452 protein-coding genes and 5 pseudogenes (2 of these 457 cut by a window edge) are annotated in these 437,517 nt (G+C 73.1%); 228 read left to right on the forward strand and 229 right to left on the reverse strand.

Going from position 1 to position 437,517, the window contains the following annotated elements; translation table 11 throughout:
- The 3 genes in view from L2C96_RS00285 to L2C96_RS00295 are tightly spaced (at most 37 nt apart) and all read left to right on the forward strand, a layout consistent with a single transcriptional unit that may run on beyond the window.
- Window positions 1-412, forward strand: partial view of a hypothetical protein gene (locus L2C96_RS00285; RefSeq protein ID WP_020420111.1) — the 3' portion only. 74 nt of this gene lie to the left of the window's left edge; 412 of the gene's 486 nt are visible here — the last part of the coding sequence; the start codon falls outside the window, past its left edge; it ends in the stop codon at window positions 410-412.
- On the forward strand, window positions 396-941 hold the full coding sequence (locus tag L2C96_RS00290) for an RDD family protein (protein WP_084506146.1): 546 nt from the start codon (window positions 396-398) through the stop codon (window positions 939-941). The genes L2C96_RS00285 and L2C96_RS00290 overlap by 17 nt, the downstream gene beginning before the upstream one ends.
- 37 nt (window positions 942-978) lie before the next feature.
- Window positions 979-1,446: a hypothetical protein gene (locus L2C96_RS00295; RefSeq protein WP_237334621.1), complete on the forward strand. Its 468-nt coding sequence runs from the start codon at window positions 979-981 to the stop codon at window positions 1,444-1,446.
- Here L2C96_RS00295 and L2C96_RS00300 read toward each other — a convergent pair.
- Window positions 1,412-2,746: a hypothetical protein gene (locus tag L2C96_RS00300; protein WP_237334622.1), complete on the reverse strand. Its 1,335-nt coding sequence runs from the start codon at window positions 2,744-2,746 to the stop codon at window positions 1,412-1,414. The two genes, L2C96_RS00295 and L2C96_RS00300, sit on opposite strands and share 35 nt — an antisense overlap.
- On the reverse strand, window positions 2,739-2,972 hold the full coding sequence (locus tag L2C96_RS00305; RefSeq protein ID WP_039791719.1) for a DUF8691 family protein: 234 nt from the start codon (window positions 2,970-2,972) through the stop codon (window positions 2,739-2,741). Before L2C96_RS00305 ends, L2C96_RS00300 begins: the two co-directional genes overlap by 8 nt.
- 215 nt (window positions 2,973-3,187) lie before the next feature.
- Between L2C96_RS00305 and L2C96_RS00310 the strand changes: the two genes are divergently transcribed.
- The gene (locus L2C96_RS00310; RefSeq protein ID WP_237334623.1) at window positions 3,188-5,803 is read left to right on the forward strand and encodes a winged helix-turn-helix domain-containing protein; all 2,616 of its coding nucleotides are present in this window, start codon (window positions 3,188-3,190) and stop codon (window positions 5,801-5,803) included.
- A gap of 67 nt (window positions 5,804-5,870) precedes the next feature.
- Window positions 5,871-8,474, forward strand: coding sequence for a winged helix-turn-helix domain-containing protein (locus L2C96_RS00315; RefSeq protein ID WP_237334624.1), 2,604 nt, complete (start codon window positions 5,871-5,873; stop codon window positions 8,472-8,474).
- Here L2C96_RS00315 and L2C96_RS00320 read toward each other — a convergent pair.
- The gene (locus tag L2C96_RS00320; protein ID WP_237334625.1) at window positions 8,460-9,071 is read right to left on the reverse strand and encodes an HdeD family acid-resistance protein; all 612 of its coding nucleotides are present in this window, start codon (window positions 9,069-9,071) and stop codon (window positions 8,460-8,462) included. The two genes, L2C96_RS00315 and L2C96_RS00320, sit on opposite strands and share 15 nt — an antisense overlap.
- Window positions 9,072-9,321: 250 nt before the next feature.
- Here L2C96_RS00320 and L2C96_RS00325 point away from each other — a divergent pair, with 250 nt between their 5' ends.
- The 3 genes from L2C96_RS00325 to L2C96_RS00335 are packed head-to-tail and all read left to right on the forward strand — an operon-like array spanning window position 9,322 to window position 12,122.
- A complete protein-coding gene (locus L2C96_RS00325; protein WP_020420103.1) occupies window positions 9,322-9,732 on the forward strand; it encodes an SHOCT domain-containing protein in 411 nt (136 codons plus the stop codon).
- Between the two features lie 13 nt (window positions 9,733-9,745).
- Window positions 9,746-10,348, forward strand: a complete 603-nt coding sequence (locus tag L2C96_RS00330; protein ID WP_237334626.1) for a potassium channel family protein — start codon at window positions 9,746-9,748, stop codon at window positions 10,346-10,348.
- Window positions 10,308-12,122, forward strand: a complete 1,815-nt coding sequence (locus L2C96_RS00335; RefSeq protein ID WP_237334627.1) for a glycoside hydrolase family 15 protein — start codon at window positions 10,308-10,310, stop codon at window positions 12,120-12,122. Before L2C96_RS00330 ends, L2C96_RS00335 begins: the two co-directional genes overlap by 41 nt.
- On the opposite strand, the gene L2C96_RS00340 is transcribed toward L2C96_RS00335, so the two are convergent.
- Genes L2C96_RS00340 through L2C96_RS00350 form a run of 3 tightly spaced genes read right to left on the reverse strand, consistent with a single transcriptional unit; the run spans window position 12,097 to window position 13,623 of the window.
- Complete coding sequence (locus tag L2C96_RS00340) at window positions 12,097-12,360, reverse strand: LapA family protein (protein WP_020420100.1); 264 nt, start codon at window positions 12,358-12,360, stop codon at window positions 12,097-12,099. The two genes, L2C96_RS00335 and L2C96_RS00340, sit on opposite strands and share 26 nt — an antisense overlap.
- On the reverse strand, window positions 12,344-13,183 hold the full coding sequence (locus L2C96_RS00345; RefSeq protein ID WP_020420099.1) for a YhjD/YihY/BrkB family envelope integrity protein: 840 nt from the start codon (window positions 13,181-13,183) through the stop codon (window positions 12,344-12,346). Before L2C96_RS00345 ends, L2C96_RS00340 begins: the two co-directional genes overlap by 17 nt.
- Complete coding sequence (locus tag L2C96_RS00350; RefSeq protein ID WP_020420098.1) at window positions 13,180-13,623, reverse strand: DUF7144 family membrane protein; 444 nt, start codon at window positions 13,621-13,623, stop codon at window positions 13,180-13,182. The genes L2C96_RS00345 and L2C96_RS00350 overlap by 4 nt, the downstream gene beginning before the upstream one ends.
- Before the next feature lie 110 nt (window positions 13,624-13,733).
- On the opposite strand from L2C96_RS00350, the gene L2C96_RS00355 reads away from it, so the two are divergent.
- Genes L2C96_RS00355 through L2C96_RS00370 form a run of 4 tightly spaced genes read left to right on the forward strand, consistent with a single transcriptional unit; the run spans window position 13,734 to window position 17,787 of the window.
- Complete coding sequence (locus L2C96_RS00355; RefSeq protein ID WP_051123588.1) at window positions 13,734-15,479, forward strand: MFS transporter; 1,746 nt, start codon at window positions 13,734-13,736, stop codon at window positions 15,477-15,479.
- A gap of 10 nt (window positions 15,480-15,489) precedes the next feature.
- On the forward strand, window positions 15,490-16,644 hold the full coding sequence (locus tag L2C96_RS00360; protein ID WP_027936179.1) for an AI-2E family transporter: 1,155 nt from the start codon (window positions 15,490-15,492) through the stop codon (window positions 16,642-16,644).
- Between the two features lie 2 nt (window positions 16,645-16,646).
- Entirely contained in the window at window positions 16,647-17,294 is a 648-nt protein-coding gene (locus tag L2C96_RS00365) for an HD domain-containing protein (protein WP_237334628.1), read from the forward strand.
- Window positions 17,275-17,787, forward strand: coding sequence for a hypothetical protein (locus tag L2C96_RS00370; protein WP_020420094.1), 513 nt, complete (start codon window positions 17,275-17,277; stop codon window positions 17,785-17,787). The genes L2C96_RS00365 and L2C96_RS00370 overlap by 20 nt, the downstream gene beginning before the upstream one ends.
- Here the strand turns inward: L2C96_RS00370 and L2C96_RS00375 are convergent.
- The 3 genes from L2C96_RS00375 to L2C96_RS00385 all read right to left on the reverse strand — a co-directional run bounded on the left by L2C96_RS00375 (window position 17,744) and on the right by L2C96_RS00385 (window position 21,580).
- The gene (locus L2C96_RS00375; protein WP_237334629.1) at window positions 17,744-19,480 is read right to left on the reverse strand and encodes a SulP family inorganic anion transporter; all 1,737 of its coding nucleotides are present in this window, start codon (window positions 19,478-19,480) and stop codon (window positions 17,744-17,746) included. The two genes, L2C96_RS00370 and L2C96_RS00375, sit on opposite strands and share 44 nt — an antisense overlap.
- Window positions 19,481-19,715: 235 nt before the next feature.
- On the reverse strand, window positions 19,716-19,913 hold the full coding sequence (locus L2C96_RS00380; RefSeq protein WP_237335132.1) for a helix-turn-helix domain-containing protein: 198 nt from the start codon (window positions 19,911-19,913) through the stop codon (window positions 19,716-19,718).
- 11 nt (window positions 19,914-19,924) lie between these two features.
- Window positions 19,925-21,580, reverse strand: a complete 1,656-nt coding sequence (locus tag L2C96_RS00385) for a sigma-54-dependent Fis family transcriptional regulator (RefSeq protein ID WP_237334630.1) — start codon at window positions 21,578-21,580, stop codon at window positions 19,925-19,927.
- Window positions 21,581-21,700: 120 nt separating this feature from the next.
- On the opposite strand from L2C96_RS00385, the gene L2C96_RS00390 reads away from it, so the two are divergent.
- Genes L2C96_RS00390 through L2C96_RS00400 form a run of 3 tightly spaced genes read left to right on the forward strand, consistent with a single transcriptional unit; the run spans window position 21,701 to window position 24,680 of the window.
- Window positions 21,701-23,353 carry an FAD-dependent oxidoreductase gene (locus L2C96_RS00390; protein WP_237334631.1) on the forward strand — a complete coding sequence of 551 codons (1,653 nt, stop codon included), beginning with the start codon at window positions 21,701-21,703 and terminating at the stop codon, window positions 23,351-23,353.
- A 14-nt stretch (window positions 23,354-23,367) separates the two neighbouring features.
- Window positions 23,368-23,835 (forward strand): nuclear transport factor 2 family protein, encoded by a 468-nt coding sequence (locus tag L2C96_RS00395; RefSeq protein WP_237334632.1) that lies wholly within the window; start codon window positions 23,368-23,370, stop codon window positions 23,833-23,835.
- A complete protein-coding gene (locus tag L2C96_RS00400; RefSeq protein WP_237334633.1) occupies window positions 23,835-24,680 on the forward strand; it encodes a mycofactocin-coupled SDR family oxidoreductase in 846 nt (281 codons plus the stop codon). Before L2C96_RS00395 ends, L2C96_RS00400 begins: the two co-directional genes overlap by 1 nt.
- Before the next feature lie 2 nt (window positions 24,681-24,682).
- Here the strand turns inward: L2C96_RS00400 and L2C96_RS00405 are convergent, their stop codons facing one another.
- The 4 genes from L2C96_RS00405 to L2C96_RS00420 form a co-directional block, all read right to left on the reverse strand.
- Window positions 24,683-25,798, reverse strand: a complete 1,116-nt coding sequence (locus tag L2C96_RS00405) for an LLM class flavin-dependent oxidoreductase (protein WP_020420088.1) — start codon at window positions 25,796-25,798, stop codon at window positions 24,683-24,685.
- Window positions 25,799-26,405: 607 nt separating this feature from the next.
- Window positions 26,406-27,359: a threonine ammonia-lyase gene (locus L2C96_RS00410; RefSeq protein WP_237334634.1), complete on the reverse strand. Its 954-nt coding sequence runs from the start codon at window positions 27,357-27,359 to the stop codon at window positions 26,406-26,408.
- Window positions 27,353-28,123 (reverse strand): inositol monophosphatase family protein, encoded by a 771-nt coding sequence (locus tag L2C96_RS00415; RefSeq protein ID WP_020420086.1) that lies wholly within the window; start codon window positions 28,121-28,123, stop codon window positions 27,353-27,355. The genes L2C96_RS00410 and L2C96_RS00415 overlap by 7 nt, the downstream gene beginning before the upstream one ends.
- Window position 28,124: 1 nt before the next feature.
- Window positions 28,125-28,724: a GTP cyclohydrolase II gene (locus L2C96_RS00420; RefSeq protein ID WP_027929606.1), complete on the reverse strand. Its 600-nt coding sequence runs from the start codon at window positions 28,722-28,724 to the stop codon at window positions 28,125-28,127.
- 53 nt (window positions 28,725-28,777) lie between these two features.
- Here L2C96_RS00420 and L2C96_RS00425 point away from each other — a divergent pair, with 53 nt between their 5' ends.
- Window positions 28,778-29,470 carry a creatininase family protein gene (locus tag L2C96_RS00425; RefSeq protein WP_237334635.1) on the forward strand — a complete coding sequence of 231 codons (693 nt, stop codon included), beginning with the start codon at window positions 28,778-28,780 and terminating at the stop codon, window positions 29,468-29,470.
- A gap of 76 nt (window positions 29,471-29,546) precedes the next feature.
- On the opposite strand, the pseudogene L2C96_RS00430 reads toward L2C96_RS00425, so the two are convergent.
- The 6 genes and pseudogenes from L2C96_RS00430 to L2C96_RS00455 form a co-directional block, all read right to left on the reverse strand.
- Window positions 29,547-30,359: pseudogene (locus L2C96_RS00430) on the reverse strand (lysylphosphatidylglycerol synthase transmembrane domain-containing protein); the annotation flags it as partial.
- Complete coding sequence (locus L2C96_RS00435) at window positions 30,356-30,520, reverse strand: hypothetical protein (RefSeq protein WP_237334636.1); 165 nt, start codon at window positions 30,518-30,520, stop codon at window positions 30,356-30,358. The gene L2C96_RS00435 and the pseudogene L2C96_RS00430, both read right to left, overlap by 4 nt.
- Before the next feature lie 399 nt (window positions 30,521-30,919).
- Window positions 30,920-31,738 (reverse strand): SAM-dependent methyltransferase, encoded by an 819-nt coding sequence (locus L2C96_RS00440; RefSeq protein WP_237334637.1) that lies wholly within the window; start codon window positions 31,736-31,738, stop codon window positions 30,920-30,922.
- 7 nt (window positions 31,739-31,745) lie between these two features.
- Window positions 31,746-32,789 carry a glycosyltransferase family 4 protein gene (locus tag L2C96_RS00445; RefSeq protein ID WP_237334638.1) on the reverse strand — a complete coding sequence of 348 codons (1,044 nt, stop codon included), beginning with the start codon at window positions 32,787-32,789 and terminating at the stop codon, window positions 31,746-31,748.
- Window positions 32,767-33,177, reverse strand: a complete 411-nt coding sequence (locus tag L2C96_RS00450; protein ID WP_237334639.1) for a 6-pyruvoyl trahydropterin synthase family protein — start codon at window positions 33,175-33,177, stop codon at window positions 32,767-32,769. The genes L2C96_RS00445 and L2C96_RS00450 overlap by 23 nt, the downstream gene beginning before the upstream one ends.
- Window positions 33,178-33,185: 8 nt before the next feature.
- Window positions 33,186-34,160 carry a zinc-dependent alcohol dehydrogenase gene (locus L2C96_RS00455; RefSeq protein WP_237334640.1) on the reverse strand — a complete coding sequence of 325 codons (975 nt, stop codon included), beginning with the start codon at window positions 34,158-34,160 and terminating at the stop codon, window positions 33,186-33,188.
- A gap of 32 nt (window positions 34,161-34,192) precedes the next feature.
- Between L2C96_RS00455 and L2C96_RS00460 the strand changes: the two genes are divergently transcribed.
- Both L2C96_RS00460 and L2C96_RS00465 read left to right on the forward strand, forming a co-directional pair.
- Complete coding sequence (locus L2C96_RS00460) at window positions 34,193-34,891, forward strand: CDP-alcohol phosphatidyltransferase family protein (protein ID WP_237334641.1); 699 nt, start codon at window positions 34,193-34,195, stop codon at window positions 34,889-34,891.
- Window positions 34,876-36,438, forward strand: a complete 1,563-nt coding sequence (locus tag L2C96_RS00465) for an alkaline phosphatase family protein (protein WP_237334642.1) — start codon at window positions 34,876-34,878, stop codon at window positions 36,436-36,438. The genes L2C96_RS00460 and L2C96_RS00465 overlap by 16 nt, the downstream gene beginning before the upstream one ends.
- Window positions 36,439-36,454: 16 nt before the next feature.
- Here the strand turns inward: L2C96_RS00465 and L2C96_RS00470 are convergent, their stop codons facing one another.
- Together L2C96_RS00470 and L2C96_RS00475 are read right to left on the reverse strand one after the other, a co-directional pair.
- On the reverse strand, window positions 36,455-36,901 hold the full coding sequence (locus L2C96_RS00470) for a nitroreductase family deazaflavin-dependent oxidoreductase (protein WP_237334643.1): 447 nt from the start codon (window positions 36,899-36,901) through the stop codon (window positions 36,455-36,457).
- 45 nt (window positions 36,902-36,946) lie between these two features.
- A complete protein-coding gene (locus L2C96_RS00475; RefSeq protein WP_235716194.1) occupies window positions 36,947-37,873 on the reverse strand; it encodes a LysR family transcriptional regulator in 927 nt (308 codons plus the stop codon).
- Between the two features lie 99 nt (window positions 37,874-37,972).
- Between L2C96_RS00475 and mdlC the strand changes: the two genes are divergently transcribed.
- Window positions 37,973-39,541, forward strand: a complete 1,569-nt coding sequence (gene mdlC, locus L2C96_RS00480; RefSeq protein ID WP_237334644.1) for a benzoylformate decarboxylase — start codon at window positions 37,973-37,975, stop codon at window positions 39,539-39,541.
- A 27-nt stretch (window positions 39,542-39,568) separates the two neighbouring features.
- Window positions 39,569-40,804, forward strand: coding sequence for an MFS transporter (locus tag L2C96_RS00485; RefSeq protein ID WP_020419890.1), 1,236 nt, complete (start codon window positions 39,569-39,571; stop codon window positions 40,802-40,804).
- On the opposite strand, the gene L2C96_RS00490 is transcribed toward L2C96_RS00485, so the two are convergent.
- A complete protein-coding gene (locus tag L2C96_RS00490; RefSeq protein WP_237334645.1) occupies window positions 40,775-41,602 on the reverse strand; it encodes an alpha/beta fold hydrolase in 828 nt (275 codons plus the stop codon). The genes L2C96_RS00485 and L2C96_RS00490 overlap by 30 nt on opposite strands.
- A 99-nt stretch (window positions 41,603-41,701) precedes the next feature.
- Between L2C96_RS00490 and L2C96_RS00495 the strand changes: the two genes are divergently transcribed.
- On the forward strand, window positions 41,702-42,070 hold the full coding sequence (locus tag L2C96_RS00495; protein ID WP_020419888.1) for a winged helix-turn-helix transcriptional regulator: 369 nt from the start codon (window positions 41,702-41,704) through the stop codon (window positions 42,068-42,070).
- 558 nt (window positions 42,071-42,628) lie between these two features.
- On the forward strand, window positions 42,629-44,338 hold the full coding sequence (locus tag L2C96_RS00500) for a BCCT family transporter (RefSeq protein WP_027936145.1): 1,710 nt from the start codon (window positions 42,629-42,631) through the stop codon (window positions 44,336-44,338).
- Window positions 44,339-44,384: 46 nt separating this feature from the next.
- Here the strand turns inward: L2C96_RS00500 and L2C96_RS00505 are convergent, their stop codons facing one another.
- Complete coding sequence (locus L2C96_RS00505; RefSeq protein ID WP_237334646.1) at window positions 44,385-45,236, reverse strand: SGNH/GDSL hydrolase family protein; 852 nt, start codon at window positions 45,234-45,236, stop codon at window positions 44,385-44,387.
- A gap of 244 nt (window positions 45,237-45,480) precedes the next feature.
- Here L2C96_RS00505 and L2C96_RS44235 point away from each other — a divergent pair, with 244 nt between their 5' ends.
- Both L2C96_RS44235 and L2C96_RS00510 read left to right on the forward strand, forming a co-directional pair.
- Complete coding sequence (locus L2C96_RS44235; protein ID WP_272881799.1) at window positions 45,481-45,612, forward strand: hypothetical protein; 132 nt, start codon at window positions 45,481-45,483, stop codon at window positions 45,610-45,612.
- Window positions 45,613-45,687: 75 nt separating this feature from the next.
- Window positions 45,688-47,244, forward strand: a complete 1,557-nt coding sequence (locus tag L2C96_RS00510) for a phosphodiester glycosidase family protein (RefSeq protein WP_237334647.1) — start codon at window positions 45,688-45,690, stop codon at window positions 47,242-47,244.
- A 10-nt stretch (window positions 47,245-47,254) separates the two neighbouring features.
- Here the strand turns inward: L2C96_RS00510 and L2C96_RS00515 are convergent, their stop codons facing one another.
- Together L2C96_RS00515 and L2C96_RS00520 are read right to left on the reverse strand one after the other, a co-directional pair.
- Window positions 47,255-48,136, reverse strand: coding sequence for an alpha/beta fold hydrolase (locus L2C96_RS00515; RefSeq protein WP_237334648.1), 882 nt, complete (start codon window positions 48,134-48,136; stop codon window positions 47,255-47,257).
- A gap of 15 nt (window positions 48,137-48,151) precedes the next feature.
- Window positions 48,152-48,631, reverse strand: a complete 480-nt coding sequence (locus L2C96_RS00520) for a nuclear transport factor 2 family protein (RefSeq protein ID WP_237334649.1) — start codon at window positions 48,629-48,631, stop codon at window positions 48,152-48,154.
- A gap of 165 nt (window positions 48,632-48,796) precedes the next feature.
- Between L2C96_RS00520 and L2C96_RS00525 the strand changes: the two genes are divergently transcribed.
- Window positions 48,797-49,429, forward strand: a complete 633-nt coding sequence (locus tag L2C96_RS00525; protein WP_237334650.1) for a TetR/AcrR family transcriptional regulator — start codon at window positions 48,797-48,799, stop codon at window positions 49,427-49,429.
- Between the two features lie 10 nt (window positions 49,430-49,439).
- Here the strand turns inward: L2C96_RS00525 and L2C96_RS00530 are convergent, their stop codons facing one another.
- Window positions 49,440-50,279 (reverse strand): GNAT family N-acetyltransferase, encoded by an 840-nt coding sequence (locus tag L2C96_RS00530; protein ID WP_237334651.1) that lies wholly within the window; start codon window positions 50,277-50,279, stop codon window positions 49,440-49,442.
- A 57-nt stretch (window positions 50,280-50,336) separates the two neighbouring features.
- Between L2C96_RS00530 and L2C96_RS00535 the strand changes: the two genes are divergently transcribed.
- Genes L2C96_RS00535 through L2C96_RS00545 form a run of 3 tightly spaced genes read left to right on the forward strand, consistent with a single transcriptional unit; the run spans window position 50,337 to window position 51,430 of the window.
- Complete coding sequence (locus tag L2C96_RS00535) at window positions 50,337-50,672, forward strand: VOC family protein (protein ID WP_020419878.1); 336 nt, start codon at window positions 50,337-50,339, stop codon at window positions 50,670-50,672.
- Between the two features lie 24 nt (window positions 50,673-50,696).
- On the forward strand, window positions 50,697-51,035 hold the full coding sequence (locus tag L2C96_RS00540; RefSeq protein ID WP_237334652.1) for a hypothetical protein: 339 nt from the start codon (window positions 50,697-50,699) through the stop codon (window positions 51,033-51,035).
- Window positions 51,032-51,430, forward strand: coding sequence for a type II toxin-antitoxin system VapC family toxin (locus tag L2C96_RS00545; protein ID WP_237334653.1), 399 nt, complete (start codon window positions 51,032-51,034; stop codon window positions 51,428-51,430). Before L2C96_RS00540 ends, L2C96_RS00545 begins: the two co-directional genes overlap by 4 nt.
- A 37-nt stretch (window positions 51,431-51,467) precedes the next feature.
- Here L2C96_RS00545 and L2C96_RS00550 read toward each other — a convergent pair whose 3' ends face one another.
- The 11 genes from L2C96_RS00550 to L2C96_RS00600 form a co-directional block, all read right to left on the reverse strand.
- The gene (locus L2C96_RS00550; RefSeq protein WP_237334654.1) at window positions 51,468-52,055 is read right to left on the reverse strand and encodes a GrpB family protein; all 588 of its coding nucleotides are present in this window, start codon (window positions 52,053-52,055) and stop codon (window positions 51,468-51,470) included.
- Between the two features lie 10 nt (window positions 52,056-52,065).
- The gene (locus tag L2C96_RS00555; protein WP_237334655.1) at window positions 52,066-52,815 is read right to left on the reverse strand and encodes a hypothetical protein; all 750 of its coding nucleotides are present in this window, start codon (window positions 52,813-52,815) and stop codon (window positions 52,066-52,068) included.
- A complete protein-coding gene (locus L2C96_RS00560; RefSeq protein WP_237334656.1) occupies window positions 52,755-53,249 on the reverse strand; it encodes an ABA4-like family protein in 495 nt (164 codons plus the stop codon). The genes L2C96_RS00555 and L2C96_RS00560 overlap by 61 nt, the downstream gene beginning before the upstream one ends.
- Window positions 53,246-54,205, reverse strand: a complete 960-nt coding sequence (locus L2C96_RS00565) for a hypothetical protein (protein ID WP_237334657.1) — start codon at window positions 54,203-54,205, stop codon at window positions 53,246-53,248. The genes L2C96_RS00560 and L2C96_RS00565 overlap by 4 nt, the downstream gene beginning before the upstream one ends.
- An 83-nt stretch (window positions 54,206-54,288) precedes the next feature.
- Complete coding sequence (locus tag L2C96_RS00570; protein WP_237334658.1) at window positions 54,289-55,137, reverse strand: TIGR03620 family F420-dependent LLM class oxidoreductase; 849 nt, start codon at window positions 55,135-55,137, stop codon at window positions 54,289-54,291.
- Window positions 55,138-55,204: 67 nt separating this feature from the next.
- The gene (locus L2C96_RS00575; protein ID WP_020419872.1) at window positions 55,205-55,537 is read right to left on the reverse strand and encodes an ArsR/SmtB family transcription factor; all 333 of its coding nucleotides are present in this window, start codon (window positions 55,535-55,537) and stop codon (window positions 55,205-55,207) included.
- 38 nt (window positions 55,538-55,575) lie between these two features.
- Complete coding sequence (locus tag L2C96_RS00580) at window positions 55,576-56,013, reverse strand: ATP-binding protein (RefSeq protein ID WP_237334659.1); 438 nt, start codon at window positions 56,011-56,013, stop codon at window positions 55,576-55,578.
- A 93-nt stretch (window positions 56,014-56,106) separates the two neighbouring features.
- A complete protein-coding gene (locus L2C96_RS00585) occupies window positions 56,107-57,084 on the reverse strand; it encodes a pirin family protein (RefSeq protein ID WP_237334660.1) in 978 nt (325 codons plus the stop codon).
- A 40-nt stretch (window positions 57,085-57,124) separates the two neighbouring features.
- Complete coding sequence (locus L2C96_RS00590) at window positions 57,125-57,583, reverse strand: DUF4383 domain-containing protein (RefSeq protein ID WP_020419869.1); 459 nt, start codon at window positions 57,581-57,583, stop codon at window positions 57,125-57,127.
- Between the two features lie 61 nt (window positions 57,584-57,644).
- Entirely contained in the window at window positions 57,645-58,376 is a 732-nt protein-coding gene (locus L2C96_RS00595) for a DUF1990 family protein (RefSeq protein ID WP_237334661.1), read from the reverse strand.
- On the reverse strand, window positions 58,373-58,585 hold the full coding sequence (locus L2C96_RS00600) for a hypothetical protein (RefSeq protein WP_020419867.1): 213 nt from the start codon (window positions 58,583-58,585) through the stop codon (window positions 58,373-58,375). The genes L2C96_RS00595 and L2C96_RS00600 overlap by 4 nt, the downstream gene beginning before the upstream one ends.
- A gap of 84 nt (window positions 58,586-58,669) precedes the next feature.
- Here L2C96_RS00600 and L2C96_RS00605 point away from each other — a divergent pair, with 84 nt between their 5' ends.
- Entirely contained in the window at window positions 58,670-59,329 is a 660-nt protein-coding gene (locus L2C96_RS00605) for a DUF1990 family protein (RefSeq protein WP_237334662.1), read from the forward strand.
- Between the two features lie 9 nt (window positions 59,330-59,338).
- On the opposite strand, the gene L2C96_RS00610 is transcribed toward L2C96_RS00605, so the two are convergent.
- The 5 genes from L2C96_RS00610 to L2C96_RS00630 form a co-directional block, all read right to left on the reverse strand.
- Window positions 59,339-59,743, reverse strand: a complete 405-nt coding sequence (locus L2C96_RS00610) for a nuclear transport factor 2 family protein (RefSeq protein WP_237334663.1) — start codon at window positions 59,741-59,743, stop codon at window positions 59,339-59,341.
- Window positions 59,744-59,859: 116 nt separating this feature from the next.
- The gene (locus L2C96_RS00615; RefSeq protein ID WP_308191125.1) at window positions 59,860-61,086 is read right to left on the reverse strand and encodes an RNA polymerase sigma factor; all 1,227 of its coding nucleotides are present in this window, start codon (window positions 61,084-61,086) and stop codon (window positions 59,860-59,862) included.
- Window positions 61,076-61,450 (reverse strand): YciI family protein, encoded by a 375-nt coding sequence (locus L2C96_RS00620; protein WP_237334664.1) that lies wholly within the window; start codon window positions 61,448-61,450, stop codon window positions 61,076-61,078. Before L2C96_RS00620 ends, L2C96_RS00615 begins: the two co-directional genes overlap by 11 nt.
- A gap of 145 nt (window positions 61,451-61,595) precedes the next feature.
- The gene (locus L2C96_RS00625) at window positions 61,596-61,898 is read right to left on the reverse strand and encodes a DUF1540 domain-containing protein (RefSeq protein ID WP_020419862.1); all 303 of its coding nucleotides are present in this window, start codon (window positions 61,896-61,898) and stop codon (window positions 61,596-61,598) included.
- A gap of 198 nt (window positions 61,899-62,096) precedes the next feature.
- Window positions 62,097-63,125: a nucleoside hydrolase gene (locus L2C96_RS00630; protein ID WP_237334665.1), complete on the reverse strand. Its 1,029-nt coding sequence runs from the start codon at window positions 63,123-63,125 to the stop codon at window positions 62,097-62,099.
- Between the two features lie 258 nt (window positions 63,126-63,383).
- On the opposite strand from L2C96_RS00630, the gene L2C96_RS00635 reads away from it, so the two are divergent.
- The gene (locus tag L2C96_RS00635; protein ID WP_237334666.1) at window positions 63,384-65,423 is read left to right on the forward strand and encodes an N-acetylmuramoyl-L-alanine amidase; all 2,040 of its coding nucleotides are present in this window, start codon (window positions 63,384-63,386) and stop codon (window positions 65,421-65,423) included.
- A 196-nt stretch (window positions 65,424-65,619) separates the two neighbouring features.
- Here the strand turns inward: L2C96_RS00635 and L2C96_RS00640 are convergent, their stop codons facing one another.
- Window positions 65,620-66,471 carry an SDR family NAD(P)-dependent oxidoreductase gene (locus tag L2C96_RS00640; RefSeq protein ID WP_237334667.1) on the reverse strand — a complete coding sequence of 284 codons (852 nt, stop codon included), beginning with the start codon at window positions 66,469-66,471 and terminating at the stop codon, window positions 65,620-65,622.
- 71 nt (window positions 66,472-66,542) lie between these two features.
- On the opposite strand from L2C96_RS00640, the gene L2C96_RS00645 reads away from it, so the two are divergent.
- On the forward strand, window positions 66,543-67,454 hold the full coding sequence (locus L2C96_RS00645) for a LysR family transcriptional regulator (protein ID WP_237334668.1): 912 nt from the start codon (window positions 66,543-66,545) through the stop codon (window positions 67,452-67,454).
- 186 nt (window positions 67,455-67,640) lie between these two features.
- Complete coding sequence (locus tag L2C96_RS00650) at window positions 67,641-68,246, forward strand: class I SAM-dependent methyltransferase (protein ID WP_237334669.1); 606 nt, start codon at window positions 67,641-67,643, stop codon at window positions 68,244-68,246.
- A gap of 77 nt (window positions 68,247-68,323) precedes the next feature.
- Here the strand turns inward: L2C96_RS00650 and L2C96_RS00655 are convergent, their stop codons facing one another.
- A complete protein-coding gene (locus L2C96_RS00655) occupies window positions 68,324-69,253 on the reverse strand; it encodes an AraC family transcriptional regulator (RefSeq protein ID WP_237334670.1) in 930 nt (309 codons plus the stop codon).
- A 138-nt stretch (window positions 69,254-69,391) separates the two neighbouring features.
- Here L2C96_RS00655 and L2C96_RS00660 point away from each other — a divergent pair, with 138 nt between their 5' ends.
- The gene (locus tag L2C96_RS00660; RefSeq protein WP_020419855.1) at window positions 69,392-70,615 is read left to right on the forward strand and encodes a cytochrome P450; all 1,224 of its coding nucleotides are present in this window, start codon (window positions 69,392-69,394) and stop codon (window positions 70,613-70,615) included.
- A gap of 1 nt (window position 70,616) precedes the next feature.
- A complete protein-coding gene (locus L2C96_RS44930; protein WP_237334671.1) occupies window positions 70,617-71,621 on the forward strand; it encodes a 2Fe-2S iron-sulfur cluster-binding protein in 1,005 nt (334 codons plus the stop codon).
- On the opposite strand, the gene L2C96_RS00670 is transcribed toward L2C96_RS44930, so the two are convergent.
- Entirely contained in the window at window positions 71,605-71,913 is a 309-nt protein-coding gene (locus tag L2C96_RS00670) for a DUF1905 domain-containing protein (protein ID WP_020419853.1), read from the reverse strand. The two genes, L2C96_RS44930 and L2C96_RS00670, sit on opposite strands and share 17 nt — an antisense overlap.
- A gap of 63 nt (window positions 71,914-71,976) precedes the next feature.
- On the opposite strand from L2C96_RS00670, the gene L2C96_RS00675 reads away from it, so the two are divergent.
- Entirely contained in the window at window positions 71,977-72,723 is a 747-nt protein-coding gene (locus tag L2C96_RS00675) for an alpha/beta fold hydrolase (protein ID WP_237334672.1), read from the forward strand.
- Between the two features lies 1 nt (window position 72,724).
- Here the strand turns inward: L2C96_RS00675 and L2C96_RS00680 are convergent, their stop codons facing one another.
- Together L2C96_RS00680 and L2C96_RS00685 are read right to left on the reverse strand one after the other, a co-directional pair.
- Window positions 72,725-73,057: a TfoX/Sxy family protein gene (locus L2C96_RS00680; RefSeq protein WP_237334673.1), complete on the reverse strand. Its 333-nt coding sequence runs from the start codon at window positions 73,055-73,057 to the stop codon at window positions 72,725-72,727.
- A gap of 9 nt (window positions 73,058-73,066) precedes the next feature.
- Complete coding sequence (locus L2C96_RS00685) at window positions 73,067-73,774, reverse strand: LysR substrate-binding domain-containing protein (protein ID WP_237334674.1); 708 nt, start codon at window positions 73,772-73,774, stop codon at window positions 73,067-73,069.
- Between the two features lie 131 nt (window positions 73,775-73,905).
- On the opposite strand from L2C96_RS00685, the gene L2C96_RS00690 reads away from it, so the two are divergent.
- The 3 genes from L2C96_RS00690 to L2C96_RS00700 are packed head-to-tail and all read left to right on the forward strand — an operon-like array spanning window position 73,906 to window position 75,370.
- Window positions 73,906-74,337, forward strand: coding sequence for an SRPBCC domain-containing protein (locus tag L2C96_RS00690; RefSeq protein WP_237334675.1), 432 nt, complete (start codon window positions 73,906-73,908; stop codon window positions 74,335-74,337).
- Entirely contained in the window at window positions 74,327-74,662 is a 336-nt protein-coding gene (locus tag L2C96_RS00695) for an ArsR/SmtB family transcription factor (RefSeq protein WP_237334676.1), read from the forward strand. Before L2C96_RS00690 ends, L2C96_RS00695 begins: the two co-directional genes overlap by 11 nt.
- Before the next feature lie 27 nt (window positions 74,663-74,689).
- Window positions 74,690-75,370 carry a DUF899 domain-containing protein gene (locus L2C96_RS00700; protein WP_237334677.1) on the forward strand — a complete coding sequence of 227 codons (681 nt, stop codon included), beginning with the start codon at window positions 74,690-74,692 and terminating at the stop codon, window positions 75,368-75,370.
- A gap of 34 nt (window positions 75,371-75,404) precedes the next feature.
- Here L2C96_RS00700 and L2C96_RS00705 read toward each other — a convergent pair whose 3' ends face one another.
- From L2C96_RS00705 to L2C96_RS00730, 6 genes are read right to left on the reverse strand one after another with little or no spacing between them, the layout of a single operon-like run.
- A complete protein-coding gene (locus L2C96_RS00705) occupies window positions 75,405-76,001 on the reverse strand; it encodes a TMEM175 family protein (protein WP_237334678.1) in 597 nt (198 codons plus the stop codon).
- Window positions 75,998-76,963, reverse strand: a complete 966-nt coding sequence (locus tag L2C96_RS00710; RefSeq protein WP_237334679.1) for a LysR family transcriptional regulator — start codon at window positions 76,961-76,963, stop codon at window positions 75,998-76,000. The genes L2C96_RS00705 and L2C96_RS00710 overlap by 4 nt, the downstream gene beginning before the upstream one ends.
- A 31-nt stretch (window positions 76,964-76,994) precedes the next feature.
- Window positions 76,995-77,864, reverse strand: a complete 870-nt coding sequence (locus L2C96_RS00715) for an alpha/beta fold hydrolase (protein ID WP_237334680.1) — start codon at window positions 77,862-77,864, stop codon at window positions 76,995-76,997.
- Window positions 77,865-77,866: 2 nt separating this feature from the next.
- The gene (locus L2C96_RS00720) at window positions 77,867-78,925 is read right to left on the reverse strand and encodes an amidohydrolase family protein (RefSeq protein ID WP_237334681.1); all 1,059 of its coding nucleotides are present in this window, start codon (window positions 78,923-78,925) and stop codon (window positions 77,867-77,869) included.
- Window positions 78,922-80,022: an amidohydrolase family protein gene (locus L2C96_RS00725; protein ID WP_237334682.1), complete on the reverse strand. Its 1,101-nt coding sequence runs from the start codon at window positions 80,020-80,022 to the stop codon at window positions 78,922-78,924. The genes L2C96_RS00720 and L2C96_RS00725 overlap by 4 nt, the downstream gene beginning before the upstream one ends.
- A complete protein-coding gene (locus L2C96_RS00730) occupies window positions 80,019-80,471 on the reverse strand; it encodes a Rieske (2Fe-2S) protein (RefSeq protein WP_027936135.1) in 453 nt (150 codons plus the stop codon). The genes L2C96_RS00725 and L2C96_RS00730 overlap by 4 nt, the downstream gene beginning before the upstream one ends.
- Window positions 80,472-80,823: 352 nt before the next feature.
- Here L2C96_RS00730 and L2C96_RS00735 point away from each other — a divergent pair, with 352 nt between their 5' ends.
- The 4 genes from L2C96_RS00735 to L2C96_RS00750 are packed head-to-tail and all read left to right on the forward strand — an operon-like array spanning window position 80,824 to window position 84,388.
- Complete coding sequence (locus L2C96_RS00735) at window positions 80,824-81,819, forward strand: ABC transporter substrate-binding protein (RefSeq protein WP_237334683.1); 996 nt, start codon at window positions 80,824-80,826, stop codon at window positions 81,817-81,819.
- A 14-nt stretch (window positions 81,820-81,833) separates the two neighbouring features.
- A complete protein-coding gene (locus tag L2C96_RS00740; protein WP_237334684.1) occupies window positions 81,834-82,664 on the forward strand; it encodes an ABC transporter ATP-binding protein in 831 nt (276 codons plus the stop codon).
- A gap of 4 nt (window positions 82,665-82,668) precedes the next feature.
- Window positions 82,669-83,466, forward strand: coding sequence for an ABC transporter permease (locus L2C96_RS00745; RefSeq protein WP_020419838.1), 798 nt, complete (start codon window positions 82,669-82,671; stop codon window positions 83,464-83,466).
- Entirely contained in the window at window positions 83,459-84,388 is a 930-nt protein-coding gene (locus L2C96_RS00750; RefSeq protein ID WP_237334685.1) for a PDR/VanB family oxidoreductase, read from the forward strand. The genes L2C96_RS00745 and L2C96_RS00750 overlap by 8 nt, the downstream gene beginning before the upstream one ends.
- On the opposite strand, the gene L2C96_RS00755 is transcribed toward L2C96_RS00750, so the two are convergent.
- Together L2C96_RS00755 and L2C96_RS00760 are read right to left on the reverse strand one after the other, a co-directional pair.
- Window positions 84,350-84,595 (reverse strand): helix-turn-helix domain-containing protein, encoded by a 246-nt coding sequence (locus L2C96_RS00755; RefSeq protein ID WP_237334686.1) that lies wholly within the window; start codon window positions 84,593-84,595, stop codon window positions 84,350-84,352. The two genes, L2C96_RS00750 and L2C96_RS00755, sit on opposite strands and share 39 nt — an antisense overlap.
- Window positions 84,596-85,075 carry a DUF2975 domain-containing protein gene (locus L2C96_RS00760; RefSeq protein ID WP_020419835.1) on the reverse strand — a complete coding sequence of 160 codons (480 nt, stop codon included), beginning with the start codon at window positions 85,073-85,075 and terminating at the stop codon, window positions 84,596-84,598.
- A gap of 154 nt (window positions 85,076-85,229) precedes the next feature.
- Here L2C96_RS00760 and L2C96_RS00765 point away from each other — a divergent pair, with 154 nt between their 5' ends.
- Genes L2C96_RS00765 through L2C96_RS00785 form a run of 5 tightly spaced genes read left to right on the forward strand, consistent with a single transcriptional unit; the run spans window position 85,230 to window position 90,644 of the window.
- A complete protein-coding gene (locus tag L2C96_RS00765; RefSeq protein ID WP_237334687.1) occupies window positions 85,230-86,591 on the forward strand; it encodes a GntP family permease in 1,362 nt (453 codons plus the stop codon).
- A gap of 16 nt (window positions 86,592-86,607) precedes the next feature.
- A complete protein-coding gene (locus tag L2C96_RS00770; protein ID WP_237334688.1) occupies window positions 86,608-87,813 on the forward strand; it encodes a CaiB/BaiF CoA transferase family protein in 1,206 nt (401 codons plus the stop codon).
- Window positions 87,806-88,726: a hydroxymethylglutaryl-CoA lyase-like TIM-barrel protein gene (locus tag L2C96_RS00775; protein ID WP_237334689.1), complete on the forward strand. Its 921-nt coding sequence runs from the start codon at window positions 87,806-87,808 to the stop codon at window positions 88,724-88,726. The genes L2C96_RS00770 and L2C96_RS00775 overlap by 8 nt, the downstream gene beginning before the upstream one ends.
- Entirely contained in the window at window positions 88,723-89,661 is a 939-nt protein-coding gene (locus tag L2C96_RS00780) for a 2-hydroxyacid dehydrogenase (RefSeq protein ID WP_237334690.1), read from the forward strand. The genes L2C96_RS00775 and L2C96_RS00780 overlap by 4 nt, the downstream gene beginning before the upstream one ends.
- Entirely contained in the window at window positions 89,658-90,644 is a 987-nt protein-coding gene (locus L2C96_RS00785; protein WP_237334691.1) for a glycerate kinase family protein, read from the forward strand. Before L2C96_RS00780 ends, L2C96_RS00785 begins: the two co-directional genes overlap by 4 nt.
- Here the strand turns inward: L2C96_RS00785 and L2C96_RS00790 are convergent.
- Window positions 90,610-91,404 carry an IclR family transcriptional regulator gene (locus L2C96_RS00790; RefSeq protein ID WP_020419829.1) on the reverse strand — a complete coding sequence of 265 codons (795 nt, stop codon included), beginning with the start codon at window positions 91,402-91,404 and terminating at the stop codon, window positions 90,610-90,612. The genes L2C96_RS00785 and L2C96_RS00790 overlap by 35 nt on opposite strands.
- 23 nt (window positions 91,405-91,427) lie before the next feature.
- Window positions 91,428-92,549, reverse strand: a complete 1,122-nt coding sequence (locus L2C96_RS00795; protein WP_039791697.1) for an extracellular catalytic domain type 1 short-chain-length polyhydroxyalkanoate depolymerase — start codon at window positions 92,547-92,549, stop codon at window positions 91,428-91,430.
- 174 nt (window positions 92,550-92,723) lie between these two features.
- On the opposite strand from L2C96_RS00795, the gene L2C96_RS00800 reads away from it, so the two are divergent.
- The 3 genes from L2C96_RS00800 to L2C96_RS00810 all read left to right on the forward strand — a co-directional run bounded on the left by L2C96_RS00800 (window position 92,724) and on the right by L2C96_RS00810 (window position 99,770).
- Complete coding sequence (locus L2C96_RS00800) at window positions 92,724-94,949, forward strand: protein kinase domain-containing protein (RefSeq protein WP_237334692.1); 2,226 nt, start codon at window positions 92,724-92,726, stop codon at window positions 94,947-94,949.
- A 79-nt stretch (window positions 94,950-95,028) separates the two neighbouring features.
- A complete protein-coding gene (locus tag L2C96_RS00805; protein ID WP_235716192.1) occupies window positions 95,029-95,400 on the forward strand; it encodes an effector-associated constant component EACC1 in 372 nt (123 codons plus the stop codon).
- Window positions 95,397-99,770, forward strand: coding sequence for a caspase, EACC1-associated type (locus L2C96_RS00810; protein WP_237334693.1), 4,374 nt, complete (start codon window positions 95,397-95,399; stop codon window positions 99,768-99,770). Before L2C96_RS00805 ends, L2C96_RS00810 begins: the two co-directional genes overlap by 4 nt.
- Here L2C96_RS00810 and L2C96_RS00815 read toward each other — a convergent pair.
- On the reverse strand, window positions 99,709-100,719 hold the full coding sequence (locus L2C96_RS00815) for a helix-turn-helix transcriptional regulator (protein WP_237334694.1): 1,011 nt from the start codon (window positions 100,717-100,719) through the stop codon (window positions 99,709-99,711). The two genes, L2C96_RS00810 and L2C96_RS00815, sit on opposite strands and share 62 nt — an antisense overlap.
- Window positions 100,720-100,781: 62 nt before the next feature.
- Between L2C96_RS00815 and L2C96_RS00820 the strand changes: the two genes are divergently transcribed.
- The gene (locus tag L2C96_RS00820) at window positions 100,782-101,888 is read left to right on the forward strand and encodes an epoxide hydrolase family protein (RefSeq protein WP_237334695.1); all 1,107 of its coding nucleotides are present in this window, start codon (window positions 100,782-100,784) and stop codon (window positions 101,886-101,888) included.
- Window positions 101,889-101,969: 81 nt separating this feature from the next.
- Here L2C96_RS00820 and L2C96_RS00825 read toward each other — a convergent pair whose 3' ends face one another.
- From L2C96_RS00825 to L2C96_RS00840, 4 genes are read right to left on the reverse strand one after another with little or no spacing between them, the layout of a single operon-like run.
- The gene (locus L2C96_RS00825; protein ID WP_237334696.1) at window positions 101,970-102,752 is read right to left on the reverse strand and encodes an HpcH/HpaI aldolase/citrate lyase family protein; all 783 of its coding nucleotides are present in this window, start codon (window positions 102,750-102,752) and stop codon (window positions 101,970-101,972) included.
- On the reverse strand, window positions 102,749-103,561 hold the full coding sequence (locus tag L2C96_RS00830) for an HTD2 family dehydratase (RefSeq protein WP_237334697.1): 813 nt from the start codon (window positions 103,559-103,561) through the stop codon (window positions 102,749-102,751). The genes L2C96_RS00825 and L2C96_RS00830 overlap by 4 nt, the downstream gene beginning before the upstream one ends.
- Before the next feature lie 4 nt (window positions 103,562-103,565).
- The gene (locus tag L2C96_RS00835) at window positions 103,566-104,717 is read right to left on the reverse strand and encodes an acyl-CoA dehydrogenase family protein (protein WP_237334698.1); all 1,152 of its coding nucleotides are present in this window, start codon (window positions 104,715-104,717) and stop codon (window positions 103,566-103,568) included.
- 49 nt (window positions 104,718-104,766) lie between these two features.
- Window positions 104,767-105,951 (reverse strand): CoA transferase, encoded by a 1,185-nt coding sequence (locus L2C96_RS00840; protein WP_237334699.1) that lies wholly within the window; start codon window positions 105,949-105,951, stop codon window positions 104,767-104,769.
- A gap of 259 nt (window positions 105,952-106,210) precedes the next feature.
- Between L2C96_RS00840 and L2C96_RS00845 the strand changes: the two genes are divergently transcribed.
- Window positions 106,211-106,909, forward strand: coding sequence for a GntR family transcriptional regulator (locus tag L2C96_RS00845; protein ID WP_237334700.1), 699 nt, complete (start codon window positions 106,211-106,213; stop codon window positions 106,907-106,909).
- Here the strand turns inward: L2C96_RS00845 and L2C96_RS00850 are convergent.
- The 5 genes from L2C96_RS00850 to L2C96_RS00870 all read right to left on the reverse strand — a co-directional run bounded on the left by L2C96_RS00850 (window position 106,902) and on the right by L2C96_RS00870 (window position 111,949).
- Window positions 106,902-107,717, reverse strand: a complete 816-nt coding sequence (locus L2C96_RS00850; protein WP_237334701.1) for a class I SAM-dependent methyltransferase — start codon at window positions 107,715-107,717, stop codon at window positions 106,902-106,904. The two genes, L2C96_RS00845 and L2C96_RS00850, sit on opposite strands and share 8 nt — an antisense overlap.
- Window positions 107,714-108,226, reverse strand: coding sequence for a GNAT family N-acetyltransferase (locus L2C96_RS00855; protein WP_237334702.1), 513 nt, complete (start codon window positions 108,224-108,226; stop codon window positions 107,714-107,716). Before L2C96_RS00855 ends, L2C96_RS00850 begins: the two co-directional genes overlap by 4 nt.
- Window positions 108,223-109,599: an FAD-binding oxidoreductase gene (locus L2C96_RS00860; RefSeq protein WP_237334703.1), complete on the reverse strand. Its 1,377-nt coding sequence runs from the start codon at window positions 109,597-109,599 to the stop codon at window positions 108,223-108,225. The genes L2C96_RS00855 and L2C96_RS00860 overlap by 4 nt, the downstream gene beginning before the upstream one ends.
- An 81-nt stretch (window positions 109,600-109,680) precedes the next feature.
- A complete protein-coding gene (locus tag L2C96_RS00865) occupies window positions 109,681-111,276 on the reverse strand; it encodes a helix-turn-helix domain-containing protein (protein WP_237334704.1) in 1,596 nt (531 codons plus the stop codon).
- Window positions 111,277-111,316: 40 nt separating this feature from the next.
- A complete protein-coding gene (locus L2C96_RS00870) occupies window positions 111,317-111,949 on the reverse strand; it encodes a GH12 family glycosyl hydrolase domain-containing protein (RefSeq protein WP_237334705.1) in 633 nt (210 codons plus the stop codon).
- On the opposite strand from L2C96_RS00870, the gene L2C96_RS44935 reads away from it, so the two are divergent.
- Window positions 111,942-112,304 (forward strand): hypothetical protein, encoded by a 363-nt coding sequence (locus tag L2C96_RS44935; protein ID WP_237334706.1) that lies wholly within the window; start codon window positions 111,942-111,944, stop codon window positions 112,302-112,304. The two genes, L2C96_RS00870 and L2C96_RS44935, sit on opposite strands and share 8 nt — an antisense overlap.
- 340 nt (window positions 112,305-112,644) lie before the next feature.
- Here the strand turns inward: L2C96_RS44935 and L2C96_RS00880 are convergent, their stop codons facing one another.
- The gene (locus L2C96_RS00880; protein ID WP_237334707.1) at window positions 112,645-114,240 is read right to left on the reverse strand and encodes an MDR family MFS transporter; all 1,596 of its coding nucleotides are present in this window, start codon (window positions 114,238-114,240) and stop codon (window positions 112,645-112,647) included.
- Window positions 114,237-114,812: a TetR/AcrR family transcriptional regulator gene (locus L2C96_RS00885; protein WP_237334708.1), complete on the reverse strand. Its 576-nt coding sequence runs from the start codon at window positions 114,810-114,812 to the stop codon at window positions 114,237-114,239. The genes L2C96_RS00880 and L2C96_RS00885 overlap by 4 nt, the downstream gene beginning before the upstream one ends.
- A 123-nt stretch (window positions 114,813-114,935) precedes the next feature.
- Here L2C96_RS00885 and L2C96_RS00890 point away from each other — a divergent pair, with 123 nt between their 5' ends.
- Entirely contained in the window at window positions 114,936-115,637 is a 702-nt protein-coding gene (locus L2C96_RS00890; RefSeq protein WP_237334709.1) for an alpha/beta fold hydrolase, read from the forward strand.
- Between the two features lie 57 nt (window positions 115,638-115,694).
- On the opposite strand, the gene argG is transcribed toward L2C96_RS00890, so the two are convergent.
- The 8 genes from argG to L2C96_RS00930 form a co-directional block, all read right to left on the reverse strand.
- The gene (gene argG, locus L2C96_RS00895; RefSeq protein WP_020419814.1) at window positions 115,695-117,152 is read right to left on the reverse strand and encodes an argininosuccinate synthase; all 1,458 of its coding nucleotides are present in this window, start codon (window positions 117,150-117,152) and stop codon (window positions 115,695-115,697) included.
- Window positions 117,153-117,310: 158 nt separating this feature from the next.
- Window positions 117,311-118,462: a VWA domain-containing protein gene (locus L2C96_RS00900; RefSeq protein WP_237334710.1), complete on the reverse strand. Its 1,152-nt coding sequence runs from the start codon at window positions 118,460-118,462 to the stop codon at window positions 117,311-117,313.
- Window positions 118,459-120,645 (reverse strand): DUF5682 family protein, encoded by a 2,187-nt coding sequence (locus tag L2C96_RS00905; RefSeq protein WP_237334711.1) that lies wholly within the window; start codon window positions 120,643-120,645, stop codon window positions 118,459-118,461. Before L2C96_RS00905 ends, L2C96_RS00900 begins: the two co-directional genes overlap by 4 nt.
- Entirely contained in the window at window positions 120,642-121,721 is a 1,080-nt protein-coding gene (locus L2C96_RS00910) for an ATP-binding protein (protein WP_027930041.1), read from the reverse strand. The genes L2C96_RS00905 and L2C96_RS00910 overlap by 4 nt, the downstream gene beginning before the upstream one ends.
- Window positions 121,718-123,127, reverse strand: coding sequence for a DUF5691 domain-containing protein (locus L2C96_RS00915; RefSeq protein ID WP_237334712.1), 1,410 nt, complete (start codon window positions 123,125-123,127; stop codon window positions 121,718-121,720). Before L2C96_RS00915 ends, L2C96_RS00910 begins: the two co-directional genes overlap by 4 nt.
- Window positions 123,124-124,395, reverse strand: a complete 1,272-nt coding sequence (locus tag L2C96_RS00920) for an SWIM zinc finger family protein (RefSeq protein ID WP_237334713.1) — start codon at window positions 124,393-124,395, stop codon at window positions 123,124-123,126. The genes L2C96_RS00915 and L2C96_RS00920 overlap by 4 nt, the downstream gene beginning before the upstream one ends.
- 379 nt (window positions 124,396-124,774) lie before the next feature.
- Window positions 124,775-125,392 (reverse strand): antibiotic biosynthesis monooxygenase, encoded by a 618-nt coding sequence (locus tag L2C96_RS00925; protein ID WP_237334714.1) that lies wholly within the window; start codon window positions 125,390-125,392, stop codon window positions 124,775-124,777.
- Window positions 125,393-125,496: 104 nt separating this feature from the next.
- Window positions 125,497-127,179, reverse strand: coding sequence for a hypothetical protein (locus tag L2C96_RS00930; protein ID WP_237334715.1), 1,683 nt, complete (start codon window positions 127,177-127,179; stop codon window positions 125,497-125,499).
- Between the two features lie 32 nt (window positions 127,180-127,211).
- Here L2C96_RS00930 and L2C96_RS00935 point away from each other — a divergent pair, with 32 nt between their 5' ends.
- On the forward strand, window positions 127,212-127,532 hold the full coding sequence (locus tag L2C96_RS00935) for a hypothetical protein (RefSeq protein ID WP_237334716.1): 321 nt from the start codon (window positions 127,212-127,214) through the stop codon (window positions 127,530-127,532).
- Here L2C96_RS00935 and L2C96_RS00940 read toward each other — a convergent pair.
- Window positions 127,523-127,969 carry an SRPBCC family protein gene (locus L2C96_RS00940; RefSeq protein WP_237334717.1) on the reverse strand — a complete coding sequence of 149 codons (447 nt, stop codon included), beginning with the start codon at window positions 127,967-127,969 and terminating at the stop codon, window positions 127,523-127,525. The two genes, L2C96_RS00935 and L2C96_RS00940, sit on opposite strands and share 10 nt — an antisense overlap.
- A 103-nt stretch (window positions 127,970-128,072) precedes the next feature.
- On the opposite strand from L2C96_RS00940, the gene L2C96_RS00945 reads away from it, so the two are divergent.
- Window positions 128,073-128,798, forward strand: a complete 726-nt coding sequence (locus L2C96_RS00945; RefSeq protein ID WP_237334718.1) for a ferritin-like domain-containing protein — start codon at window positions 128,073-128,075, stop codon at window positions 128,796-128,798.
- 230 nt (window positions 128,799-129,028) lie between these two features.
- Here L2C96_RS00945 and L2C96_RS00950 read toward each other — a convergent pair whose 3' ends face one another.
- On the reverse strand, window positions 129,029-130,276 hold the full coding sequence (locus L2C96_RS00950; protein ID WP_237334719.1) for a response regulator transcription factor: 1,248 nt from the start codon (window positions 130,274-130,276) through the stop codon (window positions 129,029-129,031).
- Between the two features lie 127 nt (window positions 130,277-130,403).
- Between L2C96_RS00950 and L2C96_RS00955 the strand changes: the two genes are divergently transcribed.
- Together L2C96_RS00955 and L2C96_RS00960 are read left to right on the forward strand one after the other, a co-directional pair.
- Window positions 130,404-131,489 carry an S-(hydroxymethyl)mycothiol dehydrogenase gene (locus L2C96_RS00955; protein ID WP_237334720.1) on the forward strand — a complete coding sequence of 362 codons (1,086 nt, stop codon included), beginning with the start codon at window positions 130,404-130,406 and terminating at the stop codon, window positions 131,487-131,489.
- Window positions 131,486-132,112, forward strand: a complete 627-nt coding sequence (locus L2C96_RS00960) for an MBL fold metallo-hydrolase (protein WP_237334721.1) — start codon at window positions 131,486-131,488, stop codon at window positions 132,110-132,112. The genes L2C96_RS00955 and L2C96_RS00960 overlap by 4 nt, the downstream gene beginning before the upstream one ends.
- A 235-nt stretch (window positions 132,113-132,347) precedes the next feature.
- Here L2C96_RS00960 and L2C96_RS00965 read toward each other — a convergent pair whose 3' ends face one another.
- The 3 genes from L2C96_RS00965 to L2C96_RS00975 all read right to left on the reverse strand — a co-directional run bounded on the left by L2C96_RS00965 (window position 132,348) and on the right by L2C96_RS00975 (window position 135,295).
- The gene (locus tag L2C96_RS00965; RefSeq protein ID WP_237334722.1) at window positions 132,348-133,790 is read right to left on the reverse strand and encodes a DHA2 family efflux MFS transporter permease subunit; all 1,443 of its coding nucleotides are present in this window, start codon (window positions 133,788-133,790) and stop codon (window positions 132,348-132,350) included.
- Window positions 133,791-133,941: 151 nt separating this feature from the next.
- Window positions 133,942-134,400, reverse strand: coding sequence for a MaoC family dehydratase (locus L2C96_RS00970; protein WP_237334723.1), 459 nt, complete (start codon window positions 134,398-134,400; stop codon window positions 133,942-133,944).
- A 1-nt stretch (window position 134,401) separates the two neighbouring features.
- On the reverse strand, window positions 134,402-135,295 hold the full coding sequence (locus L2C96_RS00975; RefSeq protein WP_237334724.1) for an SDR family NAD(P)-dependent oxidoreductase: 894 nt from the start codon (window positions 135,293-135,295) through the stop codon (window positions 134,402-134,404).
- A gap of 177 nt (window positions 135,296-135,472) precedes the next feature.
- Between L2C96_RS00975 and L2C96_RS00980 the strand changes: the two genes are divergently transcribed.
- From L2C96_RS00980 to L2C96_RS00990, 3 genes are read left to right on the forward strand one after another with little or no spacing between them, the layout of a single operon-like run.
- Window positions 135,473-137,095: an AMP-binding protein gene (locus L2C96_RS00980; protein WP_237334725.1), complete on the forward strand. Its 1,623-nt coding sequence runs from the start codon at window positions 135,473-135,475 to the stop codon at window positions 137,093-137,095.
- A gap of 12 nt (window positions 137,096-137,107) precedes the next feature.
- Window positions 137,108-137,686 carry a TetR/AcrR family transcriptional regulator gene (locus L2C96_RS00985; protein ID WP_237334726.1) on the forward strand — a complete coding sequence of 193 codons (579 nt, stop codon included), beginning with the start codon at window positions 137,108-137,110 and terminating at the stop codon, window positions 137,684-137,686.
- On the forward strand, window positions 137,683-138,816 hold the full coding sequence (locus L2C96_RS00990) for a GDSL-type esterase/lipase family protein (RefSeq protein ID WP_237334727.1): 1,134 nt from the start codon (window positions 137,683-137,685) through the stop codon (window positions 138,814-138,816). Before L2C96_RS00985 ends, L2C96_RS00990 begins: the two co-directional genes overlap by 4 nt.
- Here the strand turns inward: L2C96_RS00990 and L2C96_RS00995 are convergent.
- Both L2C96_RS00995 and L2C96_RS01000 read right to left on the reverse strand, forming a co-directional pair.
- On the reverse strand, window positions 138,813-139,901 hold the full coding sequence (locus tag L2C96_RS00995; RefSeq protein WP_237334728.1) for a serine hydrolase domain-containing protein: 1,089 nt from the start codon (window positions 139,899-139,901) through the stop codon (window positions 138,813-138,815). The two genes, L2C96_RS00990 and L2C96_RS00995, sit on opposite strands and share 4 nt — an antisense overlap.
- Window positions 139,898-141,220, reverse strand: a complete 1,323-nt coding sequence (locus L2C96_RS01000; RefSeq protein ID WP_237334729.1) for a flavin-containing monooxygenase — start codon at window positions 141,218-141,220, stop codon at window positions 139,898-139,900. Before L2C96_RS01000 ends, L2C96_RS00995 begins: the two co-directional genes overlap by 4 nt.
- Before the next feature lie 83 nt (window positions 141,221-141,303).
- On the opposite strand from L2C96_RS01000, the gene L2C96_RS01005 reads away from it, so the two are divergent.
- The gene (locus L2C96_RS01005) at window positions 141,304-141,897 is read left to right on the forward strand and encodes a TetR/AcrR family transcriptional regulator (protein ID WP_237334730.1); all 594 of its coding nucleotides are present in this window, start codon (window positions 141,304-141,306) and stop codon (window positions 141,895-141,897) included.
- Between the two features lie 101 nt (window positions 141,898-141,998).
- Window positions 141,999-143,210: an acetyl-CoA C-acetyltransferase gene (locus L2C96_RS01010; protein ID WP_237334731.1), complete on the forward strand. Its 1,212-nt coding sequence runs from the start codon at window positions 141,999-142,001 to the stop codon at window positions 143,208-143,210.
- Between the two features lie 188 nt (window positions 143,211-143,398).
- Here the strand turns inward: L2C96_RS01010 and L2C96_RS01015 are convergent, their stop codons facing one another.
- From L2C96_RS01015 to L2C96_RS01040, 6 genes are read right to left on the reverse strand one after another with little or no spacing between them, the layout of a single operon-like run.
- Complete coding sequence (locus tag L2C96_RS01015; protein WP_237334732.1) at window positions 143,399-144,499, reverse strand: NADH:flavin oxidoreductase/NADH oxidase; 1,101 nt, start codon at window positions 144,497-144,499, stop codon at window positions 143,399-143,401.
- On the reverse strand, window positions 144,496-145,467 hold the full coding sequence (locus tag L2C96_RS01020; protein WP_237334733.1) for an amidohydrolase family protein: 972 nt from the start codon (window positions 145,465-145,467) through the stop codon (window positions 144,496-144,498). The genes L2C96_RS01015 and L2C96_RS01020 overlap by 4 nt, the downstream gene beginning before the upstream one ends.
- Window positions 145,464-145,907, reverse strand: coding sequence for a cupin domain-containing protein (locus L2C96_RS01025; RefSeq protein ID WP_237334734.1), 444 nt, complete (start codon window positions 145,905-145,907; stop codon window positions 145,464-145,466). Before L2C96_RS01025 ends, L2C96_RS01020 begins: the two co-directional genes overlap by 4 nt.
- A gap of 15 nt (window positions 145,908-145,922) precedes the next feature.
- Window positions 145,923-147,107 (reverse strand): FAD binding domain-containing protein, encoded by a 1,185-nt coding sequence (locus L2C96_RS01030; protein WP_237334735.1) that lies wholly within the window; start codon window positions 147,105-147,107, stop codon window positions 145,923-145,925.
- The gene (locus L2C96_RS01035) at window positions 147,107-148,465 is read right to left on the reverse strand and encodes an MFS transporter (protein ID WP_237334736.1); all 1,359 of its coding nucleotides are present in this window, start codon (window positions 148,463-148,465) and stop codon (window positions 147,107-147,109) included. Before L2C96_RS01035 ends, L2C96_RS01030 begins: the two co-directional genes overlap by 1 nt.
- A gap of 23 nt (window positions 148,466-148,488) precedes the next feature.
- Window positions 148,489-149,970, reverse strand: a complete 1,482-nt coding sequence (locus tag L2C96_RS01040; RefSeq protein WP_237334737.1) for an aldehyde dehydrogenase family protein — start codon at window positions 149,968-149,970, stop codon at window positions 148,489-148,491.
- Window positions 149,971-150,089: 119 nt separating this feature from the next.
- Between L2C96_RS01040 and L2C96_RS01045 the strand changes: the two genes are divergently transcribed.
- The 3 genes from L2C96_RS01045 to L2C96_RS01055 all read left to right on the forward strand — a co-directional run bounded on the left by L2C96_RS01045 (window position 150,090) and on the right by L2C96_RS01055 (window position 152,976).
- Complete coding sequence (locus L2C96_RS01045; RefSeq protein ID WP_237334738.1) at window positions 150,090-151,793, forward strand: helix-turn-helix domain-containing protein; 1,704 nt, start codon at window positions 150,090-150,092, stop codon at window positions 151,791-151,793.
- 88 nt (window positions 151,794-151,881) lie between these two features.
- Window positions 151,882-152,442 (forward strand): class F sortase, encoded by a 561-nt coding sequence (locus L2C96_RS01050; protein WP_237334739.1) that lies wholly within the window; start codon window positions 151,882-151,884, stop codon window positions 152,440-152,442.
- 18 nt (window positions 152,443-152,460) lie between these two features.
- A complete protein-coding gene (locus tag L2C96_RS01055) occupies window positions 152,461-152,976 on the forward strand; it encodes a hypothetical protein (protein ID WP_237334740.1) in 516 nt (171 codons plus the stop codon).
- Window positions 152,977-153,010: 34 nt separating this feature from the next.
- Here the strand turns inward: L2C96_RS01055 and L2C96_RS01060 are convergent, their stop codons facing one another.
- Both L2C96_RS01060 and L2C96_RS01065 read right to left on the reverse strand, forming a co-directional pair.
- Entirely contained in the window at window positions 153,011-154,225 is a 1,215-nt protein-coding gene (locus L2C96_RS01060; protein ID WP_237334741.1) for a metal-dependent hydrolase family protein, read from the reverse strand.
- A complete protein-coding gene (locus L2C96_RS01065; protein ID WP_308191126.1) occupies window positions 154,222-155,715 on the reverse strand; it encodes a peptide MFS transporter in 1,494 nt (497 codons plus the stop codon). The genes L2C96_RS01060 and L2C96_RS01065 overlap by 4 nt, the downstream gene beginning before the upstream one ends.
- A 176-nt stretch (window positions 155,716-155,891) precedes the next feature.
- On the opposite strand from L2C96_RS01065, the gene L2C96_RS01070 reads away from it, so the two are divergent.
- From L2C96_RS01070 to L2C96_RS44940, 5 genes are all read left to right on the forward strand, one after another.
- A complete protein-coding gene (locus tag L2C96_RS01070) occupies window positions 155,892-156,818 on the forward strand; it encodes an Lrp/AsnC family transcriptional regulator (RefSeq protein ID WP_237334742.1) in 927 nt (308 codons plus the stop codon).
- A gap of 55 nt (window positions 156,819-156,873) precedes the next feature.
- Complete coding sequence (locus tag L2C96_RS01075) at window positions 156,874-157,191, forward strand: hypothetical protein (RefSeq protein ID WP_237334743.1); 318 nt, start codon at window positions 156,874-156,876, stop codon at window positions 157,189-157,191.
- Between the two features lie 6 nt (window positions 157,192-157,197).
- On the forward strand, window positions 157,198-157,464 hold the full coding sequence (locus tag L2C96_RS01080; protein WP_237334744.1) for a hypothetical protein: 267 nt from the start codon (window positions 157,198-157,200) through the stop codon (window positions 157,462-157,464).
- A gap of 10 nt (window positions 157,465-157,474) precedes the next feature.
- Window positions 157,475-157,711 carry a hypothetical protein gene (locus L2C96_RS01085; RefSeq protein WP_237334745.1) on the forward strand — a complete coding sequence of 79 codons (237 nt, stop codon included), beginning with the start codon at window positions 157,475-157,477 and terminating at the stop codon, window positions 157,709-157,711.
- 149 nt (window positions 157,712-157,860) lie between these two features.
- A complete protein-coding gene (locus L2C96_RS44940) occupies window positions 157,861-160,185 on the forward strand; it encodes a galactose oxidase early set domain-containing protein (protein WP_237334746.1) in 2,325 nt (774 codons plus the stop codon).
- Between the two features lie 34 nt (window positions 160,186-160,219).
- Here L2C96_RS44940 and glpD read toward each other — a convergent pair whose 3' ends face one another.
- The 3 genes from glpD to L2C96_RS01105 all read right to left on the reverse strand — a co-directional run bounded on the left by glpD (window position 160,220) and on the right by L2C96_RS01105 (window position 164,349).
- The gene (gene glpD / locus L2C96_RS01095) at window positions 160,220-161,905 is read right to left on the reverse strand and encodes a glycerol-3-phosphate dehydrogenase (protein ID WP_020422812.1); all 1,686 of its coding nucleotides are present in this window, start codon (window positions 161,903-161,905) and stop codon (window positions 160,220-160,222) included.
- Window positions 161,906-162,003: 98 nt separating this feature from the next.
- Entirely contained in the window at window positions 162,004-163,515 is a 1,512-nt protein-coding gene (glpK, locus tag L2C96_RS01100; protein ID WP_237334747.1) for a glycerol kinase GlpK, read from the reverse strand.
- 18 nt (window positions 163,516-163,533) lie between these two features.
- Entirely contained in the window at window positions 163,534-164,349 is an 816-nt protein-coding gene (locus L2C96_RS01105; RefSeq protein ID WP_020422810.1) for an MIP/aquaporin family protein, read from the reverse strand.
- 155 nt (window positions 164,350-164,504) lie between these two features.
- Here L2C96_RS01105 and L2C96_RS01110 point away from each other — a divergent pair, with 155 nt between their 5' ends.
- Complete coding sequence (locus L2C96_RS01110; RefSeq protein ID WP_237334748.1) at window positions 164,505-165,266, forward strand: IclR family transcriptional regulator; 762 nt, start codon at window positions 164,505-164,507, stop codon at window positions 165,264-165,266.
- A gap of 30 nt (window positions 165,267-165,296) precedes the next feature.
- Window positions 165,297-167,168, forward strand: a complete 1,872-nt coding sequence (gene glpK, locus L2C96_RS01115; protein WP_237335118.1) for a glycerol kinase GlpK — start codon at window positions 165,297-165,299, stop codon at window positions 167,166-167,168.
- Window positions 167,169-167,513: 345 nt separating this feature from the next.
- Here the strand turns inward: glpK (L2C96_RS01115) and L2C96_RS01120 are convergent, their stop codons facing one another.
- Both L2C96_RS01120 and L2C96_RS01125 read right to left on the reverse strand, forming a co-directional pair.
- Window positions 167,514-168,116, reverse strand: coding sequence for an isochorismatase family protein (locus L2C96_RS01120; protein ID WP_237334749.1), 603 nt, complete (start codon window positions 168,114-168,116; stop codon window positions 167,514-167,516).
- Between the two features lie 66 nt (window positions 168,117-168,182).
- Entirely contained in the window at window positions 168,183-169,166 is a 984-nt protein-coding gene (locus L2C96_RS01125; protein ID WP_237334750.1) for a GlxA family transcriptional regulator, read from the reverse strand.
- A 122-nt stretch (window positions 169,167-169,288) separates the two neighbouring features.
- On the opposite strand from L2C96_RS01125, the gene sigJ reads away from it, so the two are divergent.
- Entirely contained in the window at window positions 169,289-170,170 is an 882-nt protein-coding gene (gene sigJ / locus L2C96_RS01130) for an RNA polymerase sigma factor SigJ (RefSeq protein ID WP_237334751.1), read from the forward strand.
- 48 nt (window positions 170,171-170,218) lie between these two features.
- Window positions 170,219-170,563 carry an MmcQ/YjbR family DNA-binding protein gene (locus tag L2C96_RS01135; protein WP_020422805.1) on the forward strand — a complete coding sequence of 115 codons (345 nt, stop codon included), beginning with the start codon at window positions 170,219-170,221 and terminating at the stop codon, window positions 170,561-170,563.
- A 3-nt stretch (window positions 170,564-170,566) separates the two neighbouring features.
- Here the strand turns inward: L2C96_RS01135 and L2C96_RS01140 are convergent, their stop codons facing one another.
- Complete coding sequence (locus L2C96_RS01140) at window positions 170,567-171,574, reverse strand: Lrp/AsnC family transcriptional regulator (protein ID WP_237334752.1); 1,008 nt, start codon at window positions 171,572-171,574, stop codon at window positions 170,567-170,569.
- Window positions 171,575-171,687: 113 nt separating this feature from the next.
- On the opposite strand from L2C96_RS01140, the gene L2C96_RS01145 reads away from it, so the two are divergent.
- The 7 genes from L2C96_RS01145 (at window position 171,688) to shbA (ending at window position 177,256) form a co-directional block, all read left to right on the forward strand.
- Entirely contained in the window at window positions 171,688-172,887 is a 1,200-nt protein-coding gene (locus L2C96_RS01145) for a M20 metallopeptidase family protein (protein WP_237334753.1), read from the forward strand.
- A complete protein-coding gene (locus L2C96_RS01150) occupies window positions 172,884-174,167 on the forward strand; it encodes an MFS transporter (RefSeq protein ID WP_237334754.1) in 1,284 nt (427 codons plus the stop codon). Before L2C96_RS01145 ends, L2C96_RS01150 begins: the two co-directional genes overlap by 4 nt.
- Window positions 174,168-174,170: 3 nt before the next feature.
- Window positions 174,171-174,959, forward strand: coding sequence for a cyclase family protein (locus L2C96_RS01155; RefSeq protein ID WP_237334755.1), 789 nt, complete (start codon window positions 174,171-174,173; stop codon window positions 174,957-174,959).
- Between the two features lie 3 nt (window positions 174,960-174,962).
- The gene (locus L2C96_RS01160; RefSeq protein ID WP_308191127.1) at window positions 174,963-175,499 is read left to right on the forward strand and encodes a sugar O-acetyltransferase; all 537 of its coding nucleotides are present in this window, start codon (window positions 174,963-174,965) and stop codon (window positions 175,497-175,499) included.
- Between the two features lie 76 nt (window positions 175,500-175,575).
- Complete coding sequence (locus tag L2C96_RS01165) at window positions 175,576-175,932, forward strand: hypothetical protein (RefSeq protein WP_237334756.1); 357 nt, start codon at window positions 175,576-175,578, stop codon at window positions 175,930-175,932.
- A gap of 159 nt (window positions 175,933-176,091) precedes the next feature.
- Window positions 176,092-176,589: an RNA polymerase sigma factor gene (locus L2C96_RS01170; RefSeq protein ID WP_237334757.1), complete on the forward strand. Its 498-nt coding sequence runs from the start codon at window positions 176,092-176,094 to the stop codon at window positions 176,587-176,589.
- Window positions 176,582-177,256, forward strand: coding sequence for an RNA polymerase sigma factor ShbA (gene shbA / locus L2C96_RS01175; RefSeq protein WP_237334758.1), 675 nt, complete (start codon window positions 176,582-176,584; stop codon window positions 177,254-177,256). Before L2C96_RS01170 ends, shbA begins: the two co-directional genes overlap by 8 nt.
- Here the strand turns inward: shbA and L2C96_RS44945 are convergent.
- Window positions 177,253-178,182 carry a LysR family transcriptional regulator gene (locus L2C96_RS44945; protein WP_237334759.1) on the reverse strand — a complete coding sequence of 310 codons (930 nt, stop codon included), beginning with the start codon at window positions 178,180-178,182 and terminating at the stop codon, window positions 177,253-177,255. The genes shbA and L2C96_RS44945 overlap by 4 nt on opposite strands.
- A gap of 83 nt (window positions 178,183-178,265) precedes the next feature.
- Between L2C96_RS44945 and L2C96_RS01185 the strand changes: the two genes are divergently transcribed.
- The 3 genes from L2C96_RS01185 to L2C96_RS01195 all read left to right on the forward strand — a co-directional run bounded on the left by L2C96_RS01185 (window position 178,266) and on the right by L2C96_RS01195 (window position 180,515).
- On the forward strand, window positions 178,266-179,057 hold the full coding sequence (locus tag L2C96_RS01185) for an ArsR/SmtB family transcription factor (protein ID WP_237334760.1): 792 nt from the start codon (window positions 178,266-178,268) through the stop codon (window positions 179,055-179,057).
- A gap of 103 nt (window positions 179,058-179,160) precedes the next feature.
- Window positions 179,161-179,367, forward strand: a complete 207-nt coding sequence (locus L2C96_RS01190) for a hypothetical protein (RefSeq protein ID WP_235716301.1) — start codon at window positions 179,161-179,163, stop codon at window positions 179,365-179,367.
- A gap of 92 nt (window positions 179,368-179,459) precedes the next feature.
- Entirely contained in the window at window positions 179,460-180,515 is a 1,056-nt protein-coding gene (locus L2C96_RS01195; protein ID WP_237334761.1) for a sulfite oxidase, read from the forward strand.
- 376 nt (window positions 180,516-180,891) lie between these two features.
- On the opposite strand, the gene L2C96_RS01200 is transcribed toward L2C96_RS01195, so the two are convergent.
- Window positions 180,892-181,350 carry an XRE family transcriptional regulator gene (locus L2C96_RS01200; protein ID WP_237335120.1) on the reverse strand — a complete coding sequence of 153 codons (459 nt, stop codon included), beginning with the start codon at window positions 181,348-181,350 and terminating at the stop codon, window positions 180,892-180,894.
- A gap of 365 nt (window positions 181,351-181,715) precedes the next feature.
- Here L2C96_RS01200 and L2C96_RS01205 point away from each other — a divergent pair, with 365 nt between their 5' ends.
- From L2C96_RS01205 to L2C96_RS01260, 12 genes are all read left to right on the forward strand, one after another.
- Window positions 181,716-182,303, forward strand: coding sequence for a hypothetical protein (locus tag L2C96_RS01205; protein ID WP_237334762.1), 588 nt, complete (start codon window positions 181,716-181,718; stop codon window positions 182,301-182,303).
- A gap of 5 nt (window positions 182,304-182,308) precedes the next feature.
- A complete protein-coding gene (locus L2C96_RS01210) occupies window positions 182,309-183,331 on the forward strand; it encodes an SRPBCC family protein (RefSeq protein ID WP_157358529.1) in 1,023 nt (340 codons plus the stop codon).
- Window positions 183,328-183,723, forward strand: a complete 396-nt coding sequence (gene gvpJ / locus L2C96_RS01215; protein ID WP_020418066.1) for a gas vesicle protein GvpJ — start codon at window positions 183,328-183,330, stop codon at window positions 183,721-183,723. The genes L2C96_RS01210 and gvpJ overlap by 4 nt, the downstream gene beginning before the upstream one ends.
- A complete protein-coding gene (locus L2C96_RS01220; RefSeq protein WP_237334763.1) occupies window positions 183,720-184,484 on the forward strand; it encodes a GvpL/GvpF family gas vesicle protein in 765 nt (254 codons plus the stop codon). The genes gvpJ and L2C96_RS01220 overlap by 4 nt, the downstream gene beginning before the upstream one ends.
- Before the next feature lie 3 nt (window positions 184,485-184,487).
- Window positions 184,488-184,733, forward strand: a complete 246-nt coding sequence (locus L2C96_RS01225; RefSeq protein WP_237334764.1) for a gas vesicle protein GvpG — start codon at window positions 184,488-184,490, stop codon at window positions 184,731-184,733.
- A gap of 7 nt (window positions 184,734-184,740) precedes the next feature.
- Window positions 184,741-185,043 carry a gas vesicle protein GvpO gene (locus L2C96_RS01230; protein ID WP_039791447.1) on the forward strand — a complete coding sequence of 101 codons (303 nt, stop codon included), beginning with the start codon at window positions 184,741-184,743 and terminating at the stop codon, window positions 185,041-185,043.
- 1 nt (window position 185,044) lies between these two features.
- On the forward strand, window positions 185,045-185,410 hold the full coding sequence (locus L2C96_RS01235) for a gas vesicle protein (RefSeq protein WP_237334765.1): 366 nt from the start codon (window positions 185,045-185,047) through the stop codon (window positions 185,408-185,410).
- Window positions 185,394-186,170 (forward strand): GvpL/GvpF family gas vesicle protein, encoded by a 777-nt coding sequence (locus L2C96_RS01240; protein ID WP_020418061.1) that lies wholly within the window; start codon window positions 185,394-185,396, stop codon window positions 186,168-186,170. Before L2C96_RS01235 ends, L2C96_RS01240 begins: the two co-directional genes overlap by 17 nt.
- On the forward strand, window positions 186,167-186,358 hold the full coding sequence (locus L2C96_RS01245; RefSeq protein ID WP_020418060.1) for a gas vesicle protein: 192 nt from the start codon (window positions 186,167-186,169) through the stop codon (window positions 186,356-186,358). Before L2C96_RS01240 ends, L2C96_RS01245 begins: the two co-directional genes overlap by 4 nt.
- Window positions 186,351-186,641, forward strand: a complete 291-nt coding sequence (locus L2C96_RS01250; RefSeq protein ID WP_020418059.1) for a gas vesicle protein K — start codon at window positions 186,351-186,353, stop codon at window positions 186,639-186,641. The genes L2C96_RS01245 and L2C96_RS01250 overlap by 8 nt, the downstream gene beginning before the upstream one ends.
- 65 nt (window positions 186,642-186,706) lie before the next feature.
- Window positions 186,707-186,988 carry a GlsB/YeaQ/YmgE family stress response membrane protein gene (locus tag L2C96_RS01255; protein ID WP_027935867.1) on the forward strand — a complete coding sequence of 94 codons (282 nt, stop codon included), beginning with the start codon at window positions 186,707-186,709 and terminating at the stop codon, window positions 186,986-186,988.
- A gap of 82 nt (window positions 186,989-187,070) precedes the next feature.
- Window positions 187,071-187,904: a mechanosensitive ion channel family protein gene (locus L2C96_RS01260; protein WP_020418058.1), complete on the forward strand. Its 834-nt coding sequence runs from the start codon at window positions 187,071-187,073 to the stop codon at window positions 187,902-187,904.
- Window positions 187,905-187,959: 55 nt separating this feature from the next.
- Here L2C96_RS01260 and L2C96_RS01265 read toward each other — a convergent pair whose 3' ends face one another.
- The 3 genes and pseudogenes from L2C96_RS01265 to L2C96_RS01275 all read right to left on the reverse strand — a co-directional run bounded on the left by L2C96_RS01265 (window position 187,960) and on the right by L2C96_RS01275 (window position 190,822).
- On the reverse strand, window positions 187,960-188,760 hold the full coding sequence (locus L2C96_RS01265) for a tannase/feruloyl esterase family alpha/beta hydrolase (RefSeq protein ID WP_237334766.1): 801 nt from the start codon (window positions 188,758-188,760) through the stop codon (window positions 187,960-187,962).
- Window positions 188,761-188,812: 52 nt separating this feature from the next.
- Window positions 188,813-189,685, reverse strand: a pseudogene (locus tag L2C96_RS45295) (tannase/feruloyl esterase family alpha/beta hydrolase); the annotation flags it as partial.
- 462 nt (window positions 189,686-190,147) lie between these two features.
- Window positions 190,148-190,822 carry a response regulator gene (locus L2C96_RS01275; RefSeq protein WP_237334768.1) on the reverse strand — a complete coding sequence of 225 codons (675 nt, stop codon included), beginning with the start codon at window positions 190,820-190,822 and terminating at the stop codon, window positions 190,148-190,150.
- Window positions 190,823-191,008: 186 nt separating this feature from the next.
- Here L2C96_RS01275 and L2C96_RS01280 point away from each other — a divergent pair, with 186 nt between their 5' ends.
- Window positions 191,009-191,833 carry a class I SAM-dependent methyltransferase gene (locus L2C96_RS01280; RefSeq protein ID WP_020418054.1) on the forward strand — a complete coding sequence of 275 codons (825 nt, stop codon included), beginning with the start codon at window positions 191,009-191,011 and terminating at the stop codon, window positions 191,831-191,833.
- A gap of 3 nt (window positions 191,834-191,836) precedes the next feature.
- Here the strand turns inward: L2C96_RS01280 and L2C96_RS01285 are convergent, their stop codons facing one another.
- Entirely contained in the window at window positions 191,837-192,367 is a 531-nt protein-coding gene (locus tag L2C96_RS01285) for a TetR family transcriptional regulator (protein WP_020418053.1), read from the reverse strand.
- An 89-nt stretch (window positions 192,368-192,456) separates the two neighbouring features.
- On the opposite strand from L2C96_RS01285, the gene L2C96_RS01290 reads away from it, so the two are divergent.
- Complete coding sequence (locus L2C96_RS01290) at window positions 192,457-193,977, forward strand: MFS transporter (protein ID WP_039791460.1); 1,521 nt, start codon at window positions 192,457-192,459, stop codon at window positions 193,975-193,977.
- Here the strand turns inward: L2C96_RS01290 and L2C96_RS01295 are convergent.
- A complete protein-coding gene (locus tag L2C96_RS01295) occupies window positions 193,916-195,226 on the reverse strand; it encodes a hypothetical protein (protein WP_237334769.1) in 1,311 nt (436 codons plus the stop codon). The genes L2C96_RS01290 and L2C96_RS01295 overlap by 62 nt on opposite strands.
- A 39-nt stretch (window positions 195,227-195,265) precedes the next feature.
- The gene (locus L2C96_RS01300) at window positions 195,266-195,985 is read right to left on the reverse strand and encodes an SDR family NAD(P)-dependent oxidoreductase (RefSeq protein WP_237334770.1); all 720 of its coding nucleotides are present in this window, start codon (window positions 195,983-195,985) and stop codon (window positions 195,266-195,268) included.
- 55 nt (window positions 195,986-196,040) lie between these two features.
- On the opposite strand from L2C96_RS01300, the gene L2C96_RS01305 reads away from it, so the two are divergent.
- Window positions 196,041-196,583, forward strand: a complete 543-nt coding sequence (locus L2C96_RS01305; protein WP_237334771.1) for a MarR family winged helix-turn-helix transcriptional regulator — start codon at window positions 196,041-196,043, stop codon at window positions 196,581-196,583.
- Here the strand turns inward: L2C96_RS01305 and L2C96_RS01310 are convergent.
- Complete coding sequence (locus L2C96_RS01310; RefSeq protein WP_237334772.1) at window positions 196,531-197,940, reverse strand: MFS transporter; 1,410 nt, start codon at window positions 197,938-197,940, stop codon at window positions 196,531-196,533. The two genes, L2C96_RS01305 and L2C96_RS01310, sit on opposite strands and share 53 nt — an antisense overlap.
- Before the next feature lie 93 nt (window positions 197,941-198,033).
- Between L2C96_RS01310 and L2C96_RS01315 the strand changes: the two genes are divergently transcribed.
- Window positions 198,034-198,693 carry a TetR/AcrR family transcriptional regulator gene (locus L2C96_RS01315; RefSeq protein ID WP_027935866.1) on the forward strand — a complete coding sequence of 220 codons (660 nt, stop codon included), beginning with the start codon at window positions 198,034-198,036 and terminating at the stop codon, window positions 198,691-198,693.
- A 13-nt stretch (window positions 198,694-198,706) separates the two neighbouring features.
- On the opposite strand, the gene L2C96_RS01320 is transcribed toward L2C96_RS01315, so the two are convergent.
- The gene (locus L2C96_RS01320) at window positions 198,707-199,036 is read right to left on the reverse strand and encodes a hypothetical protein (protein WP_237334773.1); all 330 of its coding nucleotides are present in this window, start codon (window positions 199,034-199,036) and stop codon (window positions 198,707-198,709) included.
- Window positions 199,037-199,405: 369 nt separating this feature from the next.
- Here L2C96_RS01320 and L2C96_RS01325 point away from each other — a divergent pair, with 369 nt between their 5' ends.
- Window positions 199,406-201,034, forward strand: a complete 1,629-nt coding sequence (locus L2C96_RS01325) for a DEAD/DEAH box helicase (RefSeq protein WP_237334774.1) — start codon at window positions 199,406-199,408, stop codon at window positions 201,032-201,034.
- A 206-nt stretch (window positions 201,035-201,240) separates the two neighbouring features.
- Here the strand turns inward: L2C96_RS01325 and L2C96_RS01330 are convergent, their stop codons facing one another.
- The 5 genes from L2C96_RS01330 to L2C96_RS01350 all read right to left on the reverse strand — a co-directional run bounded on the left by L2C96_RS01330 (window position 201,241) and on the right by L2C96_RS01350 (window position 205,965).
- The gene (locus tag L2C96_RS01330; protein WP_237334775.1) at window positions 201,241-201,759 is read right to left on the reverse strand and encodes a gamma carbonic anhydrase family protein; all 519 of its coding nucleotides are present in this window, start codon (window positions 201,757-201,759) and stop codon (window positions 201,241-201,243) included.
- A 29-nt stretch (window positions 201,760-201,788) separates the two neighbouring features.
- On the reverse strand, window positions 201,789-203,072 hold the full coding sequence (locus L2C96_RS01335; protein WP_237334776.1) for an SLC13 family permease: 1,284 nt from the start codon (window positions 203,070-203,072) through the stop codon (window positions 201,789-201,791).
- Between the two features lie 80 nt (window positions 203,073-203,152).
- On the reverse strand, window positions 203,153-204,010 hold the full coding sequence (locus L2C96_RS01340) for a hydroxymethylglutaryl-CoA lyase (protein WP_237334777.1): 858 nt from the start codon (window positions 204,008-204,010) through the stop codon (window positions 203,153-203,155).
- 1 nt (window position 204,011) lies between these two features.
- Entirely contained in the window at window positions 204,012-205,223 is a 1,212-nt protein-coding gene (locus L2C96_RS01345; RefSeq protein ID WP_237334778.1) for a CaiB/BaiF CoA transferase family protein, read from the reverse strand.
- Window positions 205,224-205,317: 94 nt separating this feature from the next.
- The gene (locus tag L2C96_RS01350; RefSeq protein ID WP_237334779.1) at window positions 205,318-205,965 is read right to left on the reverse strand and encodes an IclR family transcriptional regulator; all 648 of its coding nucleotides are present in this window, start codon (window positions 205,963-205,965) and stop codon (window positions 205,318-205,320) included.
- A 155-nt stretch (window positions 205,966-206,120) separates the two neighbouring features.
- On the opposite strand from L2C96_RS01350, the gene L2C96_RS01355 reads away from it, so the two are divergent.
- From L2C96_RS01355 to L2C96_RS01370, 4 genes are read left to right on the forward strand one after another with little or no spacing between them, the layout of a single operon-like run.
- Window positions 206,121-207,092: a thiamine pyrophosphate-dependent enzyme gene (locus L2C96_RS01355; protein ID WP_237334780.1), complete on the forward strand. Its 972-nt coding sequence runs from the start codon at window positions 206,121-206,123 to the stop codon at window positions 207,090-207,092.
- Complete coding sequence (locus tag L2C96_RS01360; RefSeq protein WP_237334781.1) at window positions 207,085-208,074, forward strand: alpha-ketoacid dehydrogenase subunit beta; 990 nt, start codon at window positions 207,085-207,087, stop codon at window positions 208,072-208,074. Before L2C96_RS01355 ends, L2C96_RS01360 begins: the two co-directional genes overlap by 8 nt.
- Entirely contained in the window at window positions 208,067-208,384 is a 318-nt protein-coding gene (locus L2C96_RS01365) for a biotin/lipoyl-containing protein (RefSeq protein WP_020418037.1), read from the forward strand. The genes L2C96_RS01360 and L2C96_RS01365 overlap by 8 nt, the downstream gene beginning before the upstream one ends.
- A gap of 3 nt (window positions 208,385-208,387) precedes the next feature.
- Window positions 208,388-209,038 (forward strand): alpha/beta fold hydrolase, encoded by a 651-nt coding sequence (locus tag L2C96_RS01370; protein WP_237334782.1) that lies wholly within the window; start codon window positions 208,388-208,390, stop codon window positions 209,036-209,038.
- Here the strand turns inward: L2C96_RS01370 and L2C96_RS01375 are convergent.
- Window positions 208,998-210,404, reverse strand: coding sequence for an MFS transporter (locus L2C96_RS01375; protein ID WP_237335121.1), 1,407 nt, complete (start codon window positions 210,402-210,404; stop codon window positions 208,998-209,000). The two genes, L2C96_RS01370 and L2C96_RS01375, sit on opposite strands and share 41 nt — an antisense overlap.
- A 123-nt stretch (window positions 210,405-210,527) precedes the next feature.
- On the opposite strand from L2C96_RS01375, the gene L2C96_RS01380 reads away from it, so the two are divergent.
- Window positions 210,528-211,442 (forward strand): LysR family transcriptional regulator, encoded by a 915-nt coding sequence (locus tag L2C96_RS01380; protein ID WP_237334783.1) that lies wholly within the window; start codon window positions 210,528-210,530, stop codon window positions 211,440-211,442.
- Between the two features lie 382 nt (window positions 211,443-211,824).
- Here the strand turns inward: L2C96_RS01380 and L2C96_RS01385 are convergent, their stop codons facing one another.
- Together L2C96_RS01385 and L2C96_RS01390 are read right to left on the reverse strand one after the other, a co-directional pair.
- Window positions 211,825-212,511 (reverse strand): response regulator, encoded by a 687-nt coding sequence (locus L2C96_RS01385; protein WP_237334784.1) that lies wholly within the window; start codon window positions 212,509-212,511, stop codon window positions 211,825-211,827.
- Window positions 212,508-213,569, reverse strand: coding sequence for a sensor histidine kinase (locus L2C96_RS01390; protein ID WP_237334785.1), 1,062 nt, complete (start codon window positions 213,567-213,569; stop codon window positions 212,508-212,510). Before L2C96_RS01390 ends, L2C96_RS01385 begins: the two co-directional genes overlap by 4 nt.
- A 518-nt stretch (window positions 213,570-214,087) precedes the next feature.
- On the opposite strand from L2C96_RS01390, the gene L2C96_RS01395 reads away from it, so the two are divergent.
- The 3 genes from L2C96_RS01395 to L2C96_RS01405 all read left to right on the forward strand — a co-directional run bounded on the left by L2C96_RS01395 (window position 214,088) and on the right by L2C96_RS01405 (window position 216,087).
- A complete protein-coding gene (locus L2C96_RS01395; RefSeq protein WP_237334786.1) occupies window positions 214,088-214,414 on the forward strand; it encodes a DUF6223 family protein in 327 nt (108 codons plus the stop codon).
- Between the two features lie 93 nt (window positions 214,415-214,507).
- Window positions 214,508-215,164 carry a maleylpyruvate isomerase N-terminal domain-containing protein gene (locus tag L2C96_RS01400; RefSeq protein WP_237334787.1) on the forward strand — a complete coding sequence of 219 codons (657 nt, stop codon included), beginning with the start codon at window positions 214,508-214,510 and terminating at the stop codon, window positions 215,162-215,164.
- Window positions 215,161-216,087: an LLM class flavin-dependent oxidoreductase gene (locus tag L2C96_RS01405; RefSeq protein ID WP_237334788.1), complete on the forward strand. Its 927-nt coding sequence runs from the start codon at window positions 215,161-215,163 to the stop codon at window positions 216,085-216,087. The genes L2C96_RS01400 and L2C96_RS01405 overlap by 4 nt, the downstream gene beginning before the upstream one ends.
- 234 nt (window positions 216,088-216,321) lie before the next feature.
- Here the strand turns inward: L2C96_RS01405 and L2C96_RS01410 are convergent, their stop codons facing one another.
- The gene (locus L2C96_RS01410; protein WP_345069538.1) at window positions 216,322-217,116 is read right to left on the reverse strand and encodes an alpha/beta hydrolase; all 795 of its coding nucleotides are present in this window, start codon (window positions 217,114-217,116) and stop codon (window positions 216,322-216,324) included.
- Window positions 217,117-217,292: 176 nt separating this feature from the next.
- On the opposite strand from L2C96_RS01410, the gene L2C96_RS01415 reads away from it, so the two are divergent.
- The 3 genes from L2C96_RS01415 to L2C96_RS01425 all read left to right on the forward strand — a co-directional run bounded on the left by L2C96_RS01415 (window position 217,293) and on the right by L2C96_RS01425 (window position 221,576).
- Window positions 217,293-218,822, forward strand: coding sequence for a Re/Si-specific NAD(P)(+) transhydrogenase subunit alpha (locus tag L2C96_RS01415; protein WP_237334790.1), 1,530 nt, complete (start codon window positions 217,293-217,295; stop codon window positions 218,820-218,822).
- 23 nt (window positions 218,823-218,845) lie between these two features.
- Window positions 218,846-220,306 (forward strand): Re/Si-specific NAD(P)(+) transhydrogenase subunit beta, encoded by a 1,461-nt coding sequence (gene pntB, locus L2C96_RS01420; RefSeq protein WP_020418026.1) that lies wholly within the window; start codon window positions 218,846-218,848, stop codon window positions 220,304-220,306.
- A 148-nt stretch (window positions 220,307-220,454) separates the two neighbouring features.
- Entirely contained in the window at window positions 220,455-221,576 is a 1,122-nt protein-coding gene (locus L2C96_RS01425) for a hypothetical protein (protein WP_017982607.1), read from the forward strand.
- A 75-nt stretch (window positions 221,577-221,651) separates the two neighbouring features.
- Here L2C96_RS01425 and L2C96_RS01430 read toward each other — a convergent pair whose 3' ends face one another.
- Window positions 221,652-222,827, reverse strand: coding sequence for a zinc-dependent alcohol dehydrogenase (locus L2C96_RS01430; RefSeq protein ID WP_237334791.1), 1,176 nt, complete (start codon window positions 222,825-222,827; stop codon window positions 221,652-221,654).
- Complete coding sequence (locus L2C96_RS01435; RefSeq protein ID WP_020418024.1) at window positions 222,824-223,285, reverse strand: hypothetical protein; 462 nt, start codon at window positions 223,283-223,285, stop codon at window positions 222,824-222,826. Before L2C96_RS01435 ends, L2C96_RS01430 begins: the two co-directional genes overlap by 4 nt.
- A 137-nt stretch (window positions 223,286-223,422) precedes the next feature.
- On the opposite strand from L2C96_RS01435, the gene ctaD reads away from it, so the two are divergent.
- The gene (gene ctaD / locus L2C96_RS01440) at window positions 223,423-225,198 is read left to right on the forward strand and encodes an aa3-type cytochrome oxidase subunit I (RefSeq protein WP_237334792.1); all 1,776 of its coding nucleotides are present in this window, start codon (window positions 223,423-223,425) and stop codon (window positions 225,196-225,198) included.
- Between the two features lie 86 nt (window positions 225,199-225,284).
- Entirely contained in the window at window positions 225,285-225,788 is a 504-nt protein-coding gene (locus L2C96_RS01445) for a hypothetical protein (protein ID WP_237334793.1), read from the forward strand.
- Between the two features lies 1 nt (window position 225,789).
- On the opposite strand, the gene L2C96_RS01450 is transcribed toward L2C96_RS01445, so the two are convergent.
- Window positions 225,790-226,356: a TetR/AcrR family transcriptional regulator gene (locus tag L2C96_RS01450; RefSeq protein ID WP_237334794.1), complete on the reverse strand. Its 567-nt coding sequence runs from the start codon at window positions 226,354-226,356 to the stop codon at window positions 225,790-225,792.
- Between the two features lie 89 nt (window positions 226,357-226,445).
- Here L2C96_RS01450 and L2C96_RS01455 point away from each other — a divergent pair, with 89 nt between their 5' ends.
- The 12 genes from L2C96_RS01455 to L2C96_RS01510 all read left to right on the forward strand — a co-directional run bounded on the left by L2C96_RS01455 (window position 226,446) and on the right by L2C96_RS01510 (window position 238,169).
- Window positions 226,446-227,462, forward strand: a complete 1,017-nt coding sequence (locus L2C96_RS01455; RefSeq protein ID WP_237334795.1) for an aldo/keto reductase — start codon at window positions 226,446-226,448, stop codon at window positions 227,460-227,462.
- A 9-nt stretch (window positions 227,463-227,471) separates the two neighbouring features.
- On the forward strand, window positions 227,472-228,329 hold the full coding sequence (locus tag L2C96_RS01460) for an LLM class flavin-dependent oxidoreductase (protein ID WP_237334796.1): 858 nt from the start codon (window positions 227,472-227,474) through the stop codon (window positions 228,327-228,329).
- Between the two features lie 107 nt (window positions 228,330-228,436).
- Window positions 228,437-229,546 carry an NDMA-dependent alcohol dehydrogenase gene (locus L2C96_RS01465; RefSeq protein WP_237334797.1) on the forward strand — a complete coding sequence of 370 codons (1,110 nt, stop codon included), beginning with the start codon at window positions 228,437-228,439 and terminating at the stop codon, window positions 229,544-229,546.
- 13 nt (window positions 229,547-229,559) lie between these two features.
- Window positions 229,560-230,678, forward strand: a complete 1,119-nt coding sequence (locus L2C96_RS01470; protein WP_237334798.1) for an NDMA-dependent alcohol dehydrogenase — start codon at window positions 229,560-229,562, stop codon at window positions 230,676-230,678.
- A gap of 72 nt (window positions 230,679-230,750) precedes the next feature.
- Window positions 230,751-232,352, forward strand: a complete 1,602-nt coding sequence (locus L2C96_RS01475) for an ABC transporter substrate-binding protein (RefSeq protein ID WP_020418016.1) — start codon at window positions 230,751-230,753, stop codon at window positions 232,350-232,352.
- A complete protein-coding gene (locus tag L2C96_RS01480; protein WP_237334799.1) occupies window positions 232,325-233,353 on the forward strand; it encodes an ABC transporter permease in 1,029 nt (342 codons plus the stop codon). The genes L2C96_RS01475 and L2C96_RS01480 overlap by 28 nt, the downstream gene beginning before the upstream one ends.
- Window positions 233,340-234,206, forward strand: coding sequence for an ABC transporter permease (locus L2C96_RS01485; RefSeq protein ID WP_237334800.1), 867 nt, complete (start codon window positions 233,340-233,342; stop codon window positions 234,204-234,206). The genes L2C96_RS01480 and L2C96_RS01485 overlap by 14 nt, the downstream gene beginning before the upstream one ends.
- Complete coding sequence (locus L2C96_RS01490) at window positions 234,203-235,216, forward strand: ABC transporter ATP-binding protein (protein WP_237334801.1); 1,014 nt, start codon at window positions 234,203-234,205, stop codon at window positions 235,214-235,216. The genes L2C96_RS01485 and L2C96_RS01490 overlap by 4 nt, the downstream gene beginning before the upstream one ends.
- Before the next feature lie 67 nt (window positions 235,217-235,283).
- Window positions 235,284-236,276, forward strand: a complete 993-nt coding sequence (locus L2C96_RS01495) for an ABC transporter ATP-binding protein (protein ID WP_237334802.1) — start codon at window positions 235,284-235,286, stop codon at window positions 236,274-236,276.
- Window positions 236,276-237,205 (forward strand): SDR family NAD(P)-dependent oxidoreductase, encoded by a 930-nt coding sequence (locus L2C96_RS01500; protein ID WP_237334803.1) that lies wholly within the window; start codon window positions 236,276-236,278, stop codon window positions 237,203-237,205. The genes L2C96_RS01495 and L2C96_RS01500 overlap by 1 nt, the downstream gene beginning before the upstream one ends.
- A gap of 22 nt (window positions 237,206-237,227) precedes the next feature.
- Window positions 237,228-237,722 (forward strand): NUDIX domain-containing protein, encoded by a 495-nt coding sequence (locus L2C96_RS01505; protein ID WP_237334804.1) that lies wholly within the window; start codon window positions 237,228-237,230, stop codon window positions 237,720-237,722.
- A gap of 39 nt (window positions 237,723-237,761) precedes the next feature.
- Window positions 237,762-238,169 (forward strand): VOC family protein, encoded by a 408-nt coding sequence (locus L2C96_RS01510; protein WP_039791441.1) that lies wholly within the window; start codon window positions 237,762-237,764, stop codon window positions 238,167-238,169.
- A gap of 30 nt (window positions 238,170-238,199) precedes the next feature.
- On the opposite strand, the gene L2C96_RS01515 is transcribed toward L2C96_RS01510, so the two are convergent.
- Together L2C96_RS01515 and L2C96_RS01520 are read right to left on the reverse strand one after the other, a co-directional pair.
- Window positions 238,200-238,919: a haloacid dehalogenase type II gene (locus L2C96_RS01515; protein WP_237334805.1), complete on the reverse strand. Its 720-nt coding sequence runs from the start codon at window positions 238,917-238,919 to the stop codon at window positions 238,200-238,202.
- Entirely contained in the window at window positions 238,916-239,497 is a 582-nt protein-coding gene (locus L2C96_RS01520; protein WP_020418007.1) for a helix-turn-helix domain-containing protein, read from the reverse strand. The genes L2C96_RS01515 and L2C96_RS01520 overlap by 4 nt, the downstream gene beginning before the upstream one ends.
- 125 nt (window positions 239,498-239,622) lie before the next feature.
- On the opposite strand from L2C96_RS01520, the gene glmS reads away from it, so the two are divergent.
- The 6 genes from glmS (at window position 239,623) to L2C96_RS01550 (ending at window position 245,655) form a co-directional block, all read left to right on the forward strand.
- Complete coding sequence (glmS, locus tag L2C96_RS01525) at window positions 239,623-241,434, forward strand: glutamine--fructose-6-phosphate transaminase (isomerizing) (protein ID WP_237334806.1); 1,812 nt, start codon at window positions 239,623-239,625, stop codon at window positions 241,432-241,434.
- 24 nt (window positions 241,435-241,458) lie between these two features.
- Window positions 241,459-241,998, forward strand: coding sequence for a PadR family transcriptional regulator (locus L2C96_RS01530; RefSeq protein WP_237334807.1), 540 nt, complete (start codon window positions 241,459-241,461; stop codon window positions 241,996-241,998).
- A 2-nt stretch (window positions 241,999-242,000) separates the two neighbouring features.
- Window positions 242,001-242,618 (forward strand): GyrI-like domain-containing protein, encoded by a 618-nt coding sequence (locus L2C96_RS01535; RefSeq protein ID WP_237334808.1) that lies wholly within the window; start codon window positions 242,001-242,003, stop codon window positions 242,616-242,618.
- 179 nt (window positions 242,619-242,797) lie between these two features.
- Window positions 242,798-243,685, forward strand: a complete 888-nt coding sequence (locus L2C96_RS01540) for a universal stress protein (RefSeq protein ID WP_237334809.1) — start codon at window positions 242,798-242,800, stop codon at window positions 243,683-243,685.
- Window positions 243,686-243,764: 79 nt separating this feature from the next.
- Window positions 243,765-245,291 (forward strand): aldehyde dehydrogenase family protein, encoded by a 1,527-nt coding sequence (locus L2C96_RS01545; RefSeq protein ID WP_237334810.1) that lies wholly within the window; start codon window positions 243,765-243,767, stop codon window positions 245,289-245,291.
- Between the two features lie 70 nt (window positions 245,292-245,361).
- Entirely contained in the window at window positions 245,362-245,655 is a 294-nt protein-coding gene (locus L2C96_RS01550; protein WP_237334811.1) for a putative quinol monooxygenase, read from the forward strand.
- A gap of 10 nt (window positions 245,656-245,665) precedes the next feature.
- Here the strand turns inward: L2C96_RS01550 and L2C96_RS01555 are convergent.
- Window positions 245,666-246,778 (reverse strand): annotated as a pseudogene (locus tag L2C96_RS01555) (DUF885 domain-containing protein).
- Between the two features lie 91 nt (window positions 246,779-246,869).
- Window positions 246,870-247,235: pseudogene (locus L2C96_RS44265) on the reverse strand (DUF885 family protein); the annotation flags it as partial.
- A 143-nt stretch (window positions 247,236-247,378) separates the two neighbouring features.
- Between L2C96_RS44265 and L2C96_RS01560 the strand changes: the two are divergent.
- Complete coding sequence (locus L2C96_RS01560) at window positions 247,379-249,442, forward strand: NAD(+) synthase (RefSeq protein WP_237334812.1); 2,064 nt, start codon at window positions 247,379-247,381, stop codon at window positions 249,440-249,442.
- Between the two features lie 66 nt (window positions 249,443-249,508).
- Here the strand turns inward: L2C96_RS01560 and L2C96_RS01565 are convergent, their stop codons facing one another.
- Window positions 249,509-249,778: a dsRBD fold-containing protein gene (locus L2C96_RS01565; RefSeq protein WP_020417998.1), complete on the reverse strand. Its 270-nt coding sequence runs from the start codon at window positions 249,776-249,778 to the stop codon at window positions 249,509-249,511.
- Between the two features lie 68 nt (window positions 249,779-249,846).
- On the reverse strand, window positions 249,847-250,569 hold the full coding sequence (locus tag L2C96_RS01570) for a CPBP family intramembrane glutamic endopeptidase (protein WP_237334813.1): 723 nt from the start codon (window positions 250,567-250,569) through the stop codon (window positions 249,847-249,849).
- Between the two features lie 152 nt (window positions 250,570-250,721).
- Between L2C96_RS01570 and L2C96_RS01575 the strand changes: the two genes are divergently transcribed.
- Window positions 250,722-251,312 (forward strand): Rv1733c family protein, encoded by a 591-nt coding sequence (locus tag L2C96_RS01575; RefSeq protein ID WP_020417996.1) that lies wholly within the window; start codon window positions 250,722-250,724, stop codon window positions 251,310-251,312.
- Window positions 251,309-251,485, forward strand: coding sequence for a hypothetical protein (locus tag L2C96_RS01580; RefSeq protein WP_020417995.1), 177 nt, complete (start codon window positions 251,309-251,311; stop codon window positions 251,483-251,485). The genes L2C96_RS01575 and L2C96_RS01580 overlap by 4 nt, the downstream gene beginning before the upstream one ends.
- A 30-nt stretch (window positions 251,486-251,515) precedes the next feature.
- Here L2C96_RS01580 and L2C96_RS01585 read toward each other — a convergent pair whose 3' ends face one another.
- The 3 genes from L2C96_RS01585 to L2C96_RS01595 all read right to left on the reverse strand — a co-directional run bounded on the left by L2C96_RS01585 (window position 251,516) and on the right by L2C96_RS01595 (window position 253,919).
- On the reverse strand, window positions 251,516-252,169 hold the full coding sequence (locus L2C96_RS01585) for a response regulator (RefSeq protein WP_237334814.1): 654 nt from the start codon (window positions 252,167-252,169) through the stop codon (window positions 251,516-251,518).
- Window positions 252,170-252,276: 107 nt separating this feature from the next.
- Window positions 252,277-253,275, reverse strand: a complete 999-nt coding sequence (locus L2C96_RS01590) for a zinc-binding alcohol dehydrogenase family protein (protein ID WP_237334815.1) — start codon at window positions 253,273-253,275, stop codon at window positions 252,277-252,279.
- Between the two features lie 71 nt (window positions 253,276-253,346).
- A complete protein-coding gene (locus tag L2C96_RS01595; RefSeq protein ID WP_237334816.1) occupies window positions 253,347-253,919 on the reverse strand; it encodes a TetR/AcrR family transcriptional regulator in 573 nt (190 codons plus the stop codon).
- Between the two features lie 88 nt (window positions 253,920-254,007).
- Here L2C96_RS01595 and L2C96_RS01600 point away from each other — a divergent pair, with 88 nt between their 5' ends.
- Window positions 254,008-254,880, forward strand: coding sequence for an NAD-dependent epimerase/dehydratase family protein (locus L2C96_RS01600; protein ID WP_237334817.1), 873 nt, complete (start codon window positions 254,008-254,010; stop codon window positions 254,878-254,880).
- On the opposite strand, the gene L2C96_RS01605 is transcribed toward L2C96_RS01600, so the two are convergent.
- A complete protein-coding gene (locus L2C96_RS01605; RefSeq protein WP_193354349.1) occupies window positions 254,877-256,601 on the reverse strand; it encodes a GAF domain-containing sensor histidine kinase in 1,725 nt (574 codons plus the stop codon). The two genes, L2C96_RS01600 and L2C96_RS01605, sit on opposite strands and share 4 nt — an antisense overlap.
- A gap of 180 nt (window positions 256,602-256,781) precedes the next feature.
- Between L2C96_RS01605 and L2C96_RS01610 the strand changes: the two genes are divergently transcribed.
- The 5 genes from L2C96_RS01610 to nrfD are packed head-to-tail and all read left to right on the forward strand — an operon-like array spanning window position 256,782 to window position 263,325.
- On the forward strand, window positions 256,782-257,696 hold the full coding sequence (locus L2C96_RS01610) for a nitroreductase family protein (RefSeq protein ID WP_237334818.1): 915 nt from the start codon (window positions 256,782-256,784) through the stop codon (window positions 257,694-257,696).
- Between the two features lie 29 nt (window positions 257,697-257,725).
- Complete coding sequence (locus tag L2C96_RS01615; RefSeq protein ID WP_020417988.1) at window positions 257,726-258,154, forward strand: DUF6098 family protein; 429 nt, start codon at window positions 257,726-257,728, stop codon at window positions 258,152-258,154.
- Between the two features lie 58 nt (window positions 258,155-258,212).
- A complete protein-coding gene (gene fdh / locus L2C96_RS01620; protein WP_237334819.1) occupies window positions 258,213-261,485 on the forward strand; it encodes a formate dehydrogenase in 3,273 nt (1,090 codons plus the stop codon).
- Window positions 261,482-262,387 (forward strand): 4Fe-4S dicluster domain-containing protein, encoded by a 906-nt coding sequence (locus L2C96_RS01625; protein ID WP_237334820.1) that lies wholly within the window; start codon window positions 261,482-261,484, stop codon window positions 262,385-262,387. Before fdh ends, L2C96_RS01625 begins: the two co-directional genes overlap by 4 nt.
- Window positions 262,384-263,325 carry an NrfD/PsrC family molybdoenzyme membrane anchor subunit gene (gene nrfD / locus L2C96_RS01630; protein WP_237334821.1) on the forward strand — a complete coding sequence of 314 codons (942 nt, stop codon included), beginning with the start codon at window positions 262,384-262,386 and terminating at the stop codon, window positions 263,323-263,325. The genes L2C96_RS01625 and nrfD overlap by 4 nt, the downstream gene beginning before the upstream one ends.
- Here nrfD and L2C96_RS01635 read toward each other — a convergent pair.
- Window positions 263,303-264,124 (reverse strand): MBL fold metallo-hydrolase, encoded by an 822-nt coding sequence (locus tag L2C96_RS01635; protein WP_020417983.1) that lies wholly within the window; start codon window positions 264,122-264,124, stop codon window positions 263,303-263,305. The two genes, nrfD and L2C96_RS01635, sit on opposite strands and share 23 nt — an antisense overlap.
- 81 nt (window positions 264,125-264,205) lie before the next feature.
- Here L2C96_RS01635 and L2C96_RS01640 point away from each other — a divergent pair, with 81 nt between their 5' ends.
- Entirely contained in the window at window positions 264,206-264,817 is a 612-nt protein-coding gene (locus L2C96_RS01640; protein ID WP_237334822.1) for a hypothetical protein, read from the forward strand.
- 463 nt (window positions 264,818-265,280) lie between these two features.
- On the opposite strand, the gene L2C96_RS01645 is transcribed toward L2C96_RS01640, so the two are convergent.
- Window positions 265,281-266,222, reverse strand: coding sequence for a globin domain-containing protein (locus L2C96_RS01645; RefSeq protein ID WP_237334823.1), 942 nt, complete (start codon window positions 266,220-266,222; stop codon window positions 265,281-265,283).
- Window positions 266,223-266,388: 166 nt separating this feature from the next.
- Window positions 266,389-268,242, reverse strand: a complete 1,854-nt coding sequence (locus L2C96_RS01650; RefSeq protein ID WP_237334824.1) for a glycoside hydrolase family 3 protein — start codon at window positions 268,240-268,242, stop codon at window positions 266,389-266,391.
- Between the two features lie 132 nt (window positions 268,243-268,374).
- Between L2C96_RS01650 and L2C96_RS01655 the strand changes: the two genes are divergently transcribed.
- Window positions 268,375-268,899 (forward strand): hypothetical protein, encoded by a 525-nt coding sequence (locus L2C96_RS01655; RefSeq protein ID WP_237334825.1) that lies wholly within the window; start codon window positions 268,375-268,377, stop codon window positions 268,897-268,899.
- Here the strand turns inward: L2C96_RS01655 and L2C96_RS01660 are convergent.
- On the reverse strand, window positions 268,890-269,990 hold the full coding sequence (locus L2C96_RS01660) for a CaiB/BaiF CoA transferase family protein (protein WP_237335122.1): 1,101 nt from the start codon (window positions 269,988-269,990) through the stop codon (window positions 268,890-268,892). The genes L2C96_RS01655 and L2C96_RS01660 overlap by 10 nt on opposite strands.
- A gap of 169 nt (window positions 269,991-270,159) precedes the next feature.
- Here L2C96_RS01660 and L2C96_RS01665 point away from each other — a divergent pair, with 169 nt between their 5' ends.
- Window positions 270,160-270,837, forward strand: a complete 678-nt coding sequence (locus tag L2C96_RS01665) for a hypothetical protein (RefSeq protein WP_157358525.1) — start codon at window positions 270,160-270,162, stop codon at window positions 270,835-270,837.
- Window positions 270,838-271,262: 425 nt separating this feature from the next.
- On the opposite strand, the gene L2C96_RS01670 is transcribed toward L2C96_RS01665, so the two are convergent.
- Genes L2C96_RS01670 through L2C96_RS01680 form a run of 3 tightly spaced genes read right to left on the reverse strand, consistent with a single transcriptional unit; the run spans window position 271,263 to window position 272,847 of the window.
- Entirely contained in the window at window positions 271,263-271,661 is a 399-nt protein-coding gene (locus L2C96_RS01670) for a ChaB family protein (RefSeq protein ID WP_020417978.1), read from the reverse strand.
- A 58-nt stretch (window positions 271,662-271,719) separates the two neighbouring features.
- Window positions 271,720-271,992, reverse strand: coding sequence for a hypothetical protein (locus L2C96_RS01675; protein WP_020417977.1), 273 nt, complete (start codon window positions 271,990-271,992; stop codon window positions 271,720-271,722).
- A 9-nt stretch (window positions 271,993-272,001) separates the two neighbouring features.
- On the reverse strand, window positions 272,002-272,847 hold the full coding sequence (locus L2C96_RS01680; RefSeq protein WP_237334826.1) for an SDR family oxidoreductase: 846 nt from the start codon (window positions 272,845-272,847) through the stop codon (window positions 272,002-272,004).
- A 97-nt stretch (window positions 272,848-272,944) separates the two neighbouring features.
- Here L2C96_RS01680 and L2C96_RS01685 point away from each other — a divergent pair, with 97 nt between their 5' ends.
- Entirely contained in the window at window positions 272,945-274,015 is a 1,071-nt protein-coding gene (locus L2C96_RS01685; RefSeq protein WP_237334827.1) for an NAD-dependent epimerase/dehydratase family protein, read from the forward strand.
- A 1-nt stretch (window position 274,016) separates the two neighbouring features.
- On the opposite strand, the gene L2C96_RS01690 is transcribed toward L2C96_RS01685, so the two are convergent.
- Window positions 274,017-274,775: an aminoglycoside adenylyltransferase family protein gene (locus L2C96_RS01690; RefSeq protein ID WP_237334828.1), complete on the reverse strand. Its 759-nt coding sequence runs from the start codon at window positions 274,773-274,775 to the stop codon at window positions 274,017-274,019.
- 24 nt (window positions 274,776-274,799) lie between these two features.
- Here L2C96_RS01690 and L2C96_RS01695 point away from each other — a divergent pair, with 24 nt between their 5' ends.
- Window positions 274,800-276,110 (forward strand): M20/M25/M40 family metallo-hydrolase, encoded by a 1,311-nt coding sequence (locus L2C96_RS01695; RefSeq protein ID WP_020417973.1) that lies wholly within the window; start codon window positions 274,800-274,802, stop codon window positions 276,108-276,110.
- A complete protein-coding gene (locus L2C96_RS01700; RefSeq protein ID WP_237334829.1) occupies window positions 276,107-276,607 on the forward strand; it encodes a helix-hairpin-helix domain-containing protein in 501 nt (166 codons plus the stop codon). The genes L2C96_RS01695 and L2C96_RS01700 overlap by 4 nt, the downstream gene beginning before the upstream one ends.
- Here the strand turns inward: L2C96_RS01700 and L2C96_RS01705 are convergent.
- The 4 genes from L2C96_RS01705 to L2C96_RS01720 all read right to left on the reverse strand — a co-directional run bounded on the left by L2C96_RS01705 (window position 276,604) and on the right by L2C96_RS01720 (window position 279,311).
- Window positions 276,604-276,915 (reverse strand): superinfection immunity protein, encoded by a 312-nt coding sequence (locus L2C96_RS01705; RefSeq protein ID WP_237334830.1) that lies wholly within the window; start codon window positions 276,913-276,915, stop codon window positions 276,604-276,606. The two genes, L2C96_RS01700 and L2C96_RS01705, sit on opposite strands and share 4 nt — an antisense overlap.
- A gap of 127 nt (window positions 276,916-277,042) precedes the next feature.
- A complete protein-coding gene (locus tag L2C96_RS01710; protein WP_017982338.1) occupies window positions 277,043-277,264 on the reverse strand; it encodes a DUF5703 family protein in 222 nt (73 codons plus the stop codon).
- Window positions 277,261-278,268 (reverse strand): YncE family protein, encoded by a 1,008-nt coding sequence (locus L2C96_RS01715; protein WP_237334831.1) that lies wholly within the window; start codon window positions 278,266-278,268, stop codon window positions 277,261-277,263. The genes L2C96_RS01710 and L2C96_RS01715 overlap by 4 nt, the downstream gene beginning before the upstream one ends.
- Window positions 278,269-278,348: 80 nt before the next feature.
- The gene (locus tag L2C96_RS01720) at window positions 278,349-279,311 is read right to left on the reverse strand and encodes an aldo/keto reductase (protein WP_027935852.1); all 963 of its coding nucleotides are present in this window, start codon (window positions 279,309-279,311) and stop codon (window positions 278,349-278,351) included.
- Between the two features lie 176 nt (window positions 279,312-279,487).
- Between L2C96_RS01720 and L2C96_RS01725 the strand changes: the two genes are divergently transcribed.
- From L2C96_RS01725 to L2C96_RS01745, 5 genes are read left to right on the forward strand one after another with little or no spacing between them, the layout of a single operon-like run.
- Window positions 279,488-280,324, forward strand: a complete 837-nt coding sequence (locus L2C96_RS01725) for an undecaprenyl-diphosphate phosphatase (RefSeq protein WP_020417968.1) — start codon at window positions 279,488-279,490, stop codon at window positions 280,322-280,324.
- Between the two features lie 9 nt (window positions 280,325-280,333).
- On the forward strand, window positions 280,334-281,050 hold the full coding sequence (locus tag L2C96_RS01730) for a histidine phosphatase family protein (RefSeq protein ID WP_237334832.1): 717 nt from the start codon (window positions 280,334-280,336) through the stop codon (window positions 281,048-281,050).
- Complete coding sequence (locus tag L2C96_RS01735; protein ID WP_237334833.1) at window positions 281,047-283,092, forward strand: M3 family metallopeptidase; 2,046 nt, start codon at window positions 281,047-281,049, stop codon at window positions 283,090-283,092. The genes L2C96_RS01730 and L2C96_RS01735 overlap by 4 nt, the downstream gene beginning before the upstream one ends.
- Window positions 283,092-283,817, forward strand: a complete 726-nt coding sequence (locus L2C96_RS01740) for a class I SAM-dependent methyltransferase (RefSeq protein ID WP_237334834.1) — start codon at window positions 283,092-283,094, stop codon at window positions 283,815-283,817. Before L2C96_RS01735 ends, L2C96_RS01740 begins: the two co-directional genes overlap by 1 nt.
- Window positions 283,814-284,665 carry a class I SAM-dependent methyltransferase gene (locus L2C96_RS01745; RefSeq protein ID WP_237334835.1) on the forward strand — a complete coding sequence of 284 codons (852 nt, stop codon included), beginning with the start codon at window positions 283,814-283,816 and terminating at the stop codon, window positions 284,663-284,665. Before L2C96_RS01740 ends, L2C96_RS01745 begins: the two co-directional genes overlap by 4 nt.
- A 64-nt stretch (window positions 284,666-284,729) precedes the next feature.
- On the opposite strand, the gene L2C96_RS01750 is transcribed toward L2C96_RS01745, so the two are convergent.
- Window positions 284,730-286,178 carry an amidase gene (locus tag L2C96_RS01750; RefSeq protein WP_237334836.1) on the reverse strand — a complete coding sequence of 483 codons (1,449 nt, stop codon included), beginning with the start codon at window positions 286,176-286,178 and terminating at the stop codon, window positions 284,730-284,732.
- A 116-nt stretch (window positions 286,179-286,294) separates the two neighbouring features.
- On the opposite strand from L2C96_RS01750, the gene L2C96_RS01755 reads away from it, so the two are divergent.
- From L2C96_RS01755 to L2C96_RS01765, 3 genes are read left to right on the forward strand one after another with little or no spacing between them, the layout of a single operon-like run.
- Window positions 286,295-286,753 (forward strand): MarR family winged helix-turn-helix transcriptional regulator, encoded by a 459-nt coding sequence (locus tag L2C96_RS01755; RefSeq protein WP_237334837.1) that lies wholly within the window; start codon window positions 286,295-286,297, stop codon window positions 286,751-286,753.
- A 19-nt stretch (window positions 286,754-286,772) separates the two neighbouring features.
- Entirely contained in the window at window positions 286,773-288,161 is a 1,389-nt protein-coding gene (locus L2C96_RS01760) for an MFS transporter (protein WP_237334838.1), read from the forward strand.
- A gap of 32 nt (window positions 288,162-288,193) precedes the next feature.
- Window positions 288,194-288,487, forward strand: coding sequence for a DUF1330 domain-containing protein (locus tag L2C96_RS01765; protein WP_020417960.1), 294 nt, complete (start codon window positions 288,194-288,196; stop codon window positions 288,485-288,487).
- Between the two features lie 7 nt (window positions 288,488-288,494).
- Here L2C96_RS01765 and L2C96_RS01770 read toward each other — a convergent pair whose 3' ends face one another.
- The 6 genes from L2C96_RS01770 to L2C96_RS01795 all read right to left on the reverse strand — a co-directional run bounded on the left by L2C96_RS01770 (window position 288,495) and on the right by L2C96_RS01795 (window position 299,677).
- Complete coding sequence (locus L2C96_RS01770; RefSeq protein ID WP_237334839.1) at window positions 288,495-288,821, reverse strand: YciI family protein; 327 nt, start codon at window positions 288,819-288,821, stop codon at window positions 288,495-288,497.
- 23 nt (window positions 288,822-288,844) lie between these two features.
- Window positions 288,845-289,291, reverse strand: coding sequence for a pyridoxamine 5'-phosphate oxidase family protein (locus L2C96_RS01775; RefSeq protein ID WP_237334840.1), 447 nt, complete (start codon window positions 289,289-289,291; stop codon window positions 288,845-288,847).
- Window positions 289,292-289,361: 70 nt separating this feature from the next.
- On the reverse strand, window positions 289,362-290,351 hold the full coding sequence (locus L2C96_RS01780) for a malate dehydrogenase (RefSeq protein ID WP_237334841.1): 990 nt from the start codon (window positions 290,349-290,351) through the stop codon (window positions 289,362-289,364).
- The gene (locus L2C96_RS01785) at window positions 290,348-292,510 is read right to left on the reverse strand and encodes an FUSC family protein (RefSeq protein WP_237334842.1); all 2,163 of its coding nucleotides are present in this window, start codon (window positions 292,508-292,510) and stop codon (window positions 290,348-290,350) included. Before L2C96_RS01785 ends, L2C96_RS01780 begins: the two co-directional genes overlap by 4 nt.
- The gene (locus tag L2C96_RS01790; protein ID WP_237334843.1) at window positions 292,507-295,602 is read right to left on the reverse strand and encodes a GH92 family glycosyl hydrolase; all 3,096 of its coding nucleotides are present in this window, start codon (window positions 295,600-295,602) and stop codon (window positions 292,507-292,509) included. Before L2C96_RS01790 ends, L2C96_RS01785 begins: the two co-directional genes overlap by 4 nt.
- A 259-nt stretch (window positions 295,603-295,861) precedes the next feature.
- Complete coding sequence (locus L2C96_RS01795) at window positions 295,862-299,677, reverse strand: GH92 family glycosyl hydrolase (protein ID WP_237334844.1); 3,816 nt, start codon at window positions 299,675-299,677, stop codon at window positions 295,862-295,864.
- Window positions 299,678-299,866: 189 nt separating this feature from the next.
- On the opposite strand from L2C96_RS01795, the gene L2C96_RS01800 reads away from it, so the two are divergent.
- From L2C96_RS01800 to L2C96_RS01810, 3 genes are read left to right on the forward strand one after another with little or no spacing between them, the layout of a single operon-like run.
- The gene (locus L2C96_RS01800; RefSeq protein ID WP_237334845.1) at window positions 299,867-300,427 is read left to right on the forward strand and encodes a TetR/AcrR family transcriptional regulator; all 561 of its coding nucleotides are present in this window, start codon (window positions 299,867-299,869) and stop codon (window positions 300,425-300,427) included.
- Window positions 300,428-300,465: 38 nt separating this feature from the next.
- Window positions 300,466-301,137 (forward strand): HEAT repeat domain-containing protein, encoded by a 672-nt coding sequence (locus L2C96_RS01805; RefSeq protein ID WP_237334846.1) that lies wholly within the window; start codon window positions 300,466-300,468, stop codon window positions 301,135-301,137.
- Window positions 301,131-302,111: a HEAT repeat domain-containing protein gene (locus L2C96_RS01810; RefSeq protein ID WP_237334847.1), complete on the forward strand. Its 981-nt coding sequence runs from the start codon at window positions 301,131-301,133 to the stop codon at window positions 302,109-302,111. The genes L2C96_RS01805 and L2C96_RS01810 overlap by 7 nt, the downstream gene beginning before the upstream one ends.
- A gap of 113 nt (window positions 302,112-302,224) precedes the next feature.
- Here the strand turns inward: L2C96_RS01810 and L2C96_RS01815 are convergent, their stop codons facing one another.
- Window positions 302,225-303,514, reverse strand: coding sequence for a M20/M25/M40 family metallo-hydrolase (locus L2C96_RS01815; RefSeq protein ID WP_237334848.1), 1,290 nt, complete (start codon window positions 303,512-303,514; stop codon window positions 302,225-302,227).
- Window positions 303,507-304,334 carry a M55 family metallopeptidase gene (locus L2C96_RS01820; RefSeq protein WP_237334849.1) on the reverse strand — a complete coding sequence of 276 codons (828 nt, stop codon included), beginning with the start codon at window positions 304,332-304,334 and terminating at the stop codon, window positions 303,507-303,509. Before L2C96_RS01820 ends, L2C96_RS01815 begins: the two co-directional genes overlap by 8 nt.
- 115 nt (window positions 304,335-304,449) lie before the next feature.
- Here L2C96_RS01820 and L2C96_RS01825 point away from each other — a divergent pair, with 115 nt between their 5' ends.
- The 6 genes and pseudogenes from L2C96_RS01825 to L2C96_RS01850 form a co-directional block, all read left to right on the forward strand.
- The gene (locus tag L2C96_RS01825) at window positions 304,450-306,255 is read left to right on the forward strand and encodes an ABC transporter substrate-binding protein (RefSeq protein WP_237334850.1); all 1,806 of its coding nucleotides are present in this window, start codon (window positions 304,450-304,452) and stop codon (window positions 306,253-306,255) included.
- 2 nt (window positions 306,256-306,257) lie between these two features.
- Window positions 306,258-307,274: an ABC transporter permease gene (locus tag L2C96_RS01830; RefSeq protein WP_020417947.1), complete on the forward strand. Its 1,017-nt coding sequence runs from the start codon at window positions 306,258-306,260 to the stop codon at window positions 307,272-307,274.
- Window positions 307,271-308,167: an ABC transporter permease gene (locus tag L2C96_RS01835; RefSeq protein WP_237334851.1), complete on the forward strand. Its 897-nt coding sequence runs from the start codon at window positions 307,271-307,273 to the stop codon at window positions 308,165-308,167. Before L2C96_RS01830 ends, L2C96_RS01835 begins: the two co-directional genes overlap by 4 nt.
- Window positions 308,164-309,780 (forward strand): dipeptide ABC transporter ATP-binding protein, encoded by a 1,617-nt coding sequence (locus L2C96_RS01840; protein ID WP_237334852.1) that lies wholly within the window; start codon window positions 308,164-308,166, stop codon window positions 309,778-309,780. Before L2C96_RS01835 ends, L2C96_RS01840 begins: the two co-directional genes overlap by 4 nt.
- Window positions 309,781-309,854: 74 nt before the next feature.
- The gene (mptB, locus tag L2C96_RS01845) at window positions 309,855-311,408 is read left to right on the forward strand and encodes a polyprenol phosphomannose-dependent alpha 1,6 mannosyltransferase MptB (RefSeq protein WP_237334853.1); all 1,554 of its coding nucleotides are present in this window, start codon (window positions 309,855-309,857) and stop codon (window positions 311,406-311,408) included.
- A gap of 93 nt (window positions 311,409-311,501) precedes the next feature.
- Window positions 311,502-312,259: pseudogene (locus L2C96_RS01850) on the forward strand (integrase core domain-containing protein); the annotation flags it as partial.
- Between the two features lie 2 nt (window positions 312,260-312,261).
- On the opposite strand, the gene L2C96_RS01855 reads toward L2C96_RS01850, so the two are convergent.
- The 4 genes from L2C96_RS01855 to L2C96_RS01870 are packed head-to-tail and all read right to left on the reverse strand — an operon-like array spanning window position 312,262 to window position 315,835.
- The gene (locus tag L2C96_RS01855; RefSeq protein WP_237334854.1) at window positions 312,262-312,624 is read right to left on the reverse strand and encodes a hypothetical protein; all 363 of its coding nucleotides are present in this window, start codon (window positions 312,622-312,624) and stop codon (window positions 312,262-312,264) included.
- A gap of 28 nt (window positions 312,625-312,652) precedes the next feature.
- The gene (locus L2C96_RS01860; protein ID WP_237334855.1) at window positions 312,653-313,069 is read right to left on the reverse strand and encodes a TIGR03668 family PPOX class F420-dependent oxidoreductase; all 417 of its coding nucleotides are present in this window, start codon (window positions 313,067-313,069) and stop codon (window positions 312,653-312,655) included.
- Window positions 313,059-313,916, reverse strand: coding sequence for a S66 peptidase family protein (locus L2C96_RS01865; RefSeq protein ID WP_237334856.1), 858 nt, complete (start codon window positions 313,914-313,916; stop codon window positions 313,059-313,061). The genes L2C96_RS01860 and L2C96_RS01865 overlap by 11 nt, the downstream gene beginning before the upstream one ends.
- A complete protein-coding gene (locus L2C96_RS01870) occupies window positions 313,913-315,835 on the reverse strand; it encodes a S9 family peptidase (protein ID WP_237334857.1) in 1,923 nt (640 codons plus the stop codon). The genes L2C96_RS01865 and L2C96_RS01870 overlap by 4 nt, the downstream gene beginning before the upstream one ends.
- A 76-nt stretch (window positions 315,836-315,911) precedes the next feature.
- Between L2C96_RS01870 and L2C96_RS01875 the strand changes: the two genes are divergently transcribed.
- From L2C96_RS01875 to L2C96_RS01930, 12 genes are all read left to right on the forward strand, one after another.
- Window positions 315,912-316,490, forward strand: a complete 579-nt coding sequence (locus L2C96_RS01875; protein ID WP_020417938.1) for a DUF3090 domain-containing protein — start codon at window positions 315,912-315,914, stop codon at window positions 316,488-316,490.
- Between the two features lie 2 nt (window positions 316,491-316,492).
- Window positions 316,493-317,296: an SCO1664 family protein gene (locus L2C96_RS01880; RefSeq protein ID WP_345069588.1), complete on the forward strand. Its 804-nt coding sequence runs from the start codon at window positions 316,493-316,495 to the stop codon at window positions 317,294-317,296.
- Window positions 317,297-317,300: 4 nt separating this feature from the next.
- The gene (locus L2C96_RS01885; RefSeq protein WP_237334858.1) at window positions 317,301-317,588 is read left to right on the forward strand and encodes a CPCC family cysteine-rich protein; all 288 of its coding nucleotides are present in this window, start codon (window positions 317,301-317,303) and stop codon (window positions 317,586-317,588) included.
- Window positions 317,589-317,715: 127 nt separating this feature from the next.
- Complete coding sequence (locus L2C96_RS01890; RefSeq protein ID WP_020417935.1) at window positions 317,716-318,279, forward strand: RNA polymerase sigma factor; 564 nt, start codon at window positions 317,716-317,718, stop codon at window positions 318,277-318,279.
- Entirely contained in the window at window positions 318,270-318,821 is a 552-nt protein-coding gene (locus L2C96_RS01895) for an Asp23/Gls24 family envelope stress response protein (protein WP_237334859.1), read from the forward strand. The genes L2C96_RS01890 and L2C96_RS01895 overlap by 10 nt, the downstream gene beginning before the upstream one ends.
- Before the next feature lie 15 nt (window positions 318,822-318,836).
- Window positions 318,837-319,190: an Asp23/Gls24 family envelope stress response protein gene (locus L2C96_RS01900; protein WP_237334860.1), complete on the forward strand. Its 354-nt coding sequence runs from the start codon at window positions 318,837-318,839 to the stop codon at window positions 319,188-319,190.
- Window positions 319,187-319,483, forward strand: a complete 297-nt coding sequence (locus tag L2C96_RS01905; protein ID WP_020417932.1) for a hypothetical protein — start codon at window positions 319,187-319,189, stop codon at window positions 319,481-319,483. Before L2C96_RS01900 ends, L2C96_RS01905 begins: the two co-directional genes overlap by 4 nt.
- A gap of 58 nt (window positions 319,484-319,541) precedes the next feature.
- On the forward strand, window positions 319,542-319,994 hold the full coding sequence (locus L2C96_RS01910; RefSeq protein WP_020417931.1) for an Asp23/Gls24 family envelope stress response protein: 453 nt from the start codon (window positions 319,542-319,544) through the stop codon (window positions 319,992-319,994).
- 1 nt (window position 319,995) lies between these two features.
- Window positions 319,996-320,172 (forward strand): hypothetical protein, encoded by a 177-nt coding sequence (locus tag L2C96_RS01915; RefSeq protein WP_020417930.1) that lies wholly within the window; start codon window positions 319,996-319,998, stop codon window positions 320,170-320,172.
- Window positions 320,173-320,176: 4 nt separating this feature from the next.
- Window positions 320,177-320,548 carry an Asp23/Gls24 family envelope stress response protein gene (locus L2C96_RS01920; protein WP_020417929.1) on the forward strand — a complete coding sequence of 124 codons (372 nt, stop codon included), beginning with the start codon at window positions 320,177-320,179 and terminating at the stop codon, window positions 320,546-320,548.
- On the forward strand, window positions 320,545-321,075 hold the full coding sequence (locus L2C96_RS01925; protein ID WP_237334861.1) for a DUF6286 domain-containing protein: 531 nt from the start codon (window positions 320,545-320,547) through the stop codon (window positions 321,073-321,075). Before L2C96_RS01920 ends, L2C96_RS01925 begins: the two co-directional genes overlap by 4 nt.
- Window positions 321,072-321,644: an Asp23/Gls24 family envelope stress response protein gene (locus L2C96_RS01930; RefSeq protein ID WP_237334862.1), complete on the forward strand. Its 573-nt coding sequence runs from the start codon at window positions 321,072-321,074 to the stop codon at window positions 321,642-321,644. The genes L2C96_RS01925 and L2C96_RS01930 overlap by 4 nt, the downstream gene beginning before the upstream one ends.
- Window positions 321,645-321,664: 20 nt before the next feature.
- Here the strand turns inward: L2C96_RS01930 and L2C96_RS01935 are convergent, their stop codons facing one another.
- From L2C96_RS01935 to L2C96_RS01945, 3 genes are all read right to left on the reverse strand, one after another.
- Window positions 321,665-322,384 carry an SGNH/GDSL hydrolase family protein gene (locus tag L2C96_RS01935; protein ID WP_020417926.1) on the reverse strand — a complete coding sequence of 240 codons (720 nt, stop codon included), beginning with the start codon at window positions 322,382-322,384 and terminating at the stop codon, window positions 321,665-321,667.
- 149 nt (window positions 322,385-322,533) lie between these two features.
- The gene (locus L2C96_RS01940) at window positions 322,534-323,370 is read right to left on the reverse strand and encodes an AraC family transcriptional regulator (protein ID WP_237334863.1); all 837 of its coding nucleotides are present in this window, start codon (window positions 323,368-323,370) and stop codon (window positions 322,534-322,536) included.
- Between the two features lie 79 nt (window positions 323,371-323,449).
- On the reverse strand, window positions 323,450-323,830 hold the full coding sequence (locus tag L2C96_RS01945) for a winged helix-turn-helix transcriptional regulator (protein WP_020417924.1): 381 nt from the start codon (window positions 323,828-323,830) through the stop codon (window positions 323,450-323,452).
- A gap of 200 nt (window positions 323,831-324,030) precedes the next feature.
- On the opposite strand from L2C96_RS01945, the gene L2C96_RS01950 reads away from it, so the two are divergent.
- From L2C96_RS01950 to L2C96_RS01970, 5 genes are all read left to right on the forward strand, one after another.
- Window positions 324,031-325,494, forward strand: a complete 1,464-nt coding sequence (locus L2C96_RS01950; protein WP_237334864.1) for a DHA2 family efflux MFS transporter permease subunit — start codon at window positions 324,031-324,033, stop codon at window positions 325,492-325,494.
- A complete protein-coding gene (locus L2C96_RS01955; protein WP_237334865.1) occupies window positions 325,475-326,284 on the forward strand; it encodes a DUF3097 domain-containing protein in 810 nt (269 codons plus the stop codon). The genes L2C96_RS01950 and L2C96_RS01955 overlap by 20 nt, the downstream gene beginning before the upstream one ends.
- Window positions 326,285-326,359: 75 nt before the next feature.
- The gene (locus tag L2C96_RS01960) at window positions 326,360-326,791 is read left to right on the forward strand and encodes an NfeD family protein (RefSeq protein WP_237334866.1); all 432 of its coding nucleotides are present in this window, start codon (window positions 326,360-326,362) and stop codon (window positions 326,789-326,791) included.
- Between the two features lie 28 nt (window positions 326,792-326,819).
- The gene (locus tag L2C96_RS01965) at window positions 326,820-328,193 is read left to right on the forward strand and encodes an SPFH domain-containing protein (protein WP_237334867.1); all 1,374 of its coding nucleotides are present in this window, start codon (window positions 326,820-326,822) and stop codon (window positions 328,191-328,193) included.
- A gap of 122 nt (window positions 328,194-328,315) precedes the next feature.
- Window positions 328,316-328,528, forward strand: a complete 213-nt coding sequence (locus L2C96_RS01970; RefSeq protein ID WP_020417920.1) for a hypothetical protein — start codon at window positions 328,316-328,318, stop codon at window positions 328,526-328,528.
- Here L2C96_RS01970 and L2C96_RS01975 read toward each other — a convergent pair.
- Window positions 328,500-329,843: an MFS transporter gene (locus L2C96_RS01975; protein WP_020417919.1), complete on the reverse strand. Its 1,344-nt coding sequence runs from the start codon at window positions 329,841-329,843 to the stop codon at window positions 328,500-328,502. The genes L2C96_RS01970 and L2C96_RS01975 overlap by 29 nt on opposite strands.
- Window positions 329,844-329,980: 137 nt before the next feature.
- Here L2C96_RS01975 and L2C96_RS01980 point away from each other — a divergent pair, with 137 nt between their 5' ends.
- Window positions 329,981-330,547 (forward strand): TetR/AcrR family transcriptional regulator, encoded by a 567-nt coding sequence (locus L2C96_RS01980; RefSeq protein WP_027935845.1) that lies wholly within the window; start codon window positions 329,981-329,983, stop codon window positions 330,545-330,547.
- Here L2C96_RS01980 and L2C96_RS01985 read toward each other — a convergent pair whose 3' ends face one another.
- From L2C96_RS01985 to L2C96_RS02000, 4 genes are all read right to left on the reverse strand, one after another.
- Window positions 330,548-331,306, reverse strand: coding sequence for an SGNH/GDSL hydrolase family protein (locus L2C96_RS01985; RefSeq protein ID WP_237334868.1), 759 nt, complete (start codon window positions 331,304-331,306; stop codon window positions 330,548-330,550). It abuts the gene before it with no gap.
- A 10-nt stretch (window positions 331,307-331,316) separates the two neighbouring features.
- The gene (locus L2C96_RS01990; RefSeq protein WP_237334869.1) at window positions 331,317-332,225 is read right to left on the reverse strand and encodes an RNA polymerase sigma-70 factor; all 909 of its coding nucleotides are present in this window, start codon (window positions 332,223-332,225) and stop codon (window positions 331,317-331,319) included.
- Window positions 332,222-333,394 (reverse strand): NAD(P)/FAD-dependent oxidoreductase, encoded by a 1,173-nt coding sequence (locus L2C96_RS01995; protein ID WP_237334870.1) that lies wholly within the window; start codon window positions 333,392-333,394, stop codon window positions 332,222-332,224. Before L2C96_RS01995 ends, L2C96_RS01990 begins: the two co-directional genes overlap by 4 nt.
- An 87-nt stretch (window positions 333,395-333,481) precedes the next feature.
- Complete coding sequence (locus L2C96_RS02000; RefSeq protein ID WP_237334871.1) at window positions 333,482-333,994, reverse strand: CGNR zinc finger domain-containing protein; 513 nt, start codon at window positions 333,992-333,994, stop codon at window positions 333,482-333,484.
- A gap of 25 nt (window positions 333,995-334,019) precedes the next feature.
- Here L2C96_RS02000 and L2C96_RS02005 point away from each other — a divergent pair, with 25 nt between their 5' ends.
- Together L2C96_RS02005 and L2C96_RS02010 are read left to right on the forward strand one after the other, a co-directional pair.
- Window positions 334,020-334,199, forward strand: a complete 180-nt coding sequence (locus tag L2C96_RS02005; protein ID WP_084506088.1) for a hypothetical protein — start codon at window positions 334,020-334,022, stop codon at window positions 334,197-334,199.
- Window positions 334,196-335,032 (forward strand): patatin-like phospholipase family protein, encoded by an 837-nt coding sequence (locus tag L2C96_RS02010; RefSeq protein WP_237334872.1) that lies wholly within the window; start codon window positions 334,196-334,198, stop codon window positions 335,030-335,032. The genes L2C96_RS02005 and L2C96_RS02010 overlap by 4 nt, the downstream gene beginning before the upstream one ends.
- Before the next feature lie 137 nt (window positions 335,033-335,169).
- Here the strand turns inward: L2C96_RS02010 and L2C96_RS02015 are convergent, their stop codons facing one another.
- Window positions 335,170-336,054 carry an SMP-30/gluconolactonase/LRE family protein gene (locus L2C96_RS02015; protein ID WP_237334873.1) on the reverse strand — a complete coding sequence of 295 codons (885 nt, stop codon included), beginning with the start codon at window positions 336,052-336,054 and terminating at the stop codon, window positions 335,170-335,172.
- A 37-nt stretch (window positions 336,055-336,091) separates the two neighbouring features.
- Window positions 336,092-337,210: a tyrosine-type recombinase/integrase gene (locus L2C96_RS02020; protein WP_237334874.1), complete on the reverse strand. Its 1,119-nt coding sequence runs from the start codon at window positions 337,208-337,210 to the stop codon at window positions 336,092-336,094.
- Between the two features lie 258 nt (window positions 337,211-337,468).
- On the opposite strand from L2C96_RS02020, the gene L2C96_RS02025 reads away from it, so the two are divergent.
- Window positions 337,469-338,611, forward strand: coding sequence for a coiled-coil domain-containing protein (locus L2C96_RS02025; RefSeq protein WP_237334875.1), 1,143 nt, complete (start codon window positions 337,469-337,471; stop codon window positions 338,609-338,611).
- A 514-nt stretch (window positions 338,612-339,125) separates the two neighbouring features.
- On the opposite strand, the gene L2C96_RS02030 is transcribed toward L2C96_RS02025, so the two are convergent.
- Entirely contained in the window at window positions 339,126-339,623 is a 498-nt protein-coding gene (locus L2C96_RS02030) for a winged helix-turn-helix transcriptional regulator (RefSeq protein WP_237334876.1), read from the reverse strand.
- 92 nt (window positions 339,624-339,715) lie between these two features.
- Between L2C96_RS02030 and L2C96_RS02035 the strand changes: the two genes are divergently transcribed.
- The 3 genes from L2C96_RS02035 to L2C96_RS02045 are packed head-to-tail and all read left to right on the forward strand — an operon-like array spanning window position 339,716 to window position 342,844.
- On the forward strand, window positions 339,716-341,116 hold the full coding sequence (locus L2C96_RS02035) for a DHA2 family efflux MFS transporter permease subunit (RefSeq protein ID WP_237334877.1): 1,401 nt from the start codon (window positions 339,716-339,718) through the stop codon (window positions 341,114-341,116).
- 25 nt (window positions 341,117-341,141) lie between these two features.
- On the forward strand, window positions 341,142-341,849 hold the full coding sequence (locus L2C96_RS02040) for an NUDIX hydrolase (RefSeq protein ID WP_237334878.1): 708 nt from the start codon (window positions 341,142-341,144) through the stop codon (window positions 341,847-341,849).
- The gene (locus tag L2C96_RS02045) at window positions 341,846-342,844 is read left to right on the forward strand and encodes an ADP-ribosylglycohydrolase family protein (RefSeq protein ID WP_237334879.1); all 999 of its coding nucleotides are present in this window, start codon (window positions 341,846-341,848) and stop codon (window positions 342,842-342,844) included. The genes L2C96_RS02040 and L2C96_RS02045 overlap by 4 nt, the downstream gene beginning before the upstream one ends.
- A gap of 4 nt (window positions 342,845-342,848) precedes the next feature.
- On the opposite strand, the gene L2C96_RS02050 is transcribed toward L2C96_RS02045, so the two are convergent.
- Complete coding sequence (locus L2C96_RS02050) at window positions 342,849-343,739, reverse strand: zinc-binding dehydrogenase (RefSeq protein ID WP_237334880.1); 891 nt, start codon at window positions 343,737-343,739, stop codon at window positions 342,849-342,851.
- A gap of 98 nt (window positions 343,740-343,837) precedes the next feature.
- Between L2C96_RS02050 and L2C96_RS02055 the strand changes: the two genes are divergently transcribed.
- The 3 genes from L2C96_RS02055 to L2C96_RS02065 are packed head-to-tail and all read left to right on the forward strand — an operon-like array spanning window position 343,838 to window position 345,187.
- Window positions 343,838-344,215, forward strand: a complete 378-nt coding sequence (locus L2C96_RS02055; RefSeq protein ID WP_237334881.1) for a winged helix-turn-helix transcriptional regulator — start codon at window positions 343,838-343,840, stop codon at window positions 344,213-344,215.
- A complete protein-coding gene (locus L2C96_RS02060) occupies window positions 344,212-344,442 on the forward strand; it encodes a hypothetical protein (protein ID WP_237334882.1) in 231 nt (76 codons plus the stop codon). The genes L2C96_RS02055 and L2C96_RS02060 overlap by 4 nt, the downstream gene beginning before the upstream one ends.
- 31 nt (window positions 344,443-344,473) lie before the next feature.
- The gene (locus L2C96_RS02065; RefSeq protein WP_020417904.1) at window positions 344,474-345,187 is read left to right on the forward strand and encodes a trimeric intracellular cation channel family protein; all 714 of its coding nucleotides are present in this window, start codon (window positions 344,474-344,476) and stop codon (window positions 345,185-345,187) included.
- On the opposite strand, the gene L2C96_RS02070 is transcribed toward L2C96_RS02065, so the two are convergent.
- Window positions 345,172-345,756 (reverse strand): helix-turn-helix domain-containing protein, encoded by a 585-nt coding sequence (locus tag L2C96_RS02070; protein ID WP_237334883.1) that lies wholly within the window; start codon window positions 345,754-345,756, stop codon window positions 345,172-345,174. The two genes, L2C96_RS02065 and L2C96_RS02070, sit on opposite strands and share 16 nt — an antisense overlap.
- Before the next feature lie 79 nt (window positions 345,757-345,835).
- Here L2C96_RS02070 and L2C96_RS02075 point away from each other — a divergent pair, with 79 nt between their 5' ends.
- Window positions 345,836-346,405, forward strand: coding sequence for a class I SAM-dependent methyltransferase (locus L2C96_RS02075; RefSeq protein ID WP_237334884.1), 570 nt, complete (start codon window positions 345,836-345,838; stop codon window positions 346,403-346,405).
- On the opposite strand, the gene L2C96_RS02080 is transcribed toward L2C96_RS02075, so the two are convergent.
- The 3 genes from L2C96_RS02080 to L2C96_RS02090 form a co-directional block, all read right to left on the reverse strand.
- A complete protein-coding gene (locus L2C96_RS02080) occupies window positions 346,395-347,246 on the reverse strand; it encodes a dihydrodipicolinate synthase family protein (RefSeq protein WP_237334885.1) in 852 nt (283 codons plus the stop codon). The genes L2C96_RS02075 and L2C96_RS02080 overlap by 11 nt on opposite strands.
- Before the next feature lie 11 nt (window positions 347,247-347,257).
- Window positions 347,258-348,139, reverse strand: a complete 882-nt coding sequence (locus tag L2C96_RS02085) for a class I SAM-dependent methyltransferase (protein WP_237334886.1) — start codon at window positions 348,137-348,139, stop codon at window positions 347,258-347,260.
- Window positions 348,140-348,340: 201 nt separating this feature from the next.
- The gene (locus L2C96_RS02090; protein WP_020417898.1) at window positions 348,341-349,216 is read right to left on the reverse strand and encodes a LysR family transcriptional regulator; all 876 of its coding nucleotides are present in this window, start codon (window positions 349,214-349,216) and stop codon (window positions 348,341-348,343) included.
- A gap of 88 nt (window positions 349,217-349,304) precedes the next feature.
- Here L2C96_RS02090 and L2C96_RS02095 point away from each other — a divergent pair, with 88 nt between their 5' ends.
- On the forward strand, window positions 349,305-349,661 hold the full coding sequence (locus L2C96_RS02095) for a YybH family protein (protein WP_237334887.1): 357 nt from the start codon (window positions 349,305-349,307) through the stop codon (window positions 349,659-349,661).
- Here the strand turns inward: L2C96_RS02095 and L2C96_RS02100 are convergent.
- Complete coding sequence (locus tag L2C96_RS02100) at window positions 349,627-350,079, reverse strand: MarR family winged helix-turn-helix transcriptional regulator (RefSeq protein WP_237334888.1); 453 nt, start codon at window positions 350,077-350,079, stop codon at window positions 349,627-349,629. The two genes, L2C96_RS02095 and L2C96_RS02100, sit on opposite strands and share 35 nt — an antisense overlap.
- Window positions 350,080-350,128: 49 nt before the next feature.
- Between L2C96_RS02100 and L2C96_RS02105 the strand changes: the two genes are divergently transcribed.
- Window positions 350,129-350,455 (forward strand): antibiotic biosynthesis monooxygenase family protein, encoded by a 327-nt coding sequence (locus L2C96_RS02105; protein WP_020417895.1) that lies wholly within the window; start codon window positions 350,129-350,131, stop codon window positions 350,453-350,455.
- Window positions 350,456-350,582: 127 nt separating this feature from the next.
- Entirely contained in the window at window positions 350,583-351,350 is a 768-nt protein-coding gene (locus L2C96_RS02110) for a putative protein N(5)-glutamine methyltransferase (protein ID WP_237334889.1), read from the forward strand.
- Here the strand turns inward: L2C96_RS02110 and L2C96_RS02115 are convergent.
- Together L2C96_RS02115 and L2C96_RS02120 are read right to left on the reverse strand one after the other, a co-directional pair.
- Window positions 351,347-352,027, reverse strand: coding sequence for a FadR/GntR family transcriptional regulator (locus L2C96_RS02115; protein ID WP_237334890.1), 681 nt, complete (start codon window positions 352,025-352,027; stop codon window positions 351,347-351,349). The two genes, L2C96_RS02110 and L2C96_RS02115, sit on opposite strands and share 4 nt — an antisense overlap.
- A 33-nt stretch (window positions 352,028-352,060) precedes the next feature.
- Window positions 352,061-352,570, reverse strand: a complete 510-nt coding sequence (locus L2C96_RS02120) for a DUF1990 domain-containing protein (RefSeq protein ID WP_237334891.1) — start codon at window positions 352,568-352,570, stop codon at window positions 352,061-352,063.
- A 57-nt stretch (window positions 352,571-352,627) separates the two neighbouring features.
- Here L2C96_RS02120 and L2C96_RS44270 point away from each other — a divergent pair, with 57 nt between their 5' ends.
- The 3 genes from L2C96_RS44270 (at window position 352,628) to L2C96_RS02135 (ending at window position 359,176) form a co-directional block, all read left to right on the forward strand.
- Window positions 352,628-356,047 carry an ATP-binding protein gene (locus L2C96_RS44270; RefSeq protein WP_272881810.1) on the forward strand — a complete coding sequence of 1,140 codons (3,420 nt, stop codon included), beginning with the start codon at window positions 352,628-352,630 and terminating at the stop codon, window positions 356,045-356,047.
- A 79-nt stretch (window positions 356,048-356,126) separates the two neighbouring features.
- Complete coding sequence (locus L2C96_RS02130; protein ID WP_237334892.1) at window positions 356,127-357,296, forward strand: MFS transporter; 1,170 nt, start codon at window positions 356,127-356,129, stop codon at window positions 357,294-357,296.
- Window positions 357,296-359,176 (forward strand): FAD-dependent monooxygenase, encoded by a 1,881-nt coding sequence (locus tag L2C96_RS02135; RefSeq protein WP_237334893.1) that lies wholly within the window; start codon window positions 357,296-357,298, stop codon window positions 359,174-359,176. Before L2C96_RS02130 ends, L2C96_RS02135 begins: the two co-directional genes overlap by 1 nt.
- Here the strand turns inward: L2C96_RS02135 and L2C96_RS02140 are convergent.
- Complete coding sequence (locus L2C96_RS02140) at window positions 359,173-359,508, reverse strand: hypothetical protein (protein WP_020417888.1); 336 nt, start codon at window positions 359,506-359,508, stop codon at window positions 359,173-359,175. The two genes, L2C96_RS02135 and L2C96_RS02140, sit on opposite strands and share 4 nt — an antisense overlap.
- 191 nt (window positions 359,509-359,699) lie before the next feature.
- Here L2C96_RS02140 and L2C96_RS02145 point away from each other — a divergent pair, with 191 nt between their 5' ends.
- The 6 genes from L2C96_RS02145 to L2C96_RS02170 all read left to right on the forward strand — a co-directional run bounded on the left by L2C96_RS02145 (window position 359,700) and on the right by L2C96_RS02170 (window position 364,631).
- A complete protein-coding gene (locus tag L2C96_RS02145; protein ID WP_237334894.1) occupies window positions 359,700-360,089 on the forward strand; it encodes a VOC family protein in 390 nt (129 codons plus the stop codon).
- A gap of 200 nt (window positions 360,090-360,289) precedes the next feature.
- The gene (locus tag L2C96_RS02150; protein WP_345069811.1) at window positions 360,290-361,240 is read left to right on the forward strand and encodes a D-isomer specific 2-hydroxyacid dehydrogenase family protein; all 951 of its coding nucleotides are present in this window, start codon (window positions 360,290-360,292) and stop codon (window positions 361,238-361,240) included.
- On the forward strand, window positions 361,237-362,274 hold the full coding sequence (vanA, locus tag L2C96_RS02155) for a D-alanine--(R)-lactate ligase (RefSeq protein WP_237334895.1): 1,038 nt from the start codon (window positions 361,237-361,239) through the stop codon (window positions 362,272-362,274). The genes L2C96_RS02150 and vanA overlap by 4 nt, the downstream gene beginning before the upstream one ends.
- Window positions 362,271-362,879 (forward strand): D-Ala-D-Ala dipeptidase VanX, encoded by a 609-nt coding sequence (gene vanX, locus L2C96_RS02160; protein WP_237334896.1) that lies wholly within the window; start codon window positions 362,271-362,273, stop codon window positions 362,877-362,879. Before vanA ends, vanX begins: the two co-directional genes overlap by 4 nt.
- A gap of 55 nt (window positions 362,880-362,934) precedes the next feature.
- Window positions 362,935-363,513, forward strand: a complete 579-nt coding sequence (locus L2C96_RS02165) for a hypothetical protein (protein ID WP_237334897.1) — start codon at window positions 362,935-362,937, stop codon at window positions 363,511-363,513.
- A complete protein-coding gene (locus L2C96_RS02170; protein WP_308191128.1) occupies window positions 363,510-364,631 on the forward strand; it encodes a UDP-N-acetylglucosamine--N-acetylmuramyl-(pentapeptide) pyrophosphoryl-undecaprenol N-acetylglucosamine transferase in 1,122 nt (373 codons plus the stop codon). The genes L2C96_RS02165 and L2C96_RS02170 overlap by 4 nt, the downstream gene beginning before the upstream one ends.
- Here L2C96_RS02170 and L2C96_RS02175 read toward each other — a convergent pair.
- The 3 genes from L2C96_RS02175 to L2C96_RS02185 all read right to left on the reverse strand — a co-directional run bounded on the left by L2C96_RS02175 (window position 364,585) and on the right by L2C96_RS02185 (window position 367,311).
- Window positions 364,585-365,718: a sensor histidine kinase gene (locus tag L2C96_RS02175; RefSeq protein WP_237334898.1), complete on the reverse strand. Its 1,134-nt coding sequence runs from the start codon at window positions 365,716-365,718 to the stop codon at window positions 364,585-364,587. The two genes, L2C96_RS02170 and L2C96_RS02175, sit on opposite strands and share 47 nt — an antisense overlap.
- A gap of 88 nt (window positions 365,719-365,806) precedes the next feature.
- The gene (locus tag L2C96_RS02180; protein ID WP_237334899.1) at window positions 365,807-366,727 is read right to left on the reverse strand and encodes a phosphotransferase; all 921 of its coding nucleotides are present in this window, start codon (window positions 366,725-366,727) and stop codon (window positions 365,807-365,809) included.
- Window positions 366,728-366,729: 2 nt separating this feature from the next.
- Window positions 366,730-367,311, reverse strand: a complete 582-nt coding sequence (locus L2C96_RS02185; protein ID WP_237334900.1) for a CGNR zinc finger domain-containing protein — start codon at window positions 367,309-367,311, stop codon at window positions 366,730-366,732.
- 81 nt (window positions 367,312-367,392) lie between these two features.
- Here L2C96_RS02185 and L2C96_RS02190 point away from each other — a divergent pair, with 81 nt between their 5' ends.
- The gene (locus tag L2C96_RS02190) at window positions 367,393-368,538 is read left to right on the forward strand and encodes an epoxide hydrolase family protein (protein WP_237334901.1); all 1,146 of its coding nucleotides are present in this window, start codon (window positions 367,393-367,395) and stop codon (window positions 368,536-368,538) included.
- A gap of 235 nt (window positions 368,539-368,773) precedes the next feature.
- On the opposite strand, the gene L2C96_RS02195 is transcribed toward L2C96_RS02190, so the two are convergent.
- Window positions 368,774-369,679 (reverse strand): aldo/keto reductase, encoded by a 906-nt coding sequence (locus tag L2C96_RS02195; RefSeq protein ID WP_237334902.1) that lies wholly within the window; start codon window positions 369,677-369,679, stop codon window positions 368,774-368,776.
- Between the two features lie 84 nt (window positions 369,680-369,763).
- On the opposite strand from L2C96_RS02195, the gene L2C96_RS02200 reads away from it, so the two are divergent.
- A complete protein-coding gene (locus L2C96_RS02200) occupies window positions 369,764-370,327 on the forward strand; it encodes a TetR/AcrR family transcriptional regulator (RefSeq protein ID WP_027935502.1) in 564 nt (187 codons plus the stop codon).
- A gap of 420 nt (window positions 370,328-370,747) precedes the next feature.
- Complete coding sequence (locus tag L2C96_RS02205; protein ID WP_237334903.1) at window positions 370,748-371,014, forward strand: hypothetical protein; 267 nt, start codon at window positions 370,748-370,750, stop codon at window positions 371,012-371,014.
- Here the strand turns inward: L2C96_RS02205 and L2C96_RS02210 are convergent.
- Together L2C96_RS02210 and L2C96_RS02215 are read right to left on the reverse strand one after the other, a co-directional pair.
- A complete protein-coding gene (locus L2C96_RS02210; protein ID WP_308191129.1) occupies window positions 370,992-372,437 on the reverse strand; it encodes an FAD-dependent monooxygenase in 1,446 nt (481 codons plus the stop codon). The genes L2C96_RS02205 and L2C96_RS02210 overlap by 23 nt on opposite strands.
- Window positions 372,438-372,607: 170 nt before the next feature.
- Window positions 372,608-373,102: a MarR family winged helix-turn-helix transcriptional regulator gene (locus L2C96_RS02215; RefSeq protein ID WP_237334904.1), complete on the reverse strand. Its 495-nt coding sequence runs from the start codon at window positions 373,100-373,102 to the stop codon at window positions 372,608-372,610.
- A 107-nt stretch (window positions 373,103-373,209) separates the two neighbouring features.
- Here L2C96_RS02215 and L2C96_RS02220 point away from each other — a divergent pair, with 107 nt between their 5' ends.
- Entirely contained in the window at window positions 373,210-373,959 is a 750-nt protein-coding gene (locus tag L2C96_RS02220; RefSeq protein ID WP_237334905.1) for an SDR family oxidoreductase, read from the forward strand.
- A 170-nt stretch (window positions 373,960-374,129) separates the two neighbouring features.
- On the opposite strand, the gene L2C96_RS02225 is transcribed toward L2C96_RS02220, so the two are convergent.
- From L2C96_RS02225 to L2C96_RS02240, 4 genes are all read right to left on the reverse strand, one after another.
- A complete protein-coding gene (locus tag L2C96_RS02225) occupies window positions 374,130-376,517 on the reverse strand; it encodes an ATP-binding cassette domain-containing protein (RefSeq protein ID WP_020417872.1) in 2,388 nt (795 codons plus the stop codon).
- Between the two features lie 61 nt (window positions 376,518-376,578).
- The gene (locus L2C96_RS02230; RefSeq protein ID WP_237334906.1) at window positions 376,579-376,986 is read right to left on the reverse strand and encodes a VOC family protein; all 408 of its coding nucleotides are present in this window, start codon (window positions 376,984-376,986) and stop codon (window positions 376,579-376,581) included.
- Between the two features lie 10 nt (window positions 376,987-376,996).
- Window positions 376,997-377,395: a helix-turn-helix transcriptional regulator gene (locus L2C96_RS02235; protein WP_157358531.1), complete on the reverse strand. Its 399-nt coding sequence runs from the start codon at window positions 377,393-377,395 to the stop codon at window positions 376,997-376,999.
- 124 nt (window positions 377,396-377,519) lie between these two features.
- On the reverse strand, window positions 377,520-377,900 hold the full coding sequence (locus L2C96_RS02240) for a hypothetical protein (protein ID WP_039791434.1): 381 nt from the start codon (window positions 377,898-377,900) through the stop codon (window positions 377,520-377,522).
- A 66-nt stretch (window positions 377,901-377,966) separates the two neighbouring features.
- On the opposite strand from L2C96_RS02240, the gene L2C96_RS02245 reads away from it, so the two are divergent.
- Entirely contained in the window at window positions 377,967-378,752 is a 786-nt protein-coding gene (locus L2C96_RS02245; RefSeq protein WP_237334908.1) for a glycerophosphodiester phosphodiesterase family protein, read from the forward strand.
- Here the strand turns inward: L2C96_RS02245 and L2C96_RS02250 are convergent.
- Window positions 378,749-379,420, reverse strand: a complete 672-nt coding sequence (locus L2C96_RS02250) for a transglycosylase family protein (RefSeq protein ID WP_020417867.1) — start codon at window positions 379,418-379,420, stop codon at window positions 378,749-378,751. The two genes, L2C96_RS02245 and L2C96_RS02250, sit on opposite strands and share 4 nt — an antisense overlap.
- A 239-nt stretch (window positions 379,421-379,659) precedes the next feature.
- On the opposite strand from L2C96_RS02250, the gene L2C96_RS02255 reads away from it, so the two are divergent.
- Together L2C96_RS02255 and L2C96_RS02260 are read left to right on the forward strand one after the other, a co-directional pair.
- Window positions 379,660-380,415, forward strand: coding sequence for a thymidine kinase (locus tag L2C96_RS02255; RefSeq protein ID WP_020417866.1), 756 nt, complete (start codon window positions 379,660-379,662; stop codon window positions 380,413-380,415).
- A gap of 228 nt (window positions 380,416-380,643) precedes the next feature.
- Complete coding sequence (locus tag L2C96_RS02260) at window positions 380,644-380,991, forward strand: RNA polymerase-binding protein RbpA (protein WP_017982421.1); 348 nt, start codon at window positions 380,644-380,646, stop codon at window positions 380,989-380,991.
- Between the two features lie 79 nt (window positions 380,992-381,070).
- On the opposite strand, the gene L2C96_RS02265 is transcribed toward L2C96_RS02260, so the two are convergent.
- From L2C96_RS02265 to L2C96_RS02280, 4 genes are all read right to left on the reverse strand, one after another.
- Entirely contained in the window at window positions 381,071-381,835 is a 765-nt protein-coding gene (locus L2C96_RS02265; RefSeq protein WP_237334909.1) for a DUF2382 domain-containing protein, read from the reverse strand.
- Between the two features lie 314 nt (window positions 381,836-382,149).
- Entirely contained in the window at window positions 382,150-382,917 is a 768-nt protein-coding gene (locus L2C96_RS02270; RefSeq protein ID WP_237334910.1) for a polyprenol monophosphomannose synthase, read from the reverse strand.
- A gap of 28 nt (window positions 382,918-382,945) precedes the next feature.
- Window positions 382,946-384,532 carry an apolipoprotein N-acyltransferase gene (gene lnt, locus L2C96_RS02275; protein ID WP_372491170.1) on the reverse strand — a complete coding sequence of 529 codons (1,587 nt, stop codon included), beginning with the start codon at window positions 384,530-384,532 and terminating at the stop codon, window positions 382,946-382,948.
- Window positions 384,533-384,542: 10 nt separating this feature from the next.
- The gene (locus L2C96_RS02280; protein ID WP_237334911.1) at window positions 384,543-386,153 is read right to left on the reverse strand and encodes an amidohydrolase; all 1,611 of its coding nucleotides are present in this window, start codon (window positions 386,151-386,153) and stop codon (window positions 384,543-384,545) included.
- A 98-nt stretch (window positions 386,154-386,251) separates the two neighbouring features.
- On the opposite strand from L2C96_RS02280, the gene L2C96_RS02285 reads away from it, so the two are divergent.
- Complete coding sequence (locus L2C96_RS02285; protein ID WP_237334912.1) at window positions 386,252-387,619, forward strand: KamA family radical SAM protein; 1,368 nt, start codon at window positions 386,252-386,254, stop codon at window positions 387,617-387,619.
- 4 nt (window positions 387,620-387,623) lie between these two features.
- On the opposite strand, the gene L2C96_RS02290 is transcribed toward L2C96_RS02285, so the two are convergent.
- Entirely contained in the window at window positions 387,624-388,388 is a 765-nt protein-coding gene (locus L2C96_RS02290) for a sulfite exporter TauE/SafE family protein (protein WP_237334913.1), read from the reverse strand.
- A gap of 64 nt (window positions 388,389-388,452) precedes the next feature.
- On the opposite strand from L2C96_RS02290, the gene L2C96_RS02295 reads away from it, so the two are divergent.
- Window positions 388,453-389,232, forward strand: a complete 780-nt coding sequence (locus L2C96_RS02295) for an AraC family transcriptional regulator (protein ID WP_237334914.1) — start codon at window positions 388,453-388,455, stop codon at window positions 389,230-389,232.
- Here L2C96_RS02295 and L2C96_RS02300 read toward each other — a convergent pair.
- Window positions 389,207-389,536, reverse strand: a complete 330-nt coding sequence (locus tag L2C96_RS02300; RefSeq protein ID WP_051123517.1) for a hypothetical protein — start codon at window positions 389,534-389,536, stop codon at window positions 389,207-389,209. The two genes, L2C96_RS02295 and L2C96_RS02300, sit on opposite strands and share 26 nt — an antisense overlap.
- A gap of 38 nt (window positions 389,537-389,574) precedes the next feature.
- Window positions 389,575-389,808, reverse strand: a complete 234-nt coding sequence (locus tag L2C96_RS02305) for a DUF2118 domain-containing protein (protein ID WP_237334915.1) — start codon at window positions 389,806-389,808, stop codon at window positions 389,575-389,577.
- 140 nt (window positions 389,809-389,948) lie between these two features.
- Here L2C96_RS02305 and L2C96_RS02310 point away from each other — a divergent pair, with 140 nt between their 5' ends.
- Window positions 389,949-390,407 (forward strand): hypothetical protein, encoded by a 459-nt coding sequence (locus L2C96_RS02310; protein WP_237334916.1) that lies wholly within the window; start codon window positions 389,949-389,951, stop codon window positions 390,405-390,407.
- On the opposite strand, the gene L2C96_RS02315 is transcribed toward L2C96_RS02310, so the two are convergent.
- Together L2C96_RS02315 and L2C96_RS02320 are read right to left on the reverse strand one after the other, a co-directional pair.
- On the reverse strand, window positions 390,384-391,478 hold the full coding sequence (locus L2C96_RS02315) for an MGDG synthase family glycosyltransferase (protein WP_237334917.1): 1,095 nt from the start codon (window positions 391,476-391,478) through the stop codon (window positions 390,384-390,386). The two genes, L2C96_RS02310 and L2C96_RS02315, sit on opposite strands and share 24 nt — an antisense overlap.
- Entirely contained in the window at window positions 391,475-392,362 is an 888-nt protein-coding gene (locus L2C96_RS02320; RefSeq protein ID WP_157358522.1) for a DMT family transporter, read from the reverse strand. Before L2C96_RS02320 ends, L2C96_RS02315 begins: the two co-directional genes overlap by 4 nt.
- A gap of 99 nt (window positions 392,363-392,461) precedes the next feature.
- Between L2C96_RS02320 and L2C96_RS02325 the strand changes: the two genes are divergently transcribed.
- Window positions 392,462-393,538, forward strand: coding sequence for a GDSL-type esterase/lipase family protein (locus L2C96_RS02325; RefSeq protein WP_237334918.1), 1,077 nt, complete (start codon window positions 392,462-392,464; stop codon window positions 393,536-393,538).
- 280 nt (window positions 393,539-393,818) lie between these two features.
- Here the strand turns inward: L2C96_RS02325 and L2C96_RS02330 are convergent, their stop codons facing one another.
- Genes L2C96_RS02330 through L2C96_RS02345 form a run of 4 tightly spaced genes read right to left on the reverse strand, consistent with a single transcriptional unit; the run spans window position 393,819 to window position 395,958 of the window.
- Window positions 393,819-394,118, reverse strand: coding sequence for a hypothetical protein (locus L2C96_RS02330; RefSeq protein ID WP_020417852.1), 300 nt, complete (start codon window positions 394,116-394,118; stop codon window positions 393,819-393,821).
- A complete protein-coding gene (locus tag L2C96_RS02335) occupies window positions 394,111-394,335 on the reverse strand; it encodes a hypothetical protein (RefSeq protein ID WP_237334919.1) in 225 nt (74 codons plus the stop codon). Before L2C96_RS02335 ends, L2C96_RS02330 begins: the two co-directional genes overlap by 8 nt.
- 31 nt (window positions 394,336-394,366) lie before the next feature.
- Window positions 394,367-394,819, reverse strand: coding sequence for an Lrp/AsnC family transcriptional regulator (locus L2C96_RS02340; RefSeq protein ID WP_017982434.1), 453 nt, complete (start codon window positions 394,817-394,819; stop codon window positions 394,367-394,369).
- Complete coding sequence (locus L2C96_RS02345) at window positions 394,816-395,958, reverse strand: M24 family metallopeptidase (RefSeq protein WP_237334920.1); 1,143 nt, start codon at window positions 395,956-395,958, stop codon at window positions 394,816-394,818. The genes L2C96_RS02340 and L2C96_RS02345 overlap by 4 nt, the downstream gene beginning before the upstream one ends.
- A 53-nt stretch (window positions 395,959-396,011) precedes the next feature.
- Here L2C96_RS02345 and L2C96_RS02350 point away from each other — a divergent pair, with 53 nt between their 5' ends.
- Window positions 396,012-396,947 carry a 5'-3' exonuclease gene (locus L2C96_RS02350; protein WP_020417849.1) on the forward strand — a complete coding sequence of 312 codons (936 nt, stop codon included), beginning with the start codon at window positions 396,012-396,014 and terminating at the stop codon, window positions 396,945-396,947.
- 219 nt (window positions 396,948-397,166) lie between these two features.
- On the opposite strand, the gene L2C96_RS02355 is transcribed toward L2C96_RS02350, so the two are convergent.
- Genes L2C96_RS02355 through L2C96_RS02365 form a run of 3 tightly spaced genes read right to left on the reverse strand, consistent with a single transcriptional unit; the run spans window position 397,167 to window position 398,901 of the window.
- Window positions 397,167-397,805 carry a GOLPH3/VPS74 family protein gene (locus L2C96_RS02355; RefSeq protein ID WP_237334921.1) on the reverse strand — a complete coding sequence of 213 codons (639 nt, stop codon included), beginning with the start codon at window positions 397,803-397,805 and terminating at the stop codon, window positions 397,167-397,169.
- Window positions 397,792-398,007 carry a type II toxin-antitoxin system antitoxin gene (locus tag L2C96_RS02360; RefSeq protein ID WP_020417847.1) on the reverse strand — a complete coding sequence of 72 codons (216 nt, stop codon included), beginning with the start codon at window positions 398,005-398,007 and terminating at the stop codon, window positions 397,792-397,794. The genes L2C96_RS02355 and L2C96_RS02360 overlap by 14 nt, the downstream gene beginning before the upstream one ends.
- On the reverse strand, window positions 398,008-398,901 hold the full coding sequence (locus L2C96_RS02365) for an SPFH domain-containing protein (protein WP_020417846.1): 894 nt from the start codon (window positions 398,899-398,901) through the stop codon (window positions 398,008-398,010).
- Between the two features lie 76 nt (window positions 398,902-398,977).
- Here L2C96_RS02365 and L2C96_RS02370 point away from each other — a divergent pair, with 76 nt between their 5' ends.
- Window positions 398,978-399,904 (forward strand): ABC transporter ATP-binding protein, encoded by a 927-nt coding sequence (locus L2C96_RS02370; RefSeq protein WP_237334922.1) that lies wholly within the window; start codon window positions 398,978-398,980, stop codon window positions 399,902-399,904.
- The gene (locus tag L2C96_RS02375; RefSeq protein WP_237334923.1) at window positions 399,901-401,097 is read left to right on the forward strand and encodes an ABC transporter permease; all 1,197 of its coding nucleotides are present in this window, start codon (window positions 399,901-399,903) and stop codon (window positions 401,095-401,097) included. The genes L2C96_RS02370 and L2C96_RS02375 overlap by 4 nt, the downstream gene beginning before the upstream one ends.
- 92 nt (window positions 401,098-401,189) lie before the next feature.
- On the opposite strand, the gene L2C96_RS02380 is transcribed toward L2C96_RS02375, so the two are convergent.
- The gene (locus L2C96_RS02380) at window positions 401,190-401,969 is read right to left on the reverse strand and encodes an SDR family NAD(P)-dependent oxidoreductase (RefSeq protein ID WP_237334924.1); all 780 of its coding nucleotides are present in this window, start codon (window positions 401,967-401,969) and stop codon (window positions 401,190-401,192) included.
- 86 nt (window positions 401,970-402,055) lie between these two features.
- Between L2C96_RS02380 and L2C96_RS02385 the strand changes: the two genes are divergently transcribed.
- Complete coding sequence (locus tag L2C96_RS02385) at window positions 402,056-402,904, forward strand: helix-turn-helix transcriptional regulator (RefSeq protein ID WP_237334925.1); 849 nt, start codon at window positions 402,056-402,058, stop codon at window positions 402,902-402,904.
- On the opposite strand, the gene L2C96_RS02390 is transcribed toward L2C96_RS02385, so the two are convergent.
- Window positions 402,901-403,686 carry an ABC transporter permease gene (locus L2C96_RS02390; RefSeq protein WP_237334926.1) on the reverse strand — a complete coding sequence of 262 codons (786 nt, stop codon included), beginning with the start codon at window positions 403,684-403,686 and terminating at the stop codon, window positions 402,901-402,903. The two genes, L2C96_RS02385 and L2C96_RS02390, sit on opposite strands and share 4 nt — an antisense overlap.
- Window positions 403,683-404,630 (reverse strand): ATP-binding cassette domain-containing protein, encoded by a 948-nt coding sequence (locus L2C96_RS02395; protein ID WP_272881813.1) that lies wholly within the window; start codon window positions 404,628-404,630, stop codon window positions 403,683-403,685. Before L2C96_RS02395 ends, L2C96_RS02390 begins: the two co-directional genes overlap by 4 nt.
- Before the next feature lie 85 nt (window positions 404,631-404,715).
- Between L2C96_RS02395 and L2C96_RS02400 the strand changes: the two genes are divergently transcribed.
- On the forward strand, window positions 404,716-405,471 hold the full coding sequence (locus tag L2C96_RS02400; protein ID WP_237334928.1) for a TetR/AcrR family transcriptional regulator: 756 nt from the start codon (window positions 404,716-404,718) through the stop codon (window positions 405,469-405,471).
- Between the two features lie 460 nt (window positions 405,472-405,931).
- On the opposite strand, the gene L2C96_RS02405 is transcribed toward L2C96_RS02400, so the two are convergent.
- From L2C96_RS02405 to L2C96_RS02460, 12 genes are all read right to left on the reverse strand, one after another.
- Window positions 405,932-407,131, reverse strand: a complete 1,200-nt coding sequence (locus L2C96_RS02405; protein WP_237334929.1) for a GNAT family N-acetyltransferase — start codon at window positions 407,129-407,131, stop codon at window positions 405,932-405,934.
- The gene (locus tag L2C96_RS02410) at window positions 407,128-407,508 is read right to left on the reverse strand and encodes a DUF4333 domain-containing protein (protein ID WP_237334930.1); all 381 of its coding nucleotides are present in this window, start codon (window positions 407,506-407,508) and stop codon (window positions 407,128-407,130) included. Before L2C96_RS02410 ends, L2C96_RS02405 begins: the two co-directional genes overlap by 4 nt.
- Window positions 407,509-407,528: 20 nt before the next feature.
- A complete protein-coding gene (locus L2C96_RS02415; RefSeq protein ID WP_237334931.1) occupies window positions 407,529-408,728 on the reverse strand; it encodes a GNAT family N-acetyltransferase in 1,200 nt (399 codons plus the stop codon).
- Between the two features lie 40 nt (window positions 408,729-408,768).
- Window positions 408,769-409,401, reverse strand: coding sequence for a DUF4333 domain-containing protein (locus L2C96_RS02420; RefSeq protein ID WP_237334932.1), 633 nt, complete (start codon window positions 409,399-409,401; stop codon window positions 408,769-408,771).
- A gap of 64 nt (window positions 409,402-409,465) precedes the next feature.
- Entirely contained in the window at window positions 409,466-412,216 is a 2,751-nt protein-coding gene (locus L2C96_RS02425; protein WP_237334933.1) for a DEAD/DEAH box helicase, read from the reverse strand.
- A gap of 46 nt (window positions 412,217-412,262) precedes the next feature.
- On the reverse strand, window positions 412,263-413,120 hold the full coding sequence (locus L2C96_RS02430; protein ID WP_237334934.1) for a diacylglycerol/lipid kinase family protein: 858 nt from the start codon (window positions 413,118-413,120) through the stop codon (window positions 412,263-412,265).
- Window positions 413,121-413,136: 16 nt separating this feature from the next.
- On the reverse strand, window positions 413,137-414,081 hold the full coding sequence (gene tatC, locus L2C96_RS02435) for a twin-arginine translocase subunit TatC (protein ID WP_237334935.1): 945 nt from the start codon (window positions 414,079-414,081) through the stop codon (window positions 413,137-413,139).
- Window positions 414,082-414,100: 19 nt separating this feature from the next.
- Window positions 414,101-414,418 (reverse strand): Sec-independent protein translocase subunit TatA, encoded by a 318-nt coding sequence (gene tatA, locus L2C96_RS02440; protein WP_020417831.1) that lies wholly within the window; start codon window positions 414,416-414,418, stop codon window positions 414,101-414,103.
- On the reverse strand, window positions 414,418-414,663 hold the full coding sequence (locus L2C96_RS02445) for a bacteriophage holin (RefSeq protein ID WP_237334936.1): 246 nt from the start codon (window positions 414,661-414,663) through the stop codon (window positions 414,418-414,420). The genes tatA and L2C96_RS02445 overlap by 1 nt, the downstream gene beginning before the upstream one ends.
- Window positions 414,664-414,672: 9 nt before the next feature.
- On the reverse strand, window positions 414,673-415,653 hold the full coding sequence (locus L2C96_RS02450) for a helix-turn-helix transcriptional regulator (RefSeq protein ID WP_020417829.1): 981 nt from the start codon (window positions 415,651-415,653) through the stop codon (window positions 414,673-414,675).
- On the reverse strand, window positions 415,650-416,630 hold the full coding sequence (locus tag L2C96_RS02455) for a helix-turn-helix transcriptional regulator (protein ID WP_237334937.1): 981 nt from the start codon (window positions 416,628-416,630) through the stop codon (window positions 415,650-415,652). Before L2C96_RS02455 ends, L2C96_RS02450 begins: the two co-directional genes overlap by 4 nt.
- 340 nt (window positions 416,631-416,970) lie before the next feature.
- Window positions 416,971-417,654, reverse strand: coding sequence for a TetR/AcrR family transcriptional regulator (locus tag L2C96_RS02460; protein ID WP_237334938.1), 684 nt, complete (start codon window positions 417,652-417,654; stop codon window positions 416,971-416,973).
- A gap of 81 nt (window positions 417,655-417,735) precedes the next feature.
- Between L2C96_RS02460 and L2C96_RS02465 the strand changes: the two genes are divergently transcribed.
- Window positions 417,736-419,910, forward strand: a complete 2,175-nt coding sequence (locus L2C96_RS02465; protein ID WP_237334939.1) for an MMPL family transporter — start codon at window positions 417,736-417,738, stop codon at window positions 419,908-419,910.
- Between the two features lie 323 nt (window positions 419,911-420,233).
- Here the strand turns inward: L2C96_RS02465 and L2C96_RS02470 are convergent, their stop codons facing one another.
- Together L2C96_RS02470 and pafA are read right to left on the reverse strand one after the other, a co-directional pair.
- Entirely contained in the window at window positions 420,234-421,010 is a 777-nt protein-coding gene (locus L2C96_RS02470; protein ID WP_237334940.1) for a DUF1684 domain-containing protein, read from the reverse strand.
- Window positions 421,007-422,365 carry a Pup--protein ligase gene (gene pafA, locus L2C96_RS02475; RefSeq protein WP_020417824.1) on the reverse strand — a complete coding sequence of 453 codons (1,359 nt, stop codon included), beginning with the start codon at window positions 422,363-422,365 and terminating at the stop codon, window positions 421,007-421,009. The genes L2C96_RS02470 and pafA overlap by 4 nt, the downstream gene beginning before the upstream one ends.
- 181 nt (window positions 422,366-422,546) lie before the next feature.
- Between pafA and L2C96_RS02480 the strand changes: the two genes are divergently transcribed.
- Window positions 422,547-423,344 (forward strand): pentapeptide repeat-containing protein, encoded by a 798-nt coding sequence (locus L2C96_RS02480; RefSeq protein WP_237334941.1) that lies wholly within the window; start codon window positions 422,547-422,549, stop codon window positions 423,342-423,344.
- A gap of 848 nt (window positions 423,345-424,192) precedes the next feature.
- Here L2C96_RS02480 and prcA read toward each other — a convergent pair.
- The 4 genes from prcA to dop all read right to left on the reverse strand — a co-directional run bounded on the left by prcA (window position 424,193) and on the right by dop (window position 427,752).
- Entirely contained in the window at window positions 424,193-424,945 is a 753-nt protein-coding gene (gene prcA / locus L2C96_RS02485) for a proteasome subunit alpha (RefSeq protein ID WP_027936582.1), read from the reverse strand.
- Between the two features lie 57 nt (window positions 424,946-425,002).
- Complete coding sequence (prcB, locus tag L2C96_RS02490) at window positions 425,003-425,863, reverse strand: proteasome subunit beta (RefSeq protein ID WP_237334942.1); 861 nt, start codon at window positions 425,861-425,863, stop codon at window positions 425,003-425,005.
- 121 nt (window positions 425,864-425,984) lie between these two features.
- Window positions 425,985-426,179 carry a ubiquitin-like protein Pup gene (locus L2C96_RS02495; protein ID WP_017982463.1) on the reverse strand — a complete coding sequence of 65 codons (195 nt, stop codon included), beginning with the start codon at window positions 426,177-426,179 and terminating at the stop codon, window positions 425,985-425,987.
- Between the two features lie 70 nt (window positions 426,180-426,249).
- Window positions 426,250-427,752, reverse strand: a complete 1,503-nt coding sequence (dop, locus tag L2C96_RS02500; RefSeq protein WP_020422790.1) for a depupylase/deamidase Dop — start codon at window positions 427,750-427,752, stop codon at window positions 426,250-426,252.
- A 93-nt stretch (window positions 427,753-427,845) separates the two neighbouring features.
- Here dop and L2C96_RS02505 point away from each other — a divergent pair, with 93 nt between their 5' ends.
- Window positions 427,846-428,355, forward strand: coding sequence for an NUDIX hydrolase (locus L2C96_RS02505; RefSeq protein ID WP_237335128.1), 510 nt, complete (start codon window positions 427,846-427,848; stop codon window positions 428,353-428,355).
- A 19-nt stretch (window positions 428,356-428,374) separates the two neighbouring features.
- Here L2C96_RS02505 and L2C96_RS02510 read toward each other — a convergent pair whose 3' ends face one another.
- The 3 genes from L2C96_RS02510 to L2C96_RS02520 all read right to left on the reverse strand — a co-directional run bounded on the left by L2C96_RS02510 (window position 428,375) and on the right by L2C96_RS02520 (window position 430,401).
- Window positions 428,375-428,977 (reverse strand): hypothetical protein, encoded by a 603-nt coding sequence (locus tag L2C96_RS02510; protein ID WP_237334943.1) that lies wholly within the window; start codon window positions 428,975-428,977, stop codon window positions 428,375-428,377.
- A 66-nt stretch (window positions 428,978-429,043) separates the two neighbouring features.
- Window positions 429,044-429,874 carry an aldo/keto reductase gene (locus L2C96_RS02515; RefSeq protein WP_237334944.1) on the reverse strand — a complete coding sequence of 277 codons (831 nt, stop codon included), beginning with the start codon at window positions 429,872-429,874 and terminating at the stop codon, window positions 429,044-429,046.
- A gap of 185 nt (window positions 429,875-430,059) precedes the next feature.
- Window positions 430,060-430,401: a hypothetical protein gene (locus L2C96_RS02520; protein WP_237334945.1), complete on the reverse strand. Its 342-nt coding sequence runs from the start codon at window positions 430,399-430,401 to the stop codon at window positions 430,060-430,062.
- Window positions 430,402-430,482: 81 nt separating this feature from the next.
- Between L2C96_RS02520 and L2C96_RS02525 the strand changes: the two genes are divergently transcribed.
- Window positions 430,483-430,758, forward strand: coding sequence for a hypothetical protein (locus tag L2C96_RS02525; protein ID WP_237334946.1), 276 nt, complete (start codon window positions 430,483-430,485; stop codon window positions 430,756-430,758).
- A 56-nt stretch (window positions 430,759-430,814) separates the two neighbouring features.
- On the opposite strand, the gene arc is transcribed toward L2C96_RS02525, so the two are convergent.
- Window positions 430,815-432,623, reverse strand: coding sequence for a proteasome ATPase (gene arc, locus L2C96_RS02530; protein ID WP_026153131.1), 1,809 nt, complete (start codon window positions 432,621-432,623; stop codon window positions 430,815-430,817).
- Window positions 432,624-433,101: 478 nt separating this feature from the next.
- Here arc and L2C96_RS02535 point away from each other — a divergent pair, with 478 nt between their 5' ends.
- Together L2C96_RS02535 and L2C96_RS02540 are read left to right on the forward strand one after the other, a co-directional pair.
- Entirely contained in the window at window positions 433,102-433,905 is an 804-nt protein-coding gene (locus tag L2C96_RS02535; protein ID WP_237334947.1) for a hypothetical protein, read from the forward strand.
- A 31-nt stretch (window positions 433,906-433,936) separates the two neighbouring features.
- Window positions 433,937-434,725 carry a flagellar basal body-associated FliL family protein gene (locus L2C96_RS02540; protein ID WP_237334948.1) on the forward strand — a complete coding sequence of 263 codons (789 nt, stop codon included), beginning with the start codon at window positions 433,937-433,939 and terminating at the stop codon, window positions 434,723-434,725.
- Window positions 434,726-434,734: 9 nt separating this feature from the next.
- Here the strand turns inward: L2C96_RS02540 and L2C96_RS02545 are convergent, their stop codons facing one another.
- Window positions 434,735-435,559, reverse strand: a complete 825-nt coding sequence (locus tag L2C96_RS02545) for a tRNA (adenine-N1)-methyltransferase (protein WP_237334949.1) — start codon at window positions 435,557-435,559, stop codon at window positions 434,735-434,737.
- A gap of 58 nt (window positions 435,560-435,617) precedes the next feature.
- Window positions 435,618-436,775, reverse strand: a complete 1,158-nt coding sequence (locus tag L2C96_RS02550) for a M50 family metallopeptidase (RefSeq protein ID WP_237334950.1) — start codon at window positions 436,773-436,775, stop codon at window positions 435,618-435,620.
- A gap of 96 nt (window positions 436,776-436,871) precedes the next feature.
- On the opposite strand from L2C96_RS02550, the gene L2C96_RS02555 reads away from it, so the two are divergent.
- Window positions 436,872-437,517: the 5' portion of a RecB family exonuclease gene (locus L2C96_RS02555; protein ID WP_017982475.1), read on the forward strand. The gene runs 221 nt beyond the window's last position; the window shows 646 of its 867 coding nt (coding positions 1-646); its start codon is at window positions 436,872-436,874; its stop codon lies off the right edge, out of view.

Consider the following 437,517-nt stretch of genomic DNA (forward strand, 5'->3'; position numbering starts at 1 on the left):
CACCGCGCTGCGAAGCCTGGCGCGCACTGCCCTCGCGCCCGTGCGGCCGGTGCTCGCGCCGGTCGTGCGGACCGGGAACTGGCCGGCCCCGCTGCGCGAGCTGGCCGAAGACGGGCAGCGGCGGCGGCAGGAGGCGGTGGCGCACGGTGTGCGCCTGTTCCGCCGGGTCGCGCCCGCCGTGGTGGTGACCGTGCTCGACGAACTGGACCTGGCCGGGATCGTGCGCGGCGTGATCGAGGAGATCGACCTGCCGGAGATCATCCGGACCTCGACCGGGTCGGTCGCGAACGAGTCGGTGCGTGACGCGCGGATCCAGGCGATGGCCGCGGACGACGCGGTGGCCCGATGGGCGGGGCGGATCTTCGCCGCACGGCGGCGGCCGCTCCCGGCCGGGCATGACGCCGCGACCTGACGGTGGGCCGGGTGCGGCCTGGTTCGCCGCGCTGCCCGCACCCGCGCGCGCCCACCAGGGCAGGCCCGCCGGACTGGTCAGCCGCACCCTCGCCGCGGTCGTGGACTGCGTGGTGCTGGGCGTGGTGCTCGCCGGCCTCTACCTCGGGTGGGCGGTGGTCGAGTACTCGCTCGACCCGGTGCGGTTCACCTTCCCCGCGCCGGCCAGGCTCGTGACGTTCGCCGTGGCCGCCGGGATCGCGGTGCTCTACCTCGCCGTGTGCTGGACCGCGACCGGCCGCAGCGTCGGCGACCAGCTGCTCGCGCTGCGCGTGGTGGACCACCGCGGCCGTCCGCCCCGCCCGGTGCGGGCGCTGGCGCGGGCGCTCGGGTGCGTGTTCGTCCCGGTCGGCCTGCTGTGGGTGGTGGCCGGTGGCCGCCGCCGGTCGCTGCAGGACCTGCTGCTGCGCACGTCGGTCGTCTACGACTGGAACCCCCGGCTCCGGCCGGTCTCACCCGGAACGAGTGACGCCGGGGACAGCGCGGCGTAGTCATCGTGGCGGGGTTTCCGGACGAGGGGAGGCGATCGTGGTGGATGCTCGCGTGCGGTCCGCGGGCGTGGCGCTGGGCGCCGCGGCCGTCCTGTGCGCGGTCGCCTGCGGTGGGGAGGGCGGCTCGGCGACGTCCACCACCACCGCCACCACCGGCGGCAGCCCCGCGACGAGCGCCACGAGCCGTCCCGAGTGCGCAGCCCTCGTGTCCACCGGGCAGGCGCTCGTCGAGACGGTCACCCAGTTCGTCAACGGGCAGGCCACCGGCGAGCAGGTGCGCGTGGCGGCCGAGCAGCTGGCCGCGTCGGTCGAGATCGTGCGCGCCGTCGTCGGCGCGGACACCGCCGCCCGGCTGGACGAGGCGAAGGCCGCGCTGGAGCGCGTGCGGTCCGCGCTGACGGCGCTGCCGCCGGACCTGCCGCAGGTGCGGGCCGCGGCGAACGACGCGCTCGCGGCCCTGCGCGAGGCCGTCACCCTGTGCCAGGCGAGCCCGCCGTCCGGTTGATCACCTCGTCGCCGCGGGGCTGGTCCAGGAACTGCAGCACGCCGAGGGCGAACACCAGCACCAGTGCGATCACCAGCACCGTGAGCCCGCTGGGGCTGCTCAGCGAGACGAAGACCAGCACGGCGACGCCGAGCAGGCCGAACCGGAGCGCGGTGAGGTGCGCGTGCACCCACGGGCCGACCGGGCCGGTGCGCAATCCGGCCTTGGCCCCGCCGCGGCGCAGCCAGCCGATCGCCTTCCCCGCGCCCCGGCGGACGCCCACCGCTGTGGCCGACGGCCCGGCCAGGAACGCGCCCAGCGCGACCACCAGGCCGATGGCGAACACCAGCCGCAGGCCGTCGCGCAGGAACCGGACGATCAGGTCGTAGGAGACCCCGGCGGCCACGGTCGCGCGCGGCGGCACCGCGCCGACCAGCACGCCCCGGGTGATCAGCAGCGCCGCGGCGATCACCAGCATCCCCAGCGACACACCGAGGCCGGCGCCGATCAGCGCGCGCCGGTGGCGCCGGGCGGCGTAGACGCCCAGGGCGATCAGCGCGAGCGCGACCCACGGCAGCCAGGTGGCCGCCTTGTCCAGCAGCGAGTAGCCGTTCTTCGCCCGTTCCAGGGTGGTGGCGTCGGTGATCGCGATCGTCGGGTGGACGTCGGGGATCCGGCTCGCCACGCCGAACCCGGACTGCACCAGCTGGTTCTTGGCCTCGGCGATGAACGGCGCGAGGTCCAGCCGCACCTCGCCGTCGGACACCACCACCGCCTCGCTCCGGCCGGACAGCACCGCGTTCATCTGCTCGCTGGCCGTGCGCAGCGAGCGGTCCCACAGTTCGGCGACGCGGGGGCCGGACACGATCGCCGCGACCCGGTCGCGCACGAACCCGCGCAGGCTCGACTCCAGCGGCCCGGCGAGCCCTTGCAACCGGTCGGTGACCGCGGGCGGGACGCCCTGGGCGCTGAGCACACCCAGCGCGTCGGAGGTCAGCTCGGGCACGTCGACGTACTCGAACACGGTGGCGGTGACCCGGTCGGTGATGGCGGTCTGCACTGACGGTTCGCGGATGACGGGGCTGGTCGTTTCGACGAAGCGGTCGGTGTCGGCCACCTGGTTGTGCACCCAGACGGTCAGCAGGGCGACCGGCATCAGCAGGCACCCCAGCGTCAGGATCACGCCCGTGGCCAGCGAACGCCACCGGATCCGCCGTCTCGGCGTGCGCTCGCGCAGCGTGGCGATTTCCGCGCGCAACCGGTCGAGTTCCGCGCGCTCGCCGTCGGTCAGCGGCGTGGCACGGCTCGAGGTGTCAGTCATCACCGGTCTCCGTTCTGGGCAGCTCGGGGATCCGGTGCACCGACACGATCTGCAGGCCGAAGTCCTCCAGCAGCAACAGCAGCCCGTGCAGGTGCGCCTGGTCGGAGACCGCGCCGTAGATGATGGTCTCCGGCGGAGCGGGGACGACGCGCACCTCGCTGAACTCGCCCACCGCCTGCCGCAGCTGCGGTGAGCACCGCCCGTGGACACGGAACTCGTAGTTCATCTCCGGCACGACTCCGCCTCCTCGAGCAGGTGGGGGCGACGGCATCCGGCCGCTGCCCGGCAGCGCCACACTCCGTGCCGGGCGGGCCGCTTTCCTCGCCTGCCCTGGGTGAGATGCCACTGGCCGCTGGAAACGGCCGCGCCGGGTGTCCACACTGGGAGCCGGCGAGAGGGAGTGTGATGCGGGACCCGGGGAGCGGGGAGGATCGCGGGCGCGTGCCGAGGAGCAAGATCACGGCGCCCGATCTGCCCGCGCACTTCGTCTCCCGTCCCCGGTTGCTGACGCTGCTCGACCGAGCCGCCGCTCCGGTCACCGTCGTCCGCGCGCCCGCCGGGGCCGGCAAGACCCTGCTGCTCGCCGAATGGGCGCGCAGCCGCGGGGCCGGCCCGGCGGCGATGGTGTCGCTGGATCCGGACGACCGCGACGACCACCGGTTCTGGTCGGCGGTCCTCGACGCGTTCGCCGCGGGACCGGGGATCCCGCCCGGCAGCCCGTTGCGCACGCTGAGCGTGCCCCGCGACCCCGCCGCCGACCCGGGTTTCCTCGCCGAGGTCCTCGACGCGCTGGACGTCCTGCCCCGGCGGGCGCTGCTGATCCTGGACGACGTGGAGGCGCTCGCCGGCGCGGGGCAGCGGACCGCGCTGGACGCGCTGGTGCGGCACCAGCCGGCCGGCCTGCGGCTGGTGCTGTCCGGGCGGCGCGAACCCCCGCTCCCGCTGGCCCGCCTGCGGCTGTCGGACCAGCTGTTCGAGATCGGCCCCGATGACCTGCGGTTCACCCCGGCCGAGACGCGGGCGTTGTTCGCCGTGAGCGGCGGTGACGTCCCGGCGCGGGTTCTGGGCAGGCTGGACGAGGAGGCCGAGGGCTGGGCGGTCGCGCTGCGGCTGGCCGCCGCCGCGGCCGTGCGCGAGGGCGGTCTCGACGAGTTCTTCGCCGGGCACGACCGGGCGCTGGAGGAGTACCTGGACCAGGAGGTGCTGGCCGGGTTCGACGAGGCCGTGCGGGAGTTCCTGCGGCTGATCAGCGTGTGCGCGGACACCTCGCCCGCGCTGGCCGCCGCCCTGGCCGGCCGGTCCGACGCCGCGGCCGTGCTGCACGACCTCGCCGGGGCCGGTGTCGTCGTGCGGGAAACGGGCGCGGCGGACGGCTACCGGATCCTGCCGCTGCTGCGCACCTACCTGCTCGCCGATCTCGCGCGGCGCGACCCGGACCGGCTGGCGGGCCAGCACCGGCTCGCCGCGGCGTGGTTCGAGGGCCGGGGTGACGCCGCGCAGGCGCTGCTGCACTCCGCCCGCGCCCCCGACGCCGCTCGCACGGCCGCCCTGCTGCGGACGGACGCGGTGCCGCTCTTCCTCGCCGGCGAGCACACCGTGCTGCGGGAGGCGCTCGGGGTGCTCGGCGAAACGCCGGTGGCGCGGGAGCCGCGGCTGGCGTTGCTCGCGGCGGCGCTCAGCCTCGAGACCGGTGAGACCGGCACGGCCGAGCTGCACCTGCGCCACGCGGAGGACGCGTGGCCGGCGGAGCCGCAGCCGGAACTCGTGGTGCTCCGGCAGCTCGCCCGCTCCCGCCAGGCCCAGCTGGACGGCGACCTGGCCGAAATGGCGAGCGCCGCGCGCGAGGTGGACCCGGAGCTCGCCCGCGACACGGATCTGGAGGCGCTGGCCGGGCTGCAACGCGAAACGGAGGTGCTGCTGACCGGCGAGCGCCGCGGCGCGCGGGACCACGTCGACGCGGTGGCGAACCGGGCCGGGGCGACCGGCCAGCGCCACGTCGAGGCCCGCGCGCTGACGATGCTCGGTGAACTCGCCGTCCTGGACGGGGATTTCCCGGCGGTGGACCGAATCGGCGAACGTCTCGACTCGGTGGCGGCCAGCGCCCGGGGCACGATCGAAGGCGCGACCACCGGCGTGGTCCGCGCATACCGCGCCCTGCTGCGGGCCGAGCCCGAGGAGTGCGTGCGGCTCGTCGTGCAGACCACCCGCGCCGTCGACGGCATGGCCGCGCGGATCGGGGGGAACCTGGAGGTGGCCGCGGAGATGCTCGGCGGCGCCGCGCAGTTCGACACCGGCGACTGGCAGGGCGGCCTGCGGCGGATGCGCCGGGTGCGCCTCGGCCTCGGCGACCGCGCGCTGCAACCGGAGTACGCCGCGGTCTCGGGTGTCCTCGAGCACCGGGCGGCGCTGCTGGCCGGCGCGGCCGACCACGCCCGCGAAGTCGTGGCGTGGTGCCTGAACGAGTTCGGGCGGACCGCCGAGCTCCTGCTGATGCGAGCGCGCGCGCAGATCGCGCTGGGCAGGCACGGGCCCGCCGCCAAGGCACTGCAACCCGTCGTCGACGGCAGCGTCACCGCCGTGCTGCCGTGGTCGGCCATCGAGGCGCGCCTGTTGCGCACCCGGATCGTCCTGCACCACGGCGACCTCGACACCGCGCGGCGGCTGGTGGCCGAGGCCCTGGCCGACGCGGAACGCCTCGACGTCTGGCGGCCCTACGTGTTCGCGCCGGAGGAGGTGATCTCCGTGCTGATCGGACTGCTCGGCAGGCTCGGCGGGCGGGAGGGCTTCGCCGCGAAACTCCTGGAACGCAGGCGGCACCTGGGCGGCAGCGCGATGCCCGAGCCGCTCACCGAACGCGAGCGCAGCGTGCTGCGGCTGCTGCCCACGCTGCGGTCCGTCGAGGAGATCGCCAACGACCTGACCGTGTCGCCGAACACGGTGAAGACCCACGTGCGCGGGATCTACGCGAAACTGGGCGTGCACCGGCGGCGGGACGCCGTCGCGGTGGCGATCGCGCGCGGACTGCTCGACGTGCACGGCGCGGAACCGGGGGAATGACGACCCTGTCCGGTGAGGACCCTTGGCCCTACCCCGGACACACCGTCCGCCCATAGTTTCTCCAGTCATGCAGGAAAAGGCGGCGAATCCCGCCGGCGGGCGGCGGTGGGGTGTCCCGCACACGAAGGTCGTGCCACCGCGGTTGCCGGGAAATTTCGTGCGCCGGCCGGGGTTGTGCGAAAAGCTCACCCTCGCGGTGGCCACCAGCCCGGTCACGCTCGTCTGCGCGCCCGCTGGGTGCGGGAAGACGCTGCTGCTGGCCGAATGGATGTCCACACTGGCGCGGGACGCGGTGTGGGTTTCGCTCGACCACGACGACGACACCGCGCAGCACTTTCTGACTTCGCTGCGGTTCGCCATCACCGAGCACACGCTCGCCACGGTGGAACCCGCGCTGCGGCACCGGTCCGCGCCGCCCGGCGACGCCGCGGTGACGGTCGCCGAACTCCTGCAGGCGATCGAGGCGCTGCCCCACAGGCTCGTCGTGGTGCTGGACAACGTTCAGGAGATCCCCGGCCGGGACGTGCTGCGCGTGCTCGCCGCGGTGATCCGCCACCAGCCCCGCAACCTCCGCCTGGTGCTGGCCGCGCGGTCGGATCCCCTGCTGCCGCTGGCGAAGCTGCGCGTGCAGGGCCGTCTGACGGAATTCCGGGCGGACGCGTTGCGGTTCGGCCCCGCCGAGGCGCGTGAGCTGCTCGACGGGTGTGGTGTCCGGCTCAGCGAAGACCAGTTGCTGCGCCTGGTGAGCCAGACCGACGGCTGGGCCGCCGGGCTGCGCCTGGCCGCCCGCTCGCTGCGCACCACCCAGGACCCGGACCGGTTCGTGCCGTACTTCGCCGGCCACGACCACGCCATGGCCGACTTCCTCACCGGCGAGGTGCTCGCGCACCTGCCTGGCGACTCCCGTGAGATCCTGGCCATGCTGAGCGTGAGCGACCGGGTGACGCCGCGGCTGGCCGCGGCGCTGACCGGGCGCGACGACGTCGGCGGCCTGCTGGCCGGGCTCGAGCGGGAGGGCGTGCTGGTCACCGCGGTCGAGGGCGAGCCGCCGTGGTACCAGCTCCACCCCCTGCTGCGGGCCTACCTGCGGACCGAGCTCACCCGGCACCAGCCGGACCTGGTGACCGTGCTGCACCAGCGGGCCGCGCGGTGGTTCGCCGGCCAGGACCGCCCCCGGGAGGCGCTGTTGCACGCCGAGCAGACCGGCGACGAGCGCGCGGCCGCGGAACTGTTGCACGCCAAGGGAATGGACGTGCTGCTCGACGGCGGGCCCGGGCTCGTGCTGCGTGCGCTGGACGCCGCGGGGAGCCTCGTCGCGCGGGACGCCCGGCTCCTGCTCTTCGCCGCGCTGGCCCACCTCGAGCTCGGCGAGCTGTCCGCGGCCGAGTCGGACATCGCGCGCAGCTCCCGGGTGTGGCCCGAGCGGCCGGACGAGGGGCTCGCCGGGTTCCGGCGGCTCGTGGTGTCCGCGCACGGGCTGGCCTGCGGCCGTGCCCCGGCGCCCGGTGGCGCCGGGGTGTGCCGGTCGGCCGCGGCGGAGGCGTGGGCCCGCCTCGACCACGGTGTCGCGTTGCTCGCGGCGGGCGACCACGGCGGCGCCGCCGGGGAGCTGGCGGCCGCCGACCGGCTCAGCGACGAGCAGGACCTGCACTACCTGGAAGTGCACACGAAGGCCGCGCACGCCCTGCTGGCGGTGGCCGCGGGCGACGACGCCGGGGCCGCGGAGGCGAGCGAGCTCGCCCTCACCCTCGCCGGGCACGGCACTTGGAAGCGCTCGCCCTGGCTGGCGGTGTGCCGAGCGATACTCGGCTTCGCCCGCTTGCTGCGGACCGATCTGCGCGGCGCCCTGGAACTCGCCGCCGGCCTGGACGGCGTCGAGCCGAGCGCGCTGCGCTTCGCGGGCGGGGTCATCGAAGGCGCCGCCCGGTACGACGGCGGCGACCGCGCGGCCGGCCTGAAACTGTTGCAGGACAGCCGGAGCGCCCTCGCCGGCGCGCCGGTGCCGCGACCGCTCGCCGCGATCGCGATGGCGCTGGAGCACCAGTGCGCGCTCGTCCTGGCGCAGGCCCCGCACGCCCGCGACGCCGCCGAGTGGGGCGCGCGCCGCCTCGGCCCGGTGGCGGAAGTGCACCTCACCGTGGCGCGTGCCCGGTTCGCGCGCGGTGACGTGGACGGATCCGTGCGTGCCCTGCGGGCCGCGCGGGAGCCGGGCGTGCCCCGGCTGGTCGCCGGCACGGAAACCGAGCTGGCGCTGCTCGACGCCGCGACCGCCCTGCGGCTCGGCTGCCGCACCAAGGCCAGGGGATCGCTCGAAGAGGCGCTCGTCTCCGCCGTTCCGGCCGGGATCGTCCGTCCGTTCGCCTACGCCGACCCGGAGGTCAAAGTGCTGCTGCTGGACCAGATGGGCGGGTTCGGCGCGGCCGAGACCTTCGCCGCGCGGGTCCGGCGGGTGCTGACCGAGGACGGCGCGGCGACCGCGGCGGTGCTGACGAACCGGGAACTGGTCGTGCTGACGCGCCTGACCTCACCGCAGCCGCTCGACGAGGTGGCTTCGGAACTGCGGGTGTCGGTGAACACGGTGAAGACCCACGTGCGGGCCATCTACGCCAAGCTCGGCGTGAACAACCGGCGGGCGGCCGTGGTCGCGGCGCGTGAGCTAGGCCTCGGCTGAGCGGTGGCCGTGGCGCGGCAGCGTGCCGTGCTCCTCGCGGCGCACCTCCACGCCCCAGCCGAACAGCAGCGCGCCGCCCAGCACCAGCTGCAGCCCGAGGATCCAGACCAGCACGACCAGGCTCGCCGAGGTGTAGGCGAGCACGAGGATGCCGGTGACCAGCGCGAGCGCACCGCAGGCGACGCGCCAGGCGCTGCCGGTCTCGCGTTCCGCCAGCCCGTGCACGATCTGGATCAGGCCGGCGACCACCCAGAACATCCCGAGCAGCAGCGTCAGCGCCGCCAGCGTCGGGAACGGGTACCGCACGAAGACGATGCCCACCAGGATCGACAGCACACCGGCCAGCACGGGCAGCGTGCGCTCCCCGGCGGACCGGTCCCCGGCGGACAGCGCCGAGACGAGCCGGACCACGCCGTCGACGATCGCGGAGATCCCGAAGACCACGGCGATGACCTTCAGCGTGGCCTCCGGCCAGGCGAGGACCACCGCGCCGGCGGCGATGGTCCCGACGCCGATCGCCATGACGGCCCCGGACGAGCCTGCCGCGCCGGCGAGTGAGTGGACGGTCCCGCGTCGCGGGCTGGTGTTCGCGGTCATCGCGCCTCCTCGGTCGTGTCCTGGCGGCAGCGTCCTCCCGCGCGGGAGCGGGGAACTCACCCCGGCCGGGTGATGCCGCACCGGTCACCCGGAGTGACGCTGCCGGGGTGACCACGCGCGGGACGTGCGCATCGAGGCGCGGGCACCACGTGCGGGCGGCGCGCCCGGGGAAGCCGACGGGACGCCGGCCCCGGGGGATGCGCCGCCCGCGGCGCGTGATCCCCGGCGGGTGTCGAGCAACGGAGGCGTCATGACACTGGCACAATCGGAGTACCCGTTCCTGGACCTGATCTGGACCATGCTGGTGTTCTTCGGCTGGGTGATCTGGTTCTGGCTCCTCGTCGTCATCTTCGGCGACCTCTTCCGGCGCTCGGACGTCTCCGGGTGGGGCAAGGCGGGCTGGACCGTGCTCGTGCTGGTGCTGCCCTTCCTCGGGGTGCTGATCTACCTCGTCGCGCAGGGCAGGCACATGGGCGAGCGCAGGCGGGCCGAAGCGGTCGCCGCGCAGAACCAGTTCGACGACTACGTCCGCGACGTCGCCCACGGCGGCGGCGGGAACGGCGCGGCGAGCCAGATCGCCGAGGCCAAGAAACTGCTGGACAGCGGGGCCATCGACGACAGGGAGTACCAGGACCTCAAGGCGAAGGCACTGGCCCGATGAGACCGGCGTCCGGATGACCGGGGCGGTCCGGATGGCGCCCGGTGTGGGGGAGCGGGTACGGGCGCACCGGGGGCGGTTGTTCGTCCTCGGTGTGCTCCGCCCCTCGCTGACCGTCGCGCTGCTGGTCACCGCGTACTACGTGCTCCCGCTGGGGGACCGGGTGCGCGGCGGCGGCGCGGTGTTCCTGGCGGCCGGACTGCTGGTGGTGACGGCGGTGGTCGTGTGGGAGGTCCGCGCGATCCTGCGGTCGCCGTACCCGCTCCTGCAGGGTGTGCAGGCGCTGGCACTGGTGGTCCCGTTGTTCCTGCTCCTGTTCGCCGGGGCCTACCACAGCATCGAGGAGGTGCGGCCGGGCAGTTTCACCGGCGCCCTCGGCAAGACCGACGCCCTCTACTTCGTGGTGACGGTGTTCGCCACGGTGGGCTTCGGCGACATCACCCCGGTCGCGGAGCCGGCGCGGATCCTGGTCACCGTGCAGATGCTCGGTGACCTGCTCCTGCTTGGCCTCGGCCTGCGGGTGATCCTCACCGCCGTGCGGCACGGCCGCGACCGGACTGAGAAAACCGGAGGAGACGATGACCGAGACCGCGATCTCCGAGCACGGGATGATCGGTGACCTGCACACGGTCGCACTGGTGACGACGGACGGGTCGATCGACTGGTTCTGCTGTCCGCGCTTCGACTCGCCGAGCGTGTTCGGCGCGCTGCTCGACGACGAGCGCGGCGGCCGCTTCCGGGTGCGGCCGGCGGGCGATTTCACCAGCCGCCAGGTGTACTACCCGGACAGCGCGGTGCTGATCACGCGGTTCTTCACCGCGGAAGGGGTCGGCGAAGTCGTCGACTTCATGCCGCCCGCCGGGGAGCACGCGACCGGCAACCACCGGATCGTGCGGCTGATCCGGTGCGTGCGCGGCCGGATGCGGTTCGAGGTCGAGCTGGCGCCGCGGTTCGACTACGGCCGCCGTCCACATCGGACGGAACTGGCCGGTGCGGGCGTGGTGCTCGACGGCGGTTCGACGGTGCTCACCGTCCACCCGGTGCGGGAACCCGGCGACGAGCGGCTCGCCGAAGTCCGGCACGCGGGCCAGGACCTGGAGATGTCGGTCGAGCTGTCCGCCGGGCAGGTCCGCGGCGTCGTGCTCGAAGCGGACGCGGACGGGCCGCCGCGGGAGATCCGGGTGGCGGAGGTCCGGCGGCTGTTCGAGGAGACGACCGCGTTCTGGCAGAACTGGCTCGCCGGTTCGTCCTACCGCGGCCGGTGGCGCGAGGCGGTGGAGCGGTCGGCGATCACGCTGAAGCTGCTCACCTACGCGCCGACCGGCGGGATCGTCGCCGCGCCCACCGCGGGGCTGCCCGAGCAGGTGGGCGGCGAGCGCAACTGGGACTACCGCTACACCTGGGTGCGTGACGCGTCGTTCTCGGTGTCGGCATTGCTGGGGCTGGGGTTCGACGGCGAGGCGGAGCGGTTCGGCCGCTGGCTCGGCGACCGCGTGCGCGAACGGGCGGGCGGGTCGTCCGGGCCGCTGAACATCATGTACCGGGTCGACGGTTCCAGCGATCTCAAGGAGGACGTGCTGGACCACTGGTCGGGGTACCGGGGTTCGCGTCCGGTCCGGATCGGCAACGGCGCCGCCGAACAGCTGCAGCTGGACATCTACGGCGAGGCGATGGACAGCCTGTTCGCCGGCGACCGGGCCGGGCTGCCGATCCCGCACCAGGGCTGGCGGGCCGTGCGCGACGTGCTCGACTGGGTGTGCGCCAACTGGGACCAGCCGGAGGAGGGCATCTGGGAGACCCGTGGCGGGCGGCGCCCGTTCACCTACGGCAGGCTGATGTGCTGGGTCGCGTTGGACCGCGGCATCCGGCTCGCCGCCGAGCACGGCAGGCCTGCCGACCAGCAGCGGTGGGCGGCGGAACGCGACCGCATCTACGAGGAGGTCCACGACCGCGGGTGGCACCCGGGGCGGCGCGCGTTCGTCCAGCATTACGACACCGATGTGCTCGACTCCTCGCTGCTGCGCATGCCGCGGCTGGGGTTCATCGCCGGGCGTGATCCGCAGTGGCTGTCCACACTGGACGCGATGGCGGACGAGCTGGTCACCGACAGCCTGGTCTACCGCTACGACCCGGCCGCCTCGCCGGACGGGCTGCGGGGCTCGGAGGGCACCTTCTCGCTGTGCACCTTCGCCTGGGTGGACGCGCTGGCGCGGGCCGGGCGGGTGCGGGAGGCCCGCGGCGCGTTCGAGAAGATGCTCACCTACGCCAACCACCTCGGCCTGTTCTCCGAGGAGATCGCGCTGACCGGCGAGCAGATCGGGAACTTCCCGCAGGCCTTCACGCACCTCGCGCTGATCGACGCGGCCCTCACCCTGGACGCTGCCCTCGCTTAGCGCGGTGAGCGCCGCGGCCAAGCAGGAGCCCGGCGAGCAGGCCGAGCACGAGGACACCCGCCAGCGCCGCCCACAGCGGCCCGGTGATCGTCGTGGTGAACACGCGGATGTCCACGGTCTGGCGGTTCTGCAGAACGAACGTCAGGCCGAGCGCCACCAGCACCGCCGCGGCGATCAGCTTGACGGGAACCTTCTTGGACGGCGGCGCCTTCGGGGCGCCGTCAGGACGCGCTGTCATCGGAACTCCTCGGCAGTCGGTCCTCCTGCTCGGACAGCAGGAGGTTGAGCACGTGGGCCAGCACGACGAAGCGGGCCATCAGCATGAGCCAGACGAGCACGGCGGCGGCCACCCCGAGCGTCCCGTACAGCTCGGAGGCGCGGGACAACTTGCCCGGCAGGAAGTGGACGGCGACCGCGCGCAGGCCTTCCAGCCCGAGGCCGAACAGGACGGCCCCGGGCAGGAACGCGCGGTGCGGCCGGGATTGCCCGGCGCGCAGCAACGGCAGCCCCAGCAGGGTGAACACGGCAGCCATCACCAGCGACATCACCGCCGCGGGGATCTGCAGGGCGGATTCCAGGAGTGGCCCGCCGAGGCAGGCCACCACGACCCCGAGCAGGGCGGCGGTGTAGCGGCCAGCCCTGGCCAGTGCGGTGAAGTCGCGCGGGCAGGTCCCCGGGCGGACCCGGTTCGCGACGCCGTCCAGCGCCCGCCCGAGCGTGAACGACGCGACCGCGAGCGAGCCGATGCCCACCCCGAGCGCGAACAGCCTGCTCTGTTCGGCCTGCCGCCCCACGTTCTCCAGCAGGCTCGCGGTGAGCGGGCTGAGCCCGGTGGTCCGCACCAGCTCGCGCAGGGTCGTCCCGGACCACCAGAACCCGAGGAGCGCGACGAGGATCAGGACACACGGCAGCAGCCACACGAAGATCCGGAAGGCCAGCGCGGCGGCCAGCAGCGGGCCGGCGATCTCCAGGTCCCGCCGGAGCACCCGCCCGGTCAGCCGGACCGCGGGGAACCGGCCCGCCGCCGAGGCGAACCCCGCGCGCGCGGCGGTGGTCCTCACTCCCGGCCGTGCGCGACGACCGCCCAGATCACGAGCACGTCGATGGCGATGACGATGGTGGACTGCACCGGCGCGACGTTGAGGAACGCCAGGTGCGACAGCGCGTTGAACCCGACCAGCAGCACCGCCACCACGCGGGCCCACATCGCCCCGAACCCGAGCGCGACGCCGGTCGCGACCGCGAGCACGCCGACCACGAGGTGGATCCAGCCCCAGCCGGTGAGGTCGACGACCAGGGTGCCCTCGGGGCCGACGACGTAGTGGTCGTCCGCGGCCAGCGCGACGATGCCCATCACCGTGGTGAACAGCCCGGCCAGGACCACCATCACGGCGCCGAACAACAACCACCCGCTGCCGCGTTCCCCCGTCACCCTGCCGAGCCCGGTGGCCCGCTGGGAATTCATGTAAGCCTGGTCGCGCAGGTACGCCTGATCCGCCATGGCCGCCTCCGATCCGCGGGAACGTCCGGCCACAGTGCGCCCTCGCGCCACGCCGCTCTTCGCCTGCGACGGGTGAGCGCACGTGCCCGTGGCCCGGTTACCGTCGCCGGATGGGGACGACGGCTGTGACGCGGCGCCGTGGCGGCACGGTGCTGCTCACCCTCGCGACCGGGCAGTTCCTGATGACCCTGGACACGTCGGTGATGAACGTGTCGATCGCGACCATCGCGAACGACCTGGGCACGACCGTCACCGGGATCCAGACCGCGATCACCCTGTACACGCTGGTGATGGCGATGCTGATGGTCACCGGGGGCAAGATCGGGGCGCTGATCGGGCGGCGGCGGGCGTTCGCGATCGGGTGCGTGGTCTACGGCTGCGGCTCGCTGACGACCTCGCTCGCCCCCGGGCTGGGCGTGCTCATCGTGGGCTGGTCGGTGCTGGAGGGGCTCGGCGCCGTGCTGATCATGCCGGCGATCGTGGCGCTGGTCGCGTCGAACTTCGAGCAGGCGCAACGGCCGCGGGCCTACGGGCTGGTCGCCTCCGCCGGCGCGATCGCGGTCGCCGTCGGCCCGCTCGTCGGCGGGCTGGTGACCACCTACTTCTCGTGGCGCTGGGTGTTCGCCGGCGAGGTGCTGATCGTGCTCGTCATCCTGGTGCTGGCGCGCCGGATGGCCGACCCCGGGCGCGGCGAACGCCCGGCGCTCGACTTCGCCGGGACGGCGATGTCCGCCCTCGGGCTGGGCCTGGTGGTCTTCGGCGTGCTCCGGTCGGGGACGTGGGGCTGGATCCTGCCGGGTCCGGGCGCCCCGGCGGTGCTCGGGCTGTCCCTGGTCCTGTGGCTGGTGCTGGCGGGCGGGGTCGTGCTGTGGTTGTTCCTGCTGTGGGAGCAGCGGCGGGTCGCCCGCGGCCGGGAGCCGCTGGTGGACCCGGCGATGCTGGGCAACCGGCGGTTGCGGGCCGGCCTCATGGTGTTCTCCGGCCAGTACCTGATCCAGGCCGGGCTGTTCTTCGTCGTCCCGCTGTTCCTGTCCATCTCGCTCGGTCTGTCCACGGTGGAGACCGGGTTGCGGTTGCTGCCGCTGTCGGTGACGTTGCTGGCCGCGGCGGCCGGGATCCCGAAGCTGTGGCCGCGCATCTCGCCGCGCCGGGTCGTGCGGGCCGGGCTGGTGACGTTGTTCGTCGCGCTCGTGGCCTTCTTCGCCGCACTGGACGCGGGCGCCGGTCCGGAGGTCACCACGGTCCCGATGCTGCTGGCCGGGCTGGGCATCGGCGCGCTGGCCTCGCAGCTGGGCAGTGTCACGGTGTCGGCGGTGCCCGACGAGCGCAGCAGCGAGGTCGGCGGGCTGCAGAACACGTTCACCAACCTCGGCGCCTCGCTGGGCACCGCGCTCGCCGGCTCGGTCCTCATCGCGGTCCTCACGTCGTCGTTCCTCGACGGCATCCGCGACAACCAGGCCGTGCCGCCCCAGGTGACGGCGCAGGCGGAGGTGCGGCTGGCCGGTGGCGCGCCGTTCGTCTCGGACGCGGCACTGGAGGCGAACCTGGCCGCGGCGGGGGTTCCGGCCCCGACGGCGGACGGCATCGTGGAGTCCAACCGGGACGCCCGCGTCCAGGGTCTGCGTGCCGCGATCGCGGTGCTCGCGCTCGCCGCCGTCGTCGCGCTCTTCTTCACCCGCCGCATCCCGCAGGAGCAGCCGGGCGGCTCACCCGGGGCGGGTGAGGACAGCCGCCGCGGCGGTCCGGGCGGGCACGGCGGAGACGGTGACGGCGGTGCGGGAGCAGGCGGGCTCGCCGCTCCGCCGGGGGCCGGATCGCCCGGCCGGGATGAGCAGCACCCGGTGCCGCCGCTCTAGCCTCCCGCGGATGGAAGAGCCCCCGAACCCGCGGCTGTCGCCCGACGGTCTGGCGCCGTCCCGCGATCTGCTGCCGCGGGCGCTGGTGGTGCTGCTCGGCGCGGCCGCGGTGGTCGTGGTCGTCGCCGGGGTCCGCGCCGCCGGCTGGCTGGTCGGCCCGGTGTTCACGGCACTGGTGATCGTGATCGCCGTGTCGCCGGTGCAGGACCGGCTCCGCCGCCGGGGGTGGCCGGCGTGGCTGACCACCACCGTGCTCGTCATCCTGGTCTACGGGGTCCTCGCGCTGCTGACGCTGGGCATCGTCGTGTCCCTCGCGCGGCTGGCGGGCCTGGTGCCGCAGTACACCGGGCAGGCCGCCGAGGTCGTCCGCGACGCCTCGGTGGGGCTGTCCCGGCTCGGCATCGGACCGGATCAGCTGCGCGCCGCCGCCGAATCCCTCGACCTGGGCAGGCTCACCGGCCTGCTGACCGCCCTGCTCGCCGACATCGCCGGACTGGTGTCGAACCTGGTGTTCCTGCTCGCGTTGCTGCTGTTCCTGAGCGTCGAAGCGGGTGGCGCGGGGCAGCGGATCGCCGCGATCGCCACCGACCGCCCGTCCGTGAGCGCCGCGCTGCGCGGGTTCACTCGCGGCACCCGGCGCTACCTCGTGGTCACGACGGTGTTCGGGCTCGTCGTGGCGGCCCTGGACGCGCTGGTGCTCGCGGTGATCGGCATCCCGCTGGCGCTGACCTGGGGGCTGCTGTCGTTCGTCACCAACTACATCCCGAACGTCGGGTTCCTGATCGGGCTGGCCCCGCCCGCGATCCTCGGCCTGCTCACCGGCGGCGTCGGCCGGATGGTGCTGGTGATCGTCTGCTACGGCGTCATCAACTTCGTGCTGCAGTCGCTGATCCAGCCGCGGTTCGTCGGCGACGCGGTCGGATTGTCGGTGACGGTGACGTTCGTGGCGCTGGTCTTCTGGGCGTGGCTGCTGGGGCCGCTCGGCGCGATCCTGGCGATCCCGATGACCCTGCTGGCCAAGGCGCTGCTCGTGGACCTCGATCCACGCGCCCGCTGGGCGGACGTGCTGCTGCGGTCCGGGCAGCGCGGGCCGCCGGAATCCCGGCGCCGGGAGGCGCTGTTCGCGCGGTGGCCGCACCGCGCGGCGGCCGGACGGAAGGAGTAGCGATGTCTCGCCTGTCGATGGGGCCTGGATCCGGCGTGGTGGCCGGGTACCGCGACGCCATCCCGCTGGATCGGTGGGCGCGGGTCACGGCGGGCCGTCTGCTCGCCGACGAACAGCCGCGGCGGTGGGCGCACAGCCAGGGAGTCGGGCGCAAGGCCGAAGGCACGGCGCTCGCGCTGGCGCCGGCCGACCGTCCGGTGCTGGTCGCCGCGGCCTGGTTGCACGACATCGGGTACGCCGCCGCGGTCGGGGGCGTGGGCTTCCACCAGCTCGACGGCGCGTGCTACCTCCGCAGTGTCGGCGTGCCGCTGCGCGTGTGCGCGCTCGTCGCGCACCATTCCGGCGCGGACGCGGTGGCCGCGCTGGTCGGTCTCGGGCGGCGGCTCGCGGAGTTCCCGGACGAACGCGGACCGGTCCGGGACGCCCTGTGGTACTGCGATCTGACCACCAGCCCGGACGGGCTGCCGGTGTCGTACCGCACCCGGCTGCTGGAACTGCGGGCGCGCCGCGGCCCGGACGATCCCGTCGTGCGCGCGCTGGCCGTCAACGGCGAGGAGCGGGCCGCGGCGGTCCGGCGCACCGAGGACCTGCTGTTGTCCGTCCGGTTCGGACAGCGGGCGGAGGTGGACGGTGATCGGCGGACCGGCTGACCGGACCGCCGTCCGGACGGCGGGCAGACGGCGCGCGGCCGGCATCTACGGCGCGATCGTCACCGCGGCGATCCTGACCGCGGTGGGCGAGCAGCTGCCCACCGCGGCACTGGCGGTCGCCGTCGTGGTCACGCTCCTGGTCTACTGGTCCGCCGAGGAGTTCGCGGAGATCGTGGGGGAGCAGACCTCCGGCGGCGGGCTGCCGACCCGCGCCCAGGTGCGGGCGGAGTTGCGCGCGACGTGGCCGATGGTGACCGCGTCCTACGGTCCGCTCGCCGCGCTCCTGCTGGCCCGGCTGGCCGGCGCCACACCGCTCACGGCGGCCAACGTCGGGCTCGCGACCGCGGTGGTCCTCCTGGTGGTCCACGCCTGGTCGGCGGCGCGGACCGCGCGGCTGCGCGGGGTCCAGCTGGTGGTGACGACGTGCGTGGCCGGTCTGCTCGGGGTGGTCATGATCGTGTTGAAGAACCTGGTTCTGCTGCACCTGCACTGACCGGGACCCAGCCGTTCCCGGTGCGGCGGCGGAACGCGTCCACGGCGGCGGAGACGGTGGGGTAGAAGTGGTCCGGATCCAGCGTGCGGGTCAGCTCGTAGCGGTCGATCTTGCGCCGCACCGGGTCCTTCAGCTCGGCGAGCACGAGGTGCGTGCCGCGCGCGTTGAGCTCGTCGTCGAGGTCCCGCAGCATGTCCGCGGCCGTGGTGTCCACATCGGTCATCGGTTCGGCGGCGACGACGATCCAGTGCGGCGCCGGGTCGCGCGCCGCGAGCCGGCGCACCGCTTCCCGGAAGGTCTTGGCGTTGGCGAAGATCAGCGGCGCGTCGAACCGGAAGATCACCAGCCCGGCCGGCCGCCGCGCGTCCGGGTAGGACCGGACGTCGTGGTAGCCGGGCACCCCGTCGGCCTTGCCCAGTTCGGTCTGGTACGGCAGCCACGCGTGCCGGAACACGTTGAGGATGGACAGCACCACCGCGACCGCGATCCCGGGCAGCACGCCCAGCAGCGCGACGCCGAGGAGGGCCGCGGCCGACAGGAGGAACTCGGTCCGGCGTTGCCGCCACAGCCGCGCGGTCCCCCGGAGGTCGGCGAGCGACAACGCCGCGGTGATGACGATCGCGGCGAGCACCGGTTGCGGCAGGTTCCGGAACAGGCCGGGCGCGACCAGGATCATGATCGTGATCAGGACGGCGCCGACGACGCCGGTCAGCTGGGTCCGCGCGCCGGCATGCTGGGCGACCGCGGTGCGCGATCCGCTGGTGCTGACCGGGAAACCCTGGAACAGCCCGGCCGCCAGGTTCGCCACGCCGATGCCCGCCATTTCCCGGTTGCCGTGGACCTCCTGCCCGGTGCGGGCGGCGAACGCCGACGCCGTGGAGATCGTGTCGGCGAGCGAGACCAGCGCGATGCCCAGCGCGCCGGCGAACAGCGGAGCGAGGTCGGACAGGCCGATGTCCGGAATGGACAGCGGCGGGAAACCCCGCGGCAGCACACCGACCAGGTCGACGCCGCGTGCGGCGAGGCCGAACAGCGGGACCGCGGCGATCGCCAGCACCACCACGACGAGCACCGCGGGGATCTTGGGCAGCCAGCGCTGCAGCAGCAGGATCGCGGCGACGCCGGAGATCCCGACCGCGGCGGCGGCGCCGTTGACCTCGCCGCCGAAGATCCCCCGCGCCACGGCGCCGATCTCGGCGACGAGGCCGTCGGCGTCGACGCTGAACCCGCACAGCTTCGGCAGCTGCCCCACCACGATGGTCAGTGCGAGGCCGTTGAGGTAACCGATCATCGTCGGCTTGGAGATGAGGTCCGCGATGAAGCCCAGCTTGGCCACCGACGCGACGATCATGATGGCGGCGACGAGGATCGCGAGCATCGAGGCGAGCGCGACGGCGCGCCCGGGGTCGCCGTCTGCCGCGGCGAGCGGCAGGATCGTCGCGGCGATCATCGGCCCCAGGGAGGAATCCGGCCCCAGCACGAGGATCCGCGACGGCCCGAACACGGCGTACCCGAGCAGGCACAGGATCGACGTGTACAGCCCGGTGATCGCGGGCAGGCCGGCCAGCTCCGCGTACGCCATTCCCTGCGGCACCAGCAGCGTCGTGAGGACGACGCCGGCCACGATGTCCTTCGCCAGCCAGCGGCGCTGGTACGACCTGATCTGCCGCAGGCCGGGAACCCAGTGGGACATGACGAAACCCTTCCCCAGGCGATGGTAACCGGGCGGCCGCTTCCCGGCCCGGGGCCTCGGTCCCCACCGGAGGAGACGAAAGACCCTTGACGGAACAGCCTGCCGTTCCGATGCCAGGGCGAGTGCGCGCCGACCGTCCGGTTCGGACAGTGGGTGCGCCGCCGGCTCAGGCGGGGCCGGGTGGGGGAGGAGCGCAGGCGGCCGGGCGCCGGTCGTGCCGCCACGTGCCTCCGGCTCAGCCGAGCCCGTAGCGCTTGAGCTTGCGGTAGAGCGTGGCGCGGCCGATGCCGAGCTGGGCGGCGGCCCGGACGCGGTTGCCGTCCGCGGTGCGCAGCGCTTCGGCGACGGCGGCGCGTTCGGCTTTCTCGAGTTCGCTCAGGCGGGGCCGGGTGGGGGAGGAGCGCAGGCGGCCGGGCGCCGGTCGTGCCGCCACGTGCCTCAGGCTCAGCCGAGCCCGTAGCGCTTGAGCTTGCGGTAGAGCGTGGCGCGGCCGATGCCGAGCTGGGCGGCGGCCCGGACGCGGTTGCCGTCCGCGGTGCGCAGCGCTTCGGCGACGGCGGCGCGTTCGGCTTTCTCGAGTTCGCTCAGGCGGGGCCGGGTGGGGGAGGAGCGCAGGCGGCCGGGCAGGTGGCGGGCGCCGATCGTGCCGCCGCCTGCCTCGGCCGCGGCTCCGCTGATCACGGCCTTCAGCTCGGCCAGGTTGCCCGGCCAGTCGTGCCGCTGCAGCACGGCCCGGGCCTCGTGCGTGAGCCGCGCCCCGAAGCGGTTCGCCAGCTCCGGGATGTCCGCCGTGCGCTCACGCAGGCTCGGCACCCGGATCTCGGCCGGCGCCCAGCGCGTCCGCAGCGGAGCCAGCGCGGGGCCGGGGACCATCGTCGCCACCACGTGGGCCGCGTGCTCGCCGGCGAGGAGGTCCGCCAGCCGCCCGGCGCGGGCGGGATCGAGCCGTTCCAGGTGCCGCACCAGCACGGCGTCTCCCGCGAGCGCCCGCGCCACCGCCTCCACCGGCTCGTCCGCCTCGACGACGACCGGTTCGCCCAGCAGCGCCCGCGCCACGCTCGCCTTGCCCACGCCCGGCTCGCCGAGCAGCAGCACCGGCCGGGACCGGGCCCGCGTGAGCGCCCGTTCCAGCGACCGCCACGGCGGGGAGCTGCCCGCGAGCCCGGCCGCGGCGAACAGGCCGGGCCCGGCCCGTCGCCGGGGCGGGCGGGCCGCGGTGACGGTGACCAGCAGCCCGCCCGGCGCGGCGGGGGCGAGGCGGACCGTGAGCCGGTCGCCGAGCGTGAGTTCGCCGGACGGCGCCCGCCCGTCCCGGGCCGCCTCGACCGCGTACGACTCCAGGGTGTCCAGGTCCTGGGGGCTCAGCAGGTCCGCCGCCGCGTCGCTGACGATGCGCGTCCGCCCGTCGAGCACGGCGACCGCCTCCCGGCCGGGCGCGGCGGCGAGATAGGTCTCCAGCAGCCGCCGCTCGCGCGCCGGGGCGGCGTGCAGCAGCTCCCGCTCGATGGTGCGGCTCGCCGTGCGCGCGAGGGCGTCCAGCACGGCCAGCGGCGCGGACAGGTCGCACACCACGGCGATCGCGCCGCTGATCCGGCGGGTGATCGGGTCGGTCACCGGCGCGCCCGCGCACACCGTGTCCTGGTACAGCTCGAACAGGTGCTCCGGGCCGCCGATCAGGACCGGTTCGCGGGTGCTCAGCACGTGGCTGATGCCGTTGGCTCCGGTGGTGCCCTCGGACAGGTCCGCGCCGGGCCGGGTGTCGATGCGCTCCAGGTGCGCCCGCATCGGCTCGTCGCCGGCCCAGCAGCCCACGATCCGCGCGTGGCTGTCGCTGAGCACCACCGCCGCACGCAGCCCGGACAGGTCTTCGGCGAGGCCGGCCAGCACCGGCGTGGCGGCCCGCACCAGCTGGCTCTCCGGCGCCACCGGCACCGCGGGCACGTGGTCACGCGTCACGTCGGCGCCGGTGAACCACGACCGCCGCCAGGCCGCCGACAGCCACTCGGGCAGGTCGTCCGGCAGTCGCCGCTCGGTGAGGAACTCCTCGCGAGCCCGGCGCAGCCGCGCGAGCCCGTCCCGCGTGTCGATCTGATACGCCATCCGCTGTCACTCCGTTGTGGTCACGGATCTTCCCGCCCCCAGTGTGCCCGGGCGCGCGGCCGCCGGGGGTGTCTCAAAGTGAGACAACCGCGCGACGGGCCGGATTTCCATCCTGGGCGCATGACGAACGATTCGGTAGCCCCACGGGAAAGCGCCCGGCCGGCGGCCCGCTCGGCGGCCGACGCCGAAGCCGACGTGGTCGTGGTCGGCGGCGGTGGCGCGGGCCTGCCCGCCGCCCTGTTCAGCCGGTGGCTCGGCAACGAGGTCGTGCTGCTGGAGAAGGCGGCCGAGCTGGGCGGCACGGCGAAGAAGGCGGCGTTCTGGTACTGGGTGCCCAACAACGAGGCGATGCGCGCCCTGGGCATCGAGGACCGGTTCGAGGACTTCCTCCGCTACGTCGCGCGGCTGTCCCAGCCCACCCGCTACGACCCGGCCCGGGCGGACGCCGGGCTGAGCGAGTGGGAGCTGTCCATGGTCCGCGCCATCTACGACAGCGCCGCCCCGGCCGCGGAGCTGCTGCGCGACCGCGGAGCCCTGACCTACCGGCACTGCCCGGACGTGCCGGACTACTGGTCGCAGCTGCCCGAGGACAAGGCGCCCACCGGGCGGGTGCTGGTGCCGGCGGACGCGCGGGAGTCGATGTCCGACGGCGGGGTGTGCGCGGTGCGGCAGATGTCCGCCGCGGCCGAGCGCGACGGGGTGGACGTGCGCACCGGGCACCGCGTCCAGCGGCTGATCCTTGACGGCGGCCGGGTCGCCGGGGTCGAGGCGACCACCGCGGGCGGGCGGACGGTGCGGGTGCTGGCGCGCAAGGGCGTCGTGTTCGCCACCGGCGGCTTCACGCACGACGACGAACTGCGCCGCGACCACCTGAGCGTGCCCGCCTACCGGGGCTGCGCCGCCTCGACCAACGAGGGCGATTTCGTGCGCATCGCCGCCGGGGTGGGCGCGCAGCTCGGGAACATGAACTACGCCTGGATGTGCCCGGTGCCACTGGAGCGCTCCGGCAGGCCGGACCTGGTCGGGATGTTCTCGGTGGCAGGCGATTCGACGATCTTCGTCGACCGGCACGGCCGTCGCGTCGCGAACGAAAAGATGCCCTACAACGAGGCCGCGCAGACGTTCTTCCAGTGGGACCCGGCCGAGGGCGGCTACCCGAACCTGGTGCTGGTGCAGATCTGGGACCAGCGCAGCCAGGACCACTCCGCCAGCGACGAGTACGGCCGTCTCATCGTCCCGCCCGGCGCGGACGATTCGCACGTGATCCGGGCGGACACGCTGGAGGAGCTGACCGAACGGATCCGCGAACGGCTGGCCGCCAACGCGGGCAGGACCGGCGGCTTCACCCTCGCCGACGACTTCGCCGCGAACCTGCCCGCCACCATCGAGCGGTTCAACGGCTTCGCCCGCGCGGGCAAGGACGCCGACTTCGCACGCGGTGAGACGCCGATCGAGCTGGTGTTCAACGGCCCGGTGAAGGACGAACCCGGCCGCGCCAACCCCACGATGTGGCCGATCAGCGACACCGGCCCCTACTACGCCGCCCTGGTCACCGGCGGGACGCTGGACACCAAGGGCGGGCCGCGCACCGACGCCGACGGCCGTGTCCTGGACGACCTCGGCGAGCCGATCCCCGGCCTGTTCGGGGTCGGCAACTGCGTCGCGTCCGTTTCCGGGCGCGCGTACTGGGCCGGGGGCGCGACGCTCGGCCCCATCCTGGCGTTCGCCCACCGCGCCGCCTCCGCCGTCGACCGGGCCGCCGTGCCCGCCTGAACCGGGAGCAATCCATGGCCGTCACCACCCAGACCATGACCGACGAGCAGCGCAAGTCCGTCGCGCTGGAGTACCTCAAGGCCTTCGACAACGGGGGCGTCACCTCGACCGGCGGCAGCATCCTGGACCTGTTCGCCGACGACGCGCAGGTCTGCTTCCCCAAGTGGGGGCTGGCCGGCGGAAAGGAGGAGATCGGCAGGCTGTTCGGCGACGTCGGCGGGACGCTGAAATCCATCAAGCACCACTACGCCGAGTTCACCTGGGTCTTCTCCGGCGGCGACCTGCTCGTCGTGGAGGGCACCAGCCACGGCGAGCACCGGGACGGCCCGTGGCGGGCCGGGGTGCCCGAGTGGGGGGCGGGGCGCTGGTGCGACGTGTTCGAGATCCGCGACTTCAAGATCCAGCGCTGCTTCATCTACCTGGACCCCGACTACGCGGGCCAGGACACCGACCGCTACCCGTGGCTGAAGGGACAGTCCTGATGGGACGCATGGACGGCAAGGTCGTCGCGATCACCGGCGCGGCGCGCGGGCAGGGCCGCGCGCACGCCCTGCGGCTGGCCGAGGAGGGCGCCGACGTCATCGTCACCGATCTCGCGGCGCCGGTGGACACCGTCGCCTACCCGGCGTCCACACCGGACGATCTCGCGGAAACCGTGGCGGGCGTGGAGAAACTGGGCCGCCGCGCGGTCTCGTTCGTGGCGGACGTGCGCGACTTCGACGCGCTGAACGCGGGCCTGGCCGGTGCGGTGGCCGAGCTGGGGCGGCTCGACGTGGTGGTCGCCAACGCCGGGATCCTCAACGCGGTCAAGCCGTCGTGGGAGCTCTCCGGCGCGGAGTGGCAGACGATGATCGACATCAACCTCGGCGGCGTCTGGCACACCACCAAGGCGGCGATCCCGCACCTGATCGACGGCGGCGGCGGTGGAGCGATCATCCTGATCAGCTCCACCGCCGGCCTGCGCGGCATCCCCAACATCGCGCACTACAACGCCGCCAAGCACGGCGTGCTCGGGTTGCAGCGCACGCTGGCCAACGAGCTGACGCCGCACCGGATCCGGGTCAACTCGGTGCACCCGACCAACGTCCGCACGACGATGATCGAGAACGACTCGAGCGCCCGGATCTACCGGCCGGATCTGGAGAACCCGGCCTTCGCCGACACCACCGACGCGCTCGCGCGCATCAACATGTGGCCGGTGCCCTACCTCGACGTCGAGGACGTGGCCAACGCCGTGTTGTTCCTGGCCAGCGACGAGGCCCGCTACATCACGGGCGTCGCGCTGCCGGTCGACCTCGGGATGAGCCAGAAGTACTCCGGCGCCTGAGGTCAGGCCGTGGTCGCGGCGGTCTCGTCCGCGGCGGCCTTGGCCTGCGCGGCGGCGACCCGCTCGGCGTGGCTGGGCGGGTTCGCCGGCACGTGCTCGGGGCGCTTGGCTTCCATCTCCTTGCGCAGCACCGGCACGACCTCCTCGGCGAGCAGGTCGATCTGCTCCAGCACCGTCTTCAGCGGCAGGCCGGCGTGGTCGATGAGGAACAGCTGGCGCTGGTAGTCGCCGACGTCCTCGCGCATGCTCGCGTACCGGTCGATCACCTGCTGCGGGCTGCCGACCGTCAGCGGGGTCGTCGCGGTGAAGTCCTCCATCGACGGGCCGTGGCCGTAGACCGGGGCGTTGTCGAAGTAGGGGCGGAACTCGTTCCACGCGTCCTGCGAGTTCTTGCGCATGAAGACCTGCCCGCCGAGACCGACGATCGCGGTGTCGGCCGGGCCGTGGCCGTAGTGCTCGAAGCGCTGGCGGTAGAAGCGCACCATCTGCTTCGTGTGCGACATGGGCCAGAAGATGTTGTTGTGGAAGAAGCCGTCGCCGTAGTAGGCGGCCTGCTCGGCGATCTCCGGGCTGCGGATCGAGCCGTGCCAGACGAACGGCGGGACCCCGTCGAGCGGGCGCGGGGTCGCGGTGAAGCCGCGCAGGGGAGTGCGGAAGTTGCCCTCCCAGTCGACCACGTCCTCCTCCCAGAGGCGGCGCAGCAGGGCGTAGTTCTCGATCGCCAGCGGGATGCCCTGGCGGATGTCCTGGCCGAACCACGGGTAGACCGGGCCGGTGTTGCCGCGGCCCATCATCAGGTCCATCCGGCCGCCCGAGATGACCTGCAGCATGGCGTAGTCCTCGGCGATCTTCACCGGGTCGTTGGTGGTGATCAGCGTGGTCGAGGTGGACAGGATGATGTCCTTGGTCACGCCGGCCAGGTAGCCGAGCATGGTGGTGGGGGAGGACGCGACGAACGGCGGGTTGTGGTGCTCGCCCGTGGCGAAGACGTCGAGCCCGGCCTGGTCGGCGTGCTGGGCGATGGTCAGCATCGACCGCACGCGCTGGGTGTCGTCCGGAGTTTCGCCGGTCGTCGGATCCGTGGTCACGTCGCTGACGGAGAAGATCCCGAACTGCATGACAGCCTCCTGCTGATCTGGTGTTCGGCCGGTAAAACGTCTCGCGCGGAAGAATATTCCTGGCGAGACTATCAGGAGGCCGTGCCGAAGTCCGGTGGACCGCAGCGTCGCGCCAGGGAGGCCCGCCGTGCGGCTACCGGCCGGCCCGGCGCCGGTGCGCGTCCGGGTCCAGGTTGCTTCCGCAGATGGTGATCAGTGCCGCCCGGCGAAAGGGGTGCCCGTGGCCGGGCAGGCCGCGGGCAGCTCGTGCGGCGGCCAGGGCCCTCGCGGGTGCGGCGATCCGGCGGCCCCGGCGGGCTTCCGGGGCCAGGTTGCTCCCGCGGAGGGTGGTCACTGCTGCCCGGCGAAGCACGGCCCGTGGTCGGCAGCCAGTGGGCAGCTCGTGCGCCGGCCAGCGCCCCTCACCGTGACGGTGACGGTGGTCGGCGCAGGCCGCGGGCCGGTGCGGCTGTCCGCCGGCCCGAGCCGGTGCGTGTCCGGCGACACGCTGCTCCCGCAGAGAGGATCACTGCCGCCTGGCGAAGCGGTGCCGCGCAGCCGGTGGGCAGCTCGTGCGGCGGCCAGCGCCCCTCGCCGTGGCAATGACCGTGGTCACCGCAGGGTGCGGCTACCGGCTGGTCCAGCGCCGAAACGCGTCCGGGTCCACGTTGCTCCCGCAGATGATCGTCACCAGGTGCCGCCCGGCGAAGCGCTCGCGGTCCTCCAGCACCGCGGCCACCCCGAGCGCCGCCGACGGCTCCACCACCAGTCCGGCGTGGTCGAGCAGCAACCGCATCCCCGTGGTGATCGACTCCTCGCGCACCAGGACCGCGTCGTCGGCCACCTGCAGCAGGTCGTCCAGCACCTCCGGGATCGGGAAGCGCCCGGCGACGCCGTCGGCGATCGTGTCCGCCGACTCCGTCGTCACGACCCGCCGCTGCCGCCAGGACAGGGTCATCGCGGGCGCGCCCAGCGGCTGCACGCAGACAACCTCCACCCCGGGCGCGAGCGACTTCACCACGTGTCCCACCCCGGTCGCCATCGCCCCGCCGCCCAGGGCGATCAGGACGACATCGGCCGACGGCGCCTGCTCCACCAGCTCCAGCCCGATCGTGGCCGCGCCCTCGCACGTTTCGAGGTCCAGGCTGTCCTCCACCAGCCGGATCCCGTGCTGCCGCGCGATGTCCGCCGCCCGCTCCCGCGCCCGCTCGAAGTCGCCGTCCACCAGCTCCAGCCGCGCGCCCAGCGCCCGGATCCGGTCCAGCTTCGCCACGGGCGCGGACCGCGCGGCCACGACGGTGACGTCGAGCCCGCGGCGGCGGCCGGACCAGGCCAGCGCCTGCCCGAGGTTGCCCGCGCTCGCGCACACCACCGCGCCCGAGCCGAGCGCGTGAGCGATCACCTCGGTCGCGCGGCCCTTGAAGCAGCGCACCGGGTTGGCCGTTTCGAGCTTGACGCTCACCGCGCACCCGAGGACGGGTTCCAGCGCGTCGCAGCGGTACAGCGGCGAATCGAGGAACACCGGGTCGATCACCCGGCGGGCGGCCCGGATCCGGCCGGTGTCCAGGCGGGTCGTCAGCACAGCAGGTCCAGTACCACGTCCCGCAGCCCCGGCGCCAGTGCGATGGTCGACGCCGAGGACACCGTGTGGTCGCTGCCGTCGGCGTCCAGGACCAGCCCGCCGGCCTCCCGCACCAGCAGCACGCCCGCCATCGTGTCCCACGGCAGGTTCGACAGGATGATCGTCGCATCGAGGCGGCCGTGCGCGACCCAGGCCAGGTCGGCCGCGGCGGTGCCGATCATCCGCACCCGCTCCGCCCGCGCGCCCAGCTGCTCCAGCAATGCCAGGCGCAGCCGGTTCTTCGGCCCGGCGTCCTCGCCCACCGCGAAGTCGCCCAGCGACACCATCGCTTCGGCCAGCGCGGTCGCCCCGGACACCCCGATCCGCGTGTCCCCGGCGAAGGCGCCGTAGTCCTCGACCGCGGTGTAGACCGTGTCCAGGAACGGCAGGTCGATCGCCGCCACGACGCTGCGCTCGCCGGACACCAGGGCCAGCGAGATCCCGGTGAGCGGGATGCCGCGGGCGAAGTTCGCGGTGCCGTCGACCGGGTCCAGCACCCACCACAGCTCGCCCCGCTCGCCGCCGTGCTCCTCGCCGACGAGCCCGATGTCCGGCGTCTCCCGCGCGAGGAACTCCCGCACCGCATCCTCGACCGCCAGATCGATGTCGGTCACCAGGTCGCGCTCGCTCTTCGCGGTCACCGACCGCGGCGCGCGCGAGGTGACGATGCGCCGCCCGATCGCGACGGCCTCCCTGGCGACGGGCAGCAGGCTCAGGTGGTCCACGTCAGTGCTCCGCGACGTCGAAGGCGTCCACCTGCGGCAGGACGTGCCCGAGGCGGTCGCGCTTGGCGGTCAGGTACCGGATGTTGTCCGGGCTGGCCGGCGCCAGCAGCGGGACCCGCGCCGACACGCGGATCCCGTTCGACTCCAGCGCCGCGATCTTGTCCGGGTTGTTGGACATCAGCCGCACCGACCGCACGCCCAGGTGGCGCAGCACCCGCGCGGCCGGGCTGTAGTCGCGCACGTCCACCGGCAGCCCGAGACTGGTGGCCGAGTCGACGGTGTCCAGCCCTTCGTCCTGCAGCACGTGCGTGCGCACCTTCGCCACCAGCCCGATCCCGCGTCCCTCGTGCCCGCGCAGGTACACCAGCACTCCGCTGCCTTCGCGCACGATCGCATCCAGTGCGGCGTCCAGCTGTTCGCCGCACTCGCAGCGCACCGCGCCGAACACGTCGCCGGTGAGGCACTCCGAATGCACCCGCACCAGCACGTCGTCGCGGCGCAGCCGGCCGTGGGCGAGCGCGAGGTGCTCGGCACCGTCGCGGAACGCCACGCTCCGGAACTTGCCGCGCCGGGTGACCAGCGTCGATTCGGCGATCTCCATGGGTTCCCCTCGTCGTCGACCGGGAACTTGCCCTACCCGGTATACCTGATCTGATGAGTCCGCTGCCGCCGGAGACCACCGACGACGTGCGCGGGGCCGCCGTGGCGGTGCTGCCCGTCGGGAGCCTGGAACAGCACGGCCCGCACCTGCCGCTGACCACCGACACCCTGATCGCCTGCGCGGTCGCGTCGCGGATCGCCCACGACCACGGCTTCTGGCTGCTGCCGCCGGTCACGGTGTCCTGCTCGCACGAGCACGCCGCGTGGCCGGGCACGGTGAGCATCTCGGTCACCACGCTGGTCGCGGTGGTCCAGGACGTCGCCGCCTCCCTGCGGGCCTCCGGCGTTGGCAGGCTCGTGCTGGTCAACGGGCACGGCGGCAACCACGTCCTCGCCAACGTCGTGCAGCAGGCCGGCGGCTCGATGGTCCTGTTCCCCACGTACGGCGAGTGGCAGGAGGCGCGCGTGGCGGCCGGCGTGCGCACCTCCAACGACGAGGACATGCACGCCGGCGAGCTGGAGACCTCGATCCTGCTCTGCACCGCCCCGGAGGTGGTCAGACCGGGCTACGAGACGGCGGACTCGGCACCCGGCGATCTGCGCCACCTCCTCTCGCTCGGACTGGCCCCCTACACGGAATCGGGCGTGGCCGGTCATCCGTCACTGGCTTCGCCGGAGAAAGGCCGGGCGGTGCTGGACGCGCTGGCCCGCGCGTTCCGGGTGCACCTGCCCCTTCTCGGGTCCTGAGCGCCAGGACCCCGGGCAGCGCCGCGACGAGCGAGAGCACCCCGTAGACGACGGCGGTGGTGATGCCCGTGCCCGCGCCGAGGCCGGTGGCTGAAAACGCGACCGCGGTGAACCCCTCGCGCGGTCCCCAGCCGCCGACGTTCAGCGGCAGCGCCATGACGACCAGCGCGAGGACGATCAGCGGGACGAGGGTGGTGACCGGCGCGGTCACCCCAGTCAGCCGCGCGGCGAGGAGGAACAGGGCGACGTGCCCGGCGATGGTGAGCGCCGACAGCGCCACGATGCCCGCCGCGGTGCGCCCGCCGAGCAGGGCCCGGGCGTCGGTGAGGGTCCGGGTGGCCGCGCCGCGCCAGGTCGGTTTCGCGGCGAGCAGCCCGGCGACCACGAGCGCGGCGCCGAGCAGGACGAGCAGCCCGGGGGCGGTGGACAGGCCGGGCAGCAGGTCCGGGTGCAGGGCGAGCGCGGTGACGCCGGCGACGAGCAGCACGGCCTGCCCGGCGAACCGTTCGAGCACGACGGCGCGAACGCCGCGGCCCACGTCGCCGGAGTCGCGGCCGTGGCTGACGGCGCGGTCGACGTCGCCGAGGACCCCGGCGGGCAGCACCGAGTTGAGCAGGGTGGAGCGGTAGTAGGCGCTGACTGCGGCCGGCAGCCGCAGCGGCAGGCCGAGGCCGCGGGTGACGAGGACCCACCTTCCGGCGGCGGTGAGGGTGGTCAGCAGCCCGATCGCCAGCGCGAGCACGACTGATCGGGTGTCGATGAGCCGCAGCCCGGTGAGGAACGCGCCGGTGCCGACCTTCCAGACCAGGGTGGTGAGGATGCCGGCCGCGGCGAGCAGGCGGAGCCACGGCCAGAGGCGGGCCGCGGTCCCGGCGGTGCGGGTGGTCATTGGGCTCCGATCGTCGGGGTGGGTTTGACCGATCGGGCGTCGGTGAGTCTGGGTGTGCCGGTGCCGACCTTCCAGACCAGGGTGGTGAGGATGCCGGCCGCGGCGAGCAGGCGGAGCCACGGCCAGAGGCGGGCTGCGGTCCCGGTGGTGGGGGTGGTCATTGGGCTCCGATCGCCGGGGTGGGTTTGGCCGATCGGGTATCGGTGAGTCTGGGCAATCCGGCGGTGCCGACCTTCCCAGCGAGGGTGAGGATCCCGGCCGCGGCGAGCAGGCGGAGCCAAGGCCAGAGGCGGGCTGCCGTACCGCGGGTGGTGGTGGGGCTGGTCATCGGGCTCCGATCACTGGCGTGGGCACAGCCGATCGGGCGTCGGTGAGTCCGGGTGCGCTGGTGCCGACCTTCCAGACGAGGGTGACGAGGATCCCGGCCGCGGCGGCCAAGCGGAGCCATGGCCAGAGGCGGGCTGCCGTGCCGCGGGTGGTGGGGCTGGTCATCGGGCTCCGGTCGTCGGCGCGAGCAGGCGCAGCCACCGCCACAGCCGCCCTCCCGGTGGCGCGGGTCGTCATCGGGCTCCGATCGCCAGCAGGTCGGTGTGGTGCACGACCACCTCCAGCTCGCCCGCCGCGCAGGCGGCCAGCCGCCGCCGGGTGTAGGCCTCGGTGTCCAGCCACGGTTCCTGCAGCCGGGCGGCGGCGACCCAGCCGCGGAACCACTGTTCGGTCAGCTCACGCTGCTCCGGCCCGAGCCGCCACGGGCTGGGGGCGCGGTGCACCACCGCGCCGCGCCGCTCGAAGGCCCACGTCGCCACCGCGATCGCGTCCGGGCCGAGCAGCGCGCCGCGCCGCTGGTGGGCGTTGAAGGCCGCGGTGAGGTCCGCGTCGAGCGGGTCCGCGGGCGTCAGCTCGACCCGCCCGGCGACCGACAACGTCAGCAGCGCCGCGCACCCCGCCGCGGCGCACGCGTCGGCGATCGTGTCCACATCGGACGGTGTCAGCAGGTCCAGCAGCGCCGAGGCGGTGAGCAGCGACGTGCCGGTCAGGTCCAAGCCGTCGAGCTCGCCGCAGCGGGTCTCGAACGTCGCCTCGCGGACCGAGGCGCGCGCGAGCAGGCCGGGGTCGCGGTCGTGCAGGACCCAGTGCTGCGGGACGCCCAGCCGCGGCGCGAGCCACCGGCCCATCGACCCGGTGCCCGCACCGAGGTCGCGGACGACCAGCGGGGCGGGACGGTCGCCCAGCCACCGCCGCAGCGGGGTGAGCAGTTCCGCCGCCCGCGCGGCCGCGTCGGCGGGTTCGCGCAGCGCCAGCCAGTCCGGGGCGCAGCGGGTCGTGTCCGCGCTGCCGGGTGCGCCGGGCCCGGCGCCGTCCCATCGGTCGTGTGCCACACCCCTGTCACGGACGCGCCCCCGGTTCCGGTTCAACCAGGATCCGGTCCATCACCCGCGCGGTGGTCGCCCACGGCAACAACCCGTCACGCCGGGAACGGGCCGCCCGGCGCAGCGCCGACCGCGTTTCCGTCGAGGTCAGCCAGGTGCGCAGGGCCCCGGCCAGCGCGTCCACGTCGCCGGGCGGCACCACGATCCCGGGCGGCGACCCGTCCGCCGCCCGGCCGAGCGCCTCGGTCTCCACCGACGTCAGCACCGGGATCCCGCGCGCCAGCGCCTCCGTCACCACCATCCCGTAGGTCTCCGACCGCGACGGCAGCACCAGCAGCCCGGCCCGCGCGTACGCCTGCTCCAGCGCCGACCCGGTCAGCGGCCCGGTGATCGTCACCCGCGCCGCCAGCCCGAGCCGTGCCACCAGGTCCCGCACCCGCGCGGCGAAGGCAGGGGAGCGGTGCACTGGCCCGACCAGCCGGCACACCCAGTCCAGGTCCGCCACCGCGGCCAGGGCCTCGACCAGCACGTCCTGCCCCTTGTGCGGGGTCAGCGACGCCACACACAGCAATTCCTCACCCGACGACAGCGGCGCGGGATCCGTGCCGGGCGTGACCACGTGCACCCGGTCCCGGGGCAACCCGTGGTGGCGCACCAGCCGCGCGGCCGTCCGCGCGCTGGGCGTGACCACCGCCGACGCCGCCCGCAACGTCGACCGCTCCAAGGCGTCCAGCTCCGCGTGCGCTCCGGTCTCGTCGGCCAGCGGCATGTGCACCAGCACCACCAGCCGCAGCCGCGCGGCGTGCGGCACCACCACGTCCGGTACGCCGCACGCCACCAGTCCGTCGATCGCCACCAGCGACCCCGGCTCGGCGGCCGCCAGCGCGCGGCCCAGCGCGGCGCGCGCCGCCTCAGACGGGTGTGGCCACGACCCGGGGATCGCGACCTCCCGCACCGGCCTGCCCAGCGCGGTCAGCTCCCGGCTGATCCGCCGGTCGTAGACGTTGCCGCCGCTGGGCAGTTCCGGATCGTCGACGTCACCCGGAAGGATGAAGATCACGGTCGTAGCTCGCCCACGCCACGTGCGATTCACGCAGTGTCACCGAGATCCCCGCCAGCCCGTGCGCGCCCGCGCCGAGCGCACCCGAGTGCACGCGGTCGGCGAGCCGGTCGGCGATCACCTTCGCCAGGAACTCCGTGGACGTGTTGACCCCGGCGAACTCCGGCACCTCGTCCAGGTTGCGGTAGTTGAGGTCGGCCAGCACGGCGCCCAGCTGCTGGGCCGCCAGCCCGATGTCGACGACGATGTTGTCCGCGTCCAGTTCGGCGCGGCGGAACGTCGCGTCCACCACGAACGTCGCGCCGTGCAGGCGCTGGGCGGGGCCGAACACCTCGCCGCGGAAGCTGTGGGCGACCATCACGTGGTCGCGGACGGTGACGCTGAACAAGGGCCCTCCTACGGGTAGACGACGCGGTGGCACAGCGCGGGGATCGCGCCCGAGGCCAGCCCGGGCATGACCGACGGCAGGTCCTCGAACGCGCACTCCCCGGTGATCAGGGTGTCGAACACGGGATCGGCGAGCAGCTCCAGCGCCAGCGCGAGCCGGTCGCCGAAGCCGCGCCGCGACCGCCGGGCCGGGGACACCATGCCGACCTGGCTGCCGCGGATCGTCAGCCGCCGCGAGTGGAAGAACTCGCCGAGCGGCACGCTGACCCGCCGGTCGCCGTACCAGCTCAGCTCGACGACCTCGCCCTCCGGCGCCACCAGCTCCAGCGCCCTGGCCAGGCCGGCATCGGTCCCGCTCGTGTGCACCACCAGGTCGCAGCCCTCGGCGGCGTCGCCGGGCAGGGCGAACTCCACGCCCAGCGCCGCCGCCACCGCGGCCCGCTCCGGGTCCACGTCGACCAGCTGCGCCCGCACCGCCGGGAAGCGCGCCAGCAGCGCCGCGACCGCGCAGCCGACCATGCCGCCGCCGACCACGGCGACCCGGTCCCCGAGCAGCGGCGCGGCGTCCCACAGCGCGTTCACCGCCGTCTCCACGGTGCCGGCCAGGATCGCCCGCCCCGCGGGCACCGCGTCCGGCACCGGCGTGACCGCGCCGGCCGGGACGACGAACCGGGTCTGGTGCGGGTAGAGCGTGAACACCGTGCGCCCGGTCAGCTCCGGAGGCCCGTCCTCGACCACGCCGACGTTGAGGTAGCCGTACTTCACCGGCCCCGGGAACCCGCCCTCCTGGAACGGCGCGCGCATCAGCTCGTGCTGACTGGTCGGGACCGCGCCGCGGAAGACGAGCGTCTCGGTGCCCCGGCTCACACCCGAGAACAGCGCCCGGACCTCGACTTCGTCCGGCCCGCGCACGGGCAGCGGGACCGTCCGGACCTCACCCGGCCCCGGCGGGTTGAACCAGAACGCCCGTGCGGCACGTGTCATGGGCACACCTCCGGCGAAGGGACACGATCACCATGATCGTCCAGACCCAGCGTGGCACGGTTGCCGCCGGCCAGGAACAGGCCCTGGCGGCGTGCGGCCTGATCGTGCTGCTGAACGTGCTCGCGATGACCCTGGGCGTGGGGCTGCTGGGCTGGCTCGCCGGCGCCGCCTACGGCGCGGCGTTGCTGGGCCTGCTCGGCGCCGCGCTGCGCCGGTCCGGCCGGGCCGCGCTGGGGCCCGCGGACCGGGTCACGCTGACCCGCGCGACACTCGTCGGCGGTGTCGTCGCGCTGGTCGCCGCCGGGTTGTCCGGGCCGGTGCTGGTCGCGCTGGCGGCGGTCGCGCTCGCGCTGGACGCGGTCGACGGCCGGGTCGCCCGCCGCACCGGGACCGTGTCGCCGCTGGGCGCGCGGTTCGACATGGAGGTGGACGCGTTCCTGATCCTCGTGCTCTGCGTGCCGGTCGCGCTGGCGCTGGGGCCGTGGGTGCTGCTGATCGGCGCGCTGCGCTACGCGTTCGTGGCGGCCGGGTGGCTCGCGCCGTGGCTGCGCGGGCCGCTGACGCCGAACCTGGCGCGCAAGGCGGTCGCGGCTGCGCAGGGCATCGCGCTGGTCGTGGTGGCCGCCGATGTGCTGCCGCGGCCCGCGGCGGTGGGAGTGGCCGGAGGCGCGCTGGCGGCGCTGGTGTGGTCGTTCGGCCGGGACGTGGGGACGCTGTGGCGGAACCGGTGACCGCGCGCCGGGTGGCGGCGGACGTGCTCGCGTGCGTGCTCGTCGTCGCCGCACTGGTCGTGCCGAACAACCTGGCGCTGTTCGGGCCGGCGACGTTGCTGCGGATCCCGGTGGAGGCGCTGGCCGGCGTCGCGCTGGTGCTGGTCCTGCCGCCGCGGGGACGGCGGATCGCGGCGGCGGTCGCCGGCGCGGTCCTCGGGGTGCTGGTGCTGCTCAAGATCGCCGACATCGGGTTCCACCGCGCGTTCGACCGCCCGTTCAGCCTGGTGTTCGACTGGAGCTTCGCCGGGCCGGCGCTGAGCCTGCTCGGCGGGTTCGCGCGGGTGGCCGCCGTGGCCGGCGCGGTCCTGGCCGCCGTCGCGCTGGTGCTGCTGACGACCTGGGCGGCGATGCGGCTGGCCCGGGTCGCCGCGGACCACCGTGCGGTCTCGGCGCGGGTGGTCGCCGTGCTGGCGGTCGTCTGGATCGCGGCCGCGCTGACCGGGTTGCCGCTGGCGTCCCGCGCGACCGCCGCGCTGGCCTACCGCGAGGTGCGCGCGGTCGCTTCGGACCTGGCCGACCAGCGGGAGTTCGCCGCCGAGATGGCCGCCGACGCCTTCCGCGACACCCCGCCCGATGAGTTGCTGACCTCGTTGCGGGGCAAGGACTTCCTGCTCACCTTCGTGGAGAGCTACGGCCGGGTCGCGCTGGACGACCCCGGGGTGACCGCGTTGCTCGACTCCGGCGCCGACCGGTTGCGGGCCGCCGGGTTCAGCGCACGCAGCGCGTTCCTCACCTCCTCGACCAGCGGCGGGGGCAGCTGGCTCGCGCACTCCACAATGGAGTCCGGGCTGTGGGTGGACAACCAGCAGCGCTACCGCACCTTCGTCGGCAGCGACCGGTTGACCCTGTCCGGCGCGTTCGCGCGGGCGGGCTGGCGCACGGTCAACGTGCAGCCGGAGAATGGCGCGGACTGGCCGGAGGGCGCGGTCTACCGGTTCGGCCGGCTCTACGACGGCCGCAACATCGGCTACCGCGGCCCGAACTTCTCCTACGCGGCGATGCCCGACCAGTTCACGCTGTCGGCGTTCCACCGCAACGAGATGACGCCAGGGCACCCGCCGCTGATGGCGGAACTCGACCTGGTGTCCAGCCACTGGCCGTGGGCGCCGCTGCCGCGGATGGTGGATTGGGGCGCCGTCGGCGACGGCTCGACGTTCACGCACACCGGCCCGTCGGTGGACGAGGTGTGGTCCGATCCGGCGCGCGTGCGGGCCGCCTACGGCGACGCCGTCGAGTACTCGCTGTCCGCGCTGATCTCGTACGTGGAGACCTTCGGCGACGACGACCTGGTGCTGGTGTTCCTCGGCGACCACCAGCCGAACACCTCGGTCACCGGCGAGGGCGCGAGCCGTGACGTGCCGGTGACGCTGGTGGCGCGCGACCCGGCCGTGCTGGACCGCATCACCGGCTGGGGCTGGCAGGACGGGCTCCGCCCGGCCCCGGACGCGCCGGTCTGGCCGATGAGCGCGTTCCGGGACCGGTTCCTGACCGCCTTCGGGCCGTGAGCCCGCGGGGTCGCGGTCAGTGCGGCGCGGGCGCGGGTTCCAGCAGCAGCACCGGGATCCGCCGTTCCGTCGACTCCTGGTACTTCGCGTACTGCGGGAACACCTCGACCGCGCGCTGCCACCACACCTCGCGTTCCTCGCCCTCCGCCTCGCGCGCGATCATGTCGAACACCTGCTCGCCGTCGCGCACCTCGACCCGCGGATCGCCCAGGGCGTTGAGGTACCAGACCGGGTTCTTCGGCGCCCCGCCCAGCGACGCGACGGCCGCGTAGACCCCGTCGTGCTCGACGCGCATCAGCGGCGCCTTGCGCAGCTTCCCGGACTTCCGGCCGATCGTCGTCAGCACGATCACCCGCATCCCGTGCATGGCTACGCCCTGCGTGCCGCCCGAGCTCTCGATCTGCTCGACCTGGTTGCGGGACATGGTCATCGTGCCGGGCTCGTACTCGCCTGTCAGCGGCATCCGCGGGGTCCTTCCGGTCAAGATCGGTTTCCGCTGGCAACGCGATCACGGCCGGAGTGATTCCCGGATCGCCGGTTCGGACAGGACCTCGTGCATGAATTCGGTCAGCCAGTGCTGCGCCGGGGTGCGGGCGTGCCCGTGCCGCGCGTACACCGAGACCTGCGCGGGCTCGATGTCGAACGGCAGCTCCAGCAGCCGCACGCGGTGGTCGGCCGCGAAGACGTCCGCCACCAGCCGCGGGACCATCGCGAACAGTTCGCTGTCCTGCACCAGGTACGGCAGCGTGGAAAACCGGGTCACCTCCAGCACCACCCGGTCCAGCAGGCCCCGCGCCTCCAGCGCCCGGCGCGGGCCGTGGTGCCCGGTGGGACCGAACACCGCGATGTGCTGCTCCCGCGTCAGGTCGGCGAGCGTCACCGAAGCGCCGCGCAGCCGCGGGTGGTCGGCGGCGACCATGCCGACGTAGCCCTCCGCGAACAGCGGGATGCGCGCCACCCGCTGCGAGCTGATCAGCGGCGACGCCACGAACGCGTCGATCTCGCCGCGGCCGAGCTGGTCCACCGCGCTGTCCACGTCCAGCGGCCGCACGGTCAGCGTGACCCCGGGCGCCCGCGACGGCAGCGCCGCCATCAGCCGGGGCAGCAGCGACACCTCGCCGAGGTCCGACAGGCACAGCGTGAACCGGGCGCGCGCCGTCGCCGGGTCGAAGGTGTGCGCGCCGCTCAGCGTGGACTCGATCTCGGCCAGCGCGTGGTGCAGCGACGGGTACAGGGCCTGCGCGGTGGTGGTCGGGGCCAGGCCGCCGCCGGTGCGGCGGAACAGCTCGTCGGAGAAGCGGCGGCGCAGCTTCTGCAGGCTGTAGCTCACCGTCGGCTGGGTGACGTGCAGGGACTCCGCGGTCGCCGTCACGCTGCGCGTCTCGTAGAGCAGCACGAACGTCCGCACGAGGTTGAGGTCGAAGTCCCGCATCATCGATCCTGTCTATGAGGGCGGTCGGCAACATTGATTGGAGCACGGCCGGATGATCTGCCACCCTCGGGGCAACCCCCAGTGCCGAGGAGGACACCGCGCATGCCGACAGTCCGGAAGGTCGCCCACGAGTTCCTGGAACGCCGTGGCCTCACCACGATCTTCGGCAACCCCGGCTCCAACGAGCTGCCGTTCCTGGCCGGACTGCCGGACGGTTTCACCTACGTCCTCGGCCTGCACGAGGGCGTGGTGGTCGGGATGGCCGACGGGTACGCCCAGGCCACCGGCCGCCCGGTGCTGGTCAACCTGCACGCCGCCGCCGGCTCGGGCAACGCGATGGGCGCCCTCACCAACGCCGTCTACTCCCGCTCGCCGCTGGTGCTGACCGCGGGCCAGCAGGTCCGCTCGGCGATCGGGCTGGAGGCGATGCTCGCCAACGTCGACGCCACCCAGCTGATGCGGCCGCTGGTCGGCTGGTCCGGTGAGCCCAGCTGCCCCGGCGACGTGCCGCGTTCGCTGGCGCAGGCCGTGTTCGAGGCCGAGCTGCAGCGCCGCCCCACCTACCTGTCGGTGCCCTACGACGACTGGGCCGCCGAGATCGACGACAACCCGGTCCTCGACCGCACGGTCCGCCGCGGCCTGTCGCCGGACGCGGGCCAGCTCGACGACCTCGCCCGGCGGCTCGACGCCGCGCGCAACCCGGTGCTGGTGCTCGGCGGCGACATCGACGCACTCGGGCTCTTCGACCGCGCGGTGGCCTTCGCCGAGCACCGCGCCCTGCCCGTGTGGGTGGCGCCGTCACCGCACCGGCTGCCGTTCCCCAACCGGCACCCGTTGTTCCGCGGCGTCCTGCCCGCCGGGATCGGCTCGGTGTCGGCTGAACTCGACGGCCACGACCTGGTCCTCGTGCTGGGCGCGCCGGTGTTCCGCTACCACCAGCACGTGCCCGGGCCGTTCCTGCCCGAGGGCGCCACCCTGGTCCAGGTCACCGACGACCCGGGCGAGGCCGCTCGCGCGCCGATGGGGGAGTCGCTCGTCGCGAGCGCGGGCGCGGTCCTGGACGGCCTGCTCGCCCGGCTGCCCGCCCGGGAGGCCGGGGAGACGGCGTTCGCGCCGAACCCGGCGGCGGCCACCGGCGCGCAAGCCCTGCACCCGGAGCAGGTGTTCGCCGCGCTGCGCGAGACCCAGCCCGCCGACACCGCCTACGTGGTGGAGTCCACGTCGACCAACTCGGCGTGGTGGCGGCAGATGGACCTGCGCCGGCCCGGCTCCTACTTCTGGCCCGCCGCGGGCGGCCTCGGGTTCGGGATGCCCGCCGCGGTCGGGGTCGCGATGGGCCTGCCCGGCCGCCCGGTGGTCGGCGTCATCGGCGACGGGTCGGCGAACTACGGCATCACCGCGCTGTGGACCGCGGCCCGCTACCGGGTGCCGGTGACGTTCGTGATCCTGCGCAACGGCACCTACGGCGCGCTGCGCTGGTTCGCCGGCCTGCTGGGCACCACGGACGTGCCGGGCACCGAGATCCCCGGCCTGGACTTCGCCGCGATCGCCACCGGCTACGGCGTCCCGGCCACCACGGTGTCCGATGTGGACGACCTGCGCGCCCAGCTGAAGACCACCCCCGCCGGACCCCGCCTGATCCAGGTGGACACCGAACTCACCACGCCCTAGTCCCCACACCCCACAAGGAGAACGGCAATGACGACGTCTCCCGCCCGCTCGGTCTGGACGGCGGTGCTGTGCTGGCTGACCGTCCTGCTCGAGGGCTACGACCTGGTCGCGCTCGGCGCCACGATCCCGACGCTGCTCAAGACCGGGCACCTCGGGTTCACCGCGGCCGGCGCGACCGCCGTGGCCACCGTGTCGCTGATCGGCGTCGCGGTGGGCGCCGCCGCGCTCGGCCCGCTGACCGACCGCTTCGGACGGCGCATCATGCTCATCGGCTCGGTGCTGCTGTTCTCGGTGTTCACGCTGGTGCTGCCGCTGGCGCCGAACGTGGCCACCTTCGGCGTGTTCCGCTTCGTCGCCGGGCTGGGCCTCGGCGCGTGCATGCCGGTCGCGCTGACCGTGATGTCGGAGAACCTGCCCGCGCGGCGCCGGGCCAGCGCCTCCACGTTCACCATGACCGGCTACCACGTCGGCGCGGTGCTCACCTCGGTGCTCGCGCTGGCCGCGGTGGAGAACTGGCACGTGCTGTTCTACGGCGGCGGCATCGCCGGCCTGCTCGTGGTGCCGATCATGTGGTGGAAGCTGCCCGAGTCGGCCGCCTACCTGGAGGCGAAGCAGGACGCGGAGAAGTTCAGCTTCCGCGACCTGATCGGGCCGAAGTTCCGCCGCATCAGCATCGCCGTGTGGACCGGCTCGTTCATGGGCCTGCTGCTGGTGTACGGCCTGAACACCTGGCTGCCGCAGCTGATGCGGACCGCGGGCTACCCGCTGTCCACGTCGATCACGCTGCTGCTGGTGCTCAACGTCGGCGCGGTCATCGGGCTGGTGCTCGCCGGGACGATCGCCGACCGGTTCGGCATCCGCCCGATCGCCCGGATCTGGTTCGGCGCCGGTGCGGTGCTGCTGGCGCTGCTGAGCCTGAAGATCGGCAACAGCTTCGTGCTCAACGGGCTGGTGCTGCTGACCGGCGTGTTCGTGTTCTCCGCGCAGGTGCTGATCTACGGCTACGTCGCGCACGCCTTCCCGGCGCAGGCGCGGGGCACGGCGCTCGGGATGACGTCGGCGATCGGGCGGCTGGGCTCGATCCTCGGCCCGTTCGTGACCGGCGCGCTCGTGACGGCCGGCGTGGCCTACCCGTGGGGCTTCTACTTCTTCGCGGTCGTCGCGGCGCTCGGCCTGTGCGCGATCCTGCTTCTGGGATCGGGCAAGCGCGACGCGGCCGCGGTGGCGCAGGCGTCACCGGCGCAGGAAGGGCTCCAGCACTGACAGCAGCTCGGCGGGCCGGTCGAGCGGGATGATGTGCCCGCAGTCCGGGATGAGCCGGCTGGTCAGGTCGTCGGTGACCGGCCGCAGCTGGTGGGCGAGCGCGTCGCCGACGGGGTGCGCGCCGACCGCCAGGGTGGGGACGGTCAGGCGGTGCTCGCGCACGGCCGCCTCGATCTGCCCGGCGGTGCGCGGCAGCTCCCGGTAGAAGGAGAAGGCCCTGCGCAGGGCGGCGGTGCCGGTGTAGGCGGTGACGAAGGCGTCCCGGACAGCGGCCGGGACGCCCCGCCCGCGCGTGCCCGCGGCGAGGAAGAAGTCCAGGTAGGCGGCCTCGTGGCCGGCGAGGACCTCCTCGGCGAGGCCGGGCACCGCGTGGAACCCGAACCACCACGGCGGCCCGGCTTTGAGGAAGTCCTCGCCGCCGGGCAGCGTGCCGAGCAGCGACTCCATCAGGACCAGGCGGCGGGCGCGGCCCGGGTGCCGCAGGGCCAGGAGGGCGGCGGGCGGGGTGCCCGCGTCGATGCCCACCACGGTCGCGGACGGTTCGCCGAGGGCGTCCAGGACGCCCAGGGCGTCGGCGGCGAGGGTGCCGGCGTCGTAGCCGTCGGTGGCGTCGCTGCCGGCCCAGCGCTGGTCCGGGGCGATGACGCGGTGGGTGCGCGCCAGTGCGGGCAGCACCTCCTGCCACAGCTGCCAGGTGTGGGGGAAGCCGTGCAGCAGCAGGACGGCGGGACCGCTGCCCGCGGTGGCGACGGTCGTCTCGATGCCGTTGGTGCGGACCCTGCTCAGGGCGACGGGCATGGTGCTCCTCGTGCTGGTTACCATTGGTGACCACATCAACGTAGGTAACCGGCGGCGAGCCGGGAAGACGGCACTTTCCGCACAGGTGGTGAGTTCGAGGTGACCAAGGCGCCCAGGGGAGACCTGTTCGACCCGGCCTGCCCGACGCGCAGGCTGCTGGACCGGATCGGCACGAAGTGGACGTCGATGGCCGTGAAGGTCCTCGCGGAGGCCGCCCCGGAGGAGGTGCGCTTCGCCGAACTCCGGCGGCGCATGCCCGGGGTGTCGCAGAAGATGCTGTCCGCGACGCTGCAGAGCCTGGTGCGCGACGGCCTCGCGGAGCGGCGCGTGGAGCCGACGGTGCCGCCCAGCGTGCACTACCGGCTCACCGACCTGGGCCTGTCGCTGGAGTCGGCGCTCGCGGTGGTGCGCGACTGGGCGGAGACGCACATGGCGGAGATCGACGGGGTGGCGGCGGAGGGATCTTGAACGCCGGGAGCAGCGTCATCGGGGCGGCCGCCATTTGAGCAGGCGGTCGACGGCCTGGGCCACCTTCACATGCGCCACCGGCTTCAGAAGGTAGTGCGCGGCTTCGAAGACGAACGCGTCGACCGGCATGGCTTTCGTGCGCCGTGACCAGCACGACGCCCGGCCGGACGGCGAACCGGGAGACCAGGCGCGCCAGGTGGATGCCGTCGAGCCCGGGCATCCGCACATCGAGGAATACGCCGTGCGGAGAGCCCAGGGTGCAACAGCCGACCACGCTGATCGACGTTCCACTCACCCGTCCGGCGCAGCGACGGTCGCACTGCGACCTTGATCACAACCGCACCCGGTCTTGAACAGCGTTCCCGCCCGCTCTGTGTCCGAACTGTGTCGAACCTGCCATTCCGCAGGTAGTGCCGCCAATGAGCACCCGGAAACCGGGCCTTGAGGTTGCCCATTTCCGCCCCATCGGTAACGGTAGGTCGACCAATGATTTAGGTTTGACCCGTTCGGGTTACCGCTTGCGAAAGGAGGCCGCGCCCCTCACGACGGCGCGTGCGTATGTCTGCTGACTCTGAAACCGAGGCCCGCGCAAGAGTTCCCGAGGAGACCGGTACGGCCGGGCACCTCCCGGACGAGCACGTGCCTCCGGTCGGCGACGCGGCGGGCCCGCCGCGCACCGACCGCACGGTGTTCGGGGTCGCCGCGGCACTGGCGCTGGCGATCATCGTCTGGGGGGTCGCCTCGCCGAGCAGCCTGGCGAACATCGCGGACACCGTGCTCAACGACGCGGTCATCCCGTACGGCGGCTGGGCGTTCGTGCTCGCCGCGAGCGGTTTCGTGGTCTTCGTCGTCGCGCTGGCGATCAGCCGCTACGGCCGCATCCGGCTGGGCCGGGACGACGAGAAGCCCGAGTTCCGCACCGCGTCGTGGATCGCGATGATGTTCAGCGCCGGCATGGGCATCGGCCTGATGTTCTTCGGCGTGTACGAACCGGTGTCGCACCTGGCCAGCCCGCCGCCGGGCACCGCGGCCGCCGGCTCGGACGAGGCCGTGCACACCGCGATGGCCACGACCCTGTTCCACTGGACCGTCCACCCGTGGGCGATCTACGCGGTCGTCGGGCTCGCCATCGCCTACAGCACGTTCCGCCGCGGCCGCAGCCAGCTGATCAGCTCGGTGTTCGCGCCGCTGTTCGGCAAGCGTCGCACGGAGGGCCCGCTGGGCAAGGCGATCGACGTGATGGCGATCTTCGCGACCCTGTTCGGCTCGGCCGCCTCGCTCGGCCTCGGCGCGCTGCAGGTCGGCGGCGGCATGGCGTCGGTCGGCTGGATCGACAACCCGGGCACCGGCCTGCTGGTCGGCATCATCGCGATCCTCACCGTCGCGTTCATCGCCTCGGCGGTGTCCGGCATCGCCAAGGGCATCCAGTGGCTGTCCAACATCAACATGGTGCTGGCCGCGCTGCTCGCGGTGTTCGTGCTCGTGGTCGGCCCGACGGTGCTGATCCTGAACCTGGTGCCCAGCGCGATCGGCGACTACTTCCGCGAGCTGGCCGAGATGTCCGGCCGCTCCGGCGTGACCGGCGGCGCGGAGATGCAGACCTGGCTTTCCGGCTGGACGGTCTTCTACTGGGCCTGGTGGATCTCCTGGACCCCGTTCGTCGGCATGTTCATCGCCCGGATCTCCCGCGGCCGCACCATCCGCCAGTTCGTCCTCGGCGTCATCGCGGTGCCGAGCGTGGTCAGCCTCGTGTGGTTCGCGATCTTCGGCGGCGCGGCCATCCAGAAGCAACGGTCCGGTGTGGACATCGCGGGCGCGGGCAGTTCCGAGTCCGCCACCTTCACGCTGCTGGAGCACCTGCCGTGGTTCGTGCCGATGGCGATCCTGGTGATGATCCTGGTGTCGATCTTCTTCGTCTCCGGCGCGGACGCCGCGTCCGTGGTGATGGGCACGTTGTCGCAGAAGGGATCGGTCAACCCGCACCGCAACGCGGTGATCTTCTGGGGTGTGCTGACCGGTGCGGTCGCGGCGGTGATGCTGCTCGTCGGCGGCGAGGACGGGCTGACCGGCCTGCAGAACCTCACCATCCTGGTGGCGGTGCCGTTCGTCGTCGTGATGATCGGGTTGTGCGTGTCGCTGTACCGGGACCTGCGCAGCGATCCGATGGTGATCCGGGAACGCGAGATGCTGCGTTCGCTGGCCGAGATCCACGAGGAGCGCACCGGCGACGAGCGCAGGCGCCGCCGCCTGCGCGCCCGCCGCACCTGACGCTCCACGGCCACCCGGGTTCGCGCCCGGGTGGCCGTCGCGCGCGTCAGTCGAGGCCGAGCACCTCGAGCGTCTCCGCGGCCATCTCGGCCTCGCCGAGGGCGTTCGGGTGCACCACCACCGGGTTGGTGCCCTGCAGGAACGGCTCGATCCACCGCACGCCGGCGGGCTGGCACGCGTCGTGCCCCTCGGAGGCGACGGAGAAGTCCACGTAGGTCACGCCGGTCTCCTCGGCGGCGCGGCCGACCGCGTCGTTGAGCGTGGCCTGCAGGCTGCGCAGGTACGCCACATCGCCCTCCGCGACGGGCATCTTGTCGAAGCAGCCGCCGGTCGCGGGCAGGATCCACGGGTACCCGAGGATCGCGACCTCGGCGTCAGGCGCCTTGTCGCGCACCGCTCGCAGCGCGTTCACGAGCGCCGGGTAGGTCTTGTTCCGGACGGTGTCCTCGAAGCTGGTCCCGAAGGTGTCCTTGCACGGGCTGCCCTTGCCGCCGGAGAGGATGCCGGTCGAGCCGCAGGCGAGCAGCGCGCCGATGAACACACCGCTGTCGTTGCCGCCGATGGTCATCGTGATCAGGTCGGCGCCCGCGTCGACGGCGTCCAGTTGCGGCGGCACGCCCGGGTACTGAGCGGTGCTGAAATGCCTCGTCTCCGCTGCCCCACAGGTGACGTCGGTGAGGCTCGCGCCGATCTCGTCGGCGAGGACGTGCGGGTAGTTGCGGCTGGAGCGCAGGCACAGCGGCGAAGCGTCCGGATCGGACGGTTGCACGCCGGAGGCGGCGCTGTAGGAGTCGCCCAGCGCCACGTAGTCGAGGGAATCGGCGTGGGCGGCGGGTGCGGCGGCGAAGGTCGCGGTCGCGGTGGCCGCGGCGAGGGTCGCGGCGAGTCGGCGGGGCATGGCAGGTCTCCCGGGCGTCGTTGGCGGGTGCCGGAATCTACTGGCGAGTAGGTAAGTGATCGTCCGGCATCCGGGAAACGCTTGTCAAGGAGCCGGACAGGGTGTTCCGGCTTCCTCGTGCGGTCGCGCCAAGACTTCGCGCGCCGGGCCGTCACGGGCATGACAACTCCCGGCGCGCGCCCGGTCGTCCGGCTCGCGGCGTCCGGCGCACGGCGGTGGCCGCCGCACCCGCGACGAGGAAGCCGTGATCGAGGCCGAAGCCGAAGCGCTGGAACGGCGCGTCGAACGCCGCCTGGACGCGACCCAGGCCAGGCTGGACCGGCTGGCGGCCCGCGGCGTGGATCCGCCGGCTGCCGTCCGCGACGGCGAGCGCTGAGCATTCCGCTGACGTTCACCCGCGCTACGGCCTGCCGTCGGCTGTCCGTCGGGTGCCGCGGCTGGACTGCCCGGCGTGCTCGCGTTGAAGATCAAGGCCGCCGCCTGCCTGGCGCTCGCCGCCGCGACCCTGCCCGCCCCCGCGCAGGCCGCGCCCGAACCCGGCTGGGGCGGGGACGGCCTGACCTGGACCACGACCGCGGTCGCGCCGGGTGTGGAGGTGCGCTCGGGCGTGCTGCAGCGGCCGACCGCGCCGTACTGGACGGTCACCGTCGCCGCGCCCGCCACGAACGTGCTCACCGGCGCCGCCACGGTCGCCGACCTGGGCAGCGCCGAGTGGGCGTCGACGACGGCGGATCGCCTTGCGGCAGCGGGCTTTCCGGCGCGCCAGGAGGCCGTGCGCTGGCCGTCCTACACCGACACGCCCCGCGGGGTCGCGGGCGTGCGGGTGCGGACCGGGAAGTACGCCACGCAGGCCGAGGCGCAGGCCGCGGTGACCGCGCTGCGGGCGGCGGGCTTCCCGACCGCGACGGCGGCCTGGACCGGCTACGACGTGGACCAGGCCCCGGACGCCGAGCGGGTGCACGTCGCGGTCATCGACCCGCGCGCGTTCCGCGGTTCGGTCGAGGCCTCCCACGGTGGAACGGTCGCGACGCGGGAGAAGACCTCCACCCTGGCCTCGAAACTGGGCGCGCTGGTGGCCGTCAACGGCGGGTTCTTCGTGACCTCCGACGCCGACGGGTACCAGGGCGTGCCGGCCGGGCTCGCGGCGTACGACGGGCGGCTGGAGTCGCTGTCGGCCGGTTCGCGGGCGGCGCTCGTGCTGGGGCCGGGGCGGCCGCGGATCGCGAACCTGACTTCGACGGTCACCGTCCGGTCCGGCGGGGCGACGCATGCGGTGGAGGGCGTGAACCGCAAGCCGGGTGTGCTGCGCAACTGCGGGCGGCCCGGCGCGGTGCCGACGACCGCGCCGCGCCAGGACTTCACCTGCACCAGCGCGGACGAGCTGGTGCTGTTCACCGACGCGTTCGGCGCGGCCCTGCCTGCCGGGGCGGGCACGCAGGTCGTGCTCGACGCGTCGGGCGTGGTGGTTTCGGTGGGGGCGCGGGGCGGCGTGCTGCTGCCCGGGCAGTCGGCGGTGCAGGGCATCGGGCCGTCGGCGGACTGGCTGACCGCACACGCCGTGGCCGGGCGGCGGCTGCTGGTGGACTCGCGGGTGCGGGAGGCCTCGGGCTTTCCGACGGTGATGCCGCGTTCGGTGGTCAGCGCCGCGCCGCTGCTGCTCCGCGACGGCCGGCTCGCGGTCGACGCCGCGACCGAAGGTGTGCTGGACCCGCGGGACCTGTCGTTCGGCTACGCGTGGTCGCAGCAGCGCCAGCCGCGCACGATGGCCGGCATCGACGCGCGCGGCCGGCTGCTGCTGGTGACCGTCGACGGGCGGCAGCCCGGGGTGAGCGAGGGCGTGACGCTGGTGGAGGGCGCGCGGCTGATGCGGTCGCTCGGCGCGGTGGACGCGCTGAACCTCGACGGCGGCGGCTCCAGCGCGATGGTCGTCGCCGGAGCGGTGGTGAACAAGCCCTCGGACGCCGCGGGGGAGCGCGCGGTCGGCGACGTGGTCGCGGTGTTGCCCTGAGTCCCCGGGGTCACTCGTTTTCGGAGATCCGGGCGGTGGTGCGCTCCCGGGCCAGAAGGTTTCGCAGGGCGGCGAGGACCTCGTCGGGCGCCTTCTCCATGACGAAGTGCCCGCCGCCCGGGATCAGGGTCAGTTCGGCACGGGGGATCCCGGCGGCGAGCTCCTCGGCGATCGTGGTGCGCAGGTAGTCGTCGCCGGTGCCCCACACGATCGCCGTGGGGCATTGGATGCCGCCCAGCCCCGCGGCGAGGTCGGCGCGGGCGGGGACGCGGTACTGGCTGAAGAAGTGCAGTACCCAGCGGGCGCCTTCGGGGTCGCGCATCCAGCCCAGGTAGTCGCCGAGGGTGGCGCGGTCGAAAACGCCGTCCCGCAACGGTTTCCGCAGGGCCGCGGAGTTGATCCCGGCCAGTGGCAGGACTTTTGCGAACGCGCCGGCGAGCCTGCTGCGGCCGAGGAGGCCCACCAGGGTGAACACTGCGTACCAGGCGGGCACGAAGGTGCGGTGGGCGCGGCTGTTGAGGATCGCGAGCCGCCGCACGCGCCCGGGGTGGCGCTGCGTGAAGCCGAGGGCGAGGAAGCCGCCGTAGTCGTGGCCGAACAGGTTGCAGTCGGCGATCCCGAGGGCGTCCAGGGCGCGCCCGAGACGGGCGACCTCGGTGTCGTAGTCGAACCGCAGATCGGTCCGCCGTTCCGAGGCGCCCCAGCCGAGCCAGTCGAGGGCGAGGACGCGGTGGTGCTCGGCGAGCGCCGGGATCTGGCGGCGCCAGGCGCGGTGGTTCGCGGGATAGCCGTGCACCAGGACGACGGGCTCGGCAGCGCGATCACCGAGGTCCACGTACGCGAGCCGGGCGCCGTCGACCCGCACCGAGCGCGGCTCAGCAGGCAGGGACATGGGTTTCCTCCTGGGTCATGCGCCGGGGCGCGTGTCCGTTCCTGGCCGGAGCGCCCGGTGCAGGGCGAGCGTGTCGAGGTAGGTGTCCTTGGTGCGCACCAGCCCGTCCCGGACGGTGATCACGTCGACACCCGCGACTTCGAGCGGCCGGCCGGTCGGCTGGAGGAGCTCGCCCCGCAGTGGGAACGGCTTCACCAGCGTCGCGCCGAAGCGGTACTGGTCGACGTACATCGCGTCGCCGACGCTCAGTGCGGTGGTGGTGAAGCGCATGTCCGGCCAGGCTTCGAGGAAGTAGCCGAACTGGGCCCGGACCGCGTCCGCTCCGGTCGCCGGTGCGAAACCCTCGGCGTGCAGGTGGAAGACCATGTCCTCGCCCTGCAGTGCCATGATCGCGTCGAGATCGCCGGCGTTCCAGGCCGCGCCGTAGCGCTCGGCGATGGTCGCGGTGTCGCGGATCTTCGCCGATTCCCTGTGCGCGTCTGCTCTCCTGCTCACCCTTCACTCCGGAGCTTCCAGGAGATGTCCCGGGTCGTTCCTCCGGCCTGCGCTCGGCTCAGCATCCTCGCCTCCCCATTTCTTGCAATCGTTGCAAGAGTGGGTTCACGGTAGCAGCAGCGGGGAGTTCTTACAACGGATGCAGGAACGCGTAGGGTGTCCGGCATGCCCACCGGTGACGTCAAGGCGCGTGATCCGCGGAAGCAGCGGACGATCGACGCCCTGCTCGCGGCGGCCGAACAGATCTTCGCCCGCCGTCCGGTCGACGAGGTGACCGTCGAAGAGATCGCCGAGCGCGCCGGGGTCGCGGTCGGCTCGATCTACAACAACTTCGGGTCCAAGGCCGGCCTGCACGCCGCGGTCGTGGACCGGGCGCTGGACGTGGACCGCGAGTACATGGACCGCGCCTACACGCCGGACCGATCGCCGGTCGAGCAGCTCGAAGCCGCCGCCGAGCAGTACCTGCGCTTCTACCTCGAGCAGCCGGAGTTCTTCCGGATGCTCGCCTTCCCCGCACCGCTGGGGAACTACTCCGCCGCGGCCGAGACCGCCGCCCGCCTCGCGCACCGGGTGGACGAGCAGAACGCGCGCATGATCGACGCGATCGAACGCGGCATCGCGGTGGGGACGATCCGTCCGATGGACGCGCGCAAGGCCGCGAAGGTGCTCTGGGCGAGCTGGAACGGCGTCATCAGCCTGGCTTGGCGCCCGGACGAACTGCGTGAGGACGAAGCGGGGCTGGCCGAACTGCTGTCGCTGGCGGCGGACCTCGTCGCCTGGGGTCTGCGCCGGGTCTAGTGCGCCCGGGTCAGGCGGCGCGGCGCAGGTCGAGGCGCTCGGGGAGCTGCCGGAAGCCGGCGGAGCGGTAGGTGGCGACGGCGGCGGTGTTGGTGCTCGGGGTGCAGACGAACGCGCACGACGAGCCGAGCTCGCGCAACGCGGCCGCCGCGGCGAGGGTGATCGCCCTGCCGTGACCGCGGCCGCGGTGGTCCCGGTGCACGCCCAGCGGCTCCAGCAGACCGGGCCTGCCGCGGCCGGCGGACCACACGGTCACCGCCGCCACCGGCGTGTCCTGGTCGTGGCCGACGAGGCACCGCGCGTCGGCGTAGGGCGGGGCCGACGCCATGTCGCGCCAGTGCTCGGCGGTGAACGTCGACCCGTTGAAGGCGGCCCGTTGCACCGCGGCACGCACGTGCGCCTGCTCCGGCCCGGTCACCTCGATCCGCAGGCCCGGGTCCGGCACGGGCTCGGCGAGGTCGCGGACCAGCGGTGTCCAGGCGTCGCCGTCGTGCCAGCCGTCGCCGCGCAGGAGGTCCTGGACCAGCGCGCCCGGCGGGGTTTCGAGGAACACCTCGCCCGCGGGCAGGACGCCGCGCTCGGGCCGGGCGAGGTCGTCGGCCAGCCGTCGCGCGAGTTCCTCGTCCCGGCGGGCGTCCGGCGCGACCGTGAGGCGCAGCAGGCCGGGTTCGTCCAGCAGCCCCACGGCGACGATCCGCCCGTCCCGGCTCCACGTCCGGACCGCCGCGGCCGTCGCGTCCGCGCCGGACCGCCAGAACCAGCCGACGTCGCCCGGGTGCAGCTGCACCGGCGCGTCGTCGTGCTGCCAGGCCCGCAGCGCGCGCACGGCGTCGTCCAGGATGGTCGCCATACCGTCGATCACACACCACCGCGCCGCCACCGCGCACCCGGTTTTACGCTGGGCCGCATGGATCTCTTCGCCGGCATCTCGGTCAGCGACTACCCGGCCGCCCGCGAGTGGTACGAGCGGCTGTTCGGGGCCGTCGCCTTCGAGCCGAACGACGTCGAGGCGGTGTGGGAGCTGGCCGAGCACCGGTACGTCTACATCGAGCACCGGCCGGAGCACGCGGGCCACGCCCAGCACACGATCTTCGTGGACGACCTCGACGAGGTGGTCGCCGGAATCGCCGGGCGGGGCCTGGAACCGGCCCAACGGGAGACCTACGACAACGGCGTCCGCAAGATCACCTACCGCGACGCGGACGGCAACGAGATCGGCTTCGGTGGCGCGCCGGTCGGGTGAGCCGGGACCGACGCTACTTGTACAGTGTTCTACCATGAGTGGAAGATTCATGGATGGGTCTCGACGGTCGTGACAGGTCCAGTGGCGTTCACGGCAGGCGCAGGCGAGGATCCCCAAAGTGTGGGCTTCACGCCGGCCAAGGACGGCCCGGTGGTCGTGCCTGCGCAGATGCGAAACGCGGTGGGCTGGGATGGGCCGATGGTCATGTACGTGGAGGACGGCCGCGTTGTGATCGAGCCGCGCGCGCACCTCGCCGCGCGTATCAAGCGCGAGGTCGCGGAGGCATGGCGGGGTACCGGCTCCGCTGTTGACGAACTCATTGCCGAGCGCCGGGCTGAAGCTGCCCGGGAGGCCGGCGGATGACCGGCGACGTCGCCGTGCTGGACACGTCCGCGGTGCTTGCCTGGCTGCGGGACGAACCCGGCTCCGAGGTCGTCGATCCTGTGCTGGCCGGCGGGCAGATCTCCGCCGTCAACTGGTCGGAGCTGGCGGCCGAACTCGCGCACCACGACGCTCCTGTGCGACGCACCCTCGATCGCCTGGTGGCGCTCGGTGTGCGTGTGGTGCCGTTCGAGGCGGCGACCGCTGTCGCCGCCGGGCAGTTGTGGAAGACCGGGAAGTCTGCCGGCTTGTCACTCGGCGATCGGGCGTGCCTGGCGAAAGCCTCCGTTGTCGACGGCACCGCGACGGTGTTCACGGCCGACGCCGCCTGGGCTGATCTCGATGGCATCGACACGCCGATGAAGCTCATCCGCTGACACCCTGCGGCGTCGGCGGGGGTGCGGGAACGTGCGCCTAGAGCATCCCGGCGGCGCGGAACATCCGGTCGTAGATCTCGCGGATCGTCTGCTGCTTGCGGGCGTTGTAGTCCATCACGGTGCCGCCGCCGGGGATCGCGGCCCGCTTCGCCTCCTGGTAGCGCTCGCGGTCGTCCGGGTGCGTGCGCAGCCAGTCGCGGAAGAGGCGGTGCCGGATGGTCTCCGGGCAGTCCGGCCCGTACACGTGCAGGTTCACCCGCGGCCCGGCCAGCGTCAGGCACCGGTGCTCGTGGAAGGACGGCTGCCGGATCGTCAGCACGTACCCCAGCCGCTCCAGCGGCGGCACGTACGTCTCCTCGGCCCGCGGGTCGGCGACGGTCAGGTCGATGTCGACGACGTCCTTCGCGGCGAGGCCCGGCACGGAGGTCGAGCCCACGAGCTCCAGGTCCAGCACCGCTGCGCCCAGCGCCCGCCGGAGCCCGGCCGCCAAGTCCCGGTAGCGGCGCGGCCAGTCCGGGTCGTACGGCACGATCCGCACGGGCGCCGGCGCGGGCGGGCCGTGCACCCACGGGTTCTCGTCCGGGTCGGGGTCGTGGTGTCGGGTGATCTCCGCGAACGTGGCCACTCCCGCGAAGCTAGCAGCCCCAGATGCCGCCTTCCAGTTCGTCCCCGCCACCGCCCGGACCGCCGGCCGCCATGCCGAGCGCCGTCATCGCCGCGTCGAAAGCGTCCTCTGTGGACGCCGCGATCTCCCGGAACGCCGGGGGAAACCCGGCGACGGCGCGGGCGCGGGCCGCCGGGTCGCTCTTGGTGACGCCGCCGGTGAACATCCGCGGGTACACCTCGGCCACGAACGGCGGCCGCGGCGGGTCGAACGGCCAGATCCGGAACCCGGCGCCCGCCAGCCGGTGCAGTGCCCGCATCCCGTGCAGCGACCCGCGGCCCACCTGCCCCGCCCCGACGAGCTGGAACACCGACTTCGCCGGGAACCCCGCGGCCCGTGCGGCTTCCTCGGTGCGCCGGAACTCCTGCCCCGTCAGTGCCTTACGGGTGGTCCAGAACGGCGGCTCCGGCGCGGCGAGCCACCGCGCCAGGCCGCGCTCCCGCATCAGCGGCGTCAGCGACTCCTCCGCGAGCGCCGCCCACAACCCGCGCGCGGTCAGCCCGTGTTCCCGCAGGTACCAGGCGGGCAGCGAGAACGCGAAGTCCAGCCCCACCACGAGATCGGGCGTCGCGGTCCCGATCAGCCAGTCGGCGACCTCCTCGCGGCTGCGCCCGTTCTCCAGCCGCACCAGCTCGCCGCGGATCACCTCGGCGACCCAGATCACCCGGCGCTGCGCGGGGCCGGCTCGCCCGGACCAGTCGACGGCGACGACACGTGCCACGAGCCGATCGTGGCACGCCGTGCGGCGACCCGGCGCACCACCAGGTAGGTCAGCAACCCGAACGGCGACAGCAGGATCGTCAGCACCAGGATCGGCGCCACGAACGCGTGGTGCACCCCGCGCTCCCGCGCGTCGGAGTACATCCACCGGCCGATGAACAGGTCGAAGGCGATCAGGTGCGCCCAGATCGCCGCCGCGCCTTCCGGCGTGCCCAGGAACGCCCGCAACGTCTCCAGGTCCGGCCGGCTCACCACCGGCCACAGCGTGCCGAAGTCGCCGACCGCGAACACGGTGTAGACCACCAGGGGCGGGAGGACGATCCAGGGTGACGCGATGATCCGCCGCGTCACCGACCACCCCGGCGCGAGGATCATCAGCGCCCAGAACGGCGCGGCCAGGTAGAACGTGATCTGGAACAGGGCCGTCGTGCTCATGCCACGCTCACCTCCGGACGACGGGACCCGGCGGCCAGCGACCAGACCGCGCCCGCCGCCACGGCGCCCACCAGCCCGGCGAGCGCGGCCAGTGTCCGGGCGTCGGGGTGGATCAGCGGCTGCCCGCGCAGGGCCTGCCACGTCACGAGCGCGACCAGGCCCGCGTAGCCGAACCCGGCCACTGCCACCAGCCGCGCCCGCACGACCTCGGACCGCAGGCGCGCGACCCGGCGGGCGAGCACGGTGAGCAGGAGCGCGAACAGCGGCAGGACCTGCAGCGCGTGCATGCCGATGAAGTGCGGGATCCGCAGGTCGCCGCCCGTCGTGCTCCAGCCGGTGAGGGGCATCCCCGGCCCGCCGTCGGCGACGCCCACGCTGTGCGCGCCGATCAGGCCCTCGAACGTGCCGTCCCGCATGGATTGCACCTGCTCGCCGGTGGGGCCGATCATCAGCCCGCCGAGCCCGAGCCCGGCCAGCGACACGACCGCGCCGAGCCGGATCGCCCACCGCGCCGCGGGATCGCTGATCTCGGTGCGCAGCAACAGGATCGTCAGCACGAGCGTGCCCGTCCACAGCGCCGCGATCGAGATGCCCATGACCGTGAACAACGCGGCGTCGAACGCAGTGGCGGCGTTGAAGTGGCTCGCCCGCCCGCGGACCACCTGCAGCACGATGATCGCGTACTCGACCAGCACGATCACGACGATCGCGGTCGACACGCGCGCGGCCAGGCGCTGCCCGCGCCGCAGGAGCGTGAGCATCCACGCCCACGTCACGCAGTACAGCGCGATCGAGACGGCGAACTTGAGCGGCTTGAGCCAGATCGGCGCGCCGAGCAGGACCCGGTCGTCGAGCGCGAGGCCGCCCAGCGACACCACGGTCATGCCCGCCATGATCCCGGCGGTCCACGTCATCGGGCGGTGCCAGGCCGAGACCCGGCCGAGCAGGGTTGTCATCGTGTCTCCTCCCAGTCGGATAGCATCACTATCCAATACGGGAAGCTACGCTATCCATCCTGAGGAAGTCCACAGGAAACCCGCTAGCGGAGGAGCGCCTGGCCGAGTTCGCGCCAGAACGGCCGTGCGGTCGCCCCCGGCTCGATGCCGATGACCTGCACGACGACGTGGTCGGCGCCCGCCTCGACGTGACGGCGCAGCTTGCCCGTGATGGCCTCCAGGTCACCCCAGAACACGAGGTCGTCGACGATCCGGTCGCTGCCGCCGCGGGCGAGGTCGTCCTCGGTGTAGCCGAGGCGCCGGAACTTCGCGATGTTGTACGGCGTGGTCAGGTAGGTGTGCAGGTGCTCCCGGGCGACCGCGCGGGCCGTCGTGGGATCGGTCTCGAACAGCACGGTGTGCTCGACGGCCAGGAACGCGTCCGGGCCGAGGGTCTCGCGTGCGCGAGCGGTGTGCTCGACGTTGACGTGGTAGGTCTGCGCGCCCGCGGCGCGGTCGCGGGCGAGTTCGAGCATCTTCGGGCCGTAGGCGGCCAGGATGCGGCGGATCGGCGCCGCGGACTCCCGCGCGTCGAGCTCGTCGAGGTACTCGCGCATGGCCGTGAGCGGCTTGACTCCGGGGTGCGGCTCGCCGCCGAACCCGAGCCCGAGGACGTGCCGGCCGGGGTAGGCGTCGGCCAGCAGGGCGGCCGCGCCGTGCGCCGAGTGGGCCGGGTGGGACCAGATCTGCGTGATGCCGTTGACGACCCGCAGCCGCTCGGTGGCCGCGAGCAGGACGGCGGCCTGCGTGAACGCTTCGCGCCCGCCCACCTCGGGGAACCAGAACGCGCGCCAGCCCTGCTCTTCCAGTTCCCGCACCGACTCGCGCATCAGCGCGGCAGGCTGGTGCTCGAAGTCGAACGTGTAGATGCCGAATGTGCCCAGATCATCCATGGATCGAAGTATCGCAGATTCTCGATATGATCGGGTGTGGGCTCCGGCACGGGGGAGCAGGGGAGCGCTACAGGGTCTCGCCGAGGACGGCGACGAGCTCGGCGATGCGCTGCTCGTCGCGCTTGTAGTGGGTCCACTTGCCGACCCGGGTGGCGCGCACGAGGCCCGCGCGCTGCAGCTCGGCCAGGTACGCCGACACCGTCGACTGCGCCAGCCCGGCCTTGGCCTGGATGTGGCTCACGCACACGCCGACCTCGGCCGGATCGGCGATCGCCCGGTCCACGGGGAAGTGCCGCTCGGGCTCGCGCAGCCAGGACAGCAGCTGCAGGCGCACCGGATTCGACAACGCCCGCAGCGCGCGGACGACGTCGGGGTCCGGGGTGACCGCGGCTTCCGTCATGGCACCCAGGTTATCCGGGCCGGCGCGCGCGGGGCTGCTCACACCTCGGGCGGCGCGGTCGGGCAGGGGTCCCAGCCGTAGGCGGCGCAGTCGATGGTCGCCCACACGGTCTTCCCGCCGTCCGGGGAGAGCCGGCTGCCCCAGTCCTGGGCGACCGCATCCACGATGCGCAGGCCGCGCCCGCGCCGGTCCGCCGGGCTGCTGCCGGTCAGCACCGGCATCAGCGTGGAGTCGTCGTCGACTTCGAGGTGGATCCGGCAGGGGGCCTCCTCCCGGCGCAGCCGCAGCCGCCGGGGGCCGCCGCCGTGGTCGTAGGCGTTGGTGACGAGCTCGGTGGCGGCCAGCAGCACCGCCGTCAGGTGGTCTTCGCCCAGGTCCGCCAGTGCCGACGCCGCCCAGCGCCGCACCGCGACCAGCGGGGGCACGTCGCCGGGCGCGAAGTCGAGCACCAGCGCGGCGCGGTCCGGATCGGTCATCTCCACGTGCCGCCAGTCCCCTCTGCGCCCTGTCTGCTCAAGGCGGCTGGTGCTGTCTACCCTGCGGCGGCACGCCGAAAACCCGCAGCGGCGCTACGCCGTCGGGTTCCGGCGTGGCTTGATGCGCGCGTGGGGCAACTCGGGCGCGGGCAGCCAGGACACCGCGCCCTGGTAGCCCTCGACGCGCCCGAACTGGTCGGACCCGGCCTGCCAGGCCTCGCGGTAGGCGGCGATCTCGTCGTGGGTGCGGCCCACGAAGTTCCACCACATCACGATTTCCTCGGCGAAGGGCGTGCCGCCGAGCAGGAGGACCCGCGCCGGGCCGGTGCCGTCGTTGACCAGCTCCAGGGTGGGCGAACCGGGCGCCAGGTAGGCGAGTTCGCCGCCGGCCAGCGTCGTGCCCGCGACGGTCACGCCGCCGATGTCCTGCAGCACGCCGTGCTCGAACGCGGGGTCGACGTCCAGCTCCAGTCGCGCCCCGGCCGCCAGGCTGAGCTCGGCGCCGAGCAGGGGCGTGAAGGCCGGCACCGGCGACGTGCTGCCGGCCAGGCTGCCCAGGAAGACGCGGATGGTCGCGCCCGGCGCCTCGACCACCGGGGGCGCGTAGTGCCGGAAGTCGCGCGCGGTGTGCCGGTGCTCGTCCGGCAGCGCGATCCACAGCTGCACGCCGTGCAACGTGGTGGTGTCCGGTGTGGACACCTCGGAGTGCGCGATGCCGTGCCCGCCGGTCATCAGGTTCAGCTCGCCAGGGCGGACGAAGGCGTGCGTGCCGAGGCTGTCCCGGTGCTCGACCTCGCCGGTGAACAGCCAGCTCGCGGTCTGCAGCCCGGTGTGCGGGTGCGGGGCGACGTCCATGCCGCCGGTGGCCGCGACGTCCTCGGGCCCGTAGTGGTCGGCGAAGCACCACGCGCCGATGAGGGATCGCTGCCGCTGCGGCAGGGTGCGGCGCACCCGCATCGCGCGCGGTCCGCCCAGCGGGACGTCCCGGGGCGACAGCACGGTCACGGTGCGCGCGGGCGCGGGCGGGTCGCCGCACACCATCTCGGCGGGGTCCGCCTCCACGTTGCTCATGGGTTCATCCTGCCACCCGCCCGCGGCGGCGGGCCGGGGCTCAGCGGGTGTCGGCGCGGGGGCGGCCCGCCGACAGCGGGAACAGCCCGAGCACGATCATCCCGATTCCCAGTCCGAGGTGCAGCCAGTTGTCGGCGTCGTTGACCGGCACGAAGTTGGCGCCTGAGCCGTGGTCGACGAGCAGCCCGTACAGCCACAGGACCAGGTACACGACGCCGCCGCCGATGAGGAAGGCGCGGGCGCCGCGCGCGCTGCGGGCCAGCGCCAGGCCCGCGATGCCGAACGCGAGGTGCACCAGGTTGTGCAGCACCGACACGGCGAACACGCCGAGCAGCATCGCGCCGGAGTGGTGGCCGGCGAAGGTGAGCTGGTCGTAGTGGGTGGTCAGGCCCGGGATGAACCCGGCGATCCCGACGAGCAGGAACACGACGGCGACGACCGCGGCCAGGGTCTGCGTGACGGTGCGGGCGGTGCCCGCGGCGGTGGGTGTGTGCGACATGGTGCTGCCTCCCGGAGTGGCTTTCCCGCGGGCTTCCCGGTTGGGCGGGGTTCAACCGGGCTCAGCCGGGTCCGACGCGGTGGATCGCCAGGCTGTCCAGGCGGGAGACGCTCGTGTCGGAGGGCGCGGTCACCAGCGGCCCGACGCGCGGAGGCGGGCTCGCCGGGACCGTCTCCCCGCGCAGCGCGGCTTCGGTGAACGCCCGCAGTCGTTCGCCGCAGCGGCGGTAGAAGCGCAACTGGGTGCGGCGGCCGAACAGCCGCCAGCCGAGGAACGTGATCCGGCCCAGCGACGGCGCGCCCTGCGAGTAGCTCTCGGCGACGAACTCGACCCGGCCGCTGCCGGGGTGCTTGACGACCTGGTAGGTCACCTTGCCCCGCTCGAGGTGGCCGTCCAGGGTCTCGTACGCCCAGCCCCAGACCCGGCGGCCGTCGTCCCGGGTCTCGTCGACGACCTCGGTGACGCGGACCCCGCAGTAGAAGTGGATCGCGTGCCACCGGGCTTCGAGCAGCATGTCGCGGCCGGCCAGCGGCGCGTCCGGGTCGTAGAGCGCGCGCACGATCTCCGGCGGGGAGAACTCGTAGTCGCGCACCAGCCGGCACGCCTGCTCCCACGAACCGTCCGGTTCCGGGGGCCCCGGCCGTTCGGCGGGCAGGGCGTGGCGGTGCGTGTCGATGTTCCAGGCGGGCCCGCGCACCTCGGACACGTCGTAGTTGATCCCCTTGCCCGCCAGGTCCCGCCACGCCTGTCCGGCGTCGAGCCTGCCGAAGACCCACCGGCCGGCGCGGGTCACTCGTGCTCCGCCAGCGAGTCCCCGATGACCCACAGGGTGGGCGGCCACAGGCCGACGAACAACGCGCGCCGTTCGGCGTTGCCCCGCTCGTCCTGGTCGACCGTCTTGGCGCGGATCCAGAGGCCGAGGCACAGGCCGATGGTCGCCAGCGAGGCGAGGTGCAGGTGGGCGCCGCGCACGTGTGCCCGGTGCAGCAGCCGAACGACCATGGACGTCTCCGTGTCGGGCGTGGATGTGCGGGTAACTGCTGTGCTGTACCCGGAAATCGCGGTTTCACCCACGGGAGTCCACCGATGCCCTCACCACGCCGGGTTTTCGCCGTGGCCGGGCGCCTGTTCGCGGGCACCGTGCTGGTCACGTGGCGCTACGTCTGGTCGACCACGCCGCTGCACCGCCACGAGGGCCCGGGCGGCGAGGAGGACCGGCCACCGCCGCTGCCGCCGGGCGTGCTCGACGACCGGGTGCAGCTGGACGGCCGGGGACCGCTGTTCCACCGCCGCTTCCGCGTGCGGGTGGCCGGAGCGGAGATGGACCCGGCGCGGCTCGTCGGCCTCGTCGTCGGCGACTTCAAGCACTTCGTGCCCGGCGAGGTGGTCGACGTCCACAATGGACGGAATGGGGACGAGCTGGTGGTGGAGATGCCCGGCCCGTGGAACGGCCCGGTGCGGATCGCCTACCGGGACCCGACCACCGTGCGGCTGGTGACGCTGCGCGGGCACCTGGAGGCGGGGCAGGTGCAGTTCCGCGCCCACGCCGACGGGGACCTGCTGGTGTTCGAGATCGAGCTGTGGGCCAGGGCCGCGAGCGCTCTGGTGCACCTGCTCTACGCCCGCCTGCGCTTCGCGAAGGAGGTGCAGCTCAACATGTGGGTGCGGTTCTGCCTCGCCGCGGCCGCGACCACCGGGGGCCGCCTCGTCGACGGCGTGCACATCATCACCCGGCGGCTCGGCTGAGGCGGCGGCTCAGGGCGCGCCGAGCTCGGCGGCGACCTCCGCGTTGATCCGCTCGAACTGCTCGCCCATCCGCGCGGCCAGCGCGGTGGCCGCCGACAACGGCCGCACCATCACCATGAAGTCGTCGATCCGGCCGTGCTCGTCGAGGTGCAGGAAGTCGCAGCCGGTGAGCTCCTTGCCGTCGACCGTCGCCTCGAAGACGAGCGCGTGGTCGCGCCCGCCGGCGTCGGCGATCTCCCGCACGTAGCGGAAGTCCTCGAACACCCGCATCACGGCGCGCAGGATCGCGGCGGTCACGGTCTTGCCGTGGTACGGCTTGAAGGCCACCGGACTGGTGAACACGACGTCGTCGGCGAGCAGGGCGGCCATGCGGGTCTCGTCGCGTGCTTCCACGGCTTCCCGGAACGGATGCATGGTCGCCGAGGGTAGCGGCGCCTCCCCGGCGGGACAATCCCGTTGTCGTCAGTCCTCTGTGGACCCGGCCCGCCTGCCGCCACTGATGATGTATAACGACCTATACGGAGCGGCTTTCAGCAGCCGGACCCGTCGGCCAGCTCAAGGGCCTCGGCCAGCCGCGCGGCCAGGAACGCCCGGTCGGCCGGGTTCGCCGCCAGCTCGCGCGCACGCCGGTACGCCGCGGCGGCCTCCGCGGGGCGGCCGAGCCGCCGCAGCAGGTCGGCCCGCGCGGCGTGGTGCAGGTGGTAGCGGTCGAGCCCGTCGATCCGGTCGAGCAGCGCCAGCCCGGCGGCAGGCCCGTCGGTCATCGCGACGGCCACCGCGTGGTTGAGCGCCACCACGGGCGACGGCGTGATCCGCAGCAGCTCCGCGTACAGCACGGCGATCCGCGGCCAGTCGGTGTCCTCGGCGGACGGCGCCTGCGCGTGCAGCGCCGCGATCGCCGCCTGCAGCTGGTACGGGCCGGGCGCCCCGAGCCGCAGCGCGCGGTCGAGCACGCCGACCCCCTCGGCGATCGCGGCCCGGTCCCAGCGCCCGCGGTCCTGGTCGGCCAGCAGCACCACCTCGCCGGCGGGGGAGTGGCGCGCGGCGGCCCGCGAGTCGTGCAGCAGGAGCAGCGCCACCAGCCCCAGCGCTTCCGGCTCGTCCGGCATCAGGGCCGCGACCAGTTTGGCGAGCCGGATCGCCTCGGCCCGCAACGTGCCGGCCGGTCCCGCCGTGTAGCCCTGCGTGAAGATCAGGTACACCACCGACAGCACCCCGGACAGACGCTCGGGCAGCAGGTGGTCGGCGGGCATCGCGAAGCGGATCCCGGCGTCCCGGATCTTCCGCTTCGCCCGCACCAGCCGCTGCGCCATCGTCGCCTCCGGCACCAGGAACATCCGCGCGATCTCCGCCGCCGTCAGCCCGGCCACGGCCTGCAACGTGAGCGCCACCCTGGCCTCCGGCGCGAGCGCCGGGTGGCAGCACGTGAAGATCAGGCTCAGCCGCTCGTCGCCGACCGCGAGCAGGCGGTCTTCGCCCAGCTCGCTCACGGCGGGCCGCCCATCGGTCGCCCGCTCCTCCTTCTCCCGGCCCGCCCGGTCACGCCGCAGGCGGTCGACGGCGCGGTTGCGGGCGGCGGTGAGCAGCCACGCGACCGGATCGTCGGGAACCTCGTCCCGCCAGGCACGCAACGCGAGCGCGCACGCGTCCTGCAGCGCGTCCTCGGCCAGCTCGAAGTCGCCGAGCACCCGGACGAGCGCCGCGAGCATCCGCGCGCGGTGCTCCCGGTAGACGCGCCCGACGACGTCAGACGGCACCGGCGGGGCTGTGGTCGACGCCGGGCACGTGCGCGAGCGGCCGGACCTCGATGGTGCCGGTCTCGGCCAGCGGGCACAGCGCGGCCAGTTCCAGCGCCTCGTCCAGGTCGCGGCAGTCCAGCACGTAGTACCCGCCCAGGTGCTCGTGGGTCTCCACGAACGGCCCGTCGGTGATCAGCGTCCGCCCGTCCCGCACGGCCACCGTCGTGGCGGTGTGCACGTCCTGCACCGGATCGCCCGCGACCAGCACCTGTCGCCGGCGCAACTCGTCGGCGAAGGCGTTCACCCTGGCCAGAGCCTCTGCGAACCCCGGACCCGACGGTTCCGGCCGTTCGCAGTTGTAGATCATCAGCAGGTAGCGCATCGGTCCTCCCGGTCGTCCTCATTCCCGGATGACGAACGGGATGCCCGCGACTCGACAGCCCGCCGGGAGATTTTCGCCCCGGCGCGCCGGAAATGCACGAGGGCACGGCCGCGTGGTGCGGCCGTGCCCTCGTCGCCCTGGGCGGTCAGCGCGGGGTGTAGGTGAGGCAGTTCGCGGCGTGACCGCCGGAACCGGGCCCCACCCGGACGCCCGAAGCCGTGCACTCGAGCGAGGAGTTGTAGGTGCAGTCCGCGCGCGAGCACGCGCCGACCTGCGCGACGACCCGGTCCAGGCCGCCCTTGGTGTTCAGCGGCACGAAGGTGCCGCAGTCCGCCGAGCCGTTCTCGCCGCTGACGGTGATCGCGTAGGCGTGGCATCCGTCGTGGTTGTACGAGCACCCGGTGACGGTGCACTCGGCCACGGCGGGCATCTCAGTGCTGGTGGTCATTACCGCTCCTCACGACAGGTGGTGGGATATCGTTCGGTGCCTCGAACAATGCCACCGCCCGCAGTGCGCGGCAATTCGGCGGAATTAGGTGAGCCTATCCTCGATGGCCCGCTTTCCGCAGGTGGACGCGGGTGCCGGAATTGCGGGGCCGGGAGCCCGGAAATGATTCCCGCCCCTTCGGGTGATTGTTCATACCACTCACCCGCGGCCGTTGAGCCCGTCCAGGAACACCTGCTCGAACCGGCCGCCGTCCGCGCCCAGCGCGACCGTCACCGGGTCGCCACGCGGGTCCGGCGCCGTGCGCCCGGACGAAGGCCCGTCCTGGATCACCACCAGGCGGACGCGCGTCACCTCGGTGACCACGCCGTCGTCGCCGAAGGCGAACACCGCGGCGAGCGCGTCCCACCAGAAGAACCACCCGAGCGCGATGCCGTCGCGCATGATCGGGTGCGTCATGATCGCGTGCACGACGCGCGCGCTGACCGTGGTGCCCTCGGCGCCGATCCGGTCCACGTAGGCCTGCGTGATCGGCACGGAGTCGGTGGCGTCCAACGGGGTCAGGGTCACCGGCAGCGCGCGGAACACCTCCCGCGCGGCCGGCGGGTCGAGCCAGATGTTGAGCTCCTGGCTGTTGTCGAAGCCCGGCAGCGCCTCGCCGAACAGGTTCCCGCCGACGTGCACCGCGCCGCCCATCACGTGCACGTCCCGCACCTGCCGGATCAGCGGGCTGCCCGCGGGCAGGGCCGTCGCGAGGTTGGACAGCGGACCGGTCGACAGCACGGTCACCTTGGTGGTCGTGGTCGCCAGGGTCTTGCGGATCAGGTGTGCCGCGGTGAGTTTCGCGGGTGGCGGGGTCTGCCCGGCGTCGCCGAGCGCGTCGGTGAGGACGGTTTCCATGTCCCGCACCGTCGCCGCGGGCGCGGGGTGCACGCCGGTGCCGGAGCCGTCGGCCACCGGCACGTCCGGCAGCCCGCACTGCCGCAAAACGCTGTGCGCGTGCTGCCGCGCCCGGCCCGGCGTGCCGAACCCGTTGTTGGTGATCGTGACGGCGCGGAGGTCGATGCGGCGCTCCTGGTGCTGCACGCACAGGTAGGCCAGTGTCGAGGCGTCGTCGACGTCGAGGTCGCTGTCGTAGATCACCGGCACCGGACGCGGGGCCGCGGACGGCGCGGCCGGGGCCGCGAGCCCGGCGATCACGAGGACGACGGTCAGCAGGACCGTGCGCATGAAAGCCTCCCCAGGCAGGCTGCACCCCGGTCAGGATAGGGGAGCCGCGAGCGGGGCGCCGGAGGCCAGTTTGGGTGTCTACTGTGGACTGAAGGCGGCGGGAAATTCCCAACCACCCGCACCGGAATCCGGTGTGAAAGATTCTCCGATCTTGGTGTCCCGGTGATCCGTTTCGTCACGTAGGCTCCTCCCGTTTGTGTTGGGTGCCTTCACCAAGGAGTTCGCGTGCGCCCTCGTCACTGGGGATCTCTGTTGTGCGTGCTGACGGCTGCCGTCGCCGTGCTGTCCGTGCCCGCCGCGGCGCAGCCCGCTGCCAGGCCGGTCGAGCCGAAGGCGACCACGGTCGCGCTCGCGACCGTGCCCGAGGTGGCGCCGGGCGCCCGGGAAGTGCCCGCGCGGGAGGAGTTTTCGCTGGCCGGGCTCACCTGGCGGGGCGCGGCGCCGGACACGGTGTCGGTGCGGTGGCGGTCCGCGGCGGGCGGGTGGAGCGACTGGCGCGCGGTCGACCGCCAGGACTCCGGACGGGACGGCGCGCCCGCGCCGTCCACCACCGAGCCGATCTGGACCGGCCCGGCCGACCGGCTGCAGGTGCGCGCCGAACGCGGCGGCGCCCCGGTGACCGCCGAGCTGTCCGCCGTGCTGGTCGACCCCGGAACGTCCCCGGCCGACGCGATGGTCGCGCAGGCGACGGGCGTGCCGTCGATGCCCGCCGTCGTGACCAGGGCGCAGTGGGGCGCCGACGAATCGCTGATGACCTGGACGCCGGAGTACGCGCCCACCGTCAAGGCGGTGACGCTGCACCACACCGACAACAGCAACGACTACACCTGCGACCAGTCGGCCGAGCTCGTGCGCGGCATCTACTACTACCACGCGGTCACCAACGGCTGGGGCGACATCGGCTACAACGCCCTGGTGGACAAGTGCGGCACCGTGTTCGAGGGCCGCGCGGGCGGGCTGAACCTGCCCACGATCGGCGCGCACGCGGGCGGGTTCAACACCTCCACGTTCGGCATCTCGATGCTCGGCACTTACGGCACGGTCGCGCCGACCGAGGCGACGCTGGACGCGGTGGCGCGCATGACCGCGTGGAAGCTGGGCAACGGCTACACCGACCCGTCCGGGTCCACCACGCTGGTCAGCCGGGGCGGCGGCACGTCCAAGTACCCGGCGGGCACCGAGGTGACGCTGCCGACCGTGTTCGGCCACCGGGACGTCGGCGCGACGGAGTGCCCCGGCGACGCGGGGTACGCCCAGCTGCCCGCGCTGCGCACCCGCGCCACGGAACTGGCCGGGGACTGGCGGTCCAGCCCGGTGCACCAGAAGTGGGTCGCGGTCGGCACGGCCGCGGCGGGCCCGGTGTACGCGGTGGAGGCGGACTGGCCGGGCGGCGGCCGGGCGACGACGTTCGGCGCCGGCGGGTCGACGATCGCGTGGCGCTCGGACCTGGGCGCCTACTGGGTGCGCGGCGCCATCCACGGCACGTTCACCGCGCTGGGCGGGCCGTCGCTGTTCGGCTACCCGACGACCGACGAGCGCGGCACGCCTGACGGCGTGGGCCGGTACAACCACTTCAGCGAGAACGCCTCGATCTACTTCACCCCGGACACCGGCGCCCGCGGCATCCTCGGGCCGATCCGCGACAAGTGGGCCGCGCGCGGCTGGGAGACCGGGCTCGGATATCCGCGCACGGACCAGAAGGTGACGCCGGACGGCGTGGGCCGCTACAACCACTTCACCGGGAACGCGTCCATCTACTGGACTTCGGGCACCGGCGCGCAGGCGATCCAGGGCGCGATCCGCGACACCTGGTCGGCGCTGGGGTGGGAAACCAGCCCGCTGGCCTACCCGACGACCGACGAGCGCGCCACGCCCGACGGGGTCGGCCGGTACAACCACTTCAACGGCAGCGGCGGCGGCTCGATCTACTGGACGCCGGGCACCGGCGCCCGCGCGATCTACGGCGCCATCCGGGCGCGGTGGAGCGCGCTCGGCTGGGAAGCGGGCCCGCTCGGCTACCCGACGACGAACGAACTGGTCACGCCCGACGGCGTGGGGCGGTACAACCACTTCAACGGCAGCGGCGGTGGTTCCGTCTACTGGTCGCCGGCCACCGGCGCGCACGCGATCTACGGTGTGATCCGCTCGCACTGGGCCTCCCTGGGCTGGGAGACGTCCTGGCTGGGCTACCCGACGAGCGACGAGTACGGCGTCGCGGGCGGCCGGCGCAGCGACTTCCAGGGCGGCTACATCGTGTTCTCGTTCGCCACCGGCAAGGCGACGGCGTACCGCTACTGAACGGCGACCGCCGGGGCCGGTTCCGCGTCGGTGGTGCGGCGGGCCGGTCCGGCGTAGGTCGCCGCGCGCGGCGGGGGGCCGGGCATGTGCAGGCCGTCGGCCGGCTTCCGCGAGATGGTTTCGCGCGGTGGCCACCGGTGACGCGGGTGCTGGTGCGGACCGGGCCGTCAGGACGGAACGGCGGGCCCTCGCAACTCTAAGGACGCGCCCCGGCAGTTTCCGGCTTGAACGGCACCACCTGCCCGAACCGCACGAGTTCGCCGTAGTGCTCGGGCTTCACCGGCTCCAGCACGAGGTCCAGCAGGGCCGTCGCGGCCTGGGCGGGTGAGGGGGCGTCGCGGACGTCCCACCACAGCGCGGATGTCAGGGTGTTGATCATCCCCGGGCACACCGCGGCCAGCAGGATCCCGCGGGCGAGATCGGTGTCCCGGCGTTGTGTGGCGAGGGCGCGCACGGCTGCGACCTGCGCGATCTTCGACGGGATGTTCACGAAACCCGGCCACGCGCCGGCGCGGGCGCTGCCGTCCTCGACCGCGTCCCGCCACGCGGCGACCTGCTCGTCCACCTCGTCGAGCGTGGTCAGGCCGTCGAAGCGGCGGTGCAGCACCGGGGCGAGGTGGTGCAGCGTGCCCAGCGAACTGGCGACCACGACGAGGCTGCCGTGGTCGCGCACCAGCGGCGCGAACGCCCGCAGCAACCGGGTGGTGCCGAAGTTGTTCACCTCCGTGTAGGGGCGGATGATCGCGCGTGGGTCGTCGTCGGGGCCCACGCGCATCACGGCGTTGCCGAACACGATGTCGACCCCGTCGTGGCGCTCCCGCACCAGATCCGCGAAACGAGCGGCGGCGTCCGGTTCACCCACGTCGAAGATCTCGCCGCGGACGCGCGCCCCGCCGGCCGGCACGGCGTCCACGGCCTGCCGGACCCGGTCGGCGTCCCGTCCGGTCAGGTACACGGTGTCCGCTGTGGACAGACGATGGGCGAGGCCTTCGGCCAGGGCGAGGCCGAGCCCCTGGGTGGCTCCGGTGACTACCGCGACTCTGCTCATGATCTCGACGTTATGGCCGCCGGGGCCATCCGGGTAGCGAAAGAAACTCACCAGGGGTATTCCTGTTCATCATGGCCTTCACCGATGCGTCGCTCACCGCGCTGCGGGTCTTCCGCGAGGTGGCCGAGCGGGGGACGCTCACCGCCGCGGCGGCCGCGCTCGGCTACACCCAGTCCGCGGTCTCCCGGCAGATCGCGGCACTCGAACGCGTCGCCGGGGCGCCGCTGCTGGAACGGCGGCATGACGGCGTGCGGCTCACCCCGGCCGGGCGGGTGGTGGTGCGCCGCGCGGCGAGCGTCATCGACCAGATCGACGCCACCGCACGCGAGCTGGCCGGGTTGCCGGACGAGCACGCCGTGGTGCGGCTGGGGTGGTTCGCCAGCGCCGGGGCCGGGCTGGTGCCGCGGGCGCTGGCCGCGTTGCGGGAGACGCACCCGGCGATCAGTGTGGTGTCCCGGGAGGGCAGCACACCGGCGCTGGTGCGGGCGCTGCGCGCCGGGACGCTGGACCTGGCGGTGATCGCGGCCGCGCCGCCGTTCCGCCCGCCGGACAGCGAAACCCCGGCGCTGGTGGTGCGGACGCTCGTCGAGCGCGGCCTGTGCGTCGCCGTGCCCGCGGCGCACCCGCTGGCGCGCGGGGAGTTCGTGGACATCGCGGACCTGCACGGGCAGCGGTGGATCGCGGGCACGGGCGACGACCGGGTGATGGGGGTGTGGCCGGGACTGGACGAGCGCCCGGAAATCGCCCACACGGCGCGGGATTGGCTGGCGAAGCTGCAGCTGGTCGCGGCGGGATGCGGCATCACCACGGCGCCCGCCTCACTCGCCCCGGTGGCGCCGGCGGGCGTGCGGGTGCTGCCCGTGCACGGCGGCCCGGCCGAACAGCGCCGCCTGCAGGTGGCCCGCCTGCCGGGACCGCAGCCGGAGGCTGCCCGGCGGGTGGTGGAGGCGCTGCGCGTGGCGGCGGTGGAGGCGGGGTCTTGAATGTGCGGCTGTCCGTTCCGCAGCGGCTGCCGGGCGCTGCCGGGGGCGGCCGGTGGTTGAGTCGCCGCGGGTGATGGTTGCGCTGGCCGAGCAGGCGGAGCGGTCGTTCCTCCGCTTGGGCCGGTGGCCCCGACGGGCAGGGGCGAGATCCGTCCGGTGGCCGATGCCAGCGCCTAAGCTTCCCCCATGAGCGTGCCACCGACCGGTCTCGCCGCGACGCGGGCTTTTTTCGGGCCCCGTGCGGCTACCTGGGAGTTGAAGTTCCCCGACGACGGGCCCCGCTACCGTCGGGCCGTCGCGGATCTGGCTCCGCCGGCCGGTGGGGTGGTCGCCGACATCGCGTGCGGCACCGGGCGCGCCCTGCCGGAGTTGCGGGACGCCGTCGGCCCCGGGGGCACCGTTCTCGGGGTCGATGTGACGCCCGAGATGCTCGCCGAGGCGGCCGCCCGCGGTCGTCACCGCGTGGCGGCGCTGCTCCTCGGCGACGCCCTGCACCTGCCGTTCAGGACCGGCGCTCTGGACGCCGTCTTCGCCGCCGGGCTGGTCTCGCACCTGCCCGACCCGGTCGACGGCCTGCGCGAACTCGCCCGCGTCTGCCGGCCGGGCGGGCGCCTCGCGTTGTTCCACCCCGTCGGGCGGGCCGCGCTGGCACGGCGGCAGGGCCGGGAGCTGACCCCGGACGACCTCCGCGCCGAGCCGAACATCCGCGCCGCTCTCACCGCGGCGGGCTGGCGCCTGGACGACATCGACGACGGCGAGGACCGCTACCTCGTCCTCGCCACCGTCCACTGACGACGGTCAGCGGGTGACCTCCCGGCCTCGCTCCTCGCGCGCACCACGGCCGCGGAAAGCGCATTCAGTCGCGGGTTTCAGCGGTGCGCTCGCGCGGGTGGCACGCCGTACCGGCGGCGGTAGGCGGCCGCGAACCGGCTGGCGCTGGAGAAGCCCCAGCGTGCCGCGACCTCGCTGACCGTGCATCCCGACGAGGCCAGGTCCGCGTCGGCGCGTTGCAGGCGGATTCCGAGCAGGTACTCGGTCGGGCTGCAGCCCACCCACTGCCGGAAGCCCTCCTGCAGGCGGCGGACGCTGGTGCCCGCGACCTCGGCCATGTCGCCCGCCGTCCAAGGACGGCCCGGGTCGTCGTGCAGCTGATCCAGGACCCGGTTGATCGCCCGCGGGCGCGGGGCCGGGCCGGCACCGGCCTCCGGGCACCCGGCCAGCAGGAAACTCGCCGCCAGCGCGCCGGCCAGCTGGTCGCGCACGACGTCGCCCAGGAGGCCGGGCTCGTGCAGGTTCGCCGCCAGGCTGCCGACCAGCTGACGCCACGCGCGCCCCTGCCCGGCGGCCAGATCGAGCTGGTCCGGCAGCTCGCCGCGCAGCGTGACGCGGTCGCCGCCGAGCACCCGCTCGGCCTCGCGGTCCAGCCACGCGCTGTCGAACTTCACGCCCAGCACCGTGCAGGTGGCGTCCCAGTGGCTGATCAGCGAGGGCGTGTCGGCCCGGAACACCGTCGCCTGCCCGGACACCGACACCACCGGCCCGTGCCTGCCGCGGCTCTCCAGGTGCCCGGTCAGCGGCATGTTGATCTCGTAGGCGCCGGGGTAGTCGCACGCGACCCGCACGTCGGCGCCCCACCCGACGTGCCCCACCAGCACCGGCCCGAGGTCGAGCGTGCGCAGCGTCAGGCGCGGATCGCGGCCGCCGCCGAGCGGCTGCAGCTCGTGCGGGAAATACGCCTCCGCCACCTTCCGGGACGCCTGGTGCCAGTCCCGGGGCGGCGCACTACGCCGTGCGGGCATGCGCAGGAGGTTACCAGAGACACCCGCCGCGAACTGGCCGCGCGATCCGTGCCGAGACCGCGCGAAGCGTGTCGCGCCGCAGGTCAGCGCTGCCTAGCCTCCCGTTCATCCCGGACAACGACGTGGGAGGACACCGCGATGACGACGACCGAACGGCCCGATCTCGCCTGGCTCGACGAGGTCACCATGACGCAGCTCGAGCGCAACCCGTACGAGGTGTACGAGCGGCTGCGCGCGGAGGCGCCGCTGGCCTTCGTGCCGGTGCTGGGGTCCTACGTCGCCTCGACCGCCGAGGTCTGCCGCGAAGTCGCGACCAGCCCGGACTTCGAGGCCGTCATCACCCCGGCCGGCGGCCGCACCTTCGGGCACCCGGCGATCATCGGCGTCAACGGCGACATCCACGCCGACCTGCGCTCCATGGTCGAGCCCGCCCTGCAGCCCGCCGAGGTGGACCGCTGGATCGACGACCTGGTGCGGCCCATCGCGCGCCGCTACCTGGAGCGGTTCGAAAACGACGGGCACGCCGAACTGGTGGCGCAGTACTGCGAGCCGGTCAGCGTCCGCTCGCTCGGCGACCTGCTCGGCCTGCAGGAGGTCGACTCGGACAAGCTGCGCGAGTGGTTCGCCAAGCTGAACCGCTCGTTCACCAACGCCGCCGTCGACGAGAACGGCGAGTTCGCCAACCCCGAGGGCTTCGCCGAGGGCGACCAGGCCAAGGCCGAGATCCGCGCCGTCGTCGACCCGCTGATCGACAAGTGGATCGAGCACCCCGACGACAGCGCCATCTCGCACTGGCTGCACGACGGCATGCCGCCCGGCCAGACCCGCGACCGCGAGTACATCTACCCGACGATCTACGTGTACCTGCTCGGCGCGATGCAGGAACCCGGCCACGGCATGGCCTCCACCCTGGTCGGCCTGTTCAGCAGGCCCGAGCAGCTGGAAGAGGTCGTCGACGACCCCACGCTGATCCCGCGGGCGATCGCCGAGGGCCTGCGGTGGACCTCGCCGATCTGGTCGGCCACCGCCCGCATCTCCACCAAGCCGGTGACCATCGCCGGGGTCGACCTGCCCGCCGGCACGCCGGTGATGCTCTCCTACGGCTCGGCCAACCACGACACCGGCAAGTACGAGGCGCCCTCGCAGTACGACCTGCACCGCCCGCCGCTGCCGCACCTCGCCTTCGGCGCGGGCAACCACGCGTGCGCGGGCATCTACTTCGCCAACCACGTCATGCGGATCGCGCTGGAGGAGCTGTTCGAGGCCATCCCGAACCTGGAGCGCGACACCCGCGAGGGCGTCGAGTTCTGGGGCTGGGGCTTCCGCGGCCCCACCTCGCTGCACGTCACCTGGGAGGTGTGAGGTGACGTTCGCGGTCAGCGTCGGGGGCAGGCGGGTCGACTGCGAGCCCGGCCAGACCCTGCTCGAGGCGTTCCTGCGCGGCGGGATGTGGATGCCCAACTCGTGCAACCAGGGCACCTGCGGCACCTGCAAGCTCCAGGTGCTCTCCGGCGAGGTCGACCACGGCGCCGCCCCGGAGGACACCCTCAGCGCCGAGGAACGCGCGTCCGGACTGGCGCTCGCCTGCCAGGCCCGTCCGCTCGCCGACACGGAGGTGCGCAGCACCGCCGACGCCGGGCGCGTCACGCACCCGCTGCGCGACCTGACGGCCACCGTGCTGGAGGTCGCCGACATCGCGCGCGACACCCGGCGGGTGCTGCTGGGCCTGGCCGAGCCGCTGGCGTTCGAGGCCGGGCAGTACGTCGAGCTGGTCGTGCCCGGCTCCGGCGCGCGGCGGCAGTACTCGCTGGCCAACACCGCCGACGAGGACAAGGTGCTGGAGCTGCACGTCCGGCGCGTGCCCGGTGGGGTCGCCACCGACGGCTGGCTCTTCGACGGGCTCGCCGCCGGCGACCGGGTCGAGGCGACCGGGCCGCTCGGCGACTTCCACCTGCCGCCGCCGGACGAAGACGACGGCGGCCCGATGGTGCTCATCGGCGGCGGCACCGGGCTGGCGCCGCTGGTGGGCATCGCCCGCACCGCGCTGGCCCGGCACCCGTCGCGCGAGGTGTTGCTGTACCACGGGGTGCGCGGCGCGGCGGACCTGTACGACCTCGGCCGGTTCGCCGAGATCGCGGAGGAGCACCCGGGTTTCCGGTTCGTGCCGGTGCTGTCGGACGAGCCGGATCCGGCGTACCGCGGCGGTTTCCCGACCGACGCGTTCGTCGAAGACGTCCCCAGTGGACGCGGCTGGTCCGGCTGGCTGTGCGGCCCGCCGGCGATGGTCGAGGCCGGGGTGAAGGCGTTCAAACGGCGGCGCATGTCGCCGCGGCGGATCCACCGGGAGAAGTTCACGCCGGCCTCGTGAGGACTTCGAGGGTGACGGCCGTGGTATCGCCCGGGTGCAGGTCCTCGGCTTCCCGGACGGCGCGTTTGACCGGCAGCACGTAGCAGCCGCGCGCCTTGTCCGGGAAGACCGAGGTCGTCCACGTGGTCGCGCCGACCCGGGCGCGCACCCGCACGGACCCGAAGCCCGGGCGGCTGCCCTCGGTGAGGTCGCTGATCTCGTCCGAGGCGTCCGCGGGCAGGCTCACGAACGTCCAGGTGTCGGCGCGCCGCGCGTCCCACACCCAGAGCTCCGCGTCGAAGACGATGTCCACCCGCGGAGCGTCTCACGCGGCACCGACAGTTTCGGAGCGTGCGGGCCGCGGTACCCGTTCCCGGTGATCACGCACCAGTTCACCGGGGCGGCAGGCACCCGGATGCACGCCGAGGTGACCGGGCCGGCGGGCGCGCCGGAGGTGGTGTGCGTGCACGGGCTGGGCTGCTCGCACCGGTACTTCCGCCCGCTGGCGCGCACGCTGGGGGAGCGGCTGCGGGTGAGCGCGCCGGACCTGCCAGGTTTCGGCCGCACGCCGGGGCCGCGCCGGGCGCTGGACGTGCGCGGGTTGTCGGCGGCGCTGGCGGAGTGGCTGCGGGAGACCGGGCGGGGCGGTTCGGTGCTGGTCGCGAACTCGGCGGGCTGCCAGATCGTGGTGGACCTGGCCGTGCACGCGCCGGAGCTGCTCGGCCCGGTGGTGCTGATCGGCCCGAGCACCGACCGGACGGCGCCGTCGCTGGTGCGCCAGCTCAGCCGGCTCGTGGCCGACGCTCCGCGGGAACGGCCGTCGCTGCTGGTGGTGCTCGCGTGGGACTACCTGGTGTGCGGGCCCCGGCGGCTGCTCGCCACCGCCCGGCACCTGCGGGACGACCCCGTCGAGGTGAAGCTGCCGCACCTGACCACCCCCGCGGTGGTCGTGCGCGGCAGCCGGGACCCGATCGCGTCCCGGGCGTGGGCGCAGCAGATGGCGGCGCGGCTGCCCGCCGGCCGGTACGCGGAGGTTCCGGGCCATGCGCACGCGCTGAACCACTCGGCGCCGGCGGAGGTGGCGGGGCTGGTCGAGTCGTTGGTGGGGAGTGCGCCGCGGTGATTCAGTCCTTGGCGGGAAGCGCACCGGCGTAGGACACGCCCCGCGTCACCCACTCGCGGAGCCGCGCCGCGGTCCGGACGACCGCGGCGTCCACCCGGAGCCATCCGCGCATCTCGCGGCCGCGCATCACCATCGGCTGGACGCCCTCGCCGAGGAGGCGCTCACCCTCGTCCGGCTCGACGCGCACCAGCAGGCCGCCTTCCGAACTGGCCGCGACGGCCATGTTGCCGTGGACGAGGAACGCCAGCCCGCCGAACATCCACTTTTCCCGCACACCGTCCACACCGGACAACTGTTCCCGGACGCGGTCGGCGAGTTCGTGGTCGTAGGCCATGTGCCAGTATCACCGCCGCTTGGGCTTGCCGCGCTTGGTGGGGCGGCGGGGCTGGTTCCGGCGCGGCGCCGGCTTGCGCTCCTCCGCGGGGCGCTTCGCCTTCGACTGCTTCGGCGCCGGCGGCCGTCCGCGGGTGCTGTTGACCGTGCGGCCGCGGACGATGCCGATGAACAGCTCCATCTCCTCGGTCGTCTCGTCCTCCAGCCAGGACAGCGCGACCCGAGACTGGGGGACGCCGGTGACCGGCCGGTACGTGAGGTCCCGCCGGTGGTGCAACCGGGCGAGCGACTGCGGCACCACCAGCACCCCGACACCGGCCGCGACGAGTTCGATCGCGTCGCCGGTGGTGGCGGGGCGTTCGAGCGCCGGCTTGCCGGGCGGGTGCGCCCAGTCCAGGGTGTCGTCGAGCGGGTGCAGCACCAGCTCGTCGGCGAGGTCGTCGGCGGTGATCTCGTCCGCCGCGGCGATCAGGTGGTCCTTCGGCACGACCACGACCGTCGTCTCGGTGTAGAGGGGGATGGCGTGCAGGCCGTCGCGGTCGGTGGGCAGGCGCAGCAGCACCGCGTCGAGCTCGCGGTCGCGGACCCGTCCGGCCGCCTCCGCGGCGGTGACCTGCACCAGCTCCAGCGGGACGGCGGGGCTGCGCTCCGCCCAGATCCGCACCCACTTGCCGGGTGTCACCCCGGGCACGTACCCGAGCGTGAAGGACTCTGCCACCCGGCCAGGCTACCGGGCGTGACCGGCGTCGTTATCCGGGACAGCCGAACCGGGGGATCCGGCGGAACGGTTGACGCAACTATCCGGTTGCCATAGTGTGGCAACCAAGAAGTTGCGACACAGGAGGCGTCATGGCGTTCCCGGACCGCATCGAGCGCGTCGTCGAGCTCGGTCACCCGCCCGCGAAGGTGTGGGCCGCGCTCACCACCGCCGAGGGGCTCGGCACCTGGTTCGGCCAGGAGGCGTCGATCGACCTGCGGCCCGGCGGCGCGGGGGAGCTGAAGTGGGACAACGGTTTCCGTCAGGACCTGCGCGTCGAGCGGGTCGAGGAGCCACGGGTCTTCGGCTTCACCTGGCGGATCTACGGCCTGCCCGACGACGACCCGCGCCGGACCTACGTGGAGTTCACCCTCGAACCGGACGGCGAGGGCACGCGGCTCACCGTCGTGGAGACCGGGTTCGCCCAGCTGCCGGACGACGCGCACCGCGAGGCGTTCGACGGCAACACCGGGGGCTGGGCGCGGGAACTGGACGAACTGGCCGGCTACCTCGATGCAGCGTGATGCCGAGGCCGTCGCCGAGCAGGTCTTCGCCGCGCTGGCCGATCCGACGCGGCGGGCGATCCTGGCCGAGCTGGCCGCGCGGGGCCCGGCCACGGCCACCGACCTCGCCGGCCGCCTGCCGATCACCCGGCAGGGCGTCGCCAAGCACCTCGCCCTGCTCGCCGAGGCCGGGCTCGTCACGGCCGAGCCGGGGGAGCGGCGGCGGGTCCGCTACCGCCTCCGGACGGCCCCGATGCAGGTGGCGCAACAGTTCCTGGCCGCGCTGGCCCGCGACTGGGACAACCCGCTGGCGAAACTGCGCGACCAGCTGGACGGCACAGCGTGATCATCCGAAGTGGAAGGTGGAGAACCGATGAGGACACCCCCGATCGTCTCGCGACAGGAGTGGCAGGCCGCGTGGGAGGAGCTCCTGGTCAAGGAGAAGGAGCTGACGCGGGCGAAGGACGCGATGGCCGCCGCGCGGCGCCGCATGCCGTGGACCGAAGTGGACCGGGACTACCGGTTCGACGGCCCGGACGGGCCGGTGGATCTGCTCGGCCTGTTCGACGGCCGTCGTCAGCTGATCGTCTACCGGGCGTTCCTCGAGCCCGGCGTGCACGGCTGGCCCGGCCACGCCTGCGTCGGCTGCTCGATGGTGGCCGACCAGGTCGCGCACCCCGCCCATCTGAACGCCCGCGACACCACGCTGGTGTTCGCCTCGCGCGCGCCGCAGCCCGACATCGCGCGGGTCAAGGCGCGGATGGGCTGGACGATGCCCTGGTACACCATCCTGGACGACTTCGACGCCGACTTCGGGGTGGCCGAGTACCACGGCACGAACGCCTTCATCCGCGAGGGCGACCGCGTGTTCCGCACCTACTTCGTCAACAACCGCGGCGACGAGGCGATGGGCGGCACCTGGAGCTACCTCGACATCACGGCGCTGGGCAGGCAGGAGACGTGGGAGGACTCGCCGGAGGGCTACCCGCAGACGCCGCCCTACGAGTGGTGGCACTGGCACGACGACTACCCGGCGCGTCAGCCGTCCGCCTGAGGCGGACCATCGCCGCGGCGTGGTAGCACGAGGCTCAGCGGTAGCGGAAGCGGGCCAGCTGAGGTGGGACGAACAACAGCAGCAGCGAGTAGTAACCGGCGGCGGGCACTAGCGCGGACAGCACGAACGCCACCGCCAGGGCGACGGCGGCGCCCACCGAGTTGAACACCCAGCGGCCGTCGATCGCCGAGGCGTCGCGGGCCAGCCCGGGGGTGCGCCGGACCACCAGCGTCATCGCTGTGAGGCACAGTGTGTTGGCCAGGACCGTGCCGATGTAGAACAGCACCACGAACTCGTCCTCGCCGTAGGCGCCGGTGAGCTCGCTCGGGAACGGCAGCACCGCGACGGTCAGCAGCCACGCGATGTTCAGCCACATCACGGCCGCGTTGACAGCGCGGACCTGCTCGAACAGGTGGTGATGGCTCAGCCACTGACGGGCGATCACCACGAAGCTCAGCAGGAAGCTCACGATCTGCCAGCGGTTGCCGCTGATCGCCTCGGCCGCCGGCTGCCCGTCGACCACCAGCTCGGACACCGAGTCGGCCAGGGGGAGCACCAGCAGCGTCATCGCGATCGCCACGACCGCGTCGGAGAAGAAGACCAGCCGCTCGGCCGGCCGCAGCGCGCTCACGGGCGGTCCGACTGGCGCACCGCCTGGCGGGCCACCTGCCGCAGCCAGCGGTGCGCCTCGTCGTGTTCCTTGCGCTCGTCCCACCACATGATCTCCACGATGGGCGGCGGGTCGCCGGGGCACTCCAGGATCCGCAGGTCCGACCGGCCGGCCAGGTAGCGCGTCAGCCGCCGCTGCATGACCGCGATCCGGTCGGTCCCGGCGATGAAGTACGGCGTCGCCTGGTAGCTGTCCACCCGCACCGCCACCCGGGGACGCGCGGACAGCCTCGCCATCAGCGGCCCCAGCGGCGACGTGGCCGGATAACCGCCGTCCGGGTGGTGCGGCACCACCCACGGCAGCCGCTCCAGGTCGGACAGCTCCAGCCGGTCGCCGACCGGGTTGTCGGCCGACACCACGCACACCCAGCGGTCCCGGAACAGCTCCAGCGAGTTGATCCCGGGCGCGTGCAGCTCGGGCTTCGCGGCGCAGATCATCGCGTCGATCAGCCGCAGCGTCTCCGGGATGTCGGCGGGCAGCCGCTCCCGCACCACCCGCACGTGCATCCGGATGTTCGGCCCCGCGGCGTACATCGCCGCCGACAGCTGCTCTCCGTAGGCGGCGAGCACGTAGTCGGGCATCAGCAGGGTGAACTCGCGCTCCGAGGACTCCGGGTCGAAGCCGGGCGTGGTGGCGAACAACCGTTCCAGGCTGGCGCACAACGGCTCCACCTGCCCGGCCAGCTGCGCCGCCAGCGGGGACAGCACATAGGAGCCGCGGGACCGGATCAGCAGCTGGTCGTCGAAGTGGCGGCGCAGCCGGGACAGCGCCGCGCTGGCCGTCGGCTGGCTCACGCCCACCCGCTCGGCCGCCCGGGTCACGTTGCGCTCGCGCAGCAGCTCCCGCAGGAACACCAGGAGATTCAGGTCCAGGCTCGCCAGCGACAAGGAGCGTCGTGTCACCTTGCGGACGGCCGAACCCATGGATCCATTAGGAGCCGGGCGCGATCGGGTGTCAAGGATCTTGCCGTGTGGCGGAAAGGAACTTCCGCAGCGCCCCGGCGGTCTCGGCGGGACGCTCCTCGGCGAGGTAGTGGCCGCAGTCCAGCGCGGTCCCGGTGACCCGCGGGGCCCACGGCCGCCACACGGCGAGCACGTCATCGGTCCTCCCCAGCGGTCCGGCCGCGCCCCACAGCACCAGCGTGGGGCAGGTGATCTCCCGCCGGCCCCGGTCGGCTTCGTCGTCGGCCCGGTCCACGGTGGCGCCCGCGCGGTAGTCCTGGCACATCGCGTGCACGACCGACGGCCGCCGGTAAGCCGCCCGGTAGGCGCGCAGTGCCGCCTCGGCGAAGATCCCGTCCGCGCCGCGCAGGAAGAACGCGTCCGGGTCGGCGGCGATCAGCCGTTCCGGCAGGTCACCCGGCTGGGCGAGGAAGAACCAGTGCCACGCCGACCTGGCGAACTCCGCGTCCACGCGGGCCAGCACGTCGGCCGTGGGCAGGATGTCCAGCACGGCCAGCGCGGTCACCGCGTCCGGGTGGTCGAGCGCGAGCCGGTAGGCGCAGCGCCCGCCCCGGTCGTGCCCGGCGACGGCGAAGCGGCGGAACCCGAGCCGGCCCATCACCGAGACCAGCTCGCGCGCCATCGCCCGCTTGCCGAACGCCGCCACGTCGCCGCCGGGCGCCACGCTGTCCCCGTAACCGGGCAGGTCCGCGGCGATGACCGTGTGGTCGCGGGCCAGCTCGGGCGCGACCAGGTGCCACATGGCCGAGGTCTGCGGGTAGCCGTGCAGCAGCAGCACCGGCGGGCCGCTGCCGCCGGTGCGGACCCGGACCCGTCCGCCCGCCGGTGTCGCCACGTCCTGGCAGGTGAACCCGGCGAACACGGTCAGATCCCGTACCAGGCCGCCGCGTTGCCCGTGAGCACCGCCTCCGCCTCGGCCGGGGTCAGCGCGTCGAGAAGCCGCTGCCCGCTGCCGCCGTGGTCGTGCGGGTGGTCGCTGGCGTGCATCAGCATCGAGCCGGCGCCGACCATGTCCAGCACCTCCCGCACCTGCCCGGGGTCCCGCGGCAGGTGCGCGGGCGCGGTGGTCAGCCGGATGTGCCGCGCCACCACCTCCGACGGTTTCGCGCCCAGCCACGGCACCTCGCGCCACACACCCTTCCAGTCCTTGTCGAACCGCCACAGCAGCGCGGGCAGCCAGGAGAACCCGCACTCCAGCAGGGCGACCCGCAGGTCCGGCAGCTCCGCGAAGACACCCTCGGCGACCAGGCTGCTGAGCTGGGCCTGCACGAGCAGCTGCGAGTTGCCCACATAGTCCTCGAGGTAGGTGTGGGTGAACCCGGTGCTGGTGGGCGCGTTCCCGATCCGGCCCCACGCGTGCAGGCCGACCACCAGTCCGCGTTCGGCGGCGGCCCGCAGGATCGGCCGGTGCCGCTTGTTGCCCCACGGCGCGTCCGTGCGCACCGGCAGCAGCACCTGCACGATGCCGGGGTGGTCGCCGATCCGCTCGATCTCGGCGACGGCGGCCTCGGCGTCCAGGGTCGGCACCACCATGCCGGCGCGCAGCCGGTCGTCGCTGCTCAGCCACTCCGCGATCAGCCAGTCGTTGACCGCGCGGGTGAGCGCCGCCTCGTAGTAGGGGTTGCGGTTGCAGTGGAACGACGTCGTGCACACCAGGATCGCGGCCCGCAGCCCGTCGAGCAGGTTCGACCGCACCGACTCCGCGTCGTGCGCCGGAGTCAGGCCGGCGGCCCGCGCGGCCGGGGTGGCGCTGGTGGGCGCCGCAGGGGGATAGGCGCCGCCCTGGTGCGGGGACAGCATCAGCCCGCCCTCCAGCACGTAGCCGCGCCAGTACGGTTCCAGGTAGGGCAGCAGGTCGTTCAGCGACGACGGTCCACAGTGGATTTCGGCGTCGATGCGGGTGGTGCCGACCGCGGTGGTCATGGGGCCTCCGGCAGACCGTAGAGCCGGCACGCGTTGGCGCCCATGACGCCTTCGCGCAGCGCGGCGGGGAACAGGCGCGGCGCGTGCCGCGGGGAGTCGAAGTCCCAGTGCGGGTAGTCGGAGGCGAACATGATCCGCTCGTCCATCCCGAGGTGGGCCAGCGCCTTGTCGAGGTCGCGCGGGTCGTCAGGCTCCTCGATGGGCTGGGTGGTGAACCAGAACCGCTCGCGGATGTACTCCGACGGCGGCTTGACCAGGTGCGGCACGTCGCCCCGCAGCTGCTCCCACGCGTCGTCCAGCGCCCACATCAGCGGCGCGGCCCAGGCGATGCCGCCCTCCACGCAGATCACCTTCAGCTCCGGCAGCCGGTCCAGGACGCCCTCGCAGAGCATCCCGGTGACGAACGCGGCCATCAGGTTGCCGTTCCACACGTGCTCTTCGAGGTAGAACGACGGCCACCCGGCGCCGCGGTGCATCTCCAGCCCACCGGTGTGCGCGGCGACCGGCAGCCCGGCCTCGGCCGCGGCCTCGTAGATCGGCCAGTACCGGCGGCGGCCGAAGCCGAGCTCGCCGCCGGTGGACAGCAGCACCTGCACGAACCGCGGGTCGCCGGCGTGCCGCCGGATCTCCTCGGCCGCGAGGTCCGGCGCCTCGATCGGGATGGTGATCGACCCGCGCAGCCGGGGTTCGGCGTCGAGCAGCGTGTCGATCTGCCACTCGTTGAGCGCCCGGCACAGCGCGGCGGCGTACTCCGGTTCCTCGGCGCCCCAGCTGTGGCTCTGCAGCGGGATCAGGATGCCGTGAGTCACGCCGAACTCGTCGAGCAGCTGGTCCCGGATCATGCCCAGGTCGCTGCCCGGCGGCCCGTCCGCGGGCCAGGAGTCCAGCCGGAAGCCCGCGTTGCGGACCCGCGGGTAGATCTCCGGCGGGCCGGGCACGCGGCTGCCGAACAGGTCCCACCGCGCGCGGTGCTTCTCCGGCAGCCGCTCCCGGATGGCGGCCGCCGGGGCCGCCGGGTGGATGTCGGTGTCGACGATGGTGTAGCCGGTGCGGCCCGGCGCGCTGCCGGGCTGCCCGGCGACGGCGGTGCTGGTCATCGGTCACCTCCCTTGTCGCCAGGGCGTGCTCCGCCGCTGGTGTCCACGACCACGTAGGCGTCTTCCACGTGCACCGGGTACGTCTCGGCGACGTACGGGCCCGGGATGCGCCCGTTCTTGCCGCGCTCCACGGAGACGTCGTAGGTGCGGGCCGGCGGTTCGTCCGGCCCGAGGAACGACTGCCCGGTCTCGAGGTCGTACTCCCAGCCGTGCCAGGGGCAGGCGACGAGCGCGTCGCCGTCCTCCTGCCGGACCTCACCGGGCGCGGTGGAGGTCAGCCACGGCTGGGTGGCCCCGAGGCAGAGTGGGCCGCCCTGGTGCGGGCAGTGGTTGTTCAGTGCGTAGAAACGGTCGCCGACCCGGAAAACCCCGATCGACCGCCGGCCGGCCTGGACGATCCGGCGCTCTCCCGGCGGGAAGTCGTCGAGCCGGGACACCACGATCCTCATGCTGTGCACGGTAGAGATCGCCGCGGGCCGGGCGGAAAGTGAAAGTTTCGATGGAGACCATCGGCCGTCCCGATAGTGGCGCATGTGGACCCGCCGTCAGGTGACGCGATTTCGCTTGCGCAGCAGGGGAAACCGCGCTCCGGTGGTGATCCTGACCGGCAGGGCCGGCGACGACGGCGGGAAACCGGGGACCTTGACGGGGGCGATCGAATCGGGTCAACCTCTTCCCCAGCCGGTCACAGGGCGGTGGCCGGCAGGAGGAACGAGGAGAACCATCGTGTCCACTCCATCGCCGAGTCCATCGTTGCCCCGTCGGGCATTCCTGAGGCGTTCCGCGCTGACCGCGGCGGCCGTGGCCGCCGGACCGGCCGTGTTGTCCGCGTGCGGCGCCGGCCCGGCGGCAGGCGGGGGCGGCAGCGGAACGGCGACCTTCCTGAGCATCCTGCCGCTGGAAACCCTGTCCATGTCCCCGGAGCTGCTCGCCGTCGCCGGTGGCCACTTCGCGCGGCACGGGCTGGACGTCACGCTGCAGGAGGTCAAGGGGTCGCCCCAGGCCACGCAGACCCTGATCGCCGGTGTCGGCGTGGTCGCGCGGCTCGGGCAGATCGACCTGATGACCGCGGTCGCCGAATCGAACCAGCCGCTGGTGAACATCGGCACGCTGTGCCGCGGTTCCGCGGTGCGCGTCGTCTACAGCAAGCAGGCCCCGCTGGAAAAACCGCAGGACTTCGTCGGCAAGACGATCGGGGTCAGCTCGGAGGGTGGCACGAGCAGCAAGATCGTGTCGCTGGTGCTGGCCAACTCCGGTCTGGACCCCAAGAGCACGCCGCGCCAGGTCACCGGGCTCACCCCGGGCACGTTCAACCTGGTGCAGCAGGGCCGGATCGCCGGGTACGTGGTCAGCATCGACACCGCGAACATCGTGCAGTCCCAGCACGCGGACGCGGGCGTGTTCGACCCGGGCACCGTGGTGAAGTCCGACTCGCAGATCTACGTGACGACCGCCGACGTGATCGCCAAGCACCCGGACACGTTGCGGGCGTTCATGGCCGGGATCCGCGACGCCGTCGCGGAGTACGTGAACGACCAGGACTTCGCCAGGACGATCGGGACGCTGCGCGGCAAGTACTCCTTCGCCACGCTCGACGACGACGCGATCGCGCGCAAGAGCCTCGGCACGATGCGCGACCTGTGGACGGGCAAGGACCCGTCACGGCCCCTGCTGGTCACCGACCCGGCCGCGTGGACCGCCGGCTACGACGAGCTGACCAGGGCGGGCCAGGCCAAGCCCGGCGGCGACGCCGCGAAGTGGTTCGACAACAGCTTCCTGCCGGCCACCACCACCTGATCGCGAGGAGACGCATGTCCGCGCACCACGCCGAGACCCTCACCGCGGCCCCGCGGCAGGCCGCACCGCCGAAGCTGGAACTCGCCGGTGTCGGCAAGGAGTTCCGGTCCAAACGCGCCACCACCCGCGCCCTGCACGACATCACGCTGACCATCAGCGACGGCGAGTTCGTGTCCGTGATCGGCCGGTCCGGCTGCGGCAAGACGACCCTCCTGCGCACGCTCGCCGGGCTGCAGAGCCCGTCCGAGGGGCGGATCCTCGTCGAGGGCCGGTCGCTGTGGAACGGGTCCAGAGTGGACTCCTCCGTGGTGTCCGAGCTGGGCGTGGTCTTCCAGGACGCCAACCTCTTCCCGTGGTACTCGGTCGCGGACAACATCGCGCTGCCGCTGAAGCTGCGTGGCGCGGGCAAGCGCGAGCGCCGGGAACGGGCGTACGAACTGGCGAAGCTGGTGGGGCTGGCCGGGTTCGAGAAGTCCTACCCGCGCGAGCTGTCCGGCGGGATGCGGCAGCGCGTGGCTATCGCGCGGGCGCTGTCCACCCGGCCGAAGCTGCTGCTGATGGACGAACCCTTCGGCGCGCTGGACGCGCTGACCCGCGAGCGGATGAACGCCGAGCTGCAACGGATCGCGCTCGCCACCAAGGCGACCGTCGTGTTCGTCACCCACGACATCACCGAGGCGGTGTTCCTCGGCGACCGGGTGGTGCAGCTGAGCCCGCGGCCGGGCCGCATCAGCGAGATCCGCGCGGTGGACTTCCCCAAGCCGCGGGATTTCGACGTCCAGACCGAGCCGGAGTTCGGCAGGGTCGTGCGCGAGCTGCGGCACGCCCTCGACAGGCAGGAGTGACCCGGTGAACAGGGAACGGTTCGGCAGGTGGCTGCCGTGGGTGAGCACACCGCTCATCCTGGTCGTGTTCTTCCTGCTGTGGGACGTGTTCGTGCGCGTCAACGGCATGTCGGAGCTGGTGCTGCCGCGGCCGGGCACCGTGTTCGCGAGCCTCGGCGAGCTGGTCACCACCGGCGACACCTGGTACCACGCGCGGGTCACCGCGATCGAGACGATCAGCGGGTTCGCGATCGCGCTCGTCGCGGGCGTCGCGGCGGGCGTGGTGCTGGGCAAGGTGCGGTGGATGGAGCGCAGCCTGCGGCCGCTGATCGTGGCCTCGCAAGTGGTGCCGAAGGTGGCGCTGATCCCGCTGTTCGTGATCTGGTTCGGCTTCGGCATCACCTCGAAGGTGATCATGGCCGCGATGCTGGCGTTCTTCCCGATCATGCTCAACGTGCAGCTGGGCGTCCGCTCGGTCGAGGCGGGGCAGCGGGACGTGATGCGCAGCCTCAACGCGAACCGGTGGCAGACGTTCAACCACCTGGAGTTCAAGAGCACGCTGCCGTACGTGTTCGCCGGCATGGAGGTCGGGATCGTGCTGGCGATCATCGGCACGATCGTGGGGGAGTACCTGGGCGGCAGCGAGGGGCTGGGCTACCTGGTGGTGCGCACCCTCAACGCGCTTGACGCGCCCGCGTTGTTCGCGGTGATCATCCTGTTGTCGGTGCTCGGGTTGCTGCTCTACTTCGTGGTCAACGGCCTGAAGCGGTTCTTCATCCCGTGGCACGAGTCGGTCTACAGCATGCAGGAGACCAATGCCTGAGCCGGTGTTCGAGGCGGACGCCGAGGTCCTGGCCCGCCGGGTGGAGTCCGACGGGGTGGTGTCGCTGGAGCTGGGCGGCGTGGATCTGCCCGCGTGGGAACCGGGCGCGCACATCGACGTCGTGCTGCCCGGCGGGCTGGTGCGGCAGTACTCGCTGTGCGGTGAGGACGGCCGCTGGCGCATCGCGGTGCTGCGCGAACCGGACAGCCGCGGCGGGTCGGCGTGGATCCACGGCCACGCACACCCGGGCACGAGCCTGCGGATCCGCGGTCCACGCAACAACTTCCCGCTGCTGCCCGCGCCGCGGTACCTGTTCGTCGCGGGCGGGGTCGGCATCACGCCGATCCTGCCGATGGTGGCCGAGGCGGAGGCGGCGGGCGCCGACTGGACGCTGCACTACGGGGGCCGCAGCCGGACCTCGATGGCGTTCGTCAAGGACCTGGAGTCCTACGGCTCGCGCGTCGTGGTGACGCCCGAGGACGAGGCGGGGATGCTCGACCTGGACGCGATCCTCGCCCCGCCACGGGAGTCCACAGTGGTCTACTGCTGCGGTCCGGCCGGGCTGATCGACGCGGTCGAGACCCGGTGCCAGGCCTGGCCGCCCGGTTCGCTGCACGTCGAACGGTTCACCGCGGTCGAGCACGGCGGCGAGGCCCGCGAGTTCGAGGTCGAGCTGCGCGCGAGCGGGATGACGGTCACCGTGCCCGCGGAGCTGTCGATCCTGGAAGCGGTGGAGAACGCCGGGGTGCGCGTGATCTCCTCGTGCACCGAGGGGATCTGCGGGTCCTGCGAGACGACCGTCCTGGACGGCGAGATCGACCACCGCGACTCGGTCCTCGACGACGACGAGCGCGCGGCCGGTGACGTGATGATGATCTGCGTGTCACGGGCGAAGGGCGCCCGCCTGGTCCTCGACCTCTGACTCGTCGGGCACCCATTCCAGCAGGTCGCCGGGCTGGCAGCCGAGCACCCGGCACATCGCCTCCAGCGTGGAGAAGCGCACCGCCTTCGCCCGGCCGTTCTTCAGCACCGCGACGTTGGCCGGGGTGATCCCGACGCGCTCGGCGAACTCGCCGACGCTCATCTTGCGCTTGGCGAGCTGGACGTCGATGCGCACGACGATCGGCACTCAGATCACCGCTTCCATGTCGGTGCGCAGCGTGGTGGCCTGGCGCAGCAGGGCGCGCATCACGACCATCAGCAGGCCCACCACGGCGACCCCGACCACCAGCAGGAACAGCACGAGCGGGAGGCCGGGGTCGTCGGCGTTGACGCCGACGTAGAGGAACACCGCGACGAGCACGGCCCACCCGGCGGCGATCGCCCCGACGATCACGTTCACCCAGCGCATCGAGGCTTCGCTGAAGATGCGGTCCTTGCGGACCATGGTGAGCAGCTGCCACATCGCGACGATCACGACCTGGACGCACAGCACCCAGAACACGGTGATCGCGGTGGCCGGCCACCTGAGGTAGGCCATTTCGGGGTCTTCCCGTGCCATGTGGGCGAACTGCCCCGGCAGGGACATCACCTGGAACAGCACCAGGATCCCGAACAACGCGACGAGGAAGATCCGGAGGAGGGGGACGACCCAGCGTTCGGCGAGCATGCGCCGAGTATCGCGCGGTATCTATCGAAAATCAATGCATTCCTGTCGTTTCGCGTCTGTCACGCAGGTTCGGCATCCACTGTTGACTCACATTGTGGGTGTGTGCTCATAATGTGGCGACAGTGCAACGAGGCACGAGCGACAGGACAACCGCATGTCAGACACCGCAATACTGATCAACACCGGGGTCACGGTCGCGGCCATCGTGGTGTTGATCGTCCGCTTCCGGCTCAACCCGGTGATCGCGCTGGTGCTCGGCTCCTGCTACCTGGGGCTGTCCACCGGTCTCGGCGTGAGCAAGACGGTCGAGGAGATCACCGCCGGCTTCGGCGACGTGATGGCCGAGATCGGCCTGCTCATCGCGTTCGGCGTGCTCATCGGCGCGATCCTGCGTGATCTGCGGGCCATCGAACGCCTGGTGGACAAGCTGCTCAAGGTGTTCGGCGAACGCCGGATCCCCTACGCGATGGCGCTCACCATCGCCACCGTGCTGCAGTCGATCTTCCTGGACGTGCTGCTGGTGATCTCCGGGCCGCTGGCCAGGGGGATCGGCAAGCGGCTCGGGCCACGCGGCGTCGCGCGGATGGCGACGGCGCTGGCGATCGCGCTGGAGTGCGGCATCGTGTTCACCGTGCCCGGCGTCGGCGCGCTGGCACTGGCCGGGCTGCTGCACGTGCCGCTCGGCAAGTACCTGCTCTTCGGGCTCGTCGTGGTCATCCCGACGGTGACCATCGCGATCGCGATCATGTCGGTGCTGTTCGCCCGCGGCTGGTGGAACCCGGCCAAGGACGAGATGGCCGACGAGATCGTCGCCCCGGAAGCGCGGCCGCAGGGCGGTCCGGGCACCGTGGCCGCGGCCGACCTGCGCAAGCCGCCCGCCCTGCCGGTGGTGTTCAGCCCGCTGCTGGGCGCGCTGGTGCTGATCGCGACGGGCGCGGTGGCCGAGATGCTGGAGTGGTCCAACCCGGTGGTGGCGTTCCTGTCCAGCCCGGTGGTCGCCCTGCTGCTCGGCCTGGTCGGCACCTGCCTGATCGGCCGGCGGTACATGGGGCAGCCCGCGGTGGAATCGGCGCTCGGCTCCGGCCTGCGGGACAGCGGGCAGATCCTGCTGCTCAACGGCGTCGGCGGGTGTCTCGCGGCGGTGCTGGCCGCGGCCGGGCTCGGCGACATCCTCGGCAAGTACTTCTCCGCCAACACCTGGGCGCCGCTGCTGCTGGTGTGGCTGATGGCCGCGGTGCTGCACATCGCGGTCGGGTCGGTGACGATCTCCGCGATCACCTCGGCGGGCCTGCTCGCCCCGATCGCGCCGTCACTGGGCCTGGACCCGGTGCTGATCGCGTTGTCCGCGGGCGCCGGATCGCTGTTCATGGTCCACCTGACCAGCAACACCTTCTGGCTGCTGCAGTCGCTGCTCGGCCAGACCACGCGCGGCGCGCTGAAGACCGTCTCGGTCGGCGTCTCGGTCGCCTCCGTGGTGGCGCTCGGCCCGATCCTCGCGCTCAACCTCGTCCTCTGAGAACGGGAAGGAACAGATGGACACCGAACACGCACACCTGCCGCTGCGCGGCGTCCGCGTGCTGGAGCTCGGCAATTACATCGCCGGGCCCACCGCCGCGCGGCTGCTCGCCGACCTGGGCGCCGAGGTGATCAAGGTCGAGCGCCCCGGCCGCGGAGACGAGCTGCGCAACTGGCGGCTCTACGCGGGCACGGTGTCCATGCTGTTCCACACCGTCAACCGCAACAAGAAGTCCATCGCGGTCGACCTGCGCACCGGCGAGGGGCGGGACATCGTGCTCGACCTCGTCCGGCGCTGCGACGTGGTGATCGAGAACTTCCGGCCCGGCACGCTGGAGAAGTGGGGGCTGGGGCCGGCGGAGCTGGAACGCGCCAACCCGGACGTGGTGCTCGCGCGGATCTCGGCGTTCGGGCAGACCGGACCGCTGGCCGACCGGCCCGGGTTCGCCGCGGTGGCCGAGGCGATGGGCGGGATGCGCAACCTGGTGGGTGAGGCCGACCGGCCGCCGTCCCGGGTCGGCGTGTCCATCGGGGACTCGATCGCCGGGCTGTACGCCGCGTTCGGTGTGATGGTCGAGCTGTACGAGCGGGCCGTGGTGCCCCGGCGGCGGCCGCTGCGGGAACGGGTGGTCGACGTGGCGTTGCACGAGGCCGTGTTCTCGATGATGGAGTCGCTGGTGCCGGACCACCTCGCCTACGGGGTCGAGCGGCGGCGCGTGGGCGGGCGGATGGAGGGCATCGCGCCCAGCAACGCCTACGAGTGCGGCGACGGCGCGAGCGTGGTGATCGCGGGCAACGGCGACTCGATCTTCCGCCGGTACATGCTCGCGATCGGCCGCCCGGACCTGGCCGACGACCCGGGGCTGGCGGACAACGCGGGCCGCTGGGCGCGACGTGACGAACTGGACGAGGCGATCGGCGAGTGGACGCGTGGCCTGGACCGCGACGAGGTGCTGAAGATTCTCGACGAGGCCGGGGTGCCCGCCGGGCCGATCTACACGGCGGCCGACATCTGCGCCGACGAGCAGTACCGGGCGCGGGCGATGATCCAGCCGCTGCCGGTCGACCCGGGCACCGGCGAGGAGGTGCCGATCGGGTTCCCCGGGGTGGTCCCGGTGATCGGCACCGAGTCGCTGCCCCTGCGCACCCCCGGGCCGCGGCTCGGCGAGCACACCGACGAAATCCTGCACCTGCTCGGCCGGAAGGACGCCGGAAATGACTGACCTGCGGGACGTGACGTTGCGGGACGGCCTGCAGCTCACCGGGAAACCATTGCCCACGGCGCGCAAGGTCGCGGTGGTCCGGGAACTCCTGGCCGCCGGGGTGCCGAGCGTCGAGATCGGCTCGATGGCGCGGCCGGACCTGGTGCCGCCGCTGGCCGACACGCTCGACGTGATCCGCGCGCTGGACCCGGACGAGCTGGCGCGCTGCTGGGTGTGGGTCGCCACGCCCCGGCACGTCGAGCGTGCGGCGGAGGCCGGGGCGGTCAACTTCCAGTACTGCCTGTCCGCCTCCGACGCGCACAACCGCGCCAACATCGGCCGCTCCACAGAGGACAGTCTGGCGGCGATGCCGCGGGCGGTGGCTGCGGCGTCGGGTGGCCGTGTCCAGCTGTGCATCGCCACCTCGTTCACCTGCCCCTTCGAGGGAGCGGTGCCGGAGGAGCGGGTGCTGGCGATCGCGCGGGACCCGCGCGCCGAGGGCGCCGGGGACATCGTGCTGTGCGACACCCTCGGGCAGGCCGTGCCGGCGCAGGTGACCAGCCTGGTCGCGCGGGTGGCCGCCGAGACGCCGCCGCGCCGCATCGTCTACCACGGGCACGACACGTGGGGCCTGGGGGTGGCGAACACCCTGGCCGCCATCGCGGCCGGAGCGTCCGAAGTGGATGGTGCGCTCGGCGGACTCGGCGGGTGCCCGTTCGCCCCGGGCGCCAGCGGCAACGCGTCCACCGAGGACCTGCTGTTCGCGCTGCGGCCGTCGTGGCTCACGCCGTCGTCCTTCGCGCGGATCGTGCGGTTGTCCGGTGCGCTGCTGGACGAGCTCGGCGAACCCAACCGGTCGCGCGCGGCGCAGGGCGCCCGCACCAGCGCGACGGCCTTCCCGTGGGCGCTCGGCGAAGAGGTGAGCTGCCGGTGAGGTTCTTCGTCACCACGCCGCTGCCGGAACCCGGGATGACGCTGCTGCGCGAGGCCGGCACGGTGGTGGTGCCGGAACGGTCACCGGACCTGGCCGCGGTGTGCGCGTCGGGGGAGTACGACGTGGTCGTCGCGCAGCTGACCGACGTGTTCGACGCCGACGTGCTGGCGGGGGCCCGGTTGCGCGGCATCTCCAACTACGCGGTCGGCTACGACAACATCGACGTGGTCGCCGCGACCCGGCGCGGCATCCGGGTGTGCAACACGCCCAGCGTGCTCACCGACGCGACCGCCGACGTGGCGATGCTGCTGATCCTGGCGACCGCGCGGCGGTGCGTGGAGGCCGACGCGTTCGTGCGCGCCGGGCGGTTCACCGGGTGGGAGCCGTCGCTGCTGCTGGGCGGGGACGTCAGCGGCGCGTCGCTGGGGCTGGCCGGGTTCGGCCGCATCGCGCGGGCGGTGGCGCGGCGGGCGCTCGCGTTCGGCATGACGGTGCGCTGCACCAGCCGGCGGCCCGTCGACGAGCCGGGTGTCGAGCGGGTGGACTGGGACGAACTGGTCGAGCGGTCGGATTTCCTGTCGCTGCACGTGCCGCTGACCGCGGAGACCCGGCACCTGGTGGACGCTTCCGTGCTGCGGCGGATGAAGCGCTCGGCGATCCTGATCAACACCGCACGCGGCCCGATCGTGGACGAGCGTGCGCTGGTGGAGGCGTTGCGGAGCGGGGAGATCGCGGGCGCCGGGCTGGACGTCTACGAGGACGAGCCCCGGCTGGCGCCCGGGCTGGCCGACCTGCCGAACACGACGCTGCTGCCGCACGTGGGCAGCGCGACGCGGTCGGTGCGGGCGAAGATGGCGGAGTCATGCGCCCGGAACGCGATCGCACTCGCCGCGGGGGACGCGGTGCGGGTCGTGAACCCGGAGGCCGCCGCGTGAGGGTGGTGGTCGCGCCGGACAGTTTCAAGGGCACCTACAGCGCGGGAGAGGTGGCGTCGGCGATCGCGGCCGGCCTCGGGTCGGCCGGTGCCGAGGCGGTGCCCCTGCCGGTGGCCGACGGCGGCGAGGGCACCGTGGACGTCCTCAGTGGACCGCTGGGTCTGTCCGCGCGTGCTGCCGCGTCCCGCAACCCCTGGGGCGCCGAGTGTCCCGGCTCGATTGCGCTGAGCCGCGACGGCGCCGCCTTCGTGGAGCTGGCGTCGGTGTGCGGAATCACGACCCCGCACGACGGGGTGCGGGACCCCGTCAGCGCGTCGACCTACGGCGTCGGGATGCTGATGATCGCCGCGGCCCGTGCCGGTGCGCGGGAGGTCGTCGTCGCGGCGGGCGGGTCGGCCACCAGCGACGGCGGCGCGGGCGCGCTGCGGGCCATTCGAGCGGGCGGCGGGCTTCCGGTGCCGGTCACGGTGCTGACCGACGTGACCACGCCCTACCGCGACGCCGCGCGGGTGTTCGGCCCGCAGAAGGGCGCGGACCCCGCGCAGGTCGAGGTGCTGACGTCCCGGTTGCGCGCGGTGGCGTCGGCCCTGCCGCGGGACCCGTGGGACGTGCCGGGAACGGGCGCCGCCGGTGGTTTCGCGGGCGCGATGTGGGCGTTCGGCGCGTCACTCGTGCCGGGCGCCGGATACGTGCTCGACGCGCTGAACTTCGACGCGCAGGTGGCGTCCGCGCAGGCGGTCGTGGTGGGGGAGGGGCGGCTGGACGGGCAGAGCACGCAGGGCAAGATCGTGTCCGCGGTGCTCGCCCGCAGCCCCGGCGTGAACCGCTTCGCGGTGGTCGGGTCCCTGGGCCCCGGCGCCGAAACGATCCGCGACGAGTTCACCGGCGTGCTGGTGGCGAGCACGCCGGAGGAGATGCGCGCCGCGGGGCGGGTGATCGCCGGGCGGCTCAGGCCGGGTAGCGGCCGCCCAGGGCGCGCGTGATCCGCTCGGCGTGCTCGACCAGCACGTCGACCCACTCGAGGCACTTCTCGTACGGCATGCGCATCGTCGGGCCGCTCACCATCACCGCGCCCACCAGGTCCGCCGCCGAGTCGAACACCGGGGCCGCCAGGCCCGAGGCGCCGTCGACGCGCTCGCCGACCGTGATGGCGTACCCGTCGGCCGCGGTCTGCTTGATCAGGCGACGCAGCTCGTCCCGGTCGGTCACCGTGCTCTCGGTCAGCTGCGGCAGGTCCTCCCGCAGCACCTCGTCGGCCAGGCCGGGCGACCAGGCGAGCAGCACGCGCCCGGACGAGCCGACCGTGATCGGCGCGATCTTGCCGACCGACATCTCCCGCCGCAGCGCGTGCCGCGTCTCGGCGACCGCGATGCACACCCGGTGGCGCCCCTCGGCGCGGAAGAAGCACGCCGTCTCACCGGTGGCGTCCCGCAGGTCCTTCAGCACCGGGTTCACCACCGACAGGACGTCGAGGTCCTTGCCCGCCGCCGCGCCCCAGTACGCCATCCGCACGCCGAGCCGGAACCCGTCCCCGGCGCGGTCGAGGAAACCGTGCGCCACCAGGTTCGTCACCAGCCGCTGGACCGTCGACTGCGGCAGCCCCGTCTTGTGCTGCAGCTCCCGCAGCGTGAGCGACGGCTGGTGCAGCGTGAACGCGTCCAGGATGTCGACGATCTTGCCCAGCACGAGCAGCGGACGCTGACCGCCCTCACCGTCCGCCCTGCGCTCGTCCGCGGTGCTCATACCGAAAAGGTACGGCACGGGCCTCAGATCGGCGCGCAATCCGGCTTGTCGGTCCAGTTCGCGCCGCACAGGTACAGCGTGATGGGTGCGGTGTAGCCGTAGCGCGCGCCGAGCGCGTTGTACTCGGTGACGTCCACCCGCCCGGCCACGTAGTGGTCGGTGGCGGTGCCGACGGCGGTGTCGCTGTACGTCGGCGTGCCCGGGCCGGAGCTGTCGTCGGCGATGCCCCAGAAGCGGCCCATGTAGTAGGCCGCGCAGATGTTCACGTCGAGCAGGTACGCGCCGGCGGCGCCGCACTGCGTGGTCCCGGTGCCCGGGTCGACGGGCTGGCCGTGCCCCATTCCGCTGATCTCGTAGTACTCGACCTTGCCGCCGTAGACCCGGTGCCGCTGGCCGGCGACGGTGTCGGTCACGTCCGGCGTCTGGTCGGTGCCCGCCACGTTGGTCCACTGTTCGACCAGCTCGGTGGCGTTGCGCGGGGCGACGGTCGTGTCCGCGGTGCCGTGCCAGATCGACACCAGCGGGTGGGCGCCGGTGTGGTCGGCGGCGGCGCGCACCTTGTCGCCCCACTGGGCGGGGGTCAGGTCGGTGCCCGGGTTCATGCAGCTGAAGGCGGTGACGGTGGAGGTCGCGCAGCCGTAGGGCAGCCCGGCGACGATCCCGCCGCCTGCGAACACGTCCGGGTAGGCGGCGAGCATGACCGCGCTCATCGCGCCACCCGCGGACAGCCCGGTGACGTACGCCGACGACGAGCCGAGGTCGGCTTTGGTGCGGTCGACCATCTGCTTGACCGACAGCGCCTCACCCGAGCCGCGGCGGGTGTCGGCGGGTTCGAACCAGTTGAAGCAGCTGTTGGCGTTGTTGGCGGAGCTCTGCTGCGGGAACACCACCGCGACGCGCCACTGGTCGGCCAGCTTCATCCAGCCGGTGCCGGAGGCATAGCCGGTGGCGTTCTGGGTGCAGCCGTGCAGCGCCACCACGACCGGGCGGCCCGCGGGCAGGCCGTCCGGGGCGTAGCGGAACATGCGCAGGTTGCCCGGGTTGGAGCCGAAGCCGGTCACCTCCTGCAGGCTCGCGGCCTGCGCCGGTGGGGAGAAGCCCATCAGGGCCAGCACGATCGCGAGCAGGACGGCACGTCGGAACATCGGGACACCTCCACGTCGAGGCCGGAACCGGTGCCGCTGATGGTAAGAACCGGTCATCGCGCTGACCGCGTTGCCGGGCAACACAATCGCGAGGACGATCATGGTGGCGGTCACCATCGCGAATACCGCGGTTTCGGTGGCGCGACCGGGCAGTTCGTGCTCTGATACCGGATCATGGACCAGCGGTGGCGGGTGCCCGGCTACAGCGAGGTGGAGGTGCTCGGCGCCGGCGGCTTCGGCCAGGTCGTCCTGGCCAAGCACGAGGCCTCCGGGCAGCTTGTCGCGATCAAGTACCTGCACTCCGAATTCCTGAGCGACCCGGGGATCCTCGACGGGTTCCGCCGTGAGGCCCACCTGTTGCACGGTGTGCGCAGCCCACACGTGGCGCGGCTGCACGAGTTCGTCGAACGCCCCGAGGGCGCGGCGCTGGTCATGGAGGCCGTCCCCGGGGTGTCGCTGCGGGTGCTGCTCAACGCCGAGAAGCTCCTGGCGCCGGAGTCGGCGCTGGCGATCCTGAAGGGCTCGCTGCTCGGGCTCGCGGCCGCGCACGCCGTCGGCGTCGTGCACCGCGACTACAAGCCGGGCAACGTGCTGGTGTCGCAGGCCGGGGAGTCCAAGCTCGTCGACTTCGGCCTGGCCACGCTGGACGGGCAGGCCGGGCTCGCCGCCGGGTCGCCCTCCTACATGGCGCCGGAGCAGTGGGCGGGCCTGCCGGGGATGCCCGCCACCGACGTCTACGCCGCCACCTGCGTGTTCTTCCAGTGCATCACCGGACACAAGCCGTTCGAGGCCGACACGTCGGAGCGGTTGCGGGCCCTGCACCAGTCCGCGCCGGTGCCGCTCGCCACCGTGCCCGAGCCGCTGCGGGCGCTCATCGCGCGCGGCATGGCCAAGGACCCCGGGCACCGCCCGGTGACCGCGGACGCGTTCGTCGCCGAGCTCGAAGCCACCGCGCGGGCCGCCTACGGCCCGGACTGGGAGGAACGCGGCTGGAAGCGGCTCGCGGCGCCGATCGCGGCCCTGACGGCGTTGACCCCGTTGGCGTTGCTGGTCACCGCCGGGTCGGCCGCGGCACCGGCCGCGGTCGCCAGTGCGCCCGCCGGGGCGGGGATCGCGGCCGCGACGATCGGCAAGGCCGTGGTGGGTGTGCTGGTGACCGCGGTGCTCGCCGTCGGTGGATTCCTGGTCTACCAGCAGTTCGGCGACCCGCCACCGCCGGTGCTGAGCGTCGCCATCGAGACCACGGCCGGCGCCGACACCGCGCTGCCGATCACCTACGACCTGCAGTACCCGCGGGTGACGGGGCACGCCGACCCGGCCGTCGAGGAGCGGATCAACGCGGCGCTGCGGGCGCCGGTCGACGAGCGCCTGCGGTCGGTGCGGGAACAGCTGTCCGATCCGGACATCGCCGCCGACGTCCGGGGCCGGGGCGAGACCGTGGGCGTGCGCACCACCGCGGTCGTCACCCTGCGCACCGACCGGCTGGTGTCCGTGCGCTTCGACCACGCGCTCGACTCGGACTTCCTGTCCCACGCCAGCTGGCGGTTCCCGGAGGGCGTCACCGTCGATCTCACCACCGGGCGGGTCCTCGGGCCGCGGGACGTCTTCCGCGACGACGTGCTGACCGCGCGGGGCATGGCCACGCTGACCGAACGGCTCACCGCGCATTCGGAGCACGGGTTCTGCCGCCGGGTCAGCGTCAGCGGGGCCGGGGCGCCCGCGTCGATCGACACCGCGGACACTCCTGCCGGCGGCGACCACGTGCCCGCCGCCGACGTGGTGTTCACGAATTCCGGTGTGGACTTCCTGGTGCGGTACTACGACCTCGGCTGCGACACCGCCTCCGGGCAGGAGACGATCACGATTCCCTATGCGGAGATCACCGATCTGCTCCGGCCGGAGCTGCCGGCGATGCTCGGCCGGGGCGCCGGTGTCCCGCCGTCGTCCGCGCCGTCCACCCCGCCGGCCGACGACGGCGCCTACAGCAACGCGCGGTTCGGTTTCACGGCGCTGGTGCCCGAGGGCTACCAGCGGCAGCCCTACAGCCCGCCGGGTGGCGACGGCATGGAGTTCACCGACCCGGCCCTCGGCGCGACGATGACGGTGTGGGGGGCCAACAACCCCGGCGGCCGCTCCACCGCGGACGTCTTGGCGGCAACGGCGGGCGACATCCGCGCCGAGGGCGGGCAGGTGACGGTCCAGCGCGTCGAAGGCGAGCTGTACACGATCTCCGGCTACCGCGGCGACGGCCGCATCTTCTACGAGCGCGGTTTCGTCGGACCCGGCTCGACGGCCACCCTGCGGTGGGTCTACCCGCGGGGGAACAAGGACGCGCTCGACGGGCCGGTGAGCCGCACGGTGAAGACCTTCCGGGCAGGCGACCTCAGCCGGCCGCACTGATCACCCTTGATCTTCTGGACAACCCGTCACGAAATCAGCACCATGGGTGCTTGATCGACGACTGGGGGTTGCCGTGGAAGTGACGCTGACCGTGGCGGCGGACCGCGCCGGGGACGAGGCGCGGTCCCTGCGGGAGTGGCTGCTGGGCCAGGAGGAGCTGCGCGGTCGCGTCCGTCTCGTGGACTCCCCGCCGGAGCCAGGGCGGCTCGGTTCCGTCGTGGAGACCCTGGCCGTAGCCCTCGGGCCGGGTGGCGTCGCGACCGCCACGGCGACCGTGCTGATCGCCTGGCTCCGCCGCCGCACGTCGGACGTGACGATCACCGTCAGAAAGCCGGACAGCGATTTCGAGCTCACCGCCACCAACGTGAAGGGCGTCGACGCCGGCGAACTCGCCGAACTCACCCGGCGGGTGTCGGCCGAGCTGGACGGCGGGGACGAGACCGCGGCATGAACCTGGGCTCGGCCGGCACCCGGGTCCTGCTCGTCGGCACCGGCACGCACGCCGAGGGGTCCCGGCTCCCGCCGGTCCCCGCCGTCGGGGCCACGCTCACCGCGCTGGAAAGCGCTTTCCGCGACCGCTGCGGAGTGCGGCCGGAGAGCCTGCCGGACCCGGTCCTGAACCCGGACCCCATCGAGTTCGGCAACGCCCTCACCAGGGCGGCGGCCGAGGCCGAGGACGTGTTCGTCCTCTACTACGTCGGCCACGGCCTGGTCAGCCCGGGCAACAAACTGCACCTGGCCACCCGCGAAACCGACGACCTGAGCACCGGCCTGGCGTTCAAGGCCCTGCCGTACTCCGCGGTCGAGGACGCCCTCACCCTGTGCCGGGCCCGCACGATCGTCGTCGTCCTCGATTGCTGCTTCGCCGGCCGCGCGCACGGCTCGTTCGGCACGTCGGCGAGTGACGCGTTCGAACTGGCTTCGCTGGGCGGCGCCTACGTGCTGGCCTCCGCCGCGTCCGACGAGCAGGCGCTGGCGCCGGAGGGCGAGCGGCACACCGCGTTCAGCGGCGCGCTGCTGACCTTGCTGGAGGAGGGCGATCCCGCCGGGCTGCCGGACCTGACCGTGGAAGCCGCCTACCGGCACCTCCGGCGCGTCTTGCCGTCGCGGAACGTCCCGGCGCCGGTCCGCCACCTGAGCGGCCAGGCCGGGGACCTCGTCCTGGCCCCGAACCCCGCCGCCGCGCCGCCGCGGCTCTCGGTCCCGCGCACCGACCGGCAGCCGCAGGCCGACCAGCCCTGTCCGTACCGCGGACTGGACCCGTTCACCGCCGACGACGCCCGGTTCTTCTTCGGGCGTGAACAGCTCACCCGGGAACTGCTCGACGACCTGGCCGCGTGGTCCGCCGAACCCGGCCCGGTCGCCGTGGTCGGCCTGTCCGGCGCGGGGAAGTCCTCGCTGCTGCGCGCCGGCCTGCTGCCCGCCGTCGAGCGCGGCGAACTGCGCGTGCCCGGCTCGCGCACCTGGCCGCACATGCTGCTCACCCCGGGCGAGGACCCGCTGAGCAACCTCGCCGCCCGGCTGGCCGCACCGGCCGGCCTGACCCCCGGGGCGATCCGCGCCGACCTCGCCGACGATCCGGCCCGGCTGGCCGATGTCCTGCGCCGCGCGCTGCGGCGGCAGGCCGGCGGACGGGACGTGCCCGGCGGGCGGCTGCTGCTCGTGGTCGACCAGTTCGAGGAACTGTTCACGACCTGCGCCGACGAGGACCAGCGGCGGGCGTTCGTCCGCGCGCTCACCGCGGCCGCCGAGGAGACGGCGCTGGTGGTGCTCGGCCTGCGGGCGGACTTCTACGCCCACTGCCTGGCCTACCCGGAGCTGGCGGGGGTGCTCAAGGACCGCCAGCTGCCGGTCCCGGCGATGACCTCCGCCCAGCTGCGTGACGCCATCGAAAAACCCGCCAAGGCGGCGGGCCTCGAGCTCGAACCCGGCCTGACCGACCTGCTGCTGCGCGATGTGCGGGCCGGGGGCGACTTCGGCGCGGGCACCTTGCCGCTGCTGTCGTACGCCCTGCTCCTGACCTGGCGTTCGCGGCACGGCCGGACGCTCACGCTCACCGGCTACCAGGCCACGGGCGGGGTGTGGGACGCCATCACCCGCCAGGCCGAGACCATCTACGACGGACTCGACGCCGACGGTCAGCGCGCCGCCCGGCTGATGCTGCTGCGGATGGTGAGCGTCGGCGAGGGCACCGAGGACACCCGGCGGCGGGTCCAGCTGTCCGAACTGGACTCCGGGACCGGAGCCGTGCGCGACCGGTTCGCGGCGGCACGGCTGGTCACCGTCGACGGCGACACCGCCCAGATCTCGCACGAGGCCCTGCTGCGCGCCTGGCGGCGCCTGCGGGAGTGGATCGACACCGACCGCGCCGGTCTCGTCATCCGCCAGCGGCTCGCCGAATCCGCCCGGCTGTGGGACCGGGACGGCCGGGACGCGAGCGCGCTCCACCGCGGCAACCAGTTGCAGCTGGCGCGGGATTGGGCAGCCGACCACCCGGAACAGCTGGACGAGCTGAGCCGGCGGTTCCTCGACGTGAGCGTGCGTGCCGACCGGCGACGGCGGCAGGTTCGCGCCGTGGTGAGCGGTGCGCTGGTCGTCCTCCTCGTCGCCGCGCTGGTCGCGGCCCTGCTCGCGGTGCAGGGCCGCAACGAAGCCAGGGCCCAGCAGCGGACGGCGACGGCGCGCGCCCTGATCGACCGGGCGGAGAGCGCCCGCGACACCGCGCCGCAGCTCGCGCTCATGCTCGGCATCGCCGCCGACCGGCTCGACAGCACCGCCGACAGCACCGCGAGCCTGGTCACCGGTCTGCTGGACCCCTACGCGGGCACCTTGGAGGCGCACACCGCCCCGGTGTCGGCCGTGGTGTTCAGCGGCGACGGGCGCCGGCTCGCGACCAGCGGCATGGACAACCGCATCTTCCTGTGGGACACCGCCGATCCCGCGCGCCCGCTCGGCGAGATCACCGACACCACACCGTCGAACGGGTTCCTGTTCGGCCCGGACGGTCGCACGTTGTTCGTCGGTGAGATCACCGGCCGCGTCAGCGTGTGGGACGTCGCCGCCGCGCCGGTGCGGGTGGGGGAGGTCCCGGCGGGCGGCGGTTACATCACCGCGGCCGCGCTCGACCCCGGCGGTACGGTGTTCGCCACCGGCAGCGTCGACGGCACGGTGCGGCTGTGGGACGTCGCCGACCGCACCCGGCCGCGCCTGCTGACCACGCTCAGCGGCTACCCGGACCAGATCGGCGCGATGGCGTTCAGTCCGGACGGCGGCGTGCTGGCGGCGGGCGGCTACAACCCGGAGCAGCCAAAGGCCGCGGGCGTGGTCCTGTGGGACGTGCGGAACCCGGCCGCGCCGCGGGAGGCGGGCCGCCTCGCCGACCAGGACGGCGGGACCGGGGCGATGGCGTTCAGCCCGGACGGCCGGGTGCTGGCCGTGGGCGCCGCCGCGACGGTCGGGCTGTGGGACGTCGCCGATCCCGCCCGGCCGGGCCGGCTCGGCGACCTGACCGGCCAGGTCAGCCCGGTGCGGACCATCCGGTTCGAGGGGCCGCGGCGGGTCGCGGCGGCGGGCTACGACCACTCCTGGACCGCCTGGGACATCACCGATCCGGCCAAACCCGGCCCGTCGCGGAGCAGGCTCAGCGGCGGGCAGTCCAACTGGACCAACGCGGTCACCCTCAGCCCCGACGGCGAGATCCTCGCGGCGGCGAGCGCGGAGAACACCGTGCTGCTGTGGCGCCGGGACGCGGACGCCGGGATCGGCGCGCTCGACCACTACCTCAGCGTCCAGCAGGGCGCGGTGCGCGCGGTGCGGTTCAGCCCGGACGGCAGGCTCGCGGCGGTCGGCAGCGGGGACGGGACCGTGGGCCTGTGGGACGTGACCGACCGCGACCGGCCACGCGGGATCCGCCGTCTGTCCGGGCATGCGAACTGGGTCGACTCGGTCGCGTTCGCACCCGACAGCCGCACGGTCGCCAGCGGGGGAGAAGACGGCCTCGTGATCCTCTGGGACGTCAGTGATCCGGCGAACCCGCGGGAACGGGCCCGCGTCACCGAAGCGATGGCGCCGGCGTCCACAGTGGAGTTCGACCCGGGCGGGCGGCTGCTCGCGGTCGGGACCGGGAACGGTTCGGTCAGCCTGTACGACGTCGCCGACCCCGATCGCCCGGTCCGGGTCGCCGTCGTGCCGGCGCACCGGGCGCTGGTGTCGGCTGTGGCCTTCGGCGACCAGGGACGCGTCCTGGCCACCGGCAGCTACGACGGGACCGGCTCGCTCTGGGACGTGTCGGATCCGGCCGTGCCCCGCGAGCTGTCGAAGTTCACCGCGCACACCGGCCGGTGGTACGCGCTGGCGTTCGACCCCGCGGGCCGGACCCTCGCGACCGCGAGCGAGGACACCACCGTCATCCTGTGGGACGTCCGCGATCCGGCCACGCCGCGGGTGCTGGGGTCCCCGCTGGCGCGGCACACCGGCCGGGTCCGGTCGATCGCGTTCAGCCCGGACGGCCGGATGCTCGCCACCGGCAGTGAGGACCAGAGCACCCGGGTCTGGGACGTCACCGACCCGACCCGGGCGGTGTCGATGGTCCGGCTCAGCAGCCAGCAGGCGATGATCATCGCGGTGGCGTTCAGCCCGGACGGGCGGACCCTGGCCACCGGCGACGCCGAGAACCGGGCATACCTGTGGGACACCGGGGAGGTCGTGGACATCCGCGAGCACGCGGTGGAGCAGGCGTGCCGGCGTGCCGGGCGAGGCCTCAACCCGGACGAGTGGCGGCAGCAGGTGCCGGACCTGCCGTACCAGCAGACCTGCCCGTGACCGCGTGCAGGCAGCGTTCGCCTTGCCGCCGCAGGGCTTCCGCGAGTTCGGGCGGGCCGCCGGCGAGCGTGAACGCCGCGTCGACGGAGGTGATCATCCACACCAGCGCGTGCAGGGTGTCCGCGCCGACGTGCAGCAGGCAGCTGGTGTCGTCGACCGGTTCGAGCGTGCCGGTTCCCGGCCAGATCCGGCCGGCCACGGCGGTCGCGGATTCGTGCAGCAGGACCGTCGCCCGGTACGGCCACATCCGCGACGACAACTGCCGCTCCAGGTACACGGCCACGTCCCCGCACGGCGGCTCCCGCGGCGTGAACCGGGCGCCGCCGGGGGACTTCGGCGTCAGGCGGTCCACGCGGAAGGTCCGCCAGTCGCCGCGGGCCGCGTCCCAGGCGATCAGGTACCACCGCCGTCCCCAGCTGACCAGCGAGTGCGGCTCGACCTCGCGGCGGGACGCGGCGCCGGTGTGGTCGGCGTAGTCGAACCGGAGCCGCTCGTGACGCCGGCACGCCTCGGCGATCGCCACCAGCGTCGCGGCGGGCACCTGCGGCCCGGGGGCGAGCCCGGCCCGCACTGTCGCCTGCTGCAAGGTGCGCACCCGGTGCCGCAGCCGCGACGGCAGCACCTGCTCCAGTTTCGCGAGCGCCCGCACCGCGGTTTCCCCGATGCCCGCGACCGAGCCGCCGGCCGCCGTGCCGAGGCTGACCGCCACCGCCACGGCCTCCTCGTCGTCGAGGAGCAGCGGCGGCAGCGCGGCGCCCGCGCCGAGCCGGTACCCGGCGGAGCCCCGCGTCGCGTGGACCGGATAACCGAGGTCGCGCAACCGGTCCACGTCCCGGCGCACGGTGCGCGTGCTCACCCCGAGGCGCGCGGCGAGTTCCGCGCCCGCCCAGTCGCGCCGGGTCTGCAGCAGGGACAGCAACTCGAGCAGCCGCGCCGAAGTCTTCAACACCCGGCCAGTGTGGCGGACGGTTAGGACCGGATCCGGCCTAAGCCGTTCCTACCGTCGCCGCCATGACCGAGATCCACCCCTTCCGCATCGACATCCCGCAGGACCAGCTGGACGACCTGCACGCCAGGCTGGACGCCACCCGGTGGCCGGACGAGCTGCCCGGCGTCGGCTGGAGCCGCGGCGTGCCGGTCGGCTACCTGCGCGAGCTGGCCGGGTACTGGCGCACCTCCTTCGACTGGCGCAAGCAGGAAGCGGAGATCAACAGCCACCCCCAGTTCACCACGACGATCGACGGGCAGAACCTGCACTTCCTGCACGTACGGGCGGCCGATCCGGACGCGCTGCCGCTGGTGCTGCTGCACGGCTGGCCGGGCGGCGTGACCGACTTCCTCGACGTGCTCGAACCGCTGTCGCGGGAGTTCCACCTCGTCGTCCCGTCGCTTCCCGGGTACGGCTTTTCCACGCCGTTGAACGGGCCGGGCATGCGCCCGTCGAAGATGGCCGCCCTGGTCGTGGACCTGATGACCCGCCTCGGGTACGGGCGGTTCGGCGTGCAGGGTTACGACCTCGGGGCGTGGGTGGCGCCGTCGATCGGCAGGCGGGCGCCGGACCGCGTCGCCGGGATCCACCTCAACGCGCTGCTGACGTTCCCGGCGGGCGAGGAGGGCGAGTTCGACGGCCTGACCGATGCCGAGCAGGCCCAGTGGGCGGCGATGCAGGACTTCAACGACGGCTACTTGCAGTGCAACTCGAAGCGCCCGCAGACGGTGACCTACGGCCTGCACGACTCGCCCGTGGGGCAGCTCGCGTGGATCGTGGAGAAGTTCAAGGAGCTGACCGACCCGCCCGAGGGCCTGCCGGAGGACAGCATCGACCGGGACCGCATCCTCACCGACGTGTCGCTGTACTGGCTCACCGGCACGGCCGGCCCGGCCGCGCAGGTCTACTACGAGGAGATCACCGCGGGGGAGTGGGAGCCGGTGGCGCGGGGCACGGTGCCGACGGCGGTGCTGGTGTCCCGGCACGACAAGACGATCCGCCCGTGGGCCGAAAGGGACCACAACGTGGTGCGGTGGACCGAGACCGCGCGGGGCGGGCATTTCCTGTCGATGGAGGAGCCCGAGTTGCTGGTGGACGATGTGCGGGAGTTCTTCGGGGAGCTGGCTTGAGCTAGCCGGTTCGGGCCAGGACCGCGGGTGTGCGCAGGATGGTGGATCGCCTGGGTGCGCGGGCGTTTCCCCCGAGCCGACCTATCCGGCGCCGGCGCGGGCCAGGATCGCCTGTGCGCGCAGAATGACCGGCCGGTCCACCATCTGACCTTTGTGGACACTCACGGATCCGTCACCCGCGGAGGCCAGCACCCCCTCCGCCCACTCGACCTCGGCGGCGGTGGGGGTGCAGGCCTCGTGCACGGGGCCGACCTGCCGGGGGTGGATGCACAGCTTCGCGGTGAATCCCAGCTCGATCGCGTGCGCCAGGTCCGCGCGCAGCACCGCCGGGTCGTCCAGCTCGGTGGTGACGCCGTCGATCGGGGCGGCTCGGGCGGCCGCGGCGGCGGCGATCACCACCGCGGAGCGGGCGTGCTGCAGGGCGGTGTGGGAGTGGTGGTCGACGCCGAGCTGGGCCGCCAGGTCGATGCTGCCGAACGCGGGCCGCACCACGCCCTCCGCGGCGCAGACCTCCACTGCCCGCGCCACGCCGAGCGCGGTTTCGATCAGCGGGATCACCGGTGTGCCGATCGAGGCCAGCACGGCTGGGTCTTCGGCCTTGGGCACCATGACGGCGGTGGCGTCGGTGACGGCGGCCAGGTCGTCGTCGAACCAGGGGGTGCCGGGGCCGTTGATCCGCACCACCACCTCACCACCGTTCGCCAGCCACGCGCGGACGTGTTCCCGTGCCTGAACCTTCTGGTCGGGGCCGACGGCGTCCTCCAGGTCCAGCACCACCACATCACAACCGGAGGCGGCGGCCTTGGCGAACCGGTCGGGGCGGTGGCCGGGCACGAACAGGAAACTCCGCGCACCAGCGATCATGCGACACCTCGCAGCTGGCCGGTGGCGGTCTGCCGCCCGTACAGGTCGCGCACCGCGGTGGTCACCCCGTCCGGTTCCTTGCTGGCGCTGGTGATCAGCCCCTGGTGGTCGAACAACGGGGACACCAGCCGGTAGGTGAAGTCCACCTCACCGCCGATACCAAGAGCGCGGGCGGCTTCGGCCATCGCCAGCGCCTGCAGCGGCCCGTGCGTCAGCAAACCGGGGTAGCCCTCGACATCGCGGGCGTAGTCGCGGTCGTAATGAATCCGGTGCGCGTTGTAGGTCAAGGCGGAGAACCGGAACAACAGTGTTGGTGTCACCTCGATCGCCCACTCTCCGGGCCCGGCCGGCACCACCTCCCCAGCCGAGACCGCGGGCAGACTCCCGGCGGCCGGGCGGTAGACGATGTCCTGGCGCTCCTCCACCACTACCCGCCCGCCTTGCGAGATCAGGTGCTCCACGGTCACGAAGGTCAAGGGCCCGGACCGGCCCTGCTTGTCGGCCACCGACGCCACCCGGGTGCGCCGGGTCGCCGGTTGCCCGCACCGCAACACCCCACGGGTGCGGACCCGGCCGCCGGCCCACATCCGCCGCCGCCCCGGCCCCGGCGGCGCCGGCACACAATTGCGCACCGGATGCCCATCCGGCCCCAGATCCGCTTGCGCCGGGCGTTCCAGCAGGTAGAACCAGTGCCACAACAACGGCAGCCCCTCGCGGGCCAGGTCGGGCACCGGCACGTCCAGCAACGCCCCCAGCGCCCGCGCGGGCTCCGGCGACAACACCTCGGTGCGCTCCACGACCTCGGTCACGGCGTCAGATCCGGTTCCGGTTGATCAACTGGCGGGCGATCACGCCACGCTGGATCTCGTTGGTGCCCTCACCCACGATCATCAACGGCGCGTCCCGGAAATACCGCTCCACATCGAACTCCGTCGAATACCCATACCCGCCGTGGATCCGCACCGCGTTCAACGCCACCTCCATCGCCGTCTCCGACGCGAACAGCTTCGCCATCCCCGCCTCCATGTCACACCGCTGCCCCGAGTCATACCGACGAGCAGCCATCAACACCAGCTGCCGCGCCGCCTCCAGCTTCGTCGCCATGTCCGCCAGATAGTTCCCGATCGACTGATGCTGCCAGATCGGCTTACCGAAGGTCTCCCGCTCCTGGGCATACCGCAGCGAATCCTCCAGTGCGGCCCGCGCCACGCCCAGGGCCCGGGACGCCACCTGGATCCGCCCGACCTCCAGCCCGCGCATCATCTGCGCGAACCCCTGCCCCTCGACACCACCCAGCACCGCACCGGCCGGGACGCGGAGGTCGTCGAAGGACAGCTCGCAGCTCTCCACACCCTTGTAGCCCAGCTTCGGCAGATCGCGGGAGACGTGGAACCCGGCGCCCTTTTCCACCAGCAGCACGCTGATCCCCCGGTGCGGCGGGTCAGCCGCCGGGTCGGTTTTGCACAGCAGCGCGACCAGGTCCGAGCGGCGCGCGTTGGTGATCCAGGTCTTGGACCCGTTCACCACGTACTCCGGCCCGTCGCGGCGCGCGGTCGTGCGCAGGGCCTGCAGGTCGGATCCGCCGCCGGGCTCGGTGAGCGCCATCGTGGCCCGCAGCTCGCCGGTCGCCATCCGCGGCAGGTAGCGGTCCTGCTGCTCCCGCGTGCCGTAGTCGACCAGCAGCTTGGCGACCACCGTGTGCCCGCCCATCGCCCCGGCCAGGCTCATCCAGCCACGGGACAGTTCCTCGGTGACCGCGGCGTAGCACTGCGCCGACACCGACGCCTCACCCCACGGCGCCGGGATCGCCAGCCCGAAGATGCCCATCTGCTTCATCGCCTCGATGAGCTTCTCCGGATAGGCGTTCGCGTGCTCCAGCTCCCGCGCCACCGGCCGCACCTCGCGGTCGACCCACTCGCCGACCGCCGCGACGATCGCCGTCTCGTCCTCGGTCAGGCCGTCCATCCGGTGTCCTTCCTGCCTTGCGTGGTTCTCACTGTCGCTCACCCGCCGATCACGCGTCGAGCGCGCAGCTCCTCGACCCGCGCGGACGGCAGCAGTTCGGCGAGCACCTCGGCGGTGTGGCTGCCGAGCTCCGGCGCGGGCGACGGCCCCGCCTGCCGGCCGTCGAACACCAGCGGCGGGCCGGCGCGAGGTAGCCGCCGATGCCGGGCTGCGCGAGTGGCGCGAACAGCGGGTGCCGCGCCAGCGCCGGATCGCGCGCCAGTTCGGCGAACGTGCGGTAGCGCGACCACAGCACCGACGTCGGCCGCAGCACCCCCGCCACCTCGTCGCACGTGCGCGCCTCGATCCACGCCCCGAACAAGCCGGCGAGCACCTCCCGGTGCCGGTAGCGGTCGGCGGCTTTCGTGAAGTCGGCGGCGAGCGTGTCCTCCAGCGCGGCGACGACGGCCTCGGTGCCGGTCGCGGTGACCAGGTCGCGCCAGTGCCGCGGCGTCAGGACCAGCACCATCAGCCGGGCGCCGTCGGCGGTGCGGAAGTCGCGGCCGAAGTCCCCGTAGATCTGGTTGCCGATGCGGCCGCGGGGATCGTCGCGCAGCTGCGCCTCGGCGAGGTAGCCGAGGTTGCCCGCGGTCGCCAGCGCGACGTCCTCCAAAGCCACGGTCAGACAGGCGCCCTCGCCCGTGCGCCGCCGCAGCCGTTCCGCGGCGAGCAGCCCGACGGCGAGGTACAGGCCGGTGGCCACGTCCCACGCGGGCAGCACGTGGTTGACCGGGCCGGTCCGGTCCTCGGGGCCGGTCAGGCCGGCGAACCCGCACGCCGCGTTGACGGTGTAGTCGACGGCGGTGCCGCCGTCCCGGGTGCCGTGGAGCTGGACGTGGATCAGGTCAGGACGGCGGCGCCGGAGGTCGGCGGGGGACAGGCCGGGCCGGGGCCGCGCGTTGGTCAGCACGATGCCGCCGTCCGGCCCGCTCGCCGCCACCAGGTCGGCGACCAGCGCCGCGCCTTCGGGGGAGCGCAGGTCGATCGCCACCGACCGCTTGCCCTGGTTGAGCCCCGCCCAGTAGAGGCTTGCCCCGTTCGGCGCGAGCGGCCAGCGTTGCCGGTCGGCCCCGCCGCCGAGCGGGTCGACGCGGATGACGTCGGCGCCCAGCTGCGCGAGCGTCATCCCGCCCAGCGGCGAGGCGACGTAACTGGACAGCTCGATCACCCGCAGCCCGGCCAGCGGCGCCGTCACCGGGCGTCCAGGTCGAGGCGGTCGCTGGTCAGTGCGCGCACGTCCGTGAGTGCCGGGTTCTCGACCGGGACCGGGCCGCCCGTCTGCCGGGCATCGGCCACACAGGTCGCGATCACGGCGACTCCCCTCGGGCGGTCCGACAAGCACTCACAAAGACTCTATTCTATAGAATCGGCCTGATGTCAGCCGCCGGTTACCGACCTCACACTTTTTCTATGGGATATAGGATGGCCGCGGATGTCCGGCCTGGAGGCGCGTCATGGGTGCACCGCACGGCCGCGGGAGCAGCCTGCGGCGCACGTCGTTCGAGAACAAGCAGCAGCTCAGCGAAAAGGTCGCCGCCTACATCCGCGAGGGCATCATGGTCGGCCAGTTCCGCGCCGGCGAGTACATCCGCACCGAGCGGCTGGCCGAGGAGCTCGGCGTCAGTCCGACCCCGGTGCGGGAGGCGCTGATGCTGCTGGGCAGCGAGGGGTCGGTGCGGTGGGAGCCGCGGCGCGGCTACCGGGTCGTGCCGCTGACCACGCGGGACGTCGGCGACCTGTTCCGGGTGCAGGCCTTCATCGCGGGCGAGCTCGCCGCGCGCGCCGCCACCGAGCTGCGGGACGAGGAACTGGACCTGCTGGAGGAGACCCAGGCCAAGCTGGAGCAGGCCGAGCGGGACGGCGACTTCGACCTCGTGGAGACGCTGAACTACCGGATCCACCGCACGATCAACAAGGCGTCGGACTCGGCGCGGCTGGCCGTCCTGCTCGGCGTCACGGTGAACTACGTGCCGCTGGGGTACTACGCGTCGATCGAGGGGTGGTCGTCGGCCTCGGCCCACGACCACAGCTCGATCTTCCAGGCCTTGCGGGCCCGTGACCCGGAGGGGGCCCGCAAGGCGATGTCGGCGCACATCGAGCACGTGGGCGGGCAGCTCGTGGAGCACCTGCGCCGGCGCGAAGTGCTCAGCTGACCGTCTTCGTCGCGACCGCGACCAGGTACTCCCAGTCCGCGGCGAACGTGCCGTCGTCGGCGAGGTTGTTCTCCTCGGCGAGGGCGATGAGGTCGGCGCGGAAGGCCTCCCGCCCGTCCGGGGACAGGCGTTGCGCGGCCATGTGCGTCGGGCCGTAGTGGGTGAGGAAGAAGTCGGCGAAGTGCGCCGGGTTCGCGAACTTCTCCCGCACCGTCGCGGTGGTGCACGTCAGGCCGGTGACCCGGTCGCCGAACAGTTCCCGCACGGTCTCCTCGGTGCCCCAGCGGGTGGGCGGCAGGGCGCCCGCCGGTGGCGGCGCGTGCCGTCCGACGGTCGCGAGCAGCTTGCCGATGAACCCGGCCGGTGTCCAGCTGGCCATCGCGATCGTGCCGCCGGGGCGGCAGACGCGGAGCAGTTCGTCGGCGGCGCGCTGGTGGTCGGCGGTGAACATGACGCCGATGGCGGAGAGCACGACGTCCCACTCGCCGTCGGCGCAGGGCAGGTTCTCGGCGTCCGCCTCGCGGAACCGCACGTCCAGCCCTTCCGCCTCGGCCCGCCTGCGGGCGACGTCGAGCAGCGCGGGCACGTAGTCGATGCCGGTGACGCGGCAGAACCGGCGGGCCGCGGCGAGCGCGACGTGCCCGGTCCCGGTGGCGACGTCGAGCACCTTGTCGCCGGGCCGCAGGTCCGCGGCGGCGCACAGGGTCTCCGCGAGCGGGACGGTCAGCCACGCGACGCGCCCGTAGTCGCCGCTGCTCCAGGTCTTGTGCTGCCTGGCCTTGATCTCGTCGAAGGTGGTGGTGGTCATCGTGATCCTTTCTCCGGTTGTGACAGGGGCAGTGCGAGCGTGGTGACGCCCTCGGCGTGGAGCCCGCCGTAGGGCGCGATTTCGGTGAGGCCGTACGAGCGGTACAGGTACTCCGCGCCTGGCATGGCGTCCGGTTTGGTCTGCAGCCACAGCGCGGTGAACCCGAGGTCGGTGGCGGCCGCGACGGCCGCGGCGATCAGGTCCCGGCCCAGGCCGTGCCCGCGCGCCCGCGGGTTCACGTACATCCGCTTCAGTTCGCCGGTGCGGCCGGCGAGCCGGTGAACCGCGACCATCCCGGCCGGCCGGGAACCGAGCCGCGCCGGCACGAGCGCGCCGGCGGGCGGCCGGTAGAAGCCGGGCAGGTCGTCGAACTCGGCGACGGCCGCCGGCTGCGCGGCGGTCAGGTCGAGACCGACGTGCGTGCCGATCCAGTCCAGGTATTCGCGCAGCAGCGACCGGGCGTCGCGCGAGTCGCGGTCCGCTTGCGCGTGGGTGAGGGTCGCGGTCACGGCTCGGCCTCGCCCGCGGGGATGCGCTGGTGCGTGCGGAAGACGTCGTGCGGGTCCCACGCGGCCTTGACCCGGGCCAGCCGGGCGGCGCTCGACCCGAAGGCGCGGCGCATCCGGGCGCCGCCCTCGTCGCCGAGGAAGTTCGGGTATGTCGCGCCAGCCGACCAGGGCCGCAGGTCGTCGCGGAAGGCGTGGGCCAGCGCGCGGCACCGGTCGTCGTCGGCGGGGTCCTCCCACAGCAGCAGCGGGTGCACGATGAACCGCGTGTCCCGCCCGGCCAGCGGCGAGTGGTCCGGCCCGGTGCGCGCCACCGCGCCGCCCCAGGCCACGACGAACAGCTGCGACGGGCCGGCGGGCAGCTCGGCGGCGCGCCGCACGAGCGCGTCGATCGCCGGATCGGGCAGGTCGGTGACGTTTTCGGCGGTCCAGTAGTTGCGGTAGCCGGGCGGGTCGTCCAGCGAGCACTGGAAGTCCGCGTAGGGAGTCGGGCCGAAGAAGTCGGCGGCGGGGCCCAGTGTCCGGATTGGACCGAGCGCCCGCGCGCCCGCCTCGACCGAGCCCGCCCACATTCCGGCGATCGCCACCGCGGGCCGTCCCCGCAGCGACGTGTCGTCCGGTCCGGTGACGAACGCGCACGCCAGCGACAGCTCGTCCGGGGCCGTCCGCATCACCTCGCGGAAGGCCCGCAGCACCTCGCTCCCGCGGCCGGCGTCGAACAGCGCCACCCCGGCGTACACCTCGGGGCCGACCGGGTGCAGCGCGAGTTCCAGCGCCGTGACGACACCGAAACCCCCGCCGCCACCGCGCAGCGCCCACAGCAGGCCCGGGTTCTCGTCCGGGGTGGCGCGGACGATCCGGCCGTCCCAGGTGACCAGTTCGGCGGCCAGGAGGTTGTCGCAGGCCAGGCCGTGCTTGCGTTCGAGCCAGCCGGAGCCGCCGCCGAGCGTCAGCCCGGCGACGCCGGTGGTGGACACGCGCCCGCCGGTGGTCGCCAGGCCGTGCACCTGGGTCTCCCGGTCCAGGTCCGCCCAGATCGCGCCGCCGCCGACGCGGGCGACGCGGCGGTCCGGGTCGACCTCGACGTCGGCGAGGTTGCGCAGGTCGAGCACCAGACCGTCGTCGCACAGCGAGAGCCCGGCGACGGAGTGCCCGCCGGCGCGCACCGCGACCGGGAGGTCGTGCTCGCGGGCGAAGGCCAGCGCGGCGACCACGTCCTCGGCGGCGACGCATTCGGCCACCAGCCGCGGCCGCCGCCGCACCATCGTGTTGAACAGGCGGCAGCTGTCCTCGAAGTAGGGGTCGCCGGGTTCGTGCACGCCACCGTCGAGGCGGAAGCGGAACTCCGCGATGCCGGCGGAACGGGTCGTCGTCATGGCCCCAGCATCGGCGCGGTGGTGCCCGCGCGGCTTCGCCTGGACCGGCCATGCCGGCGAATGGCCGGAACGGGCCAGTGCTCAGAGCAGTCCGGCGCGGGTCGCGGCCGCCACCGCCGCCGCGCGGGAGGGCACGCCGAGTTTGGTGCGGATGTTGGCGATGTGCCGGTGCACGGTGTGGGCGCTGAGGAACAGCCGCCGCGCGATCGCGGCGTCGTTCAGGCCCTGCGCGACCAGGCGCAGGATGTCGGTCTCGCGCGGGCTGAGGTCGCCGCTCGCGCGGCCGGTCCGGGAACCGAGGAGCGCGAGCGCGTCCCGTGCCGCCTTCGCCGCCGCGGCCGCCTGCCCGGCACGGCCGAGCGCGCCGAGGGCCTCGGCGAGGACGAGCCGGGCCTGCGCCGCCTCGAAGGGGGCCGAGCACGCGGTGAACAGGTCGAGGGCGTCCTCGGCGGCGCGCCGCGCGGGATCGTGCTCGCCGCCCGCGACGAGCACCTGCGCGCGGACGAGCCGCCCCCGCCCGTGCATGTACGGCGTGGCGAGCGGCTCGATCTGCTGTTCCAGCCGCCCGGCCGCCGCCGCGGCGCCGTCGTGGTCGCCCGCGGCCGCCAGTGCGCGGGCGAGGAGTTCGAGCGCGGGCAGGCGGTCCAGGACACCGGCCTCGTCGAGCCGCCGCAGCACGCGGTCGGCGGCGTCTGCGGCCGCGGTCGGGTCGCCGGCGGCCAGGTCCAGTTCGCCGAGCGCGACGATGGCCTGCGGCAGCGGCAACGCGGTCTCGAACAGCGCCCGCGCCTCGGTGAGGTCGCCCTGCCGCACCCGCAGGCGGCCCAGCCGGACGGCGGTCGGGCCGGCCAGCGCGGGCCGCGTGGTGCTCAGGTCGGCCATCGCGTCGAGGAGTTCCTGCTCGGCCGACCGCCAGTCGCCGCCGGTCGCGAGGACCTCGCCGTAGGCGGTGCGGCAGGCGCCGAAGAAGTGCCTGCCGTGCCACGCCGACGACCAGGTGTGCAGGGCCCGGCACCACTGCTCCGCGCGGGCGAAGTCGCCGACGTCCGCGCACGCCGACACCGTGTGGCACAGCGCCCAGCCGGGCGCGACGGCCTCGGCGAAGTCCTCGCCGACGGCCAGCGCCGCGGACTCGTCGAGGAAGCCGAGTCCCTCGGCGATCGATCCGGACGCGACGAGCGCGCACCCGAGCACCGCGAGCGCGACGACCTCCACGCCGGTGTCGGCGATGCTCCGGGCCAGGTGCAGCGCCTCCCGCGCGAGCCGCTCGCCGGTGACCGGATCGAAGTGCGCCAGCAGCGCCATGTCCGCTTCGAGCACGACCAGGAAACCCAGCTCGGGACAGGCGCCGGTGACCAGTGCGCGGCCGCGCCGGATCCACGCCGCGGCGAGCGCGTCGTCACCGCGGAAGTCGAGGTGGTCCGAGGCCAGCCACATCGCCATCCGCGCCGCCGCGCGGTCGTCGCCGCGGGCCCGGTAGCCGCGGTAGGCGCGTTCGCGGGCGGCGATCGTGCCCGCCTCGTCGCCCAGCCACCAGGCCGCGCGGCTCAGACCGTCCCAGGCCTCGGGCGTGTCCGCCGCCGACGCCGTGGCGAAGTGCGCGTGCGCCTCGGCCCACGCCGCGCGTTCCAGCGCCAGCCGGCCCGCGGCCAGCGCGTCCGTGGTTGCCGCACTCATCCGGTGCTCCCCGCGTTGGTGGGACCACCGTAGAGCGGAATCAGTTCATCGTCACGGAGAAGTCGGTGACGGTGAAGCGGGCCGGCACGCCGCCGGTGGAGCAGAACTCGATGCCGTAGCCGATCTGGTTGACGGTCGGGTTCGGCGGGATGTAGCCGCGGCCGACCGACCAGTCGATCATCGCCTTGATGTCGATGGCGCCGGAGTACTGGGTGGACTGCGCGACGAAGGCGAGGTAGTCGTCGCCGTCGTACCAGACGTCGTAGGTCACGCCGCCCGCGGTGTAGGTCGCGACCTTCTCCCCGGAGGGCACCTGGTTGTGGTTCTCCGTCCACACCATCAGTTCGGTGACCCCGGGCTGCTGGCCGACGCCGTTGAGCCAGATGTCGTAGGCGACGTTGTAGATCCCGGTGGCGGGACCGCGGCCGGCGAACGTGGAGGTGATGGTGGAGTAGTCCGACAGCGGGGCGCCGTCGAGGTTGTTGATGTCCTTGTGGACGTTCGGGTAGGTCTTCACCGACGTGGTGTCGGGCTGGGTGGAGTCGACGTACCAGTTGTCGTAGGAGCAGGCGTACAGGGTCTCCGGGCCCGCCTCGTCCTGGTTCCACATGTTGTTGTGCACGTAGTAGCCGCCATTCGACCAGCCGCCGTCGGGGTCGCTGGTGGTGAACACCGGGTCGGTGCAGGTCTCCTCCGGCGCCGGGGTGCTCGCGGCGGAGGTGGCGGACGTGCTCCGGGGCGTCGTGCCGCTGGACTCGGTGGACGAACTGGGTGTGCTGGGTGTGCTGGACGGGGCGCGGGTCGTGCTGCTCGCCGCGGCGCTCGTCGGACTGGGCGCGGGGCTCGCGCTGGACGAGGTGGCCTGGCTACTGCGGGAGGCCTGCGCGGCCCAGGAACTCCCGGGCTCGCAGGCGGTGGCGCTGAGCAGGACCAGGGGAGCGGTGAGCAGCACCGCCGGCAACGTGCGTTTCATGTGCGATCTTTCCGTGTTCCGGTTGGTCCCCCAGCCGAACGGTTCGGAAAGCTAGCACAGATAACGGGAAGATCACATCACCATCACGGGAAAGTGTCCGCTGCGCCACGTCCTCCCCTGGCAGCGCGGTGAACACGGAACCACGTGAAGACCTCGCGCACGACGAGATCCTCCTGTCCATGAGCAGGCGGCCCAGTACACCCCGGACAGCCACCCCGCGTAGTCCACCGGCGGGATCGGGTCAGCGGTGTCCCGGCCGCCTTCGACTTCTCCGACAGCGTTTACCGGGTCGCGACCCCGGAAGCCCGGAACAGCCCGCGATCGCCGCCTCGCGCCGGCCCTCGGCGAGTCCAGCGCCGTCTGTGCGCGGCGTTCGACGGCCGCTCGTGAGGGGGTCAGGCGCGGCGCTGCTCGGCCTCCAGGCGTTCGGCCTCCTCGCCGCCGATCGCTTCGCCGCGGGCGACCAGCCCGGCCACGTCAGAGAGCGGGATCTGTTTCAGCACCAGCGACAACGCGAACGCGATCCCGATGAACGGCAGCAGGTACCAGAACACCGGGGCGAGCGCGTCGGCGTAGGCGGTCACCACGCCGTCGCGTACCGGTGCCGGGAGCTGGTTCAGCACGGCCGGGTCGAGGGTCGCGGTGGCGGCCGAGGCGTCCGCCGCCGACGCGCCGGCCGCGGTGAAGACGCCGTTGAGGTTCTCCGTCAGCCGCGTGGTGAAGATCGTGCCGAACACCGCCGTGCCGAGCGCCGCGCCGACCTCGCGGAAGTAGTTGTTCGTGCTCGTCGCGGTGCCGATCATCGCCGCGGGCACCGCGTTCTGCACCACCAGCACGACGACCTGCATGATCAGCCCGAGCCCGGCGCCGAACACGAACAGGTACACGCAGATCAGCCAGATCGGCGTGTCCGCGGCGAGCGTGGTCATCAGGACCATCGCCACGGCGGTGACCACCGTGCCGAGGATCGGGTGGATCCGGTACCGCCCGGTCTTCGTGATCGCCGACCCGGACACGATCGAGGTGCCGATCAGGCCGACCATCATCGGCAGGAGCAACAGGCCGGACGCGGCCGCCGAGGTGCCCGAGGACATCTGCAGGAACGTGGGCACGAACCCGATCGCGGCGAACATGCCGAGGCCCAGCGCGAGCCCGATCGCGGTGGCGTTGACGAAGATCCCGTTGCGGAACAGGCTCAGCGGGATGATCGGGTCCGCGGCGCGCTTCTCGGCCACGACGAAGGCCACCGCCGACACGAGCAGGCCCAGGCCCCACGCCCAGGTCTCCATCGCGGCCCAGCCGTGGTCCTTGTCGCCCCCGAAGTCGGTGAAGAAGATCAGGCAGGTGGTGGCCAGCGACAGGGACACCACGCCGGCCAGGTCGATGGGCTGGGTCGCCTTCTTGCTCGGCAGCGTCAGCGCGACCAGCGCGATGACGAACGCCGCGACGCCGACCGGGATGTTGATGTAGAACGCCCACTGCCAGGTGAGGTGGTCGACGAAGAACCCGCCGAGCAGCGGGCCGCCGACGGCCGACAGCCCGAACACGCCGCCGAGCGGGCCCAGGTACTTGCCGCGCTCGTTGGCGGGCACGATGTCGGCGATGATCGCCTGGGACAGGATCATCAGCCCGCCGCCGCCGAAGCCCTGCAGCGCGCGGAACACCACGAACACCCAGAAGTCGGTGGCGAACGCGCACCCCACGGAGGCGAGGGTGAACAACGCGATCGCGACGAGGAACAGCCGCCGGCGGCCGAGGACGTCGCCGAACTTGCCGTAGATCGGCATGACGATCGTGGTCGCGAGCAGGTAGGCGGTGGTGATCCACACCTGGTGCTCGACACCGCCGAGGTCGCCGACGATGGTCGGCATCGCGGTCGCCACGATCGTCTGGTCGAGGCTGGACAGCAGCATGCCCGCGATGAGGGCGCTGAAGATGATCCAGATCCGCCGCTGGGTCAGCAGCAGCGGGGCGGGCGCGGTGGTCGTCATGGCGTCCGTTCGGTGTCGGGGGACAGGAGGGTGCGCGCGGCGGCGAGCCGGCGCGTGAGGAGGTCGCCGAAGCTGGTCGTGTTGCCCTCGCGGAGGAACTCGCGCACCGAGGCGCCGGCGAGGGCGCCGACGATCTGGACCGCGGCGGCGGCCCGCAGGTCGCCCGCGGGCAGTCCCTCGCGGCGCTCGACCAGCTCCACATCGGACTGTTCGTCGCGCAGCAGGTACTCGAAGAACTTGGCGAGCAGGCGGGGTTCCCGCTCGACGGCGGCCTGGACCTCGCGGCACTTCTCGATCGTCATGTCGGCGCGCACCCACCGTCCCGCGGTGAGCCGCACCAGGTCGCCGAGCAGGTCGCCGCCTCCGGCCAGGAACTCCTCGACCAGGTCGTGATCGTCCCGGTGCGCGGACCGGCCGAGGACGGCGTCGTCCTTGGTGGCGAAGTAGTTGAAGAAGGTGCGGCGTGAGATGCCGGCCCGCTCGCACACCTCCTCGACGGTGAAGCCGGTCAGCCCCCGCTCGGCGGTGAGCTGCCGCGCCACCGTCGTGACCAGGGCTGCGGTGGCGGCCATCCGCCGAGTAATTGCACTATTCATCTCAAAGTGCATTCTTCCACGCCGGGCCTGTCGTTCGCCACCGGGCTCTGCTATGGTTGGTTGTGCACAACTCAATTGGACACAACTGGAGGGACTGACATGACTGAGACGGTGGTCCTGGTGCACGGCGCGTTCGCCGAGTCGGCCAGCTGGAACGGGGTCATCGCCCGGCTGCGGGAGCAGGGGCGCCGGGTCGTGGCGGTGGCGAACCCGCTGCGCAGCCTGGCGGGCGACGCCGAGTACCTGCGGCGGGTGCTGTCCGGGATCGACGGCCCGGTGGTCCTGGCCGGCCACTCGTACGGCGGGATGGTCGCCACGGAGGCTGCGGCGGGGAACCCGCAGGTCAAGGCCCTGGTCTACGTCGCGGCGTTCGCGCCGGAGGCGGGGGAGTCGGCGCTCGGGCTGTCCGGCAAGTACCCCGGCAGCACGCTCGGCGGGACGCTCGACTCGGTCCCGCTCGGCGACGGCAGCAACGACCTGTCGATCAGACCGGACGAGTTCCACGGCCAGTTCGCGGCCGACGTGCCGGCGGACGAGGCCGCGCTGATGGCGGCGACGCAGCGCCCGGTGCGTGACGTGGCCCTGTCGCAGGAGGCGACGAACACGGCGTGGCGCGACATCCCGTCGTGGTTCCTGATCCCGCTGGCGGACAAGAACATCCCGGCGGCGGCGCAGCGGTTCATGGCCGAGCGGGCGGGCGCGCGGAAGGTCGTCGAACTCGACGGCGCCTCGCACGCGGTGGCGGTCTCCGAGCCGGCGGCGGTCGCGGACCTGATCCTCGAAGCGGCGAAATCCGCCTGACGTGAAACGAAAGACGGGGCCCGCGCGGAGTGCGCGGGCCCCGTCGTTCCAGGAGCGTCAGTCGTTGCCGGCTTCCAGCGCGGCGTGGTCGAGCAGCTCGACGTCCTCCGCGGCGCCGCCGCGGGAGGCGATCACCTCGGCGCCGCCCTCGGTCATGGCGCCGATCAGGCCAGTCGAGGCGGCCTGGGCGGCGCCCACCAGCTTCGGCTGCTGGACGTCGCCGGTGCCGACCAGGCCGAGGCCGGCGTACTGCTCCAGGCGTGAGCGCGAGTCGGCGATGTCGAGGTTGCGCATGGTGAGCTGGCCGATGCGGTCGACCGGGCCGAACGCCGCGTCCTCGGTGCGCTCCATCGACAGCTTGTCCGGGTGGTAGCTGAACGACGGGCCGGTGGTGTCGAGGATCGAGTAGTCCTCGCCGCGCCGCAGCCGCAGCGTGACCTCGCCGGTGACCGCCGTGCCGACCCACCGCTGCAGCGACTCGCGCAGCATGAGCGACTGCGGGTCGAGCCAGCGGCCCTCGTACATGAGGCGGCCGAGGCGGCGGCCCTCGTTGTGGTAGCTGGCGATCGTGTCCTCGTTGTGGATCGCGTTGAGCAGCCGCTCGTAGGCGGCGTGCAGCAGCGCCATGCCCGGGGCCTCGTAGATGCCGCGGCTCTTGGCCTCGATGATCCGGTTCTCGATCTGGTCGGACATGCCCAGCCCGTGCCGCCCGCCGATCGCGTTGGCCTCGAGCACCAGGTCGACGGCGGTGGCGAACTCCTTGCCGTTGATGCGCACCGGGCGGCCCTGCTCGAAGGCGATGGTGACGTCCTCGGCGGGGATCTCGACCTCGGGGTCCCAGAACCGGACGCCCATGATCGGCTCGACCAGCTCGATGCCGGCGTCGAGGTGCTCCAGCGCCTTGGCCTCGTGGGTCGCGCCCCAGATGTTCGCGTCGGTCGAGTAGGCCTTCTCGGTGCTGGCACGATAGGGCAGGTTCCGGGCCGTCAGCCACTCCGACATCTCGGTGCGGCCGCCCAGTTCGGTGACGAAGTCGGCGTCCAGCCACGGCTTGTAGATGCGCAGGGCCGGGTTGGCGAGCAGGCCGTACCGGTAGAAGCGCTCGATGTCGTTGCCCTTGAAGGTGGAGCCGTCGCCCCAGATCTGGACGTCGTCCTCCAGCATCGCGCGCACCAGCAGCGTGCCGGTGACCGCGCGGCCGAGCGGGGTGGTGTTGAAGTAGACGCGGCCGCCGGAGCGGATGTGGAAGGCACCGCAGGCCAGGGCGGCCAGCCCTTCCTCGACGAGCGCCTCGCGGCAGTCGACGAGCCGGGCGATCTCCGCGCCGTAGGTCTTGGCGCGGCCCGGCACGGAGGCGATGTCGGGCTCGTCGTACTGCCCGATGTCAGCGGTGTAGGCGCAGGGGACCGCCCCCTTCTCGCGCATCCACGCGACCGCTACCGACGTGTCGAGGCCTCCGGAGAAGGCGATCCCGACACGTTCACCGACAGGCAGAGAGGTGAGCACCTTGGACACGGGAACAGTATATGCATGACGATGCATGATCATGCAATCGGGTGTGGCTGGCGTCTCCGCTCCGGCCCGTGCGGGGTTGGTGAGGCCTCCTAGGTTGCCTCGGCCGCGGCCCCGCCGGCTCGCGGCTGTCGCCGAACCTCGCTGGCCGCGTCCCCTTGTCAGTCCTCCGCCGCCGCGGTGGGGATGTCGTTCGCTGCCGCCCAGGTGGCCACGTCCTGCCGCTGGACGGCCGCCGCCATGAGGTCGGGGAAACGGTCCGGCGTGCAGGCGAACGCGGGAATCCCCAAAGCCGCCAGCGCGGCCGCGTTGTCGTGGTCGTAGGCGGGCGCTCCGTCGTCGCTCAGGGCGAGCAGGCACACCACCTGCACGCCGTCCGCCTTAAGGGCCTGCGCGCGCTGCAGCATCTCCTCCTCGTCACCGCCCTCGAAGAGGTCGCTGATCAGCACCAGCACCGTGTCGCGCGGGGCGTCGATCCGGTTCTGGCAGTACGCCAGCGCCGCGTTGATGTCGGTGCCGCCGCCCAGCTGGACCCCGAACAGCAGCTCCACCGGGTCGGACACCGACTCGGTCAGGTCCGCCACCGCGGTGTCGAACGCGATCACCTGCGTCCGCAGCGACCGGATCGACGCCAGCACCGCCCCGAACACGCTCGCGTACACCACCGACGCCGCCATCGACCCGCTCTGGTCCAGGCACAGCACGATCTGCCTGGACACGCTCGGCAGCCGCCGACCGAAACCCACCAGCCGCTCCGGAACGACGGTCCGCTGCTCGGGCTGGTAGTGCTTCAGGTTCGCCAGGATCGTGCGGTTCCAGTCGATGTCGCCGTGGCGCGGCCGGTTCGTGCGGTTGGCCCGGTGCAGCGCCCCGCCCACCGCCTGCCGCGTCGGCTGCGCCAGGCGCTTCTCCAGGTCCTCGACCACCTTCCGCACCACCGCGCGCGCCGTGTCCCGCGACCGCTCCGGAATGGCCCGGTTGAGCGACAGCAGCGTGCCCACCAGGTGCACGTCCGGCTGCACGGACTCCAGCATCTCCGGCTCCAGCAGCAACTGGCGCAGCCCCAGCCGCTCCATCGCGTCGCGCTGCATCACCTGCACCACCGAGCTGGGGAAGTAGCCGCGGATGTCGCCCAGCCACCGCGCCACCCGCGGGGACGACCCGCCGAGCCCGCCACGGCGATCCTTTTCCTTGTCGTACAACGCTTCCAGCGTGGCGTCCCGCCGGGCGTCCGCACCGGACAGCGACACGCCGGTGCCGTCGGCGTCCTGCCCGCCGAGCATCATCCGCCACCGCCGCAGCCGTTCACTCATCCCAGCAGCTCCAGGATCCGCGGCACCACCAGCGCCGCCCGCTCGTGGTCCAGGTCCTCGTCCGCCGCGCGCGCCCCGGCCGCGCCCTCGCCGCGGTCGATCCGCCGCACCCGCAGCCCGATCTCCCGCCGCTCCGGCGCGCTGAACTCGGCGAACGTCCGGCGCAGCAACGGAAGCAGGTGGTCGAACACCTCCTCGCCGACCCCGGTCGCCCACCGGTCGACGATCTCCAGCAGCTCCGGCTCGTGCACCAGCAGCGCCGCCTCGCCGGACAGGAACCCCTCCAGCCACCCCGCGGCCTGCGTCGCGTCCGCGGCGACGGAGAGCTGCCGGGACAGCCTGCCCGCGGCGTCGGCCACGTCCAGCAGCCCGGCGTCCAGCAGCAGCCGCACCGCGCGCCCGGCGATCAGCCCCGGCACGCCGAGCCGGTCGGCCACCGTCCGCAGCGCGCCGTACCAGACCTCCCGCAGCTCCTGCTGGTCGAGCAGCCCGATGCCCCGCTGCACACCGTCCACCAGCTGCCGCACCTCACGGCCGGCGTCCTCGTCGAGACCCGCGCACGCGGCGGGCAGCCCGACCGCGATGCGCGTGACCACCCCGCTCAGCACCCGCTGCACCAGCTCGGTGTCCGCACGGCGCACGTTGCCGTAGCGGCGGACACGCGCCATCGGCTCCACCGCCGCCATCAACCGCGTGGTGTCGTGTTGGCGCGCGGCCCGCTCGTCGAGCGCCGCGAGCACCCCGGCCAGCGCTTCCGGCAGGTCCGCGGTGAGCGTGTCCTCGACCAGGACGCTCAGCTCGGCGATGTCGGCCTCGGCGGCCCGCTGCGCCACCACCGCCGTCGCCGCGGACTCGATGGTCGTGCCGTAGCCGCTCGCCTCGATCAACGCGACCGCCAGCTCCGGCCGCCACTCCAGCACCCACGACTCCCGGAACGTGCCCCGCGTGCGCGCGGTCTCCGCGGGCTCGCCCCACCGCACGCCGAGCAGCAGCAGCCGGTGCAGCAGCTTGCTGCGCTCCAGGTGCATCGGCGTGCGCAGGTCCAGGTCCAGCTGCAGCTCGGCCGCGCTCTGCTTGAGCCGCAACCGTTTCCGCGTCGCCTCCAGGTCCTTGGCCAGCGGCACCATCGGCGTCTCGGCGGGCACCCGGCCCAGGATGTCGCCGACCAGCAGCTTGCGGGCCACCAGCCGCATCGGGATGTCCGACCCTCCACAGAGGACCGCCTGGCAGGCCTCCAGCACCTCGGGCAACCCGGGGTGCGGGCGGTTGCGCAGCACGGCCAGCGCGTCGGCGAGCCGGACGGCCTCGATGACCGCGGCCGGGGACACGTCGTGCTGCTCGCGGCGCAGCAGATGCGCCACCCGCACCATCCACCGGCCCACCGCCTCGTCGTGCGCGGTGGTGAACAGGTGGTGGTACCAGCCGGGGGAGGAGATTCCCGCGCCGTAGCCGCTGGCCCTGGCCAGCCGCGACGACGTCCATGGCACCCAGGTCGCCGCGACCTTCGTCGTGCGCAGTCCCTTGAGCAGCCGGTTGTCCGCGGCCTGCGACGGGAACTCCGCGGGCACCAGCACCGGCGCGTGCCAGGCGCCGCACACCACCGCGATCGTGCCGGCCCCGCCGCGGATGACCGCCCGCAGCACCTTCCGCATCGCCGCTTCCCGCCGCTGCGTGCGCAGGTCCGGCACGTGCCCTTCGCGCAGCGCGCGCATGGCGTCGAGCAGCGCGTCGAACACCTCGAGCCCGTGGTAGCGCAGTTCGACCGCGTCCTCCCACCAGCGCTCGGGATCGTCGTACCCGGCGGCTTCGGCCAGCGTCGCGATGGGGTCGATCGGTGGCTCGGCGTCCGGGTCCTCGGCGTCCTCCAGCACCAGCGCGACGTTCGCGGGCAGGTCGAGGAACCTCACCTGCCTGCCGTGCTCCAGCGCCCATCGCAGCGCCACCCACTCCGGGGAGAACACCGCCATCGGGTAGAACGCGGCCGTCGCCGGGCGGTCGACGGCGTAGACCAGCCCGGCGACCGGCGGGCGCATGCCCGCGGCCGCGGCGAGCGGGGCGACGGAGTCCAGCTCCGGCGGCCCCTCGATCAGCACGACCTCGGGGTCGAGCCGGTCCAGGGCGTCGGCGACCGCGCGGGCCGAACCGGGCCCGTGGTGCCGGATGCCGAGGACGTGAACGCTCACACCAGTTCCCGGCACGCGCGGTAGAGGTCGGACCACGGCTTGCGCTCGCGCACCACGGTCTCCAGGTACTCCTGCCACACGATCCGGTCCTGCACCGGGTCCTTGACCACCGCGCCGTGCAGGCCGGCCGCCACGTCGTCGGCCCGCACCACGCCGTCGCCGAAGTGCGTCGCGAGCGCGATCCCGTTCGTCATCACCGAGATCGCCTCAGCGGTGGACAGCGTCCCCGACGGCGACTTGATCTTCGTCCGCCCGTCGGTGGTGACCCCGTCGCGCAGCTCGCGGAACACGGTCACCACGCGGCGGATCTCGTCCACGTTCTCCGCGCCGGCCGGCAGCTGCAGCGACCGGCCCAGCTGCTCTACGCGCAGCCGGACGATCTCCACTTCGGACTCGGCGTCGTCGGGCAGCGGCAGCACCACGACGTTGAAGCGGCGTTTCAGCGCGGCGGACAGGTCGTTCACGCCGCGGTCGCGGTCGTTGGCCGTGGCGATCACGTTGAACCCGGCGAGCGCCTGCACCTCGCTGTCCAGCTCCGGGATCGGCAGGGTCTTCTCGCTGAGGATCGTGATCAGCGCGTCCTGGACGTCGGACGGGATGCGGGTCAGCTCCTCGATCCGCGCGATGCCGCCGGTCTCCATCGCGCGCAGCACCGGGCTGGCGACCAGCGCCTTGGGCGAGGGTCCCTCGGCGAGCAGGCGCGCGTAGTTCCAGCCGTAGCGGATCGCCTCCTCGGCGGTGCCGGACGTGCCCTGCACGAGCTGCGTGGAGTCGCCGGAGATGGCCGCGGCGAGGTGCTCGGACAGCCACGTCTTCGCGGTGCCGGGCACGCCCAGCAGGAGCAGCGCGCGATCGGTGGCGAGCGTGGCGATCGCGACCTCGACGAGGCGGCGCGAGCCGAGGTACTTCGGCGTGATCGGGGTGCCGTCCGGGGCCTCGCCGCCCAGCACGTAGGTCGCGACGGCCCACGGCGACAGCTTCCAGTTGGGCGGTTTGGGCCGGTCGTCGGCGGCCGCGAGGGCGGCTAGCTCGTCGGCGTGCTGCTGCTCGGCGTGTGCTCTCAGCACGTCGGTCATGTGAACTCCTGCCGGATGGTCGCTCGGATGGTCAGCGCGTGGGCGATGCCGCGCAGCGTGCGCGCGGTGGGTTTGTGGTCGGTGCCGAGGGCGAGCAGCCAGTTCTCGACGGCGGCGAGCGCGGCGGGGTGCAGGTGCTCGGCCATCGCGCGGGCGGCCAGCCGCAGCACGGCCTCGGCCTTGGCGGTGCGCAGCCGCGCGACGATTTCGGTGGAGAACTCCGCGGGCCACGGGCCGGGCGCGGCGGCGAGCAGCGCACCGAACCGGGCGTCGAGTTTCCGGCTGCCGCCGAGGATTTCCGCGGCGGTCGCCGGGGTGAGCGCGGCGATCAGCTCGGGGGTGGGCTGGTGCCGGGCCAGCGCGGTGAGCCACTGCTGGTCGCGCTGGCGCAGCGCGGCCTTCGTCCAGCCGAGGAGGACGTCGTGGCCGGCTTCGGGGATCCAGGCCCGGTCCCAGGCGGCCAGCGGGGTGGCGGCGAGGATCTGGATCAGCCGGGACGCGCCGCGGCCGAGACCCGGTTCGCGGTGGTCGGTGACGCCGTCGCGGCGGGCCGCGTCGTCGGGTTCGCCGGGCAGGTCGAAGGCGCCGCGGCCCTGGTGCAGCCGCCGGGCGCGCTCGGCCATGCGCTGGGCGCGGGCCGAGCCGGGCAGGTGGTCGAGCAGGGCGGTGGCGTCGGCGCGGACGGTCGCGGCGCGGTCGTCGAGGGCGCGTTCGAGCAGCGGCTCGTCGTCGCCGGACAGACCGGTGCGCAGGGTGTCGAGGAACGCGGCGCGGGTGGCGGCCGGCTCGTCGGCCCAGGTTTCCTCGACCAGTTCGCGCGCGCGGCCGGGCGCGGTGGCGCGCAGGTCGGTCAGCAGCGCCACCCGCTCGGCGCGGGTGCCGGTGGCGAAGCGCTCGGCCACGTCGGCGGGCGGGACGGTGGCGGCCCAGCTCCACGCCGGGTTGTGCGCGGCCAGCCAGGCGCCGCGCGGGCCGAGGACGTCGCGGACGAGCGGGCGGGCGGTGGCGGTGGTCGTGCCGAAGCGGAGCAGGTCGGGCAGCAGCCGGTACGGCGGGCGCCGCCCGGTGTCGCGGGCGGCGGTGAGCCAGTCGCCGGTGAGCAGCTCGGTGCCGACCTCGAGGCGGATGGCCTTGGTGAGCAGCAGTTCCAGCAGCTGGGCGGCGGCCGGGGTGCATTCGGGACGGTCGTCGGGGCCGGCCGGTTGTCGCGGGGTGCCGCGCCAGACCGGTGGCGTCCAGCCCGCGCGCCGGTGCCCGGCGGCGAGGGCGGCCGCGGCCAGGACCGCGGCCTCGGGCGAGTCGGCGGTGACGCTGCCTGCGCCCGGGATGCCGGAGGCGGCCAGGTCGAAGGGGCGGCGGCCGGTGCCGACCAGCGCCGTGCCCAGCAGGTCTTCCCACGCGGTCACAGCGCCACCAGCCGGTCGCCGACCTGCACGCTCAGGGGGTGCAGGCGCTCGTCGATCCACTCGCCGAACACCGGCACCGGGTGACCGCCGGAGAGGGCGAGCAGCTGCCACACGTCGGTGCCCGCGGCCAGGGTGAGGGCGGCGCCGCCGGGGTCGACGAGCAGCGGCGGGTCGCCGGGGACGACGGTCATCCCGGCCAGTGCCAGGGGGATGCGACGCAGCCACGGGTTCCCGGCGAGCCACCGGGCGGCCTGGCCGAGCGCGGTGCGGACGTCGGTGGCGTGCGGGAGGCCGGAGCCGGGCGTGACCTTGTGCTCGTCACCGGCGAGCAGCGCGCGGCGGGGCTGGCCGCCGGGGTAGCGGGCCACCTCACCGTCCACAACGGACCCGAGCACGTGCGCGACCTTCAGCGCCTGCCCGGCGGCGGCGAAGTCCAGCAGCACCACGGTTTCGCCGGTGCGCTCGCCGTGCAGCCAGGTGCGCTGGGACAGCAGGCGCTCGTCCTCCTCCTGGCTCAGGCCGACGACCCACCACCGATCGGCGACCCGGTCGCCGATCTCGTCGCGGCGGCGGGCCCAGCCCAGCACCGTGCGCAGGTCGCCCATCGCGGCGTCGTCCAGCTCGGCGCGGCGCCGCCACGCGCGGACCGCGAGGTACCAGCGGCCGACCTCGCCGAGCAGGTGTGGCGCCCAGTCGGCGCGGGCGTGGATGTCGGCGCCGGCGGCGCGGACCCGGTCGGCGAGCCCGGGCAGCTGGGCGTCGACGAGCCGGGCCGCGGCGGTGTCCCAGAACCCGGGCGGCTGGCGGCGGGCGGCCGCCAGGCCCTGGCGGACGAGGTCGTGCAGCCACAGCTCGAAGTCGTCGAGGCCGGCCGACATGAGCGACTCGCGCTCGGCCAGGCGCCTGGCCTGCGCCTCGGGGTCGGGTTTGGCGGCTTCCCGGCGGGGCGTGGCGGGGGTGACCCAGTCGGCGGGCCCGGCGTCCTCGGACACGGAGCCGTCGCCCGCGGCCCACATGAGCAGCAGGGCCAGGCCGTGCTTGCAGGGGAACTTGCGGCTCGGGCAGGTGCAGCGGAAGGACGGTTCGGTGACGTCGACGGTGACCTGGTAGGGGGTGCGGGCGCTGCCCTGGCACTTGCCCCAGACGAGTGAGCTGGTGCTGCCGAGGTCGGACCAGGTGCGCGGGTTGGCGAGCCCGCGGGCGGCCCGCGCGGACCCGGCGTCCGGGGCCAGCGCGAGCACCCGAGCCACCGTCCACCGCGATCCCACGCGGCCAGCCTATCCGCCACCCCCGGCGGCGGCCGGGCACCCGGGCGGGCCGGTTCGCCGGCCGGATGTGGAGCCGCCCCGGCGGGAGGCAGTGGCCGGCAGCCGCGTCCGGCGGTGCTCGCCCGGCGCGGCGGCCATGGCTCCGGTACGGGCCACCGCTGGTTCCGGCTGGACGACCAGGGGCCGCCGCCGCGTGCCCCGGCGGCGGCCGGCTTGTGGTGAAGCTGATCGCCTCGTCGTATTCCGGCGGCCCGGTGGCCCGCCTCGGCCCGGTGGCGTGGTCCGGTTTGGTGTCTGTCCCGGCCCGGTCAGCGGGGCAGGCTCGATGGCCCGCCCCGCTCGGTGGTCCGGTCCGGTCCGCCCCGGCCCGGTCGTTCGGTCAGGCCATTTCGGGCACCCGCAGGTGCGCCAGTGCCAGCTCGAACTCGGCCACCTCCAGGATCTCCACCCCGGCCTCCTCCGCGCCGCGCGAGCGGAGGGCGTCGGCGCGGTTGCGGGTGCTCGCCATGTTCGCGTGGTTGTCGTAGGTCACCGAGGACACCGCGATGCCCGCCTCGCGGTCGATCATCAGGCTGGCGCTGCAGAACCCGTCGAGGCGTTCCAGCTCGGGCAGCAGGCCCATGCGGTAGGTGTCGATGGCGCGGTCGAGCTGGTCGAAGCGGGTCCAGGTGACGCGGCAGCAGGCGCCCTCGGGCGCGGGCCGCGTGCGGTGCAGCACCGCGATCTCCCATTCGTCGACCTGGGCGCGATTGCCGCCCATCACCTCCGCCGCGTGGTCGCGCAGCGGGCGCACCCGGTCGGCGCTGTCCCGCATCGCCTCCATCGACTCCCACGAGCTGGTGGCGATGCAGCGCCCGGAGTCGCGGTCGACGAGCATCGACAGTCCGACGCAGCCGGGCATCTCCATCAGCTCCGGCATGACCTCGTCGCGCAGGTGGGCGATCCCGGCGTCGATCGTGTCCTGGTGAGCTTGCACCGTGGTGGAACGCGCGAACACGCCTTCCACCCCCTCTCCGGTCGAGGCGGCGTCCCGGCGGCGCCGCCGGTAGCCCTCCACCTTGCGCCGCGGGGCGAGCGGGCGCAACCGCGGCCGGCGCCGCCCTAGTCGACGACGTACCACTGGCCGCCGCGGTATTCGAGGACCGCGTCGCCCAGGTCGCTCTCCGTGAACGGGGTGTCCGCACGCACCGCGCGGGCCGGGATCTCGATCCGCCCGGCGGTTTCGGTCACCCCGGCCCGGTCGACCGTCGCGGTGCGCAGGGCCCGCTTCTGAGCCGGCGAGATCATCTGGAAGGTGATCGGCATGGTCTGCTCGCACGGCCCGAAGCCCTGGTCCTCGGCCTTCTTCGCGGCCGGGCCCGCGATCTCGCAGACCACCGCGAGGTCCTCGCGGCCCACCGCGTGCAGGAACTCCTCGTAACGCCGGATGCCGTCGGACGCCGACGGGCCGGACGACGTGGGCGCTGTCGACGATCCGGACGGTGGTGGGCCGTCCTGCTTGCGGTACAGCGTGGCGGATCCCGTCACACTGCCGCCGGAGTAGGTCATCTTCAGGGACTCGCCGTCCCGGTGGAGCGTCACCGTGCCCTCGGTGACGCAGTTGCCCGCGTCCTTGTCCAGGATCGTCTCGCGCAGCTCCAGCCACTGCGTGGTCGCGTCGACCAGCCGGAGGATGCCGCGGCACGCCAGGTCCGGATCGGGGCCGGTCCAGGTCGTGCGGTACTCGACCGGGTTGCTGTCGCCGCCGAGGACCACCCGCATGTGGTACGGGCGGGCCGCCGGGGACTGCTCGACCGGGTCGCGGGTCTCCCACGTCCCGGCGAAACCGTCCGGCAGCCGGGCGGGCATGGCGCAGCGGCGGTCGGTGAACACGTCGGCGAGTTGCCGCCCCGGGTAGGGACCGGCCGGGCCGGAGAAGCCGGGCACGAGCGACTGCGCGCCCCACGCGCCGCGGTAGCCGTACCACGGCTCGCCGTCGAGCGCGCGCGGTTGCGTGCGCCACAGGTTTCCCTGCGAGGTCCAGTCGAAGGTGGCGCCGGAGACGTGCCAGCCCTTCGCCGGGTACGACGCGTGCGACCCCTTGGCCGAGTACACGACCGGGTGGCCGTCGTCGTGGTCCAGGTCCGCCCACGGCACGGAACACGGCTCGGCGCCGTGGCCGAAGAAGGTCACCGCGACCGGTTCGCCGTTCCGCAGCTGGACGGCGACCCGCTCCCAGTCGCCCTCGTGCGTGTTGCCCACGGGGGTGCCGGCCGGTCGGAGTTCGTTGCGGCCGTAGAAGAACCAGTACACGTACGCGGAGCGCTCGTCGTCGGCGCGGTGGTGCTCCCAGTACATCGGCGGGGGAGCGTCGTCGGGCTGGACGTTGTCGTGCGCGTCCAGGTAGAACCCGCCGTCGGAGTTCGGCGAGACCTCGTCGCCCGAGTGGCGGGCACAGGGGAACAGCGGCTTGTCCGGGGACGGCACGGCGGGGTCGGCGTCCTTGTGGTGCTTGTAGACAGTGCCGCGAAGCGAGCCGGGATCGACCGGGTCGGCCACCGGCTCGGGGTCGGCGCAGTCGTCGTGCTCGTACCGCAGCGCCGACTGCCGGATGTAGGCGGTCGCGTCCATCGGGGTGAACCGCTCGTCGCCGGCCAGCCACACCCGCGGCGCGAACTGCAGCGCGGTGGGCTCGTCCACACGCGCCGGTGTGGGCGCGGTCTGCTCCTTCGGCCCAGGATCGTGGTCCTCGCAGGCCGTCAGCAGCGTCATGGCCAGCAGGGCCACCCCCAGCAAAACGCGCATCTTGAGGACTGTACGCAAGGGACGCCACGCGCGTGGCCGTTTTCCGGAATCAGCTGCTGGCCGAACTCAGCTGCCGGCGGATCACCGCCGCGCGAGGGAACGTCGAGGCCGAAGTGGACGGACACGGCAACCTGACCGGCCTGCGACTGGCCGCGGGCGCCCTGCGGCTGGCGGAGGCGGTGGTGAGCGCGGTCAGGCGGGCCGGGCACGGGTTGCGTCGGCCCCGTCCGCCGGCAGGCGACGAGCCGGAGGAGTTGTTCACCGGGCTGGCGGACGAGCACCGGCGCCGGGCGGCGCGGGCGCGTGTGGCGTGCTGCCCGCACTGCGGCGGTGCGTTGCACGCTCAGACCTGAGGCTGCGCTTTGAGGTGCTGTTTCAGCAGGCCGAGCGTGGCGGGCACTTCCTTGCGCGCGTTGCGGCGCGCCAGGGGAGCGATGAGCCTGCCCACGCCGTGCCCCTCGAAACCGATGCCGTACTCGACGTGGGTGCCCTCGCCCTCCGGGGTGAACGTGACGTCCACGTGCGCCCGGACCGGCCCGTCCACGCCGCGGACGCCGTAGCGCCGGCCCGGGTCGTAGGCCGTCACCTCCCACGTGATGGTCCGGTCGGCGCCCATGACGTGGCGGACCTCGTGCCCGCGGGTGCCGACGGTGACCGGGACCGGGCCGTCGAAGGCGGCGGTGCGGACGTCGGGCTGCGAGTCGGGCAGGTGGGCGGCGTCGGCGAGGAAGCCGAACACCTCCTGCGGGCTGCGTGCGATGTCCACTGTGGCGGTGGTCTTCCCGGACATGACGCGACTCCTCTCGTGGTGCGTCGAGGGTAGGCCGGTCGTGCGGCGCCCGGAAGGAGCTCGGTCCGGCAACCTCGCCCGCGCTCAACCGTCCTGTCAAGGAGTGTCCGGACGCGAGGGGGTTCTGGTGCGGGATGCCGGCGGTTGGCTGCGGGAGTTCCAGGAGGCCGCGCGGGCCAGGCAGGACCGCGGTGATCCGGACTGGGCCCGGGGCGCCCGGCTCGACCCGGCGGTGGTGCGCAGCCTGCAGCGGTTCCAGGTCGGCGAATCCGGCGACGGTGTCCGGCTCAACCGCGCCGCCGAGCGGACCGGCGATCGCGCCTACGCCGCGGCGGTGCGGTTGTTCGTCGCCGAGGAGCAGAACCACGCGCGGCTGCTCGCCCGCCTGCTGGAGGCCGCCGGGGCGCCGACGATCACGAGCCACTGGACCGACAGGGCGTTCGTCGCGCTCCGGCGCGGGCTGGGGCTGCGGCTGGAGCTTGCGGTGCTGCTGATCGCGGAGACCGTGGCGCTCAGCTACTACCGCATCCTTCGCGACGGTTCCGGTGACGCCCTGACGCGCGGCGTGGCGGCCCGCATCCTGGATGACGAGCAGCGGCACGTGCCCTTCCACCGGGACCGCCTGCGCGGGTCGATGCCGCGCCCGGCGTGGTGGCTGGTGCGGACCGCGTGGCAGCTGCTGCACGCCACCACCGCGGTGGTGGTCGCCTGGGATCACGGGGCCGCGTTGCGCGTGCTCGGTGTCGGTCGGCGGGAGTTCGTGGCCGAACAGGTCCGCCTGTTCAGCGGGTTCCTGACCACGCTGCGAGCGGAGCACGCCCGGACCTGAGGCCGGCGATGGGGTGCACGCCGCCGAAATCACCGAACCGGAGATCGCCTGCCGGCGGCATCGAGCAGGAGGTGACGGTGGAAGGCCCGCGCGACCGCCTCGATCGGGGACAGGCGGGCCGCCGGGGATGACGTGAACGCGCCGAAGTCGATCAGCGGTTGCAAGTGGGTGAGCTGCTGGACGCGCGAACAGCACGGTGAAACGGCCGTGGATCCGCCGAACGCGCGACCTCAGGCGTGCGCCACACCGAGCCCGGCGCCCAGGGCCAGCGCCGCGGCCTCGCCGCGGGAGCTCACTTCCAGCTTCTGCAGCACCCCGGTGACGTGGAACTTCACCGTGCTCTCGGTGACGCCCAGCTCCGCCGCGATCGCCTTGTTGCGCTTGCCCTGCGCGAGCAGCGCCAGCACCTCCCGCTCGCGGCGGTTGAGGTTCGTCAGCCGCGTTTCGCCGGAGGGCTCGGGCGCGTCCAGCGGCAGCGAGATCGTCACCCGGCTGCCCCAGCCCGGCGCGGCGTCGATGTCCAGCGCGGCGCCCAGCGTCCGCGCCCGGCCCTGGAGGCCACGGCGCAGTGCGTCCACGTCCAGCTCGCCGGACCCCTGGTCCCGCACGTCGACCACCAGGCTCGCGCCGTCGCTCGACCACGCGATCCGCAGGCGCGCCAGGCCCGGCTGGGCGGTGAACGCCAGCACGGCCGTCCGCGTCATCGCCCGCGCGGCGTGCGCGATTTCGCCGGGCACGGAACCGCCGGACGGGGCGACGAACTCGATCGGCGCCTCGTGGTGGCGCAGCATCTGCCGGATGTCCTCGCGCAGCCGGGCGAACGCCTCCGGCGCGGCCTCCTCGGACAGCGCCTGGTCCGACTTCCGCGCCGATCGCAGCGCCAGCAACGCCGCCGACGCCGAGTCCGCCGCCGACAGCCGCGCCCGGCGGTCGTCCAGGCCGGCGGACCGCAGCGTGGTCAGGATCGCCACCAGCGCCGCCTCGTGCGCGGCCGCCAGCTCGGCGATCGTGCGCTCCCGCTCGCTGGAGGCGGCCCGCGACTCGGCGAGGTAGTCGGGGCTGGCCTGGGCGACCTGCTGGCTGATCGAGGTCACCACCAGGCCGAAGATCGCGGCCAGCAGCTCCGGCTCGGGCAGCCGCCGCCGCGCCGCGCGGGGGACCAGCACCAGCAGGGTGCCGGCCGGATCGAGCACCACCCACACGGTCCGCTCCGCGCCCGCGATCGACGCGGTCGTGCTCACCGGGCGGCCGGGCTCGACCGCGGCCTTCAGCTCCTCCAGCTCGCCGATCGTGACCTTGTTGATCATCTCGGTGGCGCCGGCGACCTTGCGCGGCCGCCCGGTGCACTCCCGGGTGAACACGACGAGCGCGGTGTGCGGCCACCGCTCGCCGAGGAACCGCGAGAGGCGGCGGGCGATTTCGTGCAGCGGCCCGTCCACGACCTCGCGCAGAGCCACCAGATCGGACACCGGATCCATGCGGCCACTCTAACCGGAGGTCGAGGTTTTACTGGTCCGACGACCAGGTCGCGGAAACGCCACTCAGGGCTACCGTCGCCAACGGTATGCGTCACCGCGCATGCTTCTCCACCGAAAGGAACAGCCGATGCCACAGACGGTCCGCGGCGTGATCGCCCGCTCGAAGGGAGCTCCGGTCGAGCTCACCGACATCGTGATCCCCGACCCCGGTCCCGGTGAGGTCGTGGTCGCGATCGCCGCGTGCGGGGTGTGCCACACCGACCTGACCTACCGCGAGGGCGGCATCAACGACGAGTTCCCGTTCCTGCTCGGGCACGAGGCCGCCGGCACCGTCGAAAGCGTCGGCGAAGGCGTCGATTCGGTCCAGCCGGGTGACTACGTCGTCCTCAACTGGCGCGCGGTGTGCGGCCAGTGCCGGGCCTGCAAGCGCGGCCGCCCGCAGTACTGCTTCAGCACGTTCAACGCCACCCAGAAGATGACCCTGACCGACGGCACCGAGCTGACCCCGGCGCTGGGCATCGGCGCGTTCGCGGACAAGACGCTCGTGCACGCCGGGCAGTGCACCAAGGTCGACCCGGCCGCCGACCCCGCCGTCGCCGGCCTGCTCGGCTGCGGCGTGATGGCCGGGCTGGGCGCGGCGGTCAACACCGGCGCGGTGAGCCGGGGCGATTCCGTCGCGGTGATCGGCTGCGGTGGCGTCGGCGACGCGGCCATCGCCGGGGCCCGCCTGGCCGGTGCGAACAAGATCATCGCCGTCGACCGCGACGCGAAGAAGCTCGAGTGGGCTACCGAACTGGGCGCCACCCACACGGTCAACGCGACCGAGACCGAAGTGGTCGAGGCCGTCCAGGCCCTGACCGGCGGGTTCGGCGCGGACGTGGTGATCGACGCGGTGGGCAGGCCGGAGACCTGGAAGCAGGCGTTCTACGCCCGCGACCTCGCCGGCACGGTCGTGCTGGTCGGCGTCCCGACCCCGGACATGCGGCTGGAGATGCCGCTGCTCGACTTCTTCTCCCGCGGCGGCGCGCTGAAGTCGTCCTGGTACGGCGACTGCCTGCCGGAACGGGACTTCCCGGTGCTGGTCGACCTGTACCTGCAGGGCAGGCTGCCGCTGGACAAGTTCGTCACCGAGCGCATCGGGCTGGACGACGTCGAGAAGGCCTTCCACACCATGCACGCCGGCGAGGTGCTGCGTTCGGTGGTGGTCTGGTGAGCTTCCGGATCGACCGGGTCGTCACCTCCGGTGTCTTCGAACTCGACGGCGGCAGCTGGGAGGTCGACAACAACGTCTGGCTCATCGGCGACGACCACGAGGTGGTGGTTGTCGACGCCGCGCACGACGACAAGCCGATCGTCGAGGCCGTCGCGGGGCGCAAGGTCGTCGCGGTGGTCTGCACGCACGGCCACAACGACCACGTCACCCACGCGCCGCAGCTCGGCGAGCAGCTCTACGCGCCGGTGCTCCTGCACCCGGGCGACCAGCAGCTGTGGGACATGACCCACGCCGGGCAGGCGTTCTGGAAGGCCGACGACGGTCAGCGCATCGCCGTCGCGGGCACCGAGATCGAGCTGATCCACACCCCGGGCCACTCGCCCGGCTCGGTGTGCCTGCACCTGCCCGAGGCGAAGGCGCTCTTCACCGGCGACACGCTGTTCGCCGGGGGGCCGGGCGCGACGGGCCGGTCGTTCTCGGACTTCCCGACGATCATCGACTCGATCCGGGACCGGCTGTTCAAGCTCCCGGAGGACACCCGGGTGCACACCGGTCACGGCGACGGGACCACCATCGGGACCGAGGCGCCGCACCTGGCGGAGTGGATCGCACGCGGCTACTGAGCCGGCGTGGTCGCCCACGCCGTGGCCGTCGTAGCGCGCCTGGCTACCGCGCGGGCTGCCCGGCCAAGATGCTGCCACCGCCGCGGTGAGCGAGAACTGGGCAGCCCGCGCTCAGCGCGCGGGCTGGCCAGTGTCGACGACGGCGGGGCAGCGCTCGCGCTCAGTGCGCGGCAGGCGTCGGCGACGTGCAGGCAGGTGATGTTCCGCAGCGCGGCCACCCGCCGGGTGCCCCCGCTCAGTGCGCCGCAGGCGCGGGCGTCGCGGCGGCGGGCTTGCGCACGAACAGCGCGGTCACCAGCGCGAGCACCCCGACGACGCCGGCCACCACGAACGCCGTGCGCAGGCCCGTGGCGTCCGGGATGCCCGCCGGGTCGTTGCTGGCCAGCGTGGCGACGCTGACGAACACCGCGGTGCCGAACGCGCCCGCGACCTGCTGCAGCGTCGCCAGGATCGCGCTGCCGTGCGAGTACAGGTGGTCCGGCAGCACGCCGAGCGACTCCGTCATCAGCGGCGTCATCATGAAGCCGAGCCCGGCCATCAGCAGCACGTGGATGGCGATCACCGCGGCCAGCGGCGAGCCCGGCCCGAGCAGCGCGAACAGCCACATCGACACCGCCAGCGCCAGCGCGCCGGGGATCACCAGCGGCCGCGCGCCGAACCGGTCGAACAGCGCCCCGACCGGGCGGCCCAGCAACCCGAGCGTCAGTCCGCCGGGCAGCACCGCCAGCCCGCTGACGAACGTGCTGGTGTGCAGCACGGTCTGCAGGTACAGCGGCAGCATGATCGAGGCGACCCCGAGCAGGCACACGAACAGCAGCGCGGCCAGCACCAGCGCGACGACGAAACTGCGGTGGGTGAACGGCCGCAGGTCCAGCAGCGCCCTGTCCTCGCGCTGCAGCCGCGTCTGCCGCCAGGTGAACACGGCCAGCAGGGCGAGCCCGCCGACGATCGTGGCCCACGGCGGCACCGGCGCGTGCCCGCCGCCTTCGCCGATGCCGGCCAGGCCGTAGAGCACGCCGCCGAAACCGAGCGCGGACAGCAGCACCGACGGTACGTCCAGCGGCACCTTGCGGGTCGAGCTGTCCAGCCGGAACCACGCCGCGCCGATCGCCAGCGCGGCCAGCGCCAGCGGGAGCACGATCCAGAACATCCAGCGCCAGCCCAGCGACGCGAGCACCGCGCCGCCGATCGTCGGCCCCACCGCGGGGGCCACGGCGATCACGATGGTGATGGTGCCCATCGTCGCGCCGCGCTTGTTCTCCGGCACCAGGCGCATCACCGACGTCATCAGCAGCGGCAGCATCACGGCGGTGCCGCAGGCCTGGACCACGCGCCCGGCCATCAGCATGCCGAAACCGGGCGCGAGCCCGCTGATCGCGGTGCCCGCGCTGAACAGGGTCAGCGACGCGAGAAACACCTGGCGCGGGGTGAACCGTTCGAGCAGGAACCCGGTGGTCGGGATGACCACCGCCATCGTCAGCAGGAACCCGCTGGTCAGCCACTGCACCGTGGTGGTGGAGACGGCCAGGTCGGCGGTGAGGTCGCGCAGCGCGACGCTCAGGATCGTCTCGTTCAGGATCATCACGAACGCGGAGACGACCAGCACGCCGATGAGCAGCCCGGACCGCGGCGGCGCCTCGTGCGCGGCGTCTGGCGGAGTGGTCGCGGGGGCGGCCATGGAAGCACCTCACAGGGAATTCAGTGGTCGGGATCGCGGCCTCGGCGCCGCCGGAACGGCCGCACCCATCCCCCAGCAGGGCAGGCGAAAACAGCCGAACCACTTATACGGTGCGAACGCACCGCCCGTCCATCGAATTCCCGCTGCGGCGCTAGGTCATCTGGCGGATGAGGATCGTCGCCACGCAGGCCGGTTTCGGCGCGTCCTCGGCGGCGATCGTCATCGTGATCGCCAGCTGCAGCCCGCCCCGCACCTCGGTCACCTCCTCGAGCGTGGCGGTCGCGCGCACCTTGCTGCCCACCGGCACCGGGGAGGGGAAGCGGACCTTCTCGCAGCCGTAGTTGACGGTCAGCCCGAACCCGGTGAACTCCACGATCTCCGGCAGCAGCCGCGGCACCAGCGACAGCGTCAGGTAACCGTGCGCGATGGGACCACCGAACGGCCCCGCCTTCGCCCGCTCGACGTCGACGTGGATCCACTGGTGGTCCCCGGTCGCCTCGGCGAACCGGTTCACCGCGTCCTGGGTGACCTCGACCAGCCCGCTGCTGCCGAGCGGTTCCCCGACCGGCAGGGCGCGCACCCCGTCGACGCCGTGCACGACGATCGCCACGTCAGACCTCCTCGAACATCAGCGGCGCGGGTTCGAACTCCTGCAGCGGCGCTCCGGCGAACAGCCGCGCGACCTCCGGCACGGTCCAGCCACCGGGCCGCAGCTCCTCGGCCACCTCGCCCGGGTGCGTCCACAGCGCGATGCGGTCGCCACCGGCGGCGATGGCCTGGCCGGTGACGTGCGCGGATTCCGCCGACGCGAGGTAGACCACCAGCGGCGCCACGTCGTCCGGGGTGCCGAGGCCCTGGCGCCGCAGCGGCTCCGGCACCGGCTCGCCCGCGTCCACCCTGGACACCAGCTCGCCCAGCCCCGGCATCGTCGCGACCATCCGGGTGAGCGCGGTGGGCACGACCGCGTTGACCGTCACGCCGATCTTCGCGTGCTCCACCGCCCAGGTGCGCATCATCGCGACGATGGCGCCCTTCGACGCGGAGTACGCGGTCTGCCCGAAGCTGGCGCGCTGCCCGGCGGGGGAGCCGACGAGGATCAGCCGCCCGCCCTCGCCCTGCTCCCGGAACCGCCGCACCGCCGCGCGGCCGCAGGTGAAGGTGCCGCGCAGGTGGCTGGTGACCACGAGGTCGAAGTCGTCGTCGCTGGTGTTGCGCAGCGTCCGGTCGCGCAGCGCGCCGGCGTTGGTGACCATCACGTCGAGGCGGCCGAACTCGCCGACCGCCCGCCGCACCAGCGCCTCGGCCAGGTAGCTGCCGCCGACGGAACCGACCACGGCGACCGCCCGGCCGCCCGCGGCGGTGATCTCCGCGACCGTCGCCTTGGCGACGTCGGCGTCGAGGTCGTTGACGACCACGGCGGCGCCCGCGGCGGCCAGCGCCCGTGCGTAGGACCGGCCCAGGCCGCGGCCGGCCCCGGTGACCACGGCGACTCTGCCGTCGAGCATGTGCCCTCCTTCGATCGCGGATCTCCTCGACGGTATGAGCCGCGGCTGCCCGGCACGCTGGCCTTGCGTCGCCACCGTGGCGCGACGTTTGTCCCGCCCGTCCTGCGGTTCCCGGCCGTGTCGCTCCGGCCCCGCGCCTTCCTACGCTGGACGCCGAGCCGAGGAGGTGCGGACCGGATGGACGTCTCCTTCGGCACCGTCTGGGAGGCCGTGGCCCGTGGCCTGCCGGACGCGGTCGCGATCTCCGAACCGGGGCGCGACCTGACCTACGCCCAGTTCGACGACCGCGCCGCCCGGCTGGCCACCGCGCTCGAGGAGGCCGGGGTGCGGGCCGGCGACAAGGTGGCCTGCTACCTGCACAACGGCGCGGCCTACCTGGAGACCGTGTTCGCCGCGTTCAAGATCGGCGCCGTGCCGGTCAACGCGAACTACCGGTACACCGCGGACGAGCTGACCGCGCTGCTCACCGACGCCGACGCGGCCGCGGTGGTGTTCAGCGGGGTGCTCGCGCCGAACCTGCGCCACGCCGCGGAGCACGTGCCGACCCTGCGGCTGCTGGTCCGCGCCGGCCCCGCCGTGGAGCCCGGGCCGTCGGCGCCGGAACTGGAGGACCTGCTCACCGCCACCCCGCCGCGCCCGCCGGAGCACCGGTTCGGCTCGGACGAGATCTTCATGTACACCGGCGGCACCACCGGCAAGCCGAAGGGCGTCATCTGGCGGCAGTCCGATCTGCTGCACTCGCTGTTCGTGCCGGTCTTCCGGCCGCTGGGCGCGCGGGAGCTGCCCGCCACCCTCACCGAGGCCGTCCACCTCGCGATCGACGCCCACGCCGAGGACCGCTCGCACGCGACGATGCCGGTCGTGCCGCTGATGCACGGCACCGGCCTGTTCAACTCGATGGGCGCCCTGCTCACCGGCGGCCGGGTGATCACCACCAGGCCCGGCGCGCTCGACCCGCACCACGTCTGGACGACGGTCGCCGCGCAGCGGGTCCGCACGATCATCGTCGCCGGCAACGCCGTCTGCCGTCCGCTCGTCGACGAGCTGGTCGCGGCGGAGCGGCGGGGGAGCCCGCACGACCTCGGCTCGCTGCGGTCGGTGATCAGTTCCGGCACGGCGCTGTCCGACCGGCTCAAGCACGCGCTGCACGAGCGGGCGAGCGTCACGATCTTCGACGCGATCGCCTCGAGCGAGGGCGGGCCGTTCGCGTTCGCGGTCACCTCCACTGTGGACGATCTGCCGTCGCGGTTCTTCCCGGTGCCCGCGACGAAGGTGTTCGGCCCCGGCGACGCCGAAGTGACGCCCGGCAGCGGCGAGACCGGCGTGCTCGCCTACCGCGGCCCGATCCCGCTCGGCTACTACAAGGACTCGGCGAAGACGGCCACGACGTTCCGCACGATCGGCGGCGTCCGCTACGCCATCCCCGGCGACCTGGCCGCTGTCGAGGCCGACGGCGCGATCCGGTTCCTCGGCCGCGGGTCCGGCGTCATCAACACCGGCGGCGAGAAGGTGCACCCGCAGGAGGTCGAGGACGCGCTGCTCACCCACCCGGAGGTCACCGACGCGGTCGTGGTGGGCCTGCCGGACGAGACGTGGGGCGAGCGCGTCGCGGCGGTGGTCGCGACGGCTTCCGCGACCTTGTCGGCCGGGGAGCTGCGGGAATGGGTGCGCCGCGGCCTGGCCGGGTACAAGGTGCCGCGCACGATCGAGCTGCTGCCCGAGCTGCGCCGCACGCCCACCGGGAAGCTCGAGCTGGCCTGGGCCCGCGACCTCCTCCTAAAACATTTAGGAATTTCCTGATATGCTTTAGGCATGGTGCGAGCGGGACTGACCACCGAGCGCGTGGTCCAGGCGGGGGCGGAGCTGGCCGACGAGGCCGGGTTCGACGAGGTCACCCCGTCGGCGCTGGCCCGCCGGTTCGGCGTCCAGGTCGCGAGCCTGTACTCGCACGTGCGGGGCGCCCACGACCTCAAGGTCCGCGTCGCGCTGCTGGCGCTGGGCGAACTCGCCGACCGGGCCGCCGACGCGCTCGCCGGGCGAGCCGGCCGGGACGCGCTGGTCGCCTTCGCCGGCGTCTACCGCGACTACGCCCGCGAGCACCCGGGCCGCTGGGCGGCGGCGCGGTTCCGGCTCGACCCGGAGCACGCGGCCGCGAGCGCCGGGCCCCGGCACACCCGGATGATGCAGGCGATCCTGCGTGGCTACGACGTGCCGGAGGCCGACCACCCGCACGCCGTCCGGCTGCTGGGCAGCGTCGTCCACGGCTTCGTCGAACTCGAATCGGGCGGCGCGTTCGGCCACAGCGCGCCCGAGCCCGGCGAGTCCTGGTCACGGATCCTCGAGGTCCTCGACGTCACCCTGCGGAACTGGCCCGGGAGGACCGGATCGTGATCACCACACCCCTGACCGCGGACCTGCTGCGCGGAGCCCTGGACGTCGAATCCGGTGCGCACGGCCTGGTGCCGCACCGGCTGCCCGCGTGGGCGCGCGGCCGTGCCGACGCGCCGCTCCGCATGGCGGAGTCGCAACCGTCCGGCGTGCGGCTGGTCTTCCGCACCCGCGCGACCGTGATCGAACTGGACGCGCTGCGCACCACCCGGTCCTATGTGGGCACCCCGCCGCGCCCGGACGGCGTGTACGACCTGCTGGTCGACGGGCGGCTGACCGCGCAGGGCGGGGTCGGCGGCGGCAACACCGTCCACATCGACCTGTCCACCGGCGCGGCCCGGATGGAGCCCGGGCCGCCCGGCACGGTGCGGTTCGACGGGCTGCCCGGCCACGACAAGGACGTGGAGATCTGGCTGCCGCACAACGAGATCACCGAGCTGATCGCGCTGCGCACGGACGCGCCGGTCTCGCCGTCGCCCGTGCGCGGGCGGGTCTGGCTGCACCACGGCAGCTCGATCAGCCACGGCTCGGACGCGGCGAGCCCGGTCACCACGTGGCCCGCGGTGGCCGCCGGGCTGGGCGGCGCCGAGCTGGTGAACCTCGGCTTCGGCGGCAGCGCCATGCTGGATTCGTTCACCGCGCGGGTCATGCGGGACACGCCGGCCGACCTGATCAGCGTCAAGATCGGGATCAACCTGGTGAACGGCGACGTGATGCGGCTGCGTGCGTTCACGCCCGCGGTGCATGGTTTCCTCGACACGATCCGCGACGGGCACCCGGACGCCCCGCTGCTGGTGGTCTCGCCGATCTGGTGCCCGATCCACGAGGACACGCCCGGCCCCGGCGCGTTCGACGTCGAGGCGCTGAAGTCGGGCGTCGTGCGCTTCCGGGCCACGGGGGATCCGGCCGAGCGCGCTGCCGGGAAGCTGACGCTGCGCGTGATCCGGGAGGAGCTGGCGCGGATCGTCGCGGAGCGCGCCGACGAGAACCTGCACTACCTCGACGGCCGCGACCTCCACGGCGAGAACGACCGTCCGCTGCCCGACAACCTCCACCCGGACGCGGCGACCCACCGGCTGATGGGGGAGCGGTTCGCCAAGCTCGCGTTCGGCGGCCCGTTCGCGGCTCGCTAGTCCAGGCAGGAGCGGAGCGCGGCGAGGTAGGCGGTGGTGTTCGGCGCGTTCAGCAGCCCCGGCGCCATCCGGTTCATCACGTAGGCGAACGTCAGCCGCCGGTCGAGGTTGTTCACCACCACCGCGCCGCCGAAACCGCTCCACCAGCAGGTGCGGCCGTCGACCGCGTAGCCGAGCCCGAACCGGACGGGCGCGCCGAGCACCCGGTCCACCCCGTCGGCCTGCACCTCGAAGATGCGCTCCACAGTGGACTCCGAAAGGAACCGCCTGCCGTCGATCGTCCCGCCGTGGGAGACGACCGACTGCAGGCGCGCCACCGAGCGGGCGTTGCCCTGGCCGTTCAGCCCGCCCAGCTCGGCCGCCAGGAACGGCCGCGTGGTCGTCACCGTCGGCGGGATCAGCGGGTTGGTCAGTGTGCGCACCGCGATCGGGTCGAGGGCCGCGTAGTCCACTCCGGACGACTCGGGCGGCACCAGCGTGGCGAGCCGGGCGTCCACGTCCGCCGGCGCGCCCAGCCAGTAGTCCGCCCCCAGCGGCTCCGCGAACTCCGACCGCAGCACCGTGCCCAGCGAGCGGCCGGTCACCCGCCGCACGATCTCGCCGACCAGGTGGCCGTGGCTGACCGCCTGGTACCCGGAGCCCTCGCCCGGCGGGAACCATGGCTCCTGCGCCGCCAGCAACGCCGCCGCTCGTGCCACGTCGCAGATGTCGTCGAGAGTGACCGGCGAATCCCATCCGCACACGCCCGAGATGTGGCCCAGGACGTGCCGCACCAGCACGCCGTCCTTGCCCGCGGCGGCGAACTCCGGCCAGTACCGCGCCACCGGCGCGTCCGGGTCGAGCTGCCCCCGGTCCACCAGCGCGAGCGCCACCAGCGCCACCATCGTCTTGGTCAGCGAGTACGTGGTGACCAGCGTGTCGCGCGTCCACGGCACGCCCGGCGCGGCCGAGCCGCCCCACAGGTCCACCGCCACCTCGCCGTCGGCGATCACGCAGACCGAGGCCCCCGCCTCGGCGCCGTCGCGCAGCCGCTCCGCCAGCAGGTCGCCGAGTGCGGCGAACCGCGCGTCGCAGTGGCCGTTCACCGGACGGCCGCCGCCCGCTTCCGGCCCGCCTCGATCTCGCGGTGCAGGTCCCGCACGTAGCGGGCGAAGTCGAGCTGGATGGTGTGCCGCGGCGCGGAGTAGTACTGCCCGAGGTGCTTGGCCTCGTCCCGTGCGATGGCGGCCTCCATCTCCGCGACGTCCGGCAGCTCGTACTCCCCGGTCAGGTGCCGCGCGATGAGCTTGCTCTGCTGCTCGGCGAGGTTGACGATCGTCGGCGACGCCTGCGCCAGCCCGGCGAAGTAGAGGTTGCCGATGCCGGGCTTGACGATCCGCTTGAACAGCGGCAGCCGGTGCTCGGCGTCCGGCAGCAGCGCCGGATCGTCGAAGAACGGGAACGACATCCGGTACCCGGTGGCGCACACGATCACGTCGGCCTCGACGCGGGTGCCGTCCACGCACACCACGGCGTCGCCGTCCAGCCGCTCGATCGCGGGCACGCAGGTCAGGTCGCCGGAGCCGGCCTTGGCGAGGAAGTCCACGCTCACCGACGGGTGCGCCGACAGCGGCTCGTGGTCCGGCTTGGGAAGCCCGTAATCCTCCATGTTGCCCAGCGTCTTCTTGATCGCCCGCCGGGACAGGGCCAGGCCGATCTTCTTCGGCATCCACGGCGGCATCATCATCTTGTCCGCCGGTTTGCCGCCGCGGTACTTCGACAACACCCACACGCCGCGCCGCGCGGACACCCACACGTGCCGCGCGATGGAGCGGTGCGACAGCTCGGAGGCGATGTCCAGCGCCGAGTTCCCCATACCCACCACGACGATCCGCTTGTCCCGCATGTCGACCGGGTCGAACGGGCTGCGGTAGGCGTGGCTGTGCAGGACCGGCCCGTCGAACGTGCCGGGGTAGTCGGGCAGGTACGGGTTCCAGTGGTGGCCGTTGGCGACCACGAGCGCGTCGTAGTCGCGGGTCTCGCCGGTGGACAGGGTGATCCGCCAGGTGCCGTCGGGTCGCCGGGCCGCGTGCTCGACCACGGTGTCGAAGGTGATCGTCTCGCGCAGCCCGAAGTGGTCGACGTAGTCGCGGAAGTACTGGTGGATCAGCGAGTGGTGCGGGAAGTGCGGCCAGTCCGCGCCGGCCGGGAAGTCCTCGAACTGCAGGCGCGTGGTCGAGGTGTCGATGTGCAGCGATTCGTAGCAGGCCGAGCGCCCGTTGGGGTTGCCGAAGTACCAGTTGCCGCCGACGTCGTCGGACATTTCGAAGCAGTCGTAGGGGATGCCGTGGTCGCGCAACCGCTTCGCCGTGGTGAAGCCGGAGCAGCCGGCGCCGATGATGCAGACGGTGGGGAGTGAACTCACGGATGCCTCCTCCGCTGGCCACGATGCCGCTGACCACTCTGGCACGTTCGCTGACGGTGTGTCCAGTAAGTAGGCTGACCGTCATGAGCCTGCGGGAGCGGCAGAAGCAGCAGACCCGGCGCGACCTGCTGGAGCACGCCAAGGCGCTGTTCGTGGAGCGCGGCTACGCGGCGGTGACGATCGACGACATCGTCTCCGCGGTCGGCTGCAGCCGCGCGACGTTCTACCTGCACTTCTCCGGCAAGCCCGCGGTGCTGCAGAAGATCGGCGCGGAGACGATGGCGCAGCGCGCGGTCGCGGTGTACGCGGAGCTGGACGAGGTGCTCGCCACCGGTTCGCGCGAGGGGTTCACCGGCTGGATGCGGCGCGCGGTCGCGTGGTTCGAGGAGAACCAGGCGATCCTGCCCGCGTGGGACGAGGCGGTCGCGCTCGAACCGGAGTTCCGGGCCATCGCCAAGCGCGCGGTCGACGAGCTGCCCGCCGCGATGCCGCGGTACCTGGCACGGTGGGGCCCGGAGCGGCGGGCCGAGGCGCACCTGCGGATCGAGCTGCTGGTCAGCCAGCTGGAGCGGTTCTTCACCCGGTGGGCGGTGCAGGGGACGATCACCTCCACGGCGGACGAGGCGGCCGAGGTGCTCAGCGACATCTGGTTCCCGGCGCTGCGGCCACCCCGGTGAGACGCTCGTCGTCTCAGCGGAGCCGGAATCGGATATTGGACTTCATGGTCCCGGGGTGCGATCGTCGGACGTAGCCCTGCCCAGCCGTGAAAGGACAACGGATGTCCGTCGATGTCGTCATCTGCGAGCCGCTGCGGACGCCGATCGGCCGGTTCGGCGGCGCGCTGGCCGGCCAGACGCCCGCCGCGCTCGCCGCGCACGTGCTGTCCGCCGTCGTGGAGCGCACCGGCGTGGACCCGGAGCGCGTCGACGAGGTCATCCTGGGGCACGCCTACCCGACGTCCGAGGCGCCCGCGATCGGGCGGGTGGCCGCGCTCGACGCCGGCCTGCCGGACACGGTGACCGGCATCCAGATCGACCGCCGCTGCGGTTCCGGCCTGCAGGCCGTGCTCGACGCCGCCATGCAGATCCGCGCCGGGTTCAGCGACGTCGTGCTGGCGGGTGGCGCCGAGGTGATGAGCGCCGCGCCGTACTACACGCACGAGGGCCGCTGGGGCATCAAGGGCGCCGGCCTGCAGCTGCACGACTCGCTGGCGCGCGGCCGCGCCACCGCGGGCGGCGTGCACCACCCGATCCCCGGCGGGATGATCGAGACCGCCGAGAACCTGCGCCGCGAGCACGGCATCTCCCGCGAGGACCAGGACGCGCTCGCCCTGCGGTCCCAGCAGCGGGCGGCGCGGGCGATCAAGGGCGGGCTGTTCAAGGACGAGATCGTCCCGGTCACCGTGAAGTCGCGGAAGGGCGAGACGGTGGTCGACGCCGACGAGCACCCGCGCCCGGACACCACCGCGGAGGGCCTGGCGAAGCTGAAGCCGGTGATGATCCGCACCGACCCGGAGGCCACGGTCACCGCGGGCAACGCGAGCGGGCAGAACGACGCGGCCGCGGCGTGTCTGGTCACCAGCCGGGAGACCGCGGAGAAGCTCGGCCTGCGCCCGCTGGTGCGGCTGGTGTCGTTCGCGCGCGCCGGGGTGCCCGCCGAGACGATGGGCATCGGCCCGGTGCCCGCGACCCGCGCGGCGCTGGCGAAGGCCGGGCTGTCGCTGGACGACCTGGACCTGATCGAGCTGAACGAGGCCTTCGCCGCGCAGGTGCTGGCCTGCACCCGCACGCTCGGGCTGAGCGACACCGACGAGCGGTTCAACGTCAACGGATCCGGGGTGTCGCTGGGCCACCCGGTGGGGGCGACGGGCGCGCGGATCCTGGCGACGCTCGCGCGGGAGATGGTCCGCCGCGAGGCGCGGTACGGCCTGGAGACGATGTGCATCGGCGGCGGCCAGGGCCTGGCGGCGGTGTTCGAGCGGATCGGCTGACACCGGCTCGGTCGGCTGACCTGAGGCGCAGGCAGCCGCGCGTCCTGGAGACGAACCTCGCATCGGCGGGGGCCAGGGGCTCGCGGCGGTGTCGAGCGCGTGGGCTGACCGCCGGCGCGATCGGCTGACCCGGGGCGGCGGCCGCCGCCCCCAGCCCCGCGTGAGGTTCGCGCGGGGCTGGGGTCAGGTCAGTCCCGCCGGGCGGGCGCGCCCTCGGCGGGTGCGGCGCGCAGGTACTGCCACGGGTACTTCTCCCGCGCCGAGCCGGGGTCCAGGGTTTCCGCGGCGTGCAGGGGCCACGCCGGGTTCCGCAGGGCCTCCCGCGCCAGCAGCACCACGTCCGCGGACTTCGCGGCCAGGATCGCCTCCGCCTGCTCCGGCTCGGTGATCAGGCCGACCGCGCCCACCGGCAGCGCCGTCCGGGCGCGGACCTGCTCGGCGAACGGGACCTGGTACCCCGGCCCGACCGGGATCCGCTGGTCGGGGTCGAGCCCGCCGGTGGTCACGTCGATCAGGTCCACCCCGCGGTCGTGCAGCAGCGGCGCCAGGTCCGCGGTCTCCGCGGCGGTCCAGCCGCCCTCGACCCAGTCCGTCGCCGACAACCGCACCAGCAAGGGGCGCTCCGCGGGCCACGCAGCGCGCACCGCGTCGACCACCTCCAGCAGCAGCCGCACCCGGTTGCCGAACGCGCCGCCGTAGCGGTCGGTGCGCTGGTTCGCCCGCGGCGACAGGAACTGGTGCAGCAGGTACCCGTGGCCGGCGTGGATCTCGACCGCGTCGAACCCCGCGTCGACCGCTCGCCGGGCCGCGGCGGCGAAGTCCGCCACGATCCGGGCCAGGTCGGATTCCGTTGCCTCCACCGGGGAAGCGAAGCCGCGGTAGGCGAGCGGCGACGGCGCGAGCGGTGTCCAGCCGCCCTCGCCCGCCGGCACCGTGCCGCGCCCCTCGCCGGGCGCGAACGCCGACGCCTTGCGCCCCGCGTGGCCCAGCTGCACCGCGATCGGCGTGCCCTGCGCGTGCGCGAACCCGGTGATCCGCCGCCAGCCCGCGACCTGCGCGTCCGACCACAGACCGGTGTCCCGCGCGCTGATCCGCGCCTCCGGGGACACCGCGGTGGACTCGGTGATCAGCATCCCGAACCCGCCTGCCGCGCGGGCGCCGAGGTGGACCAGGTGCCAGTCGCCCGGCACCCCGTCCGCCCCGGCGCTGTACTGGCACATCGGGGACAGCCACACGCGGTTCGGCACCGTCAGCTCCCGCAGCGTCAGCGGGGTGAACAGCCTGCTCACGAGCCCGCCCCGAGGAACGCCCGCGCGTTCGCGGCCAGGGTCGCGACGTCCAGGCCGGCCGCGGTGGCGAACCCGACCGGGTCCGGCTGCGCCATGTCGAACGGGTGGTCGCTGCCGCACACGACCGCGTGCTCGCCCACCCGCGCCGTCAGCAGGCGCAGCAGCTCCGGGTCGTGGGTGACCGTGTCGAACCACAGTGCCCGCACCGCTTCGCCCGGCGGGCGCGACGAGTCGCGGCGGACGTCGGCCCGGGTGCGCCAGCCGTGGTCCCACCGGCCCAGCACCCCGGGCGTGCACCCGCCGCCGTGCACGAAGCAGATCCGCAGGTCCGGCAGCTGGTCGAGCACCCCGCCGAGCAGCAGCGCGCCGACCGCCGTGGCGGTTTCGACCGGGTTGCCGAGCAGGTTGGCCAGGTAGTGGTCCTGCCACTCCGGGCGCGGCAGCTGCATCGGGTGCACCAGCACCGACAGGCCGAGCCGGGCGGACTCGCCGAGCACGTGCCGCAGCACGCCGCGGTCCAGCGACTCGCCGCCGAGCAGCGGCGGGATCGCCACCCCCGCGATTCCCGGCTGCGCCGCCAGCCGCTTCAGCTGCTCGGTCGCCACCGCCTCGCCGTCCAGGGAGACCAGGCCCAGCCCGGCGAGCGCACCACCAGCGGACGCCACGACCTCGGCGAGCGCGGTGTTGTACGCCTCCACGTACTCGGCCGCCGGACCCGCGACGGGGAAGGCGAACGGCGGGGCCGACAGCACCCGCACGCCGAGCCCGGCCGCGGCGGTGTCGGCGAGGATCGCCGGCACGTCGCTCATGGCCCGCGTGGGGATGGACAACGGCACCTCACCGAGGTGCAGCTCGCCGCCGGAGTCGCGCAGCGGCCCGTACGGGGCGCCCGGCGGGAGGCCGAACAGCTCGGCGGGCAGCCAGTGCGCGTGGACGTCGACCGGCCCGTCCGCGATCGGCCCGATCACCGCCGCTCTCCCAGCGGCAGCGGCGCGTTGGCGCTGTCCAGGTGCTCGACCGTGGTGAACACCAGCTCGCTGTCGCCGATGTTCTCGATGTCGTGCAACAGGTACTCGCCGGGGCCGAACGCGAAGTGCCGCGTCTCACCGGCCACATAGGACACCTCACGGGTGGTGCCGTCGCTGGTGTGCTGGCGGCTGCGGCCGGCGTTGACCGCGGTCCAGAAGTAGTCCAGCACGTGCCGGTGGGCGTGCCAGCGCTCACCGGGCGCCAGGCGGATCTCCCAGACCCGGACGCGCTCGTTCTCGCTCAGCAGGCGCGAGCCGACCTCGCCGTCGTGGGCGTGGGCCTCGAACTCGGCGCGCAGCTGCGGGCTCCAGCCGTCGAAACCACTCGCGACGAGGGTGCCCGCCAGCGGCAGGTCGGACAGGAAACTGGTGTCGGACATGGTCTTCTCCTCGTTTCAGTGGCCGGGCCCGTAGAGGCCGAATCGCAGGTCCGGGTCCCCGGGCGTCCAGGTGTTGTGGAACTGGGAGCGCGCGCCCATCGCCTTGACGCGGTCGAGCAGCCGGGCGCTCAGCTCCAGCTGTGCCGGCTCCCACTTGCGCAGGGCGGCGGGGACGTCGCCGTCGGCGTCGGTCAGCGCGCCGGCCAGCGCCCAGGCGTCGGCGGCGGCCTTCGCGGTGCCGGCGGCGGCGTGCGGGCGGGCGGCGGCCGCGGCGTCGCCGATCAACGCGATCCGGCCCTGCGCCATCCGCGAGGCGCGCACGTCCGACACGACCTGGATGTAGGGCTGCGCGGTGCGGGTGACCACCTCGGCGGCGGCGGGCGCGAGCAGTTCCGCGGCCGTTTCCCGCATCTCGTCGACGTAGCGGTCCTGAACCTGTCCCGGGTGGATGGACACGGTGCCGGTGAAACCGCGCTTGTCGATGAGCATCTCCGCCAGCTCACTGCCGGCCGGCACGTTGCGGTACCAGACGTAGTTCATCAGCCGCTCCGACGGGCCGGTCTCGCCGGGGATCGGGTACACCGTGATGTGCGAGTGCGGGACCACGCTGTAGGAGATCGCGTTGCCGAGCAGTTCCCGCGTCCCCGGGGTGAGTTCGTGTTCGGGCACAGTGCCGCGCCAGCCGACGTAGCCGGAGTACTCCAGCTGCGCGCCGGGGTCGAGCAGGGACCGGCCGATCGAGGTGATGCCGTCGGCGAACACGACCAGATCGGCCTCGGCGCGGTGCCCGGACACGAACCGGACGGTCACGCGGTCCTCGTCCTGCGCGACACCGCAGGCGAACTGGCCGAGGTGGTAGTGCTCGCTGCCGAAGTCGGCGAGCAGCGCCCGGTAGAAGGTGCCCCAGGACGTGTAGGTCCAGCGGCGGCGGGCGCGGTGCACGACACCGTTGCCGCGGTCGAGGTACTGCACGTACTCGGTCGCGGTGGACAGCGCTTCCGGGTTCTGCGCGCTGCGCTCGGCGAACCAGCGCACGGTGTCCGGCTGCAGCACGATCCCGCCGCCCCGGCCGTCCAGCGGCGTCGGGGTGCGCTCGTACACCTCGACCTCGAACCCGAGGTCGCGCAGCAGCAGCGCGGTGGTGAGCCCGCCGATCGACCCGCCGATCACGGCGGCGCGGGCGCCTGCGTAGGCACTCATCAGTGGATCTCCTCCGAAGCGGGAACCGGGCCGGGCTGGACCGGATCGGCGGGCAGGGGCGCGCCGCGGGTCTCCGGCGCGAAGAACAGCCCGATGGCGCCGAGCATCCCGACCGCGACGACGCACGTGGTCGCCAGGCCGAGGTCGCCGCCGAACCAGGACGCGGCCACCACACCGGCCACCAGCGGCCCGGCCGCGGTGAGGTAGCGCCCGATGCCGTTGTAGAGCGCCATCCCGGTGGCGCGGACGCTCGGCGGGAACAGCTCCGGGCCGTAGACGAGGATCCCGGACAGCGCGCCGTAGAGGCCGAAGCCCGCGACCGGGATGACGGCGAGGAACACGCCCCAGCCGGGCGAGAACGGGAACAGGAACCCGACACTGACCGCCGAGACCGCGAAACTGGTCGCGAACGCCTTCCGGCGGCCGATCGCGTCGGCCAGGAAACCCCAGGTGGCGTAGCCGAGCACGCCGCCGGCGTTGAACAGCATCGAGGCCAGCGCGACGCGTTCGTTGGCCACCGCCGGCGCCAGCTGGGCCGCGGTCGCCGCCTGGCGAATCACCTGCGGGTACCAGGTGGACACGCTCCAGAAGGCGACCAGCGACCCGGTGGCCAGCGCGGTGCCGACCAGGGTGTGCTTGAGCAGCGGCCGGGACAGCAGGCGGCGCAGCACGAACCGGTCCTGCTCGGTGCGGTGGCCGCGGGCGCGGCGCTCCCGGCGGGCGGCGATGGAGCCCTTGATCTCCGGCGGCTCCGGCACGTGACGGCGGATGAAGTACACCAGCAGCGCGGGCAGCACGGCGATGCCCATCATCAGCCGCCAGCCGTGGCCGCCGAGCACCGCGTAGGCCAGCGAGGCGAGGAAGAAGCCGAACGCGTAGCCGGACATCATCACGCCGCAGGCCCGCGCCCGGTAGCGGTTGCGCCAGACCTCGGCGACGAGCGCGGCGCCGACCGGCGCCTCCACCCCGGACCCGAGGCCGGCGATGAACCGCAGGACGCCCAGCTGCCACCAGGTGTCGGCGAACGCGGCCAGCGCGGTGAACACCGCGTAGGTCACGATGCCCGCGGACAGCACGCGGACGCGGCCGAAGTAGTCGGCGAGGATGCCGAACAGGATCCCGCCGGTGCCCCAGCCGAACAGGAACAACGCGACGGTGATGCCGCCGTAGAGCCCGATGCTGCCGGTGGCCGGCGCGATCCCGCTGTGCGGCAGCAGTTCGGTCATCGCCGGGCCGAGGATCAGGGAGTACAGGCTGCCCGCGAACCCGTCGAGGGCCCAGCCCATCGTCGTGCCCAGCAGGACCAGCCACTGGGTGCGGGTGATCTCGGTGCGCCACGCCGGCGCGGATTCGGTCATGGAACGGCTCCTTTGCCGTGGGGTCAGTTGAGGCGGCCGGGGCTGTCGGCGCCGTACCAGTCGACGTCGTCGGCGGCGGTGCGGGCGACGACGGTCTTGATCCAGGTGAAGTCGTCGAAGGACTCGGATCCGGCGTCCCGCCCGGTGCCGGATTCCTTGATGCCGCCCCAGGGCAGCGACGGTTCGAGGCGGTGGTGGTCGTTGATCCAGACCATGCCCGCCGCGATCCGGTCCGCGACGCGGTGGCCGCGGGCCAGGTCGCGGGTCCAGACCCCGGCGCCGAGGCCGAAGCGGTTGTCGTTGGCCTTGGCGATCGCGTCGGCTTCGTCGTCGAACGGGACGACGACGGCGACCGGGCCGAAGATCTCCTCCCGCGCGACCCGCATCTCGCTGGTGGCGTCGGCGAGCACGGTGGGCCGCAGGAAGAACCCGCCGTCGAGCGGCGCGGGCAGGTCGGGCGCCCCGCCGCCCGCGGCGAGCCGGGCGCCTTCGGCGATCCCGGCGCCGATCAGGTTCAGCACCTTGTCCCGCTGCGCGGCGCTGACCAGCGGGCCGAGCTGGGTGCGCGGGTCGGACGGGTCGCCGATCCGGATCGCGTCCGCGCGGCGGGCCAGCGCGGCCACAAACCGCTCGTAGTTCCCGCGCTGCACCAGGAACCGGGAACCGGCCACACAGGACTGCCCGGCCGCGACGAAGGCGGCGAACGCCGCGCCCTCCGCGGCCGCCTCGGGGTCGATGTCGTCGAACACGACGATCGGGGTCTTGCCGCCCAGTTCGGCGGTGACGCGGGCGAACCGCTTCGCGGTGGCGACCGCGGCGGCCCGGCCGGCCTCGGTGCCGCCGGTGAGGGTGATCTTGGCGATGTCCGGGTGGCCGGTGAGGCGCTCGCCGACCTCCCGGCCGCCGGTCACCACGTTCACCACGCCGTCCGGGACACCGGCCTCGCGCACCAGATCGGCCAGCGCCACAGTGGACAGTGGCGTGATCTCGGAGGGCTTGACCACGACCGTGTTCCCCGTCGCCAGCGCGGCGGACAGGCTGCGGGCGAGGATGAGCAGCGGGTGGTTGAAGGGCGTGATGATGCCGCACACGCCGAGCGGCGCGCGCCGCTGGTAGGTCAGGTACGGGCCGTCGGAGGGCAGCACGGCGTCGCGCTGGGCGGCCAGCAGCCCGGCGTTGTAGCGGAACCACTCCGGCACCCGGGACAGCTGCGCGCGGGTCTCGGTCACCGGGCGGCCGTTGTTGCGGGTCTCCAGCCGGTACAGCGACTCGGCGGCGCCTTCGACGACGTCCGCGACGCGCAGCAGCAGCCGTCCGCGCTCGGTGCGGGTCAGCGACGGCCACGGCCCGCCGAGGAACGCCGCCCGGGCGCGGGCGACGGCGGCGTCGACCTCGTCGAGGGTGCTGTCCGGCACCGTGTCGAGCAACCGGCCGGTGGCCGGATCGAGGATCGGCCGCGCGTGTCCGGTCTCGGCGGTGGTGGGGGAGGTGGTCGTCGTCGACATCCCGGGCCCTTTCGGTCGTGGGTGGAGCGCTTCCCGAGTCTGATCGACGGCACCGCGCCGGGCGATGTCTGCGGCGACACAGAGTTGACTTGTGGAGTGTTCCCGCTGACACTTCCGGGGTGGATGAGGTTTCCGAGCTGCGCGAGTGGCTGGGCGCGATCGGCGCCCTGACCGCGGCGGTGAACGCCGGTCAGGGGCTGCGGGAGGTGCTCGACCTGGTCGCGGCGACCGCGCGGGAGCTGCTCGGGCTCGACTTCTGCGGTGTCCTGGTGCCGGACGCCGCGCGCGCGAACCTGGTGATCGCCGGGTGGAGCGGGCTGACCGAGGCCTACGTCGCCCGCGTCAACTCCGACCGGCCGGTGCGCATCGAGGCCACCGCCGACGTCGGGGCGCCGTCCAGCCAGGCGTTCCTGTCCGGCCGTCCGTGCGCGGTCTCGGACATCTCACGGGAGCCGGACTTCGTCTGGGGCGGTGTCGCCCGCGAGCAGGGTTACCTGTCGATGCTGTCGGTCCCGCTCGTGACGGCCTCCGGCGTGATCGGCACGCTCAACAGCTACCGCTCCACCGTGCACGAGTTCGGCGCCGAAGAGGTCGGCCGGCTCCAGCTGCTCGCCGAGCACGCCGCCATCGCGATCACCTCGGCGCGGGTGCTGGACGACCTGCGCCGCCAGCACGACCTGGTGACGCGGTCGGAGCGGATCCACGAACGGCTGCTGCGCGTCGCGGTGCAGGCGGGCGGGGTCGCCGGGATCGCGGCCGCGCTGCACGACCTGCTCGGCAGGCCGGTGCTCGTCCGCGACTCGCGGGGCGAGGAGCTCGCCGCCGCGGGCGGCCCGGTGGAGGCCGGTGACGCCGGGCCGTGGTCACCGCGTGCGGAGCTGGTGCGGGAGAGCGGTGCGCACGTCGTGGCCGACGTCGTGCTCACCGGCGAGGTCGCCGCCCGGGTGTGGCTGCCCGGCGGGCCGCTCGCGCCGCTGGACCGCCGGGCGCTGGAGCACGCGTCGGTGGTGCTGTCGCTGGAACTGCTGCGGCAGCGGACCGCGCTGGAGGTGGAGCAGAACCTGCGTGGCGAGCTGCTCGCCGACCTGCTGGCCGGGGCCGACCCGTCGGCCCCGTCGGTGCGGGACCGCGCCGGGCTGCTGGGCCACGACCTGACGCGCCCGCACCGCGCGCTCGTCGCCCAGGTGGTGGCGGGCGGGAAACCGGCGCCGCCGGGCGCGACCCAGCGGGCGGTGGCCGAGGCGACCCGGCTCGCCGCCGGTGTCCGGCCGCGCCCGCTGGTGGCGCTGTACCGCGGGGACGTGGTGGCCTTGTGGCCCGACGGCGAGTCCGTCGACGGCTTCCGCCGGGCGCTGCTCACCGCGCGCGGGGTCGACGACGCCACCGTCGCGGTGTCCGCGCCTGCCGTCAACCACGCCGAGGCCTACCGGGTCGCCCGCGGAGCACTCGCCGTCGCCGCCCACGCCGGGCAGTCGGGCGCCACGATCACACTGGACCGGCTCGGCGTGGCCGGGTTGCTGCTCCAGCTCGGCGACCCGGCCCCGCTGTGCGAGTACGCCGACCGCACTCTGGGCGGGCTGGTCGCCTACGACCGCGACCACGGCACCGCCCTGCTGGAGACGCTGCGGGTGCACCTCGCCGCCGGGCTGGACCGGCAGGCCACCGCCGCGGCGCTCACCGTGCACCCCAACACCGTCAGCCAGCGGCTGCGCCGCATCGAGGCGCTGAGCGGTCTGGACCTGCGCTCGGCGCGCGACGTCGTGGACGCGCAGTCCGCGCTGGTGGTGCTCGACGTGGCGAACGGGACGCACGCCGAGGCGTGATCGGAAGTCCGAGGTGGACGGAAGTCCCCCGGACATCACGGTTCGGTTTCGGCGGCAACCGTACCGGGCCGGGGAGCGAGTTAGCGGCATGGTCGCCGTGCGGTTCCTGCTCGCCTTCACCCTGCTCCTGCTGGGCGGGTGCGCCGCGCAGCCCGCGCCCGTGCAGCCGGTGCAGCCCGCACCGGAGCCGGAGGTCGTGGCGCCGGTGGAACCGGAAGCACTCGACGTCCCGCGGATCGGCGCTCGCTCGACGCTCGTCCCGCTGGGCCTCAACGCCGACGAGACGATCGAGGTGCCGCCGGTGACCCAGCCGATGCAGGCCGGGTGGTACCGGCTCGGGCCGTCGCCGGGGGAGCCGGGGCCCGCGGTGGTCCTCGGGCACGTGGACGGCGGCGGCAGGCCGGGGATCTTCCACCGCCTCAAGGAACTCGTGCCGGGGGACGAGGTGGTGGTGTCGCGAAAGGACGGTTCCACCGTCACGTTCGCGGTGACCCGCGTGGAGCAGATCGACAAGGACGAGTTCCCCACCGAAGCGGTCTACGGCGACACCGCCGGGCCCGAGCTGCGGCTGATCACCTGCGGCGGCAGCTTCGACCGGGCCGCGCGCAGCTACCGCGACAACATCATCGTCTACGCCGCACTGCGGTGACGATTCTGGGAGGAAACCATGCAGCACAAGAAGATTCTCGCCGGCGCCGGGCTGCTCGCCTTCGCGGCCGGGGTGCTCGCCGCGCCGGCCGCCAGCGCCACCGCGCCGCCGCCGAAGCTCAGCGTGTCGCCGTCGTCGGTGTCGCCGGGGCAGACACTCGAGTTCAGCGCGTACTGTGCGGGCAACGCCAGCACGGTGACCTCGCCCGGGCTCGCCGCCCCGGTGACGCTCACGCGCGTCCTGGACGGCTACACCGGCACCGGGAAGGCCGCGGCGAAACCCGGCAGCTACCAGGCCACCTTCACCTGCTCCGGCAGCGGCGGCCCGGCAGGCAACGGCACGGCGACCGCGACGTTCACGATCACCGGCCCGGCAGTGCCGACAGCGACGACGACCACCAAGCCGCGGCCGGGCACGTCGACGCGGCCACCCGCGCCGCCGAAGACCACGACGAAGGCCCCGTCGAAGGCGCCGCAGGTCAAGGTGCTGCCCAAGGGCGCCCCGGAGACCGGCGACGGCACCTACGCCGGGTAAAGGCGTCCGGACCGGGGCAGATCAACTGCCCCGGTCAGTCCGGCACGTCCCGGTCCGCCACGTGCACGACGCGGCCGTCCTGGTACACGGCGAGGATCCGTTTGCCCAGATCGCGCACGTCGAGCGGGTCCCCGTCCACGATGACCAGGTCCGCGCGCTTGCCCGGGGCGATCGAGCCGAGCGTGGACTCCAGCCCCATCAGCTCGGCCGCGGACAGCGTCGCGGCGTGCAGGGCTTCGGCCGGGGACAGGCCGTGCTCGACGAGCAGCTCCAGCTCCAGCAGGTTCTCGCCGTGCGGGTACAGCGGCGCGTCGGTCCCCATCGCGATCCGCACGCCCGCCTCGACGGCGCGCCGCACGCTGTCGCCGGAGCTCTGACGGATCTTCTCGGCGATGTGGTCCGGGTACGGCACACCCGCTTCGACCGCCTGCCGCAGCCCGACGCCCGCGCTGAGCGTCGGCACCAGCCACGTGCCCCGCGCGGCCATCATCTCCAGCGTCTCGTCGTCCAGGAAGTGACCGTGCTCGATCGAGCGGACCCCGTTGCGCACCGCCGCTTTCGCGCCTTCGCCGTGCGCGTGCGCCATGACGTGCAGGCCCGCCGCCGACGCCTCGGTCACCATCATGGCGATCTCGTCGTCGCGGAAGTGCGGGATCCGCGGCCCGGCGCCGCTGGACACCACCCCGCCGCTGGTCGCGACCTTGATGACGTCCGCGCCGGCACGCACGAGTTCGCGGATCTTGCGCCGGATCTCCTCCGGGCCGTCCACGATCACCGGCGGGCGGCCCGGGTGCGGTGGCAGCAGGTCCACCACGCACGTCGAGGGCCACCACGGGTCGCCGTGCCCGCCGGTCTGGCTCAGCATGTTCAGCGAGATCTGCATGCGCGGCCCCGGGATCAGGCCGCGTTCCTGCGCCACGCGCATCCCGAGGTCGGCGCCGGCCGCGTCGCGGACTGTGGTCACCCCGGCCGCGAGCGTCCTGGCCATGTTCCGCGCGCCCTCGTAGAACTGCAGCGAGAACGGCTCCTGCGCGGCGGCGAACAGGTCCGCGCCGGTCATGGTGAGGTGGACGTGGCAGTCGATCAGCCCGGGCAGCACGCCGCGGCCTGCGCAATCGACCTCCTCGTCGCCGTCGAGGCCGGTGCCGACGTCGGTGATCCAGCCGTTCTCGACCGCCACGTCGGCCGGACCGGCGGTGCGGGATGCGGCGTCGAACACCGTGCCGCCGCGGAAGATGGTGCGAGTCATCGCTGCCCCTCGCGTGTGAGTTCCACTGTGGACAATCCGCGTTCGGACTGCCGCCGGATGAGCGGCGCGAGCGCGAACAGCACCAGGGCGAGCACCACCGCGCCCATCCCGAGCAGGCCGAAGTAGGCGGCCGCCGACCCGGCGTCGTAGAACTTCACCAGCTGCGCCCCGATGCCCTGCCCGGCGGCGTTCGACGACAACCACAGGCCCATCGTCTGGGTGGCGAACGCGGCGGGCGCCAGCCGCGTCGTGGCGGACAACCCGATGGGGGACAGGCACATCTCGCCGATCGTGACCACGGCGAGGCTGCCGATCAGCCACAGCGGGCTGGTCTGGCCGGGACTCGCCGCGGGCAGCACGAGCATCAGGTAGGACAGCCCGGCGATCGCCAGGCCCGCCGCGAACTTGTGCGCCGTGCCGGGGGAGCGGGCGGACCGGTCGAGCCGCAGCCACATCACCGCGAACAGCGGCGTCAGGACGATCAGCACGAGCGATCCGACGGACTGGAACCACGACGCCGGGATGGTGAACCCGAACGCCCCCAGGTCGGTGCTCTCGTCGGCGTACTGCGCGATAACGGTCGCGCCCTGTTCCTGGATGCACCAGAACGCGACCGCGGCGACGAACATCGGGATGTAGCCGCGCACCCGCGCCCGCTCCGCCGCGGTGGTGCGCTTGCTGCGCAGCATGACCGTGAAGTAGCCGACCGGCAGCGCGATCGCGAGCACGCTGATCAGGTCGACGACCCCGCCCGGGCCGAGCGCGCCGGTGCCGATCGTCGCGGCGAGCACGGCGACGAGCACCGCGACCCCGGCCGCCACCGCGACCACACGCGAGCGGGGCACCTCGCCCAGCCGCAACGGGTTCTTCGGCGCGCTGCTGAGCGGGCTGAGGTGGCGTTGGCTGCGCACGTAGACCACGAGTCCGAGCGCCATGCCGATCGCCGCCAGACCGAATCCGAGGTGGTAGTCGTACCGTTCGCCGACGGTGCCCACGACCAGCGGCGCGGCGACCGCCCCGACGCTGATCCCCATGTAGTAGATGCTGAACCCGGAGTCGCGCCGCGGGTCGTCGCGGGCGTAGAGGTCGCCGACTGAGGAGGAGATCGTCGGTTTCAGCAGCCCGGTGCCGCCCGCGATGAAGATCATCGACGCGAACAGCGCGCCGGCTCCGGCGGGGATCGCGAGGCAGATGTGGCCGCACATGATCAGGACCCCGCCGGTGAGCGTCGCCCGCCGGTCCCCGAGCAGCCGGTCGCTGATCCAGCCGCCCAGGATCGCCGCCATGTACGTCGCCGAGCCGTAGACCGCGATCAGCGACTTCGCGCTGCCCGGGTCGATGCCGAGACCGCCGTCCAGGATCCGGTCGGTCATGTAGTACAGCAGCAGCGCGCGCATGCCGTAGTAGGAGAACCGTTCCCACGCCTCGGCGAAGAACAGCCCGACCAGCCCACGCGGCTGGCCGAAGAACACCCGATCCGTACTCCCCACGCCCACCGCACCTCCGAGCCGACCGTGTCAGTGGGCGCAGACGTTACATCCGTGTGGGCCGGTGATCAATGCATGATTCGACTGTCCTGGGCGTTGAGTTTCGCCGTTGCGACTTTCGTTGGGCGATTTGCGTGAACAGATCGTCGGGGTGGCTGGGTATGCGTTAGGTTGTCCCCGTGCACGGGAACCTGGACGAGATCGACGAGCGGCTCGTCCGCGCCCTGCACGAGGACGGCCGAGCCTCTTACGAGACGCTGGCCCGCCTGGTCGGGCTGGCCCGGTCCACCACGAAGGCCCGCGTGCAGCGGCTGCTCGGCGAGGGCGGGCTCCGGCTGGTCGGGGCGATCCACCCGGCGGTGTTCGGGCTGCACCAGCTCGGCCACGTGACCATCGAGACCGACGGCCCCGCGGGCCCGGTCGCGCGGCAGGTCGCCGAACTCGACGAGGTCTCCTTCGTCACCACCACCGCGGGCCGGTTCGCCGTCACCGCCGAGCTGCGCACCGCCGACCTGGAGTCCTTCGCCCGCGGCCTGGCGCGCGTGCAGGCCGTGCCCGGGGTGCGCGCGCTGCAGACCATGACCTACCTGCGCATCTGGAAGGACCCCTACTTCCCGCCCGGGCCGCTGGAGAGCCCCGGCCCGCTCGCGCACATCGAGCTCGACGCTCACGACCACGCGTTGCTGGCGCACCTGCGTGCCGACGGCCGGGCTTCCTTCGCCGAGCTGGCGAGCGTCACCGGCCTCTCCGCGGGCGCGGCGCGCGCCCGGGTGCTGCGGCTGCTGGAGACCGGGGTGGTCCACGTCGGCGCGCTGGTGCGGCTGACGCCGCTGACCCGGGTCCACACGATGGGGTTCGCGCTGGACGTCAACGGTGACACCGAACCCGTGGCGCGCAAGATCGCCGCGCTCGACGAGATCGACTGCCTGGCCACCGGGATCGGCTGGTGCAGCGGAATCGGCACCATCCGGGCCGGCTCACTCGACGACGTGCTCGCCACGCTGGAGCGCGTGCGCGGCCTGCCGGGAGTGCGAACGGTCGAGGCGTGGACGCACCTGCGCGCGATCAAGGAGGAGAACGACCGGGCGCTTCCGCTGGCCGAATAGGTCTGGACGGGGAAATCGCTCGTGGCGCGGGCTTGGCGGCCGTAGGGTGCGGGGCGTGCACACGATGATCGCCGAGGGCGTGGTGCTCGAGGTCGAGCTGGGCGGCGACGCTCCCGGATCGGTCGAGAACGCGGACGCGTGGGTCACGCTGGCCGACGGCACGAGGTGGACCGCGACCTTCCTGACGTACGCGGAGATCGGGTGGATCATGGGGTGGCACCGCCGGTCCGGTGAGAACCTGAGCGGCGGACACGTCACCTGCCCGCCGGATCTGGTGGTGCTGGCCGAACCGGGCGTGCGGGCGATGCTCGACGCGGTCGTGGACCTGGTGGCCACCGGCGGCCACGAGTCCGTGCTGCACCGGATTCCCTGAGGAGGGATGGCGTTGGCTCAGGCACCGGACGGGACGGGCAGCACGCTCCGTTTCCGCGTGGCGGGCGAGGGCGGCGGGCAGGTGTGCTTCGAACCGGCGGGGATGTGCTACGACCTGGCCGACGGCGAACACGTGTGCGCACTGCTCGACGAGACCCAGATCCGCGCCCTCGAAGTGACGTACTGGCCCGGCGGGATCTCGGTGTGGGTGCGCGGCAGCTTCACGACATCGGACCACCAGGGCAACGAGCTGCACCACCTGTGGGGCGGGTGAGCCGGACACCGTGATCGAAATCCGCAACTTCCTCCGCCGCAAGGACGGCACCTTCGACCCACTCCTCGCGACCTCGGATCCGCCGGAGGACCCCCTCTACGTCGAGGGCGCCATCGAGCTGGTGATCGACGGCGTCGAGCATGGGCTTGGCGCAGGCGGATCTCTCGGCGCTCAGGTCCTCCATCAGTTCCGTCCCCTACGGACGTCCGCCGCACCTCGTGGCCATGGCACGCGCTCGGCCTGTTGAGCGCGCTGCTGCCGGAGAACGCCGAGGACTACCGGCACGATCTGTCCCAGCTGCCTCCCGAGAGGTCCACATCAGACCGGGGCACGTACCCGGGGTAAGAGGCGTTCGGCCCTAGCCGGGGTGGTCGTGGACCGGGTGGGATCGGGCCGGTGCAGACCGATTTCACCGCCGTGCCGGACTGGTTTTCCTGGGAGAACAGCGGCGCGTCGATCGCCACCGCGGGCGGGGACGTCGTGCTCCTGATGGTCGACAACCCGCCCGGCCGGAACGCCGCCTTCTACCGCCTCGGGCGGGGGCTCGACGACACCGGCGCCCTGACCGGCGGGTGGACGGCCTGGCAGCCCGTGCCCGACTGGTTCTCCTGGGAGAACGACGCGGCCGGGGTCGCCGTGGCCGACGTGAACGGCGACGGCGAACCCGACCTGATCGTCTACCTGATCGACGCGCCGGACGGCCCGAACCAGGCCTTCTACCGCGTCGGCTGGTCGCTCGACCGCGACACCGGCGCGGTCACCGGCGGCTGGACGCCCTGGCAGCCGGTGCCGGACTGGTTCGCCTGGCTCAACGCCGGCGGGGACATCACCGTCGCCCGCACCGCCGCCGGCCCGCAGCTCGTCGTGCTCATGGTCGACGCGCCCGAGGGCGCCAACGCCGGTTTCTACCGCAGCGGCACCCTGAACCCGGACGGCGTGGTGACGGACTGGCGACCGTGGCGAGCCGTGCCCGACTGGGGGTTCTGGGACAACCAGGGCGCGGCCGTCGCGGTCGCCGACCTCGACGGGGACGGCAACGACGAGCTGATCGTCCTGACCGTCGACAACCCGGCAGGCCAGAACCGCGCGCTGTGCACGATCGGCTGGCGGCTCGACGACGACGTGCGGCCCGCGGACGGCTGGGGACCGTGGATCCCCGTGCCGGACTGGGGGTTCTGGGAGAACCAGGGCTGCGGCCTCGCCGTCGCCGGGGTCGGCGGCGAACCGCACTTCGTCGTGCTGGCCGTGGACGACCCGGCCGGGCAGAACGCCGCGCTGCACCGGTTGCTGCACCCGCTCACCGACCTGCACATGGCGCCCGACATGGGGGTGTGGCGCCTGCTGGAACGCGACTCCGGCACCCTCGCCGTGCACGCCGCGTTGCTGCGCACCGGGGACGTGCTGTTCTTCGCCGGGTCGAGCAACGACCCCGACCGGCACCACGCGCACCTCTACGGCACCACGGTCTGGCACTACCCCGGCGAGGAGGTCGAGCAGCCGCACACGCCGGTCGACCTGTTCTGCGTCGGCCACGCGTTCCTGCCCGACGGCCGGCTCCTCGCCGCCGGCGGCACCGGGCAGTACGACCCGTTCCTCGGCCTGCGGCAGTCGATCGCGTTCGACCCCGACACCCTGACCTGGACGGCGCAACCGGACATGGCGGGCGGCCGGTGGTACCCGTCGCTGCTCGCGCTGGGGGACGGGCGGGTCCTCGCCGTCGCCGGGCTCGACGAGACCGGCATGCTCAACACGGTCCCCGAGGTCTACACCGAAGGCGCGGGCTGGACCACCCGGCCCGGGTCGGCGCACTGGCCCATGTACGGGCACCTGTTCCTGCTCGCCGACGGCCGCGTGTTCTACAGCGGCGGCCAGTACGGCAGCAACAACGGGGTGCGGCCGGGCGTGTGGGACCTCGCTGCCAACGCGGTGACCGACGTCCCGGGCCTGCCCGACGCGGGGCTGCGCAACCAGTCGGCGAGCGTGCTGCTGCCGCCCGCGCAGGACCAGCGGGTGATGATCGCCGGTGGCGGGCCGTGGGACATGCACGACCGCTCCGGTGCGACCGCGTCGGCCGCCATCGCGGACCTGTCCGCCGCCGCGCCCCGCTACACGCCCGCGGCTGACCTGCACATGGCCCGGATGCACCTGTGCGCGACACTGCTGCCGGACCGGACCGTGCTGGTCAACGGCGGTTCGATGATGGAGGAGCACGCGGACGCGGCGGCGCTGGAGGCCGAGATCTTCGACCCGGTGAGCGGCACGTGGACGATGGCCGCGGAGAGCCGGGTGCCGCGGCTGTACCACTCGGTGGCGCTGCTGGTGCCGGACGGCAAGGTCGTGACCGCCGGCTCCAACCCGGCGCGCAAGACCGAGGAGATGCGCATCGAGGTGTTCTGGCCGCCGTACCTGTTCGCCGGCCCGCGCCCGCTGGTCGTCGTGACCACGCCCGAGGTGCACTACGGCGGGACGCTGGAGGCCGACGTGCCGGACGCGGCGGACATCGCGAGCGCGTCGCTGATCCGCCCCGGCGCCACGACCCACTCCAGCGAGCTGGAACAGCGGCTGGTGGACCTGCCGGTGACCGTGGCCGGGACGGACCGGCTCCGGATGCGGCTGCCCGGCTCGCCGGAACTGGCGCCGCCGGGCTGGTACCTGCTGACGGTGGTGAACCACGCGGGTGTTCCGTCACCCGCGGTGTGGGTGCGGCTGAGCCCCGGGTGATCCCACCCCTCACGGAGATCACCCGGGGCGGGTCTCAGCCCAGTGCCGGCACCGCCAGGCGGCGTTCGTTCGCCGTCGCGTCGTCGGGCGCTTCCTGCGCGGTGCGTTCCGCCTCGACGCGCGCCCGGTAGTGCGCCACCTCGCGGTCGCGCCGGTCGGCGGTCCAGCCCAGCTCCGGGGCGATCAGGTCGGCCACCGCCGGGGCCGCCGCCAGCCCGCGGTCCCGCTGCTCGATCGAGATCCGCGTCCGCCGCGTGAGCACGTCCTCCAGGTGCAGCGCGCCTTCGTGCGTCACCGCGTACACCGCCTCGGCCTTCAGGTAGTCCGGCGCGCCCGGGATCTCCTCGCCCAGCTCCGGCCGCTCAGCGACCAGCGCGAGGACCTCCTCGACGGCCGTGCCGTACCGGCCCAGCAGGTGCTCGATCCGCGCCACCGGCAGACCCGCCCGCCGCGCGAGCGCGTACCGGCCCTCCCAGACCTCCGCGTACCCGCGCGCGCCCACGATCGGCAGCTTGTCCGTCCACGACGGCGGCGCCGGGCGGTCCACATCGGACATCGCCGCGTCGACGGCGTCGGCGGCCATCACCCGGTACGTCGTGTACTTCCCGCCGGCCACGACCACCAGGCCCGGCACCGGGTGCGCCACCGCGTGCTCCCGCGACAGCTTCGTGGTCGCGGTCGCCTTCGCCGCCAGCAGCGGCCGCAGCCCGGCGTACACGCCCTCGATGTCGTCGTGCGTCAACGGCTTGCGCAGCACCGCGTTCACGTGGTCGAGCACGTAGTCCACGTCCGCGCGGCTGGCCGCCGGGTGCTCGCGGTCCAGGTCCCACTCGGTGTCCGTGGTGCCGACGATCCAGTGCGGGCCCCACGGGATCACGAACAGCACGCTCTTCTCGGTGCGCAGGATCAGCCCGGTGTCCAGGTCGATCTTCTCCCGCGGCACCACCAGGTGGATGCCCTTCGACGCGCGCACCGTGAACGGCTTCTCGATGCCGGCGGCCTCGGCGATGTCGTCGCTCCACACCCCGGTCGCGGCGATCACCACGCGCGCCCGCACGGTGATCTCCGCGCCGCTCTCCCGGTCCGTGACCCGCGCGCCCACGACCCGCTCGCCCTCGCGGACCAGCGAGGTCACGCGCGTCCTGGTGACCACCGCCGCGCCCTGGTCGGCGGCCGTGCGCGCGATCATCATGGTGTGCCGGGCGTCGTCGACCTGCGCGTCGTAGTACTGGATCGCGCCGATCAGCGCGTCGTCGGCCAGGCCGGGCGCCACCTCGAACGCGCGCCGCCGGCTCAGGTGGCGGTGCCGCGGCAGCGCCCGCGCCCCGCCGAGCGTGTCGTACAACGTCACCCCGGCTCCGATGTAGCCGCGCTCCCAGACCCGGTGCTGGAGCGGCACCAGGAACTTCACCGGCCGCACCAGGTGCGGGGCCAGGGTGCGCAGCAGCAGCCCGCGTTCCCGCAGCGCTTCCCGCACCAGCTTGAAGTCCAGCTGCTCCAGGTAACGCAGCCCGCCGTGGATCAGCTTGCTCGACCGGCTGGACGTGCCCGCGGCCAGGTCGCGGGCCTCGACCAGGGCGACCGACAGCCCGCGCGAGGCCGCGTCCAGCGCGGCGCCCGCGCCGGTCACGCCGCCACCGACGACGAGCACGTCGAACTCTTCGTTCGCCAGCCGCCGCAGCGCGTCGCCGCGGTAGGCGGGGGACAGGGGTTGGGACACGGCTCTCTCCTCTTTTCCAAGCGTGGTGCCGGAGCGGCGAGCCGCGTGTGGCGGCGCCTTGGGCGGGCGCCGCCACGCAGGCCGCTCCGGCACGGGATTCACTCGACGTCGACCCAGTCGAGGGTGCGGCCGACGGCCTTCTGCCAGCCGGCGTACCCCTCGGCGCGCTGGGCGTCGTTCCACGACGGCTCCCAGCGCCGGTCCTCGTTCCAGTTCTGTTCCAGCTCGTCGGTCGACTGCCAGAACCCGGCGGCCAGCCCGGCCGCGTAGGCGGCCCCGAGCGCGGTGGTCTCGGCGACGACCGGCCGGGACACCGGAACGCCGAGGATGTCCGCCTGCAGCTGCATGCACAGCTCGTTCGCGGTGACGCCGCCGTCGACGCGCAGCACGTCGAGCGTGACGCCGGAGTCGTTCTGCATGGCCTCCACGACGTCGCGCGTCTGGTAGCAGATCGATTCCAGGGTGGCGCGCGCCAGGTGGGCGTTGGTGGTGGCGCGGGTCAGGCCGACGATCGCGCCGCGGGCGTCGGACCGCCAGTACGGCGCGAACAGCCCGGAGAACGCCGGGACGAAGTAGATCCCGCCGTTGTCCTCGACCTGCCGGGCCAGCGTCTCGCTCTGCGAGGCGCCGCTGATGATGCCGAGCTGGTCGCGCAGCCACTGCACGGCCGACCCGGTGACCGCGATGGAGCCTTCCAGCGCGTACACCGGCTTGTCGTCGCCGAACTGGTAGCACAGCGTGGTGAGCAGCCCGTGCTTCGACCGCACCAGCTCGTGGCCGGTGTTGAGCAGCAGGAAGTTGCCGGTGCCGTAGGTGTTCTTGGCCTCGCCGGGCCGGAAGCACACCTGGCCGACGGTGGCCGCCTGCTGGTCGCCCAGCACGCCGGTGATCGCGATCTCGCCACCGAGCGGCCCGTCGGCGCGGGTGGTGCCGAAGTGGCCGGACGACGGCTTGATCTCCGGCAGCATCCGCCGCGGGATGCCGAAGAACGACAGCAGCTCGTCGTCCCAGTCCAGCTTCTCCAGGTCCATCAGCATGGTGCGGGAGGCGTTGGTGACGTCGGTGACGTGCGCGCCGCCGTCCACCCCGCCGGTGAGGTTCCAGATCAGCCAGCTGTCAGTGGTGCCGAACAGGGCGTCGCCGTTCTCCGCGTCGGCCCGGACCCCGTCGACGTTCTCCAGGATCCACTGCAGCTTGCCGCCGGAGAAGTACGTGGCGGGCGGCAGGCCGGCCTTGCGGCGGATCACCTCGCCCTGGCCGCCGCGCTCCAGCGCGGAGGCGATGCGGTCGGTGCGGGTGTCCTGCCAGACGATGGCGTTGGTGTAGGGGCGGCCGGTGCGCCGGTTCCACACCACGGTGGTCTCGCGCTGGTTGGTGATGCCGAGCGCGGCCAGGTCGGCGACCGTCAGGTTGGCCTTGGTCAGCGCGCTCGCGATCACCGCGCGGGTGCGCTCCCAGATCTCGGTGGGGTTGTGCTCGACCCAGCCCGGGCGGGGCAGGATCTGCTCGTGCTCCAGCTGGTGGCGGGCGATCTCGTTGCCGCCGTGGTCGAAGATCATGAACCGGGTGCTGGTGGTGCCCTGGTCGACGGCACCGACGAAATCGGGCATGGTCACTCCTTCGTGAACTCAGGCGGTGGGCTCGAGGGCCTTGGCGGGCCCGATGTCCTCGGTGCGGGGCAGGTGGCGGCTGATGAAGTACTTGTAGATCGCGCCGCCGATGACCGCGCCGACGATCGGCGCGACGATCGGGACCCACCAGTACGGGTTGCCGTACTGGTCGCTCCACGCGGTGTCGTAGCCGGTCAGCCAGGACGCCAGGCGCGGGCCGAAGTCGCGGGCCGGGTTGATGGCGTAGCCGGCGTTGGTGCCCCAGGCCATGCCGATCGCGACGACCAGGAAGCCGACGACGACCGGGCCGAGGTTGGCCGCGGGCGCGGTGTTGCGCAGGTCGGTGATGGCGAAGATGACCAGCGCCAGGATCGCGGTGCCGATCACCTGGTCGCGGAAGGCGCCCCAGTCGCCGACCGGCAGTGTGCCGTTGCCCGGCAGGGTGGAGAACACGCCCTGGGTCTTGATGGTCAGGCCCGGGTCGACGGCGTTCAGGACCTCGGTGTAGTTCCAGCGCACCAGCAGCGCGGCGACGAACGCGCCCGCGGTCTGGGCCAGCGCGTAGGGTGCGACCTTGCGCCAGGAGAAGCCCTGGAACACGGCGAGCGCGACGGTGATCGCGGGGTTGAGGTGGGCGCCGCTGATCCGCGAGGCGACGTAGACGCCCAGCGTGACGCCGATGCCCCAGGCCCAGGCGATGCTGTCGTGGTCCCCGATGCCGGCGGCCGACACCTGGGCCACCACCCCGCATCCGAACAGGATGAGGATCATCGTCCCCACGAACTCGGCGGCGAGTTCGCCGGCGAGTCCGCGGGCCTTGAGGCTTCGCGTCATTGCTTCCTCCACAAAGGACCGGTTCCCCCATTGGTGACGCCGAAGCTATGACCGGCGGTGAGACCGCGGCAACGCGCGGTGGTCGGCATTGTCGAACACTCGGAAGTGCGGTTCGACATTGTCGAACCCGGTGCGGGCGCGTTAGGGTCCCCGCTGTGCCGGGTCCCATCCAGTCCATCGAGCGCGCCGCCGCGATCCTCCGGCTGCTGGCGCGTGGTTCCGGGCGCCTCGGCGTCGTGGAGATCGCCGAGTCGCTGGAGCTGGCCAAGGGCACCGCGCACGGCATCCTGCGCACCCTGGCCGGCGTCGGGTTCGTCGAGCAGGACCGCGACACCGGCAAGTACCAGCTCGGCGCCGCCCTGCTGCACCTGGGCAGCAGCCACCTCGACGTGAACGAGCTGCGGTCGCGGGCGATCAACTGGGCCGACGCGCTGGCCGCCCGCAGCGGCGAGGCGGTGCGGATCGGCGCGCCGCTGGAGGGCCGGGTGCTGGTGGTGCACCACGTGTTCCGCCCGGACGACAGCCCGCAGACCCTGGACGTCGGCGGGATGCTGCCGCTGCACGCCACCGCGCTGGGCAAGGTGCTGCTCGCCTACGACGCCGCGCTGCTGGCGTCCTGGCGCGCGGCCGGGCCGGAGGCCTACACCCGCCGGACCCTGCCGCCGTCCGCGGTCGCCCGCGCGCTGGCCGAGGTGCGTCGGGCCGGATGGGCGGCCGAGCGCGGTGAGATGGTGCCGGGCGAGGCCGGGATCGCCGCGCCCATCCGCGGGCACGGTGGCATCGTGGTCGGCGCGATCGGCGTGTCCGGCGCCGAGGACCGGATCTGCGAGCCGAGCGGGCACCCGAAACCGCGGCTGCTGGAGCAGGTCCGCGACGCGGCCAGGGCGGTTTCGCGCGACCTCGTCGCGTCCCGGTGAGGAGGAGGTGATCCGGTGCAGCACTACGTGATGGCGGTCGACCAGGGCACCACGTCGACCCGGTGCATCCTGTTCGACGCCCGCGGGCGGCTGGTGTCCGTGGCGCAGCGCGAGCACCAGCAGCACTTCCCGCGCCCGGGCTGGGTCGAGCACGACGCGACCGAGATCTGGCGCAACCTCGGCCGGATCGTGCCGCAGGCGCTGGCCGACGCCGGTATCGGCGCGGAGCAGGTCGCCGCGCTCGGGATCGCCAACCAGCGCGAGACGACCGTGCTGTGGGACCGGCACACCGGCGTGCCTGTGGGGCGGGCGATCGTGTGGCAGGACACCCGCACCGACGCGATGGTCGAGGCGCTGGCCCGCGAGCCGGGCGCGGACCGCGTCCGGCGGCTGTGCGGGCTGCCGCTGGCGACGTACTTCTCGGCGCCGCGCATCCGCTGGCAGCTGGAGCACACGCCGGGCCTGCGTGAGCGGGCCGAGCGCGGCGACGTGCTGTTCGGCACCATCGAGAGCTGGCTGATCTGGAACCTCACCGGCGGGCCGGACGGCGGGGTGCACGTCACCGACGTCACCAACGCCTCGCGCACGATGCTGATGAACCTGCGCACGTTGTCCTGGGACGACGAGCTGCTGGAGTTCTTCGACGTGCCGCGGGCGATGCTGCCGGAGATCCGCTCGTCCACCGAGGTGTACGGCACGACGTCGCGGGTGGTGCCGGGGATCCGGATCGCCGCCGCGCTGGGTGACCAGCAGGCCGCGTTGTTCGGCCAGACCTGCTTCGCGCCGGGCGAGGCGAAGTGCACCTACGGCACCGGCAGTTTCCTCTTGCTCAACACCGGCACGACCCCGGTGCTGTCCACGCACGGCATGCTCACCACGGTCGGCTTCCGCATCGGCGACGAGCCCGCGGTGTACGCGCTGGAAGGCTCGATCGCCGTCACCGGCTCGCTGGTCCAGTGGTTCCGCGACGGGCTGGGACTGATCGGCAGCGCGCCGGAGATCGAGACGCTGGCGCGGACCGTCGAGGACAACGGCGGCTGCTACATCGTGCCGGCGTTCTCCGGGTTGTTCGCGCCGCACTGGCACAGCGAGGCGCGCGGGGTGATCGCCGGGCTGACCTCGTACATCACCAAGGGGCACCTGGCGCGGGCGGTGCTGGAGGCCACCGGCTGGCAGACGCGTGAGGTGGTCGAGGCGATGAACGCGGACTCCGGCATAGCGTTGTCCACGCTGCGCGTCGACGGCGGGATGACCGCGGACAACCTGCTGATGCAGTTCGTCGCGGACGTCCTGGACGTGCCGGTGGTGCGGCCGATGGTGGCGGAGACGGTGTCGCTGGGCGCGGCCTACGCGGCGGGTTTGTCGGTGGGGTACTGGCCGGACCTGGAGGGGCTGCGGCGCAACTGGCACCGGGCGGGCCAGTGGCTGCCGGAGATGGACCCGTCCCGCCGCGAGCGGGAGTACGCGCACTGGCGGCAGGCGGTGGAGCTGACGTTCGGCTGGACGCGCCCGTCCCCGGCGGCGACGCCCGGCACCGACGTGACGGAGCTGGTGCAGGCCGACCACCGGCGGATGGAGGAGCTGTTCCGCGAACTGCGCAACGACGAGGCCGACCGGGCCGCGCTGGCGGGTGAGCTGGTGTCGCTGCTGACCGCCCACGCCACGGCGGCTTCGCGCGTCCTGCGCGCCGTCGTGCCGGACTTCGCGGCGGACGCGCGGGCCGCGCTGGACCCCGGCCCGGAGGGGGAGAAAGCGTTGCTGCGCCTGGAAAGCGTCGTGGCCGAGCACATCCGCGCCGTCGAGCGCGGCCTGCTCAACGAGCTGCGGCGGACGGTCTCCCCGGCGGAGCGGATCGGGCTGGGCCGGGCGTTCGCGGCGGAACGCGCGCGCCGGCTGCGCTGAGCCCCCGGCGATCCGCGGCGACGGCTGCGGACGAGAGCGTGACCGCACCGCACGGTCTCACGCTTCGCACTGTCGACCGCCTACCGTCAGGGCTACCTGTGGGGCACGGGCGACGTTTTGGGTGCGCTGTTCATTCAGTGTCGCGGAGCTGGATCGGAGCGTGGCGTTCGCTCCGATCCAGCCCGGAGAAGGGCGCCGGCGACACGCCGCAGCGCGACCACGACGGCGGCGATCCACCGCCGGTTCGGTTGCCCGCGGTCGCCTTGGCCGTCGGGCAACTCCAGTGTCCGTGCCCAGCCCGTCGGGAACGCGACCAAGGGCGTTCCGGCGGCCGCGCCGGAGCGGTCAGCGCGTCAGGTCCGCCACCGTCGGCGCGATCGTGCCGAACAGGTCGCCGATCGTGGTCAGGGCCGCGGTCTGCAGCGTGCCCGCCGCCACCGCGGTGCCGTCCGGGGCGGGCAGGGCCCGGGTCGCGGTGGCCTCGGCGACGATCGTCGGGCGGTAGCCACGGTTGAAGGCGCCCTGGGCGGTGAACGTGACGCACATGTGGGTCATGAAACCGGCCAGCACCAGGTCCGTGCCGGAACCCAGCTCGCGCAGCACCTTCTCCAGCTCCGTCTCATGGAAGGCGTCCGGGAAGCGCTTGACCACCACGGGCTCACCCTCGGCGGGCGACACCTCGGGGCTGATCGCGCCGATATCGGCCCGGATGTCGTACGGGCTGCCCGGCCCGCCATCGTTGAGCACGTGCACCACCGGCGCGCCGGCCGCGCGGGCCGCGGCGAGCAGGCGGGCCCCCGCGGCGAGGGCAGGCTCCGCGCCCTCAAGGGTCATCACCCCGGTGCGGTAGGTGTTCTGGAAGTCGATCAGCACGACGGTGGTGTCGGCGAGCCGGGGCAGCTCGGCGCCGAGGCCGAGCACCTCCCGCAGGGTCGGGGAAACGGGCATGACGGAACTCCTTCTGGGCAGGGAAACGGCAGGCGCGGCGGGATTGCCGCGCCCGAAATCACAGGGTCAGACGGTGGTGCGGAACCGGCGCCGGTAGGCGGCCGGCGTGGTGCCGATCTGCTTGCGCATCGCCCGGTGCAGCGTCTCCACCGAGCCGAGCCCGCATGCCGCGGCGATCCGGTCCAGCGGCTCGTCGGTGCTCTCCAGGAGGCGGCGCGCGGCCTCGACCCGGGCGGCCTCGACGTAGGCGGCCGGCGTGCGGCCGGTCTCCTGCCGGAAGACGCGGGCGAAGTGCCGCTCGCTCAGGCACATCCGGTCCGCCAGCGCCGCGGTGGACAGGTCGCCGCCGAGGTGGTCGGCGATGAACATCCGCAGCTCGTCGATGTCCCGCCGCGCGGCGGGCGGCGAGCTCAGCGGGACCGAGAACTGGCTCTGCCCGCCCTGGCGCTTGAGGTACATGACCAGCTGCCGCGCCACGTCCAGGGCGACCTCCTCGCCCAGGTCCTCGGCCACCAGCGCCAGCGCGAGGTCCATGCAGGCGCTGATCCCGGCGCCGGTCCACACGTCCCCGCAGCGCACGAAGATCGGGTCGGGGTCCACCCGCACCGCCGGGTGGTCGGCGGCCAGCTGCGCGGCGGTCGACCAGTGGGTGGTGGCGGTCTTGCCGTCCAGCAGCCCGGCCGCGGCCAGGACGTGCGCTCCCACGCACACCGAGGCGACGCGGCGGGCCTGCGGCGCGGTCGCCTTCACCCAGGTCACCACCTCCTGGTCGATCCGGGCGACCGGCCCGTCCGGGCGCAGGTCGACCGCGCCGGGCACCAGGAGCGTGTCCAGCGCGCCGTCCACCTCGGCGAACGCGAGATCGGTCACCAGCCGCACCCCCGCCGACGTCGTGACGACGCCGCCGTCCGGTCCGGCGAGCTGGACGGCGTAGCCGGCCGCGCCGCGGGTCGCGCGGTTGGCCAGCGTGAACACCTCGGCCGGGCCGGTGACGTCGAGGAGGTCGACGTCGGGGAAGACCGCGATCACGACACGGCGGGTGGTTGCCATGCACCCATCGTGACCGGCGGCGGCCATGGCGGCAATGACGGTGTTCTGTCACATCCGGACACGCCTCACAATCGGGGGCGCTGTCTCGTCAAGAGGGGGAGCACGAGACCGAGGGAGCCACCATGACCACCGATCCGGGCCTGAGCGCCGTCATCAGCGAGCGGCGTCAGCTGATCAACCTCGCGTACCGGCTGCTCGGCACCCTCGCCGACGCCGAGGACGTCGTGCAGGAGACCTACGCCCGGTGGTACTCCCTGTCCCGCGCCCAGCAGGAGGCGATCGAGTCCCCGGGCGCCTGGCTGACGACCGTGGCCAGCCGGATCTGCCTCGACCTGCTCGGCTCGGCCCGCGCCCGCCGCGAGCGGTACGTCGGCGAGTGGATCCCGGAGCCCCTTCCCGACCGCGAGTCCGCCGCCGACCCGGCCGACCGCGTCACGCTCGACGAGTCGGTCAGCATGGCCTTCCTCGTCGTGCTCGACGCGATGACCCCGGCCGAGCGGGTGGCGTTCGTGCTGCACGACGTGTTCCGCTACCCGTTCGCCGAGGTCGCTGAGATCGTCGGCCGCACACCCGCGGCGTGCCGTCAGCTCGCCACGTCGGCGCGGCGCCGCGTCCGCGAGGCGCGGGTGCCCGCCGCCTCCGCCGAGCAGCGGGCGGAGGTCGTGCGGAACTTCAAGCGGGCGTGGGAGAACCGGGACATCCGGGCGCTGGTCGGGCTGCTCGACCCCGGCGCGACGGTGGTCGCCGACGGCGGCGGTCTCGTCAGCGCCGCGCCGCACCCGATCGAAGGCGCGGAGGAGATCGCGCGCTACATGGCCGCGCTCGTCGAGCAGGCCCCCGGTCTCGGCCTGGAGGAACGCCCGGTCAACGGCCAGCCCGGCCTGGTGGTCCGGCACGCCGGCCGCACCGAGGCGGTGCTGGCGTTCGAGGTCGACGGCGACCGCGTCATCCGCATCTGGGCGGTGCGCAACCCGGAGAAACTGCGGCCCTGGACCGATTCCTGACCCCTGCCCGGTTTGTCTAGGCTGGGGGCCGGACGACGGGGGTGGGCGATGAGCGTGCGCAGTGCGGAGTTCCACGAGATGGTGGACGCGCTGGCGGAGGTCGAGCGCGGCAAGGGCAGCGAGTACACGTCCTACAGCGTGCGCGGCAAGCGGTTCGGCTACTACTGGCCGCGGACGGAGACCGTGGGCCTGAAGCAGACCCTGATCGAGCAGCAGGCGCTGGTCGCGGAGCGGCCGGAGGTGTTCGAGGAGCAGTTCACCGCGGGCGGGTTCGGCTGGGTGGTGGTCCACCTGGCCGGCATCGACGCCGACGAGCTGGCCGAACTGGTCTACGAGGCGTGGCGGCTGTCCGCGCCGGAGGAGCTCATCGCCGCGCAGCCGTTGCCGCGGTAGCGATCACCACGTCACCGGCGGCACGACCTCGCCGGTGGCGCGCCCGTCCGGGGTGAGCAGCCATCCCATCCGCTTCGGGGTGCGCAGGTTGATCCCGTTGTCGCGCACGGTGAGCCACGGCAGCTTCTCCCCGATGAGGCGCTCCAGCCGCAGCAGGTCGGCCAGCGACCGGGTCCACACGGTGAAGGCGATGTTGCTGTCGCCGGTGGTGGACAGGCACATCCGCAGTTCCGGCAGCGTCGTGATCGCCTCGACGGTGCGCTGCTGGTCGGCCGGGGCGACGCTGGCCAGCCAGGTGCTGCTGATCGGCCAGCGCGACACCGACTGGGCGACCTCGCACCGGAACGACAGCAGCCCCGAGGCGAGCAGCCGGGCGAGTTGCCGCCGCACGGTCGCCGGGTTGCGGCCGGTCAGCGACGCCAGCTCGGCGGCCGTGCGCCGCCCGTCGTGGGCCAGCGCGGAGATCAACGGGCCCGCGTTCGGCGGCGCGGTCACGCCCGGCGCCGGGCGGGTTGCCCGGGCCGCGACCTCGAACGCCAGCTCCTGCGACCGGTTCAGCGCGTCCAGCCGCCACGAGCTGCCGTCGCGGTGGGTGGCGCTGACGACGTGCGTGCGCTGCCGCTGCACGCCGGGCATTCGCGGCAGGTCGTCGAGCACGAACGTGGTGAGCCCGGCCAGATCGGGGGTGATCACGGTGAGCAGCAGGTCGCGGCCGCGCGTCGACTCCTCGACGGTGACCGCGCGCGGATCCGCGCACACCGCCCGCAGCACCTCGTCCCGCGCGGCGGGCTGGCAGTCCACCTCGACCAGCGCCAGGACGACCCGCCGGTAGTCGCCGCCGGGGTGGGCCGTCACCCACGCCACCCCGGCCTCCCGCAGGCGGGCCCAGCGCGCCGCCACCGTCGCCGGGGTCGTGCCCAGGATCCTGGCCGCCTCCGCCCAGGTCACCCGCGGCGCGATCTGCAGCCCGTGGAGCAGCTCGAGGTCCCGCTCGTCCAGGTCCGGATGCACGAAAACCTCCCTGAGCCCGGAAACGGTGCGCGAATCATGCGATTTCGGCGGCCACAGGGTAGCCGCTGCGCAAACTCCTGGGAACAACGTGACCACGAGGAGGGCGAGAACGGATGTCGGTGGTGGCGGACGCCAGGGCGATGGCGGAGGACCTCGTCCGGCTGCGGCGGGATCTGCACCGCGAGCCGGAGGTCGGCCTGCACCTGCCCCGCACGCAGGATCGCGTGCTCGCGGCGCTGGACGGCCTGCCGCTGGAGATCACCACCGGCCGCAGCTCCACCGCGGTCACCGCCGTGCTGCGGGGCGCCCGCTCCGGCCGGGCGGTGCTGCTGCGCGCCGACATGGACGGGCTGCCCGTGCAGGAGGCCACCGGGCTGGCCTACGCCTCGCGCGCCGAGGGGACCATGCACGCCTGCGGGCACGACCTGCACACCGCGATGCTCGCCGGCGCCGCCCGGCTGCTGTCCGACCGCCGCGACCGGCTGGACGGGGACGTGGTGTTCATGTTCCAGCCGGGGGAGGAGGGCTGGGAGGGCGCCCGGGCGATGATCGACGAAGGCGTGCTCGACGCGGCAGGCCCGCGTGTGGAGGCCGCATACGGGCTGCACGTGTTCTCCACGTTCGAGCGCGGGTTCACCAGCAGGCCCGGTCCGATGATGGCCGCCTCCGCGTCGTTCGCGGTCACCGTGCGCGGCCGCGGCGGGCACGGCTCGGCCCCGCACCTGGCGCGCGACCCGGTGCCGGTGGCCGCCGAGATGATCACCGCGCTGCAGACGATGGTCACCCGCCGGTTCGACGTGTTCGACCCCGTGGTGCTCACCGTCGGGGTGGTGCGGGCGGGATCGCGGAGCAACATCATCCCGGAGACCGCCCGGTTCGAGGCCACCGTCCGGACCTTCTCCCGCGACGCCGGGCAGCGTGTGCGGGACGCCGCGGTCCGGCTGGTCCGGGGCATCGCGCAGGCCCACGACGTCGAGGCCGACGCCGAGTACCTGGAAGCCCGCCCCGCGACGGTCAACGACGACGGCGAGACCGCGTTCGCCCGCGACGTGGTGCGCGAGACGTTCGGCGACGACGGCTACGCGACCATGCCCAACCCCATCGCAGGCGCCGAGGACTTCTCCCGCGTCCTCGCCGAGGTGCCCGGCTGCTTCCTCGCGCTCGGCGCGCTGCCCGCCGGCGCCGACCCGCGCCGGGTGGCGTTCAACCACAGCCCCCACGCCGTGTTCGACGACTCCGTGCTCGCCGACGGCGCGGCCCTGTTCACCGAGCTGGCACGGCGCCGGCTCGCGTCCGAAGGAGACCGACCATGACCGAGACCGCGCAGCGCGGCACCCGGGCCCCGGCCACGAGCCGCACCACCACGCTCGTCGGCACCGGGCTCGGGCACGCGCTCGAGTGGTACGACTGGGGCATCTACGCGATCTTCGTGCCGTTCTTCGCCACGCAGTTCTTCGACCGCGGCAACCAGTTCTCCGCGGTGCTGTCCAGCCTTGCCGTGTTCGCCGTCGGGTTCGTCGCGCGGCCGCTGGGCGGGCTGCTGTTCGGCTGGTTCGCCGACCGCGCCGGGCGGCGGACCGCGATGACGGTCACGGTCGCGACCATCGCGGGCGCCAGCTTCGTCATCGGCATCGCCCCCACCTACGCCGCCGTCGGCGCGTGGGCGTCGCTGATCCTGCTGCTCGCCCGCGTGGTGCAGGGCCTGGCGTGCGGCGGGGAACTGCCGTCCGCGCAGACCTACCTGTCCGAAATGGCGCCCGCGGCGCAGCGCGGGCGCTGGTCCAGCCTGATCTACATCGCCAGCGTCTTCGGCAACACCGTCGGCGTCGTGCTCGGGCTCGTCCTCACGGTCGTGCTGACGCCGGAGCAGATGCAGTCCTTCGGCTGGCGCATCCCGTTCCTGCTCGGCGGCGTCTTCGGGCTGGTGGCCGTCTACATGCGACGGAACCTGACCGAGAGCGAGACCTTCACCGCGTCGCGGCGGCGGGAGAAGGTCCGGCTCTGGCCGGCGATCGTGGAGCACCGCAGGCAGGCACTGCAGGTGATCGGGCTGTCCATCGGGTTCACCGTCGTCTACTACTCGTGGGTGATCGCCGCCCCGGCGTACGCGATCAGCTCCCTGCACATCGGGTCGACCGCCGCGCTGTGGGCCGGGGTCGGGTCGGCGGTGATCCTCATGGTCACCATGCCGTTCTGGGGCATGCTGTCCGACCGGATCGGGCGGAAACCGGTGCTGCTGATCTCCACCCTCGGGTGCGCGGCGCTGCTGTTCCCGGTTCAGTTCATCGTGCGTGCCAGCGCGTGGCAGCTGTTCCTGGGCATGAGCCTGGCGGCGGTGTTCATCTCCGCCGGCGTGTCGATCCTGCCCGCGGTGTACGCCGAGATGTTCCCGACCGCGATCCGCGCGCTGGGGCTCGCCGTGCCGTACTCGATCGCCGTCGCGGCCTTCGGCGGGACCGCGCCGTATCTTCAGGCGTGGGTGGGCGCCGAGTTCGGCCGCTCCGCCTTCACCGGATACCTCGTCCTGCTGATGCTGGTGTCCAGTGCCGCCATCGCCACCCTGCCCGAGACCCGAGCCAAGGAACTGAGCTGAACCATGTCCCTGCTGGACGCGCTGACCGACGGCCACCGCATCGCCGATCTCTCGCAGCCGCTGGAGAACGGCATGCCGTCCTCGCCGACGCACCCGCCGTTCCGGTTCGCGCTCGCCCAGCGGCACGGTGACGTCGTCCGCGAGGACGGCCTGACCGGGTCGCACGAGCTGATCACCATGGGCGGGCACGTCGGCACCCACATGGACGCGGTCAGCCACGTCGCGGCCGACGGTGTCCTGCACGGCGGGGTGCCGGTGGCGCAGGCGCTGGAGCGGGGACGCTACCGGGTCGGCGGCATCGAGGCGGTGCCGCCGATCCTGTGCCGCGGGGTGCTGTTCGACATCCCGCGGCTGCGGGCCGTGCCGCGGCTCGGGCCCGGGGAGGCCGTCACGGCGGAGGATCTCGCCGCGACCGGCCTGGAAGTGCGCGCCGGGGACGTCGCGCTCGTCCGCACCGGGTGGGCGCAGCTGTGGGACCGGCCCGCGGATTATCTCGGCGGCGAGGGTGGTGTGCCGGGGCTGGACGCGAGCGGTGCGCGGTGGCTGGCCGAGCGCGGGGTGCGCGCTGTCGGCGGCGACACGATCGCGCTGGAGCAGACCAGCCCGGAGGCGGGGCTGGGGCGGTTGCCGGTGCATCGGATCCTGTTGCAGGAGAACGGGATCAACATCATCGAGGTGATGAACCTGGAGGAGCTGTCGGCGGCCGGACCAGCGGAATTCCTGTTCGTGTGCGCGCCGCTGCCGGTCGTCGGGGCCACTGGCGCGCCCGTGCGGCCGCTGGCAGTGTGGTGACGCGTGACCGGTCAGAGGGAACGGATGCTCGCGGGGGAGCTGTACCGCGCGGACGACCCGGAGCTGCAGGCCGCGCTGCGGCGGGCGGCGGAGCTGCAGCGGCGGTTCAACGACGGCGGGGACCCGGCGGTGCTTCGTGAGCTGCTGGGGTCGCTGGGGGAGGACGCCGAGGTGCGGCCGCCGCTGTACGTCGACTACGGCTCGCACATCGGCATCGGGCCGCGCGCGTTCCTCAACTACGGCGCGGTGCTGCTGGACGTCGCCCCGATCACGATCGGCGCGGACGCCCAGATCGGCCCCGGCGTGCAGCTGCTGACCCCCACCCACCCGCTCGACGCGCGGCTGCGGCGGGAGAAGTGGGAGGCCGCGGAGCCGATCACCCTGCACGACAACGTGTGGCTCGGCGGTGGCGTGATCGTGTGCCCCGGCGTGACGATCGGCGAGAACACCGTGGTGGGTGCGGGGTCGGTGGTGACGCGCGATCTGCCGCCCAACGTGCTGGCGGTCGGCAACCCGGCGCGCGTGGTGAAGAAACTCTGAATTCCCTCCCCGTCCTGTCGATCCGGCGCGTGGTGGCTCGACGTACCGGTAAGGACGAGGAGAAAGGACGAGAGCGATGACCACCACGACGCTGCTGACCCGGATCGCACTGGACGACGCGCTCGTCGCCGAGGACCACGCCGAGGAGTGCGGGTTCCTGGACCCGCTGGACCGGATCACCTGCCCGGTGCACCGCCGCTGGATCCACCAGTGCTGCCACAGCGACCTGCACGTCAGCCAGGTCAGCGGGCACCGGTGGTGCCGCCCGTGCAAACGGGCGCTGGAGGTGGCGGTCGACGAGGTGCTCGGCACGGTCGCCCTGAGGTGCCCCAAGTGCGCCCGCGGAAGCCACACCCGCGCCGACGCGCAACTGATCGCCGCCTGCGAAGCGAGCCTCGCCGCGGCATCCCGCACCGTGCGGCGCGCCGCCTGAAAATTCTTGGTCACCTCTGCCCGCCGTGCGTCACTTACTGGTGGAGCCGAGGGAGGACGACATGAGCAGACGGACCGGCAGGACGCGCGGACGGGCAGGCAGGCGATCCCGGCCGGCTCCGACGTGACGGGCGGGCCGGACGATGTCGCCGAGCGCGCCATGACGCTCCGCAAGCTCTACTACGCCGACCTCGCCGGGTACGCGGTCAAGCTCGGGTGCCCGGTCTCCGAGGCGCGCACGATCGCCGAGGACGCGGTGACCGAGCTCGTCCTAGGCGAGCACCGGGGGACAGTGGGGCCGATCGAGAAGGAGCGGGCCTGGCTGTTCGCTACCGTGCGCAACATGGCGCTCGCCGCGCGGCGCAAAGCCCGCTGGAACGCCGACGCGGACGCCCACCTGATCGCCGACCGGACGCGGCAGCGCACCTGGGCTTCGCCGGAGGCTCACCTGGAAACCGTGGAGACGCTGCGCGCGCTCCGCTCCCTGCCCGGCGGCCATCGCGACGCGGTGGTGCTCGCCGCCGAGGGGTTCTCCCTCCGGGAGATCGCCGATGCCCTCGGGATTTCGGTGCCCGCGGCCAAGAAGCGCGTCTCGCGGGGGCGGCGGGCGCTGCGGGACCTTCTCGATCCACCCGGCGGGAGGCACAGCGATGATTGACGACGACGTCCTGACCGCCCGGCTGACCGCCGCGGGCGCGCACCTCGACCGCCTCTTCACGGCCGATCTCGACGATCCGGCGCGGGTCCGGGCGTTCCGGGCGCGGGTGGCGCGCGAGGTCGCCGGCGACGGGCTCGCCGCCGCCGTGGCCGGGGATCCCGTCGCGGTCGAACGGGTTCTCGCGGAGATCCGGCCGCTGGTCGTCCGGTACTGCCGGGCCCGCGTCGGCAGGCACGGGTCCTTCGCCGCCGCCGACGACGTCGCCCAGGAGGTGTGCCTCGCGGTGCTCACCGCCCTGCCCGGCTACCGCGACCAGGGCCGGCCGTTCCTCGCGTTCGTCTACGGCATCGCTCAGCACAAGGTCGCCGACGCCCACCGCGCGGCGGGCCGGAACCGGGCGGAACCCGTCGCGGAGGTGCCGGACCAGGCCGACGGCGACACCGGCCCCGAGGCGCGCCTGCTGCACCGCGAACTGAACGACCGCATGTCGCGCTTGCTGCGGGTGCTGCCGGACAAGCAGCGGGAAATCGTGGTGCTGCGGGTGGTCGCCGGGTTGTCCGCGGAGGAGACGGCCGAGCTGGTCGGGTCGACGCCGGGCGCCGTGCGCGTCGCGCAGCACCGGGCGCTCGCGAGCCTGCGCAAGGCCCTCGCCGCGAGCGAGGTCTAGCGTGCCCACTCCGGCACCCACACGTCCCCGCCGGCGGTGGCCCGGTGGCGGCTGCGCAGGTAGTCGAGGAAGCTCGCCAGCACCGGGTGGGCGTTGTCGGCCCGCCAGATCACCGAGTGCGGGTACACCGGCGTCGGACCGACGACCGGGATCCGGCGCAGGTCGTAGCTCTCCGGCCACAGGTACCGCGAGCCCTCGCCGACGAAGGTCGCCAGCCGGGCCGAGTCGGCGATCTCCGCGAGCAGCGCTTCCACCCCGAAACTCGGCCCGATCGTGTCGATGGTGAGCCCGAACGCGGCCGCGAGGTCCTCGTAGTAGCCCTTCGCCTCGGTGTCGGCGAGGCCGGGCATCCAGATCGGGTGCCCGGCGAGCTCGGCGAGCGTCACCGCGGCCGTGCCGGCCAGCGGGTGCCGCGGACCGACCAGCACCTGGTGCCGGTCGTCGATCACCCGTGCCGCCCGCAGCCCGGCAGGCACCTTCCCCGCGGTCGCCCGCAGCGACCGGAACGTGGCGTCGAGCGTGCCCGCCGCGACCTCGGCCAGCGCCGACGCCGCGTCCACGGTCAGCGTGACCACGTCCAGTTCGATGCCGGGATGCTGCCGGTAGAAGTCGTGCAGGATGCCGGCGGCCGCGACCCGCCGGTTCAGCACGTCGATCCGCAGCGCCCGCCGCCCCGGTGTGACCGCCGTCAGCGCGCGCTCCGCCGCGCGGAGCAGTTCGCGGGCGTGCGGCAGGAACGCCTGCCCGTCCACGGTGAGCCGCACACCGCCGGCCGTGCGCACGAACAGCCGCACGCCGAGCTGCCGCTCCAGGCCGGCCACCCGTTTCGACGCCGCCTGCTGCGTGACGCCCAGCTCGTCCGCGGCCGCCTGGAACCGGCCCGCCGCGGCGACCGCGGCGAAGGTCCGCACCGCCTCGAGATCCACGGCGCCGAACCTACCGCCACAACCAGCGGTTGTGCCGCCGCGTCGAAGCGGTTGTTGACAAAAGGCAGGTATTTACCTGCATAATGGTCGGCGTGAGCGCGGAAGCGATGGACGCGGTGTTCAAGGCGCTGGCCGACCCGACCCGGCGGCTGGTGCTCGACCGCCTGCGGGAGCAGAACGGGCAGACCCTGAGCCAGGTGTGCGAGCCGCTGGGGATGGCCCGTCAGTCGGCGACCCAGCACCTCGACGTCCTGGTGCGGGCCAACCTCGTGACCGTGGTGCGCCGCGGCCGGGAACGCCTGCACTACCTCAATCCCGGGCCCATTCACGAGATCGAGCAGCGCTGGATCGCCGAGTTCGACAAACCCCGGCTGCGTGTGCTCGCGGCCATCAAAGACCAGGCAGAGGAGTACGCCATGACCGTCCCGGACTACGTCTACGTCACCTACATCCGCGCGAGCGCCGACCAAGTGTGGCGGGCGCTCACCGACGCGGACCTGACCGCCCGCTACTGGGGGCACGCCAACATCTCCGACTGGCAGCCCGGTTCGGTGTGGGAGCACCGCCGCGTGGACGGGTCGGGCGCCGTGGACGTGGTGGGCAAGGTGCTCGAGTCCGAGCCGCCGACCCGGCTGGTGATCACGTTCGAGGATTCGCTGGGCGAGTCGCGGGACCCGTCGGTGGTCACCTTCCTCGTCGAGCCGCACGAGCAGATCGTGCGCCTCACCGTGACCCACGAGAGGCTGCCCAACGTGGAGATGCGCAACGGCATCTCCAGCGGCTGGCCCGCGGTGCTGGCGAACCTGAAGTCGCTGCTGGAGACCGGGGACGTGCTGCCGCAGGCGCCGTGGGAGATGTCGGAGGCGCACGCCTGACCGGGCCGCGCTGAGCGGTTGCCCGCTCTGTGGGACGGCTACCGCGAATCCGCCGGAATCCTCCATGATCCGAGGGACTTCCACGGCTCAGGGGGTGGTGACGGTGGCCCGGATCCTCCGCGCGTTCGGTCGCGCGCTCGGCAGCATCGGGCACGCGATGGTGCCGGCCGGCGCGCCCTACGACGTCGGTTTCGCGTTGCCCCGTCCGGACTATCCGCCGCTGGGCCATCCGGCCGACCGTCTCGCCGTGCCGCTTTCGGCGCGGGAACGGGAAGCGTTCCACGTGCTGGCCGCGGACCTCGCGCTGTGAACGTGCGGCGGCGGACCGTGCTCGGCGTGGCGGGGGTCGCCGCCGCCGGTCCGTTGTGGACAGCAGCGACCGCTGCGGCCGACACTCCCATCGTGAAACCCCTGCCGCCGGAGGACTTCACCGTGCTCGGCACGAACGCCGAGATGCGGTGGGACTCGCCGCACCCGGTCGGGGACATCGTGCCGGTGTCCCGGTTCTTCGTGCGCAACCACACCGCCACCCCGCTGCTCGACGCGCGGACCTGGCGCCTGGAGATCACCGGCGACGGGCTGCGCGGCGGGCCGGTCACCGTCACCTACGACGACCTGCTGCGCCTGCCGTCGGAGACGATCACCGCGGCCATCGAGTGCGCGGGCAACGGGCGCGGCTTCTTCACCTCGCAGCAGGGGCAGACCGTGTCCGGCACCGCGTGGCGGCTCGGCGCGATCGGGGTGGCGCGCTGGCGGGGCGTGCCGCTGGCGACGCTGCTGCACCGGGCCGGCCTCGCTCGCGACGCCGTCGACGTGCTGCCCGAAGGTCTCGACGCCGACTACGTCACCGGCGGCGTCAACCTGGGCCGGGTGCGGCGCCCGCTGCCGGTGGGCAAGGCGCTCGACGACGTCCTGGTCGCCTACGAGATGAACGGCGAACCGCTGCCGCCGGACCACGGCTTCCCGGCGCGGCTGGTGGTGCCGGGCTGGATCGGCATCGCGTCCATCAAGTGGCTCGGCCGCATCCAGGTGTCCCGCACCCCGCTGGATTCGCCGTGGGACACGCAGTACTACCGGCTGACCGGCCCGGACTACCCGCCGGATGGGGTGCTGGTGACGCGGCAGAACACCAAGAGCGTGTTCGAACTGCCGTGGCGGGCGACGCTCGCCGCGGGCCGGGAGCACGTGCTGCGTGGCCGGTCCTGGTCCGGCACCGGCGGCATCCGCCGGGTCGAGGTGAGCACGGACGACGGCCGCACGTGGCGGCGCGCCGAGTTCGTCGGCAGCGGCCGCGGGTGGCAGCGGTGGACGCTGCGGTGGCGCCCGGGGCCGGGCGAGCACACGCTGCGGGCGCGCGCGGTGGACCGGCACGGCGTGGCCCAGCCGGACATCGAGCCGTACAACACGCAGGGCTACCTGTTCGGCGCGGTGGTGCGCCACCCGGTGGTTGCGGGCTGACGTGGCGGGCCGGTGCCGGGTGGCGGCAGCGTCCGCTGGTGGGGGTGGCAGTGCCTCTCGGCAACGGCGGCGCTGTCCTGGCCAGCGGCCATGGCCGACGGGCGCTCGGCGCCACCCGGTGGTGGCAGTCTGACGTGGCGGGCCGGTGCCGGGTGGCGGCAGCTTCCGCCGGTGCATGTGGCAGCGCCTCTCGGCAACGGCGGCGCTGTCCTGGCCAGCCGCCATGGCCAACGGGCGCTCGGCGCCACCCGGTGGTGGCGGTCTGACGTGGCGGCTCGGTGCCGGGTGGCGGCAGCTTCCGCCGGTGCGCGTGGCAGTGCCTCTCGGCAACGGCGGCGCTGTCCTGGCCCGCCGCCACGTGCAACAGGCGCCCGGTCTAAGCGCTGCGCGTGTAGAAGAAGTCCTCTCCACCGCCGGAATCGCCGGTCGTCACCTCGACCGGGCAGCCGAGCACACCGGACAGTTCCGCGGCCAGCCCGGCGATGTCGTCGGCCGTCGCGGCGGGGCGTAGCGCCACCGCCAGGTCGAGGCCGGAATCCGGGCGGTCCTCGCCGCGGGCGGCGGGGCCGGTCAGCCACGCCCGCGTCACCGGGTAGCGCGCGAGGACCTCGGTGGCGCTTCGCCGCTGGCGCTCCAGGAGCTCGCTCGGGCGCAACGCGTTCACGAGCTCCGTGGCGAGGTGGAAACCCGCCGCGCGCAGCAGGCGTTCCAGCATCGCGACCGACGGCTGACGGCGGCCTGCCTCGATCGTCGCCACCGTCGACTGTGGCACGCCCGCCAGACGCGCCAGTTCCCGTTGCGACAGTCGCCGCTGCCCGCGGGCCGCGGAAAGCAACTTCGCCGCGGTTCCGGTGACAGCGGATCCGCTCTCGATTCCCTCGCTATCGGTACTCGTTTCGTCACCCATTTCCGCGCGGAGAATTGTCCCGGCGATTTTCCGGAGTATAGGTCCACCCCGGACGCCCACGTCGGAAAGCGGCCTGTTGAACCGTGTTTTGACGCCCCAGTAGGAAAATGGTGAGTAGATCTTGGACAAAGATCGTGTCGTGGAAATTGTTTTTCGGCCGCCGCTCGCAGTTTTTCCGCCGAGGCCGCGGGGTAGTTCTCGGCCGGTACATCCTGCTCGCCCCGATGAGTTCGGGGGGTGGCGCGTGGGTTGTCGGCAGGACTCGCCAATCGCCGGAGTCAGGAGGACTACGAATGAAGGCAGGATCGCGTGTCGCCCTCGGTGTCGGGCTCGGCTACCTACTGGGCCGCACGAAGAAGATGCGCCTGGCGCTGATGATCGCGGCCGCGGGAGCGACCGGCAAGACCGGCGTCACCCCGGGGAAGCTGCTGCAGAACGGCCTGAGCCAGCTCGGCTCGTCCGCGGAGCTGACGAAACTGACCGACGTCGCCCGCGACCAGCTGCTCAGCGCGGCGAAGGCGGCCGCCGTGACGGCGGCCTCGCAGCGCATCGAGTCGCTCAGCGAGCGCCTCCAGGACGGTGCGAAGCGCCCGTCCGCGGACGAGGGCGCCGAAGAGGAGCCGGAGGACACCGACGAGGAGACCGAGGACCGGGCCGAAGAAGCGCCCGAAGAGGACGAAGAGTCCCAGGAAGAGCCGGAGGAGGAGCCCGAAGAGGAGCCCGCGCCACCCGCGCGCGCCCGCCGCACCGCCACCCGGCGCCGGCGGCCCGAGCCCGAGCCGGAGCCGGAGGATGAGGACGAAGAGCCCGCTCCCACCCGGGCGCGCCGCACCGGCCGGGCGGCCGCCGCCCGCACCCCGGTCCGCCGGGCGCGGAGGTGAGCGCCGTGGCCACCGACCAGATCAGGAAGACTCTCGAGAAGACCACCGACACGGCCTCCGGCGTGGCCGACGCCGCCCCGAAGCCGTCCAGCGAGCTGACCGAAGCGCTGCGCAAACTGGCCGGCGCGGTCACCACCCGCGCGTCGACCTCGCTGGCGAACCGGATCACCTCGACCTCCGGGCGCCTTCAGGACTACGCCTCCGGTGGCGGCGGTGGCGGCCTGATCGAAGCCGTCACCGGCGGCAAGCCCAGCGTCAAGGGCAAGGCGATGATGGGCGCGGTCAAGGGCGGGCTGTCCGGGCTCGCGGACAAGGTGAAGGACGCCGTTTCCGGCGGCGGTGGTGGCGGGGGCGGCAAGCTCAAGGTCACCAACATCGTCGAGCAGGCCGACATCGGCGCCCCGATCGACCTGGTGTACGACCAGTGGACCCGCTTCACCGAGTTCCCGCGCTTCATGAAGAAGGTCGAGAACGTCGACCAGACCAGCGACGAGAAGCTGACCTGGAAGGCGCAGATCTTCTGGTCGCACCGCACGTGGGAGTCCACGATCCTCGAACAGGTCCCCAACGAGCGCATCGTGTGGCGCTCCAAGGGTGAGAAGGGGCACGTCGACGGCGCGGTCACCTTCCACGAGCTGACCCCGGACCTGACCCGCGTCGTGCTGGTGCTGGAGTACCACCCGCAGGGCCTGTTCGAGCGCACCGGCAACATCTGGCGGGCCCAGGGGCGGCGCGCGCGGCTGGAGCTCAAGCACTTCCAGCGGCACGTGATGACCGAAGCGATCCTGCACCCGGACGAGGTGGAGGGCTGGCGCGGCGAGATCCACGACGGCCAGGTCCAGGACAGCGACGAGGAACCGGAGGAGGAACCCGAGGAGCCGGAGCCCGACGAGGCCGAGGCGCCCGACGAGGAAGAACCGGACGAGGAAGAACCCGAAGACGAAGAGCCCGAAGAAGAGGCCGAGGAACCGCCGGCGCGGCGGACACGCGCCCGGGCGTCGGCGGGCAGAGGACGGAGCAGGCGATGACGACAGCGGTGCAGCCGTCGGGCGGCGGCGGGGGCCTGGACCGGCCCACCTCCAGCAGCCTCGCGGACGTGATCGACACGATCCTGGACAAGGGACTCGTCCTGGACGCCTACGTGCGCGTGTCGCTGGTCGGGATCGAACTGCTGACCATCGACGCCCGGGTCGTCATCGCGAGCGTGGACACCTACCTGCGGTTCGCCGAGGCGGTGAACCGGCTGGACATCTCCGACACCGAGCAGAAGGGCCTGCCGGACCTGCTGGAGGACGTGACCTCCGGCGGCTCGAAGGCGAAGACCCGGGGAGCGCTGGAAGCCGCGGGCGAGAAGCTGCAGGACCTCCTCGGCGGCGACGAGGAGCCGGAGCGCGCCCGCCGGAAGGGCGGTGGGCGATGAGCGAGGAGCGGGAGACGGTGGTCTACGTGTACGGCATCGTGCCGTCCGACGTCGAGACCGATCCGGAGGCCCGTGGCGTCGGCGACCCGCCTGCCGAGGTCCGCGCGGTCAAGCACGACCGGATCGCCGCGCTGGTGAGCGAGGTCCCGCGGGACAAGCCGCTCGGGCGGCCGGAGGACCTCACCGCGCACGCGGCGCTGCTCGACGCGGCCGCCGCCGAGGTGCCGGTGCTGCCGTTGCGCTTCGGCGCCGTGGTCACCGACGAGGACGCCGTGCGCACGGAACTGCTCGAAGCCAACCAGGACGACTTCGTCGCGGCACTGGACGAGCTGGAGGGCAAGGCGCAGTACGTCGTGAAGGCGCGCTACGTGGAGGAGACCATCCTGCGCGAGATCCTCGAGTCCGACGAGAAGCTCGCCCAGTTGCGGGAGGCGATCCGCGGGAAGTCCGAGGACGCCACGCGCAACGAGCGGATCGCGCTGGGCGAGGGGATCGGCAACGCGATCGCCGCCCGGCGCGATGCCGACACGAAGCGGGTCGCCGACGCGCTCGCCGAGATCGGCGCCCAGGTCGCCCCGCGCGAGCCGACGCACGAAGAGGACGCGGTGCACCTCGCGTGCCTCGTCGAGACGGCGAAGCAGTCCGATCTGGAGGAAGCCGTCGACCGCGTCGCGCGGGACTGGTCGGGCCGCGCCGAGGTGCGCCTGCTGGGCCCGCTCGCGGCGTACGACTTCGTCGTGACACAACGGCCGGAGGCGTAGCGCATGGGCCTGCTGTCCGGGATCCTCGGCCTCCCGCTGCTGCCGGTGCGCGGCGTGATCCAGCTCGGCGAGCTGATCCAGCGCCGGGTCAACGAGGAACTCGCCGCGCCCGCGTCGATCCGCCGCGAACTCGAAGCGGCGGAGGAGAAGCGCGCGGCGGGGGAGATCACGGCGGAGGAGGAGGCCGAGGTCCAGCAGCAGGTCCTGCGGCGGCTGGACGTGACGGAGACCGACGAGAAGGAGAGGTGACCGCCAAGTGGCTGCACGCGATGAGGCCGGCGGAGACGGCGTGCTGTCCGCGCCGGAAGCGGCGTCGCGGGCGCTCGCCCACGCCGGCGAGCTGATCAGCCGGAACCCGGTGTCGGTCACCTCGGTCGAACCCACCGACGACGGCTGGCTCGTCGAGCTCGAAGTGCTGGAGGACCGGCGGATCCCGTCCTCGGCCGACATGCTCGCCCTGTACGAGCTGGAACTCGGCGCCGACGGGGAGCTGCTCGCCTACCGGCGCACCAAGCGGTACGTCCGCGGCCGGGCCGACAGCGGAAGCGGGGTGTCCTGACATGGCCGCAGGGCAGCCGGCCACCACCCCCGGCGGAGGCGGGTCGCCCGCGCTGGGCAACCACCAGCCCGCCAACCTGGGGGACATCCTGGAGAGAGTGCTCGACAAGGGGCTGGTGATCGCCGGGGACATCCGGGTCAACCTGCTCGACATCGAACTGCTGACCATCAAGCTGCGCCTGGTGATCGCGTCGCTGGAGACCGCGCGCGAGGTCGGGATCAACTGGTGGGAAAGCGATCCGTGGCTCTCCGGCGACACCACGCGCCTGCAGCGGGAGAACCGCGAGCTGCGTGCCCGCGTCGAGGAGCTGGAGGGCACGGGCGACCACGCCGTGATCGAGGACCGGCACGGTGACCGAGGTGCTTGAGGACAGCGGGATCTGGCTCTACGCCGTGGCCCGGCGGGAGAACGCCGGCGCGGCGGGCGAACTGCGCGGCGTCGCCGGGGAGGCCCTGCGCGCAGTGGAGGCCGGCGAGCTGGCGGCCGTCGTCGGCGACGTGCCACTGGAGACGTTCGGCGAGGAGGCCCTGCACCGCAACCTGGAGGACCTGGACTGGCTCGGCGCCGTGGCCCGCGCGCACGACGCCGTGGTCGGCGCCCTCGCCGGCGCCGGTCCGGTCGTGCCGGTGCGGCTGGCCACGGTGTACCGCGACGAGCACGGCGTGCGCCGCGTCCTCGAACACCGCGGGCACGAGCTGGCGCGCACCCTGGATCGTGTGGCCGGGCGGACCGAGTGGGGCGTCAAGGTCTTCCTCGAGGAGCCGCCGCCGGCCGGGCGTGCGGAGACGCCGTCCCGCCGGGGGGCCGGGACGGCGTACCTCGCCCGGCGCCGCGCCGAACGCGACGCGCGCGCGGACGCCGAACGGCTCGCGCGCGAACAGGCCGCGAAGGTCCACTCCAGACTCGCGGCGCTGGCCGCCGGCGCGCGCCTGCACCCGTTGCAGAGCAAGGCGTTGTCCGGTGACGACCAGCAGATGGTGCTCAACGCCGCCTACCTCGTCGGCGACGACGACGCGCGTGCCTTCGCCGAGGCGGTGGCGGCCTGCGACGACGACAGCCCGGCGATCCGGGTCCAGCTCACCGGGCCGTGGCCGCCGTACTCGTTCTCGTCCTTGGAGGAAACATGACCGAACCGCTTCCCGCGCCCGTCGCCGACCAGCCCGTGGCGCTGGTCGACCTCCTCGACCGGGTCCTCGCCGGCGGGGTCGTCGTGACGGGTGAGATCACCCTGTCCATCGCCGACGTCGACCTCGTGCACATCTCGCTGCGGACGCTGCTGTCCTCGGTGAGCGCACTGCAGCCCGCCGATGACTGACCCCGCGAAGCGCCGCATCGACACCGATCCGGACAGCGTCGAGCGCGGTCTGGCCAGTCTCGTGCTGACCGTGGTGGAACTGCTGCGGCAACTGATGGAAAAGCAGGCGCTGCGCCGGGTGGACCGCGGCGACCTCACCGACGAGCAGGTCGAGGCGATCGGGCTGACGCTCATGCGGCTGGACGAGCGCATGGCGGAACTGTGCGAGCATTTCGGCGTGTCCCCGGAGGAATTGAACATCGATCTCGGCCCGCTCGGCCCGTTGCTGGCGGATCGGCGGTGATGTGAAATAGGTTTCATCGGGAATTGTCCGGGAATCCGGAACCATCGCCGAACAATGGAGTTGCGATGGCTATATCCGGAATCATCAGTGCCTTGGTCGTGGGGCTGGTCATCGGTGTTCTCGGCCGGCTGCTCGCGCCCGGCAAGCAGAACATCCCGATCTGGCTGACCATCGTCGTCGGTATCGTCGCGGCCTTCGCAGGCACCGCGATCGCCCGGGGTGTCGGGTACGCCGACACCGACGGTATCGACTGGCTCGAAGTGCTGACCCAGCTGGTGCTCGCCGTCCTCGGGGTCTCGCTGGCCACCGCCCTGCGGGGCGGCCGCCGGCGCAAGCTCATGCACTGACCCCCTTCCCGGCCCGGCCCGGTCCGGACACCGTTTCCGGCCCGGGCCGGGCGCCCGGTCCCCTCATTCACGGATGTGAAAGATGAACGTCACCCAATTCTGGAACGACGCGGTCGGGAAAGTGATCACTTTCCTGCCGAAGTTCGCGGTGTTCCTCGTCGTGCTGATCGTCGGCTGGCTGGTCGCGAAAGCGTTGCGCAAGGTCGTCAAAGTCGTGCTCGAACGGGTCGGTTTCGACCGGGCGGTGGAGCGCGGCGGAATCAAGCGTGCGCTGGAACAGTCCCGGTACGACGCGAGCGGGCTGCTGGCCGCGCTCGTGTACTACGCGGTCCTGCTGATCGCCCTGCAGCTGGCGTTCGGCGTGTTCGGGCCGAACCCGGTCAGCGCCATCCTGGCGGCGATCGTGGCCTGGCTGCCGCGCGCCATCGTCGCCATCGTCATCGTGATCGTCGCCGCGGCCGTCGGCAGCGCGCTGCACGACCTGATCCGCGGCGCGATGGGCGGGCTCAGCTACGGTCCGCTGGTCGCGAAGGTGGTGCAGGTCGTGGTGATCGCCTTCGGTGTCATCGCGGCGCTGAACCAGATCGGCGTGGCCACCACGGTCACCGGGCCGGTGCTGATCGCGCTGCTCGCGACCGTCGGCGGTGTGCTGGTCGTCGGCGCGGGCGGTGGCCTGATGCGGCCGATGCAGCAGCGCTGGGACCGCTGGCTCAACCGGGCCGAGGAGGAGATCCCGTCGGCCCGCACCAGGGCCGAGGCCTACCGGCGCGGCCGCGAGGACGCGGAACGGGAAGCCGGCGCGGGCGCCCCGCGGCACGCGGCCGAAACCGCCACGATGCCGCAGGAGCGGACCGCGGCGATGCCGCCGTCGTCGCAGGGCAGCGCGACGATGCCGCAGGACCGGCCCCCGGCCTGACGCGCTGAGCCGAACGGGGCGCCGCGGCTCGCGGCGCCCCGTTCTCTTGCCGTTCTCAGCGGATTTTCCGCGTCAGCCAGGTCTCCTCCGGACGGCAGGTGAGCGTGGTGCCGGCCGCCGCGCACCAGGTCTGGTACCCGTGGGAGTAGAGCCGCTGTCCGACCCAGCGGTAGTCCGCCGGCGCGGCACGGGGTGTGGACGGGACGAAGTTGGCCGCGTCGTCGGCGTTGCCGGTGCCGTCGTAGCGAGCGACCACCGGGTACGGGAACACCGGGCGGGTGCGGGTGGTCGCGCCGCCCGCGACCGTGGAGGCGACGATCCGGCCCGGCTGCCTGCCGCTTTCCACCCAGGCCATCACCGGAGTCAGGACGTCGGCGGTGCCGAGCCCGTCGCCGCCACCGCAGTGCGCCATGCCGGGGAACAGGTACAGGCGGGCGAACCCGTCCACCGCGCGCTCGCCCATGGTCCGCCGCATCGCGTCCCAGTAGGCCAATGTGGACTGTGGTGCGATGTGCTGGTCGTTCCAGCCGTGCCAGAGCAGCAGCTTGCCGCCGCCGCGGCGGAAGGCGGACAGGTCCGGGTCCATCGCGGCGAGGTAGCTCGACGACTGGACGGTCCGCCAGAACGAATCCACGGTGAACTGCAGGTCCGTCACCCGGAAGTCCGGGTCTTGCGCGTCCGGGAAGGCGAGGTGGCGCAGGTAGGACTCGGCGAACCTGGCGCTGGCCGGGATCTGCTGCGGGGTGGCCGGGACGAACAGCGTCCACTCCAGCTCCGAGCCCCACTCGTGGGCGATCGCCGGTTCCAGGCGGCGGCCCTGCGCGTCGGCGGCCCCCTCGTGCAGTTTGCGCACCACGGCCGATTCGGCGGGGGGAGAGACAGGTCGCGGAGTCCTGTCCGGGCCTGCAGATCAGCGTGTCCGGATCGAAGTCGCACAGCCGGGGATCGTCGAGGAGGCCGTCGCGCAGCCCGTCGAGATGATCGCAGGCGGCGAGCACGGCATCGTGGATCAGTGGGAGTTTGCCCGCGAAGAGGATGAAGCCGCCGTCGGCGTCGAGGTTGGCCACGACGTTCCACGCGTGGTGGAAGGTGTTCTGCACGGCCATGTTGCCGGCCGGGGCGCCCGCGGCGATGCCGTCGAAGTCGCCTGGGTAGCGCTGGGCCGCCATGAGCGCTTCGCGGCCGCCGTCGGAGCAGCCGGTGAAGTACGAGTAGGCGAGCCCGCGGCCGTAGAACCGGGCGATGATCGCCTTGGCGACCTCGGCGGTGACGTGCACGCCGCGGTAGGCGAAGTCGATCTGGGCCTGCGGGTTGTCCAGCGCCCACGATCCGTCGTCGCGGCCCTGGTGTCCCATGTCGGTGGTGGCGCTGGCGACGGTGCCGTCCCGGACCGGCGGGCAGGTGGCGGCCTGGCCGTAGTCGATCACCGCGCTGCCGCACAGGCCGCCGCACCCGGTCTGCACGTATCGCTGGGTCCAGCCGTGCACCGGGAGTCGCAGGACGACGGTGTTCGCCGGCGCGACGGTGCCGCGGACCTCGCAGTACGGCGCGGCACCGGGCACAACCCTCGCGGACTGGATGGTCACCGGTGCGTCGGTGACGCCCGTGAGGTCGAGGCCGGGCACGTCGGCGCAGTCCATCGCGGGCGGGACGGCGGGCAGGTTCGCGAGCCCGTCGGCGGTGACGCGCTGGGCCGCGGCGCCCGGCGCGGGCAGCACGCTCGCCGCGACGAGCAGACAGGCGGTGGCGGCGAGACGGCGGAGGGGTCTGGTGAGGACCATCGGCACTTCCCGGTGCGGCCGCGGGTGCACCACGATGCCTTCATCCCACAGGTCTCCAGGAGGGTCGCGATGAAGATCGACGAGCTGATCGAGAAGGCGAAGAGCTCGGCCGGTGCGAAGCTCGTGTACACCGAGCCCTACGAGAAGGACGGCATCACGGTGATCGCGGCGGCGAGCGTCGCCAGCGGGGCGGGCGGCGGTGACGGCGTCGACAAGGAGGGGCAGCACGGCGAGGGCGGCGGGTTCGGGGTGACCGCCAGGCCGACCGGCGCCTACGTCATCAAGGACGGCACGCTGCGGTGGGAGCCGGCCATCGACGTCAACCGGCTGGTCGGTGTCGTCGGCGCGGTCGTGGTGGCCGTGTTGCTCTTCAGCTCGCGCATCGCGAAGGTGCACGCCCGCCGGGCCATCGCGCGGGCCGCCGCGGTGCCCGCGCCCTGACCGCAGTTCGGCGTGGTGCCGTCAGCGCACCACGGGCGTCCGGGGCCGGGGCGCGTCCGCGTGCTCCCGGTTCTGGAGCCTGGCCGCGAGGACCGCGGCCTGGGTGCGGCGTTCCAGCCCGAGCTTGGCCAGCAGCCGGGAGACGTAGTTCTTGATGGTCTTCTCGGCGAGGAACATCCGCTGGGCGATCTGGGCGTTGGTGAGCCCTTCGCCGATGAGGTCGAGCAGGGTGCGCTCCCGGGCGGTGAGCCCGGCCAGCGGCCCGTCGCCGGCGGCGTTCGCGCGCAGTTTCGCCATCAGGGTCGAGGCGGCACGCGTGTCGAGCAGGGAGCGGCCGGACCCGACCTCGCGCACGGCCGAAACCAGGTGCAGCCCGGCGATGTCCTTGATGGCGTAGCCGCCCGCGCCGGCGAGGATGGCGTTGAGCATGGCCTCCTCGTCGGTGTAGGAGGTCAGGATGAGGACGTTGAGCTCGGGGATCCGGGACCGCAGTTCACGGCACAGCTCGATGCCGTTGCCGTCGGGCAGGCGCACGTCGAGCACCGCGACGTCGGGCTGGAGCGCCTGGATCCGGGCCATGGCCTGCGCGGCGGTGGCCGCCTCGCCGACGACCTCCAGCCCCGGGTCGGTGCCGAGCAGCTCGGCGACGCCACGGCGGACGACCTCGTGGTCGTCGACCAGGAACACGGTGATCACGGCAGGACCCTTTCGCAGGTGACCTCCTCAACCTAGAGCCCACCGGACGCCGGGCGGCGCGGCGGAAGTCACCTCCGGCAGGGACCAAGGTCACTTTCGGGATTCACCACCCGCCCCGGCGCGTTCCCGGCAGTTGTTAACGGGTCGTTTTCCCCGGTCTGCCCGCAGCGCCGCCAGACTGGGCGGATGAGCACCGGAACCGGCTACGTGCTGGGGCACCACGATCCCGAGGTCGAGCGGCTCCTGCTGCAGGGGCGCCTCTACCGCGGCCACACCGAGCACGCCTTGCGCCAGGCCGGGCTCGAACCCGGCATGCGCGTCCTCGACGTCGGCTGCGGCCCGGGCGACGTGTCGATCGCCGCGGCGCACCTGGTCGGGCCGGCGGGATCGGTGACCGGTGTCGACGCGCAGGCCTCGATCCTCGACCTCGCGGCGTTGCGGGCCGCCGAGGCCGGGCTGTCGAACGTCACGTTCCGCCACGCCGCGGTCGAGGAGCTCGACGCGCCCCGGCCGTTCGACGCGGTCATCGGCCGCCTGATCCTCATGCACCTGCCGGACCCGGTCGCCGCGCTGCGCCGGCTGGTGGGACTGGTCCGGCCGGGCGGCCTGGTGTCCTTCCAGGACTTCGAGGTCAGCGGCGCCCGCAGCGCCCCGGCGGTCCCGCTGTTCGAGCGGGTGCGGGACGTCATCGTGCAGGCGTTCCGGGGTGCGGGCGCGACCACCGAGACGGGCACCGCGCTGCCGGGGATCTTCCACGCGGCTGGCCTGCCCATGCCCGCCTTGACGATGGGCGCGTGCCTCGGCCCACTGTCCGATCCGGACATCCTGGGCTTCGTGATGGGCGTGTGGCGCGCCTTGTCGCCGGTGGCCGTCCAACTCGGACTGGACGTCGGCGACCTCGCCGACCTCGACCGCCTGCCCGCCCGGCTGGTCGCCGAGGCGGCGGAAGCGGGCGCGATCGCGATCCTGCCGCCGCTGGTCAGCGCCTGGGCGCGGGTGCCTGCCGGCTGAGCCTCAGGACAGGCCGAGCCGGCGCAGGGCCTCCGGCAGCCGGTCGAGCAACGGTTGCGGCGGCTGCCCGCCGAGGGTGGCGCGCAGGTACAGCCCGTCGCCCAGCAGTCCCACGATCTCGGCGGTGAGCGGATCGTCCACGTGCCCGGCCAGCAGCTCCGCCCACAGCCGGCCGCACTCGTTCATCGCTTCGGTGACCTTCGGCTCGCTGCCCAACAGCCGCAGCGCGGCGATCGAGGCGCGGTGCGCCGGCTTGGTCATGTCCGCGTCGGTCACCGAGGAGAGCAGGTAGTAGCGCACCACGCCTTCGGGAGCCGTGCGCGCGTACTCGACGTCCGCGGCCGTCAGCCGCAGCAGCCGGTCGAGGAGGCCGTCGAGCAGGGCTTCCTTCGACCCGAAGTGGTAGAGCAGCCCGCCCTTGGACACCTTCGCGCGCGCGGCGACGGCGTCGAGGGTGACCGCGGCCGAGCCGCTCTCGATGAGGATGTCCTGGTAGGCGTCGAGGATCTGTTCCCGCGCGGAGGGGCGTCCCATGGCCCTTGACTATACCGTCCGGACGGTTTAGTTTCGATTCTGGGGCAAACTGTACCGTCCAGACTGTTCAGAAAAGGATCGTGATCGTGATGGCCGGGGGACGCCGGGACTGGGCCGCACTGGGTGTGCTGGTCCTGCCCGTGCTGCTGATCAGCGTCGACATGACCGTGCTCGGTTTCGCGCTGCCGTACCTCAGCGAGGACCTCGGCCCGACCGGCGCCCAGCAGCTGTGGATCGTCGACATCTACTCGTTCGTGCTCGGCGGGCTGCTGGTGCTCATGGGCACGCTGGGGGACCGGATAGGGCGGCGCAAGCTGCTGCTGTCCGGCGCCGTCGCGTTCGGCGTCGCGTCCGTGGCCGCGGCGTTCGCGACCAGCCCGGGCATGCTCATCGCGGCGCGGGCGCTGCTCGGCGTCGGCGGGGCGACCCTGATGCCCTCGACGCTGGCGCTGATCCGCTCCATCTTCACCGACCCGGCGCGGCGCCGGACCGCGATCGCGGTGTGGGGCGCCGGGTTCTCCGGCGGGATGGCGCTCGGCCCGGTGCTGGGCGGCTGGCTGCTGGAGCACTTCTGGTGGGGCTCGGTGTTCCTGATCAACGTGCCGGTGATGGTGGTGCTGCTCGTCGCGGGGCCGCTCCTGCTGCCGGAGGCGCGCGACCCGCGACCGGGCCGCTTCGACCCGCTGTCCGCCGTGCTGTCGCTGGCCGCGGTGCTGCCCGTGGTGTACGGCATCAAGCGGTTCGCCGAGCACGGCGCCGATCCGCTCGCGGCCGTGAGCGTGCTGATCGGCGCGGCGTTCGCGGTGGTGTTCGTGCGGCGTCAGCGCGCGCTGCCGGACCCGATGCTGGACCTGGCGCTGTTCCGGGACCGCCGGTTCAGCGCGTCGGTGCTGACCAACATGCTCGGCGTGTTCGCGCTCGTCGGGTTGCTGTTCCTGGTGCCGCAATACCTCCAGCTGGTGCTGGGGCTGCGGCCGATGACGGCGGCGCTGTGGCTGCTGCCGACGACGGTGGCCGGGATCGCGGGCTCGTTCGCCGCCGCCCGGCTCGCCCGGCGCGTTCCGGTCCCGCGGCTGATCGCCGGCGGGCTGCTGGCCGCGGCGGCGGGGTTCGCGGCGCTGGTCGCACTGGGAGTCCATGGTGGACTGGCGATCCTGGTGGCCGGGATGTCGCTGGTCGGGTTCGGGGTGGCGCTGTCCGAGACGCTCACCAACGACCTGATCATCACCGCGGCGCCGCCGTCCCGGGCCGGCGCGGCGTCGGCGATCTCGGAGACCGGGTTCGAGCTGGGCGGCGCGCTCGGCACGGCGGTGCTGGGCAGCATCGCGGCGGCGGCCTACCGGGCCGGCGTGCCGGGCGACGCGGGGGAGACGGCGCGCGAAACCCTCGGCGGCGCGGTCGCCACGGCCGCCGGGCTGCCGCCCGCGCAGGCCGAGGCCCTGCTGGCCGCGGCCAGGGCGGCGTTCGTGCACGGCCTGCAGGTGAGCGCCGTGGCCGGGGCCGCGCTGCTCGCCTACACCGGGGTGCAGGCGCTGGTCCTGCTGCGGTCTAGAGGAACAGGCGCAGCACCCGCGCACGAGCCTCGCCGAGCAGTGGCTCCGCGCGGCTGACGAGGTCACGCAGTTCGGCGGCCCGCTCGCCGCGCGGGGCGGTGTAGGTGGTCGCGGATCCGTGGGCGAACCAGTTGCTCAGGTCGGTGCGAGCGGTTTCCCGGAGCGGCTCGTCCGGGCCCAGCAGCAGGCGCAGGTCGAGAGCGAGACGGGTCCAGGTGTCGCGAGCGGACAGCAACTGGAACGCGTTGCGCCTGCGGTGCGCTGGCTGGCCGGGATCGAGCATGCCGTGCAACGCCGCCTCGTCGATCTCGGCGGCGCACCCGCGCAGCGCGAGCACCACCTGCCGGGCGACGCGCGGGGACGGGTCGGACAGCAACGGCGCCAGGCGGGCGGCCGGGACCACTCGCAGCCGCCGCAACGCACGGACGGTTTCGGCGCGCACCTTGGGCCGGGGATCCGCGAGCAGCGGCAGGAGCAGCGCCCCGTCGGCTTCGGTTCCGGTCTCGCCGAGGCCCGCGACCGCACCCGGGCTCGCCGCCGCGGCCACCAGCTCGCGATAGTGCGGCGCCGGGTCCTCGCCCGCGCGGCGCAGGACGAACTGAGCGTACGCGCGGACCAGCGAAGCGGGGTCGGCCAGTGCCGGCCGCGCGTCGGCGGGGTCGCGGATCGCCTGAGCGCGCAGGGCGGCCGTGCCGCTGCCGCGGAGCAGGCGCAGCACCTCGGGGTCGGTGCTGCCGGCCAGGGCCTGCGCGCAGGTGAGCCGGATCTTCAGGTCCGCGTCCCGCAGTCCGGCCGTCAGCTCGCCGACGTCGGCGCGCCCCGAGGCGTAGACGGCCCGGCGGGTGAGCACGTCGGGGGAGGCGAGCGCGGCCGAGCGGACTTCGGGCGTCCGCAGCATGCCTTCGAGCGTCACGGCCAGCCACTCGCCCTGCACGCGTGGCCGCAGCAGGCACGCGAACGGGAACAGGTCCACCGCGGTCATCGGATCCCGGAAGAGGTGGCGCAGGCACTCCCGCCGGGCGCGCTCGCGCACCTGCGGCACCCAGTCCGCCGCGCGGATCGCGAGCACCGGCAGGGCGATCCGCTCGTCGAGGCGCGTCAGCGCGGCTTCACGGAGGCGGCCGTCCCGGCCGAGCGCCCGTGCCAGGACGCCGCGATGCCCCTGCGGGTGGCGCCGCGCGCCGTCGTCGACGGCGAGCCACAGGCGCGGGCTCGCCCCCGCCATCGCCGCGACCTCGGCGTCGGCGTCCCGCGCGGCACGCACCGCCGCGAGTCGCTCCGCCACCTCGTCCTGGTTGATCCGCACCCGGCGATCGTCGCGGGTGCGGGCCCGTCAGCCAACCGGTTATCGCGTGGTGTGGGCTCCGCCGTTGACGTGCAGGGTCTGTCCGGTGATGTGGCGGGCGCCCTCGGAGGCCAGGAAGAACGTCGTCGCGGCGACGTCGTCCGGGTGGCCCGCCCGGCCGTTGTGCGTGGCGGCGATCAGCGCGCTGCGCCGGTCCTCGCTGAGTTTTCCGTGGAAGAAACCGGTTTCCGCGATGTAGCCGGGCGCGATCAGGTTGGCCGTCACGCCCTTCGGCCCGACCTCCGACGACAGCCCGGCCGTCCACGCCGCCAGCGCCGCCTTCGCCGCGCCGTAGGAGGACGCCGCGTACTCCGCGCCGATCGAGCCGATGTTGATGATCGAACCGCCCGGGCGCAGCCGGTCCCGCATCGCAGTCGTGGTGAGCACGGCGCTGAGCAGGTTGGCGTCCAGGTTCGCCCGCCACGCGCGCAGCACCTCGCCGAGGCCCTCGCCGGCGGGCGCGGTGAGGTCGGTGTTGCCGCCGGCCATGTTGACCAGCACGTCCAGCTCCGGCCCGAGCTCCTCGGCCGTCCGCGCCACCTGCTCCGGATCGGTGGCGTCGCAGGTGATGGCCCGCGCGCCGATCTCGGCCGCGGCGGCGGCGAGCCGTTCGCCGTTGCGGCCGGTGACGACCACGGTGTCCCCGGCCGCGCGGAACCGGGCGGCGACCGCCCTGCCGATGCCGTTCCCGCCGCCGGTGACCAGCACGATCCGACCCACTGAGCATCTCCTCTCTGCTATGTTTAGCTCTAAACGTAGCGGAGGGAGGCAGGCCGTGTCGAACGACCCCGGCGCCGACGGCTACCCGATGGCGTCGATCCTGCGGTGGCCCGCGCACGACATCGCCGAGTCGTGGCGGCGCGAGCTGCCCGGCGTGCGCACGGAGTCCATCGAGATCATCACGCCGGTGTGGCGGGTGGCGAAACTCCTCGCCGACGACCGGCGGCGCACCCTGGCCGGACTCGGCGTCGATCCGTCCACACTGGACCTGCTGAGCGTGATCCGCCGGGCGGGGCCGCCGTACGAGCTGACCACCCGCGAGATCACCCGGCGCACGCTGGTCACTCCCGGCGCGGTGTCCCAGCGCGTGGCCCGCGCCGAACGGGCCGGGCTCGTCGAACGGGCCCCTTCGTCGGCGTCGCGCCGCGCGGTCGCCGTCCGGCTCACCGACGCCGGGCACCACCTCGTCGAGACGACCGTGCGCCGGCTGCTCGAACACGAGGCGGATCTGGTCGGCGGGCTCACCCCGGACGAACGCCAAGCCCTCACCGGCCTGCTCGCCCGGCTGGAGCGGACCCTCGCGCCGGAACCAGGGTGAGCGCGATCAGCACGGCGACGGTCAGGAGCGCGGCGCCCAGCGCGAGGCCGAACGCGTACCCGTCAACGGCACTGCCGGCCGTGCCGGATCTGCTGTGCGCGGCGGTGCCGAGTGCGGCGAGCCCGAGTGACGCCCCGATCTGGCGTGAGCTGGTGAGCAGACCGGAGGCCGTGCCCGCCTCGCCCGGCGCGACGCCGCCCGTGGCCACCGACACCACCGGCCCGAGGCACAGTCCGAAGCCGACACTGGTCACGATCGACGGCCCGAGGACGTCGGCCAGGAACGACCCGTCGGCGCTCAGGAAGCCGAACCAGGCGAACCCCGCCGCGGTCAGCACCCCGCCGCCGATCATCAGCGTGCGCGGGGCGAACCGGTGGCCGAGCTTGACGGCCACCACCGACCCGGCGACCACCCCGAGCGCGAACGGCAGGAACTGGACGCCCGCCAGTGCGGGCCCGGTTCCGAGCACCTGCTGCAGGTAGAGCGACACGAAGTAGAACGCCGACGCCATCGCCGCGCCGAGGAGCAGGTTGTAGAGGTTCGCCCCGGCGACCGCCCGGTCGGCCAGCAAGCCCAGGCGCACCAGCGGATCGCGCGCGGTCGTCCGTTCGATGTGGACGAACGCGGCCAGCAGCGCGACGGCGATCGCCAGCGTGGCGAGCGTGACCGGCGAGGCCCACCCGTGCTGGTCGGTGCGCACGACGCCGAACACGAGCGTGGTCATGCCCGCGGTGGCCAGGACGGCGCCCAGCACGTCCGGCCTGCCGGTGCGGACCGGCTTGTCGGCGGCGACGCCGCGTCGCGCCAGCACGGCCGCGACGGCGGCCATCGGCGCGCTGACGAACATCACCCACCGCCAGCCCGCGTACTCGGTCAGGACGCCGCCGATGAGCACGCCCAGGGCGCCTCCGGCGGCGTTCATCGCGCTCCACACGCCGAAGGCGCGCACCCGCTCCGGTCCGGCGGGGAAGGTCGCGGTCAGCAGCGCCAGTGCGGCCGGGGCGGCCGCCGCCGCGCCGATGCCCTGCGCGGCGCGTGCCGCGACCAGCTGTCCGGGGTCCTGCGCGAAACCACCGGCCAGGGAGGCGATCCCGAACATGGCCAGCCCGGCCAGCAGGACCCGCCTGCGGCCGTGCCGGTCGGCGAGCTTGCCGCCGAGCAGGAGCAGCCCGCCGAAGGTGAGCGCGTAGGCGTGGATCACCCAGGTCAGGCCGACCGCGGTGAACCCGAGCGCCGCCGCGATCCGCGGCAGCCCGACGTTGACCACCGACAGGTCCAGCGACACCGTGAACTGCACGACGGCCACCGCGGCGAGGGTGAGCCCCGCGCGCACAGCAGGCGGCTCCGTTGTGGTCATGCCTCGCTCCTCCCGAGTTTTCGAACGTGTTCCGAAAGTAGCACCGGCGGGGTCCGGCTGTCGAACGCGGAGGAGGGCAGCATGATGGGAGCCGTGCCCCGACCCGATGCAGCGCGCGCCCGGACCGGGCGGCCGCCGGTGACGTCCCGCGACGAGATCCTGGCGGCCGCGCGGCGGCTCATCGACCGCGACGGCTGGGAGAAGCTGAGCGTCCGCAAGCTGGCCGCGGAGCTGGGGATCGGGCCGACGACCCTGTACCACCACGTGCGGGACAAGGCGGACCTGCTGGTGCAGCTGCTCAACACCTACACCGGGCAGCTCGAGCGGCCGCGGTTGCCGGACGACCCGCGGGAGCGGATCGTCGTCGCGGCCACGGTGATGCACGAGGCTCTCGCGGCGTGGCCGTGGGCCGCGGAGGTCGTGACCGTCGACGGGTTCGTCGGCCTGCTCGACGAACCGGCGCTGTGGATGGTCGAAACCATCGTGGGCGGCGCCGTCGACAGCGGGTGCACCCACGCGCAGGCCGTCGGCGTCTTCCGCGACATCTGGTACTACACGGCGGGCGAGGTGCTCGTCCGCGCCCGCTCCGCACGCCGGGACGAACGCCCCCAGCGCGACGCCGCCTTCCGCTTCGACCCGGCGGAGACGCCGCATCTGGCGGCGATCGGGGACCGCTGGCCGGAGCTGGCGGCACGCGACACCTACGCCGACGGCCTGCGCGCGCTCGTCGGCGGACTGCTCGACCGGCGGTGACGAGAAGAGGCGCTCAGCCCCGTTCCTCCTGGATGGTCGTGTAGCGGTTGGGCAGGACCATGCAGTAGAGGCTGCCGGTTTCGTTGGTCAGGCAGTACACCGGTTGCGTCGCGTCGGAGTTGCCCGCCTCGCGCTGCTCGCCGACCTTCTGGATGCTGATGTGCCGCGGGTCGGCAGGCGCCGGAACGGGGGCCTTGTCCCACGGGTGCCAGGCCAGCAGCCCGCCGCCGAGGCCGGCGACGAGGATCGCGGTGGCCAGCAGGCCGTGCCGGGACCGGGATTCCGTGGCGGCCGGGCGCGGCTCCTGCGGCTGCTGCGGCGCGGGGTTGTTCGGGTGCGACATGGCGAACAGTCAACATCATCGCGTCGGTGGCCCGAAGGCGGCCGGGGCCGGCGCGGAACCGGCCCCGCCGCGCCGAACAGGCCGTCGGAGCCGGGCAGGTCCCCGACGCCGAACAGTTGTAGAGCAGCAGCTGCGGCGCGCGGCCGCCCTGGCGACGGTGGGTGAGCCCCGGCGATCGTGCGCCGGAACCGCAGGTGCCGGATCAGGGCGGGATCGAATCACGTCCGGTCGGCCGGTGCCGTGGTCTACACTGGTGATCGCGGCCCGCACAGTTCTGCCTCGGGCCGCGTTTCGTTGTCGGCCACCACGTGCCGCGACCGTGCCGGTCCGCGCCGGGCAGGACGACCCCCGACGTTCGGAGCTTTCCCCGTGACTTCTTCCCCCGCGCCCTCTTCTTCCGGGTCCACCTTCGCCGCGCTCGGCGTGCCCCCGGTGCTCGTCGCCGCGCTGGCCGAGCGGGGCATCGAGGCGCCGTTCCCGATCCAGGCGGCGACCCTGCCGCACTCGCTGGCCGGCCGGGACGTGCTCGGCCGGGGCCGCACCGGCTCCGGCAAGACCTACGCGTTCGCGCTCCCGGTCCTGACCCGGCTCGCCGCGAGCCGCACGCCGCGCGGGCCGGGCCGGCCCCGTGCGCTGATCCTCGCGCCGACCCGCGAACTCGCCACCCAGATCGACGCGGCGCTGGCGCCGCTGGCCGAGGCGTTGTCCCTGCGCACGATGACCGTGTTCGGCGGGGTCGGCGCGGCGCCGCAGATCGCCGGGTTGCGCGCGGGGGTGGACGTGCTGGTCGCGTGCCCCGGCCGGCTCGCCGACCACCTCGCGAGCGGGCACGCGCACCTCGACGCCGTCGAGATCACCGTCCTCGACGAGGCCGACCACATGGCCGACCTCGGGTTCCTGCCGCAGGTGAAGCGGCTGCTGGACCGCACGCCGCGCGACGGCCAGCGGCTGCTGTTCTCGGCCACCCTGGACGCCGGGGTCGACGTGCTGGTGAAGCGGTTCCTCACCGACCCGGTCACCCACAGCGTCGACTCCGCGCGCTCCCCGGTGGCGACGATGGAGCACCACGTGCTGCACGTCGAGCCGGACACGCGGCTGGACGTGCTGGTGGACCTGGCGGCCGCGCCGGGCAGGACGGTCGTGTTCACCCGCACCAAGCACCGGGCGAAGGCGCTGACGCGCAAGCTCGTCGCGGCGGGCGTGCCCGCGGTGGAGCTGCACGGCAACCTCGGGCAGACCGCGCGGACCCGCAACCTGGCCGCGTTCTCCGACGGCAGCGCGACCACGCTGGTGGCCACGGACATCGCCGCCCGCGGCATCCACGTGGACGACGTGGCGCGGGTCATCCACGCCGACCCGCCGGTCGAGCACAAGGCCTACCTGCACCGGTCCGGCCGCACCGCCCGCGCCGGCGCGGCGGGCGTGGTGATCACCCTGATGACCGACGACCAGATCTCGGACGTCCGAGACCTGACCAGGAAGGCCGGGATCAGCCCGGTGACGACCCGGCTGGCGCCCGGGCACGAGCTGCTGAGCGAGCTCGCGCCGGGCGACCGGGTGTTCCGCAAGCCCCCGGTTCGCAGCGGCGCGGGCGCGGCCGGGGGTGGTGGCGAGGTTTCGCGGGACCGCGGCGCGGGTGCGGCTGCGCGCCGGTCCGGCGGCGCCCGGCGGAAGCCGGGTGGGGACGTGCGTGAGCAGCCGGGCCGCGAGGCGCGGCAGAACTCGCGCGGCGAGGGCCGCCAGGAGTCGGGCCGTGGTGCGGGCAGGTCTGGCGGTGCCGGCCGGCGGGAGCCGGATGCGCGGCAGGAGTCGGGCCGTGGTGCGGGCAGGTCCGGTGGCGCTGGTCGGCGGGGATCCGGCCGTGGCGCGGGGGCGGCCGCGCACAGGTCCGGCGGTAGCGCCCGGCAAGAACCGGGAACGCGGCAGCAGCCGGGTGGAGCCGCGGCCTTCTCCGCGGGCGCCCGCACCGGCCGCCGCCGGGGTGGCTCCTCTCGCTGATCGCGCCAGACGCGCCGTGTCCAGCGCGGATCAGCGCTGGATGACAGCCGCACCGAGCGCCCGCCGGGCCGGGCTCCGCCCGGCGCGACCCGTGCCGGTGAGCCCCGCCGGGCGTGGATTCGGTTCGCGCCCGGGGACATGCGCCGGGCGCGACTCGTGCTGGCCGCCGAACGCGCCAGGGCCCGAATCCCGGCCCACGCCGGACGTCAGCCGCGCCGTGCGCGGGCGTGGACCTGAGCCAATTCCCGGTAGTTCTCGGCGTTCGCGCGCGTCGCGGCCTGCTCCTCGGCGGTGAGCGGGCGCCGGACCTTCGCCGGGATTCCCGCGACCAGTGAGCCGGGCGGGATGTCCGCGCCCTCCAGCACCACCGCGCCCGCCGCGACGAGGCTGCCCGCTCCGATCCTCGCGCCGTTGAGCACCACCGCGCCCATCCCGATCAGGCAGTCGTCCTCGATGGTGCAGCCGTGCAGGACCGCGCGGTGCCCGACGCTCACCCCCGAGCCGATCGTGACGGGGAACCCGGGGTCGGCGTGCACGATCGTGCCGTCCTGGATGTTGCTGCCCGCCCCGACGGTGATCGCGTCCAGGTCCGCCCGCAGCACGGCCGTGTACCAGACCCCGGCGCCCGCGGCGACGGTGACCGCGCCGGCGACCACCGCGCCCGGCGCGATCCACGCGCCCGCGTCGACGGACGGCTGTTCGCCGTCCACAGCGAGATGTTCCATGGTGTCCTTTCCAGATGTCTACAGTGGATTCACAACGCGGACGGCAGGATCGCCGCCGTCCAGGCGAGCAGGGGCGCGCCCACGACGACGAGCGCGCTGTAGGCGAGCATGCGGCGCTGGAAGACGCGCTTGTCCGGGACCTGGGCCTGCGCGAGCACGATGATCCCGTTGGTGGAGAACGGGCTCACGTCGACGACGGTGGAGCAGAAGCCGAGTGCGACGACGAACCCGGCCGCGCCGAGCTGCCCGAGGTCGAGCAACGGCACGGCCAGCGGGAGCGCGATCCCGAGGGTGCCGATGGAGGAACCGAACGCGGACACGATCGCCACGGCGAAGCACAGCAGGAGTGCGGCCAGCACCGGCGACCCGAGTGCCGCGGCCGCCTCGCCGAGCATCGCCAGGGTGCCGTTCTCCTTCAGCACCGCCATGTAGGACAGCATCCCGCACACCAGCAGCACGGCCGGCCAGGCGACCTCGTCGGCCGACGGCTTGTGCCGGTCCGGGGCGGACAGCAGCAGGACGGCGGCGATGACGAACGCCGCGACCCCGACGTCGATCCCGAACGCCCCGGTGACCAGCAGCGCGAGCATGCCGGTCAGGGTGATCACCCGCAGCGGGGTGACCCGCGCTTCGGTGACCACGGCGGCCCGGGTCCGCGTGAGCGTGCCGGTGGACCCGCCACCGGAGGCGGGCTGTGCCGGTCCCGTCACGTCCTCGTCGCCGCGGAACAGGTCACGCCCGAGAACCGCGAACAGCACCGCGGCGATGAGCACGTTGAGCCCGAACGGGACGGCGAACAGCAGCAGCGGGCTGACGTCCAGGCCGGCGTCGTCCACCATGCCGGTGGTGAACGCGCCGTACACGGTGATGGGGGAGAAGGCGGCCGACAACGCGCCGTGGCTGAGCATCATGCCCATCAGCAGCGGGTTGATCCGGTAGCGGGCGGCGATCGGCATCGCGATGGGCGCGAGCATGCCGACCGCGAGCACCGACCCCAGCGACATGAGCACGGCGGCGAGCGCGAACATCAGCCACACCACCGCCCACCGCCGCCCGCGCACCAGCTTGAGCGAGGCGGCGACGACGAGGTCGATCGTGCCGTTGACCTTCGCCACCCCGAACAGCAGCGTGATGCCGACGACGAGGACGAACGTGTCGCCGGGGAAGTACCCGGTGACGTCGTCGACGGAGATGCCGGAGATCGCGCCGACGACGAACGCGGCGACGAACGCGAGGATCCCCATGTTGACGGGCAGGACCGTGGCGAGGGTGAACACCGCCACGAGGACGAGGAGTGAAACGAACTGGACCATTGCGACCTGTTCCGGTCACGCACGCCCGCGGGGGCGGGCCACGTCACCATCGACGAGGGACCAGGGGGACGACGCGGCCGTCAGGCCGGTGCGGGTGCGCGGCGCAGCGCCTCCCGCACGGTGGCGACCGCGGTGGAAAGCACGTCTTCGTCGATCCCGGTGGGGATTCCGCGGGCGTGCAGGTGAGCCACGAGATCCTCGGTGGCGATGTTGCCGTGGGCGCCGGGCGCGAACGGGCAGCCGCCGTAGCCGCCCGCGGCGCTGTCGAAGCGGGTCACGCCCGCCTCGATCGCGGCGTCCACTGTGCTCAGAGCCTGACCGTGCGCGTTGTGCAGGTGCAAGGAGAGTTCGATGTCGGGCAGGGCGTCGCGGACCCGCGCGAGCGAGGTCATGACCTGGTCGGGCGTGGCGGTGCCCAGCGTGTCGGCCAGACCGATGCGGCGGATGCCCATCACGGCGAACCGCCTGGCGACCGCGACCAGCCGGTCCGGGGCGACCGCGCCGTCGAACGGGCACACGAAAGCGGTCGAAATGCCGGCCCGGAAAGCGGTTCCCGGGTGTTCGGCCACGGCGCGAGCCAGGTCGTCCAGCGCGGCGTCGCTGTCCCGGCCGGCGTTGGCGCGGCTGTGCCCGCTGCTGGCGGAGGCGACGACCAGCACGTCGCGGGCGCCCGCGGCGACGGCGCGGCGCACGCCGCGGGCGTTGAGCGCGAGGAAGGTGTAGCGCACGGAATCCTGGTGCGGCAGTGCGGCCACCAGGTCTTCCGCTCCGGCCATCTGCGGCACCTTGGCGGGGTTGACGAACGATCCGGCTTCCAGGTGCCGCAGGCCTGCGGCGACGAGCGCCTCCGCGATCGCGACCCGGTCGGCCACCGGCACCACGGCCGGCTCGTCCTGCAGGCCGTCGCGCAGCACCACGTCGGTGATGGTCACGCTCACCTCAGATCACCTTCCGCTCGCGGTAGCCGGACAGGCGCTCGGCGCCGATGCCGAGCAGTCCACCGAGCACGGCCTCGGTGTGCTCGCCCAATTCCGGACCCGCCCACCGGACGTCGCCGGGGGCGCCGGGCAGGCGCGGCACCACGCCCGGGAAGCGGATCTCCTCCGGCTCGTCCTCGACCACGACCTTGAGGGGGCGCAGCATGTCCCGCGCGCGGTAGTGCTCGTCCGCGGCGATGGCCCGCGCGTCGTACACCGGCCCCGCGGGCACCCCGGCGTCGTTGAGGATCCGCACCGCCTCCGGCGCGGTGTGCGCGGAGGTCCACGTGGTGATGGCGGCGTCGAGTTCGTCTTCCCGGGCGGAGCGGGCGTCGCCGTCGGCGAGCGCCGGGTCCTCGGCCAGGTCCCGGCGGCCGACCGCGGTCATCAGGCGGCCGAACGCGCCGCTGGAGTTGCCCGCGATCATGACCGACTGCCCGTCGGCCGTGGGGTAGACGCCACTGGGCACCACACCGGGCAGGTTCCCCGCGGTGCGCTCGCGCACCACGCCGTAGGCGTCGTAGTCCGGGATCAGCGACTCCATCATCATGAACACCGACTCGTAGAGTGCGACGTCGGCGACGCGGGGGCCGTCGTGGGGGACACCGCGTGCCTTGCCCAGCAACAACATCAGCGCGCCGACGACGCCGTAGAGCCCGGCGGCGGCGTCGGCGATCGGTGCGGCAGGCCGCACCGGGGGACGGTCGGGGTGCCCGGTGACCTGCCGCAGCCCGCCGAAGGCTTCGGCGACGCCGCCGAACCCGGCGCGGTCGCGGTAGGGGCCGGTCTGCCCGTAGCCGGAGATGCGGACGACCACCAGGTCCGGGTTCACCGCGGTGAGGTCGGCCGGCCCGAGGCCCCAGCGTTCCAGCGTGCCGGGGCGGAAGTTCTCGACCACCACGTCGCACTGCCGCACCAGGTCCAGGACGAGCGCGCGGCCCTCGTCCTGCTTGAGGTCCAGCGTGACCGACTTCTTGTTGCGGGCGATGGTCCGGAACAGCATCGACGTGCTGCCCCGGGTGCGGCGCCAGCCGCGCAGCTCGTCGCCGACGCCGGGCCGTTCGACCTTGATCACCTCGGCGCCGAAGTCGGCGAAGACGCGGGTGGCGAAGGGGGCGGCGATGAAGTTGCCGAGTTCGAGCACGCGGATGCCGGTCAGGGGAGCGTCGGCCACAACGCCTCCGTTCTCAAATAATGACTAACGATGTCATTTATCGAGAAGGACCATAAGCCGCGAGAGCCCGGCGCCACAAGACCGGTGCCCAACTTCAGCGGTGGCGCAACGCCCTTTCCAGCGTTTCCGCGGCCGCGACCACGAGATCGCCGTACTGCGCGCCCGGCCCGTCGCCGGACACCCGGAACACCGGGGCGGCCAGGCAGACCGCCGCGACCACGTCGCCGCGGTAGCGCACGGGCGCGCTCACCGAACACAGGCCGGGGGTCCGTTCGGACACGCTCTCCACCCAGCCCCGGCCGGCGCCGGTGAGCGCCAGAGCCGCCGATCCCTTGTCCGACAACGGCAGCACCGTGCCCACGGGCACGGCGGCGCGCAGCTCGTGGGGCGACTCCTCGCTGGCCACGCACAGCCGGTCCTCGCCGCGCAGCACCCACACCTGGGCCGTCTCGCCGGTCTCGGCGCGCAGCCCGGTGAGCACCGGCGTCGCGGCGGCCGTCAGCGCGGACGAGGCGAACCGGGGGCCGATGTGGTGGCGGCCGTCGTCGTCGCGGTGCAGCAGGCCGTGCTTGACCATGGCGGACACCAGCCGGTGGGCGGTCGGCACCGACAGCCCCAGCGCGCGGGCGATCTCGCTGGCCCCCATCGGGTTCGCCTCGACCGCGTCCAGGATCGCGACCACCCGGTCCAGCACACCTACCCCGGTCGACACCGTCTCGCGCCGCTGCTCGTCGTCCGCCACGCCGACACGGTAGCGCCGCCGGTGCGCGGCCGTCGCGGCGGCTCGCTGGACAAAGTGACCAGTGAAAGGGGCGAAACGCCGGGCAGAACGCGCACAATGATCAGCGCCGGGGGCGACACTTGCGCAGCTTAGGCGCCGCCCCGCACGCTTCGGCCATGCACGAAGCTGATCTCCCCGCGCTCCACCGCCTGATGGTCGTGGCGCGCCGGCTCGACGAAGAGGCCATCGCGCTGCAGCGCCAGGGCGTGTTCCCCGCCTACGCGCCGGCCAAGGGCCAGGAGGCCGCTCAGGTCGGCAGCGCCGCCGCGCTCGACCTGGCCCGCGACTTCGCCTTCCCGTGCTACCGGGAGCTCGGCGTCGCGGTGGCGATGGGCGTCGACCTCGTCGGCTACCTCGCGACCCACCTCAACGTCTGGCACGGCGGGCTCTACGACCCGAAGGCCTCCCGGCTGGCGCCGTTCAACGCCGTCGTCGGCGGTCCCGTCACCCACGCGATCGGCTGGGCGATGGGCGCGAAGCTCGACGGCACCGGCGGCGCGGCGATCACCTACTTCGGCGACGGCGCCAGCTCGCAGGGCGACGTGCACGAGGCGATGAACTTCGCCGGCGTCTACCGGCTGCCGGTGGTCTTCTTCTGCCAGAACAACGGCTGGGCGATCTCGGTGCCGACCGCGGAGCAGGTGGCGGGCGGCTCGGTCGCGGCCCGCGCCGCCGGGTACGGCATCGAGGGCGTGCGCGTCGACGGCAACGACGTGGTGGCGGTGTTCGAGGCGACTCGCGCCGCGCTGGACCGCGCGCGCGACGGCGGCGGACCGACCGTGATCGAGGCGATGACCTACCGGCTGGGTCCGCACTCCACTTCGGACGATCCCGGCCGCTACCGCACGCTGGAGGACGAGCGCGCGTGGCTCGACCGCGACCCGCTGACCCGCGCGGCCGCGCAGCTGTCCGCCGACGAGGTCGCCGCCGCCGAGGAGCACGCCGCCACGGTGGTGAGCGGTGTCCGCGACGGCCTGCTGGCGCTGAACCCACCGCCCGCCGAGGAGCTGTTCTCGTTCGTCTACCGCGAGCCCACGACGGCCCTGCTGGAGCAGCAGCGGGTGTGGAAGGAGTCCCTCGATGCCTGAGTTCTCGTTGCAGCAGGCGCTGAACCTCGCCCTGCGCCACGCGTGCGAGGACGACGACCGGGTGCTGATCTTCGGCGAGGACGTCGGCACGCTCGGCGGGGTGTTCCGGGTGACCGACGGGCTGCGCGACAAGTTCGGCGAGCACCGCGTGTTCGACACCCCGCTCGCCGAGTCCGCGATCATGGGCATGGCGGTCGGGCTGGCCGTCGCCGGGTGGCGGCCGGTGCCGGAGATCCAGTTCGACGGCTTCAGCTACCCCGCGATCGACCAGATCGTCAACCAGGTCGCGCGCATGCACTACCGCAGCCGTGGCGTGCTGAACATGCCGATCACGTTGCGGCTGCCCAGCTTCGGCGGGATCAAGGCGCCCGAGCACCACGGCGAAAGCCTGGAAGCGCTGTTCGCGCACGTGCCCGGCCTCAAGGTCGTCGCGCCGGCCACCCCGCGCGAGGGCTACCACCTGCTGCGGCAGGCGATCGCCGATCCCGACCCGGTGATCTTCCTCGAGCCCAAGTCCCGGTACTGGCACCGCGAGACGTTCGACCCCACCGAGCCGGCCGAGATGCCGCCGCCCGGCACCAGCCGCATCGCCCGCCCCGGCAAGCACGGCACCCTGGTCGCGTGGGGCGCGATGGTCGCCCGCTGCCTGCAGGCCGCCGAACTGGCCGCCGAGGACGGGGTCGAGCTGGAGGTCGTCGACCTGCGCTGGCTCAAGCCGATCGACGCCGACGGGCTCGCGCGGTCGGTGGCCCGCACCCGCCGCGCGGTCGTCGTGCACGAGGCGCCGCTGACCGCCGGGCTCGGCGCCGAGGTGTCCGCGCTGATCACCGAACGCTGCTTCGCCAACCTGCGCGCGCCCGTGCAGCGGGTCGCCGGGTTCGACGTGCCCTACCCGTCCGGCGCGCTGGAGGACGAGTACCTGCCCAGCGCCGACCGCATCCTGACCGCCGTGCAGACCACCCTGGAGTACCGCCGTGGCTGAAGTGACCTTCCCCCTGCCCGACCTCGGCGAGGGCCTGATCAGCGCCCGCGTGCTGGAGTGGCTCGTCGCCGAGGGCGACTGGGTCGAGCGCAACGCGCCGCTGGTCGAACTGGAGACCACCAAGTCCGCCGTGGAGATCCCCTCGCCCCAGTCCGGCCGCGTCACCCGGCTGCACGTCGGCGAGGACGAGGAACTCGCGGTCGGCGCGCCGCTGGTCACCTTCACCGTGGAGGACGCCGGGATCGTCGGCACCGTCCCGGAGGAGCGCAAGCCGCAGCGGCGGGTCCGCCTGACCCTGCCGGAGGACTGAGGCGTGTTCGCCACCGCCGCCGACGGCACCAAGATCTGGTTCGACCACGCGCCCGGGCCGCGGCCGGTGCTGCTGATCCACGGCTTCGCCTCGGACAGCGCCCGCACCTGGGAGCAGACCGGCTGGTTGCGGGCGCTGGACGGGCTCGGGCACGTGGCCGTGGACCTGCGCGGGCACGGGCAGAGCGGCAAGCCCGCCTCCGGGTATTCGCCCGGCGGCCTGGCACGGGACGTGCTCGCCGCGCTCGACGAGGCCGGGTTGTCCACTGTGGACGTGGTGACGTACTCGATGGGCGGTCTGGTCGGGTGGGAGCTGGCGCGGCTCGCCCCGGGACGGGTCGGCCGGATGGCGCTCGGCGGCATCGGCGGCCGCCCCGTCGCCCGCGAGTCGATGGAGCGCGTGCGGGAAGCGCTGTCCGGCGGCGATCTGGACGCCTGCGTCGACGGGATCGCCGGTCACCGCCTCGACGGCCCGCCGCCGGTGCCCGTGTTGTTCGCCGCGGGCGAGCAGGACGAGGTCGCCGCGGACGCGCCGGATTTCGCGGCGTCGCTCGGCGCGCCGTTCGTGTCGCTCGGACGGCGCACCCACTTCAACGCGGTGTCCAGCCGCAGGTTCAAGGACGCGGCGCTCGCGTTCCTCGCCCCCGCAGGATGACCAGCGCCCCGAGGACGAGCACGGCGGCGCCGATCACCCGCAGTCCCGTGTCCGCGCCCGACACGAACGCCGGGATCACCTCGTCGGCCGGGGCGCGGGTGAGCGCCTCGGCGACGGTGTGGGCGCTGCGGGCGTCCTCGGGGAGCGCGGCGGTGAACCGCGCCGTGAGCACGGTGCCGATGACGGCGACGCCGAGCGCGCTGCCGAACTCCCGGGTGGTGGCCTGCAGCCCGGTCGCGACCCCGGCCTGCGCGGCGGGCAGCGAGCCGGCGATCACCCCGGACAGTGTCGGCAGCACGAGCGTCACGCCGATCCCGGTCACGACGAGCCAGGCCGCGTAGACGGCGTACGGGGTGGCGGTGTCGCTCGTGGACAGTCCGAGGAGGCCGGCGCCGACGAAGCCGAACGCGAGCGCGGTCACGGCGGTGAGGCCGATCCGCGCCGTCAGGCGGCCGACGTGCCGCGCGCCGAGGATGATCGGGACCGTCAGCGGGATGATCCCGAGGCCGGTCCACAGCACGCCGAAGCCCTTGGCGTACTGGAGGAACGACGCGTTGACGTAGAACAACGCGAACATGCCGAAGAAGATCGCCGTCATGCCGAGGCACGCGCTGCGCAGGCCGGCGATCCGGAACAGCCTGGGATCCAGCAGCGGGTGCCGGACCTTGAGCTCGACGACGGCCCACACCGCGAACAACACGGCCGAGCAGGCGAACCCGCCGATGACCAGAGGGCTGCCCCAGCCGGCCTCCGGGCCCTGCACGATGCCCAGCAGCAGCGCCACCGACGCGGCGACCAGCAGGACCGCGCCCGGCACGTCGAGACGGCGGTCGTGGCGCGCCGACACCGGCGCGATGCGAGCCACGAGCGCGGCCAGGACCAGCGCGATCGGCGCCGCGGCGGCGAACAGCCAGCGCCACGACCCGCCGGTGAGGATCGCGCCGCCGCCCGCGTTGCCGATCACCCCGCCGATGCCGGTCATGGACGCCCACGTGGCGATGACCGGGCCCTTCCGGTCGGCAGGGACGGCGTGCAGCAGCACGGCGAGGGTGTTGGGCAGCACGGCGGCCGCGCCGATCCCGGTGACCGCGCGCCCGGCGAGCAGGAGCGGGATGCCCGGCGCGACGGCGGAGATCAGCGCGCCTGCCGCGAACAGGGCCAGGCCGGTGAGCAGCACGCCCTTGCGGCCGAAGCGGTCGCCCGCCGCGCCGCCGGGGATCACCAGGCAGGCGAAGAAGACGACGTAGGTGTCGACGATCCAGACCAGCGCCGACGCGGACGGCCGCAGGGCGCTCGCGGCCAGCATGGGCACGGCCAGGTTGATCGCGGCGACCATGCCGACGACGAGCACGACGCACGCGCACATGACGGTGAGCAGACTCCGGTGCGAGACCCGGGTGAGAACTTGTGACATGACACGGACGCTAGGGATTCCTTCGACCTGCCTGCCACGCAACTTTGACAAGGGAACTTTGCGTACGATGCAACTGTGGCCGAGCACCTCGATCTGAACCTGCTGCGCGTGTTCGACGCGCTGCTGCGGGAGGGCAGCGTGACGGCGGCGGCCGAGCGGCTGCACCTGTCCATCCCGGCGACCAGCCGCGCGCTGGGCAGGCTGCGGCGGGCGATGGACGACCCGATCCTGGTGCGCGCGGGCCGCGGGATGGCGCCGACGCCGTTCGCGTTGCGCACCGCGCCGCGGGTGCGGTCGCTGCTGGAGGAGGCGTCGGCGCTGATCAGCGCCGACCGCGAGGTGCGGCCGGCGGAGCTGGAGCGGACCTTCACGATCCGCATCAACGACGGGGTGGCGGCGACACTGGCAGCGGCCGCGGTGGAGGCCGCGTCCGCGGTCGCGCCCGGGGTGACGCTGCGGTTCGTCGCGGAGGGCAGCGAGAGCGCCGAGGCCCTGCGCGACGGCTCGGTGGACCTGGACATCGGGGTCGGGGAGGCGACGGCGCCGGACATCCGCACGGCCGTGCTGTATCGCGAACGGCTGGTCGGCATCGTGCGGGCGGACAGCCCGCTGGGGCGGCACCGCCGTCCGACGCTGGCGCAGCTGTGCCGGCATCCGCACGTGTCGGCGTCCCGCCGCGGCCGGGCGCGCGGCCCCCTCGACGAGGCGCTCGACGCCGCCGGGCTGCAGCGGCACGTCGCGGCGGTGGTGCCGACCTTCGCGGTGGCCGCGCTGCTGGTCTCGTCGAGCGGCTACGTCGGGCTCGTGCCGCAGCGGTTGGCCGCCCAGTACGGCTCGGTGCTGGGCCTGCGGTGGTTCCCGGTCGCGGCGGAGCTGCCGGAGCTGGAGGTCCACCTGCAGTGGCACGCGCGCCTGGACGCGGACCCCGCGCACCGCTGGCTCCGCGCCACGATCGGGGACGCGGTGGGCGGGACGCCGGCACCGGGTTGATGGTCGACGCGGGCGAAGCGGCAGGTTCGGCTTTCGCGAACGGAAATTTCGCATCCGGGCGGTCACCGGCGGGTCAGCCGGACCACCGGGTACTCGCGGTCGCTCTTGCGCTGGTACTTGCCGTACCTCGGCTGCGCGGCGACGATGCGCGGCCGGCCCGGTCACGGTCGGCGCCGTCGAGCCGCTGCGGTTTCACCGGTACCCGGTCCTGGCCGGACAGCTCGATCGCCGCGCGGTCCGGGTGCGCCGTCAGGTTCGCAGTCCGGGTTCCGGTCGCCTCCGCCGGAGGCGACGAGCAGCCAGTCGGCGGTGTGCAGGATCAGGACGTCCATGCCCATCATCGGGCCGCCCTTGCGGCGGATGCGGGTGACGGTGCGGGTGTTCATGCGCCGCTGGAACCAGAGTGAAAGCCTGCGCGGTTCGCGGGCGTGACCAGCCCGGACTCGTAGGCGAGCACCACCAGCTGCGCGCGGTCGCGTGCGCGCAGTTTCGTCATCGCGCGGTTGACGTGCGTCTTCGCGGTCAGCGGGCTGATCACCATGTGCTCGGCGATCTCGTCGTTGGACAGGCCCTGCGCGACCAGCGCCACCGCCTCGCGTTCCCGGTTGGTCAGTTCGCCGAGGCCGGGGCCGGGGTGCAGCGGGCGGCTGACGTAGCGGTCGATCAGCTTGCGGGTGATCGACGGGGCCAGCAGGGCGTCGCCGCGGGCGGCGACCCGCACGGCGTGCAGGAAGTCCTCCGGCTGGATGTCCTTGACCAGGAACCCGGCGGCCCCGGCGCGCAGCGCGTCGAACACGTACTCGTCCAGGCCGTAGTTGGTCAGGATGACCACGTGCACCGCCGCCAGCGCCGGGTCCGCGGCGATGCGGCGGGTGGCCTCGATGCCGTCCACGACCGGCATCTGGACGTCGACGAGCGCGATGTCCGGCACGTGCTCGCGGGCGAGCGCGACCCCGGCCGCGCCGTCGGCGGCCTCGGCCACCACCTCGATGTCGTCTTCGTTGTCCAGCAGCGCGCGGAACCCGCTGCGGATGAGCGGCTGGTCGTCCACCAGCAGGACGCGGATCACGGCACCCGCTCCACCGGCAGTTCGGCCTCGACGCGGAACCCGCCGTCGGCCCGGGGCGCGGCGTCGAGGCGGCCGCCGAGCGCGGTGACCCGTTCCCGCATGCCGAGCAGCCCCACCCCGGGCGACGGCGGAGCGTCCACTGTGGCCGTTCCGTCGTCGTCCACGCGGATCTCGAGCGTGGCGGGCCGGTATCCGATGTGGACCGAGGCGGTGGTGGCGCGGGCGTGCCGGGCCACGTTGGTCAGCGATTCCTGGACGATCCGGTAGGCGGTGCGCTGCACGGCGGCGGGCACGTCACCGGGTTCGCCGTCGATCGTCAGCATCGTCTCCAGGCCGGTGGATCGCGCGCGCCGCACCAGTTCCGGGACGTCGTCCAGGCCGCGCGGGGGGCTGGTGCCGTCGTCGCGCAGGGCCTCCAGGGTCGCCCGCAGCTCGCGGGCCGCTTCTCGTCCGGCGTCCCGGATCGCCAGCAGCGAGTCCGGCACCTCCTCGCCGCGCTTGTGGGCGAGGTGGACGGCGACCTCGGCCTGCACCTTGATGACGGAGATCTGGTGGGTGAGCGAATCGTGCAGCTCGCGGGCGATGTGCAGGCGCTCCTCGTCGGCGCGGCGCCGCGCGGTCTCCTCCCGGGTGCGCTCGGCCTCGTCCGCCCGGCGCTCGGCCTGGCGGACCGCCTCGCCCGCCGCGCCCGCGGCGACCAGCCAGGCGAGCTGGAGCACGTCCCGGGAATGGGTGAACGCTCCGCCGACGGTCTCGTCGTGAGAGATCAGCAGCGCGAACGGCAGCGCGGCGAGCATGACCACGGTGGCGGCCACCGTGACGAGCCGCCGCCCTGCGCGGACGGCGGCGAACACCGCGAAGAGGTAGGCCAGCGCCGGGACGTCGACCCCGATGGCCTGCGCGGCGAGCGCGCTGAGCCCGGCGGCCGCCAGCACGGCCACCGGCGCCCGGCGGTGCGCGGCCAGCGCCAGACCACCGGCGGCCAGCAGCACGTAACCGAGCGGCGCGAGAGCCGGGGCGGGCGCCGACAGCGCGGTCACCAGGAGGATCGCCGCCATCCCGGCGCCGATCGCCCAGTCGCCGGCGCGAATGGGTTCCTGCCCGGTGGGGATGGCCCTGTGGCCGGGACGGGTCGTCCCGGTGGGGATGGCCCTGTCGCCGGGACGGGTCGTCCCGGTGGGGATGGTCCTGTCTCCAGGGCGGGTCGCCCGGGCCCCAGTGCGGGTCGCCCGGGCCCCAGCGCGGGTCGCCCAGCCAACGGCACGGATCGCCCCGTTCCTGATCCGGGTTGCGCCGATCCTGATCCGGGTCGTCCCGTCCGCGGCGGGGGTCGCGCTGCCCCCGGCGCGGCTCACCCACTTCCCGGCGCGGCTCATGCGCAGAACATTAGCCCGATCGCGGCGGGGGCGAGTCCTGCGCGCGGAGCATCCCTCGGCTACCGCGGGCGTAGTAGTTCCGCGGTTCCTGCGGCGCGGGCGGCAGCGCGGATTGCCTGCGCCTGCCGGACGACCGGCGGGGTGATCCCGGGCAGCATCACCGGTGTCGGAAAAACCGTTGCAGCCAAAAGGAGTTCGCCATGTTCGTCCAGTACGCGCTCGCCCAGGCCGTCGATGCCGGGACGCTCACCACGGGGCGGCTCGTCGGCACCGTCGCCGCGCTGGTGGCGCTCGCCGGTGTGGTCGCGGGGGCGCTGGCGGTGGCCCGCCACCGGCGGCGGGGCGCCACCGCGGCACTGGCCACCGGGGTGGCCGGGATGGCTGCCGGCGGGATCGTGGTGGCGCTGGCCGAGGGCGGGCCGGGCACCGGCTACGGCATCGTCGGCGGGTTCGCCGCCCTGGCGATCGGGCTGGTCGCCGCCGCGCTGGGTGGGCTGGGGCTGGCCCGCACCCGCGCCCGTGTCTGAAACCGGTGGCCGGAGCGGGCCGGTCCGCACCCGCACCACTCCCGCGCCGGAAACCGGTCGCCGGAGTGGGCGGGCGCTGTTAGCTTGCGAGGCGTGGACCTCTTCTCACGCTCGTGGGCGGCGCTGCGGACCGCGGTCGCCGGGCTCGCCGACGACGACCTCGCCCGTCCGTCCGGCTGCGCCGGCTGGCTGGTGCGGGACCTGGTGTGCCACCTGATCATCGACGCCCAGGACGTCCTCATTACGCTGGTCACCCCGGCAGACGAGGAGCCGACCCGGGACGAGCTCACCTACTGGGAGGTCAGCGACCGGCCGCCGACCGGCGAGGACCCGCTCGACGCGCTGACGGTCCGGCTGGCCGCGGCCTACGGGGAGCCGTGGCTGCTGAAGTTCCACCTCGACGACGTCGGCTCCGCGGCCGGGCGCGCCGCGGAGCTGGCCGACCCCTCGGCGCGGGTGCGGACGCGCGACCAGGTCCTCACCGTCGCCGCCTACCTGTCCACCTACGTCATGGAGTGGACGCTGCACCACCTCGACCTGGTGGCGCACCTGCCGTCCGTCGCCGGGCCGCCCGCGGAGGGCCTCGCCGCGTCGCGCGAAATGCTGGAGAAGATCGCCGGGGCGCCGTTCCCCGGATCGTTCGCCGACACGGACGCGCTGCTGGTCGGCACCGGGCGCCGGGCCTCCACCGAGGCCGAACGGGCGGCGCTGGGCCCGCTGGCCGCGCGAGTCCCGTTCGTGCTCGGATGACGGCCGGGGTGATGCTGCCGCGGGACCTCGCGGCGGCGGAGATCGTGCCGTTCGCCAGGCGGGCCGAGGAACTCGGCTTCGGCGAGGTGTGGATCGTGGAGGACCTCGGCTTCCACGGCGGCATCGCGCAGGCGGCTACGGTGCTGGCGGTGACCTCCCGGATCCGCGTCGGCATCGGCATCCTGCCCGCCGGGGCGCGCAACGTCGCCTTCACCGCGATGGAACTGGCGACACTGGCACGGCTCCACCCCGGCCGGCTCGTCGCGGGCATCGGGCACGGGGTGCCCGGGTGGATGCGCCAGGTGGGCGCGTGGCCGGCGAGCCCGCTGACGTTGTTCGCCGAGTACGCCCGCGCGCTGACCGCTCTGCTGCGCGGGGAACGGGTCCGGGTCGCAGGCCGGTACGTGCGGCTCGACGGCGCCGGGCTGGAGACCGCTCCGGAGACGGTCCCGCCGGTGCTCGCCGGAGTGCGCGGCCCGAAGTCGCTCGCCGTGGCCGGGGCCGAGCTGGACGGCGTGATCCTGGCCGAACCGGCGCCCGCCGAGTACATCGCCGCGGCCCGCCGGATCCTGCCGCCGCACAAGCAGGTCGTGGCCTTCGGGCACGCGGTGGTGGACCCCGACGCCGAGGCGGCCCGCGCCCGGGTGCGGCCGTTGCTCACCGCGATCGGGGATCCGCAGCTGTCCGCGCACGTGGACCCGCTGCCGTTCGCCTCCGAGCTGCGGGCGTTGCGTGCGCGGCACCAGGACGAGGAATCGTTCGCGGCGGCGTTGCCGGGGGAGTGGGTGGACGAGCTGACGCTGGCCGGTCCCGCCGACGTCGTGCGGCGGCGGATCGCCGGCCTCGGCGCGGATTCGGTGGTGCTGATCCCGGTGGGAGACGACCGGCTCGCCGCGCTCGGCGCACTGGCCACGGCGCTGTGAACCTGGCCGGGCAGTGTTTCCGAGGACGCCGGCCCCGCCCGGACCCGGCTCACCGCGCGCTTGCGCCACCTCCCCGCCGGGGGAGTGCCGCTTGCGGGACGACACCGGCAACCGGGGCACGGCCGGCCGGTTCGACGGGTTCCGGGCCGCCGGCAACGACGTGCGGACCCGGCGCTGGTCGCCTGTCCGCGGCACGTCGGCCAGGCGATGACCGGGCAGGCCGCGTTCCGCTGATCACCCGGCCGCCGCGGTGATCGCGGCGATCACCGCGGGGCCGTCCAGCAGCACCGGGTCGTTGTGGTCCGCGCCGAGCACCTCGACGGCCCGCCCGCCGGCGGCCGCGGCCACGGCCCGGCTCTGCTCCGGCGGCACGATCGAGTCCGCGCCGCCGTAGACCACGGTGACCGGCGCGGGCACCCGCGCGACCTGCTCGGCGACCGGGAAGGTGTCCAGCAGCAACAGCCGTACCGGCAGGAACGGGTAGTGCCGCCGGGCGACCGCGGCCAGATCGGTGAACGGGGAGCGCAGCACCAGCGCCGCGGGCGGGAAGTCCACGGCGAGCCCGGCCACCACCGCCGCGCCCAGGCTCTCGCCGAAGTAGACCAGCGGCACCCGCGCCTGCGCGGCCAGGAACTCGCGGGCCGCGCGCACGTCCAGCGCGAGCCCGGCCTCCGTCGGCGAGCCCGGGTTGCCGCCGTACCCGCGGTAGTCCAGCAGCAGGGTCGCCACGCCCTCGGCGTGCAGGGCCCGCGCGAGCGGCGCGCGCAGCGACCGGTTGCCGGCGTTGCCCGGGGCCACCAGCACCGCCGCGCGCGGCGCGGCCACCGGGAAGTACCAGGCGGTGAGAGTCAGCCCGTCCGCGGTGCGCAGCGCGACGTCCCGGCCACCGGGGAGGACCTCCGCCGCGGACGGGACCGGGCCGCCCGAGGGCAGGTAGATGAGCCTGCGCTGGAACGCGAAGGCGCTGCCGAACACCACCGCCACGATGATGACGACCACCGCCGCGCCGATCAACAGCCGCCTGCGCACCACCCCATCATCCGCATGTGGCCGCAGTCACCGGCAGAATCGGGCCATCGTGTTAAAAAGGCTGCGAATATGATCGCGCGCTCCCCGACCGGGGTCGGCCACGGGGGAGCGCGACCAGGAGTACGTCGACGTACGACACCCGGCGTTCGTCGTCCAACCGTGGACGAGGTGATTCGATGCTGGTCGGAGTGCTGAAGGAGGCCACCCCCGGCGAGACCAGGGTGGCCGCGACGCCCGCGACGGTGGCCCAGCTGCTCAAGCTGGGCTACGAGGTCGTGGTGGAGCCGGGCGCCGGTGAACTGGCGAGCTTCTCCGACGAGGCGTACGCCGAAGCAGGCGCGTCGATCGGGAACGCCGTGCAGGCGGAGATCGTCCTGGGGGTGAACGCGCCGGCCAAGGAGCAGCTGGACGCGATGAAGCCGGGCGCGACCCTGATCAGCCTGCTGGCCCCGGCCCTGAACAAGGAGCTGGTCGACGACCTGGCGAAGCGGCCCATCACCGCGATGGCGATGGACGCGGTGCCGCGGATCTCGCGGGCCCAGTCGCTGGACGTGCTGTCGTCGATGGCCAACATCGCCGGGTACCGCGCGGTGGTCGAGGCGGCGCACACGTTCGGCCGGTTCTTCACCGGGCAGGTCACCGCCGCGGGCAAGGTGCCCCCGGCGAAGGTCCTCGTCGTCGGCGCGGGCGTGGCCGGACTGGCCGCGATCGGCGCGGCGGGCAGCCTGGGCGCGGTGGTGCGCGCGACGGACCCGCGGCCCGAGGTGGCCGACCAGGTCAAGTCGCTGGGCGGGGAGTACCTGTCCATCGAGGCGCCCGACGTCGAGGTCTCCGCCACGGGCTACGCCAAGGAGATGAGCGACGACTACAAGGCCCGCGAGCGGCAGCTCTACGAGGAGCAGTGCCGCGACGTGGACATCATCATCACCACCGCGCTGATCCCCGGGAAGCCGGCGCCGCGGATCATCACCGCCGACATGGTCGCCTCGATGCGGCCGGGCAGCGTGATCGTGGACATGGCCGCGGCCAACGGCGGCAACGTCGAGGGCACGGTCGCCGGCAAGGCCGTCACCACGGACAACGGGGTGACGATCCTCGGCTACACCGACCTGCCCGGCCGGTTGCCCGCGCAGTCGTCGCAGCTGTACGGCACGAACCTGGTCAACCTGATGAAGCTGGTGACGCCGGGCAAGGACGGCACGCCGGTGTTCGACCTGGAGGACATCGTCATCCGGTCGATGACCGTGGTCCGCGAGGGCGAGCTGCTGTGGCCGCCGCCCCCGGCGCAGGTGTCGGCCGCTCCCGCGCAGGCCGCGCCGAAGGCCGCCGCCAAGGAGCCGGAGCCGGAGAAGAAGAAGCTGTCCCCGGCGGCCCGGATCGGGCTGACCGCGGTGGCGGGCGCGTTGCTGTTCCTGCTGGTCGCGGCGTCGCCGCCGGCGTTGCAGGGGCACCTGACGGTGTTCGCGATGGCGGTGGTGATCGGGTTCTACGTGATCGGGCACGTGCACCACGCGCTGCACACGCCGCTGATGTCGGTGACCAACGCGATCTCCGGGATCATCGTGGTCGGCGCGCTGTTGCAGGTCGGGCACGGCGGCGGGGCGGTGACCTGGCTGGCGTTCGCGGCGATCCTGCTCGCCTCGATCAACATCTTCGGCGGGTTCGCCGTCACCCGGCGCATGCTCTCGATGTTCTCCCGCAGCTGAGCCCGATCAGGAGACCTGAACTCATGACTCTCGACACGATCGCGCAGGCGGCCTACCTGGTCGCCGCGTTGTTGTTCATCCTGGCGCTGGCGGGGCTGTCCAAGCACGAGACCGCCAAGACCGGCAACGGGTTCGGCATCGCGGGCATGGTCGTCGCGCTGGCGGCGACCATCGCGCTGGCCGTGCACCGCGACATCTCCACCCTCGGCGTGGTGCTGATGGTGGTGGCGGTGGTGCTCGGCGCCGCCGTCGGCCTGCAGCGCGCCCGCGTGGTGCAGATGACCGGCATGCCCGAGCTGATCGCGCTGCTGCACTCCTTCGTCGGCCTGGCCGCCGTGCTGGTCGGCTGGAACGGCTACCTGGAGGTCGAAGCGCACCCGGAGGGGGCCGAGGCGCGGACGCTGGCCGCGCTCGGACTGGGCGGGATCCACTCGGCCGAGGTGTTCATCGGCGTGTTCATCGGCGCGGTGACCTTCACCGGGTCGATCGTCGCGTTCCTGAAGCTGTCGGCGCGGATCAACTCCAAGCCGCTGATGCTGCCCGGCAAGAACTTCCTCAACCTCGGCGCGCTGGCGGTGTTCGTCGCGCTGACGGTGTGGTTCGTCATCGACCCGCAGCTGTGGCTGCTCGTCGTGGTGACCGCGGTGGCGCTCGCGCTGGGCTGGCACCTGGTGGCCTCGATCGGCGGCGGCGACATGCCGGTGGTGGTGTCGATGCTGAACAGCTACTCCGGCTGGGCGGCCGCCGCGAGCGGGTTCCTGCTGGAGAACAACCTGCTCATCGTCACCGGCGCGCTGGTCGGCTCCTCCGGTGCCTACCTGTCCTACATCATGTGCAAGGCGATGAACCGCTCGTTCATCTCCGTGATCGCGGGCGGGTTCGGGATCGAGGCCGGCCCGGCGGATGACACCGACTACGGCGAGCACAAGGAGATCACCGCCGACGGCGCGGCCGAGCTGCTGGCCGACGCGAGCAGCGTGATCATCACCCCCGGCTACGGCATGGCCGTCGCGCAGGCCCAGCACGGCGTCGCCGAGCTGACCCGGCGGCTGCGGGAACGCGGGGTCGAGGTCCGGTTCGGCATCCACCCGGTGGCCGGCCGCCTGCCCGGGCACATGAACGTGCTGCTCGCCGAGGCGAAGGTGCCCTACGACATCGTGCTGGAGATGGACGAGATCAACGACGACTTCGCCGGCACCGACGTCGTCCTCGTCATCGGCGCCAACGACACGGTCAACCCGGCCGCGGCCGAGGACCCCGGCTCGCCGATCGCCGGCATGCCGGTGCTGCGGGTGTGGGAGGCCAAGAACGTCGTGGTGTTCAAGCGGTCGATGTCCTCGGGCTACGCGGGCGTGCAGAACCCGCTCTTCTTCCGCGACAACTCCGCCATGCTGTTCGGCGACGCGAAGGAACGGGTCGAGGACCTGCTGCGGGCGCTGCCCGCCCCGAGCACGGCCGGGGCCGGGGCCCGCGCCGGGAGCTGAGGACGGCGAAAGCGCTTCCCCGGCGGACCCACCGCGCGTGGTCCGCCGGGGAAACGGCCGGTAACAGATCAAGGCCGATCACCCGGTTGATCTACCCACCTGCTATGTTCGCGCTCCCCACCGTCGAGAACTCCACAAGGACAACGACATGGAAACCGAGAGCGACCAGCACGCTGCTTCAACCGACGTGATAAGCAGCGCGGCGCACGCCGCCCGCCTGGTCATGTTGGACACCATGGACGAGAAGATCCGGTACGCGTGCGAGACACTGGGTGAGCCGTCGACCTCCGACGTGCTGGCCTTCCTGGTGACCTACGGCGTGGTCACCAACCCCAAGCGCGAGCGCGCCGCGGTCGCGGAGAAGGTCGGCAAGTGGCGGGAGGAGCGCGGGCTCGGCGACACCGGGGACCTGCCGCGGCTGTCGGTGAAGATGCTGGCCGAGCTGGACGGCCGCAAGGAAGCCGACGCGGCTGCCGAGGCGGAGCCGCAGGGCGACGAGACCGACACGCCCACCGGGGAGATCACGGAGACCGCCGAGGCGGCCAAGCCGGCGAAGCGCAAGTCGCCGGAGGGGTCGCGCGGCTTCTACCTGGTGGCGTTCATGTCGCTGCTGGTCTCGGTGGACACCTCGTGGCGCTTCTTCGGGGAGAAGCTCGGGATCACCAACGTCTACGAGCGTGCCGCGATGTTCGCCGTGGTCGAGGTCGCGCTGATCGCGTGCGGGTTCGCGATGCGCGCCGAGATCCGCAGCCCCAAGGGCAAGCCGGGCCCGGCCCGGCTGATCCTGTGGGCGCTGTGCGCGGCGTCCGGCTACATGGCCTTCGACCTGGCCGGCCCGGTGTCCGGCCTGGCGCGGGTCACGCTCGGCCCGGTCCTCGGTGTGGTCATGCTGCACCTGGCCCTGGGCATCGAGCTGCGGCACACCCGCGCCCGCGTCACCACCTGGTCGCGGGTCAGCCGTGAGCTCAAGGAGCGCTTCCTCTCCCGCCTCGGCCTCGGCGACGACGAGCGCGACGCACTGGCCCGGACCCGGGACCGCGCGGCGCGCCGTGCCGCGCACCTGGCCCGCGCGTCCTGGTTCACGCCGTTCCGCAAGACCCGGCTGGACCGGGCGCTGCGGGCGGCCAACGCCGCGCACGACGACCGGATGCGCGCCCGGCTGATGGCGGAGCTGGCGGCGGTCCAGCACGCCGACGAGCTGCGCAGGCTGGACCTGGCCTCGCCGTGGTCGGACTCGCTGTCCAACAGCCTGAAGTTCCTCAAGCGCTGACACTCGTCCCGACCGGAAACGGCCGCGTGCCGCCACGACTCCCGTGGCAGCACGCGGCCGTTCCGCTGTGGACGGTCAGTGTGCGGGGTGGAAGACCGCGCGCACGCAGCCGTCCTTCTTGTGCTTGAACAGGTCGTACCCCTTCGGGCCCTCGTCGAGCGGCAGCGTGTGCGTGACCAGGTGCCGGGTGGGGATCTCGCCCGCGGCCATCCGCTCCAGCAGCATCGGGATGTAGCGCTGCCCGTGCTGCTGGGCCCCGCGGATGGTGAGGCCGTTGTTGATGACCGCGCCGAGCGGGAACTTGTCCACCAGCCCGCCGAAGACGCCGAGGACGAACACGGTGCCACCCTTGCGGCAGGCGTGGATGGCCTCCCGCACCGCCGCCGGCCGCTCGGTGTGCAGCCGCAGCTGATGCTTCACCTGGTCGTAGGCCTGCTCGACGCCGGTGGTGTGCGCCTCCATGCCCACCGCTTCGATGCACACGTCCGGGCCGCGGCCGCCGGTGCGCTCACGCAGCTCGGCGCCGACGTCGGTGCTGCTGTAGTCGATGGTCTCGGACCCGATGTGCCGCTCGGTCATGGCGAGCCGTTCCGGGTAGCGGTCGATGGAGATCACCCGTTCCGCGCCGAGCAGGATGGCCGCCCTGGCCGCCATCTGGCCCACCGCGCCGCACCCCCACACCGCGACGACGTCCCCGGGCTTGACGCCGCCGAGGTCGGCCCCCATCCAGCCGGTCGGGATCGAGTCGGAGGCGAACAACGCCGCGTCGTCGTCGAGCCCCTCCGGCACCGTGAAGGCGCCGTAGTCGGCGAAGGGCACCCGGATGTACTCGGCGTGGCTGCCCTGGAACCCGCCCATCGCGTGCGAGTAGCCGAAGATCCCGCCCGGCTCGTAGCCGTAGGCCATCGCGGTGATGCCCGGGTTGGTGTTGCTGTTGTCGCACAGCGACCACAGGTCGTTGCGGCAGTACCAGCAGCGGCCGCAGCCGATGAACGACGCCACCACCACGCGGTCGCCGACGCGGTGCCGCCGCACGCCCGAGCCGACCTCGACCACTTCGCCGAGGAACTCGTGGCCCAGCACGTCCCCGGCTTCCATCGCCGGGATGTAGCCGCCGATAAGGTGCAGGTCGGAGCCGCAGGTGGTGCTCGCGGTGACCTTCACGACGACGTCCTGGTCGTTGCGGATCTCCGGATCCCGCACGTTCTCCACGGAGAGCTTGTTCACGCCCTGCCAGCACAACGCCTTCACAGCCGTCCCTCCCCGCCCGCGCGCCGCGTCGCGAAGCGCATGATCGCGCCGCCCGGTGTGGGTTTCCCGGTGGTCGGCGGGTCCGGGCGGATCACCTCGCCGGTCTCCAGCCGCGACTTGAGGTCCCGCAGCGCCCGGCGGATGTCCTGCCGCGGATCGGCACCGCTGAGCCGGGCGAGCGCGCCGCCCGGCCCGGGGTCCACCGGGCGCAGCGCGACCTCGGTGCCCCGTTCACCGGGGGCCGCGGTGAGGCGGAACTCCACGGTGTCGCCGAAGTCGGCCAGCGTCCGCCGGAGCTCGTCGCTGTTGCCGACACTCAGGGGCGACTCGCCGATCGTGACGGTGAGCCAGCGGCCGGCCTCCGTCCCGCCCCGGCGGGCCAGTCGCTTCCGGACCACCGGTGCGGCCGCGGCCGCTGCCGCCGCCAGCCCGCCGAGTCCCAGCCAGGTCCTGTCCATCGCGCCCTCCGTCGTGTCGTCGCGGGTTCCCTGTACCCCCGTTCCGGCGGGTGACACGCGACGGCGGCGGGTTTGCGCGATCGCCGGAACGGGTAGCAGGGCGCGGCACGGTTGGAACTCGCCGCGAAGGGCACCGCATGACCGACACGTTGCGTCCCGCCGATCCCGTTCTGGTGCCGCGTCCTGCCGTGCACCGCCCGTCGCGTGGTTCGGCGGTGTTGCGGTTGTTGCGTACGACGGATCCGAAGCAGATCGCGATTCTGTATTTGACGACGTCGTTCGCGTTTTTCATGGTGGGCGGGTTGATGGCGTTGCTGATCCGGGGGGAGCTGGCGCGGCCGGGGTTGCAGTTCCTGTCGCCGGAGCAGTACAACCAGCTGTTCACGATGCACGGCACGATCATGTTGTTGCTGTATGCGACGCCGACGGTGTTCGGGTTCGCCAACTACATCCTGCCGTTGCAGATCGGGGCGCCGGATGTGGCGTTCCCGCGGTTGAACTCGTTTTCCTACTGGTTGTTCCTGTTCGGCGGGCTGATCGTGATGGGGGCGTTCCTGACCCCGGGCGGGGCGGCGGATTTCGGCTGGACCGCCTACACGCCGTTGTCGGACGCGGCGAACTCGCCCGGGATCGGCGGGAACCTGTGGGTGGCCGGGCTGATCGTGTCCGGTCTGGGCACGATCCTGGGCGCGGTGAACATGCTGACCACGATCGTGTGCCTGCGCTGCCCGGGCATGACGATGTGGCGGATGCCGATCTTCACCTGGAACATCCTGTTCACCAGCGTGCTGGTGCTGCTGGCCTTCCCGATCCTGACCGCGGCGTTGTTCGGGTTGCTGGCCGACCGGCTGATCGGGGCGCACGTGTTCGACCCCGGCAACAGTGGCGCGATCCTGTGGCAGCACCTGTTCTGGTTCTTCGGCCACCCCGAGGTCTACATCATCGCGTTGCCGTTCTTCGGCATCATCACCGAGATCATCCCGGTGTTCAGCCGCAAACCCCTGTTCGGCTACAAGCTGATGGTGTGGGCCACGGTCGGGATCACCGCCCTGTCGGTGGCGGTGTGGGCGCACCACATGTTCGCCACCGGCGCGGTGCTGCTGCCCTTCTTCTCCATCATGACGTTCTTCATCGCCATCCCCACCGGCATCAAGTTCTTCAACTGGATCGGCACCATGTGGCACGGCAAACTCACCTTCGAATCGCCCATGCTGTGGTCGGTGGGGTTCCTGGTGACATTCCTGCTCGGCGGGCTGACCGGCATCCTGCTCGCCTCACCACCACTGGACTTCCACATCCACGACAGCTACTTCGTGGTCGCCCACTTCCACTACGTGCTCTTCGGCACCATCGTGTTCGCCACCTTCGCCGGCATCTACTTCTGGTTCCCCAAGATGACCGGCCGCATGATGGACGAACGACTCGCCAAACTCCACTTCTGGACCACCTTCCTCGGCTTCCACACCACCTTCCTGGTCCAGCACTGGCTCGGCGACGCCGGCATGCCCCGCCGCTACGCCGACTACCTCGCCACCGACGCCTTCACCGGCATGCACATGGCCTCCACCATCGGCGCCTTCCTGCTCGGCCTGTCCATGCTGCCCTTCATCTACAACGTCGTCCGCAGCTACCGCTACGGCGAACCCGTCACCGTCGACGACCCCTGGGGCTACGGCAACTCCCTGGAATGGGCCACCACCTGCCCACCACCACGCCACAACTTCACCGAACTACCCCGCATCCGCTCCGAACGGCCCGCCTTCGAGCTCCACTACCCGCACATGGTCCAGCGCTTCCGCGACGAAGCCCACATGACCCCATTCCAGAAACACCACGCCTCACCCGGCGAACTGGCCGCCGCCGCCACCCAGCCCGACGACCAGGGCCCCGGCGACGACCCGCGGGGCAAGTAGCCGGGGGCGCGCGGCTGCGGAGGTTCGTGTGGCGGCCGGTGCAGGGGTGAGAGGGCGGTCCGGCCGCACCGGTTAAGGTCGCGGGCGTGTCGATCAACTTCGGCGGCGTGCTGGCGATCGCGGGGCTGCTGGCTGTCGTCGGGTGCGCCTCCGAGCGCGGCTACGCCGTGCCGGATCGCGTGTGCGGCGTTCCGGTGGACTCCGCCGCGCTGGCGCCGCTCCTGCCCGACGGCGAGGGGATCGCCGAGAGCTTCACCGACAAGGGGCAGGGCAGCGTGTCCTGCCGGCTGAGCGTGGACGGCTCAACCGTGCTCTACCTCGCGGCCGACGTCACCGACCGCGGCACCGCCGCGGTCTCCCTGGACGACGACGGGCTGCGGCGGCTCGGCAACCCCGTCCTCGTCGACGGCGCGGGCGACGTGACCGCGGTGGCCGACCGCGGCGCCAAGGCCATGGCCGAGTGCACGCAGGCCGGGCAACCGCGGTTGTTCGTGGGTCTCGTCCAGTCCGAGGCCGCGCAACCGCGGGACGCGCTGCTGGCCTTCCTGGCGAGCTGGTTCCCCGCGGCGCGCGCCGCGGCGGGTTGCTGACTCAGCGCAGCCCGGCGATCAGCAGCTCCACCAGGCGGCGGGCGTCGTAGCGGGGGTCGGAGTCCGCACCGACGCACAGGTTTCCCACGCCGCGCATCAGGGCGTACGCCTCGACGTCCCGGTGGATTTCGCCCGCCGCGCGCGCCGCGTCGAGCAGGCTCGCGCACACCGGGACCAGCCGGTCCAGGAAGTAGGCGTGCAGCGCCGCGAAACCCGCCTCGTCGGACTGCAGCACGCCCGCCAGGCCGTGCTTCGTCACCAGGAAGTCCACGAACAGGTCCACCCACTTCCGCAGCGCCGCGTACGGCGCCTCGCTCGCCAGCAGCGCGGGACCCGCCTCGGCACAGGCGTCGACCTGGTGCCGGTACACGGCGATGATCAGGTCCGCCCTGGTGGGGAAGTGGCGGTAGATCGTGCCCATCCCGACCCCGGCCTCCGCGGCGATGTCCCGCACCGGCGCGTCCACGCCCGCCCGCACGAACACCGCGGCGGCCGCGTCCAGCAGGGCTTTCTCGTTCCGCCGGGCGTCGGCCCGCTTGGTCCGGGCTGGCTTCCCCTCGTCGGCCACGCACACCTCCTTGCTAAGCGGAACAAGGTTCCGTATCGTGAGTAGCGGAGCAATGTTCCGCTTGCTCCCAGCATAGAGGGGACACCACCATGCAGTACCGCACCCTGGGCCACACCGGCGTGCGCGTCAGCGCACTGTCGCTCGGCGCGATGAACTTCGGCGCGATCGGCCGCACCACCCAGGACGAGGCGAACACCATCGTCGACGCCGCGCTCGACGCCGGCGTCAACCTGATCGACACCGCCGACTTCTACCCGGGCTCGGAGGAGATCGTGGGCCGCGCCATCGCCGGCCGCCGCGACGACCTCGTGCTCGCCACCAAGGCGGGCCTGCCGGTCGACGACGACCACAGCCACCGCGGCGCCTCCCGCCGCTGGCTGGTCACCGAGCTGGACCGCAGCCTGCGCCGCCTGGGGGCCGACCACGTCGACCTCTACCAGATCCACCGCTGGGACCCGGCGACCAGCGACGAGGAGACCCTCTCGGCTCTGACCGACCTGCAGCGCGCGGGCAAGATCCGCTACTTCGGCTCGTCGACCTACCCGGCCTACCGCATCGTGCAGGCCCAGTGGGCGGCCCGCGAGCACCACCTGGGCCGGTTCGCCACCGAGCAGCCCGGCTACTCGATCCTGCAGCGGGCCGCCGAGGCCGACGTCCTGCCGGTCACCGAGCAGTACGGGATGGGCGTGCTGGTGTGGAGCCCGTTCGCGTCGGGCTGGCTCTCCGGCGCCATCCGGGCGGACCGGGAGTTCCGCACCAACCGCTCCGCGAACATGCCCGAGCGCTTCGACACCGCCCTGCCGGTCAACCGGGCCAAGCTCGACGCCGTCGAGCAGCTGGCGAAGGTCGCCGACGAGGCCGGCCTGACGATGATCCAGCTCGCGCTCGGCTTCGTGCTCGCCCACCCGGCCGTGAGCACCGCGCTCATCGGCCCGCGCACCCTGGACCACCTGAATTCGCAGCTCGCGGCCGCCGACGTGGTGCTGCCCGCCGACGTGCTCGACGCCATCGACTCGATCGTCGCCCCCGGCACCGACCTCGCCCCCGGCGAGAAGGTCGACACCCGGCCCGCGCTGCTCGACCCGTCGCTGCGGCGACGCCGATAGGAACCCCGCATGCCCAGTTTCGGCATCATGACCGCGCCCATGCAGGCCGGCTACGACGACATCCGCCGCGTCTGGCAAGAGGCCGACGCCATCCCCGAGATCGAGCACGCCTGGCTGTTCGACCACCTCATGCCGATCGCGGGCGATCCGGACGGCCCGATCCTCGAAGGCTGGACCCTGCTGTCCGCCCTGGCCGCGCAGACCAGCCGCCTGCGCCTCGGGCTCCTGGTGACCAGCAACCGGTTCCGCCCGCCCGCGGTGCTGGCCAAGATCGCCACCACCGTGGACGTCGTCTCCGGCGGCCGCCTCGACTTCGGCATCGGCGTCGGCTCGCGGCCCGGCCACCCGCTCGCCCGCCGCGAGTACGAGGCACACGGCCTGCCGTTCCACGACGCCGCGGACGCCACCGCGAGCCTCGCCGAGGCGCTGACCGTCATCCGCCGCCTGTGGACCGAGGAGCGGCCGTTCGACTTCGGCGGCGCCCACGTGAAGCTCACCGGAGCGTTCGGCAACCCCAAACCGGTGCAGCGTCCCGGCCCGCCGATCGTCGTCGGCGGCCGCGCGAAGGCGACGCTGCGGGTGGTCGCCGAGCACGCGGACCTGTGGAACATCCCCGGCGGTGACCTCGACGACGCCGTCGAGCGCAGCGCGTTGCTCGACCGCTACTGCCGCGACATCGGCCGCGACCCGGCGGCGATCACGCGGTCGATCCACCTGCCGGTCTCTTACGAACGGCCCGGCGACACCCGCAAGGCGATCGGCGCTGCCGCCGGCGCCGGCTTCACCCACTTCGTCCTCGGTCTGCCCGCGCCCTACCCGCCGGGCGTCGCCAGGTGGGTGGCCGAGGAGGTGATCACGGCGGCCTGAGCCCGGCCGGGCGCAAGGTTTTCGTGACGTGGAAAGGGCGCTGGTGCCGCCCGGGGCCCGAAGCGAAGGTGGGTCGAACCACCCCACGTCAGCGAACGGGGACCTTCATGACCATCACCACGCGAGCCGCGGTGTGCCGGGAACCCCGGCGCCCCTGGGAGATCATCGACCTCGACCTGGACGAGCCGAAGGCGCACGAGGTCCGGATCCGCTTCCACGCGGCCGGCCTGTGCCACTCCGACGACCACATCCAGAAGGGCGACGCGCAGATGCGCTTCCCCGTGGTCGGCGGGCACGAGGGCGCCGGGGTCGTCGAGGCCGTCGGCGCGGACGTCACCCGCGTCGCGGCCGGCGACCACGTCGTCTGCTCCTTCATCCCGGCGTGCGGCCAGTGCCGCTACTGCTCCACCGGGCACCAGAACCTGTGCGACGCGGGCAAGAACGCGTCCACCGGCGAGTTCCCCGACGGCACCTTCCGCTTCCACGCCGGCGGCGAGGACTTCGGCGGGCTGTGCGTGCTCGGCACCTTCTCGCAGTACGCCGTGGTGTCGGAGTTCTCCTGCATCCCGATCCCGCGGGACATCCCGTTCGAGATCGCCGCGCTGGTGGGCTGCGGCGTGCCGACCGGCTGGGGGTCGGCGGTGTACGCGGCGGGCGTGCGGGCGGGGGAGACCGTGGTGATCTACGGCGCGGGCGGCGTCGGCAGCAACGCGGTGCAGGGCGCGCGTTACGCCGGCGCCAAGCACGTGGTCGTGGTGGACCCGGTGGAGTTCAAGCGGGACATGGCGAAGGTCTTCGGCGCGACCCACACCTTCGCCGACGCGAAGGAGGCACACGAGTTCGTCGTCGAGACCACGTGGGGCCAGCTGGCCGACCACGCGATCATCACCGTCGGTGTCCTGCACGACGAGGTGATCGCCCGCGCCCTCGACGTCGTCGGCAAGAGCGGCAAGGTCACCATCACCGCCGTGGGTGGCGGCTGGATCGACGCGAACGCGGGCCTGTTCATCGGCTACCAGCGGCGGGCGCAGGGCGCGTTGTTCGGCAACTGCAACCCGCTCTACGACGTGCCGCGGCTGCTGGGCCTGTACCGCTCGGGCGACCTGAAGCTGGACGAGCTGATCACCCGGCGCTACTCGCTGGACGAGGTCAACCAGGGCTACCAGGACATGCTCGACGGCAAGAACATCCGCGGCGTCATCGTCCACGAGCACTGAGGGGACCGCGACCATGACCATCACCACCCGCGCCGCCATCGCCCGCGCGCCCCACCGCCCGTGGGAGATCACCGAGCTGCAGCTGGACGAGCCGAAGGCGCACGAGGTCCGCGTCAAATTCCACGCCGCCGGGCTGTGCCACTCCGACGACCACATCACCAAGGGCGACGCCCCGGTGCGGCTGCCGATCGTCGGCGGGCACGAGGGCGCCGGCGTCGTCGAATCGGTCGGCCCGCACGTCACCCGGGTCAAACCGGGCGACCGGATCGTCTGCTCCTACATCCCCGCCTGCGGCAAGTGCCGTCCCTGCTCGACCGGGCACCAGAACATGTGCGACGAGGGCAAGAACGCCTCCACCGGCATGTTCGCCGACGGCACGTTCCGCTTCCACGCCGACGGAGAGGACTTCGGCGGGTTCTGCACCCTCGGCACGTTCTCGCAGTACGCGGTGGTGTCCGAGTGGGCCTGCCTGCGGCTGCCCGAGGACATCCCGTTCGAGATCGGCGCGCTGGTCGGCTGCGGCGTGCCCACCGGCTGGGGCTCGGCGGTGCACGCGGCGGGCGTGCGCGCCGGGGAGACCGTCGTGATCTACGGCGCCGGTGGCGTCGGCAGCAACGCCGTGCAGGGCGCGCGCTACGCCGGGGCGAAGAACGTCGTCGTGGTCGATCCCGTGGAGTTCAAGCGGGACATGGCGAAGGTCTTCGGCGCCACCCACACCTTCGCCACCGCCAAGGAAGCACACGACTTCGTCGTGGAAACCACCTGGGGCCAGCTCGCCGACCACGCCATCTGCACCCCCGGCGTGCTCACCGAGGAGATCGTCAACGCGGCCGTGCAGGTCACCGGCAAGGGCGGCAAGGTCACCGTCACCGCCGTCGGCAAGATCGACGAGCACGCGGTGCACTTCCCGGCCGGCATGCTGATCGGCTACCAGCGGCAGCTGCGCGGCGCGTTGTTCGGCGACAGCAACCCGCTCTACGACGTGCCCCGGCTGCTCGGCCTGTACCGCTCGGGCGACCTGAAGCTCGACGAGCTGATCACCCGGCGCTACTCGCTGGACGAGGTCAACGACGGCTACCAGGACATGCTGGACGGCAAGAACATCCGCGGCGTCATCGTGCACGAGCACTGAGTCCACGAGCACTGGCGCGACACACCTCCCCACCCCACCGATGGCGGCTCCGCAACGAAGCGGGAGATCGACATGCGCACACCCATCCCACGTTTCCTCGCCGCCTTCGCGGCGCTGATCCTGCTCGCCGCCTGTGGCGGCGGGGGCCAGGCCGGTCAGGGCGGCGCGGCCGCCGGGCCCCCGCAACGCGGCGGGAGCATCACCGTGCTGGAGCTGAACTCCTTCGCCGGCGCCTGGCCCAGCGGACTGGACCCGGCCACCAACACGACCGGCGGCGCGAACCTGTCCCAGATGAGCGCGATCTTCGGCGGCCTGTTCGCGCTGACCGCGGACGAGGACGGCGGCAACGCCCGCGTCGTCCCGGAACTGGCCAGCGGCTACGAGCTGGCCGACGGCGACCGGACCATCCGCATCACCATCCGCGACGGCGTGAAGTTCAGCGACGGCACGCCGTTCGACGCCGAGGCGGTCGCCTTCAACTTCCGCCGCAACATCACCTCGACCTGCACCTGCGCCCCGCGGTGGCCGCTGGCCGAGCAGAACGGCATCAGCGTCGAGGGCAACGCGGTCGTGCTGCGGTTCACCCGCCCGTACGGCGCGGTGATCAACTCGATGGTGGTGTCCAACGTGAACTGGATCGCCTCGCCCACCGCGCTGCAGCAGATGGGGCCGGAGCAGTTCAAGATCACCCCGGTCGGCGCGGGCCCGTTCAAGGTGGTGTCCAACCAGCTGTCCTCGGAGCTGAAGCTGACCCGCAACGAGAACTACTTCAAGCCCGGACTGCCCTACCTGGACAACCTGACGTTCAAGTCGGTCGGCGGCGACCAGCCCGCCTACCAGGCGATCCTGGCCGGGCAGGCGCAGGCCTACGAGGGCATGAACACCACGCCGCTGATCGAGCAGGCGCAGGCGAACAAGCAGCTCACCGTCACCATCCAGCCGCCCACCTCGCCGTACCTGATCCAGCTCAACACCAAGACCGCGCCGTTCGACAACCAGAAGGCGCGCGAGGCGGTCTACTACGCGACCAATGTGGACGCGATCCGCAAGGGACTGTTCAAGGACTGGTACCCGGCCGCGCAGACCTTCACCGGGCCGGGCGGGCTGTTCCACCACGACACCATCGACGGGTACCGGACCTACGACCCGGACAAGGCCCGCGCGCTGGTCGCCGAGCTGGGCGGGCTCACCGTCGACCTCGGCACGCTCAAGAGCTACGTCGCCGAGCAGGTGATGACCGCGTTGCAGAGCCAGTGGGAGGCCGTGGGCATCAAGACCACGATCCACTCCGACCAGCTCAACGCTTTGATCGGCAACTTCAACTCGAACAAGTGGCAGGCCATGCTGCAGACCGCCGGGGCGTGGGATCCCGCGGCCGGCGTCGGCGTCGGGTTCCGCTTCGCCGCCACCTCGCCGTTCAGCGGCGTCAACGACCCGGCCCTGGACGACCTGCTCAACCAGGCCGCGGCCACCGTCGACCCGGCCACCCGGGAGACGCTGTACCTGCAGGCCGGCAAGCGGATCAGCGACAACGCCTACGCGCCCTACATCCTGGCGTTCGCCCCGGCCAACGTCACCGCGGCCGGCGTGCACGGGCCCGGCCTGACCACGAAGATCCCGCCGGTCCTGGTCAACACCGGGGTGCTGTGGGACCAGGTCTGGACGAGCCGGTGACGGCGATCGGCGCGCCGCGGCGGCTGCCGGGGCCACTGGCCTCGCCGGCGCTGCGGCTGGTAACCCGGCGGCTGCTCACCGCGGTCCCCATCGTGCTCGGCGTCAGCGTGCTCACTTTCGCGGTGCTGAGCCTGATCCCCGGGGACACCGCGCAGCTGCTGCTCGGCCCGGAGGCCACGCCCGAGCAGATCGCCGCGCTCAACCAGCAGATGGGGCTGGACCGGCCCGCGGTGGTGCGCTACCTGGACTGGCTCGGCGGCGCGGTCACCGGCGACCTCGGGAACTCGCTGGTCAGCGGGCAGCCGGTGACCGACGAGCTCGGCTCCCGGCTGGCCGTCAGCGGCGAGCTGGTGGGGCTGGCGTTCGTGCTGTCACTGGGGCTGGCGATCCCGGTCGCCCTGATCGCGGCGCGCCGCCCGAACCGGCTCACCGACCGGGTGAGCATGCTGGTCAGCATCACCGGCCTGTCGCTGGCGAACTACGTGCTCGCGCTGCTGCTCGTGCTGGTGTTCGCGGTGCAGCTGGCGGCGTTCCCCGCCATCGGGTTCGTGCCGCTGGAGCAGGGGCTGGGGGCGAACCTGCACTCGCTGTTCCTGCCCGCGCTGGCGATCGCGTTCCCGCTGTTCTGCTTCTACACCCGGTTCCTCCGCGGTGACCTGGTGGACCAGCTGCACGGCGAGGACTACATCACCACGGCGCGGGCGAAGGGGATCGGGCCGTGGCAGGTGCTGCTGCGGCACGCCTTCCGCAACTCGGCGTTCGGGCTGATCACGGTGGTCGGGCTCAACCTGGGCACGATGATCGGCGCGACCGTGATCATCGAGCAGATCTTCGCGCTGCCCGGCATCGGGCAGATGCTGCTGTCGGCCATCAACAGCCGCGACTTCGTCGTGGTCCAGGCCTGCGTGGTGGTCTTCGCCGTGGTCGCGGTGGCCGCCAACCTGCTGACCGACCTGCTCTACGCCGTACTCGACCCGAGGATCCGCTATGGCGACGGTTGATCTGCCCACGGCGCTGCCCGCGGCGCGTCCGTCACGCGTGCGCGGCTGGCTGCGGCACGTCGAACTGGGCGTCCCGCTGGCCCTGCTCGCGCTGGTGTTCGGCGCGTGCTTCCTGTGGCCGCTGATCGCTTCCGTGCCCGAGCCGGTCGGCGGGGACGTGCTGGAGTCGAACCTGCCCGCGTTCTCGCCGGGGCACCTGCTGGGCACCGACCCGAACGGCAACGACGTCTGGTCCCGGCTCCTGCACGGCGGGCGGTCGTCGCTGATCGTCGGCGTCGCGGTCAACGTGCTGGGCCTGCTGGCCGGCGGCACGCTCGGCGCGGTGAGCGCCTACCTGGGCGGCGCGGTGGACGCGGTGATCATGCGCGTGCTGGACGTGCTGATCGCGTTCCCGTCGCTGGTGCTGACCCTGGCGGTGGCGCAGAGCCTCGGGCCCAGCCAGGTGAACACGATCCTGGCGCTGGCGTTCTTCTCGGTGCCCGCGTTCGCGCGGATCTCCCGTGCGGCGACCCTGCGGTTGCGGGAGCAGCCGTTCATGGTCGCCGCGCACCTGTCCGGCACGCGGGTGTGGCGGATGTTGTTCCGGCACCTCGCGCCGAACATCGCGCCGCAGCTGGTGACGTTCTCGATGCTCGGCATGGGCATCGTGATCGTGATCGAGGGCGCGCTGAGCTTCCTCGGCCTCGGCATCCCGCCGCCCGCGCCGAGCTGGGGCAACATGATCTCCCAGGGACAGGCGAGCCTGTCGGCGACGCCGATGCTCGTGGTCTGGCCGTCCCTGGCGCTCTTTGTGACCGTCCTGGCATTCAACCTGCTGGGCGAGACGCTACGGGGACGCTGGAGCGGCCGATGAGCATCGACGAACTGACCACGCCGGCGTCCGTGCGGACCGGGACGCTGCTGGAGGTCGAGGACCTGCACGTGACGTTCGCGGCCCGGGGGCGCACGGTCCGCGCGGTGAACGGGTTGTCCTACCGGCTGGAGGCGGGCCGGACGCTGGCGATCATCGGCGAGTCCGGGTCGGGCAAGTCGGTCAGCTCGCGAGCGCTGATGGGCCTGCTGCCGCCGACGGCGCGGATCACCGGATCGGCGCGCTACCGCGGCGTCGAGCTGCTCGGCCTGTCCGAGCGGCGGATGCGGCGGCACCGGGGCGCGGACCTGGCGATGGTGTTCCAGGACCCGGCGCGGTCGCTGAACCCGACGATGCGGATCGGCGTGCAGATCACCGAGGCGGTGCGGGCGCACGGCGACCACGACCGGCGCGCGGCGCGGGACCGCGCGATGGACCTGCTGAAGCTGGTGCGGTTGCCGGCCCCGGAGCGGCGGTTCCACGAGTACCCGCACCAGCTCTCCGGCGGCATGCGGCAGCGGGTGATGATCGCGATCGCGCTGGCGGCGGACCCGAAGCTGCTGATCGCCGACGAGGCGACGACGGCGCTGGACGTGACCACGCAGGCGCAGATCATGGAGCTGCTGCTGGAACTGCAGGAACGGCTCGGCACGGCGATCATCCTGATCAGCCACGACCTCGGCCTCGCGGCGACCTACGCGCACGACGTGATCGTGATGTACGCCGGGCGGGCGGTGGAGTACGCCGCGGCGCCGGTGCTGTTCTCGCGGGTGCGGATGCCGTACACGAAGGCGTTGCTGGGCGCGATCCCGCGCGTGGAGCGCCCGCCGCACGCTGAGCTGCCGGTGACGCCGGGCCAGCCGCCGGACCTGACGAACCTGCCGCCCGGGTGCCCGTTCGCGCCCCGGTGCGACCGCGCGGCCTCCGACTGCGTGGCCGAGGCACCCCCGCTGACCGAACACCAGCCGGGACACGCGTGGGCGTGCTGGCACCCCTGCGAGGAGGACGCATGACGGCGGCGAGCTCCCTGTCTGGTGCGGCCGGGCGGGCCGGCCTGTCCACTGCGGACGGAGCGCACCGATGACCACTGTGGAAGAACCGCTGCTGGAAGCACGCAACCTGGTGCAGGAGTTCACCGTCCGGGGCCGGGGTGGCACGCGTGGCGGGGTGGTGCACGCGTTGTCCGAGGTGTCGTTCGACATCCGTCCGCGCGAGACGCTCGGCGTGGTGGGGGAGACCGGCTCGGGCAAGTCGACCCTGGCCCGATCGATCCTGCAGGCCCCGCGGCCCAAGGCGGGCTCGGTGCGGTTGCGCGGCGTGGACCTCGCGACCGTGACGGGCCGCCGGCTCGCGGACGCCCGGCGCCACGTGCAGATGGTGTTCCAGGACCCGTTCGGCTCCCTCAACCCGCGGTGGCGCGTCACCGACATCGTCGAGGAGCCCATGGTCGGCTACCGCACCGCGCCCGCCGCCGAGCGGCGCCGCCGGGCGCGGGACCTGCTGGACCTCGTCGGCCTGAACCCGGACACGTTCGGGCAGCGGCGTCCGCACGAGTTGTCCGGCGGGCAGTGCCAGCGGGTCGCGATCGCCCGCGCGCTGGCGCTCGACCCGGCGCTGATCGTGTGCGACGAAGCGGTGTCCTCTTTGGACGTGCTGATCCAGGCGCAGGTGCTGAACCTGTTCGAGCGGCTGCGGTCGGAGCTGGGGCTGTCCTACCTGTTCATCTCGCACGACCTGGCGCTGGTCAAGCAGGTCAGCGACCGGGTCGGGGTGATGCACCTCGGGCAGCTGTGCGAGATCGGCCCGGCGGAGGAGATCTACCGCGCGCCCCGCCACCCGTACACGGTCGCGCTGCTGGAGTCCATCCCGCACGTGGACGCCGACGCGGCCGCGAACCGCCGTCCGGTCACCATCCGCGGCGAGCCGCCGTCGCCGATCTCACCGCCCAGCGGCTGCCGGTTCCGCACCCGCTGCCCGCGGGCGCGGGACAAGTGCGCCGTGGAAACACCGCTGCTGCGCGAGCTGGCGCCCGGCCACCAGGCCGCCTGTCACTTCCCGGAGGAGGACGTCTGATGGAGATCTCGCTCGACGGCAAGGTGGCGCTGGTGACCGGCGCCGGGCCGAACATCGGCAGCGGCATCGCGCTCGCGCTGGCCCGCTACGGCGCCAAGGTGGCGTGCAACGACCTGGACCCGGCGGCGGCGAAGGCCGCGGCCGACCGGATCGAGCGCAACGGGGGCACCGCGATGGCCGTCCCCGGCGACGTGACGGACCCCGAGCAGGTCCGCGAGTACCTGGCGACCGTCGTGGACGCCTGGGGGCACGTCGACATCCTGGTCAACAACGCGGCGCTGCTCGGCGGGCGCGGGGTGCTGGACGAGAGCCCGGACTTCTTCCAGCGCGCGGTGAACGTGGCCGCGATGGGCAACTTCCTCAACACCCAGCTGGTCGGCAGGCACATGGCGGAGCGGGGGATCCGCGGCTCGATCGTGGCGATCTCGTCGTCCAACGGCTGGTCCGGCAGCGCCGGGGTGATCGCGTACGCGTTCCACAAGGGCGGGGTCAACAACTTCGTCCGGGCGGCGGCGATGGACCTCGCGCCGTACGGGATCCGCGTCAACAGCTTCACCCCGACCGCGCCGACCCCGGACAACCCGGCGCTGATCGCGGAGCAGGGGCCGGGCGGCGTGCTGGACAGGCCGCGCCGGGCCGGGATCGGCGTCGCGGACGGCGACGAGGAGTGGCGCCGCCCGTCGCGGTGGGCGGGGGAGCGGGTGCCGCTGGTGCCGATGGGCACGACCGGCACCCCGACCGACATCGGGCACGCGGTGGCGTGGCTGTGCTCGGACTACGCGCGCCTGATCACCGGCTGCGACCTGGTCGTCGACGGCGGCGCCCGTGCCAAGAACTTCGCCTACCACCCGGCGCCGGCGAGCGAGCTGGCCGGCCCGGCGCCGCTGATCCCGCTCGACGTGACGGGCGAGCTGGACCGGGAGGGGTGATCGGCCCCGCTATCCTGGCCCGATGCGGGTGCGGCACGCGGTGCGGGCGGTCATGCTGGACGACGACGACCGGATCCTGTTGTGCCGCATGCGGATCGCGCCGCCGGGCACGGCCGTGTGGATCACCCCGGGCGGCGGCGTCGAGGACGGCGAGTCCTTGCTGGAAGCGCTGCGCAGGGAGCTGCTCGAGGAGACCGGCTTCGTGCTCGACGGCGGCCCGCTGCCGCACGTGTGGCGCCGGGAGGCGCCCGCGCCGCCGGAGCTGACCGGCCACGACGCGGTCGCCGACGACTTCTTCCTGGTCCGCACGACGGCCTTCACGCCGCGCGGGACGTTCGACGACGAGGCGCTGGCCGCCGAGAACATCACCGGCTTCCGCTGGTGGACGCTCGACGAGATCGCCGCCTACCGCGGTCCGGACCTGTTCGCGCCCCGCGACCTCGCGACGCCGTTGCGGGCGCTGATCGAGGCCGGCGCGCCCGCGGCGCCGGTGCGGGTCGGCGGAAGCGCAAGATAGGAGAAGCGCGCGGCGGCGATCCGGTCATAGGGTGCGGACATGACGAATCAGATGATCTTCGTGAACCTGCCCGTCGCCGACCTGGACCGGGCCAAGAAGTTCTGGTCCGACCTGGGGTACGAGTTCAACGCGCAGTTCACCGACGAGAACGCGGCCTGCCTGGTGTTCAGCGACACGATCTACGCGATGCTGCTGAGAAACGACTTCTTCACGACCTTCACCGACAAGCAGATCACCGACAGCGCCAAGTCCACCGAGGTGCTGCTGGCCCTGTCCGCCGAGAGCCGGGAGGCCGTGGACACCCTGGTGGACAAGGCGGTCGCCGCGGGCGGGCGGGAGACCCGCGACCCGATGGACCAGGGGTTCATGTACCAGCGCGTGTTCGAGGACCCGGACGGCCACAACTGGGAGATCATCTGGATGGACCCGTCCCAGGCCAACGGCTGAGGCTGTATAACGACCTATACGGCACGGCGTTCAGCAGCCGAACAGGCCGGCCAGCTCGCCGAAGTCCGAGGCCACCAGATCGGCGGGGAAGTCTCCGGGCCGGTCGGCCTGGTGGTGTGGTCCCTTCTCGGCGGGCCGCTCGAGGAACGCCGTGCGCAGCCCGGCCGCGCGTGCGCCCGCCAGGTCCCAGGCGTGGGCGGCGACCATCAGCACCTCGCCGGGCGCCACGTCCAGCAGGCCGGCCGCGGTCCGGTACACCGCCGCGGACGGCTTGTAGTCGCGGGCCAGCTCGGCGGACAGGATGCAGTCGAACGGCAGGGCGGCGTCCTTCACCAGGTGGGTGAGCAGCGCGAACCCGCCGTTCGACAGCGCCGCCACGACGTGCCGGGACCGCAGCCGCGCCAGGCCTGCCGCGGCGTCCGGCCACGCGGGCAGCCGGTGCCAGGCGCGCACCAGCCGGCGCCGGGCGTCTTCGCCGAGGGACACGCCGTGCTCGTCGAGCAGCGCGTCCAGCGACTCGCGGTGCAGCGTGTCCAGGACGGCCCACTCCCGTGAGCCGTCCTGCACGCGGCCCATCGAGGGCAGGTACCTGTCCCGCCACGCGGAGGTGAACTCGCCCGCGTCCACGTCGATCCCGGCCTCGGCGAAGACCGGCGCGACCTGGTCGCGCACGCCGCTGTACCAGTCGACGGTGGTGCCGAAGATGTCGCACGCGATCACCCGGATCGCGCCGGCGTCGAAGCCGCTCATGACTCGCCTTTCGGTCGTGCCCGGACGTGCAGCCGTTCCCCCTGCGGGCCGAACAGGCTGAGGATCTCGGCAGGCTCCGGGCCGGGGTTGCCGAACCAGTGCGGCGTGCGGGTGTCGAACTCCGCGGCCTCGCCGGGCGTCAGGATCACGTCGTGGTCGCCGAGGACGAGCCGCAGCCGCCCGGAGAGCACGTACATCCACTCGTAGCCCTCGTGCACCTTCTGCTCGGGCTCGCGCGAGGGCTTCCCGGGCGGGTAGATCATCTTGAACGCCTGCAGCCCGCCCGGCCGCCGGGTCAGCGGCACGATCGTCACGCCGAACCGCACGACCGGCTTGGCGTGCACCCGCGGATCCCCGGTCTCCGGCGCGCCGACCAGCTCGTCGAGGGTAACCTGGTGGACGCGGGCCAGCGGCAGCAGCAGCTCCAGCGTCGGCTTCCGCCCGCCGGACTCCAGCCGCGACAGCGTGCTCACCGAGATCCCCGTCGCCTCGGCCAGCTGCGCCAGCGTGACGCGCCGCTGCTTGCGCAGCGCCCGCAGCCGCGGCCCGACCGCGCCGAACAAGTCCTCGTCGCTCATGCCGCCATCCTGCCGCAGCGGAAAACGGACCCGGGCACGACGCGCCCGCCGCGGGAACCCCGGTAACGGCGGTCGCCGGACGGGCGACTTCGACAGCATCCCGGCCGCGGAAGGGAAGGCGCGCCATGTGCGGAATCGTGGGTTACCTGGGCCGTCGGCCCGCGTTGCCGATCCTGCTGGAAGGCCTGCGGCGGCTGGAGTACCGCGGCTACGACTCGGCAGGCGTCGCGCTCGCCAGGGACGGCAGGCTGCTGGTGCGCAAGGCGGCCGTGCGCGTGGCGGAGCTGACCCGGCTCACCGCGAACCTGGCGGGCAGCACCACCGGCATCGCGCACACCCGCTGGGCCACGCACGGCCCGGCCACCGCCACCAACGCCCACCCGCACACCGACGCCGGGCGGCGGATCGCGGTGGTGCACAACGGGATCATCGAGAACGCGACCGCGTTGCGCACCGCGTTGAGCGCCTCCGGGGTGCGGCTGGTGTCCGACACCGACAGCGAGGTCCTCGCCCACCTGATCGCCGCCGCGGCCGCACGCGGCGGCACGCTCACCGAAGCGGTGCGCACGGCGCTGGCCGACGTCGAGGGCACCTACGGGCTCCTCGTGCTCGACGCCGAGCGCCCGGACGTGCTGGTCGCCGCCCGGCACGGCAGCCCGCTCGTGCTCGGGCTCGGCGACCACGAGATGTACGTGGCCTCCGACCTGGCCGCGCTGGTCCGGCACACCCAGCAGGTCGTCTACCTCGAGGACGGCGAGCTGGCCACGATCCGCGCGGACGGGTTCGAGACCAGCAGCGGCGCCGACCGGCAGCCCACGGTCGTGGAGGAGGTGCCCGGGGACTACGAGCTGGGCGGGTTCCCGGACTACATGGCGAAGGAGATCGCCGAGCAGCCCGAGGCGGCGCAGCGGGTGCTGCGCGGCCGGCTCGACGAGCGGCTGGGCACCGCGCGTCTGGACGGCCTCCGGTTCACCGCCCGCGAGCTGCGCGGCATCCGGCGGGTCAAGTTCCTCGGCTGCGGATCGGCCTACTACGCGGGGCAGGTGGGCGCCGGGCTCGTCGAGGAGCTGGCGCGGGTGCCCGCCGACGCGGAACCGGCCGCCGAGTTCCGCTACCGCAACCCGGTGGTGGACCCGGACTGCCTCTACGTCGCGGTGAGCCAGTCCGGCGAGACCGCCGACACCCTCGCCACGGTGGAGGAGCTGCAGCGCAAGGGCGGACGGGTGGTCGGCGCGGTCAACGTCGTGGGCTCGGCGATCGCGCGCGAGTGCGACAGCGGCGTGTTCCTGCACGCCGGGCCGGAGATCTCGGTGGCCTCGACGAAGGCGTTCACGAACATGGCCGTGGCGTTCGCGCTGCTCGCCCTCACGCTGGGGCGGGTCCGCGACCTCTCGCTGGCCGAGGGCAGGCGGATCGCGGGCGCGCTGGCGGAGCTGCCGGAGCGGATCGGGGAAGTGCTCGCGGAGTCCGACCGGATCGCGTCGCTGGCCGGCCGGTTCGCCGACGCCGAGCACGTGTTCTTCCTCGGCCGGGTGCGCGGCTGGCCGGTGGCGCGGGAGGGCGCCCAGAAGCTGAAGGAGATCTCCTACGTGCACGCGGAGGCCTACCAGGCCTCGGAGCTCAAGCACGGCCCGCTGGCGCTGGTGGACCCCGCGATGCCGAGCGTGGTGCTGATCCCGGACGACGAGCTGGCCGCGAAGAACCTCGGCACGATCGAGCAGGTGAAGGCGCGCGGCGGCCCGGTCGTCGCGGTCACCACGACCGGACTGGCGGTGCCCGGCGCCGACGACGTGGTCCGGATCCCCTCCGCCGGCCCGGAGCTGGACCCGGTCCTGCTCACGATTCCGCTCCAGCTGCTGGCCTACCACACCGCACGCAAGCTCGGCCGGGACATCGACAAGCCACGCAACCTCGCCAAGAGCGTCACCGTGGAGTAGTTGTTCTAGTGCTAGAGTAACCGCGTGCCCGCACTGACCCCGGCCGAGCTGACACTGCTCGGCCTGCTCGTCGAGCGGCCCCGGCACGGCTACGAGCTGGACGAGGTCATCACCGCCCGCGGCATGCGGGAGTGGACCGAGATCGGGTTCAGCTCGATCTACTACCTGCTGGGGCGTCTGCGTGACCGCGGGCTGATCACCGAGGTCGCGAGCGCGGGCACCGGACGGGCCAAGGCACGCAAGGTGTTCGGGCCGACGCCGGAGGGCCGCCGGCTCTGCGCGGCCGAGGCGGAGGCGGCCGTCGCCGAGCTGCGGCCGGTGTTCCCGCCGGTCCTGGTCGGACTGGCCAGCCAGCCGCTCATCCCGCCGGAGCGCCTGCGTGAGGCGCTGGCCGCGCGCGCCGCCGCGCTGGACGAACGCCTCGGCACCCTCCGCCGCGCCGCCGACGCCCAATCGGACGCGCCGGCTTTCGTCCGGGCGATCTTCGGCTTCTCGCTCCACCAGCTCGCCGCCGAGCAGCGGTGGCTGACCGAATACCGCGCCACACTCGAAGGGGACGCCTGACGATGCCCGGCTACGACCCGAAACGGGAGCTCAAGGCGCTGTACGCGCCGAAGAACACCGACTGGGCGTTCGTCGACGTGCCCGAGCAGCGGTTCATCGCGATCGACGGCAGCGGCGACCCGAACACCTCGCCGGAGTACGCGCGGGCGGTCCAGGCGCTGTACGCGGTGGCCTACACGATCAAGTTCGCCGTCCGCCGCGCCGGGGGCGAGGAGTTCGTGGTGGGGCCGCTGGAAGGGCTGTGGTGGGCCGACGATTACGGCGTGTTCACCCGGCGCGAGAAGGACGCCTGGCACTGGACGATGCTGATCAGCCAGCCGCCCTGGGTGGACGAGGAGCTGGTCGAGCAGGCGCGGCAGGACGCGCTCGCCAAGAAGCAGCTGCCCGCGATCGGCGGAGTTCGCTTCCACACGCTGCACGAGGGGCGCTGCGCCCAGTTGCTGCACATCGGGCCGTACGACGACGAGGGCCCGGCGCTGGCGCGGCTCGGCGACCACCTCGCCGCGCACGGGCTGCGGCACTCCGGTCTGCACCACGAGATCTACCTCGGCGACCCGCGCCGGGCCGCGCCGGAGAAGCTGCGGACGGTCCTGCGCCAGCCCGTGGCGCCCAGCGCCTGAGGCCCAGCACGTGAGGGCCCACCGCCTGAGGCCCAGCGCCTGAGGCCCAGCGCCTGAGGCGGGGACTTTCGCGGGGTCTTCGGCCTCGCCGACCGAGGACCAAGTGCCCTTCGCCCCGTGGCCGCGGCCCGGGAAGCTGGGGGTGCGGCGATCGGCCCGCCCGGGACAGGGAGAAGACCATGGATTTCGCAGGCGCCGGCAACAGCGTGGTGGTGGGCGTGGACGGCTCGCCCGGTTCACAGCGGGCCGTCGGGTGGGGCGCGCGCGAGGCGTCGCGGATGGCTCTGCCCCTGATTCTGGTGCACGGCTTCGGGATCCCGGACGCGTTCGCCGGCGAGGCGTTCCCGCCGGGGGACTGGCTGTCGGCGCACGAGCTGCACGCGGAGCGGCTGCTGGCCGGTGCGCGGCGGCAGGCCTGGCGGATCGATCCGGACCTCCCGGTGACGGTCGAGGCGAGCCTGGACGGCCCGATCCCGTTGCTGGTCAAGAAATCCGACACGGCGCGGATGCTGGTGCTCGGATCGGCCGGGCGGAGCGCGCTGCGCGACCTGCTGATCGGGTCGACCGCGCTGGCGCTGGCCGTGCACGGGCACTCGCCGATCACCGTGGTCCGCGGCGGGGAACCCGCGGACGACGCGCCGGTGGTCGTCGGCGTCGACGGGTACGCGCCTGCCGAGCCCGCGATCGGCCTGGCCTTCGAGGAAGCCGCCGCGCGGGACGTGGAACTGGTGGCCGTGCACGTGTGGAACGACTTCGACCTGGCCGAGGCGTTCGGGTTCGTGCGCGACCCCTTCGGCACGGCGCCGCGCGAGGACGCCGAGCGCGAGGTGCTGGACCGGTCGCTGGCGCCGTGGCGGGTCAAGTACCCGGAGGTGACCGTGCGGGCCGTGGCCGAGCGCGAGCAGCCCCGCACGCGGCTGCTGGACTGGAGCGCGCGGGCGCAGCTGCTCGTGGCGGGCAGCCGGGGCCGCGGTGGATTCCGCGGCATGCTGCTCGGGTCCACGGCGCAGGCGCTGATCCACCACTCCGAATGCCCTGTGCTGATCGCCCGTTCGCCACTGGATTAGGGACCTTCGCCCCTTTTCCCCGGCAACGCGCACCGCGTTCGCTGGGTGGGACCGTCGCGCACGGTGAGGAGTTTCGGAAATGAGATACGTGCCTCCCGGGTTGCCTGGCAGTTCCGTTCCGGTGCTGCCTCGCTATGACAATTTCATCGGGGGGAAATGGCTGGCCCCGACCGAGGGCCGGTACCGGCCGGTGATCAGCCCGGCGACCGCGCGCACGATCTGCGAAACCGCCGACTCCAGCGCCGCCGACCTGGAGCTGGCGCTCGACGCCGCGCACGTCGCGCGCGACACTTGGGGCGAGTGCACGCACACCCGCCGGGCCGCGATCCTCACCGCCGCGGCGGACGCGATCGAAGACAACGCCGAGATGCTGGCGGTATGTGAAAGCTGGGAGACCGGGCGCCCGATTCGCGAGGCCCTTGGCGTCGACATTCCGCTCGCCGTCGACCATTTCCGCTATTTCGCCGACGTCGTGCGCGGTGAGGAGGGGATCGTCTCCGGAATCGACGACGACGTGCTGGCGTATCAGTTCCGGGAACCGCTCGGCGTGGTCGCCCAGTTCCTTCCGGTGCATTTTCCGGTGCTCGTCGCGGCGTGGAACCTGGCGCCCGCGCTGGCCGCGGGCAACTGCTCGGTCCTCAAGCCGGCCTCGGACGCGTCGTGGTCGGTGCTGAAGCTGGCTGAGGTGATCGGCGAGGTGATCCCGCCGGGCGTGTTCAACATCGTCACCGGCCGGGGCGAGGGCGTCGGCCGCGACCTGGCGAGCAGCCGCCGGATCGCGAAGGTCGTGTTCAGCGGCGAAACCGCCACCGGGCGGCGGATCCTGTCCTGCGCGGCGCCGAACCTGGTGCCGGTGTGGCTGGACGTGGGAGCCCGCTCGCCGAACGTGTTCTTCGCCGACGTGCTGGCCGATGAGGACGGTTTCCTCGACCGCGCGGTGGACGCGATGGTGCGGTCCGCCTCCGACGAGGGACTGGTGTGCACCTGCCCGTCGCGGGCGCTGGTCCAGGAGCCGGTCTACGACGAGTTCGTGGGGCGGGCCCTGGAGCGGATCGCCGAGCTGGTGGTCGACGACCCGCTGGACACCGCCACCCGCGTCGGGCCGCGGGGCGGCCCCGAGCAGCTCGCCCGGCTCGAGTCCTGTGTGGACACCGGGCGGAGCGAGGGCGCGACCGTCCTGATCGGCGGGCACCGGGTGACCGTGGGCGACGAGTTCACCGACGGCTACTTCTACGCCCCGACGGTGCTGCAGGGCCACAACCGGATGCGCGTGTTCCGCGAGGACCTGTTCGGGCCGGTGCTGGCGGTCACCTCGTTCACCGACGAGGAGCAGGCGATCGCGATCGCCAACGACTCGCGCAACGGGCCCGGCGCCGGGGTGTGGACCCGCGACGGCGACCGCGCCTACCGCGTCGGGCGCGCGGTGAAGGCCAGCCGGGTCTGGACCAACTGCTACCACAACTACTCGTCGGCGGCGACCTACGCCTGCACCCCGGCGACCGGGGTGGGCCGGGAGTCTCACCGGCTGGTCCTGGACCAGTACAGCCAGATGAAGAGCCTCGTGGTCAGCCACAGCCGCCGGTACTCCGGGCCGCTCGCCGGCTGAGCCGCCTGTCCTCGGGGGAGGATCCCGTTCGTCGGTGGGGAAAGGACGGACCGGCGGACAGGAGAATCCCATGCCGATCATCATCGCCGGGCACGTGGCCGTGGCGGACGACGAGCGCGACACCTACGTCGCGGCCCACGCCGATCTGGTGCGGCGGGCGCGCGAAGCCCCCGGCTGCCTCGATTTCGCCATCTCCGCCGACCCGCTCGACCCCGGGCGCGTCAACACCTTCGAGCGGTGGGAGTCCCGCGAGGACCTCGACGCGTGGCGCCGGGTCGCCAGGGCGCGGCGCACCGGCATCCGGATCCGCGGCGGGCGGGTCGCGGAGTACCCGGTCGAGGCCGAGGTGCCGGTGTTCGGGTGAGCGCCGCTCGTCAGAGCGCGGCCAGCTCCGGCTCCAGGTCGTCCAGGCCGAGCGTGCCCACCGACAGCGCCGCCATGTGCCAGGCCTTCAGCTCGAACCGCGGGTTGCGGGCCCTGGCCGCCGCGCGCCCGGCCAGCCAGGCGCGCTCGCCGAGCTTGTAGCTGATCGCCTGGCCCGGCACGCCCAGGTACCGCACGATCTCGCTGTCCAGGAACGCGGACTCACGCGTGGTGTGGGCGCCGAAGAACGCGCGGCCGGTCTCGGCGGTCCAGCGCAGGCCGGGGCCGAGCCCGGCCTCCTCCGGCACCGGCAGCCCCAGGTGCATGCCGATGTCGACGATCACGCGGATGATCCGCATCATCTGCGAGTCGAGGTAGCCCAGGCGGGCTGCCGGGTCGTCGAGGTAGCCCAGCTCGTCCATCAGGCGCTCGGCGTAGAGCGCCCAGCCCTCGGTGGTGGCGCTGACCGAACCGGCGCTGGTCTGGAACAGCGACAGCCGCCCGGACAACGTGGTCCAGTGGCCGAACTGCAGGTGGTGGCCCGGCACGGACTCGTGGTACCACGTGCTGATCAGCGTTTACAGTGGAAAGCGGGTCTGCCCGAGCGTGGGCAGCCAGGTGCGGCCGGGCCGGGAGAAGTCCCGCGCGGGCCGCGTGTAGTACGGCGCGGCCGCGCTGCCGGGCGGGGCCAGCCGGGTCTCCAGCACCCGCACCGGCGGCGCCAGGTCGAAGTGCCTGCCGTCCAGGTCGTCCATCGCGCGCGCGGTGAGGTCGGCCAGCCAGCGGCGGACTTCCTCCGCGCCCTCGACGACCGGGCCCTCCCGGTCCAGGTACGCCATCGCCTCCAGCACCGGCGCGCCGGGCAGCACGCGGCCCGCTTCGGCGCGCATCTGCGCGGCCAGGGCGCGGTACTCCGCCCACGCCCACTCGGTGGTCGCGGCGAGGTCGAGGTGCGCGCCGGTCCACTGGCGGGCGTGCAGCAGGTAGCGCTCCTCGCCGACGCCGTCGGGGGTCCCCTCGGCGCGAGGCAGGTAGTCGGCGGCGAGGAAGCCGCGCAACCCGGTCAGGGCGTCCTGCGCGGCGGTGCACGCCCGGTCCAGGTCGGCGCAACGCCGGTGGCACATCGGCCCCGGCGGTGAACCCGGCGAACCAGCCCTCCCACGCGTCCAGCTGGGCGATCGCCGTCTCCACCTGCCGCGGCGCGGCGAACAGGCCGCGCCGCACGCCCTCGCGCAGCGACTCGGCGTACCCGGCCAGCGCGCCCGGCACGCGCGCGACCCGGCGGGCGATCACCGCCCAGTCCTCCGCGGAGTCCGTGGGCATCATCAGGAAGGTGTTCCGCAGGCCCTGCAGCGGGCCGAGGATGTTGCGGATCATCCGCAGGTGCTCGCCTGCCGCGCTGACCGCCAGCCCGGTCTCCAGCCGCTCCCGCAGCAGCCGCGCGCAGCGGCGCTCGTCGTCGCCGCCGGGCTCCAGGCCGCGCAGCCGGGCCAGCGTCGCGGTCGCCAGCTCGTCCCGTTCCCGCTGGCCGGCGGGGGAGAGGTCGGTGAGCCGGTCCTCCCCGGGCGCGACGCCGAGCATGGTGCCCAGCTGGGGGTCGGCGGCGCAGGCCTGCGCGACGTGGGAGTCCGCGAGATCACGCACGGCGGTGGTGGGGTCGGGCACGGTCGGAGTCTAGATCTAGGCTCGACGGTGCACGGCACGCACGCGGAAACGGGGACAGTGTGACATCAGCGCAGGCCCACGACTTCACCTCGCTCTACCGGCACGGGTTCGTGCGGGTGGCCTCCGCGGTCCCGGAGCTCCGGGTCGCGGATCCGGAGTTCAACTGCGACGCCACGCTGGCGCTGGCCCGCCGCGCGGCCGCGGACGGGGTCGCGATCACGGTGTTCCCCGAGCTGGGCTTCTCCTCCTACACCGCCGACGACCTGTTCCACCAGAACGCGCTGCAGGCCGCGGTGGACGACGCTGTGGCGCGGTTCGTGCAGGAGTCGGCGGACCTGCCGGGCGTGTTCGCGATCGGCGCGCCGCAGCGGTTCGAGGGGCGGCTGTTCAACTGCGGCATCGTGGTGCACCGTGGCCAGGTCCTGGGCGTGGTGCCCAAGAGCTACCTGCCGGGCTACCGCGAGTTCTACGAGAAGCGCCAGTTCGTGGCGGCCAGGGACGCGGTGTCCGAGCGGGTGCTGGTGGCGGGCCAGGACGTGCCGTTCGGCAGTGACCTGCTGTTCGCCGCGCCGAACGTGCCTGGCCTGGTGTTCCACGTCGAGATCTGCGAGGACGGCTGGGTGCCGGTGACGCCGAGCGGGTTCGGCGCGATGGCGGGCGCCACGGTGCTGCTGAACCTCTCGGCGAGCAACATCGTGATCGGCAAGGCCGGCTACCGGCGCAACCTGTGCACCAACCACTCGGCCCGCTACATCGCCGCGTACCTGTACTCGGCGGCCGGGCCGGGGGAGTCCACGACGGACCTGGCGTGGGACGGGCAGGCGGTGATCGCGGAGAACGGGTCGCTGCTGGCCGAGGGCGAGCGGTTCGAGTCGAACCAGCTGGTGACCGCCGACGTCGACCTGGAGCGGCTGGCCGCCGACCGGTTGCGCATGACCAGCTTCAACGACAACGCGCACGACCACCGGGAGCGGCTAAAGTCCTTCCGCCGCGTGGACTTCGAGCTGGAGCTGCCGCCGGGGCCGGTGCGGCTGCGCCGGGAGATCCAGCGGTTCCCGTACGTCCCGGCGAACACCGCCGACCGCAACGAGCGCTGCCGCGAGGTGCACCACATCCAGGTGCAGGGCCTGACGCAGCGGCTCGCGGCGACCGGGATCGAGAAGGTCGTGATCGGCGTGTCCGGCGGGCTCGACTCGACGCAGGCGCTGATCATCGCCGCGCAGAGCATGGACAAGCTCGGGCTGCCGCGGGAGAACGTGCTGGCCTACACGATGCCCGGGTTCGCCACCACGAACCACACGCTGACCAACGCGCACAAGCTGATGAAGGCGCTGGGCACGTCGGCGCACGAGATCGACATCCGGCCCTCGGCGCGGCAGATGCTGGCCGACCTGGGACATCCGGCCGCGGACGGCTCGCCGGTGTACGACGTGACGTTCGAGAACGTGCAGGCGGGGGAGCGGACCTCGCACCTGTTCCGGCTGGCCAACCACCACGGCGCGCTCGTGGTCGGCACCGGCGACCTGAGCGAGCAGGCGCTGGGGTGGGCGACCTACGGGGTGGGCGACCAGATGTCGCACTACAACGTGAACGCCTCGGTGCCCAAGACGCTGATCCGGTACCTGATCGCGTGGGAGGTGGCGACCGAGCAGCTGGGCGAGGGCGCCGACGAGGTGCTGCGGTCGATCCTGGCCACCGAGATCTCGCCGGAGCTGGTGCCCGGCGACGGGCCGGACTCGGGGCCGTCGCAGAGTTCCGAGGCGAAGGTCGGGCCGTACGAGCTGCAGGACTTCCACCTGTACTACCTGCTGCGGTTCGGCTACCGTCCCAGCCGCATCGCCTACCTGGCGCAGCACGCGTGGGGCGATGTCGACGCCGGGCGGTGGCCGGACCTGGTGCCGGAGTCCGAGCGCAACAGCTACGACCTGCCGACGATCAAGAAGTGGCTGCGCGAGTTCCTGTGGCGGTTCATCCAGACCAGCCAGTTCAAGCGCTCCGCGATGCCCAACGCGCCGAAGGTCGGCTCCGGCGGGTCGCTCTCCCCGCGCGGCGACTGGCGCGCCCCGAGCGACGCCAGCGCGCGGGCCTGGCTCGACGAGCTGGAGGCCAACGTTCCGGGCTAAAGCGTGTTTCGGAAGTGGCTTGCGTGGCGCCGCGGGCAGCCCCGCCTGCGGTCGTCCTCGACAGCGCTAGTTGACGCGCGGCCCGGGGAAGGTGAACTGCGTGTCGATGTCGGAGGCGACCGCCTCGAGCAGCTCCTCGGTGAGGTCGCTCAGGGCCCGCGCGAGGGCCAGCTCCGCCGCGATGCCGGGCAGGTGCAGCCCGCGCGGGCCGTTCTCGACGAGGCCGATGCCGGTGAACCGGGTGCCGTCGGTGCCGCCGAGCCGGACTTCCGCGCGCGTCACACCCCCGATCTCGTCCAGTCCGATGTCCATCTTCCACTGGCCGGGGTGCCGCATGAACGCTCCTAGTTCGACTGGCCCCACTGTCCTCGTCGTCGTGGTCGCCGCCCAAGGGCCGGAAGTCCCTAACCGGCGCGGCCTGCGAACCACGCGAGCACGAGCCCGCCCGAGTTGAGCGCCAGGTGCACCAGCGCGGGGGCCAGCACCCCGCGCCCGGCGTAGCGGAGCGCGCAGAGCGCGACACCGGCCACCGCGGCGCCGAGCATCGCCAGCGCCGACAGGACCGGCAGGGGCAGGGCGCCGACGGCCGCGTCGACGCCCGCGTTGCGGCGCAACGCCAGCGACGGCAGCAGGTGCCACAGCCCGAACAACGCGGATGCGCCGAGGACGGGCCGCCACCGCCAGCGTTCGCCGCCGCCCAGCAAGGCGGGCAGCACCCCGCGGAACGCGACCTCTTCCACGAGCACGGTGCCGAGCGGGATCCGCACCAGCGCGAGCCACACCAGCTCGGCGGGCGGGTGCTGCCCGACGCGGCCGTCCTGGAACAGCGGCCGCAGCGCCGGCACGGCGAGGGCGACGCCGAAGCCGGCCGCGACGACCAGGCACGCGACGCCACCGGTGGCCGCCGAACGGCGCCACTGCCGCCGGGACAGACCGAGCTCGGCGAACCCGCGGCCGGACAGGCGCGCGAGTCCGATGAGGACACCCGCCGTCACCGCCCCGCACAGGGGGTAGGCCCACCCGGGCAGCACGCGGTTGGCCAGTGTCGTGGCCGCGGCCAGCACCGCGACGGCGCCGAGGACGGCCGTGCGGCGGGTCAGCGGGGGAGCGGTGCCGGTGTCGCGCATCCACCCCAGTCTGCCCGCGCGCCGCCGGTTCCGCGTCCAAGGGACCAACGGCCCTTCACCTCCGGCCGCGCGGACGTCACGCTTGAGCCGGGTGGTGGAAGGACTCGGGACATGTGCGGCGGAACCGGGGCGGTGCGGGCGGGGGCAGGCCGGTGACGCCCGCACCCGAGTCGTGGCCCGCCCGGTTCTGGCGCCTGATCCACCCGGGCGGGCCGCTGGTGCGCCCGTGGGACCGCTGGGAGGCGCGCCTGCTGGTGACGGCGATCCTGCTGGCGGTGGTCGCCGTGCCGGTGGCGGGGGTCCTCGTGTCGGAGGTGTACGTCCGCCACGCCGAGCTGGCGCGGGCGCAGCAGGCCGACCGGACCCAGGTGACGGCCGTGGTGCTGGCCGACGCCGGGTCCTTCGTGGCCGGCGGGCCCGCGGTGCAGGTGGCGGAGGTGCCCGCGCTGTGGCGGCTGCCGGACGGGACCGAGCGCAGCGGCCCGGTCAGCGTCCCGGCGGGCACGGACCAGGGCGCGCGGCTGCCGATCTGGGTCGACGGGGCGGGGGAGCCGGTGCCGCCGCCGCTGTCGGCGTTCAACGCGCTGACCATCGCGCTCAGCGTCGGCCTGCTCGGGTGGCTCGGCGTGGTGCTGGTGCTCACGCTCGTCGTGCTGGCGGTGCACCTCGCGCTCGACCGGGTCCGCGCGGCGGCGTGGGCGCGCGAGTGGGAGACGCTCGGCCAGGGAAGGAGTGGACGATGAACGACCTGGAGAGCCGGAAGGCGGCGCGGGAGGCGCGGGTGACCGCGGCGTCCCGGAGGGGCCGGCACACGACGGAGGAGATGGCGGAGTCGGCGATGCGGCGGTACTTCGCCGAGGAGGCCTACCGGGAGCGCGAGGAGCGGGAGCGCCGGGAACAGCACAAGGGTGTATAACGTCCTATACGGCGCGGCTTTTCCGCGAATTCATTCTTCACCCGTCACCCGCCTGCCCTCCCGCAGCTTAGTCGCGAGGACGGCGGCCTGGGTCCGCCGTTCCAGCCCCAGCTTGGTCAGCAGGCGCGAGACGTAGTTCTTCACGGTCTTCTCCGCGAGGAACATCCGCTCGGCGATCTGGCGGTTGGTCAGGCCTTCGCCGATGAGGCCGAGCAGCGTCCGCTCGCGGTCGCTCAGCGCGGCGAACGGGCCGGTCTCGACGGCGTCCGCGCGCAGCTTCGCCATCAGGGTCGCGGCCGCGCGGGTGTCCAGCAGCGATCGTCCACTGCCGACCTCGCGCACCGCCGAAATGAGCTGCAGCCCCTGGATGTCCTTGATGACGTACCCGCCGGCACCGGCCAGGATCGCGTTGAGCATCGCCTCCTCGTCGGTGTAGGAGGTCAGGATCAGCACGTTCAGCTCGGGCAGCCGGGAACGCAGCTCGCGGCACAGCTCGATGCCGTTGCCGTCGGGCAGGCGGACGTCCAGCACCGCCACGTCCGGCCGCAGCGCCAGAATCCGGGACAGCGCCTGCGCGGCGGTGGACGCTTCGCCGACCACCGTCAAGGCCGGATCCGCCTCGAGCAGGTCGGCGACACCGCGGCGCACGACCTCGTGGTCGTCGACGAGGAAGACCTTGATCATTCCGCCATCCCTTCGCCACACGGAACCCTCCCAGGCTACGGAAGCCCGGTCCGTCGCGACACGGCTTAGGTCCCCGATCCCAGGGGACCAAGGTCACCTGACGGACGTCAAGGGACCAGCACCGCCGCGCCGGCGACCCGGTCGGCCGCCAGGTCGGCGAGCGCCTGGTCGGCCTGGTCGAGGCTGTAGGCGGTGGTGACGATCCGCAGGTGGTGCTCGCCGGCGAAGTCCAGGAACTCCCGCGCGTCGCGGCGGGTGTTGGCGGTGACGCTGCGCAGGGTGCGTTCCTGGAACAGGTGGTGCTGGTAGTTCAGGGACGGGACGTCGGTCAGGTGGATCCCGGCGATCGCGAGGGTGCCGCCGCGGTCCAGCGCCGCCAGCGCGGGCGGGACGAGTTCGCCGGCCGGGGCGAACAGGATCGCCGCGTCGAGCGGTTCCGGCGGCGGGTCGGCGGCGTCGCCCGCGGAGGCCGCGCCCAGGTCGAGGGCGAGTTGCCGAGCCTGGGCGCTGCGGGTCAGGACGTGCACGGTGGCGCCCTCGGCGAGGGCGACCTGGGCCGCCAGGTGGGCGCTGGCGCCGAAGCCGTAGACGCCGAGGCGCCCGTGGTGGGGCAGGTCGGCCCGGCGCAGCGCGCGGTAGCCGATGATGCCGGCGCACAGCAGCGGGGCGAGCTCGGTGACCGAGTAGCCGCTGGGGAGCCGGTGGGCGTAGGCGGCGGGGACGGTGGTGAAGCGGGCGTAGCCGCCGTCGGCGTCCCAGCCGGTGTAACGGGAGCGCGGGCAGAGGTTCTCCGCGCCGCGGCGGCAGTAAGCGCATTCCCCGCAGGTGCCGCGCAGCCAGGCCGCGCCCACCCGGTCGCCGACCGCGAAGCCGGTGACGTGCGGGCCGAGGGCCGCGACCTCGCCGACGACCTCGTGCCCGGGCACCACCCCGGTGCGGTGCACCGGCAGGTCCCCCTCGACGACGTGCAGATCGGTGCGGCACACCCCGCACGCGAGCACGCGCAGCAGCAGTTCGCCGTCACCGACGTCGGGCACCGGTTCGTTGCGGAGTTCGAACTTGCGGGTGCCCGGAGGCCCGGGCCGGAACACTCGCCAGGCGTGCATGATCCCAGCCTCGCCGAGCCAGGGGCGGCCGGTAAGGGCCGAAGGACCCTGGCGCGCCCGTGGGCGCGGGTTCAGGCGAGGGTGGCGACCGCGGTGCGGAGTTCGTCGAGGGCCTGGCGGGCGAGCTCGGGGAACGGCTGGTCGTTGGCGGGTTCGATCCACCGCTCGAACGCGCGGGTGAAGGCGCGGACGCCGAGGTCGGCGGCGAGGCTCGCGGCGGGGTCCGGCACGCCGCGCGCGGTGAGCGCTTCCGTCATCGCCGCGCCGAGACCGGCGCGTTTGAACACCTCGCGTTCCCGCAGTTCCTTGTGGGCGGCGATGACGTCGTGCAGGCGGGGGCCGAACTCGCGTTGTTCCGGCACGAAGGTGGCGGTGACGGCGTCGAGGGCGGCGGCGACGGCTTGCAGCGGGGTGGCGCCGGCGGGTGCGCCGGCGATGCCGTCGGCGAGGAGCCGGGCGTGCACTTCTTGTCCGGCGAAGAGCACTTCGCGCTTGTCGGGGAAGTGGCGGAAGAACGTGGTCTTGGTGAGGCCGGCGCGTTCGGCGATCTGCGCCACGGTGGTCTTGTCGTAGCCCTGCTCGGCGAACAGGTCGATGGCGGCGCGCACCAGGCGCATGCGCGCGTTCGGTTCCCAGCGGCCCATGCGCACAGCCTAGGTGATGTGACTGAGTACCGTCACTTCCGCTACAGTGACGGTACTCAGTCACATCACTTTCAGCGGGAGGCTCCGCATGCGGGTTTTCGTCACGGGTGCCGGCGGTCACATCGGTTCCGCCGTCGTCACCGAACTGCTCCAGGCCGGGCACGAGGTCGTGGGCCTGGCCCGTTCGGAGTCCTCGGCCGCCGCGGTGAAGGCGCTCGGCGCCGAGGTGCGCTTGGGCGATCTGGCGGACACCGACGGGCTGCGTGCGGCCGCGGCCGGCGCGGACGCGGTCGTCCACCTGGCCTTCGACAACGCCGCGGCGCTGGCCGGGGACTGGTCCGCGGCGGCGGCGGCCGACCTGGCCGCGGCGCGGGCGTTCGGCGAGGCGCTGGCGGGCACGGGCAAGGCCCTCGTCGGGATCGGGATGCCGGCCGTGGCGGACGAGGTTCTCGCGGCGAACCCGCGGCTCGCGACCGGGCGGCTGATCGCCGGGCTGGCCGGGCAGGGGGTCCGCGCTGTGCTCGTGGCGGTGCCACAGGTGGTGCACAGCACGCGGGACCGGAGCGGTTTCGTGCCGACGCTGATCAGGATCGCGCGGGCGAGCGGTGTCTCGTGTTACCTGGGCGACGGCGCGAACCGCTGGCCCGCGGTGCACACGCTGGACCTGGCCCGCCTCTACCGGCTGGCGGTGGAGCAGGCGCCCGCGGGAGCGCAGCTGATCGCAGCGGCGGAGGAGGGCGTGCGGGTGCGGGACATCGCCGAGGTGATCGGCCGCCACCTGGGGGTCCCGGTGCGCAGCGTCCCGGCCGAGCAGGCCGCTGGTCGCTTCGGGCCTTTCGCGCCGCTGATGAGCATCGACAACCCGTTGTCCGACGTGGACACCCGCCGCCTGCTCGGCTGGGAGCCGGTGCACCCCGCCCTCATGGCGGATCTCGAGGAGGGGCACTACTTCGCCGGTTAAGTCACCGGAGCGGACCAGGTCAGCCGGGTGCCGCCGCCGTCCAGCGCGGTCACCGAGCACGTGCCGCCGGCCTGGGTGGCGCGTTCGGCGAGGTTGTGCAGGCCGCTGCGGGCGACCTTGCCGGGGATGCCGGTGCCGTTGTCGACGACGTCGATGACGAGGTCGTCGTCGACGGAGACGGTGATCGTCAGGGTGGTCGCGCGGGCGTGGCGGACCGCGTTGGACAACGCCTCCCGGAGCACCGCCTCGGCGTGTTCGGCCAGGTCGCTGCCGACGACGCCGATCGGGCCGGACATCCGCACCGTGGTGCGCAGGCCGGTGTCGCCGGTGACCTCGGCGATGATCTCGTTGAGCCGCTTGCGCAGCTGGGTGGTGCCCTGCAGGCCGCCGTGCAGGTCGAAGATCGCGGTGCGGATTTCCGCGACGATGCTCTGCACGTCGTCGATCATGTCGGCCAGCCGCCGCTGGATCTCCGGGTTGCGGGAGCGCATGTGGGTGCTCTGCAGGGCCAGCCCGTGGGCGAAGAGCCGCTGGATGACGTGGTCGTGCAGGTCGCGGGCGATGCGGTCGCGGTCGGAGACCACCTTGAGCTCGTTGATGGAGCGCTGGTCCTCGGCCAGTTGCAGGGCGAGCGCGGCCTGGTCGGCGAACGCGGCGGCGAGCGGGAGCTGGGTGCCGTCGAACGGGTCCTGGCCCGCCTTGCGCAGGGTGACCAGCACGCCGGAGACGTAGTCGCGGGACGCGCGCAGCGGCAGGACCAGCGCGGGCCCGAACTCGTGGGTGAGGTCGTAGGCGAGGTTCTCCACGCGGCGCGGCTGGGCGTCGGTGTAGGCGGCGCCGCAGCTGGAGCCCTCGATCGGAATCTCGCGGCCGATGAGCGGGTCGGAGTCCAGGCCCGCCGAGACGGTGACCGTCAGGTGGGTGACGTCGGCGGGCGGGAGGTCGGGGTCGTCGGGCTGGGCGATGAAGGCGTAGTCGGCGCCGGCGAGGGCGAGGGCGCGGTTGGCGATCAGGTAGAGGACGTCGGTGGGGTCGGCGGCGGCGAGCAGTTCGGCGCGGATCTCGCTGGTGGCTTCCTGCCAGCGTTGCCGCAGCTGGGCTTCTTCGTAGAGGCGGGCGTTCTCCACGGCGATGCCGGCCGCGGCGGCCAGCGCCTGCACGACGACCTCGTCGTCCTCGGTGAACGGCTGGCCGTTGCTCTTTTCGGTGAGGTAGAGGTTGCCGAACACCTCGTTGCGCACGCGCACCGGGACGCCGAGGAAGGTCTTCATCGGCGGGTGGTGCGCGGGGAACCCGGAGGACGCGACGTGCTGGGAAAGATCGTCCAGCCGGATCGGTTTCGGTTGCTGGATCAGCAGTCCGAGCAGGCCGTGGCCGGTGGGCAGGTCGCCGATCTCGCGGCGGGTGGCTTCGTCGATGCCCTCGTAGACGAATTCGGCGAGGCCTTCGCGGTCCTGGTTGAGCACGCCGAGGGCGCCGTAGCGGCAGTCGACGAGGTTGATGGCGGCGTGCACGATGCGGCGCAGGGTGGCGTCGAGTTCGAGACCGCCCGCGACGGCGAGCATCGCCTCGAGCAGGCCGTCCATCTGGTCGCGCGACTGCACCAGCTGCTCGATGCGGTCCTGCACTTCCCGGAGCAGTTCCCGCAATCGCAACTGGGACAACGTTTCCCGTAACCCGGACAAGGGTGGGGCCTCGTCGGAGTCGTCGGTCCCGGGCATAGCAGCCAGACTCGCATGTCACCTGGGAGAACACCAGTCAAAAGGCGAGGTGGCGCGGGGCGAGTTTCACCGCCGATAGGGCACAAAGGCCTCATCGGTGAGGACACCGTGCCCTCGTGGGGGAGCCGCGCGGCGGTGAAGAGTGGAGCGATCCTGGACCCTTCGCGGCAGGGAGCCCAGATGTCGTTCGCCCAGGACCCGGTGCGGGTCGCACTCGACGCGGCGGTCCGCGCGCCGTCGCCGCACAACAGCCAGCCGTGGCGGTTCGAGGTGGACGGTGACCGGATCGGGGTGTTCCTCGACCCGGACCGGATTCTGAAGGTAGCCGACCCGGATGGCCGGGAGGCGCGACTGGCGTGCGGCGCGGCGGTGCTGAACGTGCGGCTGGCCTTGCGCGCCGCGGGCCGGACCCCGGTGGTGCACCTGCTGCCGCGGCGGGACGTGCCGGAGCACCTGGCGACGGTGTGGGCGCGGGGGCGGGTGACCCCGACGCCCGACGACGTGGCGCTGGCGCGGGCGATCGCCTACCGGCGGAGCAACCGGCGGGCGTTCACGGCGCGGGAGGTGCCGGTGTGGGTGCGGCAGGCGCTCGTGCGTGCGGCGACCGAGGAGGGCGCGCACCTGGCGGTCGTGGGGCGGTCCGGGCAGCTGGACGAGCTGGGGGTGCTGCTGCGGGAGGCCGAGCGGCTGCAGCGGGAGGACCTGGCGTTCCAGGACGAGCTGCGGCAGTGGACGGCGTCGGACGGGGCGCGGGACGACGGGGTGCCGGCGTCGGCGGCCGGGGCGGGTCCGGAGTGGCCGTTCGACCGCAAGCCGATGGTGGCGGTGTTGTCGTCGTACACCGACACGCGGCTGGCCCAGTTGCGGGCGGGGCAGGCGTTGCAGCGGGTGCTGCTGCGGGCGACGACGGCGGGGGTGAGCGTGTCGTTCCTGTCGCAGCCGGTGGAGATCCCGGCGTTGCGGGCGGCGGTGGCGCGGCTGGTGTCGGCGCCCGGGAATCCGCAGGTGGTGCTGCGGTTCGGGTACGGGTTCGCGGCGCCGGCGACGCGGCGCCGCCCGGCCGAGGCGGTGACGCGGTACACGGTGCACGGTTAAGCGGGGCCGTGGCGGGGCATGTGTGCGGCATGGCGGTCGAAGACTCGTTGCCCACCCTGCGCCGGCTGGCGGATCTGGCGGAGCTGCTGATCCCCGGTGCGGTCGTCTACGTGCGGTACTCGCCCGGTCCGGAGGCCGACGCGGAGCACCCGAGCACCGATCACGAGAGCGGGCTGGAGATGCCCGGGGTGTCGGTGAACCCGTTGAACGCGCCGGGCTGGTGGTCGTTGCCGGTGGAGGACTGGCTGGCGCGGCGGATCGTGCAGTACGCGCACCAGCAGGCGGAGGGGGCGCGGCCGTGGGTGCTGACCGGCAAGGAGGTCGACTTCGGGCCGGACAACGAGCCGCTGCTGGTGGACGTGGAGCCGATCGCGTGGATCTCCGAGGACCTGGTGCGCGAGGCGCACGAGCGGTACCACTCCCGGCTGGACGCGGGGCGCGCGACGCACGAAGATTGATCGCGTGGGTTTGTCCCGCCCGGCGGGCGGGAAAGCGGGACGTGCCGGGAGGTGAGCGATGGGCGTGGGTGACTGGTTGCGGTCGTGGCCGGTCTACCGGCAGCTGACCGGCGCCGACCGGCTGGGCCGGGGCAGCGCGGCGCAGTCCGCCCGGTCGCACTCCCTGATGCCGCGCACCGCGTCCGCGGACCGGGTGGTGCACTCGGTGTGCCCGTACTGCGCGGTGGGGTGCGCGCAGAAGGTGTACGTCTCCGGCGAGCGCGTCGTGCAGATCGAGGGCAACCCGGATTCGCCGATCTCGCGGGGCCGGTTGTGCCCGAAGGGGTCGGCGAGCAAGCAGCTGGTGACCGGCCCGCAGCGGCAGGAGAAGGTGCTCTACCGCGCGCCGTACGCGACGGAGTGGCAGGAGCTGGACCTGCCGTCGGCGATGGAGATGGTGGCCGAGCGGGTTTTGGACGCGCGGCGGCGGGGCTGGCAGGACACCGACGAGCACGGCAACCCGTTGCGGCGGACGATGGGGCTGGCGAGCCTGGGCGGCGCGACGCTGGACAACGAAGAGAACTTCCTGATCAAGAAGTTGTTCACGGCGCTGGGTGCGATCCAGATCGAGAACCAGGCCCGTATTTGACACTCCGCCACGGTTCCCGGTCTGGGAGCCTCCTTCGGTCGCGGTGGCGCGACGGACTACCAGCAGGACCTCGTCAACTCCGACTGCGTGATCATCATGGGCTCGAACATGGCCGAGGCCCATCCGGTCGGGTTCCAGTGGGTGGTGGAGGCCAAGGCGCGTGGCGCGAAGGTGTTCCACATCGACCCGCGGTTCACGCGGACGAGCGCGCTGGCCGACCGGCACGTGCCGTTGCGGGCGGGCTCGGACATCGCGTTCCTGGGCGGGGTGATCAACCACATCCTGTCCAACGGGCTGGAGTTCCGGGAGTACGTGCGGGCGTACACGAACGCGTCGTTCCTGGTGCGGGAGGACTTCCGGGACACCGAGGACCTGGACGGGCTGTTCAGCGGGTACGACCCGGAGACGGGGTCCTACGATCCGGCGAGCTGGCACTACGAGAGCGCACGGCCGCGCGAGGGCCGGGGCAGCCGGTCGAAGGAGCAGTCCTCGCCCTACCAGCACGGTTCGGGCGGGCCGCCGCTGGAGGGCGGGGCGGACGACATCGCCGCGGATCCGACGCTGGAGCACCCGCGGTGCGTGTTCCAGGTGCTCAAGCGGCACTTCGCGCGGTACACGCCGGAGATGGTGGAGCGGACCTGCGGCGTCCCTGCCGAGGTGTTCGAAGAGGTGTGCCGGGCCTGGACGGAGAATTCGGGGCGGGAGCGGACCGCGGCGCTGGTGTACAGCGTGGGCTGGACGCAGCATTCGATGGGCGCGCAGTACATCCGGGCGGGGTCGATCATCCAGTTGCTGCTGGGCAACATCGGCCGTCCGGGTGGCGGGGTGTTCGCGTTGCGCGGGCACGCCTCGATCCAGGGGTCGACGGACATCCCGACGTTGTTCAACCTGCTGCCCGGGTACCTGCCGATGCCGGACACCTCGCACGAGAGCATCGACGACTACCTGCACCTGGTGCGGGGTGACCGGCAGAAGGGGTTCTGGCGCAACGCCGACGCCTACCTGGTGTCGCTGCTGAAGGAGTACTGGGGCGACCACGCCACGGCGGACAACGACTGGTGCTTCGACTACCTGCCGCGGATCAACGGCGACCACGGCACCTACCGCACGGTCATGGACATGATCGACGGGAAGGTGTTCGGGTACTTCCTGCTGGGGCAGAACCCGGCGGTGGGGTCGGCGCACGGGCGGTTGCAGCGGCTGGGCATGGCGAACCTGGACTGGCTGGTGGTGCGGGACCTGGCGATGATCGAGAGCGCCACGTTCTGGAAGGACTCGCCGGAGGTGGAGACCGGGGAGATCGTGCCGGAGCAGTGCCGCACCGAGGTGTTCTTCTTCCCGGCGGCCTCGCACGTGGAGAAGTCCGGCACGTTCACCCAGACGCAGCGGATGCTGCAGTGGCGGGACAAGGCGGTCGAGCCGAGGGGCGACCAGCGCAGCGAGCTGTGGTTCTTCTACCACCTCGGCCGGCTCCTGAAGGAGAAGCTGGCGACCTCGGCCGACGAGCGGGACCGGCCGCTGCGGGAGCTGTGGTGGGACTACCGGATGGAGCACGGCGACGAGCCCTCCGGCGAGGACGTGCTGCGGCGGATCAACGGCGTCGACCTGACCACTGATCGCGCGCTGAACGGCTACCTGGAGCTCAAGGCCGACGGCAGCACGGCGTGCGGGTGCTGGATCTACAGCGGCGTGTACGCCGATGAGGTGAACCAGGCGGCGCGCCGCAAGCCGCACGACGAGCAGGGCCCGTATGAGTCGGAGTGGGGCTGGACGTGGCCGCTGAACCGGCGGGTGCTCTACAACCGGGCCTCGGCGGACCCGCAGGGCCGGCCGTGGAGCGAGCGCAAGAAGCTCGTGTGGTGGGACGCGGACAAGGGCGAGTGGACCGGGCACGACGTGCCGGACTTCGAGAAGACGAAGCCGCCGGACTTCCGGCCGGAGCCGGGCGCGTCGGGTCCGGACGCGCTGCACGGGGACGACCCGTTCATCATGCAGGCCGACGGCAAGGCGTGGCTGTTCGCGCCGAACGGGGTGCTGGACGGGCCGCTGCCCACGCACTACGAGCCGCACGAGTCGCCGGTGCGCAACCCGCTGTACGGGCAGCAGGGCAACCCGGCGCGCAAGGTGTACGGGCGGGTGGACAACCCGTCGAACCCGTCGCCGCCGGAGGCGCACGGTGAGGTGTTCCCGTTCGTGTTCACCGCGGCGCGGCTGACCGAGCACCACACCGCGGGCGGGATGAGCCGTCAGCTGCCGTACCTGGCGGAGTTGCAGCCGGCGTTGTTCGTGGAGGTCTCGCCGGAGCTGGCGGCCGAGCGCGGGCTGGCGCACCTGGACTGGGCGCACGTGGTGACGAGCCGGGCGGCGGTGGAAGCGCGGGTGTTCGTGACCGAGCGGATGCGGCCGCTGCGGATCGAGGACCGGGTGGTGCACCAGATCTGGATGCCCTACCACTGGGGGCACACCGGGCTGGTGGACGGCGACGTGGTCAACGACCTGCTGGGCGTGGTGGTGGATCCGAACGTGTTCATCCAGGAGAGCAAGGTGGCCACCTGCGACATCCGGCCGGGGCGGCGTCCGCGCGGCCCGGCGCTGCTGGCCTACCTGGAGGAGTACCGCACGCGGGCGGGGATCACCGTGGAGACCGGGACGCGGATCGCCACGGCGCGTCCGGACAGCGCCCACACGGAGGAGCGGTCATGAGCAACAGCTTCTACGGCCCGCTGGACGACGTGGCGGGCGATGCCGGCTATTCCGGGCACCCGCCGCGGATGGGGTTCTTCACCGACACCTCGGTGTGCATCGGCTGCAAGGCCTGCGAGGTGGCGTGCAAGGAGTGGAACGGGGTGCCCGACGACGGGTTCGACCTGCTGGGCATGTCGTTCGACAACACCGGGATGCTGGGCGCGAACTCGTGGCGGCACGTGGCGTTCGTGGAGCAGGAGCGGCCGGGTGCGGTGTCGCCGGAGCCGGTGGACCTGGGGCTGCCCTCGTTCGACCTGCCCGGGGCGGGCAGCGGCGCGGAGGCCCGCACGGATTTCCGGTGGCTGATGAGCTCGGACGTGTGCAAGCACTGCACGCACGCCGGGTGCCTGGACGTGTGCCCGACCGGGGCGCTGTTCCGCACCGAGTTCGGTTCGGTGGTGGTGCAGCCGGACATCTGCAACGGGTGCGGCTACTGCGTGTCCGGCTGCCCGTACGGGGTGATCGACCGGCGCGAGGACGACGGCAGGGCGTGGAAGTGCACGCTGTGCTACGACCGGTTGCGGGACGGGCTGGAGCCGGCGTGCGCGAAGGCGTGCCCGACCGATTCGATCCAGTTCGGGCAGCTGGACGAGCTGCGGGAGCGCGCGGCCCGGCGGGTGGACGCGCTGCACGAGGCCGGGGTGACCGAGGCGCGGCTGTACGGGGAGAGCCCGGACGACGGTGTGGGTGGCGACGGCGCGTTCTTCCTGTTGCTGGACGAGCCCGAGGTGTACGGTCTGCCGCCGGATCCGGTGGTGCCGACGCGGGACGCGGGGTCGATGTGGAAGTTCGCCGGCATGGCCGCGTCCGCGCTGGCGGCCGCCGCGGTGTCGGTGTTCTTCGGACGGGGCAGGGGATGAAGGAGCAGGTCGCGGTGCCCAAGGCCGAGTTCCGGTCCTACTACGGGCGGCCGGTGCTCAAGCCGCCGGTGTGGGAGTGGAAGATCCCGGCCTACCTGTTCACCGGCGGGTTGTCGGCCGGGTCGGCGATGCTCGGCGCGGGGGCGGACCTGACCGGCCGTCCGGTGCTGCGGCGGGCGAGCCGCGCCGGGGCGCTGGGCGCGCTGGTGGCGAGCATGTACCTGCTGGTGGCTGATCTGGGGCGGCCGGAGCGGTTCCTGCACATGCTGCGGGTGGCCAAGCCCAGTTCGCCGATGAGCGTGGGCACCTGGATCCTGGTCGCCTACGGGCCGGGCGCGGGGGTGGCCGGGGCGGCGGAGCTGGTGCCGCGGCGGTGGCGGGGCACATGGCCCGGCCGTCTGCTGGGCCGGCTGGCACGGCCTGCGGGGTTGTCGGCGGCGGCGATCGCGCCCGGGGTGGCCTCGTACACGGCGGTGCTGTTGTCGCAGACCGCGGTGCCCGCCTGGCATGCGGCGCACCGGCAGCTGCCGTTCGTGTTCACCGGGTCGGCCGCGGCCAGCGGCGCCGGGTGGGGCATGGTGTGGGCGCCGGTCGCCGAGGCGGGGCCGGCGCGACGGCTGGCGGTGCTCGGCGCGGCGGCGGAGCTGGTGGCGTCGAAGGTGGTCGACCAGCGCCTCGGGCTGGTTTCGCAGGCCTACACCACCGGCAAGGCGCACCGGCTGCGGAAGTGGTCGGAGTACCTGACGCTGGGCGGCGCGGCCGGTGCGCTGGCCGGGCGGCGCAGCCGGGCCGTGCAGGTGGTGTCCGGGCTGGCGCTGCTGGCCGGCAGCGCGTTGCAGCGGTTCGGGGTGTTCGAGGCCGGTGTGGAGTCCACGAAGGACCCGCGGTACGTGGTGGAGCCGCAGCGGGACGCGATCAACCGGGTGAGCGGGCGCTGAGCAGGTTCGCCAGCGAGAAGGACTCGCCGCGGGCGAGCAGTCGCACGTCGGTGGCCGGGTGGCGGCGCGCGGCCTCGGCGAGGAAGTTCGACACCGGCGAGGTGAACTTGCCGTAGTCGTCGAAGTGCACCGGCACCACGTGGGTGGGGTTCATCAGCTCCAGCATCCGGCCGCCCTGCCGGTCGTCCATGGTGACCAGCACGCCGAGGACGCGGGTGCCGCCCAGGTGCAGCACGGCCAGGTCGATTTCGGGGTAGCGGCGGCGGATCCCGGTCAGCTCGTCGTGGATGATCGTGTCGCCGCTGACGTAGATCCGCAGCGTGGCCGCGCCGGGGTGCGGGGTGTACTCCCAGATGCTGCCCATGACCGGCGGCAGGATCCGGTTCAGCGGGCCGCGCGAGTGGCGTGCGGGGACGGCGGTGACGGTGAGCTGGGCGTCGCCGTCGCGGAAGGTGTCGCCGCCCCAGGTGGGCAGGGCGACAGTGGCCTGGAAGCCGCGTTTGGCCAGCCTGCGGGCGGCGTGCTCGGTGGTCAGGATCGGCACGTCGGCGGGCAGGTCCCGGCGGGCGACCCGGTCGAAGTGGTCGCCGTGGAGGTGGGACAGCACGACACCGTCCAGCGGGGGCAGGTCGGCGACCTGCGCGGCCGGTTCGGTGCGGCGCCGGGACACCAGGCCCTGCCCGAAGTGGGACCACTGGCCGCGGTGCAGGAAGTTCGGGTCGGTCAGCACCGTGAACGGCCCCAGCCGCACCAGGGTGGTGGCGGTGCCGATGAAGGTGAGCGAGTCGGCGGGGAACATCAACGGCCCTTCCGGTCGGTGTCCGGTACGGCTACCCACCGCGGGGCGGATGATTCGCGCGCGGCTGGGTAGCCGCCCGGTATGGCACCTCCCGTCGTGCGACCCGTGTTCGGCGCGCTGGCCCGGCTGCGGCACGCGCGCGTGTTCCACCCGCGCGGTGTCCTGCTGCGCGGCACCCTGGAGACCCTGACCCCCGGCGAGCTGCCGCTGCCACCCAGCGGGCCGGTGGTGGCGCGACTGTCCAAAGGGGCCGGTCTGCCCGGCGGGATGCCCGACATCCTCGGGCTGGCGCTGCGCATCCCGACCGACGACGGGCCGTGGGACCTGACCCTGGCCAGCGCGAGCGCGCGGGTGCTGCTGAGGCCGGCGACGGGGTGGCGGCGGACGATGTTCAGCAGTCTCGTGCCCTACCGGGTGGCCGCCGGGCTGCGGTGGATCCTCGCCGAGGTGGACGGCCCGGACGGCGCCGCGCTCGACAACGTGGACGCGGTGACGGTCACCTGCTCGGCGGCGAAGCTCACCGGCCCGGCCACCCCGGTCGCGCGGATCGCACTGGACACCCCCCTCGGCGACGGCGAGCGCCCCAGCTTCGACCCGATGCTGCACAGCCCACCCGGCGCGCGGCTCTACCCGGAGTGGCTGTCCCGCCTGCGGGAGCCCGCCTACCAGGGCAGCCGCGCCGGCCGCCGCTGATCCTTGCTCCGCAGAACGCTTCGCCACTCGACGAGCCCTGCCCAGGTGCCGCGACCGCGCCGCGCCCATGGTTCCGGCGCGCCAGGATCGACCGGATCCCCGCGTGCTCTTCCCGGGATCAGCCGGTTTCCCGCATGCGGAACGCGGCCTCGGCGACCCGCAGCGGCATGCCGAGCGCGTGGCCACCGCTAGGCGGTGCTCCGCACGCCGCTCAACGGACTCCGCTGTGGCGCTGCGACCGCGTTGCGCCGGGCAGCGCGCCCGATGTTGCGGCGCGCGAGGATCAGCCGGGTTTCCGCACGCGGAAGGCGGCTTCGCGGCCCGCAGCGGCATCCTGAGCGCACGGCCACCGCCAGGCGGTTCTTCGCTGGTCGCTCTGCCACTCAACGGACCCCGGCCTGGCCGCACTCGTGTCGCGTCGGGCGTCGCGCCTTGGCGTTCCGACGCTGTCTCCTGTCCAGGATCAGCCGGTTTCCCGCATGCGGAACGCGGCCTCGGCGACCCGCAGCGGCATGCCGAGCGCGTGGCTGTAGGTGCGCGTCCACGCCAGGCGACGCTCCATCTCCTCGCCCTGCACCGTGCACCGCGAGCCCATCGCCGCCCGGTAGGCCTCGCCGGCGGCGTGCGCGGCGGCTTCGGCCTGGCGGTGCGCCTGCGCGGCCAGCCGCCGTCGCCGGGTCTCGGCGCTCGTCAGGATCTCCTCGGCCAGCAGCTGCGCCCGCGTCAGCAACGCGACCGCCTGCTCGTCCACCGTCGGCACGCCGTCGGACGCGTCGCGGGCCCGCAGCCGCGCGACCTCCGCGCGCAGGCGCGCCGCCTCGCGGTCGCGGGTGGCCAGCTCGTCGGCCAGCCGCCGCTGGAAGTCGTGCACGTCGCCGCGGTCGAAACCCCGCCGGTGCCAGGGCGCGCGCCGGAACGGGCGGGCCCGCACGCGGTCCGCGGTCAGCCCGTGCTGCGGACCGGTTCCGGTGTCCGGCGGCGGGAGCAGCACGGTCTGCCGTCCCCGGCCGCGCACCTCGGCGTTGGTCATCACCTCGGCGACGACCGCGTAGGCGCTGGTCCAGTCCGCGGCCAGCTCCGGCGTCCACCGCTCGCCGAGGAAGTGCTCGAGCGTGGCCAGCAGCGCCTGCCCGACCAGCGGGTAGTGCTCCGGGCGCACCCCGGCCTCGCGGTGCGCCCGGCCCAGCCCGCGCAGGTAGGGGACCGCGGCGTCAAGGTCGTCCACGTGGGTGACGATCTGCCCGAGCCCGAAGACGAAGCGCTTTCGCTGCGACGCGAGCGACACCGGGAACAGGTCCCGCAGTGACGGGCGGAGCAGGAACAGCGTGGCGTAGAACCAGAGCGGGACCTCGTCACCGCGCTCGGCGACGGTGGTCCAGCTCGCCCGTAGCCGGGGGATGTCCACGGCGGTTAGCGCGCCTCTCCGGCGATGACCGGGCGGCCCCGGTCGGTGCAGGCCATTTCGCGCTGGTCCTTCCCTTGACGAATGGCAGGAGCCTAGGACCGGCCATTCGCCAAGGGAAGGGTTTCCAGCAGTGGAAAATAGGTTTCAGGAATCGTGGCGGAACCGGTCAGCCCCGGCGGTAGCGCAGCCCGTACCCGTAGGGGAACAGCGGGTCCTGCCCGTCGCCGACGTTGATCGGCTGCTGCGCGGCGCTGCGCATCCACGTCACCGGCAGCTTCCCGGTCGGGTTGTAGTCGCCGAACAGCACGTCGGCGACGCCGCCGCCTTCGGTGCCCGGCAGCCACGACGCCAGCAGCGCGTCCCAGCCGGGCAGTTCCGCGGCGATGTCCAGCGGACGGCCGGACACCAGCACGACCACCACCGGCACCCCGGAATCCTTGAGCCGCTGCAGGGTCGCCAGGTCCTCCGCGTCCAGACCCATGCCCGCCGGCCGGTCGCCCATGAACTCCGCGTACGGCGTCTCGCCGACCACCGCGACCGCGACGTCGTAGCTGCCGTCGATGCCGACGCCGTCCCGGTTGTAGGTGACCGCGCTGGAACGCGCCTTGTCGCGGATCCCTTGCAGGATCGTGGTTCCCGGCGTGATCGGCCCGCTCGAGCCCTGCCAGGTGATCGTCCAGCCGCCGCTCTGGTTGCCGATGTCGTCGGCGTTCTTGCCCGCTACGAAGATCTTCTGCCCGTTCTTGCCGAGCGGCAGCACGCCGCCGTCGTTCTTGAGCAGCACCTGCGACTCGCGCACCGCCTGCCGCGCCAGCGCCCGGTGTCCGGCGCTGCCCACGGTCGAGGTGTAGCGCCGGTCGGTGAAGGGCCGCTCGAACAGCCCGAGCTGGAACTTCTTGGTCAGGATGCGGCGGTTGGCGTCGTCGATGCGGCTCATCGGCACCCGGCCCGCCTGCACCTCGGCCCGCAGCGTGTCGATGAACTTCACGTAGTCGTAGGGCACCATCACCATGTCCACGCCCGCGTTGATCGAGGCCCGGACCTCCTCGGCGGTGAAGCCCTCCTGGCCGTCGATCTTGTCGATGCCCTGCCAGTCGGACACGACGAACCCGGAGAAGCCCAGCTCGCCCTTCAGCACATCGGTGATCAGGTAGCGGTTGGCGTGCATCTTCACGCCGTTCCAGCTGCTGAAGGAGATCATCACCGACCCGACCCCGCGCTGGACCGCGGCGCGGAACGGCGCCAGGTGGATGGCCCGCAACTGCTGCTCGGTGAGCTCGGTGTCGCCCTGGTCCACACCACCGGTCGTGCCGCCGTCGCCGACGTAGTGCTTGGCCGTGGCCAGGACCGATCCCTTGTCGGACAACGACCTGCCCTGCAGGCCGTCGATGATCGTGGTCATCGACGAGGCCAGTTCCGGGGTCTCGCCGAAGGACTCGTAGGTGCGGCCCCAGCGGTCGTTGCGGGCCACGCACAGGCACGGCGCGAAGTCCCAGTCCACGCCGGTGCCCGACACCTCTTCGGCCACGGCGTCGCCGATGCGGCCCACCAGCTTCGGGTCGCGGGTCGCGCCCAGTCCGATGTTGTGCGGGAAGATCGTCGCGCCGTAGACGTTGTTGTGGCCGTGCACCGCGTCCACGCCGTAGATGATCGGGATGCGCAGGGGAGAGGTCAGCGCGGCGCGCTGGAACCCGTCGTACATGTCGGCCCAGGACTGGGCGGTGTTCGGCGTGGGCACCGAGCCGCCGCCAGACAGCAGCGACCCGAGCCGGTGGGTCGCGATGTCGGCGGGGTCGGTGATGGCGCCGCGCTCGGCCTGGGTCATCTGGCCGAGCTTGTCGTCCAGGCTCATGCGGGACAGCAGGTCGGCCACCCGCACCGGGACCGGTTTGCCCGCGTCGAGGTAGGCGGGGCGGTGCTGGACGGGCGCCGCCGACACCGTGGTCGCGCCGGAGACGAGCGCGACGGTGGCGGCGAGCGCGGCGAAGAGGGTTTTCCGGCGAACAGATCGGGGTCTCATCCGTGGTCCTCCTTGACGCATCGGATTTGTTGCCGTGGGCAACTTAAGGGCCCTGCTGTAACCTAGCCCACACTTCCGGGACAGGTCCAGACCTCTGTTCGGCCTACGACTTCCGTCGGTAGGTTGGGTTGCATGGCAAGGCCGAACAGCACCGTCGTCGTGCTCGCCGGGGCAGGCGCGGACAAGGTCATGGCCGGGCTCGACGGGCTGGCCAACGTGCACGTGGCGGCGTCGGCGGACGCGGCCGCCCTGGTGTCGCACGCCGCGTACGTGGTGCACGACCGGGACCCGCTCGCCGGGGTCGCGCAGGCGTGGGCCGGGTTCTTCGACCGGCAGGCTCCCGCCGGCGCACTGGAGGTCGCGATCGAAAGCGCGGTCGCCGACCTCCGCCGCGGCGTCACGCTGCTGCCCGACTACTACGTCGTGCTCGACCCGGAATCCCTGCCGCCCACGGGGAAGCACTGGTGGCTGGGCGTGCTCGCGGGCGCCGCGCCCAGCCGGGTCGTCCCGGCCGCGCCGACGGCGTCCGCGGTGCGGGAAGCGCTCTCCCGGCTGCCGTCGGGCCGGTGGTGGCCCGACGACGTGGAGACCTGGCTACGCGACCTGGTCCGCGTGGTGCCGGACCAGGTCGGCCTGCCCCGGCCCGCTCAGGCCTGAAGACCCCAGTCGCGGATCACGGCTTCGGTGTCCGCGCCCGGCGTGGGCGGCGCCGACGGCTCGCCGCTGGGCGTCCGGGAGAACCGCGGCGCGGGCGCGGCCTGGGTCGCGCCGTTGATGTCCCGCACGGAGCCGCGCGCGCTCAGGTGCTCGTTCTCCGCCGCCTCGGCGAAGGACAGCACCGGTGTCACACACGCGTCCGTCTCGGCGAACACCGCCGTCCACTCGTCGCGGGTGCGGGAGGCGATGACCTCGGTGAACCGCTCCCGCAGCTTCAGCCACCCGGAGCGGTCGCCCTGCGCGGGCAGGTCCTCACCGTCCAGGCCGAGGCCCTTGAGCAGCTCGGCGTAGAACTGCGACTCCAGCGCCCCCACCGCGATGTACCCGCCGTCGGCGCACCGGTAGGTGTCGTAGAACGGGCAGCCGGTGTCCAGCAGGTTCGTGCCCGGCTCGTCGGCCCACGCGCCCTGCGCCCGCAGCGCCCACACCATCTGCAGCAGCACGCTCGCGCCGTCGACCATCGCCGCGTCCACCACCTGGCCCCGACCGGAACTGGCGCGCTCCACCAGGGCCGCCAGCACCCCGGTGACCAGGAACATCGAGCCGCCGCCGAAGTCGCCGACCAGGTTCAGCGCCGGGATCGGCTTGCCGCCGGTGTCGCGGACCGCGTGCAGCGCGCCGGTCAGGGAGATGTAGTTGATGTCGTGCCCGGCCCGCTTCGCCATCGGGCCGTCCTGGCCCCAGCCGGTCATCCGGCCGTAGACCAGGCGCGGGTTGCGGGCGAAGCAGTCCTGCGGGCCGACACCGAGCCGCTCGGCCACGCCCGGCCGGAAACCCTCCAGCAGCACGTCCGCCTTCTCGACCAGCTGCTCCACCAGCCGCTTGCCCTCGGGGGTCTTCAGATCGGCGGCGATCGAGCGGCGGCCGCGCAGCACGTGGTCCCGCGCCTCCGGCGGCAGCACCTGCAGGCCACCCGATGGCCGCTCGACGCGCACCACGTCCGCGCCCAGGTCGGCGAGGACCATCGCCGCGTGCGGTCCAGGGCCGATGCCCGCCAGTTCCAGCACCTTGATCCCCGCCAGCGGCCCCATCGGCACTGCTCCCCACTCGTCGTCGTGCAAGTGCCCCGGATTGTGCCAGGCGCGGGCGCGCGGCGGATGTGGCGCATTCCACCGCACTACACGGACCGCTCACGAAACCAGGCGCATCATGGAGTCAGGGCGCTCGCGCCGGGGCGCCGCCGTGGTGAGGGAGCTGCCGATGCCCTACCAAGACCTGGGAGCGTTCATCTGGCCCATCATGGTGCTGATCTGGGTGCTGGCCGCCTCCTACTCGCGCGCCGCGATGCACCACCGCTGGCAGACCCGCGCCCACCCCGCACCCGCCCGTCCACCCGGACGGTCCATCGACGCCCCCGACGCGGCCGCGTCGCTGCGCGTGCTGTGGGACGCCGCGCGCGAGCGGTACGCCCGGATCGCGGGGGAGTACGGCGACTACGAGTCCGACCCCAAGCAGGTGCTGCGCCGGCCCGCGCTGGCCGACCCGGCGGTGCCCTCGACCAGCCGGTTCATCGACGCCTTCCACGAGGCGATGGCCCTGCACACCGAGACCTACCCGCCCACCGACCTGGCCCGCAAGTACGTGGAGGCCACCGAAACCGCCGAAAAGGCCTGGACAGCGGCCTGCGAGGCGGCCGACAAGCTGCGCGCCTCCCGGTTCACCACCGACGAGCGGGCGCTGATCAACCAGGGCATCAAACTGCTCGAACTCGCCGAGGGCGCGGCCACCCCCGCGGAGCAGGAAGCCGCCTTCGCCGCCGCGCGGCAGGTGCTCGCCAAGCTCGAACGCAGCGCAGGCACCCGCCTCGACTGGCGCGTGCCGCGCCCCGCGCGCCAGACCATCGACCGGCTCGGCAGGCCGCCCCTGCCCCCGGCATGAATGTGGCCCGGCCCGACGAGAACCCCGGCCGCGCACGAGGCTGCCGCCCTCGCTGAGGGCCACGCCCGGCTCCGCCCGCGAAGCACCCCCGGCCGGTCGGCGGGGCTTCCGGTCCAGCAGGGTCGGATGACGGAAGGTCACGGCGCGAGGCGCGCCCAGCGAGGTCCGCTCGGCAGGCCCCCGGCGTGAAGGAGGGCAAGTCCCGCTGTCGCCCCGGCGGCTGCAGGTCCACAACCCCGGCGTGAGAGGGGCGCGGCGCGCCGGAAGCGGTTCAGCGGGCACGACCCGGCGGCATCTCGCCGAGCTCGGCCCGCCACGCGCGGCTCCACGGAGGGCGAGCCGCCGCTGCAGGCGGCCGCCGGTCCACCACCCCGGACATGACGAAGGGCCCGGCGCGCGCCGGGCCCTCCACCAACCAGTACCTGCTACCGGCGAGCCTTCGCGGTCTCCCTGTTGTTGGCCTTCTCGATCGCCTTGACCAGCTCGTTCTTGTTCATCGACGAGCGGCCCTTGATGTCCAGCTTCTTGGCCACGTCGTACAGGTGCTGCTTGCTGGCCGAGGCGTCCACACCACCGGCGGTCTTGGTCGCCTTGCGCCCCGCGCCCCGGGCGGCCTGCTTGTCCGACGGGCCCTTGCGGCCCTTCTCCTCCCAGTGGTCGCCGACCTTCTCGAACGAGTGCTTCAGCGACGCGTACGCCGTCTGGTGCGCGCGCCGCCCCTCGCCGTAGGTCTCCACCGCCGAGTCGTGGGTCTTCACCCACGTGTCCTGCGCCTTCTTCGACGACCGCTTCAGCGTGCTGGGCAGGGCTTCACGTCCAGGCATCGGAGCACCTCCTGTCGCCTCTCGTGCCTGCCCCACGGCTTCCCGGTACGGCCGTACGTCAAACTTCGCCGTCCTCGACCCGCATCGCCTGCTGCTCGGCGCCCCCGGCGGGCCGCTGACGGCCCCGGTCCTCACCGATCTCGGTGCCCTCGGCGTCGACCAGCTCGTTGGACCGGTCCGGCGCCGACACCTGCCCGGCCGCGGCCTCGGAGTCCGGCTCGACCGCCCGGTCCGGGTCGCGCACCCGCCAGCTCACCGGGTCCTCCAGCGGCTTCGGCTCGGCGTCCAGCTCCAGGTTCTCCTGCTGCTCCGACGCTGGCTCCTGCGGCATGTTCCCTCCTCAGCCCGGCATCGTCTCGCCGCCGAGCGCGGCGAGCACCTCACCGGTGTAGTACGACGACAACTGGTTCGACGCGAAGAACACGAACGACGGCGCCAGCTCGTCCGGCTGCGCCGCCCGCCCCATCGGCACCTGCTGCCCGAACTTCTCCACGTGCTCCGGCGACATCGTCGCCGGGATCAGCGGTGTCCACACCGGACCCGGCGCGACCGCGTTGATCCGCACGCCCCGGTCGGCCAGCGCCTGCGCCATCGCGTAGGTCCACGCGATCACCGCGCCCTTGGTGGCCGAGTAGTCGATCAGGGACTTGTTGCCGCGCAACCCGTTCACCGACGCGGTGTTCACGATCGACGAGCCCTCGCCCAGGTGCGGCAGCGCCGCGTGCGTCACCCGGAAGTAGCTGTGGATGTTCACGTCGAACGTGCGCGTCCACTGCTCGTCGGTCAGGTCCTCGGGGGAGTCCAGCTCCTGCTGCGTGGCCACGTTGTTGACCAGGACCTCCAGCCCGCCGAACTCCCGCACCGTCTCGTCCACGACCTTGCGGCACTGCTCGCGCGAGCCGAGGTCGCCGGGCAGCAGCAGGCAGCGGCGGCACTCCTTGCGCACCAGTTCCGCGGTCTCCTCCGCGTCGTCGTGCTCGTCCAGGTAGGCGATCGCCACGTCGGCGCCCTCCTTGGCGAACGCGATCGCGACCGCGCGCCCGATGCCGGAGTCACCGCCGGTCACCAGCGCCCGCTTGTCCCGCAGCAACCCGCGCCCGGTGTAGTCCGCCATCCGGTCCCGCGGCCGCGGCTCCATCTCGTCCGTCACGCCGGGCGGTTCCTGTTGCTGACGTGGCTGTCCCATGCGCACACTCCTTCCTCACCTGCCCCGAGGTGTCCCCGCTCCCGGCGGCACCAAACGCGACGGTTCGCGCCCACGCGCGCCGGGTATCCGCGTCCGCATGAACTCGCCAGCGAGCAAGGGCCTGCGCGTCGTCGTCACCGGCGCCAGCGGAAACGTGGGCACCAGCACCGTCGAGGCGCTCAGCCGCGACCCGGCCGTGGCCTCGATCCTCGGCGTGGTCCGCCGCGAACCCGAGTGGCGCGTGCCGAAGCTGGAGTGGCGCACCGCCGACCTGGCCGAGGACCAGATCGCCCACCTGGTGCGCGGCGCCGACGTGGTGATCCACCTGTCGTGGCTGTTCCAACCCACCCACGACCCGGCGCTGACCTGGCGGTCCAACGTGCTCGGCGCGATCCGCGTGTTCGAGGCCGTGGCCAGGGAGAACGTGCCCGCCGTGGTGTACTCCTCGTCGGTGGGGACCTACTCGCCGGGCCCGAAGGACAGCCCGGTCACCGAGAGCTGGCCCACCCACGGCTGGCCCGCGGCCGCCTACCCGCGGGAGAAGGCCTACCTGGAGCGCTACCTCGACGGGTTCGAGAAGGCCAACCCCGGCGTGCGGGTGGTGCGGCTGCGCCCGGCGTTCATCTTCAAACGGGAAGCCGCCTCCGCCCAGCGGCGGTTGTTCGCGGGCCCGTTCCTCCCCGGCAGCCTCGCCCGGCCGTCGCTGATCCCGGTCGTCCCGGACATCCCGGGTCTGCGCGTGCAGGCGGTGCACTCCGCCGACATCGGCGAGGCGTTCCGCCTGGCCGCGATGAAGGACGTGCGCGGGGCGTTCAACATCGCCGCCGACCCGGTCGTCGACGCCAAGGCACTGGCCCGCCTGCTCGGCGCCCGCACCGTCCCGGTGCCCACGTGGGCGATCCGCGGCGTGGTCGCCGCCGGCTGGTACGCCCACCTGCTGCCGGCCTCACCGGGCCTGCTCGACACCGTCCTGCGGCTGCCGATCATGGACACCACCCGCGCCCGAGACGAGCTCGGCTGGACCCCGCGCCACGACGGCCTGGAAGCGATCGGCGAGTTCCTCGCCGGGCTGCGCGCCGGCGCGGGCATGGCGACGCCGCCGCTGACCCCGGACAACGCCCCGACCCGCATCCAGGAGGTGCGCACCGGCATCGGCAACCGGCCGTGACTCAGCGCCGCAGCTCGCCGATGCGGGCCAGCACCTCGTCGACGAGCGGGCGCACCCGCGGCACCAGGTCGGGGCTCCAGGTCTCCTCCGCGTAGTGGCGCGTCCGGTACAGGTCCCGGGCGTGCGCGAGGACCGGACGGTGTTCCGCGGGCAGGTGGGCCAGGGCCCAGTCCGCCGCGGCGTCCTTGGGTTTGATCTCCCCGGTGGCGAGGGTCGCCCACACGCGGGCGAGGGTCAGCACGACGTTGCGCGTGTCGCCGTCCAGGTCGGCGACGAGTTCGGGGATGCCCGCCACGCTCGCCCGCACCACGTCCGAATGCGGCACCGGGTCCAGGAGCCGGGCGGGTGGCGGCCCGGCCAGCGGGTGGTCGCCCGCCAGGACCATCGCCAGCACCAGCGCCAGGTCGGGCATCGGTTCCGGCTGGGGAGGCCCGCTCGCCTGGATTTCCTCCCGCAGCCACTCGCCGTAGAGGAAGTCACCCACCGGCGGGAACCGCCACGGGCTGACCTCGGACCTGACCACGACGGTCAGTTCGACCGGCCGCACCGCGGTGGTCAGCCCGGAGATCTCCAGCAGGCCGTCCAGCAGCGCGCGCCGCTGCCGCTGGTCCAGGCTCCGCCGCGTGACGGCGAGGACGTCCAGGTCGCTGGCCGGGCGGAGACCCCCGAGCACCGCCGAGCCGTGGAGGTACACGCCGAGCAGCTCCGGGCCCGCGACGTGCCGGACGAGCCCGACGGCGCGCTCCAGCTGATCCCCCACAGCGTTGATGATAGGAATGGCGGCGTGAGCATCGAGACCGCGGCCGATGAAGCCGTCACGCTGACCAGCGACCTGATCCGCATCGACACCACCAACACCGGCGATCCGGACACGCTGGTGGGGGAGAAGGCGGCAGCGGAGTTCGTCGCGGAGAAGCTCACCGAGGTCGGCTACGAGATCGAGTACGTGGAGTCCGGCGGGCGCAACCGCCACAACGTCATCACCCGGCTCGCCGGCGCCGACCCCAGCCGCGGGGCGCTGCTCGTCCACGGCCACCTCGACGTCGTCCCCGCGGACGCGTCCGAGTGGTCCGTGCACCCCTTCTCCGGCGCCATCCAGGACGGCTACGTGTGGGGCCGCGGCGCCGTCGACATGAAGGACATGCTCGGCATCATGCTGGCGCTGGCCCGTCACTACAAGCGCGAGAACATCGTCCCGCCGCGCGACATCATCTTCGCCTTCCTCGCCGACGAAGAGGCCGGCGGCAAGTACGGCGCCCAGTGGCTCGTGGACAACCGCCCCGACCTGTTCGAAGGCGCCACCGAGGCGATCAGCGAGGTCGGCGGCTTCTCCATCAGCCTCAAGGACGACGTCCGCACCTACGTGGTGGAGACCGCGGAGAAGGGCATCCGGTGGATGAAGCTGCGCGTGCGCGGCACCGCCGGGCACGGCTCGATGATCCACCACGACAACGCCGTCACCAAGCTCGCCGCCGCCGTCGCGCGGCTCGGGCAGCACCGGTTCCCGCTCGTGCTCACCGACTCCGTGCGCGAGTTCCTCGCCGGCGTCACCGAGATCACCGGCTGGGACTTCCCCGAGGACGACATCGACGGCGCGGTCGCCAAGCTCGGCAACATCTCCCGCATGATCGGCGCGACCCTGCGCGACACCGCCAACCCGACGATGCTCACCGCCGGCTACAAGTCCAACGTCATCCCCTCGGTCGCCGAAGCCGCCGTGGACTGCCGCATCCTGCCCGGCCGCATGGAGGCCTTCGACCGCGAGCTCGACGAGATCCTCGGCCCGGACATCGAGAAGGAGTGGATGGAGCTGCCGCCGGTCGAGACCACCTTCGACGGCGCGCTCGTCGACGCCATGACCGCCTCGATCACCGCCGAGGACCCGGGCGCGAAGGTGCTGCCCTACATGCTCTCCGGCGGCACCGACGCCAAGTCCTTCCAGACGCTGGGCATCCGCAACTTCGGGTTCGTGCCGCTCCAGCTGCCTGCCGACCTGGACTTCTCCGGGCTGTTCCACGGCGTGGACGAGCGGGTGCCGGTCGACGCGCTCAAGTTCGGCACCCGCGTGCTGGACCGGTTCTTCCGCGCCTCGTGACCAGCGCGGCGCAGCTCCGCAAGACGGCGCGGTCCCTGCCGGAAACCACGGAGGACGGCGGCGCCTTCACCGTGGGCGGCGCGGTGTTCGCGGCGCTGGTGGACAAGCAGGTGACGCTGCGGCTGCCCGCGTCCGAGGTGGACGAGCTGCTGGCAGCGCACCCGACGGCCGCCCGGGACAGCGGCGGGGTGCGGGTGCCGCTGGCCGACATCGACGGCCGGCAGCTCAACCACTGGGTGTGGCGCGCCTGGCTGGCACACGCCCCGGAACACCTCGCGCGCACGGCCACCGCGGCGGTGGCGGGCGAGAGCGGCGACCTGCCGCGGGCCATCGGCCGCCCCGCCACCCGCGCGCTGGGCAACGCCGGGATCACCACGCTCGACCAGGTCGCCGCCATGACGGAGGCCGAGCTGCTCGCCCTGCACGGCATGGGCCCCAAAGCCGTGCGCATCCTCCGCGAAGCGCTCGCGGAGACGGGCCGCTCACTCGCCGGCTAGGTCCCGACCGGGCGGGGCCCGGTTTCCGCGCGCGCCGCGCCGGCCCAGATCAGTGCGGCGACCCAGCCGATGAGGGACCACCCCGCCAGGAGGGTGCACACCGCGATCGGCCGGACGTCGGCCACACCGCGGCGGCGGGCGAGCAACACCGGCGCGAACCACACCGGGACGCATGTGACCAGCGCGACGATGCCCAGCAGCACCACCAGCGCCACGCCCATCCCGGCGAAGACCGCCAGCAACGCCACGGCCACCGCGACCCCGGCGCAGGCGGCGGTCACGACACGGACAACGGGCGAGGAGGACATGCTGCTCCTTCCAAGGGGCAGCACTGAGATCGACACGAGGGCCCCACCCGTTACCGCTCTTCGCGCGTAGCGCATCCGTCGAGGGGGCGGCTCTGGGCCCGGCGCCCAGCTGCGGGCGCCGCTCGGGTCAGATCAGGACCTCGGGCAGGGCGGTGGCCGGCTGCCGCTTGCGGCGCAGCCACACCCGCCGGGTGCCGTCGGAGTAGAGCCGGACCGTCGAGAGCTCCCACCCGCCGTACTCGGCGTTGATGGACAGCTGCGTGGCCGCGGCCCGCCGGGAGACGCCGGGTGGCAACTGCAACCGGCGGTACTCCCAGTCCTCGTCGACCACCGCCTCCTGGTGCTTCATGGCTGGATCACCTGGACCCCTTCTCCCGCCGCGGAGCCGACGACCACCCGCCCGCTCCGCTCCTCGACGGTAACCGAATCCGGCTGCCGGACCGTCGGGAAACGGTACTTCTCGACCGGTTCGCCGCCGCGCACGTCGAACCCGACGACCTCGTTGCGCTCGGTGAGCGTCACCCACGCCAGCGCGCGCTGCGCGTCGTAGGCGAGGCCGTACGCCCCGCCGGGAACCGGGTACCGCTGCCGCAGCAACAGCGGGCCGGTGGAGAACGCCAGGAGGGCACCGGCGCGGGTGTCGACCACGAGCACCCGGCCGAAGGAGTCCGCGACCGCGTTGGTGGCGCCGTCCCCGGCGCGCAGGCCCTCGGCGATCGTGCCGCCGTCCACGTCCACCGAGAACACGGCGGTGCGCAGCTCGTCCAGCACGACGGTGTTCCCGCCGGCCTGCAGCACGTCGTCGGCGCTGTAGAGCTGGCCCTCGATCGTCTTGGTCAGCCGGTCGCCGGTGAACACGTCCACGGCCTTGCGGTCCCGCACCGCGACCACCGTCCGGTCGCCCTCGACCACCGCGCCGGACGGCTGCCCGGCCACGGCCAGGGTGCTCACCTCGCCGCCGGGCAAGGCGATCCGGGCGACCTGCCCGGCCGCGGGCAGCGTGGCCAGCAGCACCCCGCCGGACACGCGCAGGTGCTCGACCCGCCCGGCGACCGGCACCCGCACCGGCGCGGCCGCCAGGTCAGCGGCCTGGTACAGCAGCACGGCGTCCGGCACGGCGACGGCCAGCGTCCCGGTGGCCGGGTCGGCGGCCAGCGCGGTGACCTCGGGGGAACCGATCACGGTGCCCGCGGGGGCGGCGGCAGGCTGGGGCGACACGGGCGCCGTCGCCGCGACCGGGTCGGCCACGACCTGCAGCGTGTCGGTGGAGTCACCGGACTTCGACGAGCACCCGCTCAGCACCAGGGCGCAGACCAGCACGACACCGGTCCCGACGGTGGCGGAGGAGCGCACAAGACCTCCGGATCGCATTCCTCTGTTGCCTCCAGCATCCCCTGAAAACCCCGCCGCGTCACGTGCCATCCACCGCACGGTCACTTCGTGCCCCGCTCGGGGTAACCGAACTCGACCGCGCTGACGTCGTCCAGCGCCGAGGAGATCGCGACCGGCAGGGCGATCTCCTCCGCCGCCAGCGACCCGGTCAGCTGCCCGGTGTCGCGCGCCCCGACCACCGGCGCGACCACGCCCGGCCGGTCCCGCACCCACGCCAGCGCCACCACCAGCGGCGACACCCCCAGCCCGTCGGCCGCGGTGGCGACCGCCTCGACGATCCGCGCCGCCCGCTCGGTGCGGTGCTGCTCGACGTAGCCGGCGTACTCGGCCGACGCGCCCCGCGAGTCGGCCGGCGTGCCGTGGCGGTACTTGCCGGTCAGCACCCCGCGGCCCAGCGGCGCCCACGGCAGCACGCCGAGCCCGTGGTGGCGGGCCGCCGGGACCAGCTCGCGCTCCACCCCGCGCTCCACCAGCGAGTACTCGGCCTGCGTCGCGACCAGCCCGGCCGGCCGGGCCGCCGCGGCCGAGGCCAGCTGCCAGCCCGCGTAGTTGCACACCCCGGTGTAGCGGACCTTGCCCGAGGTCACCGCGTGGTCCAGCGCCGACAGCGTCTCCTCCAGCGGCACCGAGTCGTCCCACGCGTGCAGCTGCCACAGGTCCAGGTGGTCCACGCCCAGCCGCCGCAGCGACCCCTCCAACGCGGACAACAACGCGCCGCGGGAGGCGCCACCGCCGAACGGCCCGTCGGTGCGCCGGGCGACGGCCTTGGTCGCCACGACGATCTCGTCACGCGGCACCAGGTCGCCCAGCAGGCCCCCGAGGATCCGCTCGCTCTCGCCGCCGGAGTAGATGTCGGCGGTGTCCACGAGCGTCCCGCCCGCCTCGACGAACGCGACGAGCTGGCTGGCCGCCTCGTCGGCGTCGGTCTCCGCGCCCCAGGACATCGTGCCGAGCGCCATCCGGGAGACCCGCAACCCCGACCTGCCCAGCTGTCGCTTCTGCATGCACAGAGAGTAGCTGCGGCGCGGAGCGCCACCGTTGAGGGTGGCGGCGGGCGACGGGCGGGCGTAACGAAAGTACTGTAAAGAACTTGACGAAGGCGGCTCATCGAGTGATCCGCGCCGCCGATAGCCTCTCCCACCGTGCGAACGCGACTGATTTCCCCGAAGGCCCGGTGAGCATGGGCTGGTTCGAAGCACTCGTCCTCGGCCTGGTCCAGGGCCTGACCGAGTTCCTCCCCATCTCCTCCAGCGCCCACCTGCGCATCACCGCGGCGCTCGCCGGCTGGGACGACCCCGGCGCGGCGTTCACCGCGGTCACCCAGATCGGCACCGAGCTGGCGGTCATCCTCTACTTCTCGAAGAAGATCGGCCGCGTCCTGGCCGCCTGGTGGCGCTCGCTCTACCAGCGGGAGGCGCGCCACGACCCGGACGCCCGCCTCGGCTGGCTGATCATCGTCGGGTCGCTGCCGATCGCGGTGCTCGGCCTGCTGTTCCAGGACGCCATCGACAGCGCGTTCCGCGACCTGCGGCTCACCGCGACGACGCTGATCGGGTTCGGCATCCTGCTGCTCATCGCCGACCGGGTGGGCCGCCAGTACCGGACGCTGGACCACCTCACCGTCCCGCATGGTCTCGGCTACGGCTTCGCCCAGGCCATGGCGCTGATCCCCGGCGTGTCCCGCTCCGGCGGCACCGTCACCGCGGGCCTGTTCCTCGGCTACACGCGCGCCGACGCCACCGAGTACGCGTTCCTGCTGGCCGTGCCCGCGGTCTTCGCCTCCGGCCTGTACAAGCTCACCGACATCGGTGGCGAGCACAGCCCGCAGTGGGGGCCGACGATCCTGGCCACCCTGGTCGCCTTCGGCGTCGGCTACCTGGTGATCGCGTGGCTGATGAACTTCATCAAGACCAAGAGCTACGTGCCGTTCGTGATCTACCGGATCGCGCTCGGCGTGCTGCTCATCGTGCTGGTCGCCACCGGCGTCCTTGATCCGAACGCGGGTCCCGCCATGTAGGTTGGCGGCGTGGCTACCGTGATCCTGCTCCGGCACGGCCGCTCGACCGCGAACGGGTCGGGCGTGCTGGCCGGGCGGACCCCCAAGGTCGGGCTCGACGACACCGGCCGCGCGCAGGCTCAGGCGCTCGTGGAGCGGCTGGCCGGCGTGCCGCTGGCCGAGGTCGTGTGCTCGCCGATGCTGCGCTGCAAGAACACGGTGGCCCCGCTCGTCGCCGAGCGGGGCCTCATCCGCACCGTCGAACCGCGCCTGTCCGAAGTGGACTACGGCGAGTGGACCGGCCGCGAGCTGAAGGACCTGGTCAAGGAACCGCTGTGGCGGGTCGTGCAGGCCCACCCCTCGGCCGCGGTGTTCCCCGGCGGCGAGGGCCTGGCAGGCATGCAGGCCCGCGCGGTCGCCGCGGTGCGCGAGCACGACGCGCGGATCACCGCCGAGCACGGCGACCACGCCGTCTGGCTGCTGTGCAGCCACGGCGACGTGCTCAAGTCCATCCTGGCCGACGCGCTGGGGCAGCACCTCGACGCGTTCCAGCGGATCGTGGTCGACCCGGCGTCGATCTCCGTGGTCCGCTACACCGAGGTGCGCCCGTTCGTGGTGCGCGTCAACGACCACAGTGCGGATCTGGCCGGGGTGGTGCCGCCGGCGCCGAAGCGCGGTAGGAAGAAGAAGACGTCCTCCGACGCGGAGATCGGAGGGTCGACAGGACAGAAGGGCCGCGCTGGATGACACCGGACAACCCGTTCTCGCAGGCGAGCGACCTGCCCTACGGTCTGCCCCCGTTCGACCGGATCGCCGACGAGCACTTCGGCCCGGCGTTCGAGGCCGGCCTGGCCGAGCACGCCGCGGAGATCGAGGCCATCGCAGGCAACCCGGAGCCGGCGACGTTCGAGAACACGATCGTGGCGCTGGACACCTCGGGCCGCCTGCTGCAGCGCGTCTCGTCGGTGTTCTTCAACCTCACCTCCTCCGACACCAACCCGGCGCGGCAGGAGCTGCAGGCCGAGATCGCGCCGAAGCTGGCCGCCCACTCCGACGCCATCCACCTGAACCCGCGGCTGTTCGCCCGCGTCAAGGACCTCTACGACCGGCGCGACCAGCTGGGGCTGGACGAGGAGTCGGCGTGGCTGCTGGAGCGCACCTACACCGACTTCCAGCGCGCGGGCGCCGGGCTCGACGAGAGCCAGCAGGCCAGGTTGCGGGTGCTCAACGAGGAACTGTCCACGTTGTCCACCCGGTTCCAGGAGAACCTGCTGCGCGACACCAACGACCTGGCCGTGCTGGTCGAGGACGCGGCGGAGCTGGCCGGGCTGTCCGACGGCACGATCGCCGCCGCGCGTGAGGCCGCCGCCTCCCGCGGTGCCGAGGGGTACCTGCTCACGCTGAACCTGCCCACCTCGCAGCCGCTGCTGTCCTCGCTGGAGAGCCGGGCGTTGCGGGAACGGCTGTTCACCGCGTCGATCTCGCGCGGCAACCGCGGCAACGACAACGACAACTCGGCCGTGCTGGCGCGGATCGTGCAGCTGCGCGCCGAGAAGGCCGCCCTGCTCGGCCACCCCAACCACGCGGCGTACGTGATCTCCGACGAGACCGCCCGCACCGCCGAGGCCGCCGTCGGGCTGCTGGAGCGGCTCGCGCCCGTCGCCGTGGCCAACGCCCGCCGCGACGCCGCCGAGCTGCAGACCTACCTCGAGCAGGACCACCCGGGCGCGACGCTGGAGCCGTGGGACTGGGCCTTCTACGCCGAACGCGTCCGCAAGGCGAAGTTCGACCTCGACGACGCGACGCTGCGGCCCTACTTCGAGCTGGACCGCGTGGTGCGCGACGGCGTCCTCCACGCGGCGAGCCGGTTGTACGGGCTGAGCTTCACCGAACGCCACGACCTGCCCGTCTACCACCCGGACGTGCGGGTGTTCGAGGTCTTCGACGCCGACGGCGGCCCGCTGGGCCTGTTCCTCGGCGACTACTACACGCGCGACTCCAAGCGCGGCGGCGCGTGGATGAACACCTTCGTCGACCAGTCGCACCTGCTGGGCGAGCGGCCGGTGGTGGTCAACAACCTCAACATCGCGAAGCCGCCCGCCGGTGAGCCGACGCTGCTCACCTTCGACGAGGTCACCACCCTGTTCCACGAGTTCGGGCACGCGCTGCACGCGCTGGTGTCGGACGTGCGCTACCCGAAGTTCTCGGGCACCAACGTGCCGCGGGACTTCGTGGAGTACCCGTCGCAGGTCAACGAGATGTGGATGCTGTGGCCGGAGGTGCTGGCCAACTACGCCAAGCACCACGAGACCGGTGAGCCGCTGCCGCAGCGCCTGGTGGAGCGGCTGGAGGAGTCGGCCCAGTACGGTCAGCCCTTCGCCACCACCGAGTACCTGGCCGCGTCGCTGCTGGACCAGGCCTGGCACGGGCTGGGCACCGAGGACGCGGTCGGCGACGTCGCCTCGTTCGAGGCCGCCGCGCTGGAGAAGGCCGGGGTGGCGGTGCCGGCGATCCCGCCGCGCTACCGCAGCACCTACTTCGCGCACGTGTTCAGCGGCGGCTACTCGGCCGGGTACTACTCCTACATCTGGAGCGAGGTGCTCGACGCCGACACCGTGGAGTGGTTCAAGGAGAACGGCGGTCTCAAGCGCGAGAACGGCGACCACTTCCGGGCCACGCTGCTCTCCCGCGGCGGCGCCGGGGACCCGATGGGCTTCTTCCGCGACTTCCGCGGCCGGGACCCGGAGATCGCGCCGCTCCTGGCGCGCCGCGGCCTGACCGGCGCGTGATGGAGGTCGGGCGGGAGGCGCAGTACGACGTCTTCGCCGAGGAGTTCCTCGACCACGCGCGGGACGGCTTCTACAACGCGCACCTGGACCGGCCGGCGTGCCTGGGCCTGCTCGGGGACATCGCCGGTCTGCGGGTGCTCGACGCCGCGTGCGGTCCGGGCCTGTACGCGGAGGAGCTGGTGGCGCGGGGCGCGGCGGTGGTCGGCGTGGACATCAGCCCGCAGATGGTCGAGCTGTCCCGGCGCCGCGTCCCGGCCGGGGAGTTCCGCGTGCACGACCTCGCCGAGCCGCTCGACTGGCTGCCGGACGCCTCGGTGGACCGGGTGCTGTTCGCGCTGGCCGTGGAGTACGTCGACGACCGGGTGGCGCTGCTGCGGGAGCTGCGCCGCGTGCTCCGGCCGGACGGGGCGCTGGTGCTGTCCCGGCAGCACCCGTTCGGCGACTGGCTCCGGCACGGCGGCAACTACTTCGAGCCGCGCGTGGTCGAGGAGGTGTGGAGCCGCGGCTGGCGGGTCCGCTACTGGCTCTCCCCGCTGGAGCAGACCTGCGAGGAGCTGCGCGCGGCCGGGTTCCTGGTCGAGCGGCTGCTCGAACCCCGCCCGTCACCCGCGGCTGAGGCGCTCGACGCCGAACGGTTCGAACGCCTCAGCCGCGAGCCGACGGGGTTCCTCGCGATCCGCGCCGTGCCGGACCCCCGTCACTGCTGCCAGGGGGAGAGACCGTGACCGACACACCGACCGTCGACTCGTCCAACACCGATCAGTTCCGCTCCTGGGACGGTGGCAATGGAGCGTTCTGGACCGAGCGCGCCGAACGCTTCGACGAGGGTATGTCCGGCTACCACGGCGAACTGTTGAAGGCGGCCGAAATCCAGCAGGATTCCACGATCCTGGACATCGGATGCGGCAGCGGTCAAGTCACTCGTGACGCGGCCCGCATCGCCCGTGGAGGTTCGGCGCTGGGCGTCGACCTGTCGTCGACGCTGCTGGATCTCGCGCGCGCACTGGCAGCGGAGGAGCGGTTGACCAACGCGGCCTTTGTCCAGGCGGACGCGCAACTCCACGACTTCGGTGAGTCGCGCTTCGACGTCGCTGTCAGCAGGCACGGCACCATGTTCTTCGGCGACCGGCAGGCGGCGTTCGCCAACATCGCACGCGCCATCCAGCCAGGCGGCCGCTTCGTGCAGCTGACGTGGCAGGCGCTCGACCGCAACGAGGGCATCAGGACCTTTCGCACCATCGCGTCCGGGGGCCGTGAGCTTCCACCGCCACCACCCGAGGCTCCGACCCCCTTCTCGCTGAGTGACCCTGATCGAGTGCGTCAGCTGCTCACCGAGGCAGGCTTCGCCGACATCGAGATGACGGACTTGTCCATGCCCATGTACTACGGCCGCGATGTCGAGGACGCGTTCGACTTCATCACCGGCAACTTCGCCTCTGCGCTGCGCCAACTCGACAACGAACGGCGCGCCCACGCCATCGACGCGCTCAGAGCCGACATCGCCGCCCACCTCACCGACCGGGGCGTGCTGTACGGCGCGGCACACTGGCTCATCAACGCCCGGCGCACTTGAACGGACGGCCGACCGGGGACCCGCCCGCGTGCCTCGTCCGCGGCGGGACCTCCGGTGGGACGCCCTACCGCGGCGCCTGGAAGCCGCCGATCTCGTGCTCCAGCAGTTCGGCCAGGCGCAGCGGGGTGCGGTCCTCGAACATCGGGCCGATGAGCTGCACCCCCACCGGCAGGCCCTCGGGGGAGCGGCCGGCCGGGATCGCGGTCGCGGGCAGGCCGGGCATCGTCGCCACGCCGGCCCAAACGAGCTGGTCGAAGTACGGGTAGCCGGCGCCGTCGATGTCGATGCGGCGTTCCATCGGGTTCGGGCTGTGGTCGTGCGGGAACGCGGGCGTGGGCGTGATCGGGCAGACCACGGCGTCGAACTCGGCGAAGAACTGCCGCCAGCCGTGGCGGTGGAGTTCGCGGCGGTGGTTCGCCGCCAGCCAGTCGTGGTGGCTGAACACCATGGCGCGCAATCGCACGGCGTCGAGGCTGCGGTCGTCCTCGCTCAGCCCGGCCACGCGGGCCCGCAGTTGCTCGTCGTCGATGGGGAACCGCGCGACAGCGCCGGAGATCAGCAACTGCATGTAGAGCGTCGCGGCTTCGGCCAGGTCGGGCAGCAGCCCGCTGTGCCATTCGACGCGGGCGCCGCCGCCGGTGAGCGCGGCGGCCACCCGGTGCACGCCCGCCCGCACCGCGGCCCCGGTCGGGAGGAGCGGATGTTCGTCCAGCACCAGGACCCGGAAGTCGCTCAGCCGCTCGTGACGTGCGGACGGCAGCGCCACCTGGTGCGCCTTGCCGGCCGTCAGCGGGTCCGGGCCGGCCATGACGTCGAGCAGGAGCGCGAGGTCGCGGGCGGTACGGGCCATCGGACCGACGACGGCGAGGTCGAGGTCGACCGGCAAGGCCGGCCCCGGCGGCGCGACCATACCGCGCGGCGCCGCCAGCCCGAGCGTCGGCTTGTGCGCGTGAATGCCGCAGAAGTGCGCGGGGGTGCGCAGCGAACCGGCGAGGTCGGAGCCGATGGACAACGCACCGAACCCGCACGCCAGAGCCGCCGCCGATCCGCCGGAGGACCCGCCCGCCGTGCGGTCGTGGTCCCACGGGTTGCCGGTGGTGCCGTAGATCTCGTTGAAGGTCTGGATGTCCTGCAGTCCCAACGGCACGTTCGTCTTGCCCAGCACCACCGCGCCCGCGGCCTTGAGCCGCGAAACCTGCACCGCGTCGTCGGCGGGCCGGAACTCCCGGTGTTGCGGCATGCCCCAGGTCGTCGGCAACCCGGCGACGTCGTAGGACTCCTTGACCGTCACCGGAATCCCGAGCAGCGGCCGGTCCTCGCCGCGGGCGCGAGCCCGGTCCGCGGCACGCGCGGCGGCTCGCGCGCGGTCGAAGTCCGGCACGCAGATCGCGTTGACCGCCTTGTCCTCGCGCTCGATGCGGTCGATGGCCTCGTCGGTCAGCTCCACTGAGGACACGGCACCGGCACGCAACGCGGCAGCCAGCTCCTCGGCCGGCTTCAAGCTCCACTCCATGAATCCGACGCTATCCGCGTGCCGGAGAGGGCACAAAATCCCTTCTCCCACAACGAAAACGTGGTCTGGCCTACAACTTACATAAACGATGTATATAAAGATGCTATGCTTCTGCCGTGAGCCGTCAAGACACCGCTCCCGGCGCGTCCGCCGCCATCGGGGCCGCCCTCTACGGCCTGGCCACCAGCGCCGTGAGACGCCTGCCCCGGGACATGAGCCTGACCTCCGCCGCCACCCTGGCCACCCTGGACCGGACCGGCCCGCGGCGCATCACCGATCTGGCCGCGATCGAGGGCGTCACCCAGCCCGCGATGACCGCACTGGTCCGGGTGATGGAGGAGGCCGGCCTGGTCGAGCGGCGGGGCGACGCGGCCGACAAGCGGGTCACGCTGGTGTGCCTGACCGAGGCCGGCGCCTCCTACGTCCGGACGCGGCGCCAGGCGGGCGTCAACGCGTTCGAGCGGTTGATCGACGACCTGACCGGCGAGGAGGTCGAGGCGCTGGTGGCGGCCCTTCCGGCGCTGAAGCACCTGGCAGAGCTCGAAAGCCGGGACCGCGAAGGGTCGAAAAAGTGATCGGCCGGGCGAGGTCGCGGTGAAGGCGTTCCCGGCGGCGCGTTCCGAGCCGCGGCTGCTGGTCCCCGCCCTGATGTTCATCGCTCTGGTCGTGGCGGCGGTCGGCAGCCTCGGGACACCGCTCATCACCAGCGTTGCGACCTCGTTCCACGTCTCGCTCGACAGCGCGCAGTGGACGCTGACCGTCGCGCTGCTCAGCGGCGCCGTCGCCACGCCCGTCCTGGGCCGGCTCGGAGCCGGCCCGCACCGGCGCGCCACGATCCTCGCCACGCTGGCGATCGTCGTCGCCGGCAGCGCGCTCACCGTGCTGCCCCTGCCGTTCGCGTGCCTGCTGGCCGGGAGGGCGGCCCAGGGCGTCGGCCTCGGGCTCACGGCGCTGATGATGGGCGTGGCCCGGGACCACCTCCCCGAGGAGCGCGGCGCGGCCGTGATCGCCCTGATCTCGGTGGTCTCGATCATCGGGGCCGGCGTCGGCTACCCGCTGACCGCACTGCTCGCCGAACTCGGCGGGGTGCGGGCCGCCTACGGCCTCGGCCTGATCGTCACCGCCGCCGCACTCCTGACCGCGTGGCGCTCCATGCCCGAAGCCCCCGCGGGCCGCTCCGCCCGCCTGGACGTGGCGGGCACGATCGTCCTGGCCGCCGCGCTGCTCCTGGTGCTGTTCCTGGCCGGCGAACGGACCCTGTGGAGCCGCCACCTCGCCGTGGCGGCAGGACTCGCCGTCGTCGCGGTGGTGCTGCTCTGCGTCTGGGCCGTCGTCGAGCTGCGCAGCAGGACGCCCCTGGTGGATGTGCGGGCGGTGCGGCACTCGGCGGTCGCCGGGGCGAACCTCGCCATGTTCGTCGGCGGGATCGGCATGTACCTCCTGCTCACCCTCATCACGCGGTACGCGCAGACGCCGCCCGGCGCAGGCTACGGCTTCGGGCTGACGACGTTCGTCGCCGGGCTGGTCCTCATCCCGTTCTCGGTGCTGGGGTTCGTCGCAGGCAAGCTCACGCCGCGGCTGCGGACGCGGATCGCCGACCCCCTGCTCCTGGCCGGCAGCGCCGTCGTGATCGGCGGCGGGTTCGCCCTGTTCGCGGCGGCCCGGTCGGACCTGGCCGAACTGTTCGCGGCGATGGGTGTGCTCGGTTTCGGCGTCGGCGGCTTCTCGGCCGCGATGCCGGGCGTCATCCTGGCCGTCACCCCCAAGAGCGAGACGTCGAGCGCCATGAGCTTCAACTACGTCGTCCGCAGCGTCGGCTACTCCCTGGGCAGCGCCCTCGGCGGCCTCGTCCTCGCCGCGGGCACCGGCCCCGGCCTCCTCTTCCCCGACGACAGCGCTTACACCACCGCGGCGCTGATCGGCATCGGCGCCATGGCGATCACGACGCTGACCAGCCTCGCGCTCGCCCGCCGACGCTCATAAGTCAGAGCACCCATCACAACACTGGAGGTTCCATGCCCAAGGGCTACTGGGTCAGCGTCTACCGCACCATCTCCGACCCCGAAAAGCTGGCTGCTTACAACAAACTGGCCAGTCCGGCCGTCCGGGCCGCGGGCGGGCGGCCCCTCATCCTCGGCGGCCGGGTCGTCGCGCACGACGCCGGGATCGCCGAGCGCACCGTCCTGGTCGAGTTCGACAGCTTCGAGCAGGCCGTCGCGGCGCGCGAGAGCGCGGCCTACCAGGAGGCGCTGGCCGTCCTCGCCGACGGCGTCGAGCGCGACTTCCGCATCGTCGAGGGCATCGACTAGCCGGAGGTCAGCTTTGCAGCGGCCACACCTCGACCACCCCGTGGGCCACCGCGCACGGGGTCCCGGCCACCATCCGCGTGGCCTCCTCCAGCGTGTCGGCCTCGATGATCGCGAACCCGGCGACCGGCAGGTCCGACCGCAGGAACGGGCCCGGCGTCACCTGGGTGCCGGCCGCGTCGTGGTTGCGCACCTGCACCGGCTCGCCCGCGATCCCCATCTCGACCCCGGCGGCGCGCAACCGGGAGTCGTGCTCGTGGGCGGCCGTCCGCACCTCCTCGGCGGTCCGCTCGTAGCCCGCGCTGTCCCCGTAGCCGATGGTGATGAACTTCCCCATCGGGGCAAGGTAGCGCCGCCCGGTCAGCCGAGCCAGTGCCCGTCGCGCATGAGGGTGCGTCCCGGCAGCTCGTTGGCCTCCCGCCAGGCCTGCACCCGCGTCGGCCGGATCCGGAAGTACTGGTACGGCTGGGTCTCCGCACGCGGGTCGAACCCGGTCCGCGCGGCGAACGCCTCGCACGCCGCCGCGTCCGGCTCGACCGGCTCGGCGACGCCGTCGACGAGGACGACGTCCCGCGTCGGGCCGAGGCCCAGGCGCACCCGGCCGTCGGCCAGCAGGTTCCGGCTGGTGAGCGAGTCACGCGGGGTGGCGACGAGCAACGCGGCGCCGTCCCACAGGTAGGACAGCGGGATCAGGTGCACGCCGGCCTCACCGGAAGTCGCCACCCACAGGTCGACGTCGGCCTCCAGCCGGGCGCGGGTGTCGCGCAGCCGCTCGGCGAGCGCGCGGGGCGGATCGATCGCAGTCATGATCACCACGCTGACGCCGGAGGGCCGGCCCCCGTCAGGGAACCGGCCCTCCGCGCACCACCAGGAAAAATCAGATGAGACCGAGCTTCTTCACGGCCTCGCGCTCCTCGGCCAGCTCGTTGACCGACGCGTCGATGCGACCGCGGGAGAACTCGTTGATCTCCAGGCCCTGGACGATCTCGTACTTGCCGTCCTTGCAGACGACCGGGAACGAGGAGATCAGGCCCTCCGGCACACCGTAGGAACCGTCGGACGGCACGGCCATCGAGGTCCAGTCACCCTCGGGGGTGCCGTTGACCCAGTTGTAGATGTGGTCGATGGCGGCGTTGGCGGCCGACGCGGCCGACGACGCGCCACGGGCCTCGATGATCTCCGCGCCGCGCTTGGCCACGCGCGGGATGAACTCCTCGGCCAGCCACTTCTCGTCGTTGACGGCCTCGGCGGCGTTCTTGCCGGCGACCTCGGCGTGGAAGATGTCCGGGTACTGGCTGGCGGAGTGGTTGCCCCAGATCGTCAGCTTCTTGATCTCGCTGACCGGCGCGTTCAGCTTCTTCGCCAGCTGGGCGACGGCGCGGTTGTGGTCCAGGCGGGTCATGGCGGTGAACCGCTCGGCCGGGACGTCGGGCGCGTGCGACTGCGCGATGAGGGCGTTGGTGTTGGCGGGGTTGCCGACCACCAGGACGCGGATGTCGTCGGCGGCGCCGGCGTTGATCGCCTCACCCTGCGGCTTGAAGATGCCGCCGTTGGCCTCCAGCAGGTCGGCCCGCTCCATGCCCTTGGTGCGCGGGCGCGCGCCCACCAGCAGCGCCACGTTGGCGCCGGCGAAAGCCTGCTTCGCGTCGTCGAAGATGTCGATGCCCGCGAGCAGCGGGAACGCGCCGTCCTCCAGCTCGAGCGCCGTGCCCTCGGCCGCCTTGACCGCCTGCGGGATCTCCAGCAGCCGCAGCTTCACCGGCGTGTCCGGGCCGAGCAGCTGACCGGACGCGATGCGGAACAGCAGCGCGTAGCCGATCTGGCCGGCGGCGCCGGTTACGGTGACGTTGACGGGGGCTTGGGTCATTGCGTACTCCTGCGGACGGAATCTTGGCTTGTGCTGGTGACCCTATCGCCCTCTGCCTGCGCTGACGTGGTGCGTCGCCTCACGTTCTGCTGAACCGATCGAGTCGAATCGGCCACCGGCACCTCGAACGCCCTGCCCAGCGCGACGATCCCGGCCTCCAGGCGGCCCAGGCTGGTGAGCACGGAGCGTGCCTGGGCGTTGTCCGTCTCACGGGTCTCCGGCGCGGCGGTGTTGCGCACCAGCTTCCCGCGCTCGTCGCCGTCGAGGGCGTCGCGCAGCACGTCGACGTTGCGGCTGATCCGCTCGATCACCGCGGTCAGCCGGTCGTCGGCGGGCAGCAGGCCCGGTTCGGAGCGGGCCGCGATCTGCCGCGCCCGGAACGCCAGCCGTTCCAGCGTGCTCATCACGTACCAGCCGTAGTCGCGGCGGCTGGCGAGGCTGATCGGGTGGGTCAGCGGCTCGATCGTGGTGCGCACCTTCTCCACCGAGCGGTCCAGCTCGCGGGAGAGTTCGATCACGTTCACGTTCTCCCGCCCGGACAGCAGCGCCTCCGCGCCGGCCAGGAACTCGCACAGGTCCGTCAGGGCGTCGTCGATGTCGGACACCATCACGGTGCGGGTGCGCACCGGCACCACCAGGACCGCCGCGATCAGGCCCGCGGCCGCGCCGATCGCGGTCTCGGCCACCCGCACCCACAGCACCTCGACGCTGAACGTGCCGAGCAGGCTGTAGAGCAGGCCCAGCATGCAGGTGATGAAGAAGGCCATCAGCAGCTGCGACACCCGCGCCACGTAGACCAGGCAGAACACGCACACCAGGATCAGCACCACCGTGGCGACCGTGTTGCCGGTGACCAGCAGCGCCAGCAGCATCCCGCCGAAGATCCCGCCCAGGGTGCCGGTGACGCGGCGGAACCCCTTCACGAACGTCGCGCCCGCGGTGCTGGTGTTGAGGAACACCACGAACACCGTCAGCACCGCCCAGTACCAGCGGGAGTCGGAGATGAACTCGCCACCGAGCACGGCGAGCCCGCCGCCGACCATCGCCTGGATCGCGCTGCGGGTGCGGTTGTCGTAGGCGAGGACCTTCTTGGGCTCCTCTTCGGTCTCCTCCTCGGGCAGTTCGGTCTCGGCCGAGTAGTCCTTCTCGGCGACGCGCTGCGCGTTGACGTCGGCCAGCGCCAGCTCGGCGATCGCGCGGCGCACCTCGTCGCCGGGTTCGGTGCGCTCGGCGAGCCGGCTGCCGGCGACCAGCATCTTGCTGAACTCCTCGGTGTCGCTGATCACCGGCAGGTCGCGGGGATCGCGCTCGATCAGAGAGTCCAGCCGCAGCAGGCTCGCGATCAGGTCGTCGCGGACCGCCTCCGGCAGCGCGCCCTCCTCGGCGGCGCGGCGCACGGTGATCGCGAGCCACTGGCAGGCCAGCTCCACGGCGAGCAGGCGGCGGCGCAGCAGCTGCGTGCCGGTCTCGTCGAACAGGTCGCCGATGGTGTCCTCGATCATCAGGACGGCCTCGTGCAGGCGGGTGTCGGCCTTGCGCAGCTGGTTGATCCGCCACTCGCTGCCGCCGCTGGCCAGGCACGCGGCCGCGGCCCGCACCACGGCGCTGATCCGGGCGCGGAACGCGCGGCGGGCCCGCAGCAGCTCGCCCTCCGGGCGCCGCCGCAGCACCGCGAACCGCATCACGGCGTTCGCGGCGAGCCCGATCGCCAGGGCGAGGATGTATTCGGGCAGCTGGCGCGGGTGGATCGCGAGGAACATCGCGAAGAAGAACATGAAGAACGACAGCGCGCCCATCGCGGTGCCGCGCGGCGCGAACCGCTGCGCGTAGACCGCGAGGAAGATCAGCAGCACGAACAGCACGCTGTCCAGCGGGGGAGCGGTGGCGCCGAACGCGGCGACGGTGAGCGAGGCCGACCCGCACAGCATGACCAGCACGAGCGTGATCGCCTGGTCCTTCGGCGTCTTGTCGTTGATGCTGAACGCCGAGTTCATCGCCGCGATGCTGGCCACCATGATCGTCGGGATCGGGCGGCCGAGCAGGAGCAGCACCAGGATCGACAACACGATCCCGCCCACCGCGATCCCGGCCAGCCGCAACCGCACCAGCCCCGGATCGGCGGCGACCAGCCGGTCCTGGGCCACCTTCCACACCCTCATGCACGGCCCCCGAGCAGTTCCCATTCGGTCAGCGCGGTCCGCCGCCCGGTCGCCGCGGTGATCCGCAGCCGGTAGGCACGGTACGTGCCGGGCTCGGCGATGGAGAACGGGCGGGTCTGCCGCCGCCACCGGAACCGCTCGCCGCGACGCTCGTCCAGCCGCACCCACGACTCCCCGTCGGTGGTGCCTTCCAGTACCCAGTCGCGTGGGTCGCCGCCGCGGGCGGCGGAGGTCAGGGTGTAGAGCTCGACCCGCGCCGGTTCGCCGACGGTGCACTCGATCACCGGGGTGCGCGAGCGGAACGTGACTTGGGTGGCGGTGGTGTCGGCGAACAGCGGGGTCACGTCGGTGCCGTCGTCGCAGCTGCCGGCGCCGGTGACGTCGGCCAGCGGGTGCGCGCCCAGTGACGGCGGTGGATCACCCCAGCCGGTGGGGGTTTCCGTGACGTCGAACTCCAGGTGGCCGGCGGTGATCAGGTCGGCGTGCGGCAGCCAGGTCGAGTGGTGCGGCTTGCCGTCGATCGTCACGCCCCGCACGTAGGGCCCGCGGCCGGGGGCGCTGATCGTCACCGTCCGCCCGTTCTCCTGGCGCAGCCGGGCCCGCTCGAACAGCGGCGCGGTCAGCACGTAACCCGGGTTGCCCGGCGCCAGCGGGTACAGGCCCAGCGCGGCGAGCACGTACCAGGCGGACATCTCGCCGTTGTCCTCGTCGCCCGGGTAGCCCTGCCCGATCTCGCTGCCCAGGTAGCAGCGGGTCAGCACCTCCCGGACGATCGCCTGCGTCTTGGCCGCGGCGCCGGCGTGGCAGTACATCCACGGGATGTGGTGGCTGGGCTGGTTCGAGTGCCCGTACTGGCCGAGCCGGACGTCCCGCGCCTCGGTCATCTCGTGGATGATCCCGCCGTAGGACCCCGGGACGCGGCCCGTCTCCGGGGTGGCGAAGAACATGTCCAGTTTGGACTCCAGCGCCGCGCGGCCGCCGAGCAGCGCGGCCAGGCCTGCGCCGTCGTGCGGCACGGAGAACGCGGTGTTCCAGGCGTTGGTCTCCGGCTGGTCGAAGCCCCACCGGGCCGGGTCGTGGTGTTCCGGCGCCAAGCGCCACCGGCCGTCGCGGTGACGGCCCTGGAAGAACCCGGTGGCCGGGTCGAAGTGGTTGACGTACTGCGCGGCGCGCTGCCGGAAGTAGCGGGCGTCGTCGGTGTGCCCCAGCTCCTCGGCGAGCGCGGCGAGGCCGAAGTCGTTGAGGCAGCCCTCCAGCGCCCAGGACAGGCCCTCGTGCGTGGTCAGCGGCGTGAAGCCGAGGAAGATCGACTCTCGCAGGCCTTGCCGCCCGACGCTGCGGCCGGGCGGGGTGACGGTCGCGTTGCGCAGCGCGGCGTCGTAGGCGGCGTGCACGTCGAAGTTCCGCACGCCTCTGCGGTAGGCGTCGGCGAAGGCGACGTCGGAGCTGGTGCCGGTCATCAGGTTCGCGTAGCCGGGGGAGGACCAGCGCGCGATCCAGCCGCCCTCGCGGAACTGCTGCACGAACCCCTCGATCAGCTCCCCGCAGCGTCGCGGCGCCAGCAACGCGAGCGCGGGCCACACCGTGCGGTAGGTGTCCCAGAAGCCGTGGTTGACCGACATCGGGCCGTCCACGACCTTCGCCCCGGTCCGGGTGCGGGTGCTCGGCCACCAGCGGCGCCGCACCGGGCTGGCGTGACGGACTCCGCGCGGGGTCTGTTCGTGGGACGAGTTCGGGTACAGGAACAGCCGGTACAGGCCGGAGTAGAAGGTGGTCAGCTCGTCCGGGGTGGCGCCGTCGATCTCGACCCGGCCCAGCACCTCCTGCCACGCCGCCCGCGCCCGCTCGCGGACCTGCTCGAACGTGGTGCCTGCCGGGATCTCCTGCTCGAGGTTGCGGCGCGCCTGCTCCAGGCTGATCAGGGAGGTCGCGATCCGCAGCTCGACCTTCGGTGTGTCGAAGGACAGGTAGCCGGTGTTGGGCCAGCGCAGGCGGCGGCCGCCTGTGGCTACCCGGTCGAAGGTGCCGTACACGAACATCCGGCGCGCGCCGACGGACAGGCGACTGCGTGCCCACGTGTGCCCGGTGACCACCCCGCGCGCCGGGTCGACGCGCAGGCCACCGCGCCGGTTGACGTTGTCGAACAGCACCCACCCGCCCTCGCCGGGGAAGCTGAAGTGGACGAGCGCGGCGTGGTCGGTGGGTGCGAGGTCGACGGTGATGCCGTTGTCGAAGCGCACCCCGTAGTGGTGCGGCCGGTCGGTCTCGTTGTCGTGGGAGAACGCCAGCGCCCGCGCCTTCCGGTCCGCGGTGACCGGACCGATTCCCGGCAGGAATTGGAAGGGGTGCCGGTCGCCCATCCACGGGCTCGGCTGGTGGCTGACCGCGAAGGCCTGCAGCTCGGGGCGGTTCTGTGCGTTGTTGCGCCGGTGGTACTCGTACAGCCAGTCGAGTGACCCGGCGTCGGTCACCGGGGTCCAGAAGTTGAAGCCGTGCGGCATCGCGGTGGCCGGGAAGGTGTTGCCGCGGGAGAACTCGTTGCTGGAGTGGGTGCCGCGCGTGGTGCGCACCCAGTCGACCGGGTCCCGCGGGCCTTCGGGTGGCGCGCCGGCGATCGCGACGTCGTCGACCCAGCCCGACACCGGCTCACCCGGCGACGGCTCGGCGAGCAACACGACGGCCCGAGCCCGGCGGCCCGCGGCCTCGCCGAGCGGGTGGCGCACGAGGTTCCACTGGTCGAGGTAGAGGGTCTTGGACTCGCCCGCGTCGAGCGCCGACCCCCCGATCAGGGTGCCGTCGTCCAGCTCGACGGCCAGTGCGACGAAGGTGCTGCGCCAGCTCGGCCCGGCATCGGACTCCGGGAACACCACATAGGACAGTCGGGTGTCGGCGCCGATCTCGAAGTCCACTTCGAACAGCACCTGACGGGCGGGTTGGTCCGCCGTGTAGCGGGCGGCGCGCACCCCCGTGAACCCCACGCCGGGTTTGGCCGCGGGCGCCCGCCCCGGCCCGGAGCCGACGGTCACGACCGCGCCGGAGATGGGCCGCGGATCACCGTCCTCGAACGAGGAGAAGAAGTGGGTCCGGGTCACGTCGCCTACCGTAACCGGCCGCCCCGCTCCCTTCCCGCCGAGCAGTTCCAAGCTGGACAATCCGGGGCACGTCGGTGGGGCAGGCGCGGCAGTCACGTGCCGCCGAGCGGGGCCAGCCGGGCGGGCGTCCGCGGTGGCGCGGATCCACCAGTGGCGGCGCCTCGCCGGCGCGACAATCACTTGGCACCACCCGCCCCAGCATCTTCTGCCGAGCACCGCCGGCGCGGACCGGGCGCGGCAATCACCGCCCACCCCGCTCTCACTTCGTGCCGAGCAGTTCCACCTCCGCCAATCCCGCGGCGCCGCCTGTGCTGCTCGTGATCCGCAGCCGGTAGTGGGCGTACGCGCCCGGCTCGGCGATCTTGAACGCCCGCGTCTGCTGCCGCCACGTGAACGTCTCCCCGGAGCGGCTGTCCAGCGGTGTCCAGGTCTGCCCGTCGGCCGAGCCCTCCAGCACCCACGCGCTCGGGTCCCCCGCCTCCTTGGCCGAGGTGAGCGTGTAGAACGTCGCGGTCACCGGGCCCGGGACCGGACAGTCGACCGTCTCCAGCGGGCGCGCCTGAGTGGCCGAGGTGTTGTCGAACAGCGGCCCGCCGGGCGTCGTCAGGTCCGCGGGCGGCTGGGGCGGCGAGTCGCCCGTCGTGAGCGAGGGCGGGACCTCCGTCGCCCCCCAGCGCGACGGGCTCGGGCCCATCGCGAAGTCCAGCGTGCCGCCGCCCGCGATCACGTCGTGCGGCAGCGACGTCGAGTTCCACGTCCGGCCGTTGACCCGCAGCCCCTGCACGTAGACGTTGCGGGCGTTGTTCTTCGGCGCGTTGATCACCAGGTCCCGGCCGCCCGCGAGGTGCACCGTCGCCTTGGTGAACAGCGGCGACCCGACCGCGTACTCCGGGCTGCCCATCCGCAGCGGGTAGAACCCGAGCGCGCTGAACACGTACCACGCCGACATCTCGCCGTTGTCCTCGTCGCCGGGGTAGCCCTGCCCGATCTCGCTGCCCAGGTACAGCCGGGACAGCGCTTCCCGCACCCTGGCCTGCGTCTGCCACGGCTGCCCGGCGAAGTCGTACATGTAGGCGATGTGGTGGGAGGGCTGGTTGGAGTGGCCGTACTGGCCCATCCGCACGTCCCTGGCCTCCCGCATCTCGTGGATCAGGCCGTTGTACGCCCCGGGGAACCCGGCGGTCTCCGGCGTGGCGAAGAACTGGTCCAGCTTCCGCGCGAGCCCGTCGCGGCCGCCGTAGAGGTTCGCCAGCCCCTGCCCGTCCTGCGGCACGGTGAAGGCCATGTTCCAGCCGTTGGTCTCGGTGTAGTCGTGGCCCCACTCGCGCGGGTCGTACTGGCCGGGCGGGACGCGGAACGCGCCGTCGGCGGAGCGGCCCTGGAAGAACCCGACCGCCGGGTCGAACATGTGCACGTAGTTCTGCGCGCGGCCGCGGAAGTACTCGGCGTTCTCGGCGTACTCGCGGCGGCGCGGATCGTCCGGCGCGGCCTCGTCGGCCAGCTTCTGCGCCATCATCGCGATGCCGAAGTCGTTGAGGTAGCCCTCGATCGCCCATGACATGCCCTCGCCGGTCGAGGTCGGCGTGTAGCCGAGGAAGATCGACTGCTCCAGGCCCTTGCGGCCGACGTTCTCGTTGGGCGGGGCGACCGTGGCGTTGCGGATCGCCGCGTCGTAGGCCGCCTGGACGTCGAAGCCCCGCACGCCCTTGAGGTAGGCGTCGGCGAAGGCCACGTCGGAGCTGGTGCCGGTCATCAGGTTCGCGTAGCCGGGGGAGGACCAGCGGGCGACCCAGCCGCCGTCGCGGTACTGCTGGAGGAACCCGTCGATCATCCGGCCCGCCACGTCCGGCGTGAGCAGCGCGTAGGCGGGCCAGGTGGTGCGGTAGGTGTCCCAGAACCCGTTGTTGACGTAGATCTCGCCGTCGACGACCTTCGACCCGGTGTTCGTCGGCGTGTCCGGCCCGGCCTTGGGCGAGACCGGGCTCGCGTAGGCGGGCCGCGGGCTGCGCGTGGTGCCGACGTTCTCGAACCCGGAGTTGGGGTAGAGGAACAGCCGGTACAGGTTCGAGTAGAGCGTGGTCAGCTGGTCCCGGCTGGCGCCTTCGACCTCGATCACGCCGAGCTTGCGGTCCCACGCGGCCTGCGCGGCCGAGCGGACCGTCTCGAACGCCGTGCCCGCCGGGATCTCCTGCTCCAGGTTGCGCTTCGCCTGGTCGACGCTGATCAGCGAGGTCGCGATCCGCATGCCCACGACGCCGCCGCGGCCCGGGTCGAACTTCAGGTAGCCGCGCACGTGGTCCCGTCCCTCGCCGGGCAGCATGTCCCCGCCGGTGACCGGCCGGTCGAAGGCCGCGTAGACGAACATGCGGCCCGCGCCCGCGGAGTTGCCGCTGCGCACGTCGGTGAACCCGGACAGCGTGCCCGTGGCGGGGTCGAGGGTGAGGCCGCCGGCGTCGTCGAAGTTGTCGAAGATCAGGTTCGCGTCGCCGCCGGGGAAGGTGAACCGGAACGCCGCCGCGTGGTCGGCGGGCGCGATCTCGGCCTTGACGCCGTTGTCGAACGTCACGCCGTAGTAGTGCGGTTTGGCGGTCTCGTTGGCGTGGTCGAACGACAGTGCCCGTGCGGCTCGGTTCGCGTCCGGCACGCCGGCGGCGGCCGAGGGCATCACCTGGAAGGTCTGCCGGTCGCCCATCCACGGGCTCGGCTCGTGGGACAGCGACAGCGCTTGCAGCGCGGGCCGGTTCTGCGCGTTGTTGCCCTCCTGGTAGCGGTAGAGCCAGTTCAGCGAACCGGCGTCGGTGACCGGGGTCCAGAAGTTGAAGCCGTGCGGGACCGCGGTGGCGGGGAAGTTGTTGCCGCGGGAGAACGTGCCGTTGGCGTTCGTGCCGCGGGTGGTGAGCACGTGGTCGGACAGGCGGGTCACGCGGGCCTGCGGCGCGGCGGGCCCGAGCGTGATGTCGTCGAACCAGCCGTTGAACGAGCCGGCGCCGTTCGGGTTGTCGTAGGCGACCAGGATCCGCGCGACGGTCTTGCCGCGGGCGACCGTGCCGATCGCCGAGCGCACCAGGTTCCACTGGTTGGCGTAGAGCGACTTGGCCGCGCCCTGCCCGCGGGGGCTGAGCGGGAACCCGTACTGGTCCACCGCGCCCAGGGTGGACAGGTACGTGCCGTCGGTGAAGGCCAGGTCGACCGAGACGTTCGTGCTCGGGTACTTCAGGTCGTTGCCGGTCAGCTCGGGGAACACGGTGTAGGACAGCTCGGTGTCGGCGCGCACCGGGATCCGCACGTCGAACACCTTGTTGTAGGAGTAGCCGTGCGGCGCGGTCTGGGTGCCGACGTAGTGGAAGGCACGCAGCCCGGTGAACCCGGCGCGCGGTTTGCTGGTGTAGCCGCCGGGCGGGCCGCTGTCCGGGTAGGACCGCATGGCGGGCAGCGGCGGCGGGGCCGGCTGGTCGTCGGCGAGCAGCAGTTCGGCGAGCTGGACGATGTCCGCGCCGCCGTTGGCGGTGATGTCCAGCCGGTAGAAGCGGTGCGTGGCGGTGGCGGCGAGGCGGAACTCCCTGGCTTCGAGCCGGTCGCCGAACGTCTGGCCGCTCTGGCTGTCCACTGTGGTCCAGGTGGTGCCGTCGTCGGAGCCCTGCAGGGTCCAGTCCCGGGGGTCGCGCTCCGGGGCGTCGTTGGCCGAGGTCAGGCCGTAGCGGGTGATGGCGACCGGCTCGGCGAACTCGATCTGCACCCAGCCGGTACGGGTGAAGGCCAGCCACTTGGACTCCGGCCTGCCGTCGAGCACGTTCAGCGCGACCTCACCGGCGCCGGTGTTCTCCGCGCTCGCGGTCGCGCCGGTGGCGCGGCCGCGCACGTCGCCCGGGATGGCCGAGCCGTTCGCGCCGTTCACGCCCGAGGTGAGCGGCCGCCCGCCCGGCCCGGTCTCCACGGTGTCCACCCAGTCCGGCTCGGGCTGGCCGGCTTCGAACGACGACGCGAACCGCACCGGTGCCTCCGCTCCCGCGGGCGGCGCGGCGACCAGACCCGTCATCAGCAGGGCGACGGCCAGCGCGCGAATGGTTCGGACCATGGCAGGCAGCGAAACGCGCGGGCCGGGGCACCGTCAAGCGGCCACGCCAAAGCTGGCCCAAACCGGACAGGGACGGGTGAATCCCGCACCGCGATCGGCCGCCCGGGGTTTAGCCTGATCAGCACCGCCGCGGAACGCAACGGGCCGTTGCAATGCAACGCACCGTCGCGTTGCGGTTAGGGTGAGGCAATGCCGACCGGTGCCGGGCCCCGCCGGGTCCAGGAGATCTTCGCCGCGACCCTCGGCCTGCTCACCGAGCACGGCTACGACGGGCTCACCATCGAGGCGATCGCCCAGCGCGCGGGCGTGCACAAGACGACCCTCTACCGCTGGTGGTCGTCGAAGGACGAACTGCTCGCCGCGGCCGTGACCGGCTCGGCGCTGCTGGACTTCCCCGTCGCCGACACCGGCAGCCTGCGCGGCGACCTGCTCGCCGTGGCCACCCGCCTGTCCCGGCTGCTGACCCGCCCGGCGACCGCGGCGGTGCTGGCCGCCGTGCCGGGTCGCCCGCTCCTCGCCGAAGCGACCAGCGCGTTCTTCACCGGACGGCTCACCCGCGACCACCCGGTCTTCACCAGGGCCGTGGAACGGGGCGAGCTGGCGGCGGACGGCGACGCGGACCTGGTCGTGGACCTGCTCGCCGGCGCGCTGTGGTTCCACCTGCTGCTGTGCGGCGGCAGCGCGGACCGGCGCTACCTGGCGCGGCTGGTGGATTCGGTCCTGACCGGTGTCAGCGCCCGGCGCGCTTGACGTTGACACTGTGACAAGGTCTTCACTGGGACGCGGAGGTGGTTCCGATCAACCCGACACACCGCGACCTGCTCGGCGCCCTGAGCGCCGGGAACCCGTCGACGCGGCTCCAGGCCGCGCTGGCGGCAGGCACGCATCCCGACCCCGGTCTCCTCGGCGAGCTGGTGGCCCGCAGCGCGGTCGAGCCGGACTTCTTCGTCCGCGACATGCTCACCTGGGCGCTGACCCGGCTGCCCGCGGAGATCACGGTGCCCCGGCTCCTCGCCGAGCTCACGTCCGCGCGGGCTCAAGCGCGCAGCCAGGCGCTGCACACCCTGTCCAAGATCGGGGACCGGAGCGTCTGGCCCGCGATCACGCGCGCGTTGCTGCACGACGCCGACGACGAGGTCGCGCGCAGCGCGTGGCGGGCCGCGGTCGTCCTGGTGCCCGACGAGGAGCGCGCCGCGCTGGCCGAGGACCTGGCCGCACAGCTGGGCCGGGGCGACCGGGCGGTGCAGCTGAGCCTCAGCCGGGCGCTCGTCGCGCTCGGCGACGTGGCCGAGCCGGCCCTGCGGACCGGGCTGGCGAACCCGGACCCGGTGGTGCGCGCGCACGCCCGCGCCACGCAGCGGCTCCTGCGTGACCCGGACGCGGGGTTCGCCCTGGACGTCGAGGAGGCGAAGCGGGTGGCCGCGCTCGGCCCGGAACGCGCGGCGGGCACGTCGTGCTGATCGGCGAGGTGGCGCGCCGCTCGGGGGTGAGCACCCGGATGCTGCGGCACTACGACACCCTCGGGCTGGTGCGCCCGACCGGCCGCACGGTCGGGGGCTACCGGGAGTACTCGGACGAGGACATCCGCCGGATCTTCCACGTGGAAAGCCTGCGGTCCCTGGGGCTTTCGCTGCGGCAGATCGGGCGTGCGCTGGCGGACCCCGGTTTCACACCGTCCACACTGGTCGCCGATCTCATCCGGCGGACCGAGGACCGGATCCGGCGGGAGCAGGAGCTGCTGGAGCGGCTCCGGGCGGTCGGCGCGTCCGCGCCTGCGGGCTGGCCGGACGTCCTGCGCATCGTGGAGCTGCTGCACGGGCTCAACTCGCCCTACGCGGCGCGACGGCAGCAGGCCGCGCTGACCGAGGCCGTGCCGGTGCCCGCGGAACTGCTGGCCGAGGCGGTGCTGGCCGAACCCGACGCGAACGTGGCCGGGGCGCTGCGGTGGGCACTCGCGCGCGCCGGCGGCGACGGAGTGGCCAGCCTGGTGCCCGGCCTGCGCTGCGACGACGTCGAAGTCCGGCGGCGCGCGGTGCTGGCGATCGCGGAGATGCCGGGGGACGAGGCGACCGAGGCGCTGACCGGGGCGCTCGCGGACCCGGACCCGACGGTGCGCAGGCACGCGGCGCTGGCACTGGGGCGCTGCGGCGTCGCGGCAGCGGTGCCGACGCTCGTGGGCATGGTGGTGGACGGTGACGGCGACGTCGAGGCGGCCGAGGCGCTGGGCGCGCTGGCACTGGACCCCGGGCACGCCGAGCAGGTGATGACCGCGCTCACCGGCGAACTCGCCGCCGCGGACTCCGCGGTGCGGCTCCGCCTGACCCAGGCACTCGCCGAGATACCACCACCCCTCGCACACCCCGCGCTGCGGCAACTGGTGCACGACGAGGACCGCACGGTCGCCCTCCTCGCCACGGCCCTGCTGGGGGAGTGAGGCTGCGGCTCTGAGCGGCGGAGCCGCCTCACCACCTGAGCAGCTCGCACCGCCTCAGGTTCCGCCACCCGCACCGCTACGCGAGCCACCCACGAGGGACGCTCACTGCCCACTCAGCAGTGGGTGAGGAAGTGCTCCAGCACGCGCTTCCCGAAGTGCAGCCCCTCCAACGGCACCCGTTCGTCCACGCCGTGCGCCATCGCCCGGTACTCGAAGCCCTCGGGCAGCCACAGTGGCGCGAAGCCGTAGCAGGCGATGCCCAGCGGGCTGAACGCCTTGGCGTCCGTGCCGCCACCCATGCAGTACGGCACCACGACCGCCTCCGGGTCCTGGGACCGCAGCGCCTCGGCCATCGCGGTGAACCACGGGGAGTCCACCGGCGCCTGCACGGCCGGCTGGCGCGCCACGAACTCGCGTGTGACGTCTGGCCCGAGCAGCTCGTCGAGCTGGTCCAGCAGCTGCTTCTCGGTGCCCGGCAGGGTCCGGGTGTCGATCTGGGCCTGCGCCAGGCTCGGGATCACGTTCACCTTGTACCCGGCGTCCAGCATCGTCGGGGTGGTGCTGTTGCGGATGGTCGGCTCGACGAGCTTCGCCGCCGGGCCCAGCCGCGCCATCGTGCCCTCCACATCGGACAGATCCACCTCGACGCCGAGCGCCTCGCCGGTGCGGACCAGGAACGCCTCCACCGTCGGCGTCAGCGTGACCGGCCACTCGTGCGCGGCGATCCGGTTCAGCGCCTCGATCAACCGCACCACCGCGTTCTCGTGGTTGGGCCGCGAAGCGTGCCCGGCCCGGCCCCGCGCCGTCAGCCGCATGTGCGCGGTGCCCCGCTCGGCCGTGCCCACCGGGTAGAGCCGCTTCACCGAACCGTCGGCCGCGGGCACGTGGTAGGTGTAGCCGCCGGACTCGCTGATCGCGGCCACACACCCCTCGAACAGCTCGCGATGCTCGTCTGCCAGCCAGTGCGCCCCGTACTCGCCGCGGTCCTCCTCGTCGGCCACGAAGGCCAGCACCAGGTCGCGCCGCGGCCGCAGCCCGTCCGCCACCGCGGTCAGCACCATCGCGATGAAGTCCTTCATGTCCACCGCGCCCCGGCCCCACAGGTAGCCGTCCCGGACCTCGCCGGCGAACGGCGGCACCGTCCAGTCCGCGGCGTCGGCGGGCACCACGTCCAGGTGCCCCTGCACGAGCAGCGCCGGCAGCGTGGGGTCGGCGCCGGGGAGCCGGGCGACCACGTTGGTGCGCCGCGGCGCGGACTCCAGCACCACCGGTTCGAGACCAGCGCCGGCGAGCACGCCCGCGACGAACTCCGCCGCGTCCCGCTCACCCTCGGCGTCGCCGTGGCCGCGGTTGGTGGTGTCGAACCGCAGCAGCTGCGCGCACAGACTCTCGACGTTAGCCATACTTCCCCTGCACCGCGCCCGCGGCGATCGCCGTGACCACCTTGAACGCCTTCATCGCTTCGGTCATCGTTGCCGCGTCGAACCCGACCCGGCGCACACCGGTCTGCTCGACGGTCGGCACCACCGCGGCGGCCTGCGCCAGGTGGCTCGCGTCGAACTCGACCTCGATGCGGTGCGCGGCGGCCGCACCCGGCGCCCGCACCGCACGGTCCATGCTCGCCCGTGCGGCCGCGCTCAGCATCTCGGCGGTCCTCGACGGGGGAAGGCAGATCGCGGCGTAGCGGCTCACGCACTCCTTGACGGCGACCAGGCGCGCGCCCGGCGCGTAGTCGGCGGCGTCCTCGCACGTCCGGTCGTCGCCGGACACCAGCAGCACCGGCACCCCGTGCTCGGCGGCCAGGGCGGCGTTGAGGCGGCCCTCACTGGCGGGCACCCCGTCCAGCCACACCCCGGTGATCTGGTTCTCCAGGTAGGTGTGCGACAGCACCCCGTCCGCGCCCGCCCCGGCGTGGTAGCCCAGGAACACCACCCCGTCCACGCCGGAGTCGATGCCCTGCATCATCGACAGCGGCTTGTGCCGCCCGGTGAGCAGGCGGGCCCGGTCGTCCAGGTCCTCCAGCAGCAGGTTGCGCTGCGACGAGTGCGCCTCGTTGACCAGCACGTCGCTCGCGCCGCCCGCGTGCAGGCCGCGGACCACGGCGTTGACGTCCCCGGTGAACAGACGGCGGAAGCGCTGCCACTGCTCGGTGCCGGGGACGACGTCGTCGGTCCAGGTGACGCCGGTGGCGCCCTCCATGTCCGCCGAGATCAAGATCCGCATGGTCCAGACCTTACGTCACGGCTCGGCAACACCACTCGTGAGTCGTTGACTCCACGTGCTTGGAAGTGGTTACTTTCCGGTTTCGGAATCAGCCAGAGAGGTGGGACCTGTGGGGATGCGTTTCCCGAGACGAACGCGGGTGGGCGCGGCGGTGGCCGCCGCGGCGCTGGTGGCGGGCCCGTTCGTGCCCGCGGCCCAGGCGCAGCAGCAGGGCGGCACGGTGCTGCGCGTGGCGCTGGTGCAGGAGATCGACCACCTGAACCCGTTCCTCGCCTCGTTCGCCTCCAGCACCATGGTCGGGCGCATGACCTGGGAGTTCCTCACCCTGCCCTCGGCCGAGGACAACACCCCCGCGCCGGGCCTGGCCGAGTCCTGGTCCACCTCGCCGGACAAGCTCACCTGGACCTACAAGATCCGCGACGGCGTGAAGTGGTCCGACGGGCAGCCGGTCACCGCGAAGGACGCCGCCTACACGTTCACACGGATCATGACCGACGAGAACGCCCAGGAAGCCAACGGCACCTACGTCGAGAACTTCGAGTCGGTCACCGCCACCGACGACCGCACCCTGGTCATCAAGACGAAGACCCCGCAGGCCAGCATGACCGCGCTGGACGTGCCGATCGTGCCCGAGCACATCTGGGCTAACCAGCCGAACATGACCGACCCGGCCACCGACTCGGTGCCCGTCGTCGGCGTCGGCGACGGCCCGTTCCTGATCACCGAGTACCGGCCCAACGAGCTGGTCCGGCTCAAGGCCAACCCGGACTACTGGCGCGGCCGCGCCAAGATCGACGAGCTGCAGTTCATCAGCTACAAGAACTCCGAGGCCGCGGTCAACGCGCTGAAGAACGACGAGGTGGACTTCGTCAACCGGCTCACCTCGACCCAGTTCGACACGCTGAAGAACGCCGAGGGCATCACCACGAACCAGGCGATCGGCCGCCGCTACCGCGAGATCATCGTCAACCACGGCGCCCAGACCCAGTCCCGCCAGCCGATCGGCGACGGCAACCCGGTGCTCAAGGACGTCCGCGTGCGGCAGGCCATCGCCCGCGCACTGGACCCGCAGACCCTGGTGGACAAGGTGCTCGGCGGCTACGGCCAGACCGGCGGCGGCATCGTGCCCGCCTCCTTTCCGGCCTACCACTGGGAGCCCGCGGCGAACGAGCGCTACAACTTCGACCCGGCGGCCGCCAACGCCCAGCTCGACCAGGCCGGCTACCCGCGTGGCGCCGACGGCACCCGGATCGGCCCGGACGGCAAGCCCATCGAGCTGCGCCTGCTCGGCCGCGCCAGCGAGGACTTCGCCCAGCGCGCCTCCGACTACGTGGTCAGCTGGCTCGGCGCGATCGGCATCAAGGCGACCAAGCAGCTGGTCTCCGACAACGAGGTCGACGAGCGCACCAACAACGGCACCTACGACCTCGCCTTCTCCGGCTGGGGCACCAGCCCGGACCCGGACTACATCCTGTCCAAGCAGACCTGCGCGGCCCTGCCCGCGGTGGCGGGCAGCAGCAGTAGCACCTCGTTCTTCTGCGACCCCGAGTTCGACCGCCTCTACGCCGCCGAGAGCACCGAGTTCGACCCGGCCAAGCGTGCCGACCTGGTGAAGCAGGCCCAGGCCCGCTACTACACCCAGGTGCCCAGCATCGTGCTGGACTACGACAACGTGCTCGAGGCCTACCGCTCGGACAACTTCGCGAGCTTCACCAAGCAGCCCGCGGGCACCGGCCAGATCATGGAGCAGAGCGGCTACTGGGGCTTCTACGGCGCGACCCCGGCCGAGGGCGGCTCGTCCTCCAGCGGCGGCCTGTCCAGCGGCGCCTGGATCGCGATCGGCGCCGGTGTCGTGGTCGTCCTGGCCATCGCGGGCACGGCGGCCGGGCGGCGCCGCAAGTCCGCCGACGACCAGGAGTAGGCGTGACGAACGCGCTCTCCACCGCCGCGGCGGAGCTCGACGAGCCCCGCCGCGGCACCGGCACCGCCCGGTTCCTGCTCGGCAAGCTCGGCGGCGCGATCGGCAGCCTGCTGCTCGTGGTCGCGCTGGGCTTCCTGCTGTTCCGGATGATCCCCGGCGACCCGGTCACGACGTTGACCCGCGACCGGCCCACCAGCCCCGAGCAGCTGGCGCAGCTGCGGGCCCGGCTCGGCGTGGACCAGCCGCTGTACCGGCAGTTCCTGGACTACCTCGGCGGGCTGCTGCACGGCGACCTGGGCACCTCCTACGGCTACAACCGGCCGGTGAGCGCGCTCATCGGCGAGCGGCTCGGCCCCACGCTGCTGCTCGTCGGCACCGCCACCGTGCTGGCCGTGGCGCTCGGGCTGTGGCTCGGCGTGCGCGCGGCGTGGCGGCGGGGCAGCCTGTTCGACCGCACCCACACCGGGATCGCGCTGACGCTGTGGTCGATGCCCCAGTTCTGGCTGGGCCTGCTGCTGCTCATCGCCACGCAGGGGGTGTTCCCCAGCGGCGGCATGCGCTCCCCGGACACCCCGCCGGAGTTCTTCCCGCAGCTGCTCGACGTCGCCCACCACCTGGTGCTGCCGTGCGTCACGCTGCTCGCGGTGATCTACGCCCAGTACATGCTGGTCATGCGGTCGTCGCTGCTCGGCGAGATGAACGCCGAGTACCTCACCACCGCCCGCGCCAAGGGCCTGCGCGAAGACCTGGTGCGCCGCCGCCACGCGGTGCCCAACGCGCTGCTGCCCACCGTGACGCTGGTGTTCCTCCAGTTCGGCCTGGTGGTGTCCGGCACCGTCACGGTCGAGACCGTGTTCTCCTGGCCCGGGCTGGGACTGCTCACCTACGAAGCGCTGCGGGTGCCGGACCTGCCGCTGCTGCAAGGAGTCTTCGTGGTCATGGCCGGCTCGGTCATCGTGATGAACCTGATCGCCGAGGTGCTCTACCGCGTGCTCGACCCCCGGGTGCGTGCGCAGTGACCGCCCCCGCCGCGATCGCCTGGCAGCGCCGCCGCGCCGCGGCCGCTTCGGTGTGGCGCGAGTTCGCCGCCGACCGCGGCGGCCTGGCCGGGCTGGGCGTCCTCGTGCTGGTGGTGCTGCTCGCGGTGCTCGCGCCGGTGATCACCGACCCGGCCGGGCTGGACGTGGTCAACGCTCCCGGAAAGCCCTTGCAGCCGCCCAGCGGCGAGTTCCCGCTCGGCACCGACATCGACGGCCGCTCGGTCCTGCTGCTCACGCTGTGGGGCGCGCGGGTGTCGCTGCTGGTCGGGTTCGCCGCGACCATCCTGTCCGTGCTGATCGGCACGCTGGTCGGCATCGCCGCCGCGCACTTCGGCGGCTGGATCTCCGGCCTGCTGATGCGGTTCACCGACTTCTTCCTGGTGCTGCCCTCGCTGGTGCTGGCGATCGCGCTGTCCACCGTGCTGCCGCACGGCGTGCCGACGATCATCGTCGCGGTCGGGGTCACCTCGTGGCCCACCACGGCCCGGCTGGTGCGTGCGCAGACCCTGACCATCGAGTCGCGGCCCTACATCGAACGGGCCCGCGCCCTGGGCGGCGGGCACCTGCACGTCATCGGCAAGCACGTGCTGCCCGGCGTGCTGCCGCTGGTGCTGGCCAACACCACCCTCGTGGTGGGCAACTCGATCATCGCCGAGTCCACGCTGTCCTTCCTGGGCCTTGGCGACCCGACCGCGCCGTCCTGGGGCCAGATGCTGCAGCGCGCCCTGTCCTCCGGCGCGGTCACCGGCGGAGCGTGGTGGTACCTGATCCCGCCCGGCCTGGCGATCGTGGTGATCGTGCTGTCGTTCACCCTCGCCGGCCGCGCGCTGGAGACGGTGCTCAACCCGCGGCTGAAGGGGGAGCACGCGTGAGCCTGCTGGAGATCAAGGATCTGCGCGTCGCCTACCGGGACGTGGAGGCGGTGCGCGGCGTGGACCTGACGCTGGCGCCGGGGGAGACCCTCGGCGTCGCCGGGGAGTCCGGCTCGGGCAAGTCCACGGTCGCGATGAGCGTGCTGCGGCTGCTGCCCAAGTCCGCGAAGGTCACCGGGGAGATCCGGCTCGACGGCGAGGACGTCACCACCATGCGCTGGGGACACCTGCGCGCGGTGCGGTGGGCGAAGGCGTCGGTGGTGTTCCAGGGCGCCATGCACGCGCTCAACCCGGTCCGCACCATCGGCGACCAGATCGCCGAACCGATCCGGCTGCACGACCCGTCGGCCACCGACGTCGACGGCCGGGTCGCCGAGCTGCTGGAGTCGGTGGACCTGCCGCCGTCCCGCGCCGGGGCCTACCCGCACGAGCTGTCCGGCGGGCAGAAGCAGCGCGTGATGATCGCGATGGCGCTGGCCTGCCGCCCCCGGCTGATCATCGCCGACGAGCCGACCACCGCGCTCGACGTCATCGTGCAGGCCCAGGTGCTCGACCTGCTGACCCGCCTGGTCGCCGAGCACGGCCTCGGCCTGATCATGATCAGCCACGACCTGTCCGTGCTCGCCGCCACCTGCGCGCGCATCGCCGTGATGTACCGCGGGGAGATCGTCGAAGAAGGCCCGTCCGCCGAGGTGATGCGCTCGCCGCGGCACGAGCACACCCGCGCGCTGGCCGCCGCGTTCCCCACGGTCGGCGACCCGGCCGCCCGCTTCGCGCCCGCCACCACCGCGCCGCTGCCGCCGGAACCGGACACCCCGCCCGCGCCGGACGTGCTGCTGGCCGCGGAGAACCTGCGGGTCAGCTTCCGCGACCGGCGTGGCGCCCGCATCGACGCCGTCGCCGGCGTGGACCTGCAGGTGCGGCGCAACGAGATCGTCGCGCTCGTCGGCCAGTCCGGCTCCGGCAAGACCACCCTCGCCCGCACACTGCTCGGCCTGCAGAAACCGACCTCCGGCGTGGTCCGCTACGACGGGCAGCCGGTGCCCTCGTCGGGCGCGGCGCTCAAGGCCTACCGGCGGCACGTCCAGCTCGTGCTGCAGGACCCGGCCAGCGCGCTCAACCCGCGGCACACCGTCTACGAGGCCGTCGCCGAGGGGCCCCGCATCCACCGGCTGCCCGGCGACGAGCGGCAGATCGTCACCGAAGCGCTGGAGGCCGCGGAACTGCGCCCGGCCGAGCACTTCCTGCACCGGCTGCCGCACGAGCTCTCCGGCGGGCAACGGCAGCGCGTGGTCATCGCCGGCGCCCTCGCCCTGCAGCCGGGCGTGCTCGTCGCCGACGAGCCCGTCGCGTCGCTGGACGCCTCGGTGCGCGGCGAGATCCTCGGGCTGCTACTGCGGCTGCGCCGCGAACTCGGGCTGGCCGGCCTGGTCATCACACACGACCTCGGCCTGGCGTGGAACATCGCCGACCGCGTCGCCGTGATGTACCGCGGCGAACTCGTCGAGGTCGGCACCGTCGAGGAAGTCCTGCTCGACCCGGAGCACGAGTACACGCGCTCCCTGCTCGCGGCGCTTCCGGGAGGAACGACGCGAGCTTCACTACCGTCCTGAATGCCCGCAAGTCAAGGAAATGACGTTCCCGGCGCGAACCGGCACGGGAACGGTGTGTAATCTCCGTGGACGAAATGGCGACCACCACTGACCCCGCTCCCGGGGCGCCCGCGCAGGCGCACCCGGCCGCGCGCGTGCGCGTGCCCTCGCGGTTCCCGTACCGCACGATCGCGATGGGTACCCTCGGCAGTCTCCTGCTCCTCATCGGCGCGCTCGGGGCCGGTGGCATCCTGATCCGCGACCCGGTCCTCGGGCACGGCCCACTGTCCTGGGTCCGCTACGGGCACGGGCAGATGCTCGCCAACGCGGTGCTCTACGGCGGGTTCGCGCTCGTGGTGTGGGCGTGGGTCCGGCTGGGCCGCTACATGCTCGCCGGGCGCATCGGCAGCAGGCCGATCCTCGTCGCCGCGGCCTGCTGGATGGCGCCGCTGCTCGTCTCGCCGCCGCTGTTCACCCGCGACGTGTTCTCCTACCTCGGCCAGGGCGCCCAGCTGCTGCACGGGCTCGACCCGTACGCGCACGGCCCGGCCGAGCTCGAGGTGCTGCGCGACGTGGTGCAGAACGTGCACCCGGTCTGGCAGACCACCCCGGCGCCCTACGGCCCGCTGTTCCTGCTGATCGCCAAGGGTGTCGTCGCCCTGACCGGCGACAACGTGATCGCCGGCGTCATCGTGACGCGCCTGGTGCTGCTGATCGGCCTGGCGATGATGCTGTGGGCGCTGCCGCGGCTGGTGCGCCACCTCGGCGGCAAGCTGCCGATCACCGTGTGGCTCGCGGTCGCCAGCCCGATGACCGTCATCCACCTCGTCGGCGGCCCGCACAACGACCTGCTGATGCTGGGCTTCCTGACCATTGGCGTGCTCGCCGCGCTGGAACGCAAGCACGCGGTCGCGATCGTGCTGGTCACGATTGGCATGCTGATCAAGCCGACCGCGGCGGTCGCGCTGCCGTTCCTGGTGTGGGTGTGGGCCAACCACCTGCCCCACCCGAGCCGGGTCCGCAACTTCTTCCAGGCGGGCGCGATCTCGGTCGGCTTGTTCGGGGTCGTGTTCGTGGTCGGCACCTGGGTGTCGCTCGGCTCGTTCAACCTGGGCTGGGTGACCGGCCTGCAGGCGCCGACGCTGGTGACGAACTGGCTGAACTTCCCGACCGGGCTCGGGCAGCTGGCGCACACGCTGGTGAACCTGGTGATCACCGTGCCGGAGTCGCCGTTCGTGACGGTGGCCCGCGCACTGGCGATGCTGACGCTGGCCGCGTTCGGCGTGCGGCAGTGGTGGAAGGCGCGCAACGGCGGCAACGAGGCGATCTTCCGGATGGCCATGACGCTGCTGGCCACCGCGATCCTCGCCCCGCCGACCCTGCCGTGGTACCTGACCTGGGGCTTCGTGATCGCGTCGGCGTTCCCGTGGCGGCGCAGGCACCTGGCCATCGTGGTCGCCGTGGCGTCGTTCCTGGTGCTCGCCTACTACCCGACGGGCGAGCAGGCCCTCTACGACTGGTGGTTCGTCGTGGTGGTCCTGGCGCTGTCGGTCTACGCGGCGGCTTCGCTGCTGCGCCCGGACCCCCTCGGCCTGGTCGGCGCGTGGCGGCGCCAGCCCGAGGTGCCGGACTTCGTCGCGAAGGACTAGCTGTTGGGGTCATGGACGTTGTTGACGGTGTGGTCGACGCGTCGGGTTGATCAAGGCGAAGACCTCCGTGTGGCGTGAAGGTGCTTGACGCCTTCCCGCACAAACGGGCACAAGTGGATCCGCCGGTTCCGGGAGGAAGGCCAGGCCGGGCTGGCCGACCGGCCAAGGTCGCCCGCACACCTCACCGACCTGAACGTCTGCGGAGGTGGAGCGCGAGGTCCTGCAGGTGCGGCAGGACCGCCGGCTCGGCCCCGCCAGGATCGCCGAGCCGATTCGCCGTTACGAGCGGGACCGGCCGGGCGAGCTGGTCCATGTCGATGTGAAAAAACTCGGACGGCTGCGTGAGGGCGGCGGATGGTGGGCGCACGGTCGCGGCAGTGATCAGCACAAGGCCGCCCGTCGCGCGCCCCGAGTGGGGGTTGAGTTTGTGCACTGCGCCGTCGACGATCACTCCCGGCTGGCCTACGCCGAGATCCACCCCGGCGAAACCGCCACCACCTGCGCCGACTTCCTCCGCCGCGTTCGCCGCCCACGGCATCCCCGCCATCGAACGAGTCATGACCGACAACGCTCTGGCCTACCGCCGCTCGCACGCCTTCCGCACCGCGGTCACCGACATCGGCGGCCACCAGCGCTTCACCCGCGCCTACCGCCCCCAAACCAACGGCAAAGCCGAACGCTTCAACCGCACCCTCGCCGAAGAATGGGCCTACGCCCAACCCTTCACCAACTCACACGAGCGCACCGCCGCCCTACCCGGCTTCCTCCACAACTACAACCACCACCGAGCCCACAGCGCCCTCAACGGCCAACCACCCATCACCCGCCTCAACAACTTCGCTGGGCACTAGAGCTAGCCGCCGAGTTCGCCGGTCAGCGACATCGTTCCGCCGCCGTCGGAGCCGGCGCTGGCGCTGCTCGTCAGCGGCTGCCCGTCGACCTCGATCGAGGCGGACAGTTCGTGCTCGCCCGCAGGCTGGATCAGCAGCTGGAGCTGCTGCGTCCCCTCGGCGGGCAGCGTGAACGACTTCGTCCACGGCGGGGTGATGCCCTCGTCTCGCACCGAGTTCCGGCCGTCGGTCTTGTACTCGATCCACGCGATCTGCCCGGTGCCGGTGACCTCGTAGACGATGGTGTGCGGCTCCTCAGGCTCGCCGGAGCAGGCCGCCGCCAGCACCAACACCGGGACCATCGCCGCCGCGCGCAGGGTTCTCATGCGCCGATCGTAGAGATCACGCCACCGCTCAGCGGCCGGTTTGGCCGGTTCCTGCCCAACCGCTCCAGCGGGTCACGCGGGTGCGCACCACCGGTCCCTCCGGCGGCCGCTCCGCGTACTGCGGGTACTTCGCCACCAGCAGCGGCACCGGCCCGGGCTCCTCGACCGTCGCCGTGCCGTCCGCCCGCGCCCACCACAACCGGGTCCAGTCCTCGTCGTAGGCGTCGGCCAGGAACGTCACCGCCGGGTTCGCCGCGATGTTCGCCAGCCGCCGCAGCGCGTGCGTCGACTTCGGCTTGTGGTCGACCGCGAACACGATCTCGTCCCCGGACACCGCGAACGTCACCGGCACCAGGTGCGGCTGCCCCTCCGCCGACACGGTCGCCAGCCGCGCCACCCTGGCCGCCACGAACCGCGCCCGCGCCTCCGCCGGATCAAGCCGCACCCGTCACCACCCGCAGCGCCTCCGTCTCCAGCACCGCCTCGACCCCGAGCGGCACCGTCAGCGACCCCTCGACGTGCCCGAACGGCACCCCGGCCAGCACCGGCACCCCCAGCGGCGCCAGCCGGTCCAGCATCAGCGCCCGCACCTGCCCGGGGCCGCCGCACTGGGTCCACGTGCCGAGCACGATCCCGGCGACGCCCGCGAACCAGCCGGAGCGCAGCAGCTGCGTGAGCATCCGGTCCAGCCGGTAGACCGGCTCCGTCACGTCCTCCAGCACCACGATCGCGTCCCGCGCGCCGCCCTGCTCGGGCGTGCCGACGCTGGAGGCGAGCAGGCTCAGGTTCCCTCCGGTCAACCGGCCCCGCGCGGCGCCCGCCACCAGCGCCTCGGTTCCGGGCAGCGTCACCGGTCCCGGCTCGAACAACGCGCGGCGCAACCCCGCACCGCCGGCGTCGTCCCAGTAGTCACCGGCGGGCATCGGTGAGAACAGCGTCGGCAGGCCCAGGTGCTGGTGGATCGCCGCGTGCAGCGCCGTCACATCGCTCGAACCCGCGAACACCTTCGCGCCAGCACCGCGCAGCGCAGGCCAGTCCAGCAGGTCCAGCATCCGCTGCGTGCCGTAGCCGCCGCGCGCGGCGAGCACCGCGTCCACCTCCGGGTCCAGCCACGCCTCGGTGAACAGCTCCGCCCGGGCCGCGTCGGTGTCGGCCAGGTAGGAGGCGTGCCGCGAACCCGGCTTGACGAGGTTGCGCACCCGCAGCCCCCACGAGCCGAGCACGGAAAGCGCCCGCTCCAGCCGTTCCGGGGCGACCGGCCCGGCGGGCGCGACGAGGGCGACGGTCTTCACGAGCGCAGCTCCAGCTTCGGCACCCCGGGCGTGGCGAACCCGAACACCTGCCCGTAGAACGACAGCTCGGCCTCCAGCGCGGCGATCATGGTCTCGGCGCGCCGGAACCCGTGCTGCTCGCCCTCGAAGGTCAGGTAGGCGTGCGGGATGCTGCTGCCGGACAACGCGGCGACGAACCGGTCGGCCTGCTCGGGCGGGCAGATCTGGTCGTCGAGCCCCTGCAGGAGCAGCACCGGCCCGGCCAGCCGTCCGGCGTGCCGCAACGGCGACCGCTCCACGTAGCGCTCGCGCGTCTCCGGCAGCGGCCCGACGAGCCCGAGCACGTACTGGGACTCGAAGTCGTGGGTCTCGCCGCCGTCGCCGGTCCACTCGGCCAGGTCCAGGATCGGGTACTTGATCGTCGCCGCGCGGTAGGTGGTCACGCTCGTCATGGACGCCGCCGAGGTGTAGCCGCCCGCGCTGCCGCCGCGGATCGCCAGCCGCGCCGGGTCGGCGGTGCCCTCGGCCGCGAGCGCTTCGGCGACGGCGGCGCAGTCCCGCACGTCGACCACGCCCCACTGTTCCCGCAGCCGTTCCCGGTAGGCGCGCCCGTAGCCGACCGAGCCGCCGTAGTTGACCGCGACGATCCCGATGCCGCGGCTGGTGAAGTAGGCGAAGTCCAGGTCGAGGTCGCCGGACACGCGCCCGGTGGGGCCGCCGTGGACGTGCACCAGGTAGGGCGGGCGCTCGCCCTCGGGCCCCGTGAAGCCGGGATTGGTCGGCGGGTAGACGTAGGCCGGGATCGGCACGCCGTCCGGACCGGGGAACACCCGCTCCCGCGGCACCGGCAGGTACTCGGGCGGCGGCAGCGGGTGCGCGGGCGGGGTCAGCTCGGTCACCGCGCCGCTGCCGAGGTCGACGTGCACGACGGCGCTCTCGTGGCGCGGTCCGGCGGCGATGCCCGCGACCCCGGTGCCGTGCCGCGCCAGGGTCGCCGCCCAGCTCGTCAGGTGCTCCGCGACCGGCGTGACCGTTCCGCTGTGCTCGTCGAGCACGGCCAGGCGGCCGGAGTCGAGCACGGCGTGCCTGCCGCCGCCCAGCGGCACGAACCAGTTCGACCCGATCTTCCACAGCGGCCCGCCCAGCTCCCGCTCTCCCGGTACGAGCGCCGTGGCCGTCCCGTCGAGCCCGATCCGGTGCAGGTTCCACCAGCCGTCCGGGTCCATCAGCGCCAGCAGCGTGCCGTCCCCGGCCCACTCCACCTGGCAGACCGACACCCCGGGCCCGCCGGCGAGCACCCGGTGCGGGCCGAACCCGCCGGGCCGCACCTCGGCCACGCACAGCTCGGTGGAGTCCCACGGCATGTCCGGGTGCTCCCACCCCAGCCACACCGCGTGGCGGCCGTCCGGCGACAGTTGCGGCGCGGTCAGGAAGTGGTGGGTCGCCGCCAGCGGCACCACTTCGCCGCCGGTGATCGACACCAGGTCGCGCCGGATGTCGGTGCGCCGCGGCCCGGTGCTCGTCTCGCGCACCGCCCACACCGCGCCGTCCGGACCGGGCCGGAGGTCGCCGTACCGGACGCCCTGCGGCACGTGCGGCTCCGGTGTGACCGGAACCACCTCGCCGCCGTCCAGGTCGCGCGCGTACACCCGCTGGTCGTCCCAGTGGGTGAAGAACAGGGTCCGGCCGATCACCAGCCACGGCCGTCCGCCGTACTCGTGCACCCGGTTCCGGGCGTTCCACGGCGGCGGCAGCATCTCCTCCGCACCGTCCTGACCAGCGCGGACGAGCGTCAGCCTGCCGCCCTCGGCCGGCCGGGCCTCGGCCCACCAGACGGCGTCGCCGACGACGTCGAGCCACTGCGCGCCACCGCCCGCGGCGGCGACGTCGGCGGCGGAGATGGGGGAGGTCCAGGTGCCGTACGGCGCGGTTTCAGCCACCGCCGCACTCTAACTAAGATGCAAGCGGGGGCGGCGGATGCCGATCATGAAACGGTGGCATAGGGTCGGGGGTGCCATGGCTCGTGTAATCCACGTCTTCCGCCAGCCCGACCGGTTCGTCGCAGGGACCGTCGGGGAACCGGGCGACCGCACTTTCTACCTGCAGGCCACCGAGGACGTCCGCACGGTGAGCGTGACGATCGAGAAGCAGCAGGTGCAGGTGCTCGCCGAGCGCCTGTCGTCGCTGCTGGAGGAGATCGTCGCGCGGTTCGGCGCCGAGGTGCCCGAGACCGTGCCCGACGACCTCGTCGACGTGGACCCGCTCGAGGTCCCGGTCGAGGAGGAGTTCCGGGTCGGCACGATGGGCCTGGGCTGGGACGCGGAGACCAGTGCGGTCGTGATCGAGCTGCTCGCGATGACCGAGGGCGAGGTCGACGAGACCGTCGTGCTCGACGACACCGAGGAGGGCCCGGACGCGGTGCGCGTGTTCCTCAGCCCCGCCGCGGCGCGGGCGTTCGCCGAGCGCGCCGACCGGGTCGTGCGCGCCGGGCGGAAGCCGTGCCCGCTGTGCGGCGAGCCGCTGGACCCGGAGGGCCACATCTGCCCGCGGCAGAACGGCTACCGGCGCAACACCGACCTGGCCGACGAGAGCTAGACGTGGCCCCACCGGTCGGTCCAGCCGATCCGCAAGCCAGGGAGTTGCTCACGCGCGGCCGCCTGACCGTGGAAGGCCGCCTGGTCGACGCCTCCAACGTCACGCTGTTCTGCTCGGTCGAGCTGAACGGGCTCTCCGCGCAGGCGGTGTACAAGCCGGTGTCCGGCGAGCGGCCGCTGTGGGACTTCCCGGACGGCACGCTCGCCGGCCGCGAGGTCGCCACCGCCCTGCTGTCCGAGGCCGCCGGCCTGGGCCGGGTGCCGCCGACGGTGCTGCGGGACGGCCCGTTCGGCGAGGGCATGGTGCAGCTGTGGGTGGAGACCGGCGACGAGGAGCTGATCGACGTCCGGTCCCCGAAGGACGTGCCGGACGACTGGCGCATCGTGCTGCACGCCCACGACCGGGCCGGTGAGCCCGCGGTGCTCGCGCACGCCGACCACCCGGGCATGCGGGACCTGGCGGTGCTGGACATCATCGCCAACAACACCGACCGCAAGGGCGGGCACGTGCTGGTCGGCACGGACGGCACGGTGTACGGCGTCGACCACGGCATCTGCCTGCACGCCGAGCCGAAGCTGCGCACGGTGCTGTGGGGCTGGGTGGGTGACCCGCTGCCCGCCGAGACGCTGGAGAAGCTGCGCGCGCTGCCGGAGAAGATCCGCGGCGACCTGGGCGAGCAGCTCGCGCCGCACCTGACGAAGCTGGAGATCAGCGCCATCGCCGAACGCGCGGAGATGCTCGTGGCGACGGGCGTGTTCCCCGAACCCGGCGACGACTGGCGCGCCATCCCCTGGCCGCTGTTCTGATCCCATGACGTGGCTCGACGTGCGCCGGCCGGAGGCCGCCGGCCGCTGGCCGTGCCCGTGTTGCGGCTACCTGACCCTCCGGGAACGCGGCGTGTTCGAGATTTGCCCGGTGTGTTTCTGGGAGGACGACGGCCAGGACGTGCACGACGCCGACGAGGTGCGGGGCGGGCCGAACGGCCGTCTGAGCCTGACGCGGGCCCGCCGCGACTTCGGAACGTTCGGCGCCGTATCAGAGACGGCACTCGGCCACGTGCGCCCGCCGCGCGATGAGGAACATCCCCTCAAGCGCTGATCCACCAATCCGGTGGCCCCGCTCACCCGAACTCGTGACGGAACGGGGCGTGAGCTTTCGCCGTGCCCCGTGTCTGGCCTAGTGAATCGGGTGCGAATACGGGGAGGCTGCGCATGGGCGGGATGCGGTGACGGCCGGGACCGGCCTCGGCGAGGTCCTGGACGACGCGACGCTGGTCGCGCGGGCGCGGGATGGGGACGTGCGCGCCTACGAGCAGCTCGTGCGCCGCTACCAGGGCCCGATGTACCGGCTCGCGCTGCGCATGCTCGCCGCCGCCGGTGACGCCGAGGACGTGGTGCAGGAGGTGTTCCTGACCGTGTGGCGCCGCCTGGAGCAGCTCCAGGACGACGGCGCCTTCGTCGGCTGGCTGTACCGGTCGACCACGAACCGCTGCCTCAACGTGATCCGCGCCCGCCGCCCGGTCACCGACGTCGACCCGGACGACACCGAAACCCCGCGCGGCGACGCCCGGCCCGAGCGCGCCGCCGAGGTGAGCGCCCAGATGGCCGCCCTGACCACGGCGCTGGCCGGGCTGACCCCGGAACAGCGGGCCTGCTGGCTGCTGCGCGAGGTGCACGGCCGGTCCTACGAGGAGATCGCGGAGGCCGTGTCGGCCTCGCCCACCGCGGTCCGCGGGCGCATCGCGCGGGCCCGCGCGCAACTGGCGGAGGTGATGCGGCCATGGCGCTAGACCAGACCACCCACGACCTGCCGTGCGGCCGGGCGCTGGAGGACGTGTGGGACCGCCTCGACGCGGTCACCGAGCACGACCTGACCTGCCCGCACTGCGCGACCGCCCGCGGCAGCCTCCTCGCGCTGCGTGACGCGACCCGCGAGCTGGCGGCCGACGAGACCCAGCCCTCGCTGGACCTGACCGGCAGGATCATGGCCGCGGTGCGCGCCGACGTGCGCCGCCACCGGGGCATGGTGCCGCTGTCCGCGCCGGAGCCCGGCACGCTCGAGGTGAGCGAGCAGGCGGTCGCGGCCGTGCTGCGGTTCACCGCCGACGAGACGGACGGCATCCGCGCCCGCCGCTGCCGGGTGATCACCGGCGGGATCGAGGACGGGCAGACCCTGATCGAGGCCGAACTGTCGGTGGCCGCCGCCTACCGCGACGACCTCGCCGAGGTGCTGGCACGCCTGCGGGACCGCCTCACCGCCGCCTGCTCGTCCGCGATCGGGGTCCGGCTGGTGCGGCTGGACCTGACGGTCGACGACCTCTACGACCGCTGAGGGGGGGGGGAACCGGTGCACGTCGAGTGGCACGTCGAGGACGCCGTGGTGGCGTCGGTGGCCGCGCACGCCGCCAGAGCGGTGCCGGGTGTGGCCCGGCTCGAACCGGGGATGGCCGGGCTGGTGCGCGGCTGGGGCCGGTCCCGGTGGCAGCAGGTCAAGGGGCTCACGCCGGCGCCCGCGGACGGTGTCGGCGTGCGGCGCGCGGGGGACGACGTGGAGGTGTGGGTGGGCATCGCCACCCGCGCCGGCACGCAGGCCGCCGCCGTCGCCAGGGCGGTGCAGCGCGAGGTGCGCGCCCGGCTGGTCCGGGACACCGGCGTCGAACCCGGCCGGGTGTCGGTGACCGTGCTGGACGTCGTCCGATGACCGCCCGCGCCGAGCACGTCGAGGCGATCCTGACCGCTTTGTCCGAAGTGGACGGGCTGCGCCCGGCCGCGCCCGCGGTGCGGCCGGTGGCGTCGTGGAACCCGGCCGCGCTGGCGGTCGACCTGACACCCGAGGTCGTGCGCGTGCGCCTGGTCGCCACCGCGCTGCCGCTGCCGCCACGGCTGCGGCTGGCGGGGGACGCGGTCGCGAAGGCGCTGGTGGGAAGCGCTTACACGGAGGCGGTCATCCGGCTTGTGGTGACCGATGTGGACGGATCCGCGTTCGGCGCGTGAGGTCCGCGCGCCTGCGGTGTCGAAGAAGTGGGAACACCAACCGGAAAGGGGAGAGAAGATGAGCACCGGAACCGAGGAGAAGGCCACCGCGGTGAGCAAGCCGGCGACGAGCTCGCTGGTGACCAGCCAGGGCACCACCACGATCGCGAGCACGGTGGTGCAGAAGATCGCCGGGCTGGCGGCGCGGGAGATCCCGGGCGTGTACGACCTGGGCGGCGGCGCGGCGCGGGCGTTCAACGCGCTGCGCGAGCGGATCCCGGGCGCCAGCGGCAGCGTCGGTCAGGGCGTGTCGGTGGAGGTCGGGGAGAAGCAGGCCGCGGTGGACCTGCAGATCGTGGTCGAGTACGGGGTGTCCATCGCCGACCTGGCGCAGGCGGTGCGGGCCAACGCGATCGGCGCGATCGAGCAGATGACCGGGCTGGAGGTCGTCGAGGTCAACATCACCGTCAACGACGTGCACCTGCCCGGCGACGACGAGCCGCAGGGCGGCGCGCCCGCGCGGGTGCAGTGACGTGAGCGCCACGATCGCCGGTCTGCTGACCGGGCTCGTCCTCGGCCTGGCCGCCGCGTTCGGCGGGTTCGGCGCGTTCCTGATCGTCGCCGTGCTGGGCGCGCTGGGCCTGCTGGTCGGCCGGGTGCTCGACGGCAAGCTCGACCTGTCCCAGTTCACCGACCGCGAGCGGAGGTGAGCCGGTGACCGTCGAAGCGCCGGAGCGGCGCGGCACCACGGTCGTGGCCGACCGGGCGGTGCAGCGCATCGCGGAACAGGTGATCACCGGGCTGGACGGGGTCGGCGGCGCGGCCCGCCGGGTGCTCGGCGTCGCCGTGGGCAGCGGTGATCCGGAGCAGCCCGCCAACGTCACCGCCCGCGTGCGGGACGGCCGGGTCAGCCTCGCCGTGGAGCTGTCGGTCGGCTACCCGGCGCCGGTCGCCCGCACCACGCGGGCGGCGCGGGAACGGCTGGTCCGGGAGGTCGGCGAGCTGACCGGGCTGGTCGTGGAGCGGGTGGACATCACGGTGACCGCGCTGCACAGCGACCGGTCGCGGGAGAGGAGCCTGTCATGATCCGCCGGTCCCGGCGTAGCCTGCTGGCCTCGGTGGTGGCGCTGGCCGGGGTGATCGCGTGCGCGCTGGTGGCGACCGGCGCGGTGCAGCTCCTGCTGGGCGAGCGGCCGGTGCTGGACTACGACGCCGTCGCGGCCCGGCTGCACGCCACGCGTTGGGAAGCGCTTCCCGTGGCGATCGGCGGCGGGGTGCTCGCCGCGCTGGGCCTGGTGGTGTTGCTGGCGGCGGTGCTGCCCGGCCGCGCGCTCGTACTGCCCCTGTCGGGGGGAAGCAGTGCGCCGGTCAAGGCCGGGGCGAGCCGTCGCAGCATCACCGGCAGCCTGCGGTCGGCGGCCGAGTCCGCCGACGGGGTGGAGTCGGCGAAGGTGCGGCTGCGGCGGCGCAGTGTGACCGCGAGGGTGCGCGGCAGCCGGCTGGCCGGCGACGACGTGGCGGGCCAGGTGCGGCAGGCGGTCGAAGACCAGCTGGACCGGATCGGCCCCGCGCGGCGGCCGCGGGTGAAGGTGCACGTGAGGAGCACGCCATGACCAGCCTGAACCGTCCCGCCCGGCTCAACCGGACGCTGCTCGCGGTGATCGGGCTCGCCCTGCTCGGCGCGGGCGGGTTCGCGCTGGCCACCTCACTCGGCTGGCTGCGCCTGCTCGACCGCTCCCAGCCCCTGGTGCCCGGCGACGACCGGCCGCCGACCTGGGTGCTGTACGTGACCGTGGTGGCGGCCGTCGTGCTGGGCCTGCTGTTCCTGCGGTGGCTGGCCGCGCAGGCGATGCGACGGCCGAAGACGCGAACCTGGCGGCTGGAAGACCATCCCGCGCACGGGGTGACGAAACTGTCCGCGGACGCGGCCGTCGCGCCGTTCGAGTCGGAGATCGCGGCCTACCCGCAGGTGCGCTCGGCGGACGCGACGCTGTCCGGCCCGCAGGACCGGCCGACGCTGCTGGTGACGGTGACCGCCGAACCGGGCACGGACCTGAGCGCGCTGCGGGAGCACATCGCCGACGACGGCGTGGCCCGGCTGAAGCAGGCGCTGGACCTGGCGGAACTGCCGTCGGTGATCGAGTTCCGCATCGCCGCGGAAGCCGCCGTCCGGGTGATCTAGACGGCGCGTGACGGAACCGCCTATGCGCTCGCCGTCAGCAGACCGGCGTCGATGACCTCGGCGATGAGGGCGGCGCCGCGGCTGTTCTGGTGGATGTGGTCGGTCGTGAGCACGAGACGTCGCCGCCGCGAGATCGCGTCGAGGCTGCGGCGCAGCACCGCGCGCTGGACGAGGACGCCGACAGCCGCCGCGGGCGTCACCTCCCGGTACGGAATCGGCGGCGGGTCCGCTTGGCGCAGTTCCTCGACCTGGCGTTCGTGGAGCGGAAGGTAGGCCACCTCGTTGGTGGCGGCGACCTCGGCGATCATCCGGGTGTACGTCTGGGACGCCTGTGCCGCTGCTCCGTCGAGTTGCTGGCCGAGTACCGGTAGCGACAGCAGACCGATCGTCGCGTCGGTCTCCGCCCGCAGCCGTGCGACGACGGCTCCCAGGCACTGTCGGAACCAGCCCGCCGACGGGCGATCGGGGAGCCGTTTGCGCTTCATGGCCTGCTCGACGGGGTAGCCGGGAAGGCTCGCCCGGGCGTCGTTGGTCCCGATCAGCACGGTGATCACATCGGGTGGGTTCCTGACGACGGCATCGAGGCGCTGCAGGAGGTTGTGGGCGAAGTCGCCGTTGACGCCGAAACGGGCGAGCCGCACGTCACCGGGAGCGTGACGTCGTCCGAGAAGATCCAGGTAGTCGACGCTGAACTGCGCGCGGGTGAGGCTGTCGCCGAGGCAGGCGATCCGAGTCGTCACGGCGCTTCCTCCGGGCTGGGCGTGCCGACGCCTCCGTGGACCTGGTCCACGGCCTTGCGTTCCGGGTTGACGAGTCTCATGCCGACGATCGTCCACGACAGCTTTCGGGCAGTCTTGAAGAAAAGAGAACAGAAGCCGGTGGGCTGGGGCTACCCGGCTCCGAGGAGGACTTCGCTGCGGCGCCAGGCCGTCGGCGATCGGCCCGTGAACTCGCGCCAGTCCCGAACGAGGTGGGCCTGGTCGGCGAAGCCCGAGACGGTTGCCACCTCGGCCCAGGAGAGCGGGTTCTGCTCCGCCGCCAGTTCGTGCGCGTGCTCGAAGCGCAGGACCCGGGCGAAGGTCTTCGGCGACAGGCCCACCTCTCCGCGAAACCGCTCGCTGAGGTACCGCCGGCTCCAGCCGAGTTCCGCCGCGACCGCCCCGACCTGGACGCAACCCCGCGCGGCGACGAGGCGGCGCCACGCCTCGGCCACCTCGGGGCGCGCCCAGCGCACCTGGTCGCCGCAGGCGCCACGGCCGACGGCCCGGAGGAGCAAATCGTCCAGCGCGGTGAACCGCGCCGCCCATGTGGTCGCCGACCGGAGCCGGTCGACCAGCTCGACCCCAAGCGCTCCGAGAAGCTCGTCAAGGGGGACCAGCCGGTGGGCGAGCTCGGCGGCGGGCATGCCGTAGATGGCCCTGGCCCCGAGCGGGGTCAGCGACACCTGAACGCCTTGCTGACGTCCGTCGTGGTGAATCGCGACGGACCGGCACATCAGACCACTGGCCACGCTGTCGAATCGGGTGACCGGTGACCCGTCGTCAACGCCCGCCGCCACCTCCAAGGGATCTGACAGGCTGATCACCGCAGTGAGCGCGCGGCCGGGCGGGCCGCAGTGCACGCCCGTCAGGAGCCCGCGGAGGTCGAAGCCGACATACGAGTCGACGTACTCGCGCAGGGCGGGCGCCGGACGTGCGCCGATCCCGGTGGCCGCGCGGTCCTCCATTTCGGCAGTGTACGAGCCCCCAGCCCAGGAAGATCACCATCCACGGCTGCCGTGGCTCACGCGAGGAGGCTCCCGGTCCCTAGACGGGCGCCGGGGTCTGCTGCTCGTCGTAGGCGCGGCGGGCCGCGGCGATCTCGCCCCGGTACTTCTCCGCCCACGAGGTCAGCCCGACCAGCGTCTGGTGCAGCTCGCGCGCCATGTCGGTGAGCGTGTACTCCACCCGCGGCGGCACTGTCGGGTACACGGTCCGCACCAGCAGGCCGTCGCGCTCCAGTTTGCGCAGCGTCAGCGTCAGCATGCGCCGGCTGATGCCCTCCACCTCGCGCTCCAGCTCGGTGAAGCGGACCGGGCCGTGCGCGGCGGTGACCAGGATGCCGATCGCCCACTTGCCGGCGACGTGGTCGAGCACCTCGACGATGGGGCAAGCCTCGGTGACCGGGGAAGCGGTGTCAGCAGCCATACCTGGATGGTTCCACGTCCGCCCCTCAGTTACCACCCGTTCCCCCAAGCGGATCGTGACCTGCCTCACAGGGCCACCGGCGGGACCAGGAGTGGTACATCGATGTGCCTCTGGCACAGGGAACTGCCTTCTTCCCGGCACGGCTACGGGCTCACATCATTGCCCCAGTTACAAATCGTGCCCCTTTGGAGGTCAAGGCCATGTCCCTCGATCAGCCGGCAGCCCGCTCGCGGTGGCTCGCGCTCGCCGTGCTGTCCGCGCAGACGCTCATGATCGTGCTCGACCAGACGATCGTGAACGTCACCCTGCCCGCGATCCGCGACGACCTCGGCTTCACGCCGTCGAACCTGTCCTGGGTCGTCAACGCCTACCTGATCCCCTTCGGCGGGCTGCTGCTGCTCGCCGGGCGCCTCGGTGACCTGGCCGGCCGCCGCCGCGTCTTCCTCGCCGGGATGGCCGTGTTCACGCTGGCGTCGCTGCTCGCCGGGTTCGCCTGGAACCCGGAAACCCTGATGGCCGCGCGGTTCCTGCAGGGCGCCGGTGGCGCCGCGTCGACCGCGGTCGCGCTCGGCATGGTCGTCCGGCTGTTCCCGGAGCCGGCCGAACGCGCGAAGGCGCTGGGCACGTTCAGCTTCGTGCAGGCCGCGGGCGGTTCGATCGGCAGCATCGCCGGTGGCGTGCTGACCCAGGCGCTGAGCTGGCACTGGATCTTCCTGATCAACCTGCCGATCGGCCTGGTCGCCGGCGCGGTCGCGCTGCGGGTGCTGGAGAACGACCGCGGCCTCGGGCTGCGTGCCGGGGCCGACTGGCTGGGCGCGGTGCTGGTGACCGCCGCGCTGATGCTCGGCGTCTACACCATCGTCGAGGTCGAGTCCCACGGCTGGGCGTCGGCCCACACGATCGGCTTCGGCGCGGTGTCGCTGGTGCTGCTGGCCGCGTTCGGCGTGCGCCAGGCCCGGACCCGCGACCCGCTGCTGCCGCTGCGCATCTTCGCCTCGCGTGGCCTGACCGGGGCGAACCTGACGATGGCGCTGCTGGTGTCGGCGATGTTCGGGTTCCAGTTCCTCGTCGTGCTTTACCTGCGGCAGGTGCTGGGGCTGAGCGCCCAGGCGACCGGGCTGGCGATGGTGCCGATCGCCGCGACGATCGCGCTGGTGTCGCTGGTCTTCTCGCCGCGGCTGTCCACTCGCTTCGGCGACTACAAGGTGCTGCTGGCGGGGCTGCTGGTGATCGGCGGCGGGCTGGCCTGGCTGGCCCGGGTGCCCGCCGACGGCGGCTACGCGACCGACGTGCTCGGCCCGACGGTGGCGATGGGCATCGGGTTCGGCCTGGCCATGCCCGCCCTGATGGGACTGGGCATGCGGGACGCCGCCGCCGAGGACACCGGTCTGGCCTCCGGGCTGTTCAACACCACCCAGCAGGTGGCCGGTGCGCTGGGGTTGTCGGTGCTGGCGGTGCTCGCCGCGACCCGCACCGAGTCGCTGACCGGGGTGCGGACCGAGGAGGCGCTCACCTCCGGCTACCACCTCGCCTTCTGGGTGGGCACCGGTCTCGTGGCCGCCGCGCTGGCCGTGGCCGCGGTGATGCTGCGCCCCGGCGTGGCGGCGCGACGAACGGGTGAACCCGGCGCTACCGTCCCGGATCGTGCGCTCCCACAGCTATGACGACATCCTCGCCGGCCCGCGCAGACGCAAGATCCCCGAGGTCGTGGCGGAGCGCGGGCTGGTGCTCGAGGAACCGGGAAGCGGTTTCTGCGGCGCGGTGGTCCGGTTCGAGCACGGCAACGTCGTGCTGGAGGACCGCCACGGCCGCCACCGCGTCTTCCCGCTGGAGCCCGCCGGGTTCCTGCTCGAAGGCAAGCCGGTGACGCTGGTGCGGCCGAAGGCCGCCCCGCCGTCACCGGCTTCGGCGCGTTCGGCGTCCGGGTCGGTGAAGGTGCAGGGGCTGCGGGCCCGCACCGCGCGCGACTCGCGCATCTGGGTCGAGGGCAAGCACGACGCCGAACTGGTGGAACGCGTGTGGGGGCACGACCTGCGCGTCGAGGGCGTCGTCGTGGAGCCGCTGGACGGTGTGGACGTGCTGGCCGAGGCGATCGAGGAGTTCGGCACCGGCCCCGGCAGGCGGCTGGGCGTCCTGGTCGACCACCTGGTGCCGGGCAGCAAGGAATCCCGCCTGGTGGACGCGATCCGCGACGAGCACGTGCTGGTCACCGGCCACCCCTACGTCGACGTGTGGCAGGCGGTGAAACCGTCCGCGGTCGGCATCCGGGAATGGCCGGTGGTGCCGCGCGGCACGCCGTGGAAGGAGGGCGTGTGCGCGGCGCTGGGCTGGGGCGAGACCTACGAGGGCTGGCAGCGGGTGCTGGCCGCGGTGAGCAGCTTCCGCGACCTGGAGACGCCCCTGATCGGCGCCGTCGAGCGGCTGATCGACTTCGTGACCGACCCGGAAGGCTGAATCCGGCAGGTCACGCGGAGATCACTTCGGGTTGTCCGCTGGTCGCGAGCGGTCACCTTCTGCCACGATGGGCGCATGACACCGGCGCTCGTCTGGCTGATCGTCGCCATCGTCCTGATGGCCGCCGAAGTGCTGTCCGGCGACTTCTTCCTGCTGATGCTCGGCCTCGGCGCGTTGTTCGGGGCCGGCGCGGCGCTGCTCACCGGCAACATCGTCGTCGACGCGGTCGTGTTCGCGATCGCGTCCGGCGCGCTGATCTTCCTGGCCCGGCCCGCGCTCAAGCGCCGGTTCCTCACCGGGACGGGTCACCGCACCAACACCGAGGCCCTGATCGGCGCCAGGGCCGTGGTCGTGTCCGTTGTGGACGGCCACTCCGGGCGTGTCAAGCTGGCCGGCGACGTGTGGTCCGCACGGTCCATCGCCGACGGTCAGCGAATCGAACCCGGCACGACCGTGACCGTGGTAGAGATAGCGGGCGCCACGGCCGTGGTGGCGCCCGAGCCGTAACCACAACCTGCATATCGGGAGAGCGATCTTGGGAACCGCAGCGATCATTGTTGTCGCGGTCATCGCCCTGTTCGTGATCGTGACGATCGCGAAGGCGATCATGGTGGTCCCGCAGGCCCAGGCCGCGGTGATCGAGCGGCTGGGCAGATTCAAGTCGGTCGCCTCGCCCGGCCTGAACTTCCTGGTGCCGTTCCTGGACAAGGTGCGGGCCCGCATCGACCTGCGCGAGCAGGTCGTGTCGTTCCCGCCGCAGCCGGTGATCACCGAGGACAACCTGACGGTGTCCATCGACACGGTCGTCTACTTCCAGGTGACCGACGCGCGCGCCGCGGTGTACGAGATCTCCAACTACATCGTCGGTGTCGAGCAGCTGACCACCACGACGCTGCGCAACGTGGTCGGCGGCATGACGCTGGAGCAGGCGCTGACCTCCCGCGACCAGATCAACAACCAGCTGCGCGGCGTGCTCGACGACGCCACCGGCCGGTGGGGCATCCGCGTGGCGCGGGTCGAGCTCAAGGCGATCGACCCGCCGCCGTCCATCCAGGACTCGATGGAGAAGCAGATGCGCGCCGACCGGGAGAAGCGCGCGATGATCCTCAACGCCGAAGGTCAGCGGGAAGCGCAGATCAAGACGGCGGAGGGGCAGAAGCAGTCGCAGATCCTCGCCGCGGAGGGCGCCAAGCAGGCCACCATCATGGCGGCCGAGGCGGAGCGGCAGTCGCGGATCCTGCGGGCGCAGGGTGAGCGCGCGGCCCGCTACCTGCAGGCGCAGGGCCAGGCCAAGGCGATCGAGAAGGTGTTCGCCGCGGTGAAGGCGGGCAAGCCGACGCCGGAGGTGCTGGCCTACCAGTACCTGCAGACGCTGCCGCAGATGGCGCAGGGCGACGCGAACAAGGTGTGGCTGGTGCCCAGCGACTACGGCAACGCGCTGCAGCAGTTCGCCCGGGCGTTCGCCAAGCAGGACGCCGACGGCGTGTTCCGGTACGAGCCGGCCGAAACCGACGGGGCCGAGCCGCCCACTCTGGACGACGAAGAGGTCGCCAGCTGGTTCGACACCTCCACCGACCCGCGGATCGCCGAGGCGGTGCGCGAGGCCGAGGCGGTGGCGCGGCAGGAGGTGCCCGGCCCGCTGTCGCACCAGCCGCAGCCGCCGGCCCCGCAGGCGACCAGCGCGCTGCGCGGCAACCCGGTGACCGAGGAGGCGCAGGAGGCGCCGGCCGTGGAGCCCCCGGTGGCGCCGGAGCCGATCTCACCGCCGACCACGCCGCAACCGCAGTTCCCCACGGCGGGCGGACAGCAGGGCCAGCTGCCGACCCGCAGCCCGGGCCAGCACTACGGCAACCCGCCGCGGCCGCAGTACCCGCCGCAGCAGCCGCCACCCGCGCCGCCGCAGCAGTAGTCCCACTCGGGGCCGCACCGGATCCGGTGCGGCCCCTTTTCTATTGCCCCCATCCGCGGACCTGGTGCCACGCTTGGCGGGGCGTGGTCTCCGGCCGGTGGGCCGGGTGTCATCCTGGAGTCGTGAGCGAAGAGCCCGCGCCCGCCGCGCAACGGCGGCGCCTGTTGTGGGGGTCGGTGCTGGCCACCGTGGTGGCACTGGCGATCCTCGTGCCCGGACTGGCCGGGGCGCTGGGCGCCCGGTCGAACTGGCTGCCCTACGGGATCGCCCTCGCCGTGCTCGCCGCGCTCGGCTGGTACCAGTGGGTCAGCGCCGGTAGACCGCGTCGTCGGTGATGTCGGCTCGCGAGCGGTCCTTCAGCAGCGCCACGCAGACGATCGTGACCACCGCCGAGAGCACCACGTAGGCCGAGATCGAGTACGGCGTCCCGGTGGTGTGCAGCAGCCAGGTCGCCAGCAGCGGCGCCGGGCCGCCCGCGAACACCGACGCCAGCTGGTAGCCGAGCCCGGCGCCGCCGTAGCGCAGGTGCGTCGGGAAGCTCTCGCCGATCAACGCGGCCTGCGGCCCGTACTGCATGGCGTGCGGGATCATCGACACCACGACCGCGACGAAGATCAGCACCTCGCCGCCGTTCTTCAGCACCGCGAAGTACGGGAACGCCAGCAGCCCGGTCAGCACCGCCCCGGTCAGGTACACCCGTTTGCGGCCGATCCGGTCGGACAGCTGCGAGAACCACAGGATCAGCGCCAGCTCCACCGCCGCACCGAGCAGGACGGCGTTGAGCACGAACGTCTTCGAGTAACCGTGCTCGGCGACCACGTACACCAGCACGTAGCTGGTGTAGAGGTAGAACGGCATCTGCTCGCTGAACCGCAACCCGGCCGAGAGCAGGATCTCCCGCCAGTGGTGCTTCACCGCGTCGGCCACCGGGCTGCGCGAAGTCCGCTTCTGCGCCACGACCTTGGCGAACATCGGGGTCTCCAGGATGCGCAGCCGGATCACCAGTCCGACGGCGACGAGCAGCAGGCTGGCCAGGAACGGCAGCCGCCAGCCCCACGAGTCGAACGCCTCCTCCGGCAGCACCGCGGACAGCAGGGTCATGCCGCCGGTGCCGAGCACGAGCCCGACCGGCACACCGACCTGCGCGAAGCTGCCGAGCAGCCCGCGCTTGCGCTGATCGCCCCACTCCATGGCGAGCAGCACCGAGCCGCTCCACTCGCCGCCGATCGCGATGCCCTGGATCAGCCGCAGCGTCACCAGGATCAGCGGCGCGGCGATCCCGATGGTGGCCGCGCCGGGCAGCACCCCGACCACGCCCGAGGCGATGCCCATCATCAGCAGCGTGACCACGAGCGTGGTCTTGCGGCCGATCCGGTCGCCCCAGTAGCCGAAGATCGCCGCGCCGATCGGCCGCGCGGCGAAGCCGACGGCGTAGGTGGCGAAGGACTGCATCGCCCCCGCGTAGCTGGAGGAGGCGGGGAAGAACAGCTGCGGGAAGATCAGCGCCGCGGCCGTGTTGTAGAGGAAGAAGTCGTACCACTCGATGGTCGTGCCGATGGCGCTGGCGAAGGCCGCGCGCCGCACCTGGGTGGTCTTCTGGCTGGTCTGTGCCTGGAGAACGGTGTCCGCTTCGTCGCGTCCGAGGACCATGCCGCCGAGCCTCCTGTGATCGGCTTCACTTCCCGAAGACGATCCCTCACCGGAGTGACGATGTCCAGAGGCAGACCGGAAATCACCACCGTTCGCCGCGTTCCGGCGGTACCTCACGAAGCTCTACGATGCGCCGCATGACGGAACCGAGGCCGCTGCGCGCCGACGCCCGCCGCAACCGGGCGCGCGTGCTGGCCGCCGCCGAGACGGTGTTCGCCGCGAGGGGCACCGGCGCGCCGACCGAGGAGGTCGCGCGGGAGGCGGGCGTGGGCATCGGGACCGTGTTCCGGCACTTCCCGACGAAGGAGGCGCTGCTGGAGGCGGTGCTGGCGGACCGGATGCGCCGGTTCGCCGAGGAGGCGCAGTCCTTCGCCGCCGCGGCCGATCCGGAGAGCGCTTTCTTCGGATTCCTCGCGCGCTGGGCGGAGGTGTCCGCGGCGAAGAACGCCTACGCCGACGCGCTGGCCGCGGCCGGGGCCGAGGTGCCCCGGCTCGCCGCGGAGGTCGGTGCGAAGGTACGGGACGCGCTGGGCGCGTTGCTGTCGCGGGCGCAGCAGGCGGGCGCGGTGCGCGAGGACGTGGGGGTCGCCGAGCTGATCGCGTTGATGGTCGGCGCCTCCCGCGCGGCCGAGCACGTCGGCGACGACGCCGGGCTGCGCGCCCGCACGCTGGGGATCGTCTTCGACGGGTTGCGTCCCCGCTGATCAGTCCAGCGGCAGCAGCACCGGTCGTTTCGCGGACAGGGTGTCGCCGGAGGACTCGCCACGCAGGCGGCGGCCGATCCAGGGCAACACGTGTTCCCGTCCCCACTGCAGGTTCTCCGCGCGCTGCCGCCGCCGGTCCACCAGCTCCCGCGGCCCGAGCGCGGCGGGGGAGAGGTCGTGCGGCCGGCCGAGCACGTCGAGCACGGCGATCGCGACCTCGGTGTGGCCCAGCGCGTTGAGGTGCAGCCGGTCGGCCGACCACAGGCGCCGGTCGCGCAGCTGCCGCATGCCCCACATGTCCACCACGTGCGCGCCGTGCCGGGCGGCGATGACGCGGGTGTGCTCGTTGTAGATCGCGGTGCGGCCGCGCAGCTTCCGGAACACCGGGTCCTCGGCGCCGTCCACCCCGGTGAACAGCAGCACGGTGGCGCCGGTCTTGGCGAGCCGCTCGACGGCGTTCTCGAACCGCGCGGCGAGGGCGTCGATGTCGGCCTTGGGGCGCAGCAGGTCGTTGCCGCCCGCGTAGATGGACACCAGGTCGGGCTGCAGCGCCAGTGCCGGTTCGAGCTGCTCGGCGAGCACCTGGTCGAGCAGCCGTCCGCGGATCGCGAGGTTGGCGTAGCGGAACCCGGGGTCGGCGGCCGCCAGCTGCTCGGCCACCCGGTCGGCCCAGCCCCGCACGCCGTTCGGGCGCGCGGGGTCTTCGTCGCCGACGCCCTCGGTGAAGGAGTCGCCGAGGGCCACGAAACGCTTGTACATGCTCAGCACTTTAGGCGACCGTTCCGGACGGCCCGAGACCGTGCACCGTGCCGGCCGCGACCGCGCCGAGTTTGTCCGGGTTGGCCACGTTGTGCAGTGTGGTGATGCGGCCTTCGGCGTCGAAGTCGAAGGTGACCGTGGCCAGCACGCGGTCCGGGCCGCGGAAGACGAGCCCGGGGCCGCCGTTGATCTCGGTCAGTTCCGTGACCACGTCCGCGGGCGCGACACCCTGGTAGGTGACGGTGCCGATGGCGGCGAACCAGCCCGCCACCGTCTCCGCGCCGGTCACCGGGCGCAGGGCCTGGCGGACCTTGCCGCCGCCGTCGGTCCACAGCGTGACGTCCGGGGACAGCAGTTCCATCAGGGTGTTGACGTCACCGCCGGTCGCGGCGGCGAGGAACCGCTCGGTGACCGCGCGCTGCTTCGCGCGGTCGGCCGGGAACCGCGGGCGGCGGGCTCGCACGTGCTCGCGCGCCCGGTGCGCGGCCTGCCGCACCGCCGCTTCCGACCGGTCCACCGCCTCGGCGATCTCGGCGTGGCTGAACCCGAACACGTCCTTGAGGACGAACACCGCGCGTTCCAGCGGGCTCAGCGTCTCCAGCACCACCAGCATCGCCGTGGACACCGAATCCGCGCCGGTGACCGCGTCCGCGCTGTCGCCAGTGGTGAGGATCGGCTCCGGCAGCCACGGCCCGACGTAGGTCTCCCGCTGGTGCCGGGCCGAGCGCAGCCGTTCCAGCGCCAGGTTGGACACGATCCGCGCCAGGTAGGCCTTCGGGTCGGCGACCTGGGAGCGGTCCGCGGCGGACCACTTGATCCACGCGTCCTGCACGACGTCCTCGGCGTCGGCGGCGCTGCCGAGGACCCGGTAGGCCACCGCGAACAGCAGGTTGCGGTGCTGGTGGAACGCCTCGGTCACCGGGCGCCCCGGGTGAAGCGGCCGCCGCGGGGCCAGAACGCGCCCGAGGCGGGCATCTTCTTCATGCGCAGGTACGTCGGCCAGGGCGAGGCGGTCACGGTTTCTTTGTACCGGGCGGCGAGCCTGCCGGTGAGGCAGATCCGCCGCGGGCTGTCGTCGGGGTGGGTGAACTGCACGACGGCGTCGTGGCGGCCTAGGCTGACCGGGGTGTGGTAGTAGCCGAAGCGGAACGGTTTCGGTTCCTTACCCGCCAGGGCGCGCAGGATCGACACCGCGGCGTGCACGCCGGTCGGCATCCCGCTCTGGCAGGTGCCGTGCAGGACGCCGTAGCCCTGGCTGATCGCGGCCGCGTCGCCGACCGCGTGCACGTCCGGGTGCGAGACCGACCGCAGCGTCGCGTCGGTGATCACGCGGCCGCGGTCGTCGACGGCCAGCCCGGCGGCGGCCGCGAGCGGCGCGGCGCGGGTGCCGCTGGTCCACAGGACGGCGTCGGCGGGAATCGTTTCGCCGCCGGCCAGTTCGACGGCGTCCGGGAGCACCTTGGTCACCTCCACGCCGGTGCGCACCTCGACGCCCAGCCGCTCGAGCGCGGCGTGGAGGTGGGTCCGGGCCTTGCGGTTCATCGTCGCGCCCGGCTCGCCCCGCCCCAGCAGGACGACCCGCAGCCGCGGGTGCTGCTCGGCGATCTCGGCGGCCGATTCGACGCCGGTGAGCCCGTTGCCTGCGACCACGACCGTGCCCTGCTCCAGGCGCGCCAGCAGGCCGGCCAGCACTTCGGCGTCCTCCGGGCTGTTCAGGGTGTGCGCGTGCTCCTCGACGCCCGGCACGGTGACGGTGTCGGCCACGCCGCCGAGGGCGTACACCAGCGTGTCGTAGCGCAGCACCCGGTCGTCGTCGACGCGCACGGTCCTGGTGCCCGGGTCGAGCGCGGTGACCCAGCCGCGCACGAACCGCGCGCCCGTGCCGTCCAGCAGTTCCGGGATGCTCAGCTCCGCGACCTGTTGCCCGGTGGCGGTCAGGTGCAGCCGCAGCCGCTCGGTGAACATCTCGTGCGCGTTCACCAGGGTCACCTCGACGTCGTCGCGGCCCTTCGTGCGTGCCGCGAGCTGGATCGCCGCGGCCGTGCCCGCGTACCCCGCGCCCAGCACCAGAACCTTGTGGGTGGTCATCGTTGTCGCCTCCTCGTCGGCTGTTGACGACCACGAGATGGGAGGTGCCGGCCCGTTCGTGACATGGCGCGGTGTGACGGGCGGCACCTACATGGCTCGGGCCCGGTGTTCGGCGACGTGGACGCGGGTCGCGCAGCGGGTGGAGCAGAACCGGCGGCGGCCGTTGCGGGAGGTGTCGACGAAGACGAAGTCGCAGCCCTCGCGGGCGCAGGCGCCGATCCGCCCGGCGTCTTCGCACAGCAGGTGGGCCAGCCCGCCCGCGGTGAAGGCCCGGATCCGGCGGGTCAGGGTGTCGTCCTCGCCGGCGTAGTGCAGGTGCGCGGGCAAGCCGTCGTGGCGGGAGATGAACGGACGGCACGCGGTTTCCGCCAGCAGCTCGTTGACCAGGTCGATCCGCCGGTCGGCATCGGGTTCGGCGAACACCGCGCGGATCCGGCGGCCCCACGCCCGCGCCTGGGCCGCTTCGGCTTCGGTGAGCCGGGTCAGCGACATGCCCGCCTCGCGCATCATCCGCAGCAGCTCGGGCGCGGCGGCGTCCGGCATGTTGACCAGGCCGGCCGCGACCTGCGCGGCCGGTCCGCCGTAAGGGTTGAAGTGCACTGACCCATTACAGCACGCTGGGGTCATGACCGACGAACGTTGCCCCCGCTGCCAGTGGCCGCTGTCCGAACTGCTCCGCGCCGGGTCGAGCCACCCGGTGTCGGCAGGGCGCGTCGACTACCGCCGCTGCGTGTGCGGGACCTGGCTGCTCCTCGTCAACGGCGCTCTCGCCGGAGCCACGCGGGGGCCTAGGATCGGCGCATGACGCGTGCGCTCGTGCTCGGTGGTGGCGGTGTGGCCGGAATCGCGTGGCAAACCGGCCTGTTGCACGGTTTGTCGGAGTCCGGAGTGGACGTTCTCGGCGCGGACCGGTTCGTCGGCACCTCCGCCGGATCGACGGTGGCGGCGCAGATCACCAGCGGCACCGCGCTGGCCGAGCTGTTCCGGCGGCAGGTGGATCCGGCGCTGCAGTCGCCGGAGATCCCGGCCGACGTCGACGCCGAGACGATCGCGGAGATGTTCGGCGCGGCGGTGAGCGGCGCGACCGACGCGAAGGACGCGCGGCGGCGGATCGGTGACCTGGCCCTGGCGGCGCGGACCGTGCCGGAGGCCGACCGGCTGAAGGTGATCGAGGCGCGGCTGCCGGTCCACGACTGGCCCGCGGCGGCCCTGCACATCGTGGCGGTGGACGCGGCGACCGGCGACGACCGGGTGTTCACCGCGGAGTCCGGGGTGTCGCTGGTGGACGCGGTCGCGGCCAGCTGCGCGGTGCCGGGCACCTGGCCGCCGGTCACGATCGGCGGCCGCCGCTACATCGACGGCGGGGTGCGGTCGATGGAGAACGCCGACCTCGCCGCCGGCTGCGACCGGGTGCTGGTGCTGCGGGTGACCGAGGTGCCCGGCAACACCGACCTGGACGAGCAGGTGGCGGCGCTGCGGCGGGACGGCGCGGCGGTGCTGGTGCTCGCCCCGGACGCGCCGGCGGCCGAGGCGATCGGGCCGAACCTGCTGGACCCGTCGGTCCGCGACGCGGCCGCGCGCGCCGGGTACGACCAGGCCGTGCGGGTGGCCGCGGAGGTCACGGCCGTCTGGGGTTAGGTTCCATCAGCGGCGGAGCGCCGCCACACTGGCCACTTCCGAAACACGCCCTGGTCTTTGACCGGGGCCGGCCGCGCGGCCACGGAGGATCGGTCCGGCGCCCGCGATCCCCGTGCGGACGCCGGACCACGACGCCCTCAGGGGCGCCCGGCGTGCGGGACCTCGACGCGGAAGGCGAGCAGGCTCGCTTCCCGCGCGTCCTTGCGGGCGTGCTCGTTGAAGTCCGGTGCCGCGCACGCGAACAGCGTGCGGCCGTCGGCGCCGCCCAGCATGCAGGCGAACACCCCGGTGCCCGGCCGGATCTCGTCGGCGATCTCGCCGCCCTCGCGGACGCGCAGCAGCCTGCCACCGATGCCGTCGGCCACCCACAGGGCGCCTTCGGCGTCGAGGCAGCAGCCGTCCGGCGCGACGGCGAGCTGGGGAAGCGCTTTCTCGAACTCGCGCTCGGTGAGCGGCTCGCCGAACTCGGCCCACACGCGGCGGTTGGTCAGCGACCCGTCGGCGGCGATGTCGAAGGCGGTCACCCGGTTGCCGAAGGTCTCGTCGACCAGCAGCACGCCGTCGTCGGTGATGACGCTGCCGTTGGGGAACCACAGGTCCTCGGCGACGACGGTGACGCTGCCGTCCGGGTCGACGCGCAGCAGGTTCGCCGGCGCCACCGGGGCGCCGTTCATCAGGTCGAACCCGAAGTTGCCGACGTAGGCGCGCCCCTGGGCGTCGACGACCATGTCGTTGGGGTGCCCGGTCACGTGGGCCGACAGGTCGGCGTGGGTGACCAGGGTGCCGTCGGGCTCGCGGCGCAGCAGGCGGGCGTCGCGCATCGAGACGACCAGCAGCCGGCCGTCGGGCAGCCAGCCGAGCCCGGAGGGCTGACCGGGCACCTCGGCCTCCACCCGCAGATCGCTGCCGTCCTCGAGGCTGGACTGCACGAGGTGGGTGTAGAAGTCGGCGAACCAGATGCGGTCCTCGTGCCAGCGCGGGCATTCGAGGTAGGAGAACCCGCTCAGAACTGAGTTGTGCACGGGGGGTAGTCAGTCACGCCACGGGCACGGTGTCAAGTCACGCGTCGCGCACCAGCCGGAGGTGGCGCTGTTCGGCGGGTTCCGATGTCTCAGTCGTGGTTCCACCGGTGAGGTCGGCGAGCATCTGCGTGGTCTGGCGGCGCCGGCTGCGGCGCACGTAGATCAGGGTGGTGGCAACGCTCTCGTGGCCGGCGAGGTCGGCCAGGTCCTCGACCGAGACGCCCTTCTCGTAGCCGAGGGTCAGGACGGTGTGCCGCAGCGAGTGCGGGACGACGTCGTCAGGTTGGTCCAGACCGGCGCCCCGTGCGGTCTCCCGCAGGAGGTTGCCGAGGTCGCGGGAGGTCAGGGGCGTGCCGGTGCGGGTGGCGAACAGCCAGCCGGACAGCTCGGCGACCGGCTTGCCTTCGCGCGCGGCGCGGGCGGCCAGGTAGTCGCCGAGGGCGGCGTCGGCACGGCCGAGGATGTCGGCGGTCTTGCGGTGCCCGCCCTTGTTGACGTAGCGCAGGATCCGGTGTCCGTGGTCGACGCCGAGGTCGCCGTCCGGGCCGCAGCGGGCGTGCAGGATCGCGCCGGACCGCACCGCGGTCGTGGCCATGATCTCCAGGATGGCGAGGTTGCGCAGCGCGGCTTCGGTGCCGAGCTGCGAGGCGCGGTCCCGGGCGTGGCCGAGGAGGGCGAGGAGTTCCTCGTAGGTGAGGGCTCGGGTCTGGGACTCCTGGTCGCGCTTGTGGCGGGGGACCAGCCGCGCCGGGTTGTCGTCGTGGACGCGGTTGTCGATCAGCTCGGTGTACCACGAGCTGACGGCGGCCAGGCGGGCGTTGTGGGTGACCGGGCTGCCGGGGTCGAGCAGGGCGATCCAGTCCCGCACGTCGGCGAGGCGGGCGGCCAGCGGGTCGACGCGGTGCCAGTCGCAGTAGGACAGCCACAACCCGAGACCGCGCCAGTAGGAACGGCGGGTCTGGTGGCTCTTCATCGCCAGCAGCCAGGCGTGAGTGATCGCCCGCGGCCCGTGCCGGTCCGTCAGCTTCCCGGGCAGCGCGGGCAGTTCGGCGACCGCCTCGTCGAGCCAGGCCCGCAGCACGTCGGGAGCCGGCGCGCGGGCGGGCAGCGGCCGCGGCGCGAACGGCGCCAGTTCGATGGTGTCGTCGCCGGTCACGTCCTGGATTCTGCCTCAGGTTCTCCTGATGCTCGCGAGGTATCAGACCACCGGTCGGAGGCTTCGGAGCCGCGGTCTTCGGCCTACTCCTGAGCCGGGGTCGTTTCGTCACAGTGACGATCGCGGCTTTTCCGCGCCCCTTCCTCTGTCTGCCTTGCCTCCGCGATAACCGTGATTATCGCGGTATTGCTTGCCTTGTAGTTTCGTTACCCTAACCCCAGGTTAGAGTTATCAAACTCGAACTGATAACCTGCGGTTATGCAGGAAACACCCCCACCACCGCCTCGCAGGGACGCCACGGGAGGCCGGGAGACCGTGTCCGATCCGGCGCTGTGCCGGTACTGCCGCCGGCACCCGCGGAAGCAGCCAGGGCCGCGGGGTGGGCGGCCGGGGGAGTACTGCACGACGGTGTGGGCGGTGGACGAGCGCGGCCGGGAGGTGACGTGCGCGCGGCTGGACGAGGCCGACCAGATCGCGTACGCCGCCTACGGGCCGGCGATGCCGGGGCTGGACGTGGCCGCCGTGGGCCGGGACGTGAGCCGGGCGCTGGCGGAGATCGCGCCGTTGCAGCAGACCCTCGCCGCGCTCGACGGGCGGCTCGATGCCGAGATCGCCGAGGCGCGGGAGCGGGTCACGGAAGCCGAAGCCGCGCGCGCCGACGCCGAGGCCAGGGCGGACGCCGCCGAGCAGCGCGCCGTCGAAGCCGAGGCGGAGGCCGCGGAAGCAGCCGACCGGGCCGGAGCCGCCGGCAAGCGGGCGGCGGAAGCCGAGGAGCGCGCCGCGGCCGACCGGGGTCAGGCCCAGCGTGCGATCGCTGACCGGCTGACCGCCGAGGGCGAGATCCGCCAGCTGCGGGAGCGGCTGGACCAGCTCGAAACCGAGCACCGCCAGGCTGCCGAGACCGCGGCGGCGCGCATCGAGGAACTCACCGCCGCGGCGGCCGCCCGGGCCAGCGAAGCCGAAGCGGCCCACGCCAGGGCACGGCAACTCGAAACCGATCTGCGCGACCTGGCCACGCAGCACCACGAGGACCTCGAACAACTGCGCGCCCGCCACGACCGGACGCTGACCGAGGAGCGCGCGAAGCACCGCGAGGACCGCGAGCGCTGGCAGGCCGAGCACGACGAGCGGATCACCGCGCTGCGCGAACAACACGAGGAAGCGCTGAGGGCCGCCCGCGAACGCGCCGCCGAGCTGGCCACGGCGGCCGCCCGAGCCGAAACAGCAGCCACCGAAGCACGCACCACCGCCACGACGGCGATCCGCACAGCCGATGCCACCGCGGCGCGGCTGTCCACCCTGCGGGAGGGCGTGCTGACCGCACTGGCCGACTCCGGGGTGGAGTTACCTGCCCGGTTGCGCACCCTGCTGGCCGAGACCGCCCCGACTGCTTCCGGCTAGCGGCGCTACGCCCCGCTGCTTACCGGTCCCGGCACCGCTCCGCGGGAGCCGCCGGCAGCGGCACCGCCCACGTCCTGATCGTGGCGGCTGGCGCTGGCCGACCCCGAGGGGGATTTACTTGTCCGGCTGCGCACCCTGCTGGCCGACACCGCCCCGACTGCCTCCGGCTAGCGGCGCCGGGCCCCGCGCCGTACCTGTCCCGACGCTGGTCTGCAGGAGCCGCCGACGGCTCCGGCCCATGACCTGATCGTGGCGGCTGGCGCACTGGCCGACCCCGAGGGGATTTACCTGCCCGGTTGCGCACCCTGCTTGCCGAGACCGCCCCGGCTGCTTCCGGTTAGCGGCGCTACGCCCCGCTGCTTACCAGTCCCGGCACCGCTCCGCGGGAGCCGCCGGCAGCGGCACCGCCCATGACCTGACCGTGGCGGCCCACACTGGCCGAAACGGCGGGCCAGGCTGCCCACGTCGTTACCGGCACCGCCAGCCGGCGGTCTCAACCGGGCAGCGTGGTTGATCAGCTGTCCGAGCGCGGCCGGCGCCACGCCGGGTTGAGGCGGACCCCCAGTTCCTCCAGTTCGACCGGCTGCCCGTCGTCGGTGTGGAGGCCGGCCTTCACCGGGGCTCCGGTTTCGTGGTCGACGTACAGCAGCGGCGGCCCGCCGTCCTGCAGGTGCTTGTCCGCCCACTGCATCAGGCCGATCACCACCGGCAGCAGGTCGCGGCCCATCTCGGTGAGCACGTACTCGTCGCGGGTGCGGCCGCCCGCGTCGCGGTAGGGCTGCTTGTCGAGCAGGCCGGCCTCGGTGAGGTGCCGCAGCTGCCGGGCCGCAGCCGTCTCGGTGATGCCGATCCGCTCGGCGAAGGCGGTGAACCGCGTGGTGCCGTAGAAGGCCTCCCGCAGGATGAGCAGCGCCGACTTCGTGCCGACGATCTCCAGGGCCTTGACCAGCGAGCAGTGGTCGGTCTTCCACGAGCTGAGATCCGCGAGCGGACCTTCCATCACGGCGGGCATGGCACCAATGCTACCCCTCGCTGACTACACCCATGTATAGTCAGCCGCTGGCTACACAAAGGTGTAGTCAGCCTGGGGAAGCGGAGATCTTCATGTCAGAAGCAACACTGGTGACCGGGACGCGGCAGCGGGACACCGCGATCGTGGTCGTGCTGTGCCTGGCGGCGTTCATGGCGATGCTGGACGTCTTCGTGGTCAACGTCGCGTTCACCGACATCGGCGCGAGCTTCGCCGGCTCCTCGCTGGCGGACCTGAGCTGGGTGCTCAACGCCTACACGATCGTCTACGCGGCGCTGCTGATCCCGGCCGGGCGGCTGGCGGACCGGCACGGCCGCAAGGCGGGTTTCCTCGTCGGGCTGACCGTGTTCACCCTCGCCAGCGTGGGCTGCGCGATGGCGCCCGGGCTGTGGTGGCTGGTCGCGTTCCGAGTGCTGCAGGCCGCCGGCGCCGCCGCGCTGACCCCGGCCAGTCTGGGCCTGCTGCTGACCGCCCTGCCGCCCGAGCGGCGCGCGGGCGCGGTGAAGGTGTGGGCCACCACCAGCTCGTTCGCCGCCGCGCTCGGCCCGGTCGTGGGCGGGGCGCTGGTCGAGCTGTCGTGGAACTGGGTGTTCCTGATCAACGTGCCGGTCGGCGTGGTGGCGTTCGCCGCGGCGGTGCGCCTGGTGCCGGAGTCGCGGGACGAGTCGGTCACCCGGCTGCCCGATGTGCTCGGCGCCGTGGTGCTCGCGGTCGCGATCGGGGCACTCGCGCTCGGGCTGGTGAAGGGCGGCGATTGGGGCTGGGTCAGCGTGGCGGCGCTGGTTGCGTTCGGCGTCGCGGTGGCCGGTATCGCACTGCTGGTGGTGCGGGTGCTGCGGCACCCGGCGCCGGTCGTGGAGCCGGGCCCGTTCCGGGTGCCGGCCTTCGTGTGGGCGAACGTCACGGCCGTGGTGTTCTGCACGGCGTTCGGGGCGTTGTTCCCCAGCGTCGTGCTGTGGCTGGAGAACGTCGCCGGCTACAGCGCGATCGCCACCGGTGTCGCGATCCTGCCGGGGCCGCTGATGGTCCCGATCTTCGCGATGGTCGGCCAGCGGCTGGCGCGCCGGATGCCGGTCGGCCTGCTGGTGGCCGTGGGAAACCTGGTGTTCTGCCTGGGTGCGGTGATGCTGGCCTGGAACGCTTCGGCGCAGGCGCGGTTCGCCACGGACGTCCTGCCCGGATGGATCGTGACCGGCGTCGGCATCGGCCTGGCGCTGCCGAGCCTGATGGCCGCCGCGACGGCGAGCCTGCCGCCCGCGCAGGCCGCGACCGGCAGCGCGGTGGTCAACACGGGCCGCCAGCTGGGGTACGTCCTGGGCGTGGCGGTCCTGGTCGCGGTCCTCGGCACACTCGACACCCCGGACCCTGGAACGACGACGGGTTTCGCGGGCGCCTGGTGGTTCATCGCCGCTGCCGCCGGCCTGGGGGCTGTCACCGCGCTCGGCCTCACACCCCGGCGTCCGGATGGTTTATAGTCACTGAGACCAATAAGGGGGGTGGATGTACGACAAGCACGCGTACGAGCCCTTCGCGGTGACGGTCGACCTCGCGGTGTTCACCGTGCGCGCTGGGCGGCTCTGGATCCTGCTCGTGGAGCGGGGTGCGGAGCCGTTCGCGGGGTGGTGGGCGCTGCCGGGCGGGTTCCTGAGGCCAGACGAGTCCGCGGAGGCCGCGGCCCGGCGGGAGCTGGCTGAGGAGACCGGGTTCGCCGAGGTCGCCGGGCTGCACCTGGAACAGGTGCGCACCTACAGCGAGCCGGACCGGGATCCGCGGATGCGGGTCGTCTCGGTGGCCTTCGCCGCGCTCGTGCCGGGCGCGCCGGAGCCGGCCGGCGGCGGGGACGCGGCACGGGCCGCCTGGGTGCCGTTCGGTGAGCAGGGGCCGCTCGCCTTCGACCACGACCGCATCCTGGCCGACGCCCACGACCGGATCGGCGGGGAACTCGAACGGACGGGCCTGGCGACGGAGTTCTGCGAGCCCGAGTTCACCCTCGGCGAGCTTCGCCGGGTCTACGAGGCGGTGTGGGGGACCGGTCTCGACCCGGCGAACTTCCGGCGCAAGGTGCTCGCCACCCCGGGGTTCGTCACGCCGGTCGACGGCGCCCGGCTCACCGGCGGGCGCGGCAAGCCCGCCGCGCTCTACCGGGCCGGTGGCGCCGCCACGCTGCACCCGCCGCTGCTCCGACCGACGGAAGGACGACGTTCATGACCAGGCAACCGGCCACCGGCTCGCTGCTGGGCCTCGCACTGGGCGACGCGCTCGGCGCGCCGACCGAGTTCCAGGGCGTGCCGGCGATCCTCGCCGAGCACGGGCCGTGGCGGGAGATGGACCTGCCCGGCCCCGTCGCGCTGATCACCGACGACACCCAGATGGCGCTGGCCGTCGCCCGCGCGGCCATCCAGGGCGAGCTGGAGCCGGAGCGGTTCGAGCCGCCGTTGCGGGCGGAGTTCGTCACCTGGCTGCGCTCGCCCGACAACAACCGCGCCCCCGGCGCCACCTGCCTGCGGGCCTGCCGCCTGCTGGAGGCCGGCGAGCCGTGGCCGGAGGCCAGCCAGATCACCTCGAAGGGCTGCGGCGCGAACATGCGGGTCACGCCACTGGGCCTGCTGCCCGGGATCGACAGCGAGCAGCGCGCGGGCGCCGCCCAGTTGCAGGCGGGCCTCACGCACGGCCACCCCACCGGGCTCGCCGCCGCCGATCTCACCGCGCACGCTGTGCACCTGCTGGCCGAGGGCGCCGAACCGGCCGGCCTGCCCGGGGCGTTGCGCGACTACGCCGTCCAGCACCGCGAGAACTACCACGAGCGGTGGCTGGGCGACCTGTGGACGCGCGCCGGGGACTCCTCGCCGGAGCAGTTCATCGCCCGCGGCTGGGACGAGTGCCTGGCCGCCCTGGACCGGCTGGACGCGGCGGTGCGCGACGGCGACCGGGACACCGACCCGTGTCTGGCCACCGGCGAGGGCTGGGTCGCCGAGGAAGCGCTGGCCACGGGACTACTGTGCTTCCTGCTGTTCCCCGGCGACCCGGTGCTCGCGCTGCGCCGCGCCGCCTGCACCTCCGGCGACTCGGACTCGATCGCCGCGCTGGCCGGTGCGTTCGCGGGCGCCTGCCACGGCGCCGGAGCCTGGCCGCCGGAGTGGGTCGCGCGGCTGGAGCACCGCGACGAGCTGTCGGCGTTCGGCGCGAAGTGGGACTGGGCCTGACCCGTCACGGCACGAGCAGCCATCGGCCGCGCTGGCCGCCGCCGGCCACCTTGTCGTAGGCGACGGCGGCGTCGGTCAGCGGCACGCGGCCGGCGACCCGCAACTCCAGCACCCCGGACGCGGCCAGTCCGAGCAAGCGAGCGAGCCGGGCGCCGTCGGGCTGGACGCTCGAGATCGATATCGAGATGTCCCGTTCGGGGCTCGCCGGAGACGCCGAGGGCACGCCGGCGAACGCCCCGCCGTCGCGCAGGGCGGGCAACGCCGCCTGGTGCAGCACGGCGGCGTCGACCACGGCGTCGAACGACGGGCCCGGCACCTGCGTGACCAGCTCGCGCGCCCCGGCCCGAAGCACGAAGGCCCGGTCGGATTCGCGGGCGAGGCCGGTCACGGTCCAGCCGGCGTGGGCGGCCAGCGCGACGGCGTACCCGCCGACACCCCCGGCGGCGCCGGTCACCAGCAGGCTCCGCCCACCGGCGGGCCCCAGGCTGTCCACCAGTTCCGCGGCCGTCAGGGCGTTGACCGGCAGGGAGGCTGCGGTCACCGGATCGAGGCCGTCGGGCAGCCGAGCGGCGGCAGACGCGGGCAGGACGGTCTCCGCGGCGTGCGCGCGGACCGGCGCGGTGAAGTCCGGATGCAGCGCGGCGATCGGGTCTCCTGCCGCGAAGGCGGTGTCAGCGGTCTCGGTGACCACGCCGGTCAGCGACATGCCGAGCCCGACCGTGCCGGTCAGCCCGAAGATCGCGCGGGCAGGCCCGGCGGCGAGGAGGACGTCGACGGGGTCGACCGAGGCGGCGGTGACCCGGACCCGCAGCTCGCCGGGCGCGAGCGCGGGCAGCGTGACCTCTTCGGCGACCGGCGCGGTGGCGCCGGGCCGGGACACGAGTGCGAGAGTCATGGTGTTCCTTCCCTGGTGTGGACAGCACCACCATCGGGGACCTACTCTCCGTTGGGAAGTAGGCACTTCGAAGTCGGGTAGGCACCCGGAGGTGCGCCATGGAGGTCACCGAGCGGCCCGCGCGGTTCGACGCGTTCGCCGCGGACTGCCCCAGCCGGCGGCTGCTGGACACGATCGGCGACAAGTGGGCGAGCCTGGTGATCGTCGCGCTCGGGCTGACCGGCCGGATGCGGTACTCCGAGCTGTCCGCGCGGATCGCCGGGGTGAGCCAGAAGATGCTGACCCAGACGCTGCGCCACCTCGAGCGGGACGGGCTGGTGAGCCGCACGGTGACCCCGTCGGTCCCGGTGCGGGTCGACTACGAGCTCACGCCGCTGGGCCGGTCGCTGCTCGGCATCATGCGCCACCTCAAGGAGTGGGCCGAGGAGCACATGCCCGAGGTGGACCGGGCGCGCGCGGAGTACGACCGGCGGTGAAGGCGAAGGACCAGCTCAGCCTGTTCGAGGCGCTGCCGTGGTTCGTGCCGGACGTGCCGGCTCCGTTCGCCGACGAGCGGCGGGCGCACCTGTTCGCCGACGAGCAGCCCTACCTGGGGTACCGGATCGCGCGGTGCGGTGAGCGGCGCCGCATCTGGACGGCGATCGAGCACGTGCCCGGCGGTGAGCAGGTGCCGCGCTGTGCGGAGTGCCTCGCCGTGTCCTGATCGTCCGTCCACTGCGGACTAGGGTGCCGGTGTGGCTGGAACGGCGGTCGAAGCGATCAACCAGGTGACGCGCTACCTGGATCTGGCGGGCGTGTTCGCCTGCGCGATCCTCGGCGGCGCGATCGCCCGCAGCGAGCGGCTGGACCTGTTCGGGTTCCTCGTGGTTGGCAGCGTGTCCGGGCTGGGCGGCGGCGTCATCCGGGACACGCTGCTGCAGCACGGCACCCCGGTGGCGCTGACCGACTACGCCTACCTGCCGACCGCGCTGGCCGGGGCGCTGCTGTCGTTCGTGATCTCGATCAGCGAGAACGCGTGGGACAAGCTGTTCACGGCGCTGGACGCGGCGGTGATCGGGTTCTGGGCGGTCACCGGGGCGCAGAAGACGCTGGCCGCCGGGCTGGGCTGGCTGCCGGCGATCCTGCTGGGCACGACGACCGCGGTCGGCGGCGGCGCGCTGCGGGACATCATGCTCCGGCGCGTGCCGGCGGTGTTCGGCGGCAACGCGCTGTACGGCACGGTCGCGGCGGCCGTCGCGGCCACCATGGTCGTCTGCCACTACCTGGGCGCCCCGCTGGTGGGTGTCGTGGCCGGGGTCGTGGGTGCGCTGCTGTTCCGGCTGGCGGCGGTGAAGTTCGGGTGGAACCTGCCCAACGGGCTGGAGTGGCAGCCGCACTCCCGGCTGGCGAGCGCGTGGCGCAGCCGCCGGGTGCGGCGCAACCCGCCGGAGGGTCAGGAAGGCCGGTAGCGGGCCCGGATGTGGAAGCGCTCGCCCTGCGGTCCGAGGATGCTCAGGAACTCGGCCGGGTGGCCATCGGCGTTGCCGAACCAGTGCGGCAGGTGGGTGTCGAACTCGGCGACCTCCCCGGCGGACAGGACCAGGTCCTGCTCGCCGAGCACGAGGCGGAGCCGTCCGTTGAGGACGTAGAGCCAGTGGTAGCCCTCGTGCGAGCGGGGATCGGGCTCGAGGTCGGACCGCCCGGCGGGCAGGATGTGCTTGACGGCCTGCAGTCCGCCGGGTTTGCGGGTGAGCGGGATGACGGTCATGCCGTGGTGGGTCCTGGGCCGCGGGTAGACCCGCGGGTCGCCGGTGGCCGGCGCGCCGACCAGGTCGTCGAGCGGCACCTGGTAGGCCTTGGCCAGGGGCAGCAGCAGTTTCAGGCCGGGGGTGCGCTGCCCGGATTCCAGGCGGGACAGCGTGCTGACCGGAATGCCGGTGGCCTGCGACAGGGCGGTCAGGGTGGTGCCGCGGCGCCGGCGCAGCTCACGCAGCCGCGGCCCGACGGCGCCGAGCACGGCGTCGAACTCGTCGCTCATGCCCCCACTGTGCTCCCGCTTTTGCGGATTCCGCAAAGAACTTTGTCAGTCCGGCCAGTTGCCGGGCACGGTGGCGGTCATGGACTGGGACGAGATGTACCGGGGCCGCGAGCGGGTGTTCAGCGGCGAACCCAACGAGGTGCTGGTCACGGACGTGGCCGATCTGGCGCCGGGGCAGGCGCTGGACGTGGGGTGCGGGGAAGGGGCCGACGCGTTGTGGCTGGCGCGGCGGGGCTGGCACGTCACGGCGATCGATGTCTCCCGCGTGGCGCTGGAGCGCGCGGCCGCGGCCGACGACACCGGACGCGTGGCGTGGATGCACGCGGACCTGACGGTGCTGTCACCCCCGGCGGGCTGCTTCGACCTGGTGTCGGCCCACTACGTCCCGCTGCGCAAGGCCGAACCCGGCGTGCTGCGCGGTCTGCTCGCCGCGGTCGCGCCGGGCGGCACGGTGCTGGTCGCGAGCCACGACCCCGCGGAGCTGACGCCACGCGAGGGTTTCGACCCGGCCGACTACTACCATCCGGCGGACGTCGCGGCGCTCCTCGGTCCGGAGTGGACCGTGCTGGCCGACGAGATCCGGCCGCGCACCCGGCCCAGCCGCTACACGCGGGACACCGTGCTGCGGGCGCGGCGGGCTACAGGTTGAGCTCCCGCAGGGTGTCGATCACCTCGCGGCGCGCGGCACCGTCGAGTTCGAGCAGCGGGCGGGGCAGCACGCGCTCGCCGGTCAACCCGAGGTGGGTGGCCGCGGCGGCGACGACCCGGATGCTGCCGTGGCGGGCGAACAGGTCCCACAGCGGCCGCAGGCGCTCCGACTCGCCCGGGTCGCGTATGACCGCCCGCGCGGTGTCCGGGAACAGGCCGCCCAGGACCGAATACCAGACGTCGCAGCCGGCGGCCAGGCCGGTGGCCGCGACCGCGTCCCCGCTGACGCCGATCCGGACGGTGTCCGGGATTCGGGCGCGCAGGGCGTCCACCCGGGCCTTGGCGTCGTCGGGCACGCCGGGGATCTTGATGGAGCCCACGTTCGGCAGCGCGGCGATGCGGCCGTGCAGTTCGTCGCTGAACTGGAAGTGCGTGGTGCGCGGGTTGTCGTAGACGCACAGCGGGACCGACAGTTCGCGGGTGACGTCTTCGTAGAGCCCGAACACCTCGTCGTCGGTGAGGGGCTGGTAGCTGACCGGGGCGAGCAGCACGGCGGCCGCGCCCGCGTTCTGGGCGTCCTCGGCCAGCGCGAGGACCTGGCTGGTGGCCGTGGCGCCGATGCCGACCATCACCGGGGTGTCCGCCGCCGCGTCGACGGCGATCTTGGCCGCTTCGGCGCGTTGCTCGCGGGTCAGGTAGGCGTAGGAGCCGGTGGAGCCCAGCGCGCCGATCGAATCGACCCCGGCCTCGGCCAGGCGGGAGACGAGCCGCGCGTAGGCGGTGGTGTCGATGCCGGATCCGGTGACCGGGGTGAGCGGGAAGGCGGACAGGCCGGTGAACATGCGTCGTCCTTTCAGGGGCGGGTGGCGGTGAAGAGCGCGTGCCCGGCGTGCAGCCAGACCAGGTCCACGTCGGCGAACCCGGCGTCGGCGAGCCAGGTCAGGTGCTCGGCGATCGAGGAGGGCGTGTCCACCGGGTCCGGGCCGGGCAGGCGGTAGTAGTTCCACTCGGCGCCCTCGAACGCCTCCGCGGCGTCGTCGCCGCCCGCGTCGCGCACGGCCCGGTCCCAGTGCGCGGCGGCGACCTCGCGGGCGCGGGCGCCGACGGGCTCGACCAGGTCGGCCATGACGAACACCCCGCCCGGCACGAGCATGTCGTGCAGGTCGCGGTAGAGCGCCCGCTTGCCGGGGCCGTTGAGGTGGTGCACCGCGAGCGAAGTCATCACGCCGCCGAACGGGCCGCGCCGCCAGCCGCGGTCGTGGATGTCCGCCCGTACCCGCTGCCACCGGCCGGGGAACGGCGCGAGCCGGGCGGCGGCCTTGTCCAGCATCTCCGGCGAGCCGTCGAGCAGGGTGACGCGGCCGGCGGTTCCGCGGCGCAGGTACTCCTCGGACAGCAGGCCCTCGCCGCAGCACAGGTCGAGCACGTGCGGCTCGGGGATGGCGTCGAGCAGGTCGCAGACGGTGGCGATCTGCTCGCGCCGCCGCGGCACGAACGCGTCGCCGTAGGTGGTGAACAACTCGGTGTCCGACGGCCGCCAGGCGGGCTGTTCAGCGGGCACCGCACACCCCGTAGAGGCCGAGGGCGCGGGCGGCAACGGCAGGCTGACCAGGCGCCGGGACGCGGCCAGCGCCGCATCGGGGGCGACGCCGACCCCGGCGCGGCGCGCGATCGCGGCGACCGGCACGTCCTTGCCGCGGGCGTCGGCTCGTAACCGAGAAGGTTCGGCGGGCATGTTCGTCACCTTAGCCAGCCGGGGCGAATCCTTTTCTGGCTTCGGATCCTGACGCACCACAACCCGGCGAAATGCTGGTGCGCGTGCACGCGGCCGGCAGCGCGGCTGTCCAGTCGGGACGGTCGATGGGTGTGCAGGTCACCGCGCTGGCCGGGTGAAGTCGTGGATTCGGTGTTCCCGCTGGCGCGCACCGTGCCGCCGTCATAGCCGCGCGCGGGCGCGGTCGAGGAACACCCGCGCGGCGGGGCTCGCCGGGCCGGCCGCGCGCCACGCGAGGGCGAGGCAGCCGCGCAGCGGCGGGTCGGTGATCGGGATCGGGTGCAGGTCGGGGCGTGTGGTGGCGACCGAGTCCGGCAGGATCGCCACGCCCAGGCCGCGGGCGGCGAGGTCGGCCAGGACCGTGGGGTGACCGGCCTCGAACCCGATCCGCGGGGTGATGCCGCGCGCCGCGCAGGCCTCGTCGAGCCGGGCGCGCAGGCCGGTGCCTGCGGGCAGGCTGATGAGCGGCCGCTCCCGCAGGTCCGCGAGGGGGACCTCGGCGCGCCCGGCCCACTCGTCGTCCAGGCTGACGGCGGCGGTGATGGCCTGGTCGGTGAGGACGAGGACGTCCAGGCCGGGTGGGCGTTCGTCCGTGGCGAGGCTGATGATCGCCGCGTCGAGGCGGCCGTCGCGGATGTCCGCGGCGAGCTCGCCGGAGCGGCCTTCGACGAGGGTGATCTCCACGCCGGGGTGTTCCTCGTGGAAGCTCGCCAGCAGCCCGGGCACGTCGAAGCTGTGCGAGGTGACCATGCCGAAGGCGACCTTGCCCCGGACGAGGCCGCGGAACTCGTCGGCGACCAGCCGCGCCCCGGCGACGGCGGCCAGGGCCGCGCGGGCGTAGGGGAGGACCGCGGCGCCCACCTCGGTGAGCCGGACCGTGCGCCCGGACCGGTCCAGCAGCTCGTGCCCCAGCTCCCGCTCCAGCCGCCTGACCTGCGCCGACACGCCGGGCTGGGCGACGTGCACGCGTTCGGCGGCGCGGGTGAAGTTGCCCTCCTCGGCGACCGTCACGAAGTACTCGAGCTGACGCAGTTCCATAAGCGTTGATTCTAGTGGCGAGACCTACCAGCTCTTGGACTTCTGACTCTCGCGGGGACAGGCTGGGGTCAGAGGAAAGGAGCGACACGTGATCGACAAGGCCAGGACACCCGAAGACCTCGCCGTGATGTTCGTGGAGCGGGCCAACGCCCGGGACGCGAAAGCGCTGTCCGAGCTGTACGCCGAGGACGCGGTGCTGGCGTTCCCGCCGGGCTCGCAGACGGTGGGCCGCGACGCGATCCGCGAGGTGCTGGAGCGGCTGGTGGAGCAGGGCGGCGAGTTCCAGGTCGAGGAGCCGATGCCGACGGTCTACTACGGCGACCTGGCGCTGTGCTCGACCCGGCCCGCCGACAACACCGGGGGACGGGTGCAGGTGGCGCGGCGGCAGCCGGACGGCACCTGGCTGCGGATCATCGACCGGCCGGAGATCCGCCGCCCGGAGTGAGGTTGTCCGCGCAGCGGGCCAGCAGCTCGGCCAGCCGCCGCCGGTCGCCGTCGCCGAGCCCGGCGAGCATCCGGTCCTCGACGTCGGCGACCGCAGCCTCGGCGTCGGCCAGCCGGGCGCGCCCGGTGTCGCTCAGGCGCACGGGGCGCACCCGGCCGGAGGCGCCTTCGCCCACGGTGACCAGGCCGGCGCGGCGCAGCCCGGCGAGCACCTCGCCGAGGGACTGCCGGGTGACGAAGCACAGCCGCGCGAGCTCGGCGGAGGAGGCCTCCGGGTGGTCGGCCAGCTGGCGCAGCACCGCGTATTGGGCCATCGACAGTCCGGCCGCGCGCAGGCGCTCGTCGCCGGCCTGGCGGAACAGCTGCTGGACCCGCTTGACGAGGTAACCGGGCCGGGCGGTGACGTCCCCTTGACTCATGTCAGGTACCTTACACATGATGTAAGGGTCCTGACATGAGGAGGAAGCCATGCCCGTCTCCACCATCGACGCCGCCGCGGGGGTCACCACGCTGATCAACCAGTTCACCGTGGCGCCCGAGCGGCAGCAGGAGCTCATCGACGTGCTCGACCAGGCGACCGAGCAGGTCATGCGGCACCAGCCGGGGTTCATCGCGGCCAACATCCACGCCAGCCTCGACGGCACTCACGTCGCCAACTACGCGCAGTGGGAGAGCGAGGAGGCGTTCCGCGCGATGCTCGCCAACCCGGAGTGCCAGGAGCACATGCGCGCGGCCGCGCAGATCGGCTCGTTCGAGCCGGTGCTGTACCGCGTCGCCTCCGTGCACCACCGCTGAGGCGGCGCGGTACGGTGATCACACGACCGACCGAGGAGGTGAGACCCGTTTCCGTTCCAGCAACCCGGGTGCTCCCCTCCGGCGACGAGTGAGTCGCGGGCGCCCGTTTCCCTGAAAGGCGCTTTTCGTGTCCGTCGATGTCGAAACCGTTCTCGTGAGCCGTCTGCGGGCGGCGGGCTGTGTGTTCGCCGAGGATGAGGCCCGTCTGCTGCTGGAGGCCGCGTCCGGCCCGGCCGAGCTGGACGCGCTGACCGCCCGGCGGGTGGCCGGCGAGCCGCTCGAACAGGTCCTCGGCTGGGCCGGGTTCCGCGGCCTGCGCATCCACGTCGAGCCGGGCGTGTTCGTGCCCCGGCGCCGCACCGAACTGCTCGTCGAGGAGGCGGTGCGGCTGGCCCCGCCGCATCCGGTGGCGGTGGATCTGTGCTGTGGTTCGGGCGCGCTGGGCGCCGCGCTGGCCGCGGAGCTCGACCTCGCCGAGCTGCACGCCGCCGACCTCGACCCGGCGGCGGTGCGGTGCGCGCGCCGCAACGTGCCGGGCGAGGTCCACGAGGGCGATCTGTACGAGGCGTTGCCCGATGGGCTGCGCGGGCGCGTGGACTTGCTGGTGGTCAACGTGCCGTACGTGCCCACCGACGCGGTCGCGCTGATGCCGCCGGAAGCCCGTCTGCACGAACCGCAGCTCGCCCTCGACGGCGGCGCGGACGGGCTGGACATCGCGCGCCGGGTCGTCGCGGGCGCGCCGGAGTGGCTCGCCCCCGGCGGGCACTTGCTGATCGAAACGAGTGAGCAGCAAGCGCCGTTGCTGTCGCGGGCCGCGGCCGGCGCCGAGCTGGCCGCGCGCGTGGTGACCTCCGACGAGCTCGACGCGACGGCGATCGTGGCCCGCCGGGCTTAGGACACGGCGGTCCGGAGGCCACGCAGCACCGGTTCCAGGTTGGCGACCGTGGCCGCGACCGCCGCGTCGGGGTCGCCACGTTCGAGCGCGTCCAGGAGGTCGGCGTGGGCGGCGGAGGAGTCCGGCAGCTGCGTCTCGTGGCGGACCAGGTCGGTGAGGATCTCCCGCAGCACCGGCTCGGCGGCCGTGAACAGGCTCAGCAGGAGCGCGTTGCCGGACAGCTCCACCACGGCGCGGTGGAAGGCGAGGTCGGCATCGACGAACACCGCCGGGTCGCCGCCGCGTTCGTCCTGCCGTTTGCACAGGTCCGCGCGCAGGCGCTCGATGTCCTCCGGCCGGACCCGCTGCGCCGCGAGCCGCGCCGCCTCGACCTCCAGCGCGCGGCGCACCTCGTACACCTCCAGCGCCCGGGCGCGCCGCACCAGCCGGCGCACATCACTGGTGTCGGCCGTCCCGGCGGCGACGAAAGTGCCGGAGCCGTGCCGCACATCGAGGATCCCGTCCTGCGCGAGCAGGCGGACCGCCTCCCGCACCGAGGACCGCCCGACGCCGAACTCCGCGGCGAGCTGGACCTCGTTGGGCAGCCGGTCGCCGGGGCGCCAGTCGCCGCGCTGGATCCGCTGCCGCAGCAGGCTCGCCACCTGGGGCACGACCGGTCCACGGCGCAGCTCCGTCATGCGCGCACGGTAGCACCGCAGACGTCTGAGGACTCAGCCACCGAGCGCGCGGAGGTACCGCCTGGTCATCCAGCTCTGCGCGGCGCGTCCTGCCGGTCCGGCCAGCCGCGCGAGCAGGGACGCCGGCCGGGAGAACGCGGTGACCGTGAACGTGACGGTCCCGTCGAGCGCGAGGTCCACGACGAACGCTTCCTCGCCCGCCACGGGATGGCCCGGCAGCGTGCCGTAGGCGAAACCCCGCCGCGCGCTCTCGTCGACCACGTACACCACGCGGACCGGGGCGGCGATCCGCACTGGCCCGACCCCCAGGTGGACCAGCGCGACAGCACCTTCGGCCACGGTTTCGCTGGAGGCCTGGACCCGCAGCCCGGCCCTGTGCTGGACGCCCCACGCGAGAAGTGCCACGGCCGCTTCCTCGAACCGGTCGCGTCCCCGGCCGATCACCGCCCGCCGCCGCAGGTGGTGGTACCCCGCGGGCAGCTCGCCCCGGGTGCGTCCCACCTCGCCGTAGGTGAACGCGGCCGCCCGCAGACCGTCCAGCATCACCTCAACCTAGCCGCGGCACTCCCGGTTCACCGTGCCGCGACGTAGTTTGCTCTGATGACGCCCCGAACCAGCGCGGCGGCCACCTCCGGTGACACCTCCTCACCGGAGGTCCTGCGGTTCGGGATCCTCGGGCCGCTCGACGTCGTCGCCGGTGGCGAGTCCCTCGCGCTCGGCGGGCCGAAACAGCGGGAGCTGCTGGCCGTTCTGCTGCTCAACCTCAACCAGTTCGTGGCGCCGGGCCGGCTCGCCGAGGCGCTGTGGGGCGCGGCGCCACCGGCCGGCGCCGAGGTCACCCTCCGCACCCACGTGTCGCACCTGCGCCGCCGTCTCGCCGAAGCCGGGGCGTCCGGCGCGCTGGCCACCCGCCGGTCCGGGTACGGCCTGCTCGCCGACCCCGCCCAGCTCGACGCGGCGCGCTTCGAACAGCTCGTCGGGCTCGGGCGGGAAGCACTCGGCCTCGGCGACGCGCCCCGGGCCGCCACCGTGCTGCGACAGGCGCTCGGCCTGTGGCGCGGCCCGGTGCTCGAAGACCTCCACGCGCCGCTGTTCGCCGAGGCCGAGACCGCCCGCCTGGACGAACTCCGCCTGGTCGCCACCGAAAGCCGCATCGAGGCCGACCTCGCCCTCGGCCGGCACGCCGAGGCCGTTCCCGAGCTGGAACGCCTGGTCGCCGCCCACCCGTACCGCGAACGCCTCACCGGGCAGCTGATGCTCGCCCTCTACCGGACCGGGCGGCAGGTCGACGCCCTCGACGTGGCCGCCCGCGCCCGGCGGCGCCTCGCCGACGAACTGGGCCTCGACCCCGGCCCCGCGCTGGCCGGCCTGGAAACCAGCATCCTCCGCCACGACCCGGCACTGCTGCCCGCCCCGCGCCTGGTCGCGCCCACCGGCACCCCGGCGCCACGCGTCCAGCCACCACCGGACGCCCTGTTCACCGTCGTGCGGCGCGTCCCGATGGCCGGCCGCACCGCCGAACTGGCCCACCTGCGCGCCTTGTGGCACGACGTCCGCGGCGGCGGCCGCGTCGCGTTCGTCTCCGGCGAAGGCGGGGTGGGCAAGACGCGGCTCGTCGCCGAGTTCGCGCACGAAGCCGCCGCCGACGCGCACGTCCTCGTCGGGCGTTGTGATCCCGCCGCGATGCTGCCGTACCACCCGATCGCCTCGGCCTTCCGCGCCAGCGCCGACGTCGACGCCTGCCTCGACCTCGCCCCGCCCGCCCTGCGCGCCCGCCTCACCCCGCTGCTGTCCCGCCCCGCCGACACCACGTCCGGGCCCGACGACCGGCACGCCCTGTTCGAGGCCGCCACCTGGGTGCTCACCCGCCTCGCGGACACCGCGCCCGTCGCACTCGTGGTCGAGGAGGCCGAGCGCCTCGACCGGGCCAGCTCGCTGCTGCTGCGCCACCTCGTCGAGCACCTGCCCGCCCGGGTGCTGCTGGTCGTCTGCTTCCGCGACCCGCCGGGCGGCCACCACCCGCCGCTGCTCGACCTGATCGCCGCCACCGAAGGCCTCGCCGACCGCCTCACCCTCGGCCCGCTCACCGAAACCGAACTCGCCGAACTGGTCACCGCCGTCGCCGGCGACGTGCCCGCCGGGTTCGTGTCGCGGCTCTGGCGCGCCACCGGTGGCAACCCGTTCTACGCCGCCGAAGTGGCCCGCGACCGCCGGACCCGCGAGGACTGGCAACGCGGCCAGGTGCCCGCCGGTGTGCGCGACGTCGTCCGGCACCGGCTGCGTACCCTGCCCGAACCCGCGCAGCACGTGGTCCGCTGCGCCGCCGTCCTCGGCCCGGAGGCCGGGTACGAACTGCTCGCCCACCTCGCCGACCAGCCCGAAGAGCAGCTCATCGACGCGCTCGAGGACGCCGTGGCCGCCGGGTTCCTCGTCGAAGCCGGCCGGTCGTGGCAGGTCGCCTACGCCTTCCCGCACGACCTGCTGCGCGACGCCGTGCACGCCGACCTGCCCGTCCCGCGCCGGCAGCGCCTGCACCTGCGCGCCGCCCAGCTCCTGCGCGACCGCCCGGCCGAGACCGCGTCCGCCGCCGTGCACCTGCGCGCCGCGGGACCGGCCGCCGACCCGCTCGACGCGGCCGAGCTGAGCCTGGCCGCCGCTGGTGACGCGCAGCGGATGTACGCGTGGGACGAAGCCATCGCCCACGCCGAGGCCGCGGTCGCGATCCTCGACCAAGCCGGTGCGCCCGCGCCCACTCGCGCTGACGCGGCGGTGCGCACCGCGATCCTGCGGCTGCGGGCCAGCACCGGCTTCCCCGAAGCGGTGCGGCTACTCGAACGCGCCCTCGAGCTGTACCGCGGCAACGACGAGGCGGTCGCGACCGTCCACGCGCGACTCGGCGGCGCGCTGTGCACGCACCACTCGATCATGGACATCCCGCGCGCCCTGGACCACTTCGCCGCCGCCCGCCGCGTCCTGCCCGACGGCCGCGCGGGCTTCCACCTGCACCGCGGCCGCGCCCAGGCCGCCATGTACGGGCTGCGCACCGCCACGCTCGGCGCCGCCGCCGATCAGGCCCGCGACCTGGCGGCCCGGCTGGGCAGGCGCGACCTCACCGTCCTGGCCTCGTGGGCCGCCGCGTGGTTCCGCTTCAACCGGGGCGAGCTGGCCGCGGCCGCCGCGATCGAGGAGGACATGTGGGCCCGCGTGCAGGACCTCGGCGACCCCTACGTCGGCTGGGGCCCGGTCAACATGGCCGCCCTGACCGCCACCGAGTACCTGCTCGACCCCGTGGCCGGCCGCCGCTGGTGCCGCCGCGGCCTGTCCCAGGCCCGGTTCGACACGCTCGGCTACCCGCACGACGCCGTGGCCGACCAGCTCGTCCTCGCACTGGCGCTGGCCGGTGACCTCGGCGCGGCCCGCCGCGCCGCCGAGCCCCTGCCCGCCGACGCGGTCAGCAGGCGGCTCCTGCTGCTCCTCGACGGCGACTGGGAAGGCGCCGAACACGCCTGGTCACAGGCGCGGGCCGCCGACGAAGCGGCAGGCGACCTGCACGACGCCGCCTTCCACGCCCGCTGGCTGGCCACCACCCGCACCCTCCTCGGCGACACCGGCGGCGCCGTCGCGGCCCTGCGGCAGGCGCTGGACCTCGCCGTCGCCGGGCCCCAGGTGCCGACCGAGCTGATCGCCCGCGCGGAGCTGGCCCGCCTGCTCGCCGTCACCGACCCCGGCGAAGCCGCCCGGCACCTCGCCCGCTGCGACGAGATCCTCGCCGGCGGCGAGGACTGGCGCGGCCGCGCCGGCACCATCGCGCTCGCCCGCGCGGCGGTCACCGGCGACGACACCGCGTTCGAGACCGCGCTGCGGCTGTTCGCCGGCCTGCCGTGGCACCGCGCGGACGCCCTGCACGCCTGGGCGGCCGTGCTCAACAGGACCGGCAGGCGGGCGGAGGCGGGGGAGAAGCTTGCCGCGGCCCGGCGGATCCACGACGAGATCGGCGCGCACCCGCGCTGGCGCCGCTGACTCAACACGCGTTCCACAGAACTTCAACGACCACGGAGGAACGTCAGCCTCACCTGCTCGACCAAGAAGGTGAGTTCCGATGAAGCGACTGCCACGACCACCAACCGGACCAGTCGCCACCAGCGCGACCCTCTTCGCGTGCCTGTTCGCGGTGCAGGCAAGCCTGCTGGCCCTCACGCCGATCCTCACTCCGGTGGCCCAGGACCTCGGCGTCCCGGACAGCGCGGCCGGCCTGCTGCGGGCCGTGTCCGGAGCCGCCGCCGCGGCCGTCGCGATCGCGCTCGTCACCACCCGCCGACGACGGCGGCTGCGGGAGCTCCTCATCGCCGGTCTGACGCTGCTCGCCGGCTCCGCCCTCGCCAGCGCGGCCGCCCCGACCTACCTCGTGCTGGCCGCCGCGCAGGTCGCCCTCGGCGCCGGCGTCGCCATCGTCCTGGCCGGCGGCATGGCCGCGGCCGCACGCTGGGCGCCACCGGGCCGCCGCGCGCAGGTCCTGTCCTGGGCGCTGGTCGGCCAGCCGAGCGCGTGGATCGCCGGCATGCCGGTCATCGGGATCCTCGGCCAGCAGAACTGGCGGCTGGCCTGGCTGGTGCCGCTGACCGCGAGCCTGTTCGCCCTGGCCGGCACCATCCGCCGCGAGACCGGTGCCCCCGAACCCGAACCGCACCCGGCCCACGCGCTCGTCCGCCGCCCCGGCGCCGCCCGGTGGGCACTCGGCGAACTGCTGGCCTACGGCGGCTGGGCCGGGGTGCTCGTCTACTGCGGCAGTCTCCTGACCGGCGCCCACGGCGTGCCGGTCGCCGCGGCCGGTCTCGCGCTGGGCGGGGGAGCCGCGGGCTTCGTGGTGGGCACCATGCTGGCCCGCCGCTGGGTCGACCGCGCCGCCCGGCCGCTGCTGCTCGCCGTCGGGCCCGCATTGGCGGTCATGACACTGGTGTTCGGCGCGCTCCGGCCGTCCTTCGCGTTCTCCGTCGCCGCGTTCGCGCTGGTCGCGCTGTTGTCCGGCGCCCGGGTGATCGCGGGCAGCGCCGTCGGGCTGGACCTCGACGGTGTCGGCCCGTTGCAGTCGATGAGCCTGCGCGCGACCTCGGTGCAACTGGGGTACCTGGCCGGATCGGTGCTGGGCGGCGCCGGGCTCGCCGTCGCCGGCTGGACCGGGCTCGGGGTCGTGCTCGCCGCGCTGACCCTGGCCTCGACCGCGACCGTCGCGCGACGACGGGTTCCGCGACTGGTGAAGGCAGGTGCGTGATGTACGACGCCATCGTGGTCGGCGCCCGCTGCGCCGGATCGACCCTCGCCGCACTGCTGGCCCGCCAGGGCAGGCGAGTGCTGGTGGTCGAACGGGACCGGTTCCCCAGCGACACCGTCTCCACCCACATGATGTTCCCCGACACCCTCGACCGGTTGCAGGCCCTCGGCGTCCTGCCCCGGCTGCTGGCCGCGCACGACATCCCGTTCGTGCACTTCAGCTGGCGCGTCCTCGGCCACGAAGTGGCCGGCGACTTCACCCCGGTCGGCCGCTTCGAGCGCGGCGCGTCCATCCGGCGCATCACCCTGGACGCCGCGATCGCCGACACCGCCCGCGACGCCGGAGCCGAAATCCGGTACGGCACCACCATCACCGGCCTGATCGGCGCCGGCACCGGCGACGACCCCGTGCGCGGCGTGGTGCTCGGCACCGGCGAGCACATCGAGGCGACGTGGGTGTTCGGCGCCGACGGGCGCGTGTCCACCGTGGCCCGGCGCCTCGGCCTGCCCGCGACCCGCGAACTGCGCGGCGACATGGCATTCCTCATGGCCTACTGGCGCGGCCTGCCGCCGTCGGAGTGGTGCCACATCGACCTGCACGACCACGCAGCGCTGATGTCCGTGCCGAACGAGGACGGCATCCACCTCCTCTCGCTCGCCGGGCCGCCCGAGACGACCCGCGGTTCCGCCGACGTCCGCGAGGCCCGTTACCGGGACGGGCTGCGGCAGTTCCCGGCCGTGCTCAACCCGCGCCTGCTCGACCGCGCCGAACGCGTGTCACCGCTGGTCGTGGTGCCGGAGACGATGATGCGCGGGCACTACCGCCAGGCCGCGGGCCCCGGCTGGGCGCTGCTGGGCGACGCCGGGCACTTCAAGCACCCGTCCACCGCCCAGGGCATCGGCGACGCCGTGCACCAGGCCTGGTACCTCGCCGCCACCCTGGCCGACGGGTCCGACCTGTCCGGGTACGGGGCGTGGCGCGACGAGCGCGCCGCCGAGCACTACGAGTGGTCCTTCCGGCTGGCCCGGTTCTCCTCGCCCGGCGCGAGCGCGCACTACGCCGGGCTCGCCGCCGATCCCGTGGCGGCGCAAGGGTTCCTGGACACCTTCACCAAACGGGTCCGGCCCTCCGCGGTGCACACCCCCGCCCGGATCGCGCGGTGGAAGGCCGCGTGGGCCTACGAGGACGGGCTCCGCCGAGTGCGCTCGCTGGTCGAGGACCGGCCCGCGGCCTTGGCCGCGCCGGTGCCCGCGTGTCCCGAGTGGACGGTGCGCGACCTGCTCGCCCACCTCACCGGTGTGGCGGAGGAAACCCTGCGGGGCACGTACTTCCCCGAAGCCGCCGACGCCTGGACCGACCCCGCGCTGGCCGCCGCGCGCGACCGCTGGACAGCCGACCAGGTCGCCCGCCGCGCCCACCTCGACCCCGCGACGCTGCTGCGCGAGTTCGACGACCACGGCGCGCGCCTGGTCGCGGCACTGCGCCGCGGCGAATCGCCGGACGGTCCACCGTGGATGCTGACCTCACCGATCGCCGACCTCGCCGTGCACCTGGAGGACCTGCGCGAGGCCCTCGGCGCGGCGAGCGACCCGGCCGCGCCGGTCACCCGGCTCGGGTTCGCGGTCTTCCGGAACTGGCTGCACACCCGCCTCGTGCGGCGGGGCATGCCGGCGCTGCGCCTCACCGACGGCGACGAGGAGTGGGTGCTGGGGAGGGGCGAGCCGGCGGCGACCCTGACCGCGCCGCGGACCGAGCTGTTCGCGGTGATCAGCGGCCGCCGCAGCGCGGCCCGCATCCGCGCGCTCGGCTGGGACGCCGAGCCGTACCTGCCGGTGATCTCGCCGTATCCGCTGCCGGTGGACGAGGTGCCGGCCGGTTAGGCGCGGGGGAGGTGCGTGCTGTGCGCGTCGAAGGCGCAACGCAGCTGCCGCTCGGTCAGCAGGAACAGGAACGGCCGCCCCGCGCACTGCTCGCACACCGTCGCGCACGCCACGTCGTACCCGCCGCCGGGGCGGCTGAACATCGACGTCGCCACCCGCAGGCCCGCGGTCGCGCCGCAGCCGTCGCAGGCAGGGGCGATCGGGCAGTCGCTGTGGTCCTTGAGGGACTCGCGCGGCGGGTCGAAGGCGAGGTTGTCCAGGTCGTCCTCGTCCTGCCAGACCGGGTGCTGGTCGAGGAGACGCCGCCAGCGGCTCTGCAGCTTGATCGCCATCGCACGGTCCTTTCGCGTCGTCGCTCCGGTACCCATGCTCGGCCGCCGGAAGATCGACAGCGCCCGCGACACCCGTCCGTGCCGGCAGAACGACCTGACCGGGTGACGGGTGGGACCAAATCCTCTGTCGGCGCGCGGGTGGCCGGGCCTAGCGTCGATGGCCCGGTTTCGAGCCAAGGCAGGAGGCGGCGATGAGCGGCAGGATCGTCCACTTCGAGATCCCCTTCGACGACGGCGAACGAGCCCGCGGCTTCTACCGCGAGGCGTTCGGCTGGAACGTCACCGAGATGCCCGAGATGAACTACACCAGCGTGGCCACCGGCCCCACCTCCGAGCAGGGCATGCCGAACGAGCCCGGCTTCATCAACGGCGGCATGTTCGCCCGCGAGGAGTCCGCGCCGAAGAGCCCGGTGATCACCATCGACGTGGCGAGCATCGACGAGACGCTGCAGAAGGTCGAGCAGCTCGGCGGCGCCAAGGTGGTCGGACGCACCGAGATCCCCGGCATGGGGTTCTACGCGTACTTCACCGACACCGAGGGCAACGTCATGGGCCTGTGGGAGAACCTGCCGCAGAGCTGACCGGAAGGTCAGGCAGCCGGCGGTGATGCGGCGGCGCGCTCGCTCGCCGCCGCATATCGTCCGCATATCGAAAACCGAATACGCACCGGCAACACCGCGTCGTCTTGACTCGCCGCATGGCTTCCAGCGAATTGGGTTTGAGACGCAGCGAGACGCGTATTCGCGCGGGAACGGAGCCTCGGCCATCCCACCGGGCCGGGCTGGCGGCTTTCGGCTGCAGCCGGGACGAAACCGCCGCGTTCCGGGACCTGGGGACCCGCCTCGGGGTGTCCGTGACCCCCGTCGAGGCGGCCGTCGGCGTGGACAACGCCGAACTGGCGCGCGGCAACCGGTGCGTCAGCGTCAGCCACAAGACCCGGATCACCAACGCCACCCTGCTGGCACTCAGCCGCGCCGGCGTGGAGTACATCTGCACCCGGAGCATCGGCTTCGACCACATCGACCTGCAGTTCGCCGAACGCCTCGGCATTTCGGTCGGCAACGTCGCCTACTCGCCGGACAGCGTCGCCGACTACACCCTGATGTTGATGCTGATGGCGGTGCGCCACGCCAAATCCACCATCCGCCGCACCGACTCCTTCGACTACCGGCTCAGCGAAACGCGCGGCAAGGAACTGCGCGACCTGACCGTCGGCGTGGTCGGCACCGGGCGCATCGGCATCGCGGTCCTCGACCGGCTGCGGGGCTTCGGCTGCCGCGTGCTCGCCTACGACACGCACCCCCGCGCCGCCGTGACCTACGTTCCGCTCGACGAACTGGTCGAGCGCAGCGACATCGTCACGCTGCACACGCCGCTCACCGCGGAGACGCACCACCTCCTCGACCGCCGCCGCATCGAGCGGATGAAGCCCGGCGCGTACGTCGTCAACACCGGCCGCGGACCGCTACTCGACACCGAGGCCCTGGTGTCGGCACTGGAGAACGGCGAGCTGGGCGGAGCGGCGCTGGACGTCATCGAAGGCGAGGAAGGGATCTTCTACGCCGACTGCCGCGGCAAGCACATCGGGAACGAGGCCCTGGTGCGCCTCCAGCGGATGCCGAACGTGCTGATCAGCCCGCACTCCGCCTACTACACCGAGCGGGCCCTGCACGACATCGTCGAAAACACCCTCCTCAACTGCCTGAACTTCGAAAGCGGGACCACAGCATGACCAGGTTGACAGTCGGGATCATCTTCGGCGGCGCCGGCGAAGAACACCCCGTTTCCGTCAAGTCCGCGCGCGAGGTCGCCAAGCACCTCGACCCCGGCAAGTACGAACCGATCTGGATCGGCATCACGACCGGAGGCGAGTGGAAGCTCTGCGACGGTCCCGGCGAGGGCTGGGAGACCGGCAACGCCCGCCCGGCCGCGCTGTCGCCGGACCGCGGCGTGCACGGCCTTCTGGTGATGGAGCAGGGAAGCTACGAGACCGTGCGCCTCGACGTGGTCTTCCCCGTGCTGCACGGCAAGCTCGGCGAGGACGGCGCCATCCAAGGGCTGCTGGAACTCGCCGGCATCCCCTACGTCGGCTGCGGCATCCAGGGCTCGGCCGTGTGCATGGACAAGTCCCTGGCCTACACCGTCGCCGCGAACGCGGGCATCGCCACGCCGAGGTTCTGGATCGTCACCGAGGACGACAAGGTCGATCCCGACAGCCTTCCGTATCCGGTCTTCGTGAAGCCGGCCCGCTCGGGCTCCTCGTTCGGCGTCAGCAAGGTCACCGGGGCGGACGAGCTGCCGGCCGCGCTGGAGGACGCGCGGCAGTACGACTCGAAGATCCTCATCGAGGCGGCCGTCGACGGCGAGGAGATCGGCTGCGCGGTCTTGGAGGAACCGTCCGGACTGGTCGTGGGCGAGGTGGACCGCGTCGACCTCACGCACGGGTTCTTCCGGATCCACCAGGAGGACTCGCCCGAGACCGGGTCCGAGAACGCGACCTTCATCGTCCCCGCCGACATCCCCGACGCATCGCGCACCCTCGTCCAGGAGACCGCCAAGACCATCTACCGGGCCCTCGGCTGCACCGGGCTGGCCCGCGTGGACGTGTTCCTCACCGCCGACGGCCAGGTGGTCCTCAACGAGGTCAACACCATGCCCGGCATGACCTCCTACAGCCGCTACCCGCGGATGATGAACGCTGCGGGACTCCCGCTCTCCGACGTGATCGACCGGCTCGTCTCGGCCACCCTGCGGATGAGGCGATGAACGACGACTTCGCCTACGTCGACGAGCTCGTGCCCGGCATCCGCTGGGACGCCAAGTACGCCACCTGGGACAACTTCACCGGCAAACCGGTCGACGGCTACCTCGCGAACCGCATCGTCGGCACCCGCGCGCTGTGCGCGGCCCTCGAACAAGCACGCGACAAGGCCGCATCCCTCGGCTTCGGACTGCTGCTCTGGGACGGGTACCGCCCGCAGCGCGCCGTCGACTGCTTCCTCCGCTGGTCCGGGCAACCCGAGGACGGCCGGACCAAACCACGGCACTACCCGAACATCGACCGGGCCGACATGGTCGAGAAGGGGTACGTGGCCGCCAAGTCGGGCCACACCCGGGGCAGCACCGTCGACCTGACGCTCTACCACCTCGCCACCGGTGAGCTCGCGGCGATGGGTGGCCGGCACGACCTCATGGACCCGGTCTCACGCCACCACGCCACGGAGATCGCGCCGGCCGAGCTCCAGAACCGCGAGCGCCTCCGCTCGATCATGGAGGACTGCGGGTTCGACCGGTACGACCGCGAGTGGTGGCACTACACGCTGAGGAACGAACCCTATCCCGATGTCTACTTCGATTTCCCCATCACCTGACGTGGTTCTCCCGTGCGTCTCTCAGTGGGGACGTCTGGAGCGCAACGACGACGTCGTGATGCGCCGGACCGACCCGGCGGGCCTGGAGGTCTTCCTGCCGCACACCGAGCGGGACGACTGGGCGGCCCACGGCTACCGCTCACGCGAGGAGTACCTGTTCTGGTCCCGCAAGGTCTGCGGCCTGGCGTGCCTGCAGTCGCTGCTGCACGGCTGGACCGACGTCCGGCTCTCCATGGGCGAGCTCCTCACGCAAGCACTCAAATGGGGCTGCTACGTGGTCGAGCCCTCGGGCGCGGTCCAGGGACTGATCTACCGGCCGTTCATGGCCTGGGTCAGCGCGCGGTTCGGGTTCGACTGCCGGCTCGTCGAGCGCACCCCGATCGACGTGTCCGCCCGGGAGGTCCGGCCCGGGCAGGTCCTGTTCGCCTCCGTGTCGCCCGAGATCCGCGACCCGGCCACCCCGGAGCCGTGCCGGGGAGGTCACCTCGTCCTCGTGCACGCGGTCCACGGCGGGGTCGTGCGGTTCCACAACCCCTCGGGTTACACCCACAACTCGGACTCGGCGACCCTGCCCATGCGGGTGTTCCAGCGGTTCCACGCCGACCGCGGGATCCTGATCACGAGGCCGTCGTGACGGCGGGCGGAACGGCGCCGCGCGTCGTCGTCGCCGGCGGCCATTCCGCCGGGCACATCGAGCCCGCGATGAACCTCGCCGACGCGCTGCACCGGCTGGCACCCACAGCCGAGATCACCGCGCTCGGAACCGTCCGCGGTCTGGACACGGTGCTGATCCCCGAGCGCGGCTACCCGCTGGAACTCATCCCGCCGTCGCCACTGCCACGCCGGCTGGACCGGTCCCTGCTGCGGATGCCCGGCTCCCTGGGGGAATCGGTGCGAGCGGCCGGCGCGGTTCTCGACCGCACGCGGGCCGAGGTCGTGGTGGGCTTCGGCGGCTACGTCGCGATGCCCGCCTATCTCGCCGCCCGGCGGCGAGGCCTGCCGATCGTCGTGCACGAGGCGAACGCCAGACCGGGCGTGGCGAACCGGCTGGCGGCCCGGATGACGGAGCACGTGTTCACCGCCGCGCCGGGCGTCCGGCTGCCGCACGCCACCCCGATCGGGATTCCACTGCGGCCGGCGATCAGCGGACTCGACCGGTCCGCGCTGCGCGATGCCGCGCGGCGGCGGTTCGGGTTGCGGCCCGACGGGCCCGTGCTGCTCGTCACCGGTGGTTCGCAGGGCGCGGCGACGATCAACGCCGCGGTGTCCGGCGCGAGCGCGGCGTTGCGGGGGAGCGGCGTGCAGGTGCTGCACATCTCCGGGCCGCGGCACCGGGTCGAGGTGCCCGGCGGCGACCCGCCGCATCTCGTCGTCCCCTACGTCGACGAGATGCAGTACGCCTACGCCGCGGCCGATTTCGCGCTCTGCCGCTCCGGGGCGATGACCTGCGCGGAATTGGCCGCCGTCGGACTGCCTGCCGCGTACGTCCCGCTGCCGTTGCGCGGCGGCGAGCAGCGGTGCAACGCCGAACCGCTGGCCGCGGCCGGTGCGGCCCTGATCGTCGACGACGCGGAACTCGACCCGGCCTGGATCGAAACCACCCTGATCCCGGTCCTCACCGATCCCGGGCGCATCGCGGACATGACGGCTCGCGCGTTCAGGGTCGGCGCTCCGGCGGCGGACGTCGTCCTCGCCCGCCACGTGCTCACCGTGGTCGCCGAGCGGCGGGCTCTCGCCTCAGCCGTGGGCTAGCGGTGACTCCCGGGAGCCGCACGGTGGCGCGGAGTCCGCCGCCGGCGCGGGGGCTGAGCGAGAGCGTGCCATCGTGCGCCTGCGCGATGCTCCGGACGATCGTCAGGCCGAGGCCGACCCCCGCGTGGTCGGTCCGGGTGCGCTGGGTGCCGCGCTGGAACGGCTCGGTGAGCGTCGCGACCAACTGCGGGTCGAGCTTGTCGCCGGTGTTCTCGACGGTCAGCACCACCGAGCCCGGGGCGGACGTCGTGTGGACCGCGACGGTGCCGCCCTCGGGCGAGTTGTGGACGATCGCGTTGTGCATGAGGTTGGTGGTCAGCTGCAGCAGGAGCGCGGGGGAGCCGATCGTGTGGGCGACTTCGCCGCCGGTCTCGATGGTGACGTCGTGCTTCTCGGCGAGCGGGAGGAGCATCTCGGTCGCTTCTTCCGCCACGAGGGACAGGTCGACGTCTTCGCGGGTGAAAGACCGCTGGTCGGCGCGGCTGAGCAGCAGCAGCGCTTCGGTGAGCTCGATCGCCCGGGCGTTGACGACGCGGAGGCGTTCGTCGAGCTCGCTGCTCGCGCGGTCCGGGTCGTTGCGGGCGAGGTCGAGCAGCGTCTGCGTGATCGCGAGCGGGGTGCGCAGTTCGTGCGAGGCGTTGGCCGCGAACCGCCGCTGCTCGGCGACGTGCGCCTCGAGCCGGGCCAGCATGCTGTCGAAGGCGTCGGCGAGTTCGCCGAACTCGTCGGTGCGGCCCTGCAACTCGATGCGGTGGGAGAGCGACCCCTTCGCGGCGGTGCGCGTCGCCTCGGTGATGCGGTCCAGGGGCGCCAGCATGCGGCCCGCGAGAACCCAGCCGCCCACCAGGCCGAACACCAGCATGAAGCCCAGCACCAGGATCGCGGCCGGGAGGAACACCACCGGCCCCCGGTTGCCCGGGTTGAAGACCCTCGCGAAGTCGGCCGGTGCGGGGAACTCGATGCCGGCGGACCCCATCGGCAAGAACACCCAGACGGCCGTGAGGAGCAGGACACCCGCGATCATGAGGAACCCGGCGTAGCTGAGGGTCAGCTTGGCGCGGGCGCTCAGCCCTGTCCGCTTGTTCACAGTCCCGGCCACCTCACAGCCCCACGCATGTCCTCAACCGTAGAAGTCCCCGCATATCGCAGGCGTATCGACCAGCTCCGTGTTGTTGTCAGGCGGTGGCCCGGCGGAGGCGTTCGGCGGCTTGTGCCCAGAACGCCTTCCCGGAGACCGCGGTGTAGCCGTGGAGTGATTCCCATCGGATGTCATGGGCAGCCGGCCACAGGCCTGCCGCCCACGCGACCTGCTGCTCGTCCGCGGTGAACGAGCGGCCCCGCGCATCCTGGTAGGCGGCCAGGAACGCCTCGGTGCTTTCGATCGGCGGCAGCGTGGCCGGTCCCACCTTCGGGAACACCGCACTCGCGGCTCCCACCAGGGCGGCTTCGGGTTGCCAGGCCAGGCTGTCCCAGTCGTGCACCGTGCGCACTTCGTGGTCGTGCCACCGGAGGTTGTGCGCCTCGAAGTCGGCGTGGCCCAGCACGCAGGGCAGGCCGGCGGCCAGCAGACGCCGACGAGCTCGGCCGGCCGTCTCCAGGACGTGGGCGGGCACGAGGCTCTGGTCCTTCTCATCGAGTGACTCGATCGACGGCCACAGCCCAGGGTCGGTGTGGTCCCACCGCACCCAGCGCGGGTTCGGCAGCGGGGGCGCGACGTCGAGGTCCGCCAGTCCGGTCATCAACCGGGCGAAGACCTCGGCGTAGCGACCAGCAACTTCAGGTGAGTCGCCTGACAAGACCTCGCCGCCGGGGCGGAATTCCTCGGCGTGCACGGCCAGCGGACCGACGCCGACGACCGGCGTCAGCGGGCGGGCGCAGGGAAACCCGTTCTCGGCCAGCCGCGCCTGTGCGGCCACACACGACACCGCTCGACCGTCGCCGGGGCGGGCCTTGACCACCGCGGTCGTGCCGTCGGCCAACCGGAGACCGAACACCGCCGACATCGAGCGGCGCCGGAACAGCACGGCGGCGGGCCGGTTCCCGAGGTGGTCCAGACACCACTCCGGCAACCAGTCCGGCACACCGTCCGGCGACACGGTCAGCTCCCGGTCCCTGATCCGGCGTTGTTGCGCTGGTTGGCGTAGAACCGCGCCTTCTTCTCGCGGTTGCCGCAGGTGTTCATGTCGCACCACCGGCGGGTGCGGCTCCGGCTGGTGTCGAAGAAGGCGGCTTGGCAGGTGGGTGAGGCGCACAGCGCCAGTCGTCCGTCTCGTTCGCCCGCGATGATGCTGATCGCGTCGGCCGCGATCACGGCCAGGGCGTCTTCCACGCAGTCCGGCGAGCTGAGCAGCCACCGACGCGTGCCCTCGGGCATCAGGACGGCCGTGGCCCGGCCCTGCGTGCTGCGGTCGTTGATGACCTGGACCGCGGGCTGGGGGAGAGGTTGCTGTTTCGCGGCGGCCGTCGCGGCGGCGTGGATGGATTCCCGCAGTTCCTTGGCGAGTTCGAGTTGCGCGGGGGTGCAGGACTCCACGGCGAGGTCGTACACCGCCAGCCAGTCGACGAGCCGCTGCGGCGTCGGGATGCGCTCCACCGGATCACCGAAACGCTCCGACAGCGTCCCGGTGAAGCTGGTCGCGAGCACGCTACCGAGGCGGAATTCGGGGAAGCCAGCACGCATGGAACCACCATAGCCGGTTGCGCGTCGCCGGGACGGGATGTTAGAACCGTCTTAGCCGGTTCCGCGATGGCAGGAGGTGCCATGTCCAGCGACGTGCAAGCTTTCGAAACCCACACGCCCGACGCCGAACTCGACGATCTGCGCGCCCGATTGGCCGCGGCGCGGCTCCCCGAGCCCGAGACGACCCGACAGCGATGGGGACAGGGCGTTCCGCTCGCCGACCTCGCCGAGCTCGTGGACTACTGGCGCACCGGCTACGACTGGCGGGCGTTCGAGAAGCGCCTCGACGAGATCGGCCAGTTCCGCACGACCATCGACGACCTGGGAATCCACTTCCTGCACCGCCGTTCCGCGCGCGCGGATGCCACGCCGCTGGTCCTGACGCACGGCTGGCCGGGCAGCGTCGCCGAGTTCGTCGACGTGGTGGACGAACTGGCTGATCCGGAGGACATGAGCGCGCCGGCGTTCCACGTCGTGGTCCCGTCGTTGCCGGGCTTCGGCTACAGCGACAAGCCGGCCACCACGGGGTGGGGGACCGAGAAGATCGCGGCCGCGTGGGTGGAGCTGATGGGCAGGCTCGGCTACCGCGAGTTCCTGGCCCACGGCGGCGACTGGGGCGGCAACATCACCACGGTCCTCGGCGGCCGGTTCCCGGAGCACGTGCTCGGCATCCACAGCACGTTCGCGGAGGGACCGCCCGGGATGAGCATGGACGGGCTGACGGCGGTCGAGCGCCGGTGGGCCGAGGAAACCCGCGATTTCTGGGGCACGCGCGCGGCGTACGCGAAGCAGCAGGCGACCCGGCCGCAGACCATCGGCTACTCGCTCGTCGACTCGCCGGCCGGGCTGCTCGCCTGGATCCTCGACAAGTTCGCCGAGTGGTCGGACACCGAGGACAGCCCGTTCGAGACGATCTCGCGGGACCGGATCCTGGACGACGTGACCCTGTACTGGCTGACGCGGACGGGCGCGTCGGCGGCCCGCATCTACTACGAAAGCCACAACTCGCTGGACCCGGAACTGCGGGTGGACGTCCCGTCGGCGATCACGATGTACCCGCGGGACATCGAGAAGTGCCCGCGACCCTGGGCGCAGGCGCGGTACCGGCAGATCGTCCGGTGGCGGGCGCCGGAACGCGGGGGACATTTCCCGTCGCTGGAGGTTCCCGGCTACTTCGTCCAAGACCTGCGCGAAGGACTCGGGGCAGTGCTGGCCGCGCGCCGGTGAACGCCACTACTTGACGCTCCAGCCGCCGTTGCCGTGCTCTTTCCAATCCTTGATGTGGTCAGCTCGGCGCCGGGGAGCAGGGGCGTGTCCAATGAGGCGACCAGGAAACAGGACCGGCGAGAGTTGCCGGATGTCACCCTGGCGTTCGTCACCAACCTGTCCGCCGCTCTCGAGGTTGCGGTCGCGGGCGTGGGCCGGGCACAGGCCCATCGACTCCAGCGCCGAGTCTCGACGTCTACCCGAGCGGGATTTCTTGAACCCGCGCGGGGACCGAGTCCAGCGTGGCGAGGGTGGCCTCGTCGAGCACGAGCGAGCCCGCGGCGACGTTGGCCTCCAGGTGGTTCACGCTCGCGGTGCCGGGGATGAGGTGCGTGTTCGGGGCGTGGTGGAGCAGCCAGGCCAGACCGACCTGGGCGGGGGTGACGTCCAGTGCCTTGGCCGCGTCGAGCACGGCGGGCTCCTCGGTCACCTTGGGCATGCCGGGGAAGGCGCCGCCGAGCGGGAAGAACGGCACCCAGGCGATGCCCTCGGCCACGCAGAGCCGCAGCATGTCCTCGTTGTCGCGCGCGACGAGGCTGTAGGAGTTCTGCACGCACGCGATGCCGGCCGGGAGCGCGTGACGCAGACCGTCGAGCGTGACGGCGCTGAGCCCGATCGCGCCGATCTTGCCCTCGTCGCGCAGCGCGATCATCACCGCGAGCTGGTCGTCGAGATCGACCACCTGGTCGCCTTCGGGCCGCAGCCCGGGGCCGGTGTCGAGGCGGCGCAGGTTGACCAGCGGGATCCGGTCGAGGCCCAGGCTGACCAGGTTGTCCTCGACGCTCGCCCGCAGCTGCTCGGGGCGTTGCGCGGACCGCAGCGGGATGGCGCCGCCGGGGTTGGGGTCGGCGCCGACCTTGCTGGCGACCAGGACGCCGTCCTCGGGCCGCAGCGCCTCGCGGATGACCTCGTTGACGAAGCCGTTGCCGTAGAACTGGGCGGTGTCGACGTGATCGATGCCGAGTTCGACCGCGCGGCGCAGGAGGGCGAGGGCGGCATCGCGGTCATCGCGCAGGCGTTCGAGCTGCATGGCGCCGAATCCGACACGGGAAACGGTGCGGCCGGCGAGCGGGCCGGTGCCGCCGGGACGAGTGGAAGTCATGGAAGTCCTGTCCTCGTGCGATGATGGAAGAAACGGAGGAGCCTCCGTTAGATTCACCGTAGCACAACCGGAGGTGCCTCCGTTTTGAGTTCTCCCCGCCCGGGTCGCGCCGATGCCCGGCGCAACCGTGAGAAGCTCCTCGCCGTGGCGCGCGAGGTGTTCGCGGCCGCCGAGGGCGCCGTGTCGCTGGAGGCGATCGCCCGCGAGGCCGGTGTCGGGATCGGCACGCTCTACCGCCATTTCCCGACGCGTGAGGCGCTGGTCGAAGCCGTTTACGCCGCCGAGCTCGACGACGTGACGGCCAGCGCCGAGCAGCTGTTGCGCGAGCGGCCGCCGGAAGCGGCGCTGCGGGCGTGGATGGAGCGCTACGCGGCGTTCGTCGCGACCAAGCGCGGGATGCTCGACACGCTGCGCGCCGGATGGGCCTCGGGAGCGATCGCGACGCCGGCCACGCGGGAGCGCATCACCGGAGCGATCGGCGCAATCCTGGACGCGGGGACGCGCACCGGGGAGTTCCGCGACGACGTCGACGCCGGGGACGTCACCACGCTGCTCCTCGGAACACTGCTTGCCACGACGTCCGACAGCCCGAAGGGGCAGGTGGCTCGGCTGTTCGACCTGGTCGTGGACGCGCTGCGGCCGCGGTGAACCGGCGCCGGCCGGGCGGTGGTTCGACGTCCCGGTCCGGCGGCGCCCTGTTTCGCGGACGTTCTCCGGTGAGGGCAGGGACCGGCGCAGGGGAGTGGCGGGTTGCGCCTTCCCGGTGATACCAGCGGGTTTCCCAGTGATCTCGTCCCGCTTCGCTGTCGGATCATTACCAACGTCGGCGCGTGGAACGGCGGAATCCGCGCGGCAGCAGCGGCTACAGCAACATCGGCCCGTGGGTGAGCGCGATCCGCTCGCACAGCTGACACATCGGGGCAGGGGCACAGCAGGCGCGTCCCGGCTGCCCCTGCTGCATGAAGCGCCCCTCTCGCCGATTACTTGACATAATGTGCATTATCGGCGCGCGTAACGAAGTGTCCGACGGGAGCGACACAAGATCGAATTCCCAGCTCAGGAGCGGCCATGACACCACGCACGACCGTCGCGGTTCTCAGCGTTGCCGCGATCGCCGTCGGGACGTTCCTCGTGTTCTCGGGGCTCATGGCGCAACCCGGGTTCGTCACGCCGGACGGCTCGGCGTGCGACCCCACCGCGGACCTGCAGCGCTACGTGCTCGAGGACTGCCTCCCCGCCGAGCCCGAAGGTCATCCACTGGGTGTTCCGTTGGCGGGACTCGGCCTTCTCGGGCTGATCTACGCGCGCCTGCTCATGCCAGGGCAACGCTCCTGAGTGGACGGGCCGCTCGGCGTCCAGGCGCGCCGAACCAGCGGGTCAGCTGCTCGTCCAAGCCCTGCTGATCGTCGCCGGCCCAGGCGATGTGGCCGTCGGGCCGTAGCAGGACGCCTGGGGCGTCCAGGGCGGCCGTCGGGTCGGTCAGCAGGTCGACCCGGTCCGACCACGCGCCGGTGCTCAGGCGTCCGGTGCGGTCCAGCACCAGGCCGCGGCCGCGACGCAGCCGACCATACAGACTGCCCTGCGCCAGGTCGATGTCCCGCAATCGGCGGCCGACCAGGTCGGGGCCTAGCCCGAAGTCGTACCGGATGCCGATTCCGGCGATCTTCTCGATCAGGTGGCGGTTCACCTCGTCGAAGTCCATCAGCTCGGTTACCAGCCTGCGCACGGCCCGCGCGCCCGGCTCCGCCGACATCAGCTCCGTCTGGGCGCGCGTGTTGTCCAGCACCTCCGCGGCAACCGGACGGCGTTCGGCCTCGTAGGTGTCCAGCAGCGTCGCCGGGGCCCAGCCGTGCACCTGCGCGGCCAGCTTCCAGCCGAGGTTGACCGCGTCCTGCACACCCAGGTTGAGGCCCTGTCCCCCGATGGGCGGGTGGATGTGCGCCGCATCGCCGGCGAGCAGCACCCGCCCAACTCGGTACCAGTCGGCCAATCGGGTGGCATCCCCGAAACGGGACAACCAGCGCGGAGAATGCACACCGAAATCGGTTCCGGCAATCCTCCGCAGCTGTCGTTTGAAATCGTCGAGAGTCGGTGGTCGCGCGCGGTCGCCGACTTCCCCGGCGGGAACGATGACGCTGTAGATCCCGCCGCCGAACGGCCGCAGCCGGATCCCGTCCGGCGCGGCGGCGAGCTCCTCCGGCGGCGCATCCACCTCCATCTCCCCCATCAGCGTCTCGGTGCGCGACGGCTCGCCGGGGAAACCGACGCCCAGCACTTTGCGCACCGTGCTGCGCGCGCCGTCACAGCCGACGAGATAGCGGCAACGCAATACCTCCTCGGCCAGTTCGACCGTGACGCCGTCGTCGTCCTGTTCGAAACCGGTCACCGCGCATCCGTGCCGCACCTGCGCGCCCAATCCGAGTGCGTGTTCTTCGAGCAGCCGGACGATGACCGGCTGCGGGATGCCCACCAGGTACGCGTGCGCGGAATCCAGAGCGGGCGGTGGTTTGGGGATGGCGGCGAAGAAGCCACCGGCCGGGCGCCGTCGTCCGTGTTCGAGGACGCGCTCCAGCAGACCGCGCATGGCCATCAGCTCGATGCTGCGGATGTGCAGACCGACGATCCGGACGAACGAGGCCGGCTCGGTTTCCCGTTCCAGGACGAGCACTCGCACGTCGTGCAGCCGCAGTTCGGCGGCCAGCATCGCGCCGGCCGGCCCGCACCCGGCGATGATCACGTCGAAGGGCGGAGGGGTCACAGGTGTTGCCTTTCGGGAGTGTCCTGAGGGCGCTCCCGGCGACACCTACGTCAATCGCGTAGGAAGGGAAGCACCCACCGCGGTACTGCAGTCACGGGTCTCACCTCCTCGGTCGGCGTCGACGGCAAGTTACTGGTCCGCGCCCCACCCGGTCCAGTCCTTTTCCACGATCACAGCGGCGGCGGTGGCAGGGTGCCGCGCGCCAGCAGCGTCGAGTACACGCCCTCCATCGCTCCGGTCAGCGACGGCAGCAGGTCCTCGGACAGTCCGGCGAAGAACAGGTCCTTCACCAGCTTCACGTGGCCGGGCGCGGCGTCCGCGAGCAGGGCGCGTCCCTCGTCGCTCAGGCTCACCTCGATCGCGCGGCGGTCCACGGTGGACTGTCGCAGCCGGAGCAGCCCGCGGCTCTCCATGCGGCGGGCGTGGTGGGAGGTGCGGGTGCGTTCCCAGCCGATGTGGTTCGCCAGCGCCGTCATCTGCAGGCGGCCTTCGGGCGCGACGCTCAGCGCGGTCAGCACGTCGTAGTCGGCGAGAGAGATGTCACTGTCGGCCTGCAACTGGCGGTTCATCTCGTAGCGAAGCCGCAGCTGGACGCGGATGTAGGCGAGCCAGGCACGCTGCTGCTCCGGGGTGAGCCAGTCGGGCTCGTTGCGTTTAGGTGACATGTCTCGTAACCTGTCGATCGTGGGCGAACGGCGGCGTTGCCAGGCGATTTTCCCGTACCGGTCGCCGCGACGGTGCGCTGCCCGCCCCTTCGGACAGGAATGAGGAAATGACGGTTCTCACCGGTAAAACCGCGGTCATCACCGGCGCCACCAGCGGCATCGGCCTCGCCGCGGCGCGGCGCTTCGCCGCCGAAGGCGCCCGGCTGTTCATCACCGGCCGCCGCGAAGACGCGCTCAAGGAGGCGGCCGCCACGATCGACGGCGAGGTCACCGCCGTGCGCGTGGACAGCTCCGACCTCGCCGACCTCGACCGGCTCTACGCCACGATCGGCGAGCAGGGCCTGCGCATCGACGTGCTGTGGGCCAACGCGGGCGGCGGCTCGTTCGCCACCCTGGACCAGGTGACCGAGCAGCACTTCGACGAAACCTTCGGCACCAACGTGCGTGGCACGCTCTTCACCGTCCAAAAGGCACTCCCCCTGCTGAACGACGGCGCGTCGGTCATCCTCACCGGGTCGACGGCCGCGACCGTGGGCACCGAGGCGTTCGGGGTCTACGGCGCCTCCAAGGCCGCGATCCGCTCGTTCGCGCGGACCTGGGCCAACGAGCTCAAGGGCCACGGGATCCGGGTGAACACGATCAGCCCTGGCCCGATCGACACCCCGGGCATCACCGGGCTGGCGGCGGGCGACGAGGAAGCGGTGGAGCTGAAGCGGACGCTCGCCGGCACCGTCCCGCTGGGACGGATGGGGCGGCCCGAGGAGGTCGCCGACGTCGGGGTGTTCCTCGCCTCCGGCCAGAGCAGCTTCGTCACGGGCATCGAGATGTTCGTCGACGGCGGCGCGAACCAGGTGTGAGCGCGGCGGAACCGGGACACGTCGGGGTCTGGAGCATCGAGTCGCCCGGTGCGATCGAGGGTGGCCCCGGAAGGGACTTCCCGGCGCCGTTCATCGGCCTCGCCTGCCGGGCCGCGCTCGCGTGACCGCCCGGGGCATCCGGCGCGAAACCGGATGCCCCGGGGAGGCGATCAGGCCACGTACTCGGCGAGGTGCTCGCCGGTGAGGGTGGACTTCTTCGCGACCAGCTCGGCCGGGGTGCCCTCGAACACGATCTGCCCGCCGTCGTGGCCCGCGCCGGGCCCCAGGTCGATGATCCAGTCCGCGTGGGCCATCACCGCCTGGTGGTGCTCGATCACGATGACCGACTTGCCGGAGTCGACGAGCCGGTCCAGCAGGGCCAGCAGCTGCTCGACGTCGGCCAGGTGCAGGCCGGTGGTCGGCTCGTCGAGGACCAGCACGCCGCCCTTCTCCCCCATGTGCGTGGCCAGCTTGAGCCGCTGGCGCTCGCCGCCGGACAGCGTGGTCAGCGGCTGCCCCAGCGTCAGGTACCCGAGGCCGACGTCGGCCAGGTGGGTGAGGATCTTGTGGGCGGCGGGCACCTTCGCCTCGCCGTCGCCGAAGAACTCCAGCGCCTCGGCCACCGGCATCGCGAGCACCTCGCTGATGTCGCGCCCGCCGAGCTTGTACTCCAGCACCTCGGCCTGGAACCGCTTGCCCTCGCACTCCTCGCAGGTGGTGGCCACGCCGGCCATCATCGCGAGGTCGGTGTAGATCACGCCGGCGCCGTTGCAGGTCGGGCAGGCGCCCTCGGAGTTCGCACTGAACAGGGCGGGCTTGACGCCATTGGCCTTGGCGAACGCCTTGCGGATCGGCTCGAGCAACCCGGTGTAGGTGGCGGGGTTGCTGCGCCGCGATCCCTTGATGGCGCCCTGGTCGACGGTGACGACGCCGTCGCGGCCGGACACCGAGCCGTGGATGAGCGAGCTCTTGCCCGAGCCGGCGACGCCGGTGACGACGACCAGCACGCCGAGCGGGATGTCCACGTCGACGTCACGCAGGTTATGGGTGTTCGCGCCGCGGACCTCCAGCGTCCCGGAGGGCTCGCGCACCGACGGCTTCAGCGTCGCCCGGTCGTCCAGGTGGCGTCCGGTGAGCGTGCCGCTGGCCCGCAGCCCCTCGACGGTGCCCTCGTACACCACTTCCCCGCCCTCGGTGCCGGCACGCGGGCCGAGGTCGACGACGTGGTCGGCGATGGCGATGGCCTCGGGCTTGTGCTCGACGACCAGCACGGTGTTGCCCTTGTCGCGCAGCTGCAGCAGCAGGTTGTTCATGCGCTGGATGTCGTGCGGGTGCAGCCCGATCGTGGGCTCGTCGAAGACGTAGGTGACGTCGGTGAGCGAGGAGCCGAGGTGGCGGATCATCTTGGTGCGCTGCGCTTCGCCGCCGGAGAGCGTGCCCGCGGGGCGGTCGAGGCTGAGGTAGCCGAGTCCGATCTCGACGAACGAGTCCAGCGTGTGGCGCAGGGATTCCAGCAGCGGCGCCACCGACGGCTCGTCGAGGCCCTTGACCCACTCGGCGAGGTCGCTGATCTGCATGGCGCACACGTCGGCGATGCTCTTGCCCGCGATCTTCGACGACCGGGCCTCGGCGGACAGGCGGGTGCCCTCGCAGTCGGGGCAGGTGGCGAAGGTGACCGCGCGTTCCACGAAGGCGCGGATGTGCGGCTGCATCGCCTCCTTGTCCTTGGAGAGCATCGACTTCTGGATGGTCGGGACCAGGCCCGAGTAGGTCAGGTTGATGCCGTCGACCTTGATCTTGGTCGGTTCCTTGTAGAGCAGGTCGTCGAGCTGCTTCTTGGTGAACTTCTTGATCGGCTTGTCCGGGTCGAAGAACCCGCAGCCGCGGAAGATGCGGCCGTACCAGCCGTCCATGCTGTAGCCGGGGATGGTGACCGCGCCCTCGTTGAGCGACTTGTTCTCGTCGTAGAGCTGGGTCAGGTCGATCTCGGAGACCCGGCCCATGCCTTCGCAGCGCAGGCACATGCCGCCGGTGATGTTGAAGCTGCGGCGTTCCTTGACCGTGCGCCCGCCGCGTTCCACGGTGACCGCGCCCGCGCCGCTGATGGAGGCGACGTTGAAGGAGAACGCCTGGGGTGAGCCGATGTGCGGCTTGCCGAGGCGGCTGAACAGGATGCGCAGCATCGCGTTCGCGTCGGTGGCGGTGCCCACGGTGGAGCGCGGGTTGGCGCCCATCCGCTCCTGGTCGACGATGATCGCGGTGGTGAGGCCGTCGAGGACGTCGACCTCGGGTCTGGACAGCGTCGGCATGAAGCCCTGCACGAAGGCGCTGTAGGTCTCGTTGATGAGCCGCTGCGACTCCGCGGCGATCGTGCCGAACACCAGGGAGCTCTTGCCCGAGCCGGACACGCCGGTGAACACGGTCAGCCTGCGCTTGGGCAGCTCGACGCTGACGTCCTTGAGGTTGTTCTCCCGCGCGCCGTGGACCCGGATGCGGTCGTGGCTGTCGGCGGCGTGGGTGGCAGGCCCCTGCGTGTTCTTCCTGGTGGCCTTGGTCATCGGGTCTCCCGTGGTGTGCGGTGGGTGGTGGCGGCCGGGCGGCCGCCACCACGGAGGGGTGTCAGCCGAGCTGCTGGAGGCGGACCATGTTGCCCGCCGGGTCGCGGAAGGCGCAGTCGCGCACGCCGTAGGGCTGGTCGACCGGTTCCTGGACGACCTCGGCGTCGCGGGCCTGCAGGCGCTCGAAGACGCCGTCGAGGTCCTTGGTGGCCAGGTTGATGCTGGCGAAGGTGCCCTTGGCCATCATCTCGGTGATGGCGGCGCGCTCGCTGTCGGTGATGCCGGGGGTCGCCTCCGGCGGGTACAGCACGATGGAGACGTCCTGCCCGGGCGGGCCGACGGTGATCCAGTGCATGCCGTTGTAGCCGACGTCGTTGCGGACCTCGAAACCGAGGACGTCGCGGTAGAAGGCGATGGCGGCGTCCCGGTCGTTGTGCGGGAGGTAGGTGGCGTGAATGCTGATGTCCATGGCCGTCAGGCTATTTGCGGGCCGCGGGCGGCGCTTCTCGATTCCTGATCGGTCTGGTGACCTGTTTCGCGACGCACGGCGGCATGCCCACGGTCGCCTCCGCGGCCTCGGCGCGGTAGGCGCTGGGCGGCATGCCGACCAGCTCGGTGAAGCGGGTGCTGAAGGTGCCCAGGGACGAGCTGCCGACGGCGAAGCAGACCTCGGTGACGCTCATGTCGCCGCGGCGCAGCAGCGCCATCGCGCGTTCGATGCGGCGGGTCATGAGGTAGGAGTAGGGCGATTCGCCGTAGGCGCGCTTGAACTCGCGGCTGAGGTGCCCGGCGGAGACGTTCACGCCGCGGGCGAGCGCCTCGACGTCGAGCGGCTGCGCGTACTCGCGGTCGATCCGGTCCTTGACGCGGCGCAGCATCGCGAGGTCGCGCAGGCGCTGAGCCTCGGTGGAACTCCTGGTCACTGCGAAATCGTGCCACAACGGGCGGCGCCGCGGAGCCCGATTCGCCGAACCCGGGACGCCGTGGCGCCTGCCGGTCCGGTCAGCGCAGCCGTTCGAGGTCGCGGGCCGTTTCGGCGAGTTCGAGGGCCATGCGGCGCAACTCACCGGGGTCGGCGCCGTCGTCGGCGGCCGTGACGACGTCTTCGGCGGCGCAGCGCAGCTGGAAGAGGCGGTCCTGCAGCGCGGTCAGCTCGGTGTCGGACAGCACCACGGCGTCCTCGGGCAGGCCGCTGCGCTGGACGGCGACCCGGCGTTCGTAGGCGCGCTGGCGGCAGGACTGGCCGCAGTACCGGCGGCGGCGGCCGGTGCTCCCCTGCTCGATCGGCCGGCCGCACCAGCCGCAGTGCAGGACGGCGCCGGGCCGCCGCCGGCGCGCGGAAACGTCACGTGACGCTTCGATCTGGTCCACCTGTCCGCTCACGCAGCAGACCCTAACCGGCCACGCGGAACTCATGCCTCGGCCACGCCGATGCCCCACACTGGTCGGGTGCAGATCAACCACCCGTACCTGAGCGGCACCCTCCCCCGCGCGTTCGCCCACCGCGGGTGGCACCTGGACGAGCTCGACGGGCTGGAGAACTCGCTGCCCGCCTTCCAGCGCGCGGTCGCCGAGGGCTACGCCTACGTCGAGACCGACGTGCACGCCACGGCCGACGGCGTGGTCGTGGTGCACCACGACGCGCTGCTGGACCGGACCACCGACGCCCACGGCCCGATCGCGAAGCAGACCTGGTCCGCGGTCTCGCGCGCCAAGGTCGGCGGCCGGGTGCCTCTGTCGCGGCTGGAGGACGTGCTGGAGGAGCTGCCGCAGACGCGGTTCAACATCGACATCAAGAGCGACCGCGCGATCGTGCCGTTCGTGAAGACGGTCGAGCGGATGGGCGCGTTCGACCGGGTCGCGGCGGCGGCGTTCTCCGACAACCGGCTGGCCGCGATCCGCAAGCTGGCCGGGCCGAAGCTGATCACGTCCATGGGCCCGCGGTCGGCGGCGGTGCTGTGGGCCAGCGGGTGGCTGCCGTGGGCGCGGCTGGGCTTCCTGTGCCGGGGCGAGATGGCGCAGGTGCCGTCCCGGCAGGGCGCGATGACGGTGATCGACCGCGGGTTCGTGCGCAGCGCCGAGCGGGCCGGCGTCGAGGTGCACGCGTGGACGATCAACGAGCGGGCGCACATGGAGCGGCTGCTCGGCCTCGGGGTGCACGGCATCGTCACGGACCGCCCGGACGTGCTGCGCGAGGTCCTCACCGAGCGCGGCGCCTGGCCGCCCGTCGCCTAGCGGGGCGGTTTGCCCTCCCACGCCGCGGTCCACGTCTTCGGCCCGAGGCGGCCGGAGTCGGTGATGCCGTTGGCGCGCTGCAGGTCCAGCACCGCGTCGCGGGTCTTGTCGTAGTAGCAGCCGGTGCCGGTGAAGCCGTAGCCGAAGGCGTTCATCCGCAGCTGGAAGGTCTTGAGGGCCTCGGCGCAGTCGCCGTAGGCGTAGACGACGCCGGGCCAGGCGGGCTTGGCGCCGGCGACCGGGGCCGGGACGGGGCCGCCGCCGATGTAGGCGCTCTCGGCGTAGGTGGGGACGCGCTTGCTGCGGGCGTCCTTGTCGTTGCGCAGCCCGAGCATGCCGGCGCACTCCCAGGGCTGCCAGCCGCGCATGCGGTAGAGGTAGAGCGCGCGGTAGTCCTGCTCGACGGGGGTGGCGAGGTCCGGGCGGCCCTTGCCGCCGACGCTGCGCCAGGTGGGCAGGTCGAACTGGTAGGCGCCGTAGTAGCCGTTGCCGGTGTTGACGGTGTAGCGGTTGCTGGACTCGCACATGCGCAGCTTCAGCCAGGTCGCCGCGCTGGGGTCGGCCGACGCGGACGGGACGGCGACCAGCTGGACCCCCAGGGCCAGCAGCGCGGCGAGGACGAGGCGGACGCTCGCGCGAGCCGAGGGTCTCCACCGGGGCTTTCTCATGCGGTCACCGTAAGTTCGCGCACCACGAACCTCAACTGTCACACCAGCCCCAGCAGCACCACCGCCGACGGTTGGCAGAGCACCACCGACACGCGCGCCGGCCTGCGAACACCCCGGAAACCGGACAAAAACCCTCCCCTTGATCCCTGCTCCCCTGTCATCGGCAGCCGGACCCGGGCACTCCGCTGTTTTCACCCGATCAAGGGAGCCCACGGCGGGGCTGGATAGGGTCGTCGGTCGTGACCACCCTTGGCGACACCGATCCGGACCCGACCGACGCCCTGTCCCCGCTGCCCTCGCGCAACGGGTCCGGCACGCCGGCGCGGGGCAGGCTGCGGTTCTGCTACGGCCCGATGGACTGCGGCAAGTCCACGCTCGCGCTGCAGATCAACCACAACCACGCCCGGCAGGGCAGGCGCGGGATGCTGCTGGTGCGGCACGACCGGTCGGGCGAGCCGCGGATCAGCAGCCGGATCGGGATCACCCGCGAGGCGACCGAGGTGGGCGCCGACACCGACCTGCGGCAGCTGGTCCGCCGCGAGTGGGTCGCCGGGCGTCCCCTGGATTACCTGATCGTGGACGAGGCGCAGTTCCTGTCCGCGGCGCAGGTCGAGCAGCTGGCCGAACTGGCCGACGAGGTGTCCCTGGACGTGTACTGCTTCGGGATCGCCACCGACTTCCGCAGCCGCCTGTTCCCCGGCGCCCAGCGGCTGTTCGAACTGGCCGACGACCTGCAGCCGGTGCAGGTGGAGGTGCTGTGCTGGTGCGGCGCGCCGGGGCGGTTCAACGCACGGGTGGCTGACGGGGAGGTCCTCCGGGAGGGGGACACCGTGGTGGTCGCCGACACCGCACCGGGGGTAGTTGAAAACGCAAGTTCACCACACTGGGAGACCGAAGTGGCTACCTTGCGTTATCAAGTACTATGCCGCCGCCACTTCCGCCTCGGGGACCTGGGGCCCGCTTCGCCGCAACACGGTCAGCTGCGGCTGACCTGAACGGATCAGCCGCTCCCCCGCACGGGGGAATATGCCAAGAAGACCCACACATCCGCGTCACGTCGTGCACCGAATCGACTCTCAACAGAGGAAGCTGTTGCCGAGGGGTGATTCAGCTCATCGTGAGTAACGACATGGTGCTGTGGGAATTCCCAGTTGCCAGTAGCCGTTGCATAGGGTGAGCATCACCCTGGCTCTAGACCCGGAGCCGACTGAAAGGACGTCATCATGGCCGACCGTGTTCTCCGTGGAAGCCGGCTGGGAGCGGTCAGCTACGAGACCGACCGCAATCACGATCTGGCCCCGCGCCGTACGGTGCGTTACGCGTGTCCGAAGAACCACGAGTTCGAGGTGCCCTTCTCCGACGACGCCGAGATCCCCTCGGTGTGGGAGTGCCGCCTGCACGGCAGCGAGTCCGAGATCGTCGATGGCGCGCAGCCCGAGCAGAAGAAGGTCAAGCCGCCGCGCACGCACTGGGACATGCTGCTCGAGCGGCGGAGCATTCCCGAGCTCGAGGAACTGCTGAACGAGCGTCTCGCTGAGCTGAAGGGACGGCGTACGTCCAAGTCGGCGTAGCGCTTCTGCCTCTCCCACCACACCGAAGGCCCCCGTGTCCTCCCGCCACGGGGGCCTTCGCCTGTCCTCAGGTCGCCGCTCAGGCGCCGCGGCCCCGCTCGGTGTCGGCCTCGATGTGCTCCTTGCGGACCTCGCCGGCCACGGTCTCGGTGTCCTGAACCTGGTCCTTGGCCAGCCGCACCCGTTCGACCGGCACCGCTTCGGTGTCCACCACCGGCCGCTCCTCGCGGAGCACGACCTCGTGTTCCTCCTCCGAGATGGCGGGCCCGTCCATGGCCTGGCCGCGGTTGGCGTCGGTGATCGGCTCCCGCTCGACGCGCACTTCCTCCCGGGTGACCGGGACCTGGATTTGCTCGGTCTCGGTCACCACGTACTTCCGCAGCCGGGCGCGGCCGCGTTCACGCTGCTCGGTGCCGACCCGCAGCCGCTCCTCCGAGCGCGTCATGGCGTCGTCGGTGGTCGGGCCGGAGATGTCCCGGCCGGTGGTCTCCTCGTGGCCTCCGGCTTGCCCGGGCACCTGGTAGTGGCGGTAGAGCCGCTGCTCCTCGCTCTCGTCGATGTGGCGGCCCTGGGCGGTCGGGTCGGGCTCGACCCGCGGCGCGTCCTTGATCAGGTCCTTGGGGTAGGCCGTCTCCAGGTCGCCGTCGTCGCGTGGGCGCACCCCCTGGACGGGCACCAGGGAGTCGTGGGTACCGAACATGCCGGTGCGCACCGTCAGCCAGGTGGGGTGGCCCTGCTCGTCGTCGGTCCACAGCTCCTCGACGCGGCCGATCTTCTCCCCGCTGGTGTGGTAGAGGGTGTGGCCCGCCCAGTCCGCGAAATAACGCGTGCCGATTTCGGTCATGGTGGTTCCTTCACTGGAGGCGCCGGCGGAGGGCCGGCGGATGAGGGGGAACCCGACGCCGACGAGGACGGCGTTCTGCTCAGTCGGGTCCTTCGGTGCCGCCGCGCAGGCCCTGCGCGGCTCGACCTCCAGTTACCCTCGGCAGTGATCGGTTATCGGACGAGCCGGGATGTCACCGCAATGGCGCAGACTGCATGCCGAACTCGACGACCGACAGTAGAAAACGCCCCTGTCGCCGCCTGTCGGCCCGGGACCATCCGGGCGACGGCACACGGACAGTAGTGCGCGGTTCCGGCACGAATCGGGCCGCGGAATCAGCGGCGGCGCAGCAGCGACCGCACCTGCTCGGCCCGGTAGCGGGCGCCCCACAGGCCCACGCGCAGCAGGGCCTCGCGGATGATGGCGCTGCTCATCTTCGACTGGCCGATCTCCCGCTCGGTGAAGGTGATCGGCACCTCGACCACGTCGAAGCCGGTGCGGACGGTGCGCCAGGCGAGGTCGATCTGGAAGCAGTAGCCGCGCGAGGCGATCTCGTCCAGCGGGAGCTTCTCCAGCACCTCACGCCGGTAGGCGCGGAACCCGGCGGTCACGTCCTTGATCCGCACGCCGAGCGCGAGCCGCGAGTACAGGTTGGCCGCGCGGGAGAGCAGTTCGCGGTGCCTGGGCCAGTTCACCAGGCTGCCGCCGGGCACGTAGCGGGAGCCGAGCACCAGGTCGGTGTCGGCGAGGGCCTCGAGCATCCGGGGCAGGTCCTCGGGCGCGTGCGAGCCGTCGGCGTCCATCTCGACGATGGTGCGGTAGTCGCGTTCCAGGCCCCACCGGAACCCGGCCACGTAGGCGGCGCCGAGTCCGGCTTTCTCGGTGCGGTGCAGCACGTGGACGCGGTCGTCGCCGGCGGCGATCTTGTCCGCGAGCTCCCCGGTGCCATCGGGGCTGCCGTCGTCGACCACCAGGGCGTGCACCTCGGGCAGCGCCCGGTGCAGCCGGTCCAGGATGAGTGGCAGGTTGTCCCGCTCGTTGTAGGTCGGGATCACCACCAGCACCGGATCGATCGGTCGGGCCGCCCGTGGCGCGTGCGCCATCCCCTTGTTCCTCCCCCCGCGGAGAACCTCACTCCGCCCTGGTCGCCGTCGTGCTCGCCGCCCGGGTGCGGACGCGCAGCACGAGCCCGGCCAGGATGGCGGCGAGCGCCGCCCCGACCAGCCCGTACTCCGTGGACGCCCCGAGTCGATCCGACAGCGTAGCCTGTGTGCGCAGCGGCACGTCCCCGACCAGGGACGCGGCGGTGAACTGGCTGGTCGACTGGGTCACGGCGCCGTCCGGTTCGACCAGTGCGCTGACCCCGCTGGTGGCCGACACGACGACCGCGCGGCCGTGCTCGACGGCCCGCAGCCGCGCCATCGCCAGCTGCTGGTAGGTCATTTCGCTGTGCCCGTACCAGGCGTTGTTGGTGGGCAGCACGATCAGCTGGGCGCCGTCGTCGACCGCGTCGCGGGAGACGTAGTCGTAGGCGATCTCGTAGCAGATGGGCACGGCGACCCGGGTGCCGGCGATGTCGAGCACCGCGGGGGTGGACCCGGCCTGCATGTCGCCGGTGTCGTCGACGAAGGGCGTGAACCAGCGGGCGATGGAGCGGGCCGGGACGAACTCGGCGAAGGGCACCAGCTCCTGCTTGCTGTAGCTCTCGCCGCGGCCGGTGGCCGGGTCCCACACGAACTCGGTGTTCTGGGTCCGCTGCCCGGGCTCGCGGTAACGGGCGCCGATCAGGGTGGGGATGCCGAGGTCGCGCACCACCTGGTCGAGCACGGGGTCGGTGGTGGTGAGGTCGGTGGCGGTCTCCGGCCACACGATGAGGTCCGGCGTGGGCACGGCGCCGGAGCGGATGCGCGCGGCCAGGACCTCGCTCTGGGCGAGGTGGTTGGCGCGCAGGGTGGCCGATTCGTTGATCAGGTCGAGGCCGACGTCGGGCGCGTTGCCCTGCACCGTGGCCACCGTGCGGCTGCCGGCCTGGGCGGCGGTGCCGATTGTGGGCCACAGCGCGAGCCCGGCGATCACCGGGACGACCGTGGCGATCACGGGCAGGCGGAGCGCGCGCCAGTCGCGGCGGGCGGCGTGCGCGAGCAGCGCGGCCAGCGCGAACCCGGTGAGCACGACGGCGAACCCGGTCAGCGGCGCGCCGCCGATCGAGGCGAGCGGGGTGAACGCGCCTTCGGGCTGGCTGAACGCGACGCGGCCCCACGGGAACCCGCCGAAGGGCCACCAGCTGCGCGGGGTCTCGCTGGCGATGATCACCGCCGCCATCCACACTGGCGCGCCGGGCAGGCGGGCGACGACGGTGCAGAGGGCGGCGGCGAGCCCGAGGTAGGCGGCCAGGGCGGCGGACAACGCGACCCACGGGGCGGGCCCGAAGCCGCGGCCGAGGAAGTCCTGCAGCCAGAACAGCAGCGGCAGGTACAGGCCGAGCCCGAACGCGAAGCCGTAGCCGAGGCCGCCCCAGAACCGCCGCCCGCGCAGCGCCAAGCCGAGACCGGCGAAACCGAGCGGCGCGAGCCACCACAGGTCGCGGGGCGCGAAGGCGAGGTAGAACACGACCCCGGACGCCGCGGCGAGCGCGAGGCGCAGCAGCCAGGGCCGCCACTGCCGCTTCTTCCAGGTGGGTGCCGACGGCTCGGCGGACTCGGCCACTGGTGCTGCCACGCGATGAACTCTAGGCCGCCGAGGTGAACGCGTCGTAGAGCACCTCACCGCCCCGGACCGTGCGCAGGCAGGTCGGCAGCGGCGCGTCCGGGTCGAGCGGCGGCAGTGCGGGGACGCGCGAGCGCGGGTCGGTGGACCAGCGCTGGACCCGGGAGTCCGGCGCGGCCACGACGAGGTCGGCGGCGTCCCAGATGGCGTAGTGCGCGGGCGCGCCGGGCACCAGGCTGCCGGTAAGGCCGTCGTTGACGCCCGCGGCGCGGTGGCCGCCCCGGGTGTGGGCGGTGAAGGCGGCGCGGGCGGACAGGCCGGAGCCGGGCGTGCGGTGGTGGACGGCCGCGCGGACGCTGTCCCAGGGCTGCAGCGGGGTGACCGGGCAGTCGGAGCCGAACGCGAGCAGGACCCCTTCGGCGGCGAGCATCGCGAACGGGTTCATGGCCGCGGCGCGCTCGGCGCCCAGCCGCTGGGCGTACATGCCCGCCGGCCCGCCCCACAGGGCGTCGAACTGGGGCTGCATGGAGCCGGTGACGCCCCAGCCGGCCAGTGCTTTGGCCTGCTCGGCGTCGATCATTTCGAGGTGCTCCAGGCGGTGGCGGCCACCGGCCAGGGCGCGCTGCCCGACGGTCTTCTCGGCGAGCTGGAAGCCGCGCACGACTTCGGCCACGGCGGCGTCGCCGATGACGTGGAACCCGGCCTGCAGTCCGGCTTCGGTGCAGGCGACCAGGTGCGCGGCGATGGTGTCGGCGTCGAGGTAGCGGGCGCCGGTGGAGCCGGGTGCGTCGAGGTAGGGCTCGTGCAGGGCGGCGGTGCGGGAGCCCAGCGCGCCGTCGGCGAACAGGTCGCCGGCCAGGCCACGCGCGCCGAGGCGGCGGGCGGTGTCGACGGCGTCGAGTTCGCCCCAGTAGGCGACGACCTCCGGGTGGCCGGGTTCGGCGGCGAGTGCGAGGAGGTCGGCGAGGTCGTCCTCGCCGGAGATGTCGGGCCCGGCGCACTCGTGGACGCTGACGATGCCGCGCGCGGCGGCCAGGCGGAGGAAGGCCTCCTGGGCGCGGCGGCGCTGCTCGCGGGTGAGCGCGGCGCGCACGGCGGCGCGGACGTGGTGGTGCGCGTCGCGGGTCAGCGGCCCGTCCGGGGACCAGCCGGCGGCGTCGCGGGCGGCGGGGGCGAGTTCGACCAGCGCGGTGGACACCAGGGCGGAGTGGACGTCGACGCGGCTGAGGTAGACGGGGACCCCGGCGGCGGCCTCGTCGATCTCGGCGCGGCTGGGCAGCCGGTCGGCGGTCCAGGTGGTCTCGTCCCAGCCGTGGGCGACGAGGACCTCGCCGGGGCGGGCGGCGGCGCGGATCGCGGCGAGCAGGCCGGCGGCGTCGGTGATCCCGCCGAGGTCGGCTCCGGCCAGGTGGAGGCCGGTGGCGGTGGCGTGCACGTGGGCGTCGACGAAGCCGGGGGCGACGAACGCGCCGTCGAGGTCTTCGACGCGGGCTTCCGGGTGCAGTGCGCGGCCGGGGCCGTCCTGGCCGATCCAGACGATGGTGCCGTCCTTGACCGCCATCGCGGTGGCGTCGGGGTTGCTGGGCGAGTGGATCCGCCCGCCCAGCAGGAGCGTGGTGCTGTCGTCGGTCACGGTGTCGAGTGTGCACGATGGGTCGCGACGAAAGCTTTTACGTCGTATTGTCACTTTCACCGGAAGTTTTGACGCCACAGCGCCGACGAGGAGCAGAGATGACTGCGATCCAGGAAGTCTCCCCCGCCGACACCGATGTCGCCGAGCAGCCCTACGCCTACCGCCGCACCGAGCTGGCCGAACCGGACTGGCGCCGGTTCCCCGGGTGGCGGGAGGTGACCGAGGCGCAGTGGCGGGACGCGCAGTGGCAGCGCGTGCACTGCGTGCGCAACGTCAAGCAGCTGCGCGCGGTGCTCGGGGATCTGGTCGAGGAGCGGTTCTACGACGACCTGGCCGCCGACCAGCGTGAGCTGGCGACGATGTCGATGCTGGTGCCGCCGCAGATGCTGAACACGATGTCGGTGGACTCGACCGAGGCGTTCTACGCCGACCCCATCCGCCGCTACATGCTGCCGGTGCGCAGCGACCGCGACCCGGAGTGGCCCAGCCACCCGCACTCGGCGCGCGACTCCCTGCACGAGGCGGAGATGTGGGTGGTGGAGGGCCTGACCCACCGCTACCCCACCAAGGTGCTGGCCGAACTGCTGTCCACCTGCCCCCAGTACTGCGGCCACTGCACCCGGATGGACCTGGTGGGCAACTCGACCGAGCAGGTGGTCAAGCACAAGCTGGACCTCAAACCGGTGGACCGCCAGGACGCGATGATCGGCTACCTGCGCCGCACGCCGGGCGTGCGGGACGTGGTGGTCTCCGGCGGGGACGTGGCGAACGTGCCGTGGCACCAGCTGGAGTCGTTCCTGATGCGGTTGCTGGACATCGAGACGGTGCGCGACATCCGGCTGGCGACCAAGGCGCTGGCCGGGCTGCCGCAGCACTGGCTGCAGCCCAAGATCGTCGAGGGGCTGGAGCGGGTGGCGGGCACGGCGCGGCGGCGCGGGGTGAACCTGGCGATCCACACGCACGTCAACCACGTCCAGTCGGTGACGCCGCTGGTGGCCGAGGCGGCGCGGACCGCGCTGGAGGTCGGGGTGCGGGACGTGCGCAACCAGGGGGTGCTGATGCGCGGGGTGAACGCGACCCCGGCGGCGCTGCTGGACCTGTGCTTCGCGCTGCAGGGCGAGGCGAACATCCTGCCGTACTACTTCTACCTGTGCGACATGATCCCCAACGCCGAGCACTGGCGGCTGGCGGTGTGGGAGGCGCAGGAGCTGCAGCACGCGATCATGGGCTACCTCCCGGGCTACGCGACGCCCCGCATCGTCTGCGATGTGCCCTACGTCGGGAAGCGGTGGGTGCACCAGGTCGCCGAGTACGACCGGGAGCGCGGAATCTCCTACTGGACGAAGAACTACCGCACCGGAATCGAACACGACGACCCCGAGGCGTTGCGCCGCCGCTACCCGTTCTACGACCCGATCTCCACGCTGCCCGAACAGGGCCGCGCCTGGTGGTCGGCGCGCGGCTGAGCGATCAGGCCGTGACGATCACCGCGATCGTCACGGCCACCAGCAGCGCCACGTAGGCGACGGCGTGCACGCGGTCCGGGATCCGGCCGGCCACCCGCCGGGTGATCGCGATCGCGGGCAGCGAACCGGCCAGCAGCAGTCCCGCGGCGGCGGCGTCGACGTACCCGGTGGGGCCGTCCGCCGCCATGGCGTAGACCACCGTGGCCACGACCGCGACCGGGGCGCTGAGCGGGTTCGCGATCGCGGTCGCCTCGGTCATCGGCAGGCCGCTGCGCCGCAGCAGGGGCACGGTCAGCACGCTTCCGCCGACGCCGAGCGCGCTGGCGACCACGCCGATCCCGACCCCGCCCGCCGTCCGGGCGACCGGCCCCAGCCCGCCGGGACCGGCGCCGCGGTCGAGGAATCCGCGGCGCAGCAGGCAGTCCGCGATCGTGACCAGCAGGTAGGCGACGAACGCGGCGTGCAGGATGCGTTCCGGCAGCCGGCTGGTGGTCAGCGCGCCGAGCGCCGCGCCGGCCGCGATGAACCCGGCCAGCGGCCACACCCGGTCCCGGCGCAGGCGGCCCGCCCTGGCCTGGGCGAGCGTGGCGGCCAGCGAGTTGACCACCATCACCGCCGCCGAGGTCGCGACGGCGACGTGCATCCGGCCGGTCACGGCGAACACCACGGGCACCGTGAGGAACCCGCCGCCGAAGCCGAACAACACGGTGGTCACGCCGGTGAGGCCGCCGAACGCGAGCAGGACGGAGAAGGACACCACGTCCGGCACGCTAGGACCCGGCCGCGCTGGCGGGCATTCGACGAACCGCCACCGGTCATCGAGAATCCGACACGTGCGCAACGTTCCCCTCGCCGACGTCGACGGCCTCGACCGCGACGTGCTGGCGATCGGCACCGACTACCCGCCGGACCACCTGCTGGAGTTCCACGAGCACCGGCGCGCCCAGTTCCTGCACGGCGCGACCGGGCTGATGGAGGTGGAAACCGCCGACGGCACCTGGACCGTGCCCGCCGACCGCGCGGTCCTCATCCCGCCGCGGACGCGCCACCAGGTCCTGATGCGCGGCGTCAGCACCCGCAGCCTCTACCTCGAACCCGCGGCGGTGCCGTGGTTCCCCGTGCGCTGCCGGGTCGTCGCGGTCTCACCGCTGCTGCGTGAGCTGCTGCGCGCCGCCGTCGACGTCGAACCGGAGTACCCGCGGCACGGGCGCGACGCCGCGGTGATGGAGCTGATCCGGCACGAGATCCAGGCCCTCACCCCGCTGCCGTTCGACCTGCCGTTGCCCCGCCACCCCCGGCTGCGCACGCTGTGCCTGGAGTTCCAGCGGCGCCCGGACGTGCACGCGCCGCTGTCCGGGTGGGCTGCCCGCCTGCACCTGTCCGAGCGCACCCTCAACCGGCTCTTCCGCGCCGAGACCGGGCTGACCTACCAGCGCTGGCGCCAGCGCGCCTGCGCCCTGCACGCGATCCGGCTGCTCGCCGGCGGCGCGACCGTCACGGCGGTGGCCTCGTCGCTCGGGTACGACACGCCGGCCGCGTTCACCGTGATGTTCCGCCGCGAGACCGGGTCCGCGCCCAGCGCGTTCCTCACACGTGGCGCAGCGCCTGGTTGAGCAGGTTGCCGCTGCGGTCGAGGCAGTCGTCGCAGATCACGGCGCCCGTCTGGGCGCACCGCATGCGCGGCAGGCTGCGCGTGAAGCCGAGGAAGGTGCGCCGGTCGCTGCGGTCGCAGAACTCGCACGGCTCTCCCCCGCGCCGCAGGCGTTCCAGGTCGGTGCCGCCGCGGCTGGTGCGTGGCTGTCCGTCGCGGACGAGGCCGAGCCCGGTTTCCACGCAGCGCGCGCAGATCGGGCCGGCCGGGCCGGGGACGCGGCGCTCACCGGCCGCGGGCGGGGTGTCGCAGAACCTGCACCGCATCGTCCGGTCTTCCCGGTCGGGTGGCACCGGAAACCCGCTCACTCGATGCGGGCGATCAGCACGCCCTGCACGAGCGCGTCGCCCTCCTTGGCCAGCAGCCGCACGACCCCGGCGGCGGGCGCGGAGATCTCGACGTCGACCTTGTCCACGGCGACCTCGGCGAGCAGGTCGCCCTCGGCGACGCGCTCGCCGTCCTGCACGAACCAGGTCGCCACCACACCCTCGGCGTCCGGGTCCTTCTCCGACAGCAGCGGGAACAGCACTTCGGTCACGTCGCGACCACCTCCGGTGTGGGCAGCACCGGCCGTTCGCACCTCCGCGCTGCCCGGAAACGTCCAGGATGTGACGGCCCGCCCGGTTCTGGCAAGCGCGTACGTTGGGCTTGAACAGCAATCACCAACGGAGGTGAGCGATGCGCACGAGACGTCGGGCACGCTGGGTTCGGATCGAGGCGTGGCACATCCCGGTCCGGCTGGTGACCGGGGCCTTCGTCCTGAACTCGGGCGTGGCCAAGCAGAAGGCCGACGAGACGACGACCGCGCAGCTGCACGGCTTCGCCGCGGGGACGTACCCGCCGGTGAAGCGGATGCCGCCGCGGAAGTTCGTCCAGGCGCTGTCGGCCGGTGAGATCGCGCTGGGCGCGATGCTGCTGATCCCCGCGGTGCCACCGCTGGTGGCCGGGGCCGGTCTCACCGCGTTCTCGGCCGGGCTGCTCGGCCTGTACGCGCGCACGCCGGGCCTGCGGCAGGAGAGGTCGATCCAGCCCACCGAGCAGGGCGTCGCGATCGCCAAGGACGTGTGGATGCTCGGCATCGGCGCGTCGCTGGTGCTCGACCACTTCCTGGGGTCACACCGCCGCGAGCGCGCGTAGCGCGGCGCCGAGGTCGCCGGCGGACTCCAGGTGCCGGGCCGCGGACTCGGCCATCGACTTCCGCAGTTCCGGGGTGCCGAGCATCCGCCGGACCGCCACCGCGAGTTCGCCGTCGGCCTCGCACACGACCGCCAGCCCGGCCTCGGCCATGAGACGGGCGTTGGCGCGGCCGTGCGCGGCGATCGGGCGGTGCATCAGCACGGGACGGCCGCAGGCCAGCGCTTCCAGCCCGGTGGCGCCGCCGGCGTTGGTGACCACCACGTCCGCGGCCACGATCCAGGCGGCCATGTCGTCGGTCCAGCCGAGCACGCGCAGCCGCGGGTCGGTGAGCCGGCGCAGTGATCGCGCCAGGCGCTCGTTGCGGCCGCACACCACGACGGGCACCACCGACGGGTCGGCCGCCAGCAGTTCGCGGGTGGCCGACCCGACCTGGCCGAAGCCGAGCGAACCGCAGGACACCAGCGCCACGAACGCGTCCGGCGGCAACCCCAGCCGCCAGCGCGCGGCGGCGCGGTCGCCGGGCCGGAACTCGCCGCGCACCGGCGGGGCGGACACCGCGACGGGCGCGTCCGGCACACACCGCACGGCGGGCGGGATCGCCACCGGGTGCATGACGAGGTTGCGGTCGATGCGCCCGTACACCCAGAACGGGTGCGGCGCGAAGTCGGAGATCCACGCCCCCACCGGGGCGCGCAGCCTGCCGCGGCGGCGCAGCCACTCCAGCCCCGCGGTGCCCAGCGGGTAGGTGGACAGCACCAGGTCCGGTTCCCCGACGACCCGCGCCAGGCGGCGGCCGCACCAGGCGCCGGTGAAGCGCTTGCAGGCGGCGGCGAACCAGCGGGAGCGCCACAGCGCCGCGTAGAAGAACTCGTACAGCCACGGCGTGCGGCGCACGTTGGTCACGTAGATCTGCCGGAACAGCGGCCCCACCCAGGCGCCCATCACGTCGAGCGCGTCGAGCCAGCGGACCTCCGCGCCGGGCCACACCCGGTGCACGGCCTCGGCGAGTGCGCGGCCGGTCGCGTTGTGCCCTTCGCCCATCGTCGCGGACACCACGAGCACCTGTTTCACCGGACCTCCCGTGGAGTCAGGCGCGCCGCCCTGGCGGACAGCACGACGATGCCGGCGATCACGACGAGACCGGCCAGGCCGGCACCGGCGAGCGCGGCCGGGTCGGCGGTCACGGTTTCGCCGAGCCACCACACGCCGATGGCGACGCCGACGAGCGGGTCCAGCGCGGTGATCACGGCCAGCGCCGGGGTGAGGAACTCGCCGCGCTGGAAGGTGTTCTGGCTGAGCAGGAACCCCAGCGGCCCGGTCACGCACACCACGTACAGCACCGGGTGGGTGAACGGCGCGGCGAGGCTGTCCCGCGCCTGCCCGGCGACGACCTTCATCAGCCCGGCGGTGACGCCGTAGAGCACGCCGGTGGCGACAGCGAGCCCGAGAACCCGCAGCGCGCCCGGCGCCAGCACCGACACCGCAAGCCCCAGCACCGTCAGCGCCGCCAGCGTCAGCGCCAGCACCACCGGCGCCGGGCCACGGACGAACGTCGTGCCCTCCTCGCCGGGACGCGCCAGCAGCATCACCGCGGCCAGCCCCGCCACGCACATCAGCGAGCCCGCGCCGAGCACGGCGTCGGGGCGGCGGTGGGCCAGCCGGTCGGCGAAGAACCCGGCGAAGATCAGCGACGTCACCAGCAGGGGTTGCACCACCAGCAGCGGCGCGAAGGCCAGCGCGACCAGTTGCAGCACCAGCCCGGCGACCGTCGCGGCCATCCCGGCCAGCCACAGCGGACGGCGCGCGAGACGGGACAACAGCGCCGGGTCGAGGGTGCGGGTGGTCTCGACCTGTTTGGTGGCGCGCGCCTGCGCCGCACTGGCCAGGCCCATCAGGGCGGCCCCGGCGACCGCGGCGGGCACGGCCACCGCCCAAGCGCTCGGTCCCGTCGGCACCTCGCCCCCTCGGTGTTCGCCTCCGACGGTAGCGGCGGGAACGATCACCGGGGGCCGGGTTCACAAGGGCTTCGGCAGGTCTTCTCTAAACTGCCACCGGTGCGACGGTTTCGGTGGTGGATCGGCGGGGGCGTTCTGCTCTTCGTCCTGGTGCTGGTGGGGATCTTCGTGTTCACGGGGCCGAGCACGCCACCCGGGCCGATCGACCGCCCGGGCCCGCCCGGCACCGGTCCGCTGACGATCGTGTCCATGGGCGACAGCACGCTCTCCGGTGAGGGCGCGGGCAACTACACCGCCGACACCAACGGCGCCAACGGGGACTGGTGCCACCGCTCCCCCAACGCGACGGTGGAGAAGACCGACGTGCCCGGGATCGTGAAGAAGGTCAACCTGGCCTGCTCCGGCGCGCCGGCCGCGCAGGTCGGGCTGGGCGACACCAGGCAGTGGACCGAGCCGTCCCAGGCCGGGCAGCTGGCGGAGCTGGTGAAGACCCACCGGGTCGCGGCGGTCGTGGTCGCGGTGGGCGCCAACGACGACCCGCGCTTCTCGCAGCTGATCTCGCAGTGCTTCCAGGCGTGGTTCATCTCCGGCAACGCGCCCTGCCGCACCGCGATCGCGCCGACCTGGCAGCAGCGGATCGACGCGATGGTGCCGAAAGTGGTGAACGCGCTCGGCGACATCAAGACGGTGCTCGCCCGCGCCGGGTACCAGCCGGAGGACTACCAGCTGGTGCTCCAGTCCTACGCGGCGCCGATCGGGCCGGGGATCCCGGCGAACCTGCAGAACCTCAACGGGTGCCCGTTCCGCACCGAGGACCTGCAGTGGGTGGTCAACGAGGGCGTGCCGGTGCTGTCCCGCGGACTCGCCTCGGCGGCGGCGCAGGCCGGGGCGCGGTTCCTGGACCTGTCCCGCGCCGGGCTGGGGCACGAGGCGTGCAGCGGCGGGGCCGACCCGTCGACGGAGTGGTTCAGCCGGCTGACGCTGCAGCTCAACGACCTCGCCGACGCCGACCGCGCGAGCCATGCCATCCAGGAATCGTTCCACCCCAACGCCAACGGGCACGCCCAGTTCGGCCGGTGCCTGACCGAGTTCCTGGCGACGTCCGGCCCGGCGGCCGCATGCCTGAAAGGCCAGGACGGCAACCTCCACCCGGCGGCCACGGTCACCGCCGGGTAGTGCTTTTGATCCAAAGATCAAGTGATGGTCTTCGCCGGACGGGCAGGCTCCAGGATGACCAAGAAGTGCCTCGTCGTGCATGGACGAGGGGGCGCCGGGTGGTCATCCCGCCGCGTTCCAGTTCGCGCGTATCACGCTGAACCAGACCCACAAGATTGCATCGGCGGCCTGGGGCGCGGGCCTGGCTCAAGATGATCGTTGCGGCGTCACGCCACGGATGACAGCCCATCTCGGCTGTGTTCCGGGCACGGCGCTGCGCGCCCGCTCGACGATCCAGGCCCTACAAGTCCAGCGCCGCGCGCAGGGCGATGTCCACCTGCTCCTGCGTCTGCTGGTCGATCTCGGCGATCCGTTCCACCAGCCACCCGCGGTAGAGGCGAGTCAGGAACAGCGTGGAGATCCAGAACCGGCTGTCCAGCGCGACGCCGAGGATGTCCTGCGGGTCCTCCTCCAGCAGTTCGGTGCCGATGAGCCAGGGGCGTTCCGACTCGTTGACGCCGTCGGAGGACAGCAGCAGCACCGTGCGTTCCCGGGACGGCTGGGTGGGCGGCTTGTACGCCCAGATCTCGCCTTTACGCACCCAGGCCCTTTTCCGCCGCGGCCAGTTCCGCCTCGTCGGCCGCGGCCAGCGCCTCCGCGTCGTGCCGGGCCGGGGCGCGGTAGCCGGTGCGGACGGCCTCGCGCCGGGCGGCGCGCGACAGCCACGCCGACAACGAGATCCCGTGCGCCTTCGCGGCGCGCTCGGCGTACTCGATCGCCGCCGTGTCGAGCGAGAGCGTGACCTTACGAGTTGCCATACCTTTTATCGTACTCTTCGCCCGGCGTTTGTCACACCGTCGGCGGGCGGCCCTCGAACGGCGTGGAAAGCACCACGGTCGTCCGCGTCGACACCTTCGCCGCCTCCCGGATCCGCCGCAGCAGGTCCTCCAGGTCCCGCGGCGACGCCACGCGCACCAGCAGGATGTAGGACTCGTCGCCGGCGACCGAGTAACACGACTCGATCTCCCGGATGTGCTCGATCCGCTGCGGGTAGTCGTCCGGCGCGGCCGGATCGTTGGGGGTCAGCGAGATCAGCGCGGTCAGCGGCAGCCCGATCTGCTCGCTGTCCAGCCGCGCCACGTACCCCTGGATCACGCCGCGCTGCTCCAGCCGCCGCACGCGCTGGTGCACCGCCGACACCGACAGCCCCACCCGCTCGGCCAGGTCGGTGAAGGAGCAGCGGCCGTCGCCGGCCAGCTCCCGCGCGATCGCCTGGTCCAGCGGCTCCAGCGGCCCGCTCACGAGTCGAGCACGACGAGCTCGTGCGGGCGCTGGTTGAGTGCTTCGACCCCGTCGGCGGTGACCACGACGATGTCCTCGATGCGGGCGCCCCACCGGCCGGGCTGGTAGATGCCCGGCTCGACGCTGAACGCCATCCCCGGCTCCAGGGCCAGGTCGTTGCCCGCCACGATGTAGGGCTCCTCGTGCACGTCGAGCCCGATGCCGTGCCCGGTGCGGTGGATGAAGAACTCCCCGTACCCGGCGTCGGCGATGATCTCGCGCGCCGCGGCGTCGACGGACTGGGCGGAGACGCCCGGCCGCACCGCTTCGACCGCCGCCTGCTGCGCGCGCTGCAGCACCGCGTAGGTCTCGGCCACGTCGGCGTCGCGCGGCTCGCCCACGGCGTAGGTGCGGGTGGAGTCGGAGTTGTAGCCCTCGGGGATCGGGCCGCCGATGTCGACCACCACCACGTCGCCGCGCTCGATGACGCGGCCGGACACGTCGTGGTGCGGGCTGGCGCCGTTGGGGCCGGAGCCGACGATCACGAAGTCGGCGTGCAGGTGGCCCTCCTCGACGATCGCGGCGGCGATGTCGGCGCCCACCTCGGCCTCGGTGCGGCCGGGCCGCAGCCACTCGGCGATGCGGGCGTGCACCCGGTCGATCGCGGCGCCGGCGCGGCGCAGCGCGTCGATCTCGGCGGCGTCCTTGCGCATCCGCAGCTCGCGGATCACCGGGCCGGCCAGCGTCTGCTCGGCGGAGCCGAGCGCGGCGCGGAACGCGAGCACGTGCAGCGCGATCAGCCCGTCGCTGACCGCGACGCGGCCGGGCTTGCCGAGCCGGTCGGCGACCATGCCGTAGGGGTCCTCGCCGTCGACCCAGGTGACCACCTCGACACCCAGATCACCGGTGGGCACCGCCGCGTAGCCGGGGGCCTCCAGCTTCGGCACGACCAGCGCCGGGGTGCCCTCGGCCGGCACCACGAGGGTCGTCAGCCGCTCGAAGGAGCCACCGGCCTCGCCGAGCAGGTACCGCAGGTCCGAGCCCGGCGCGATGAGCAGGGCGTCGGCGCCGGCGTCGGCGGTGGCCGCGCTGGCCCGCTCCAGGCGGGCGCGCAGGGTTTCCGGGGCGGGTGCTGGGATCGCGGTTGAGCGGGACGACATGCCACGCAGCGTATCTGGCCCCGGCCGGGACCGCGTCTGGCAGGCTGTGGTCCGTGACACTTGCCCTGCTGGATTCCGCGAGCCTGTACTTCCGCTCGTTCCACGCGCTGCCCGAGTCGATGACCGCGCCGGACGGGACGCCGGTCAACGCGGTGCGCGGGTTCACCGACACGCTGGCCCGGATCGTCACCGACCGGCGCCCGACGCGGCTCGTCGCGTGCCTGGACGCGGACTGGCGCCCGAAGTTCCGCACCGATCTGCTGCCCAGCTACAAGGCGCACCGGGTGGCCGACGCCGACGCGAACGCCGAGGAGGTGCCGGACACGCTCACCCCGCAGGTGCCGATCATCCTGGAGGTGCTGCAGGCGTTCGGGTTCGCCACCGCCGAGGCCGACGGGTACGAGGCCGACGACGTGATCGGCGCCCTGACCGCGCGGGAGAAGACCGACCCGGTGGAGGTGATCACCGGCGACCGGGACCTGTTCCAGCTGGTGCGCACCGAGCCGACCCCGGCGTCGGTGGTCTACGTGGGCAAGGGCTGGGCCAAGGCCGAGGTGCTCGGCCCGCCCGAGATCGCCGAGCGCTACGGCGTGCCGGTGGACGGCGCCGGGCAGGCGTACGCGGACATGGCCGTGCTGCGCGGCGACCCGTCCGACGGGCTGCCGGGGGTGGCCGGAATCGGCGAGAAGACCGCGGCGAAGCTGATCACCCAGTTCGGCTCGCTCGACGGGCTGATCGCCGCGGCCGCCGCGGGCAGCGCGGACGTGCCGCCGAAGACGCGGCAGCGGCTCGCCGAGGCCGAGGAGTACCTGCGGGCGGCGCCCACGGTGGTCCAGGTCGCCGCCGACGCGCCGGTGTCGCTGTCCGGCTCCGACGCGGTGCCCGCCTCGCCCGCGGACCCGGACCGGGTGCTGGAGCTGGCTGAGCGGTGGAACCTGGGCAGCTCGGCGACCCGCCTGGTCAAGGCCCTCACCGCGAACGCCCGCTGACCCGGCCTGCGTGCCGGGCCGGGTCAGCCTCCGGAGGGGGCCGCGATCTCCGAGCCCGGCTGGGAAACTCACGCGCGCCCGTGCAGGATCCGCGCTCGTCCCGCGCCCGCGGCTCGCGCCCGTGGGCGCGGCTTGCGCCGGTGGGCGCGTGACGAGCGCCCGCGAAGGTGGCACCCGAGTGCAGCGGCGGTACGCGACCGAGCGCGGCGGCCGCGGCGGTCAGCCGCCGGAGGCGGCGGCCGCCCGGCGGGACTGGATCGTCTTCCGCAGCGCCTTCACGACCGGCTCCACGGGGCGGCCCAGCTCGGCCAGCCGGCCCTTGTACTGGCGCCGTTCGGAGCGGGTGAAGACCGTGCGCAGTTCGGCGGTGCCGGCCAGGGCGCAGAGCGCGCCGAGGCGCGGGTCCACCCGGTACGCGGGCTGCCCGCCGCGCACGGCGCGCCGCACCTCCTCCGCCAGCCGCTTGGTCTCGTGCGGCCGGCGCGGCGTCACCCGGTGCACCGGGAACAGGCCGAGCACGCGCCGTGAGTCGACCTTGATCACCTGTTCGGCGGCCAGGTGCTCACGCACCAGGGGCACGATGCGGCTGGCGCGCCGGGACACCCACCGCCGCCACGACCGGGGCGTGCTGTGGGTGATCTCCAGCAGGACCAGGTCGAGCACCGGGTCCAGCCCGGGCGCCGGCGCGGCCGGGGCCGCCTTGCCGCCGTCGTCGACGAGGAAACCGCCGAGCACCAGGTCGGCCAGCGCCGCGGCCCGCAGGGCGTAGCCCAGTTCGGACCGCGACGTCAGGCGGTTCTTGTCCGTGTCGTAGGCCAGCAGGAAGAGCCGCGCGGCCAGCGAGTCAGGCTTGTCCATCCTCGTCCCCCTTCTTCGGGCGTCCCCGCGGGCGCATGCGCCCCACCTCGCGGGGCAGCCGCCCGGCGTCCGCGAGTGCCTTGCGCAGCAGGAACTCGATCTGCGCGTTGGTGCTGCGCAGCTCGTCGGCCGCCCAGCGCGCCAGCGCGTCGTGCACGGCCGGGTCGAGCCGCAGCAGGATTTTCTTCCGTTCGGCCGGCATCTACTGGTACAGCGTCCCGGTGTTGACGACCGGCTGCGCGTCGCGGTCGCCGACGAGCACCACGAGCAGGTTGCTCACCATCGTGGCCTTGCGTTCCTCGTCGAGCTCGACGACGTCGTGCCGGGCGAGCCGGTCCAGCGCCATCTCCACCATGCCGACCGCGCCTTCCACGATGCGCTGGCGCGCGGCCACCACGGCCCCGGCCTGCTGGCGCCGCAGCATCGCCTGCGCGATCTCCGGGGCGTAGGCGAGGTGGGTGATGCGGGATTCGATGATCTTCACGCCGGCCGAGGCGACGCGCGTGGCGATCTCCGCGGACAGCTTTTCGGTGATCTCGTCGCCGTTGTCCCGCAACGACAAGCGCGCCGTGTCGGCGTTGTCGTAGGGGTAGGCGTTGGCGATGTGCCGGACGGCGGTCTCGCTCTGGATGGCGACGAACTCGACGAAGTCGTCGACCTCGAACACGGCCTGCGCGGTGTCGGCGACCTGCCACACCACGACCGCGGCGATCTCGATCGGGTTGCCGTCGGCCTCGTTGACCTTCGCCACCCCGGTCTCGTGGTTGCGGATGCGCGTGGAGACCTTGCGCCGCTGGGTGAAGGGGTTGACCCACTGCAGCCCGGCGGTGCGCAGCGTCCCCACGTAGCGGCCGAGCAGCTGCACGACGCGCGCCTCGCCCGGCGCGACCGGGGTCAGCCCGCCGAGGAGCACGAGCCCGGCGAGCACGGCGACCGCGCCCGCGACGAGCATCCCGGCCGAGCCGTCGCTGGTGGCCAGCAGCACGACCCCGCCCGCCACCAGCACCACCGCGACGCCCAGCATCACGAAGCCGTTGACCGCGCGCACCAGGCGTTCCCGCGTCTGCGGCGCCGGCATGTCCACGACGGTTTCCATTGACCGCTCCCCTCAGTTCCTTGCCCCGATGGCTTCAATGTAGCATAGTGATATCACTTTTCCACTGGGATGCGGAATGGGGGACGACGTGGCGGACAGGCAACTGGAGATCGACGGCCTGACGAAGCGGTACGGCGAACGGCTGGCGTTGTCGGACATGACGTTCGACGTGCGCGCCGGTGAGCTGTTCGGGTTCGTGGGCAGCAACGGCGCGGGCAAGACCACGACGATGCGGATCGTGCTGGGGGTATTGGCGGCCGACGACGGGCGGGTGCGCTGGGACGGCGCGCCGGTGACGCTGGAGACCCGGCGGCACATCGGCTACATGCCCGAGGAGCGCGGGCTGTACCCGAAGATGAAGGTCGGCGAGCAGCTGGTCTACCTCGCGCGGCTGCACGGGATGCCGGCCGCGGAGGCGCGCCGGTCGGTGGAGACCTGGACCGAGCGGCTCGGGGTCGCCGCCCGCCGCGACGACGAGGTGCAGAAGCTGAGCCTGGGCAACCAGCAGCGGGTGCAGCTGGCCGCGGCGCTGGTGCACGACCCGGCGATCCTGGTGCTCGACGAGCCGTTCTCCGGGCTGGACCCGGTCGCGGTCGACGTGATGAGCCAGGTGCTGCGCGAGAAGGCCGCCGAGGGCGTGCCGGTGGTGTTCTCCAGCCACCAGCTGGATCTGGTCGAGCGGTTGTGCGACCGGATCGGGATCGTGCGGGACGGGCGGATGGTCGCCTGCGGCACGGTCGGCGAACTGCAGGCGGGCTCGACGGTGCGGCTGCTGGTGGAAGCGCCGGCCGCGGCGCCCGGCTGGGCCGACGGGCTGCCCGGGGTGTCGGTGATCCGGCACGAGGACGGCCGCACCGAGCTGGAACTGGCCGACGGCGCCGACGACCAGGCCGTGCTGCGCGCGGCGCTGGCGAGCGGGCCGGTGCACGAGTTCGCGCGGCGGCGGCAGTCGCTGACCGAACTGTTCCGGCACGTCGTGACGACCGAGGAGGTGGCGGCGTGAACCGGGACGGCTGGACGGGCGTTTCGCTCGTCGCGTCACGTGAGATCGGCATCCGGTTGCGGTCCAAGGCCTACCGGCTGAGCACGCTGGCGCTGCTGGTGGTCATCGTCGGGTTCGCGGTCGTGATGAAGCTGATCGGCGGCGGCAGCGGCGCGGACGCCGCGGTCGGCGTCACCGGGCCGACGTCGGCGCTGGCCGCGCCGCTGCAGGCCGCGGGGCAGGCGGTCGGCGAGACCGTCGAGGTGCGCACGCTGCCCGACGAGGCCGCGGGACGCACCCAGGTGAGCGACGGCGACCTGGACGCCCTGCTGGTCGGCGACGGTTCGCGGGTGCGGGTCGTGGTGAAGAAGGACCTCGACGAGAACCTGCGCACCGCGCTCAACGTGCTGGCCGGGCAGCTCGCCCTCAACCAGCAGATCACCGCGCTCGGCGGCGATCCGGCGCAGGTCAACGCGGCGGTGTCCGGCGCGGGGGTCGAGGTCTCGCCGATGGAGCAGCCCTACCCCTACAACGGCCAGCAGCTCGTGCTCGGGATCGTCGCCGGCATTCTGATCTACATGTCACTGCTGCTCAACGGCCAGTCGGTGGCGCAGGGCGTGGTCGAGGAGAAGACCAGCCGCGTGGTCGAGCTGCTGCTGGCGACGGTGCGGCCGTGGCAGCTGATGGCCGGGAAGGTGCTGGGCATCGGCGCGGTCGGGCTGATCCAGATGGTCCTGATCGGGGTGGTCGGGATCGTCGCGGGACTGGCCACCGACGTGCTGACGATCTCGGTGTCGGCCGCGGCGGGCACCGTGGTGTGGCTGATCGTGTGGTACCTGCTGGGGTTCCTGATGTACTCGATCGTGTTCGCCGGGCTGGGCGCGCTGGTGTCGCGGCAGGAGGACGTGGGCGGCGCGGTCACGCCGGCGCTGTTCTTCGTCATCGCCGGGTACGTGGTGGGCATTTCGGTGCTGCCCTCGAACCCGGGCAGCGGCCTGGTGGCGTTGCTGTCGGTGATCCCGGTGTTCGCGCCGACGCTGATGCCGATGCGCCTGGCGATGGGCGGGGTGGCGCCGTGGGAGGCGATCCTGTCGGTCGCCCTGGTCGTGGCGCTGATCCCGGTGCTGGTGTGGCTGTCGGCGCGGATCTACCGCAACGCCGTGCTGCGCACCGGCGCGAAGGTCGGCTTCCGCGAAGCGCTGCGCCCGGCGTAGGAGCGCAAGAACGGAGAAGACCGGCGGGCCGGCGGGTTCTAGGGTCGGACGTGAGCCGGCCCCGCCTGGGGGCGGGGCCGGCGTTCCAGTCGTCAGGCGCCGGCGCCGCCGTCCACCGGCACGATCGCGCCGGTCACCATCGAGGCGCGGTCGCTGAGCAGCCACGCGGCCACCTCGGCGACCTCGCGCGGCTCGGCCATCCGCCCGAGCGGGATGGACGCCGTGGCCCGTTCGATGATGCCCGGGGTGGCCTCCTCCCACGTCTGCATCATCTGCGTGACCGTGCCGGCGGGGGTGATGCCGTTGACCCGGATGCCGTCGCGGGCCCAGGTCACGGCCGCGGTCTCGGTGATGCTGTTGAGGGCGCGCTTCATGGCGCCGTAGGCGGGCAGGGCGGGGTTGGCGCGGCGGCTGCCGATGCTGGAGGTGTTGACGATCGCCCCGCCGCCGTTGCCGCGCATCAGCTCGGCCTGGGCGGTCATGGCGGTCCAGTGCGCGCGGAAGTTCACCGCGAACTGCTCGTCGATGTCCTCGTCGCTGGTGGTGTCGAGCGGGCCGGGACGGCGCTGGATGGCGGCGCCGTTGTTGAACGCGCCGTCCAGCCGTCCGTGCAGCTCGCCGGCGCGGGCGACGGCGGCCCGGATGCCCGCGCGGTCGGCGAGGTCCAGTGGGACGGCGTCGGCGGTGCCGCCGCCGGCGCGGATTTCGCCGACGATGCGGTCCAGCGCGTCGGCGCCGCGGGCGGCGAGCACGACGGCGGCGCCTTCGCGGGCGAACAGCCTGGCCGCGGCCTCGCCGATCCCGCGGCTGGCGCCGGTGATGAACACGACCTTGCCGGTGAGCAGGCCGATGGGTGCGATGTCGGTCGTCATGAGCGCAGTCTCGGGCGGCTTGCGGCACCGGATGCAGGCACAACCAGTACCAGGATCCGCCGCCGCGGGCCGGGCACACTCGGGGTGTGGACAAGAAGGAGCTGGGCGCGTTCCTCCGCAGCCGCCGCGAGCGGCTCCGGCCGGAAGACGTTGGCCTCCCCTCCGGACCGCGGCGCCGGACGCCGGGGCTGCGCCGGGAGGAGGTGGCGGTGCTGGCGCACATCTCGACCGAGTACTACGTCCGGCTGGAGCAGGGCCGCGCGCCGCGGCCCTCGGGTGAGGTCCTCGCCGGGATCGCGGACGCGCTGCGGCTCACCGACGCCGAGTCCGCCCACCTGCACGTCCTCGCCGGCACCGCACCCACCCGCGGCAGCCGGCACCGCCGCGACGTGCGGCCCAGCATCCGCGCGCTGATCGGCCGGCTGCCGGACACGGCCGCGATCGTGACCTCCGCCGCGTTCGAGGTGCTGGCCTGGAACGACCTCGCGGCCGCGCTGATGGAGGACTTCGGCGCGCTCGCCCCGGCCGACCGCAACCTCGCGCGCCGCGCCTTCCTCCGCCCGGCGGCCGAGGGCCCGCTGTACGGGATCACCCACGAGGCGGAGTTCCGGCAGCACGTGGTCATGCAGCTGCGCGCGACCGTCGCCCGCTACCCGGCCGACCCCGAGGTCAACGGGCTGGTCGGCGACCTGCGCGGCGGCAGCCCGGAGTTCGCGCGGCTGTGGGAGCGGCACGACGTGCGGGCCGTGCCCGCGCTGACGAAGACGTTCCGCCACCCGGTGGTCGGGGAGATCACCGTCGACTGCGACTCGCTCGCGCTCACCGACCGCGACCAGCACCTCGTGCTCTACAGCGCGCCGCCGGGCTCCCCGGACGCCGAGGCGCTCGCCCTGCTGAACGTCCTCGGCGCCCGGGCCGGCGAGTACCTGTCCTAGCGGCTGAGCCGCCGGTAGCGGCGCACCGACAGCGGCAGGAACACCGCGATCATCGCCACCGGCCACAGCACCGCCAGCAGCAGCGCGTGCTCGGCGAACCAGCCGCCGCTGTCCCAGCCCGGGTTGCCGAACAGCTCGCGGGTCGCGGCCGCGGTGGCCGACAGCGGGTTCGCGTCGGCGATCGCGCCGAGCCAGCCGGGCATCGTGCCGGGTGAGACGAACACGTTGGACAGGAAACCCAGCGGCCACACCAGGATCTGCAGCGCCACCACACTTTCCGGGCCCTTCGCGACGAGCCCCAGGTAGAGCCCGAGCCACAGGATCCCGAACCGCAGCAGCACCAGCAGCCCGAACGCGGCCAGCGCCGCGCCGAACCCGCCGTGCCACCGCCAGCCGGTGAGCCACCCGCACGCGGCGAGCACCACCAGCCCCGCCGCCGAGTTCAGCAGGTCGGCCACCGCGCGGCCGATGACCGGCGCGGACGCCGCCATCGGCAGCGAGCGGAACCGGTCGGTCGAGCCGCGCGCGACGTCGGTCGCGATCGCGGTGTAGGTGGACTCGATGCCGAACACCATGGCCAGCGCGAACATCCCGGGCACCAGGAACGCGCGGTAGTCGCCGGGCGCGGCCATCGCGCCGCCGAACAGGTAGCCGAACATCACCAGGGTCAGGACCGGGAACAGCAGCCCGACGACCACCGGCGCGGGCTGCCGCGCCCAGTGCGCCAGCTCCCGGCGGGTCATGGTCCAGCCGTCGGCGATCGCCCAGCGCAGTGCGGTCATGCCGGCACCTCCTCGCGTGCGGTCAGCTTCAGGAACACCTCGTCGAGCGTGGGGCGGCGCAGGGTGAGGTCGGCGATGCCGATGCCGGCGTCGTCGTAGGCCGCGGCGAGCCCGGTCAGGTCGCGCACCCGGTCGGACACCGGCACGCTCAGCCCGCCGTCGGTCAGGTCGGCCGCCGCCCCGGTGACCCGGCTCGCCAGCGCCGCGGCGGCGGGCAGGTCGGCGGCGTCCCGCAGGACCACCTCGACCCGGTCGCCGCCGATGCGGGACTTCAGCTGCGCCGGGGTGCCCTCGTCGACGATCCCGCCGCGGTCGAGCACGGCTATCCGCCCGGCGAGCTGGTCGGCCTCGTCCAGGTACTGCGTGGTGAGCAGCACGGTGGTGCCGTCGGCGACGAGTTCCCGCACCGCGGCCCACACCTCGCTGCGGCCGCGCGGGTCCAGGCCGGTGGTGGGCTCGTCGAGGAACAGCACCTCGGGCGAGCGCAGCAGCCCGGCGGCGAGGTCGAGCCGCCGCCGCATGCCGCCGGAGTACTGCTTCACCGGCTTCTCCCCCGCGTCGCCCAGCCCCATCCGGGCCAGCAGCTCGTCGGCCCGCTGCCGCGCCCGGCGCGCGCCGAGGTGGTAGAGCCGGCCGAACATCTCCAGGTTCTGCCGCCCGGACAGCACCTCGTCCACCGCGGCGTGCTGTCCGACCAGCCCGATCCGGTAGCGGACCTGGGCGGCCTGTCGGCGGGCGTCGAACCCGGCGACCAGGACCTTCCCGGCGTCGGGCCGCAGCAGCGTGGCCAGGATGCGCACGCAGGTGGTCTTGCCCGCGCCGTTGGGGCCGAGCAGGCCGAACACGGTCCCCGCGGGCACGGTCAGGTTCAGGTCGTCGAGCACGGTCTTGTCGCCGTAGCGCTTGCGCAGCCCCTGCGCCACCACGGCGTTTTCGCTGGACAACACGCCCCTCCTTCTACTCCGTATGCCGTACGGATCGTCTATCGTACACCGTACGGAGTTCGTTACCGGCAGAATGGGCCCCGAGATGACCGAATTCAGCGCGAGTGGCGATCCGAAGCGCAGCCTCGAGCTCCTCTGGGGGCTGCAGGAGCCGCCGTCGAAGGGGCCGAAGGCCCGGTTCACCGTCGAGGAGATCACCCGCGTCGCGATCAAGCTCGCCGACACCGCCGGGCTGGCCGCGCTGTCGATGCGGAAGGTCGCCGAGGAACTGGGCGCCGGCACGATGTCGCTCTACACCTACGTGCCCGGCAAGGCGGAACTGCTGGACCTGATGGTCGACGCGGTGGTCGGCGAGACCGCGCGCCCGGCCGAGGTGCCCGGCGGCTGGCGGGGCAGGCTGGAGCAGATCGCGCGGGAGAACGCCGCGGTGTACCGGCGGCACCCGTGGCTGCTGCAGGTCGCCACGAGCCGCCCGCCGATGGGCCCGAACGTGATCGCCAAGTACGACTACGAACTGCGCGCGCTGGAAGGCACCGGGCTCACCGACATCGAAATGGACCAGGTGCTCACACTGGTGCTGGGGTTCGTGCACTCCGCCATGCGCGGCGTGGTCGAGGCCGAGCAGGCGGCGCGGCGCAGCGGCCAGAGCGACGTCCAGTGGTGGCAGTCCTACGCGCCACTGCTGGAGAAGATCTTCGACCCCGAGCGCTTCCCGGTGGCCGCCCGGGTGGGCTCCGCCTCCGGGGAGGCCTACCAGGCGCCCACCGACCCGCACGCGTTCGAGTTCGGGCTGGCCCGCATCCTCGACGGCGTCGAGGCGCTCATCGCGTCCCGGTCGTGAATCGTCTACCGGGGCGCCGCCTCCACCAGGTCGGCCAGCACGGGCTGCCACTGGGCAGCCGTGAGTTCGCTGATGAGCCGCTCCGGCGGGGAGTCGGCGCTGATCGACGGCGGACAGCGGGTGTCCTCGCCCTCGACGAGGACGGAGCGCAGCTCGCGATGTCGGATCGGTCCGGCATGGTGGGGCCGACCACGAAGAGCTCCCCGAACTCAGTTGGCATGAAGATCGCGACGGGGTGGGGCCTCGGACCGGTGTACGGCGCGGCATCGTCGTAGGTGGTGCCGCCACAGGCCGTCTCCAGTTTGTACACCCGGTCGGGCAGGCCACCGCTGAGCGTCTTGACCGCGAAAACCACCCCGGCCGCGACGAGCACGGCCAACGCCCAGGACGATCCTGCCCCGCCTCACGCGTCGTTGAGTCATCGGGCGCAACCTCAGCTGCACCGCCGGGACCCGAAACCTCAGAACGGGGTCCCGCACCACGGCGGAACCCTGGTGGCGAACAGGCTGTCCGCGTGCGGCAGCGCCGCGGGGTTCACCACCTCGAGCCTGCCCGCGGCGGCGAGTGCGCTGGGCAGGCGGTCGCCGAGGTAGAGCATCGCCAGCGTCTCCGGTCCGGTCCGCAGGTCGGCGGCCGCGGTGGTGGGTTCGGCGCCGCCGGGGGTGATCCGGTAGCGGCCGGTGTTGGCGGGCAGCCGCGGGTCGGTCACCTCGATCACCACCGGCTCGCCCGGTCCCCACGCGCGGGCGGCGAGCGCGGCAGGCACGTCGAGCAGCCGCAGCCACAGCTGGTCGTCCACGCCGGTCACCGCGCAGGCGCGCGGGTCGGTGAGCATCGCGGGGAGCGGGTCGTCCAGCGGGCGCCCCGGAGCGCGGACCTCGGAGACCAGGTCGACCCGCAACAGGAAGCGCCACAACCCGGCCAGCGCCGCGGTGTCCGCCGCGTGCAAATCGCGGACCGTGAGCGCGGCGCCGAGGTTCGGCTGGTCGAAGGTGCGCAGGTCCTCGGTGCGGTAGAGCACGAAACCGTCGTCGCCGCGCGGTCCGGTGTGGACGGCGACCTGGTGCTCGCCGATGAGGCGGTCCCGGGCGTAGGACCACCACACCTCGGGCCGCTCGATCATCCCCGTCCGGTGCGGACCCATCTCCGTGTACAGCCGGGGAACCAGCTCCTGAGCCTCGGCGGCGCCGAGCAGCCGCACCGTCCCGCCGGCGGGGGCGTCGGCGCGGAACGCCGCCCGCGTGACGCGCAGGTTCTGGCTCCGGGTGGTCATGCCGTACCCGAATCGCCCGTAGATGGTGGCTTCGCTGGCGTGCAGGACGGCCAGCACGTCGCCGCGGCGGGCGCAGTCGGCGAGCTGGGCGGCCATCAGTCCGGTGAGGATGCCGCGGCGGGTGTGGTCGGCGCGCACTCCGACCCCGTCCACGGCGGCGACGGGAAGCGCTTTCCCGCCGGGCACGGCGAGCCGGGTCGCGAAGGAGCCCGCGACGCCGACCGGTTCCCCGCCCGCGAAGGCGCCGAATCGCCGCTCGGCGGGGAACGACGCCGCGCGGCGCGTCCACAGCTCGTCGGTGACGGTGACGTGCAGGGTCCGGCCGAGCAGCTCGAACGCCGTCCGCTCCTCCCCCGCCGCCAGCGGCCGGATCTCCACGCCGGTCATGGTTCGGGCTGGGAGACTTCGTAGCCGCCCGCCGCGTCCCGCACCGTGATGGTCACCTTCTCCTTCTCGCCCGCGATGTCCACTGTGCACTCGAAGATGTGCCCGGCGACGACGTCCTCACCGGCCGGGCAGGACACGTCGCCGACTCCGGCGATCAGGTAGGACTCGGTGAGCACCCGCCGGACGCCGTCCTGCAGGTGCGCGGCGTCGAACACCCGCCGCACCGGGGTGAGGCTCGCCGGCGCCGTGGGCGAGGACGTGGCGGCCGTCGAGGTGGTCGGCGGTGGTGGGGTGGACGGTGCGGGGCCGGTCGGGGCACTGTCGCATCCGGACAGCACGAGCGCGGCGCACGCGAGCACCAGCGTGGTCCGCACCATTCACCCCCGGAACGAGCTTCTCAGAAGTGTGTACCACACCACGCGGGTACGGGCGTGGCGAAGAGCCGGTCGGCCCGCCCCAGCGCCGCCGGGTCCGCCGGCTGGATCCGGCCGGCCGCGGCCAGTTGCGAGGGCCGCCACGCGCCGAGGTAGACCATGGCCAGCGCGTCCACCCCGAGCCGCAGGTCGGCGGCGGCGTCGGTGCGGCGGGCACCGTCCGGGGACACGTGGTAGCGCCCGGAGTTGGCTTCCAGCACCGGGTCCACGACCTCCAGCACGACCGGCTCACCCTCGTAGGCGCGGGCGCCGAGCGCGGCGGGCACGTCGACCAGCCGCAGCCACAGCTCGTCCCCGCCGCCGGTGTCCTTCACCGCGCGGATGTCGGTGAACAGCAGCTCGACCGGCTCGTCGACCGGGCGTTCGTCGGCGCGCAGGGTGTCGACGAGGTCGACGCCGAGCAGGTAGCGCCACAGCCCGTTGAACGCCTCGTCGGTGCCGGTGTGCAGGCTGATGACCTGCAGCACCGCCGGGTCGTTCCAGTGCTTGCGTTCGACGCTGTAGACGACGTAGCCGTCGGGGCCGTCTTCGCCGTGGTGGACGGCGGTCAGGACGGGGCTGGTGGCTTCGCGGGCGTGCCGTTCCCAGCCCGGCCACCAGTACGGCGGGCGGGTCATCATGCCGGGGCGGGTGTGCGGCAGTGCCGCGTACAGGCCGGGCAGCTGCTCCAGCGCGGTGTCCAGCGGCCACAGCTCGACCTGGCCGCCTGCCGGGACGTCGGGGCGGAGCGCGGCGCGGCGGCGGTCGATCTCGTAGCCGCGGCTGCGCGTGGTGACGCCGTAGCCGAAGCGGTTGTAGATGACGCCTTCGCTGGCGCGCAGCGCGGCGAAGGGCAGGCCGCGGGCGGCGATGTCGGTGAGCTGGGTGCGCATGAGCTCGGTGAGGACGCCGCGGCGGGTCCGGTCGGGACGAACACCGACACCGGTGACTCCCGCTGCGCCGGCGCGGGCGCCGCCGGGCAGGGTGATCTCGGCGTCGAACGAGCGGGCGGTGCCGATCAGCTCGGTGTCGAAGGCGCCCAGGGTGCGGCCGGGTTGCTGCGCGCGTTCGACGATCTTCCACGTCTCGTCGGTGGTGGCGGCGACGTGGAGGGTGGACCGGAACAGGTCGACGGCGGCGCGGTGTTCGTCGGGCCGCAGCGTGCGGACGGTGTAGTCACTCACGACGCGATCGTTCCCGACGGTGCGGCCGCACGCCAGCCAATTACCGGGGGTAGGCGACTTCGTAGTTGGCGGCGTCGTCCTTGATGGTCACGGTGACGGTCTTGCCCTGGCCGTTGACGACGGCGGAGCAGTCGAAGGTGGCTCCGGACTTGACCTCCTGGTCGGCGGGGCACTGCACGTCGCCGACCTGGGTGAGCTGGTAGTTGCCGATGAGGACCTGCTTGACGCCGTCCTGCACCGCGCTCTGGCTCAGCACGGTGGTCTTGAGGAACCCGGGCGCGAGGAACGCGGTGACGCAGAACGCGGCCACCACCACGACCGCCGCGCCCAGCCCGATCAGCAGGCCCTTGCCGCCCTTCTTCGCCGGCTGCTGCTGCCCGTAGCCGCCGGGCGCGCCGTGCTGCTGCCCCGGGTACTGCTGGGGCGGGTGCTGCTGTCCGGCGTACTGCTGTCCGGCGTGCTGGGGCGCGGCCTGGCCCGGGTACTGCTGCCCGTACTGGGGCTGTCCAGGTTGGGGCTGTGCGGGCTGGAACTGGCCCGGCTGCTGGCCGTAGCCCGGCGGCTGCCCGTACTGGGGTTGCTGGGCGTACTGCTGCGGCTGGCCGGGTTGCTGCCCGTACCCGGGCTGGCTCCACTGCTGCTGCGGGTCGGTGCCGCCGTAGGGCGTGCTCATGCTGCCTGCCTCCCCTGATCGTCCTCGCTCAGCGCGATCCAACCACAACGCAGGGTGGGCCGCGCTACTCGGCACCCGCCGCGACGACCCCGCGCCGCAGCGCCTTGACGGCCTGCGCGGCGGCGTCGCCGACCGGGTCGGCCTTGCCGAGGACCGTCTTGATCTGGTCGAGCAGGTCGACGACCTGCCGGGACCAGCGCACGAAGTCACCCGCGGACAGTTCCTGCCCGTTGGCGTCGGCGGCGGTGAGCACCTTTTCGAGGGATTCGCCGCGGGCCCACCGGTACACCGGCCAGGCGAACCCGGCGTCGGGTTCGCGGGTGCGGTCGAGGCGGTGGCGGCGTTCGTCCTCGGCGAGGTCGGTCCAGATCTTGGCGGTCTCCTGCCACGCCTTGGGCACGCCCCCGGCGGGCAGCCGCGGCTCACCGGGCGAGTCGCGCCGGGCCTCGAACACGAGCGTGGAGACGACGGCGGCGAGCTCGGGCGGGGTCAGTCCTTCCCAGACGCCGTGGCGGATGCACTCGGCGGCCAGCAGGTCGGATTCGCTGTAGAGGCGGGCCAGGCGCGCTCCGTGCTCGGTGACGCGGTCCTCGCCCTCGGCGAGGTAGCCGCGTTCGGCCAGCAGCGCCCGGATGCGGTCGAACGCCCGCGCCAGCGAGTGGGTGGTGGCGGCGACGCGTCGTTCCAGCTGCTCGGTTTCCCCGGCGAGCCGGTGGTAGCGCTCGACCCAGCGGATGTTGGCCTCGCGTTCGGCGAGCCCGTGGCAGGGGTGGGCGCGCAGGGCGCGGCGCAGCGCGGCCAGCTCACCGTCCTCATTGGCCCCCGATCGCCGTTTCTGGCGGCCGGGCAGGGAAATCCCGGAGTCGCGCAGGTGCGAGGCGATGTCGCGGCGGGTCTTGGGCGAGCGCAGTTCGACGTGCTTGGGCAGTTTGATCCGGCCCAGCGGCTCCACGGGCGCGGAGAAGTCCGACAGCGACAGCGGTCCGGACCACCGGTCCTCGGTCACCACGACCGGGCGCGGCTCGCGCACGGGGTCCAGACCGGGGTCGATCACCACGGCCAGCCCGGCGCGCCGCCCGGCGGGGACGGCGATGACGTCGCCCTTGCGCAGCTTCTCCAGCGACACCGCGGTGTCGGCGCGGCGGGCGGCGGTGTTCTGCCGGGCCAGCGCCTTCTCCCGGTCGGAGATCTTCTTGCGCAGCTGCACGTAGTCGAGCATCGCGTCGAAGTCGCCGGTGACGGCCTCGGCGTAGCCCTTGAGCGCCTCGCGGTTCTTCTCGATGCGGCGGGACAGCCCGACGACCGAGCGGTCGGCCTGGAACTGGGCGAAGGACTGTTCCAGCAGCTCGCGGGCCTGTTCGTGGCCGAGCTGGGCGACCAGGTTGATCGCCATGTTGTAGCCGGGCCGGAACGACGAGCGCAGCGGGTAGGTCCGGGTCGAGGCCAGTCCGGCGACGGCCTTCGGGTCGACCCCCGGCTGCCACACCACGACGGCGTGGCCCTCGACGTCGATGCCGCGGCGACCGGCGCGGCCGGTGAGCTGCGTGTACTCGCCCGGGGTGAGGTCGACGTGGGCCTCGCCGTTGTACTTGACCAGCCGTTCGAGCACCACGGTGCGGGCGGGCATGTTGATGCCCAGCGCGAGGGTTTCGGTGGCGAACACGACCTTGACCAGGCCGCGCACGAACAGTTCCTCGACGGTCTCCTTGAACGCGGGCAGCAGCCCGGCGTGGTGCCCGGCGATGCCATTCTCCAGCGCCTCGCGCCATTCCCAGTAGCCGAGCACGCCCAGATCGCCCTCGGGCAGGTCCTTGGTGCGCGTGTCGACGATGCGGCGCACCTCGGCCGCTTCTTCCGGGGTGTTCAGGCGCAGCCCGGAGCGGGTCACCTGGCTCACGGCGGCGTCGCAGCCGGCGCGGGAGAAGATGAACACGATCGCCGGGAGCAGCCCGGCGGCGTCCAGGCGGGTGATCATGTCCACCCGGGACGGCGGCCGGAACCGGGGGCCGCGCGAGTAGGTGCGCCCGCCCCGGCCCCGCCGCAGAGCCGCGGGGGCGTGCATGCGGCCGACCTCTTCCACGCGCCGCAGCAGGCCGGGGTTCATGCGCAGCTCGCCGTCGGAGCCGTCGTCGGCGAACAGGTCGAGCAGCCGGTTCCCGACCATCATGTGCTGCCACAGCGGCACGGGCCGGTGCTCGTCGACCACGACCGTGGTGTCACCGCGCACCGTCACCAGCCATTCGCCGAACTCCTCGGCGTTGCTGACGGTGGCGGACAGGCCCACGACCCGCACGTACTCGGGCAGGTGCAGGATGACCTCTTCCCACACCGCGCCGCGGAACCGGTCGGCGAGGTAGTGGATCTCGTCCATCACGACGTAGCCGAGGTCGTCGATGGCCGAGGAACCCGCGTAGAGCATGTTGCGCAGGACCTCGGTGGTCATCACGACGATCTGGGCGTTGCCGTTGATCGCGGTGTCCCCGGTGAGCAGCCCGACGGTGCCGGCGCCGTAGCGCTGCACGAGGTCGCCGTACTTCTGGTTGGACAGCGCCTTGATGGGCGTGGTGTAGAAGCACTTGCGGCCCTCGGCGAGCGCGAGGTGCACGGCGAACTCGCCGACCACGGTCTTGCCCGCGCCGGTCGGCGCGCACACGAGCACGCCGTGGCCGTCCTCCAGCGCGCGGCAGCCGCGGATCTGGAAGTCGTCGAAGCCGAACTCCGCCTCGTCGGCGAAGCGGGTCAGCTGGGGGTACTGGGCGCGGCGCTTGGAAGCCTGGTAGGCCTCGGCCGGCGACACGGAAGGGCGAGGGGCCACCTTGTCAGGGTGTCACATGCGGTGTGCGGGACGCATGCGGTGGGTGTCAGCCCAGGATGGTGAGCGCGCCGCGGGCGCAGCGGGCGGTGACCGGGCCGCCGGGGAGCATCTCGCCGTCGGCACAGAGGGGCCAGGAGGTGGCCTCGATGCGGACCTCGCGGGCGCGCAGGGTGCGCACCGCGGGGTGGCGCAGGTGCCGGCCGTGGCGCAGGCCGGGCATGATCCGCAGCAGGTCGGCGCGGGTGGCGTGGCCGACGACGGTGATGTCGAAGAGCCCGTCTCCGGGGTCGGCGTGCGGGCAGATCCGCATGCCGGCGCCGTAGTAGGGGGTGTTGCCGACGGCGACGAGGGTGGCGTCGAGGTGGTGGGGTTCGCCGTCGGTGGTGAGGGTGACCGGGCGTGCCCGGAACGCGGCGAGTTCGGCGAGCACGGCGACGTCGTAGCGGCGCGGGCCGGCGGGCCAGCGCAGGCGGGCGGCGCGGGCGTTGACGGCGGCGTCGAAGCCGGTGCACAGGACGGTGGCGAACCAGGCGCCGTCGAGGTGGCCGAGGTCGACGGCGCGGTGGCGGCGTTCCCGCAGCGCGGTCACGACGGCGTCGGTGGCGCGCAGCGGGTCGAGGGGGATGCCGAGCCCGCGGGCGAGGTCGTTGCCGGTGCCCGCGGGGATGATCCCGAGCGGGGTGCCGGTGGCGGCGCAGTACTGGACGGCGTGGTGCACGGCCCCGTCGCCGCCGAGGACGACCAGGGCGTCGAGCCCGTCCGGGAGGCTGTCCGGGGCCGCGGCGCCGAGCAGCTCCAGCCGGTCCACCCCGGCACGCAGACGAGCGGCCACGGTGCCGGCGATCCTGGCCGCCGCACCGCGGCCGGTGTCGGGGTGGACGGCCAGGGCCGCACGGATACCCATGGGCGAGGCAGACCGGTTAGGTCACGTCCTCGGTCTTGGGCTTGGCGGGCGCGTCGTCGTCGATCCTGCTCGGGGTGTAGTCGAACGGCGCGGCCTCGTCGTCGGACAGGCCGGCCCACTCCTCGCTCTCGCTGCCGCGGTACTTGCGCTTGTCGTGCACCCGCGCGATCTGGATGGCCAGCTCGGCGAGCACGGTCAGCGCGCCGGCCAGGGCGATCATCGAGAACGGGTCCGACCCGGGCGTGGCGAACGCGGCGAAGACGAACACCGCCATGATGATCCCGCGGCGCCACCGCTTCAGCTGGGCGTACTTGAGCACGCCCACGAAGTTCAGCATCACCAGCAGCAGCGGCAGCTCGAAGCTGACCCCGAAGATGATCAGCAGCGACAGCACGAACGAGATGTACTTGTCGCCGGTGAGGCCGGTGATGAAGAAGTCGCTGCCGAAGCCCATCAGCAGCTGCAGGGCGTGCGGGATGAGCAGGTAGGCCAGGACGGCGCCACCGGCGAACAGCACGCTCGCGAAGCCGACGAAGGTGAGCGCGTACTTGCGCTCCTTGGTGTACAGGCCGGGGGCGATGAACGCCCACAGCTGGTACAGCCACAGCGGAGAGGTCAGCACCGCGCCCCCGGCGAGACCGACCTTCAGCTGGATCATGAACGCCTCGAACGGCACCGTCTGCAGCAGGTAGCAGCCCTCGGTGCTGCCGAGCCGCCGGTCGGCCGGGATGGCGCAGTACGGGTCGTTGATGATCGACCCGAGTGACGGGACCGGGCCCATCCTGGTGTTGAACCAGATGAAGCCGAAGATCCCGCCGGCGAGCACGGCGAGCAGGGCCCAGCCCAGGCGGCGCCGGAACTCGTAGATGTGCTCGATGAGCGTCATCGTGCCGTCGGGGTTGAGCCGGCGGCTGCGCTTGCGCCGCCGGTCCCTCCGGCTCTTGGGGGCGGAGTCCGCCACGACAGGCTCCGTCCTCGCCTCAGCTGGCGTGCTTGTGAGCCTGGTCGGCCTTCTCCGCCGCCTGCTGCCGCTTCAGCTCGTCGAGCTGCTTCTGCAGCTGCGCGACCTGGTCGTCGGCGGCGGTCGCCGCGGAAGGCGTCGTCTCGGAGGCCGTGATCTGCTTCTTGTCGGGCTCCTCGGCCTTGCCGTCCTCACGGAGGTCCTTGGTCTCGGCCTTGAAGATCTTCATGGACTTGCCGATGGACCGCGCGGCATCCGGCAGGCGCTTCGCGCCGAACAGCAGGACCACGACGAGCACCAGGATGATCAAGTGCCACGGCTGCAACCCGTTCAGCATCAGTGGCCTCCTTCCTTGCTTGTGACCAACTCTACTTGCTCAGGGGCGGGACGCCGCCGTTGCTCGAGCGCGACGCGCAGACCGGCCGTCCGGGCCGTCAACAGCCCGGTGCGGTCGGTGACACTCGCCGTAACCATGCTCGATGCCTTGCGGAAGCGGCGCAAGACCCCGAATGTCCGGATCAGGACAAGAATCAGAGCCAGGAGGCCCACGGCGGCGAGCACAATGCTCGGCAGGTACGACACGGCGTCACCCTACTGGCCCAAGGTGGCCGGGAGGTGACGTGCCCTTTCCAGCGCGGCGGCGGCCCGGCTACGGACGGCTTCGGCCAGCTCGGGCGGGCTTTCCACGCGCGCGTCGCCGCCCAGCCCGAGCACCAGCCGCACCATCCACGACTCGTCGCCGTAGCGCATCCGCACCCGCAGCCGCCCGCCGTCGAGCTCGGCCAGCTCCTCGCACGGGTAGTACTCGGCGACCCAGCGCGCGTCCGGTTCCAGCACCAGCTGCGCCTCCGGCTGGCCGGGCCGGGCGCGGAACACCCCGTCGGAGATGTCGGTGGGCCGCGCCGTCGGGGGTGGCGCGGCGCGCTCGTCGAGGACCTCGACCTCGTCGATGCGGTCCAGCCGGAACAGCCGGACGCCCTCGGCGCGGCGGCACCAGGCCTCCAGGTACCCGACGGCCTGCACGATCAGCAGCCGCATCGGGTCGACGGTGCGCTCGGTGATCTGGTCGCGGGAGGCGGTGTAGTAGCGGATCCGCAGCGCCCGCCCGGCGCGCAGCGCGTTCTGCACGACGCGGCGGGTCGCGGCGGTCTTCTCGCCCTCCCGGACGGCGAGCCCGACCACGACGCCGGAGGGCTGGGCCTGCCCGGCGGCGGCCTCGATCTTGGCGATGGCGCGGTGCACCGCGTCGGTGTCGACCACGCCGGGGGTCTCGGCGACCGCGCGCAACGCGACCAGCAGCGCGGTGGCCTCCCCGCCGGTGAGGCGCAGCGGGCGGTTCATGCCCGCGTCGAAGGTGACCGTGACGGTGTCGCCCTCGAAGGAGAGGTCGATCAGGTCGCCCGGGCCGTAGCCGGGCAGCCCGCACATCCACAGCAGTTCCAGGTCGCGGCGCAGCTGGCGGGCGGTGACGCCGAAGTCGCGGGCCGCGTCCTCGATGCGGATGCCGGGGCGGGCGAGCAGGTAGGGCACGAGCGCGAGGAGCCGGGGCATCCGGTCGGTGGAGCCGCTCATCGGCGCACCTCGTGGTGGAGCACGGACTCCAGGCGCCCGCGCACCGCCTTGGCCAGCACGTCCGGTTCGAGCACCAGCACGTCGGGCCCGTGCCCGGCGATCCAGTCCGCGGCGCTCTCCGGGAAGTACAGGTCGATCTCGGCGAGATCGCCCTCGACGCCGTCCACGGTGAGCCGCCCGGTGAGGCGGGCCCGGCGGCGCACCCCGGCGGCGCGCTGGTCGGCGATCCACAGCTTCGCGGTGGTGACGGGCGAGGGGTCGGGGTCACCGGTGCCCGCGATCAGCTCCAGCAGGTTGACGTTGTCCGGGCGCTGGACCTCCCCCGGGCGGCCGACGGTGCGCACGTCGCCGACGATGCGGGAGAGCCGGAAGCAGCGCGGCGCGCCCCGGTCGCGGTCGTGGCCCACGACGTACCAGCGGGCGCGCCAGGACACCACGCCCCACGGTTCGAGGGTGCGGGTGAGGCGTTCGGCCGAGCCGGAGCGGCGGTAGGAGAACTGGACGGCCTGGCGGGCCTGCACGGCGGCGACCAGCGGGGTGAAGGCCGGTTCGGCGCGGACGCGGGACTCCACGACCGGCGGCTCGGTGTGGTCGACGTCGACCCCGGCGGCACGCAGCTTGACCAGCGCGCCCTGGGCCTGCCCGGTCATCTCGGGCGAGTCCCAGAGCCGGACCGCGAGCCCGACGGCCGCGGCCTCGTCCGGGGCCAGCTCGATCTCGCCGAGCTCGTAGTCCCGGCGGGCGATGCGGTAGCCCTCGGCCGGGTCGAAGGCCGAGTTGCGGCCGGTCTCCAGCGGGATCCCCAGTTCACGCAGCTCGGTCTTGTCCCGTTCGAACATGCGGGAGAAGGCCTCGTCACTCGCGGCGTCGGCGTATCCGGGCACGATCCCGCGGATCCGGTCAGCGGTGAGGTACTGCCGGGTCGACAGCAGAGCGAGCACCAGATTGACCAGGCGCTCGGCGCGGGCGGTGGACACCCGACCACAGTAGCTCGCACTGGTGATCGAGTCGCCGAGGTCCACCCCGGCGCGCCCAGGATGTCCACGAGATACCCACCCGTGCCGCGGCGAGGTGCGGTTTTCAGCCGCTCGCGACGCCCCCAAGCCGACGCGCTGCCCGATGAGGTCCTCATCAAGGCATCGATGGCGCAGGCGGAGGTCGCCGACGGTGCGGAAGTGCTGCTGCGGGGCCTGCTCGGGGATGAGCTCCGCAACGATCAGCGGCAGCCGAACCATCCTCAAGGTGGAGGGTGGCGTTGACGAGCGGCGCGACCCCCTCAACACCGGCATGCTCGCCCGCATGCCGGCGCCTTAGGCCTCAACCGCCGCGGGCGACGCGGCTCAGTGTCTTCCTCAGGTGCTCCGGGAGCGCCACCCCGCCCAGCCCCTCGGCGATGATCTCGATCGTCCGCTCCAGCGCGAGTTCGCGGGCCTCGCGCGAGGTGGGCGCCAGCGGGCCGTCCAGGTGCAGCATCGCCAGGCCGTGCACGGACGCCCACGCGGCGAACTCGGCCATCGGGCGGCGCTGCGGGGGCAGGTATCCGGCGGCGGCCAGGTCGTCGACGGCGTCGACCAGCTTGCGGAACGGGTTGGACTCCTCGACGTCGGCCAGCGGCGGCATCGGCGAGATCCCGCCGGTGAACGCGGTGCGGAACAACCCGGGCTCGGCGAGCGCGAACGTGAAGTACCCCTGCCCGATCGCGGCCAGCCTGCTCAGCCCGCGTTCGGCGGGGTCGTCGGCCGGGTCCAGCCGGTCCAGCGCCTCGTTCATCGCCGCGGTCAGCAGTTCCATCGCGCGCGTCTTGACCGCCTCCAGCAGCTCCTCGTGCCCGGCGAAGTGCCGGTAGGCGGCGGTCGGGGTGACGCCGACGGCCCGCGCGGCCGCCCGGATGGTCACCGACGACGGGCCGCCGGCCTGGGCGAGTTCGGCGGCGGCCCGGATGAGGGCGTTGCGGAGGTCGCCATGGTGGTAGCCGGTTCGAACGGGCGCTGAGGAGCTCACAGCCCGATGTTGACACCCGTGCACATCGGTGGCAAGTTGACGGGTGCCAAGTTTGCGCCCGTCAACATTCGAGGGGTTCCCATGTTCGCTCGGCTCGGCCGGTTCGCCGCCGATCACGCACGGCTCGTCCTCGTCGTCGCCGGCGTCCTCCTCGCCGGCGCGGCCGTCCTCGGCATGACCGCGTTCGGCAAGCTCCAGTCCCAGGGGTTCGACGACCCCGGCTCCGACTCCAGCCGCGCCGCGGCCCTCGCCGAACAGCACTTCGGCGGCGCGGACAACCTGCTGTTCCTCGTCCAGGCCCGGGACGGCACCGTCGATGACCCCGCCACACGCGCCGCGGGCGCCGAACTGACCGGACGCCTCGCCGCCGACCCCGCCCTGGAATCGGTCACCTCCTACTGGGCGACCGGCGCCCCGCCGCTGCGCGCCGACGACGGCCGCTCCGCGCTGATCGTCACCCAGCCCGCCGACACCGACGCCGACGCGGTCGAGGCCATCGTGGACCGCTACCAGGGCGAAAACGGCCCCGTCACCGTCACCGCGGGCGGCGGCGCGGTCGTCGGCCTCGACATCAACGACCAGGTCAGCCGCGACCTGCTGATCGCCGAGATGATCGCCGTGCCGATCATCCTCGTCCTGCTGTTCCTCGTCTTCGGCAGCGTCGTCGCCGCCCTGCTGCCGCTGGTCGTCGGCGGCATCGCGGTTCTCGGCACGTTCGCCGAACTGTCGGTCTTCGGGTCGCTGACCGACGTGTCGGTGTTCGCGATCAACCTGACCACCGCGCTCGGGCTCGGCCTCGGCATCGACTACGCCCTGCTCATGGTCAGCCGGTTCCGGGAGGAACTCGCCACGGGCGCGGACACCCGGACCGCCGTGATCCGCACCGTGGCCAGCGCCGGGCGCACGATCAGCTTCAGCGCCGCCACCGTCGCCGTCGCACTCGCCGCGCTGCTGCTGTTCCCCCAGTACTTCCTGCGCTCCTTCGCCTACGCCGGCATCGGCGTCATCGTGATCGCCATGCTCGCCGCGGTGGTCGTGCTTCCCGCGCTGCTGACCGTCCTCGGGCCACGGGTGAACGCCGGCCGCCTGCCCTGGACGCGCGGACGCGCCCCGAGCACGGTGTCCGCGTTCTGGGGCCGGGTCGCCGCCTTCGCGATGAAACGACCCGCGCTGGCCGCCGTCCCCGTGCTCGTCGTGCTCGTCGCGGCCGCCACTCCCCTGCTCGGCGTCCAGTTCGGCACCCCCGACGAGCGGGTGCTACCGGAAACCGCGTCCAGCCGCGTCGTCGGCGACGAGTTGCGTGCGGCCTACCCGGCCAACGACAGCCGCGCCATCGAGGTCATCGCGCTCGGCACACCCGACCCGGCCACGATCGCCGGGTACGCCGGCCGGCTGTCCGAACTGGACGGCGTCGCTCACGTGACCTCCAGCGCGGGTGGCTTCAGCCAGGGCCGCGCCGACGGCCCCGCGAACCCGGCGCTCGGGGCGCCCGGCGCGCAGAAGCTGTCCGTCGTCACCACCGCCGACTCCCGGTCCGCCGAAGCCGAAGCCGTCGTCGCCGAGGTCCGCGCGCTGCCCGCCCCACCCGGGCTCGAAGTGGCGGTCGGCGGCGACGCGGCCGCGCTGGTGGACAGCAAGGACGCCATCGGCAGCAGGCTCCCCCTGGCGGCCGGCCTGATCGCCGTCACCACGTTCATCCTGCTGTTCCTGTTCACCGGCAGCGTCCTGCAGCCGCTGCGCGCGCTGCTGTTCAACCTGCTCAGCCTGTCCGCCACGATGGGCGTGATGGTGCTGGTCTTCCAGGAGGGCTTCGCCGCCGGGTTCCTCGGCTTCACCCCGCTGCCGCTGGACACCAGCATGCTGATGCTGCTGTTCTGCATCGCGTTCGGGTTGTCCATGGACTACGAGGTGTTCGTGGTCAGCCGCATCAAGGAGGCCCACGACCACGGGCTCGGCCCGCGCGAAGCGGTGGTGCACGGGCTGTCCCGCACCGGGCGGATCGTCTCGGCCGCCGCGCTGCTGCTCGCGGTCAGCGTGTTCGCCTTCGGCACCAGCGGCGTGAGCTTCATCCAGATGTTCGGCATCGGCACCGGCCTGGCGATCCTCATCGACGCCACCCTCGTGCGCGGCGTCCTGCTGCCCGCGGGCATGCGACTGCTCGGCCGCTACACCTGGTGGGCACCCGAACCGCTACGCCGCCTGCACGACCGGGTCGGCGTCAGCGAATCGGCGAAACAACCCGCCGCGGTGCGATGAGGGCGGTGAACAGGAGTTTCCTGATCTTTTGAGGTCGGCTAGCTGACCCGGCGGCGCTGCCAAAGGCTGGGGTGCCCCAGCGCACGTACGGGAGCCGAACTTCGTGACGAGCACCCTGATCCGCGGTGCAGCTCACCGTGAGCACCCTGACGCTCCGCACGGTGTTCATCCGCACTGAGCGGGCGATCCTCGACGACCTGTTCTCCACCCAGCGGCGACTCGCGATCGTGCTGTGGTCGTGCTCGGCTTCGCGCAGGGTGGTAACGCCCGGCTGCTCGACAAGCCCATCGGGTTGTTCGCCGAGTGGCTGGTCTGGCAGTGCGTTAACGGCGCTCCCACGGGATCTGCTCGCCTGCCTCCACCGGGAACGGCAACCGGTTCTCCGGTGGGGGCAGCGGGCAGGTCGCGAGGTCGATGAACGCGCACGGCAGGTTCACGGCCCGGTTGAAGTCCAGCTCCACCCGCCCCTCCGCGTCCGGCTCGGCGACCGACAGGCTGCGGTTCGCGGCGTACGTCGTCACACCCGACGTCGCGTCCGTGAACAGCACCGAGAACGCCGCGCCGCCCTTGCCGTTGAACGCGGTCAGCGCGAACTCCTCGCCCCGGTACGCGAACCGCAGCACGCCGGGCGAGGAGTACACATGCGACAGTCCTTCCACGACCGCCCCGACGGTCACCGGCCGCGGCTCGTCGTACGGCTCGAACCGGCCGGGCAGCACCCACGCCGGATCCGGCTCGTAGGCAGGCACGCCGCGGAACGCCGCCCGCACCGGCGCCGCCGGGTCCCGCAACCGCACCAGGTACCCGCTGCGCCGCGCCACCTCGACGACCCGGTCACCGGCCTTGACCATCTCGCCCGGACCGCTGTTGACCAGCTCGAACCGCGTCGTGCCGGACACCCCGAACTCCTCGTCCGGATCCACCACCACGACCGCGGCCTCATCACCGTCGAGACGCCAGGTGCCCGGGATGCCGTCGAACCGCTGCGGCTCCGGCGTCAGCCAGTGCCGCGCCGTGATGCTCAGCCACCCGTGCGGCTCGGCGAGCGCCCGCTCCCGCTCGGCGTGCCAGGACCGCCACGCCTCCTCGAACGCGCTCACAGCGAGCTGATCAGCCGGTCGACGCGCTCGTCCACCGCGCGGAACGGGTCCTTGCACAACACGGTCCGCTGCGCCTGGTCGTTGAGCTTGAGGTGCACCCAGTCGACCGTGAAGTCCCGGCCGGCGGCCTGCGCGGCGGCGATGAAGTCGCCCCGCAGCTTCGCGCGCGTGGTCTGCGGCGGCGTGTCCTTGGCCAGCTCGATCTCGCCGTCGTCGGTGATCCGCCGCACCAGCCCCTTGCGCTGCAACAGGTCGAACAGGCCCCGCCCGCGCCGGATGTCGTGGTAGGCCAGGTCCAGCTGCGCCACCCGCGGGCTGGACAGGTCCAGGTTGTGCTTCGCCCGGTACCGCTCCACCAGCCGGTGCTTGATCGCCCAGTCGATCTCGGTGTCGATCTTGCTGAAGTCCTGCTGCTCCACCGCGTCCAGCGCGCGGCCCCACAGCTCCACCACCCGCTGCGCCGTCGGGCCCGAGTCGTTGGCCTGCACGTGCTGCACCGCGCGCCCATAGTACTCGCGCTGGATGTCCAGCGCCGAGGCCTCCCGCCCGCCTGCCAGCCGCACCGGGCGCCGCCCCGTCAGGTCGTGGCTGATCTCCCGGATCGCCCGGATCGGGTTGTCCAGCGTGAAGTCCCGGAACTGCACACCCTGCTCGATCATCTCGAGCACCAGGTTCGCCGTGCCGATCTTCAGCAGCGTCGTCGGCTCCGCCATGTTCGAGTCACCGACGATGACGTGCAGCCGCCGGTACCGCTCGGCGTCGGCGTGCGGCTCGTCCCGGGTGTTGATGATCGGCCGCGACCGGGTCGTGGCGCTCGAGACGCCCTCCCAGATGTGCTCGGCCCGCTGCGACAGGCAGTACACCGCGCCCCGCGGCGTCTGCAGCACCTTGCCCGCGCCGCAGATCAGCTGACGGGTCACCAGGAACGGCAGCAGCACGTCCGCGATCCGCGAGAACTCGCCCGCGCGCGTCACCAGGTAGTTCTCGTGACAGCCGTAGGAGTTGCCCGCCGAGTCGGTGTTGTTCTTGAACAGGAAGATGTCCCCGCCGATGCCCTCGTCGGCCAGCCGCCGCTCCGCGTCGACCAGCAGGTCCTCGAGGATCCGCTCACCGGCCTTGTCGTGCGTGACGAGCTGCACCAGGTCGTCGCACTCGGCCGTCGCGTACTCGGGGTGCGATCCCACGTCCAGGTAGAGCCGGGAGCCGTTGGACAGGAAGACGTTGGACGAGCGCCCCCACGACACGACCCGCCGGAACAGGTAGCGCGCCACCTCATCGGGCGAGAGCCGGCGCTGCCCGTGGAACGTGCAGGTGACGCCGAACTCGGTCTCGATGCCAAAAATCCGCCGCTGCATCTCTCAATGCTAGGCGCTTTTGGCCCCGGCGCGGTGCGCCGTTCGGGCGGCGACACGCCGGGCGATCGTCGCACCACGCGCCGGAACGCCCGGGACACGGCTGTCACCAGGGGTTTCCCACGTTGTGGTCCGGGCCACCCGATAGAGTCGTTCCGGACTGCGACAGGGGTGATCCGAAACCGTGACCGGCAACGCGCTGCGAGCCGACTGCGCGAACTGCTTCGGCCTGTGCTGCGTGGCGCTGGCCTTCGCCGCCTCCGCCGACTTCGCGGTGGACAAGGACGCCGGCACCCCGTGCCGCAACCTGCTCGACGACTTCCGCTGCGGCATCCACGCCCGCCTGCGCGACGAGGGCTTCACCGGCTGCACCGTCTTCGACTGCTTCGGGGCCGGGCAGCGCATCTCCCAGGAGACCTTCGGCGGCCGCGACTGGCGCCAGGCGCCGGAGACCCGCGAGGCCATGTTCGCCGCCTTCCCGGTGATGCGGCAACTGCACGAGCTGCTCTTCCACCTCACCCAGGCGCTGGCCCTGCCCGCGGCCCGCCCCGTCCACGACGACCTGCGGGCCGCGCTCGCGGAGACCGAGCGCATGGCGGGGAGCGGCCCCGACGACTTGGTCCGACTCGACGTCGCCGGCCACCGCGAGCAGGTGAGCGCCCTGCTGCTGCGCGCGAGCGAACTGGCCCGCGGCAAGCGCGGCAAGAACCGCCGCGGAGCCGACCTGATCGGCGCGAAACTCCGCGGCGCCGACCTGCGGGCCGCCAACCTGCGCGGCGCGTACCTCATCGGCGCGGACCTCCGCCGCGCCGACCTGCGCCAGGCCGACCTGATCGGCGCGGACTTCCGCGGGGCCAACCTCGCGGGCGCCGACCTGACCGGCAGCCTCTTCCTCACGCAGGCCCAGGTGAACGCCGCCCAGGGCGACGGCACGACCCGCCTGCCGGAAGGCCTCGACCGGCCCTCCCACTGGCGCCCCTGACCGGCTCCATCACGCCCAGCGCGCCGCCTTCACCGCGGTGCGCGGCATCGCGGCTGGGGCGGCCCCGGCCGCCTCCGGGCGGCGGAGAAGTGGAGCCCACGGCGCCCCGACGCCCGGGGAAAGCGAGCTCGCACTGCCCCACCGCGCCTGGCACCCGGGAAAGCCGAGCCCGCACCGCCCAACACGCCCGACGCCCGGGGAAATGGAGCTGCGCCGCCCCACCGCACTAGGCACCCGCCACCCCGGAAGGCCGAGCCTGTGCCGCCCCCAGCCCGCCCCGCACCCGGGGAAACCGAGCTTGCACCGCCCCAACGCTCCCGGCACCGGCGAAACCGAGCCCACGCCGCCCACCGCGCCTGGCACCCGGGAAAGCCGAGCCCGCACCGCCCCACCGCACTAGGCACCCGCCACCCCGGAAGGCCGAGCCCACGCCGCCCCCAGCGCGCCCCGCACCCGGGGAAACCGAGCTTGCACCACCCCAACGCTCCCGGCACCGGCGAAACCGAGCCCACGCCGCCCCAGAACCCGCGAATGCCGAACTTGCACCGCCCCACCGCCCCCGGCACCGGGTAAACCGAGCCCGCACCGCTCCCAACGCGCCTGGCGCCGGGGAAACCGCGCCTGCACCGCCCCAACGCACCCGGCTCCGGAGTAGCCAGCCCACCCCACCCGGCACCGGGAAAGCCGCGCCTGCACGGCCGCGATGACCAGTGGCGTCCACCCGACACCACGGGCCTCATCCCCGATGCCCACACACTCCCGGCCCTCCCAGCAACACCGCGCGGGCCCCACCACCCGGAAATGCGAAAAGGCCCCCGGACCGAAGTCCGAGGGCCTCTCACCCAAGCTCAGCTCGCCGGCGGCGTCTCGCCGTCCTCCGGCTTCTCCTCCGCCTCCCCGGCGGACTCGGCCGGCTGCTCCGGCAGCAAGGCGTCCAGCGCCGCGCCCTGGATCCGCCGGAACTTGCGCCCCGGCCGCTCCCGGTCCAGCACCGCGACCTCCAGCTTCAACGGCGCGCTGTCCCCGTTGTTGCTGACCGCCCGCAGCGCGTCCAGCGCGACCTTCAGCGCGTCCCGCAGCTCCAGGCCGTCCTCGTAGATCTCCTTCAGCTTGTTCGCCACCGGCTCGGTCTGCCCACCGGTCACGACGTACCGCGGCTCGTCGAAGATCGAACCGTCGTAGGTCAGCCGGAACAGCTGGTCCTCCTCCGGCACCGACCCCACCTCGGCCACGCACAGCTCCACCTCGTACGGCTTCAGCTGCTCGGTGAAGATGCTGCCCAGCGTCGCCGCGTAGGCGTTCGCCAGCGCACGCGCCGTCACGTCCCGGCGGTCGTACTGGTAACCCTTCAGGTCCGCGTGCCGGATGCCGGCGACCCGCAGGTTCTCGTACTCGCTGTACCGGCCGACCGCGGCGAACCCGATCCGGTCGTAGATCTCGGAGATCTTGTGCAGCGTCGTCGACGGGTTCTCCGCCACGAACAGCACACCGCTGCGGTACTTCAGCACGACCACGCTCCGGCCGCGCGCGATGCCCTTGCGCGCGAGCTCCGAGCGCTCACGCATCAACTGCTCAGGAGAGGCGTACAGCGGCATCGTCACGGTGAGGCTCCAAGAATGCTCGAAGGAAGGGAAGTTCGGCTACGGCGACCGCGCGGATCAGGTGCGGCCGTGGCTGGCCTGCTCGGCCCGGCCCGCGACGACCGCCTCCGCCACCGCGGCGGCCTGCTCGTCCGGCAGCCGCACCGCGCCGCGCTCGGCGGTGATCGTCACCAGCGTCGGGAAGATCCGGCGCACCAGGTCCGGCCCGCCCGTCGCGCTGTCGTCGTCGGCCGCGTCGTACAGCGACTCCACCGCGGTGCGCATCGCGGTCTCCTCGTCGGCCTCCGGGTCGTACAGCTTCTTCAGCGCCGACTTCGCGAACAGCGACCCCGACCCGATCGCGTGGTAGCCCGCGCGCTCCTCGTACCGGCCACCGGTCACGTCGTAGGAGACGATCCGCCCGGCCCGCTTCGGGTCGTCGGCCTCGATGTCGTAGCCGACGAACAACGGCAGCGCCGCCAGTCCCGCCATCGCCACGTCCAGGTTGCCCTTCACCATGGTGGCGAGCTTGTTCGTCTTGCCGTCCAGCGACAGCGGAACGCCCTCGATCTTCTCGTAGTGCGCCAGCTCGACCGCGTAGAGCCGCACCAGCTCCAGCGCGATCCCGGCGCTGCCCGCGATGCCCACCGCGGAGTAACCGTCGGTGACGTGCACCTTCTCCATGTCCCGCGACGCGATCAGGTTCCCCGACGTCGCCCGCCGGTCACCGGCGATCAGCACGCCACCGGAGAACGACACGGCCACGATCGTGGTGCCGTGCGGCGCGTCCAGCTCACCCGCACCGGAATTGGGCAGCTGCCGTCGGCCCGGCAGCAGGTCAGGCGCCTGCATGCGGAGGAACTCGGCGAACGACGACGTCGTGCTCGAGAAGAAGGCAGCGGGCAGCGCGGAGCCCGTGGGGCCCGAGGTGTGTTCCATACGTGCTCGTGGTTCCCATCGACGAAGTGTGGCGCTTCCGCGGGCGAAACACCCGCGGAAGCGCGACAGCCGGCACTACAAGCTACTCGGTGCGACCACCCTAGTGGCCGCGGGTGAGCGGTTACTCGCCGCCCTTTTGCACGTAGGCGCGCACGAAGTCCTCGGCGTTCTCCTCGAGCACGTCGTCGATCTCGTCCAGGATCGTGTCGACGTCCTCACCCAGCTTCTCGCGGCGTTCCTGGCCGGCCGGGGCACCACCCTCGACCTCGTCGTCGGAGCCGCCGCCACCGTGCTTCTCGATCTTCTCCTGAGCCATCTCGCCTCCCGGTGAGTCCTGTCCCTAGCCTACCCAGAGACCACGACAATCGGTGGTTTTCCCGCTGCGGTCAGTCGGAACCCGTCAGCGCCTCGACCAGTTCCTCGGCCGTCTCCGACTCGTCCAGCAGCCGGCCGACGTGCGCCTTCGTGCCCCGCAGCGGCTCCAGCGTCGGGATCCTGACCAGGGACTCCTTGCCCACGTCGAAAATCACCGAGTCCCACGACGCGGCCGCGATCGACGTCGCGTACTTCTCCAGCGCCCGCCCGCGGAAGTAGGCGCGCGTGTCCTCCGGCGGGTTCGTGATCGCCGCCTGCACCTCCTCCTCGGTGACCAGCCGCTTCATCGAGCCGCGCGCCACCAGGCGGTTGTACAGGCCCTTCTGCAGCCGCACGTCCGAGTACTGCAGGTCCACCAGGTGCAGCCGCGGCGCGGCCCACCCCAGGTTGTCCCGCTGCCGGTAGCCCTCCAGCAGGCGCAGCTTCGCGGGCCAGTCCAGCCGGTCCGCGCACTCCGCCGGGTCCCGCGCCAGCGCGTCCAGGATCTCGCCCCAGACCCGCAGCACCTCCTTGGACACCGCGTCCCCGCCCGTGCGCTCCAGGTGCGCCGCCGCCAGCTCGTGGTAGGCGAACTGCAGGTCGAGGCCGGTGTACTTGCGGCCGCCCGCCACCCCCACCTTCGTCTTCAGCGTCGGGTCGTGGCTGATCTGGTGCACCGCCCGCACCGGCTCGTCCAGCTTCAGGTCGTCGAACCGCTGACCGGCCTCGATCATGTCCAGCACCAGCGCCGTCGTGCCCAGCTTCAGGTACGTCGAGTACTCGGCCATGTTCGCGTCGCCGATGATGACGTGCAGCCGCCGGTACTTGTCCGCGTCCGCGTGCGGCTCGTCGCGGGTGTTGATGATCCCCCGCTTCAGCGTCGTCTCCAGGCCGACCTCGACCTCGATGTAGTCCGAGCGCTGCGACAGCTGGAAGCCGGCCTCCTCACCCTGCGGGCCGATACCCACCCGGCCGGAACCGGTCACCACCTGCCGGGACACGAAGAACGGCGTCAGCCCGGCGATCACCGAGGTGAACGGCGTCGAACGGGCCATCAGGTAGTTCTCGTGGGTGCCGTAGCTGGCGCCCTTGCCGTCCACGTTGTTCTTGTACAGCTGCAGCACCGGCTGCCCGGGCACGGTGGCCGCCCGCATCGCGGCCTCCTCCATCACCCGCTCGCCCGCCTTGTCCCAGATGACCCCGTCCCGCGGGTTGGTCACCTCGGGCGCCGAGTACTCCGGGTGCGCGTGGTCGACGTAGAGCCGGGCGCCGTTGGTCAGGATGACGTTGGCCGCGCCGAGGTCCTCCACGTCCGGGTCGTGCCCCGGCCCGCCCGGCCCGGCCAGGTCGAAACCACGGGCGTCGCGCAGCGGCGACTCCACCTCGTAGTCCCACCGCGCGCGGCGCGCCCGCGGGATGTCCGCCGCCGCCGCGTAGGCCAGCACGACCTGCGTCGATGTCAGTACCGGGTTGGCCGTCGCGTCGCCCGGCACGGCGATGCCGTACTCGACTTCGGTTCCCATGATCCGCCGCATGTCCCAAGCCTACGGGTCGCGGGCGGCAACGGTGAGTGGGCCACCGGTTGCGACCAGGTAAAGCACCCGGATCTGCCATGCTGGTTCAAGATGGTGAGCAGTGCTGAGGAAATGGTCGCCCACTACGACGCCGCGGGCGCGGTCGTGGGCCGGGTGCGCCGCGCCGACATGCGCGAACAGGGGCTCTGGCACGCCGCGACGCTGGTGCTGGTGCGCTCCGGGGACGGCTCCCGCGTGTACGTGCACCGGCGCTCACCGGACAAGGACGTCTTCCCCGGCCTGTACGACTGCTGGGCGGGCGGCGTGGTCGCGGCGGGCGAAACACCCGCCGAGGGCGCGGAACGGGAGCTGGCCGAGGAACTGGGCGTGCGCGGCGTGCCCCTGCGACCCCTGTTCACGTTCACGTTCGAGCAGCCGCCGGTGCGCTGCCACTACTTCGCCTACGAGGCGCGCTGGGACGGCCCGGTCGTCCACCAGCCGGAGGAAATCGTCTCCGGCCGGTGGATGCCCCTGGACGAGCTGCGGGCCTTCGCGGAGGACCCGGAAAGCCCTTTCGTGCCCGACGGCAGGCATGCGATCCACGAGTGGTTCCGCCGCGGGTAGCGCTTTCCCGTCCGGGCGGTCAGCTCCGCGGCAGCTTCCCGGCGGCCAGCGACGCCAGGCCCTTCACCGCTTCCGCGGCCCGGTTCTGCGTGCTCGCGGTGACCTGCAGGCCGGACAGCACGTGCCCGCCGGCCAGCAGCAGCGTGCAGGTGGTGCCGTCGCACCAGGCGCGCGCGGCCTCCGCGCCGGCCGGGCGGGCGACCGTCAGCGCCGTGCCGTCGCAGTCGACCTGCGCGAGCACCTCGGCCGCGGTGCGGTCGAGGTAGCCGGTGACCTGCTGCGTCAGCGAGGAACCGCTGTTGTAGAGCCAGGTCGAGCCACGCGGGTCCCCGGCGGGCACGGCGTCGAAGCAGGAACCGTTGGCAGCGCGGGCCGCCGCCTCCCGCACGCCCTCGCCCGACAGGTCGCTCTTGGTGAGCACCGCCGCCGCCACGTCCTCGGCGATGTGGTTCACCGGGGTGTTCGCCGCCGCCTGGCCGACCGAGACGCTCGGCGCGAGCGACGGCGCCGTCACCGGCGTCGTCGTCGAGTCCGCCGGCTTGTCGTAGTAGGTCTCCAGGTCGTTCGGGCGATCCGCGCACCCGGTGAGCCCGGTCAGCACGACCGCGGCCAGGACCACCATCCCTCCATGACGCACGGTGACGTTCCCTTCAGTATGCGTTGTGGGCGCTGAGATTAGTCGAAGCCTTCACTGCCACTGCAGCGAGGATCGCCGATCCCAGTACCGTTCCGGCGGCTCGGCCAGCGACCGCAACGCCGCGAGTTCGCCCCGTGGCAGGTCGACGCCGTTCGCGGCGAGGTTGGCGGCCAGCTGCTGCGGGCTGGACGGGCCGATGAGGACCGTGTCCGCCCACGGCTGGGCCAGCACCGCCGCGATCGCCACCGCGTCGGCGCCGACTGCGTAGCGTTGCGCCAGGCGGGTGATCGCGGGCGGCGGGTTGACCACCAGCCTGCCGTTGGCGAGGGTTTCCTTGACCAGCACCAGGTTCCCGGCCGCGTGCGCCTCCGCGAGCGCCGGGCCTGCCGACGGTTCGAGCAGGTTCCAGGTCGACTGCACGGCCGAGAACACCGGCCGCCCGGCCACTTCCAGCTCGAACGCCCGCCGGATCACCTCCGCCTGCTTCGGCCCGGAAGTGGAGAACCCGACGCGCACCCCGTCGTCGCTGAGCGCCGCCAGCGCCCGCTGCAGCGCCTCGTCGGTGAACAGCGGGCTGTCCACGGTGAGCGAGTGCACCTGGTAGAGGTTGATGGCGTTGCCGAGCAGGGAGCGGCTTTCGGTCCACTGGCGGGAGAACACGCCCGCCGAGTGCTCCTTCACCTCGTGCATCGTGGCGTCCATGCGCCAGCCGCCGACGTAGGTGTAGCCCCACTTGCTGGACACGGTGAGGTCGCCGTGGCCGCGCTCGGCCAGCCACCCGGCCAGGAACTCCTCGGCCCGGCCGTAGGAGCGGGCGACGTCGATCCAGCGCACACCGGCCGCGTACGCCGCGTCGAGCACCGCGAACGTCGCCTCGCGCATCGTCCGCACGTCCCGCCGGACCGGGAGCTCGCTGCTCCGGCCGAGGTTGATGTAGGCGGGCCGCCCGAGGGCCGCCAGGCCGAGTCCGATTCGCAGGGGACTGTCCTTTCCGTGCGGGTTTTTCCGGGGCGCCCGCGGAGCGGGCCACCGGCGGTTTTTCGCCGAAAGCCGCCGCGTATAGGTCGTTATACGCCTGATGCTCGTTGACGGAGGATGTCCAGCCACTGCTCGGAGTTCAGCGCCTGCCGGTGGAGCTTCTCCAGCCGCGCCGCCGGCGCCCGCACGTAGCCCTTGCCGAAGACCGGCGCGATCTGGCGCAGGCTGGCCCCCTCCTCCCGCGCCGCCAGCAGCACCCAGTCCGACGCGTCGGCACAGGCCGCCGATGCGCGCCGCAACTCCCCCAGCAGCCGGATCAGCTCCTCCGGCGGGACGGCGTGCGCGCGGACCGCCTGCGCGGTCTCCTCGAGCCAGGCCAGGACGTCGGCTTCGGTGATCGGGGCGCGGATCTCGGCCGCGGGCTCGGTCATGGCGCGCAGTATAGGTCGTTATACGGCCACCGGCGGACGACACGCCGGGCAACCGGAACCGCCGGGAAGCGTCTTCACCACGTGCCCGACAAGATCATCCGACGGCTCCGCGGCGGCGCGGCCGCGGTCGCCGTGACGGTCCTCCTCGCCCCCGTGCACGGCATGGCGGTGCTGGTGTTCCTGTTCTCGGCGGAGCGGTACGACTCCAGCGGCCAGGGCGGGCCGTTCCGCAGCTGCACGCCGGACTCGCTGTCCTGCGCCGGGCCGAACGTGCCCCTGATGATCGGGTGCGTGCTGGTCGTGGCCGGCGGGGTGCTGCTCGCCTACTGGGCGGGGCGGCGCGCGGCGCGCCCCTGACACGGCGGAGGCCGCCGACCCGGACGGATCGGCGGCCTCCCCTGGCCCACCTGTGGTTACAGGTACTGGCCGGTGTTCGTGGCCGTGTCGATGACCCGGCCGGACTCCTGGTTCTTCCCGGTGACCAGCGTGCGGATGTAGACGATCCGCTCGCCCTTCTTGCCCGAGATCCGGGCCCAGTCGTCCGGGTTGGTGGTGTTGGGCAGGTCCTCGTTCTCCGCGAACTCGTCGACGATCGCGTCGAGCAGGTGCTGCACCCGCAGACCGGGCTGCTTGGTCTCCAGCACCGACTTGATCGCCGCCTTCTTCGCCCGGTCCACGATGTTCTGGATCATCGCGCCCGAGTTGAAGTCCCGGAAGTACAGGACCTCCTTGTCACCGTTGGCGTAGGTGACCTCGAGGAACCGGTTCTCGTCCGTCTCCTCGTACATCCGCTCGACGGTGTTCTGGATCATCGCGTCGATCGTGGCCTGCGCGTCCCCGCCGAACTCGGCGAGGTCGTCGGCGTGGATCGGCAGCCCCGGCGTCAGGTACTTGGAGAAGATGTCCTTCGCACCCTCGGCGTCCGGCCGCTCGATCTTGATCTTCACGTCCAGCCGGCCCGGCCGCAGGATCGCCGGGTCGATCATGTCCTCGCGGTTGGAGGCGCCGATGACGATGACGTTCTCCAGCCCCTCGACACCGTCGATCTCGGCCAGCAGCTGCGGCACGATCGTGGTCTCCACGTCCGAGGAGACGCCGCTGCCGCGGGTGCGGAAGATCGACTCCATCTCGTCGAAGAACACGATCACGGGCGTGCCGTCGGAGGCCTTCTCCCGAGCCCGCTGGAAGATCAGGCGGATGCTCCGCTCGGTCTCGCCGACGAACTTGTTGAGCAGCTCCGGGCCCTTGATGTTGAGGAAGTAGGACTTGGCGTCCTTCGAGTCGCCGTCCCCGCGTGCCTCGGCCACCTTCTTGGCCAGCGAGTTGGCGACCGCCTTCGCGATCAGCGTCTTGCCGCAACCGGGCGGGCCGTAGAGCAGGACGCCCTTGGGCGGCCGCAGCTCGTACTCCCGGTAGAGGTCGGCGTGCAGGAACGGGAGTTCCACCGCGTCGCGGATCTGCTCGATCTGCCGCCCGAGACCACCGATGTCCTCGTACCGGACGTCAGGGACCTCTTCCAGCACGAGGTCCTCGACCTCGGCCTTGGGCACGCGCTCGTAGGCGTAGCCCGCCTTCGAGTCCACCAGCAGCGAGTCGCCCGGCTTGAGCGTCTGCGCGGCCAGCGGGTCGGAGAGCCAGACCACCCGCTCCTCGTCGGCGTGGCCGACGACGAGAGCGCGGGCGCTGCCACCCTCCGTGGCCGGCGTCAGGACCTCGCGCAGCGAGCAGACCTCGCCGGTGAGCTCGAAGTCGCCCGCCTCGACGACGGTCAGGGCCTCGTTCAGCCGGAGCGCCTGACCGCGCTGGAGGGAGTCCACCTCCACCGCGGGCGACACGGACACCCGCATCTTGCGGCCTGCCGTGAACACGTCGACGGTGTTGTCCTCGTACGCGGCGACGAACACGCCGTACCCGCTCGGGGGCTGGGCGAGCCGGTCGACCTCTTCGCGCAGCGCGAGGAGCTGTCCCCGCGCCTCGCGGAGGGTCTCCACGAGCTTGTTGTTCCGCTCCGTGAGCTGGGCGACTCGTTCCGACGCCTCGGCGAGGCGCTGTTCCAGCACACGGTTCTGACGGGGTGATTCGGTTAGTTTCCGCCGCAGCAGAGCCACTTCCTCTTCCAGGAAGCGGACCTGCCGCGCCTGCTCGTCCGGCGTCGTTCCAGCTCCACTGATCTCTGAAGGGTCGGCGTCCTCGTGCCGACCTCCGGGAAGGTCGTGTTGCATGTCGGCACCTCCTCGGAGTGCTTTTAACCCACGGTACCGGCGATCACCGACATGAAAAGCCCTATCCGCATCACAGGATCGGCGCGTCGCATCACGAACCCGGACGGAACCGTTACACAGGCGTCCCGGCGGGCGGTCGGCGAACCGCTCGAAAAACTACGGACAGTAGCCGCCCGGCCACCAACAGCGGCCATCCGGGCGGTGAGCGATTCACTCATGTCACGACCACCCAACCAAGGCTTTACAGGACATTCACAGGGCGTCTTCCCCTTCTCCTCCTTCTTCAAACCCGGGCGGTTTTCACGTCGCCGCACCGGATCGCGGGCCGCCACGCCGGGCGGCCAAGATCGAGTTGTCCGATATCGGCGCTACGATCGCTCGCGTTACAGCCCCGGTTCGCGTCCGGGGAGAAACCGGATGCCGCTTCGGCGCGTCGAAGGCAGGCAGACACCCGACGTGAACGAGGAGACGGCCGTCCATGACCTACCCGCCGCACGGCCCGGGCCGGCCCGGGCCCCAGGGCCCCTACGGACAGCCGGGCCCGTACGGGCAGCAGCCCGGACACCCCCAGGGCGGACCGCGGCAGCCCGGCTACCCGCAGGGCGCGCCCCAGCCGCCGCAGCAACCGCAGACGCCGCCGCCCGGGTTCGCCGGCACGACGCAGCAGTTCGGCGCTCCGGGCCACGGCGCTCCCGGCTTCGGCGCCGGCGGCTTTGACACTGGGGGCGGCTTCGGCGGCCCGGGCGGTGAGCCGCCGAAGAAGAAGACCGGCCTGATCGCCGGCATCGCGGCGGCCGTGGTCGTGGTCGCCGGCGTGGCTGTCACGCTGGTGCTCACGCTCGGCGGCGACGAGGAGAACGGCGGCACCACCACGGCCGCCGCGGGCTCCTCCTCGGCCGCGAGCCCCACCGCGCGCGCGAACTCCTCGACCCCCGCCGCGCCGTCGTCCCGCTCGTCCCGCACGACCGGTTCCACCGCGGCCGGCGGTGGCGGCACGGGCGGCGCGGACAGCGTCGCGCAGCAGGTCGTGGACGCCATGAACGCCCGCAGCGCCAGCCGGTACGCCGCGCTGACCTGCGGCGGCGCCAGCGACAGCGAGGTGTCCTCGCTGCAGTCCCAGTGGGACGCGGCGACCGAGCTGCAGGCGACCATCTCCGGCCCGGCCGAGATCACCGGCGACACCGCCAAGGTGCCGGTCGCGCTGCGTTACAACGGCGACCAGCAGAATGCGAAGATGCCGCTGAAACGACAGGGGTCGAACTGGTGCGTCGACGAGTCCTGAGCCCACCCATCCGAGAAGGGGTAACCCGATCATGACCTACCCGCCGCAACAGCCCGGGCCCTACGGGCAGCAAGGCCCCTACGGGCAGCAGGGCCAGCCGGGCCCCTACGGGCAGCAGCCGGGCGGCGGCTACCCCCAGCAGCCCGGGCAGCCCCAGGGCGGGTCGCAGCAGCCCGGGTACCCGCAGGGCGGGCAGCCGGGCTACCCGCAGACCCCGCCACCCGGGTTCCCCGGTGGCACGCAGCAGTTCGGCCAGAACCCCTACGCCGACTCCTACGCCACGCAGCAGTTCCCGGGCGGGCCGGGCGGTGAGCCGCCGAAGAAGAAGACCGGCCTGATCGTCGGCATCGCGATCGCCGCGGTGGTCGTCATCGGCGGCGCGGTCGCCGCGATCCTGCTGCTGACCGGTGGCGACGACAACAACAACTCCGCCGCCCCCAGCACGAGCGCCGCCCCGCCGGCGAGCTCGAGCGAGAAGGCGCCCAGCAGCTCCCGCACGCCGACGTCGAGCTCGACGCCGAAGGGCACCGCCGCGCCGGGCGCGAAGTCCACGCCGGAGGAGACCGCGCAGGCGATCGCCACCGCCTACAGCACCGGGGACAAGGCGACCATCCAGTCGATGGTGTGCGCGAGCCGCCCGCAGTCGGTGCCGGACATCCCGTCGGGCATCACCGTCACCGTGACCGGCAGCCCGGACGTCACCGGCGACACCGCCTACGTCCCGGTGCACGCGGTCGGCCCCGGCGGCACCAACGACTTCGAGCTCGGCCTCGCCAACGAGGGCGGCGTGTGGTGCTACCTGGGCGACCGGACCAACTGACGGAGGACCTCAGCCGCGGCTCGGCCTGCGCTGCGGCCGCGGCGGGGTCACCCCGTCGGCCAGCCGGCGCGTGGTGAGCAAGAAGGCGGTGTGCCCGACCATCCGGTGTTCCGGGCGCACCGCCAGGCCCACCACGTGCCAGGGCCGCACGAGGCTCTCCCACGACTCGGGCTCGGTCCAGCCCTGCATCTCCCGCAGCGCCTCGGTGACCCGCGACAGCTGGGTCACCGTCGCCACGTAGACGACCAGCACCCCGCCCGGGACGAGGCTGCGGTGGACGGTGTCGAGCACCTCCCACGGCGCCAGCATGTCCAGGATCACCCGGTCGACCTCGCCACTGTGGTTCTTCAGGTCGTCGACCTTCAGCGTCCAGTTCGACGGCCGCTCCCGGAAGAACCGCTCCACGTTCTTGACCGCGTGCTCGGCGTGGTCCTCGCGCACCTCGTAGGACAGCACGCTGCCCTCCGGGCCCACCGCGCGCAGCAGGGAGCAGGTCAGCGCGCCGGACCCGGCGCCGGCCTCCAGCACCCGCGCGCCCGGGAAGATGTCGCCCCACATCACGATCTGCGCCGCGTCCTTGGGGTAGATCACCTGCGCGCCGCGCGGCATGGACAGCACGTAGTCCGCCAGCCGCGGCCGCAGCGCCAGGTAGGCGGTGCCGCCGACGGACGTGATCACCGAGCCCTCCGGCTTGCCGATCAGGTCGTCGTGCTTCAGCGCGCCGCGGTGGGTGTGGTACTCCTCCCCCTCGGCGAGCACCAGCGTGTAGTTCCGCCCCTTCGGATCGGTCAGACGCACCCTGTCGCCCGGGCGGAACGGCCCGCTCACCTGCACTTGATTGACTCCTCGAAACTCGCGCGATCGCAGCGCTCGATCTTCGCAGACCCGCCGGTCAGCGGACGCGGCGGCCCGACAGCGCCGAGCGCAGGTCCTCCCGGCGCAGCACCCCGGCCGGGCGGCCCTCGTCGTCGACCACGAGGAACTGCCACGCGGCGGTCTCGCGCACCCGCTCGGCGATCTCCTCCCCCGGTTCGGAGGCGAGCAGCACGGTCTCGGCGCGGATCGGCTCCGCGGCGAGTTCCGCCGGGGCCTGCGGTGACGTCTCGGCGAGCCGTTCGGCGGCGCCCTCGTCGAGCAGCCCGGCCGCGACGCCGTCCGCGCGCACCAGCACCACTCCCCTGCCCGCCGCGGCCGCCAGGGCGTCCGACACCGGGCTCTCCGCGGGCAGCTGCAGCACCGGCCGGGTCAGCTCGGTGACCGCGAGCCCCTCCGGCCAGCCGCGGTTGGCGTCGGCGGCCAGCTCCGACGCGGCGCCGGCGGCGACGAACCACGCGGTGACCACGCACACGCCCAGCCGCAGCCAGCGGTCCTCGGTGCCGGAGACCATGCCGAACATCGCCCACACCAGCAGCCCGGCCGCGACGATCCCGCCGCCCACGACGGCCGCGTGCGTGCCGCTGGCGCGGCGCCCGGTGACCGCCCACACGCCGGCGCGGAGCATGCGCCCGCCGTCCAGCGGCAGGCCGGGCAGCAGGTTGAACACGCCGACCGCGAGGTTGGCCACGGCGCACTCGGCGACCAGCAGCCACACCGCCCCGTCCGGCGGGACGGCGAACATCAGCAGGCCGCAGAACGCCGCGAGCAGCACGGACACGACCGGCCCGGCGGCGGCGATCAGCCCCTCCTGCCCCGGCCGCCGCGGGGTGCGGGCCACTTCGGACAGACCGCCGAGCAGGAACAGCCGCAGCCGCCGCACCGGGATCCCCATCCGCAGTGCCACCACGCAGTGCCCCAGCTCGTGGGCCAGCACGGACAGGCCGAGCAGGACGGCGAACGCCGCGGCCAGCGCCCACGACGTGGCCGCGGTCGCGCCGGGCAGGAGCCGGTCGACGAGCGGCTGGTAGAGCACCACCACCACGAGGGAGCCGACCCACCAGGACGGGGCCAGCAGCACCGGCACGTCCTGGACCCGGAACAGCAGCAGGCCGCCGTCGGCGGTGGTCAGCACCCGCCTCGGCTGGTTTCGTCCGTGCTCGCCGGTCGCGGCCATGCCGGACAGGGTAGAGCGTGTGGTGTCAGACGGCCGTGACCCGCCGCGGCGCGCGGCGTCGCGATCTTGTCGGACCCCTCGTTTAGGGTGCGGGGTATGGCTCAGACGGCGACCACGGATCCCCAGCTCGGCGTGCGCCGCCCCGCGCTGTCCCCCTCGCGGGCCAGCGACTTCAAACAGTGCCCGCTGCTCTACCGCTTCCGCGCGGTCGACCGGCTGCCGGAGGTGCCGACGAAGGCGCAGCTGCGCGGCACGCTCGTGCACTCGGTGCTGGAGCGGCTGTTCGCGCTGCCCAAGACCGACCGCGAACCGGACCGCGCCCGCGAGCTGCTCGCGCCCACCTGGAGCGAACTGTCGGCCGACAACCCGGAGTGGGCCGAGCTGTTCGACGGCGAGGACGTGCAGGGCTGGCTGGAGTCGGCCACCAAGCTGCTGGACAGCTACTTCCAGCTGGAGGACCCGCGCCGGTTCGACCCGGAGGCGTGCGAGCTGCACGTCGAGCTGGAGCTGGAGTCCGGGGTCCGGCTGCGCGGGTACGTCGACCGGCTGGACGTCGCGCCCACCGGCGAGATCCGCGTGGTGGACTACAAGACCGGCGCCGCGCCCCGCGAGATCGGCGAGGCCAAGGCGATGTTCCAGATGAAGTTCTACGCCGTGGTGCTGTGGCGCCTGCGTGGCGTGGTGCCGCGCCAGCTGAAGCTCATGTACCTCACCGACGGCCAGTCGCTGGCCTACGCCCCGG

It is taken from the genome of Amycolatopsis tucumanensis (assembly GCF_021654135.1).
GTDB classification, from domain to species: domain Bacteria; phylum Actinomycetota; class Actinomycetes; order Mycobacteriales; family Pseudonocardiaceae; genus Amycolatopsis_E; species Amycolatopsis_E tucumanensis.

What these genes read in the sequence shown, in the direction of transcription:
- L2C96_RS00290 (WP_084506146.1), top strand. Translation starts at nt 396, where the DNA reads ATGACGCCGCGACCTGACGGTGGGCCGGGTGCGGCCTGGTTCGCCGCG.
- L2C96_RS00300 (WP_237334622.1), bottom strand. Translation starts at nt 2,746, where the DNA reads ATGACTGACACCTCGAGCCGTGCCACGCCGCTGACCGACGGCGAGCGC.
- L2C96_RS00305 (WP_039791719.1), bottom strand. Translation starts at nt 2,972, where the DNA reads ATGAACTACGAGTTCCGTGTCCACGGGCGGTGCTCACCGCAGCTGCGG.
- L2C96_RS00315 (WP_237334624.1), top strand. Translation starts at nt 5,871, where the DNA reads ATGCAGGAAAAGGCGGCGAATCCCGCCGGCGGGCGGCGGTGGGGTGTC.
- L2C96_RS00320 (WP_237334625.1), bottom strand. Translation starts at nt 9,071, where the DNA reads ATGACCGCGAACACCAGCCCGCGACGCGGGACCGTCCACTCACTCGCC.
- L2C96_RS00325 (WP_020420103.1), top strand. Translation starts at nt 9,322, where the DNA reads ATGACACTGGCACAATCGGAGTACCCGTTCCTGGACCTGATCTGGACC.
- L2C96_RS00330 (WP_237334626.1), top strand. Translation starts at nt 9,746, where the DNA reads ATGACCGGGGCGGTCCGGATGGCGCCCGGTGTGGGGGAGCGGGTACGG.
- L2C96_RS00335 (WP_237334627.1), top strand. Translation starts at nt 10,308, where the DNA reads ATGACCGAGACCGCGATCTCCGAGCACGGGATGATCGGTGACCTGCAC.
- L2C96_RS00340 (WP_020420100.1), bottom strand. Translation starts at nt 12,360, where the DNA reads ATGACAGCGCGTCCTGACGGCGCCCCGAAGGCGCCGCCGTCCAAGAAG.
- L2C96_RS00350 (WP_020420098.1), bottom strand. Translation starts at nt 13,623, where the DNA reads ATGGCGGATCAGGCGTACCTGCGCGACCAGGCTTACATGAATTCCCAG.
- L2C96_RS00355 (WP_051123588.1), top strand. Translation starts at nt 13,734, where the DNA reads ATGGGGACGACGGCTGTGACGCGGCGCCGTGGCGGCACGGTGCTGCTC.
- L2C96_RS00360 (WP_027936179.1), top strand. Translation starts at nt 15,490, where the DNA reads ATGGAAGAGCCCCCGAACCCGCGGCTGTCGCCCGACGGTCTGGCGCCG.
- L2C96_RS00365 (WP_237334628.1), top strand. Translation starts at nt 16,647, where the DNA reads ATGTCTCGCCTGTCGATGGGGCCTGGATCCGGCGTGGTGGCCGGGTAC.
- L2C96_RS00375 (WP_237334629.1), bottom strand. Translation starts at nt 19,480, where the DNA reads ATGTCCCACTGGGTTCCCGGCCTGCGGCAGATCAGGTCGTACCAGCGC.
- L2C96_RS00385 (WP_237334630.1), bottom strand. Translation starts at nt 21,580, where the DNA reads ATGGCGTATCAGATCGACACGCGGGACGGGCTCGCGCGGCTGCGCCGG.
- L2C96_RS00390 (WP_237334631.1), top strand. Translation starts at nt 21,701, where the DNA reads ATGACGAACGATTCGGTAGCCCCACGGGAAAGCGCCCGGCCGGCGGCC.
- L2C96_RS00395 (WP_237334632.1), top strand. Translation starts at nt 23,368, where the DNA reads ATGGCCGTCACCACCCAGACCATGACCGACGAGCAGCGCAAGTCCGTC.
- L2C96_RS00400 (WP_237334633.1), top strand. Translation starts at nt 23,835, where the DNA reads ATGGGACGCATGGACGGCAAGGTCGTCGCGATCACCGGCGCGGCGCGC.
- L2C96_RS00405 (WP_020420088.1), bottom strand. Translation starts at nt 25,798, where the DNA reads ATGCAGTTCGGGATCTTCTCCGTCAGCGACGTGACCACGGATCCGACG.
- L2C96_RS00420 (WP_027929606.1), bottom strand. Translation starts at nt 28,724, where the DNA reads ATGGAGATCGCCGAATCGACGCTGGTCACCCGGCGCGGCAAGTTCCGG.
- L2C96_RS00425 (WP_237334635.1), top strand. Translation starts at nt 28,778, where the DNA reads ATGAGTCCGCTGCCGCCGGAGACCACCGACGACGTGCGCGGGGCCGCC.
- L2C96_RS00435 (WP_237334636.1), bottom strand. Translation starts at nt 30,520, where the DNA reads ATGACCACCCCCACCACCGGGACCGCAGCCCGCCTCTGGCCGTGGCTC.
- L2C96_RS00455 (WP_237334640.1), bottom strand. Translation starts at nt 34,160, where the DNA reads ATGACACGTGCCGCACGGGCGTTCTGGTTCAACCCGCCGGGGCCGGGT.
- L2C96_RS00460 (WP_237334641.1), top strand. Translation starts at nt 34,193, where the DNA reads ATGATCGTCCAGACCCAGCGTGGCACGGTTGCCGCCGGCCAGGAACAG.
- L2C96_RS00470 (WP_237334643.1), bottom strand. Translation starts at nt 36,901, where the DNA reads ATGCCGCTGACAGGCGAGTACGAGCCCGGCACGATGACCATGTCCCGC.
- L2C96_RS00475 (WP_235716194.1), bottom strand. Translation starts at nt 37,873, where the DNA reads ATGATGCGGGACTTCGACCTCAACCTCGTGCGGACGTTCGTGCTGCTC.
- mdlC (WP_237334644.1), top strand. Translation starts at nt 37,973, where the DNA reads ATGCCGACAGTCCGGAAGGTCGCCCACGAGTTCCTGGAACGCCGTGGC.
- L2C96_RS00485 (WP_020419890.1), top strand. Translation starts at nt 39,569, where the DNA reads ATGACGACGTCTCCCGCCCGCTCGGTCTGGACGGCGGTGCTGTGCTGG.
- L2C96_RS00490 (WP_237334645.1), bottom strand. Translation starts at nt 41,602, where the DNA reads ATGCCCGTCGCCCTGAGCAGGGTCCGCACCAACGGCATCGAGACGACC.
- L2C96_RS00500 (WP_027936145.1), top strand. Translation starts at nt 42,629, where the DNA reads ATGTCTGCTGACTCTGAAACCGAGGCCCGCGCAAGAGTTCCCGAGGAG.
- L2C96_RS00505 (WP_237334646.1), bottom strand. Translation starts at nt 45,236, where the DNA reads ATGCCCCGCCGACTCGCCGCGACCCTCGCCGCGGCCACCGCGACCGCG.
- L2C96_RS00515 (WP_237334648.1), bottom strand. Translation starts at nt 48,136, where the DNA reads ATGTCCCTGCCTGCTGAGCCGCGCTCGGTGCGGGTCGACGGCGCCCGG.
- L2C96_RS00525 (WP_237334650.1), top strand. Translation starts at nt 48,797, where the DNA reads ATGCCCACCGGTGACGTCAAGGCGCGTGATCCGCGGAAGCAGCGGACG.
- L2C96_RS00530 (WP_237334651.1), bottom strand. Translation starts at nt 50,279, where the DNA reads ATGGCGACCATCCTGGACGACGCCGTGCGCGCGCTGCGGGCCTGGCAG.
- L2C96_RS00535 (WP_020419878.1), top strand. Translation starts at nt 50,337, where the DNA reads ATGGATCTCTTCGCCGGCATCTCGGTCAGCGACTACCCGGCCGCCCGC.
- L2C96_RS00545 (WP_237334653.1), top strand. Translation starts at nt 51,032, where the DNA reads ATGACCGGCGACGTCGCCGTGCTGGACACGTCCGCGGTGCTTGCCTGG.
- L2C96_RS00560 (WP_237334656.1), bottom strand. Translation starts at nt 53,249, where the DNA reads ATGAGCACGACGGCCCTGTTCCAGATCACGTTCTACCTGGCCGCGCCG.
- L2C96_RS00565 (WP_237334657.1), bottom strand. Translation starts at nt 54,205, where the DNA reads ATGACAACCCTGCTCGGCCGGGTCTCGGCCTGGCACCGCCCGATGACG.
- L2C96_RS00570 (WP_237334658.1), bottom strand. Translation starts at nt 55,137, where the DNA reads ATGGATGATCTGGGCACATTCGGCATCTACACGTTCGACTTCGAGCAC.
- L2C96_RS00575 (WP_020419872.1), bottom strand. Translation starts at nt 55,537, where the DNA reads ATGACGGAAGCCGCGGTCACCCCGGACCCCGACGTCGTCCGCGCGCTG.
- L2C96_RS00580 (WP_237334659.1), bottom strand. Translation starts at nt 56,013, where the DNA reads ATGACCGATCCGGACCGCGCCGCGCTGGTGCTCGACTTCGCGCCCGGC.
- L2C96_RS00585 (WP_237334660.1), bottom strand. Translation starts at nt 57,084, where the DNA reads ATGAGCAACGTGGAGGCGGACCCCGCCGAGATGGTGTGCGGCGACCCG.
- L2C96_RS00590 (WP_020419869.1), bottom strand. Translation starts at nt 57,583, where the DNA reads ATGTCGCACACACCCACCGCCGCGGGCACCGCCCGCACCGTCACGCAG.
- L2C96_RS00600 (WP_020419867.1), bottom strand. Translation starts at nt 58,585, where the DNA reads ATGGTCGTTCGGCTGCTGCACCGGGCACACGTGCGCGGCGCCCACCTG.
- L2C96_RS00605 (WP_237334662.1), top strand. Translation starts at nt 58,670, where the DNA reads ATGCCCTCACCACGCCGGGTTTTCGCCGTGGCCGGGCGCCTGTTCGCG.
- L2C96_RS00610 (WP_237334663.1), bottom strand. Translation starts at nt 59,743, where the DNA reads ATGCATCCGTTCCGGGAAGCCGTGGAAGCACGCGACGAGACCCGCATG.
- L2C96_RS00620 (WP_237334664.1), bottom strand. Translation starts at nt 61,450, where the DNA reads ATGCGCTACCTGCTGATGATCTACAACTGCGAACGGCCGGAACCGTCG.
- L2C96_RS00625 (WP_020419862.1), bottom strand. Translation starts at nt 61,898, where the DNA reads ATGACCACCAGCACTGAGATGCCCGCCGTGGCCGAGTGCACCGTCACC.
- L2C96_RS00630 (WP_237334665.1), bottom strand. Translation starts at nt 63,125, where the DNA reads ATGCGCACGGTCCTGCTGACCGTCGTCCTCGTGATCGCCGGGCTCGCG.
- L2C96_RS00640 (WP_237334667.1), bottom strand. Translation starts at nt 66,471, where the DNA reads ATGAGCAGAGTCGCGGTAGTCACCGGAGCCACCCAGGGGCTCGGCCTC.
- L2C96_RS00645 (WP_237334668.1), top strand. Translation starts at nt 66,543, where the DNA reads ATGGCCTTCACCGATGCGTCGCTCACCGCGCTGCGGGTCTTCCGCGAG.
- L2C96_RS00650 (WP_237334669.1), top strand. Translation starts at nt 67,641, where the DNA reads ATGAGCGTGCCACCGACCGGTCTCGCCGCGACGCGGGCTTTTTTCGGG.
- L2C96_RS00655 (WP_237334670.1), bottom strand. Translation starts at nt 69,253, where the DNA reads ATGCCCGCACGGCGTAGTGCGCCGCCCCGGGACTGGCACCAGGCGTCC.
- L2C96_RS00660 (WP_020419855.1), top strand. Translation starts at nt 69,392, where the DNA reads ATGACGACGACCGAACGGCCCGATCTCGCCTGGCTCGACGAGGTCACC.
- L2C96_RS00680 (WP_237334673.1), bottom strand. Translation starts at nt 73,057, where the DNA reads ATGGCCTACGACCACGAACTCGCCGACCGCGTCCGGGAACAGTTGTCC.
- L2C96_RS00690 (WP_237334675.1), top strand. Translation starts at nt 73,906, where the DNA reads ATGGCGTTCCCGGACCGCATCGAGCGCGTCGTCGAGCTCGGTCACCCG.
- L2C96_RS00695 (WP_237334676.1), top strand. Translation starts at nt 74,327, where the DNA reads ATGCAGCGTGATGCCGAGGCCGTCGCCGAGCAGGTCTTCGCCGCGCTG.
- L2C96_RS00700 (WP_237334677.1), top strand. Translation starts at nt 74,690, where the DNA reads ATGAGGACACCCCCGATCGTCTCGCGACAGGAGTGGCAGGCCGCGTGG.
- L2C96_RS00710 (WP_237334679.1), bottom strand. Translation starts at nt 76,963, where the DNA reads ATGGGTTCGGCCGTCCGCAAGGTGACACGACGCTCCTTGTCGCTGGCG.
- L2C96_RS00720 (WP_237334681.1), bottom strand. Translation starts at nt 78,925, where the DNA reads ATGACCACCGCGGTCGGCACCACCCGCATCGACGCCGAAATCCACTGT.
- L2C96_RS00725 (WP_237334682.1), bottom strand. Translation starts at nt 80,022, where the DNA reads ATGACCAGCACCGCCGTCGCCGGGCAGCCCGGCAGCGCGCCGGGCCGC.
- L2C96_RS00730 (WP_027936135.1), bottom strand. Translation starts at nt 80,471, where the DNA reads ATGAGGATCGTGGTGTCCCGGCTCGACGACTTCCCGCCGGGAGAGCGC.
- L2C96_RS00740 (WP_237334684.1), top strand. Translation starts at nt 81,834, where the DNA reads ATGTCCGCGCACCACGCCGAGACCCTCACCGCGGCCCCGCGGCAGGCC.
- L2C96_RS00750 (WP_237334685.1), top strand. Translation starts at nt 83,459, where the DNA reads ATGCCTGAGCCGGTGTTCGAGGCGGACGCCGAGGTCCTGGCCCGCCGG.
- L2C96_RS00760 (WP_020419835.1), bottom strand. Translation starts at nt 85,075, where the DNA reads ATGCTCGCCGAACGCTGGGTCGTCCCCCTCCTCCGGATCTTCCTCGTC.
- L2C96_RS00765 (WP_237334687.1), top strand. Translation starts at nt 85,230, where the DNA reads ATGTCAGACACCGCAATACTGATCAACACCGGGGTCACGGTCGCGGCC.
- L2C96_RS00770 (WP_237334688.1), top strand. Translation starts at nt 86,608, where the DNA reads ATGGACACCGAACACGCACACCTGCCGCTGCGCGGCGTCCGCGTGCTG.
- L2C96_RS00775 (WP_237334689.1), top strand. Translation starts at nt 87,806, where the DNA reads ATGACTGACCTGCGGGACGTGACGTTGCGGGACGGCCTGCAGCTCACC.
- L2C96_RS00790 (WP_020419829.1), bottom strand. Translation starts at nt 91,404, where the DNA reads ATGAGCACCGCGGACGAGCGCAGGGCGGACGGTGAGGGCGGTCAGCGT.
- L2C96_RS00795 (WP_039791697.1), bottom strand. Translation starts at nt 92,549, where the DNA reads ATGTTCCGACGTGCCGTCCTGCTCGCGATCGTGCTGGCCCTGATGGGC.
- L2C96_RS00800 (WP_237334692.1), top strand. Translation starts at nt 92,724, where the DNA reads ATGGACCAGCGGTGGCGGGTGCCCGGCTACAGCGAGGTGGAGGTGCTC.
- L2C96_RS00810 (WP_237334693.1), top strand. Translation starts at nt 95,397, where the DNA reads ATGAACCTGGGCTCGGCCGGCACCCGGGTCCTGCTCGTCGGCACCGGC.
- L2C96_RS00820 (WP_237334695.1), top strand. Translation starts at nt 100,782, where the DNA reads ATGACCGAGATCCACCCCTTCCGCATCGACATCCCGCAGGACCAGCTG.
- L2C96_RS00825 (WP_237334696.1), bottom strand. Translation starts at nt 102,752, where the DNA reads ATGATCGCTGGTGCGCGGAGTTTCCTGTTCGTGCCCGGCCACCGCCCC.
- L2C96_RS00835 (WP_237334698.1), bottom strand. Translation starts at nt 104,717, where the DNA reads ATGGACGGCCTGACCGAGGACGAGACGGCGATCGTCGCGGCGGTCGGC.
- L2C96_RS00845 (WP_237334700.1), top strand. Translation starts at nt 106,211, where the DNA reads ATGGGTGCACCGCACGGCCGCGGGAGCAGCCTGCGGCGCACGTCGTTC.
- L2C96_RS00850 (WP_237334701.1), bottom strand. Translation starts at nt 107,717, where the DNA reads ATGACCACCACCACCTTCGACGAGATCAAGGCCAGGCAGCACAAGACC.
- L2C96_RS00860 (WP_237334703.1), bottom strand. Translation starts at nt 109,599, where the DNA reads ATGACGACGACCCGTTCCGCCGGCATCGCGGAGTTCCGCTTCCGCCTC.
- L2C96_RS00865 (WP_237334704.1), bottom strand. Translation starts at nt 111,276, where the DNA reads ATGAGTGCGGCAACCACGGACGCGCTGGCCGCGGGCCGGCTGGCGCTG.
- L2C96_RS00880 (WP_237334707.1), bottom strand. Translation starts at nt 114,240, where the DNA reads ATGACGACCACCGCGCCCGCCCCGCTGCTGCTGACCCAGCGGCGGATC.
- L2C96_RS00885 (WP_237334708.1), bottom strand. Translation starts at nt 114,812, where the DNA reads ATGGCCGCCACCGCAGCCCTGGTCACGACGGTGGCGCGGCAGCTCACC.
- L2C96_RS00890 (WP_237334709.1), top strand. Translation starts at nt 114,936, where the DNA reads ATGACTGAGACGGTGGTCCTGGTGCACGGCGCGTTCGCCGAGTCGGCC.
- L2C96_RS00900 (WP_237334710.1), bottom strand. Translation starts at nt 118,462, where the DNA reads ATGAGTGAACGGCTGCGGCGGTGGCGGATGATGCTCGGCGGGCAGGAC.
- L2C96_RS00910 (WP_027930041.1), bottom strand. Translation starts at nt 121,721, where the DNA reads ATGACCGACGTGCTGAGAGCACACGCCGAGCAGCAGCACGCCGACGAG.
- L2C96_RS00930 (WP_237334715.1), bottom strand. Translation starts at nt 127,179, where the DNA reads ATGCGCGTTTTGCTGGGGGTGGCCCTGCTGGCCATGACGCTGCTGACG.
- L2C96_RS00940 (WP_237334717.1), bottom strand. Translation starts at nt 127,969, where the DNA reads ATGTCCGGGAAGACCACCGCCACAGTGGACATCGCACGCAGCCCGCAG.
- L2C96_RS00950 (WP_237334719.1), bottom strand. Translation starts at nt 130,276, where the DNA reads ATGGATCCGGTGTCCGATCTGGTGGCTCTGCGCGAGGTCGTGGACGGG.
- L2C96_RS00955 (WP_237334720.1), top strand. Translation starts at nt 130,404, where the DNA reads ATGCCACAGACGGTCCGCGGCGTGATCGCCCGCTCGAAGGGAGCTCCG.
- L2C96_RS00965 (WP_237334722.1), bottom strand. Translation starts at nt 133,790, where the DNA reads ATGGCCGCCCCCGCGACCACTCCGCCAGACGCCGCGCACGAGGCGCCG.
- L2C96_RS00975 (WP_237334724.1), bottom strand. Translation starts at nt 135,295, where the DNA reads ATGCTCGACGGCAGAGTCGCCGTGGTCACCGGGGCCGGCCGCGGCCTG.
- L2C96_RS00980 (WP_237334725.1), top strand. Translation starts at nt 135,473, where the DNA reads ATGGACGTCTCCTTCGGCACCGTCTGGGAGGCCGTGGCCCGTGGCCTG.
- L2C96_RS00985 (WP_237334726.1), top strand. Translation starts at nt 137,108, where the DNA reads ATGGTGCGAGCGGGACTGACCACCGAGCGCGTGGTCCAGGCGGGGGCG.
- L2C96_RS01005 (WP_237334730.1), top strand. Translation starts at nt 141,304, where the DNA reads ATGAGCCTGCGGGAGCGGCAGAAGCAGCAGACCCGGCGCGACCTGCTG.
- L2C96_RS01010 (WP_237334731.1), top strand. Translation starts at nt 141,999, where the DNA reads ATGTCCGTCGATGTCGTCATCTGCGAGCCGCTGCGGACGCCGATCGGC.
- L2C96_RS01025 (WP_237334734.1), bottom strand. Translation starts at nt 145,907, where the DNA reads ATGTCCGACACCAGTTTCCTGTCCGACCTGCCGCTGGCGGGCACCCTC.
- L2C96_RS01030 (WP_237334735.1), bottom strand. Translation starts at nt 147,107, where the DNA reads ATGAGTGCCTACGCAGGCGCCCGCGCCGCCGTGATCGGCGGGTCGATC.
- L2C96_RS01035 (WP_237334736.1), bottom strand. Translation starts at nt 148,465, where the DNA reads ATGACCGAATCCGCGCCGGCGTGGCGCACCGAGATCACCCGCACCCAG.
- L2C96_RS01040 (WP_237334737.1), bottom strand. Translation starts at nt 149,970, where the DNA reads ATGTCGACGACGACCACCTCCCCCACCACCGCCGAGACCGGACACGCG.
- L2C96_RS01050 (WP_237334739.1), top strand. Translation starts at nt 151,882, where the DNA reads ATGGTCGCCGTGCGGTTCCTGCTCGCCTTCACCCTGCTCCTGCTGGGC.
- L2C96_RS01055 (WP_237334740.1), top strand. Translation starts at nt 152,461, where the DNA reads ATGCAGCACAAGAAGATTCTCGCCGGCGCCGGGCTGCTCGCCTTCGCG.
- L2C96_RS01060 (WP_237334741.1), bottom strand. Translation starts at nt 154,225, where the DNA reads ATGACTCGCACCATCTTCCGCGGCGGCACGGTGTTCGACGCCGCATCC.
- L2C96_RS01080 (WP_237334744.1), top strand. Translation starts at nt 157,198, where the DNA reads ATGGCGTTGGCTCAGGCACCGGACGGGACGGGCAGCACGCTCCGTTTC.
- glpK (WP_237334747.1), bottom strand. Translation starts at nt 163,515, where the DNA reads ATGCCCGATTTCGTCGGTGCCGTCGACCAGGGCACCACCAGCACCCGG.
- L2C96_RS01105 (WP_020422810.1), bottom strand. Translation starts at nt 164,349, where the DNA reads ATGACGCGAAGCCTCAAGGCCCGCGGACTCGCCGGCGAACTCGCCGCC.
- glpK (WP_237335118.1), top strand. Translation starts at nt 165,297, where the DNA reads ATGGCGGTCGACCAGGGCACCACGTCGACCCGGTGCATCCTGTTCGAC.
- L2C96_RS01120 (WP_237334749.1), bottom strand. Translation starts at nt 168,116, where the DNA reads ATGCCCGTTTCCCCGACCCTGCGGGAGGTGCTCGGCCTCGGCGCCGAG.
- L2C96_RS01125 (WP_237334750.1), bottom strand. Translation starts at nt 169,166, where the DNA reads ATGGCAACCACCCGCCGTGTCGTGATCGCGGTCTTCCCCGACGTCGAC.
- sigJ (WP_237334751.1), top strand. Translation starts at nt 169,289, where the DNA reads ATGACCACCGATCCGGGCCTGAGCGCCGTCATCAGCGAGCGGCGTCAG.
- L2C96_RS01135 (WP_020422805.1), top strand. Translation starts at nt 170,219, where the DNA reads ATGAGCGTGCGCAGTGCGGAGTTCCACGAGATGGTGGACGCGCTGGCG.
- L2C96_RS01145 (WP_237334753.1), top strand. Translation starts at nt 171,688, where the DNA reads ATGTCGGTGGTGGCGGACGCCAGGGCGATGGCGGAGGACCTCGTCCGG.
- L2C96_RS01150 (WP_237334754.1), top strand. Translation starts at nt 172,884, where the DNA reads ATGACCGAGACCGCGCAGCGCGGCACCCGGGCCCCGGCCACGAGCCGC.
- L2C96_RS01155 (WP_237334755.1), top strand. Translation starts at nt 174,171, where the DNA reads ATGTCCCTGCTGGACGCGCTGACCGACGGCCACCGCATCGCCGATCTC.
- L2C96_RS01165 (WP_237334756.1), top strand. Translation starts at nt 175,576, where the DNA reads ATGACCACCACGACGCTGCTGACCCGGATCGCACTGGACGACGCGCTC.
- L2C96_RS01170 (WP_237334757.1), top strand. Translation starts at nt 176,092, where the DNA reads ATGACGCTCCGCAAGCTCTACTACGCCGACCTCGCCGGGTACGCGGTC.
- shbA (WP_237334758.1), top strand. Translation starts at nt 176,582, where the DNA reads ATGATTGACGACGACGTCCTGACCGCCCGGCTGACCGCCGCGGGCGCG.
- L2C96_RS01185 (WP_237334760.1), top strand. Translation starts at nt 178,266, where the DNA reads ATGGTCGGCGTGAGCGCGGAAGCGATGGACGCGGTGTTCAAGGCGCTG.
- L2C96_RS01205 (WP_237334762.1), top strand. Translation starts at nt 181,716, where the DNA reads ATGAAGGCAGGATCGCGTGTCGCCCTCGGTGTCGGGCTCGGCTACCTA.
- gvpJ (WP_020418066.1), top strand. Translation starts at nt 183,328, where the DNA reads ATGACGACAGCGGTGCAGCCGTCGGGCGGCGGCGGGGGCCTGGACCGG.
- L2C96_RS01220 (WP_237334763.1), top strand. Translation starts at nt 183,720, where the DNA reads ATGAGCGAGGAGCGGGAGACGGTGGTCTACGTGTACGGCATCGTGCCG.
- L2C96_RS01225 (WP_237334764.1), top strand. Translation starts at nt 184,488, where the DNA reads ATGGGCCTGCTGTCCGGGATCCTCGGCCTCCCGCTGCTGCCGGTGCGC.
- L2C96_RS01235 (WP_237334765.1), top strand. Translation starts at nt 185,045, where the DNA reads ATGGCCGCAGGGCAGCCGGCCACCACCCCCGGCGGAGGCGGGTCGCCC.
- L2C96_RS01245 (WP_020418060.1), top strand. Translation starts at nt 186,167, where the DNA reads ATGACCGAACCGCTTCCCGCGCCCGTCGCCGACCAGCCCGTGGCGCTG.
- L2C96_RS01250 (WP_020418059.1), top strand. Translation starts at nt 186,351, where the DNA reads ATGACTGACCCCGCGAAGCGCCGCATCGACACCGATCCGGACAGCGTC.
- L2C96_RS01255 (WP_027935867.1), top strand. Translation starts at nt 186,707, where the DNA reads ATGGCTATATCCGGAATCATCAGTGCCTTGGTCGTGGGGCTGGTCATC.
- L2C96_RS01260 (WP_020418058.1), top strand. Translation starts at nt 187,071, where the DNA reads ATGAACGTCACCCAATTCTGGAACGACGCGGTCGGGAAAGTGATCACT.
- L2C96_RS01280 (WP_020418054.1), top strand. Translation starts at nt 191,009, where the DNA reads ATGAGCACCGGAACCGGCTACGTGCTGGGGCACCACGATCCCGAGGTC.
- L2C96_RS01285 (WP_020418053.1), bottom strand. Translation starts at nt 192,367, where the DNA reads ATGGGACGCCCCTCCGCGCGGGAACAGATCCTCGACGCCTACCAGGAC.
- L2C96_RS01290 (WP_039791460.1), top strand. Translation starts at nt 192,457, where the DNA reads ATGGCCGGGGGACGCCGGGACTGGGCCGCACTGGGTGTGCTGGTCCTG.
- L2C96_RS01310 (WP_237334772.1), bottom strand. Translation starts at nt 197,940, where the DNA reads ATGACCACAACGGAGCCGCCTGCTGTGCGCGCGGGGCTCACCCTCGCC.
- L2C96_RS01320 (WP_237334773.1), bottom strand. Translation starts at nt 199,036, where the DNA reads ATGTCGCACCCGAACAACCCCGCGCCGCAGCAGCCGCAGGAGCCGCGC.
- L2C96_RS01330 (WP_237334775.1), bottom strand. Translation starts at nt 201,759, where the DNA reads ATGGAACATCTCGCTGTGGACGGCGAACAGCCGTCCGTCGACGCGGGC.
- L2C96_RS01335 (WP_237334776.1), bottom strand. Translation starts at nt 203,072, where the DNA reads ATGGTCCAGTTCGTTTCACTCCTCGTCCTCGTGGCGGTGTTCACCCTC.
- L2C96_RS01355 (WP_237334780.1), top strand. Translation starts at nt 206,121, where the DNA reads ATGCACGAAGCTGATCTCCCCGCGCTCCACCGCCTGATGGTCGTGGCG.
- L2C96_RS01360 (WP_237334781.1), top strand. Translation starts at nt 207,085, where the DNA reads ATGCCTGAGTTCTCGTTGCAGCAGGCGCTGAACCTCGCCCTGCGCCAC.
- L2C96_RS01375 (WP_237335121.1), bottom strand. Translation starts at nt 210,404, where the DNA reads ATGTGCGCGTGCGTCGTGCTCGTCGTCGGCATGGTCGCCGCGATCAAC.
- L2C96_RS01390 (WP_237334785.1), bottom strand. Translation starts at nt 213,569, where the DNA reads ATGGCGGCGATCCTCCTGGTGACCGCGCTGTCGGCGCCCGCCCCGGCT.
- L2C96_RS01395 (WP_237334786.1), top strand. Translation starts at nt 214,088, where the DNA reads ATGTTCGTCCAGTACGCGCTCGCCCAGGCCGTCGATGCCGGGACGCTC.
- L2C96_RS01405 (WP_237334788.1), top strand. Translation starts at nt 215,161, where the DNA reads ATGACGGCCGGGGTGATGCTGCCGCGGGACCTCGCGGCGGCGGAGATC.
- L2C96_RS01415 (WP_237334790.1), top strand. Translation starts at nt 217,293, where the DNA reads ATGCTGGTCGGAGTGCTGAAGGAGGCCACCCCCGGCGAGACCAGGGTG.
- pntB (WP_020418026.1), top strand. Translation starts at nt 218,846, where the DNA reads ATGACTCTCGACACGATCGCGCAGGCGGCCTACCTGGTCGCCGCGTTG.
- L2C96_RS01425 (WP_017982607.1), top strand. Translation starts at nt 220,455, where the DNA reads ATGGAAACCGAGAGCGACCAGCACGCTGCTTCAACCGACGTGATAAGC.
- L2C96_RS01435 (WP_020418024.1), bottom strand. Translation starts at nt 223,285, where the DNA reads ATGGACAGGACCTGGCTGGGACTCGGCGGGCTGGCGGCGGCAGCGGCC.
- ctaD (WP_237334792.1), top strand. Translation starts at nt 223,423, where the DNA reads ATGACCGACACGTTGCGTCCCGCCGATCCCGTTCTGGTGCCGCGTCCT.
- L2C96_RS01455 (WP_237334795.1), top strand. Translation starts at nt 226,446, where the DNA reads ATGCAGTACCGCACCCTGGGCCACACCGGCGTGCGCGTCAGCGCACTG.
- L2C96_RS01460 (WP_237334796.1), top strand. Translation starts at nt 227,472, where the DNA reads ATGCCCAGTTTCGGCATCATGACCGCGCCCATGCAGGCCGGCTACGAC.
- L2C96_RS01465 (WP_237334797.1), top strand. Translation starts at nt 228,437, where the DNA reads ATGACCATCACCACGCGAGCCGCGGTGTGCCGGGAACCCCGGCGCCCC.
- L2C96_RS01470 (WP_237334798.1), top strand. Translation starts at nt 229,560, where the DNA reads ATGACCATCACCACCCGCGCCGCCATCGCCCGCGCGCCCCACCGCCCG.
- L2C96_RS01475 (WP_020418016.1), top strand. Translation starts at nt 230,751, where the DNA reads ATGCGCACACCCATCCCACGTTTCCTCGCCGCCTTCGCGGCGCTGATC.
- L2C96_RS01485 (WP_237334800.1), top strand. Translation starts at nt 233,340, where the DNA reads ATGGCGACGGTTGATCTGCCCACGGCGCTGCCCGCGGCGCGTCCGTCA.
- L2C96_RS01490 (WP_237334801.1), top strand. Translation starts at nt 234,203, where the DNA reads ATGAGCATCGACGAACTGACCACGCCGGCGTCCGTGCGGACCGGGACG.
- L2C96_RS01495 (WP_237334802.1), top strand. Translation starts at nt 235,284, where the DNA reads ATGACCACTGTGGAAGAACCGCTGCTGGAAGCACGCAACCTGGTGCAG.
- L2C96_RS01500 (WP_237334803.1), top strand. Translation starts at nt 236,276, where the DNA reads ATGGAGATCTCGCTCGACGGCAAGGTGGCGCTGGTGACCGGCGCCGGG.
- L2C96_RS01505 (WP_237334804.1), top strand. Translation starts at nt 237,228, where the DNA reads ATGCGGGTGCGGCACGCGGTGCGGGCGGTCATGCTGGACGACGACGAC.
- L2C96_RS01510 (WP_039791441.1), top strand. Translation starts at nt 237,762, where the DNA reads ATGACGAATCAGATGATCTTCGTGAACCTGCCCGTCGCCGACCTGGAC.
- L2C96_RS01515 (WP_237334805.1), bottom strand. Translation starts at nt 238,919, where the DNA reads ATGAGCGGCTTCGACGCCGGCGCGATCCGGGTGATCGCGTGCGACATC.
- L2C96_RS01520 (WP_020418007.1), bottom strand. Translation starts at nt 239,497, where the DNA reads ATGAGCGACGAGGACTTGTTCGGCGCGGTCGGGCCGCGGCTGCGGGCG.
- glmS (WP_237334806.1), top strand. Translation starts at nt 239,623, where the DNA reads ATGTGCGGAATCGTGGGTTACCTGGGCCGTCGGCCCGCGTTGCCGATC.
- L2C96_RS01535 (WP_237334808.1), top strand. Translation starts at nt 242,001, where the DNA reads ATGCCCGGCTACGACCCGAAACGGGAGCTCAAGGCGCTGTACGCGCCG.
- L2C96_RS01540 (WP_237334809.1), top strand. Translation starts at nt 242,798, where the DNA reads ATGGATTTCGCAGGCGCCGGCAACAGCGTGGTGGTGGGCGTGGACGGC.
- L2C96_RS01545 (WP_237334810.1), top strand. Translation starts at nt 243,765, where the DNA reads ATGAGATACGTGCCTCCCGGGTTGCCTGGCAGTTCCGTTCCGGTGCTG.
- L2C96_RS01550 (WP_237334811.1), top strand. Translation starts at nt 245,362, where the DNA reads ATGCCGATCATCATCGCCGGGCACGTGGCCGTGGCGGACGACGAGCGC.
- L2C96_RS01565 (WP_020417998.1), bottom strand. Translation starts at nt 249,778, where the DNA reads ATGCGGCACCCCGGCCAGTGGAAGATGGACATCGGACTGGACGAGATC.
- L2C96_RS01570 (WP_237334813.1), bottom strand. Translation starts at nt 250,569, where the DNA reads ATGCGCGACACCGGCACCGCTCCCCCGCTGACCCGCCGCACGGCCGTC.
- L2C96_RS01580 (WP_020417995.1), top strand. Translation starts at nt 251,309, where the DNA reads ATGAACGACCTGGAGAGCCGGAAGGCGGCGCGGGAGGCGCGGGTGACC.
- L2C96_RS01585 (WP_237334814.1), bottom strand. Translation starts at nt 252,169, where the DNA reads ATGATCAAGGTCTTCCTCGTCGACGACCACGAGGTCGTGCGCCGCGGT.
- L2C96_RS01590 (WP_237334815.1), bottom strand. Translation starts at nt 253,275, where the DNA reads ATGCACGCCTGGCGAGTGTTCCGGCCCGGGCCTCCGGGCACCCGCAAG.
- L2C96_RS01595 (WP_237334816.1), bottom strand. Translation starts at nt 253,919, where the DNA reads ATGGGCCGCTGGGAACCGAACGCGCGCATGCGCCTGGTGCGCGCCGCC.
- L2C96_RS01600 (WP_237334817.1), top strand. Translation starts at nt 254,008, where the DNA reads ATGCGGGTTTTCGTCACGGGTGCCGGCGGTCACATCGGTTCCGCCGTC.
- L2C96_RS01605 (WP_193354349.1), bottom strand. Translation starts at nt 256,601, where the DNA reads ATGCCCGGGACCGACGACTCCGACGAGGCCCCACCCTTGTCCGGGTTA.
- L2C96_RS01610 (WP_237334818.1), top strand. Translation starts at nt 256,782, where the DNA reads ATGTCGTTCGCCCAGGACCCGGTGCGGGTCGCACTCGACGCGGCGGTC.
- L2C96_RS01615 (WP_020417988.1), top strand. Translation starts at nt 257,726, where the DNA reads ATGGCGGTCGAAGACTCGTTGCCCACCCTGCGCCGGCTGGCGGATCTG.
- L2C96_RS01625 (WP_237334820.1), top strand. Translation starts at nt 261,482, where the DNA reads ATGAGCAACAGCTTCTACGGCCCGCTGGACGACGTGGCGGGCGATGCC.
- nrfD (WP_237334821.1), top strand. Translation starts at nt 262,384, where the DNA reads ATGAAGGAGCAGGTCGCGGTGCCCAAGGCCGAGTTCCGGTCCTACTAC.
- L2C96_RS01635 (WP_020417983.1), bottom strand. Translation starts at nt 264,124, where the DNA reads ATGTTCCCCGCCGACTCGCTCACCTTCATCGGCACCGCCACCACCCTG.
- L2C96_RS01640 (WP_237334822.1), top strand. Translation starts at nt 264,206, where the DNA reads ATGGCACCTCCCGTCGTGCGACCCGTGTTCGGCGCGCTGGCCCGGCTG.
- L2C96_RS01650 (WP_237334824.1), bottom strand. Translation starts at nt 268,242, where the DNA reads ATGAGACCCCGATCTGTTCGCCGGAAAACCCTCTTCGCCGCGCTCGCC.
- L2C96_RS01655 (WP_237334825.1), top strand. Translation starts at nt 268,375, where the DNA reads ATGGCAAGGCCGAACAGCACCGTCGTCGTGCTCGCCGGGGCAGGCGCG.
- L2C96_RS01660 (WP_237335122.1), bottom strand. Translation starts at nt 269,990, where the DNA reads ATGGGGCCGCTGGCGGGGATCAAGGTGCTGGAACTGGCGGGCATCGGC.
- L2C96_RS01665 (WP_157358525.1), top strand. Translation starts at nt 270,160, where the DNA reads ATGCCCTACCAAGACCTGGGAGCGTTCATCTGGCCCATCATGGTGCTG.
- L2C96_RS01670 (WP_020417978.1), bottom strand. Translation starts at nt 271,661, where the DNA reads ATGCCTGGACGTGAAGCCCTGCCCAGCACGCTGAAGCGGTCGTCGAAG.
- L2C96_RS01675 (WP_020417977.1), bottom strand. Translation starts at nt 271,992, where the DNA reads ATGCCGCAGGAGCCAGCGTCGGAGCAGCAGGAGAACCTGGAGCTGGAC.
- L2C96_RS01680 (WP_237334826.1), bottom strand. Translation starts at nt 272,847, where the DNA reads ATGGGACAGCCACGTCAGCAACAGGAACCGCCCGGCGTGACGGACGAG.
- L2C96_RS01685 (WP_237334827.1), top strand. Translation starts at nt 272,945, where the DNA reads ATGAACTCGCCAGCGAGCAAGGGCCTGCGCGTCGTCGTCACCGGCGCC.
- L2C96_RS01705 (WP_237334830.1), bottom strand. Translation starts at nt 276,915, where the DNA reads ATGTCCTCCTCGCCCGTTGTCCGTGTCGTGACCGCCGCCTGCGCCGGG.
- L2C96_RS01710 (WP_017982338.1), bottom strand. Translation starts at nt 277,264, where the DNA reads ATGAAGCACCAGGAGGCGGTGGTCGACGAGGACTGGGAGTACCGCCGG.
- L2C96_RS01720 (WP_027935852.1), bottom strand. Translation starts at nt 279,311, where the DNA reads ATGCAGAAGCGACAGCTGGGCAGGTCGGGGTTGCGGGTCTCCCGGATG.
- L2C96_RS01725 (WP_020417968.1), top strand. Translation starts at nt 279,488, where the DNA reads ATGGGCTGGTTCGAAGCACTCGTCCTCGGCCTGGTCCAGGGCCTGACC.
- L2C96_RS01735 (WP_237334833.1), top strand. Translation starts at nt 281,047, where the DNA reads ATGACACCGGACAACCCGTTCTCGCAGGCGAGCGACCTGCCCTACGGT.
- L2C96_RS01740 (WP_237334834.1), top strand. Translation starts at nt 283,092, where the DNA reads ATGGAGGTCGGGCGGGAGGCGCAGTACGACGTCTTCGCCGAGGAGTTC.
- L2C96_RS01750 (WP_237334836.1), bottom strand. Translation starts at nt 286,178, where the DNA reads ATGGAGTGGAGCTTGAAGCCGGCCGAGGAGCTGGCTGCCGCGTTGCGT.
- L2C96_RS01765 (WP_020417960.1), top strand. Translation starts at nt 288,194, where the DNA reads ATGCCCAAGGGCTACTGGGTCAGCGTCTACCGCACCATCTCCGACCCC.
- L2C96_RS01770 (WP_237334839.1), bottom strand. Translation starts at nt 288,821, where the DNA reads ATGGGGAAGTTCATCACCATCGGCTACGGGGACAGCGCGGGCTACGAG.
- L2C96_RS01775 (WP_237334840.1), bottom strand. Translation starts at nt 289,291, where the DNA reads ATGACTGCGATCGATCCGCCCCGCGCGCTCGCCGAGCGGCTGCGCGAC.
- L2C96_RS01780 (WP_237334841.1), bottom strand. Translation starts at nt 290,351, where the DNA reads ATGACCCAAGCCCCCGTCAACGTCACCGTAACCGGCGCCGCCGGCCAG.
- L2C96_RS01785 (WP_237334842.1), bottom strand. Translation starts at nt 292,510, where the DNA reads ATGAGGGTGTGGAAGGTGGCCCAGGACCGGCTGGTCGCCGCCGATCCG.
- L2C96_RS01795 (WP_237334844.1), bottom strand. Translation starts at nt 299,677, where the DNA reads ATGGTCCGAACCATTCGCGCGCTGGCCGTCGCCCTGCTGATGACGGGT.
- L2C96_RS01800 (WP_237334845.1), top strand. Translation starts at nt 299,867, where the DNA reads ATGCCGACCGGTGCCGGGCCCCGCCGGGTCCAGGAGATCTTCGCCGCG.
- L2C96_RS01815 (WP_237334848.1), bottom strand. Translation starts at nt 303,514, where the DNA reads ATGGCTAACGTCGAGAGTCTGTGCGCGCAGCTGCTGCGGTTCGACACC.
- L2C96_RS01820 (WP_237334849.1), bottom strand. Translation starts at nt 304,334, where the DNA reads ATGCGGATCTTGATCTCGGCGGACATGGAGGGCGCCACCGGCGTCACC.
- L2C96_RS01825 (WP_237334850.1), top strand. Translation starts at nt 304,450, where the DNA reads ATGCGTTTCCCGAGACGAACGCGGGTGGGCGCGGCGGTGGCCGCCGCG.
- mptB (WP_237334853.1), top strand. Translation starts at nt 309,855, where the DNA reads ATGGCGACCACCACTGACCCCGCTCCCGGGGCGCCCGCGCAGGCGCAC.
- L2C96_RS01855 (WP_237334854.1), bottom strand. Translation starts at nt 312,624, where the DNA reads ATGAGAACCCTGCGCGCGGCGGCGATGGTCCCGGTGTTGGTGCTGGCG.
- L2C96_RS01875 (WP_020417938.1), top strand. Translation starts at nt 315,912, where the DNA reads ATGGCTCGTGTAATCCACGTCTTCCGCCAGCCCGACCGGTTCGTCGCA.
- L2C96_RS01885 (WP_237334858.1), top strand. Translation starts at nt 317,301, where the DNA reads ATGACGTGGCTCGACGTGCGCCGGCCGGAGGCCGCCGGCCGCTGGCCG.
- L2C96_RS01895 (WP_237334859.1), top strand. Translation starts at nt 318,270, where the DNA reads ATGGCGCTAGACCAGACCACCCACGACCTGCCGTGCGGCCGGGCGCTG.
- L2C96_RS01905 (WP_020417932.1), top strand. Translation starts at nt 319,187, where the DNA reads ATGACCGCCCGCGCCGAGCACGTCGAGGCGATCCTGACCGCTTTGTCC.
- L2C96_RS01910 (WP_020417931.1), top strand. Translation starts at nt 319,542, where the DNA reads ATGAGCACCGGAACCGAGGAGAAGGCCACCGCGGTGAGCAAGCCGGCG.
- L2C96_RS01925 (WP_237334861.1), top strand. Translation starts at nt 320,545, where the DNA reads ATGATCCGCCGGTCCCGGCGTAGCCTGCTGGCCTCGGTGGTGGCGCTG.
- L2C96_RS01930 (WP_237334862.1), top strand. Translation starts at nt 321,072, where the DNA reads ATGACCAGCCTGAACCGTCCCGCCCGGCTCAACCGGACGCTGCTCGCG.
- L2C96_RS01940 (WP_237334863.1), bottom strand. Translation starts at nt 323,370, where the DNA reads ATGGAGGACCGCGCGGCCACCGGGATCGGCGCACGTCCGGCGCCCGCC.
- L2C96_RS01945 (WP_020417924.1), bottom strand. Translation starts at nt 323,830, where the DNA reads ATGGCTGCTGACACCGCTTCCCCGGTCACCGAGGCTTGCCCCATCGTC.
- L2C96_RS01950 (WP_237334864.1), top strand. Translation starts at nt 324,031, where the DNA reads ATGTCCCTCGATCAGCCGGCAGCCCGCTCGCGGTGGCTCGCGCTCGCC.
- L2C96_RS01960 (WP_237334866.1), top strand. Translation starts at nt 326,360, where the DNA reads ATGACACCGGCGCTCGTCTGGCTGATCGTCGCCATCGTCCTGATGGCC.
- L2C96_RS01975 (WP_020417919.1), bottom strand. Translation starts at nt 329,843, where the DNA reads ATGGTCCTCGGACGCGACGAAGCGGACACCGTTCTCCAGGCACAGACC.
- L2C96_RS01980 (WP_027935845.1), top strand. Translation starts at nt 329,981, where the DNA reads ATGACGGAACCGAGGCCGCTGCGCGCCGACGCCCGCCGCAACCGGGCG.
- L2C96_RS01985 (WP_237334868.1), bottom strand. Translation starts at nt 331,306, where the DNA reads ATGTACAAGCGTTTCGTGGCCCTCGGCGACTCCTTCACCGAGGGCGTC.
- L2C96_RS01995 (WP_237334870.1), bottom strand. Translation starts at nt 333,394, where the DNA reads ATGACCACCCACAAGGTTCTGGTGCTGGGCGCGGGGTACGCGGGCACG.
- L2C96_RS02005 (WP_084506088.1), top strand. Translation starts at nt 334,020, where the DNA reads ATGACCGACGAACGTTGCCCCCGCTGCCAGTGGCCGCTGTCCGAACTG.
- L2C96_RS02010 (WP_237334872.1), top strand. Translation starts at nt 334,196, where the DNA reads ATGACGCGTGCGCTCGTGCTCGGTGGTGGCGGTGTGGCCGGAATCGCG.
- L2C96_RS02025 (WP_237334875.1), top strand. Translation starts at nt 337,469, where the DNA reads ATGCAGGAAACACCCCCACCACCGCCTCGCAGGGACGCCACGGGAGGC.
- L2C96_RS02030 (WP_237334876.1), bottom strand. Translation starts at nt 339,623, where the DNA reads ATGCCCGCCGTGATGGAAGGTCCGCTCGCGGATCTCAGCTCGTGGAAG.
- L2C96_RS02035 (WP_237334877.1), top strand. Translation starts at nt 339,716, where the DNA reads ATGTCAGAAGCAACACTGGTGACCGGGACGCGGCAGCGGGACACCGCG.
- L2C96_RS02040 (WP_237334878.1), top strand. Translation starts at nt 341,142, where the DNA reads ATGTACGACAAGCACGCGTACGAGCCCTTCGCGGTGACGGTCGACCTC.
- L2C96_RS02045 (WP_237334879.1), top strand. Translation starts at nt 341,846, where the DNA reads ATGACCAGGCAACCGGCCACCGGCTCGCTGCTGGGCCTCGCACTGGGC.
- L2C96_RS02050 (WP_237334880.1), bottom strand. Translation starts at nt 343,739, where the DNA reads ATGACTCTCGCACTCGTGTCCCGGCCCGGCGCCACCGCGCCGGTCGCC.
- L2C96_RS02055 (WP_237334881.1), top strand. Translation starts at nt 343,838, where the DNA reads ATGGAGGTCACCGAGCGGCCCGCGCGGTTCGACGCGTTCGCCGCGGAC.
- L2C96_RS02070 (WP_237334883.1), bottom strand. Translation starts at nt 345,756, where the DNA reads ATGAGCGACGAGTTCGACGCCGTGCTCGGCGCCGTCGGGCCGCGGCTG.
- L2C96_RS02075 (WP_237334884.1), top strand. Translation starts at nt 345,836, where the DNA reads ATGGACTGGGACGAGATGTACCGGGGCCGCGAGCGGGTGTTCAGCGGC.
- L2C96_RS02080 (WP_237334885.1), bottom strand. Translation starts at nt 347,246, where the DNA reads ATGTTCACCGGCCTGTCCGCCTTCCCGCTCACCCCGGTCACCGGATCC.
- L2C96_RS02085 (WP_237334886.1), bottom strand. Translation starts at nt 348,139, where the DNA reads ATGCCCGCCGAACCTTCTCGGTTACGAGCCGACGCCCGCGGCAAGGAC.
- L2C96_RS02090 (WP_020417898.1), bottom strand. Translation starts at nt 349,216, where the DNA reads ATGGAACTGCGTCAGCTCGAGTACTTCGTGACGGTCGCCGAGGAGGGC.
- L2C96_RS02100 (WP_237334888.1), bottom strand. Translation starts at nt 350,079, where the DNA reads ATGAGTCAAGGGGACGTCACCGCCCGGCCCGGTTACCTCGTCAAGCGG.
- L2C96_RS02105 (WP_020417895.1), top strand. Translation starts at nt 350,129, where the DNA reads ATGCCCGTCTCCACCATCGACGCCGCCGCGGGGGTCACCACGCTGATC.
- L2C96_RS02115 (WP_237334890.1), bottom strand. Translation starts at nt 352,027, where the DNA reads ATGACGGAGCTGCGCCGTGGACCGGTCGTGCCCCAGGTGGCGAGCCTG.
- L2C96_RS02120 (WP_237334891.1), bottom strand. Translation starts at nt 352,570, where the DNA reads ATGCTGGACGGTCTGCGGGCGGCCGCGTTCACCTACGGCGAGGTGGGA.
- L2C96_RS44270 (WP_272881810.1), top strand. Translation starts at nt 352,628, where the DNA reads ATGACGCCCCGAACCAGCGCGGCGGCCACCTCCGGTGACACCTCCTCA.
- L2C96_RS02130 (WP_237334892.1), top strand. Translation starts at nt 356,127, where the DNA reads ATGAAGCGACTGCCACGACCACCAACCGGACCAGTCGCCACCAGCGCG.
- L2C96_RS02135 (WP_237334893.1), top strand. Translation starts at nt 357,296, where the DNA reads ATGTACGACGCCATCGTGGTCGGCGCCCGCTGCGCCGGATCGACCCTC.
- L2C96_RS02140 (WP_020417888.1), bottom strand. Translation starts at nt 359,508, where the DNA reads ATGGCGATCAAGCTGCAGAGCCGCTGGCGGCGTCTCCTCGACCAGCAC.
- L2C96_RS02145 (WP_237334894.1), top strand. Translation starts at nt 359,700, where the DNA reads ATGAGCGGCAGGATCGTCCACTTCGAGATCCCCTTCGACGACGGCGAA.
- vanA (WP_237334895.1), top strand. Translation starts at nt 361,237, where the DNA reads ATGACCAGGTTGACAGTCGGGATCATCTTCGGCGGCGCCGGCGAAGAA.
- vanX (WP_237334896.1), top strand. Translation starts at nt 362,271, where the DNA reads ATGAACGACGACTTCGCCTACGTCGACGAGCTCGTGCCCGGCATCCGC.
- L2C96_RS02185 (WP_237334900.1), bottom strand. Translation starts at nt 367,311, where the DNA reads ATGCGTGCTGGCTTCCCCGAATTCCGCCTCGGTAGCGTGCTCGCGACC.
- L2C96_RS02190 (WP_237334901.1), top strand. Translation starts at nt 367,393, where the DNA reads ATGTCCAGCGACGTGCAAGCTTTCGAAACCCACACGCCCGACGCCGAA.
- L2C96_RS02195 (WP_237334902.1), bottom strand. Translation starts at nt 369,679, where the DNA reads ATGACTTCCACTCGTCCCGGCGGCACCGGCCCGCTCGCCGGCCGCACC.
- L2C96_RS02205 (WP_237334903.1), top strand. Translation starts at nt 370,748, where the DNA reads ATGACACCACGCACGACCGTCGCGGTTCTCAGCGTTGCCGCGATCGCC.
- L2C96_RS02215 (WP_237334904.1), bottom strand. Translation starts at nt 373,102, where the DNA reads ATGTCACCTAAACGCAACGAGCCCGACTGGCTCACCCCGGAGCAGCAG.
- L2C96_RS02220 (WP_237334905.1), top strand. Translation starts at nt 373,210, where the DNA reads ATGACGGTTCTCACCGGTAAAACCGCGGTCATCACCGGCGCCACCAGC.
- L2C96_RS02225 (WP_020417872.1), bottom strand. Translation starts at nt 376,517, where the DNA reads ATGACCAAGGCCACCAGGAAGAACACGCAGGGGCCTGCCACCCACGCC.
- L2C96_RS02230 (WP_237334906.1), bottom strand. Translation starts at nt 376,986, where the DNA reads ATGGACATCAGCATTCACGCCACCTACCTCCCGCACAACGACCGGGAC.
- L2C96_RS02235 (WP_157358531.1), bottom strand. Translation starts at nt 377,395, where the DNA reads ATGCTGCGCCGCGTCAAGGACCGGATCGACCGCGAGTACGCGCAGCCG.
- L2C96_RS02250 (WP_020417867.1), bottom strand. Translation starts at nt 379,420, where the DNA reads ATGAGAAAGCCCCGGTGGAGACCCTCGGCTCGCGCGAGCGTCCGCCTC.
- L2C96_RS02260 (WP_017982421.1), top strand. Translation starts at nt 380,644, where the DNA reads ATGGCCGACCGTGTTCTCCGTGGAAGCCGGCTGGGAGCGGTCAGCTAC.
- L2C96_RS02265 (WP_237334909.1), bottom strand. Translation starts at nt 381,835, where the DNA reads ATGACCGAAATCGGCACGCGTTATTTCGCGGACTGGGCGGGCCACACC.
- L2C96_RS02270 (WP_237334910.1), bottom strand. Translation starts at nt 382,917, where the DNA reads ATGGCGCACGCGCCACGGGCGGCCCGACCGATCGATCCGGTGCTGGTG.
- L2C96_RS02285 (WP_237334912.1), top strand. Translation starts at nt 386,252, where the DNA reads ATGACTGCGATCCAGGAAGTCTCCCCCGCCGACACCGATGTCGCCGAG.
- L2C96_RS02300 (WP_051123517.1), bottom strand. Translation starts at nt 389,536, where the DNA reads ATGCGGTGCAGGTTCTGCGACACCCCGCCCGCGGCCGGTGAGCGCCGC.
- L2C96_RS02310 (WP_237334916.1), top strand. Translation starts at nt 389,949, where the DNA reads ATGCGCACGAGACGTCGGGCACGCTGGGTTCGGATCGAGGCGTGGCAC.
- L2C96_RS02335 (WP_237334919.1), bottom strand. Translation starts at nt 394,335, where the DNA reads ATGGCAACTCGTAAGGTCACGCTCTCGCTCGACACGGCGGCGATCGAG.
- L2C96_RS02345 (WP_237334920.1), bottom strand. Translation starts at nt 395,958, where the DNA reads ATGTCGTCCCGCTCAACCGCGATCCCAGCACCCGCCCCGGAAACCCTG.
- L2C96_RS02355 (WP_237334921.1), bottom strand. Translation starts at nt 397,805, where the DNA reads ATGGACAAGCCTGACTCGCTGGCCGCGCGGCTCTTCCTGCTGGCCTAC.
- L2C96_RS02360 (WP_020417847.1), bottom strand. Translation starts at nt 398,007, where the DNA reads ATGCCGGCCGAACGGAAGAAAATCCTGCTGCGGCTCGACCCGGCCGTG.
- L2C96_RS02365 (WP_020417846.1), bottom strand. Translation starts at nt 398,901, where the DNA reads ATGGAAACCGTCGTGGACATGCCGGCGCCGCAGACGCGGGAACGCCTG.
- L2C96_RS02370 (WP_237334922.1), top strand. Translation starts at nt 398,978, where the DNA reads ATGGGGGACGACGTGGCGGACAGGCAACTGGAGATCGACGGCCTGACG.
- L2C96_RS02380 (WP_237334924.1), bottom strand. Translation starts at nt 401,969, where the DNA reads ATGACGACCGACATCGCACCCATCGGCCTGCTCACCGGCAAGGTCGTG.
- L2C96_RS02390 (WP_237334926.1), bottom strand. Translation starts at nt 403,686, where the DNA reads ATGACCGCACTGCGCTGGGCGATCGCCGACGGCTGGACCATGACCCGC.
- L2C96_RS02400 (WP_237334928.1), top strand. Translation starts at nt 404,716, where the DNA reads ATGACCGAATTCAGCGCGAGTGGCGATCCGAAGCGCAGCCTCGAGCTC.
- L2C96_RS02405 (WP_237334929.1), bottom strand. Translation starts at nt 407,131, where the DNA reads ATGACCGGCGTGGAGATCCGGCCGCTGGCGGCGGGGGAGGAGCGGACG.
- L2C96_RS02410 (WP_237334930.1), bottom strand. Translation starts at nt 407,508, where the DNA reads ATGGTGCGGACCACGCTGGTGCTCGCGTGCGCCGCGCTCGTGCTGTCC.
- L2C96_RS02420 (WP_237334932.1), bottom strand. Translation starts at nt 409,401, where the DNA reads ATGAGCACGCCCTACGGCGGCACCGACCCGCAGCAGCAGTGGAGCCAG.
- L2C96_RS02430 (WP_237334934.1), bottom strand. Translation starts at nt 413,120, where the DNA reads ATGGGTATCCGTGCGGCCCTGGCCGTCCACCCCGACACCGGCCGCGGT.
- tatA (WP_020417831.1), bottom strand. Translation starts at nt 414,418, where the DNA reads ATGCTGAACGGGTTGCAGCCGTGGCACTTGATCATCCTGGTGCTCGTC.
- L2C96_RS02450 (WP_020417829.1), bottom strand. Translation starts at nt 415,653, where the DNA reads ATGAGCGGCTCCACCGACCGGATGCCCCGGCTCCTCGCGCTCGTGCCC.
- L2C96_RS02465 (WP_237334939.1), top strand. Translation starts at nt 417,736, where the DNA reads ATGTTCGCTCGGCTCGGCCGGTTCGCCGCCGATCACGCACGGCTCGTC.
- pafA (WP_020417824.1), bottom strand. Translation starts at nt 422,365, where the DNA reads ATGCAGCGGCGGATTTTTGGCATCGAGACCGAGTTCGGCGTCACCTGC.
- prcB (WP_237334942.1), bottom strand. Translation starts at nt 425,863, where the DNA reads ATGGAACACACCTCGGGCCCCACGGGCTCCGCGCTGCCCGCTGCCTTC.
- L2C96_RS02495 (WP_017982463.1), bottom strand. Translation starts at nt 426,179, where the DNA reads ATGGCTCAGGAGAAGATCGAGAAGCACGGTGGCGGCGGCTCCGACGAC.
- dop (WP_020422790.1), bottom strand. Translation starts at nt 427,752, where the DNA reads ATGCGGCGGATCATGGGAACCGAAGTCGAGTACGGCATCGCCGTGCCG.
- L2C96_RS02510 (WP_237334943.1), bottom strand. Translation starts at nt 428,977, where the DNA reads ATGGTGGTCCTGGCCGCGGTCGTGCTGACCGGGCTCACCGGGTGCGCG.
- L2C96_RS02515 (WP_237334944.1), bottom strand. Translation starts at nt 429,874, where the DNA reads ATGCGCGAGGCGACGTTCGCGGTGCTCGACGCGGCGTACGCGGCCGGT.
- L2C96_RS02520 (WP_237334945.1), bottom strand. Translation starts at nt 430,401, where the DNA reads ATGACCGAGCCCGCGGCCGAGATCCGCGCCCCGATCACCGAAGCCGAC.
- arc (WP_026153131.1), bottom strand. Translation starts at nt 432,623, where the DNA reads ATGCAACACGACCTTCCCGGAGGTCGGCACGAGGACGCCGACCCTTCA.
- L2C96_RS02535 (WP_237334947.1), top strand. Translation starts at nt 433,102, where the DNA reads ATGACCTACCCGCCGCACGGCCCGGGCCGGCCCGGGCCCCAGGGCCCC.
- L2C96_RS02540 (WP_237334948.1), top strand. Translation starts at nt 433,937, where the DNA reads ATGACCTACCCGCCGCAACAGCCCGGGCCCTACGGGCAGCAAGGCCCC.
- L2C96_RS02550 (WP_237334950.1), bottom strand. Translation starts at nt 436,775, where the DNA reads ATGGCCGCGACCGGCGAGCACGGACGAAACCAGCCGAGGCGGGTGCTG.